This is a genomic window from Methylotenera oryzisoli (genome assembly GCF_004661485.1).
GTDB lineage: Bacteria > Pseudomonadota > Gammaproteobacteria > Burkholderiales > Methylophilaceae > Methylotenera > Methylotenera oryzisoli.
In genome coordinates, this window is the sequence record NZ_PQVH01000008.1 from 114,572 (window position 1) to 575,944 (window position 461,373).

Consider the following 461,373-nt stretch of genomic DNA (forward strand, 5'->3'; position numbering starts at 1 on the left):
TGCTTACTGATGTAGAAGAAGATAATGTGCTTTTTTCTGAACTCCCTGCAGAGCCAAAGTGGGAGAATCAGACAGAAGCACAATATATAAAAGAGTTAGATGCATTTAGAGCAATTGAAAGCAGAATATTCGGGCACTTTGAAATGCTGGTGGATAATGGGTATATCGATGGCTTAGATATCATACGACCTAATGGAAGCGGCTTTTATTATTCTTTACACCATCCTAGATTAACTATGGCAGGACATGATTTATTGGACACAATGAGGTCTGCAACCATATGGGAAACAATTAAAACCACCGCTAAAACAAAAGGCATTGAGCTGACCTTTGATGCTATTAAGTCGATAGGATCGTTAGTATTAAAAAACACATTGGGTTGAGGATGCTCAATGAATTTAAGGCTCTATATTTAATAGTAGAACCTTAGGTATTAAGTACAGTCTTACTAGTTAGTAACTTGCTTTACGATGTAATCGTCAGGTTATTAATAGCAGTTTATAGAGTGCTTTACATACTACTTAGTAACTAACTGTTTACTAAAGTAAAAAAAGGCGTTATTATTCGAAGCATTGTTGGCAAACATGTCAACAAAATTTTAAGATATTAGAAAATTAATTGGGGAATATAATGAGCACAAATTCATTACAAGCGGTGGAAGCCATGCTTAATGAAAGTGGCGTGCAAGACGTTAAGTTTATGTTTAAGCGTGAAGCGATAGCTTTGCCGATGACTGACTTTCAAGACGATGTGGCTGATGTTCTAGCTAAATTTCATGCAGGTAAAAAGACTGTAGTGTCTGCATTGCCTTCAGAAGAGCTATCAATTAATTAATAACTACGTGTATTCAAAAAAAGACCCTTATGGGTCTTTTTTTATAGGCTGGGATTTATGGATTTAGATTTAAGAAAAATAAAAATTACTCTTGAAAACTCTCAAGCATTGAGAGACACGTATTTCGATTATTACCATAATGGTAAGCCATATATTAGCGTAAATGACTTATTGACTATAGTAGAAACTAATCTGGAAAAGAAAGTTACATTATCCTTTCACGAAGATCACTATAAAGACCACTCAATGCATAGCTTTGTGGCTGTTAATTCTGACGGTTCATTTGAGATATGTTTATTAAATGGAATGACGAACTGCTGGAACAGATTTTCTTTATGTAAAGAGTTGTTTCATGTAGTACTAGACTGTGAGGATGCAAGAAATTCATCGTTACCAGAACACTTAATTGACTTTAGATCTTCAATTATGGACGGTGCGATTGAAGGTAGTGAGTCTTCAAAAAGCGAAATATTAACTGAGTTTGCTGCTATGCAGTTTCTTTTCCCTTATCAAAGAAGACTTGATTGCCTAAAAGAAATTGAAGCCAGAAAAGATGAGTCAATAAAGTCGGTATACGAAGACATGGCTGTTAGGTTCCGCATCCCAAGGCTATTGGTTGAAGACTATCTAAGCCCGAGACTAATTGAATTTTTTGACTCAATATCATGGACAGGTAAATCAGACTCACGATAGACTGAGATAGCATGAATATTAAAACCCGCATCTGCGGGTTTTTTATTGCCCAAAATATTAACGATTACCATATCACCATTAGCGGCAACCACTTAGCGGCTATATCCCCATGCGCCCCACAATGTTATCCACAGATTTTGTGGAGATTTGCATTTATCATATTGGTGCTGTTACCGATATGTTCACTCATTAGGCTCTTCCACTTTTAGCTCCATCTCTAACCTGGTGATTAAACCGGCACTATCGTTTAGAGAGTGCACGGCTTGGGTGACTATCCATTTAGTGCTGTCTATTACTGGTTTCCAGCCGCTTACGGTAGCCGGTTGCTCTGGTGATATCTCTGGGCGGCCCAGTGCTAGCGTTAGCCCAAATGTGGAAGTGCCGCGTTTTAGGCGTGTGTATTCTGCTTTGGCTGCGCGTATTGCGTTAGCTTTGTTTGCGTAGATATGACGCAGCACTTTAATGTTATCTGCGCTTGCTGTCATGGATGCGTCAGGCTCGTAGGCATTACTGGCCAGTGCGTCTTTTTTAGTGACATTTACATTTTCAGCGGTGATATTGATTGGCGTTTTTTTCCCTGTGCCGACCTCTCTGTAGTATGCAGTTACCGTGCCGTAGTTGCTTTTACCCTCACTCAGATCTCTATATTTATTACGTGCTGCACGCATCGCGCTGGCTTTGGTTTTGTATAGTTTATTTAGGCTATAAACACGGCCTTTCGCGTTAATGGTGGTGGCTGGTGCTGCGCCTAAGTCTGCACCTGAGACGTTGCCTTCATCGATTAGAACTTCACCTTTAATGGCTTGCGCCATGTCGTTGTAAAGTGCTTTTACGCCTGTGTAGGTGTCGCGGTCTGCCACGCCAAATCGGTGTTGATCACCACTTGCCCGGGTGATTTTAACCGGCGCTAATGGTTTGCCGGATACGCTGCGGCCAGTGCCTGTTTTAAGAAATAATAGATTGCCTGATTTAACAGTGAAGAGGGCATCGAACATTTTAGCCAAGCGCGAGAGTAAGTTCACATCTGACTCGTTTGTTTGGTCTATGTGCTGTATGGCTTGTGTGGCTAAATCGCTAGGGATTACCGCTTTTAAGCTATTTTCTTTTGCGATGCTGGTGATGATATCGCCTACGCTTTTGTTGTGCCATGAGCGTTCTTTTTGTGTTGTTAGTCCTGCACGTAGATCTGCGCTTCTGGCACGCATGGTGAGCTTATCTGGGGTGCCTGAGTGTTCTACATCATCAACAATAAAGGTGCCTTTATCAATTAATCCGCTAACTTGCCAGCCGATGGCTAAATTAAGCTTAATGCCGCGATGTGGAATATCCAGCTTGCCGTCATGATCTAGCAGCACGATATCGAGCTGGTCAGCTTCAGGCCCTCTGTTTTCAGTGAGCGTTAAAGACTCTAGCCTATCTGCAAACGATAGGGTGATGTCTTTATTATCTAGGCTGATTTTAAATGCTGCTGCCGGTTGGGTTTCTATTTGCATATTGCTATCGGATGAAGTCTAAGATTTTGTCGTTAATGGCGCCTATTTTGTCTAGCTGGTCGTCACCCACACGTGTTAGGTTTAGTGAGAATTCAATACGCCTTGCTTTGCCATCACTAAAAAACAGTTCTTTGTTAACGCTCAGCTTTTCAATCACGAAGAATCCATAGACGCGCCCTGTGCCTTCAACTAGTGGCCATTGCTCTCCTGTGTCGCCCATGTGGCGGATTAGATCTAGCGATAAGTCGCCACCTGAAACTTCAGGGAGTAGCACGCCTGATAGATTGATGGTTTCGTCATCCACACCAGCAAATTGCCGTGCAGGGCGTAACCCTACGCGGCCTGCTGATGGGTGGCGCCACGCCATTTCATGCGTAAGCTTTTGATAGGGCAGGGTATCCATACTGAATACAAATAAACCTAGTGACATCATCATGGCTTAATCTCTATCTCTTAATGTTGAGCGGCTACGTGCAACTGCTGCGTTGTTGGTTTTTTCTACTTCTTGTGATACTAGTTTTGCTAGCTGCGCCTCGCTCATGCCTGGTGTTGGGTGCACGTTAATTACCGGAGCATGTGTAACGGCCTGCGCATAGTTATATCCTCGGGGTTTGATCGCTGGCGTGTTTTTAATGATAGGGCCACCAGTGCCAGCACCAGCAAGTGCTAACCCGCTGTTCTTGCCACCACCAATCCACTCTTTTACTTTGGTGATTGCCTTCATGATTGGCTCTATAAAGCTGTTGAATGTTTTGGTGATGCTATCCCATAATCTTGTAAAGAAGCCTTTAATTGGCTCCCAGTATTTGTAGATTAGCAGGGCAGATCCAGCAATAGCGGTAACCGCTAGGCCGATTGGATTTAATAGCAGCATGCGCCCAATGAATCCAATTACCATGCCTACGCCGCGCAATACTGGAATGAGCAAGCCGCCTTTAATACCTATCATTCCAAGGGCATAACGCATGAGGATCATTGGCCCCATAATGGCTGCAATGGCAATCAACAAACCACCAACACCAATGGTGATGATTGATAGTGCTGCTACCACTTTTAATATATAGCCGGTGAGAACAGGGTGCTCTTTTACCCAATCGCGCATGCCAGACGTTATTGACCTGATGACTCCCAAGATATCTATCAACGCGGGTTTTAATTGCTGGCCTAATTCAGTGCTTGTGTTGAACGCTGAGTTCATTGACATTGTGTATTGCGCATCAAGGCTGTTATTTTGCGCAGATGACTCTTTAGCCATAGAGCCTTTGGCCTGAACATCTTTAGTGAGCTGCAGCTGGCGGCGGTACTCTTGCAGGTTTTGTGCGAGCTTAGAGGCGTCATCTCCATACTCAACTCCAAATAGCCTAGTGGATGCTTCTAGCTGCTTATCTTTAGGCAAGGCTTTGATTCTATCTAATACATCCAAGATAGTACCAGTTGCGTTTTTGTTCATGGCTTGCTGTAGCTTGGTTGCCTCTAGGCCTAGCATTTTTAAACCACCAGCGTACCGTTTGGATGACTCTAAAATAGGGGCATTAGATAAGCGATTAATCATTGCATTAGATGCGGTGGCTGCTACCTCTTCAGACGCCCCCAGCGTTAGGAATGTAGAGCCTAATGCAGCGGCTTCTTTAAAGTTCATGCCAGCGGTTGTAGCGGTACCAGCAATGCGCTTCATTACGTTGATGATGTCTGCGCCTTTTGATTGTGCGTTGTCATCTAGGTAGTTAACGGCATCACCAAACTCATGGATTTTATCAATTGGAATTTTATATAGGTTTGAAATCATCCCAACATCTTCAGCCACCTGGTCTGTTGGCAGTTCAAAAGCGGCTGCCATAATAGCGGTTTGCTCTGTAAACGTGAGTAGGTTTTTTTTACCCTCAATGCCCATGCGTGCAGAACCCTCTACCAATTGGGCCAGCTGTATTGAAGTAAGTGGCAAGCGCTCAGACATGTCTTTGATGGCATCGCTCATTTCGTAATACGTTGAGGTATATGCACCATTAGCATCACGTGCACCGTTGACCTGTTTTGTTACACCAAGCATCGCGGTTTCAAAGCTTGAATAGTCTTTTATTACCTTAACGATAGGCACCCCAATTGCGACACCCGTTGCTGCGGTGCTTGCGCCTGCACTAGCTAGCTTGTCACGCGTCTGTAGTGACTTGTCACGGGCCGCTGTGATGGCATTGATGCGCTTGGCTAGTTCACTTTGCTTTTCAAGTGCGATGGTTTGCTTGCTCACTTGCTCGGTAGCGCTTGCCATATCTGCTTTTAATTGGCGTTGGTGAGTTGCCAATTTTGCGGTGTCTATGCCACTGTTTGATAGTTGTGATCGTAATTGTTGCTGCTTTTGAATTAGATCATTGTGCTCTTGTTTAAGCCTGCCTGCCTCTTTAACCGCGGCATTGAATGCTTTGTTCATGGCGGCTGTGGGTTTTTCTACGCCATCCATCTCTTGCTTAAGCTGTTTGATTTTAGCGCTAGATGCTGCGAGTGAGTTGTTGTTGATGGCAATGTCTTTATCTAACTTACGAAAGCCATTGATATCATTTTGCTGGGCATTCAGTGCACGCAGGTTATCACGTGCGGCTTTGAGTGCTTTGGCTGTCTCAGAACTGCCTTTGGTGATGGCTTTAAGTGGAGCTGTTGCTTTGTTGATTGCTGATAGGATTACTTCTAATTTCAGGTTTTGACTCATTCATCAGCTCCACTTCTTACTTTTGCATGTTCTCGCCACTCCATAAGCTCTACGAGTGACATTTTTTCTAGATCAGACAATTGCCAGTGAAACACACTAGCAATATCTGCCATGGCTTCTTCTACGCGGGTTGGTAGGCCGCCTGCATTGTTGCTTTCGGTAACAAAAAACTGCTCACCACTGCACCGAATTGCATTAAATCTGCTGGGTCTAGGTGTTGAACTTCATATAGAGTAAGCGATGGGTCACTAATGCGAGGGATTACTTTCTCTAATGCTGCTACATCCATTTGAAGCAAATCAGTCAGGTTTGTCCCGCGAAGTTCACCTGAGTCTGGCTTGCGTAAAGTAACTTCTGTAATTTCTTTTTCACCACGTTTGATTGGTGTATCTAAGGGAATTGAATTTGATTGTGTCATTTGAGTCTCCATAATTTATTAAAGTTACTGCGCTAAATTAGCGCAGTAGTTAGGGTTAGTAGCCGTCCCAACCTTCACGCATGGTTAGCTTAGGCCGATAGCTTTGCGTTGATCTGCAAGCATGTCTATGCCATTTACACGTTCAACCATGTTGGTTAGGTCTAGCTCGATGATTTCAGCACCATCTATTGTTAACTTGTAATAGCTGAGAGTAAGCTTTACTTTCATGTCGCTGTTTTCACCTACTTTGGCGTTGCCTGAGTCAATTTCTTCAATACGGCCACGCATAACCACCTCAACCGCTGATACGATTGATGTTGTGTCCTCCTGATATGCACCAGCAAAGCGCAACAGCATGCCATCAACGCGAGTGCTCGCGTATTGCTGAAACACTTGCGTTACTAAGCCGCCTAGTGTGACTTCTGCTTCTATACCTGCTTGGCCTAAATCAATTTTCACAGGGCCGTTCATACCACCGGCGCGGTATTCTTCCATCACCCGGCCTAATTTTGGCAATGTAAGCTCTGGCACTTGGCCTAAGTAGCTTTTTGCATCGTTAAAGAGGTTAAAGTTCTTGAGTTTGCTTGGGAGTGCCATCATTTTTCCTTTACTGAATTTACTTTAGATACTGGCACCAGGTGCATTACAAGGTGCCAGTGTGTGTTAGGCCTGTGCGATTAGATCGGCAAAGTCCACCAAGTAACGGTTGGTAATACGTTGACGGAACATTAAGTTCTCAAGCGGTGGCACTGGGGTGTAGTCGTAATCGATATATAGCTTGCCTGACTCCAGCACCTCTGCGGTGTTTGGTTCTGGGTCAAACCAGCAATCGCCATCGATAATGTAGCCGAGTGATTTAAGTTCGCGGAATTTAGCTTTGATGCCTTCGATAATGTCGCGAGCCAAGCTTGGGTTTAATGGCGCATCTACTGCCCACATGTGCGCTTCTGCAATTGTGTCGGCTAACACTTGTGCAGTACGGGTGTAGTTTTCAAAAGCAAATTTAGGGTCAATAGAACATGTACGTGACCCCCAGAAGCGGTAGCCGCTATGGTTAACTAGTGTGGTGACTTCTTCTGCATTTAAATAGCCTGCGTCTGTTGCGGGGTCTTGTAGATCCCAGAAGATATCTTTGCTTAAACCAATGACGCCATTCACTGGTATGTTTGAAATGGTTTTATGCCAACCGATTTCATTATCTAGTTTTGCACGTAAGCCTAATGCACGTGCTACTGGTGAGCCTACTGTTGCTGCACCGTTCCAAGTTAAGAACTCTGGCCAGATAACCATTACTTCACGTGCGCCAAAGTTATCGCGGTAGGCGACTGCATCTTCTTTAGTTTCTGCACCGTTAGCATGAACATAAGCAAACGCACGTAACTTTTGAGCAATGCTTACTAGCTCTGTTGCTACTGGCAATGTGTCGTGATCTGGCACGCCTAAAATGCGAGGGGTAACGCCTAGCTGCGCTTTGGCTGCTAGCAGTGCTTTCATGCCGGTGTATTGGCCTTGAGCTGTTGTAGTGCCGATAATTTTAGTGTTGAGGTCTGCTTCACGTGCTGCAGCATCTACGCCTTCGCCTTCTTCAACACGCACAACCACTACTAGCGTATTGGTTTGGTCTGCAATTGCATCTAGTGATTTTGCAAGGTTACCAGATACACCGGCCTTGCCGATTGCGGCTTGCACATTGGTGATTAAGATAGGTTTGTTTAGTGGAAAGGCTGCAGCGTCAGCATCGTCTGAAGCGCAAACCATACCAATAATGGATGTATTAATAACACGAATAGGTCGCGTGCCTTCTGTAATTTCTGTTACACGGACGCCGTGGTGATAATCGACTGGCATTTATATTCTCCAAGCTATTGAGTGGGTCAATTCGCGTAGCTTGCCGAATGCGATTGTGTATGTGTGTTGCGACAGTTCTAATTGATTTATATAGAACGCGTTATGTGGTTGCGTCATAATGCTTGAATGACTAACGATGAATTTAACCAATGCCAGTTAAAAGTTAAACTGGATTTTAGAGTGGTAGAGGCTGCGCGTTTTGTGCTGGTGCATGCTGGATCAGTAGATACAGCCGTGGCCTTATACTTTGCGCATGTGGCCGATGGTAAAGAAAAGGTACTCTCGGCTATTAAACTGTTTCAAGAGTACCTTAATGATAAAGATTAAAAGAGGCCGCTGGCTTTCATTGGGTCGTAGTTCGTGATCACAACTTCTTTACTGGTTTCTGCGCTACCGTGCACATTGGCTACGCTGTACTTAATGCCTAAGGCTTCACCGTCTAGAATAGTTAAGCCATCGAATGCAGCACGGATATCTGGGTGATCGTTTAGGCTTACCATCACCTTGCCTTTGCAGGTTTTCATGAAGGCTGCCATTTTTTCGTATTCTTCAAACTCAAACGGCACACCGTAACCCTCTGTTTGCCAGTAGGGTGGGTCGCAATAAAAGAAGCTGTGCGGCCTGTCGTAGCGTTTCATGCAGTCTAGCCATGGCAGATTTTCAACTTGCGTGCCTTGTGCCAACCTTACCCATGCATTTGATAGGCTTTCTTCTATGCGTAATATATTGATGGCTGGTGCGGTTGTGGCTGTGCCGTAGTTTTGACCTTCAACTTTGCCGCCAAACGCATGGTGCTGCAGATAATAAAACCGTGCTGCGCGTTGAATGTCTGTGAGGGTTTCTGGGCGGGTCATCTTTGCCCATTCAAACAGCTGGCGGCTACTGATAGACCATTTAAAATGACGGACGAACTCTTCAAGGTGGCTTTGGAGTACACGATACAAGCGTACTAGATCACCATTGATATCGTTGAGGACTTCAACCTTTGCTGGCTGCGGCCTTAGAAAGTAGAGTGCTGCACCGCCGCAAAACACTTCTACATAACATTCATGGGCTGGGAATAGGGGGATTAACTTGTCGGCAAGACGGCGTTTACCGCCCATCCAAGGGATAACTGGCACTGCATTTGACATAACAAAACCTTTCGCTGTGATTAATCATCAGCTAAACTAGCGCCGCCGTGTCGACATGGCAGGGAGCTTTAGCTGATATGCACAGGTTGGTTCTGTGTGTGGAAGTGATCATTGTCATGTTGACGCATGGCTTTGATCGCTCTCTCAACACCTTAATGCTTTAAAAAAATACTTCCATAAAATTTGGTTCTAATTATGATTATTTAGAACACGGTAATTTATAGGCTCAAAAAAAACCGCCACTTGGCGGTTAATCTGCTAATAACTCCTAAACCCAATAAACCTGTTGGCATAAAGTAACCTATCTTTTTGCTTATGGGATTTCCAGCCGACATTTATCGTTAGATACCTTTTACCCAAGGGTACATGACACTCAAACTGAAAGCTTTTTTTAAACACTTTTAGCTCGTACCAAAATCCAGCACCTTCAATGCCGTTTGCATAAACACGGCAATAGCTTTCTTTCGGACGACTGAATAGCGCATAGTGAAAGCCATATGCGCAATTGCGCCATAACCACATTAATCGGCAGTAATAGCGAATTAACGATTTACGATCATAATCTGACTGTGTCCATGCCCTTGCGAATGCAAACCAGTGGTCGGTGTTGTACATCCCATACCACCACTCATCAACCGCGTTATCATGAGTTTGAAACCAATAGAGTGGTGTGATGATGTATTCACGCGGCATAGTCACGTATTGTCGGTTAAGGCGCTTGACGACATCATGACGTACCTGTTTTCGTATGAAACAGGCAACCAATGGCGCCAGCAGGTAACAGGCCAGCTCAATAGCTAGTGCTGGAATAAAATATAAAAGCCAGATTATAACGTTCATGGTTTTCCTTCATCGTATTCAATGGAGTTTTCGCAGTGGTTAGCTTCAATCTTGTCTAATATCTTACAAAGTACGCATGCCCATTTTTCACCGCGTTTACGTGCTTTCGCAGCTCTGCTGCTGATTAACTCATCTTCATTACCACCAGTAGTTGCATTACCTAATTGGTCGAAAGATTTAGCGATTAACAAGGCGCGATTACTGCCGCTGATAATGGCACAGAGCATCCAAACTGCTGCAACAAGGTTAGCTGCTTGGCACAGCACCCAGATACCTAGCATGTATAAGCGCCACTTCATGCTTATGCCGTGACGATTTCACCAACGCGCTGGATTGATAGCGCCAAGGCCTCATGAACCTCATCAAGCGTTACTAGCGCAATTGTGTTGTCCGCAAGCTTCCAGTTTGCCGTTGTTTGGCCAATAAAATTAGCTGCTGTAATTGCGCTTAACATGTTGTTTCTAGCGGTTTCGTTTCCGTCGAATATTTTGCCACTGGATGTGGTGACTGTGATTGAATTAAGTGCTAGTAACTTATCTTTTTTAGCCTGAATTACTGCCAGCTCATCCAACTCATCCTGAGTTGGTGGCGGTGCTACATATTCAACTACCTTACCATTAACAACGTCAAATTTGTTTAGTTGGGCGTTGCAGTAGCGACTATAAAGCTCATCAGGAATATCCAAAGCGTCATCTGGAATATTTTTGGAAGCTCCAACAACATAAACTCCACCAGTTAATTTTGAGTATTTTGCTTTCATTACTGATCCTTATTTACCAATTAAAAAAACTTTAGGTGCCGTAGTAACGCCGTTACTTGACGCACTTCCAGTTTGATTTCTCTGAACAACCATATTAGTTAATGTAGGTGGTGACGATTGATAAAACAAATCACAAGCACCAGATGCAGACGCTTGCTGAGTTGAAACGCTAGAAAAATATGCTGCGGTTACAAAAGCAAGCGGGAATGTGACGGTTTGACTAACCTCTGTGTTATTTGCCGGGTCTGTCGCACCAGTTGCCCACTGGAAAATAATACCCCCTAGCCAATCTGGGAATTTAATAAAACCATTTGTAGTAAATGAGTAAGAAAACCCAGCCGCCACAGCTATTGCTGACATGGCACCACGAATCCAGCTAGTGCTTGCCGCACTACTGCTGTTGTCCACAAAAGTAGGGTCGCTAGCAGCAGTGACAACTGTTGAGGCGCCAACCTTCTGAAACGTTAAACCAGTGACGCCAATCGTCACCGCACCATCGTTGGTAACCTGCCAGTTAGTATCTGCATTGGTAGCACCTTGTTCAACTAGAATGATTGCGCCGCTGTTTATCTCAGCCCCGGTATCGGCATCTAAGGCTCTAGTGGCTGGCACTGCCGCACCATTCCAAATATAGATGCCACGGTTAGCTGCAGTAGCATTGTCTTTTTCTAAAAATCTATCACCAATAACCATCGCCACACCATCAATGTTTGCACCAGGTGCTGCTAAGTTAATTGCAGCAGTTGAAGCGACCTTTACGCTGGCTTTGTAATCTAATTGGTATAGGGCTTGGCTAATTGCATCTTGTACGAATGCAGTGGTAGCAATTGACGTGTCGTTATCACCAGATGCAGGTGTAGGTGCTTTGGGGTCTCCTGTGAATGTGGGTGAAGCCAATGGGGCTTTTAAAGCTAAAGCAGCTGTCATCGTAGCTGCAAAGTTAGCGTCGTTACCTAAGGCTGCGGCTAGTTCGTTTAATGTGTCTAGCGCTGCAGGAGATGAAGCTACTAAGTTTGCAATAGCCGTTTTCACAAATGCAGTGGTAGCAATTGATGTGTCGTTGTCAGCAGCCGCAGGGGTAGGTGCCTTAGGGTCGCCAGTAAATGTTGGTGACTCCAATGTTGCGCGTAATAGCAATTGAGCTAACAAATATTGCGTACGGCTTGCCAATTGTTTTGCTTGTAGGTTATCAATCCCTTCAGCACCACCCATCACAGGGTCGTCTGTTTCTAACTGGTAGATCTCAGCTTCCCATGCATTACCTTCTACTAAACCTGTCATCGTTTACTCCTGTTAAATCGTAATTAATCCGCGTGTATAACTGCCGTTACGTGTTGCATTACCGTTGTGTCTTAAAGCTGCTGCAGTAAAATCCATATCGACCAAATGGCAGCAGTTACGCTTTACTGAAGCGATCATGCGTAGGATTGCCTGTGATTGATCTATGGTGATCGGGCGCTGCAGGACAATGCGAAAAGTTGCCCATTGTGTAGGCCCACCACGGCGGCGTAGGCCATTACGCGTAGCTTCACCGTTGTGTTTGATGTAATTAGCGCGCTCAATAAGAATTGCATCTGGATGACCGCGAATTGCTAGTGCATCTAATACTGCTTGAGGGGTACCTTTGCGCTCGTGAATTGGGATTGACTCTTCAATGGCCGCACGTTTTTTCTGCTCTGACCAATCGGTCTCCCAGTCATCAACTGAGTTTGCCCACGCTAACCATGGCAGTAAGCTTTTAGGGCAGGTTTGCGCGCTCCATAGGTTAGGGATTTGCTTTTCATTCTCATAATTAGTGAGCACTTTTTCTAGCGCACGCTCAAGTGGGGTGGTGTTTTTTGGGAGTAGCGTCATCCTGTAATCTCCACAATTGCCACCGTTAATTCGGTGCAGAATGCTGCTTGATGATCCGCCACTGTGATGTTTTCACTAATATTTAGCGTTACATCCCAAACTCCTTCTTGCTTTGCTGCTTTATGAAAGCCTGCAATGGTGTGGCTTACGCCTAATTTGCGGCTGGTTTCTATATAGTTAGCAACTGCATTGTTAGATGCGGATACGATTAAGTTGTGGTCTGGCCCTTTGTATACTTTTAAGCCTACGTTTAGCGTGTAGGTGATGATTTCAGCCGCTTGCACGATGACTTCTTCACACATTGGTCTGATGTTATTGGGGTTAACTCTTGCCTCAACTGCATCGAGTATTGGTTGGCTTGGTACACCTTGCCCCTCACGTGATAGAACGGTGACTAGGCTTGTGCCTGGTACTGGGCTAGATGCAAATGCGTCTTTCACCATGCCGTGTGCGCTTAGTGCGTGGAATTTGTAAGCCTCAGATGGGCCTGCGCATGAGTAAGACTCTGGTTTAAGTGCCAAGCGGTTTCGGAAGTCTGTGTCTGACTCCATCACTTGCTCAACTGGTGGGAATGCGTCAGGGTCTGCCTCAGTAATGACTAGTCGCAGCTCACCGCGATAGTAAGTAAAGCCGATGTGATCAAGGTCTGGCCCTGAGCTGTATGCAAGTAATACTGCTTTAGCTTCATCGTTATAGCGAGCCTTTAGCCTTAACTCACGCCATGCTGCTAGTTGCATAAGCTTTACTAGTGGCTCTGATTCCAGTGTTAAGGTTTCTGCACACTCAGGGGCTAATAGAATTAGCTGATCTTTGTAATCTTGCAAGATAGATTCAAAGTCTAAGTCTTCAATCAGACTTGGTGCTGGAAGCTCTGATAAGTTAATGGCTACAGTCATCTTAGGCCGCCGATAGGGATGTTAATAGATAGGCTATTGCCAGCTTGTGGGCCATCAATACGCACCGCATGCATGTCAATATTAGTTGCGCCATTTTCAGCGCCTAATGTGACGTTTACTTGCCTAATGGCGATACGTGGCTCCCACTTTGCTAATGCGCTAACCGTGGCTGCAATAAGCCTTAAGTTGTTTGGGGCGTTGTGTGGGTGATCAATCATCTCAGGCAGCAGTGAGCCGTAGTCGCGGCGCTCGATGCGTGTGCCGATGAGCGTGGTTAAAATGTCGCGGCAGCTTTGCCAGATATGTTCTATATCTGTAATTTTGCGGCCAGTTTTTGCGTTCATGCCTATGCTTTTCATACTGGCTGGCCTGTGTTGCTACCACCGGCCACAACGCCGGGGTGTAGGTGGTGTACGAGGCTGATGCCGTCCGCTGTAACGTCACCAGTAATATTTGCGCCAGTGTTTTCGCCTGCATAGCCGACCATGCCGTTTTCATATGTGAGTAAGTCTTGAATGTTGACCTTGCCTGTGAAGGTGACTTGTGGGCAGTCAATCAGGATGGATGTGGCAGCTTGTACCAGTGCGGTTTTAATACCAGTGGCATTAAGTGCACCAGTAGCATGGTTGTAGCTTATGATGGCGCCGTCTGGGTATTCACGCACGCATTCTTCAGGGTTGGTGCTTGGTGCATTAAAGGCGTTACTGTAGAGGCCAACTAGCACTACACCTGCAGCAACTTCACCACTTGGGCTTAATACAATGCATTGCTCACCTTCGGTTGGTGGATCCCAATCTTTAGTTGTGCCGGCACGTAAGTTAAACCAACGTAACCAGCCTGTAGTCAAGCCGCCACTAGCCACACGGCAAACTTTTTGGTCGTGATCAACCTCGTGTATTGTGCCTACACGGATGAGGTTTTCAATTAATCGGGAGAGTAGGGCTAAATCCATGTGATGAATTTAACTAAGTGCAAAATAGTAGTGTGGCTAGGGCAGTTCTATACGTAATAAATAGAACTATGGCGAGTTACTTTGCTAAGTGATCAATCACCTGGTCTTTGATGTGGTTGATATCTGCATCGGTAAAGCCTAGTAGCTGGCGCTCTGGGTATTTAACAGTGAGGTTACGGATGCGGCTGACACGATCACGCAGGCCAAACTGGTGAACCTTTGCGATGCGCTCTACTTGTGGCGTAAACGAGATGCTCACTTGGTTTTGTGTGGCCTTGGCTTTTAAGTGCCGGTTAAGTTTAATTTTAGTAAACATAGCACGTTTTATGCGACCTTTTTTACTGCGTTTTTGTGGTTTGCGTGGCTCGTATGCAGTGCCGTCTGGGTTACGCTGTGCAGTAATGCGCTGCGCTTGTGATGCTCTTAGGTCTTTGGCTATTTCTCTCGATAGCGATTGGCGTGCGGTACCGTTAAGGTTTTGCACCAAGCCTTGGGCGAACACTTCTAGTTTTTTTACATCATCAGTCATTGGATAATAACTTCAAGCGGCGTTTGCAGTACTTCATTATCGTTAGCGAATAACTGCCAGCCAGTAGGGCCGGTGATGTCGAGTAATTTAGGCTCTTCTGCATGGCGAGAGACTAGCTTCCCTTGCTCTAAGGTAACAATAACAGCCTCTGTGAGCGCAAGTGTGATGCTGATATCTGTGTTTTTATGGTTGATTATTTCTGCCTCAAAACTCATGCCACTATCTGGCTTGCCAGTGAGTAAGCTTGGCTGATGCTCTCTCACCCAAACCAATAGCGGGATAAAGATATTGTCTGAGTGGGCGCTGTAGTCTGTAATGATGACATTCAGCGTGTAGTGGTACTCAAAGCTAAAGGTCGGTGCTTGTGTGCTGACGATTTGACCTTTATCGATAAAAACCAGCACTCGCTCTGGGTTCTTTTTCAACTCTGGGAGGGCTGCTTCTAACGCAGTACGCAAGCTGCTTGGTTTATTCATTTTTTGAGCCTGTGCTTGTACGGTTACTTTGTTTTTGTTGGCATTCGTAAACGGCATCTACTTGAGACGCACAATCGTGCCATGCTGCTTCTGCCGCCTCTACATTGCGGCGCAAGTCACCATTAGTTTGTGGGTTGGAGGCTGGTAATTGGCAGCGCGTCACGCTCGGACAGCCAATTTCTATAATCCTGACTTCCGGTAAAGGTGGGGTGCTGCCGCAAGCTGATAACAGGATCAGGCAGGCGAGTGTTAGACCATGTTTTAATTTGCTCATTTTCTTGCTCCAATGTGCGGATAGTTTGCTCGTGCTTGGTTAATAGGTTTTTAGTGGTAGATAGCTGCGCAATTAGATTGCTGTGTGCTGCTTGGTTTTCTTTTTCGCGCGTTGTAATCTGCGTGATGATTTCCTGCTGCGCGTTTACCTGTGCCTTTGCTGCATTACGCTCTACCGTTAACAAGTTGTTATCACCGGTGAGAGATTTGTTTTTATAGGCGAGAATGCCTACAGCTGCTACGGACGTAATGATTAAGCTAACGATTATCCATGTTTTAATATTGGTCATGCTGTGGCCGTTTCTTCCGCATAGCGGTCATAAGCACGGGCTAGTTTGGTGTCGTACATATTGTTTTTGTAAGCAGGGCCGTTGTAGATGCGTGCGAAGTCTGCCCATTTTTTTGCCTTTAGCGCTTTGTGTAACGTTACATCGGCCTGAATGAAGCGAACAAATGCGGTGAGTTGCGCAGCCTCGCCACTTTGCATGCTCTCAACAAAGTGTTGAATGCTGTTATAGCCTAGTGCCTTCCAGTGGTAGCCCATGATTTGGAACTGCCCCCAGCTGCAGGACTCTAGCGCGATGTCGTGATCAATGGCTTGTGCTGATTTAAGGCGCGTGTACTCTGGCCAGCCGCCACGGTAACCACCAGGCACTTGACCTACCAATTTAGGGTATTTGATAGCGAGGGTGTCTGCATCGTAGCCAGCTGCTTTAAGGCGGCGATACATGATGTGGCGCTCAAACAGTATTTTTGCCCGGCCATCTTCAAAGAAGCCAGCGCCGTTGCTTTCTACTTCGTTCACGGCCATGATGCTTGGCACTGATACGCCTAATGCTTCTGCAGCTGCGATGATGTGCTGTTGCGTGAGAAACTTTGGGTTTTTATTACGCGTTCTTAATGTTTGTAAGGTTTTTTCACCCACCAAGCCGTCAGGAACCAAGCCCATTTTAGTTTGAAATGCTTTAACTGCTTGCTCGGTGTTTGCATCAAACAGTGAGTCTTCTTTGACGTTGTAACCCTGTGCTACTAGCAGGCGTTCTACTTCACGTACTGCATCGCCTAGATCACCGTTGCGGATTAAAGCTGTTGTCATAGTGGACTCCTGTTTTTAAGTTTGTTGGTTAGCCAGATTTCCATTGCATAAATTGCGCGGCTGCCCATGTGTCCTGAAATACCTACTATTGCAGCTGTGATAAGCGCATTAAAATTTGCTGCTTCGCATAGCCAGAATGTGAGGACACCAGCAAACCCAGCCGTTACAATCTCACCGATTAACTCCACAAAGTTGCAGGCGCGAGCTTCACCTTTTTTAACTTTGTTGATAAAAGAAACTAAGCCGCCCCAGCAGGACAGAAAGATTACCCATCCATAAGTGATGAGCTGATAAGTGGTAGGGTCTTTTTCAGGCATGCTTTTTGGCTTTCTGTCTTTTGTCATAATCGTCACGGCAATCGGCATCGCAGAATAAAACTTGCTCTCCGACTGGCTCCCAACAGTTGCGGCATTTACCACATGGTTGCACCGTAGGTTTTCTATACTTAAGTGCTTCGGCTCTATCTGTTTCTTCAAATGCGGTTGCAATGTCGTCTACTCTCATTCATTAATCCCATAGTTGCACTACTTGTTTATTGTTGGTTTTGGTTGGTGCGTCTGGCATTTCTACTGGGTGGCCAACTGGCAGAACATCACCTATTGATGCAAGGCCTTGGTTGGCTTTAAAAACTAGCTCACTCATGCCTTTTGTGCTGCCGTAGTAGCGGTAGCAGAGGCTGTCTACTGTGTCACCTTGGTTAGCATAAATAACCATTAAATTAGCTCGATGGTGGTGCGGCTAATGCCTAAAATATCGTTGATGGCCCAGCGTGCGTCACGTTGTAAATTACCAACGCTTGGCTCTAGATCATCGGCACGCTTGTTGCCTTCATTACTGCTGTCGTAATCAGGATAGCGTTCAATAATGTTGGCTTTAGTTAGGCAGGAAACAGCGAGTGTGTAGCGCTGTATGTTCGTACTGATGTTATCTAACGTGCTTGCTGGTACGGCTGCTAGATTTTCGTGGCCGTTTGCTACCTTGGTTTGCTTCCATTTGACTAACTCGCTGTTAACCGTATAAATGGCATTAATGGTTAACTCTCTTAACCGTGGTGAGGTGATGGTGCCGTCTATGCGAATTAAATCACGTATGGTGGTGAGGCTTACATCTGGGAACCAGCCATCGTTGACGATTACCGCTTCATTTTCTTCTGCTACTGGCACTGTGGCGGTTACTTGAAATGTCATGCTGATTTTGTCCTTAGTTGGATGGTGGAAAGGGTGATTAATAGTAGGAGACCAGTCCGATTAATCACCCTTTGCCATCCAGTGCGGGGTACGCTCGGTTATGCTGCGGTTTGCGCGGCTAAATTCTTGAGTTGGCGCTGTACGTATTCGATGTCTTTTTTAACACCTGATTTTTCGTGCAGCTTGTATGCTCGTGTGAAGCAATCTAATGCATAGTTGAGGCGTGTTAGCTCGTATGGCACTAGTGATTCATCGGTTAATAGTGCGTAACCCAATACTTTGTAGAGCTTTGCTTTTACTTCGTCTGGCATGTCTTGATCTAGCGTGACATCCATGGCTTTACGGATGATTTCAATATCAATCGGCTCTTTAGCGTTGTGTGCTTTTAGGTAGAAGTCTGCGATTTCTTCAGCGATCACTACCGCAGTCTGGCGCTGATATTGATCAGGCATTTTTAGCTTGTGTTTAATTGCGTAGGCGGCAATTTTGATTGCTTCGGCTAGGTTGCCTGCATCAATATGCCAAACCATTACTGTCATCAAAACATTGTCCTGCACGCCTTGATCACCTTCAATTACACCATCTACCCATGCGGTGTAATCTGGCAGTAGCTCACGTTTGATTACGGCGCGTGCCTCCATTGATTGCGTTTCGCTTAGGCGGCGTTTATCTGCCGCTAGCTTTACGAGCATAAGCTCGTATTGGTTTGCATTCGCTAGGCTGCGCTCTTGACCGCTGCCTTCTTCGGCTTGCAAGGCGGCGGTTGTTTTCTCAAAGTGTTTGCGTGCTGGACTGGTCATGTTTTTTCTTTCAGTAATGGTTGGCTTATTGCTTAAGTTGTTGTGATTTCAGTTAAGAGATCACAATGTTTTCTGCTAATGCACCGCAGCCGTAGTCTTCAACCACGTAAGCGTCATTTGATGACTCGTAGTTTTCGATACGGTCACGTTTAGCGTTATCAACCACCGTTCTGCGGCGTGCGCCTTCTTGCCAGTACACGCTTAAGTTATCCAGGCGTGTGACCAAGATTTTGCCAGCTGGGAAGTAAGGCACGGATACAGCAGGAATGCCACCGATACGCTTTTGGCTTTGTACCACTTGCGCTGCTAACTGCTCGGTTGGGGCTTGTGTTGCGTTGATTAATGGGAAGTATTTATCTGCCATTAAGCCACGGCCTACCACAGCTACGAGGTCGGTATCTTCGCGGTACCACGGTTCGATTAGGTTGTTGATCATGTCAAACACGAGTGCGTCTAGGTTTTTATAGTCGTCACCACCACCATCGCCAATTTTGATGGCGTTAGATGCTGCAACAATCTCATCCATTACGCGCTCTGGGGCATTTTCGCGGTATTTTTGTAACCAGCCCTTGTTTACGTCTTGCAGTAATGGGTTGGCGCCTTTGTCGCTAGTGGCAGCACGGCTGGTACCGTTAAAACCGATCATGATGCGATCTAGTGCTTGGCGCGTTAAGATTGCGTCACGAATGCGTGTTTGGAAGTCTGCAAACTTAGACCATGCATCTAATTTTGCATATGTTAGATGCGTGTCAAAGTTAGTTTGTGTGCAAACGTAGCCAATTGCATCTAGCGTGGTTAGGTCTGTGGTTGTACGGTCATTTGTCGCAGTATTTGTGGTGCCAGCTACTGGGCCACCAATGCCTAAACCTAGCTTTTCACCTTGTTGCTCGCTAACGCCAACAACATTGATGCGGCCTAAAAAGTCAGCCGATTCTGTCATTTTATTTTCTATGGTTTGCTGCACTGTTGGGCTTACTGTGAATTTCTCAACAGCACTGCTAACGCCACTGAGTGCGGCCACTTGGGCAAGGTAGGCGTTATATTTAACGCGGGTATCGTTTTTCATCGTGCGCTCCGGGTTGGGATTGAAGTTTTAAATGGGTTGTTTGTTTACCGTTTGAATTAGCAGTCGGTTGCGACTGTGCCATCGCCACCTGTTGCCGGTTTACGGCTGTGTTGGTTATTAGGCTGACTGTCCATTTGCGCCTTAAACTCTGTAAACGCTTTACGGTCTGCTGCGCTTTCTTCAGTCAGCTTTTTGATTGATGTATTGAGTGAGTCAATCGTGGATTGCTGTGTGGCGAATTGATCTAGTGTTGACTTTTGACTGATGGCAATTTCTTCTACTGCTTTGCTTACGCCAGTGAAGTTTTCAGTGTCGCTAGCAGTTTTCTTTGTCAGCAGGTCTTTTACTTTGTTGAATAATTGAGCACCCAAGCCTTCTGTGGTTTGTTCAATTTCAAGTTCAATGACGGTTTCTTCCGCTACAGTGAAAATGTTCTCTGTTTGTTGCTTGCGACTAGAGAATAGTTTTAATGCTTCTGTGCCAAGTGAAGATGGGCTATCAGTTACCCCTAGGCCGAATAGGTAAGCTTCGCCTGATTTAGCAAAATTTGGCTGAATTTCAATTGATGTGTAAATCTTCTGACGTTTTTTGTTGAACTCTACCAACTCTTCAGTGACGTCTAATTTCACAAATAAAGCTAGTTTCTTTTCACCGGCGATCTCTACTTCTTCTGATTTAGCTTCAATCACATCGCCAAGCGCTTTAAATTGGCTGTCTGGCAAAATGCCGCGAATATGCTCAAGCCAAATGCGTGCACCATATTTATCGCGGTTGTAGTTTTTGCCCATTTGCTCGATATCGCTACGGGATATTTCGCGGTTATCTGCTGTGGCACCTTCCACGGCAACTCGGAAAAATTTGGTTAATGGCATAGTGTCCTCGCTTTTTAAGCTGTTAACTGGTTAATTGAATCTAAGAACACATAGTCAATATTCAGGCGTCTAGTAGCAATGCGTTGCTGTTCTATTTGTCGGGTATAGAACCGCCGCCAATATTGGTGCGCGAGGCTGACGGCTAATCTTGACGAATGAATGCCGTTGCAGAATTTAATCAAAAAATAGCTGAGGACTTAGACCCTAGAAAACAGGCGCGTCTTTTGTATTGGAGTGGGTACCGTGTGGCACGGATTGCTGAGTTAATTGGCGAGAAAAAGGCCACGATTCACAGTTGGAAGCGCCGTGATAAATGGGATGAGACAGAGCCGACTGATAGGGTGGAGGCTACGATTGAGAGCCGATTGAATAAGTTGGTGCTCAAGGATAAAAAAGAGCCGATAGACTTTAAAGAGATTGATTTGCTTGGGCGCCAAATGGAGCGCATGAGCAGGGTGCGTAAGCACGACAAAACAGGCAACGAGGCTGACCTAAATCCGAAAGTGGCTAACCGTAACAGTGGGCCACGCCGCAAGCCTGAAAAGAACGCGATTAGCGAAGATCAGCAAGCTAAGATGCTGACCGCGTTTAAAGAGTCTTTGTTTGATTACCAGCGCACCTGGTACCGAGCTGGTATGAAGCACCGGATGCGCAACTTGCTAAAGAGCCGCCAGATTGGTGCTACTTGGTTCTTTGCCCGGGAGGCTTTGTGTGATGCGCTTGAAACTGGGCGTAATCAGATTTTTCTATCCGCAAGTAAGGCTCAGGCGCATGTGTTCAAGGGTTACATTAAGCAGTTTGCCGCTGAGAGTGCTGATGTTGAGCTGACTGGTGAGTCTATTGTTTTACCGAATGCGGCTGAGCTGTATTTTTTAGGTACCAATTCTAAGACTGCACAAAGTTACCACGGCAATTTGTATGTTGATGAGTATTTCTGGATCAATAAATTTCAGGAGCTGCGCAAGGTTGCCTCTGGCATGGCTGCACATAAGCATTGGCGCCAAACGTATTTTAGTACGCCATCAAGCTTGGCGCATGATGCATATCCATTTTGGAGTGGGGCGCTGTTTAACAAAGGTCGCACTAAGGATCAGAAGGTTGAGTTTGATGTTGCGCACCATGTGCTTAAAAATGGTGTGCTTTGCCCTGATGGCCAGTGGCGCCATATTGTTACGATTGATGATGCGCTGGCTGGCGGCTGTGATTTGTTTGATCTGCAGCAGCTGCTACTTGAGTATGGGCCTGAAGAGTTCCAAAACTTATTTAGATGCCAGTTTATTGATGATGCGGCTTCTGTGTTTCCACTTTCAGAGATGCAGGATTGCATGGTGGATAGCTGGACGGTTTGGGATGACTACAAACCATTTGCGCTGCGTCCTCTTGGGTTCCGCGAGGTGTGGGTTGGTTATGACCCTGCATTAAGCGGTGACTCTTCTGCGTTGGTGGTGTTGGCACCACCTTTAGTGGCTGGCGGTAAGTTTAGGATGATTGAGCGTCACCAGTTCAAAGGGATGGACTTTGCCGCACAGGCTGAGGCGATCAGAAAAGTGACTACGCGTTATAACGTGACTTACATAGGCATTGACGTTACCGGCTTAGGTCATGGTGTTCATCAGATTGTTAAGACGTTTTTTCCAAATGTACATTCGTTCTCATATAGCCCAGAGATAAAAATGCGCCTGGTGCTTAAAGCTAAGGACGTGATTAGCAACCGAAGATTAGAGTTTGATGCAGGATGGACTGATGTTTCAGCTTCATTTATGGCAATTAAGAAAACGACCACACCAAGTGGTACCCAGATAACTTTTAAAGCAGGGCGCTCTACAGAAACCAGCCATGCAGATATTGCTTGGGCAACCATGCACGCTATGGCAAACGAGCCGCTAGAGGGTTCAATCGACACTAACAATTCAATGATGGAGATTTACTAATGAAAAAGTCAGCAGGTAAACAATTAACCGTAGCGGAAGATGCGAAAGCTGAGGTGTTTTCTTTTGGTGATCCCATTGCTATGTTAGATAAAAGCGAGATATTTGATTATCTGGAGTGCATGCCAGTTGGTAAGTATTACGAGCCACCAATCTCGTTTGCTGGGTTGGCTAAAGCGTTTAGATCTTCTGTGCATCATAGCAGTGCCATTTACGTTAAACGTAATATCTTAGTGAGCTGCTATATTCCGCACCCCTTATTAAGCCGTGCTGAGTTTTCTAAGTGGGCATTAGATTACCTAGTCTTTGGCAATGGTTGCCTTGAGGCTAAAAAGGCAATGTCAGGCAAGGTACTATCACTTCAGAGTGCGCTAGCTAAGTACACACGCCGTGGGATAGATGTAGATCAGTATTACTATGTGACCGGCTACAAACAAGAGCATGAGTTTGCTAAGGGTTCAATCTTTCATTTGATTGAGCCAGACCTTAACCAAGAGTTGTATGGACTGCCAGAGTATTTGCCTGCGCTAAACTCTGCGTTATTAAATGAGGATGCAACGCTATTTCGCCGGCGCTATTATAAAAATGGTAGCCATGCTGGTTTTATTCTATACATGACAGATGCAGCTCAAAAGCAGGATGATGTGGATAGCTTAAGAACTGCGCTGAAAAACTCTAAAGGCCCGGGCAACTTCCGCAACCTGTTTATGTATGCGCCCAATGGTAAGAAGGATGGCATACAGTTAATACCTGTCTCTGAGGTAGCTGCTAAGGATGAGTTCTTTAACATCAAGAACGTAACGCGTGATGATCAGCTGGCAGCGCATCGGGTACCACCACAGTTGATGGGTATCATTCCTACCAATACTGGCGGCTTTGGTAACCCAGCAGATACAGCAGAAGTATTCTCACGTAATGAGTTGGCGCCTTTGCAAGCAAGGTTTATGGAACTGAATGACTGGCTTGGTATGGAAGTAGTAAAGTTCAACAACTATAAAATTGACTCATCAGGTGACCAGCCGAAGTAGTAGCTAGCCAACACCTCAATTGAAAACTAAACCGCCACTCGGCGGTTTTTTTACGCCTATCAAATATTTAATAAAAAACCTCTATTCTGACCCAGCGCGCGCGCTCGTGACCCCGCCACGCCCGCACACTTCATACCCATAAAATTATGCGCGTGCATAAACTTGCTGAATGGCGCGGCCAGTGGCGGGGGATAGGTGTGACGCATGCAAATAGTTTATGCAAACACTTGCACCAGCTGCATGCATAAACGAATTAATGTGCATTTTTGTGAAATTTAAAATTGATGAACGGAAAAAGGTAATATTGGTAATGAATACATTTTAAACAGCTTAACCTATTGATGTGTATAGATATTTTAAATTACCTTAAAAGGTAATATTAGGTAATACAAAAGGTAATATTTTTATATGTATTTGATTTTAAACAAATAAAAATATTCAAATTATTACAAATTAAAAGGTAATGTGATTACCAATATATTACTTAAATATTACCTTTCCTTAATCATCCGAATACCGCATGAATAAACGATTACAGCGATATTTTAAAAAAATATTACCAATATTACCTTTTTCCGATGGGGTCAACTATTTTAAAAATATGATTTGAGCTTACTTTTGTTTGCCTGTAAAATGCGTGCCTGTAGTGGAAGTACATCAGATGTATGCAAGTGCGGTATTTGCATATATTAAAGATGGGGCAAAATTGGGGCAAAACCATGTCTATCTATGTTTAACCATGATTAGTTAAACGCATGATTTGATTAGGTATGTTGACTTATGATTACATAATTCAGTAAGTTCGAATCTCACCTCTTCCGCCAAGAATTTTAAGCCGCTTAACTTTACAATTAAGCGGCTTTGTTTTTTAACGTTAGTATCATCAAACATTACCCTAGGAATTAACATGACTCAAATCATCGTAGATCACAACCCATCAGAAGAGAAATTGAAACAATTAGGCGTATCAAGCTGGTCTATCTGGGATTGCGCACCTTCTAAATTCCCACTTAACTTTGATTCAGCAACTGAAAGTGCATACGTACTTGAAGGTGAAATCCATGTAACTCCACAAGGTGGCGAAACTGTTGTGATTAAAGCAGGTGATTTCGTTGTGTTCCCTAAAGGTTTGAAATCTAACTGGGAAGTAACTAAACAATTGAAAAAACACTACAAGCATTCATAATTGCAATTTAGTGAATAAAGCTTAAAATAAAGCCTCGATTCGTCGGGGCTTTTTTTATTGCTAAGGAGTTTGGAATGAGTAAGATCATCGTAGAAAAACCTAGTGCAGAGCAACTGGCTTCCTTAGGTGTAAAAGGCTGGCCGACTTGGTCTAAAGAAGTGTCACAATTCCCTTGGCGTTTTAGCACGCAGGAAATCGCTTACATTCTGGAGGGGGAGGTGACAGTGCAACCATCTGAAGGCGAGCCAGTGAGCTTCACCGTAGGTGACTTAGTGACATTCCCCGCTGGATTATCTTGTGTTTGGCACGTCAAGAAACCACTCAAAAAGCATTATCAGCTTGGCTAGATGGCCTAGCTGCATCTTTCCTTAAATTTCATCAAGCAAAGCCATTTGCAGTGCATGCACGCGGTTAAAATCAAGGCGCTCTCCGTTTTGGTCTGAGATTAAAAACGTATCCTCAGCGCGATTGCCTAGGGTGTTGATTTTTGCATTATGTAGTTTGATGCCGTATTTCAAAAATTGTTGTGCTAGCGTGGCGAGTAGGCCAGGTCTGTCATTAGCAATAATCTCCAGCCGGTGATTGTTATTCTCGGCCTCTTTGGTGATGGTAATCTGTGCTTGAATCGGCATATGCTTCACTTGGCGACTTACTCTACCTTTAAGTGGAGACTCTAGCTGATATAGGTCATCAAGTTGATTGGCTAGCTCTAACTCAATAAACTTCAGTAAGCCGCTGTAGCTTACAGACTTGCCAGACTGGTCCAGAATAATAAAACTATTTAAGGCGTAATCATGTTGAGTAGTAAAGATTTTTGCTTCGACAATGCCATAACCCATACGGTCAAAGAAGTTACAGATTCTCGCAAATAAGTCGCTCTTGTCTTTAATGTAAATCATCACCTGAATACCATCGCCATGCGGGCTAAGCCTTGCGCGGACGATAGGTGTTTCGCTATAAAGGTGTGGCGTTAGCAAGCGGCTATGCCAGGCAATTTCGTCGCTCTCATGGCGGACAAAATAGTGCTCCCCAAACTGTATCCAGAGTGGCTCGTAGGCATGATTGCTTAAGCCAAACCTGCTCAGTTTATCTGATGCTTCTTTAATGCGTCGCTGTATGGTTTGTTTAGCGTGGAAGCCCGGGTCTGACAGAGCGTGATTGGTGGCAGAGTATAGGCTCTCTAGCAATCTAGCTTTCCAGGCGTTCCATACCACAGGGCTGGTGCCGCGAATGTCAGCAACAGTAAGTAAGTATAATGCGTTTAATCTACGTTTATTTTCAACAAAACCCGCAAATGACTCAATCACACTAGGGTCAGATAAGTCGGTTTTTTGTGCGACGGATGACATTTTTAAGTGCGCTTCTACTAGCCATGACACTAACGCACAGTCAGCTTTAGGTAAGTGATGTAACTTGCAAAATTTAAATGCATCAACTGTGCCTAATGTGGAGTGATCGCCACCGCGGCCTTTGGCAATATCGTGAAATAATGCGGCCATATACAGTAAATGCGGTGCATCAAACGCTGCAAAAATCTGGCTACACAATGGAAACTCATGTTTGAGCTCAGGCTTAGCGAAGCGTCGTAAATTCGCCAACACATTCAAAATATGTTCATCAACCGTATATACGTGAAATAAATCATGCTGCATTTGACCAACAATTTTGCCAAAAGCTGGAATATAGCTACCAAGTATCCCGTATCGATTCATTGCACGTAGCGCGCGATTAACGCCGCTAGGTTGCGACAGAATATCTATAAAAGTTTTTTTATTGCTGGCATTGTGCCTAAAGTCTTTATTGACTAATGGCTTTACGCGCTGCAACGTGCGCAGCAGCGTGGCGCCCATACCTGATAACTCAGGATGCTGCTGTAACAGCAAAAATGCTTCAAAAATTGCAGATGGATTTTGCTGTAGCAGGTTTGCAGTTCTGGCTTCCAGCAAATCATTGCGTGCTTCAAATTTATCGTTGATGACACGAATTGCTGGCGGTGTCGCTACAATAGTCTCTTCTAGCAGCTTAAGCACAATTTCGTTCATAAGCTCAATAAATTTAACGCTACGGTAGTAGCTTTGCATAAGCTGCTCACTCGCGCGTCTGCGTGGGGTGTTGCTGTAACCTAATGTCGCTGCGAGATCGTTCTGAAAGTCAAATAACAATCGGTCTTCGCGCCGCCCGCTTAAAAAATGCAAGTGCGTGCGAAGTAACTGTAGTTTTTTTTCGTGGTGACGAATGCGGCGTGATTCAGTCACGGAGATAATTTGATCTTTTGCCAATGCAGCCCAAGGATTGCCGGCTGAGTATTGCTTGTTTTTAACCTGCAAGCTACGCGCTATCCAAATAATCATATGCAAATCACGCAGCCCACCTGGGCTTTCTTTGAGATTTGGTTCTAGGTTGTAAGCGGTGTCGTTAAATTTTGAGTGGCGCAGGTCCTGCTCTGTTAATTTGGCTTTTAAAAAATCAATTGGGCTTAGATTCTTGGAAATGTTTGCCAGAAAGTCTTGATATATAGTGGCATTGCCAGATAGCAGGCGCGACTCTAGTACATTAGTTTGCACGGTGATATCTTTTTGCGCCTCACTGATGCATTCATCCAAGTTGCGTACGCTGTGACCGATATTCAGCCCCAAATCCCACATCAATCCGATTAGGTTTTCAATGCTTTGATTTAGCGCGCTATTTTCTTGAGGTTTGTTTGGTATTAAAACCAGCAGGTCAATGTCAGAGTAGGGGAATAACTCACCGCGACCATAACCGCCAACAGCAATCAGGCAGCAAGCTGGATCAATTTGTAAATCTGACCATAACTCCACGAGGAGTTGGTCAATAAACTTACAATGCTGTTTAAACAGACGGGTGGTGTTAGGTTGGCGGTTAAAGTCTTCTTTTAATGCTAAGAATTGCTTTTTTAAGGAGGTACGTAAAAAAGCAATTCTTTCTTTTGAAATTTCGATGGATTCTATATTGTTATCTAATTGCATGCTGCACCATCGTTCATTTATTAATCTGGCATTAAGTGCTTGATGGGTTGGTAATGAAAGCTGGAGGAGGAGGTGAGCCTGCGGACAGCGTCATGACTTCATAGCCTGTATCTGTCACTAAAATGGTATGTTCCCACTGAGCAGATAAACTGCGGTCTTTAGTCACGATAGTCCAGCCGTCAGGCATTTGCTTAATATCACGCTTCCCTGCATTAATCATTGGTTCAATCGTAAACATCATGCCTGCCTGAAGCTTAAGCCCGGCACCGGGTCGACCGTAATGCAGCACTTGAGGCTCCTCATGAAACACGGTCCCTATGCCGTGTCCGCAAAACTCACGTACAACACTGTAACCACTCTTTTCGGCAAACGTTTGTATGGCATACCCGATGTCGCCTAATGTCGCACCAGGCTTCACTTTATTAATGCCTAACCACATTGCCTGATAAGTGATCTCACACAAACGCTTTGCTTGTATTGAGGCTTCACCTACATAAAACATGCGGCTAGTATCGCCGTGGTAACCATCTTTGATCACGGTAATATCAATATTGACGATATCGCCATTTTTTAGGACTTTATCACTAGGAACACCATGGCAAATCTGCTGGTTAATAGACGTGCAAATTGATTTTGGGTACGGCTTGTGCCCATCTGGTGCGTAATTTAAAGGTGCGGGAATTGCTTTCTGCACATCAACGATGTAGTCATGGCAGAGTTTGTCCAGTGCTTCTGTTGTTACACCGTGTACTACATAGGGTGTAATGAAATCCAGCACTTCAGAGGCTAGCCTGCCTGCGATACGCATTTTTTCGATATCGTGTTGATTTTTAATTGAGATTGCCATGTGTTTTATTGAAAATTGCTAATATGTCATTTTATCATAGCATATCCATCTGTTTTTGAGGCTCTGCCTACAATTTTGCTGGTACGCCGTTCGATGAGGCGTTCATTGAGCTGATGGATTAATCATAATGATCTTTATTTTTTTATAGATTTTGTTTCAGATTAAAAATGTAAGATGTAATATAGCCAAGAAAAAAGGAGATTGGTACATGGCGGCGATACCCGTAGACTTGGCGGCAAGGGATTTAAATGCATGGGTAACCTTTTTGAGAACTGCAGAAATCCCTGTACTTAAGCAAACGGCGCGTGAGATCGGGCGCCTGCAGGAAGATGAAGACAATCTAAGTGCCCGTGCAATCACAAATGTAGTACTTAATGACCCGATGATGGTTTTTAAGGTGCTTAGCTACGCTCAAAAGCATAAATCCCGCAGTCAGCTACAAGATCTTGCTCAAGTAGAGCAAGCGATTATGATGATGGGTACCGGTACTTTTTTTAGAAACATCCCTCCAGTGCCGTTGGTGGAAGATGCGTTAAAAACTAACTTAACTGCATTAATGCAGTTGCTTAAGCTGATTAAGCGTGCGCACAGGGCCGCCAACTTTGCGGTCGAGTGGGCTGCGCATTTGAATGATTTACATGCGGAAGAAGTGCTTATCGCTGCCCTGTTACATGATTTATCAGAGATGTTGATGTGGTGTTATGCCCCGGAAAAAATGAATCTTATTCATGGTATGCAAACTGCTGATAAGGCCTTGCGCAGCAAGGTAGTGCAACAGGAAGTATTGGGTTTTGTGTTGCATGATTTACAGGTCCAGTTAGTCGATGTTTTTCAGCTACCGCCATTACTTGGCAAGCTGATGCAGGATGGTGCATCAGGCGAGCAGCGCGTCAGGAATGTTGCGCTAGCAGTCAACTTGGCGAGGCATTCGGCTAATGGCTGGGATGATGCAGCGCTGCCGGATGATTACCGCGATATATCCGAACTGCTGCGCCTAGATGTGGATAGGGTGATGCGTGTAGTGGGTGTGCCTGACGTGCAATAATCTTAAAATAATGTGTAGCAAAGCCTAGCAAACTCGGTCACTTGGTGTTATTATTCCGCCTTTGCATTTTCTTGCAAAACCTTCGCCATTAATTTGGTGATGGCTAATTTACATACAACCCATTCTAGGGTGCTTGGATTTATGTCTGGGTGTTTCTGGTGTTGTGTGAATTGATAACCCTTTAGAAGAGAGATTTAACATGTCTGTAACCATGCGTCAAATGCTGGAAGCTGGAGTTCACTTCGGCCATCAAACTCGTTACTGGAACCCAAAAATGGCACCGTTCATTTTCGGTGACCGCAACAAAATTCATATCGTAAACCTTGAAAAAACATTGCCAATGTTTGAAGATGCACTTAAACATGTGCGCACATTGGCTGCAAACAAGGGTCGTATTTTATTCGTAGGTACTAAACGCCAAGCTCGTGACATCGTTAAAGAAGAAGCGACACGTGCAGGTTGTGCTTATGTAAATCACCGTTGGTTGGGCGGTATGCTTACTAACTTTAAAACTGTTAAACAATCTATCAAGCGCTTGCAAGACTTTGAAGTAATGTTGCAAGACGGTAGCTTGGAAAAGTTCGGTAAAAAAGAAGCGCTAGGTTATAAACGTGAAGTTGAAAAGCTAGAGCGTTCTATCGGCGGCATTAAAGAAATGGGTGGCTTACCTGACGCTATTTTCATTATTGACGTTGGTCATGAAAGCGGTGCAATCACTGAAGCTGCTAAATTAGGCATTCCAGTGATTGGTGTGGTTGATACAAACAACTCACCAGACGGTGTTGCTTATGTAATTCCTGGTAATGATGACTCTAGCCGTGCAATTCGTTTGTACGCTCGTGGTATCGCTGATGCGGTATTGGAAGGTCGCAGCTCAGTGATTACTGAAATTGTTAAATCAGCTAGCGAAGAAGTAGCTGAGTCAGCTGCAGAATAATTTACTCTGCTTAAAAAAGGGGCTTAAGGCCCCTTTTTAATTTTGACAATTTAGATATAAAAATATAATTAAATCAAACTGTTAATTTGCATTTTTAATGCAATACATGAATATTAAGGAGCTTAAAATGGCTGAAATTACCGCAGGTATGGTAAAGGAATTACGTGAGCGCACCGATGCGCCAATGATGGACTGCAAAAAAGCATTAACTGAAGCTGAAGGCGATATGACACGTGCTGAAGAAATTTTGCGTGTACGTTTTGGTAATAAAGCAAGCAAAGCTGCTGGCCGTGTTGCTGCTGAAGGTACTGTTGGTATTAGTATCAGTGCTGATGGTAAATCTGGCGCGATGGTTGAAGTTAACTCTGAAACAGACTTCTGTGCTAAAAACGAAGACTTCTTAAAATACGTAAATGAGTTAGCTGGTGTTATTGCTGCTAGCTCAGCAAGTGACATCGCTGAAGTTGGTGCACTTGCTATGCGTGGTTCAACTGCGGAAGAAACTCGCGCACAACTAGTAGGTAAAATTGGTGAGAACATTACACCACGTCGTTTCGTGCGCCCAGCAGTTCAAGGTAAGCTTACAAGCTACGTGCATGGTAGCCGTATCGGTGTGTTAGTGGACATCGTTGGTGGTGATGATGCTTTAGCTAAAGATATTGCGATGCACATTGCTGCTGCAAAACCAAAATCATTAGATGCTTCTGGTATTGATGCAAGCTTGATCGAAGCTGAGCGCCGTGTTGCGATCGAAAAAGCTAAAGAAGCTGGCAAGCCTGAAGCAATGTTGGAAAAAATTGCAGATGGTACAGTGCAAAAATTCTTAAAAGAAGTAACACTGTTGAGCCAAGTTTTTGTTAAAGATGACAAATTCACAATCGAGCAATTGCTTAAATCAAAAGGCGCAACTATCGCTTCATTCACAATGTACACAGTTGGTGAAGGTATTGAGAAGGTTGTTGTTGATTATGCCGCAGAGGTTGCAGCAGCAGCTAAAGTGTAATTAACGATAAAGGTTAATAGCCTTTGAAAATTAAAATGGATTAAGCAGCTTGCTTAGTCCATTTTTTTTAATGAAAATAAGCATTCAATTTGCGTTTCTACGGCTTATTTTTGTGCCTAAGACCGTTATTTTATGCTTAAATAAGCAAACTTAAAATTTGAGGAGTCCTCGTGTCTGCACCAGCATATAAGCGCATTTTACTTAAACTTTCTGGCGAGGCCTTAATGGGCGATGATGCTTATGGCATTAACCGCGCGACCATCACCAGAATTGTGAGTGAAGTCAAAGAAGTAGTTGATTTAGGCGTGCAAGTTGCAGTCGTCATCGGAGGTGGTAATATCTTTCGCGGCGTAGCGCCAGCTGCAGAAGGCATGGATAGGGCAACCGCTGACTACATGGGTATGTTAGCAACCGTGATGAACGCGATGGCATTACAAGATGCAATGAAAAACATTGGCCTCAATGCACGTGTGCAATCCGCATTGAGCATTGAGCAAGTGGCTGAACCGTATATTCGTGGTAAAGCTATTCGTTACCTAGAAGAAGGTCGTGTCGTAATTTTTGGCGCAGGCACCGGTAACCCATTCTTCACTACAGATACTGCAGCTGCGCTACGTGGTATGGAGATTAACGCTGAAATCGTGATTAAGGCTACAAAAGTTGACGGTGTTTACACCGACGACCCAAAAACTAATCCAGAAGCAATGCGTTACAAAACTATTAGCTTCGATGAGGCAATATCCAAAAATCTTAAAGTGATGGATGCAACCGCACTGACCTTATGTCGTGATCAGAAGTTACCTATCTCTGTGTTCAGCATCTTTAAGCAGGGCGCCCTGAAAAAAGTAGTGATGGGTGAAGACGAAGGTACAATGGTATTACCATAGGCAACTGTAGTAAGGCTTTGTAAGTGTACGTTGTACATTTTATAGCCAGAGTAAAGTTAACAAATAAATCAGTTTGTAGCGTTAAAGCTGAGTTGGAGAAATAAATGTTAGAAGATGTGAAAAAAAATGCCGAATTAAGAATGCAAAAGTCATTAGAGGCATTAAAGAATGATTTGGCCAAAGTACGTACCGGACGTGCTCATGTGGGTTTATTGGATCACGTGATGGTTGAGTATTACGGTTCAATGGTTGCAGTTAACCAAGTTGCCAATGTCAATTTAGGTGATGCGCGTACCATCAATGTACAACCATATGAAAAAAACATGATCGCTAAAGTAGAGAAAGCGATTCGCGACAGTGATTTAGGTTTAAATCCGGCAACCAATGGTGATTTGATTCGTGTGCCAATGCCAATGCTCACTGAAGAGCGTCGTCGTGATTTAACAAAGATCGTACGTACCGAAGGCGAGGGTGCTAAAGTGGCTATTCGTAACGTACGCCGTGATGCAAATGATGCACTTAAAAAACTGGTAAAAGATAAAGCAATTTCTGAAGATGATGAGCGTCGTGCTCAAGATGAGGTTCAGAAAGCTACAGACAAAGCGGTTGCCGAAGTTGATAAGATGTTGCAGGTAAAAGAAACAGATTTGATGGCTGTTTAATCATAAGAATGGTGAATGCGGTGACACATTTTAATTGCAATTTTTTATGCATTTAGTCTTGGGGTATTAATTGGCTTTATTCTCAAGTGCTACGCAGAGAGTACCTCCGGTTGCAGAGGTACCTAAGCATGTTGCAGTCATCATGGATGGCAACGGACGTTGGGCTCGGAAGCGCTTTTTACCCCGTATCGCTGGACATAAGCGCGGTGTGGAAACCGTGCGTGATATAGTGAAGCAATGTATAGAACTTAAAGTGGGATACCTCACTTTATTTGCGTTTAGTAGTGAGAACTGGCGTCGCCCACCAGAAGAAGTTTCTTTCCTGATGTCCTTGTTTATGGAGGCGCTTAAACGTGAGGTGAATAAGTTACACCAAAACAATATTAAGCTCATCATGATCGGGGACCGCAGTCGTTTTGATGCTAGCTTGATTGAGAAAATCGAAGCGTCTGAGCAATTAACTGCAAACAACACCGGTCTGGTATTAACCATTGCAGCCAATTATGGTGGCCGCTGGGATGTATTGCAGGCAGTCAATAAAATGCAAAAAGCAGAGCCTCAGCTAGCTGGTGTTTACGACGAAACACACCTAACGCCTTATTTGTCAATGAGTTACGCACCTGAGCCGGACTTATTCATCCGCACTGGTGGTGAAAAACGCATTAGCAACTTTCTTTTGTGGCAATTGGCTTATACCGAACTCTACTTTACAGACACATTGTGGCCAGACTTTAATGAAGCTGCGTTTAATGCGGCAATTCAATCCTATCAGCAACGTGAGCGTCGCTTTGGTCGTACCAGTGAGCAACTTTCAGAGTCACCACGTTAAAGCTCGTTCAAATTCTAATTAATATAATGATATAAAAATGCTAAGAACCCGAGTGATTACCGCAATATTGTTGGTTACAGGTCTGTTATTGACTGTATTTTTAGCATCGAAACAGGTATGGGCAATCGTAACGCTTGGTATCTCGTTATTAGCGGTCATGGAGTGGGCGCATCTAATCAAGCTTAATCGTACGCAGTCTTTCACCGTTGTTGTCATGACAGCATTGATTGGTGTTTGTGTGTTGTCATTACAATATACTGTATTAGCACCATATCAGACCTACACTGAGCTGGCTTTACTAAGCATTTCCACATTGTTTTGGCTTGTGATAGCGCCTGTATGGCTTGGTCAGCGTAAAGCTTGCCAACACCGCTTCATGATGGCTATTTTGGGAATATTACTGATTAGTGCCACATGGATTGCGCTGGTAGGGCTACATGAAATTAACCCATGGCTGCTAATTGGTGTAATTGCTACGGTAAGCTTGGCAGATAGTGCAGCATATTTTGCTGGAAAACGATTTGGCCGTCACAAATTAGCACCTACCATTAGCCCAGGAAAAACATGGGAAGGTGTATTAGGGGCGCTGGCTGCCGTCACTATTTACGGTGGCTTATTGTGCTATTGCCAGCAATTTAGCCTTTGGCTGGTGCCGGCCTTGTGGCTAGTGGTCGTTTTTAGCATTATGGGTGACTTGGTTGAGTCATTGATGAAGCGTCAAGCTGGATTGAAAGATAGTGGTCAGCTATTACCAGGGCATGGCGGTATTTTAGACAGGATTGATGGTTTTATTCCAACCTTGCCAATGATCTTGCTTTCTATTTCTCTTTTACATTTCTCAGGATTTAATGTGCATGGCTAGTGTGTCGTCAGTTGATAATGTGGATTTAAACTCACAAGGTAAGATGCAGCAGGTAACGATACTCGGCGCAACTGGCACAATCGGAACACAAACTTTAGATGTAATTAGTCAGCATCCAGAGCGTTTTGGGGTGTTTGCGTTAACAGCCAGTACTAACGTGCAAGGCTTGTTTGATTTATGCGTCAAATATAAACCTCGCTATGCTGTCTTGTTATCTCCAAGTGCAGCATTAGTCTTAGAAACTCAACTGAAGAATGCGGGAGTAGCGACCACAGTACTACAGGGTGAAGAGGCGCTCATTGAAGTGGCATCGCATCAGGACGTTGATGTAGTGATGGCGGCGATTGTGGGGGCTGCTGGCCTTCACCCTGCGATGGCGGCAGCAAGAACCGGTAAGCGTATTCTATTAGCCAACAAAGAAACCTTGGTGATGGCGGGCAATTTGTTTATGCAAGCAGTCATTGATGGTGGCGCAACACTGTTGCCGATTGATAGCGAGCATAATGCGATTTTTCAAGTCATGCCATATCAGCGTACTCCATATCAGCAAACCAGAGTATTAGCCGACATGGGAGTGAAGCGCATTCTACTCACAGCATCAGGTGGTCCATTTCGTAATGCCAGCCTAGACCAGCTGCGTAATGTAACGCGTGCGCAAGCTTTAAACCATCCCAATTGGGTGATGGGGCCTAAAATCACCATTGACTCTGCCACTATGATGAATAAAGGGCTGGAGGTGATTGAAGCGCATTGGCTGTTCAATGCAACCTCAGCGCAGATAGAGGTGGTTGTGCATCCACAAAGCGTTATACACTCCATGGTTGAATATAATGACGGTAGCGTACTGGCTCAGTTAGGCAATCCAGATATGCGTACGCCAATTGCTTATGGTTTGGGCTATCCTGACCGCTTAGTCAGTGGTGTAAGTAGTTTAGATTTGTTGAAAATTGGACGGCTAGACTTTTGTGCGCCAGACCAGACTATGTTTCCCTGTTTGCGCTTGGCTTATGAAGCCTTGGATGCAGGCGGTACCGCACCGGCCATTCTCAATGCCGCGAATGAAGTTGCAGTTGAGGCCTTTCTTGCTGACCAAATTGGTTTTATGGAGATTCCAGCACTCATTGAGTCCGTACTGAGTACATCTAATATCGAAGCAGTAACATCAATACCGCAGTTGGTTGATGTAGATACCGTGGCTAGACGCGCTGCAAGAAGCTGGCTAACTACCTCGACAGGTACCCATTAAACATATGTTGCATCTTAAACTACATAAATAACCCTATGCTAACGACACTTGCTTTTATACTGACTATTGGCATTGTGGTTACCGTGCACGAGTACGGCCACTTTCAAGTTGCCAGGTGGTGTGGTGTTAAGGTACTTAAATTTTCTATCGGTTTCGGTCATCCGCTATGGAGTAGAAAATTTGGTAAAGATCAAACCGAGTATGTGATTGCAGCGATTCCACTGGGCGGCTATGTAAAAATGCTCGGGGAGGAGCCTCTATCTGATGCAACACAGGCTGTGGATGAAGACATGTCTCGTGCACTCAATAGGCAAAGCCTAAGTAAGCGCATGGCTATTGTATTGGCTGGGCCATTTGCTAACTTGTTGCTTGCAGTTTTTCTGTACTGGCTTTTATTCATGGCTGGTGTTGTTGGTATCAAACCTATCATTGGTAAGTTAGTGGAAAACAGCCCCGCAGCTATGCAAAATATACAAGCTAGTGAAGTTATTCAGAATATCAATCATCAGAGTGTAGCCAGCTGGCAAGATGCGCGCTGGCTATTGCTAAAAGAGTCACTCGAAAAAAATACGATTGAAGTACAAACTATTACCCCACAAAAAGAAATTAAGTCTTACGATCTCGATGTATCAGGTATTAACCTAGAAGATGAGAAGCAAGACGTATTGGAGAAAATTGGGTTTTTAGTAGAAATGCCTGCTGTCCCAGCCGAGATTGGGGAAGTGATAAAAGATAGTCCTGCTGAGCGAGCTGGATTAAAAACCAAGGATTTAGTGCTAGAGCTCAACCAAGTAAAGGTGAGCGACTGGGATATGTTCGTGAAAGAAATTAGATCCCACCCTGAAGTGCCAATGATATTGCTGGCGCAGCGTAACGGTGAGACGATTAAACTTAGTGTTACGCCAGAAGCCGTGATGGAAAAAGGCGAAAAAATAGGCCGTATCGGTGCCGGCTTTAATATGCCTCAAAGTGAGTTGGACAAACTATTCATTACAACGCATTATTCAGGTGCTGTTGCCTTATTAAAAGCTGTAGAGAAAACATGGGACACCGCTACATTTAGCTTGAAAATGCTAGGTAACATGGTCTTGGGTAATGTGTCCTGGAAGGGCATGAGTGGTCCTGTTACTATTGCCAGTTATGCTGGACAGAGTGCAAATATGGGGTTAAAAGCCTTTATCGGCTTCCTTGCACTGATCAGTATTAGTATTGGCGTGCTCAATCTATTACCGATTCCCATATTAGATGGTGGGCATTTCATGTATTATATGGTTGAATTTTTTACAGGACGTCCTGTATCTGAAGCCGTCATGAATATAGGGCAAAGAATAGGCGTGCTGATTCTCGCATTTATGATGGTTTTGGCGTTTTATAACGATATAAATAGATTGATAACAGGCTGATTGAATGGCAATTCAAAATTTGAAACACCCTAAATTAAAACTAAAATCTATGTTATTGCTTGTCTCTAGCTTGTATGCTGGTTCAGTGATGGCACTTGAACCATTTCAAGTTAAAGATATTCGGGTAGAAGGTATTCAGAGGACAGAAGCAGGCACTGTGTTTAGCCACCTGCCTGTTAAAGTCGGTGAGATTATGGACGATGATCTTGCATCGCAAGCCATTAAGTCACTATATAGCACCGGTTTTTTCAAAGATGTACGCATCGAAGCCGAAAATGATGTGCTAATTGTAACCGTGCAGGAACGCGCAGCCATTGCGCAAATTGAATTCAGCGGTAACAAGTCATTCCCAACAGACAAAATGAAAGAGGGCTTAAAGCAAGTTGGTATTGCAGAGAGTCAAATTTTTGACAAGTCACAGTTAGACCGTGCAGAGCAGGAAATTAAGCGCCAATACTTATCACAAGGTAAATACGGCGCTACAGTAAAAACTGTGGTGACGCCTCTGGAGCGTAATCGCGTTGCTGTGCGCTTTGATATTGAAGAGGGGGCCGTTTCTAAGATTCGCGATATTAATATCGTTGGTAACAAGGCTTATACCATTGAAGATCTTCGAGCACAATTTTTGCTGACAACGCCTAACTGGATGAGTTGGTGGAATAAAGACGACCAATATTCCAAGCAAAAATTAAATGCTGACTTAGAAACCTTACGCTCGTTTTACATGAATCAGGGCTATCTTGAGTTTAATATTGATTCCACACAGGTTTCAATTACCCCTGACAAAAAAGACATCTACATCACTATTAATATTACCGAAGGCGAAAAGTATACGATTTCAGAGGTGAAGTTAGCCGGCGAAACCTTGGTGCCTGAAGATGAGTTGCGACAACTGATTCAAGTGCAGGCTGGTGATACCTTTAGCCGTGAGAAAGTCACGCAAACGAGCAAGGCGATTAGCGACCGACTAAGTAACGATGGGTATGCCTTCTCAAATGTGAACCCAGTGCCGGATATCAACAAAGAAAAGCATACCGCTGCGTTTACCTTTTTTGTTGATCCTGGCAAACGTGTATATGTTAGACGCATCAATGTGGTAGGCAACACGCGTACGCGCGATGAGGTCATTCGACGTGAAGTGCGTCAACTAGAATCTGCCTGGTATGCATCTAATAAAATTAATCGTTCAAAAGAGCGTATTACGCGTACCGATTTTTTCTCTGACGTCAATGTAGAAACACCTGCAGTAGCTGGTACTGCCGATCAAGTTGATTTAAATATTAGTGTGACAGAGAAATCTACGGGTAGCGTACAGTTTGGTGCGGGTTTATCTAGTAACGAAGGTGTGGTGTTCGGTATTACTGTCAACCAAAACAACTTCCTAGGTACGGGTAACCGTGTCAGCGCGCAAGTGAATACAGGTAAGGTTAATACGACTTACTCACTATCCTACACCGATCCTTATTTCACCCCTGACGGTGTAAGTCGCGGTATCGACCTATATCGTCGCGATGTTAATACCAGTTCACTGAATATTGGTACCTACAACACCTCATCATATGGTGGTGGCGTTAGATTCGGTATTCCATTAAATGAACGTGATGGCGTTAACTTTGGCCTTGCGGCTGACTTCACATCGGTAGATTTGACTTCTCAAAGCCCGCAACAATATAAAGACTTTTGCGAAAAGGCTAGTGGTTGTACCAGTAACTCTATAGTCGCGAGTGCAGGGTGGACGCATGACTCGAGAGATAGCATCATGTTTACCACTAAAGGCGTATTACAAAGATTATCTGGAGAAGTTTCTATCCCAGTACTCGATTTAGAGTACTACAAAATAGACTATAAACATGCGTGGTTTAAAGAGTTATTTACTGGCTATACCTTGATGTTAAACGGGGAAATTGGATATGCTGACTCTTATGGCAATAAAAACTATCCATTCTTTAAAAACTTTTATATGGGTGGCGTAAACTCTGTCAGAGGTTATACCAATGGTTCATTGGGACCGCGTGGTATCGACTCTACAACCGGTAACGACTTCGCTTTAGGTGGCACAAAACGTATGTTGGGTAATGCTGAATTGTATATTCCAATCCCAGGTTTAAAAGACTCTAAACAATTCAGAATGAGTGCATTTGCGGATGCTGGTAATGTCTTTGGCGTGAATGATTCTTATGATTTTGGTGAGTTGCGTTATTCAACTGGTTTAGGTTTAAGCTGGATATCGCCGTTTGGTCCTTTAAAATTAGTATTTGCTAAGCCATTAAATAGTAAATCTGGTGATAATACGCAGACCATTCAGTTCCAGCTAGGTCAGCAGTTCTAGATAGATTTATACATAATTGTATCGAATAAGGGCACTAGCCGCTTATTCGATGAGATGTCTTATGGCATAATAATGCACACATGTGCAGTACAGCGTTAGGAGAAATTAATTGAGTCAGTTTTTAAAAAGTTTATTAGTTGCAAGCTTAATCACATTCGCAGCAAGTGCTCAATCAGCAGAGTTGAAAGTTGGTTATGTACAAGTGGATAAAATCTTGCAAGATGCACCTCAAACAGCTGAGAGTGGTAAAAAATTAGAAAAAGAATTTAGCCCGCGCTCACAAGAGTTAGAGCGTATGGCCAAGCAGATTAAAGATATTGAAACAGTATTAGATAAAGAAGGATTAACGCTTTCTGAATCTGAACGCCGCACTAAAGAGCGCGATGCACAAAATATTAAAATTGAATTTCAACGTAAACAACGTGAGTTACGTGAAGATATCAATTTACGTAAAAATGAAGAACTAGGATCTTTACAAGACCGCATTAATAAAGCTGTTCAATCAGTATCTGAAGCTGAAGGTTATGATTTAGTGGTGTACAGCGGTGTTGCTTATGCGAGTAAAAAAATTGACATTACAGACAAAGTATTAAAAATGCTTGGTAAGAAATAAGCAGTTTGTTTGATAACGTTATATTTTCGAGCTAAGTATGGATCAGCAATACTCACTTAACGATATTGTTAGTGCGCTAGGTGGTCATGTTGTAGGTGATGGCAGTGTTTTAATTAGTAGAGTATCTTCTATTGCTAATGCACAGACCGGCTCCATTAGCTTCTTTAATGATAGTAAGTATCAAAAAGCACTAGCTGCAAGTAATGCTAGTGCTTTTATCATGAAAGAAGCACATGCAAGCCTCACAACACAACCCAAAATTATCGTTGATAATCCTTACGCGTACTTTGCAAAACTATCCGCATTTCTAAACCCTTTAGCCGTCGTGCCAACGGGTGTGCATAAAACTGCAGTGATTCATACTTCGGCACATATTCCGGCCTCTTGCAGCATTGGCCCGCTAGTCGTTATTGGAGAAAATGTAACACTGGGTGAACATGTGGTCATCACTAGTGGTTGCGTGATTGAAAATGATGTAAAAATTGCAGCAAGAACGCGTTTGGAACCAAATGTAGTCATCAAACACCATTGTGAGATTGGTGAAAATTGCCATATATTTTCAGGGGTAATTATTGGTTCAGATGGTTTTGGCTATGCTGAAGAGTCAGGTAAATGGCTTAAAATACCCCAAGTCGGGCGTGTAGTTATTCATGCTAATGTAGATATCGGCGCCAATACTACAGTTGACCGCGGTGCGATTGATGACACAATTATTGAGGAAGGTGTCAAACTCGATAATTTAATTCAGATAGGTCACAACTGTGTGATTGGTGCACATACCGTGATAGCTGGTTGTGTTGGTGTGGCGGGAAGCGCACGCATTGGCAAACACTGTAAAATAGGCGGTGCCGCGATGATATTGGGGCATTTGGAGATTGCTGATCACGTCACGGTTTCACCTGGCAGTATGATTACGCGCTCATTGCTGGCGGCGGATACTTATACCGCGCTTATGCCTTTCCAAACACACAAGGCATGGCTAAACACAGCGGCAAAGATTCGTCACTTAGATGACTTTGCGGCAAAAATTAAACAGCTTGAAAATGAAATTACTTTGTTAAAAGCAAAGTAATTGGCACATTCACAGCTTAACGATAAAACTCTTTATAAGAAGTAAACCGAGATTAATATGACTAATAATGCAATCGCTACTACTAGTATGGATATTCATGAAATTTTAGAGCATTTGCCGCATCGTTATCCATTTGTATTGGTTGATCGCGTGCTGTCTTTGGAGTTGGGTAAAGAAATCACCGCGATTAAAAACGTGAGCGTGAATGAGCCTTACTTTCCTGGACACTTTCCATATCACCCAGTAATGCCTGGTGTTTTGATTGTGGAAGCCATGGCACAAGCCGCTGCTATATTGTCTTTTAAGACAATGGACACCAAACCTACGGATGATTCTGTGTATTACTTTGCAGGCATTGATAGCGCCCGCTTTAAAAAGCCAGTTTCTCCTGGTGATCAAATTGTATTAAATGTAAAAATTGACCGTATTCTAAAAGGTATTTGGAAATACTCTGGTGTCGCTACTGTGGATGGTACCGTTGTGGCCGAAGCACAAATGATGTGTATATTAAAAGCCATTGAAAAATAAGATATTAATTAGCACCAAATCGCATACAAAGAATAAGTGAAGTCAAAATGCATACTGCAAAAATTCATCCAACCGCCATCATAGATGCTTCCGCAGCGCTGGATTCCAGCGTTGAGGTCGGCGCATACTCTGTGATTGGGCCGCACGTCAAGATTGATGCAGGGACACGCATTGCAAGTCATGTTGCGATTAATGGTCCAACTACTATTGGGAAAAATAACCAGATTTTTCAGTATTCGTCACTAGGTGAAGCGCCGCAAGATAAGAAATACAAAGGCGAGCCAACTTTGCTTGAGATTGGCGATAACAATACTATTCGCGAGTTCTGTACTTTTAATCGTGGCACGGTGCAAGATAAAGGCACAACTAAAATCGGTAACGATAACTGGATTATGGCATACGTGCATATTGCGCATGACTGCCAAGTTGGTAACCATACCATTTTAGCGAACAACTCATCACTTGCTGGTCACGTCGATATGGATGACTACGCTATTTTAGGCGGTTTTACCCTAGTGCATCAGTTCTGTAAAATTGGCTCTCATGTCATTACAGCAGTGGGTTCTGTGGTGTTTAAAGACATTCCACCTTATGTGACGGCAGCTGGCTATGATGCTAAACCACATGGCATTAACTCCGAAGGCCTTAAGCGCCGGGGGTTTTCACCGGAAAGTATTTTACAGATCAAACGCGCTTATAAAACGCTTTATCGTAAAGGCTTAACTTTAGAAGAATCTAAAGTGGAGCTAGAAGCAATGGTATCAAAAACACCAGAAATCGGGCTTTTAACTGATTTTCTGAATGTATCTACTCGCGGCATTGTCCGTTAATCTCGCATCATGGTTAGAATTGGCATCGTGGCTGGAGAAGCCTCAGGTGATTTACTTGGTAGTCACCTGATACAAGCACTTAAACAAAAACGTTCAGATATTGAGTTTGTCGGTATCGCTGGGCCTAAAATGATCAGTGAAGGTGCTAAATCACTTTACCCGATTGAACGACTTTCGGTACGTGGCTATCTCGAGGTGATTAAGCATTTGTGGGGCTTGCTCAAGCTGCGTCGTGAGTTGCTGAATCATTTTTTAAGCAATCCCCCCGATTTATTTATTGGCATCGATGCGCCGGACTTTAATTTCTGGCTAGAGCGAAAGCTTAAAAACAAAGGGGTTAAAACGATTCATTATGTAAGCCCATCTATTTGGGCGTGGCGCAAGAATCGTATCAACAAGATTAAAAAAGCGGTTAACCAAGTGTTGGCACTGTTTCCTTTTGAACCTGCTTTATATAAAGAGAAGGGTGTCCCTGTCGCCTATGTCGGCCATCCTTTAGCTGATATGTTGCCGATAGAGCCTGACGTTGCTGGCGCTCGCGAAATTCTAAAACTAGATGCCAGTGCGTTAATTGTAGCGATGCTTCCGGGTAGTCGCCAAAGTGAAGTTCAGCAACATGCGGACTTGTTTGTACAAACGGCTAAGCAAATTTACGCGCAGCAACCAAATGCCATCTTTTTGGTGCCATTGATTACACGTGAAACACGGCGTATTTTTGAATTGGCTATCTTTAACGAGCCTGAGGCGCTGCCTATTCAGCTGCTGTTTGGTCATGCGCATGATGCAATGGAAGCATCTAATGTGGTCATTGTTGCATCTGGTACTGCAACACTTGAGGCCGCATTACTTAAAAAACCGATGGTGATAACCTATCGCATGTCTAACCTGAGCTGGCAGCTGCTCAAACGTATGCGATTACAACCATATGTAGGTTTGCCCAATATCTTGGCTGAGAAATTTGTCGTGCCGGAGTTGTTACAAGATGATGCAACCGTTGAAAAAATTGCTCAAGCTACGCTGGAGCTTGTGAATGATAAAGAAAAACTCGCCACAATTAAAAGTGAGTTTACCGACATTCATTATCAATTAAAGCAAAACACAGCTGAAAAAGCAGCAATTGCCGTACTCTCACATTTGAAATGAATCAAATTCAGTTAATTTGCGGCGTAGACGAAGCTGGGCGCGGCCCACTAGCCGGCGATGTTTATGCCGCTGCAGTGATACTTGACCCAGAAAAACCGATTCAAGGCTTAGCTGACTCAAAAAAACTAAGTGAAAAAAAGCGTGATGCGTTGGCACTTGAGATTAAATCGTATGCTTTAGCTTGGAGTATTGCACACAGTACAGTAGAAGAAATTGACGAAATCAATATCTTGCAGGCTAGTTTGCTGGCAATGAAGCGTGCGATTGAATCAATACAAGCCAGTGAACCTGTGCAAGCTAGTCTAGCTGGCATGCTACCGATGCAATTGCTAGTGCAGGTAGATGGCAATCAATGCCCTAAAATCAGTTTACCGTGCGAGGCTATCGTTAAAGGTGATAGCAAAGTACAGGCCATTTCTGCAGCATCCATTTTAGCTAAAACTGCACGTGATGCTGCACTGTATGAGTTAGACCAGCAATATCCTATGTATGGATTTGCACAACATAAGGGTTATCCAACAGCAGCTCATATGGCACTGTTGCGCCAACACGGTGTTTCGCCTGTACACCGGCGCAGCTATGCACCAGTACGAGCATTGATCCTGAATAATTAAGCTAACAGCAAGAACACTGTTGGTTTTTTATGTAAGTCTGGCAGCACCGACGTTTTCCATTCTTTCACACGTTTTGTGATAATTAACTCATCACTACAGCTAATATTGCAGGCGATACATAATCTAGTTTCACCATTGCATGTGTTGAGTATATCTTCAAGCATATGCTGATTACGGTAAGGTGTTTCGATAAATATCTGTGTTTCCTGCTGTTTTGAGCGCTTTTCAATTTCTTTAAGCTGAATAACGCGCGCGGCTTTATCACTCGGTAAGTAACCTAAAAAGGTAAAGCGCTGCCCATTCAGGCCACTTGCCATTAAGCTGAGTAAAATAGAGGAGGGGCCGACAAGCGGAGTTACTCGAATTCCCTTTTGGTGTGCAAGTGCGGCAAGCTTGGCACCGGGATCGGCGATGCCCGGACATCCAGCCTCGCTCATCAAGCCAACGTCTTTACCTGCCATCAGTGAGTTTAGTAAAGCGGGTAACTCTTTATCACTCGTATGCTCATTTAATGGTTTAAGCAAAAGGTCGCGTATGGGCTTGCTGTGTTTAATCGCGCTTAAGAAATGACGCGCAGTTTTCTCATTCTCAACAACAAACTCATCTAACTGCTGCGCGATAGCCACTACCTCTGCAGGCAATACCTTGGTGATATTATCTTCGCCAAGAGTAACCGGAATAAAGTAGAGTGTTCCTGTTTTTTGATTAATCATTAATATTTCACTTGTACTCGATAACTTAATGTAGCCTTACCTTCTGCAGGTACGTCAATTTTCCACACAGCTGTATTACTAGTGGCTTTTTGGCTAGGATGAGTTTCTTTTGTTATTTTCCAATCGGCCGGAATCGGCTCTTGCACGGTAACAGTAACACGCTCTTTTTTTGCGTTTTTGATCACAATCTCATACGCGCTTTCGAACATACTATTACCTTTGGCCGGGCGTGGTAAGGTTTTGAAGTCAGATTGCTTTTTATCTGCGGTTACATCAAATGCGTCACCTAACTTAAGTCGTACTGTTTCGTTTTTAGGGGTATGGTCAATACGGTCTTCCCCTACAAATTGCGCATTCCCTGAGCTATCTTTTTTATAGACCCGCATAATGCCTTTAGGTAAGGGGATGCCTAATTTTGCAGCTTCTTTGTTATCAAAATCTACAAATACGCCAACCTTTAACTTCTGACCTAAATCACCATAGCTGGCGTTGTAATAATAGTCAGCACCACGTAACACTAACTCTTTGCGTGCTGGCACCTGTGATGCAGAAAGCAGGGCTACTTGCTTGGTTTGATTCTCTGCAATCGTGGTTGGGTGATCCATACTGTATAAATGGTACTCAAGCAGCGACTCTTCAGCCATAGGCGCAGCGGCGTCAGCTGTCATTTCTAAGCCTTTTCTCATACTCATCGCACGTGGGTAATTATCTTGTACACGATTAACATCTCCTGCTACTAGCTGCAATTTCGCATTTTGGTAACTGGTGCCACTGGTGTTGGTCAGCGTAACCCAGCCAGACAAATCTAGGCTGTCCTCTTTCGCATTTAGTTCTGCTACGTAATCAGCTTTCCAGTCCAAGCCGCCAGTCAAATAGCTCAACTCAACAGATTGCTCACCTGCTGTTTTATTATTAAGCTTAGTAATCAGGGTAGGGCGGTCACGTAAATTGATCGGCACATTATCATACACAATACGACCAGGCATGCCAGTTTCAATACGGTTGCCGATTTTCATCACGACGCCGTTGTTAGCAGATAATACAGAAGCTTGTTCGCTGGTTTCTATGCCTGTAGCCGGGTTCGTGCTAATGACTCGCACCATTTTCCCTACATATTTTTCTAGTAGTTTTTGTGGTGTAAGTAAGTCAAAATCAAAATTTTGTTCTAAAGTATCAAAGCTGCCCTTATGGCTAAGGCTACGCAATAAGGCTGTTTCTGGCCGTATTTGCGCACTTACGTCGCGTAATGCCAAGTTGTTTAAACCACTATTTAGTTTAACTTTACGCTGATCTTTAACTAAGGCTAAATTGCCATTGTAGATAGTAACGGCAACAGACTGCTGATCGCTTAAACTGCTGATGGCTTCATCTGCCTCTGTCGCCATGATATTGCTTGATAAAACGGACAGCACGCAAAGTACGATCAATTTATATTGATTAGGCATTACAAACTCCTTCTTGGTGAGAGTGGGTAAATGTGGCAACAATAAATAGCATTAAGTTCATTTATATTACGGACACTTGCTCATGATTCAGCATGTTAATCAGAGCAATCAGCGGTAAGCCAATCAGCGCATTAGGGTCTTCACCAGTCATTCTTTCGATAATAGCAATGCCCAATCCTTCTGACTTTGCACTACCGGCACAATGATAAGGCTGTTCTTTTAGCAGATAATTTTCAATTTGCGCATCCGTTAAATTTCTAAACTGCACAACATAAGGCACAACTGCCGCTTGCATATGCTGCGTTTTTGCATTGTATAAACATAACGCGCTATGGAAAATCACTTCCCTGCCACGCATCATACGCAGCTGTTTAGTCGCATTGTCGTGATTTAATGGTTTGCCTAGTTGAATATTATCTAGTGTGGCTACCTGATCGCACCCAATCACTAGCGCATCTGTATGCGTAGCGCCGATTTTGATGGCTTTATCTTGAGCTAATCTTAAAGCTGTTTCTTGAGGTAATTCATTTTCTAGTGGCGTTTCATCTACATCTGGAGAGATGCAGCTAAAAGGAATCTGCAAGCGAGTTAATAGCTCACGTCTGTAAATTGAGGAGGAAGCAAGGATTAAATTATTGTGCATGATTATTATGGTAATAAAAAAGCCGACAGTACTTATCCGTCGGCTTAGTTTGTTAATTAAAGCATCGATTATTCAGGTTGAATTTCAAGTAGAGATTCGTCCGGAGTAACAGTATCGCCTTTAGCTGCGTGGATAGCAACGACAATACCTGTGGTTGAAGCTTGGATTTCATTTTCCATTTTCATGGCTTCAATCACCAATACGCCATCACCAGCTTTTACTTTATCGCCAACGTTTACCTTAATCGCAACGATAGTGCCTGGCATAGAGGTGGTTACATGGCCTGGGTGAGAAGGGCGAGGACGGCCGCTACTTGTGTTGCTAGCTACTTTTCTTTTGCCGCCACTACTTGTGCTGCCGCCATTAGAAATCTCGATTTCACTCAAGGTTTCAACGATGACTTCTTCAGCAATACCGTCAATAGACACGAAATAAGGACGTTGCTCTTCACCAGCGTGGCCACTGCCAGTCACATTGATATGGAATGTTTCGCCATGCAATGTCACTTTAAACTCATTTGGTGCAAATCTTGGGCCGCTAGATTTAATTGAGTTTTTATCTAGCAATACTTCAGGCACTAATGAACCAGCATTACGCTCTTGTAAATAAGTTTGGCCAATATCCGGGAACATTGCATAAGTCAGCACATCCTCTTCTGACTTGGCAAAACGCTCAGCTTCACTGCTTAATCTTGCCATTTCTGGCTTGAGTAAATCTGCTGGTCTGCAGCTAACCACTTCAGCATCGCCAACAGCTTGTTGTTTGATGGCATCGTTAACCGCAGCAGGTGCTTTCCCGTATTGACCTAAGAAGTAGTTTTTAACTTCGTTGGTAATTGATTTATAACGAGCACCAGTCATTACGTTAAGTACAGCTTGTGTACCTACGATTTGCGATGTTGGTGTCACCAAAGGAGGGTAACCAAGATCTTCACGTACTCTAGGAATTTCTTGCAGCACTTCATCCATGCGGTTAAGTGCGCCTTGCTCTTTTAGCTGGTTAGACAGGTTTGAGATCATACCGCCAGGGATCTGGTTCACCAGAACTCTGGTATCAACGCCGGTAAACTCACTCTCAAACTGCCAGTATTTCTTACGAACATCTCTGAAATAAGCAGTAATTTCCTGTAAAGCGGCTAAGTCTAAACCTGTGTCGTACTCAGTACCTTGTAACGCAGCCACTAGACTTTCAGTAGATGAATGGCTCGCACCTTCACCAAAAGATGAGTTACAGGTATCAATAATGCTCGCACCGGCCTCAATACCTTTAAGCAAGCTCATTGCAGATAAACCTGAGGTAGCATGGCTATGCAATTGAATTGGTAGGTTCACGGCACTACGCAATGCCTTAACCAACTCACCGGTACCTTGGGGTGTGAGTAAACCTGCCATATCTTTAATTGCGATAGTGTCGCAACCCATGGCTTCTAATTCTTTTGCTAACTGAACAAAATAGTTAACATCATGTACCGGACTTGTTGTGTAAGCAATGGCACCTTCAGCATGTTTGCCTAGCCTTTTAACAGCTTCAACCGAAGTTTGAATGTTACGCAAGTCATTCATGGCGTCAAAAATACGGAAAACATCAACGCCGTTATCTGCTGATTTCTGTACAAAAGCACGCACCACATCATCAGAGTAATGACGATAACCTAACAGGTTTTGGCCACGTAACAGCATTTTGATGCGACTGTTAGGTAAAGCTTTACGTAATTTAGCAAGACGCTCCCAAGGGTCTTCTTTTAGAAAACGTACACATGCATCGAATGTTGCACCGCCCCAAGCTTCAAGCGACCAAAAGCCGATAGCATCAAGCTTTGCACAAATTGGTAGCATGTCATCAGTACGCATGCGTGTTGCAATGAGCGACTGGTGACCATCGCGTAAAACTAGTTCAGTAACAGATACTTTTGCCATATTTTTAATCTATCAATCTAAGGTTAAAATTAATTTTTAATACTCGAAACTCTTGTTAACTACCTTTGGTGTTAAATACCTTCGTGTGCCGCAATTACCGCTGAAATTGCCGCTGCGATTAACTCAGGCGGAATTTCATTGGCATAATTTGCCAACTCAGGATGCATCTCTACGAAACTGGTATTAAACTCGGCATCTCTAAATTCCTGATGCTTAAGAATTTCTTGATAATAAGGGATAGTCGTTTTCACACCGTAAATGATCATGTCATCCAATGCACGGCGACCACGCTCAATCACACCTTCCCATGTTAGCGCCCATACCGTCAATTTTGCACACATTGAGTCATAGTATGGCGGTATTTCATAGCCACTAAAGATGGCAGCATCCATACGCACACCAGGACCACCAGGCGCATAGTAACGTGTAATTTTACCAAAACTTGGCAAGAATCCGTTTTTAGGATCTTCCGCATTGATACGGAATTCCATCGCGTAACCTCTAAAGGACACGTCTTTTTGTTTGTACTGTAAAGGCAAGCCATAAGCCACACGGATTTGCTCCTGCACAATATCAATACCTGTGATTGTTTCAGTCACAGTATGTTCCACTTGTAAGCGTGTGTTCATTTCCATGAAGTAGAATGTATTGTCAGAATCCAGCAAGAACTCTACAGTGCCTGCGTTTTCATATCCTACCGCTTTGGCGGCTTTTACGGCCAACCCACCAATGTACTCACGCTGCGCTTGTGAAAGCTGAGGTGATGGTGCAATTTCAATTAACTTTTGGTTGCGGCGCTGTATTGAACAGTCGCGCTCAAACAAGTGAATAGCATTACCCTGAGCGTCAGCTAACACCTGCACCTCAATATGACGTGGAGATACTACGCACTTTTCAATAAACACTTCAGGTTTACCGAAAGCTTTGCTTGCTTCACTAATCACGCGATCATAGTTGCCTAACAACTCTTTTTCGCTGTCACAACGGCGAATGCCGCGACCGCCACCGCCATTGGTTGCTTTAAGCATGACAGGGTAGCCAATCTTGCTAGCAAGCGCTACGGCTTCTTCTAAGTTCTTTAGGTTACCATTGCTTCCTGGTGTACACGGAATACCTGCTTTAGTCATTGCATTACGTGCTTGAATCTTGTCGCCCATTTGGCGAATGACATCAGCCTTAGGGCCGATAAATTTAACACCGCGACGCTCACAAATCTCCGCTAGCTCTGGATTTTCAGACAAAAAGCCATAGCCAGGGTGCAGCGCGTCACAACCAGCAGCCACGGCCAAATTAACAATGTTATGTGCATTTAAATAGCCGGCAACAGGGTCTGCACCGATATGATAAGCTTCATCTGCTTTTTTAACATGCAAAGCTTGGCGGTCTGCATCTGTATAAATCGCAACAGATTTGATGCCCATCTCAGAGCATGCGCGCACAATACGTACTGCAATTTCACCGCGGTTAGCAACTAGAATTTTTTTGAACACGTAGGTAAGCCTTAATTTTATTAAATATCGTCACAAAAACAGTGCAATTGTAACATGGGAGCCTTAATTGCTAAATCCCTAGCGCAAATTTAAGCGCTAAATTCGACATGAAAAGTCATTTTAACTGCCCAATTTAATTGTCAAATAACCAAGCCAGGGGCCCTGCATCCGATGACCCCATCAAACACTTTGTCTTTAATCTTGGTTTTTTAACCTATACCGCCCATTATCTAGGATAATTTCACCAAATTTAATTCAACTTAATTAAAAGCATAATCATGACCAATCAAAACTTATTAATTGACAACCTAGCCTTTGCAGCCCGTGGCGAGCGTTTGCAAGCAAAGCTTCCACTTTCTGACTTCCCCAGGTTGAGTGAGCTCATTTCATCGCAGCAAACAAAAGACGCCACACAAACTGGTGAAGTTGAGTTTAAGCTAGAAGGTGAAAAGAATGTGCTTGGGCAGTGCTTTCTACATTTGACGTTAAATGTTAACTTGTTAACGTCTTGTCAGCGCTGCCTAACCGACATGCCTTTAACTTTGGCGTTGAATTTTCACTACCTAATCAGCAATGTGGATGCAGACACTTTGGATGATGTTGAGGCAGAAGCTGGTGATGATTTTGACGTTCAGGAGGTGAGTCAGTCAATGGATGTTAAGTTACTTGTTGAGGATGAGGTTATAATTGCGCTGCCAATCGCTCCTGTGCATGAGGGTGATTGCGCGCCGGCCACAATGCAAAGTGGTGAGAAGCCTAACCCGTTTGCGGCGCTAAAAGGATTAATTAAATCTTAAAATATATAGTATTGGCTGACAAAACTAATGTTTTGTATTATTATTACGGGTTAGTTATTTAGTGTAATCTTAAATTAGTGATGCGTTATTCATTTATACGCATCGATTTACAAGTAATTGAGATGATGTTTTAATCATTTTATTGGAGTTTATTATGGCAGTTCAGCAAAACAAAAAGACACCTTCAAAGCGCGGTATGCACCGTTCGCACGACTTTTTGACAAATCCACCATTAGCAGTTGAGCCAACTACTGGCGAAACGCACTTGCGTCACCATATTAGTCCTAATGGCTACTACCGTGGCCGTAAAGTATTGCCATCAAAAGGCGAGTAAATCTACTCGGCGAACAATCTCAATAACAACTTTAGTTTAAATTGAATTGTTTGGCAGTACAGGAAACATAACGCCGCTCCATTAGCTTGGAGCGGCGTTATGTTTTAATGGTGTACCTATTAATCATGTTGCTAGCTGATGGCAACGATGTTCCGATTAAATTACTATTCAGATTGAGTATAAAGTAATGGATATTACAATTGCAATCGACGCAATGGGTGGCGATCACGGCCCCCACGTAACAGTGCCGGCGGCATTAAAAGCATTAAATTCAGATTCTGAGTTAAATATTGTTTTAGTGGGCTTGAGCGATGTCATTGAAGCTGAACTAAAGGCACACAAAGCAACTGTTAGTCCGCGCCTGCGCATTCACCATGCAACTGAAGTTGTTACCATGGACGAGTCACCGCAAAGTGCCCTAAAGAATAAAAAAGATTCTTCCATGCGTGTTGCCATTAATTTGGTTAAAAGCGGTGAAGCTAACGCCTGTGTCAGTGCAGGTAATACCGGCGCACTCATGGCAACAGCACGTTTTGTGTTAAAAACACTACCTGGCATAGACCGTCCTGCAATCGCCTCAGCTTTACCTAGTGAAAAAGGTAATACCTACATGCTAGATTTAGGGGCAAACGCCGACTGTACGCCTGAGCATCTATATCAATTTGCCATCATGGGTGCAATGTTGGTGAGCTGTGTCGAACATAAAGAGCGCCCGACCGTAGGCTTGCTAAATATTGGCTCGGAAGATATTAAAGGCAATGAAGTGGTCAAACAGGCTGGTGAGTTGCTCAAAGCCAGTCATTTGAATTTTTATGGTAATGTTGAAGGTGATGACATTTTTAAAGGAACGACCGATTTGGTTGTTTGTGATGGCTTTGTGGGCAACGTCTCACTGAAAACCACAGAGGGCCTTGCTCATATGATGGGTAAGTTTTTAACCCAAGAATTCAAAAAGAGCTGGTTAACCAAGCTAATGGCACTTTGTGCGATGCCAGTACTCAAAGCCTTTAAAAATCGCTTAGACCCACGTCGTTACAATGGGGCAAGCTTTTTGGGCTTGCGTGGTATTGTGGTTAAAAGTCACGGTGGTGCAGATCGCGTGGCTTTTTTCTCTGCAATCCATGTGGCGATAGAAGAAGCGCGTAGCGGAGTGCTACGTCGCATTACCGAGCAGCTGGAAATTGAACATTTACAACCGAGTACGGCTGTAAAAAACTCTCAGGATATGCAATGATATTTTCTCGTATAGCAGGCACCGGTAGCTATTTACCAAGCAAAATACTTACCAATGCTGATTTGGAACGCATGGTAGATACTACCGACGAATGGATTTTTACACGCACCGGCATACGTGAGCGCCATATAGCAGGCGAAGGCGAGTTTACAAGTGACTTAGCCTTTCAAGCTGCTAAAAATGCAATTGCCAGTGCGGGCTTGACTCCAAATGATATTGATTTAATTATTGTTGCGACTACTACGCCAGATAAAGTGTTTCCTAGCGTCGCGACAATGGTACAAAAGAAACTGGAGATATCAGGTTGCCCAGCATTTGACATACAAGCAGTTTGCAGTGGTTTTGTGTATGCGTTGACTACGGCAGATAACTTTATTAAATCTGGCAGTGCTAAATGTGCATTAGTCATCGGCGCCGAGACATTCTCACGCATCACTGATTACACCGACCGCGGCAATTGTATTCTTTGGGGTGATGGTGCTGGTGCAGTTGTGCTGCAGGCATCAAGTGAGCAGGGTGTTATTTCTACACACCTGCATGCTGATGGCCGTTATGAAAACATGCTGCATGTGCCGCGCAATGCTGACAAGCCCGATACCGTTGTGATGGAAGGTAACGCTGTATTTAAAATGGCGGTCAACACCTTGGATCAAATTGTTGATGAAACGCTTGCTGCTAATAATATGCAGAAATCAGACATTGACTGGCTGGTACCGCATCAAGCGAATATCCGCATACTGCAGGCTACTGCTAAAAAGTTAGAGATGAGCATGGATAAGGTGGTGGTCACTGTAGATAGGCACGGCAACACTTCTGCAGCATCTATTCCTTTAGCATTAGATACAGCAGTAAAAGACGGTCGCATCAAACGCGGTGACGTGATATTAATGGAGGCTTTTGGTGGCGGATTCACTTGGGGTTCTGCATTAATTAAGTATTAATATTCAATAAACTATATAGATAATATAAAGTAATTTATGAAAAAAACAGCATTCTTTTTTCCAGGCCAAGGCTCACAGTCAGTGGGTATGATGAGTGGCTTTGGTGACAATAAAATCATCCGTGATACATTCCAAGAAGCATCCGATGTTTTAGGTGTGGATTTTTGGGCAATGGCAACGGAAGCCAATGAACTGATTAACGAAACTACCAACACTCAACCTATTATGCTAACAGCAGGTATAGCTACTTGGCGTGCATGGCAGGCTTTATCCGACCAAATGCCAGCAGTAGTAGCGGGGCATAGCTTGGGTGAGTACACGGCATTGGTAGCCGCTGGCGCGCTATCATTTAAAGATGCGTTGCCGCTAGTAAGATATCGCGCGGAAGTGATGCAAAGTGCCGTGCCTGCGGGCGTGGGTGCAATGGCTGCAATTTTAGGGTTGGATGATGATGCAGTGCGCGCTGTCTGTACTGAAGCTGCGCAAGGTGAGGTGCTGGAGGCGGTTAATTTAAACTCACCAGGACAAGTGGTCATTGCCGGTAACAGAGCTGCTGTAGAGCGCGGCATGGAAGCTGCGAAAGCTAAAGGTGCCAAACGTGCGCTGGCTTTGCCTGTAAGCGTACCATCTCACTGTGCACTAATGCGTCCAGCTGCGCTTAAGTTGGCAGACTATTTAGCCAGTGTAACGATTAATGCACCGCTAATTCCAGTAGTACATAATGCTGATGTCGCGGCTTACAGTGACAGTGATAAAATAAAGGACGCACTGGTACGCCAGTTATATAGTCCGGTACGCTGGGTTGAAACCGTGCAGCATATCGCCACACAAGGCATTGTGCAGTCTGCGGAGTGTGGTCCTGGTAAAGTATTAGCAGGATTGACTAAACGCATAGTTGCGGAACTGCCATGCATTGCATTAACAAGTAATGACGCATTACTTGAGCTCAAAAATACACTTTAGAAAATATACTTTAAAAATTATAAGAGGTTGCTTATGTTAGCTGGTCAAATTGCATTAATTACAGGCGCAAGCCGCGGCATTGGTGCTGCTATTGCTTTAGAGTTAGGTAAGCAAGGCGCAATTGTCATCGGTACCGCAACGTCTGACAAAGGAGCATCAGCCATCAGTGAGACACTGGCTGCTGCTGGCATTCAAGGTGAAGGTATGTCCTTAGATGTGAATGATGCAGCTCAAGTGGAAACTACGCTAAAAGCTATTGGTGAAAAGTACGGTGACGTGAGTGTTCTTGTTAACAATGCAGGCATCACGCGTGACACTTTACTCATGCGTATGAAAGATGATGATTGGGATGCGGTTATCAGCACTAATTTAACTTCAGTGTTTCGTATGAGCCAAGCAGTGTTACGCCCGATGATGAAGGCGCGTGCAGGGCGCATTATTAGCATTTCATCTGTAGTGGGTCACATGGGTAATGCAGGTCAAACTAACTATGCCGCTGCCAAAGCTGGCATGACTGGGTTCACAAAATCATTGGCTGCCGAAGTTGGAAGCCGCGGAATTACTGTAAACTGTGTGGCTCCAGGTTTTATTGAAACTGATATGACAGCAGAGCTGTCTGAAGACATCACCAATAAAATGCTTGCTCGCATTCCGGTAGGGCGCTTAGGGTCAGTCAAAGAAATTGCAGCTACTGTTGCATTCTTAGCCTCACCTAATGCGGCTTATATCACTGGTGAAACTATCCACGTGAACGGCGGAATGTTGATGGTTTAATGGTGTTTTTATATATAGACACCATTAGATTTGCTATCAATTGATTAAGTTTTTTGTATTATTGTTGAGTTTTGGTAGAATGTTGCCTTAGCTGAACTATTTTTTATATTTAAGCTATTTTTTATATTAAGGGGTATTTAGATGTCTGACATCGAACAACGTGTTAAAAAAATTGTTGCTGAACAACTAGGTGCAAATGAAGCTGATGTTAAAAATGCATCATCATTTGTAGATGATTTAGGTGCTGATTCACTAGATACAGTGGAGTTGGTAATGGCGCTAGAAGAAGAATTTGACTGCGAAATCCCTGATGAAGAAGCAGAAAAAATCACTACAGTTCAATTAGCGATTGATTACATCAATACTAACCTCAAATAAATTCACAATTAGGCAGTTTGCTCGTTCAGGGCTTGCTGCCTTTTGCCTTTTTGTTTCCTAATCCCAGTCTGCCAGTGTTTTTAGAGGAGATTCTAGATTCCACTGGATAAGTTTTACCTTAAGACCTAGGGAAGTCAGAAACCGAGATAGTCCTGTTGTACAGTGCTAGTTGCACAGTTTAAGTTGCGAGCAATTTGTAGCAATTTAATGCACATAGTAAAGAATTCTTAGAGGTATCCTGTATGTCTAAACGTAGAGTGGTTGTTACTGGTCTTGGCGTTGTATCACCGGTAGGTATTGGTGTTAAAACTGCTTGGGATAATCTTGTTGCTGGCAAGTCCGGCATTACACAAATTACTAAATTTGACACGAGCGCATTTGCATCGACAATTGCTGGTGAGGTCAAAGATTTTAATCCTGAAGATTTCATCACTGCCAAAGATGCTAGACGTATGGATACGTTTATTCAATACGGTTTAGCTGCCGCGATTGAAGCAGTGAAAGATTCAGGTATTGTTGCCACCGAAGAAAATGCCGAACGTATCGGCGTTTCGATTGGTTCAGGTATCGGCGGCATGCAACTGATTGAGGACACCGACATTCTGTACAAAGAGTCTGGTCCACGCAAAATATCTCCATTTTTTATCCCTGGCACGATCATCAACATGATTTCAGGTAACTTAAGCATTATGTTTGGCTTTAAAGGCCCTAATGTTTCGATTGTTACTGCCTGTACAACTGGCACGCACTCTATTGGTGATGCTTCACGCATGATTGAATATGGCGATGCAGATGTGATGATTGCTGGTGGCGCAGAAGCTGCTATTACCCGTTTAAGCGTTGGTGGCTTTGCTGCGGCGCGAGCACTTTCAACACGCAATGATGACCCAGCAACCGCTAGCCGCCCATGGGATAAAGACCGTGATGGCTTCGTGATTGGTGAGGGCGCTGGTGTGATGGTGCTGGAAGAGTACGAGCATGCCAAAAAACGTGGTGCAAAGATTTATGCGGAATTAAGTGGTTACGGCATGAGTGCTGACGCTTACCATATGACTGCGCCAAATATGGACGGCCCACGCCGCTCTATGCGTAATGCAATGCAGAATGCTGCTATTAATCCAGATGCAGTGCAATACGTCAACGCACACGGCACATCAACACCACTTGGTGATACCAATGAAACCAATGCAATTAAAGCTGCATTTGGTGAGCATGCTTACAAATTAGTGGTTAACTCAACTAAATCAATGACAGGCCATTTACTTGGCGGTGCCGGCGGTTTGGAATCAGTGTTTACTGTATTGGCAATTCACAATCAATTGTCACCACCTACCATCAATATCTTTAACCAAGATCCTGATTGTGATTTGGATTACTGTGCGAATACTGCACGTGATATGAAAATTGAGTATGCGCTGAAAAACAACTTTGGTTTTGGTGGTACGAACGGCAGTTTGGTGTTTAAAAAAATCTAACTAGCCATTTAGTTGCTGTAATCTAAGCCCGCATTGGTCGTCAATCGCGGGCTTTTTATTCACCGTTACATGGTGTATTAGGTAGTGTATTTATGATGTGTATGGTTTAATTACGCCTTATGGCTTCTCATCATACATCTTTAATTAACGGCAGTTTTGATCAAACCATTTCCGCCACAGACCGTGGCTTTACCTACGGAGATGGTGTGTTCCGCACCATGAAAATTAAAGATGGGCAGCCCGTCAGTTGGCCTTTTCATTATCAGAAGTTAGTTGCAGATTGTGCAGTAATCGGTATTGTCTGCCCGAGTGCAGAACTGTTAATGTGTGACATTCAACTGCTGTTTCCAATTGACGAATTTGACAATGGACAAGTACAGGTTGTAAAAATCATTATTACCAGAGGCGAGGGCGAGCGCGGTTATGCACCACCTGCTGTGACGATTCCCACACGTGTATTAATTAAATCAGCCATGCCCACGTATGCTGACGCCCATTACATTCAAGGTGTGCGGTTGCATCTGTGTGACACGCGCTTGGCACTGCAGCCCAAGCTAGCAGGCATTAAACACTTAAATCGCCTTGAAAACATTCTGGCGCGTATGGAGTGGCGTGATGAATCAATATTTGATGGACTGATGCTGGATCATGACGATAGCGTCATTGAGTGCACTATGAGTAATATTTTTGCGCGCGTGGGCAAACAGTTATACACCCCAGATTTAAATGCGTGCGGCGTGGCTGGCATCACTAGGCAGCGCATCCTTGGTTTAGAGGCCTTACTTGGTTTAAACACTCACATTACGACGCTATCATTGCCAGAGCTATTCAATGCAGATGAAGTAATTATTTGTAATAGTTTATATGGCGCATTTCAGGTAACCGCCATAGGCGATCAAACATGGGAGCAACAGACGTTGGCTTCTACAATTAGAAATATACTGACTCATGGTTAAACGTATTAAAAGATGGTTGATTATCTGCCTAGTTTCAATAGTATTGATAACAGCTTGGCTGGCGTATTACGCTATTTCTCCGCTCAGATTACAACCTAGCAGCCAGGAGGTAGTGATTGCCCCCAATAGCGGGCTACGCAGCATTGCCAATCAATTAGTTACTCAAGGTGTGTTACGTGAGCCATGGCGCTTTATTTTGCTCGCCAAGCTTTTAAATAAAGAGCAGTATTTACAGGCCGGTAGCTACACTTTAAACAAAAATGTTTCCCCTTATCAGCTATTGCTGTCGCTCAATTATGGTAAAGCAACGCAAGGCAGTGTCACCTTTATTGAGGGACGCACCTTTGCACAAATGCGTGAGAAACTCGCTAAGAATGATGCGGTGAAGCAAACTACAACGACGTTGTCAGACCGTGAGATTATGCAGTTATTGGGTTCTAAATACACAACACCTGAAGGTTTGTTTTTCCCTGACACGTTTTACTTTAATCGTCACACGCCAGACATTGCGTTGTTAAAAATCAGCTACGATGCGATGCAGGCTAAGCTGAATAAAGCATGGCAAACTCGAGACCCAAACTTACCTTACAAAGATAGCTATGAAGCGCTAATTATGGCTTCAATTATCGAAAAAGAAACGGGAAAGCCTAGCGAACGCCCAATGATCGCAGGTGTTTTTGTCAACAGAATGCGGTTTGGTATGCGTTTGCAAACCGACCCTACCGTCATTTATGGCATGGGCTTGCAGTATGACGGTAATATCCGCAAAAAAGACTTGCTAACAGATACCCCTTATAACACTTATACCAGAAGCGGTTTGCCACCAACGCCAATTGCGATGCCAGGCATGGCTTCTATCGAGGCTGCATTACACCCGGCTGACACTAAAGCGCTGTATTTTGTAGGCAAGGGTGATGGTAGCCACGCTTTTTCTAATAATTTAAATGAGCATAACCGTGCGGTAGTGCTTTATCAGTTGAAGAAATAAAATATGACAGCAAAGTTTATTACTTTAGAGGGCATGGATGGCGCGGGTAAAAGCACCCATATCGCTGATATCATTAAGGCAATTAGCGCACGTGGTGTAGAGGTGGTCTCCACACGTGAGCCGGGTGGTACCGAGCTAGGTGAGCGCCTACGCGAGTTGCTACTGCATGAAGCAATGCACCCTGAAACCGAAACCCTGCTGATGTTCGCAGCTAGGCGCGAACATATTGCCAATGTGATTGCACCTGCATTAGCACGCGGCGCCTACGTACTGTCTGATCGATTTACAGACGCAACTTATGCTTACCAATGCGGCGCTAAGGGCGTATTAGCCTCAAAAATAGAGCAGCTGGAGTTGTGGGTGCAAGAAAGCCTGCAGCCAGACTTAACCTTGCTTTTTGATGTGCCGGTTGAGGTCAGTATGCAGCGTTTGTCGGCAGCACGCACCCCAGATAAGTTTGAAAGAGAATCTGCTGATTTTTTTACGCGCATTCGTCATGCTTATCTACAACGTGCACAACAAAACCCGGCAAGATTCAAAGTGATTGATAGTAACCGTCCTTTAGATGAGGTTGCCAGATCTGTAATGCAGGCAATAGCATCGCTGTGACTAATATGAGCAATGTTGCTGACATTTACCCATGGCAAACCCAAATTTGGGAGCGTTTAGCGCAAGGTGGCCAACGCTTGCCGCATGCAATTTTACTGCATGGCAGAGCGGGTATTGGTAAGTACGACTTTGCGCGCAGCTTTAGCCAAGCACTTTTATGTTTGAATAGGGCGTCCAACGGAGCCGCATGCAAAACGTGCCCAAGCTGCAACTGGTTTAACGATGAGAGTCACCCAGACTTCCGCCTGTTAAGCCCTGAGCAAGAAACAGAAGCTGAAGATGCTGCGCCGAGCAAAAAAACCAAGAAAAAAACACAGATATCTGTTGCACAGATTCGCGATCTAAGTGATTTTTTAAGTTTATCCAGCCATCAAAGTAGTGGTGTGCGCATCGTGTTACTGCATCCGGCTGAAACCTTAAATATTGCTTCTGCAAACGCACTGCTCAAAATGCTGGAAGAGCCAGCACCAGGCGTGATTTTCATTTTGGTTGCCCATCAGCTGCAGCGTTTACTGCCAACCATCATTAGCCGCTGCCAAAAAATCAACATGCCAGTACCTAGCGAACTGCAAGCGCTTTCGTGGCTTGAACAGCAGGGCGTAAAAAATGCAAAGCAACAATTAGCCTATTTAGAAGGTTCGCCAATTAAGGTGTTTGCTGAGCAAATGCAATTTGACCAACTCTCTGAGATATGGCGCCATTTAGCGCTGGGCGCAAAGTTAGAGCCTTATGTACTTGCTCCTATGTTAATTGCTAACTCAGCCGAAGCTGGCGTGATTACCATCCAAAAGTGGCTATATGATATGGTCGCCGTTAAGTTAGGTCAGCAGGCACGCTATCATTTGCAGCACATCGGTGCTTTGCAAGCGCTGGCGGACAGAGTAAACTTAAGTCGGTTGTTCGATATGCATAAAAAACTGAACGAGTTAAGAAAATTGGCTTCGCATCCGCTGAACCATGATCTGCAGATGGAGGGCTTATTGCTTGATTACACTAAGCTTTTTACTACAGCGTAATTTTTAGAATTTTATAAAACACAGTAATTCTAAATATTTTTAATTTCGATATTCTTTGTTAACTTAACAGAATCAACACATTAAGTAGAACCCCAATAGAGTTTAATTATGGCTGAAGATACACAAGACGAAATTAAAACCCCCAACACCATTACACCCAAGCCTGGCGTACTATCACTGGCAATCAAGGAAAAAGCAGCGCTCTATGCGGCATATATGCCGTTTTTAGTGGGCGGAGGCTTGTTCATCCCAACAACGAAATCATTTCAGATAGGGGAAGAAGTATTCATGCTGCTGAGCCTGATTGATGATCCGGTTAAGTTAAAAGTGGTAGGTAATGTCGTTTGGGTTACGCCAAATACGCAAGGTAATAAACCGCAGGGTATTGGTGTTCAATTTAACGAAAAAAGCGGTGGCTTAGAAGCGCGCACTAAGATTGAAGGATTGCTCGGTAACGCTTTAAAATCATTACGTGCTACCCATACCATTTAGTCGAAAACCATTTAATTAAACACCATGCTTGTTGATTCTCATTGCCATCTTAATTTCCCAGAGCTATTAGCCAACCTACCTGCGATTAAACAATCTATGCAGGATAATCAGGTTAGCCATGCACTATGCATATCTGTCACCTTGCCGGACTTTCCTCAAGTATTGGCACTTGCTGAGGAAAATGAAAATTTTTATGCCTCTGTTGGCGTGCATCCCGATTATGAGGATATTCAGGAGCCAACCGTAGAGGAACTGATTAAACTGGCCAATCACCCCAAAGTAATTGCGATTGGGGAAACCGGGTTGGATTACTTTAGACTTACCGGTGATTTAGAATGGCAGCGCACCCGTTTTCGCACCCATATTCGTGCCGCGATTGCCACAGGCAAACCGCTGGTGATCCATACGCGCAACTCACCTGAAGATACATTGCGCATTATGCGCGAAGAGAATGCACAGCAAGTTGGTGGAGTAATGCATTGTTTTACCGAAAGTTTAGATGTTGCACTGGAAGCGATTGCACTAGGTTTTTATATTTCGTTCTCTGGGATTATTACCTTTAAGAATGCGCATAGCATTAAAGAGGTTGCCAAGCACGTTCCGCTGGATAGAATTTTAGTGGAAACGGACTCTCCTTATTTAGCGCCTACACCTTATCGTGGCAAAACAAACCAGCCTAGTTATGTGAAACACGTGGCGGAGGAGGTGGCTAATTTACGCGGTATCTCTTTTGACACACTTTCCACAGCAACTACTGAAAACTTCTTCAGATTATTTAAACACGCTAAGCGCTAATATCAGGTGAGCAGTAAGCGTTATAAATCAAGTAACATCAGATAAAGGCAGTCAATGCAATTAACCATGTTAGGCGTAGGTTCCAGTGCCGGCACACCGATGATAGGTTGCCAATGCAGCACATGTGTATCTACCGATAAGCGCAATCATAGAACGCGTTGTTCAAGTGCAATTACTCTGGATAATGGCAAGGTTATTCTGATTGATACTGGCCCAGATCTGCGCCAGCAGGCTTTAAGAGAAGGGCTAATGAACGTAGATGCAGTGCTTTATACGCATACCCACGCAGACCACTTGCATGGGATTGATGATTTACGTGCCTACTGCCAGAGGCAGCGTTGCCAGATTCCGTTATACGGTAGCCCGGAAGCAATGCGGCATATTGCCGATAAGTTTGGTTACACGCTGCGTGAAGCTGGCGATTTTTGGGACTTACCCATTTTAAAAGTAAACCCGGTTACTTCATCGTTTACGTTATTTGAGCAAACTATCACCCCCATTCCTATTAAGCACGGGCATAGTGATATATACGGCTACCGTATTGGAAACTTGGTTTACTTAACTGATGTATCAGCAATACCCGCTAGCTCGATGGAGTTTTTAAATGATGTCGATGTACTGCTATTAGATTGTTTACGCATCACGCCGCATTATACGCACGTTAACTTGGAACAAAGCCTTGGATTGGCTAGTCAGATAGGGGCCAAAGCTACTTATTTAATCCATATGACGCATGATTTGGAGTATGCCGCACTTACTGCGCAACTGCCAGCGAATGTGTTTGTCGGCTACGACGGATTAAAAATTAAAATTTAGCAGTAAACCGATTGCTCAGTGTATCGTTTGTTAATGCACGGTTCAATGAGATAATTCAGTGAGATAATAAAGCGTTAATTTTGGAGATAGATATGCAATTTAGTTTTAAGAAAGCCTTAACAACCGTAGCAATGGCCTCATTCTTAGTGGCTTCCATTTCAGTGACGCATGCTGCTCCCAAAACTTATACTGAAAATGAGTTTTTGAGTACATTTAGTGGAAAGAATAAAAAAGTAATTACTGATAAGCTAGGTGCGCCTTTCAAAAAGGAAATGTCTGTTAAACCATCGGGTGCCAATACAGTCATGCTTAAAGCTGGTGCAGATGAAAGCAAATCTAAACCAGTTAAAGTTGAAATGTGGTACTACAAGAATATCGTGAAATACGACCCAAAACGTACTTATAAAGAAACTGAAATTACGTTTGTTAATGATAAAGCAATGAACATTGCATTCTTTAACAACCGTTAATCCATAAAATCACACCTAATCGCTTAAAACGCTACTTGTAAGCTCAGCCCGCTCGCGTCCAAAAGTTGCGTTTTAAGTTTCAGTAGATTCAGCATCACCCATAGGCACAGCACAATACTAGGCAAGTTAAAGTCCAGCAATCCTGTATTGCAAGTGGTGCTCATTGTTAAACTATCACTGTAAAGCAGTTTGCCATAGCACTGAAATGTGGTTTAAACTAGTTCATATCTAAGCGTTATTATGCTGCATATATCACTAGCGATATCATTTGCTCACCCAGTTTGGAGGTGATGAACAATATGAACAAGCAACCGACTGTTAAAGGCATACTCTTTGATTTAGATGGCGTGCTTTATACTGGCTCCAGCCCTATATCTGGAGCAATAGATGCGGTGCGTACCATTAGAGCCAGTGGTCTACTATGCCGGTTTGTGACCAATACCAGCACATTGTCGCTGGTTTCATTACACAACAAGCTCAATGCCTTAGGCTTCTCCATCCCTATTCGTGAAATCATCAGTGCGCCTCAAGCCACATTGCTTTACTTAAAACAACAAACGCATGCCACTTGCCGCTTATTGCTGGCTGATGATGTTAAAAAAGATTTTAATGTACTGCCTCAATCATCGACTGATCCAGACTACATTGTGATTGGTGATATCGGCAATGCTTGGACTTACGCATTACTCAATGATGTCTTTAACGCATTGATGAAGGGCGCAAAGCTGATCACTATTCATAAAAACAAGTTCTGGCAAACCGAGCAAGGACTGCAAATGGATATAGGCGGTTTTGTAGAGGCTTTGGAATATGCCAGTGGTGTTAAAGCAATGGTCATCGGCAAACCGGCTCCTGAGTTTTTTAAAATCGCACTTGATGATTTAGGGCTCACGCCAGCAGAGGCAATGATGGTGGGCGATGATATTGATGTGGACGTGGGAGGCGGCCAGCAAGTAGGACTGACTGGAGTGTTGGTTAAAACCGGGAAGTATCGCCAGCACTATGCAGAAGCATCGGCAATTAGGCCTGATATCCTAATTGATTCAGTGGCAGATTTACCGAAAGCACTAGGGCTGTGAACTAAGTAATACCACATAGCCATGATTGTCGTTAAACGGTGAAGAATGGAGTCTGATATGAATAACGAAACTTTCAATATGAGCATTCGTCAGTTCTTAAAAATGGCCGGCATTAGCTCCCAGCGGGAAATTGAACAAGCTGTAGCGCGAGCCAGCGCAAATAACACACTCAAAGGAAATGAGCATTTACCCGTTAAAATGACGCTCACAATAAGCGCATTGAACCTGAATGTCAGCTTTGATGGAACTATTGACCTTGGTTAATACAATCAATAGGTTGTAATTTATAGTTAATTAAAAATATTAACTTTTTTGCGCTAAGTTTTGCCTTGTTGCTAGGCGCCATTGCCTGCCAACATATTGACTTTAGTTGCCATGATGAAGTCATTCTCATGCAAGCCGTTGATTTTGTGTGTCTGAAAAACAACGCTACAGTAACCCCAGCCTATCGTGATATCCGGGTGGTGCCCTTCCTGTTCGCATAAGTGCCCAACACGTTGCGCCAGCGCCAATGCATCCATAAAGTTCTTAAGCTTAAATGTGCGTTTAATTTTGGTGGCATCATCGCGTAGCTCCCAGCCGGGCGCTAACGCTAGGTACTGATTAGCCACTTCAATGGTCATAGGTGGGATCCCACCCTGGCAAGGCGTACACTGTTTGGTAGTCAGGTCTATGCTGTTCATGGAAGCTCTCCTTAATTATTGATAGAAGCACTTGAGTTATGACAAACTTTAAATATATTAGTTGTTATTCAGCACTTTTTAGTAGGCAGGCGTATCATGGAACTTATAAACAGGCCATAAGTCCCATTTATGTCACTGGCTTTAGAGTGACGCGGGCGTTTGGTGGTGGCGCTATCATTGGTGAAGCCAATGCCATGGAAGGTGCCGAATATGTTGCGCTAGAAGTGAATAGCGCGTGTGGTGGGCTTGATGACTACTACGAAACAATTAGATGAATTAATTAACCGTGAGTATCAGCATGGTTTCTACACGCAGCTAGAAGCTGACACCATCCCGCTTGGCCTAAACGAGAGCACTGTCAGGCTTATTTCCGCAAAAAAAAATGAACCGGCCTTCATGCTTGAGTGGCGCTTAAAGGCTTACCAGCACTGGTTAACGCTTTCAGAGCCCACATGGCCGAACCTGCATTACCCACCCATTGACTATCAGCACGCTTATTATTACTCTGCACCCAAATCAGAAAAAACTGGTCCGCGCGATTTATCAGAAATCGACCCAGAGTTACTGCGTACCTACGAGAAACTAGGCATTCCGCTAAGAGAGCAGCAGGTGTTGGCTGGCGTAGCGGTAGATGCGGTATTTGACAGCGTATCGGTAGCCACTACCTTTAAGCAAAAGTTATCTACGCTCGGGATTATTTTCTGCCCATTTTCAGAAGCTGTGCAGAAGCATCCGGAATTAGTGCAGCAATACCTAGGCTCTGTCGTGCCTTACACCGATAATTTTTTCGCAAGCTTGAATGCAGCAGTGTTTAGCGATGGCTCTTTCTGCTACATCCCCCCCGGGGTTAGATGCCCGATGGAGCTTTCAACTTACTTCCGCATTAACGCAAAGAATACGGGGCAGTTTGAGCGTACGCTTATTATTGCTGACAAAGACTCCTATGTAAGCTATCTGGAAGGCTGCACCGCACCGATGCGAGATGAAAACCAGCTCCACGCTGCCGTTGTAGAGCTTATTGCACTGGAAGGTGCTCGAATCAAGTACGCTACGGTACAGAACTGGTACCCTGGAGATAAAGACGGTAAAGGTGGCATTTATAATTTTGTTACCAAACGCGGAGATTGCCGTGGTGATCGATCACATATTTCATGGACTCAGGTAGAAACTGGCTCAGCCATTACCTGGAAGTACCCCAGCGTTATCTTGCGTGGCAATGGCTCTGTGGGTGAGTTTTACTCAGTCGCGCTCACCAACCACCACCAGCAAGCCGATACGGGGACTAAAATGATTCATATCGGCCAAGATACCAAGAGTACGGTGCTTTCTAAAGGAATTAGCGCAGGTTATGGCCAGAACACTTATAGAGGGTTGATTAAGGTGTTGTCTGGTGCAGAAAATGCGCGCAACTATACCCAGTGCGATTCATTGCTATTGGGCTCAAAATGTGGCGCACATACGTTTCCGTACATTGAAGTAAAAAACCCCAGTGCAAAGGTAGAACACGAAGCCTCTACCTCTCGTATCGGTGAAGACCAGTTGTTTTACTGCACTCAACGCGGCATCCCACCTGAGGACGCAGTATCAATGATCGTTAGTGGTTTTTGCAAAGCAGTGTTTCAGGAACTGCCCATGGAATTTGCGGTTGAGGCACAGAAATTATTAGGAGTCAGCTTAGAAGGTGGTACAGGCTAGGAGAGATTACATGCTATCTATCAAAAACCTGCACGCATCAATTGACGGTAAAGAAATATTGCGTGGCATTGACCTTGAAGTGAAGGCGGGGGAAGTGCATGCCATTATGGGGCCTAATGCTTCTGGCAAAACTACGCTGGCTCAACTACTGGCTGGTAGAGCGCTTTATGCTGTTACCGCAGGGAGTGTTCAGTATCTTGGCCGAGATTTACTCAGCATGACACCAGAGCAGCGTGCTTGTGAAGGCGTGTTTCTGGCTTTTCAATACCCAGTTGAAATTCCAGGGATTAGTAATGCGCTATTTCTTAAAACAGCACTTAACGCCATCCGTAAATATCACCTGTTGCCAGAGTTGGATGCGATGGATTTTCTGAGCCTAGTGCGCGAACGGATGAAACGAGTCGGCATGGATGACGCTATGCTGTTACGTGCGGTGAATGAGGGGTTTTCTGGAGGCGAGAAAAAACGTAATGAAATATTGCAGCTAAGCGTGCTGCAACCAAAATTAGCCATTCTTGATGAAACTGATTCTGGCCTTGATATAGATGCACTCAAATTGATTGCTGATGGCATCAACGATATGCGTGATCATGAACGTGCAATCATTCTGGTGACTCACTACCAACGGCTTTTGGACTACGTTGTACCAGATATGGTGCATGTGCTGTCACAAGGACGCATTGTTAAATCAGGCGGGGCAGATTTGGCTAAGAATCTTGAACAGCACGGTTACAGCTGGGTTAATACGGATGCCATTGCTAACCAAGCCATTCAGAATAGCCAGATAACCCAAGCCAACCAAGCCCCTTAGGAGCTAAGCCATGCATGCGCAACCACAATCTTGGCAAAATATAGCGTTATCGCTAGTGCCATATGAGCTGGCCGGTAACAGCACACCTTGGGTGTTGGCAACAAGGAAAGCCGCGTTTAAGCGTTTTGAATCCCATGGATTTCCTACCAGACGCGAAGAGGAGTGGAAATACACCGATGTGTCATTGATTAGTAAGCGCGGAACGCTAGCCCCTGACAACATCCCACCTGAAGCATCATCTGAAGCAAAGTTACTTGCTTGGACCTTGCCTAGTGAAGGCATGCATCTGATGGTGTTTGTGAATGGGCACTTTGATTCTGGCTTATCTAACATTGACGATTTGCCTGCAGGTGTGCAGATAAGCAGTCTTGCGGATATGCTGGATGAAGGCGCAGAGCTACCAAAAGACTTGTTTAAGCAACAGCATGAACATACTGTATTTTCTGCGCTAAACAATGCATTTGTGACTGATGGTGCAGTATTGAACATTACACCAAATACAGTGGTGAATAAACCGATTTATATTTTGCTTATCGCCAGCGGGCATGGCACGGCAATTTATCCGCGCATGATTATCATGGCTGGGGCTGGTGCACGCGCTACCATCATTGAACACTATATGGGCACTTTAGATGCACATAATTTCACCAATGCTACGACGCAGATTAACCTAGGTGATGGTGCAACGATTGAGCATTGCAAGCTTACACAGGAAGGCCCAGCAGCCGCACATATTGCAGGTATCCACGTACAACAAGCCGAGGGCAGCCACTTTACTTCTAAATCATTTGTATTTGGCGGGCGATTAGTCCGAAACGATATTACTGTTAGCCTGAATGAGCCTAATTGCACATGCACCTTAGATGGTTTATATCTGTTAAATGATAAGCAGCATGTTGACCACCATACACGTATTGACCACATAGCAGCCTCATGTACTAGCCGCGAATACTACCGAGGCGTGCTAGATGGGGAGTCGCGCGGCGTATTTAACGGAAAAGTCATTGTGCACCATGGGGCTAATAACACTGATGCAAATCAGACAAACCATAACTTGCTGCTGTCACGGCAAGCTGAAATTGATACTAAACCGCAGCTGGAAATTTTTGCGGATGATGTTAAATGCACACATGGGGCAACCGTGGGGCAATTGAGTGATGAAAGCTTGTTTTACTTACGCTCACGTGGCCTAGATGAAGTAGTGGCGCGCTCAATGCTGATTTATGGGTTTGCTAATGACATCATTCGTGGCGTGAATGTGCCTTACTTACGCACACGCCTGGAGCATCTTTTATTAGATCGTTTGCCACAGGGGGAGATGGTCAAGGAGCTGCTATGAAAATGGGTGAATTCCATATGAACAAGCATGGTGGTACAAATGATGCAAGCACGGTTGAGTCCGAGATTACCAATCACCTGCTGGTACAGCATTGGCGAAAAGACTTCCCAATACTTCACACCAGCTTGTATGGTAAACCGCTAGTTTATTTTGACAATGCTGCCACCACACAAAAACCATCGATAGTCATCGAGGCGGAGAATCACTATTATCGTCACACCAACGCTAATGTACACCGCGGTATTCACACCTTAAGCCAGCAAGCTACAGAAGTATTTGAGTCTGCCAGAGGCAAGTTGCGGCAACTCATTAACGCGCGTCATGACCATGAAATAATATTTGTTCGCGGCACCACAGAAGCCATTAATTTAGTCGCACAGAGCTATGGGCGCAGCAGGTTTAAGGCTGGTGATGAAATTATTATCAGTGCTATGGAGCATCATTCCAACATCGTTCCATGGCAAATGCTGTGTCAGCAAACCGGTGCCATCTTGCGCGTAGTGCCGGTGAGCGATGCTGGCGAGCTGGATATCAATGTCTATCAATCGTTACTCAATAAAAAAACCAAACTGGTTGCCATTTCACACGTATCCAACACTTTGGGTAGCATTAACCCTGTTAAAACCATCATCAACTATGCACATGCGAAACATGTGCCAGTGTTGCTGGATGGCGCACAGGCGATTGCTCATCTTCCTGTCGATGTTCAAGATTTAGATTGTGACTTTTATGCTTTTTCTGGCCATAAACTATATGGACCAACAGGAATTGGCGTGCTTTATGGTAAAGCTGACCTGTTAGACGAAATGCCCCCATACCAAGGGGGAGGGGACATGATTAGCTCAGTAAGTTTTGAGGCCACGACTTACAACAAGCTACCGTATAAGTTTGAAGCAGGTACTCCCAATATTGCCGGTGCAGTTGGCCTTGGTACCGCGGTGGACTACTTAAGCGCCATAGGGCTTGATGCTATTGTCAAGCACGAAGACTCTCTCTTAAATTACGCCTCTGAGCTGATGACCAACATACCAGAGCTACGCATCATCGGCAACGCCAGACATAAAACCGGCATCATTTCATACGTAATGGCTGGTGTGCATCCGCATGACATCGGTACCTTTTTAGATAGGCAAGCCATTGCCGTCCGCACTGGTCATCATTGCACCATGCCGCTAATGGAGCGTTTTGGCGTTCCGGCGACGGTGCGTATCTCATTTGCGCTATACAACACAAAAAATGAGATAGATAAGCTAGTGAGTGCAATTTATCAAGCAAGGGAGTTATTTAAGTGAACGACTTGCGCGATCTCTATCAAGACATGATTTTTGACCATTACCGTCAGCCTAGAAACTATGGTCAACTGGAGAATGCTAACCATAAAGCAGAAGGCTACAATCCATTATGCGGAGATAAAGTAAGCTTAACGCTCACACTCAAAGATGGCGTTATTCACGACCTAAAGTTTGAAGGTAGCGGCTGCGCAATTTCAACTGCTTCAGCCTCACTGATGACAGAGGCATTAAAAGGAAAAACTGCAGAAGAAGCACTTAGTATGCTCGAGGATTTTAAAGCATTAGTGACTGGTGCCAGTGTAGCTAAAGATATGGGAAAGCTCACTGTACTCGCTGGCGTGCAAGCGTTTCCGCAACGGGTTAAATGCGCCACACTGGCATGGCACACATTGCAAGCGGCGTTAAAAAGCAGCACTGAGCCTGTGACCACGGAGTAAGTAATCTATGATGTTTGATTGGAAAAAGTTCGCAGATGAGCAGCAAGCCCCGGCACCAAGCAAAGAAGCACTTTTGGTGCGGGTAAGAGAGATGTTGCAGTCAATATATGACCCAGAACTTCCAGTGAACATATACGACCTAGGCTTGGTTTACCAATTAGAGGCCACGGAATCTGGGCACATCAATATCACCATGACACTCACCACGCCCAATTGCCCAGTAGCACAAACCTTTCCTGATACCGTGCGGGAAAAATTGCTTTGTGTGCCAGGTGTTAACGGCGTAGATGTGACGTTGGTATGGGATCCACCGTGGGGCCGTGACAGTATGAGTGAAGCGGCTAAATTACAACTTGGCATGCTATAAGGAGCACAAATATGAGTAACTGGATAGATGTGGCGGCAATAGACGATTTTAAATCTGGCACTTGCCGCGTGGTAAAGACTGACGAAGCATCGGTTGCCGTATTTAACATTAATGGGCGTTACTATGCGATTGATAACCTGTGTAGCCACGAGGAGGCTGAATTATCAACCGGAAAACTTGAGCGTGATGAAGTCATTTGCCCGCTACATGGGGCGCACTTTTCTTTGGTAACTGGAGAGGCGCTCACTGCGCCTGCCTATGAAAATTTAAGAACCTACCCAGTCAGAATTAATAATGGATGGCTAGAAGTGGATACCGAACTTCAGTGGGATATTGCCTAGATACAAGCATATATCAATGATTTAATAGCTTACTTCAGACAATTGTAATTAAATGTCATGTATAAATGCATAAATAGTTCTACAATGAGTACCATAGCTAAGTAAAAACAAAGCTTAAGTAAAAACAAAGTCAAATAAATATAAGGTTAAGTAAACACAAGATTTAGATATAACGATACATAAGCTAATGACCAATTTTTTGGGAGGGTAGTTTCATGAGTCTTTTAAATTTATTCTGGTTGTTTTTTGTACCAACAAAAGGATGGCGGCATCTCGTACAGCGCAAGCTATCTATGCACAGGCTTTATTTGCTGCATGTAGTTCCAATGTCATTGATACCCCCGTTGTTCATCTACTGTGCAGCGGGGAAATACGCGGGAGACTTACTTCCGGTTTTATCTAATCAGAAATTATTATTAGTCGCAGCAATTCTGTTCGTTGTTGAGTTGGCTTCGGTTCCGGTGATGGGTCTCATTATTCGCCAATTAGGGGAGGTTGCAGAAATTCACCCCACCTATCATCAAGCCTTCACGCTTGCAGCTGTAGCACCCACTCCTTTATGGCTAGCGCCAATTGTGCTTTTGGTCCCTGACATGACGTTTAACCTAGTAGTGCTCACCATGGCATTAATGGCCACGGTAGGATTTATCTATTATGGGGTTCCTGCGGTGTTTCATATAAAAGAGCGCGGTCATGCGATTTTGATGTTTGGCGCTGTATTAACTGCAGGTGTTATTGGCTGGGCGCTGCTAATGATTGTTACCTTAGTGGTATTAGGTAGCGTGCAGAACTTATAATTGCGGTAGTATCGTTCACACCATCAAGAGGCTCTAAATGAGCCTCTTGATGCATTTATGTTTGCTGAAAATGAGTTAAAAGGGTAATGAGTAGATGTTTTGGCGTAATAATAAAAACCTAAACCTTTATAAAATCTTACATCACGCCACAGACTGCACCAACAGCCGAGATGGTGCAAAAATGGTAGTGTATTGTCCGATTGAGCGACCAGAGCAAGTGTTTGTTAGAGATGAAGCTGAGTTCATGGTGAAATTTACACAAGTCGACTAGTATTTTGGATATTGACCAGCATTTCAACCGGTACCCAACCCATTCAGGTTGAGTACCGTGTGCAACACAATCTAATTGTGCGGAATTTCCCCACCCAATGCATTGGTTAAGTCAGCCAGCATCTTAGCCAGTTCACCTGTCATCAGGGTGAAGTCTAGCGCAAATATTTCATCAGCATCCTCTGCTAAGGTTGTTGAATCCTCTTTAATAATATCTAGAAATTCGAGCCGTTTAATTTGCATTTGCTCGGTTAGTACAAAAGATATTCTGTCATTCCAAGTCATGCCTAAACGCGTCACACGCTTGCCTGCGGCTATGTGTTTCATGATTTCATCGCCTTCTAGCGCATGGTTCGCATAACGAATCGTGGCTTTGCTTTCACCGGCGGCGCGCAGTTCTAACTCACGGTCTATCGTGAAACCTGATGGTGCATTACCGCTTGCCAGCCAATCAGTCATGGCACTCACAGCAGATACATTGGTATGCAACTGTTTAAACGGCACACCTTCAATCGACTTATTAAAAAACTCTAATAACTCTTCCGCCTTAGACGATGAAGCTGCATCAATCACTAAATAGCCGTTTACAGGGTCCAGCCATGCGTAAGTCGTACGTTGCAGTGCAAAAGCCCTAGGCAGCAGTTCTTCGGTAACTGCTTCTTTGAGTTCTTTTTTCTCTTTACGGCCAACTTTATAGCCTTGCTGCGCTTCAATCTCAATGACGCGCTCTTTTAAAAATCGATTAATGATGGTAGCTGGCAATAATTTTTGCTCTACGCCTAACGCGAAAAGCAGTTGGTTGTTTGCATGGTGCACAAGCTTGTCTCCGTGGCATGCAACCCAGCCACGGCTCTGCTTATCTAGTCCACTACACGGCAACAGTGGCTTTAGTGATAGCTTTTCAACTAACTGATCGTGAGTAATAGTGCTGTCTGCTACGAGACGATAGATAAAGGTATTTTTAAACCACATGAAAAGAGCGCTCAGAAAAAAAGCGCCGATTATACTGAACTTGGGCTGTTATAGATGCCATCTTTATTTAAATAAAGATGGCATCTCCCCGGATATCAATTGATTTTCAATCTAGTCAAACTCTCTTACCTCAAATGCCTCTCTTAATCTTGCATTGATGGCATCAATATCATCATCCTGTAATTGACTAGGCGCAGTTGCTTGTTTACTAGCTGGAGCAGAGGTATTGGCTGGCGTTGATGCTGCGCCTGTTGTAAACCATTTTGCAAATGGTTCTGCATTCACACCTTGTGGTACGTACCAGTGTTTTGATTCCGCATCCCACTTGGCGCCAAGTGCTTTTGCTTGGTCTTTTTCATTAAACGGTACTTTAAGTGCTATGTTTGTTGCTGTCATGCTTATCCTGTTTCTATTGCCAATTGATTTGATTTGCCTATTAGACATAAGCTGGTTGATTAAAAAACGTCCCCTTAGGAGGGAGATGCTCTATCCACTGAACTACGGAGCAACTGTTATGGAAGCCCAATTTTTAGATATGGCTTTAATGATGGCTGTTTATTCATTCTCTAACCTAATCGAGATAATACCAATATCCAATTAGTTTATATAGGATAAAAATACATGCAGAACATCTTCCCTAGGCAGGATTAAGAATTTGACACTAAGCCATATCACTATTTTCTTGCATCAGGCTTTCTCTTGCTTTGCCAGCCTGCATTAATATTTCTGCTAGCCGCCTAACGCCTGGCCCTGCAAAATCTGGCCTCGCATATATTAAATAAAGTGGCAATGTACGCACACCGCCTTCGCGCAGCGGTAGTGCTTTTAACTGCCCAGATTTTAATTGCTCTTTGATATGTGCAGCCGGTAGCCAGGCAAACCCAAACCCCATGGTTAAAGCTTCAATGGAGGTTGCAATATTACTTACCGTCCAGCGTTGGTTAACTTCTATGGTGGCCGTGTTCTTATCGCGCTTGGCGCCTGAATCCCGCACCACAATATGGCGGTGTGATTGCAGGTCTCTGTAAGTTAACACACGATTTAGCTGATGCAGCGGATGTTCGCTCTGTGCAACTGCTATCAGCTGTATCGTCATGATTTGGTCACCTAAAAACCCCGATGGTATATTAGGGGAGATTGCCAAATCCGCTTCGCCTTTATATAGCGCATCTGAAGTGCCACCTAATACCGACTCAATCAACTCCACCCTCGTGTGCGGGCTTTCCAGACCAAATTGATTAAGGCAATCCAGTAGTAGTCGGGTAGGGAATAGAATTTCGGCCGCGAGGTGAATAACCGCCTCCCAACCTGCTGATAGCCTATTAGCTGCGGCCTCCAAGTCGTTTGCTTCATTCACTAACGCAAGTGCACGCCGATACAGCATTTGCCCGGTTGGCGTTAGCACCGCCTTACGTCCTTGAATCTCAAATGCTTTTAATGCCAGCAAGGATTCAATTTTTTGCACAGCGTAAGTAACTGCAGATTGGCTTTTGTAAAGTTTCTCCGCGGCTTGCGCATACCCGCCAGTTTCCACCACTGTAATGAGTGAGCGCCACTGCTCGAGAGAGATGTTAGGCATGCTATCAATCTAATTTTTAGATAATTAATAGCGAAATATTATACTTTTTTATCTGATAAATAAAATGTTTAATAGCGTCATATCAATTTAACTACAAATCATTGCTATGCAAAAAGCTCGCTACACATTAACTGCCATCGCTATCCATTGGGGGATGGCAATACTATTAATCGCGCTATTTGTCGTTGGTTTGTATATGCATGAACTTAAGTTTTCTCCATTAAAGCTACAAATTTACGCATGGCATAAATGGGCTGGCGTAACAGCCTTCATATTAGTGATGTTGCGCCTCGCATGGCGGCTCAAGCATCGTCCGCCAGCTTTGCCGTGGACGATGTCTAAAATGACCAAACTTGGCGCGAATATTGGGCATGGCATGCTGTATCTCTTAATGATTGCCATTCCATTATCCGGCTGGTTAATGAGCTCAGCCAAAGGTTTTCAAACTGTTTACTTTGGCGTGCTGCCAATTCCGGATCTGTTATCTAAAGACAAAGCGATAGGTGATGCATTAGAAGCTGTGCACATGATTTTAAATTACAGCATGGCAGCTATATTAGTTGGGCATATAGGTGCAGCCATCAAACACCATGTAGTGGATAAAGATGATGTGTTGCGTCGCATGTTGCCATGGCGTGCTAGTTAAGATAAATGAAAGGTCTGCAAAATGAATATTAAAGTATGGGCAAGTGTAATCGGTGGTTTGATGCTAGCTTCTGGAGCACAGGCGACAGAGTTCACCAGCATTCAAAATGACAAAAGCTCACTACATTTTGTGTATAAACAAATGGGCGTGCCTGTAGATGGCAGTTTTAATAAATTCAATGCGCAGTTGGCATTTGACCCTAGCAAGCCGGCTAATGCAAAAGTCGATTTTGAACTTAATTTGGCAAGTATTGATGCGGGCTCAGATGAAGCCAATGATGAGGTCTCCGGCAAAAGCTGGTTCAACACCAAGGTATACCCAAAGGCAACGTTTGCATCTACCGCAGTTAAACAACTGGCAGCAAACCGATATGAAGTCAGCGGCAAGATGACGATTAAGGGGCGCACACAAATGATTACGGCACCATTCACATTTACCCCGCAAGGCAATACAGCCAAGGTTGATGGCAGTTTTGTACTCAAACGATCTGAATTTGCAATCGGCGAGGGTATGTGGGCAGACTTCGGCACCGTTGCTAACGAAATACAAATTAACTTCCACTTTCTGGCTAATGCCAGCAAATAACTTTTTTTAAATCACTATCATCAGGAGTAACACTATGAAACGTATCGCACTTTTAGCTATTGTAGCTAGCCTTTCAACGACAGCACTGGCAGCACCAGAAACTTATGTGATTGATAACACACATACGTTTCCACGCTTTTCTTACAGCCATTTTGGATACTCAACACAATTGAGTCACTTTGACAAAACAACAGGAAAAATCACGATAGACCGAGAAGCAAAAACCGGCTCTATGGATATCGCTATTGATACAACCTCAGTAAATACTGGCTATCCGCTATTTAATGAGCATATTCAAGGTGAAGATTTCTTAAGTACTGAGAAGTTTCCTGTTGCTAACTTCACTTCAAAAAAATTAAACTTCAATGGTGATAAGTTAGCATCTGTAGATGGCACACTCACGCTCAAAGGCGTAAGCAAACCAGTAACACTGACAGTCACATCATTTATGTGCATGCCACACCCAATGTTGAAAAAAGATGCTTGCGGCGCAAACGCAACTGCAACAGTAAAACGCTCTGATTTCAACATGAGCAAATATGTGCCTTACGTTGGTGACGAAGTCACTATCACCTTACCAGTTGAAGCCGTTAAACAATAAGTAGCTTTGACGCCACGGCATATAGATGCTTGCCGTGGCGCTGCTTATTGGCAGTACAGTTTGCACAGGTGCAATAATGCCTAAAAGGATGTTTTGATGAAAACACGCTCATTGCAGCAATTGATTACGTCTATCCCCACTACAGATGGGGCAGGGGTGAGGTTGAGCCGCAGTATTGGCAAGACAGCATCCTTTCGCCTTGATCCATTCCTGATGTTGGATGAGTTCTCATCAAGCAACCCCGATGACTATATTGCCGGCTTTCCTGATCATCCACACCGCGGCTTTGAAACTGTCACCTACATGCTTGATGGCAGCATGCTCCATCGCGACCACCTTGGCAACCAAGGCCAGTTAATGGGCGGCGGTGCACAATGGATGACGGCAGGGCGTGGCATCATTCACTCGGAAATTCCGCAACAAGAAAGTGGCCGTATGCGTGGATTTCAGTTATGGCTAAACCTGCCAGCTAAAGAAAAAATGAAAGCCGCGGCATACAGAGATATTCGCCCCGAAGAAATTCCTGAAATGGATTTACCAAACGGCGGGAAAATAAGAGTGATTGCCGGTAATGCCCAAATAGAAGGCCAAGCATTGGCCGGCCCAATTCAAGGTGGCACAACCGAGCCACTGTTTTGGGATATTCGCTTACCTGCCATGGCGTCGTTTGCACATGCGGTGCCACTAGGGCATACCGCATTTATCTACGCATACGAGGGCAGGGTAAACATAGAGCAAGGCACATCCCAAGTTACGCTAATGCCACAAGTGGCAGGCGAACTCTCTGATGGGGACCACTTAGCAATTAACACGCTTGATCAGCCTGCGGCCTTTTTACTAGTTGCAGCAAAACCACTGTATGAGCCAGTTGCGCAATACGGCCCATTTGTGATGAACACGCAAGATGAAATTGCCCAAGCCATTATCGATTACCAAACAGGTCAGCTCACAAGCCCTGCACCACGACCATGATTAACTTATGCCATCAGTAACATCCGCCAACAACGAGCGCAGCGTATTGCTAACGCTTGCAGGTATTCAATTTAGCCATATTCTTGACTTCATGATCATGATGCCGCTAGGTCCCATGTTGATGAAGGAATTTAGCATCAATACGCACGAGTTTGGCTTGTTAGTTGCCGCTTATAGCTTTAGTTCGGCATTTTCAGGGCTATTGGGCGCAGCGTTTATTGATCGCTTTGAGCGTAAGCAACTGCTAATTATGATGTCAGTTTGCTTTGCCATCGCCACAATGGCCTGCGGGATGGCAACGAGCTATGCGGCCTTGCTTTTGTTTAGAGGGCTGTCCGGAGTGTTTGGAGGCATTATGGGAGCCATGGTACAAACCATGGTGGCCGATCTCATTCCGTTTAAACGCCGCGGCAAAGCGAATGGTATTATTTCAACCGCATTCTCCATCTCTACAGTAGCTGGTGTTCCAGTTTCGCTCTGGATCGCGACCCATTACGTATGGCGTGCACCATTTTTCTTGATAGCGGTCGTGACAGCACTGTTTATATTCACAGCTAATCGACTACTACCAACCATAGATCAACATTTAAGCATCAAACGCAGCCATCCATTTGCGCCAATGCTTACCGTGTTGCGTGATAAAAATCATATCAAGGCGCTCACCTTTTCTGCACTGATTATTTTCTCCAGCTTTACTGTGATTCCCTATTTGACAGTTTACGCGGTCAACAACGTAAATATCTCGCAGCATGATATCCCGTTGGTCTATCTAGCGGGCGGAGCCGCCACCCTGATTACAGCGCGCCTAATTGGGCGATGGGCAGACCATGCGGGGAAAGTTCTGGTGTATAGACTGGTCGGGTTAGCTGCAACTTTGCCCATCCTATTAATTACCCAATCAGGGCCGGTGCCTTTGTGGGCTTGGTTGCTTTATACCACGGCTTTTTTCGTTTTAGTCTCTGGCCGTATGATTCCTGCGATGACGGTAGTTATTTCTGCTGCTCAGCCAAAACTGCGTGGTACCTTTATGTCACTGAACTCAACGGTACAATCGTTAGCGATGGGCTTATCGACTACTTTGGGCGGGTTTATTGTTACACAGAACACAAGCGGTGCGTTTATAGGATACGAGCATGCGGGCTATATTGCGGTTTTATTGAACGTGTTGGCGATTATATTCGTATCAAAAATTGTCATGCATGACCGCGCAGTGGCGGCACAAAACACACTCAGCGAATCTTAATCAGGATTACATTGCAATAGGGACGGTACGGCAAGCTTACTAGTTTTGCTCACCATCTACAGGTTTATGAACAGCAAATCCTGATTCAATCCATGCATCAATGCCTCCGGCAAGCGGTCTCACATTGAAATATCCATGATTCATAAAGGCTTTAGCCACTTTGGCTGCGGTAACTTCGTTAGGGCATGAGCAATACAATACGATATCTTCGCTGATATCTATTTCAGGCAGAATGGCCTCAATTTGCTCGGTAGAGACAAATCTTGCGCTAGGTATCCATCCGTCTTCGATTAATTTTGGTGGTCTGGTATCAATAATAACCGGCTGTTTGCCGCTTTCTAGCATCTCATTCAATGTTGCTACGCTAATACGTGCCATCCTTAACGCTTTAAGAAAACGATAGCGCTCCCACCATTTGTTGGCTATAAATAGAACAAACGCGAACGCAATTATTAAAGCACCCCATTTGCCCATCTCAACTAACGTTAACAGCAGCTGATCAATAGAAGCGCTGAACATTGAGCCTAGTAAGATAGCTGAGCCTACCCAGACGGCTGCGCCAATAGTATCAAATACAATAAAAGTAAACGTTTTAGTACCTAGCGCACCAGCAAGCGCACTGGAAATAGAAGCAAAACCAGGGACGAACTTACAAAACAGCAGGGCAGAGGGGCCAATTTTAAGGTACATAGATTCAGTTTGCTTTACACATGAGTCTGGCGAAAGCGAGATTCGACAAAGCTTGCCCATTACTTTCTTCCCATAACGGCGGCCCGCAAGATACCAGAACATATCGGCCAGTAGTGCACCAATAACGGCAACCAACATCAGGTTCGCCAGTGAGGTTTCATGATTAACACTGATAGCACTTGCAATCAGTATCGTAGGGTATGCGGGTAACGGTAAACCAATCTGCTCTAAAAAAACATTAAAGAACACAATCAGTAAACCATACTGATGCAATAAATTAAGCAGTAAATCCATGTGTTTGGTGTCTTATTAGTAGCTAAAATCGGGAGGATTGCTAGGTGCAATCAATTATTGCATCACTTATTAGTGCTGACAAAAGTTAGCTGAACGTTTATTGCGATTAGGAGGTGCCTACTTAAGCTAACGTTGCCTGCTGTGGGTTAAGACGTAAGCAACTTAAGAAAGGTGCAGCATTATTAATTTTAAGATACTCCCACAGCATTGAAGACCTTGCGCTGTGGGATTTTAAGCATGGGCTTAACTAATACAACCTACTTTTTGTAGTTAGGTTAATTAGTTAACTTTATCTTTAAGTGTTTTACCAGCTTTAAATACAGGCGCATTGCGTGCAGCAATTTGGATGGTTGCGCCAGTAGAAGGGTTACGGCCAGAACGAGCCGCTTTTTTTGTTACTTGAAATGTACCGAAGCCAACAAGAGCTACGTTGTCCCCAGCTTTTAATGCTTCACCAACCGTATTGATGATGGCATCTAATACGCGATTTGTGTCAGCTTGCGTTACGCCAGCTTCAGCCGCTACTTTTGCGACCAATTCAGATTTGTTCATATAAATTCCTATAATATGGTTAATAGCACTCTAAAGCCAGATTACATAAGGCTTGCAGAGAATTTACATCCTAGCACACATTCATAATCCATCAATCATAGTTATCAGCATAAATGCACAATTCTAGCCATCTTGGCGCAAAAAACCTGCTCCGAAGCCCAGTTGACGCGCTGAAAACACTGTCAGCTAGGCTGCAGTGTCGTTAATTTAGGCGGAGTGAGGCAGTTACACCGAGCTGTTAATCAGTGCAATTGCGGCGCTTTTGGCTCTGCTAGCAGCACCTGAGCCCGGGTTTAACCTTTCAACCAGCGCAGCACCTTCAAAGATAATGGTTAATTGTTGGCCAAGTGCAACGGCATCATGTGCACCAGCTGTTTGTGCGATTTTAGCTAGGTAGTCTTGTAGCTCTGCGGCCAGTACAGCCGAATATTGGTTGATTGGGTGCTCAGGGCTAGGAAACTCTACAGAGGCAATATGGAAAGGTAGGCCATGAAACTCAGGTGTAGTAATCCAGGTTTCAACCAGTTCGCACAGCGACACTAGAATATCAATTGAGTTAGCCTTTTTAGAAACAAGGCGTGTGTTTAACCACTCATAAAACTTATCTGATTTACTTCTGAGATAAGCCATCACCAAGTGATTTTTGCTTGGAAAATGCTTATATAACGTAGCCTTTGCTACGCCAGATTCGGCAATGATAGTATCAACACCTGAAGCCTGTATGCCTCTACTATCAAATAGCATAGTGGCTACGGTTAATATTTTTTCATTGGTTTTCATATCGTTCCTTTATCAAAACTCATTAAAAGTTTTGTTATTACAATTCATTTAGTTACAACACTGTTGTAAGTGGGCGCATTAACTCTTGCGGATATAAACAGCTGACATAGCCAAATGCCTGCCTTAGATTTTCCACATTATTCACATCAATTGTTCCTTGGTTAACAAAGGCCAAAAACGCTTGTCTCTGACGTTCTGGCAACATAGCGGCCTGTGGCAGCTGGCAAGTACCGCTTTTCATTTTGTCGTACGCCAGTTGGAGCATGCTAATTGTCACTGGGTCTGCCGTACTGGCCGACACCTCAACAAATACACCTTGTGATTGCACAGGGTTAACCTTGCCTTTTTTACTGGTCATTTGCATGGCACTCATGCCAACAAGCAAAACCGTCACCATCATGCCAATAAGTAGCAATGGACGCTCATTTTTTGGTTTTAAATGCGTTTCAATGGTTTTGTTGAGCAGTTTCCAGGCGTCACTGGAATGTGTCTGGGATTCAATTTGTATGGCACCAATCGTCAAAAAGAACAGCTGATCGGTAAATACAGCATGATTTTTAATGCTTGATCGACGAATCGCATCTTCAATTAATGCTCTAACAGCATTGATTTCATCTAAAGATAAGCTCGCATTCCCTGTATTAGTCGCGCATTTGGAAATACGCTCATAGTTCCAGGTGCTTAATGTTTTAGGCAACCTAACAATTGCTGCATTCGCACCGCGCATATTCTGAACTCGGTTTTTAATTGCCGAGTAGGAGAGTAGCTCACGGAAACGCCAACCATTCATGTTCCCCGCATAGAAATTACGCAACTGGCTCAAAATTAAAGTACCTCAAAAAATGTCTTGCGTTTTTTAGAAAGCTTAAAGTAGACTATAAAAAAGTGAACAGACCTGTCTTTATATTAACTCAGCGTATTACAAAATGCAACACCGGGCTCCACCTAAAACATTATTTTACATAGGATTATTATGCAGATTACAAATTTTGACACAAATTTAGCAGATTGGCGCGCTCATGCATTAAAACTAGAGAGCGAGGTAAAAAAGGTCATTGTTGGGCAAGATAAAGCCATTCACTTGATGAATATCGCCATATTTGCACGTGGCCACGTTTTGCTAGAAGGCGGTGTAGGCGTTGGCAAAACTACGCTATTACAATCTATCGCCAGATGCATAGGGGGTGATTATGAGCGCATAGAGGGCACGGTAGATTTAATGCCTAACGATCTGATTTACCACACTTACCTAGGTGAAGACGGCAAACCAAAAATTGATGAAGGTCCGCTGTTAAAAGCTGGTGAAAACCTATCAGTTTTCTTCTTTAACGAAATCAATAGAGCAAGACCACAGGTACACGCTTTGATGCTACGCGTGATGGCAGAGCGACATATCACTGCATTTAAACAGGAGTACCGCTTACCACATATGGTGGTATTTGCAGACAGAAACCAGGTTGAGAAAAACGAAACGTTTGAAATTCCATCTGCAGCCAGAGATCGTTTTATGATGGAAATACCCATCAACATTCCAGATGATAGGGAGTTACGTAAAGCATTAATGTTTGATGTGAAGTTCCAGCATGCTGAGAGTTTAACCAAACAAGTTGAACCGAATGTACTTAAGTTTGATCAGCTCAATGCTTTTTCTGATGTACTGCAAAGCCATATTAAGTCCAGTAATGTACTAGAAGAGTACGCGCTGGATTTATGGGAATCCACACAGAGCCCGGAAAAATTTGGTATCAAACTTGATAGTGTGGATGTGAATAGATTAATCCATACTGGTGCAAGCCCACGCGGTATGGGGATGTTGCTGAAGGCTGCCCGTGTCAATGCTTGGTTAATGAATAGGGACAGCCTGTACCCTGAAGATATCCATGCAGTTTTTCACGAGCTGATTGCTCATCGACTGGTGTTCAATACCATGTATGAAAACCGCAGAACGGCGCTTGCGCGTGAGTTAACCTCGCAAATATTGGCAACGGTTGCCGTACCATCTCAGGCAAAAGCTGCATGATTCCCGCATACGCAAAACCATTCCATTACCAGATCCCTTGGAAGTCCAGCAGTATTCATTACGGTGGACATAGGGGGACGCAGCGCGGCTTAGGGTTTGAGTTCAAGGGTAACGTTCCTCTCATTGACTACCCTGATCCTAGGCGGATGGACATGCGCCAAACCCTGAGAGACCCTTACGAACAAGTGCAGGTAAGGGTGTTCAATCAGGATAACACTACCCCAATATTTGCCATCTGTGACGTTTCAAGCTCTATGCAATTTAAAGGCGCAGTAAGAAAGCTGGACCTGACTAAGGAGATTGCAGCTTCAATTGCTTACTCAGCGCATGAAGCAGGGGATTTGTTTAGCTTGATTTGCTACAACCAAATGGTGATAGAGGATATTTCGCACAACCTCAACCATAACGTGCAGCAATCGTTTGAAACCATAGAGCAACTATCTAACATCAGCACCATGCGTGTCGGATGCGAAGGTATTTTAGAAGTACCGCAATACTTAAGCCAGCATAAAGGCTTGGTATTCTGGATTTCTGATTTTCATATGCCATTAGAAATGTTGGAACAGACGCTTAGCGCCATGTCCATACATCATATTGTGCCGATTGTGCTGTGGGACGCACGTGAATACCAAAAGCTACCTAAATTTGGTTTTGGCAACATGATAGACCCGGAAACCGGTTTGCAAAAAACCATATTCTTCCGCGAGTCGATTAAAAATCAATTTATCGCAGCATTCGAAATGCGTAAACAAGCGCTTGAGACCTTATTTTCCAGGTTTGACTATCAGGCGATTTATTTAAGTGACAAGTTTGAACCGGATTTATTGTCACGATATTTTGAACAATTATCGAGTTAGAAAATTAAGTCATTATGAAAACATTCATTATTAAATTCCTATTGTTACTCGGTGTCGCATCCTATGCATCTATCGCATTCGCCCAGAGCCCCAATATAAAGCTTATTAAAGTACAGAATCCACGATTCAACAGTGGGGTGCAGATTGGCGATGTGTTACAGCGCAGTGTAGCGCTAGAAGTCAATCAACCCTACACACTATCTAAAACTGACCTGCCGGCAAAAGGTAGAAGTGCAGATGGTATTGAGTTAAAAGATATTACATTGGCAGCCACTAAAGCTGGTGATAAAAACAGGTACACCATCAACTTTTCTTATCAAGTTTTCGCTGTAGCAAGTAAACCAGTACGCATGCAATTGCCAAAAGAGATTTTGAAATTTAACGCAAACGCCAATCCTTTGGCGGCAGAAATTCCTGCTTGGACATTTTGGTATGCTGCTCTAGTGCCAGAAAATATAGAAAATGCCAAAAAAATGATGTATCCACAACATCATCCTGAAATTGTAAACATCACCTCACACCAAACTAAGCTCTGTGCGTTTTTAGCCTTACTTACATTCGGCCTATTAGGTCTTTTCTATATCAATGCAGATGGCCACTTGCTACCTTTTATGAATGGTGCGTTTGCCCAGGCCTATCGCCGTATCAGAAAAACGCCTAAATCATTAGAAGGGTTAAAAGAGGCTTCTATTTACATTCACCAAGCATTAAATAAGACGCACGGTACCAACCTTTTTGCTGATGACATCGAGCCATTCATCAACAAAAACCCAAAATTTTCCAAATTAAAAGATGAGATTTACGCATTTTTTGAGCAATCAAACGCACTGTTATTTGCAAGCAGTGCCATGTATTCAGAACAGCACTTTGGTCATTTACTTAAATTAAGTAAGCGCTTAAGAGATTGTGAGAGAGGCGCATAAATGACTTTACTGCAACCATGGGCATTGCTGTTATTACCGTTGGCAGCGATTCCCTTTATTTTAAAAAGTCACCAAGGTCAACTTTACTCATGGATTGAGATTGTACCGACAGACAAATACTCGGAAATTGCGAACCTTATTCTTAAAGGAATGATTTCACTACTGATAGTTTGCATCGTGTTGGCATTATCGTCGCCACAGGGAGAGAGTAAGCATGAGCAAAAAATAGGCAAGGGTGCGCAAACTGTGTTGGTGATTGATAGAAGCGTAAGCATGGATCACCCCTTTGCTGGCCAAGCATCTGGTGGCAGAGCAGCCGAAATCAAGTCCATGGCGGCGAGGCGTTTAATTACCGAGTTTATTGATTCACGCCCAGACGACATGATGGGTGTTGTTGGCTTCACAAACTCCGCGTTATACGGCATGAAAATCACTGCCAATCGTGATGCGATACATGGGGCAATTAAAGCAGCTACAGGGCCTGCCTTGAACCAAACCAATATTGGTGCAGGTATTACACAAGGGGTAACTCTGTTTGACAACATTCAAAGCTCAGGTTCGCGCGCGGTTATTTTGCTATCCGACGGTGCGGGCAAATTAAGTCCAAGGGTGAAATATAAAATATCGCAGCAACTGATAGGCAAGAAAATAAATCTTTATTGGATTGTATTGCGTGAGCCTGATGACATCAGTATTTTCAATGATGCAAACTACAGCGACGATCAGGCACCCGATGCCATCAACCTAGATCGCTTTTTCAAGTCTCTAAAAATTAAATATAAAGCGTTTGAGGCAGACAACCCAACAACCCTAGAGTCTGCACTGCGTGAAATCAATGCTAAAGAAAAAAACATCATCCAGTACAGCGTTATTATTCCAGGCCATGATTATGCTAACAACCTGATTGTAATAGCCATGGTACTGAGCCTTTTAATTTTATTGATTAAAAACCTTAGGATACATTAATGGCAAAAAACATTAAAAATCGCAACCTAGCACTCACGATGTTAGTGGTGATAGGTCTAGTGGGGGCAATTTATGAGGCATATCAGTGCCATACTATCTCTGCCTTAAATAAGAAAATTACTGCGGGGAAGGTCATTACTGATGACAGTTATCCTTACTTGCAAAAATATACCGCAGCTTATGATCAAGGCAATAAATCTGATTACAAACATGCGATACAGACTTACAGCCAATTATTAGATCAATCTCCATCATTAGCCAATCAGGCCAAGATCCATTTCAACATTGGTAACAACCTGTTCACTTTTGGATTAATCCGTCGTGTGAACGAAGACGGCACTTACCAAGACGAGGCTAGGCACGCTTACACACAAGCCAAGATAGCCTATGAGCAATCACTACGTATTGAACCAACGGATATCTCATCTAAGTTTAATTTAAGCCTGCTCAATTCAATCATGGCAAAAAACATGAATGCAGCGCCTAAGGAACAATCAACAATGGAATTGAGTAACTTACCGATAGGTCTGCCATGAATACATCAATTTTGAACAAATCAATTTTATTGATTAAAAGTCACTACGAAACATTGCTATACCTGTTAGCTATCATGTTTATGGCGTTGGCACTCCTTATGCCAACCATACAATTAAAGCAGCAGGTACATAACTACCTATTGGTGGCAGATGTGTCTCAAAGCATGAATGCTGAAGATGAAAAAATCAGCAATCAACCAGTCAGCCGGCTGGCGTATACGCGGTATTTGATGAAAAATATCGTTAAAACATCGCCATGCGGCACGTATTTTAGTATTGGTATCTTTGCTTCTGACAATGTTGCATTATTACTTAACCCATTGGAGGTGTGCCAAAACCTGGACGCCATTACCGATTCAATTGATCATCTTGAATGGCGAATGGCTTGGAAAGGCAACAGTCGCCTAAGCTTTGGTGTGCGCGCTGCCGCTAATGTATTTGATTCGCTCAATGTCCCCGCTCAAATGTTATTTTTTACAGATGGTGACGAAGCACCTAGAGTCAATGTAACAATTCAACAAGACTTAAGTGGAATACAAATGGGTAAAAATCTAGCGTTTATTGGCGTTGGAGCAACCTCCAAAATAGGTGTACCAAGATTCAACTCAAACAATAAAAGAGTAGGGTATTGGCCGATTAGTGAAAATAACAACTCTGGTGCCGTAAGCGTCACTTATTCTGACCCTAGCCAAGATGAGCCAGACCCACCAGTTGCATATGCAGAATATGATAGATTTTTATCTCAATTAGAAGATGAATATCTAAAGAAACTATCTGGTGATATCAATGCTAGCTATATAAAAGGGACAGATACCCCAGCATTTTATGAGTTTGTTCAGGGGCAAAAACCCGCAGCTAGTTTTATTAGTGATTACAAAATACGGTGGCTTTACTTAAGCCTAGGCTTACTCATGCTACTTGCCACTTACATCCCCAATCTAATATCACTCAACTTGATTTCATTTAGATTCAAACGCGATTGATATAAAAAGGATTAGAAGCCAATTGTAACTGGTTGGTTAGTAAATAATTTTTAGATGCATATTATCTATCATGTGACTTCATCTGGCACTTGGAGTCACCAATTTTAATGTTAAACATTCCTCATACTTTAAGTATTTAAAACTGTAAATTTTAGTTGCAAACGTACAGACCTGTCTGTATTATTTATGTGCAGTTTAATATTAATTTAGGAGAATAAAATGGAAGTATTACTAATAGGAGCCGTAGCTTGTATCACTGCACTGATCACATCTGCATGGTTGATGACATTTGCTAAATGGTTTCCGATTAAAAGCGTTGATGCCTTTGTGGTGGACTACAAAACCCTTATAAGAGCACACGTTGATTATGCATTGATGGCGTTATTTGGATTAGGCTTTTATGGTGCCGGTATTGAACTTCCTGTAGTCGCTTGCTGGTGTATCGCAATTGGTGGCTTTACCAACCCTACAATTTTTACAATTGCTGCATTCGATACTAACTTTTGGGATAAAACCAAGTGGAAAATTTTCAGCGCACTTAGCTTTTTAATTACTTCTGTTGGTTTTATGTGGATTGCGTATACACTACTTAAATATGCAATAGACAAACGCTAATAGATATCACACTAAGTACATTTAAAAAGATAAATTTAATATCAGTTTAATCACAAAGCCTTAGGAGAATCTCATATGTCAGAAAATTACTTTTTGTGCAGAAATAGTATCCTAGGGCTTTATAAAAAAATCACGCCGATAGTCTCCCAAAAGATTTCCTGGCTTTTAGACACATATATTTCAATATACGAATATTAATAGTCTTGATGATGGGCGGCATTAACTCGCTAATGCTGTCCATTATTTATTAAGTCAACGCTGTCCGAGTTTATATTAGAAGGTATATGGGTATAAGTACGTTTACCCAGTTTTTATCACATCTCAGTCAGCCGCCAAGGCTTATTCAATCGAGATCAAAGCTAGGCATATTAATCAAATCAGCTAACTGAAATCCTCACCAGCAGCTACATCAGCTCAAGATACAAGTAAAAAGCGCTTTCCAAAGAGCAATGTTAGCCTTAATACAAAGTAGGGGTGAGCCCCTAAGCCAAAATTATCAGCTTACTATGCAATACAACACTTCTTACATCTGCGATTTTCAATCCAAGCAAACCTTATTTTAAAACTGCCCTCTATTACGCTCCCAATTTGTAATTTACGCACTTAAAACATCCATAACATGATGCTGTAGTTGCCAAATCCAATAATGTAATATACATTACATTATTGGTATATTTATATAACCCAAGTTACATTATTTGCAACTAAATGTTTTAAAAGGAATTTCTATGTCATCCGCAGGTCGCCCAAGAACTTTTGATAGAGATGTTGCGCTCAACAAAGCGATGTTGATCTTTTGGGAAAAAGGCTACGAAGGCACAACAATGACGGACATAATTAGCGCCATTGGCACTAAAGCGCCTAGCGTATATGCCGCCTTCGGTAATAAGGACAAGCTATTTAATGAGGTGGTAAATCTTTATGCTGAAACCTTAAAAGCTGGGCCACTAAAAGCTTTAAACGACCACCCATCCATTTACGATGCGATCAAAAACTCGCTTTACAGCAATGTCGAGATATTCACGAGCCAGAGTAACCCGTGCAGTTGCCTCATTATGACTGCAGCCATCAATTGCTCTCCGGAGCATATTGAACACATGAATAGACTTAAAAATCTAAGAACCGTCTACAAGCGTGTATTAGAAACAAGATTCAAACAGGCAGTGACAGACGGCCAATTAATCAGCTCAGCCAACCCACAAACATTAGCTGAGTTCTACATGACTTTTGTGCATGGGTTAGCATTGCGTGCAAAAGATGGGGTTAGCAAATCGGAATTACAAACGTCTACCGACTATGCATTAGTCACGGTTAAATTGATGCTGAAATAAGTGTGGATAGGCTAGGCTACAACACATACATTGAGTTTTATGACCTAAAACAATGGCAGCACAAACGAAAACACATCAACCAACCCAAAAATATGGCTGATAATTTGCTTCGTATTTTTGGCAGTCTCGGAATATGCTGTACCTCTAAACGAACCACAAGCACCATATTTAACTTTATTCGTTGGAAATCAATTTTAAGCTGATTTATTACATTGAATAGCGTTAAAAACGCAACACTTTGAATAAGTAATTTCCTTTCAAATTACCACCCCCATCTACTAAATAAAAATTTTATTTGCATTTTATGATGGTTGTCATATATGATGATCGTCATGAAGAAAGATACAAATAAACCAAATGCTTCCAGCCGTAAGGAAATCACGCATACGCGCATTGTAGAAACCGCAGCCAGGGCAATTCGCAGGAGCGGTTATGATGGAACTGGCGTAGCCGATATCATGAAAGAAGCTGGCCTCACACATGGGGGTTTTTACGCACATTTTGCATCCCGTGATGCAATGCTCGCAGAAGCTGCAGATCATGCAGGGGAAGAAACAATTGCTATTGCAAAAAGAATATTTGCTGAAGTCCCTGGTGATCAGGGATTGCAAGCCCTGATGCAGGTTTATTTATCCAATGAGCATATGGCTAACATTGAAACAGGATGCTCTTTTGCAGCCTTAGGTTCGGAAATGCCACGCCAGGCTCCTGAGGTAAGAAAAGCCTCAACTTGCCGTATCAAGGAAATGATAGCGCTTATTAAAAGTCGCCTATCAGGCCAACAAGCTAATAAGGATGAAAAGGCGCTTGTTATGTTATCCACTATGGTTGGAACATTATTATTAGCCCGTGCGGTAGAGGACCCTGAACTTAGTGAAACTTTTCGCCAAGCAGCTTTAAAGCACTATGATGCCAAATAATAATTAATTCCCTATTAAGTACTTTGGCTTTTTTTTGACCAGAAATATGATGGTTATCATATTTTTTAGCATGTTTTTATAACTGAATTAAAAGGAGATAAATATGAAAAGCAAGATCGCAATTGTGACAGGAGCATCATCAGGAATCGGCGCTGCCACGGCAGAGTTATTAGCAAACTCTGGTTATAAGGTTTACGGAACGAGTCGTAAGGGAGCGCAAGCCTCCCAGCGCTCATACAAGATGATTGCGCTAGATGTAAATAGCGAAGAATCTATAGACGCTGCCTTAAATGAAGTAGTGCAAATTGAGGGTCGGATTGATCTAGTGGTTAATAACGCAGGCTTCGGTGTAGCGCCAGCTGGGGCCGAAGAAAGCTCAATTGAACAGACTAAAATGATTTTTGATACCAATTTTTTTGGCATCGTCCGCATGACGCGTGCTGTTGTGCCTTATATGAGAAAACAGGGCGAAGGCCGAATCATTAATATCGGCTCGATTCTTGGGCTAATACCTGCGCCATACATGGCAACCTATGCCGCTACTAAGCATGCTGTCGAGGGGTTTTCTGAATCTATAGACCATGAATTAAGAACAAGAGGCATCCGTGTTTCAGTGGTTGAGCCTGGGTATACCAATACGCATTTTGAAGCAAACACGCAAGAAGTTGACGCCAAGTTAGACGAATATACAACTGCGCGAAAAGCTCTTGCCAAATTAATGAAAATCGCAGTGGCTGGAGGTGACGATCCCAAAGTCGTCGCCAATGTTGTTTTGAAAGCGGCTAATGCCAAACATCCTAAGCTACGTTATGCTGCCGGAAAATTAGCGTGTCGCCTCAGTTTCCTTAGAAGATTTGCCCCTGCTGCATTAGTTGATATGGGCATTCGTAAAGAGTTGAAACTGGACTCTCTCGACATAATCGCTAGGCAACCATAAGAAGTCATCATGAAATTTTTATCATTTCATCGACTTTCAGTTTTTAGCTCAATCTTATTTGTAGTATTGGCTATCAATTTGATGTTTGCACCAACTCAAATGTTAACAAGCTGGGGAATTGAACTAACCACCTCGGTAGGGTTGGTTGCAAGACGTATAGCAGCGCTGTATACCGGTCTGGCTGTGATGTTTTTCATGGTTAGACATGCAGAACTTTCAACAACCCGTACAGCGCTCATCTCTGGAACCATCACAGCATGCTCGATATTAGCACTGCTCGGCGTGTATGAGTTTGCTACGGGACATGCCACTAGCGGTATTCTGACTGCTGCCTTTGTCGAAGTAGCTCTTGTGCTGGCGTTTCTTGATGTCGGCCTACGCGGAAAATAAACACCATATGAATGGGAATGAAAATATGAAAGCATTGGTCTTGAAACGTTATGGTAAGCCTGCACAAATCGAGTTTGCAAACATTCCAAAGCCTGTAATCAAGGCCAACGAAATACTTGTTCAGGTCTATGCCGTCGGTCTTAATCCCATCGACTACATGATTGCGAAAGGTGCATTCAAGCCTATTATCAAGTTACAACTACCAGTCACAATGGGCAGCGACTTGTCGGGTATCGTGGTGGGAGTGGGGGATAGTGTGACGCGCTTCAAGCTTGGCGATGCTATTTTTGCAAGCATATTTGACCTTGGCACCGGAGCACTTGCTGAGTTTGCTGTTGTGCCCGAGAGCGCTGCTGCAATCAAACCGAAAAACCTAGACTTCGTGCAAGCCGCTTCGATACCGATGGTTGCACTCACGTCGTGGCAAGCGCTCAAAGAGCGAGCACATCTACAGCCAGGGCAAAAGGTATTTATCCCCGCCGGGGCTGGCGGTATTGGTACGTTCGCAATTCAGCTAGCAAAATACCTCGGAGCAAAAGTAGGCACCACAACCAGCACAGCTAATGTGGGACTCGTCCAGCGCCTCGGTGCAGATGAGGTGGTTGATTATAAACAGCAAGAGTTTGAAGATGTGCTACAAGGTTATGATTTGGTGCTAGGAACCATTAGGGGCGACGGAATCGAGAAGTCACTACGAATTTTGAAACCCAAGAGCAAAATAGTATCACTCATCGGCCCGCCAGATGTTGCGTTCGCACGTTCAAGAGGCATGAACGCTTTGATGAAGCTCGTGTTCTGGTTGATTAGTAGCAAGATAATTCGCCACGCCAAAAATCGTGATATTGAGTATTCATTCATGTTCGTGCACCCTGACGGTCATCAACTCACAGAGATCGGCAAACTACTTGATTCAGGACATATCCATCCAGTAATAGATAAGGTATTTCCTTTCAATCAAACAAAAGAAGCACTTGCGTATCTCGAAGAAGGCCGAGCCAAAGGTAAGGTGGTTGTAAAAATTAACGATAGCGATGCCTTATAAATTGATGCTTACATATTTTGCGCAGCAAACGCGCGTTACGCCTGCTTTAAGCGCTAGTTTATAATTTCGTATAATGTATATTATGTTAAATAACGCAGTGGCACTTAATTTGCACATTAAGGGAGTAAAAACCTTATGTGCTACGACTCTGACTGTTAACCCTACAAATGCTGAGCTATTAAATCTGCAAAGACATGCATAATTGAGATATCACGCTCATTGAGTGTTTGGTCTGGTGTATAACTAAAGCAACAAAAGGTGCCATAAATTTTACCGTCGCTTAGCTTGATTGGCACACTCATATGCGCACGTACAGGCACCAAAGCGGTAACTTCCATACTCATTGCTTCTGGCAGTTCGAAAGCATCATTAATGATTTCAGGCAAACGCCCATCAATCACTCTCTGGCAGTAGCTGTCTTCAAGTGAGCCGCTACCACCAACCGCAATCGGTGGATTCAAATCTTTTGAATCCACAAATCTGAACTCACGAACACCATCATGAAAGTGAGAAATAAATGCCACGTCCATATCAAGGTGTCGCCGCAAAGCAGATAACGTGTTTTGTAAAAAATTATCGCCCGAATTGTGCTGAATGCTCAATAGATTTTGAGTATTCATGATACTTGCGGGGTCTCTAGGATGAGACTTTTCTTCAATTGAGGTTTCAATATCCTCAAATCTCAATAATTTGAAATTATTGCGTCCGGAGTGCTTTGCTTTGTACATTGCTTTATCTGCGAGCGCCACCAATTTGTCCGCATCAATCGCACGCCCATCATAGATGGCAATGCCTATACTTGTGGTTATCTTAAGATCAGAAGTGCCTAACCAACCACCTTTGTTTAACTCCTGAATGATATTACTTGCTACTTTACTAGCATCCTCTTCACTATAAACACCTTCAATAATGACAGTAAACTCATCACCGCCGATGCGAGAAACAATATCAGCTTCGCGCAAGGTCGCTTTCAGCCTGGTTGCAAACTCTTTTAAAAGTGAATCCCCTGCTTCATGCCCTAAAGAATCATTGATAGATTTAAAATGATCAATGTCCAGATACATCAAGGCTAAACTTTTATCACTACGCCTACTCCTTGCCATTGCCTCCGGCAAGTTAGTATTAAAGTATGATCGATTGCGCACCCCGGTAAGTGGGTCGTTAGACGCCAAAAATCGCAATTTTTGCTCTTCAATTTTGCGGCTTGAAATATCTTGTATAAATGCATAAAACTCATGAGTATCTGCATTCGAAATATAAGTAATCGCCATTTCAATCGGAAACTCTTCTCCGGTTTTTCTTTTAGCTTCGAGTTGAATACGGCGATTTAGCATCTCAGTGTGACCACTTTGCAGAAAACGCTGCATCCCTTGCTGATGCGCGTCTCTTAGCCTCTCCGGAATAATGATTTCGGCCATATTTTGGCCGATGGCTTCATCATAGCTCCAACCAAAAATATTAGCGGCTTGTTGGTTCCACTCGGTGACAAGTCCATTGTGATCAACCCCAACAAAAGCATCTAAACTATTAAAAAGTATGTTTCTGAGGCGTTGCTCTTGATTTTCATCTGTCATAGTGGGTTTTGGGTAAACTAAATAAACGGATTGTAAAATATCAAAATTTTTATGTAGTGTCTATTAATCCAAAGAATTAACAGCACTCAATATCCACCAAATTATGTACCAATATACACACACTAACTAAAGCATTAGTTCACTTAGCGAACGGCTAGTTGATGGAGTTAGGAGATAGAGTCGAATAAATTAAAGGGACCTGAGTCCATTGCTGATACCAAGCCTCAAAATCACATGCCGGAATTGGCTTGGTCATATAATAGCCCTGACCATAGTCACAGCCCATCTCTTGTAGTGATTTCCAGACTTCAATATTTTCTACACCTTCAGCGACTACATGCAAGCCCATGTTATGTGCTAGCTCAATCGTTGAATTCACTATAATTCGATCATTCTGATTTTGTTCAACATGCATAACAAATGACTTATCAATTTTAAGTTCACTAACAGGTAGCTCTTTTAAATACGACAACGATGAGTAGCCTGTACCAAAATCATCAATCGCTAGCTTAATGCCCATTTGAGATAGTTGCAGCAATGTCTGCTTTGCACGGTGCGGATCATCCATGATGCTGCTCTCTGTCACTTCTAATGAAATGAGGGATGTGTTTGAGCCTGTAGATTTTAGTATTTCGGCCACTTTGTTCGGAAAATCAGAATCAATTAAATCTCTTGCAGAAATATTCACTGCGATTGGGATAGACATCCCCTTCTCCAGCCATGATGCGCTCAATTTAGAAGCTTCTGCTATCATCCAAAGCGTAATATCTCTGATTAAACCGGTTTGCTCTGCAAATGGAATGAATTGATCAGGGAAAATCATTCCTCTAGTTGGATGCCTCCATCTAATTAACGCCTCAACCGATGTCACCACCCTGCTTTTTAGATCAACTTTAGGTTGAACAAAGATAGACAACTCATTGTTATGTATTGATTTTTTAAGCTCTGAAACCAAAGTAAGATTCACATTACTTCCAACATCAAAGCTTGGTTGAAATACCACGGGCCCAGATTTCTGGGCTTTTGAAACCTGCATGGCCACCTCAGCAAAACTCAACAACTGTTCTATTTGATTGCTATGCACTGGGTAACTTGCGATACCAATGCCAGCAGTAATATCAACAAAGTTATCATCTAACTCAATAGGCTTCTCAAAAGCCTGCAAAAGCTTTTGTGCAATATTTACTGCAATATTGGCATCAGTCGCGGGCAATAGAACGGCAAATTCATCACCGGAGACTCTTGCCACGAGATCATTATCTTTACGAAACACCTGTGAAATACGAATAGATACCGCGTGTAATAACTGATTACCAAAGTCATGTCCGAGTACGTTATTAATTTGTTTGAATCGATCTAGATTCATGACCAAAATAGAAAGTGGCTCATGGCTGACATCTGACTTATTAATAGCATTACTTAGCTCTTTCATAAACGATGCTCGGTTAGGTAAGCCCGTCATCTCATCCCAGTAAGCTAATTTGGTGATACTTTTTTCTCTGTCTGCAATCGCGGTACGCATGCTGCTGAAAGCACTGCTTAACTTACCTAACTCATCTTTTCTGGAAGTATCAACATTGAAGGTGTAATCCCCCTCCTCTAGCTTTCTGGCAGTATTAGCCAACTCGACAATTGGCTGCGCCACAATACGCGAAACATACAAAATACTCACGATAAAAATGAGCATGCCAACAATACTTAAAATAAGAAAATTAAGTAACAACACCTGAAAAGGCGCTGTCGCTTCATCAATAGAACGTTGTAAAACCACATAGAGTGATTCATTAATATTTTTAAAAATAGATACATATCTGGTACCAAAGGCGACATCTCCGATGGTGAGCTCTAAATTAGAGGATGTATTGAAAGCGTGCTGGTCTGTTGTATATTTCACAATCTGCTCAGTAGCACTTACGCTCATAGTACTGGCTGTGGAGTGCCAAGGGCTTTTTCCTGCCTGACTAATAAAAGTGACTTCTAGGTTGCTAAGTTTATGCAGGGTATTTGCCAGGCTGTTATTGATTTTGAATCCCATGACTACCCAACCGATTGTAAGCGGGGCTTTAACTGGCACTGCAACCAGTTGATATGGCTGGTTTTTAAAAATCGTGAAGTTGTTTTTCTGCGCGTCACTTTTTGCCGTGTAAATAACCTCTGATATTTTTTCGCTCACTTCACTTTCTGAAAGATTTTCTGAAATCACCAAACTATTTTGATTAGGAGAGTAAAAGATTGCGATATCTGCATTAATTCTTGATTGGTGGTTAATCAGTGCGGAAAGGATAGTTTCGTGATCATTACTTGCAATTGCAGCTTTAAAACCAAAGTCGGCCGCTAATATTCGAGCACCAACACTTAAACTCTCGCCATTGTTTTGTAGTAGGTTTAAAAATACGCGCTCACCTACTTCCAACTGTTGGTTTACTGAGCGTCGTGCGTTTTTATCAATACTTAGTTTAATAGCGATAGAGCTCAAAACCTGAATCACCAAGATTAGCGATAAAAATATAACGGAGATTCGACTTTTTAAACTTTTAAATTGCATGTTTTAGTTGCGAGCATAATGAATTAGTTGTGGGTTTCAAGCTTTAATGAAAGCGTTTCGTTGTTTTTGATGGAGACTTTCTGCTCAGTAATAAAGTTCTCTTTCACAGTAGCGTAGTACCACGCTTTAAGCGTATGTTGGCCACTAGGTAAGTCAGTCAGTTTCACGATGCCGTTCACATCGCTTTTACCAAAATATGGCGTGTCTACAATGTGTATATAGGCCAGCATGTTGTCATGAATATTACATCCGAGTATGACCGTACCTGGCTTATCAAAAATAACAGGCTTTGCCGGCACACCTGAGTAAAGTTTCAATTCAAAAACTTTAGCAGGTGAAAACGAGTAAACATGGTGCCTCACAGAATCTTTATTAGGAAAGTTTACGCTAGTACCAACTTGCACCACACTGACAAATGGCCAGAACTGCTTATTCTTTTGATCAATATTTGCTTCAACCAACGGATTGCGGCTTGGCTTGGTATCAGTCTCTAAATAAACAACAGCGTTACTCAGCGGATTACCTGCTTGGTCATTCACTTGAACCGTAAGCTCTGCAGCGTGTAGTTGAAATGATGTTGCAAGTAGAAATAAGCTTAAGGCAGCATGCTTCATAAATTGGCTTTGTAAGAATTAATCATTAATCGGTAACAATATCACGCTTCATTGGAGCCAGGATTTTTAATAGCTCATTTTTTTCCTTAGTGCCTACATGCTTATCGAGGGCCGTTCTGAATGTTTCTACAAACAACTCAAACTCTGCACTCGTCACTTTAAGATCACGATGAGAGTTTTTCATGGTCTCACCTTCATAGACGCAACTCCCACCGGTTAGCACGCATAACTGATCAACAACACTTTGCTTTAAAGTACTTAACTTGACACCATCGAACGAACGCTTAATTTTAGGATCAGACGCAGATATGTCGATTGTTTCAGACACAACAAGCGTTAACACTGGCAGGCCACCGATACGCTCAAATAGGCTTGGATGCTCAGACTGATGACTCGAAGATTGCACTTGTGCACAAGATGAAAGCAGTAGCATTAAAATCATTAAGAAATTATTACGCATCAATTTTAAGTCTCGTTTTTTATATATCATTACTTTAATATAACCACAGTGATTAATCTATGTAATTACCTTGTTTAGTATTTTTCAAAATAACGCCAAGAAAGGCAAATGTGTCGTTAACACGCAATCTAAAAAAACAAATTTTCACATGGTCGTTGAATATTTTTGCAATCGCTCTACTGGGCCATGCCAATAGCTTATTGGCGGGGGATCGGCTATTAGCAACCGGCGGTGTAATGCAAATAGAGGGCGCTGGTGGCGGTGGATTAACTCCTTGGGCTTTAATCTCAGGCTACGGCACCGACAAACAAATCGGTAGCTCCGCTTTTTATACCGAAGCAAAAACTAATGGTGACTTTGAAATAAGCTCAGGCGGTGTGAGTGTAGGTTTATATAATCGCCTAGAAATTTCATTAAGCCAGCAGAAACTAGGGTTAAGCGACACGGTGCCGGGTGAAAGTATTCGCATGGATACCTTGGGCGTGAAATTACGCTTGTTTGGCGATGCAATCTATGACCAAGATACATGGTTACCGCAAGTGGCAATTGGTGCTCAAATCAAACACAATGAAGACTTTGATAACGTACCTAAAGCCCTAGGTGCCAAACATCAAACTGGGGTAGATCTATACATGGCCGCCACCAAGTTATATTTAGGTGCAGTACTGGGTAGAAATCTACTACTAAACGGCACACTCCAGGCAACAAAAGCCAATCAGTTCGGTTTTTTAGGTTTTGGTGGGGATCATCGCGACCACTATCAAATACAACCAGCAGCATCAGTTGCTGTGATGCTCACAGATCAATTGCTGCTGGGTACTGAGTATCGTTATAAACCAGACAATTTAAGTGTATTTAAAGAGCAAAATGCACATGATGTATTTTTAGCTTGGTTTCCAGTTAAAAACATATCACTGACTGCTGCCTACTTAGATTTGGGCAACATTGCAAATAAAGCCAATCAATCCGGTTGGTATTTGTCTGGGCAAATCTCTTATTAAACAGGATTGATGGCTCGTATTGCGCCAGCTACGTTCCCAGCCTAGAGCTATCGACTCAGCCATCTCTGTTTAATTAAATAATCTAAACTTAACTTGCCTGCGCCGCCAAACAACAAGGGTGAGAACATCACCACATAAATCAACGGTAATTTATAGTTACCAAAACCATCACCGGCTTCATCGACAATACGGTAGCCTGTCCACAAGTCATTTAAACTCATCCATTGAGCCGGCCAGTGCACAGTAGCAATCGCGACAATGGTAAGAATAATGAGTGAAACTGAAAAAAATCTTGTCGCAATGCCCAGCAACAGTGCTATCGCGCCTAATATTTCAAAATAGGTTGCTATCTGCCAGTTAACTTCTGGTGCTATCAAGCTAAATGGAAACGGAAAAGTAACGTCAACAAACCAATTGGTGCCATGGAGTTTTTCAAGCCCAGCCTCACCAAACTCATAGGCGAGAATTAGGCGTAAAAATAAGGATGGGACACTCTCAGAAAGCTGATTTAAGTAGCCAATAGTGCTTTCATACAGCCTGTAGCCACAGTTGATAAGGTTGGTTTTATACATCGGGTTCGTCCTCTAAGTTATTGGTATAACTTAGTCGATACAAACTGTAAAAACTTACAGTGATGTTTTTTAAATTACAGCAGAAAGCTTCACTTTCCGCGCCCTATCTACTTTTAATTTCATCTGACGTAATTTGTAATACAAACGCACGCCTAGCAGAAGCGCTAGTACAACCGCATAAAACAATGGCTCGCGAATATCTTTTTTAACCAACCACCAAAAATGCACTACGCCTAGCGTAGCAATTAAATAAACACTCAGATGCAGTTGTTTCCAGTGTTGCCGTAGCACCTGCATCATGTATTGATTAGAGGTAACCGCCAAAGGCACAGTCAGCAGATATGCAGCCGCCCCGACTAACACATAAGGATGCTTGATGATATCTTTGATGATATCCGCCCAATCAAACCCATAATCTAGCCATAGATAAGTAGTGATATGCAGGCTGGCATAAAAGAACATCATCAATCCAAACATACGCCTAAACTGCAATTGCCAAGTCACACCCCACAATAAGCGAACTGGAGTAAGGCTAAGTGTGGCTAATAAAATCAATAACGCCCAGAACCCAGTTGACCTTTCTACAAACTCAACGGGATTGGCGCCCAAACCATCATAAACACCCAGCCAAACTAAGCGTGTAAACGGTACTAAGCAAAGTAAGAATAGCGTGGACTTAATCCAGCTAATTTGCCTTCTGCTCGGTGTGTGTTGAAAAAATTGTTTAATGGCCATGCTATTACCTGTGACTTAAAAGTTTTTACGTAAATCCATACCCGCATACATCTGGCCTACTTGTTCGGTGTATCCATTAAACATTTGCGTTTTAATCCGTCCTGCAAATAATCCTGCGCCTATCCTTTTTTCTGAAGACTGCGTCCAGCGCGGATGGTCTACCTGAGGATTTACATTTGCATAAAACCCATACTCCCTAGGCCCCGCCTTCATCCAAGTGGTCATCGGCATTTTTTCAGTAAAACGAATTTTCACAATAGATTTTGCCCCCTTAAAACCATACTTCCAAGGCACTACTAAGCGCATCGGCGCACCGTTTTGATTGGGCAACTTTTCACCATATAACCCAACAGCCATCAGCGTGAGTGGGTTCATGGCCTCATCCATCCGCAGTCCCTCCACATAAGGCCAGTCTAATATTGGTAAATTTATCCCTGGCATTTGTTGTGAGTCAGCAAGTGATATAAATTCAACATATTTAGCATTAGCATTCGGTTCAGCCCATTTAATTAACTGAGCAAGCGGAAAACCAAGCCAAGGAATCACCATAGACCAGCCCTCAACACAGCGCATACGGTAAATACGCTCTTCTAGCGGAGCTAGCTTTAAAATCTCATCAATACCAATTGTTTTGTTTTTCTTAACTTCACCTTCAATACTAACAGTCCACGGATAAGGCTTAAATAATTTTGAATGAACAGCCGGTTCGCTTTTACTTGTTCCAAACTCGTAAAAATTATTATAGGTGGTGACATCTTCATATGAGGTAAGCTTTTCCTCTTTACCGTAGGCTGTTTTAGTGAAGTTTGGTAGCGCTGTTGCTGATTTGGATTGGTAACCGACGGGAGTGGTATGGTGTGTTGAATTTGCTGCCAACAAAAGATTGCTGTGTGCCAGTGCTGAGGTAGCAAGCAAGCCTAAGCCGGCTTGCTTGATAAAGCGGCGCCTATCTTCAAAAATCTCTTTAGGTGTTATTTCCGAGGAGGAAACATCGGTTTTATGTAGAATAATCATCAGGAGACCCAGTACAAAGTGTATGTTATAGAAGCATTAAACCTGCATGAATGATGTGTGAATAGACTGCTTAGCTGTGACCGTCTAATTCATCATGAGTTTAACTAACATACCTTAGTCTGGGTTGAGGCAATATCCTTACAAAAAATTAGTGGCTAAAAAAATAGCAAAGCCTGACTAAATCAAGCCTTTAGTTTCTTTTTCGATATCATCTGCAAGCGCTTGATCATGTGCGTTTTTTGCAATTGATTTAGCCTGGTCAATTAACGTTTTTGCAGTTGCGCTATCACCTGTTGCCGCTTTTACTTGTGCCAATATGCAGTAACCGTAAGCTTCGTAGTAGGCACCACCCTGGTCTTTCGCAAATTTAATAATTTTATTCAGAGTACGCTCTGCATGATCATAATTTTTTGCGGCAGCATAATAACGGCCTAATTCAATGCTTGAATGTGCGTATTGATCCAGCGTACCTGATTTTTCATGTCTCAAAAATGCTTTAATTTGAAACTCCAACGCTGCATCATGCTGATTTAGTTTATGGTAAGCCAGCGCGATAGATTCAAAACTTTCACCTCGCTCATTATCGTTTGCTGCCAGCGCACTACCCGCCAAATAAGCGTCTAGCGACTGCTGGTACTTACCGGCATTTAGATATGCGTTGCCTTCACTTTGATAGGCCGCGCGTTCAAACGCTTTACTTTTAATGCTTTTGGCAAGTTGCAAGCTTTGCTCATAACTTGCAATTGCTTGTTCATACAAGCCAGCGTCTTTATACGTATGCCCGCTGACCAGTGCAATAATCATTTTATCAAACCCGTCTGTCGCTTGCTGTTCTGCTAACTTGAATGATTTGAGTGCGTCGTCTAATTTACCCTGTCCACTATAAACGCGACCTTGGCATAGCAACGCATCCTTGTCATTTTTGTTAGTATCTAGCGCCTTGTTCGCAAAACTTAATGCCGCAGGAAAGTCCATTTGATCATAGGCTTTATTACATGCAGATGCATGATCACTTGCTGCATAAATAGTATTAAAAAACAGAGAAGTAGCTATTACAGTTAAAGTTTTATGTAGCTTCATTTTTGCTCGATGCTGTTAGATGAAATAAGTAACGATTATAAAAAATTTGCCCACTGCTGAGACTTCTCGGCAGTTGCAAAAAAATGCGGGTTTAATAGCGATGGCTTAGCGTTATAGCTTAGCGCCACTGCCTGCATATCTACAATATCACCGCCAGCCTCTTGTAGCACGCAATGCCCAGCTGCGGTATCCCACTCGTATGTAGGGCCTAAGCGTGGATACACATCGGCTTTGCCTTCGGCGACCAAGCAAATTTTTAGAGAGCTGCCCAAGCTGATAAGTTCAGGCTTCATCAGAGTTGCCGCTTCCACGCCGTGCATAAACCTCTGAAACCTTTCATCAGAGTGTGATCTGCTACCCGCAACGGTAATCTGTGCCAGATTTAACGGCTTTGCGTAAATTCGTTGTGCAGGCGTTGCTCCCTGCTGCTTATAAGCACCCTGCCCTTTACTGGCATAGTAAGTTAAACCGGTAACTGGGGCATAAACTACCCCCATGATCGATTGATGTTGGCTAATTAAGGCAATGTTAACCGTGAACTCTCCATTACGTTTGAGAAACTCGCGCGTGCCATCCAATGGATCAATTAACCAGTATGTTTGCCAGCTTAACCGTGAGCCTATATCAACCTCATCAGACTCTTCAGATAACACCGGAATGTCAGGCGTTAGTTGGCGAAGCCTTGCAACAATAATATCGTGTGCGGCAATATCTGCTTCTGTAAGTGGCGAGTTATCTGACTTCATTTCATAGCCAAAGTCAGTCGAGTAAATCTGCATAATCGCCTCACCAGCATCTTTAGCAATGGCAATCACATCCGCTTGAAATTGATGACTTTCATTGATCATGATGGTTCACTTTCCGCTAGTACTGCCAATAATCCTGCCTCATCGATAATCGTAATGCCCAATAATTGTGCCTTCTCCAACTTGCTTCCTGCATCTGCACCTGCCACCACAAAGTCTGTTTTTTTAGAAACACTGCCTGCTACTTTTCCACCAGCTGCCTCTATCAGTGTTTTGGCATCATCGCGTGACAGGCTTGGTAAAGTGCCAGTTAACACAAAGGTTTTACCAACAAGCATACCGGTTGCTTGTTGCCTGCCTTCTGTTTCCACCCAGTGTATTCCAGCATTTAACAGTGCATCAATGACGCTTTTATTATGTGCTTCAGTAAAGAAGTTTCTAATTGACTCAGCAACAATTGGGCCAACATCATTCACCTCTAACAAGTCTTCAATGCTGGCAGCCATTAACGCCTTTAAGTTGCCAAAATGTTTTGCTAAATCTTTAGCAGTAGCTTCACCAACATTGCGCATACCGAGTGCATAAATAAAGCGTGCAAGTGTGGTTTCCTTGCTGGCATTCAGTGCATCTAAGATATTTTGAGCAGATTTTTCTGCCATACGCTCAAGATTACTGAGCGTATGCATATCAAGACTATAAATATCTGCCAGCGTATGCACCAAGTTAGCCTCAACCAACTGGTCTACTAGCTTTTCACCCAAGCCTTCAATATCCATAGCACGGCGCGAAGCGTAGTGTGTAATTGCCTGTTTACGCTGCGCAGGGCAAAATAGCCCGCCAGTACAACGTGCAACCGCTTCATCTTCCTGCTTGAGAATATGCGAACCGCACTCTGGACATACCGTAGGCATTTCAAAACGGCGTGCATGTGGCTGCCGATTGGCGAGCACTACGCTCACGACTTCTGGAATCACATCCCCAGCCCTACGCACACTGACGGTATCACCGATTAAAATATCTTTACGGCGAATTTCATCCTCATTATGCAAGGTGGCGTTAGTCACAGTTACGCCACCCACAAACACGGGCTTTAATCGTGCAACCGGAGTTATCGCCCCAGTTCTGCCTACTTGCACGGTGATATCTTCCACCAGTGTGAGAGCCTCTTGCGCAGGGAACTTATGCGCGACTGCCCAACGAGGGGCGCGTGAGACAAACCCCAATTCATCTTGCTGGTTAAACTGATTGACTTTGTAGACCACGCCGTCAATATCAAAAGGTAATTGCTGGCGTAACTGGCCTATTTTCTCATAATACGCACTAAGCCCTTGTACACCGTACACCACATCACGCACGCTACTGACGGGGAAGTGCAAGCTGGCTAAGTAATCCATGGCCGCGCCATGACTGTTCAGTGCGGGCACGCCATCAGCCACACCTAGGCCATAGGCAAAGAATGTAAGTGGGCGTGTAGCGGTCACCTTTGCATCTAGCTGACGCAGACTGCCTGCAGCTGCATTGCGTGGGTTTGCAAACAACTTTTCGCCTTTTGCCAACTGCGCTTGATTAAGTTTGTCGAAGTCACGTTTCAACATGAGCACCTCACCGCGCACTTCTAGCAACGCTGGAGGGTTTTCACAATTCAAACGCATAGGTATGGCACGTAAGGTACGTAGATTATGCGTTACGTCTTCGCCGGTGTAGCCGTCGCCACGTGTAGCGCCTTGCGTAAAAACACCGTGTTCGTAAGTTAATGTGATGGCAAGGCCATCGAACTTTGGCTCTACAGCATACTCAACTTGTGCAATACCCAATGCCTCGCGGATACGTTTATCAAAAGCCTCTAACTCACTCTGCTCAAACGCATTATTAAGGGAAAGCATGGCTTGACGATGAGTAATGCTGTTAAACGCATTGGTAGCGGTACCGCTCACACGCTGAGTTGGCGAGTCTGGCACCACAAGGCTGGGATATTGGTGCTCAAGGGCTTGTAGTTCACGATAGATTTTATCGTATTCACTATCAGGAACAGAAGGAGCATCAAGCGCATAATACTCGTAGTCGTAACGCGCGATTAACTCACGCAACTCTAAAACACGCTGCTCAGCGTCGCTTAACTTCGGATCTGACATTAAATCTAACCTTGAAACTTATGAGAATAATCTACGCGCACTGTCTGAGCCTGGTACGATGCCTCGCACTAACATGGTGGCGTAAATCACTTTGAGTTGCTGCCGAATTTTTTCAATCTGCATATCGCCTAATGGTCTATTGTTATCATCTACCAACACCGCATTTAAGCCGGCTTCCATATTCCGAGCTATTTGAACCATATGATTAAACGCCTCAGTACAATGCATCACATGCGGGATATCTAGCTGAAAAGTGACAGCTTTCACTACACTCGTTCTTAACATTTCAGGGTTAAATGGGTAATTGTCTCGATTAAACATCATAAATGAAACGGACGATGGCTTAGCATTGGCTTGAGATGTGTCACTTTCATCATAATACTTAAATGTACCATCAGCCTCTAGCACCAAGCCCTGCGCCTCACTGAGGCCTCTTAACTTAGTGCCGGTGAAAGCGCCATGATCGCCATGTACCAAGTGAAAGCCCATCGTTTTATCCACTTCGATGCAAAAAGCATCTAACGCTGAGGCGGCTAATAATGAGTCACCATTGCTTTGCCATTCAACGTGTCCGTCAATATCTAATCCTAAGGTTTCTACCGCCAACTGGAATCGATTTAAGACACTGCGAGTCACTGCACCAGCACGATCAGCGAGCTGTAAACTGCATGTAATTTTTGTGGTAGTGTCATTAGCAATTTCTGGCTGCACCGCTAGTGCAGTTAACGGTACCCAATCTGTTTCGTGAATTAACGCATGCAGATGAATCGGCTTATCGTAATCTTCAAAAAAACCACCAATACTTGCCGTAATATTAACAATACTGGTTTCATTGGCTAGATAGATCACCGCTATTAAGTCCATCTGTGATTGCAGCATGGCAGGCAAACTGGATTTAGTCACATCATTGACTACAGCTGGCTTAGGGGGTGTTGCTATTGCCAACTTAGCTGTCGCTACAGGCTCGGCACTCTTATGATTAGCCGCATCATCTGGTAATACGCTGACCGCTGGGGCAGTATTGATTTGATTAAAAGCATCATTGAAAATTGCTTTGATTTCTTCATGCTGGGCTGGCTTGATATCTGCACTGCTACTGACCTCCTTAACCACCTCACTCAAGTCTTCATCCGGCGTATGGTGATGCTCATGGCTCTGCCTAGCCACTAGTTCTGAATAGGTCTCATCAATATCATCCAAGGCATTCCCATCGTTTTCTGCGCCTGTGTCATTCAGCGCTGCAAACCTGGTGTCATGATCATCATGGTCAAAGCGCTGTTTCAAACGCTCGGTATCGATAGAGAAATTATCCTCGGCAAACTCATTAACAGTATCTGTACTTACGCCGTCATTTAGCAACGCATCATTTTGTAATTGAGAGAAGCTGCTTTCCACTTGCTGGTTGAACTTACGCTCCTGCCACCAGTTAAACAATAGTACGGCAGCAATGATTAAAGCACCAATAATGATTAATATGATTTGCAAATCGTTCATTTACATTAAACTCTCAACTAAATGACAGGCGCCATTAAGACGCTGTCTCAACCATTTTTACAGCCGCATCCATATCTACGTCCACAATGCGTGAAACCCCTGATTCCTGCATAGTAACACCGATTAATTGCTGCGCCATTTCCATCGTAATTTTATTATGACTCACATATAAAAATTGTGTTTTCTCAGACATTTTTTGCACCATCGCACAAAACCTCTCTGTATTACTGTCATCCAGCGGTGCATCTACTTCATCCATCAGGCAAAATGGCGCCGGGTTAAGCCTAAATAACGCAAAAACCAAGGCTAGCGCTGTTAGCGCCTTTTCACCGCCTGATAACAAATGAATCGTACTATTCTTTTTACCTGGGGGTTGCGCAAACACCTGCATCCCAGTGTCTAAAATCTCATCGCCTAACATCTCCAATTTAGCCTGACCACCACCAAACAAGGTAGTAAACAACTCATTAAAATGTTTATTGGCTTCATCAAACGTGTGCTGCAAACGGCTACGCGTTTCACGGTCTATTTTAGAGATTGCATCTTCTAGAGTTTTGCTAGCTTCAGTCAAGTCTTGGCATTGGCTGTCAATATACTGCTTACGCGCCTGCTCTGAAGCTAACTCCTCTATTGCAGCCAAGTTCACAGCTCCCAAGGCTTCAATATCTGATGTTAGCTTGGTTTTTTTCCTTTCAAGGTCAGTGACTTTAACCTCTGCAGCAACACTCTGCTTTAAATGACTTTCAAGCACAGCCTCTTCAATATTGGATGCCGTAAGCTCAGCCTGACATTGCTCAAAATGAATACGCGCTTCTTGTTCGCTTAAACGGCTAGCCTCCAACTTATCACGCAAGGGATGCAACTGTTGTTCTTGCTGCAAACGCTCGCGCTCCTGCTGCTGCAAAATGGTTTCGTTCTCACTCATCGCATTACGCAAGCGCACTAAGGATAACTCACGCTGCTGCTTGGCATTTAACGCCGCTTCTAGGTTAGCTTTTAAAGCCTCCATCTTCGTTGCGGCCAAAGTAGTCTCGACCTCTGCACATCGCAATTTCAGTGAAGCATTTTCCTCTTGTATAGATTTAAGTTTTGACTCTAATTCATTGATATTATTTGTTATTAATTTTAAATTAAAACTTTTCTCTTGATGAATACGCTCAGCCACCTGCAACTGCGATCTGGCCTCGTTTAATAAATTATCTGCAGACTGTTTCTTTGATTCCTGCGACAACTTCTCATGCTGCAGTGCTGTAAGGCTTTCTGTGATTGTATTGAGTAAGGTTTGCTTTTGTATACTTTCAGCCTGCAGCTTCTGCAGTTTTTCTTCAGCAAGATTGCAATCCACCTGCAGCATAGTTTGACGTTGTATTGCATTTGCTTGCTGCTGTTTAAGTTGCTGCAAATGCAAATTCAACTGATGTGCCTGCTGCGTTACATGCTTGAGTTGCTGTTGATGCGTATGCTGTGCAGCACGTAACTGTTGCATATTGTGCTCAAGCTGTAACAACTGCTCACTTTCAAGCACCAACTGCGCTTGCGCTTCTGGCAACTGATTCTGCAGGCTAACCAAACGTGCTTGGCGTTCCAGCACACCATGCAGCACCGACTGCTCGCCGAAATAAGTCACACTTTGTCGAGTATAAATATCCCCGTGCTGGTTCACCAAACATTCGCCATGCTGCAATGAGCCAGCAGCCTGTGCAATATCAGCATCACGCTCTAATATATACACACCAGCTAACCAGTCTTGCAACACTGCATGATAGCTAGGTTCTACATGCTCAACTAACGACAGCATAGCGGTATAGGGAGCCACCTTATCGCTAGCAACATGATTAATAGCAGAAGCGGCTGCTAGCGTTACAGCAACCGGCGCTCTAACTGCCATAGCGGCTTCAATCAACGATTGATCACATGCGATAGCATTAAGTTTTGCACCAAGAAATGCCTCAAAAGCTTGCTCCCAGCCAGACTTAATCCGTACAAGCTGCCACAGCCTTGTGTTTTGTTGCTGCTGGTGACTCAAACCCGTGCCAGTTAGCCAAGCGCTTAATGCAGACGTATCATCCACCTTACGCATAGACTGCTGCAGCTTAGCCAATGAGTTAATTTCAGCTTCAAGTACATGCAGTGCGCGTTGTTGCTGATGCACCGTTTCTCTATGATTTTTAATCTGATCATGCAAAGCCTGCTCCTGCTGAGCGGCCTGAGTACTTTTCTGCTCTAATTCAGCAACTTGCAATGTCAATGCGTTAAGTTCCGACTCTTGCTCAACCAGCAGACTATCCGCCGATATCTGCAGTGACGCATAACTTTGCTGTAATCGCTTGAGCTGTTCATTGGTTTCTGCAATTGAACGAGACAAATGTTCCATATTTGCCTGCTCTAAACGTAAGCGCTGCTCTGTATTTAACCAGGTTGATTGACTAGCATTAAAAGCAGCGAGTGCCACCTGATAGCTCTGCAACTGCAACGGCACAGCCAAACGTGCCGCATTCACGACCTCCTCGGCATGTATGCAATCGGCATTTGCCTGAGCAAGCTCGGCCTGTGCTAAACCTTGCGCACTCTCGACCTGGCTATGCTGTTGCGTGTTCTTCTCTAACTGCACAGATAGTTGATGCAACTGTATCTGCAAGCGCTCGCGTGCGTCTGCAGTGTTTTTCACTTGATTTTCGAGGTTAGATACCTCTGCACTCGCTTCGTAATATGCAGCTTGGGCGACATTCACTGCGTCACTTGAAGCAACATGCTGCTGCCTGAGCGTTTCAAGCGTATTTTCACTATGTCGCAAGCTTGCCATTTGCGCTTCCAGTGCATTGACTAGCTGCTCAACAGCACGTTGCGACTTTTCCCACTGTGTACTTGCATCGCGCTTTTTTAATAACCAAATCTGCGCTTTAGTGATATTTAAAGCTTCTTGCATTTGATTGTACTGCGCGGCTACTGCGGCTTGTGATTGCAAACGTACGATTTGCGCATCCAACTCACGTAAAATGTCCTCTACACGTAACAGATTTTCACGGGTGTCACGTAAACGCTTCTCAGTTTCTTTGCGCCGCTCTTTATATTTACTCACCCCGGCGGCCTCTTCAAGGAACACGCGCATCTCTTCAGGGCGCGCCTCTACAATACGGCTAATCGTATTTTGGCCGATAATCGCATAGGCCCTGCCGCCCAAACCTGTTCCCAAAAACAAATCTGCCACGTCACGGCGACGTACCACAGTATTATTAATGTAGTAAGTAGACCCCTTATCACGCTCAATCACCCGTTTTACGGAGATTTCCGCATACTGAGACCACTCACCGGCCGCACTACCCAAGCTATTATCAAACACCAACTCCACACTTGCGCGGGATATAGGCTTGCGGTTTCCTGAACCATTAAAGATCACAGCATCCATCGCATCTGCACGCATTTCTTTGGCAGACGACTCCCCCAGCACCCAGCGTACAGATTCCATGACATTGGATTTACCGCAGCCATTGGGGCCAACCACGCCAACACGCTGCCCGTGAATATGCAGCGTTGTCGGATCAACAAATGATTTGAAACCTGAGAGTTTGAGATGGGTTAAACGCAAAATGAACTTTTACTAATTAGGTTTGACTTAGGGCGTTATAATAACGTTTTTTAAGCTAAAAGCTCTACTATCTATCATGACTGATCTATCACTAGGTGCAAAACCAACCGCACAGCCCTCTAAAACTTTAGAGACATTTGAAAGCCCAACAACGTCACGTGACTTTCATATCCATATGGAAATCCCAGAGTTCACGTGCTTATGCCCTAAAACAGGCCAGCCTGACTTTGCCGTCATTTATTTAGATTACATTCCAGATCAACTCTGTGTGGAGCTTAAAAGCCTGAAACTCTACATGTGGTCGTTCCGCGACGAAGGCTGCTTCCATGAAGCCGTGACTAATCGCATATTGGATGACTTGGTTGCAGCAACACAGCCAAAATTTATGCGTGTGACCGCTAAATTTTATGTCAGGGGTGGCGTGTTTACCAACGTGATTGCTGAGCATCGCAAATCAGGCTGGCAGCCACAACCGCGTGTTGAATTAACGCAATTTGAAAGCCAATCTAACATCCGCGGTTAAGCGTAATCATCAATAGAGATAGCGGCAGCTTGATCGGTGTGTAAATTCTTTTAGAATTTACACAAATTAGAAGGAAAGTGATTGACAAGCCCCGCGCCCATCTTTAATATGGCGCCTCGCTAACATTGCAACAGCTTAAAACAATATGTTGTAGGTTTTGGGGGTATAGCTCAGCTGGGAGAGCGCTTGCATGGCATGCAAGAGGTCAGCGGTTCGATCCCGCTTACCTCCACCAAAAAGACTTACAAATCACTTCGATTTATAAGCAAATTGTTGTAAAATACTGCACTTGTTAGCTAAGCGGTAAATTCTTAGGTCCCCATCGTCTAGAGGCCTAGGACACCTCCCTTTCACGGAGGCGACCGGGGTTCGAATCCCCGTGGGGACGCCAAAAGTTTTCAGTAACTATTGGCAAATTTAAAGCAAAGTATTAGTTTCAAATAGTAGTAAATTCTTAGGTCCCCATCGTCTAGAGGCCTAGGACACCTCCCTTTCACGGAGGCGACCGGGGTTCGAATCCCCGTGGGGACGCCAATAAATTGGCAGTATAAACACAGAAGATTCAATCAAAGTAACCAGCACATGTTAACAATGTTCTGGTTTTTTCGTTTTTAACGTCTGCAATTACTCCAGCCTTTTATAACCCACTCATTCTTGTGTTATTTTTTGATTAACTGACCATGATTATCTTTCTGGCACGTATGCAAAAAACCATCCCTCATAGGCTGGTTGATTTTCAAAATATCGATACACTGGCCTGAAGTTTTTGGTTTTGAAAGGCTTTAAAGGTGATTTACTGTACACCCCCAATACACCACCACTAGGCGCCTGCAATATACCCCAATCTGCAACTTGAGTAATGGGATCAGCATAAATCTTTCTTAAATAACGCCGTGGTACAGGGAAGCGGTCATCTTTTAACAACGCCTCTAAATTTGGCGGGTACTGTTTAATCACACCGGGCGTTTGGTTGTAATAATTACCGATTGCCCGCCTGATAGTATCTCCCACTTTAAGTAGCTCCTGCTCCCTTTCGCGCTTTCTAGCTTCATTCCATTTAACGCCTGCAGCAGCTAATACTAGGCCGGCAATCATAATAAGTACAAGCAACCCAATTAAGATAAAACCAGCCTGCTGCTTACTACCAGTCTGCATAATTAGTACCGTCAGATGCAACCATATCAGCCCCACTGTGAATATCATAAATTGCGCCCTTGTCTTCAACATCCAGCGGCGGAGAAAAAACCCAAGTCAACGTGCTTTGGGTAATTGGGTCTTCAGGTACAGACCGCAAATACTTGTGCTGTACTAACTCCTCAATCGTTTCCGGATAAGCATTCTTGTCGCTATAAAACTTATCTATCGCGTCTCGCATGGTGATAAGGTCATGTTTTAATATGGTTTCCTTAGACCGATCAATCGAATTGAAATACCTAGGTGTTACCAAACTTAGCAGTGTGGCGATAATCGCTAGCACTACCAATACTTCTATCAGTGTAAAGCCTTGATTATTATTTTTCACGCACATTACCATTCACGATAAGGTTGTTGATTAATGCCGATTTCATTGGAAAGTGAATGTACATCATAGACATCATCTCCTGCCTCTGGCGTTTGAAAGGAACTCATATAGCTACGCTTACCCCATGTTTCATCTGCACTTAAAGAGGTATCGTTTGAAAATGGGTCTCGCGGTATATTGCGCATAAAGTAAATCTTCCGTTTTTTTGGATCTTGAATATTTTCCACCCCGACAACCAACACCTTTAGTGATGGCGGATACCCTGACTGGTCAATAGACTTTTTAATCAGGCCGTCATCCACAGCTTGTTTGTAGTGATCGATGGCATCACGAATTTGCCATAGGGATTTTTTTAGCTCCTGCTCCTTATTACGCTTTGCCGATAGCTGTACCATTGGCGCGGCAGAACTCACAAGCAAGGCAAGCAGTACCAAAGATACCAATAACTCAATCAGCGTGAAGCCTTTGTATTTTATAAATGACTTGGGCATAGCCTGTTATCTCTGAGCATTAGCGCCAGCATTGGATGCGCCATTCTCCTCCGCTGCTGGCTGCAACAATTGGTTGGCGAAGTTCTGGTCAACCTGCACCCTACCAGCCTGAATGGATTGTGGGGTTGGAGCCGGCGCTTGTGCAGGCGCAGTCTCCGCAGCAACTAACGCTGGCTCAGAAGCTTTTGCACCTCGGCTACTTGTCGCATGGTTCACACCGGATGGAAACATGGTGTAAACAGCATTGGCAGGCGCAATGTTATGCAAAATACGTGGCGTAATCAGCAGAACAATTTCATTCTTACGCTTGTCGTTATTCTTATCCGTAAACAGTCTGCCGATGAAAGGCAAGCTAGATAGCCCTGGTACTTTGTTAGAAATGTTTTGCCCATCATCTCGGAATAGCCCAGCAAGAATCTGTGTCTCTCCATTTTTAAGTTGCAAAGTAGTATTCGCATTACGGCTACCAATGGTATAGGCCAACACGCCTGTGTCGGTTTTTACTTGGTCTGTGATATTGCTGACCTCCAGTCCCACTTTGATATTGACTTGGTCTTGTAACAGAATCGTGGGCTCCACATCCAACTTGATACCTACTTCAAGATAATTAACCGTTTGAGAAACAAAACCTGTGGAGTTTGCTACGCTGGTAAACACAGGAATTTTGTCTCCTACATGAATTTTTGCTTTTTCACGATTTTTGACGCGGATTTGCGGGTTAGCCAAAAGATTGGTATCGGTGTCCTGATGCAGCAGATTTAATGCCAGTACAGGGTCGCTAATCGTAAAAACACCCAGTCCAGAATTAAAGTTTTTAAGCTCAGCCAATGACAATCGACCTGGAGTGTTAGTCGTTACGCCATTACTGCTTGTTTTGCCTTGGACACCAACACTCACTTGTGAAGGGTAGCGTACACCTATATTCTCCAAGCTCCTGCGATTTATTTCCATCACTTCTACTTCCAACATTACTTCTGGCTCAATCAAGTCTTGCGAGGCAATTAGTTTTTCTGCAATTTGAATTGATTCAGCAGTATCTCGCATGACCAAAGTATTAAGTTTCTCATCTATATAAACGTCTTTAGATTTGAGCACGGTTTTAATCAAGTTCATGGCGCGCTTAGCATCTATGCTATTTAAATAAAAGCTTCGCACGTAAAGCTCTTGATACTCTTGGCTACGGCTCACTGGGTAAATCAGTAAAGTATTGTCATTCAATACTTTTTTTGCGAGTTGATTGGTCGTCAGAATAACCTGTATCGCATCTTCAATAGGGGTATCACGTACAAAGATACTGGTGCGTTGATTATCACGTAGTTCTTGATCATAAGAAAAATTGATATTGGCAGCCTTACCAATAAACTCAAAAACAGACCTCACAGAAACATTTTTAAATTCCAATGTAATTGGTTTCTTAAATGCAGACTTAATCTGCGGGATAGCCATTATTTTCCCTATGCGCTTATTTTCCATGTTCTCAAACAGTAAACGGGCGCCTTCGTGCTTACTGTCTTCTGCTAGGATAGCTCTTGTGAGGTTATGGGCAGAATCAATATCATCTTTATCAAAGGCATTTTTGGCATTTGCAAGCATCATGTCATGGTTCTGTGCTAAACCTAGCCTATAAGAGCCCTCCTGTGCCCTTTGGTTATTTGGGTCTAGCATCAATACTTTTTTATAATTTGACTCTGCGTCTGTGAATAAGCCCTGCTGGGCTTGGTTATCTGCTAACTTCAATAGGGTTGATAGCTGCAACTCTTGCTGCACCTTCAACATGCTTCGATATTGAGGATTATCTGGATACAAGGTAACCAGTTGTTTTAGCTTATCTACACCAGCATCTACATCGCCACTATTGATCAATAGCCTAGCTGCTTCATACGTTTGATTATCGTCATCTGATTTACTCTTTAGATGGTTAAAACCTGTACAACTTGTTGCAAAGGTCATCACAACCAAATAAGAAGTTAGTTTTTTTATATTCATATGCAATCTTTGCGTTGCGATTACCTTAATAAAAGTCTGGGAAAATGATAATTTCAACTTACTGCTCCAATTTGCATCTGCATCTCAATATTTAAAGGAATGTATTTAATCGTCATTAGCGGTGGAATAATGGCTTTAATTTCCCAACTATCCTCAAGCACATCACCCACTTTTACTGAATAATTCTTCTGCCCATCTATCAGAAAGACCAAGATTTCACCGTCATCAACTAACTTACCGGCATATTTAAATGGATTTTCTGGCGGCGGTTCTATTTCTTGATCCACTGACTGTTGATTTAAATCATCTTGAGAAACAAACATCGTGAATATGTTTTCAGGTTCATCAACTATCTGTGCCCTACTAAACGCTGCACCACTGGCACTTATAGGGGATAAGTGATTAGTATCGATTGGTGCATCTTGTTTAACCAAACGCTCTCTGCGAGGTTTGACTGCAACCGCCAGCTCATCATCAACATGATCTTGTTTAGTCTCTACCCAATAACAAGCAATCACTGTCAACACTAACACTACCCAAACCGCGTATTTCTTCGCCATGCCCATCAATTTATTCGTGCCTTTTTCGTAAATAGATAGTGAATTTGATATTGGCTTCAATCAAATCTGAGCCAATATTCTCTCGTTTCATGCTGATATCATTGAGTGCTACGGTAGGTAAGTTATTCAGCACTGCATTAATAAATTGACGAATTTGCACATAACTACCCTGTACCGGAAGACTAATTTGGTACTTAATTAAGGTAGCTGAGAGAGATTGAGAGGAATATTCAACCTTGTTGGTGACGATACCTGCACTGGTCGCAGCATGTAATATTTCAGTGATTTTGTTATTTGCTTCGTTTTTTTGAGGCAATAGTGCATAAAATTTCTGCTCAATATCAAACTGAGTGTCAGTCTTGACCTTTAGTTTATTGATATTAGGATTGGTTTTAAGCTCAAGAATATGGGACGTTAGCGTCTCAATTTTACTTGCCTGAGGTCGAACAACCATGACCATTAACAACAGACTCACTAGCAATAACGACAAACCCAGCCAACCCTGCCAACCAAGTTGTCGTAACTTGTATTGCAACAACTCTCTAGAGAAAAACCTTGTGTTTACCATGCTGTTTCCACCACAAAATGCACTGCCGGCTGGCCGTTAACCTCTGCAGACTCTTGTGAAACTAGAGCCACGTTTTTAAGCATTTTTTGCTGGATTAAACTATCCACATAAGCCATCATGCTATCTACATCCAACGCCAAAGCGGTGATACGCAGCGTTTGTTTTTTTATACTAGGCTCCACGGCAAGGAGTTTCACCGCATCGCTTTTCGTCGCCTCCAGAATCTTAAATATCGCATTCCACGGCAAGACTATCTCAGCGATTGCCGCATTTACAGCCGCAATATCATGCGTCTTTTGTGCGTTATGATTTACATTAACCTTAGGTAAATAACGCACAGACTGTGCACGACTAAGTGCATCGATATTGGCTTCCAACTTACGCGTGTCACTTAATAAAGTTTGATGGTAATTAATTATCAAGCAGCTTATTAGCACTCCTGCCACCAATAACACCAACGCCGTTAAGTTGACTCTTTTTACTGCCAATGCATGATTCAAAGTAATAGTGCTCATGCCGCCACCCAGTTTTCAAATCGCTTTTCAAGCTGTTGGTTGAGTAGTTCAAAGTCATGTAATTTGATTTTGATATGACGACTATCAGCTTTATGAGCATGGCTAACCACAGGTGCTTTTCCATACCAAAATATTGGCAACTGTGCATTGGTATTACTAATGACCACCTCACGCTGAATGAGATCATCCACCTGCTTAGCAACATCTTCACCTGCTGCAATGTTTCTAATAAAACGCCACTCACCGTTATCTATTAACGAGAGGCAGACACGATCAGACTCGATAACGACAAACCAAAAATGATGTTTATTTTTTTGCTTTTTAATATGCTTTAGCATCTGATTACCAGCCAGCATCAAATGCGGGTATATCGCATGAACATCAATGCCCTGTTGCTCAAATACCTGATGTAGCTCTTTCAATAATACAGAACATACGCCACTGGCAATCGATGCCTGACCAAATGCTGGTTCATCCATACATAAGTCCCAAGCTTTGGCAGCCTCTCCGTATGCAATCTTGAAGCGATGTTGCATATATGCCTGACGCTCACTTTCTATCGCAAGCGCCTTGCTCCATGGAATCACTGTATATTTAATCAAGTGGTTCGAAATGATCACTTTTGTGTATGTCCCATTTTTTGCAAGTGCTTGCCAATATTTAGCCTGCAACACCTGTTTCAAGGTTAAAACAAGATCATTCCATTGCGCCGCTTCATTCCCGTTTATTTCTTTTTTCTGTGATAAATCAATAAACTTCTGATGCACCAACGCTTGTTTAAAACCATTCTTGAACGTTCTTTTTAAATGCAGTAGCAATATACGCTGTGGGTATATAAACACACGCAGCTCATCTTTAAATACAGTGTTAAACCAGCGATGTAACACGATTGATCTCCTCTAATGTAGTTTCACCACGCCTTACCAGCGCTAATGCTGCCTCGCGCATAGTGAGGGTACCGTTAGCACGTGCTGCTTCTTTAACCTTACGCACTGGCTCTCTGGTGACAATCAACTCTCTAATTTCATCGTTAAAACACAATAGCTCAGCGATTGCTTTACGTCCTTTATACCCAGTACCATGGCATTGCCCACATCCTTGGCCTTTTCTAAAGTTGAAGTCTTTCGCTTGTTCCGGCGTTAGGCCAGATTTACTAATGAGCAACGTATCAGGCGTATCTGCAACGGTGCAATGTGAGCAGTTAATGCGCACCAAACGCTGCGCCATGATGCCGTTGATAGCCGATACAAAACTGTATGGATCTACATTCATGTTGGTAAAGCGTCCAATGACATCAAACACGTTATTGGCGTGTACCGTGGTCAGCACCAAATGCCCTGTCAGTGCTGATTGCACGGCAATTTGCGCTGTTTCTGAATCACGAATTTCACCCACCATAATTTTGTCAGGGTCATGCCGCAAAATAGAACGTAACCCCCGGGCAAAGGTAAGTCCCTTTTTCTCATTGACTGGAATTTGCAGTACACCTGGCAGTTGATACTCAACCGGATCTTCAATCGTGACGATCTTGTCTTGCCCATGGTTTATTTCAGAAATAATGCCGTATAGCGTGGTAGTTTTACCACTACCGGTAGGTCCAGTAACCAACAACATGCCATATGGTTCTTCTGCCAGTAATCTGAAGCGCGCCATGATTGACTCTTCAAAACCTAAGGTTTCTAGGCTCAACCCTTTAGCTTCGTCACTCAATGCCTTACGGTCTAGAATACGTAGCACGGCATCTTCGCCGAAAACGCTAGGCATAATAGATACTCGCATATCCACCTCGCGTGGTTTACCATCACCGCTAGCTACCAGTACCTTAAAGCGCCCATCTTGAGGCACCCTGCGTTCTGCAATATCTAGCTCAGACATCACTTTAATGCGTGAAATAGCTTGCTCTGCCTGTGCTAAACCTTGGATACCACCCTCTTGACTCAGCACCCCATCAATACGGTATTTAACTTTTAGGCCAGTTGGGTCTGTTTCCATATGAATGTCACTAGCGCCGGCTTTGAGTGCATCATAAAGTGTGGATCGCACAAACTTCACTACTGGGCTAGTATCTTCGCTAATTGAACGTAGGGAGATATCTTCAATCCCCTGATGTTCGGCGTGGTACTCAACTTGATCAGCAGTTAAGTCATCCATCGCTCGCATGCTTTGCTCATGGTGGCTGAGATACGCAGTTAAGTCTTTATGATGCGCAAGACTCCAAACTACAACCTCTGCATGACCATATCTAGAAATGATTAAATCTATTTTTGGCTGTAAATATGTGTCGAACGGGTTAGAGAACACCAGCTGCAATTGCCCATCATCATTGCGTAGTGCTATGCAGCCAAGCTTGCCAGCCTCTGCGAATGGCAGCAAGGTGAAATCTGGATGCAACTCATAAAGATGCAGTATGCTTAGTACTGGGTAGCGCATCATCTGTCCGAGCGCTACGACAAAATCATCGGAGTCTAAGCCGGATTCATTTTCAAGCACATCCAGCAAGTCTTGCTTGGTATTATTAGCAATAAGTCTGGCTTGGCATAACAGTTCAGGCGTCAGCTTAGGCTCGATACCCACGCTTTTATTCATGGCATTAATATCCAAATCCATCTTATCGAGTGGCATGTTCATTGAATATTCCCCGCCAGCTCAAAAATAGGCATATACATCAGCACCACAACCAGCCCTACAACTAAACCAATAATAATCATCAGAATCGGCTCCAAAAGCTTGGTCAACCACTCTACTTTCCTACCTATCTCTTCATCATAGAACGCACCTATGCGTTCCATCATTTCGCCCATTTGCCCAGTGCGCTCACCTACACGTAACATGCGGATTGAGATAGAGGTCGTCATGCCGTGCTGTTCCATAGCAACCGACATAGGCTTACCCTCACGCACATCAAAAGACACTTTATCTAAGCTAGCTCGCAGTAAAGGTTGCAACAATGAAGACACCATGCTCATTGCCGTTACTAGTGGAATACCACCACGCAACAACATGCCCAGTGTTCGGTAAAATCTAGCCAGCTGATAGATGCGCATGGTTTCGCCGAGCGCAGGAATCTGCCATACTTTAGCCATGATTGCGGAACGAACAAATGGCCTACTCAATATCAAGGCCAGCATTAGCACACTAAAAATAAAAGCCACAAACACTTCGCTTCCATGCTCTTGCAATAATTGCCCCCAGCTTAATAATAGCTGTGACATCCAAGGTAAATCTGTACTGGCACTCTCATAAATAGTGCTGAATTTTGGTACTACATATCCCAACAAGAACAGCACTACCAGGCCGCCAACAATAATCAGCAGTACAGGATAAATAGAGGCTGTGATAATTTTTTTGCGCACAGCATCAATTTGAGTTTGGTAGGCCACATGTCTTGCTAGTGCTTGCACCATGTCACCTGTACGCTCACTCGCCCGAATTAAGGCGATATATAGCGGAGTAAAAACTTGAGGCACTTTTTCTAAAGCTGTCGATAACGGCAAGCCTTCAAATAAAGCGCCCATTACTTGATTAAGTATCGCCTTAGATTCAGCCTGCTGTTCCTTTTCTGCTAAAGCCTCAATGGCTTCTACCAAACTTAACCCAGATTCCAGCAATGCCAGTAGCTCCTGGCTAAACAGCATCAAATTAAATTTTGGCGCGGATGATTTAACCGTGAACAATGCCATACCTACGCTTTTGACATTCAGCACACTCAAGCCTTGAGACTCAGCTATAGCGCGTGCTTGCACAGCGTTACTTGCTTCCAAAGCGAGCAATCTCACCTCTTCACCCTGCGCTACTTTTAACTCGAACTTCATATGAATAGCCTATTCCCAGTTCGCTACGTCAGCAGCTTCAGCAATCCCACCACTCATACCATCGCTGCCCAATGACCATAAGTCATACTCCCCATGCTCACCTGGCATCTTGTACTGGTAAGGCTTTCCCCATGGGTCGTTAGGTACCTTTTTCTTTAGGTATGGCCCCTGCCATTTGGCCTCGTTTGCCGGCGCTTCATTAAGCGCGGCTAGGCCATTATCTGTGCTCGGATAGTGGCCGTTATCTAAGCGGTATTGATCAATGGCTTTTTCTAGTGAATCAATCTGAGCCTTAGCCGTTTTCACTTCAGACTTACCAATCTGGGCAAAGTATTTAGGCCCTACATAGCCAGCAAGTAAACCAATAATGACCATGACGACCAATAGCTCCAACAAGGTAAAGCCATGTTGTGTTGATTTTGTTTGTTTCATATATGCCTCAATACCTTTCAATCGTTGCACCAAATGGCACCAAGCCAGGTACATCTATCTCCAACCAATCCTGCCCATTACCTCCGGTGGTGCGTAGGCGAATGGCACCTTCCTTTTCTTCTGGCTGACGTTGCTCGCAGATTGTTTTGATATACAACATAGATGTCATTTTTTTTGTTACACCATCAGCATCGTCAAAACTAATGTCGGTAGTAAAATCTACCCAGTTTTCATTCATAGCCGCTGATTGATTTTTGCTAATTGCTTTTGTAGGGGCTGGCGCACCTTGTAAAGCTGGCAAGGTCAACCCGTTTTTTTCATACGGAACCGAGGTATAAGTTCTGCCAGCTCGAAACAAAGCCTCAGGCATGCCGTAATCTTTGTTAGGTTTTGGTTTCATAAAGTAAGCAATAGCAACTGGGCGGCCGGCAAAACCACCACGTGTGATATCGTTAATTTCCCAGCGCTTACCATTGGCTAAGGTTTGGTCCTTCATCAAAATATGGGTGCCAAAAATACATTCTTTGGTATCGTTGTTATGCCAAACGGTATCGGTCAAGGTGGCAAACTCCTCACCGCCTGCTGCGGCATAAGGTTCGGGGATAGGCACACCGCGGGAAATAATACCTACTAACGTAAAACCATCTATAGGCGAATTCATTGGGCTATCTGCAAGCTTATCGTCACTCACGGCACATTGGCCTAGTGAGCTTTGATTGCTATTACTTGCGTTTTTTTCACTCAATCCAAAGTTTGTGCTTGTGTCACACAAAACATAGGCTGAATTGGTATTGCCTGTGGCTGGTAAGTTCACAAAACCACTTTGGCTGTCATTAGCAACATCAGCACTTGCTGATAAATGCTGCATACAAAGCATTAAACCAAATAGGTAACAACTTCTTTTCATTTTTATCATCCAGATCATTTATAAGGCTGGCAGAGCAAAGCCCTGCCAGCTTTTATCTAGCTAGTTCAAATCAAAATACAATTAGAAGTTAGCGTTAGCACCGCTACGAGCCAAACCTGAAGCCAAGATAGTGACCCATGGCTGTGTTTCTTGACCTGTTTGACGGATGCGTACACTATTTGCCAGTGATGCTGGTGCAGTAGAAGTACAAGCAGCACGTACGTACATCATTGGTGCATCTGGCTCAGTACCACCGTCTTCATCTACACCACCAGTCACATCAACTGTGAAGTCCACCCAATTAGTACGGATAGCTGAGGTTTGTTCGGCCGCAGTTGGCGTTACAGTGCCTGGGCTAGCTGTTTGGCCAACACCATTGATCTCTGTGCCCGATGCCGGTACAGATGGACCATTGATTGGACGGTGTATAAAACCTGTTGCTACTAAAGTTTCATCAGATGGGTCAGCCTGCATTTGTACAGAAGTGAAAGCACGGCCTACACGGAACACTGGAGAATCTGTTGAAGCGCGATGGTAATATCCAGCAGAAACGTCTGTTGTTGCACTAAACCCACCGAATGCAAAATCGTTTACCTCCAAGTACTGTTGACCGGCTAAGCTGCTGTTGTAGTCAAAAGTAGTGCTGGTATCCATAGAGATTTGTTTGCCGTAGATACACTCAGTATTTGCCGTGTTACGGAAAGTACGTGACGTCATATAGGCGATGTTCTCACCATTAGCAGTGATAGCAGTACCAGTCAAATCATTTGCCGTCAGCCTGCTGAAACCTGAAACAGGGCTGGTGTTGATGTTACCTGGGAAAACTGCACAATTATTATTCGCACCTGTCGTTGGCGCAGTATAGCTACCTGAACCGTAATTACCTGTTGTGTTACATGTAACCCATGCAGTAGTACCTGCTGGCTGATTAGTGCCTGCTGAAACAGACAAACCTGCCGCTGGCAGTGAAACTAAACCCGTTGCAAATGCTTGGCTAGACGTGCCCAGAACTGCGATTACTGCTAATTTAAGTAATTGACTCTTCATTACTTTATCTCCTAAAACAGTTACAATAAGCAGGCATTTGTGGCTGCCTACGACACCAATTCACCCAAATCAGCTAAAGGCCCTTGTAAGTTCTTAGATTGATTCGAGTTGAATGCTCAAGTGGGCAGTTCGCAAATGCCCATCTCTAGTTACTTATTTCCCTAAATCAAAATCGTAAGTCAGCGTAAAATACGCAGCTCTTGGTGCACCTGGCGCTAAAAAGGTACTGCTACGCCAATCGTTACTGTTGTAATTAAACCCGTTAGCGCCAACTAAGCCATTGATAGAGGGTGAGAAAGGATTCAAGCCTAAGCGTCCGGCACTTTGATACTCGCGATTAAAAAGATTGCTAATTTGCAAACCAGCAGTTAAACCTTTAGTGAGTTTATAACTGGTATTAAGGTTAAATACGGCATAACCTGCCGTTTTTCCTCCATATCTAAAAGCAGGCCTTGCGAGGGAGCTAGCACAGTTTGATCCAGTTTGTAGACCATTTTCGTCCGTTACAATGGTGCTGCACGCTCCAACTATTGGGCTAGCGGGGCCTGCACGATGTTTATTATTTTCATTGCCTCGGACGAAAGCGCTGGAATGTAAAATGGCGGTAAAGCCAACATTCCAATCTGGCGTCACTTCATAGTTAAAGCTCGCGTTAAGGTTGTGTAGTGGGATGCCTGGAATCTTATCGCCTGGTTTCACTGAAATCTGCTGATATCCAGTGGGAGTCAGCGAAGCAACTAAACTATCACCTTGTACGAGAGTGCCTGCCGAACTGTTATTCGGGCTGGCTGTTAAGAAACCACTTTGGAATGTGGCATCAGTCAGCGAGTAGTTCAATCTAAATGAGGCCTTACCCACCTTGCCTTGAATGCCCGTCTCAAATCCACGCCGACGAGTATTGCCAATATTCTGGAAAAAGCTTCTATCAGGTGTAAATGAAACAAAGTAAATATCGTCTGTCAGATCTGTGTTGTAAACCGTAGCATTCCACTGCAGCTCTGGTGTTAAATAACCTCTTGCCCCTAGCTCCATGGTTTCTGAACGCACTTGCTTCAAATAGGGATCCCCAGCCAAGGTACTAGGCAAACTACAGAATCTACGCTCCATTAAAGACCTAGGTCTGTATGAGGCAGGTGTTCCATCTGCATTAGTCGTCGCAGGTACCGGCGTATCATCTAATGCACAGCCTAACTCGATTACGCTAGGGGTACGTGCGCCTTTATTCCAGTTGGCGTAAAGGTTTAATGTCTCATGCGGTTGCCATGTGGCGCCAAGTGATGGGTTGAATGAGTAATAGCTAAACTTCTCCGTTTCACCCTTACCAATAGCTCCTAAACCATTCGCTCTCTCCACAGTGAAAGGTAGTATTTCGCCTGCTGGACATTCGTCTGCGGTCACTGTGCCGTCGTTATTGTTATCATTACAAAGCACGCCTAGATTATAGAAATTTAAGAATTTATTTGGCCCTGCAACCCCCAAAATACTATTGATAGCCAGTTCATTTTTAACAAACGTTTGGTTATAGCGCCCTGCCCCCGTAAAGCTCCATTCTTTTGTTGGTGTCCAGGTTTCACTAAAATACAGGCTTTTTGTAATACTATTGCCACCAAAGTTATTCAGGCCCAATGGATTGCTGGCAGCCGCATACTCGTAACCAAGACGATCAGGGGCTAAAACTGCATTACGATTATTATCTAACAGACCTAAATATTGGGCGCTATTGTATGAGGCATCGGATGAGTCAATCGACGCACCAATCATGAATTTATGTTTTTCTAAATTCCAGTTAAACTGAATTGCGCCACCATCCGTCACCTGTTCAATTTCTGTTTTGGTAATAAGTGCAGTGGGCGTGCAATTCTGGCCATTTTCATCACATGCGTAACCTGTTCCTTTTCCTACTTGCGCTCGGCTTGTCCCATTAAAATCCACACCATTTCTTTCAAGAGGCACACCCGTCACAGGGTCTCTGACAAGAATAAGTAAAGGCTTGCCTAAGCCGACATTGCTATCTGCCGTCCCTAGTATATAGTTACCATCAGCGCCAACTGGAACGATAATCGCTTTATGATTTAATGCGACAAAAAAGCCATTATCATTCACAAAACCTGCATCGAACTCTCCAGATTCTAAGCCCTCGACTGCAAAAAATGTGCTTAGACCATTTTCATTAGTAGCATCTAGCAAACCAAGACTACTTTGTAAATTCTGCAATGTTCTGATGGCGGAGCGGTTTTGCCATACAGTAAGTGCAGCTTGTTTAAATGTATCTGGCAAAGTAGGATTATTCAGCGAGCTCGTAGCAAAAGTACCATCCAATAGTTGACCATAACCCCAAAGTGGTACCGTTTTCACGAAATTGCCATCGTTATCATAGATATCCTGAGTACCCTGATTGGCACTGACCGCAGTATTAAAATTAGTGCCAATCGCTAGATTACTTGCATCAAATGCTGGGTTGTTAATAAACACTTCGTCAATAATTGGATTGCCGTCTTGGTCTACACCGATTTGCTGAAAACCACCTGAAATCTGCTCTGGATTGCCATTTGCATCTAGGGTGTATCCACCTTGAGAAATAGCCACATTGGCTACGCGCCCCGTAGAGTCAGGTAGCCCATCCCTATCAATATCTGCATATCCAGGAGCAATCTGCTCTCCCGGGTTTGGCCTGCGCGTGACTGCGCCACCAAAATCGCCATTCATGTCGCCAGTGCTACTATTTCTACGGCTTTTCCGTTTATAGATTTGCCCAGTGATATTAAAGGTGTCTGTAACGTCCCACAGACCTGTTAACTGAAATTGCAACAAGCGGTTTTTGGTTACGTCAGGGCTAGTAAATACACTACTACGATCTTGCTGCGCAATTTCAGTAGGTAACAAACCATTGCCAGTTAGCTCATTGCCCGCGTACAACGCACTTAAACCAAGCTGTAGCTTCTCGTTACGCCATTCACCTTTGGCAAATAACTGATTGACTTTGCTGGGTGAGTTGTCGCGCCAGCCATCTTCATTGAAAATATTAGCGGCCACAAAACCAGCAATCACGCCGTTATTACCACCGACACTGCCTTGTATCTGTTTACGATTAAACGAGCCACCCAAAGCCTCGATGGTGCCCTCTTTAGCATCAAAACCGCTCTTGGTGCGCATGGATAATGCGCCGCCTAGTGTGCCTAAGCCAAAAATAGGATTTGACCCTGGGAACACATCTAGCCCAGCCAAGGCGTTAAGTGGCAGCATGTCCCAGTTCACCACATCGCCAAATGGCTCGTTCACACGTACGCCATCCAGAAACACGCTTAAACCTTGTGCGGTACCTAGCTGCGGACTTGCAGTAAAACCTCGATAGGTCACATCCATTTGAAATGGGTTGCTTTGATAGTCGTTCACATTGACAGATTGCAGCTTGGAGTTCATTAAGTCAGAGATACTTAATGCGTGCGACTCTTTAATCTCTTTAGCGCTAATACTTTGTACGTTGCCAGGAATCTCTTCTTTAGTGAGCGCCAAGCCGCGCAGCGGGCCTATTTCATATAGGCGTTTGGCGCGTACTTGAATATCTTGAAGCTGGATACCGATTGGCAGGTCATTTTTACCCTTATCCTTAGCTAAAGACCTTGCGTACTCCTTAGCACCTGCACTAGTCCCCACTTTATTATCATCACCGTCCTTAGCAGATAATAGTATGGATCCACTTTTGTCATACTTTGCTGCAGATGAAGGCAGAACCATAGGCCTAACCACATTAACACTGCCAATTTCACTGGCATCGTCATGCACTGATGATTGAGCAAGGCTAGTAGCGGCATTATTTTTAGCTGAGCTTTCTTCAGCCTGACCGTATTGTGAAAACGTAGATAAGATAATTAGCGGGATGGTTTTTAACTTAAAAGACAATAAACCTTTAGACGATTTTCTGTACGAACTCATTCTTACTTCATCCCTCTAGCTAATACACCTTGATATTATTTTTGGTGTAGCAATTCATGTGAATTTTTATCTATGCGCCAATTGCGCTAGCCAGCAAATATAAGGCTTAGGGGGATGTTCGCGTAAGAGCGAGACTCCCGAGTTATACCGGGAGTTGCTCACTATTTATATCGGGATTTTTTCCCGAGTCAGTGACAAGCAAGAATGGGAGATGTGAATGAGCGAAACAATTAGCTGTAACTAATTTTAATGCGGCTGGAAACGTTTACTCCAGAATGACACCGTACCTAATTGCGAGCCGCACTAGCTCAACCGCATTGGTAATGCCAAGTTTTTGTTTAAGAATGGTTTGGTAGTTCGCCACAGTTTTTTGGCTTACATTTAACATCAGCGCAATATCGTCAACCCCACTGCCCTCAGCCAGCAACCTGAATACTTCAAACTCTCTGGCTGATAGGCGCTCGGTAGGGTCTGCTGCGCCAGCAAGTGACTGCATGACAATTTTTTGCGCAATATTGGGACTAATATAAGTTTTACCAGCGTTGGCCTCACGTACTGCCAATAGCAAATCATCGGCCAGCCCTGACTTTAAAACATAACATTTGGCGCCAGCAGCAAGCGCCTGTGTGGCAAACGCGGTATTTTGATGCATAGTGAAAATGACTATTTTTGCTGATGGGTCACGCTGCAATATTCGCCTCAAGGCTTCTAGTCCGCCCAGCCCAGGCATGGAAATATCCATGACCATTACGTCTGCCGGAAACTCGGTGTAGAGTTGGCAAGCCTGCTCACCGCTATCAGCTTCCGCCACTACTTCAATATCACCACCAAGCTCTAATAAACGGCGTAACCCTGAGCGCACAACATTGTGATCATCTACTAAAATGACCCGAATCTTGGTCATCATATGCCCGCCCTTAACATCATAGGTAAACTGACTTGTATCTCAACACCAGCAGTTAGCTTGGTGTTGAGGTTAAATGAGCCACTCAGCCCTTCTACACGTTCACGCATACCAGCCAAACCAAAACCTTGCGTGTTTAAAGTATGGTCAAAGCCTTGACCATTATCTTTGACCAGTAACTTCAAGCGCCCAAGTTGCAATTCCACCTTAATCGTCACCAAGCGAGCTTTTGAATGTTTAGTCACGTTAGTTAAGCACTCTTGAACAATACGATAAGTAGTAATTGCCATTGTTTCATTCAGGCAGTTGACCTGACTAGAAATATTAATGCTGAGATTGACACCTCGATTACGCTGCCGCCAGTTGTCTATAAGCTCATTTAATGATGCATGTAGCCCTAGCTCATCAAGCACCGCTGGCCTCAAGCGCTGCAGCATTTGCCTGACTATTTCCATCATTTGTCTAGCGACAATACTAATAGCCTGCGCGCTTTCATAGGTGGATGTCAGGTCCTTTGCCTTAAGTATGGCCGATGCATCAATATTGATAGCCGTTAAATGCTGCCCAATTTCATCATGCAAATCATGGGCGATATTTTTACGTTCATCTTCTTGCAGCCTAATTAATTGGGTTGTAAGGCGGTGGTTGTTCAATATACTGTTTTCTAAGGTTTGCGCCATGGCATTGAATTTACTGCTAACACTGGAAAGCTCAGGGAGAGAAAACAAGGGTAAACGTGCACCCCAATTTCCATGTTCAAGCTCGGTGAGGGCGTTCAGTATGGTGTTTAATGGGCGTAGGGCTCGGTCTACCGCCCAATAAATCATGCCATTAACTACGATAAAAAATAGTAAACCTAGGCTTAATAAACCTAAGGTGTCATGCCATATTTCAGCAATTTCATAGGATGGGTCAGGCGTAATCACAAGCTCGCCTAGCACGCGGTTATTAATAACAATTGGGCGGCGCGTAGTCTTTAATGAAGATGAAACCTTACTCATTAATTTTTCAAACCAAGCTGGTGGTGATTTGCTGCCATGGCCGGCAGGTGGACGATTGCTATCGCGCAGATTGCCTTGGGCATCAAAAAATTCGATACGTAAATGGCGTACGTTATCTAAGCTTTGCAAACGAAAGATATCCACCTTATTTTTATCGCGATTATTCGCCCATGTGTAATCTGAAACATAATGCAGTAACTCAGCATCCAGTAAATGCAATGCTAAAACCGTGGTGGAATCGACCTCCGCCCTGACATCCTCTCGGGCATTATCAATCATCATCCCTGCCCCTATCAGCATAACTAACGCCAATATCAAGGTAATAATTAAATTAATCCTGAGTTTTAAATTCATGTTATTTTTCTTTTTTTTAGTCTATTTTTTAAAAATTAAATAACGTTACAAACATTATTTTTAGATCAGCTTTTGATTAAAGCCACATCTATGCCAACGTAAATAAAATACACTAACCCTATGTATTGATTGATTTAATTAATTGATTCAGGCTGGCGTTATAACGTGACCAATGGCTCTATTCAGCCTAATGCTGGCTGAAATCAACAAACAAGATCATTCACTAACAGATGATGGTGATCACTTTTGTACGGCTGTCATCAAATAAAGAGCATTTTCTGTGGGAACACTTAAACTGAAACACATCATCGGATGTTTGATGACCAACTCATCAGATTCAAATGGTGTGTGTGGTATCGTACAGATTAGGTTTGCTAACATCTGCGAATATATAACGCTCCTAGTGCGTGAAAACGTTACTCAAAATAAACAGGAGAATGAGTACTATAGAAATGGTAGATACTTTTGCCAAGGTAAGCGGGCAAACAGTACCGTATAAAGTAGTGGCAAGGCGTCTGGGGGATGTTGCCCAGTGCCATGTCTACACTCGCTTGGCACATGATTTGATTAGCTGGGATGTTAAACGCAACATTGCTCAGATGTGCGCGGGCGCATGATACTGGCAAGACAAAACAAGTGAAGTCAGATAACACCGTATTGCCACGGCATATCACTCTTTATCAGCTAAAATCAGCGCACATGCGTAATCAACCTTGGCTTTATTTAGGCTTGAGTGTGTTTACAGAAGCTCTTGTTTTTTCTGAAGCATCTAAAGAGTAAGATGTAAGCACGCCAATAAGCATACGTTCCAGGCACAAATAATGTGCATAATGCAGAACTAAACGCCCTTTCAGCATCCGCTTCCCGGATTACCCAATACTTTTCTACAGTTGACTGCTCACACCACTCAGCATCGCCATGGCGGCAATACTGATGTCAGCAACGAGTATTGATTCGAGGCCTCCTAGCTGATTTAGAATAGGTAACGATACCGTCAAACAAAAATCTTCTGTCGCTGTTGATAGGTAAATGTTAGAGATATAAGGCTTAAGCGTGTCATGCGCTTCGTTGTAATAAGCTTGCAGGCTACGATCAACCCCTGCCCCTCCCGCTTTAATTTTGCCGTACATGTTTGGATTAATCCAATTCGGATATCTTTGCATCCCGTTAGCGTTAAGCTCAAATACCACCTCAAAGAACGGATAGTCAGTGAAACAGCCATCCATGCAATGCGAATCTTCCGAGCGGCGATATTGAAGTAAGGATTGCAACGCATCTAGTGCGCGAGCCTGCCAATCGGAATGTACCTCATGTTCTGGCACTACAAGTCTAGGCGTAACATCCTCCACCACAATGATGCTACCTATGTTGGATTTACCTATCTTTTTCAGGTAAGCCGCACGCTCCGCAGCTGCGACACTATTTGATAGTGCGCCTTGGCTACCATTCACGACAGCAATTGAGATGCTTGCAACAGGATGCTCGCTACCATCCTCAGTAGTAAAAAATCCACGCTCCAAGTCTGATGTGTCATATAAATGGCTGGCGAGGTCTTGGAAATGGTAAATCACATCCAGCAGCTTGTCTTCAAGTTTTGTGTTGATATGATCTAGAATCAACACAAAGTCATCACCACCAATGTGACCGACCAACGTCCCTGTAGCGCCAAGAAACTCCTGCCTGACAATTTCTGATAATAGGCGAATCATGGCATCGCCACGTATGAACCCATACCTATCGTTGTAGGCTTTAAAGTGATCAAGATCAATATAGACTAATACGGTGTTGGGATTATTGCGTATGCTGACATCCAGCGATTGCCGCAATGTTGGCCCTGTAGTTAGCTGACTAAGTGGGTGCAGGCTGCCAGTACTCATCTTCCGACTGATCAACTGTGCCATAATTTCTAGCGGCTGTATGATGCCGATGTAGACACCATCATCGCCCACCATAATCCAGGGCTCGGCATCTCCGCGCTCGAGGTAGAGCCCTCGCGCTAATAATGATGAAGGCGTGCGATTGGTAATCATTTTTGGTAATGCATCGCAATAGGCACCCAATGAACTACTGCGCTGAGTAAATACTTTACCCCTCTTGAGCAAACCGATAGGTCGCAAATGATCTAGCACCACAGCAATTTCAGTATCCGGATTATCCCGGAAAATTTCTCGCGCCTTTTCAATGGAAGTATTGACCTCTATCGTTAAGCCACGCATCACAAACTCGCCAATCCTGAACTCATCTGGTATATGAGAACGATGTGCATCATCCTGCTTAGGCAACGCTGCCACTGACTGAGTAGGTTTACTTTCTGGTTTTGCAAAATAGTAACCCTGCGCATAGGCAAGCCCAAGGTCTAAGCAGAAGTTAATGTCTTCTACGCGCTCCAAACCCTCTGCCACAACGGTACAGCCGAGCCTCTGCGCCATTGAGATAATGGCCTCCAGCAACACTGTACGCACACGACTACCTTGTGCTTCATGAACAATCGCCCTATCAATTTTGATATAGTCTGCACGAACAGCGGCCAGTGTACGCAAACCATTAAAGCCCGACCCCATGTCATCAAGTGCTATACGAAGGCCGTGAGCACGAATCTCATCACAGCACTCGGATAAAAGCTCGGGGGATACTTTTTCACTTTCAACAATTTCAATCACCACTTCACGCTGTTCTATGCCATATTTGCTTAGCGCTTCCATCATTAATGTCAGCCAGCGCTTTTTCATAATGGTTTGTGGCAGCACATTAATGAAAATAGGTGTGCCTGGGGCAATTAAATTTGCTTTACCAACCAATGCATTTTGCTGGCAAGCAATATCCAGCTCTTCGCTACATTTAAGCTGGCTCGCCAACTTAAATGACTCCTCACCATTCAACAACTCGCCAGAGGGGTTCTTTATGCGGCATAAGGCCTCGTAGGCAAAAATTTTTCCGTTCTGGGTGAAGTCAACAATAGGCTGAAAATATATTTGCACATGTAAGCTAATATCATCTAGTAACCATGAGTGCAGGCGCCTGGTATAAAAAATGTTGAATGGGACAATGCTTGACATCGTCTCTGCAGGATCCGTCGGATTAGCGTCTTTTGCGATCATCACGTAGGAGTTTTCAAGCAACTGTTCTGGTAGCTTTTCAGCAAGCTGATTGAGGATATACGTCAATGACCTCTCATCATCAAAGTCAAAAATAAAAACAGATGTTTCTGGATTGTGTGTATGAATTAGATCAAGATTGGCAAAATCAAAAGTCTGATGTGATGTATTTAAATATAACTTCATATGCTGTTTTTTCTTTTCTATTATAAATAGCCCAAGAACATCCAAGCAATAAACATGCCGATATCAGCGGCGTACAGATCAGAGGTTTAATCCACTAAGCTAACGTTTTATTTAAATAATCCATTAAAATCGGCAAGCGTTATGTTGAAAACTCACCGAATTAATGCATCAACGCACCATTAAATGATGTGGTTAAGACTTTCTGGACCAAATACTTCTCTATGAATGTTTTTAGAACTCACCCCAAGCTCTAGCAAAGCGTCACGCTGATCATCCATAAATGACTGCGGCCCACAGATGTAATAGATGCCATCTTTAAACTCAGTAGAGATATGTCCTGATAAATCCATACGCCCTTCTAACTCATCTGCATGTTGTTTTTTTGATTCATTCAAAAAGAAAATCGCATTAAGGTTATTTAACGCATGCTTAGCTTGCTGAATCTCATCCAGATGCGCAATGCTGTTACGGTTTCTGGCCGCATGTGCAAATAAAACTTTTCTTGTTGGGTTATTGATAGAGATCTCTTTCACCATTGAAATCATCGGCGTAATACCCACACCGGCAGAAATTAACCCTATCGGCTGTTGATCTAGTACGTCAGGGGTAAAGTTTCCACATGGGTAGCTAATGTCAATCACGCTCCCCACCCGCACATGCTGATGCAACCAGTTAGATACATTACCACGCGGTTTATATTCGTCGCCTTTTTCGCGTTTCACAGTAATTCTGTAGGTATTGTCCTGATTAGCGTCAGACAGGCTGTATTGTCTTATCTGCCTTAAATTAAGAGCTTCAATATGCACGGCCACACTGATATATTGACCCGGTTTAAACTTAGGCAACACTTGCCCGCCATCCGCTTGCAGCGTAAAGGTCACCACATCCTCTGATTGATGCTGCTTATCTGCCACCTTCACTTTAAGCCACTCATCTGGCTGCTGATTATTCTGCTGGTACAACCTTGCTTCTGCATCAATCAGTGCATCGGCTAATAGGCCATACGCCTCCTCCCAAGCTGCTAGCAGCTCAGGAGTCGCTGCCTCACCTAGCACGCCTTTAATGGCTCCAATTAAATTGCTGCCTACAATAGGATAATGCTCTGCCTTAATACCAACCGACACATGCTTATGTACGATACGCTCAATCACTGGTGCCAAAGCTGCGCTGTTATCAATATTGGCCGCATAGGCAAATACAGCCGCCGCTAATGATTGCTGCTGCGAGCCATTGGCTTGATTTCCCATGTTAAAAATATTTTTAAGCTCTGGATGTGACTCGAACATGTTCTTATAAAACAATGTAGTAATGGCTATCCCATGCTGCCTAAGCACTGGCACACTGGCATCGATATAGGGTTTTGCTGATCTTGATAACATGACGTCTCCTTATTTAAGTTGCATTTAAAATGCTACATTTATAATCTAAAAAAACACTCGTAAGAGTGCTTGGTATAACTTACCTACAATTAAAACCAAGCAATCATCAACATTAACTTGGTTTTATTAATTTAATGAACTGGGTAATTAAGCAACAAAGCGCTGATGTAATTTAATCACCGCTTGCTGTGTTTTAGAGTCCACAACTCCCTGCAAAGTATATTTGTTCATTTCCTCATAAAAGCTATGTAAGCCGTGATCTAAAATCTCTTTTAAATTACACTGACCACTCAACACGCAAGGTGGCTCACTACAATTAATTAATGAGGTTTTATTCTCCAGCTCTCTTAATATATCTCCCAGCCTCAACTGAGACGGTTGTATCCCCAACCTTAAGCCACCACTACGTCCACGGGTAGTAGAAACCCACTTTAACTTATTTAACCTGGTAACCACTTTAATCAAATGATTTCTGGGTACATCAAACTGCTGTGCGATCTCATTGATTGTGACAATAGAACTACCTACCTCTTGCGTGAGATACATCAATACTCTTAAGCTAAGATCTGTGAATTTGGTAATTTGCATAGGAGAGATTCATTTTATATATGTTGCATTTAATATGCAACATATAATTAATTTAAAACGGCATTCAATAAAAATCGAGTGAGGCGCACAATAGGCGCTCGCTTAGCTAAATTGGCAATCCATTGTAGTTCAATGATGATAAACATTACTATCTGCTGTAAATAATATATTTTAACTAATTGATGCGTATCAATTTATCTTCAGCGTAAATTAACTAACATGACATAACATAACATGCAGTCTAGATTCATTCTGTTCATGTGTTTTTAAATTGAATACAGTCAATACTGGGAGAAAGAGAAAATCATGAAAAAGATACCACTTTTAGTACTAGGCGCTGTACTTTGCATGGCTAACATGGCTACAGCTGCAACTGCACCCAAGTCCAGCAGTGATAAAGTGATTGGTCAGGAAACAGCGGTACTGACAGACGCACCCGCCGTACCCCCACGCATTACCAGAAAACATGCAACGAAAGTCATCGTTAATCTTGAAGTTAAAGAGCTGGAAGGCCGTCTTGCTGATGGTGTCAGCTATACGTTCTGGACGTTTGGCGGCAAAGTGCCAGGTAAATTTATCCGCATTCGCGAGGGAGATGACGTTGAGTTTCACCTGAACAATCACCCGGATAATAAAATGCCACACAATATTGACCTGCATGCGGTAACCGGCCCTGGTGGCGGTGCAGCAGCGTCACTGACAGCCCCTGGCCACAGCTCTGTATTTTCGTTCAAAGCACTAAATCCTGGCCTTTATGTATACCACTGCGCTACCGCACCTGTAGCAATGCATGTAGCTAACGGTATGTACGGTCTGATCTTAGTGGAGCCTAAAGCTGGTATGTCTAAAGTTGACCATGAGTTTTACGTGATGCAGGGAGATTTTTACACCCAAGGCAAAAATGGTGAACAAGGCTTACAGGCCTTCAGTATGGCGAAAGCGATTGATGAGAAGCCTGAATATGTGGTGTTTAACGGTGCAGCAGGCGCTTTGACCGGCGACAACGCATTGAAGGCGAAAAAAGGCGACACTGTGCGACTGTATGTTGGTGTTGGTGGCCCTAACCTAACCTCCTCTTTTCACGTCATTGGTGAGATATTCGATAAAGTTAACCATGAAGGCAACACTGCCAGCCCCGCCAAAAACATACAGACTACGATGATTCCAGCAGGTGGGGCTGCTTATATGGAGTTCAAAGTAAACGTCCCTGGCACCTACATCATGGTAGACCACTCACTCACTAGAGCATTCAATAAAGGCGCTCTGGGCATGCTGAAAGTATCGGGTGATGAAGAAAAAACCATCTACTCAGGCAAAATGACTGATGAGGTTTACCTGCCTGAAGGCACCAGCATGAGAAATGCAGAAAGATCTCAAGCACAGACACCTAGTGCCAAAACCAAAGCTGACCGCATCAAACTGGGGGAGTCTATCTACAACAACAACTGCGCAGCTTGTCACCAAACAAGCGGTGTAGGCGTACCGCAGGCGTTCCCTCCCCTAGCAAAGTCAGATTACTTGCTTAACGGCAAAGCGCCCACCATCAAGGCAGTTACTGGCGGCTTACAAGGTAAGCTGATGGTGAACGGTAATGAATACAACGGCGTTATGCCTGCATGGACGCTTAGCGATGAAGAAGTCGCCAATGTGCTCACTTACATTTACAGCAACTGGGGCAATAACGGTGATGAAGTCACCCCGGAAGAAGTAAAACAGCACCGTGTCGCTCCTATAAAACATGTTGAGTAAAAAATTAAAACTCATCTCCCTGCTGGCAGTACCTGCCGCCCTTACTTACGGGGCGGCAGTATCCGCAGAAGAAATGGTGATGATTCCGCAGGGAAGCTTCACCCCTTTCTTTTTGAAGAAAGATTCAGGGAGTAGCAATGCGGCGAACAAAGTAAAAGTAGACGCATTCTGGATGGACGCCGCCCCTGTTACTAATCGCGAGTTTCGAGCTTTTGTGAGCCAACATCCAGACTGGCACCCAACCAATATCAAAAAGATATTTTCTGACTCACACTATCTGGATCACTGGAAAAGCACGCAAGATGCCACAGATACAACAAACCTAGACACACAAAATCCAGATGCCCCAGTAGTCAATGTTTCATGGTTTGCGGCAACGGCATATTGCGAGGCGCAAGATAAACGCCTGCCTTCGACCGACGAGTGGGAATATACCCTCAACGATAATGACAGGGATAAAGAAAACCTGCAGAAGCAGATTATTCGCTGGTACTCCGTTCCTAACAGAGCACCATTGGCAATCAAAAACCAGCCAGCCAACGGGTTTGGTGTATTTGACATGGCAGGCCTGATTTGGGAGTGGACTGCGGATTTTAATAGCTACATGGCACCACCTGACTCTAGAAACTCCGGCGACAAGACACTGTTTTGTGGCAGCGGCAGCTTGAGTGCGAGCAATCTTGATGATTATGCTGCGTTTATGAGGTACTCATACCGAGAAAGCCTGAAGGGCAACTTTACAGGTAAAAGTTTAGGATTCCGTTGTGCAAAGGATATAAAATGAAAAAAACGCTAAAGCATCAACTTCTATTGTCATTCATACTGGCTTTGAGCTCTCCGGCATTCGCTGATAATCATGAGCATCACCATCACCCGCAACAAACAGCTGCCTCAGCCCCCAGCACTGACTCAGTGTTTAATATTACCGATAATTGGACAGCAGCAAATGGGAGCGCTTTTCAACTGAGCGCACTCGGAGGCAAGCCAACCGTGATAGCCATGGTTTACACGTCATGCCAGTACGTGTGCCCGCTCACCGTGCAGAATATCAAACGCATCGAGCGCTCACTAGGCGCAGCACAGGCCGCCAACACTAACTTTGCTTTATTCTCGCTAGACCCTGAGCGCGACACCCCCGCCAAACTCACAGAGTTTGCCAAACTGCATGGCATCACCAGCCCTTCATGGACCTTGGCACAAGGTAATGCAAGCGCAATACGCAAACTGGCCGTTACGCTTGGCGTTAAATATAAAAAAGTAGAATCTGGCGACTATGAGCATGATGCTACTATTTTTATTCTGGATAAGGACGGCATGGTTAAATATCAGGTAGACGCCATGAATAAAAATATGAATGGTGCATCTGACGCACTCAAAGCATTATTAAGGTAAATAGTGATGACTCTAAACCAACTGAGCTTTAATCAGCTGAACCTTAACCAACTTAATAAAGATGAACAGCGCATCTACACTGCTCTGCAATCGGTAATAGACCCAGAAATCGGCGAGAACCTGATCGACCTTGGCCTGATTTATGGCATTAGAATCCAGAACAATATTGCCAAAGTCACCTTCAGCATGACATCTCACGCATGTCCGATGTCTGAAATTGTGATTGAAAGCATTCATGACTCCGTGAGTAAAACGTTGACTGACCATATTGAACTGGAGCTTGATTTAGTATGGGAGCCGCCTTGGGAGCCAGCAATGATGAGCGAGCAGGCAAAGCAGAGGCTAGGCTGGGGCTCAACAGCTTAACTACAACAGCTGATAATATCTATTTATGAAAACAAATCTCGCCGTACGCTATCGCGTCCCCATGCTGGTAGCTGGATTCATCAGCCTGCTATGCGGCATGTATATCGGCCTCATTCGTTTAGGCTGGAACCTTCCAATACCGGCAAACACAGCATTGACAATGCACGCCCCGCTCATGGTGTGCGGTTTTTTGGGAACCGTTATTTGTCTGGAACGCGCCGTAGCCATTGGTGAACGCTGGGCTTACCTTGCACCGTTAGCCTCAGTTGCCGGAGCAATACTACTAATAACAGATGCAGATTATTGCATCGCGCTTGCGCTGATTTTTATCGCCAGTGCATTACTATGCATTGTCTCTATCAAAATATTTTTAAAGCAGCGTGAGCTATTTACTTTTACGTTAGTGCTTGCCGCCATATGCTGGTGTACAGGATGCTTTCTTTGGCTGAACGGGCTTAGCCTTGCTCGCATTATGCCTTGGTGGATGGGGTTTTTAATAATGACCATCGTCGCTGAACGACTGGAATTATCTAGATTTCTACGCCCTACTCAAGGCAGCAAATTACTCTTTGTATTTGCACTGGTTCTATTTTTTGCAGGTGTAATCAGCGCTTCACACAGCGCATGGCCTAACTTTCAAGTATTGTCAGCAGCGCTGGTTGTCATGACGCTGTGGCTGATGCGTCATGACATTGTGCGCCACACCATCCGGCAAAAAGGGCTGACACGCTATATTGCAATCGCCCTGTGCAGCGGCTATGCATGGCTACTAATTGCCGGCATTATCGGCCTCACTTTCCCCACACTTAGCCCCGGTGCTAGTTACGATGCATTTAGTCACAGTATTTTTCTAGGTTTTGTATTTTCCATGATATTCGGTCATGCACCGATCATATTTCCAGCCATTACCAAAGTTAAAATTCCCTACCATGCTAGCTTTTATCTGCCCTTGGGGCTGCTGCATATTTCATTACTGATAAGGTTATTAGGTGATTTTCTATTAATGCCCAGCTTGCGCAAAGCTGGCGGCCTCATGCATGTTGCAACAATGATCCTGTTTATATTTATTTTAGCTAGCGCCGCACTGTGCAATAAGCCGCACAATAAAAAGTAGGCGTATCTGCAAAATAACCGCATAATCCACACCCACCAGTTAAAAAGGTTCGCAGATGAATACGCTGTTCATTTCCCAAACTTTGTCTGAGTTCTTCATGTTCAAAGAACTCACTGCTGAACAAATCACCCAAATTGCTGGGCATTCACAGCTCATAGACTTCCCTAAAGGCACCGCCGTTTTTAACCGTGGAGAAGCCGCCGTTGGCCTTTATATATTATTGGATGGCCAGTTAAAGCTTGGCGTCACCTCACCGCAGGGTAGTGAAAAAATTATCAGTATTGTTTCCCCAGGAGAAAGTTTTGGTGAGGCTATTTTATTCTTAGAGCGCAAGTTTCCAGTGTATGCGCAAGCGATACTGGATTCAAAAGTGCTGCTGATCCCTAAAAGCCTGATATTTTCTATGTTGGATAACGACACGATGTTCGCGCGCAAAATGCTGGCAGGCCTCTCTGTCAGAATGCATCAACTGGTGCAGGATATTGAAATGCTATCGTTGCAATCATGTACACAACGCTTTATTGGCTATTTGTTACAGATAAGTGCTGACGCCTCCGATGCCAGTAACATTACGCTACCAGCAAGCAAAACAACCATCGCGTCACTACTCAACCTAACCCCGGAAACCTTATCGCGCACCATCGCAAAACTACAGCAGCTAGGCTTGATTGAGGTAAACGGGAAAGACGTAATGATTATTGATGTTAAAAAACTCCGCAGCTACGACTTAGGCACTTAACGGGTCATTTGCGCATAAAGCAACGGCAGTTCTTTAGGTAGGTCTTCAGGGTTGCGGATTACCACATAGCCGCCAGCACCAAATAAATGGGGCAGATAATCACTAGCTTCGGTATCAATCGTGACACAGAATGGTCGCAGCCCTAGCCTTCTCGCTTCAATCAGCGCCATTCGCGTATCTTCAATGCCATAGCGACCTTCATACTGATCCAGATCATTAGGTTTGCCATCGGTTAATATCAATAGCAACCGCTGCCGCCTTTTCTGCTGCACCAGTAAACTGCTTGCGTGCCGGATGGCTGCCCCCATGCGGGTGTAATAGCCAGGTTTAATGGCGGTAATACGCCCCCGCACTTGGCTGCTGTATTTTTCATCAAAACCTTTAATGTAATTAAACCGCACGTGGCTACGCTTGAGAGATGAAAACCCATAGAGTGCAAAACTGTCACCGGTTGCAGTCAGCGCCTCAGAAAACAACAATAAACTATCGCGGATAACATCAATCACGCGCGCATGGTTAGATACATAGGCATCGGTGGACAATGACAAATCAGCCAACAGCAAACAAGCTAGATCACGCTCCTGATTCACCTGCGCGCGGTAAAGCCCATGCTCAGAAGTTGGCATAGCGCTGTTTCTTTCAGAAACAAGCTGCACCCAGGCATCCAGGTCAAGCTCGTCACCATCCTGCTGACCTTTAAGCCAGTGTCTGGTTGGCGTTAACGCCTGAAACTGGCGTCTTAGCTGATTGGCTGTGTTTTTTAAGGCATGCGGTAACTCGCAAGGCTTAGCATCAGTAGCGATTAGCTGCTGCAAACTGCAGTAATCCGGCTGCAATACCTGCTTTTTCCAATTCCATTCTGGTAATAAAACACCTTCACCCAACGGCGTATCATCCGCAGCACCGGCAGGCAAATCCAGATCAAACCTAACATTGGCAGCGCTGGCTTTACCATCACGGGCAATGGTGAGGCTATCCATATCTTCTGCTGCCAATTGCGCGGTTTCCGTATCGTCCTCTTCATCCTGCGGGCGATTCACCTTTACAAACTCAGCCCATGAAAATAGGCTCTCGGCGCGAAACATCATGAGAAAGCCGTTTTTATCATCCTTCACATCGTTGCGTTGTGCCAGATGTTTACGTCGGTTTTTTTTCTGTGCGGCGTTGCTTGCTTGCTCAGGAGAACCTACACCAGTCGCAGTGGGTTCACCGCTAACGGGGGGATTGGGATGCGGCCACAACGGCACAGGCTGAAACGGGCGCTTGGCTAGTGTAATCTCATCTACACTACCTGGCTGCTGCAATGCCTGACGGATAGAATACTCCTGCGCAGCTTCATCCTCTGGCAGTTTGTGCGGTGGAATACGCATTGCGAGCAAGGCATCGACCAACCGACTGTAGCGAACGTGCAAGCCGGGAAAGCGTTGCAATGTGCTTTGAGTTGCCTGCTGATTTCTAACTATCCACGGCTGATTGTTATCGGTATCTACCGCGGCCATTGCCACTAGCCAGAAGTAAAGGTCACGGTTTAGCGCATACTCGGCAAACAGGTCTATCTGCGAGGGTAGCCTCAACACCTCGCCATCACGCCAGCTTAACTCTACCTTTTCACCACTACCAGCCATGCGCTGCAACAGGCGCCTACGTGCACCGTGACGTATTGCCGGTGCCGCTGAAATACCTAATCCCGGGTCACCACCCAGCGCCCTAAAAAATATAGCAACTGACTTGGCAATATCATCCAGCTTAACGGTGGCTGCAGCATGACGTTTCTCTGCCGCCCCTGTAATCAGGCGATCCCATAGTTCTCCTACATATTCTTCCATTAACGCCCAAAGGTGGCACTTACCACCTCGCTCAAAGCGACTGCAGTTTCTGCGTCATCGGTTAACGTTTCCACCAATGCTGCCTGACAGGCACGTACTGGGTCATAACCATCTTTAATCAAGGTCGCTGCGTACACCAGCAGACGGGTACTGGCTACTTCTTCTAAATCATGATCACGCAAGGCACGAAATGCGCCAGCGATAGAAACCAACCGTTTTGCAGTCATGCTATCAATACCGGTTTCGCCCATCAGTATCGCCTCTTCCTGCGTTGCGCTAGGGAAATCAAACGTCAGCGATACAAAGCGCTGCCGCGTTGAAGGCTTCATTCCTTTTAAAAAGTTCTGATAACCAGGGTTATAAGAAACCACCAGCATAAACGCAGGTGGTGCCTGTAGCAGCTCACCAGTGCGGTCTATCGGCAGCATACGCCTGTCATCGGCCAGCGGATGCAGCACCACGGTCGTATCTTTTCGTGCCTCTACCACTTCATCCAGATAGCAGATGCCGCCCTCACGCACCGCGCGAGTAAGCGGACCATCATTCCAGATGGTTTCGCCATCGCCAATCAGGTGTCGCCCCACCAAATCTGCCGCAGTCAAATCATCATGGCAGGCCACGGTATGTAACGGCAAACCAAGACGTGCAGCCATATGTGCAACAAAGCGTGTTTTACCACAGCCGGTGGGGCCCTTAATTAACAGCGGCAGACGATTCTTCCACGCACGTTCAAACAGATCGCACTCATCACCGCTAGGCTCATAAAACGGGGTACTACTTGTTTGTGTTTCCATAAAGTCTTTCAGTATTCAGTTTGCTTTAGCGAACGCTCAAATAAGCCCCGCGTTACAATAAATAAGCAATGGCAACCATGCCACCTACCACCACAAAATAACCCATAATGATGCCGCGCCACAGCCAGCTTACATAGCGCAGCCCCATAAAATAATTAGCAATCAACTGGCCTTTGATAAAGGCGATTGCCAGTACACTCAACATCACGGCTTTGCCCTGCGCAACCTCTTCCCCGATAGCAAAGGTAAGCATGGTGAGCATAATTAGCACTAGCCAGATGCGTGTAGAAAAATGGTTGATTGGTTTATTCATGATTAGTGGATGATATAAACCAGTGGGAAAAGTATGATCCATAGCAAATCCACCATATGCCAAAATGAAGCACCGGTCTCCACACCAAAATGCTCAGCCGCTGTGTAGTCACCATTTCTTAACTTAAACACGATACATCCTAGAATAATCATGCCCATCAGCACATGCATCAGATGAAAAGACGTCAGCGTCAGGTAGTACATGTAAAAATCATTGGTTTCCAGCGTGATGCCTGCAGAGAACTTTTCGTTAAACTCCCACAGCTTGACTACTATAAACATAGCCCCCAACGCCATTGCACCAAGCAGCCAGCGCGCAGACTGTCTAGCATCGTTCACTTTAATCGCAGCAACAGAACGTACAACAAAGTAACTGCTGGTAATCAAAATAATGGTATTTAAGGTACCCAAGCCACGGTTCAATGTAAGCTGGGACGCATTAAAAACCTCCAGCTGATGGGCGCGTGCAAATGCATATACGATGAACATCACGCCAAACACCAGCATTTCTGCAAGTATAAATATCCAGATAGCAAAGTCGCCGGGCAAATCTTCAGCCGGCAAAACCCCATCTTCATTCATCAATGCTGCATTTGTATTCATGCGATGACCCTGTACGACAGATTGTTCAGTTAAACCAAAAGAAGGAGGCAAAGCCCCCTTCTTTTGCCGTGCACTGTTGTAACAATACGCTAGTAAAAAATCATTACAAAAGATTAGCTCGCTTTAGTTTCACCTTTAATAAAGAAACTGGTGATGTAAGTAATCAAGCCAATCAGGAACACCACACCTGCAACCTCTCGCATCCAGTAGAAAATTGCGACTGAATCCTGCGTTGCCATAAAGCTCATTGGTGTTGTAGAGATACGTTGCAGCCATGTTTGCAATACACCTGCGGCAGTCAGGAATAAGGTGATGAACACCATCGCCACTGTCATTAGCCAGAAAGACCACATCTCGACGACCTGCGCCTTATTACTGTTGGCAGCACGACCGCGCAGTATAGGCATTGCGTATGAAATGATGGTCAGTACAACCATTGCATAAGCTCCATAAAATGCCATATGGCCATGCGCTGCTGTGAGCTGTGTACCGTGCGTATAGTAGTTCACTGGCGCGAGTGTATGCATAAAGCCCCATACGCCTGCTCCCAAGAAAGACATCACACCGGTACCAAGTGCCCATAAAACTGCAGCCTGATTAGGATGCTCGCGACGGCGTTTATTCACCATGTTGAAAGCAAAAATAGTCAGCATGAAGAACGGTATCGGCTCCAGTGCAGAGAACACACTACCCCACACTTGCCAGTAAGCAGGTGCGCCTATCCAGTAGTAATGGTGGCCAGTGCCGATAATGCCGGTAATCAATGTCATGGTGATAATCACATACAGCCATTTTTCCACTACTTCACGGTCAACCCCAGTCACCTTAATCAGCACAAAAGCCAGAATCGCACCAAGGATAAGCTCCCATACACCCTCTACCCATAAATGCACCACCCACCACCAGTAATACTTATCTTTTACCAGATTGTGCGGGTTATAGAACGAGAACAGGAAAAACACTGCCAAACCAACCAAACCCAGCACCAACACTAGGCTGATTGCAGTTTTACGCCCTTTAAGCATGGTCATGATGACGTTAAAAATAAAGGACAACACAACTAGCACAATACCCACTTTGGTTGGCAGGGGCTGCTCCAGAAACTCGCGTCCCATAGTAGCCAATAAATCATTGCCGGTGAGTTTTGCCAATGATGCATAAGGCACTAGCAGGTAGCCCAGCACAGTTGCTGCACCTGCCGCTAAGAACACCCAAAACGTGATAATAGCCAGCTTGGGGCTGAACAACTCAGTCTCGGACTCTTCTGGTATCAGGTAGTAAGTTGCTCCCATAAAGCCAAACAACAGCCATACGATGAGCAAGTTGGTATGCACCATCCGTGCAACGTTGAAGGGGATTGCAGGAAACAGGAAGTCTCCCACTACGTACTGCATGCCCATAATCAGGCCAAATATAATCTGGCCTAGGAACAGAGCAATTGCGGCGATAAAATAAGGCTTCGCCACAGCCTGAGATTGATATTGCATAATGACTCCTGGTAATTGTGACGGTTAACCTTCGATATTTGGAGGCCAGTTATTGGTATTGATTTCTGAGGTATATTTCAGAAAATCCACCAAGTCATCCAGCTCTTTATCCGTGAAATTAAACTGCGGCATTTGTCTTCTACCAGGAATGCCGGTTGGCTGACCTTTTATCCATGCCTTAATAAAATCAGGCCCGCGCCGTTTGTACACATTACCCAGCTCCGGTGCGAAATAAGCACCCTCACCTAACAAAGTATGGCAACCGATACAGTTATTGGTCTCCCACAATTTTTTACCATGAATCACTGACGCTGTTAGATTCTGGCTGTTATCACGTTTTGGCAGCTTCTGATTAGTATCAAACGTAAGCGCAAGAAATAGCAGGAAAAAAAACAGCGATCCCCCCATAAAAATATTACGCGCCATGGATTTAGTAAATCTTGTAGCCATTGCGTCCTCCCCATTAATGTAAATGACGTTAAGAATGTACAGTATTGAAACTCATATATCCTTGACTTTGGTCAAGTTCAAATTACCCCTAGGATAAACGTGCCTATGCAATATACACCAAAGATACTTATATAAGATATAACATGCAGGTATTGACAAACATTAGTTCAAAGCTAGTAAAAAATGCATTACACCTACAACGTGTTTCATGTAAACTTGACCAAGAATAATTAATTGGTAGTTAATCATTTAAATGCAAATGAACGCTAAACCAACTAGCCAGACCTTACACAAAACTATTTTGTGGCTATTGACCGGCACGATAATGTTGGTTGGTTCTCTCATCACCTATCAGCTATGGTCAAACGCCAGAGATGATAATTTACAAAAACTAAGCTCAGCCCTGGAAGACTCCGCAGACGTCACCGTTAGCAATCTTCAAGCACGCTTTAATGCAATCTTGGTCATTATGCGAGGTGTTAAAGGGTTTATTGACGGCTCAGATATAGTCAAGCCGAATGAATTCCATACCTATATAAAATCACTTAATTTAGGCGATAGATTTGGCGTGCGAGGAATCGCACTCGTCGAACTGATAGATAACGCGCGAAAAACTACGCATATTACAGATGTAAAAAACCGCGGCCTCAACAATTATCAAATTAAGCCTGCGGGTGAGCGCCCGTATTACGCACCTATTACCTTAATTGAGCCTTTAGATGCAGCTAATACCAAAGTATTAGGCTTAGATGTACTAACTTTACCTACTGCTTTAAAAGCGCTGGAGCAAGCAAGAGATGCCAACAATGTCCGCATCTCAAAACGCATGACACTTGGCCAGGATGCTGGGGAGAAAAATCAGCATTCATTTGTTATGTACTTGCCAATATATAAAAAACACACAGTCTTAAACAGCTTGGAAGCAAGACGCAATGCCATCATAGGCTGGGTCGATGTTCCCTTTCGCATGAATGATTTAATGAATGGGTTCAAAGGTGAAATTGACTCAGACGTCAGCATTAACATTTTTCAAGGAAGCGAAGCGACTGAAGAGTCGTTTTTATACAAGTCTGCACAGGAGTCAAATGATACTAATTACTCTACTCAAAGAGTGCTGACTCAGGCGGTATCAAGAGTGCTGGATGTGGGTGGCACCAAATGGACACTTCTGTTCCAGACGACACCCGCTTTTGAGGCGCGCATACTGCCCTATGGCAAACCTACACTAGTCGCCTTATTAGGTTCTACACTCACGATTTTATCTGCCTTTTTAGCATGGTTTTTATTAAGCAGCAGGCAACGTGCAGAAAATCGTTATCAAAAACTTTTCGACCAAGCGGGTGATGGTGTTTTAGTGCTCAATCACCAGCACCAATTTATTGCAGTCAATGTCGCTGCAGTCAACATGCTTGGTTATCAACATAGTGCACTGCTCAACATGCGGCTACCCGATGTATTAGTCGGCAACGTGATCGGACACCCAGAATTCACCTCCAACATCATGTCAGACCACCCTACCAAAGGTGAATGGCAATATCGCCGCGGGGATGGCTCTCAATTTGTCGCAGAGGTGAGTTGCAGAAAGTTAGACAAGCATTATTACTTTGCCATCATCAGAGACTTAACTGAACGCAAGCTAGCTGAGAGCCGCATTTCACATCTAACCCAACTGTACCAAGCTCTAAGTGAGGTGAATCAGGCGATTGTACGCATGGGTGATGATAATGAGCTATTCTCGATTGTTTGCCGTTGCTCAGTCAACTTTGGCGGTATGAAAATGGCTTGGGTCGGGCAACTAGACCCAGAGAGCCAGCAAATTTTACCGGTAGCCGTCCATGGTGATGGCATCGAGTATATGGATGGCCTGAATATTTCAGCCAATGGCAATCTCCCTGAGGGGCGAGGCCCGACAGGTACGGCCTTAAGAAATAATCAAATCATGATTATCAACGACTTTCTAACGGATCCCAATACGATACTTTGGCGCGATAAGGCTAAGCGCTTTGGATGGGGTTCATCGGCTTGTTTTCCAATTCAGCGCGACCAAAAACCGTTTGCAGTGCTCAATGTGTATCACGAAAGCGCCAACGCTTTTGACAGTGAAGCCATCGCACTACTGCAAGAAATGGCGAGTGACATTAGTTTTGCACTCGACAACTTTGACAGAGAGCAGAAAAAACAGAAGCTAATGGCAGACCTTGATTACGCTCACAAGCATATTAGTCAGATAGTGAACCTTAGTCCTGCTGTGATTTACACACTAAAACTCAATGCGGCTGGTGTTTTTAGTACTGATTTCATGAGTGAAAACATTTACCAGATGACAGGATACGCCAAAGATGAGTGGTTACAAGATGACTTCTGGCTTAAACATATACACACAGAAGACTTAACCGATGCCTTAGAGTCTCAGAAAACGTTGTTTGAAGCCGGGGTACTCAATCATCAATATCGATTCAAACATGCTAACGGCAGCTATATCTGGATAGAAGACCACTTGATGTTAGCGCGGGATAGCAACGGCAAGCCAGTGGAAATTGTAGGTGCATGGCTTGATATTACCGAGCGGTTATCAGCTGAAGAAAAGTTACGTATCAATGCTAAGGTGTTTGAGTCTAGCCGTGACGGCATTGTCATTACCGACGAAAACAATAAAATTATTTCAGTCAATAATGCATTTACTAAAATCACAGGCTACGAGCCTGAAGAAGCTATTGGCAATAACCCTCGCATGCTCGCTTCAGGCAATTTAGCAGAGTCTTTTTATCGTGCAATGTGGGAAAGCGTTAACATCGTAGGTTATTGGCAGGGGGAAGTCATTAATCATCGTAAAAATGGTGAGGTTTACACACAATGGCTTTCTATCAGCACAATTAAAGATACAGACGGTAAAGTGACGCAGCATATTGGCATCATCACCGATATTTCAGAGCGAAAAATTGCAGAAGAGCGCATACAGTTCTTAAGTAACTTTGACCTACTCACCAACCTGCCCAATAAGAGCTTATTAAACGATAGAGTGACCTTGGCGCTCGCCGCTGCCAAACGCCAGAAGTCGACAGTAACGCTCATGTTTTTGGATCTTGACCGCTTTAAGCTGATTAATGAATCGCTTGGACCAACTATAGGCGACCGAGTAGTCAAAGAGCTTGCAGAGCGCTTGGTGAATTATATGCGCCCTGAAGACACGGTATGCCGCCAAGGTGGCGATGAGTTTATTTTATTGCTACCAAACACAGATGCAGAAGGCGCTGCCCATGTTGCAAAAAAATTACTCGATATTGTTGCTCAGCCTTTTAATTTTAACGGTCAAAAAATTGTACTGACAGCGAGTATCGGGATTGCAGCTTACCCGCAAGATGGGGAAAATTTTGAACAATTATCCCAGTCAGCAGATGCCGCGCTGTATCGTGCAAAATATGAAGGCCGTAATAACTTTCAATTCTTTGCCCTTCAAATGCATGAGCAGGCGCACGACATTTTGTTACTCGAGAGCGAGTTGCGCAATGCAATAGAGCACCAAGAATTTTTACTTTATTACCAACCACAGTACGATAGCAAAACATCTAAGATTGTTGGTTTAGAAGCACTTATACGCTGGCAACATCCAGAGCGAGGCATGGTTTCCCCAGCGCTGTTTATTCCGATTGCAGAAGAAAGTGGTTTAATTACCGAAATTGGCGACTGGGTATTACGTACTGCCGTGAATCAGCTTGCCACTTGGCAAGAAGCTGGCTTAGAAGCTGTACCCGTTGCGGTCAATCTATCTGTAGTACAGTTCCACCAAGACACACTTTACAGCAGCGTTTGCCAGATTCTAAGAGATACTAAAGTTGACCCCAGCATGCTGGAGCTAGAGCTGACTGAAGGTATTGCTATGGAAGACTCAGAACGCACATTGAATGTTCTGAATCAACTCAATAGCCTAGGCGTCAGACTCTCTATCGATGATTTTGGTACGGGTTACTCTTCACTCAGCTATTTGAAAAAATTCAAAATTGATAAACTCAAGATTGATCAATCATTTGTACGCGGCATAGGTAGCCACCCTCAAGATGCAGCCATCATTACTGCGATTATCAGTATGGCAAAAAGCCTGAGTTTTAAAACCATTGCAGAAGGCGTAGAAACACAGGAACAACTTAATTTCTTAATCCAACATGGCTGCGATGAAATCCAAGGATATTATTTCAGCAAGCCCATTCCTAGCACTGAAGTAACTAAACTTCTAGCCAATAAATAATAAAGCTCCTCTCTTTAAAACATACTACACACACATGAATTTTGATCTAATTTTAACTTTTTTGGCACTAGGTGCTTTTGTTGGTTTAGCTGCGGGCCTATTAGGTATTGGCGGCGGCGGCGTGATGGTTCCAATGCTGACAGCTATATTTTTAAGCCAAAACGTACCTGCCGATCAAGTGGTACATTTAGCCTTGGGTACATCCATGGCATGCATTATGGTAACGTCTTTATCCAGCTTACGTGCTCACCATGCTAATGGTGCAGTGGTTTGGCCATTAGTTAAGCTCATGGTGCTAGGGGTGGTATTAGGCACTTTCTCGGCCACATTTATTGCATCGATGATTAGCTCTAAAGTATTAGCCATATTTTTTGCTTGTTTCATGGGCTACGTGGCAATTCAAATGTTCTCAAATTCAAAGTCCACACAACACGTCAACAGCGCTGCGCACCATTCAATCAACAGAATTGAGCTCGTATTAGCGTCTATCGGCATAGGCTCCATCTCTGCCATTGTTTCTATCGGCGGCGGCTCAATTACCGTACCCTACCTTACCTGGCGCAAGGTTGATATCAAAAAAGCCATTGGCACTTCTGCGGCCATTGGTTTTCCGCTGTCAATTGCGGGCAGCGTTGGTTATCTGTTAAGCGGGTGGTCCCATGTAGCACCGATTCCGTTTACTTACGGCTTTATTAATTTACCTGCAGTTTTGGTTATCTCCATCACCAGTTTTTTTACTGCACCCATTGGAGCAAACCTCACGCAAAAGTTGCCGGTTGCTACGCTTAAAAAGATCTTTGCATTACTACTGGCAACATTAAGCCTGAAAATGCTTTGGAACTTACAATTATTGCCCTGTTGCAATTTTTAACGTCAATCCTGCCGCGAGTTTTGGCATATAATCCATATCTTATAATATCGCTTTTGCTAACGTTTTCATGCGCAATCACTTTGACGTCATTATTATCGGTGCGGGTCCCAGCGGCTTATCAGCAGCGGCACGTGCGGCTGAGCAAAAGCTTTCCTATCTGCTATTAGAAGCAACAGAAGCAGCCGCCAATACCATACGTAATTACCAGCGCCGAAAATTAGTCATGGCAGAGCCACGCGGCTTGCCATTACGTAGCCCGTTGCCGTTTGCGGCATCGCTGCGAGAGTCTGTACTCAACTCATGGGAAAGCGTGATTGCCGACTACAAAATCAACATTCGCTACAACTCAAAAGTTGTTGCAATCACCCGTGATTCAGAAAGCAAACGCCCAGAAGCATTAAAAGTTGAACTGGGTGACGGTAGCATATTTACTGCCGACCATGTCATCTTAGCAATTGGCGTACAGGGCAACCTACGCAAACTGGAAATACCCGGTGGCGATTTACCGCAGGTACAGTATCAACTAGATGATCCAGAAGCTTACCAAAATGAAACGATCGTTGTCATTGGTGGTGGTGATACCGGCGTTGAAAATGCACTAGCGCTGACTGGGCGTAATCAAGTGATTGTATTAAACCGTGCTGAAGACTTTAGCAATTGTAAGGAAAGCAACCTTACACAACTAACAGAGGCAAGGCAAAGAGGCGCGCTAGACTGGTTATTAGAAACACGTCCACAATCGATTGAAGCCAATACCAAAGGCGAGTTTCCAGTGACATTGTTTGCGGAAACCCCCAAGGGCATAGAGCGTATTCCATGTCATCGGATTATTGCACGTCTTGGTGCACTCCCCTCTAGACCTTTGCTGGAAAGCTTCGGCGTCGCATTCCCTACCGCCGACTTAGCCGCCCTGCCCGTGCTGACCCCACGTTATGAATCTAACGTGCCTGGCTTATACATTATTGGCGCACTTGCCGGTTACCCATTAATCAAACAGGGCATTAACCAAGGCTATGAAGTCATTGAGCATATTTTGGGCAACCCAGTTGAGGCCGCTGATACAGCACTACTACGCGAAAAATTTGCCAGTTTCTGCTCTGACCGTGGCATTGAAGATGTGCTGGATAAAATTCAGCGCAGTGTGCCTTTATTACGCCTACTTAACTCTTTGCAATTAAGAGAGCTGATTCTAGAAAGTAATATTTTATTGCCTGCAGCTGGCGACATTATCTTTGAACGTAACGATTACAGCACCTCCTTCTTCTTTGTCATCGAAGGTGAGCTGGAAATGTTCATCGATGAAGACGATATAGCAGATGACTCATTCAAAAGCGGTGAGTTTTTTGGTGAAATGGGGCTATTGTCCGGCCGACGCAGAATTGCCACGGTAAGGGCCACAACCCAGAGCGCGCTGATTGAAACGCCACGACGCGTTATATTAAAACTGATCAACTCAGTGCAAGCAATGCGCAGAACGCTGGATGAAGTTGCAATCAAGCGCATCGTACATGCGTGCATTGGCCTTTCATTAAGTGAAGATGACCTCAACGACTTGGCATCACATGCGGTTATTAAACAATATGCAGCAGGTGAAGAGTTATTTCATGAAGGCGATGATGCAGATGGCCTTTACCTAATCCGACGTGGCTCCGTTACCGTTTCGCGCATGATGACTGGCCGCGAGGTGGTTTTATTCTATGTAGCCGCCGGCAATTATGTGGGTGAAATGTCACTGATTTCTGGTGAGCCGCGCTACGCGACGGTGCGAGCCGCCATTGCAACTGAGGCGATTTTAATTGATGTAGGACGCATGCAAGGCATCATCGCGCGCAATCCTGAAGTACGCGCATCATTAGACGCACGTTACTTACAACATCTGCAAGAGCAGGAAAAAAGACAGCAACTAGAAACCTCTTCAGACAGTAGCAGTGGCTTTTCAAATCAATCCGCACAGTCCAGCCTGATCTCCTTCTTGATCCAGCAAGGTGTAGGTGAAGCAACTGACGTTTTATTGATTGACGAATCACTCTGTGTGCGCTGTAACCACTGTGAGCAGGCATGTGCGGACACCCATGGCGGCGCAACAAGGCTAGACCGCGACACCGGCCCTATTTACGCCAACATTCGCGTCCCGACCTCATGCCGTCACTGTGAACACCCTCACTGCATGAAAGACTGCCCGCCAGATGCTATCCATCGTGCGCCGCATGGCGAAGTCTATATCGATGATAGCTGCATTGGCTGTGGTAACTGTCAGCAAAACTGCCCATATGACGTGATTCAAATGGCCGTGATTCAAGATCAGCCAGAACAAAGCTTATGGCAAATGCTATTGGGGATTCAACCTAAACAGGTTGCCTCAACCAACAATACCAAAGTCGCGGTTAAATGTGACATGTGTAAAGACATTGCCGATGGGCCAGTATGCGTGCGTGCATGCCCGGTTGGCGCAGCCTTACGGGTGAACCCTGAGCAGCTTTTAGGTTATGCAAGTAATAATGTCGCGGACGAACACCACATACTAGGGTTTGATGATGCATAGAGGGAATGCTTAATGCAACAAAGCAATATGTTCGACTATAAAAACTATCGCTATTTCAAAATAGCGGTCGTGGTTATCTTAATTGCATTAGCTGCCTTTCTGTTTTTTGAACCCGCGGTTGGTCATTACGGCGGTAGCTGGTTGGGTTATACCTTAGGTACGATATCTGCATGCATGGTGTTATGGATGACATGGTACGGCATCAGAAAAAGGCGCTACCGTGGCACTGGAGCCACTCAAGGCTGGCTATCTGCCCATATTTATCTAGGTACTGCACTCACCTTTATTGTCACCTTGCACAGCGGCTTTAACTTTGGGCTAAATATTCACACCTTAGCCTACGCCCTACTGCTGATCGTGGTGGCCAGCGGTTTCTTTGGTAATTACACCTACATGATTTACCCGCGAAAAATGACAGAAAACATGGGTGAAGACAGCTTGGATGGCCTGCTGTTAAGAATTGCAGAGGCTGATAAGCTGGCACGCAAGATTGCACTGCTGATGCCGGACGAAATTAACAATACCGTACTGCGTGCATGCCGTGAGACCTCCATTGGCCTGAGCTTAATTGATCAACTAAGCGGTTTCCAGCCTAACTGTCCTTCTGCAAAAGCCGTGCAAGAGCTCACGATACTAGGTAAAGACTTAGCAGTAGAGCAACGTAAATTGTACCGCGAGCTATATTCGATTATGGTGCGCCGCGAATCATTAGTTAGACGCGCACGGCAAGACTTGATGTACCGCGCCAGGCTTGGTATCTGGCTATACTTGCATGTGCCGTTTACCGTAGGTTTACTAGTCGCCATGCTCGCACATATCGTTGCAGTATTTGTGTATTGGTAATGGCAAACTTAACACTACCCATCTAAATGCATTTGAAATAACAAAAATAACGCTGGGCAAAGCAAAAGCAGATGAATAGAACCTCTTTATGATTAATTGTTTGTTAATAAAAATCACAACTAACTCGCGCGGGCTACCTGTACGCAATTACCGTACTATCCATGCAACAGAGTTAATGATTGGCCGTGGCGCAGAGTGCACAATTCACCTTGCAGATCCTCGCATTGCCATGCATCACGCTGTGATTAAAGAGTTAGAAGATGGCCATATCTACGTTGTCAGCCTGAACGGTGAAGTTGAGGTTGAGGGTGCGATACTGCAAAACGTCAAGCTCACGCCCGGCAAGCAAATCATGATAGGCCCATACCAGCTCAATGTAGAGCCTGCGCCACCTGATGTTAATTTATCAATATCGCTCACGCTCACGCAGCCGTTACCTGATGACTATCAGGACCTGAAAGCACGCACGCACGACCCATTACCCAACGCATTTAAATTCAAATGGCGTTTATCCATGTGGCTAGCGGCACTGATTGCCTTGACGTTTTTGCTACTGCCGCTCGCGCAAAACTTAATTCCACCATTGCAAACATCGATGTCCACCCTCCCTTTCGGCTTTGACCGCATATGGAGCCCAGGCCGTATTTCAACCGCACATAGACACTTCGGCTCGCAATGCTTTAACTGCCATCAGGCACCGCTCAAAAAAGTATCAGATCAAGCCTGCGTCCACTGCCATCAGGACACTGCCCCTCATATTGCAGACCCAGAACTGCAAAAGCGATCACTAAAAGCTGCACACCGTTTTATTGGCAGCATGCGCTGTGCAGAGTGTCATCAAGAGCATAAGGCACCACACCCACTGGCACGCCAAGATAACAATATGTGCATTAAATGTCATGGCGCCATTAGAACGATAGACCGAGATACCAAACTACCCAATATCCGTGACTTTGAAAAACAGCACCCTGATTTCAAGCTAAGCTTTAAAACCGGGCCAAACGCCAAAGATGTTGTGCGCATTCCACAAGCAGAAAAAGCTAAACTCATCGAGAACTCAGGATTAAAATTCCCGCACAATCAACACGTTGGCAAAGTACAAGGCCCAAACGGGATTTGGGATGTACGTGAGCTTGCCTGCACCAGCTGCCATCAGGCTGAAGGTAAAGAAATGCGCTTTAAAGCGCTCTCTTACAAAAACAACTGTAGCACTTGCCATACCAGTGAGCTGCAAATTGGGCCTAAAGACAACAAACTGACACTACCACACGGTGATGAGCAGAATATGTTCAATTCCCTCAAGCTATACGCGCCAAAAGAGTTTGACCGCTATTCAGATCAGCTAAAAAATAATGGCTGCGCATATTGCCATGCAATTCAAGATGCCCAGCCAGGCGACAAAACACCTTGGCAGACGATACCTTTACGCCTTAACAATGACTGGCTCAGTAAGGCTCAGTTTAACCATGCGGCACACAGAACACAGGAATGTACCAGCTGTCACAAAGTAGCGGAATCAATCAGCAGTGCAGATGTGGCTATCCCTGACCGTCAGTCATGCTTACTCTGTCACTCGGGCAACACACAAAAGCACAAGCGCATTGCAAGTAGCTGCATGTCATGCCATACCTTCCATAATGCACACCAAGGTTATGACTTAATTACCGGCGCCAAGGTTGACTCCAAAGACATTGACCTCTTGAACGCATTGCCTAACGGCGCCAAGCAGCCGTAGGGATTGATACAAAAAATTTAAACTTATTACTCTTAAATAATGATGACTGTAGATAAAGTAGATGTACTTCTGGTAGGTGGCGGCGTGATGAGTGCCACTTTAGCCACATTACTCAATGAACTAGCCCCATTAATGCACATGACCATGGTAGAGCGCTTACCATCGATTGCGACTGAAAGTACTGATGCATGGAACAACGCTGGTACAGGCCATGCCGGTTATTGCGAGTTAAACTACACACCTACAGATGATGCTGGCAATATCAGCATTAATCGCGCACTGGCCATCAATGCCTCTTTTGAAGTCTCATTGCAGCTATGGGCAAGCTTAGTAGAAAAAAACGCACTGCCAGCGCCAGCCAAATTTATTAATAAAACACCTCACCTCAGTTTTGTCTGGGGTGAAGAAAATGTAGCGTTCTTACGCAAACGCCACCGCCTGCTGCAGGAGCATCCATTATTTAAGGATATGGAGTTCAGTGATGACACTACAAAGCTCACCGAGTGGATGCCACTGATGATGCAACAGCGTACGGACAATGAAAAAGTCGCAGCAACACGCGTCAGCTATGGCTCAGATATTGATTTTGGCTCACTCACACGTGAACTGGTTAAACACTTACAGCAAACACCCAGCTTCCAATTAAATGTCAGCACCGAAGTCACAGGGCTTAAACAGTTAGATAACGGTCGTTGGCTGGTCAATATCAAAGACCTCACTACCAAGAAACAAAAAAAAATTGAAGCTGGCTTTGTGTTCCTAGGTGCTGGCGGTGGCGCATTAAAGCTACTGCAAAAGTCAGGCATCCCTGAAAGCCAAGGCTACGGCGGTTTTCCAGTAAGTGGTCAATGGCTAGTATGCAACAACCCTGACATCATTAAGCAACATAACAGTAAGGTATATGGCAAAGCTGCAATTGGTGCGCCACCGATGTCGGTACCACATTTAGACACGCGCATTATCAACGGTAAACCAGCGTTGCTATTTGGGCCATATGCAGGGTTTACCACCAAGTTTTTGAAAAAAGGCTCCTATCTAGACTTATTCAAGTCTGTTAAGCCTAATAATTTAAAATCTTTACTAGGCGCAGGCCGTCACAATATGGATTTAACGCGCTATTTGATTGGCGAAGCCCTACAAAAGCATTCATCGCGCGTGACTACCCTGCGTGAGTTTTACCCGCTAGCCGCTGATGCAGATTGGCACCTTGAAAGCGCGGGGAAGCGTGTACAAATTATCAAGCAGTGTGATGAAAAAGGCGGGAAACTGGAGTTCGGTACAGAAATAGTTGCCGCAAAAGATGGTAGCATTGCCGGCTTATTGGGTGCCTCACCCGGCGCCTCGGTTTCGGTACAGGCAATGATTAATGTCATTGAACGCTGCTTCTCAGACAAAATTAAAACTGAGCAATGGCGTAGCCGAATTAAAGCATTAATTCCCAGCTACGGTGAGTCATTAATTGATGATAGCCAGCTCTTAGCGCAAGTGCGTAACCGTACCTTACAAGTACTCAATTTGCGCTAATTTAAGCGCTAACTTAAGATTCTTTTCGAAGAGGCTTTTTCAAAAACTTCTTGTAAAAAGCGCTTACTCAAAAACACCCATACAAAAGTACAACAGGGCTGTGATTACTCAATCACAGCCCTGTTAATTGCTATACAAGGTTTATCGTCGGTACTAGACAGCTAAACTTCTTTGGCGCCTTACTTCATACAAGCAAATACCGCTCGCCACACTTACGTTCAAGCTCTGTACAGAGCCAAACATTGGGATCGTCATCAATGCGTCACAAGTTTCTGCAGTCAAGCGGCGCATACCGTCGCCTTCTGCACCTAATACAACAGCAATTGGACCACTCAGCTTAGTATTTAATAAAGTGCTTGGTGCATCCATCGTAGTGCCAACGACAAAAACACCAGCCTCTTTTAGCTCACGAATTGTTCTGGCTAAATTGGTTACCGCAATAAAAGGCACTGTTTCAGCTGCACCACAGGCCACCTTACGCACGGTAGCATTAAGGCCTGCTGCTCTATCCTTAGGCGCAATCACTGCGTGCACACCCATAGCGTCAGCTACACGTAAACAAGCGCCCAAATTATGCGGGTCTTCTACACCATCTAAAATCAAAAAGAATGCTGGTTCAGATAAGTCTGACTCTAAAATATCATGAATATCTTTGTATGGAATTGGCGTATCTACCACACGCGCAATCACACCTTGGTGGCGGCCGTTCATCCCTGCCATGCCATCCAGACGGCTACGTTCAACCTGCATTGTGCGTACGCCTGATGACTCTGCCATGCTAAGCAAATCTTTCATCCGTGCGTCAACGCGATCTCGGTCAATTAAAATCTCTTGTACGCTAGCACTGTGCTGGCGCAATCGGCTTAATACTGCATGAAAGCCAAATAAAATACGGGCGTCACTCATTTTTTTACCTTACGTTTTGTGGTTGCTTTACTTGCCACTTTTTTGGGTTTACTGGTTTTAGTTTTATTTTTTGGTTTAGGTGAGGCTTTAGATGTACTCACAGGTTTATCCGAAAAACCTGTTTTAGGGCCACGCTTAGGCTTTTTACCAAACGAGTCACCAAACTTCACATTGTCTGCTTTTGGGCTTTGCGCACCTGCCCCTTCAAATTTAGGAGTGGATTTTACAGCAGATTGCGTGCGAGCACTTGATTTATTCGTGCCATCTTTAACTTTTGAAACTACGTTAGATTCATCACCTAATTCACTGTTTTTATTTACTAAAGTAAAATCTATCTTCGTAGTTTCTAAATCAACGCGTACAACCTTAATAGTTAAGCGATCACCTAGGCGATAACGCACGCCAGTACGTTCACCAGCCATCTCGTGTCGTGCTTTGTCATAGATAAAGTAATCATTACCTAACTCTGTCACATGTAGCAAACCTTCAACGTACACACCATCTAATGCCACAAATAAACCAAAGCTAGTTACGCCGGCAACGGTGCCTTCAAACACTTCACCAATCTTGTCTTGCATATAAAAACACTTCAGCCAATTGGTCACATCGCGTGTCGCATCGTCTGCACGGCGCTCAGTCATGGAGCATTGCTCGCCTAAGCTATTCCAATCGCTCGCTTTGTAGCGCTCCCCATTCAGCACTGCCTTAATTGCACGATGAATCAATAAATCCGGGTAACGGCGAATCGGCGAAGTAAAGTGCGCATAAGCTTCATAAGCTAAACCAAAATGTCCTACATTATCGGGGCTATACACAGCCTGCTGCATTGAGCGTAACAGCACTGTTTGCAATAGCTGAGCATCTGGGCGATCTTTAATTCGTGCTAACAGCTTGCCGTAGTCTTTAGCGTGCGGCGAGTCACCGCCACCTACGCCAAAACCAAACTCACCCATAAACGTGCGTAAAAGCTCTAGTTTTTCAGGGGTTGGGCCTTCGTGTATACGGTACAACGCTGGATGCTCATGTTTTTTAAGAAACTCAGCAGCACAGACGTTTGCCGCAAGCATGCACTCTTCAATCAGTTTATGCGCTTCATTACGTGTGCTTGGCTCAATGCGCTCAATTTTACCTTGATCATTAAAGATCATAATGGTTTCAGAGGACTCAAACTCAATCGCACCACGCTTTTCGCGCTGCGCTTGTGATAACTGATACACGCTATACAAATGCTGCAAATGTGGCACTAGCCAAGCATATTCTTGTGCCAACTCCCCTTCTGGGTTTTGCAGTATTTCAAATACTTGGTTGTAGGTCATGCGTGCTTTTGAACGCATGACAGACGGGTAAAATTTATACTGCTTAACGATGCCGGCACCATCTAATTGCATATCGCAAATCATGCATAAACGCTCTACATCAGGGTTAAGTGAGCATAGGCCGTTAGACAAAGCCTCAGGCAGCATTGGAATCACACGGCGCGGGAAGTAAACAGAGTTACCTCGCTCTAAAGCACCTTTGTCTAATGCATCATGCGGCTTTACATAGAAACTTACGTCTGCAATCGCCACCACTAAACGCCAGCCTTTACCTTGTGGCTCCGCATAAACCGCATCATCGAAGTCACGCGCAGTTTCACCATCAATGGTAATCAATGGCATTTCACGGCAATCAATGCGGCCCTTATAGTCGTCCGGCTGTACTAGTTTAGGATAAGACTCTGCCAGACTTATCGCCTCTGCAGTAAACTGATGCGGCAGATTGTGCTTGCGTAAAGCAATTTCAATCTCCATGCCGCTATCGGCATAGTTACCTAAAATCTCAACCACTTTACCCATAGGCTGCGCATGCGGTGAAGGCTGCTCCGTAAGCTCTACCATGACTACTTGGCCAGGCTTGGCCTGCATATCTAAATGATACGGAATAAGAATATCCAAGTTAATGCGCTTATCTTCCGCAGCTACAATGGTCACACCAGCCGTGCGAATTACGCGCCCAACCAAGCGTTGTGTTCTGCGTTCCAGAACCTCTACAATTTTGCCTTCAGGACGACCTCTTCTATCCAAGCCACTCATGCGGACCATGGCACGGTCACCGTGCATGACTTGTGACATTTCTTTCGGGCTTAAAAACAAATCCTCGCTCTTGGTTTTATCATCTGGAATCAGAAAACCGAAACCATCAGGGTGACCTTGGATAACACCGGCAATTAAATCCAGTTTATCTGCGATACAAAGCGCACCTTTTCTATTTTTAATAATCTGACCTTCGCGTTCCATCGCATTTAGTCGTCTATTAAAAACTTCGCGCTCAGCATCACTGATGTCTAGCAACAAGTATAGTTGCTCTACGCTTAATGGCACACCTTGGTCGCTCATGGTGCTAAGAATCAGTTCACGGCTAGGGAGAGGAGTTTCGTAGCGGCTGGCCTCACGCGCTGCATGAGGGTCATTACTTCTTTTACTTTTGTGAGTATTTTTATGGTTTGTCATTGACAAAGCTTACCTTTAATATAAAATTCAACGCCTTGATTTGCTAAGTATTTATAGTAGCAAATGCCCAGATGGCGGAATTGGTAGACGCGCTAGTTTCAGGTACTAGTATCGAAAGATGTGGAGATTCGAGTTCTCTTCTGGGCACCATCGTATTTATCCGATTACAAGCCGCTGTTGGGCTTTTAATCTAACTATTACAATCATGCCATATTGTAACGCTAACAATGATGATTAGGGGCGTGAAATCATTAAAGCATCAAAAGATTCAATCAATCACGCCCATGTTATAGGCTTCTAGTTGTAAACCGAATGCGCACCCTGTTGCACTTGAAGCTGCTTCAGTTTAGTTGAAGGCACATTTGCCAACAAAGCCACCGCCTGAGCCCTGCGTCCAATATTTAATTTCTGGAAAATTCTTTTCAGATGGCTTTTCACTGTATTTTGGCTAATACTCAATATCATGCCAATTTCCTGATTGGTTTTACCAGCTTTAATCCAGCTAATCACCTCAATCTCGCGCTCACTCAAACTTGACAAGTTTACGCCATCGGCCACTGCCAGCACGTCCAACTGCTCAAGTGGTTTAATTTTACGCAAAATATAATCTATATGCGGCATGATAAAATCCATCATTTGCACATTGATTTCTAGCTTATATTCTTTACTAAAGAATACATATAAACACTCCTCGCCGCTTCTTTGGTTATTTACGCCATAAACAAGGAGTGAGTTTATCTCAAGCAACTGGTCAGGAAATACTGTTTTGATTTTCTGAAAGATTACGTTTTGACTCACCGCATTGATGAGAAAACAATCACAGCCAGATGCAATCCAATATGTGTATAAATCACCTAAAAACTCACTTACACGATCTGAAGCATCAATAATGGCTGGGGTTCTTAGATCTTTTAGGTTAGAGGCCGCATCATAATGTAACTGGCCATCCTGCTGTTGTCTAAGGTCACCCCAGGCAGTAAGCAGCATGTCATGTGGAATTAGCTCAGCCACGCTATTTTGTAACCACACAAAATAATCCAAGTGAGTCTTAATCTGATGCGAACGCTGAATAACAGCCGTCGCTACGTTTACATATTGATTGATTGATTCTTTTTTCATGATTTGGCACCTATTCATGGGCATTTTGCTCATGTTAATAAGATTGCAAATTAGATGCCAAGAATCAAACCATTAAAAATCAATAAGTTACAAAGAAAATATCTTTAAAAGCAGTAAGTGTTGTTATGATGCCAACTCTAGTGTCAAAATCACAACACATTTAGCGCAAAAAGGGTGAATGCGGGTGAATGAAAGCAACGTCTAAAATATGACACTAGGTTTGCAATGCATAAATTGCCGGTAAATTACGCCACCAACCATAAACATCCATGCCATAGCCAAAAACATATTCGTTTGGCACCTCAAGGCCTACAAAATCCGCCTTTATCGGCTTTACATGATCAAGTTTTTTCTCAATCAGCACGGCGGTAAGCACGCGGGCAGCTCCCAGCATCAAACATTTATCTTGAATCGCCTTTAATGTGATGCCTTCGTCGAGAATATCGTCTAACAAAAGTACAGTACGGCCAGACAAGTCCAACTTAGGTAGCGCTTTCCATTCCAGCATTTTTCCCACCGTTTTATTTTGATATCTGCTGGCATGCACGTAATCAAGCTCAAGTGGAAAGCTCAGTTGGGTGAGTAACTGCCCAGAAAACACCACGCCACCACCCATGACACAAATCACTACAGGGCTTGTGGCTGCCAATGTGTTAGTAATTTCATTCGCCATCGTGGCAATTGCAGCTTCCACAACTTCTTTTGTGTGAATGATGTTTGATTGCGCTAAGAGCTGCTGGGGATGCAATGTTTCCAATTGTCGATTAACCCGTAAAAATTACAATAAAAGAAAAGACTAAAAGCCGTAAATATGCTTCATACCGCTCAACATTCAAGCAAGCATTGAGTGTGCTTCAGTGTATTAAGATGCAGCGTAAGTCATCTTACTCACAGTGTTAATGCACAGTGATATGCTGTGCGGATGTAGGTATATGTGCATCAACGCTACTGGACACTTGCGGGCTATACTCTTCTACCCAGCCAGATAACTCAAGCTTCATTTGAGCCTCATGACTACCATGCAAGCCTTCAATCCACACCAGCAAATTACTTACCCAGCTCAAATTAGCAGTTCTGGCTTGTGCAATTCGTAATTTTTCATGTGGCGTTGGCATGGTATGCTCATCATCGGCTAGTAATTCCTCATACAGTTTCTCACCTGGCCGCAACCCAACATACTCGATTTTAATCTCATCGGCACTAAATCCAGATAACCTAATCATATCCAACGCTAAATCTGCAATCTTAACTGGCTCACCCATATCTAATACAAAAATCTCCCCACCTTTACCCATCAATCCGGCCTGCATCACTAACTGCGCGGCCTCTGGGATCGACATGAAATAACGGGTAATTTCCGGATGCGTAATTGTGATTGGGCCACCCTTAGCAATCTGTTCCCGAAACTTAGGAATCACACTACCACTGCTGCCTAATACGTTACCAAAACGCACGATCACAAAGCGCGTGCCCTTATCCCCTTGCAAACCCTGACACACCATTTCAGCCAAACGCTTACTTGCGCCCATCACGTTGGTTGGGTTCACCGCTTTATCGGTAGAAATTAAAACAAACTTAGCAACACCATTGTCTTTACAAGCTTTGGCAATCGTATGTGTGCCAATTACGTTGTTAGACAAGGCCTCCCAAACATTACCATTTTCCATCATCGGCACATGCTTATAGGCCGCAGCATGGAACACAACCGATGGCTGATACTGCGCTAATATGTGGTTCATTTGAACGCTATTTTTAACATCAGTAGTTAGGTAAATCAATCTGGTGGGTAAACGTAATGGACTCAACTCCTGTTCTAGCTGATAGAGTGAGAATTCAGAAATATCGATACAAACCAATACATTAGGTTGATACTTTACAATCTGGCGGCACAGTTCAGAGCCAATAGAACCACCAGCGCCACTCACCATGACAACCTTTTGATCAATCAGCATCTGCAAGCCTGAGCTATCAAGTTTCACGGCATCACGACCAAGCAAATCTTCCACGTCTACCTTGCGAATTTGCGAAACACTGACCTTACCGCTCATCAAATCATCAATCGCGGGAACTGTCATCACCTCCAGTTCAAGTGCATTTGCCAGCTCAATGGCCTCTCTACGCTTTTGGTGATGCACTGATGGCATTGCAACAATGACATACTTAACGCTTAAATACCTGCTTACTGATGCTAGCTGCGCTATTGTGCCTCTAACTTTTACACCAAATATTTCACGGCCTTGCATGGTTAAATCATCATCTAACAACGCCACAACTCTCCATTGCGTGCTACGAGCCAAGTCTTTTACCAATGCGATGGCAGCCTCACCGGCACCTAACACAATCACGGGCTCTCCTTGCTTTAGAGTCATACCATACAGCAAATGCTCTTTCCAAGCGCGGTAAGCAAAGCGGCTTCCGCCCATGAACAATATTAATAATAGTGGATCTAGCACTAACACCGAACGCGGGATCACAACATCGGTTTTGAGCATAAAAAAGAATGCGGCCAACAGCACAGCGGCAGAGCTTACTGCTAAGAAGATACGCTTTAAGTCAGCAACACTGGCAAAGCGCCAAACACCACGATACAAGCCAAAGCCAATAAAAACGCCAACTTGCAACACAACCACCCACCCTAGAGTGAGCAACATTTCCGATGCAAAATCAGCAGGAACTGAAAAATTAAAGCGCAACAAATAAGCAACAACCCATGCGAATGCGGCTGCCACAATATCGTGAAATATCGCTAAAATAGTACGCGGATTTGTCATTGATTTTTTCATTGATTAATTAATGTAACGCACACTTCCATGTGCCCTGCCATTCTAATGCTGAATGCCATCTCTTCTTAAAACTTTTACAAAAGTTAAAACAATAATTTTCAGATCAAACCACAATGATTGCCTCTGCATATAAACCACATCTAAATTCACTTTATCAGGAATCGGCAATTCATCCCGTCCGTTTATTTGTGCCCAACCAGTTAAGCCTGGTACTAGTGCATCCACACCATGCTGAGTACGTAAAGCGATTAAATCCTCTTGATTAAACAATGCAGGACGTGGCCCCACAAAGCTCATATCCCCTTTCATAATACTCAGTAGTTGTGGTAACTCATCCAAACTAGATTTTCTTAAAAAAGAACCAATTGGGGTCAAAAACTGCTGGGGATTGTTAAGTAAGTGTGTAGCAACCGCTGGTGTATCAACCCTCATAGAGCGAAACTTAGGCATTTTAAAAATAACATTGTGGCGCCCTACCCGATCAGACCAATATAAAGCAGGGCCTTTTGAAGTAGCTCGCACCATTACCCAAACAACAAAAAATGGTAAAGACAAAATCAATGCTGCGATTAACGCTAAACATAAATCAAATAAACGTTTCATTATTCATCAGTCAAATCGTTACGACAATATAAATCAGAGATTTCATGCCAACTTATAGCATAAACACCTCACATATCCTCAAGTTAAGCTTTTTAATAAGGCAAGGAGCACTAAACTACGAAGATTCTAGTTCTGTAAAGCTAAGGCGACCTCTTTAAGACCATCCTCTACAGTAAACTGTGGCTCCCAGCCAAGCAAATGACGGGTTTTAGTAATATCTACCTGTAAATTACCGCATAATCGTTGCACTAAGTCTCTTTTACCAAGCACTTTTGCAGCAAGCTCTAAAAAGCACTGCGGTAATGGCAACAGCCTAGCCTTCACACCCAACGATTGCGCACATGCCTTTAATAGCTCCGTTGTGGAAAGATCATACCCATCAGAAACTAAAAAAACTTGATTTGCAGCTGATGGGTGATCAATACACTTTAAAATCAAACTAATCAAGTTACCAACATATACAAAGCTGCGCTTGTTATTAATCGCACCAAAAGGCAATGGAACACCGCGTCTAACAGCGCTCATCATACTGGCAAAGTTTGCTTTCACACCCTTACCATAGATCAAGGGCGGTCTGATAATCACCACCTCCAGCCCTGTTTCTTCAGCCAGCTTTAAAAGTCCCTGTTCGGCCTCACATTTTGAAATGCCATAAGCATCCTGCGGACTAGGTACATCTGATGCTGTAAAGGGTTTATTAACTTGCGTAAACTCACCATTTACTTTGATAGAACTTACAAAAATAAAGCGTTTAACACCGGCTTTAATTGCCTGACGCGCTAAGTTAAGCGTGCCATCCACATTTACTCTACGAAACTCAGCTAACGGATCCGATGCCTGATCATTCATCACATGTACGCGCGCAGCAAGATGAACCACTACATCAATTGCACCAAGTGCTGCCGACCAGTCAGTGGCATCAGTTATATCACCAACTGTAACCATCTTAATATTTGTATAGAGACCACCTTGACTGCGCAAGGCGCCGACTACATCATACCGTCTCTCTAGTAAATCACTGATAAGCAATTTACCTACAAAACCATTTGCCCCTGTTACAAGAATACTCATCGCTTTAAAGGCAATATTAAAAATAAAGCCAAAGCAACTCTATCACGCAAGCGCCTGCGTAGTTTAGTTACATTCAAAATTAACCAAAGCCTATCTGCCAAATTGTATCGTACAAGTTTTTGTATAGGTAAGGCATTGCTATAGCCTAAAATATTAGCGATTAATAAAGCCTGCTCGACCAACCAACCATCACGCAACTTTTTCCAACGTGCTAATTTGGCTTTTAATCCCACATTAGCGCCAACCACATTTTCAGCATGCTGACGGTATAACATATGTGGCCTAGGGTCTATAAACCATTTATATCCGCTAGACCTAGCATAGGCATAAATAAACCAGTCATGTAGTGCGACTAGCTGGCATTTTTCTTCATTCTCAATTAAAAAACTTTGTAACTCTAAGGCAAGTTTTTTAGTTAACACAAAAGTACAGCCAGGCCCTGCAGACTCAAACATATAATCATACTGCTGTTGTGGCTGGGCCTTATTGATTAGTTTTTGTTTGCCATTCGGCCAAAATGCCAAAACACTGCTGGAATAAGCAGCTATATTATTTTTTACAATCACTTGAATTGCACTGCCTAGTTTATCTTCCTGCCAAACATCATCCTGGTCAGAAAGTGCAACATAATCGATATACGTCAAATCTGTATCACGCAATAACCTAAAAAAATTAGCTGAGGCACTGCCATTCTTTTTCGTGGGAAGCAAGACTAGGTCAACCTTAATGCCAGCATAGTTATTCAACAGTTGTTGAGTGCCATCCGTAGACCCATCATCAGAAACATTGACTACAACATCAACACCACTCTGATTTAGTATGCTGTCAATCTGGCTTGCCACCCAATCACCACCATTAAAAGTAGCTAATAAAACTTTGACATTAGATTTCATCATTACTTGAATAGTAGTTAAATTAACAAAAAATTTAGAATGAAACACTCACTAATGACCATCTACTTATACGCAACCAGAATCAACTCTTCCCCAGATAGAGGAGAAAAACGCTGGGCAACATTCAAATAAAAGCCAGCGAGGTAGGAAAGGTAGCGAGAAGTACGGCTATGTGAACCTATGTTGCCATCATAGTTCTTCAATTTACTACTCATCAACCAAATAAAAATAGCACTATAATTCTTTGAGATTACTTTAACATCTTGAAATCCAGCTGTTTTTGCAATACTAGCAAGCGAATTACTTTTAAAAAGATATAAATGCCTAGGGGGCTCAAGCCCACGCCAGTTTTCTTTAAACTTCTGGTGTAATTTTGAGCCTGCATTAGGCGTTATTGCAACAAGAAAACCTCCTGGCTTAATAACCCGAGCGCTCTCTTTCAACAAAGCAAAGGGATCAGAAACGTGTTCAATAACATTATTAGAAAATACAACATCAAAGCTACTGTCACTAAAGTTCTGAGCAAAGATATCACCTTTGTGAACCAATAGCCCTTTACTAGCTGCAACATTAACAGCATTGTCATCAAAGTCTAAACCCTCTGCCTGCCATCCCCATTTTGTTAATATATCTAAAGTATCACCATTACCGCATCCCAATTCCAACAACTTACCCTTAGGCAACCCTTTTAAGTACACAAAAGGATAATCCATATAATCTTTGAAAACATTTAACTTAGAAAGTAGTCGACCAAGAAATCTATAATACGAATTCGTTTGATCGTATAAAAAATCATAAATTGCCGCCTGATAGCCTAAGACTACCCTTGAAAAAAAACTACGTTCCTCATTGGGTCTATCGGTATGCGTATAGTAACTCTCATATATCTTATATAGATCCTCAGAAACCGGCATAGGATCTAGCCACAACAAGCCACACTCAATGTTATTGCATTGTTTGATATTCCACTCACCCTTAGTGCCAAACAAACGATCATTCAGGGATTTATATAAGAAAAACCCTTCCGACCCACAACAAATACAATTACTTTTAGTTTTTGTCTTAATTTCATTTTTCATTTTCATACTCATTTACAAGCGCTTAAGCTCTTTTATCGACAAGCCGTCTTTAACTAATCTTTTCCAAACAATAAAACCATATATGAGTCCAGTGATTATTATTAAAGAAAATCTGAATATATAATTTTCAACCAATATGGGTAGCAATATTGGTATAAGCCCGACACTAAGCGCCAACATTGGCATTTTAATTCTTGCATAATTAAGAGTATTCAGCTTGCCTACGGCATAAGCCATACCGACTGCATCAACAGTAACTCGCAGGAACCAAGCAAGAGCTGCACCTTGTAATCCAAAAAGTTTCAACGCTACCCATAAAAAAATCCAATATGGCACTAATTCTGCAAGATGTAGCTTTGCCGTCCAATCCGCTCTACCTGCACCTTGGATTTTTGCAAAAAGAATTTGAGTAACAGCGTTAACTAGCACACCAGCGGACAGCCATCTCACTAAGTTTGAACCATTTAAAGAGAATTCAGTGCCAAGCCACAATGAAAGCCATTCATTTGAAAAGATGGAAATTATCAAAACAGCTGGGTATAAAAGAATTAATACGTAAACAATACCTTTATTGAGGATGTTTGCAGCAACACTAGGATTAACCTCCCATTCTTTAGCAAATATTGGAAATAAAACTCCAGTAAATGATGCTGGTATCAGCCACAACTTAGTCACTACTTCATATGGTGCTACATAATAACTTACTGCAGATGCTCCTAATAATGCTGCTATTAAAAAACGATCTAAATAAACCATTAACGGGCCAATGACATTACTTACAGACATCCATCCACCAAAAGCTAATAACTGTCTTAACCATTTATAATTAAATTTGGAAGATTTATTTTTCAAGAAATTAGAATTTCTAACCACGTATAAATGTAACAACCAACCAACCAATCTAACCAACACCAATGCCAATGCGGCGTACTCCAAGGAAGAACTATAAAAAGTAGCGATGTACGGACCTAAGAATGTCCCCATTCCTAGAACCAAGCGTATTAAGCTCGCCTGCTTAAAAAGATGCAATGCTTCCATCACACCACGCAACGCTGCCGTATGCACAACGAATGGAATGGAGACTGAGACAATTGTAAATAAAGTAATCGTCTCTTGTTTGATTACCGAAGCATCAGAAAGAATTTTATTGACTAGCCATGGGGCAATGACCCATAAAGCCGCCCCCCCTAATACTCCCAAACACCACATAATACGAAATGCAGTAAACGTTATTTCAACAGTTTCAGTTTCATCTAATTTTTTTGCTACCCTATCAGAAATCACTTGAGTTAATGCTCGCGACAACCCCATATCAAAAAGACTAAAATAACCAACTAAAGCCCATGAAATAGCTAGAATACCAAAACGCTCAGTACCATATGCATGCACAATCAGAGGAAAGATAAATACGCCAACTAGGAGTGGTAGAACACCACTTAAAAAACTCCAAAGTATATTTTTCTTGATCATGAGTTAATACTAACAATTATTAGGGCGTCTGTAGTTGAAGTCATTGATTTAATCTTAGATCTATCAAACGCTCTAGCACGTTGCACTTTTATGATAGTTTGTATCCGTATTCATTAATAGACATTTCTGTAATACAACTCATTAAATAAAAAACTAGCTCTCACCGAAATGACCAGCGTTTATGACCAATATAACTGGTAAATACAGGTACAACGACACCAACAATGTGAGAAATTTCAGGAATCATTTTTGTTACTCCTACCGAAGGTAGGAGATAATATGCCAGCCCCATACTAATCAACCAAGTTTGTAATATTGCAACTAAATTTACAAGTATAAAAAAAGCAACTGACCGATGTAATGATTGTTGACTCTTATTAAACACAAATAATTTAGCAAGAATAAAAGCTGTAATCATCCCTGAAATATAGGCAAGTATGACTGAGGTGGAGAAGCTTAACCAATGATTATAAATAAACCTTGAAACTAAATTGACTATTGCAGCAAATCCACCAGTCACTAAGAACACTAAAAATTGACGTGATTTGAATAACTCGATCACGAGATTGCTTCCTTTGCTATTCTCCGTCCAAAATCAATACTTTCGGATATACCTCTGTCCTCAGGATAATAATAAGAAGTATCTGCAACCCATAACCCATCAACCGGCAAACTTACCGATGGCAGATTATCAAGGTAACCTGGTTGGCAAATAGGCTGCGCATAACGATATCGGCTTGCACGTAGGTCAATAAAGTCATCGTCATTTAGCTCTGGATTGATCTTTTTCAAGTAACGTCTAACTTTATCAATAAAATTTTGATCAGGTTCAGAAAATTTTGGATGTTCACTCGGCATGTAAAAAGGCACATAAACAATATGTTGATTGAGAGGCCTTAAATTAGTGTATTCAACCAAGCCAGGAATATCCATTTCAGGGTCATTTGTGTTTAACCAAAAATTCTCGGTTAATGCTTTCTTTAGCTTTACTATTACACACACTACAGCGATATTTTTGATTGCCTTAAACTTATCTAAAACACTGCTCGGCAAGTCTGGCATTACACGAGGCACAAAAGGCAAAGGGATGGTGCTAACAACTTTAGTGAAAGGCTCAAAATGACCAGAAATTTCGACACCTTGCACCTTGGCATCACCAATAACAACTTTGTTCACAGGAGAGCTTAACCGAACCTCCCCCCCATTTGCCTCAATGGCTAGCCGCATGGCACTGAGTAACGTTTCAGAACCGCCTTCCAAATATCCTAATTTTTCACGGAATAAACTGTAGCGAGAGCGGCCTATCCGACGAATCCGGCTCCAAATCCATGCTGCAGATAGATTGCTCGTGTAATCATAAAATTTATAATCAAATAACCTACGCCATAAAACCTCATAGGCTTCTTTACCTACCCAGCGTTTAATCCAGCCTGTTGCCTCAACATGGTCAAGCGGCTTCCAATCATTACGTTTTGTACACAAAAAAGCATGTAAGCCATATCTAAATTTCGCGAAAAAGCTTAAGCCTTTAAACTTTAAAAGTGCTATTGGGTTCCCCCAAGCTTGAAGTTGACCTTGGTACCAATATCCCATTTTAGTTTCTACCCAATGCATTTTATCGGCTATTTTCAGCTCGTCTAAAATTTTTAGAAATGCATGATCTGATATACAGTGAAAATGATAATATCTTTCTATAGATAAACCAGAAAAATCAAAACCGGCTGTCATTCCACCGACCCTGTCATCAGCTTCAAAAACAACAGGATGATGCCCATCTTTTGCCAATTGATATGCAACTGCCAAACCCATTGGGCCTGCGCCCAGAACTGCAATACGCTCTTTCATCATCAAAACTCCAATGTTACATTGCTATAAACTGGATGCGTATACGTTTCATTAATAGCGTCAGAAAATATTGTATATGGTACAGAAAAAATACCCGGCCAATCAATCACCTCAAACTCATCTTTTGCAATCAATGCAGCAAGTTGCTGGGTTGTAAACGGTGGGTTCTTATCAAAAATACCCCAAATCCAGAGTAACGTGTAAAACAAAAAGTATGGAATTTTAACGATTAGTGTTTTTACATCTGTTACACGCTTAATTTCACGAATAATGTCAATGTAGTCTATTTGCTCATGCCCCGATATGTTGTAGATACCATTTAATGAATTATTCTCAATACAGCTCATAATGATGTTACAAAAATCACCAACATACAAAGGCTGGCGCATATAGCGGCCATGGCCAGGTATGGGGAAAACAGGGACTTTTTTCATGAAACGAGACAGCCAGCCGAGGTGTTTACGATCAAACCAACCAAACATCAGTGTTGGCCTTAAAATTGGACATGGAATATTGCTATTTAGCACAATAGTTTCTTGCTCTTTTTTTGTATTGGTATAGAAATCATTTGCATGCGACTCTACTACTGAAGAGCTAATATGAACAAGTCTTGGCACTTTATTTATTTTGATTGCATTTAAAATTAATTTTGTAGTATCTATGTTGTTGCGAACAAATTCCTGGTAATTATTCCCACCAATCTGTGCCTGCAACATTACAACTACATCAGCATCAGTAAAATGCTCTTGCCAACGACCTTCTTCTGCTAAGTCCGCATACTCAACATGAATATCTGGTTGCATCTGTTTCAAAATTTCTAAATTGATACGATGTTTATCAAGAACTACTATATTTGTATAGCCCTTCTCTTTTAAACGCACCACCAAGTTCTGACCAACAAGTCCAGCGCCACCTGGCAATACAATTTTTTTACCCATTTTATTCATTGAGAAGTTCCGTTACTAATTACCACTTGTTTTTTAATCTTACAAATCTCTTGTTTGCTTTTCCCAGCCACTAATACACCCACGTCAAAAGTACCATTTAGTGAAGCCTTGTTGATAACGCTTGAAAACAAAATATCATTTTTTTTCATTGGGCTTAAATAAAAACTATCAACAGGCTGCTTTATTGATAAAGTTTCGAAATGTATTGAATCATTATTCTCTTTTCTAAATGTGATATAGATTTGTTCTGAAATTAACTGCCTAGCATTTACCAGTGAAGCTACACCTTTTACTTTTAGGAAGTTAGCATCATTTTCCACTTCAACAATATCAACACTAGCGTGACAATCACTAGTAACAATATTTTGATTTTTGATTGATAAAATCTGTTGAGGAACAGCAATGTAGCAGCCTTGCACCTCACCAATTTTCCAGCTTCTATTACTTGTGGCCCAGTCACTTAAAATATCTAATGTAGGCAATTTAACTGGAGGGCAAGCAACAATAGCGCCTAAAGATTTTTCATCAATAAACTTTTCAGGGTTGGCTGCTATATCACTATATTGTTTATACCACTCTGGGACTGTAAATGACTTTCTTTCTGAAAGATAAGAGAATGAAGAACTCCAGTCATTTCCAAATGCCACGAAATACTTATCTTGTGGCATGGACTCTTTCAGGACGTTTGAGACAGCATAATCTCTTGAGTTATGAATGTTGTAATCTTTTTTAATTACTTTCAAATAATGCTTAGAAAAATATTTGTAGTTACACATTGCTATCAGTATAGCGAATATAAGAAAAAGCGTTCTTTTGTCAATATATTGTTCTGTCAATACTCCTAAACTAACTGCTAATGCAAATATAATAAATATCAAATTTCCTGTTTGATAGTACTCATGCACAATATGCAAGTTTGTAAACAAAAAGAATGGAACTAGTGTCATTGTAATTGCAATTGCAATTATCCACTTATTTGTTTTCTTAACATCAGAACAAAGTGCTATTGCAAGAATAGCCAGTCCAAACAAACCACCAAGATTTGCAATAAACACTCTTTTCCAAATCACCCCACCGTAAAGAGTAGATGACAATCTTTGGCTTAAGGTCCCCCAATTCCAACTCGCGAGTGCGCTAGATGTAATTTCCAACCCCAAGCTATTATTTACTTTTACTTGGTCTGTAAAAATAGTCCAAATACCACCTATCAACAGTGGTATGCCAAAGTAAATCAAGCCTAATAAAACCTTTTTATTTAATATCAAGCTTCGAAAAGAGCTTACCTCACGCGCAATAAAATACAAATAGACAAAGCTTAATATCATCAGCACAGGTAGCCCTGTGGTTGCTTTTTGCAAAATGCCCAAGGTACTAAAGATCAAGAATAAGACTGATGATAAAACTACACGCTCATGTTTTAATACATCGATAAAATACTTTATTGATAGGACAGTAAAAAATACTGCCGTAGTTTCAATCATAAAAGACCTACCCCAATATAAATATAAAGGGCTAGAAAAAAACAAAATCACAAAAATATAGAAAGTGGAGTTTGGCAGTTTGAGGCTTCGAATAATTGCTCTAATGGGAAATAAACAAAGCACTAAAAAAATAAAACTTATAACCCTGCCCGTTGCAGTAAGTGACACATTAAATATCTGAGAAACAACAGCTACAATATACTGATAAATAGGAAACTCAAAAGGTATACTCCATGGAGGGCCCGCAACCGGGGTTTGATAAGCAAAACTGAACCCATCTTGCACGAACCAATAAGCTGTTAAAGCTGTTTGAGTTTGCCTGAATGAAAAAAGGTCTAACGGAGTCTGGTTGGCATACCTGATTGCAATATAGGTTGAGAAAATCAAGCAAAATAAGCCCAGTAAAATTGTAGCTGTTTTCACAAATGATCTTGGATTTACCCTTTGTGGATTATTAAAAAACATAACGCAATATATACCTATAAATATTTAAAATTGTTATTAAGTGTTAACTTGGCTATATATTCATTTTATTAAATACAATGGTGGGTAAATGCCTAATAATCATCATGATCAAACCCCATTTTCTTGGGGCATATACTGTTGACTCCCCCCTATCGACTGCATCTACAATTAATTTAGCAACATCCTGAACTGAAGCTAATTTTTGATTTTTTGATTTCAAATGTGCTGTCATCGGCGTATCTGTCGGCCCTGGTTTGACCAATGTAACTTTTACATTAGTATCTGCCAAACGATGCTGCAACCCTTGTACATATCGTGTAACTAAACCCTTTGCTGCACCATAGATATAGTTTGATTTTCTACCTCTATCGCCCGCTACAGAGCCTATAACAACTAATCTGCCATAATCACTCTGTTGCATATGAAACGCACAAGCCTCAGCAAACAATACCGGTGAAACTCCATTCACAAGTAACTCTCTATGACAATCAACCAAATTATCCTGACAAGCATTTTGATCCGGTAAAGATCCATGTGCAATCAGTACAATATCAACAGTGCCAATTTCGAAAAATTTATCAATTAATGCTCTAATTGCGATTGGGTCAATAAAATCAGTTTGAAGTATATTAAAATTGGAATGTGGGCTGCGTACCTTTAAATCTTCTGCTACTTGTTCTAGCTTTTGTGTACTACGCCCAACCAAAGTCAAATCAACTGGTGAGTCTTTTACCCATATCCTTGCGCAATGTTCTGCCATCAAAGATGTTGCACCAATAATCATGATACGTTTTTTTATTTCTTCCACTCTTAACTTCCTATCAATCGACGTGAAAATTCTGAACTAATACCTGAGTCACGATATTTTAAGAACTCATTGAGACGTGGATAACCAGATTCGAACATATCTCGTGACATTCTGGCATCCTTCGCAATATAAATCCGTCCAGTAGCCTCTTTTACAACTGCATCTAAGCGCTCAAAGAAACGCAGTGAGTAATTTCCTTTATTAGGAAAATCTAATGCTAAGGTCACACCTGACTGTGGAAAGCTCATCATGCCTACACTTTTAAAATCCCCAAATGTTTTAAGTACTGCGAGAAATGAGCCATCACCCGACAGAGTAATTTGATTAAGCATTTCAAGTATGGCATCTCTTCCAAACTCACGCGGAATAACGCATTGATATTGATAAAATCCTCGAGGGCCATACATTTTGTTCCAGCCCTGCAAATTATCTAATGGATAAAAAAATGACTCATAGTGAGATAAGGTATTGCTTTTATGACACTTATTTAAATAATAATAAAACATGTTGAATGGCTTCAGTGACAACTTATTAACCAGTGATACTGGCGGGGTAAATGGCACTGTCAATTGACTTTTATTTGGTATATCACCTAAGTTTAGATCTGTATGATTACCTCGCATGAAAATTCCACGGCCTTTTTTAGAAAGGCAATCAATCCATGAAACTGTATGCTCCCACTCCTGCTCTGAGGCATCAGCAAGATTAAAGAACTCGTCTAAATCATTATATGGAATAATTTCAGTATTCAGCCAAGGCCCTGCTACAGGGCGTAATTGAATCTCAACTTCGGTGATAACACCTGTCATACCAAAGCCGCCAACTGTTGCAGAAAAAAATTCAGGAAAAAGAGTAGGCCCACACTCTATGATATCCCCATTAGTTCTAACTAATTTAATTTTATTAATATGATTACCAAATGTGCCTAAAACATGATGATTTTTACCATGAACATCATTAGCAATTGCACCTCCTACTGTAGCCAATTGCGTGCCCGGCGTAACAGGCAAAATCCAACCTTTAGGAACCATCATCTGTTGAATATCTTTTAATAAAACTCCAGCCTCACAAATCAATTTACCTGTCTTGGAGTCAAAACTAATGAAACGATCTAATCCTCTCGTGAACCATAAGTTTCCATTGGAATTGAGGCAAACATCACCGTAACTTCGCCCCATGCCATGGGCAACACCTGGAAAGTTACTTTTCAATAAATTTTGAATCTGTGAGCGATCTGAAAACTCCAAAACGTTATGCTCACTACTTTTCAAGCGACCCCATGATGAAACTGCTACCATGGCAATCCAATAGCACCAATCATTAACACTACAGCAAAAAGTAAACCAGACAACAAACTAGCGGGATCTTTAACTGCAAAAACCAATGGATCATCATGCATTTTCCCTCTATGGGCTTGCATCCACATCCAACTTACCCAAAATAACATTATAGGTACAGCTAGCCACACAATCTCTGGTAAGCGATATAGACTTGAAACTATGTCACTATTTAAATACAGCGCCAATACTAATATGGATGCATATCCTGAAGTAATTCCCATTGTTTGTATTAAGACGGCATCTGAAGTGTAATAACCCCTACCATGCACTTTAAGATTGCCGCTTAAGAGCTGTACCTCTAGCTCAGCGTAGCGTTTAACAAACGCAAGAGATAAAAACAAAAATACAGAAAAGCCTAGTAACCAGAATGATAATGACATCTCAGCTGCTGATGCCCCAGCCAAAATTCTCAAGGTATAAAGCATAGCTAAGGTAAGACAGTCCAGAAGAACTAGACGCTTGATACCCCAAGAGTAAGCACATGTGAGCCCAAAATAAAACAACAACCATAAAATAAAAGTTGCTCCAACAAATTGTCCAAGTAACAAACTACTACAGAACAAGACAGGGGCGAGCAAAACACCCATCCATATTGGTATATTGCCTGCTGCAAAAGGTCTTTTACATTTCCTTGGATGTTGACGATCACTCTCTAAATCTAGCAGGTCATTCGCTATATAAACAGAGGATGCACAAAGACTAAAAGATAAAAAAGCAATTATCAATGAATGCCATGTTCCAGCGTTTGCCAACTGATGTGCTGCAAGCATTGGTACAAATAACAATAAATTCTTTAACCACTGATGCATCCGAAATGCCCTTCTCCAGACACCAAAGTTTAATGTTGGAGAAGGAAATGACCTTTCTATTTCACATTGCAATTCAACTTTTTTATAAAGTAGATTTGAAAAATTAACTACTATAGCTTTGCGGGCGTGCTCCCATACGGCCAAATCGTCATTCGAGTTACCTATGTAATCGTATTCTTTCGATCCAAACCTATTGATTAACGCATGAGCCTTAAACCTACCCCCCAAATTTACTTGCCCATCACTAGCGATCACCTCATCAAAAATATTTAGGTACTCCGCTATTTTAGTTGCGATAGAAATGTCAGATGCAGTACAAAGAATTAGTTTTCGACCTTCTAACTTTTGCTGCTTCAACCAATTCAATAGTTCTAGATTGTAAGGTAATGTGCTCACGTCAAAATCAACTCGAGTAGCGAGATTTTTCTTCAACACTGCTTTACCTTGAAGCAGCCAAAAAGGAATACTCAAAGTAATTTGCGGACTGTTGCGAAGAATCTGTACAACTGACTCATGCAACATATCCGTATGAAGCAATGTGCCATCAAGATCAATAACTAAAGGAAAAGAACTCAAAAAAACCTCAGATAATTAAACATTCATTGGGATTGAAACTGTAAAACAATAAATCTTGCTAAAAAACAGGACGACCTAGATCCGACAACATCAACTTCACCCCATGTTCTATTGATACTTTAGGTGTCCACAAAAGCTCGCGCCTTGCCAACGTATTGTCAAGCACGTTCACCGCAACATCAAAACTACGTGCATCAAAGAATCGTGTTATAACTGGCTGAGCAATAGCGCTCTCAATTAATCGAATCAAATCGTTTAAGCTCGTACCTACTCCGGTGCCTATATTAAAAACCTTCTCTTCCCCACTGTAATTTAACGCTCTAACAAAGGACTCAGCAACATCAGAAATATGTAAATAGTCTCGAACAATACTGCCATCACCCCAAATTTCAATTGGAGTATGGCTCATAGCCTTTTGTATAAAATTTGCAACTGCACCTTGTGCATTTTCGATTCGCTGATGCACACCATATGGATTTGCAATACGTAGTACTAAGTAGTCTATTCCGTGCAAATGTTTGTATAAGTCTAAATATTTTTCAACCATAAGCTTAGAAATTCCGTATGAAACTTTAGGCTGAGTTTGGTGGCTCTCTTTTATTGGTGTATAGGTAGGATCACCATAAACCGTTCCTCCAGAGGACGCATAAATAATTCTCTTAACGCCGACCTCCTTCATAGCATCCAGTAACCTTAATGTTCCAATTACATTTGACTGGACATCTAAAACCGGATTGTCATTAGATGATTTTGGAAGACTTGTAGATACCAAATGAATCACTGTATCTACTCCTATTAAGCTCTTAAGTAGGTCATCCTTATTATGAAAGTCACCCACATGCCAATCTAAACCTGGGTATACATCCTCCCCGCAAGATGACCTTAATGCAGCTTTATCCAAAACCCTTAGGCTAACATTCTCTGTAATGAGTCGCTCTATTAGGGCAGTGCCAATAAATCCACCACCACCTAGAATCAAGCATTGACTTTTAATCATCGTTTACCACTTCTTTAGCATCAGTGACGCTCTTATACACATTTATATAACTGTCCGTCATCGCATTAATGTCAAACTTCAATGCAGCAGCGCCAACTCGTTTGCATAGAGTTTCATAATAGTCAGAATTTGTAGCAAGATTGATAATTCTCTCGGCTAAATTTTGTATAGGAATCATGCCATTATCAAGATCAAAAACATCTCCAGCCAGTCCAATCTCCGTACTTAACATGTTTTTAATTTCCCCAACATTACTTCCTAAGAATGGTTTATCTGATAAAAGACAATCTATTAGCACAAGTGGAAAACTTTCACCCTGAAATCTAGACGGCAAAAACCCGATATCAGCCATTGCAAAATAATCTCGGATATTTCCTCTAAATCCAAGGAAATGAATAAAATCATTTTTAAACAAGGGCTTTAAACGATCATACTCAGGCCCATCCCCGATTAATACCAAATGAATTTTTCTAGATACTTCTTTATTAGCAATAATAATTGAACGAATTGCCTCATCCCAACCTTTTTCTGGAATTGCCCTTGAAACCAGACAAACTACAAAGTCGTTATCCTGCAATCCAAGACTAGATCTTGATATAGGAGTAATTACTGATTTTACTAGTGCATTATCAATTTTTATGAATTGCTTCTTCTCTATAAAGTTACTTGTAAATGGCGTCAAATTCTTTTCAGCTGTATATACTATGCGACTAACTTTTCTATCTATAATTGGCATTAAGTTATTAAACTGAACTTGGCCCATACTTTCGTACATTCCATGCATACTGATGACATGCTTGGTGCTAGAGTCGCATAGTAGCTTTGCCATAACCATATCTACCCAAGCATGGTGAGAGTGGACAATCTCAATGCCCATGTCATCACACACCTTTTCTAATAACGACAATGAAGTCAACTCTAACAGCGGTATGCTTTTATCGAGCATATGTCTCACACCTAGTACAGTCTCGCTTACTTTACAATTTAAAAGTGTGGCAGAGAGTCCTTTAAGTTTCAGCTGATTAATTAACATAATTGGGAAAGTCTCCCCGCCACCACCTACTAGAGAAACACAAACCATCATAACGTTGGGTAACCGTTTTTTTGCTAACTTTATGCCTCGCTCTAAGCTATAAAGGTTATTAAATTGATCATCTAATAAATCACCCTTCCTTGACACCCAATGCATATAAACAGACTGCTGCTGTTTTTGCAAAGCGCCATGTGAAAGATTATATAACTCATTAAGCCTAGTTACTACGTACTCATGCTCTTTGTAATACACCTCTTCTTTTTGTACTGAAATAGAGGTTCCTTGCTCATGTTGTCTATAAAAATTAGTTGTCAAAGGGCTATACGCTACCAATCCACCCCTTATTAAATTTAGATAAAATACCCAGTCACCACATAAACGAAGTTCGCGCCACGTATCATCACTCAACAAAGCAATATTACCTGGATTTCTGAATACTGCAGAACTAACATTAGGAACTATATTCTTAATAGCCCATGCATTATTGACTAGCCAATGCGCTGATTTCACAAACGGCGTAGACCATATATTAAGTTTCAGATCAGCTAAAAAGTCTTCAGAACTCCAGACTTTATTTGTTGGTTTGCCTTGAACAAAATCACTTCTACAGAATGCCAACATTACAGCATCGTTCTTAAAAAACCTAATCAACTCCTCCAACATATCTAATGAGCAGTAGTCGTCGCTTTCAGCAATCCAAATCAAATCTCCTTTTGCGGCTAATAAACCTTTTCTCCATTGATTAAATACACCTCCAGAATTAACCTCATTAAAAGCTAAGGTAGTAATTTCTGGAAACTGATTTGCGTAAGCCTGAAGAATTTGTCGACTATCATCATCTGAACAATCGTCCAATAATATAACTTCTATATTTTTGTAAGTCTGATTGTAAACAGAGTCCAACCGCTCTCGCAAATACGCTGCGTGATTATAATTTGGGACAATAATACTAACTAAAGGATTAAAGCCTTGAGCACGCCTTTCAGGCAGAGAACCGTACAAATCGGGACTGGTTTGCATGCTAATCGCACTTTTACTTAACGAACCGATTTTCGACATAGCAGAAGCTTTTCGAAATAACCCAGTAAAACCTTCACGTTTATATACCAGAAACGCCTTAGACAAAACCTTACTTAAGGATCCATAAAAATATATAGAATTAATAAAAGCAGGTATCAAGCTTTTAATGGGTTTAATAAACTGTGACTTTAATTTTGCAAACATATTTTATCTAATTGAAAAGTTTTATTTTTATAATTGTGAAGCAAATGAAGGTAAAAACCTGAGGACTAAGTCCGTTTTGTATTAATATCAGCTTCGCCAGTTGCTGCAATTTCTTACGTATATTAAATTCATATTAATACTCTTTTATCTCTAATAAGCACCGCCTGTAAATTTCTTAATATCTCGTAACTGCCTTTTAGTTGGGCGCCCCGTCCCTCTATCTCTTTGGGCGAAGTCGTGCTCACCTGTGAGTTTTGCATTTTCACGCTTGGCAATACTTCCTGTAGTCTCAGCATATAGCAATGCTGCTTCTGGTGCGCCCTTGCGAACATTAGATAACGCCTGAACATTGACTTCAATTTCGAAGTCTCGGTTACGGATGTGAATTACTTGGCCAATATGCACTTCTTTTGCTGGCTTTACTCGGTCGCCATCCAGATGGACTTTACCAGTGTCGATTGCGGTAGTGGCAAGGCTACGTGTTTTAAAAAAACGTGCGGCCCATAGCCATTTGTCCAGCCTGCATTTACTGTCTGCTTCGTTTGCCATTTCTTAATCAATCAGATACTGACCTAAGCAGGTCGTTTAGGCGAGTTAGTTTCTAGGATTGTTTTAAAATCTTTAAGCACCACTTCTGCCATGACATTCACGGATTGTAGTTGATGCCCCGTCAAGTAATGAATGCCGTCAGCTACATTATTCATGGTGGCAATGTGAAACTGCCCCTGCTCAACTGCTCTAATTACTTCATCGCTAAGCACTAGATGGCGCATATTACGCTCGGGCATTAACACGCCTTGCTTGCCATCCAAGCCAATTTCCTTACAAACTCTAAAGTAGCCTTCAATTTTTTCATTTAACCCGCCAACAGGTAGGACTTCACCATGTTGATTTAATGCGCCGGTTACCGCAATGCCTTGTTTAATAGGCACTTGTGCAAGTGACGACAACAGTGCAAACAACTCCGCGCAGGAAGCTGAGTCGCCATCCACACCGCTGTATTCTTGTTCAAACACAAGAGAAGCGGTAAGGTTAAGTGGATTTAAATGTGCAAAATTAGCATGCAGCCAACTTTGCAAAATCATCACGCCTTTATCATGCGTAGGCCCGCTCATCTTCACTTCGCGGTCTATGGTCAACACCCCCCTACTACCTGGGTAGCAATTTGCAGAGATGCGTACTGGTGAACCAAAACTTGCCTCAGATAAATCAATATGCGTTAGGCCGTTAATCTGGCCTATACACTCGCCATGCACGCTGATGATTAGCTCTTTGTCTACGATAGAGTCACGCATATGCGCTTCAATATAACTGTGACGCGCATATTTGCGGGCAATGGCAGATTTAACATCTTCAACCGTCACAAGCTCAGCGCCGCGCAGGCTGGCAGCGGCTGCACTCTCTAACAGCAATTTCTCAAGCACTGCGAACTTAGTGCTCAGTCTCGTTTGGTCTTCAATTAGGCGGTGCATAGCCTGCAACAATGCGGCGACAGCATCCGCCGTCACATGGCGGCAGTGATGTTGCTGGCACTTATGTGCAATAAACGATGCATATGCAGCATAATTTTCAGGGCTGGCTTTTACCTGATCTGCAAACTCAATTTTAATAGGGAAGTAATCAAAGAAATCCGGTTTAACACCTAGTAGCTCGTAATAATCTTCGCGCGTGGCGATCAACACGATTTTTACTGATACCGGTATTGCCGCCTGTGCATTAATCAAGCTACTACCTTGATTGCTACTGCTGCTTAAATCTTCAATCTGCAAAGTGCCGTTACGGAGGAAACGATGCAGTTTTTCAAGAATATGTGCACCACTTTGCTCATCGGCAAGAATGTCGCGTAAATGTAGTAACAATGTGCCGCCATCTGCGCGCATTAAATTACCTGCGCGTAAACGCATAAAGTCTGGAATGTTACTGGCCTCGCTGGCACCTTCCACCCCACCAAATAAGGATTGCAAGCTAGGGTCATTATCATATATCACCGGCGCATGCTGTGTGGCGTGGTGTTCAACCAGTACATTGGCACGGTAGCGTCCAAAAAAGCTCTCAGACATTAGCGCCTCGAGGTTACTTTCACCATCTGGGCTTGTAGTAGGTTGCCAGTTTTCTAGCGTTTCTAATATATCTTTCTGCAGAGTACTAAAATAATGCGATGGAATTTTATCTGGCTCTATCAACGTCAGGCTAGTTTTAACTGTGTTTAACTGCGCCTCGACAAATGCTTGCAATGGCGCAATAGAATTTTGCTGCACTTTAGCATCTAACAAACTGGAGATGTCTTTAGCAAAAACACGTACAAAGCCATCTAATGCTTGCTTAAGTTGCACTCCTGCACCAGCGGGTAACTTAATAAACAAAGGCTTACCGTTCGCTTCAAACTGATAAAGCGCGACTAAGTCACTAGCAGCTGGCCACTTTTTAGCAGCCTCGTGCATTACACCTAGCATTAACGTAGTACGACCCGAGCCAGGCTCACCTAAAGCGAGCAAGTTAAATCCGGTCTGCTGGATGCTTAATCCAAATTCAGCAGCTTTTTTCGCCTCAGCTTGTGCCACCCACGCCTGATATTGTGCGCTATCGTGCGCTTCAACACTAAGCTCGGACGTGTCAGCAAAGTTGAATTGCTCTAATGCCACATTAATAGTTAGCGCTTGGGGTGTTAGTATTTTTTGCATATTATTTTTCTATACTCCAACGATCACGCGCCGTATCATCTGCTGATTTTGCCTCTACCCAGTGTTCGCCTGCTGAGTTTGCTTCTTTTTTCCAGAATGGCGCTTCTGTTTTAAGATAATCCATCACAAATTCACAGGCAGAGAACGCATCACCACGATGCGCACTCGTCACGATGACCAGCACGATTTGATCGCTAGGTTGTAGCGTGCCAACACGATGCACAATCAAAGCGTCCATGATATTCCAGCGGCTTTTTGCCTGCTGAATAATAGCTGCCAGCGACTTTTCCGTCATACCAGGATAATACTCAAGCGTTAGCTGTGAAACCGTATCGCCATCGTTTAAGTCGCGCACCAAGCCAACAAAGCTCACCACTGCACCAATGTCTTTGCGTGCCTGACGCAATTGGTTGATCTCAACACCGATATCAAAATCTGCTGTTTGCACTCTTACTGTCATAGTTTTACCGCATCACTGTCAAGCAAACGCATTAACCACCTGTCACCGGTGGGAAAAATGCTACTTCATCGCCATCATTAATGACGGCCTTGTCATCCACAAGCTCATGATTAATGGCTGCACGCACTTTCAGTTTACCCATCAGCATTTGCCCCCAAACATCGCCACGTTTAGCGAGCACGGATTTCAGCTTTAAAATAGTCAGCACATCATCGGGCAACTCTAAATCTTCTGTAGAGTATTTAAGCGTTTCTTTCAATCTTGCAAAATAAAATAATTTAATTTTCATTGGGTTACTTAGTTTAATTAATCTGTTTTATCATCAATAACATCTAGTAAATCTGGTGTGCTTTTCGCTAATTCTACACGTTCAATTTGCGCAAATCTTTGTGAAATTTTTTGGCTAGAAATATGCACATCCTGTGCATTTTCGTGTGCTTGACGGATATTGTCTGCCAGCTTTTTCATGCGCAGATCGAAGCGGCCAAAATCCTTACTGAGCTTGCCTAACTCCTCTTTAATCACATGCACCTGTTTACGTGTTTCTACATCTTTTAAGACAGCTCTCGCAGTATTTAGTACGGCCATTAAGGTCGTTGGAGAAACCACCCATACACGTTTATTCATGGCATAGGTAATCACATCAGCATGGTATGCATGCAACTCGGCAAATACCGCTTCTGCTGGAATAAACATGACAGCACCATCAGAAGTCACATTAGAAATAATGTACTTGGTCGCAATATCATCTACATGCTTTTTAACATCTAATTTAAATTGCTTTTCTGCAATCAGCTTCTCTGCTTCACTGAGTTTGTTATCCAACATGCGGTGGTAGTTTTCCAGCGGGAACTTACTATCTACTGCCACCACGCCTGTAGGCTCAGGTAAGAACAACGCACAGTCGGCACGCGTACCATTTTCAAAAGTATGCTGCATTGCAAATGAGTTCACGGGCAACACATTACGGACCAAGGCCTCCAACTGCACTTCACCGAAAGCACCGCGCGAACGTTTATCTCCCAGCAACTCCTGTAAGCTCACCACATTGGTGGTTAAACCATCAATTTTCTTTTGCGCTTCATCAATCGTGGCCAAGCGCGCCATTACATCCATAAAGGTTTGGTTGGTCTTTTTAAACCCTTCATCCAAACGCTCAGAAACCTTACCGCCGATAAGCTCTAATCGCCCATCCACTGATTTGGTTAACGCCTCGATACTTGCCGTCAATTGCAAAGTAGCATTGCGCATGGTTGATTGAATCAGTTCCTGCTCTGCTTTACCCTGCTCGGCTAATGTCGTGTGCAGCTTCTCCAGTACGGTTTCACGTGTTTGAGACAAGCTATTGTTCTGCGCCAGTTGCAAAGCCTGCATCGCATCTCGCGTTGCTTGCAACTCAGTTGCCACACTAGCGCGCAAACGCTCACTGGTTTCATTGGTTGCACTGCTCAGCCTGTCGCCAAGTTTGTTTAGACCATCGTTAAAATCCAGCAACATGGCACGATGCTTTTCTTCAAGCTGCTGCAATATAAGCGTGTTGTGATCAACCTTGCTTGCTCGCCACATCTGCAATAGAAATAACAAAAGAATAGCAAAGGCAATAATTAATATGATGATTTGTAACATATGCTAAATTATACCCGATGCTTGTTTAGCATCTGTATAAATTCACGGCTTTAACGTAGATTACAACTTAAACTTACTGCATATGACTCTGCATGCAAACGGCTATCTTCAAAAAAATTAAAAAGAGCGTTTTTAAAATACCTAGGATTATGCCAAACTTAACTTATTACCACTCACGTTAGGCTTATCGTGCTTAAACTCAAATTACTGCTAAACCAGCAACTAGCCAATATTACGCGCAGGCTGCATAACAACTTTTACTTGTATTTGAGTGCACTGCTCACCGTATTGGTTTTATTGGACGCCAGCTTGTTTCATGTGGGTGAAAACATGCGTGACCGCGCGTTTGACATGATGGTAAAAAACCGCATCATGGTACCCAAGCCAGACTCGGATATTGTCATTGTAGACATCAACGAAGCCTCATTAAGTGCGATGTCTGCCGAGTATGGCCGTTGGCCTTGGCCTAGACAAGTGCTTGGTGAGTTCTTAGAAAATATCGAAGCTCAGCAACCTAAGGCTGTCGTGTTTGATATTTTGTTTAGTGACCCGGACATTTACAATCCAGACAGTGATGCCTATTTTAACGAGGTGATTGCAAGCACAAAAAACACATTTTTCCCCATGCTGCGCTTGGCGGAAGCAAGTGATCATTTAAGCCAAATCACGCCAAATATGATTCCTGGTATTAAGCGTACTGGGGCAGACCAAGAAGGTACAGCTCAACCAATAGCCATCGTGCTGCCGCATTTAGAGGCTGCACTCAACTCAGGACATTTAGGAACACACAACATTTATCCAGATAAAGACGGTATCGTGCGCGAATACAGACTCTGGCATGATGAAAGTGGCTGGATACTGCCATCTTTACCACTGGCGGTAGCTAGCTTCACTAAAGAAAATTCAGAAACTTTGCCGCAAAATATGCTGATTAACTGGCGTGGCAAACCATTTACTTACCAATTTGTCACGTTTAGTGATGTTTATGCCGATATGGCAAGTAAAGTAAAAAAACGCCCGGCGAATGAGTTTAAAGACAAAATAGTGATTATCGGCTCTACCGCACCATCGCTATTTGACCTAAAAGCCACTGCCATGGCAAAAGCTCACCCAGGAGTGGAAATACTGGCAACGGCTATTGATAACGTTAAACATGATGATTACTTAAAAGTATGGCGCGGGAAAACACCCTATATCCTCATGAGCTTAACGCTCATTTGGCTAACTGCACTGGCCTTTTTCCGCAATGTAGACCGCGATAAAGTCACTAGAGTGTTCAGTAGCAGCCAGATCATATTGATTACACTGTCTTACCTGGCGATTAACTTTACCAACACCTACCTCGACTTAACCGGCCCGATTACATGGGCAGTGCTGTACTTCAGTGTGGCTAAGATATATGCGTTGGCTAACGATAGAGCAATGCAACGCTTGCTGGCCAATGATGTGGAGTCAGGCAAAAAAGGGGCGGCTATCTTACTCATGCCGATATTATTTGAAACACGAGAACCATTAAGCGACAGCCTGCTCAAAAAATTACAGTACAAAATTGAGCAGTGCCTCCAGCACCGCGCTACTGTGGAAATTTTAAAAGGGACGCAAAGTGGCATATGGGGGCTATTTAGCGACATGATTATCGTCAGCTGGGCTTATGCGCATGACAACGACACAGAGGCAAGCCAAGCCGTGCAGGATGCAACAAAACTTGGTGCGCAGCTGAATCAACTAGTGCAAGGGACAGGTATTCCAGAGGACACGACAGCGCGTTATACCCTGCATAACGGCACATTAAACACAGAAAAACCTATGGCAAACCAGTGGCGCGGTTTGTTTGCTCAAGCCATTATCAAGTTAGATATTTTAGAAGGTGGAACTCAATGAAACATTACTTAAAACACGTACTCATTCTGAGTAGTCTAGTGCCCTTGCTTTATGCGGGCGTGAGCGCAGCTGCCGAAAAAGGCAGTGCGCTCAAGAATGACAGCTTACGCAGTGAGCCATTCGCAGATGCTAAAGTAACCGGCAGCTTTACACGTGGTGAGAATTTAGAAATCATCAAGAAACAAGGCGCATGGCTGCAAGTAAAGGCTGCAAAAGGCTCCGGCTGGGTACGTTTACTTTCAGTGAAACGCGGCGCAGCCAGTACTAGCAACCAAGCAGCTGGAGTGCTTGCTGTTGCTAGTGGCAGAGCAGGCACTGGGCAAGTGATATCCACCACCGGTGTTCGAGGCCTGAGCGAGCAAGAGTTAAAAGCAGCCAAATTTAATGAAGAAGAAGTTAAAACATTAGAAGGCTATACATTAAGTGCAGATAAAGGCCGCGCCTTCGCCAAAGCGGGCAAATTAAACAGCATTGCATTTAAGAACTTAAAAGAAGCGAAAGGCGGCACACAATGAAGGCTAACCTAAGAATGATCAGTATCACATCTGCCCACAAACGCCGCCTAATCTCCATACTACTTGCCTCAGCACTTGGACTGGCAAGCCTGCAAAGCACCGCCTTTGATTTCAAAGGTGCGCTAAAAGACGCGGTGGAGAAAGAAATTGGCCAAAAATCGGATAGCCCAGCCGCTCCGTCCGAGGCGACTAGCAGCTCGGAAAGTGCAAAAGCTAACAGCACAACAGCCAGCTCAGAAGCAGCTTTTAACTGGAAAAACCCGAGCACTACAGAAGAAATCAGCCTTGGGCGCGAAATTGCCGGCAACTTGCTTGGCGCAGCGCCCTTAGTCAAAGACGCCGCATTACAAAAATATGTTAATTCAGTTGGTCGCTGGGTTGCCTCACAATCTGAGCGCCCTGAGTTGCCTTGGCGTTTTGGGGTGATTGAGAGTGAAGACTTAAATGCGTTTGCCGCGCCAGGTGGCTATATCATGTTGACCAAGGGCTTATATCGCAAGCTTCAAAATGAAGCGCAGCTCGCCGGTGTTTTAGGGCATGAGATTGCTCACGTTGTTAAAAAGCACCAGCTCAAAGTGCTGCAAAAACAACAACTGCTGAGCATGGGCGCAGGATTATTAAGTGACAAATACGCAAAAGACAATGCACTCATTAGCAAAGCAATTGGTAGCGGTGCGGAAATCAGTGCACGTAGTCTAGATAAATCAGCCGAATATGAGGCAGACCGTTTAGGCTTAAGTTATGCCACACGTGCCGGATACGAACCCTATGGATTAGCTGAGGTATTGCAAACACTAGGACAATCCAGCAGTAGCGATGCCAACGTTGCCTTACTGTTCAAAACCCACCCTCACCCAGATGAAAGACTCACCGCATTAAGTGAATCTGTGGGCTCACAGCTAGACAAAATAACTGGTAAAACACTGGAAAATAGATTCTATGTACTGAAGTAATAGGTAACGTATTGAGGTAAACAATGGCAATGCACTCTCTAAGCATTTTTCTTGTTACATGTTAAGCGTGGCTAATACACCAATAAAACAAGTGAAATTTAGTGGTGCATCACCGCTTTGTTTGATCCTGCTCAAACAAAGCGGTAATTGTTGATTTAGCTGTTTGACATCTCAATGCGCAAGGATAAAAATGTCCTTATAAATTGCAGGAGATTGTGCTATGGCTACGAAACAAAAAGAGAGTAAACCTAGTCTCGCTTTAAAACAAACAGTCACCAAGCCCACTAGCAACACCTCAAAAAAACGTAAAATATCCTCAGGTGATACTTCGCCAGACACTACCGCGAGCGGAGTTGAGAACTTTACAGTGAGTGAAAAAATCGCTGCAGCACAAGGCTCAAAACTCGAGGCAGTGCAGGATATTATTCAACGCATTTCTCGCAACGACTTATCAACGTTACCTGAGGCACTGCACACCATACTCAAAGGCGCATCCCCTGATGATGCCGCAGCGCTGAGTAAAGCGCTCACGGTGATTAAAGAATCTAAAACCATCAATTCACGATTACGTAATGATCAAGCATTGGCTAAAGACTGGCGTGATGGTGGCTACCCCTATCAAAACCTGCTCTCACGCAAGTCTTACGAGAAGCAAAAGTATCACTTACAGGTAGAGTTACTAAAGCTACAGGCTTGGGTAAAAGAAACCGGTCAACGTGTGGTCATTTTATTTGAGGGGCGAGATGCCGCTGGCAAAGGCGGCACCATCAGACGCTTTATGGAACATCTTAATCCACGTGGTGCACGTGTAGTGGCACTTGAAAAACCAAGCGAAGTCGAACGTGGGCAATGGTATTTCCAAAGGTATGTTTCACAATTGCCAACCGCTGGTGAGATCGTACTGTTTGACCGCTCATGGTACAACCGCGCCGGTGTGGAACGCGTCATGGGCTTTTGTAACAATGACGAGTATCTTGAGTTTATGCGTCAAGCACCGGATTTTGAGCGTAATCTCACAAGATGTGGCATCCATGTCATTAAGTTCTGGTTCTCCGTAAGCCGCTCAGAACAACGCAGACGTTTTAAAGAGCGTGAGTTGCACCCTCTCAAGCAATGGAAACTTAGCCCGATTGATTTAGCTTCGCTCGACAAATGGGATGAATATACCAAGGCCAAAGAAGCGATGTTCTTTCATACAGACACCGCCGACTCACCTTGGACTGTCATCAAGTCTGATTGTAAAAAACGGGCACGCCTCAACGCGATGCGTTATGTCTTACACAAACTGCCCTACACCAATAAAGATATAGACGCAATTGGCAACCTAGACCTATTATTGGTTGGTCGCGCACATATTGTGTATGAACGTGGTGAGCATAATCATATTATCCTTTAGCGATACGTTGAATTAGCTAAAGAATAATATGATTGGGGATTTAAGGCTAGAAGGCGCATATCAAGTGCTACTCTTAACGGTGAGACGGTAGCCTGAGTGTACGTTATATCAAATCACGTACACGCAACTCAGCTTTGATATAGGCATAATAGATAGGTGCCGCCACAATGCCGATCAAGCCAAACGCAGCCTCCATGCATAACATGGCAATCAGCAACTCCCATGCGTTGGCACGGATTTGGCCGCCGACAATGCGCGCATTTAAAAAATACTCAAATTTATGAATAATCACTAAATAGAGTAAAGAGCCCAGCGCCACAGCGAGGGTTTGGCTCAAACTCACCACGACAATCACCGCATTTGAAATAAGATTGCCAATCACCGGAATCAAGCCCACCACAAAGGTAATTGCAATCATGGTTTTCACCAGCGGCAAATGAATACCCATCACCGGCAACACCACCGCCAGATAGATTGCAGTAAAAAAGGTATTAATAGCAGAGATGCGAATTTGTGCAAAAACCACGCGTTTGAATGCATCGCTTAACAATGCACAGCGCATATAGAGCGCCCCGGCAAACGGTTTAAAATGCTCAACCGTCACGGCCTCTCGCAGCGCCAGCATGCCACCTACAATCATGCCAATCAATATGTGTGCAGTAACACGTCCAGCCTCTTTACCGACCACTTGCAACTCGCCGGCATGGGTACGTAACCATGTAGTTAACATTTCTTTAAATGTCAGCGCATCCGCTGGCAAATGGGTTAATAGCCAGCTTGGCAATATTTTTCTTGAGTCTTCTAAAATTTGCGCCATTCTGGCTAAAAGCACAGTTAGGCTACCCGCGTCTGAGCGTAAAAATGCCGTTAAACCAGCACCGGCGAGTGAGAGCAAACTCACGATGAAAAACACCAAAATGCCTACCGCCCAAATCTTAGAGTAATTACTCGGGCGCTTACTAGGAAATCTACGTGAGATATAAGGGGTAATCATGTGCACTAGCTGATATACCAGCAAACCAGCTAACAGCGCGGGCAGCAAGCTAAACTTAAGCACAAAAAATAACGCAAACCCAGTGATTAGCCAAGCTGCAATGTCATATCCTGTTGCTTTGGCAACCAGTGATTCCTGTGTAATCTTAGCCATATCCACCTTAAATCAAACACTTAAATACACCGGTTTAGAAAAGTAACCAGTTGTTTATTAATAGTTCTTAATCGAAAACCTATTAACGAAATCAGTAACATCAGCTGCCGGAAGTGAAACTATCAAATCAATATGCTCATTAAAAGCCTTATCTAAGATGCCACCATTACATTTTGATAGCGCTTTTGTTACATAATCCATTTGATTATAGGCGATGGTAAGCCTCACGTTCTTCATTTCCACATAATCAGCCACCTTAGTTGCATCCAGTGCCAGTTTTGCTGTGCCTCCATACGCACGTGCCAAACCACCTGTCCCCAGATTAATGCCACCGTAATATCTTATAACACCAACACAGGCATTAATCAGATTGCGCCCTTCTAACAGCTTTAACACCGGCATTCCAGCAGTGCCGGATGGTTCACCGGCATCTGAAAAGCGCTGCACTATTCCGTCTTCAGTCTTCAATCTGAACGCGTAGGCCAAGTGATGCGCAGTCGGATGTTTAGCCGCGAAAGCACGTAAAGCTGCACCCACTTCTCGTTCAGAGGTACAAGATACCGCCATGGCAATAAAACGTGACTTAGTAATGGTCTGCTCAGCAAACCCTGTATCTATTAATATTTGCAACTACTTACGCCCACCCAGAATGCTACCTAAAATACCACGAATGATTTGCCTACCCAACTGTGAGCCTATAGCGCGTGCTGCGCTTTTAGCCGCGGCTTCTAATATACTATCACCACGACTGGCTGGCTCTTTCCTACCTGAAGCTGCCGTTGCATCATCTTCGTCACCAGCAAGTGGCGTAACTTGTGCTTTCAATATCTCATAAGCAGACTCACGATCCACTTGTTTTTCATAAACATTATTCAGGATAGAAGTGCGAATCGATTCGGCACGCTCAGCATCTGTGGCAGGGCCAACCCGGCTACCTGGTGGGCAAACAAAGGCACGCTCGACCGGTGTCGGAATCCCCTTTTCATCCAAAAATGAAACAAGCGCCTCCCCTACTCCCAGCTCAGTAATCACACTTTCCACATCCAGCTTAGGGTTGACTCTAAAAGTCGTTGCGGCAGATTTCACTGCCTTTTGATCCCTTGGCGTAAAGGCACGTAATGCGTGCTGCACACGATTACCTAATTGCCCCAATACTGCATCCGGGATATCGAGCGGGTTTTGGCTCACAAAATACACACCCACCCCTTTAGAGCGAATCAAGCGAACGACTTGCTCGATTTTTTCCAGTAACACGGCTGGCGCATCATTAAACAGCAAATGTGCTTCATCGAAAAAGAATACTAGCTTAGGTTTATCTAAATCTCCGGCCTCCGGAAGCTTCTCAAACAATTCAGATAGTAGCCACAATAGCAAAGTCGCGTAAATACGTGGTGAGTTAAATAACTTGTCACTCATCAAGATATTAACGACACCACGACCTTGCTCATCAGTCTGCATCAAGTCATCTAAGTTAAGTGCAGGCTCACCAAACAGCATATCAGCCCCTTGTGTTTCAAGCTGTAACAATGCACGTTGCACCGCACCCACACTTGCCGCAGAAATGTTACCGTACTCCGCCTGATACTGCGCTGAATTCTCAGAAGCGTGCTGCATCATTGCGCGCAAGTCCTTCAAGTCGAGCAGTAACCAGCCTTTATCATCGGCAATTTTAAACACAGCGTTGAGCACACCGGCCTGCACATCGTTCAAATTCAGCAAACGTGACAGTAGTAAAGGCCCCATTTCCGCAATAGTGGTGCGAACAGGGTGTCCTTTTTCACCAAACATATCCCAAAATGTAACTGGGCACTTAGCATAACTAAAATCAGAAAGCGCGAGTTGTTGTACTCTAGCTTCAACTCTGGGATTAGCCCCGCCTTGCTGGGACATACCTGATAAATCGCCTTTCACATCGGCCATAAACACCGGCACACCATTTTTTGAAAAGCCCTCTGCCAACGTCTGTAGCGTGACTGTTTTACCTGTACCCGTTGCGCCGGCAATCAAGCCATGACGATTCGCCATACGTGGCAGGATGACACTGGAAATTTCATTATTTTTTGCAATTAAAATGGGGTTAGCCATGAAGTGATTACCTAAATTTTAGTAATAAACGTTAATAAATTGGAGGAGCAATGACTGGCTTGCGTTAGAAGCCAGGTAGTTTTTAAAAGTCACCTTTACGCGCTTTATCCATAATTTCAAGCAACTTGGTTTCTAACTCCTGCGCAGATTTTTTTGCTCGCTCAGTTGGATGCTTAATGCTTTTTAAATCAAAAGTTGGACGATCCATCGCGATATAAAGCTGAGGCTTGTTATTCCCATCACGCTTCTCATAAATCGCCACTCTGCATGGCGCAAATACTAAAAACTCAGGGTGATCTAAAATAATCTCCGTACCCATACTCAAGTTGCAAAATGAGCGTACTTCCTTGATGCCTTGTGAATCAACACCGCGCAACTTCATATGCTCACCAATCGGAAAGTTGGCAGGGTTCACAAAGTTTATCCCCTCTGAAATACTCTTTAAGCTTTCCACCAGATCCTGATAACTCACGTTAGCATTAACCGGCAATTCATAAATAGCGCTGGATGGATCGATTGCTGGCATTCCTGGTCGCACTTGGCCGATCAGGGCGTTATCTTTGAGCGCCAAGTTCGGCTGCTTAAAACAACAAGAAACCATGCCTAAACTCAAGCTGATTAAAAACACAGCATAGTAACTGGTGTACAGGTTACGTCGGGCGCTTACTAATAGCATGGTGACCACCTAACTCTAAATTAATCTGCAATCTTGAGTGCCTGATTGACCGCGGCGCGATTAAAATGCGGTGCAATCAGTTCAATAAATCCATACATATATCCACGTAAAAATGCATCTTTACGCACGCCTAGGTAAGTCGTGCTGTCGGCAAATAAATGGTCAACGTCAATTTTCGCTAAATGCGTATCGCGGTCAGCGTCGTAAGCCATATTGGCGAGCAAGCCAACACCTAGGCCCAAAGTGACATAAGTCTTAATCACGTCAGCATCAATCGCCGTAAGCACGACATTGGGCGTTAATCCCGCATCAGAAAAAGTCTTAGACACTAGCGTACCACCAGTAAATGCAAAGTCATAGGTAATCAGCGGGTAATTCACTAGCTTTTCCAAAGTCAAAGGACCACCCTGCAACAAAGGATGGTCATGCGGCACGACAACGCATCGATTCCAGTGATAACAAGGTAAGCATAACAAGCTCTCACGCTCACTAATCGACTCAGTAGCAATCCCAATATCTGCCTCACCACTTTCCACTTGCTCAGCCACCTGGCTAGGATTACCTTGATGAATATTTAGCTTAACGCGCGGGTAATTAGTCATAAAGGCTTTAACTGCCGCAGGCAACTTGTAGCGCGCTTGCGTATGTGTGGTAGCAATCGTTAAAGTGCCAGTTTCCACATCACTAAATTCTTCACCTACACGCTTTATATTTTCAATATCGCGCATCACCTTATCAGCCAGCATCACAATCTGCTGACCAGGCACTGTCAAACCAGTTAACCGTTTACCATTGCGCTTAAATATCTGCAAACCAAGCTCTTCTTCAATCAACTGAATTTGCTTACTCACGCCGGGCTGTGATGTATACAAAGCATCGGCTGCACTGGTAATATTTAACCCCTGCTTCACCACTTCATGCAAATAACGTAACTGATGTAATTTCATTGGATTAGCTTCTTCTAAACAACCTAATTAACGAGATATTTCAAGCACACCGCTAACACTGTCAATGTGTAAAAATACGTACACCTTATATAACTAAACGATATATCCATAGAATAACATATTCTTAAAAAAAACGAGAACGCACTGTTATAGTACGCGCCTAAATTTAGTTGATAACGGATACTCCACATGGAATTTGGTTATGTAATCTCGGGCTTTGCCGTAGGTTTGCTTGTTGGCGTCACAGGTGTAGGTGGCGGTTCATTAATGACCCCCTTACTCGTTTTTTTATTCGGTTTCAAAGCAGCAGTTGCTGTAGGTACCGACTTGCTCTACGCAGCCATTACCAAAACTGGCGGTGTGTTTGTACATCACAATACGCATAAATCTGTTGATTGGCGAGTGGTAGCATGGATGTCGGCTGGCAGCTTACCTTCTGCGGTAATCACAATTTTTGTGATTAAACACCTTATCCAAATTGAAAAAGATATTTCAGGCATTATCACCCATACATTGGGGGTTGCACTCATTTTAACGGCGATAGCTTTAATAATCCGCAGCTATTTAACACGCAAAAAAATACGCGAAATTGAAGATAGTGTCATTAGTAGTGGTCGTTTTAATAAAATTCAGGTCCCAGCAACCATATTTACTGGCATAATACTGGGTGCGCTAGTTACAATTTCCTCAGTAGGTGCAGGTGCGCTTGGCACACTGGCGATACTCTTCCTTTATCCTAAGATGAGCACGCTCAAAGTAGTAGGTACTGATTTAGCGCATGCAATCCCGTTAACGGCGGTTGCTGGCTTCGGTCATTGGACGCTTGGACATGTCAACTTTGAACTGTTAGGCACATTACTCATCGGATCTCTGCCTGGAATATGGGTGGGTAGCCATTTGAGTGTAAAAATTCCAGAAAAAATACTACGCCTAATTTTAGCCACGCTACTACTTGTGATTGGTTTGAAATTCGTTTTAGTTTAATTTAAAAGTTAGTTTAAAAAGCACTATATATATGTATAAATATGATGAAATAGATCAACAAATTGTTGATGAACGCGTTGCCCAATATCGCGACCAGACTCGTCGCTACTTAGCTGGCGAGCTATCAGAAGATGAGTTCCGCCCGCTACGCCTTCAAAATGGCTTATATATCCAACGTCAGGCACCGATGCTCCGCATCGCCGTGCCTTATGGCATGTTATCTAGCGCACAATTGCGCAAACTTGGCGATATTTCAAAAAAATACGACAAAGGTTATGGTCACTTCAGCACACGTCAGAACTTGCAATTAAACTGGCCTAAGCTAGAAGATGTGCCTGAAATCCTAGCAGATTTAGCCACAGTGGAAATGCACGCCATTCAAACCTCAGGTAACTGCATCCGCAACATCACTACCGACCAGTTCGTAGGCGTTGCACCGGATGAAGTGATTGACCCACGCGCGATTGCTGAAATCATGCGCCAATGGAGCACGTTCCACCCTGAATTCGCTTTATTGCCACGTAAATTCAAAATTGCAGTTTCTGGTACTAAAAATGACCGCGCGCTAGTACAAGCCCACGACATTGGCTTAGAGTTTTACCGTGACAGCAACAACCAAGTAGCAATCAAGGTATGGGTTGGCGGTGGCTTAGGCCGCACACCAATCTTGGGTACAGTAATCCGCGAACATCTGGAATGGCAACATGCCCTTACCTATTGCGAAGCGATTATTCGTGTCTATAACTTACATGGCCGTCGTGACAATATCTACAAAGCACGTATCAAGATTTTAGTGAAGGCTTTGGGTATTGATGAATTCCGCAAACAAGTAGACGCGGAATGGGCACATATTAAAGATACAGAAAACACCATCAGCGAAGCTGAGTTAGCTCGCGTGGCGCAACACTTTGATGTGATGCCTTATGAAAACGTGCCAGCACATGACGCAGGTTTTGATGCGGCAGTTGCTAGCAACCCTGCGTTTGCCGCATGGGTTAAACGTTGCGTACATCCACACAAACAAACTGGCTATCGCGCAGTGACACTTTCACTCAAACCGCACGGCCAAGCACCTGGCGACATTAGCTCTGAGCAAATGTGGACTGTGGCTGACCTTGCTGACCAATACAGCTTTGGTGAGTTACGTTCATCTCATGAGCAAAACCTAATATTGGCTGATGTTAAATTAAGCGATTTATTTGCCTTGTGGGAAAAAGCACGTGCTAATGGTTTAGCAAGCCCTAACATCGGTTTGCTGACAGATATCATTTGCTGCCCAGGCGGTGACTTCTGCTCACTTGCTAACGCAAAGAGTATTCCTATCGCTAAAGCGATTCAAATGCAATTTGACAACCTTGACTACCTGCACGACATTGGTGAGATGGAACTGAATATTTCAGGTTGTATGAACGCCTGCGGCCACCACCATGTGGGTCACATTGGTATTCTCGGTGTAGATAAAGATGGCTCTGAGTGGTATCAAGTCACAATCGGTGGCAAACAAGGTAACGATGCCAGCATTGGTACTGTAATTGGGCCTTCATTCTCAGCTGATGAGATGCCTGGCGTCGTGCAAAAGTTAATTGAGGTTTACATTCAAGAACGTACACCTGAAGAAAGATTTATTGATACTGTGCGTCGCTTGGGCGTTGCCCCATTCAAAGCACATGTCTATGCAAAAAATGAGGTTGCAGCATGAGTAATTTAATCAAACTGAACAATGGCGTGGCTAGCGTGGTAGAAGATGACTGGACACTGGTTCAGTTGCCTGCCACACAAGTAGAAGAGCGCAAACAAGCTGGTAAAGTTGTTTTATTTAAACTGACCGGTGAGACTACCGTCACCGATGCTCAAATTGCAGATACGGCGATTCCAGCAACTGGAAAAATCATTCTGCCGTTAAGTGTATTTATCGCACGCAACGACGAAATTAAAGCTCGCATTGCGCAAGGTGAAGTCGGCGTCTGGTTAGCAACACATGAACTGCTAGAAAACCTGACGCAACATCAAGCTGACTTAAATGCACTGCCTATCATCGCGATTTTTGTAGAGCGCTTTGCAGATGGCCGTATTTTCTCATTAGGTAACTTGCTACGCACACGCTTTGGCTTTAAAAATGAATTACGTGCGTTTGGCGATGTGTTACGTGACCAACTGTACTTCTTGAAACGTAGTGGCTTTACTAGCTACTTAGTGCGTGCAGACCGCTCAGCACAAGAAGCGATTGCCAGCCTAAGTGACTTTACTAAACCATACCAAGGCGCGGTCGATGAGCCACGCCCTGTATTTAAGCGTTACAACAGAGGCGCATAAATGACTACGGATGTAGATTTAGGTCAGGTTGTAATGCTTAAACCTAGCGCGAACAACCCAGCGACTAGACCAACACTAACGGATGAATTGGTAGCAAGCGTTAATCAAAAAGCGGGCGAAGTGCTAGCACTATTAAGCAGTGCCGCAAACGAGTTTGGCGCGAATGAAGTCACCTTTGCCAATAGCTTTGGCGCAGAAGACATGGTGTTAACCGACATCATTCAACGCCAAAAAATCGCGATTGAGATTTTCTCGCTGGACACTGGCCGCCTGCCTGTTGAAACCTACGATTTAATTGCCAAAACAGAGCAAACTTACAATACCAAACTTAAAATCTTTTTCCCACAGTCTGACGCGGTAGAAAGTTATGTAAGAACCAATGGCATCAATGCATTCTATGAATCCATTGATTTACGCAAAGCCTGCTGCTTTATGCGTAAAGTAGAACCATTGCAACGTGCTTTAAAAGGCAAAAAAGCATGGGTAACCGGTATGCGTGCAGAGCAATCTACCACACGCGTCAACCTGCCCTTCCGTGAGTTTGATAGTGGCAACAAGCTAGAAAAATTTAACCCGCTTAGCAACTGGACGGAAAAAGAAGTATGGGCATACATCCGCATGTTTGATGTGCCATACAACAAACTGCATGACCAATTTTACCCAAGCATAGGCTGCGCCCCATGTACGCGCGCGATTGCGATGGGTGAAGATGTGCGGGCCGGCCGCTGGTGGTGGGAAGACCCCAACAGCAAAGAGTGCGGATTACACGTAAAGAAGTGATTTTATAAAATTCTGCTACGTATCCAGTATTAGCATTAAGTAGTAATTTTGATTTTTGAAACCTAAGAATATGACAACAACTAAACAACCCTTATCTCATTTAGACTGGCTAGAGTCTGAGGCCATTTACATTCTGCGCGAGGTCGCGGGGCAATGTAGCAACCCTGTACTATTATTCTCAGGTGGCAAAGATTCACTTTGTATTTTACGTTTAGCTGAAAAAGCATTCCGCCCTGGTAAATTCCCGTTTCCACTCATGCATATTGATACTGGTCACAACTATCAAGAAGTGCTGGATTTCCGTGACCAACGCGCAGCAGAATTAGGTGAGCGCCTGATTGTACGTTCAGTTGAAGACTCAATGAAACGCGGTACCGTGGTACTTAAATCACCTGATGAGCCACGCAATAAACACCAATCAGTCACATTACTTGAAGCAATTGAAGAGTTTGGCTTTGACTGCTGTATCGGTGGCGCACGCCGCGATGAAGAAAAAGCACGTGCCAAAGAACGTATCATGAGTTTCCGAGATGAGTTTGGCCAGTGGGATCCTAAAAATCAACGCCCTGAGTTATGGAACCTGTATAACGCTCGTTCACACAAAGGCGAAAACATCCGTGCCTTCCCTATTTCTAATTGGACAGAAATGGACGTATGGCAATACATCGAGCGTGAGAACTTAGGCTTGCCAAGCATCTACTTCTCGCACAAGCGCGACATTATTATGCGTGGCGGCGCGATGATGCCTGCAAACGTACCACTAGCTAACGGCGAGGTAATCAACCAACCTAAAGCAGGTGAAGAAGTCATTAATATGCAAGTTCGTTTTAGAACTGTAGGTGACATCACATGTACAGCACCAGTACTGTCTGATGCAGACAATGTGAGCAAAATTGTGATTGAAACGGCCACCACCACCATTACAGAACGTGGTGCTACCCGCTTAGATGACCAAACCTCAGATGCTTCAATGGAACAACGCAAAAAAGAGGGATATTTCTAAAAAATACTATCAAGATATGCCGATTAAATCGATTGCTAGACACTTTATGCAATCGCTTAATCAAACATCTTATCTAGCATTTTTGATATTTTGAAAATTTAATTATGACAAACACAACGCACAACGACTCACTATTACGCTTTATGACATGCGGCAGCGTAGATGACGGCAAAAGCACACTGATTGGCCGCTTGCTATACGATACCAAAACCATCTTGGCTGATACGCTGACACAAATTTCAAACACCTCTAAAAAACGGGGTATGGAAGCTGTGGACTTATCACTACTAACCGACGGCTTGCAGGCTGAACGTGAGCAAGGCATCACGATTGACGTTGCTTACCGCTACTTCAGTACTGGTACACGTAAATACATTATTGCCGATGCCCCAGGCCATGAGCAATACACACGTAACATGGTAACGGCAGCATCAACAGCAAACCTTGCGATTATTTTGATCGATGCACGTAGAGGCGTACTCACGCAAACACGTCGCCATAGCTATTTAGCGCATTTAGTAGGCATTCCACACATTGTGGTAGCGGTTAACAAAATGGACTTAGTGAACTATGACCAAGCTGTTTACGACAAAATCTGTGCCGATTATGCTGCCTTCGCGGCAGAAATTGGCTTAGCAGCCGCTAGAGACATTCGCTTTATTCCTATGTCTGCATTAAATGGCGACATGCTAGTAGACCGTTTAGAAAATATGCCTTGGTACACAGGCGAGACATTGATTGAAATGTTAGAAAAGGCACCAGCTGCGCATACAGAACAATCTGAAGCATTCCGCTTCCCAGTGCAATTTGTATGCCGCCCACACGCATCTGATGACCCTGAGTTACATGACTTCCGTGGATTTATGGGTCGTATTGAGTCAGGCGAAATTGCAGTTGGTGATGCAGTAACGGTACTGCCAAACGGCTACCAATCAAAAGTAAAAGCTATCCAGCTCGGGACAGACCAATTGCAATCAGCCTCTACAGAACAAAGTGTTACTTTGCTGTTAGAAGATGAAATCGACACTTCACGTGGTGATATGATTGTTAAAAGTGCTGAAGCGATTGAACCTGTAAAACAAGTAGAAGCATTTGTTTGCTGGCTGTCAGAAACACCGCTGTCCACTGCACGCACTTACATCATTCGTCACACCACGCGTGAATCTAAGGCTAAAGTAGGCACCATCAGCTATAAAGTAGATGTCAATACATTAGAACAACAAGCCACTAGCGACTTAAAAATGAATGACATTGCGCGCATTAGCTTCAAGCTGGCGCAACCACTGATGATAGATAGCTATAAAAATAATCGTGCTACCGGTGCTTTCATCATTATTGATGAATCTACCAATAACACTGTTGGCGCTGGCATGATTGTGTAGGTTATATAGTTACCATGTCTAGACACAGGTAACTATATAGAATTAGTCATCGCAAACTAATAGAATTTCTAATAAAATAACGTTTTAGCTTTTAAGCTGTAAAGGACTATAAAAATGACTTACGTCGTTACCGAAAACTGTATTCAATGTAAATTCACTGACTGCGTAGATGTTTGCCCAGTTGATTGCTTTGTAGAAGGCCCTAACTTCCTTGCAATTAACCCAGACGAGTGTATTGACTGCACACTATGCGTTGCAGAATGTCCAGCTGAAGCCATCTTTGCCGAGGATGATGTCCCTGCAGACCAGCAAGAGTATATTGCGTTGAACGCTCGCTTTGCACAAGTTTGGCCAGTGATTACTGCGCGTAAAGAAGCACTTCCAGATGCCGAAGCAATGAACGGCGTACCAGGTAAGCGTAATTTACTAGTTGAATAATCTAGTACGCGTCAAACACATAAAGGAGGCATATGCCTCCTTTTGTCTATGTGCTAGCGCCTGTTATACAAGCTTAAAGACTAAGCCGCTGTGATGACTAAACCGTTAAGATTTCTCCAACATTACTCACCTACCCTGCAAGATAAGATCAGACAATTGCAAGCGCAGGGCTTGCTTGGGGACTATATTACACAGCGCTATCCGCAACATCACACCATACAAACAGACAAAGCCCTGTATCAGTATAGCAATGAAATTAAGCAAACGTTTTTGCGGAATGCACCCCAGCTCGATAAAGTACATTACGATAACAAATTAGGCATAGAACACCATGCATTAGGCCTCAATACCGCAATCTCACGCGTACAAGGCGGCAAGCTCAAGGCTAAAAAAGAAATCCGAATCTCATCATTCTTTAAAGAGTCTCCCACAGAATTCTTACGCATGATTGTGGTTCATGAGTTGGCTCATTTAAAAGAGCGTGATCATGACAAGGCTTTTTACCAGCTTTGCCAGCATATGGAGCCTAACTACCACCAGCTAGAGTTCGATTGCCGCGTTTATTTAACGTGGAAAAGTGAAGCTAAGGCTTAAGCACCCAAAACAATGCTTTAACATTAGCTTCTCCCCTTTACTAGCTCTCTTTTTTATCTCTGCTAGCAGTTGAAGTAACTTTATCCATAATTGCTTTGCCTGTATCTGTTTGAACCAATGCCTCTAGCATTGCACCTAGCTGCGTACCACCATTTGAGCTAAATAAATCTGTAACATTATTTAGGCCCGCGTTAACACTTGCACCATTAGCAATCACTTTAACATTGGCTTTTTCTAATGCTTTGGCTTGCTCCACACCAACAGAACCCATCACCTCAACTTGCTTGAGCGAAACTAAATACTTTTGATAAGATTCATTATTACCAATTTTCTCTGCCAATGTAATCTCAGCTTCTACTGAAGCTAGTTGCATCAATTTCTCTGCATTTGCTTTTGCAGCACCCTCGGCATCAATGCCTTTAGCTTCAAAAGTCTTAGATTGGAAATTACCATCTGCAATCATGACAGTTGAGGCTTTTTCACCTTCTGCTTTAATGAGGGCTGATTGTTTTTGTGCCTCAGCATCAATCACCGTAGTTTGTTTTTTAGCTTCTGCATTAATTACAGTAGTTGCTTTCTCTTTCTCAGCCTCAACAATTTTGACTTGTTTATCAATTTCAGCCTGATTTACCTGAGCCACTTGAAGAATACTCATTTCCTTTTCCTTTGTGATTTTTTGTTGCTCAGCAATCACTTGTGTTGCTTGTTCATTGGCAATACCAACTTCACGTTCTTTCTCTGCCGTTCTTAGCCCAACCTGCTGCAAAGCCTCTTGTTTCTTCACATCTGTTTCACGCTGCGCCTCTATCTCTGCAATCTGTGCTTTTTTGTTGTTCTGAGCAACCTCGGTACGACTTTCCATCTCAATTTGAGATTTCTTTTTGTCCATTATGTTTTTAATGACATGCGAATCTTTCGCGTCGCGAATGTCCATAAGTTCAACACTCTTTACTGTACTAACACCCCAAGACTTCAGATTATCATCAACCTCTTTCGTGAATGCCTCACCAAATTTCGCACGGTCTTGCATAATTGATTCAATGCTATTTGTTGCCAAAATACTACGAATACATCCTTGAAGAATTGCATTTAACTGGCTACGCATCTCACTAAATGATGACACTCTTCTCGCAGCTATCTCACTATCACTAATGCGAAAAAATGCTTTTACATCAATAACGAACGGTAACCGCCCTTGGTCATAAGCTTCGTAATCAATAAGTTCTTCAGCAAACACAGATACAGGATATTTTGATACCAGCACACCAATTACAGGAATCCATGATGGAAACTCATAGTAAGTATTCCCATTTAAGCCTTTGGCACTAATCTGATCGTCTGTTTCTTTGGTACTACTTGATTCAATACCTACCCCATAAGAAATGGAGCGCTTGCCTGACTGTACAATATGTACTTCATTTGTGGGCACCACGCGACGTAATAGTACAATCCAAAAAGTGAACAGTGCTACAAGAATAACTAAAACAGAAACATAAATAACGTCCATAAATACCCCTTATTAAAATTTTTATTATTTACAGCCAATACAGACAAGATTTCATTTGAAAATCTTACTTTTAAATATCATAACCCAACTAACCATTAAATATACTGCCATAGCAATTGCCAGTCCTGAAGGTGCATACCAAACCAGAGGGACAACCAAGCCAGCGGATACTGTAGATAGCAACATTTGAATAAAGGCTTGCCCTGACGCTGCCGTACCACGAATTTTGGGGTGCCGGTCTAACGCTGCTAATGAAAGTATAGGCATCGCTAATGCCATGCCAATGTTAAATAGCGCGATTGGCACAATGTTGTAAATAACATTGGTAGGGAGATATAAGCAAACACCGATGTTAAGCAAGACCATTGCTGACATCCACACATACGCCAGCTTAATTACTTTGCTTTGTGCGTACCGGCCAGCAGCGCGTTTGGCCAGGTAAGAGCCCAACACCATGCCACAGACCGTGGGAATAAACATGTAAGAAAATTGATGCTCAGTTAGGCCTAAGTGTTTGACCAAAAACACAGGACTTGCTAGCACATAAAGAAAGAATCCAGCAAAGTTTGCACCAAGTGCAAACACTACATAATTAAATTCTTTATCACTAAAAATGACGCGATAGTCTTTAATAACCTGCTTCGCAGAGAGGGGTAAGCGCTTTTCTTTAGGCATGGTTTCAGGCAGATACTTCACTGCTGCCCAAAGGCTGAACGCGGCATATAACGCTAAAAAGATAAAGATAGCCTGCCAATGAATACCAAGTAGTAATCCACCGATGATAGGGGCAACTGCTGGCGCAATACCAAACAGCATTTGTACGGTTGCCATCACACGCTGGGCTTGTGGCCCTTCAAACAAATCACGCACCATCGCACGTGCCACCACATTGCCTGCACCACCAGATAAGCCTTGCAACGCACGGAAGAACCATAATGTTTCCACATTAGGCGCAAAAGCACAGCCAATAGAGGCTGCAACAAAAACGCCTAAGCCCCATTTAATCGTAGTGATACGACCAATAGAGTCCGATATCGCACCGTGCCATAACGTCATCAGTGCATATGGCAGCAAGTAAAATGTAAGGCTTTGCTGTAACTCTATTGAACTGCCTTGTAGCGCACGCTCTAGTGACGGAAATGCAGGTAGGTAAGTATCAATTGCAAATGGTGCAAGCGCAGCCAAGCTTGCAAGCACAAAAGACAATACCAATGGGGAGGATTGATGCTTCAAACTAAAACTTTCAATAAAAGATATTTACTGGCAATAAAAAAGCGCGCTACTGATTATTACAGTAGCGCGCTAGATTAAATCACAATAATGCTATTAATGCACCTTTGCGAGACTCAAAACCAACGACTGCCTCAATAATTAAGGCAAGGCATGGAACTCATTTACTCGCTCCTTAAGCTCACCAGCGATGATTCTTTTAGAGTTTTTGTCATTTCTAAACACTATAGGCTGTGCTGCAATAGTCGGATTTCTTGAATCAAGTATCGCCTGCTCTATGAGATGATGATGCGGCGATTTACTGCAAACTGGGTCGGCAGCCTCAGCATCGCCAGTAAGCAGGAATGTTTGGCAACGACAGCCCCCTAAATCTTTTTCTTTCTCGTCGCATGTACGGCACGGTTCTTTCATCCAGCTATCACCGCGATACTTGTTAAATGCCGGGGAGTCTTTCCAACTCCAACCTAGGTCTGTATCTTTAACATTTGGAAATTGCATGTTAGGTAATACACGTGCTGAGTGACACGGCAACACATCGCCATTAGCTGTCACAATCATAAATACCTCACCCCAGCCATTCATACATTTTTTAGGGCGGTCAGAGAAGTAATCAGGCACCACAAAGAAAATCTTCATCTTGCTACCAGACTTTTCTCTAAATTCGTTAGTGATTCTTTCCGCCTCTTCTACCTGCTCTTTTGTCGGCATTAATTGGCTGCGATTTACCAAAGACCAACCATAATATTGTGTGTTGGCGAGCTCGATATACTCTGCACCGAGAGCATCAGCCATCTCTAGAATTTCTTTCATGTGACCAATGTTGTAGCGATGAATCACAACATTCAGCACCATTGGATAGCCATGACTTTTAATCATCGCTGCAACTTTTTTCTTAAGCTCAAAAGTTTTAGTATTGGTAATAAAGTTATTAATTTCTTCAGTAATATCATGCATTGATAACTGAATATGGTCTAAACCTCCCTCTTTAAACGCCTGAATGCGTTTTTCTGTGAGGCCAACACCTGAGGTAATTAAATTACTGTAATAACCAAGCTTTCTGGCTTCAACAACGATATCTTCAATATCATCACGCAATAAAGGCTCACCGCCGGAAATACCCAACTGTATCGCGCCTAATTTACGCGCATCACGTAGCGCCTGTATCCATTGCTCGGTAGTTAATTCATTTTGCGTATGCTTGTCATAATCGGTAGGGTTATAGCAAAATGCACAATGCAAGGGACAACGATACGTCACCTCAGCCAGCAGCCATAAGGGCTGTGTTTGTGTAACACTGGCTGCAACACCATTATTTTGAGTTTGAGTGGCATGAATGGTCTTTTGAACCACTGACTCACCTAAAGACGCTTGTGTCATTTTGCTACTCCTAAATTTATCTAAGCTTTACGTATCCAAGCTTTACTTAACGCAAGCTCAAACATGCCAATAATATCTTTTTCGATGTTTTCAGCATCTGGAAATGCGGCTTTCAAATCAGCGATTACGTCACCCACGGTTGCTTTACCATCTAGACGTTTAATCACCTCACCTGCACCACCATGTAGTTTGACCATGCCTTCTGGAAAAAGTATCACATAGCTGCTTTGTGCTTCTTCCCACTGAAAGCGGTGATGAAGTGAAAGTGTGTAAATATCACTGTTTTCTATCTTGTTATCCATCATCTACCTTCTTAGCTAACGTTCATCACCGGTTGACGCAAGTAATCCCGACCTTCAACCTTAATGTCAGTTGATTGCAACATAATCGCATCAGCCATGACCCATAATACATCCAATTTAAATTGCAAGATGTCTAATGCACGCATTTGCATTTCACGGCTTTGGCTGAAGTAATCTAATGTCACTTCCAAACCTTGCTCAACGTCACGGCGTGCCTGAGTCAATCTGTTTTTAAAATATTGCATACCTTCTGCATTGATCCATGGATACATCTCAGGCCAAGAGTCTATACGCTGTTGGTGAATGTGCGGAGCAAACAGTTCAGTCAAACTCGAGCAAACAGACTCTTGCCATGGGCGCTGTTTTGCAAAGTTAATGTATGCATCTACAGCAAACTTAGTACCAGGAGCAACCAGTTTCAATGAGGTTACCTCTTCACGGCTTAAACCTACGGCTGCGCCCAAGTGAATCCAAGCTTCAATACCACCTTCACCACCTTCTGCAATTTGGCCGCTACCATCATGGTCAAAAATACGTTGGATCCAGCCGCGACGTAATTCACGATCTGGGCAGTTTGATAAAATTGCCGCATCTTTCATCGGAATCGCAATTTGATAGTAATAGCGATTTGCAACCCATGCCTGCATTTGTTGCTGTGTGAGTTTTCCCTCATACATCAACACGTGAATTGGATGGTAGATATGATAACCCTTACCTTTTTCACGTAATTTAGCTTCAAACTCTTCTTTAGACCAGGGTGCCAACTTTTCAGCCATTTTTTTCTCCAAATATTTAAAGTGATTTATCCAATTAAACGCTTTTACTTTAGACTCTTATCAGCAAATGCTGCTTCAAAGCCTATTTTCTCGTGCATAAAAGCGTCTAAGCACTTTGTATTCTTACAAAATAATATCCATGCCATCATAAGCCACTTCAATTTTGTGTTCGTTCAACACAGCGCGCTCGGCAGAATCTTCACGTAAAATCGGGTTGGTGTTGTTGATATGAATCAACACTTTTCTTACATCACCAAATTTATCTAGCTCTTCAATCATGCCATTTGGGCCAGACTGAGGGTTATGACCAATACTGCGTGCGGTCTTAGTCATTAAACCCAAGTCCAACATTTCTGTATCTGTCCAGAAGGTACCATCCACCATAATGCAATCAGCCTGACTCATTAATGCAGGTAGATGTGGCTCAATTTCACCTAAACCCGGTGAATACCAACATTTTTTGCCTGAGCTAATCTCTTCAATCAATACACCAATCGTATCGCCAGGATGCGGGTCATTACGATGTGGTGAATAAGGAGGCGCCGCACTCTTTAGTGCAACTGCGGTGAATTTTAAGTTAGGGACATTTGGGATGGTGAAGCTAGTTTTACCATCAATCGGTACATTGTGATGATTAACGCCACAATAATGGTTTAGTATATTTAGGATCTGATTACCTGAAGTTAAGTCCTCATACACCATATCTGTACAGTAAATCTCACGTTTAACTTTACCCTCACGCAACATAAACAGGCCTGTGGTATGGTCAATTTGCGCATCGATCAGCACAATCGCCTGAATGCCACTATCCCGCACAGCACGGCCTGGCTGCAACGGGGCAAAGTCTTGAATCTGCTGCAACACATCTGGAGAAGCATTAAACAGTACCCAATTTACGCCATCACCACTTACGCAAATTGATGACTGTGTACGCTTGGTTGCTTTGATTGTGCCTTTACGTAAACCATCACAGTTAAAACAATTACAATTCCACTGTGGAAAACCACCCCCAGCACCAGCGCCTAATACATGTATATGCATGAATCTCTACATTTCTATTTAAGTTAAACTTCAATCACTAAAAAGTGTGCTTTATTAAGCACCGCGATTTTTTTGTAAAAAAACGATGATAGCTTTATCTGGAATCATTTTTTTACAAAAAAAGGCTGTCTCTCGGCAGCCTTTTTTAATATTACGTGAACAATAATTACTTGTTCATTACGTACATTGTTACTTCAAAGCCAAAACGCATTTCAGTAGCTGCTGGTGTTGTCCACATAATCTTATCCTTTTAAATTTAGTTGATTTCGTTACGCGCTTATTGCTGTAACGTGAGAAGCATTCTGCGCCCTAATTTATATGTACAACACTGCAAACTTACCCAATATCTACTAAGTAAATTCATGATGCGTAGGCGCTTATTTGCTTAGGGCTTCATTATGCGGGTTAATACCTCTAAAAACTTCGCATTCTCAGAGAACAGACCAATGCTCACTCGCAGATACTCAGGCATTTCGTAGTTAGCAACAGGCCTCACTATCACGCCCTGCTGTAACAGTTTTTGATTAATAGCGGCAGCATCGCCTACTTTGACACTAATGAAATTTGCAAATGATGGAATATAAGTCAAGCCTAGCTGTTCAAAGCCATGCTTTAACTGTGCCATACCAGCTTGATTCAATGCATAACTGCGCGCAACGAAATCATCATCAGCCAGTGAAGCAACCGCTGCGGCTTGCGCAATGCTATTCACATTAAAAGGCTGGCGCACTCGATTCATCATATCTGCAATTTTGGCATGGCATAAACCAAACCCGATGCGTAACCCAGCCAAACCGTAAGCTTTAGAGAAAGTACGCGAAATCACTAAGTTCTCAAACTCTTTTAGCCAGCCAATGGCTTGAGATTTATACTCAGCAGGCAAATATTCGTCGTATGCTTCATCCAGCACTACCAGCACATGCGGCGGCACTTGTTTCAAGAACGCATATAAAGCATCTTTAGCTAATAAAGTGCCCGTTGGGTTATTAGGATTGGCAATAAAAATCAAACTGGTTTTATCCGTCACAGCTGCCAGCATCGCTGCTAAATCGTGGCCGAAATCTTTAGCTGGTACCACTACCCCTTTAGCACCCATCGCTTGGGTGACTAATGGATAAACTGCAAATGCATGTTGGGAGTAAATAACCTCACTATCGCTACTCAAATAAGCACGTGCCACCAACTCTAAAATATCATTAGAGCCATTGCCAAACACAATCTGCTCGGGTGCAACACTAAACTTATTGCTTACGGCTTCACGCAAAGCAAAACTATTGCCATCTGGGTATCTGGCAATATCTAGAATTGCCTCTTGAATGGCATAGTCAGCTTTAGGGCTGATGCCTAACGGGTTTTCATTTGAAGCCAGTTTAACAATATCTTCAACGTTTAAATTCATTTCTCGCGCAAGCTCAGTGATCGGCTTTCCACCCTGATATGGTGCGATTTTTTGGATATGTTGAGGTGCTTGTATAGTCATGGTCTGATTAGATATTGAAAGTTAACAGTGAAGAAGATAAGAAAATAAAATCATTAACAAGTTGCAAGCGGTAATCTGCAACTTGCCATTTAATTAGCACGGTCATTACATTTACTCACTAAAAGCTGCACATGCATGCATCGTGCAGCTTTCTGCATTAAATAAGCCACAAAAAGCATTTAATTGAAGTTAAGCAACCTTAAACAACGGCCAGCGGATAAGATCCTAAAAGCTTTAGATAAGAGGCTTTAGATGTGACTTCTTGTATCGCAGAAGCAACATTGGCATCTTGTACATGCCCTTCAATGTCCACATAGAATACATATTCCCACATACCACCTTTGGCTGGTCTGGATTCCAGCTTAGTCATGCTCACATTGTGCTTAGCCAATGGCTCCAATAACCCTAAAATTGCACCAGGTTGGTTCTTGGTTGCCGTGACAAAAGAAGTCTTATCTTGGCCCGATGGCGCCACATCATGCGCTGACAACACTAAAAAGCGCGTGGTGTTTTTAGGGTCATCTTCAATATTTTCAGCAAGAATATTTAAATTAAATAACTCCGCTGCACGCTTACTTGCAATTGCTGCAGCAAAAGTACCATCCGCTGCAATTAAATCGTGAATCATCTGTGCTGCACGTGCATTGCTAGTCACTGGTTCGCGCTCTGCTTTTGGCAGCATTTTATTTAGCCACTCATGGCACTGCGCTAAAGACTGCGAATGTGAAAATACGTGTGAAATCTGCTGTATATCGGTTTGCTTAGACAGTAAACAGTGATGAATTGGGATTGTGACTTCACCACAAATTCTAAGTGGGCTGCTCAATAGTAAATCTAAGGTTAAACCAACAGCACCTTCATTTGAGTTTTCTACAGGCACTACGCCATAATCAGCCTGACCAGACTCAACGGTACGAAAAACCTCGTCAATTGAGCCACACACCACCGCATGTTTGCCTTCACCAAACTGCTTAAGTGCAGCCTCTTCACTGTAAGTGCCAAGCGGGCCTAAAAAGGCCACGGTCAACTCTTTTTCCAATGCACGGCAGTTAGACATAATGCTACGGAAAATATTGGTGACAGCCTCAGCTGGCAATGGACCAGCATTTAAATCCATTAAACGTCTTAAGACCTGAGCCTCACGCTCCGGACGGTAAATCACCCCATCATCTTTAAGTTCGCCAATATGTCGTGCATGGCTCGCGCGCTCGTTGGCAAGCTTAAGGATTTGTTCATCAATCGCATCAATTTGGTCACGATGCTGCTTTAACAGGCTTGATAATTGTTCTTTAGACATATTAGTGCGCTTTTTCAAATTCCTGCATATAACTCACCAATGCTTGTACACCCTCAATTGGCATCGCGTTGTAAATTGACGCACGCATACCACCCACCATGCGATGTCCTTTTAACTGTAACAAGCCTTTGGCTTCAGCACCTTTTAAGAAAGCATCATTTAATGATTCATCCGCCAAGAAAAATGGAATATTCATGCGCGAACGATTATGCACAGCAACGTTATTGATGTAAAAGTCAGTGCTATCGATGTAATCATAGAGCAAATTGGCTTTTTGAATATTCACTTGCTCTATCGCGCTCACACCGCCTTGCGCTAGCAGCCACTCAAATACTAAGCCCGCAATATAAATACTATAGGTTGGCGGTGTATTGATCATTGATTGATTTTCAGATTGCGTTTTCCAGTTGAACACAGCTGGTGTCAATGGGGATGCACGATCCAATAAGTCTTCACGCACAATCACAATACATAACCCTGCTGGACCTATGTTTTTTTGTGCACCGCCGTAAATCACACCATATTTAGTCACATCAATCGGGCGCGACAGAATATGTGAAGACATATCAGCCACAATAGGCACGTCGCCAGCATCGGGCAAGCCATCAAACTCTACACCGTTGATCGTTTCATTGGTACAGATGTGCAGATAAGCTGCATTTTTATTGAGCTTCCAAGTTGAATACGCAGGCACATTAGTAAAGCCATCAGCCTCACTGCTGGCTACTAAATTGATTTTGCCATAGGCATTGGCATCTTCCACACTACGTTTGGACCATGCTCCAGTCACCACGTAATCGGCCTCACCACCATTGAGTAAATTCATTGGGATAATTGCATTTTCAGCAATCGCGCCACCTTGTAAAAACAGTACTTTATAGTTTTTCGGCACATCCAGCAGTTTACGTAAGTCAGCTTCTGTTTTAGCCAGAATACTGGTGAACTCCTTACCGCGATGTGACATTTCCATCACACTCATGCCTGAGCCGTGCCAATCTAGCATCTCGGCCTGCGCACGTTCTAAAACAGGCTTAGGTAACACTGCAGGACCTGCAGAAAAGTTATAAATTTTAGTCATCAATTAAGTTCTAAATCAAAAAAATATTATTGAAATTAAGTAGTTAATCTAATCAGCCAGATTAGGCACACACTAAGCCATATAGCAGCACTTGCACTCAATGCATTGCCATTAGCCTAGCTATGCGCTATTCGATTTCACCGCCAACTTCGATATCAGCTTCAGGTTCGCCATCTTCTTCGTCATCGGTTTCTACAATTTTCTCTATGCCTGAGAGTTTTTCACCCTCACCTAGATTGATCAAAGTAACACCTTGCGTTGCGCGGCCTAGCTCACGAATCTCACTTACACGGGTGCGAATCAACACGCCACCTGTGGTAATCAGCATAATTTCATCTTCATCGTTGACTAGTTTTGCTGCAACCACTAGACCGTTACGATCACTCACTGCAATCGCTTTCACCCCCTGCGTACCGCGGCCTGAGCGGCGGAAGTCTGCTAGCACGGTGCGTTTACCATAACCATTTTCAGTCGCCACCATCACTGTTTGCTGGTCATCCGAAGCAATCAATAGTGATAAAACTTGCTGACCTTCAGCAAGCTTCATACCGCGTACACCACGTGTGGCACGCCCCATTTCACGCACTTCATCTTCATCGAACCATACGGCTTTACCGCCATTAGATACGAGTACGACATCATTGCTGCCATTCGTGATTTCCGCACCGATTAAGTAATCACCTTCATCCAGATTAATCGCAATAATGCCTGATTTACGTGGGTTAGAGAATTCCGTCAGAGCTGTTTTCTTCACGGTACCCAGTGACGTTGCCATGAAAATAAAATGATTTTCATCAAAACTCTTCACAGAAAGAATCGCGTTGATTTTTTCGTTTTCTTCCAACGGGAACAAGTTAACAATAGGCTTACCACGGCTGGTACGGCTACCTTGCGGCACTTCATATACTTTAAGCCAATATACGCGGCCTCTATTTGAGAAGCATAAAATGTAATCGTGGGTATTCGCCACGAACATTTTATCGATAAAGTCATCCTCTTTCGTCGCAGCTGCCTGCTTGCCACGGCCACCACGTTTTTGTGCACGATATTCATCTAAAGGCTGAGATTTGATGTAGCCGGTATGTGACAAAGTCACCACAACGTCTTGCGGCGCAATCAAATCTTCTAATGATAAATCTTGCGCATTCTCAACGATTTCACTGCGGCGCTTATCGCCAAACTGCCTTCTGATTTCATTCAACTCATCTGTAATAATCGCAGTCACGCGAGCAGCAGTTGCTAGAATGTCTAACAAATCTGCAATCACATCCATGACTTCTTTGTATTCGTTAACAATTTTGTCTTGCTCAAGGCCAGTCAAACGTTGCAGACGCATTTGCAGAATTTCTTGCGCTTGCACATCGCTTAACTTGTAACCATCAGACGTCAGGCCAAAATTCACAGCCAAGCCTTCCGGACGTGCAGCTTCCATCGCCGCACGCTTTAACATCTCTTCAACCACAGGAGACTGCCAGGATTTAGCCATCAAGTCTTTTTTGGCTTCTGGTGGTGTTGGCGCAGCTTTAATGATGGCAATCATTTCATCTACGTTTGCCAAAGCAACTGCCAAACCTTCTAACACATGGCCGCGCTCACGTGCTTTACGCAACTCGAACACAGTCCTACGCGTAACAACTTCACGACGGTGGCGTAAAAATGCCTCCAGCATCTGTTTTAAATTAAGTAGACGCGGTTGACCATCTAACAAGGCCACCATATTCATACCAAAGGTGTCTTGCAACTGCGTTTGCTTATAAAGATTATTCAGCACAACATCAGGAATCTCGCCACGTTTTAGTTCAATCACTACGCGCATACCTGATTTATCAGACTCATCACGTAAATCAGAGATACCTTCGATTTTTTTCTCGTTCACAAGCTCAGCGATTTTCTCAATCAACGTCTTCTTGTTCACTTGGTAAGGCAGTTCATCAATAACAATGGACTGACGACCACCTTTGTCCATATCCTCAAAATGCGTGCGGCCACGCATCACAACACGACCACGCCCTGTACGGTAACCCTCTTTCACGCCAACCGTACCGTAAATAATACCCGCCGTTGGGAAGTCAGGCGCTGGTACTAATTCGATCAACTCTTCAACCGTAGTCTCTGGATTTTTAAGCAATGCAAAACAGGCATCCAACACTTCGTTCAGATTGTGTGGTGGGATATTCGTTGCCATACCCACAGCAATGCCTGAGCTACCGTTAATCAGCAGATTAGGAATGCGGGCTGGCATAATTAATGGCTCATGCTCAGAACCATCGTAGTTAGGGCCGAAATCTACAGTTTCTTTGTCAATATCAGCTAACAACTCATGTGCAATTTTAGCCATGCGGATTTCCGTATAACGCATCGCCGCCGCATTATCACCATCCACTGAGCCAAAGTTACCCTGACCATCTACCAGCATGTAGCGCAATGAGAAATCTTGTGCCATACGAACAATGGTGTCATAAACCGCAGTATCACCATGAGGGTGGTATTTACCGATCACATCACCAACGATACGTGCTGATTTTTTGTATGGCTTATTGTAATCGTTAGATAGCTCATGCATCGCGTATAAAACGCGTCTGTGCACAGGCTTCAAACCATCCCGAACATCAGGTAGCGCACGTCCTACGATTACGCTCATTGCGTAATCAAGGTAAGAGCGGCGCATCTCATCTTCTAGACTAATGGGGAGGGTTTCTTTAGCGAATTGATCCATATTTTGACTGTCTTATAATGGTTTTTATATGAGGCAAATTTTAGCATGATTAGCGCGCAAAATAACGCTTACAACCATACTTTTAACATAGTTTTTCAGCACTAAAAATGTGAGGGAAATCTTACTAGAAGTAAACAAGGCAACCAGCTTGAAAATAGCGTGCTTTGCGTGTATTAAGTGGCATGAACTGACGGCAAAACACTAGCAGTCAGCACTGTATCCACCTCTTGAGAGTTAAGTAGGCTTTAATGATTGCCGTAGCTTAATTATGCGTGATAATTTAGGATAAACTGGGGCGTGTTCTGGAAGTCATTTAGATATTAGGGCATCTGACACAATGCGCAATCTAAGGTACGATATAGTGATCTTGCGTCATTAAATCTACACCGCACTCAAGGTTCTCAACCCAATCAATAAAGCGATTGACCATCACCTTACCCACAAATGAGCGCCCATGCTGCGGCACGATGGACTCGATCTCTAGCTTACGCACCATTGCTGCCCACAAACGACAAGCCTTATTGGATGTCATGTATCGGCGGTGAAACGGCAACATCGTGGGTAAATGACTATCAAAATCGGTGACCGGCTCAACAGCAAGGTCATGGTGTACCAGCGATGCGCCTAAATCGCCTGAAAATAAAATCTTGCTGGTCACATCGTAAAACTGGAAATTACCTTCGGAATGAAGAAAATGTGCAGGTATTGCCTTGATGGTTGCACCGCCCAAAGTGATATTCATCCCACGGTCAGGAATACCAATAATGCGGTTTTTGGTATTCCCCACACTACAAAAATGCGGCAGAAATCGCTCCCAAATCGCAGGCGCCAGCACCTTGCACTCCGTGCCTACCAGCCACTTATTGATGGAGGCCACGATATCTGGATCCTGATGAGAGGCAAAAATATAATCCAGCTTGCGAAAGTGAAAATACTTCCCCATCCCCATGACCAGCGCACTGTAGGTCATATTACCACCTGGATCAATCAGCGCACCGTGACCGTTGTTCACAATTAAAAACTGATTGGACTGCACTGCCTCGTCTGATGAGTCAGTGTCTGATAAGTCGCTGAATTTCACACAAATGTGCTTACCGTCATTAAATAGTTCTGATGCCACGTTTCGCCAACCTTTAGCCCACAAATCAAAACTGCGCATCACTCACTAAAGTCACGATAGGCAGAATGTTAATTAAAAAAAAAGACAACCCTAGGGTTGTCTTTTTACCTCAATTAAACATTGCCGCTGCTGATATACATCAAACAGACAAGCATTTAGCTTGTTAACAGCGCTAAATCCGCTTTTAAATCCTCTATGTGCTCCAACCCCACTGCGATACGCACCAAACCATCACTAATCCCTGCAGCCGCACGAGCCTCAGGCGTTACGCGGCTATGCGTGGTAGTTGCTGGATGCGTAATCGTACTTTTTGCATCTCCTAAGTTCGCGGTAATTGATATCAATTGTGTAGAGTCAATTAACGCCCATGCCGACTCTTGAGCAGTTTTACCTGCACGTGGCTTAACCTCAAAGGTCACAATACCAGCACCGCTCAACTGCTGGCTCATGGCTAGCGCATGCTGTGGATGAGACTTCAGTCCAGGATAATGGACACGACTCACTTGCGGCTGCGCTTCCAGCCATGTGGCTAACGCTAAGGCATTTTTGGCATGCGCTTCCATACGCACATGCAACGTTTCCAAACCTTTTAAAAACACCCAGGCATTAAAAGCACTCATGGTCACGCCAGCCGTGCGCAAGAAAGCATAGACTGGTTCCATCAAGGTCTTAGGACCCAATACAGCGCCACCTAAGCACCTACCCTGCCCATCTATGTATTTTGTGGCGGAGTGAATCACGATATCGGCTCCTAATGCTAATGGGCGCTGAATTGCCGGGGTGCAAAAACAATTATCCACCACTAAGTGCGCGCCCGCCTGATGTGCAATGTCAGCCAACAGGCGAATATCGCATACCTCAGTTAATGGATTAGAGGGCGTTTCCACGAAGAACAATTTAGTTTTTGCCGTTGCTGCAGCCTGCCACTCACTCGCGTCAGTCAGCGAAACAAATGTCACATCCAGCCCCCAGCGCTTTAGAATATTGCCAAACAACTGTACGCTGGTGCCAAAGATACTGCGCGAAGCCACAACATGATCACCGGCAGAACACAAACCCATGACGCATGCCAAGATTGCAGACATACCACTAGAAGTTGCCACACACTGTTCAGCACCTTCTAAGGCTGCCAGTTTATTTTGGAACATGGTGACAGTAGGATTAGTGAAGCGCGAATAAATGTTACCGGGCTCCGTGCCACCAAATCGAGCTGCAGCTTGTGCTGCGCTTTCAAACCTAAAGCTAGAATTCAGGAACAAAGCCTCGGAGTTCTCTCCATAAGGCGTTGACTCGCTACCGGCACGCACACTAAGTGTTTCTGGGTGAAATTGTAAATTATTATTCATCATTACCTCTAAATTCTAAGGACATAAAAAAACCCGCTCAAGCATTGCGCTAAAACGGGTTCTTTTTTACTCGCTTTAGCTGTGTTTATAATGCGCCCGCAAGCTGAGTGTGGCCTTGATTAATGTTGGCAAACTCAAATCAGCGCAATTTCATGTTAGCCCTAAGTTTAAGCTCAGTCAAGCAATAAACATGGGCAACATTACGTGTCAGACCGTTTAAATTAAACGCCTTCCTCTACTTCAATGCCATTAGCGTTGATTAAATTCAAATCTAATTGCGTGCTTGAATTTGCCGGTTTAGCGTTTTTCTGGCCATCACCGCGCGCAGATTCGATTCTTGATAAATACGCCTCACTAATATCACCAGTGACATATTTACCATCGAAACATGAGCAATCAAACGCTTTGATATTTGGGTTGCTTAACTTGATACCATCCACTAGCGCATCAAGATCTTGGTAGATAAGCGCATCTGCACCGATTTCTTTACAGATTTCCTCATCACTACGGCCTGTGGCCAGCAACTCATCACGGCTAGGCATATCAATACCGTACACGTTAGGGAAACGTACTGGAGGTGCGGCTGAAGCAAAGTACACTTTAGTTGCGCCTGCATCGCGTGCCATCTGCACAATTTGCTGTGAAGTAGTACCACGGACGATAGAGTCATCTACCAGCAATACATTCTTGCCTTTAAACTCAATACCAATCGGATTGAGTTTTTGGCGTACTGATTTTTTACGCAAGGCTTGGCCAGGCATAATAAAAGTACGGCCAATGTAACGGTTTTTAATAAAGCCTTCGCGGTAATCCAAACCTAATGCCAAACCAACTTGCAGCGCACTAGGACGGCTAGTATCCGGAATTGGGATAACAACATCAATCTTTTTATCGGCCCATTCACGCTTGATTTTTTCAGCTAGGCTTTTACCCATATCCAAACGCGTTTGATACACTGACACGCCATCAATCACTGAGTCTGGACGTGCTAAGTACACGTACTCAAAAATACATGGGTTCAGTTTTGCTTCATCTGAACATTGACGTGAATAGAAGTTACCTTCCATATCGATAAATACTGCTTCACCAGGCTCTACATCACGCACAACCTCAAAGCCCAACACATCTAACGCCACGCTTTCTGAGGCTACGATGTATTCGGTACCTTTATCTGTTTCACTTTTGCCAATCACCAGCGGGCGAATACCGTTAGGATCACGGAATGCAAGTAAACCAAAGTTCGCAATCATCGCTACCACTGCATACGCACCCTTACAGCGCTTGTGAACACCAGCAACCGCATCAAATGCCATGTCAGTATTCAACACTGCGTTACGTGATGTTTTTTCAATTTCATGCGCAAGCACGTTCAGTAACACTTCTGAGTCTGAACTAGTATTGATATGACGTAAATCCTGACGGAACATCTCAGATTTTAATTGCTCGGAATTGGTAAGATTACCGTTATGACCCAGCACAATACCAAATGGAGAATTCACATAAAACGGCTGTGCTTCAGCAGCATTAGATGAGCCTGCTGTTGGATAACGTACATGGGCAATACCAGCATTGCCAACTAGGCTACGCATATGACGAGTTTGAAATACGTCTTTCACTAGCCCGTTATTTTTATGCATAAAGAAAGTATTACCGTCACAGGTCACAATGCCTGCGGCATCTTGTCCTCTATGCTGAAGCACCAGTAACCCATCATATAACAACTGGTTAACCGGGTTCTTACCAACAATCCCTATAATTCCACACATGTATCGAGCCTTCTATATAAATAATAATTCTAGTCGTATTTAACGTGCTTCGCGATGCTCTCAGGCATCCAAGGCAACAAGTTAACTACCAGCGCCTCTATGGGTGCGCTAAACATTGCATTGCGCCATCTAGGGTCTTTAGGGATATCCGTTAGCCCGGCCAGAAAGACAATGACACACACAATGAGTAATCCTCGGGCGACACCAAACAAAGCCCCTAAAAATCGATTTAACCAGCCTAGGCCGGCTTTTTTAAAAATTGCAGATAACGCAATGCCAAGCAATGTAGCAAGCAGCAAGGTTGCCAAGAACAGTACTAAAAAGGCGGCTAGCACTCGCAGTGCGTCGTTAGGGATATCCACAGGCATCATCGGAAGCAATTGGTTGGTGTAAGTAACGCCAACGTAAAATGCTGCGACCAAGCCAACAATTGCGAGCACTTCTCTAATCATGCCACGCATAACACTTAATATTACTGACAAGCCTATTATGATTAATACAATGTAGTCAAAAATCGTCATTTCAAGTCTCTACCAACTTTATTAAAACACATCGCCGTTAAGAGGGATCGCTGCATCAGATTAATCATTACTGATAACGATACCAGACAGCCCGATCTCTTTTATCTTTACTAATGCGTTCATTGCGTCCTGACGAGATGTGAATTTACCAGCTTTAAGGCGTAGCGCATCACCTTTCGGGGTGGTCGCTTTTTCGGTTGTGGTTGCAAATCCAGCCTGCTTAAGCTGCTCTTGTAAGCGCTTTACATTAGCAGCATCAGAATACACGCCAACCTGCACAGTAAAGTTGGATACGGATTTTGGTGCTGACTTTTCTTCAACGGCTTTAGGCTGGGCTGTATTGGTTTCAACAACAGCTTTTTCCACAGGCTTCACAGCTTTTACCGGCTCAGGCTTTTGAACCTCAGCTTTAACCGCTGCAACTGCCTCAGTTTTCGCTTCGGCCGCTTTGGCTAAAGACTTTCTACGCTCAAGTTCTTTTGCTTCTGCCTCTTTTATCGCTGCAATATTTTCCACATTAGGTGTGTCAATCAGCTCGGTTTCTGCCGGACTTTGAGGCTCAGTTACAGCTTGCTCAATCACTGGCTGAGTCGGCACCGGAGGTTCATTCGGCTCAGAAGTTTGCTCATGCTTAACTTCAGGCATTGTAATTTTGATAGACTCTGGCTTGGTGAGCGCAGAACGGTCTTGCAGTATCTGCGGCAAGATAATGATCATCAACAGCACGAGTGCAACCGCACCCACTAAGCGCCTACGCGCTCTTTTTTTAAGTATTAATGCTTGATCCACTTGTAAATCTACGGACATCACTGCTTCCTTAAGGGGGTGTTTACATGTTCGTTTAAATATTGCATGACACTAGAAACCGTGAAAAACGAACCGAACGCCACGATTTTATCATTTTCGCGCTGTTCTATACAGCTTTCTCTATCCATATAAGCCTGAGCATACGCATCTGCCAAACTAGCAAAAATTTTGACCGATGCATCCGGTATGACTTCATTGATTGCTGCCACCAAGGCAGCAACACTGGCACCTCTGACATGCTCAATCGGGGCCACATACCAAGTGTCAATTTCATGCTTTAACGCTTCAACCACACCCTTTACATCTTTATCAGCCAACATAGAGAAGACAGAAAGAATGTTAACAGGCACTCCACCTTCGTTACTGGCAGCTAATTTAAGGGCTTTCAAATTTTCCGCTAAGGCCAATGCCGCATGCGGATTATGTGCAACATCTAATATTAACCATGGGAAACGCGCATCTGTATAAAATCTCCCCATCAGTTTAATCTCTTGCATGGCTTTTACAATAGATTCCACTGCAACTGGCAATACTGACTGCAACGCAGTAACTGCGGTTACTGCGCATGCTGCATTATTTAACTGATATTGACCTTTTAAGGCTGGGATAGGTAAATGGTACATGCGCTGCTGGTTGCTTAAGTAATACCAGCCTGAATCTGCCAACTCGTAGCCAAAGTCATGCTGTATACACTTTAAGTCAGCATTCACCTCTTTAGCATAGGCAATTAAAGTGCTGGGGGGATTTACATCTCCACAAATAGCGGGGATTAACGAGCGATACACACCAGCTTTTTCAAAGCCAATCAGCTCACGCGTATCTCCCAAAAGATCTTGATGATCTAGATCTACATTGGTGACTACTGTGCAATCTGGCTCAAAAGCATTGACCGCATCCAACCTGCCGCCCAGCCCAATTTCCAGTATGGCAACATCAACACCTGCCTGCACAAAGTGCCACACAGCGGCGAGCGTGCCAATTTCAAAATACGTGAGTGATATTGCACCGCCCTGATCTGCTGAGCCCTGCCTTGCCTCCTCAACAGCTGAAAATGCAGCACATAAGGCCGCATCGCTCGCCTCTTGGCCATTAACCTGAACGCGCTCGTTATAACGTAGGATATGCGGAGATGTATAGCAAGCCACACGATATCCTGCATGCTGGTAAATTTGAGACAACATAGTGCATGTTGAACCCTTACCGTTAGTGCCGGCTACCGTAATAATCTTGAATGTTGGCTTTAGCGCTAATCTATCAGCAACTTTCTTAATACGCCCCAATCCCATTTCGATGGCACTGGGGTGTAATTGCTCAATATATGTTAGCCAAGCTGATAAATCTTTGGGTGATGCCGCCTGTAAAAAGCCATTAGACATGCAAAAAGCCTTTATGCATTTAAAGTCAGCCCCAAAAAAGTAACCTCTAAATATATAGAAAAATCAAATACTAAGCGACTGCTGGCAAACGCATCAAATTAGCCAAAAGCGAAGCTAATCGATTGCGCATTTCGCGACGATCAATAATCAAATCGATTGCCCCGTGCTCCAGCAAAAACTCTGCGCGCTGAAAACCGTCCGGCAATGTCTCACGCACAGTTTGCTCAATCACTCGAGGGCCAGCAAAACCAATCAATGCCTGTGGTTCAGCCACAATCACATCACCCAACATAGCAAAACTGGCAGAAACACCACCCATTGTTGGGTCAGTTAATACAGAAATATATGGCAAACCGGCTTTACTTAACTGTGTTAACGCAGCGCTGGTCTTAGCCATTTGCATAAGCGACAGTAAACCTTCTTGCATACGTGCACCGCCACTGGCAGAAATACAAATAAATGCCATTTTGTTATCAATTGCAGTTTGTACGCCTCGCGCGAAACGCTCGCCAACCACTGAGCCCATGGAACCACCCATGAACTTAAACTCAAAAACCGCCACTACTGCAGGAACAGACTTAATACTGCCCTGCATCACGATTAATGCATCTTTTTCATTGACAGATTTTTGTGATTCTTTGATACGTTCGGCGTAGCTTTTGCTATCTTTGAATTTTAACGGGTCGATTGGCTGCACATTAGCACCAATTTCAAACTGACCTTCAGCATCTAGTAGTTGCGCTAAACGTGCGCGGGCACCAATACGGTTGTGGTAGCCACACTTAGGACAAACCTCTGCGTTGTCTTCTAAATCTTTACGGTAGAGTACAGATTGGCATGATGAGCACTTACTCCAAAGCCCTTCTGGTACTGTTTTCTTATCAGCACCAACTACTCGTTGAATCTTTTGCGGTAATTTATTTAACCAACCCATTGCATATTCCTTTTAACAATTACGCAGCATCAACTGCGGCTTTTAACTCTTGCATCAATGCAGCAACATTGCCTAACAAATTATCATCGTTAGAAGCTTCAATTTCCTGCACCATACGGCTACCTACGACAACCGCATCAGCAATTGCAGCAGTAGCCTTAGCGGTAGCTGCGTCACGAATCCCAAAACCAACACCAACCGGTAGCTTAGTTTGCTCTCTAATTGAGGCTACACGTGCTGAAACTTCTACAATATCTAAATTTGCGGCGCCGGTCACACCTTTAAGCGACACATAATAAACAAAACCACTTGCCTGATTAACGATCAACTCCACACGCTTTGGCTCGGTTGTCGGTGACAATAGAAACACAGGGTCAATATTGCGTGCGCGCAACTCTTTAACAAAATCACCACACTCTTCCGGCGGATAGTCTACGGTGATTACACCATCCACATCCGCAGCCTTGGCTCTATCAGCAAAGACAGTAGCACCAATCGCCTCAATTGGGTTGGCATAGCCCATCAAGATAATCGGGGTTGTTTGGTTGGTTTGGCGAAATTCTTTGACCATATCCAACACCGCAGTTAAACCCACTTTATGCACTAATGCCCGCTCACTCGCACGCTGAATCACAGGGCCATCCGCCATCGGGTCTGAGAAAGGCACACCTAACTCAATCATATCCGCACCATTTTTAACTAAGGTGTGCATTAAATTAACAGTGTGCTTAGGATGCGGATCCCCTGCTGTAATATAAGGGATCAAGGCGGTTTTACCTTGCTGTTTCAATGTAGCAAAAGTTGTTTGAATTCGTGACATAGTGAGCTTAATGTTGTACTAGTTAGTTAATTTTAAGATCAGGATTCAGTGAGTAATGTGTAAACTGCAACATAGCCCTGCATGGGCAATCTTTAGCGCAATACCCACTAAAATCTGTAACCTTAACGTTCTATTTATAAAGTGATATTTGCTAGTTTAGCAACGGTATTAATGTCCTTATCACCGCGGCCCGACAAGTTAACCAAAACAATCTGATCTTTATCCATGGTTTTAGCAAGCTTTTGCCCATAAGCTAGTGCATGGCTTGACTCTAATGCAGGAATAATCCCTTCAGTACGGCATAGGTTATGGAATGCTGCCATGGCTTCATCATCAGTAATCGCGACATACTCTGCGCGCTTAATATCTTTCAACCAAGCATGCTCAGGGCCTACACCAGGATAATCCAAACCAGCAGAAATAGAGTGCGTTTCGATAATTTGACCGTCAGCATCCTGCATCAAGTAAGTACGATTACCGTGCAAAACACCTACCGGGCTATTAGCAGTAAGTGGCGCGGCATGCATGCCGGTCTCAATACCGTGTCCTGCTGCTTCAACACCAATTAGTCTTACATTAGGTACATCAATATACGGGTAGAAAATACCCATGGCATTTGAACCACCGCCCACACAGGCAACAACAGCATCAGGCTGGCGCCCTGCCATTTCCAGCATCTGCTCTTTGGCTTCCACACCAATCACTGCCTGGAAGTCACGTACCATCATTGGATATGGATGCGGCCCCGCTACAGTGCCGATAATATAAAAAGTATTGTGTACGTTAGTCACCCAATCACGCATCGCTTCATTTAGCGCATCTTTAAGCGTTTTAGAGCCACTTTCTACCGGCACAACGGTAGCGCCTAATAACTTCATTCTGAATACGTTTGGTGCTTGACGTTTAACGTCTTCGCTTCCCATATACACCACGCACTCTAAACCCAAGCGCGCTGCGATAGTAGCCGTAGCAACACCATGCTGACCTGCGCCAGTTTCCGCAATCACTCTTGGTTTGCCCATGCGCTTAGCTAACAAGGCCTGGCCAATCGTATTATTAATCTTGTGCGCACCAGTATGGTTTAAATCTTCACGCTTCAAGTAAATCTGTGCGCCGCCGATTTGGTCAGACAAACGCTTTGCATGATAAATCGGGCTTGGACGACCGACAAAATGTTTTAAATCATATGCATACTCAGCTAAGAACTCAGGGTCATGACGATATTTCTCGTACATCACACGCAACTCTTCAAGCGCTTCCACTAAAGTTTCTGCGACAAAAGTACCACCGAACTGACCAAAATGCCCACGTGCATCCGGCATATCATAAAGCTGCATATTCAATCTCCACTTAAACTCACTGCGTTCTATCTAAATTAAAAATAGGTTTAAATTACAAATAGACTTGTTGCATAAATGCAGCAATTTTTGCTGCATCTTTAATTCCTTTAGATGCTTCTACACCACCGCTTACATCGACCGCATAAGGCTTGACTTGCCTAATTGCCAACGCCACATTTTCAGCGGTTAAACCACCTGCCAATACAACCGGCTTGTTTAAATCAGGCGGGATTAACCCCCAATCAAACACATGACCAGTACCGCCAGCCACACCTTCGGTATAGGTGTCCAACAACAATGCTCTGGATGCAGAATAATCTTTCGCATATTGTACCAAATTTGTGTCTGACTTAACGCGAACTGCCTTGATAAAAGGTAAGCCATACTGCGTACACTGCTCTGGAGTTTCGTCTCCATGAAACTGGAGCAGATCTAACTGTACGCGTGAGGTCACCTCTTTAATAAAATGCTCTTCGGCATTCACAAATAAGCCAACCACACTTACAAAAGCCGGCATTTGCTCTGCAATAGCAACCGCTTGCTCTATGGAGACAGCGCGGGGACTAGGAGCATAGAAAACCAAACCAATGGCATCAGCCCCCTGCGCTACAGCAGTTAAGGCATCTTCCACTCTGGTAATCCCACAGATTTTTACTCTGACTCTCAAAACCATATCCTTGAATTGCTTAGCTAAAAGCTTCTGTGCTTTATTTCAGCATAAAATAGAGGTACAGCATTGTAACGCTAAACCAACAATTTCAAACCAGGCTGTATATTTTTAGGTAGTCCCCACTTTGCATCATATCCAACATCAGTTAAATATAATCCATTTGGCGAAAACGTAGGCGGCGATAAGGTGCGGTCTTTATTTTGCAATAACGCTTGCATGTAAGCTGGCGGATACTTGCCCTTACCTATGTAAATTAAAGCGCCCACCATATTACGTACCTGATGTTGTAGGAAAGCATTGGCTGAAAAATTAAACAAAAAATACTGCCCAGACCTAATCACCTCAGCTTGGGATAAGTGCCTAGTAGCTGTCTTAGCCTGACACTCAGAGGCACGAAAAGCAGTAAAATCATGCTCCCCTACCAAATAGGAAGCAGCTTCCGCCATTGCCGCGTAATCTAAGGGCAAATGGAACCACCCTGCCTTATTCGCCATAAGTGCAGACGCTACTGGCGCGTTATACAACAAATACTGGTAACTCCTGCTAAAAGCAGAAAATCTGGCATGAAAGTCATCTTCTACCGCATGCGCCCACTCCACACGCACGGTTTCAGGCAGATGCGCATTTACGCCGCGCACCCAAGCTGACAAGGGGCGTTTAGCAACAGTTTCAAAATGCACAATTTGACCTAAGGCATGCACACCAGTGTCAGTCCTACCCGCGGCATGCACCCTCACGGTATGCTGAGCTACACTTTGTAGCGCAGACTCTAATGCATCCTGCACCCCGCAAGCTGACGGCTGGCTCTGCCAACCACAAAACAGTGAGCCATCATACGACACTCCCAAGGCGATTTTCACACAAACCTCATTACAATCATTACCATCAAAATAAACAATATCAGCACCATAGCAATTTTATCTGTCAAATTAAAAGGTTCTTGCTCAAAAACCACAACATCTTTAGTTGGTATGGCCGCTAACTCACGGTGAATATCATCAATATGATGAAAACTGAAACTAGCTTTAGCCTTGCTTGCAAACTCATCCACATAATTAAGTGTTAGCAACAAACGTAGTGAAAACCGCTCAACATCTAAGCCTAAATAACGCAACGGTTTTAGCAACACATGTAAGGCCAGCATTAACTCTGCCTTGGTAGAAGTAGCAAGCAGTACAGTGAGTGTCGCCAACGCAATGATCAATCTTGAAATTTGCAACAGCCCCAATTGCAAGCCTTCATAACTTGGGGCGACACTGAACGGAAACCGAGGAAGCAACTCACCTGGTGTACCCAAAGCATAAATCAGAAAAATTGAGACAAAGAACCAGCGCATACGTTTTAGCGTAGTCAAAAAATCTTTGCATTGTAGCCTGAGCGCCATAATGCAGACTACAAGCAACAGTGCCATTAATTGCAGAGCACCCATCACACTGGCTGCTAATAGTAGCAAAAAGAACAATAACAACTTAACAAAGGGATGCATATTTAACAAATATTAGTCCGGGATTATATTTTCTAGCAGTCAATATCTACGCAAAAACACCCTTAGTCCAGCTTGATGCCAACAGCCTCAACGAACAAAAAGGCCGAGCAAATGCTCGGCCTTTTTGTTAAAGCGATAATTACAAACCAGCTAGCAACTGCTCAGCACGCAGTTTTTGTTGAGGCCCACCTTCTTTTAATACCTCTTCTAACAACTCACGCGCACCTTCTTTATCGTCCATATCAATGTATGCTGCAACTAAGTCTAGCTTAATATCAACATCCTGATTCTCGGACGCGCCAGATGCCGGCGTTGATAACGTCAAATTCTCATCTGCATTTTCTGTCGACAACTGCACATCATCACCCAAATCTAAACTAATGGCTGAGAAATCGAAATCATTTGATGCAAGCTCATCCGATAGCTCTTTCGTATCAACTGATGCAGGTGTGTCTGATTCATTATCTAATGCGAAATCAAAGCTGATATCTTCAACTAGGGGCTCTGGACTCACACCATTGACAGCTGTGCTCTCGGCCTGCAATAAACTGCTGAAATCAACATCGCCTGCTTTATCTAAATCTAATGATGTATTAAATGATACATCCATCGGCGTATCAGGTATTTCAATAGCTACAGGCTCTTCAACAGCAAATTCAAACTCAGCAGTATCTGCTACACTTGGTGCAGTTGTTAACGCTAAATCATCATTGAGTGCAACGTCATTTGAGAACTCAATATTAGGTGCTGTATCCAAGAATGATGGCACTTCAAAAGAAGCAGCATCGCTTGATGGCGCATCCGGTTCCACACTTATTGGCTCAGCAATTGTCAATGCAGGACTATCATCAGAGCTCATTGTGAATTCTAAGATACTCTCGTCATCAGCCGCCACTACATCACTGGCATCTGCAACAACAACTTCATCAGCAAGGCTAGATACCGCCACTTTGGCAGGCTCAGGCTCAACAACACCTAAATCAAATTCAAGGCTATTATCAGCCGCTTGAACTGAAGCAAAACTTTCCATGACCGCAGAGTTCGGACTCAGCTCGCTCTCCAACATGTCAGCTGTGAAAGTTTCAGCTAAAGGCGCATCGGCTTTAACTTCAGTTACAGTGTCAGATACATCATCTAAAGAGAAGTCCAAACCAACATCTTGTGATGAGAACAACTCACTCTCTGCCGAAGCGTTATCACTTAGCGAAGCGGAAATCACAGCGGTGCTCGCTGCTGTAACGCCTGCAACCGCAACAGCTGGCGCGACAACGCCAGAAAGCTGGTAAAGTGGATTATCTGGCTCTAGCTTACCACCCATTTCAGCGATTTTCGCCCAAGTCGGATCATCTGCACCCAATGTGGTATATAACTCACCTGCCACCGCCTCAAACGCAGAAACATCTTTACGGCCTGCATACATTTCCAACAGTTTCAGATGCAACTCATAACGTTTAGGCTCTTTAACAATAGCATCTTTGAGTATTTCCTCCGCCTGCGCATCGCGACCATAAGCCATATAGACTTCAGCCTCGGCGATTGGGTCAACATCATTCGTATCAATCATGCTGCCATCAGCACTTTGTGCGAAATCAGTTAAAAAGGAAGTATCAGACGTACTTGAGTTACCAGTTGTATTACCAAATACGGTATTTGCGCGCAAACCACCAGAAGTTAAAATACCCCGCTCGAAACTATCCAACTCTCTTCTACGTTTGTTACGCAGGAATAACCAGCCAGCACCCAGCACGACCAAAGCCGAAGTGCCGCCTAATAACTTAATATCAAGCCCATCAATCAGACCTTCAAAGAATGATGGCTCTGGCGCAGGGCTCACCACAGGTGGTGGTGCTTTAACTACAGGTTTTGCTGGCGGCTCTTTTGTAGGCTCAACTTTGGCCACAGGTTCTACAGCTACTGGCTTTTCCGCAACGGGTGCAGACGTAGTTTCTGCATTTTTCTGCAGTTCAGTCATTGTCTGATTTTTCAGCGCCAATAACTTCTGCATATCTTCAATTTGTTTTTCTAACGCGGCAGCGCGCGACAATGACTCTTTTAATGCGTTCTCACGTGCAGTAGCCTCTTCCTGCAAAGCTGCTATTTTTGCCTCAGCTTCAACCGCACCTGATTTTTGGCTATTCACAGCACCCTTATCACCAGCTGAAAGCTTGACCACATCTTGCACGCCCGGCTTGATTGTTGCGGATTTATCTTCCGCCGAAGCTATTTTTCCTGATGCTGATTGTTTTGGTTCGTTTTCTTCTGAGGCCGCTGCAGTTTTCACGTTACCAGCGAGAGAATTACGGTATGCGTTCCAGTTGGATGCATGTACTTTTAAAGCTTGTTTTGCTTGCTTCGTGTCTATAGCGGTAAGCGTCTCAACAGAAGGGGCTTTAATGATCTGCCCAACTTTAAGTTGGTTCATATTTGAATTGGCAAAAGCAGATTTGTTATTTTCGAACAAACCTACCAGCATTTGATCCAGACTGACGCCCTCAACCTGCATTTTCTGTGCTATCGCAGCCAAGGTATCGCCACGCTTGGTGGTTAGCTCACCAACGCCAGCCTCTTTTTGGCTAGCATCTTCGGGGCGGGCTGCACGAACACTTTTCTTTTGTGACCGCTTAGCGTTGCCAGCTAAAGACTTTGGTGCACTACTGACGCTAGAGGTACTAGCAGCACTCACATTCGGTCTGACCACTGGCGAAAAATCAGAGGCGGCATTGGTTGCCTGCTTGTATTCAGGTGGATCGAGTAAAACTGTGTACTCGCGTAACAAGCGGCCTGAAGCCCAGTCCACTTGGATCAACATATCTAGATACGGGTCATTGATGGGGGTGTTAGAACGAATTCTTAAGACCGGTGCACCCAGATCACTTTTAGCTACATCGACTCTGATATTGCTGTGAATGCCTAAACGTGTAATCCCCTGCACGTTATAAGCTTCTTCTGAGGCGATAGCGGCGGTCAAGGTAGAAAGTTCTTCTGGCGTAACAGATAGAAGCTCAACCTCGGCTTTTAATGGTTCACCCAGACCTGAATTAACATTTAGCTTCCCCAAGCCTGCTGTGTAGCCAACGATTGGCATAAATGCCATACAGACCGCTAACGAAATTTGCTTTATTTTTGATTTACGCACATCGCTACCTTTAAACGTACTAAATATTTGCAATATGAAAATAACATCAAATAGTTAGGTATGCAAGCTCATAATGCACATTATATTTGTGCCGTAATCTGGCAGCGATATTTCGTCAGGTATTTTTACAATCCAGATTTGCTCTGGATTGATTTATTTTTCTATTAAAATCCGCAGCATACGACGCAATGGCTCAGCAGCGCCCCACAGCAATTGGTCACCTACAGTAAACGCTGACAGATAGTCATTACCCATATTAAGTTTACGCAACCTACCCACTGGGGTGATTAGCGTACCAGTCACCGCCGCAGGCGTTAACTCTCGCATGCTTACTTCACGCTCATTAGGCACTACTTTTGCCCATTGATTAGCCTCTGCCAACATTTGGCTGATTTCATCCAGTGGCACGTCCTTTTTAAGCTTGATGGTCAAGGCTTGGCTATGGCAACGCATAGCACCAATGCGTACGCACAAGCCATCAATCAGTACAGGATTAGCTTCGCGACCTAGAATCTTATTAGTCTCTACGCCACCTTTCCACTCTTCCTTACTTTGACCATTACCTAAGTCTTTATCAATCCAAGGGATTAAACTACCAGCTAGAGGCACGCCAAACTGTGCGGTAGGGAAACGTTCATCACGTAATGTACCAGCAACTTCCCTATCAATATCTAATATGGCAGAAGCTGGGTCTTTTAAAAACTCACTTGCTACACGGTGCGCTTCACCCATTTGGTTCAATAACTCACGCATATTTTGTGCACCAGCACCTGAAGCAGCCTGGTATGTCATTGAAGTTGCCCACTCAACTAAATCGGCTTTAAATAAGCCATTTAACGCCATTAGCATCAATGAAACTGTACAGTTACCGCCCACCCAGTTTTTAGTTCCTTTTGCATAAGCATCTTGGATAACGTTCATATTGACCGGATCCAGCACAATCACCGCATCTTTTTCCATACGCAATGTAGATGCAGCATCAATCCAGTGACCATTCCAACCAGCAGCGCGCAACTGCGGGAATACTTCAGTCGTGTAATCACCGCCTTGGCAAGACACGATTGCATCCATTGCCTTTAACGCATTAATATCTTTAGCGTCCAGTAAAGCAGGCGTATCTTTACCTACATTCGGACCCTTGCCGCCGACTTGTGAGGTTGTGAAAAATTGCGGTTCAATGAGTGCAAAGTCATTTTCTTCCAACATACGTTGCATCAAAACAGATCCAACCATGCCACGCCAGCCTACAAAACCTACTTTAAGCATTTTATTTTCCACTTTTAATAATTAACTGTTGCTGAAAAATCAGCAGGTTATCAAATAATAAACCCTAATTACTACGAACGCCAAACCAACTGGATTTTCAAGTTAGAGTGCAGCAACTACCGCGTCACCCATTGCATTACAGCCCACCTTGTTTGAACCTTCAGTCCAAATATCAGCAGTTCTGTAACCTTGCGCTAGTGCTTTTTTCACTGCGTTTTCTACGCGTTGCGCATTTGCTTCATCGTTAAACGTGTAGCGCAGCATCATGGCAACTGAAAGTATGGTCGCCAATGGATTAGCAATATCTTTACCTGCGATATCAGGTGCTGAACCGTGGCTAGGTTCATACATACCTTTGTTGTTTTCATCTAAAGAGGCGGAAGGCAACATACCGATAGAACCGGTAAGCATAGATGCCTCGTCTGACAAGATATCACCAAAAATATTACCGGTGACCATTACATCAAACTGCTTAGGTGCCCGAATCAATTGCATTGCTGCGTTATCTACATACATGTGACTAAGTTCAACTTCTGGGTACTCTGCAGACAACTCAATCATCACCTGACGCCATAATTCAGTCGCTTCTAATACGTTAGCTTTATCTACTGAACACACTTTTTTATTACGCTTCATTGCGATATCAAACGCTACACGGCCAATACGACGAATCTCAGATTCGTTATAGCGCATGGTGTTAATGCCTTCGCGCTCGCCATTTTCCAACTTAGAAATGCCGCGTGGCTGACCAAAGTAAATATCGCCTGTTAACTCACGCACAATCATGATATCTAAACCAGAAACCACCTCAGGCTTTAGTGTAGATGCTGAAGCAAGCTCAGGGTACAGCAATGCTGGACGCAAGTTAGCAAATAAATTAAGCTCTTTACGAATACGCAATAAGCCGCGCTCCGGACGCAAATGACGCTCTAATTTGTCATACTTCCAATCACCAACAGCACCCAACAACACCGCATCAGCTTCTTTAGCCAACTTTAGCGTTGCTTCCGGCAACGGATCACCAGCAGCTTCGTAACCGGCACCGCCAATTGGTGCTTCAGTCATGCTGATATCTAAATCAAGCGCCTTTAATACTTTAACGGCTTGTGCAACGATTTCTGGACCAATACCATCGCCTGGCAATACTGCTATTTTCATGAAAAGACTTTCTTTAACTTAATGTTATCTATACTAAAATTTTAACTGAACCGATTGTGTTTGCATTGAGATAGCTATGATGTGCCGCAACTTTAAGGCAACCTTAGTGACAGTTAGCTACAAGACAACAACCTCAATTACTACGCTTAGTTAAAAAGCCAAGGTTGAGATTGTTGATGCTTAAGTTCAAACGCTTTAATTTTATCCTGATGCTGCATTGTTAAACCGATGTCATCTAGGCCGTTTAACAAGCAATGCTTGCGGAAAGCATCTACTTCAAAAGCATAAGATTCACCGGTAGGCGTTGTAATTGTCTGTGCCTCTAAATTCACATCAAGCTTATATCCTGGATTAACCGCAACCTGATTAAATAGCACATCAATAATGTCCGCACTTAACACGATGGGTAACATGCCATTTTTGAAGCAGTTATTAAAGAAGATATCAGCAAAACTTGAAGCGATAATAACTTTAAAACCGTAGTCTTCCAGCGCCCATGGCGCATGCTCACGACTGGAACCGCAGCCAAAATTTTCACGGGTTAACAACACGCTCGCGCCTTGATAGCGGGATTGATTCAACACAAAATCAGGATTCAATGGACGCTTACTATTATCCATACCTGGCTCGCCTTGATCTAAATAACGCCACTCATCAAAAGCGTTTGGACCAAAACCACTGCGTTTGATCGATTTCAAAAACTGCTTAGGAATAATCGCATCCGTATCCACATTAGCGCGGTCTAACGGTGCTACTAATCCATTCAATTGCGTAAAAGCTTGCATGATATTTTCTTAAATTTTAGTTAATAATCCGGTCGCCTATTGAGCGTACTATTTACAAAAATAGCGCGTAGGGTTAACCAGGTATTGCTTAATTTGCTGATTTTAGTTTGCTGACTTCTGAATAGCTTCGCCGCCTTTTTCCAGATCTTTACCAATACCTGCTACGGTATTACAAGCTGACAATACGGCTGCGATCATGACAAGAAAGAAGAACTTTTTCATTTATATATCCCTTTAAAATTTAACTTAAATCTCTTACGTCGACAAAATGACCGGCAACCGCTGCTGCTGCTGCCATTTCAGGGCTAACCAAATGCGTACGACCGCCTTGACCTTGACGCCCTTCAAAATTACGATTGCTTGTTGATGCACAGCGTTCACCAGGTGCTAAACGATCAGCATTCATGGCTAAACACATTGAACAACCCGGCTCGCGCCACTCAAAACCAGCTTCAGTAAAAATCTTATCCAAGCCTTCTTGCTCAGCTTGTGCTTTAACTAAGCCTGAGCCAGGGACAACCAATGCCAGCTTCACATTAGGTGCAATATGCTTGCCTTTGGCAATTGCTGCAGCTGCGCGTAAATCTTCGATGCGTGAGTTGGTGCAAGAGCCGATAAACACTTTATCAATACTAATTTGATTAATTGGCGTGTTAGGCGTTAACCCCATGTAAGCATAGGCACGCTCCCAGTCACCACGTTGCACGTCGTTTTTAGCCAAATCTAAACTTGGCACTTTACCGTCGACACCTACCACCATCTCAGGTGAAGTACCCCAAGTGACCTGAGGCTGAATATCTTTTGCATCCAAAGTAACGGTCGCATCGAACTGCGCACCTTCATCGCTATGCAAAGTGTTCCAGTACGCGACAGCGGCATCCCATTGCTCAGCTTTAGGTGCAAATGGACGACCTTTTACGTAGTTGATTGTGGTGTCATCCACGGCCACCATACCAGCACGCGCGCCCGCTTCAATCGCCATATTGCACAAGGTCATGCGACCTTCCATGCTCATATTGCGTATCACTGACCCTGCAAACTCAATCGCGTAGCCATTACCACCCGCCGTTCCGGTTTTTCCAATAATCGCAAGCGCAACATCCTTGGCCGTTACACCTTTACCTAAAGTGCCATTGACTACCACGTGCATGGTTTTAGATTTTTTCTGTACCAAACATTGCGTGGCCATCACGTGCTCAACTTCAGAGGTGCCAATACCATGCGCCAGTGCGCCAAACGCACCGTGTGTGCTGGTGTGCGAGTCACCACAAACCACAGTCATGCCTGGCAAGGTAGCGCCTTGTTCAGGCCCAACCACATGCACGATACCCTGACGAGCATCCATAAATGGAAAGTAGGCTTTTGCACCAAACTCGCGAATATTGTCGCTCAAGGTTTCTATCTGTAAACGCGCTACAGGGTCTGCAATACCAGACAAGCCTTTATCCCAGCCATTGGTCGGCGTGTTGTGATCTGCCGTTGCTACGATAGAAGAAATACGCCAAGGCTTACGCCCAGCGAGACGCAGGCCTTCAAACGCCTGCGGGCTTGTCACTTCATGCACCAAATGACGGTCAATATAAATGAGCGCCGTGCCGTTTTCCTCGGTCACAACGTGGGAATCAAACAATTTGTCGTATAACGTTTTTGCCATAGTTCTCTGCTTTTAAGTACACAATAAATACTGCGCTTACTTAATCCCTAAAATTACCAAACTGCAACGGAAAATCCGTTACATTCTTTTTCACAAATGCAATCGCATCTTGCAAGATATCGCGTTTAGCCCCGTTCACACGCACGGTATCACCCTGAATACTCGCTTGCACTTTCATGCCCGAGTCTTTAATCAACTTGGTAATACGCTTGGCCAGATCACTATCAATGCCAGCGCGGATTTTCATCTCTTGCTTGACTTTATTGCCCGATACTTTTTGGACATCTTTATGATCTAGGCGTTTAGATGAATCCGGCTCTTTCTTTTCCATCGCAGGCAACAAAATATCTTTAACCTGATCAAGCTGAAAGTCATTGTCGCCAAACAGCGTAATCACGCTATCTTTTTCGTTTAGCTCAACCTTAGCTGAGCTACCTTTAAAATCATAGCGATTGGTAATTTGTTTACCCGCGGTATCAATCGCATTCTTCAAAGCAACCATATCGACTTCTGAAGAAATATCAAATGAAGGCATACATTATCCCTAATATTATTTTCTAACCAAAGTAAGATTAATTAATTGCATGTGGCACTCATTCATAGCCACATACAATGAATTTAAATTACTCAAAGTGGCAAACGTAATCTACTGTTTCCACTGTTTCGATATCAAATGACGAGTTACCTGGCACAGTGAACTTCTCACCTTCACTGTATGTTTTCCAGCTATCTTCGCCTTGCAGGCGCACTTTACACACGCCAGCATTAATTTCCATCAACTCTGGAGCAGCCGTATTAAAAGTAAGTGTGCTAGGAAAAATAACACCAATCGTGCTACGTGTTCCATTTGGGAACATAACCGTGTGACTAACGCACTTGCCATCAAAATAAACGTTAGCTTTCTTTTTAACACTGACATTATCAAATTGTGCCATTTGCTTTAGCTTTCAGAAAAAATCAAAACACTATTATCGCAGAAAAGCCCTGCCAAACCAATAAATGACTCGCAAATGGTTACCACATGCAAGCGCTCAGCTAGTCCAAAGAAAAACATCCAACTTTTTTACGGTGAGATTTACCGATGAGTCTAATCACTGACTATTTGATAAAGCTCTGGAGCCTTAGGTTCACGGTAACTTGCCCCTAAGTTAACCATTGAGGTTTCTAATGCCTAGGCTAGGATGTCCGCAATATTATCCAACTCAGCTTTAAGTACCATCCTATCCTGCTTGAGCGTTTCTAATGGCAATGCAAAGAAGGCTTCAATACGTGCACGTAAAATTCTATAGGCCTTTATAAAAGCAGCATCAATTTCTTCGTCGGTACCAACCGCGTGCGCAGGGTCTTCTACCCCCCAATGGGTACGAAGCACCGCACCTAAATAAGCAGGGCAAGTTTCACCCGCAGCACTACCACATACCGTAATTACTATATCGGGTATAGCAGGCAAATCTTCCCAAGATTTACTAAAATAACCTGCTGTGGATATACCTTCACGCGCTAACAGAGCAAGCGACCGTGGATGCACGTACCCAGCTGGTTTGCTGCCAGCGCTCATCGCATGCCAACCGGTTGGCGCTAAGTGATTAAAAGTAGCCTCACCCAATATTGAGCGACATGAATTACCTGTACATAAAAACAACACATTCATTTAAAGATTCCCGGTCTATAAAGAAAATTTACGGAATTAGTTAGACTCATACCAATGACGACTACGATTAACAATACGCACTACAGAGAGCATGACCGGCACTTCAATCAGCACGCCAACAACAGTCGCAAGCGCTGCGCCTGAATTAAAACCAAACAGTGCAATTGCAGTAGCAACAGCCAACTCAAAAAAATTAGATGCACCAATCAAAGCAGAAGGTCCGGCTACACAATGCGCTACTTTAAGCTTTTTGTTCAACCAGTATGCGAGCATTGAGTTAAAGTAAACTTGAATAATAATAGGCACAGCCAGCAAAGCAATGACCAAAGGCTGACGCAGTATTTGCTGCCCCTGAAAACCAAACAACAGCACCAAAGTAACAAGCAATGCAATTAATGAAACAGGATGCAATTGCTTAAGTACCAAGGCTAAAGAATCCGCTCCTTTTGCCAATAAACGTTTACGCATCCACTGACTAATAAAAACTGGCACCAAAATAAACAACACTACAGACAAAAACAAGGTTTCCCATGGAATGCTAATGCTAGACAAGCCCAGCAACAATGCCACCAAAGGCGCAAACGCAAAGAGCATGATGACATCATTAATGGCTACCTGAGATAAAGTAAACTTCGGCTCACCGTCACACAAATTACTCCAGACAAAAACCATCGCAGTGCATGGTGCCGCTGCCAGCAGTATCAACCCGGCAACATAGCTATCCAACTGCTCAACTGGCAGGTAGCCCGCAAACAAATGGCGTACAAACACCCATGCTAGCAGCGCCATTGAAAACGGCTTGACCACCCAGTTAATAAACAGTGTGACGCCAATACCTTTACTATGTTGCAATACATCACGCATTGCGTAAAAGTCAACTTTTAGCAGCATCGGGATAATCATCAGCCAAATCAAGCTAGCAACAACCAAATTCACTTCTGCGATTTTTATATTACCGATTGATTGAAATAACTCCGTACTAAGCTCGCCCAAACCGATGCCAACAAAGATGCACCCTAACACCCACCAAGTTAAATTACGCTCAAAAGTACCAATTTTGGGAGTAGCGGTTAAAACTTTAGATGCTTGTGTCATTGTGATTTGTTTCTACGTGATAGAAATTGAACCTGCTGCATAGGGGGCGCACAACAAGCTGAAGCAGCGTGACTATCCGCATCATTAAGCACTGAGGCACTAAAAGTAGGCGCACTATCTAATGTGTGATAAGTCTCCCAAGCAATGCCGGACGGATCTTGCACCCAATGCTTATCTGACTTTGCGTAACAGCAAGTGGTGTTTTCCTGAGTCAGCACGCCTAACTCTGCTGAATCAAACCTCGCTTTCATTTCAGATAAAGCATCATCGCTATCCACTTGAATACCGACATGATCTAAGCCAACCTTCGCGCCACGCTGACTAATCGCAAAATTTACCAAAGGATCTTCTAACATCCATTTGGCATAATCAGGTTTAACCACCGTCGGCTTCTCACCAAACAAAGTGTTATAAAAATTGATACTTTTATTAAGATCATCCACCGACACATGTAAATGCATACGTTTCATGATTGCAACTCCTTTTCATCAACACTACATGCCACATCAGGACAGCACGACGACTGCCCTGCGCAACAATTTTCTGTCAAATAGGCCAACAGCCCGTTCATGGCGTCATAATTAGCGATGTAATAAACATAGCGCCCTTGCTGGCGCGAGCTTAATAGCCCTGCGCGGCTTAACTCTTTTAAATGAAAAGATAGCGTACTCGCTGGAATTTTTAGCTGCTCACCCACCACACCTGCCGGCATGCCGCAGACCCCAGCCTGAACTAAAAGCCTAAAAATACCCAATCGCGCTTCTTGCGCAATAGATGCCAACTGAATGACTGCTAATTTATTATCCATATTTCTATATTTTCATAAATATAGAAATATTGTCAATTATTTTTTAAAAACAACACGGCTAGAAATACCGTCTATTAATAATCTAGAAAAAAATATGCACTATTTAAAGTGAATTACGACAAATTGACGATGTAGCAAACAATATAATTTTTAGGTAAGATGACCCAAAGATGTGTTAACACATCGATTCAACTACACAGGAAGCTCAATGACTTGAAACCTCCTAGCCTCCCACAGAATGAAGTTAACCGACTTGAGTTTCTCAAAGGTCTCAAGATTCTCGACTCCTTGCCAGAGCAAAGCTTTGATGAACTCACTAGCCTTGCATCAGAAATCTGCAAAACACCGATTGCTATCATCACGCTTCTTGATGAGACACGCCAATGGTTCAAGAGCAAGGTTGGCTTAACTGCCACAGAAACACCGAGAGATATCTCATTTTGCGGACACGCCATTCTTGGAGATGGCATATTTGAAATCCCCAACGCCTTGAATGATGATCGGTTTAACGACAACCCTTTAGTCACTGGCGACCCTAACATACGTTTTTATGCTGGCATCCCGCTCATCAGCAGTAACAATTACGCACTTGGAACACTCTGCGTCATTGACCGCAAGGCTCGGGAGCTCTCTGTAGAGCAACGCAACGCACTTAAAAAACTGGGCAATTTAGTAGAAACACTAATCGACACACGTATCCAATCCAGAAAACTGGAAGAAATGAGTGTAGCGCTATTTGATAAAACAGCCTTTCTAAATACACTATTATCCAGTGCGGGCGCATCCATCATATCAACCGACCTTAATGGCTTAATCACCAGCTTTAATCGTGGTGCGGAAAACATGCTGGGATATAAAGCAGAGGAATTAATCGGCTTAAAATCACCTGCTATATTTCATGATGCCAATGAAATGCATCAACGTGCTAATGAACTGAGCAGGATTTTAAATAAACCGATAGAAACCAGTTTCTACGTCTTTATATCGCAAGCATTACAAAGAAAATCAGAAACTCGTGAATGGACATACATTCGCAAAGATGGCACCTCACTACCTGTCAGCCTCACCGTCACCCCTATGTACGACAACATGGATGCATTGTTTGGCTACCTTGGCATTGCACATGACATCAGTTTGCGCAAACAGGCAGAACAAGCAACCAACTACATGGCTGATATATTGGAGCGTACCGGAGAGCTAGCCAAAGTAGGTGGATGGGAGTTAGATATTGCCAGCATGCAGATTAAGCACTGGTCTACAGAGGTCTTCCGCATCCATGAGTTGGATCCGCCACAGCTACCTTCAGTAGAACAAGCGATATCGTTTTATCCGCCAGAATCCAGACGCGAACTGGAAGCTACGATTGAACATGCAATCCAGACAGGTAAGCCATGGGATATGGAGCTACCGCTCACCACAGCTAAAGGCCATCACATTTGGGTGCGGACCCAAGGTTCAGTCGTCATGCGCGATGGCAAGGCCGTTAGTCTGATTGGCGCATTTCAAGATATTACCGCGCAAAAAACAGTTGCAAATGCATTAAAAGCGCGGGAAAAAAGCTTTAACGACATCATTGAGTACGCCCCTATTGGCATGGCTATCGTGTCACTTGAAGGTAGGTTCACCCGAGTCAATCAAGCACTGTGTAATATCGTTGGTTACAGTAGTGAGGAGCTGATGCAACTCACCTTTCAGGAAATCACTTTCCCGGATGATTTAGAAGCTGACTTAGAACGCGTGAGCCAGCTCATTGAAGATAAAATCAATACATATCAAATAGAAAAACGTTACATCCATAAAGATAAAAGAATCGTATGGGTTCAGTTATCTGTGAGCATTTCTAGAGATGAGGATCGCACGCCTAAATACTTAATTGCTCAAATTGAAGACATTACCGAACGAAAATACCAGCATGAAGAGGCAGAGCAGTTTGCATATCATGACGCGCTGACTAATTTGCCCAATCGCAGAATGTTACTAAGCAGATTACACCAGGCATTAATGCAAAACGAGCGCTTTGATCGAGCAATGGCGTTACTGTTCCTAGATTTAGATCACTTTAAGAATGTTAATGACTCATTAGGCCATGATGTAGGAGATCTGCTGCTCAAAGAAGTAGCCAATCGACTGTTAAAATGCGTGCGTTCTATTGACACTGTTTCAAGACACGGTGGTGATGAATTTGTGATTATTCTTTCAGAAATCTCACACGCTGAAGATGCAGAACTAGTGGCTCAAAAAATCATCGCAAGCTTTAAACAACCGATTCTGGCGAACGGACATGAAATTAACATGAGCACTAGCATTGGAATTGCAGTGAGTGTGCACGAAAAGCCAACGAAAGTAGATGAATTAATGAAGCACGCGGATAAGGCCATGTATGAGGCTAAAGGCGCTGGTAGAAACAGATATTGTTTTCACGCTTAAATTAATACCCAACTAACCAGCTAACACGCCAGAAAATGGGTATGGCCCAGCCTTTGTGACTGCTTGAATTTAAATCTAACGTTTAAATCCAAAACAAAGTTGTAACAATTTGTAATTTTCGGTAATAATTAGCTCCAATATAACAAAGGGTAACAAAAACTATAATCATAGTTACCCAGAATAAGGGCTAGATGTTTCAACAGTGTGCTAATTTATTTGATACAGTTTTTGAAGACGCAAGCATTGGTATCTGCATAGTCAACTCGCAAGGTCATTTTCAGAAGGTCAATAACTATCTTTGTCAGATTTTAGGTTATTGTCAGTCAGAATTAATTAACATTTCTCTTGATGAGATTACGTCCAACCACTCATCCGATACAAAGTTAGATTTCAATCAGCAAGTAGCTAGGTCAAACGCCACTCAATCATCTATTCAAAATGCATATGTCCATAAAAACGGCAGTGCAGTTTTGATGGAAGTGATTATCTCTCCCATCAAAAATCTTAATGAACAACCGCCATATTTTATTGTTCACATGATTGATATTACAGCGCGCAAAACTAACGAAATTAAATTACGGGAAAGTGATGAAAAGCTGCGTACGCTATACGAACTCTCCCCATTAGGAATTGCATTAACAGACATACATGGAAACTTCGTAGACTGCAACAGCACTTTTAGTCGTATATGCGGATACAGTAAGGCAGAGTTAAAAGAAACGCCCTATTGGTCACTTACCCCAAAACATTACGAGGTGAATGAGGTAACGTCTTTAAAAAACACGGGTAAATATGGACCTTATGAAAAAGAATATATTCGTAAAGATGGAACGCTAGTCCCTATTCGGCTCAATGGAGTAATGCTGACAGATTCCAAAGGTAACGATTTTATATGGTCTTTCATTAAAGACATCTCTGAACAGAAAGTCTTACAAAAGAATCTTTGCCTCGCATTTACAGCTATTGAAAAAAGTAAAAATGCTTTTTTTTGGATTGGGTCTAACGGAGATGTGAGATTAGCAAATGATTTTGCATGCCATAGTCTTGGATATACTAAAGATGAACTGATAGGAAAGTATATTTGGGACTTTGATCCAGATTTCAGTCAAGAAATGCTTGAACCGGTGTTTAATGAAGTAAAACTAAATGGGTTAGCTACTTTCGAGTCACGTCACATTCGCAAAGATGGCTCTACTTTTTCTGTAGAGATAACAGCTAATTACTTTACATTTGAAACAGAAGAATTAGTTTTCTGTTCAGTGCTCGACATTACATGCCGTAAACAAGCCGAACGGAGTCTTTTACTCACGCAGTTCGCCATGGACCACGCTTCTGTTGCGGTTTATCAATTAGATGCGGATAGTAGGATACTGTATGCAAACGCGGAGGCATGTCGGACCTTAGGATACACCGCAGAAGAGCTAAGTGTGATGACCGTACCTGACATAGACATTCTTTATAACAAAGAAGAGTGGCCTGGGCATTGGAGAAGTTTGAGTAATTTGAAATCTCTCTCCTTTGAAACAATCCATAAGCGCAAGGATGGTAGTACGTTCCCTGCTGAAGTTTCAGCAAACTACATTGCATATGATGACATGGAGTATAACTTTGCGTTTGTACGTGACATCAGCGAACGAAAACTTATAGAGAAAGAGATTCAGTTAGCTGCCACCACATTTGAATCTCAAGAGGCGATTATCGTTACCGACGCAGAAGAGAATATATTACGCGTCAATCAGGCCTTTACTAAGATTACAGGATTTTCTTCAGAAGAGGTCGTAGGCAACAAACCCTCAATGTTTAGCTCTGGATTTCACGATGAAAAATTTTATCAGGTCATGCATGAGAAACTCAAAAACGAAGGCTTCTGGCAAGGCGAGGTTTGGGATAAACATAAAAATAATCATATATATCCAAAACTACTTTCAATCTCCGCAGTTACTGATATCTCAGGGAGTATTAGCCATTACGTAGGAAGCTTTCTCGACATAAGCGAACGCAAGAAAGCTGAGGATGAGATTTACAATCTGGCTTATTTTGACTCACTTTCAAAGCTTCCTAATCGACGCTTAATGATTGATAGATTGGACCACGCTTTAGCAGCAAGCTCACGCAGCGGCCAACACGGTGGATTGCTGTATCTCGATATCGACAACTTCAAACATCTAAACGATACTAAGGGACATCATTACGGAGACCTACTTGTAACTCAAATCGCTGATAGATTACAGGCTTGTTTGCGTGATTGCGACACTGTTGCTCGTTTTGGTGGCGATGAGTTTATTGTCATGATAGAAAATCTCGGCGAGATACCCGATTTGACTGCGTCTCATATACAAAGAGTGTGCGACAAAATAGTCGAAGCTTTTAATGCACCATTTTTGCTAGAAGATTTTGAATATTACACATCAGCAAGCGTTGGGATGACCATGTTTAATGGTAGAGACAGCGACCGTAAAGAGTTGCTCACTCAGGCTGATATGGCAATGTATGAGGCCAAAAAATCTGGCCGAAATACACAGAAGTTTTTTGATCCAGTAATGCAGCAAACACTGGATGCACGCGTTGCGCTAGAGCACTCATTACTTAAGGCATTGCCTAATAATGAATTTAAACTTTATTACCAACTTCAGGTAGATCATGATGCCCGTCCGGTTGGCGTAGAGGCATTAATACGCTGGATGCATCCGGAACGTGGGCTCGTTCCACCTATGGAGTTCATCCCTCTTGCAGAAGAGATTCGTCTGATTGTGCCAATTGGAAAATGGGTACTTGAAACCGCATGCGCCCAGCTCAAAGCTTGGGAAAGTACAGATATTGCGAATGCTTTATCTATAGCAATCAATGTCAGTGCCTATCATTTTCAGCAGAGTAATTTTGTAGATGAACTGAAAACCATTACTAATCATTATGGCGTTTCTCCCAATAAACTTAAATTGGAACTCACAGAAAGTATAGTGCTTGGAGATTTGCAGGACGCAATTGTTAAAATGGAACAGTTGAAAGCGCTTGGGTTTATTCTATCCATGGATGACTTTGGTACTGGGTACTCTTCTTTAAGTTACTTAAGAAGGCTACCTTTTAATCAACTAAAGATGGATCGCAGTTTTATCATGAACGCACTTGAAAATGCTAATGATAGCTTTCTAATTCAGATGGTGACATCAATGGCTGAACAATTTGGTATGGATGTAATTGCTGAAGGCGTTGAGACAGAGCAGCAACAGCAACATTTAATAAAACTTGGCTGCAAAGCGTTCCAAGGTTACTTTTTTGGCAGGCCAATGCCGATTAATGAATTGGAAGCAGTATTAAAAAGAAGTAATTAACCAAAGACTCTTTTGAGAACTACCTAATACTTATACATTTTGGAACTCACCCGCTAATAAGCCAGAGCTGTGCGTAGCATCCTAATGCACACCACGCACAGCAAGCTAATGATATTAAACCATGGCACGCAGCGTTTTGGCGGCTGCAACCATGTTAGCCAATGCAGGCAACACCTCTGACCATTGCCGAGTTTTCAGACCGCAATCCGGGTTAACCCATAAACGTTCAGCAGGCACACGCTCGGCAGCTTTCTTCATTAATTGAACAATCTGCTCTTGCGTCGGAATATTAGGCGAGTGAATATCGTACACACCAGGCCCAATCTCATTTGGGTAGTTGAAGTTGTCAAAAGCATCTAATAACTCCATATCTGAACGTGAAGTCTCTATCGTAATGACATCCGCGTCCATATCCGCAATCGCCGCAATAATGTCGTTGAACTCGGAATAACACATATGCGTATGAATCTGTGTTTCATCCTGCACGCCGTTGGCAGTAATACGGAATGATTCCACCGCCCAATTCAGGTATTCTTTCCACTGCGATTTACGTAGTGGCAGACCTTCACGTAAAGCCGCTTCATCAATCTGAATCACGTTGATACCTGCTTGTTCTAAATCCAGCACCTCCTCCCGAATCGCCAATGCCAACTGGTAGCAACTCACTGCACGTGGCTGATCATCACGCACAAAAGACCAGTTAAGGATAGTTACCGGGCCAGTCAACATGCCTTTCATGGGCTTGCTAGTCAATGATTGGGCATATTTAATCCACCCTACCGTCATGGCTTGCGGGCGGCTAATATCACCAAACAAAATAGGGGGTTTAACACATCTTGAACCATAAGACTGCACCCAACCAAATTGACTAAATGCATAACCGCTTAATTGCTCGCCAAAGTACTCCACCATATCATTACGCTCAGCTTCACCGTGCACCAGTACATCCAGCCCAAGCGCTTCCTGCTCGCGAACACTACGCTCTATTTCTGCTTTCATCGCTAGCTGATAATCAGCATAATCCAGCTCACTAGATTTAAATTGGCTGCGGGCCAAACGGATTTCCGCTGTCTGTGGAAATGAGCCGATAGTCGTTGTTGGGTACTTTGGCAAATTGAGTAATGCAGCTTGTTTACTGGCCCGCTGTGCGTATACATTCTGACGTTGACCAAGTTGTGGCGTTAGCTTACCCAATGCCTCTCTAACCGCTGGGTTATGCACACGTTGTGAATGACGGCGAGCTTCAAGTGCCGCATGATTGGTTGCCAACCGCTCCTTAACTGCCTCGCGCCCATGATTTAAGGCTACCGATAAAATGTGCAGCTCTTCTAACTTTTGCTTGGCAAACGCCAGCCAAGATTGAATCTCAGCATCCAGCTGATGCTCGCTGTCCAAATCTACCGGTACGTGTAGCAAAGAGCAAGAAGGTGCAATCCATAAGCGCTCACCTAAACGCTGAGCCAATGGCTCCAGCCAGTCTAATGTAGCGGTCAGGTCAGTTTTCCAAATATTACGGCCATTTACCACACCAATAGAAAGCACTTTATGAGAAGGCAGCATACCAATCAGAGGTAATATTTCATGACGGGCATTAATAGCATCTACGTGCAGGCCTGCAACCGGAAGATTGGCAGCCAAATATTGGTTATCGGCTAATTGACCGAAATATGTTGCTAATAACAATTTGACGCGACTGCTCTTCAATTGGTGATATGCGAGATTAAATGCATGTTGCCAATCAGCATCCAGCTCAGTCACCAAAATAGGCTCATCAATCTGTACCCACTCAACCCCTTGTGCTGCTAAAGCTTCCAGCAACTCCACATACACTTGCACCAATTGAGGCAACAACGCTAATCGGTCTGAATTATCTTTGGCCTTACCAATAGCAAGATAAGTCACTGGACCAATAATTACCGGCTTGGCCTTAACATTCAGCGCTTGTGCTTCAGCCAGTTGCTCCAGCAAGTTTGTAGCATTCAGTTTGAACGTGGTAGTTGCAGTGAATTCAGGCACGATATAGTGATAATTGGTATCAAACCATTTGGTCATCTCACCAGCTGCCACACCTCCACAGCATTGTGCATGGTCATCATCAGATTGTGCTGAGCGGCCACGTGCAACACGGAAATAGTTATCTAATTGGTCACCATGGAAGCCTATTACACGCTCGGGTAAATGACCAAGCGTAAATGACATATCTAACACCTGGTCGTAAAAAGAAAAGTCGCCCACGGGCGATAAATCTAATGCTGATTGCAGGCTCCAGTGACGCTGGCGCAGATCTTTACCAAGTGCCTTCAATGTGTCACGTGTCGATTGTCCTTTCCAGTAAGACTCCAGTGCAAATTTCAGCTCTCGCTTTGCCCCTATGCGTGGAAAACCAAGATTGTGTGTAGATACCATCATAATTCCTATCATTTTGAAAGATGCTGAATTTTATAAAGAGCAATCAATGAAGTAAAATGGTAATATTTCAACAATCAATTAATTTTATTCATACATAAAATGTTAGAACGTATCCATTTAGCGATTATTCGTGAGGTTGATCGACAAGGGTCACTGACTGCGGCCGCCAATACCTTGTGCCTAACACAATCTGCATTAAGCCATTCGATCAAAAAATTAGAACAGCAGTTAGATACAGACATCTGGTTACGTGAAGGTCGAAGCTTACGCCCGACTCAAGCCGGGCAATATTTGCTGGCAGTCGCTAATCGTGTATTACCGCAGCTATCGTTAGCAGAAGAACAACTGCGACAGTTTGCCCAAGGCGAGCGTGGGACGTTACGGATTGGCATGGAATGCCATCCTTGCTACCAATGGTTACTGAAAGTGGTCTCGCCCTATTTAGAAGCATGGCCAGACGTGGATGTAGACGTTAAACAGAAGTTTCAATTTGGCGGCATAGGTGCACTGTTTGGTTATGAAATTGATATGCTGGTCACACCAGACCCGCTATATAAACCAGGACTGCATTTCGAGCCGGTGTTTGATTATGAGCAAGTATTGGTCGTTAGTCGACATCATCACTTGGCTAAGCAAAGCTATGTAGAGCCTGAGCAATTAAGCCATGAAACACTGATTACTTATCCGGTAGAGATTAATCGATTAGACATTTACAACCAGTTTCTACAGCCAGCAGGCATCCATCCTAAAAGCCACAAAACGATTGAAACAACCGACATCATGTTGCAAATGGTTGCCTCTAACCGCGGCGTTGCTGCCCTGCCGAGATGGCTCGTAGAAAAGTATGCGCATGAAATAGCCATCGCACCAGTACAGCTAGGGCAACGAGGTATTGCTAAACAAATTTTTCTAGGTGCACGAGAGGCTGATGTGAATATAGACTATTTAAAAGCATTTTTCCAAACAGCTCGGTCTGCCCCTTTTTAAGTAAACAAATCTAATCACAAACGACTAATGACTTGCTACTGCATAAACTTGGCAATACTCTGTAACTTTAGTCAACACTTCAAATTTAAGCCCGTCCATTTAAATTTTACTCATATAGAAGAGTCACCTATAAATCTGTTTGCAATTTTTAAAATATATTAATAGAATCAACTGTGTTCGGCTCCGTGCCAAGAATGAAAAATTATTCTGGCTACGAATAAAAATAAAGGAGACCTTGGATGAGATGTCCGGCGATACTACAGACCGAGTCAGAGAGACTAACTGCTTTATCGAACCATGGATTAGATGACGAAAGTCTGATTCCAAACTTGGACCCTGTTGTTCATATTGCAGCACGCATGTTCGGCATGCCGGTAGCTGCGGTCAATATGATCGGAAGCGACCATGTCTTTTTTGCGGCTCATGTTGGCGCTGGCAAATTTGATATGAGCCGCGATGTCTCTTTCTGCGCTCACACGATCAATCAACCAGACGTAATGGTCGTACCAGATGCCACCTTGGATGAGCGTTTTCATGATAACCCTTTAGTCACCGGCGAAATCAATCTTCGCTTCTATGCAGGTGTTCCGCTCTTTTCTCCAGAAGGATTAGCGCTTGGTGCACTTTGCATTGTAGACAATCAACCACATACAGACTTCTCTGCGAGTGATCAATTAAGACTACAAGAGCTTGCCAAAATGGCATCGGACAGGCTGGAATTACGCCGTATTGAAGTGAGCGGTAATAAATCTAGGCCAAATTTTGAAGAATATGCAGGCAACTCCACCACCCCAGTCGTGTGGTTTGACCAAACGCTTCGCATCACTGCATGGAACAATGCAGCGGCTCAATCCCATGGCTATAGTTTAGAAGAAGGTATAGGTAAACCTGTTGAGCAATTGATGCCAGAACGCTCTCGCCCCATCTTCCATGAAATCATCAACAAAGCGATAACTGCAGGATCCTTAGACGATCTGGTTATTCCATCAGAGATCAATGGCCTGCGTAAAGATGGCACACAATTCATTCTAGGTTTCTCACTATTTAGTTGGAAAGACGCTGGCGGTATTAAATTTGAGGCTGTGCTTAAAGATATTACAGCACAACGTCTTGAAGAAATTGAGCTCCACCAGCAAGCAAACATCGACCCATTAACTGGGCTGGGAAATCGTGGCAGCTTTTACCGCGCTGTAGAGTCAGCAATGATTACACCATCGCCGATGACAGTGCTGATGATTGACCTTGACGGCTTTAAGGATGTAAACGATACCCTGGGCGATGCAGCCGGAGATACCATTCTAAAAGAAGTATCAAACCGGCTGCTCAAACTGGTCGATACCGTAGGTGTTGCCGCGAGGATAGGCGGTGATGAGTTTGCTATCATGTGGCCGCACATGACTGACCCTGGCCTTGCGACACAACTAGCCGAGGCCGCTGTTGCAACCATCGCAATCCCCATCAATGTTGATGGGCAAGAAGTACGGGTAGCCGCAAGTTGTGGTATTGCAATTGCTCCTAAACAAGCGCAAGAAGCATTAGAGTTAGTCAGTAACGCAGACTTAGCCTTATTTAAAGCTAAAAGTATTGGCCGCGGGCAAGTTTTTCTTTTTGTCACGGCTTTACGTCTTGAAGCAGTTGTGCGTCGTCTTTATGCTTTGGAGCTACATCGGGCTGTCGATGATGGCGAGTTTCTGCTGTTTTATCAACCACAGGTTGATTTAATCACAGGCGAAATCACAGGTGCCGAAGCCTTGCTACGCTGGCATCACCCTGAAAGGGGCATATTATCGCCAATTGCCTTTCTACCAGCATTGGAACGCGGTACTTTAGCCGCAACTGTCGGGACATGGGTACTGGATGAAGCTTGCGCACAAGCTGCATATTGGCGTAGAAACGGCTCACCTAACCTACGCATGGGCGTTAACCTCTTCGGTGCCCAATTTCATGTCGGCAACCTAGTGACTGAGGTAATAGAAGCATTAGAACGGCACGGCTTGCCACCAGAAGCACTAGAGTTGGAGATTACCGAAACTATCGCACCGGATAACGATGACGTCGTGCTTAACTGCCTCCATCAGCTGTACAACTATGGCGTTGGTATCGCCTTGGATGATTTTGGTACCGGCTATGCCTCATTAAGCTTACTCAAGACCTACCCATTAACGCGCATCAAGATCGACCAATCATTTGTACATGGCATGCTAGAACACGAGCAAGACGCTTCTGTGATTCGTGCCACTTTAGATATAGCACGCAGTTTTAGATTAGAAACCATTGCAGAAGGCATAGAAACAGAAAGCCAACGATACTACTTACTTGAAAAAGAATGCATGGAAGGACAAGGCTACCTGTTCGGGAAGCCTATCCCCGCAGCACAGTTCTCTGCATTAATTGAGTCCAATAAACGCTCTAAAGCGTTTGCCTAAGGTAATCAACTATCTGTATATCACCAGTAAGCATCGAATAAAGTGAACAAAAGATAGCAGCATACTGCGCCCAGGCATTACGTGCCAACCTCCGCCACTGCAAATTAAGTTGAAGTATAGAAACTGTACCTATTTCTACCAGAAGCCTTGGACTCATACATCGCTGAATCTGCTCTCTTCATTAGCTCTCTAATAGTAGTTTTAGTATCTCCATCATGCACTGCAATACCAATACTGGTGCCAATAAACAACTCACTACCGTTCACATCAATCGGCTCACTAAAATTATTAAGGATTTTTTCTGCGAGTAATTGGGCATCATGTGCACTAGAAACATCATTCAGTATAATCACAAACTCATCTCCCCCAAGCCGTGAAACTGTATCGCTACTACGCACACAGGATAATAGGCGTGAGGCTGCTTCTTTAAGTATGATATCGCCAGTATCATGGCCTAAAGTGTCATTAATTTGTTTGAAATGATCTAAATCTAAAAAGAATAATGCAAACTTGCGTTGATGATGTTCAGACTGAGACAAAGCTTGAGAGAGTTTCTCCATCAACATGCGGCGATTAGGCAATTTAGTCAGTGTGTCGAAATATGCATGTTGATGCACTTCATTATCACGAATCTTACGCTCACTGATATCCTCAATCTGTGCAATAAAATATTGAGGGGTTAAATTCTCATCTCTAAAAATACTGGCAGAGAGTTGAACCCACACTGGCACATTATCTTTGCGAATATATCGTTTCTCCATGCGGTAAGTATCAATTTCACCATCTAGCAGACGCTGCACATGCTCTAGATCAAGAGATAGGTCATCTGGATAAGTAATTTCCTGGAAAGTACGCCTAATCAACTCATCATTGGTATACCCAACGATATTACATAGTGTTTGGTTCACAACAGTGAATCGTCCATCCAAAGAAACGATAGCGATACCAATTGGCGCGTACTCAATAATTTCTTTAAAGCTTTTTTCACTGGCACGTAAAGCGAACTCAATCTTTTTACGGTCAGAAATATCATCAAACACAACGAGAGTACCGATAATTTCATTATTTCTGAAAAATGGAACAGAGTTTACAGAAACGTAAATTGGTGAACCATTTTTATGCCAGAAAACCTCTTCCGTTGACTTATAAGGCTGTTTTGAATGAATGACATTGCTGATAAGACACTCGCGCTCTGTGTGACTAGACCCTTCAATAGGCCTGTGATGAAATAACGAATGGGCATTTTGACCTAACAACTCTGACTCACTACGCCCCAATAGGTCTTGCGCTTTAGGATTGGTGAAAGTAATCACGCCATTGATATCCGTCACATAGATTCCCTCACCAAGGGTAGAGGTGATTTCTTGAAAGCGATAAAAACTGTCCTTAAGCTCCTCAGTTTTTTGCTTAACCAAGTTCTCGATGCGAGCAGTATAGCCAGTGCCTATAAGCAGTAGCGCCCCCATTAAACCAGTACCGAACAAACCAACCGCAAGCATATTCCAGCTTTGCCATCCACGGTGCTGCTGATAGTATTGTGCAGTTGGTAAGGTATCCAGACGGTAATACCTGCCACCAAACCTGAAGTCTCTTGTATACAAGCTATCTATTTGATTATCTGCAAAGTTATTATATAAATACTTGCCAGATTCAACATCTGTTAAGCGTACATGCACGGTATGCGCAAATGGCTTGAAGAGTTCACCAAAAAAAATGTTTGCTCTCAGTACGGCTGATAACACGCCATCTTGGCTTGTGCCATGTATTGGGTAAATTAACATTAAGCCAAGCTCGGTACCGTCATTAATAATCAGTCTGGTTGGCGGTGAGGCAATCGCTGCCTTCAAGCTGATAGCGCGCTGAATCGCATCCTTACGATCGGGAAGCGAGGCTAGATCAACACCCAATATTGCGCGCGTCGACTCCTTAAGCGGCACGATATAGGTAATAGGAAAGTAAAAATCTTTGTCGCTTGAAACAACTAACTTCCTTTGCGCATCCAACTGTTTAATTTCAAAATCTTGAAATTCTTTTGAGAGCTGTTTGACATATGACGCTCGCTCACGATGTGTTACTTTGGGCGCCCACTCTATCGCGAAGGTCATTGGGGACTCTCGCTTGATGGCACTCACAAAATGGTAAAAATCTTGCCTCGTTACTTTTTCGCTGGCCCGATAGCTAAACAAAGCGCTCGTTTGCCCGATAACGGCCTCTTGAGACTCAAATCGAACGCGCAGTTGTTCAGATATCTGGTTGGATAAAGCATCAAACTCGACCAATGACTCTTTACGCTCCCATCTGCTAACAACCACAAACGTGATAATCAGCAATGCAAACGTAATAAGCATGGGCACCGCTATGGTAAGGGAACGTTTTTTCCATATTGCTCTGGGCTTCCCTATTGCCACCAAAGTGAGCGGTAACATGACAATTAAACCCAGGGTGTCGCCTATCCACCATGATGCCCAGCTTGTAAAGAACAGAGACTTCTCAATCAAGCCTAATGAGAGTAAACCTGTTACAGAGATAGTGGCACTAATCAAACAGATGACTGGTGCTGAAATGAAAAACGTCACAACATCGACAGGACTATCTAAAGTAGTTGGGTAGTGAATCTTATGTTTTAACCACCAACCACCCAGATATGCTTGCAGGGCAGAAGCAACCGCGATCAGCAGCGCCACCTCCACATCAGTCATTTTGACCTGATGGCCAGCGCTATAACCCACTAAAATATTAAGTAGAAATGACCCTAAAAATATAGCAGGCAGCACTGTGCGCCCTGCAACAAAAACTGCCGCGATTGCAATTCCTGCTGGCGGAAATATTGCTGAGGCATAACCTGGAGGCAATGCCAACATAAGCCCTAGCTTGCCAGTAATCACATAGGCAAGTATTAGCAGCAGGCTATAAACTACGGCATTCTTTTGTATTGATAGTGGGTTAATCATCAAACATATTTTCATTAAAGTTGAAATTTAAAACCATTCGTTCACCTAATTACCAACTATGTTGATGCACGAAAAAAAGGAGATGTAGCGATGTTACAAGGCGACTGCACTATTACGTGAGAGGTAAAGCTTGCTCTCCGCCCTTGATTTTTTGTATGACTCTTAAAATCTCCTCACTATTTTCAACATCGTCCTTCATCACCCTTAAACTGACATCTCTAAATACGTCCTTCAACTTCCACTCCACCTCATTAATGGTGATGAAAAGCTCGTGATTAACTTCTTCATCAAGCTTTATTTGCTCCCACATACCCAGCTCAATACAATCTGTCAGGCCAGAAGCATAAATAGTCTGGCAGATTCTGCTTAGCCTCAAGATCAAATAGGTTGCAAGCTCTTTAAGCTTGGGATGCGAACGTTCAAGCGCCTTAAGCAGTTCAATCATTTCTTCAATGTTTTTTAATTGTGTTAGAAGATGATCCAATATGGGGTTAGTGGCTTTTACGTTCTCTAGCTTTCGCAGTGAAGACAACAAGTCAATTAAGGCATTAAATTGCAGTGACGGAAAATCATGATTCACCAGCTTCAATGTAATAATTAAATTACTTAAGTCATATTGTCGCCTGACCATTCCTGAAAATGCTTCAGCAACAATCAGCACCTTACCAATATCGCTACAGTGCGCTGCAGGCAAATGATTTGGATACCCTGAACCATCATTTCTTTCATGATGCTCTAATATTGCCTTATAAACACTGACAGAATAGCCCATATGCTGCCTCACCACAGAACTGCCAATGATGGGGTGCGTCATGATGCTGCGCCAATGCTCTAATGACAGGTTTTTGGTATTGGGGATGACACAATACAGTTCACCAACATCATGAAGCAGGCTTGCAATCGTTAAATCATGAGTTTTGTTAGCATCATAATGTAGCCTTTTAGCAATCTGTCTTGCAATTAGCATCACCAGCAAAGTGTGCTCAAATGCTTCCTTACTGTTATTTCTCTGAACAGTGAGTAATAGTGAAGCTAATGGCGCCAACTCTAAAAACTTAACGACAGATACATCCAACTTTAATTCAGCGCTAAAGCTCAATAAAAAAGTATTATTGTTAATTAACCGCTCGGCTTCCAAGTAAATATCTTGAGCAGTTAATAGTGAGTCAGAGGAAATAGAGGTTTCTAAGGGTTTTTTAAGCACCCGATTAATCAATTTATCTTTGATGCTTGGAGTAACTTTATACCCCTTACCCAGAAGTTTATTGCCAGCATGATCATAGACATCTTCAGACAAATAAAACTCTGAGCTCTCAGACGCAGAGATGATATTTTCAATAATATTTAGATTTGTATCGCTAGTTTGACTCGTCATCATCGCTATCTTTAGCTAACACCATTTATTGTTGTATCGACGCAATCCTGTTTGATTCTACCGCCAATTAATGACGGTTTCAATTGAACGATGACCAATAGCTTTGCATACACGTAAGTAAAATTTATTAGACGAAAAAAAACCTGCATTTAAGCAGGTTTTATAAGCATTATGGGAAACTGTAAAACTTGACAATCAACCCAAAAAAACACTTTTATTTGATACTAAATTTGGTGGAGCAGGCGGGAATCGAACCCGCGTCCGCAAGCCCTCCACAGACAGTTCTACATACTTAGCCTTGTTGTTTAATTTAACGTGCAACACACCAACAGACAAGCAGTTTGCACGCGAGCTACCTAAAGGTTAATGAAGTGCTAAGTAACCCAACACAACACGTATCCCGTGTATATGACACTACGTATGGGTTACCCCAATCCACCCCACGGGAGAGATGGTGCAGCGTCCAGCCGGGATTAAGCGGCTAGAGAGTAAGTTTCGTCGTTTGCGACTATACTTTTTCTAGTGTATTTACGAGGGTACTAGTCCTCGGTATGCCCTGCACTGCTTTGCAACCCACGTCGAAACCTGGTCAGCCCCATTAAGTCTGCGACTAAAACAACAGCCACATTATGACAGATGAAATATCCAACAGTTCAAACGTTGTAATTTCAAAAGCAGATTCAATTATACGCTTTTAAAATAGCCAACAGAACTATTTATTATGTGCGCGCATAATTCTGCCTTTTTCGCGCTCCCAATCCCGCGCTTTCTCAGTGTCACGCTTATCATGCTGCTTCTTACCTTTTGCAAGGCCAATTTGCACTTTTACGCGCCCTTTAGAGAAATGCATGTCGAGCGGCACCAAGGTGTAGCCAGAACGTTCCACTTTACCTATTAATTTTGATATTTCTTCATTATGTAACAGCAACTTACGCGTTCTAATGGCATCAGGGCGAATATGCGTAGAAGCAGCGCCTAGTGGCGTCACATGGCACCCTATTAAATAGATCTCACCGCGCTGGATAATGACATAAGCTTCTTTAATATTGACACGGTTATCTCGTATCGCCTTTACTTCCCAACCCTCTAAAACGATACCGGCTTCATATTTATCTTCGATAAAGTAATCAAAAAAAGCTTTTTTATTTTGTGCAATGCTCATAAAACTAAAAATTTCTTGGCGAATAGCTTAAAATCATCATTTTACTCTACTCTCTTGTTTGTTTGGTTGAACATGTTGAGTAATCAAAAGTAATTTGCTCGCGTTTGAGCCAATCAGATTTAAGGTAATGTTTAAAGGTAAGCATGGCTCATGTTAAAAAAACCGTTTTAGTCAACCACTCTGCAGGTCGCATGTTTCATTTAGTGGATGACGTTGAGCAATATCCAAAGTTTTTGCCTTGGTGCGGTGGTGTTGATTTAATTCAACAAGACGATGCCAGTACTGTTGCAACCCTGCATATAGACTACCATGGATTACGTCAAAACTTCACAACAGAAAACCATAAGACATTCCCCCAAACCATGGAAATCGAGTTAAAAAATGGGCCATTTAAGCATTTAAATGGCTCATGGAATTTTCTGGCACTGAGCGATGATGCTTGTAAAGTTGAGTTTTCACTTAACTATGAGTTTGAAAATCATTTTCTAGAAAAAATTATTGCCCCAGTATTCAACCATATTGCCAACACATTCGTAGATGGTTTTGTGAAGCGCGCCAATGCTATCTATGCAAAATAATGGAAGACTGCAATGACTCTACCAACTGAGATTACCGTAGAAGTTGCTTATGCACTACCTGATGAGCAATTAATCATTCCTATCAAAGTAGTAGATGGCGCCACCGCAGAGGACGCTATCAAAGCTTCAGGCATCATAGGTAAGTTCTCTGACATTGATTTAAACATCAACAAAATAGGTATTTTCGGAAAACTGACCAAATTAGATACAAAACTACGCCATTTAGACCGCGTAGAAATTTATCGCCCGCTCATCGCAGATCCAAAAGAAGTAAGAAAACAAAGAGCTGCTGATGGAAAAGTAATGAAAAAAGGCGGTGGTGATATATCCGCCTAAATTTAGCATCAACCAACTCAAATATGAAATGGTATTGCTCAGCAAAAAAAATGGGCGCACTTGCGCCCAAATAAACTTACAGCCTAAATCTCAATTACAGTAAGCATCGACATCTTTTTGTGAGTCAGCTTTACCGCGCGCCAAATCCTCCTCGCCAAGATACTCACGCTCACCAGCATCATTAATCTTCGAAATTCTGCCGCCCGTTGTATAAATCACTAAATTCTTTTTGGCGGCCATGCAGTTCTCTTGCTTAACCTTTAGTTCAGCCTGTTTTTGTTGGTCAGTTGCCTTTTGCACCTCTGCATCATGTGCGCGTTTTTTTGCGGCCTCATCTTGGGCCGCACCGCTTTCTTTGGTTTTTTCTGGTGTTTTATTTTTATTGGTAGCTGTTGTGATATCACCTGCAACAGGTGCTAGAGGCGCCTGCCCAGTTGGCTTCACTACACTTTTGCCGTGAATAGACTCTTGTTTAATATTGGAAGGCGGCGGCACATCACTGTAACGAGTAACGCCATCTTTATCTTTCCATTTGTAAATTTCAGCACTAGCCATCAATGGTAACAGTGCCAAACATAACAGTAGCAAACGAGCTAACATAAAACATTCCCTTGATTTATAGGTTCTTAGTCATATTATTGCTAATCTAAATTACTAGCAAGTAGCACAATTAACGACTATTTGCATTTATAGTTTACAAATAAATGATTGACACACTCGCTAAGTCGATTATAAGTCTGTATAATTTCGTTTTGGGTACAAGGATTTACGCATGCGTTTATTGCAACAAGCTCTCACTTTTGATGATGTTTTACTAGTGCCGGCCTACTCTAATGTGCTGCCACGCGAAGTTTCGCTTACCACACAACTCTCACGAAACATTCGTTTAAACATCCCTCTCATCTCAGCCGCGATGGATACCGTTACAGAAGCGCCTCTAGCAATTGCATTGGCACAAGAAGGTGGCTTGGGCTTCATCCACAAAAACATGACTGCCATGAAACAGGCAGCACACGTAGCGCGTGTTAAACGCTTTGAATCTGGCGTTGTGAATGACCCGATTACAATTCAAAGCCACATGACGGTGCGTGATGTATTAAACCTAACCAATACACACAAGATTTCTGGCATCCCTGTGGTTGACCACGGCAAGATTGTTGGCATTGTGACCAATCGCGATCTTCGGTTTGAAACAAACTTAGACCAGCCAATCAAAAATATCATGACACCTAGAGATAGGTTAGTCACGGTTAAAGAAGGCGCAGCTAAAGACGATGTGATTCGCTTACTACACCAACATCGCCTTGAGCGCGTTTTAGTTGTAGATGATGCCGATACATTAAAAGGCTTAATTACTGTTAAAGACATTCAAAAATCAACAGACCACCCTCTGGCTTGCAAAGATGCTCAGGGCAGACTACGTGTTGGTGCAGCTGTTGGCGTAGGTGACGGCACAGAAGAGCGCGTTGCAGCGCTTGCTGAAGCTGGCGTTGATGTGATTGTTGTGGATACAGCACATGGCCACTCACAAGGCGTTTTAGACCGCGTAACTTGGGTGAAAAAACACTTCCCACAAATTGATGTTATTGGTGGCAATATTGCAACTGCCAGCGCTGCACTTGCTTTAGTTGATGCAGGTGCCGACGGCGTTAAAGTAGGTATCGGTCCGGGCTCAATTTGTACTACACGTATTGTTGCTGGTGTAGGTGTTCCACAAATTAGCGCAATTGCGAATGTTGAAGAAGCGTTACGCGGCACTGGCATACCGTTCATTGCGGATGGCGGCATCAGATATTCTGGCGACATCTCAAAAGCGATTGCGGCTGGTGCTTATAGTGTGATGCTTGGCGGTATGTTTGCCGGTACTGAAGAAGCTCCTGGTGACATTGAGTTGTTCCAAGGCCGTTCATACAAGTCTTACCGCGGCATGGGTTCTATCGGCGCAATGCAAAAAGGCTCTAGCGACCGCTACTTCCAAGATAACAATGGCAACGCTGACAAATTAGTACCAGAAGGTATTGAAGGTCGCGTACCATACAAAGGTAGCGTACTTGCAGTGATTCACCAATTGATGGGTGGCTTACGTGCATCCATGGGTTATGCGGGTTGCGCTACGATTGAAGAAATGCGATCACGTGCAGAGTTTGTGCAAATTACAAGTGCTGGCATGCGTGAATCGCACGTACATGACGTACAAATTACAAAAGAAGCGCCAAACTACCGCGTTGACTAACTCAATTTAATATTATTTTTTAACATCAGAGAACACAATATCAGGGCGCACTGCCTTGACGTTGTGTTCTCTGTGCATTTTGTGACTAAACAATGACTCATTCCAAAATTTTAATCCTCGACTTTGGCTCTCAAGTTACTCAACTTATCGCTCGCCGCGTACGTGAAGCACATGTTTATTGTGAAATCCATCCATGCGATGTCTCCGATGATTTTGTACGTAACTTTGGCGCCGATGGCATCATCCTTTCTGGTAGCCATGCAAGTGTGTATGAAGAGGAAACAGATAAAGCCCCACAAGCAGTGTTTGATCTTAATGTACCAGTGTTAGGCATTTGCTACGGTATGCAAACCATGGCGCAGCAGTTGGGCGGCAAAGTAGAGGCTGGCCACAAACGTGAATTTGGCTATGCTGAGGTTCGGGCACATGGGCACTCTGCCCTATTCCGCGATATTCAGGACAGCACTAATAATGAGGGTCACGGCTTGCTTGATGTTTGGATGAGTCACGGCGACAAAGTAACGGAGCTGCCTGCTGGATTCAAGGTGATTGCAAGTAATGCAACTACACCAATCGCGGCCATGGCAGATGAAACCCGTAAATTCTACGCCGTGCAGTTCCACCCAGAGGTCACACATACCAAACAAGGCCAAGCCATGCTCAATCGCTTTGTGCTTGAAATATGCGGCGCTAAACCTGATTGGATTATGGGCGACTATATTGCAGAAGCCGTTGCAAAGATCAAAGCCCAAGTTGGCGATGAAGAGGTTATTTTAGGCTTATCAGGTGGTGTTGATTCTAGCGTTGCTGCGGCACTGATTCACCGTGCGATTGGTGACCAACTCACCTGCGTGTTCGTAGACCACGGTTTGCTACGCCTAAATGAAGGTGATTTGGTGATGGATATGTTTGCAGGACGCTTACATGTCAATGTCATCCGCGTAGATGCAACAAATCAATTTATGGGGCATCTAACTGGTGTGAGCGACCCTGAAGCCAAACGTAAAATCATCGGCCGCGAGTTTGTAGAAGTATTTAAAGCTGAAGCTGCCAAGCTCAAAGCTGGTACAGGCGGGCACAAAGGTGCAACATTCTTGGCACAAGGCACTATTTATCCTGACGTAATTGAATCAGGCGGTGCTAAATCTAAAAAAGCTGTGACCATTAAGAGCCACCACAATGTAGGTGGTCTGCCTGAGCAGTTGGGTCTTAAACTATTAGAGCCATTACGCGACTTATTTAAAGACGAAGTGCGCGAACTTGGTGTGGCTCTAGGCTTGCCTGCTGACATGGTTTATCGCCACCCATTCCCAGGCCCAGGTCTTGGTGTGCGGATTTTAGGTGAAATCAAACAAGAGTATGCTGATTTACTGCGTCGCGCAGATGCAATTTTTATTGAAGAGCTCAGAAATACCAAAGATGAGGCAACCGGCAAAACTTGGTATGAATTAACGAGCCAAGCTTTCACGGTATTTTTACCGGTTAAATCCGTAGGCGTGATGGGCGATGGCCGCACTTATGATTACGTGGTTGCTTTGCGTGCCGTCATCACGAGCGACTTTATGACCGCGCACTGGGCAGAACTACCATATGCATTATTAGGCCGTGTTTCAAACCGCATTATCAATGAGGTTCGTGGTATTAACCGTGTTGTTTATGATGTTTCTGGCAAACCGCCAGCAACCATAGAGTGGGAATAACAGGAGGTCTGTCATTATGAGCCGCGCATTCGTTAACGAAGAAAGATTTGAACAAGCCAATGGCAAAGAGCTTGTTGAACGTCCTATTAGTGAGCACCCAAATTACGTGACACCTACCGGTGCACTTGAGCTGCAAACATTGGAAGAGTCACTAATCGCGGAACTTAATCACCTAAAACTGACCGCAGAAAACACGTTTGCAAAAGATAAAGTAGCCGAAATCGAACGTGACCTGCGTTACGTACGAGCAAGGCTGGACTCTGCAATATTGGTAGACCCCACTAAGCAGAGCCATGAAACCGTGTTATTTGGCGCAACTATTGAGGTGCAAGATGATGCTGGTGCTCAGCATACGTTTCATATTGTAGGCGAAGATGAAGCAGACGCTAGCATCAACAAGGTCAGCTGGGTCTCACCACTCGCAAAATCATTACTTGGCCAAAAGGTTGGCGATACGGTAACTTGGCAGCGCCCTGCAGGTAATATCAATTTAGAAATTCTGGACATTCACTACCAATCATGAAAGTAAGCCAAGCCATTATCGAACGACGCTCAATTAAAGCGTATGACCCGCAACACAAAATGAGTGAGGAAGAAATATCTAAACTCATGTCATTAGCAATACTATCTCCAACCGCATTTAATATCCAAAACTGGCGGTTCGTCGTAGTGACTGAACCTACACTACGTCAAAAAATTCGCAGCGTGAGCTGGAATCAGGCACAAGTGGAAGAGGCATCACTGCTTATTGTACTGACTGCGGATTTAAACGCATGGGCAAAACAGCCTGAGCGCTACTGGTCTAACGCAGCCAAGCCTGTGCAAGACTATTTAGTACCAGCTATTGGTCAATATTACGATGGTAACTCACAAGTACAACGTGATGAAGCCATGCGCTCGTGCGGAATGGCAGCCACAACCATCATGCTGGCAGCAAAAGAAATGGGCTACGACACCTGCCCAATGGACGGATTTGATTTTGATGCAGTGGCACAACTATTAAATCTGCCTGAAGACCATATCCCAGCGATGTTTGTTGTGGTTGGCAAAGCACTAAAAGAAGCCATGCCACGCGGCGGCCAACTGCCTTTGGATGAAGTGGTTATTTATAATCAATTTTAAATATTGCGTGATGCTTACTGCCGCTTGCAAGATAGTGGCTAAGCATTAGGCACATAAACGCACTATCTTTTGTAATTAATTTATTTTTAAGGTCTAAATTTTGTTAATTTCTAACAATATCACGATGCAATTCGGCGCAAAGCCACTCTTTGAAAACATCTCAGTTAAATTTGGCGACGGTAATCGCTATGGTTTAATTGGCGCTAACGGTTGCGGCAAATCAACCTATATGAAAATTCTAGCTAAAGTTCTAGAGCCTACCTCTGGCAATATCTCACTAGATAACAATGAGCGCATGGCGTTCTTGCGCCAAGATCAGTTCGCTTACGAAGATCAGCGCGTGCTAGATGTTGTAATGATGGGCCACGAACAAATGTGGAAAGCTAACGTAGAGAAAAATGCAATCTACGCAAACTTAGAAGCTACAGAAGATGATTACATGCGCGCGGCTGAACTAGAGGCTGTATTTGCTGAGTTTGACGGCTACACGGCAGAGGCTCGTGCTGGCGAATTGTTACTGGGTGTTGGTATCCCTATTGAGCAACATAACGGCCCAATGAGCGCCGTGGCGCCAGGCTGGAAATTACGCGTATTGTTAGTCCAAGCCTTGTTTGCAAATCCAGACATTCTATTGCTGGATGAGCCGACCAACAACTTGGACATCAACACCATCCGTTGGTTAGAAGACGTGCTGAATAACCGCAACTGCACCATGATTATTATTTCTCATGACCGTCACTTTTTAAACCAAGTATGTACGCATACCTGCGACATGGACTACGGTAAAATTGCTGTGTATCCGGGCAATTATGACGACTACATGGAGGCAAGCACCGCTGCACGCGCGCAGCAGGCAAAAGATAACGCAAAAGCTAAACAACAAATTGCTGATTTGCAAGACTTCGTTCGCCGCTTCTCTGCAAACGCTTCTAAAGCGAAACAAGCAACGAGCCGCGCCAAGCAGATTGATAAAATCAAAATTGAAGAATTTAAACCTTCGTCTCGTCAATATCCATTTATTCGCTTTGAATACGATGAGCGCGAAAAGCTACATCGCAATGCGGTTGAGTTGAAAAAACTGAGTCATGGTTTTGACCGCCCGCTATTCAATGATGTAGACATGATGTTTGAAGCAGGCGAAAAAGTAGCCATTATTGGTGAGAACGGTATCGGCAAAACAACGTTCTTACGCTGCTTGGCTGGTGATTTGGAGCCCAAACATGGTGAAGTAAAATGGGCAGAAAAAGCAAAAATCGGCTATTTTGCACAAGACCATGAGTACGAGTTTGAAGATGGTGATGAACTGTTCGAATGGATGAGCAAGTTTACCCAGCAAGGCGATGATGACCAAACCGTGCGCAGCATGCTTGGCCGTCTGCTATTCTCTGGCGACGACACCAAAAAATCGGTAAAAGTACTTTCTGGTGGTGAAAAAGGTCGCATGTTGTACGGTAAACTAATGCTTGGCAAAACCAATGTATTGCTGATGGATGAACCAACCAACCACATGGACATGGAGTCTATCGAGGCGCTGAATACTGCACTAGACAAATACAAAGGTACCTTGTTTTTTGTAAGTCATGACCGTGAGTTTGTAAGCTCAATTGCCACGCGTATCATCGAAATTAAAGCGGATGGCATTGTAGACTTTACAGGCAACTATGAGGACTACCTGTTAAGCCAAGGTGTTGAATAACACTCTGGCCTTCGTTACCAAATTATTGAAGCAGTTAAATTGCTAAACTCATCAGTACGCCATTTGACTGCTCAAGCCTGTTTACAGGATGTGTTTGGTTACAGTTCGTTTCGCGGTGAGCAACAAGACATTGTAGAACATGTGGTTGCAGGCGGCGACGCACTAGTACTGATGCCAACTGGTGGCGGCAAATCACTGTGTTATCAGCTACCGGCGCTGTTACGCAAAGGGGTGGGGGTTGTGGTGTCGCCACTCATTGCGTTAATGCAGGATCAAGTGGATGCACTTAAGCAGCTTGGGGTAAAAGCTGCTTTCCTGAACTCCAGCTTAAATGCCGAGGCCTTTAGCGAAGTTACTGCTGCGCTGCTTCGTGGTGAGTTACAAGTGTTGTATGTTGCGCCAGAGCGTTTACTCATGCCCAACTTTCTCACCCTGCTCGAACAGATTGAAGACAGTATCGGCATTGCGCTATTTGCGATTGATGAAGCGCATTGCGTTTCTCAATGGGGTCATGATTTCAGGCCAGAGTATCGCAAACTCACCGTGCTGCATGAACATTTTCCGCGCATACCAAGAATTGCACTCACGGCAACGGCTGATGCCCCCACCAGAGCTGAAATCATCGAACGATTAGCACTCGAAAAAGCTCGCCAATTCATCTCTAGTTTTGATCGCCCCAATATTAAATATCGCGTACTAGCCAAAGCAAATGCACGCCAGCAATTAGAGGCGTTTATTGAGTCAGAACACCCCAATGACGCTGGCATCATTTACTGCCTATCACGCCGTAAAGTAGAAGAAACCGCTGAGTGGCTTAAAGCAAAAGGCTGGGATGCCTTACCTTATCATGCAGGGCTTGATGCAGACATACGCAACACCCATCAAAAGCGATTTTTACGTGAAGAAGGCGTAATTATGGTGGCTACAGTTGCCTTTGGCATGGGCATTGATAAGCCCAATGTACGCTTTGTGGCACATTTGGATTTACCCAAGAGCATGGAAGGTTACTACCAAGAAACAGGCCGCGCTGGCAGGGATGGCCTACCAGCCAATGCATGGATGACTTATGGCTTAGGTGATGTAGTCAACATGAAGCAGATGCTGGAAAATAGCGACGCGCCTGCTGAACGTCAGCATGTGGAGCGACAGAAACTGGATGCCCTGCTCGGCTTTTGCGAATCAACTGCATGCCGCCATCAAACTATCTTACGTTATTTTGGAGAGCAGCACCCAGGCGATTGCGGACAATGTGATAACTGTCTCACGCCCACAGATACTTGGGACGGCACTCAGGCAGCACAAATGGCATTATCATGCGTATATCGCACCGGACAAAGATTTGGTGTAGTTCATTTAATTGACGTACTGCTAGGAAAACCAAACCCTAAAGTCACCCAGTTCAACCATCATGAATTAAGCACTTTTGGCATAGGCAAAGGCTTATCACAAACACAATGGAGTAGCGTATTTAGGCAGTTAGTGGCTGGTGGCTACTTGGAAACTGACATGGATGCATTTGGCGGATTACGCCTCACCGAGGCCGCACGCCCAGTGCTACGCAGTGAGGTGATGATATGGCTACGCCAAGATCTAGAAGCACCGAAGCGTGTGAGTAAAGTTGAACGCAGCGCCCGCGTTAAAGAGGCTTATGCAGGCGTAGCAGATGACCCACTATGGCAAGCTCTCAAGGCAAAACGTACCGAACTGGCAAAAGAGCAAGGCGTACCACCCTACCTGATTTTTCACGACAGCACGCTGCTTGAGATTTTAAATCATCGTCCGGGGAGTCTCACTGAGATGAGCAAGATTAGCGGTATTGGCCAAGCCAAACTTACACGCTATGGCGACGCTTTTTTAGAAGTACTGGAAGGCTAGAGTAATAGCGGCTGATTGATGCAGTCAATCAGCAATAAAAACGAATAAGTGATTTTAACTAATGCTAAAGTTAAACCGTCTACAGATTAACTAGCGAGAAACATCAAGCCAATTTGAAACAAAGCGTGGATGTGAAGTAGGTGTAAAAACTATACGATTAAACCAGAACGGGAAGGTCCCTTAGATTTAGCTTGGCCATCAGGTCCATAAACTGAATTTGCATCATTATTACCCTGCAGATGATTCAGTAGCTCCTGATTACGGTTAAAGTGCTTACTAATCAATACACCATTTAACCGATTAAGCTCTTTAGCTTGAGCAAGAGACTTTTGAAAGTTAACCCAAGCAGTCGTAATCTCTTTTTTGGCTTGCTTTTCCACCCAAGCAGTCATGCCAGACTCATTAGATTGAAAACCATGCACTTGCAATAACTGATAGCGGGCTTTTGCAGCTAAATTTAAGCGCTGCAACAGTAATGATTTTTCTTCCAAAATAGCTTCGATTGCGGCCACATCTGCTTTTACCAGATGCGATTGTTCACGCTCCAACAGAGCAATCAACTCGGCTACCAGCTGAGTATCTTGTGTGAAGGTAACTGGCTGGCTGGAAGATGTGTTCACCATAATCTTGTTAAGCGAAACGGCTTGTGAGTAAATCTTTTACAGTTTCAATCAGGCCTTCAGCCACTTTTTCTGAATTCACAGAAAACTGACCACCAGCGATTGCTGATTTAATTGCATCCACTTTTTCAGCATCGTACACATTACTTGCTTTTACTTTAGTTTCTAAAGTTTGTAATTTAGCTGATAGTGGTGATAACGTCACATTACCTGAAGAACTCTCGTTTGATGGTGACTTTCCAGTTTTTTGCTTAGCATCGGCCTCAACCTTTGCAGCATTCGCTTTTTCGATACTGGCCTTATCAAGACCTAGCCCAGCAGCGTTCTTAATTGTCTCATTGATTTTCATGGCATTTCATCCTTTTTGCTAACCTGCTTAAATGCATATACACGCACCCTTAATGCAAATATCGGCATAGTTTAAGCGAACTTTAGCCTTTTACCTAAAATAAAACAATGTTTATGCATAATTAAAAACGAGCAACTCGCCACCGCCAATAATAACCAGTTAAAACACGACCTCAACTTGACCACCTTGGCGCGCAATGCCGCTAACCACCTGCCCACTAGCCACTTTAACTTGCACAACCTGACCTTCATTTGCCTTAGCCATTGCTTTACCTTCAGCAGAAACGCGGAAGCCTTTACCCGAAGAGGTAATCATCACAGTTTGCCCTTGTTGAACGACCGGTGAAACCTTGAGCATCTCTTGCCTGAGCACCGTGCCAGCACTCATTGATATATTCACAATACGCCCTTGTGCTTGCGCAACATCAGTAAAGATGCCAGCAGGCAGTTGCGTTAAATCTCCAGTCTGAAACAGCAAGTCTTCAGCTGTTACTACCCTGCCCTGCGCCAGCGGCAGCGCCGCAACCAGATATTGGGCTACAACATTAACCGTAGCCTGCGCATAGATTGTCCATGCACTGGGGGTACTACAGCGAATACCAACACTGGTTTTACCCCAAGGTCGACTGCCGGAAGGTAAAAAAACTTGAACATCCTGGCATTGTGCTAATTTCAAATTCGGATCAATGGCACCAGCCTGCACCGTAACTTTGCCAGGGTAACCGACTGTTTGCGTTTGCAAAAACTCAACCACCTTTGCATTTAATAACGATAAATCTTGCTTAGGGTATTGTTTATTTAATGCTGCTTGGTTTGTGGCCGCGTGCAATGTCTGGCTTGCACCAAACACCAAAGCAGTGAGCACCACCAGACAATTTAACAGAGCATTTCTCATGCACACTTTCAAACTTAAATTTGCAAAGAATTGCAACGGTAAATGATACTTAACATTAGGCATACTGAATTCCTATGCAGCATACAAAGATTCAACATGCATTCTACGTACGCAGCTATCTAGCAAAACCAAGAAAAGGGCAATAAATACCCTTCTTCTTACTCAATCAAAGTGAGTGCTTAATCATTAAAATTGTTTACAAGTATGTTATCGGCAATAAAAGTATTTTCTTTTGTTTTTAGGCTTTTAATTAATTTAGATTTTATTGAAGAAAAGCCATCAACTTAAGCAGCTACCAAGGAAACAATCATGATTAATAAATTTGATGCGGCTTTAAGCTTTCACCAAAATGCACTTAGAGTGCGTGGTCAGCGTCAGGAACTGATTGCCGCAAATATTGCCAATGCAGATACGCCTAATTACAAAGCACGTGATTTAGACTTTGGCGCCGCGATGAAAAATGCAATGGCGGGCGTAGCAAACAAAGAAGCATTCAATACAAACAAAACCTCAGATAAACATCTGGATGGCATTCCGTCCAGCATTGGCGGCGGTGCAATGTTTAGACCGATTATTCAAGGCAGTGTCGATGGCAATACCGTAGATATGGATGTGGAACGCAATCAATTTGCAGATAACGCGATTCGCTACGAAGCGAGTATTATCATGATTAATGGGCAGCTCAAAAAAATGCTCGCAGCGATTCAGGGGCAGTAAACACTGCGTTTAGCACCAATTTAAAGCGCACCAAGCTTAGTTAAGCAAATGGTTGATACGGTAAAAGTTTAAGGGGAAGTCGATGTCATTATTCAATGTGTTTAATATTTCTGGTTCAGCAATGAGCGCGCAAGCACAACGCTTAAACACCGTAGCCAGTAATCTTGCAAATGCAGATAGCGCAACTAGCGCCAATGGCACTCCTTATAAATCAAAACAAGTCGTTTTTAGCGCAATGCCTAGTAAATCTCCCGATGTGAGCGGCGTTAAGGTAACAAAAGTAGTTGAAGACAACTCTGCGCCAAGAATGCTGTATGACCCTAAACACCCATTAGCCAATGACAAAGGCTATGTAAGCATGCCAAATGTTAATGTTACTGAAGAAATGGTAAATATGATTTCTGCTTCACGTGCTTACCAAAACAACGTAGAAACCATGAACGCAACAAAAACGATGTTGATGAAAACGCTGACTATCGGCCAAGGTTAACCATTCAATCATTGAATAAAACCGAAGCCCCAAAAGCACATCAAACTAGGAGCCTTAAATGACAACAGTAAACACGACCAATACCGCATCACAAGCCCTGTTAGATGCTGTAAACAACAAGCAGAGCGCGACAACAACATCGGTGAACGATGCTCAAGATCGCTTTATGAAGCTGCTTGTTACCCAGATGAGAAACCAAGATCCGCTTAACCCAATGGACAATGCACAAGTAACCAGCCAAATGGCGCAGCTTTCAACCGTTACTGGCATTGATAAATTAAACAACACATTGGAAACATTAATCAGCAACGTGCAACTAGGGCAGTCATACCAAGCTTCCAGCATGATAGGCCGCAGCATACTTACCCCAGGCAATACAATTCAAACTGCTGGTGAAGGTGGTTATTTTGGCGTGGAATTACCTATCGGCGCGGACAAAGTAAAGGTAAATATTAAAGACAGCGCAGGTGCCACAGTCAGAACCATTGAGTTAGGTAAACAAGATGCAGGCACAATACCGCTAACATGGGATGGCTTTAAGGATGATGGCACCGTTGCAGCAACCGGTAATTATAAGTTTGAAGTAAGCGCAACCATAGGCACCAATACAGCCGAATCTACCGCTTTAAGTTTTGCAAAAGTATTAAGCATTTCCAACTACCCAACAGGCGTTAAGCTGAATTTGAGCAACTTAATGACGGTTGATACCAGCGCAGTAAAAGAAATTTTTTAAGCTCAACACATATTTAAGTGTTAGCAAATAAATAATTTAGCTCCAAGGAGAATAGCATGAGTTTTCAACAAGGTTTAAGCGGTCTTAACGCAGCATCTAAACAGTTAGAAGTGATTGGCAACAACGTATCAAATGCAAACACTGTAGGCTTTAAACAGTCTAGAGCGGAATTTGCCGATGTTTTTGCGAACTCAATTACCGGTGGTGGCGGAAGCCAGATTGGTATTGGGACCAACTTAGCTACCGTAGCTCAGCAATTCACACAGGGCAACATTACTTCCACTAACAACTCTTTAGATATTGCGATTAATGGCAATGGCTTTTTCCGCATGTCATCAAACGGCGCTGTTACCTATACGCGTAACGGGCAGTTTCAATTAGATAAATTTGGCTATATTGTAGATTCTGCCAGCAAACGCTTGACTGGTTACGCAGCAGATACTAACGGCAACATCTTAAGCGGTGCAGCGGTTGACTTACAAATCAATACTGCAGACATTCAACCGGTGGCAACTACTGAGATTGAAGGCACAATCAACCTTGACTCCAGAAACAACCCAATGCCTGCTGTACCCGCATTTGACCCAACCGATCCGACTACCTACAACAACTCAACCGCAGTAACGGTTTACGATAGCTTAGGCAACTCACATACACTACAGAATTTCTTCCGTAAAACAGCTGCCAATACTTGGAATGTTTACACAACGGTGGATGGCGTATCAACGCCAGCACTACCGGCAACTACAGCAGTAATGACCTTTACAGGCACTGGCGTTGCGCCAACCATTGTACCGGCACTACCTTCAGTCACGTTTACGCCACTAAACACCGCAACACCCCCAGTTGCTAACGGTGCGGCTAACGTTACCACGACAATCGACTACTCCAAGAGCACACAGTTCGGCTCTGCATTTAGCATTAACGCTTTATCACAAGATGGCTTCACCTCAGGCCGCCTATCTGGCTTTAATACTTCCAGCGATGGCACTATCGTTGGTCGATACAGCAATGGTCAATCTAAAAACCTAGGCCGTGTTGTGTTGTCTAGTTTTACCAACCCAAATGGTTTGCAATCATTAGGCGGTAACGCGTGGGCAGTCAGCGCAAGCTCTGGCCCAGCATTAACAGGCGCTCCAGGCAGTGGCTTATTAGGTGTATTGCAATCATCTGCGGTAGAGGACTCTAACGTGGATTTAACTGCCGAACTTGTGAATATGATTACAGCACAACGTGTTTACCAGGCCAATGCACAGACCATTAAAACGCAGGATCAGGTCTTACAAACGCTAGTAAACCTTCGTTAATAGTTAGCAGCTAAAGGGAGCACCACAATGGATCGCATGATATACACCGCAATGACAGGTGCGAAACATATCCTAGAGAAACAGGCAACAACCAGCCACAATCTGGCCAATGCCACGTCTACTGGCTTTAAATCACAGATAGACTCGTTCCGGGCTGTGCCCGTGCTGGGAGAAGGCTTACCCACACGTGCTTTTGTGGTGGACTCAACCAGCGGCAGCGACTTTAACTCAGGTGCGATTCAATCAACTAATCGCAGCCTAGATATTGCAGTAAAAGGCGATGGCTGGCTGACGGTGCAACGTGCGGATGGCTCAGAAGCATACACACGTAACGGCTCACTAAAAACCAGCCCTAATGGCTTGCTACAAACAGCGAATGGACTCACCATCATGGGCGACGGTGGGCCAATCACTATCCCACCTGATGTAGCGGTGAGTATTGGTAAAGATGGTACCGTTTCTACAGTGAACAACCTAACGCTACCCGGCCCTTCAAATATTATTGGCCGCATCAAACTAGTTAACCCACCGCAGGCAAACTTGGTACGGGCTGACGATGGTTTATTTACCGCCAAAGACGGAAAACCAGCTACGGCAGACGCAAACGTCAGCGTAGTACAAGGTGCGTTAGAAAGCAGCAACGTGAATGTAGTAGATGCCATGGTCACGATGATTAGTTTGGCCAGACAATTTGAAACGCAAATGAAATTGATTCAAACCGCTGAGAATAACGCTAATAAAGCAAGTCAACTCCTGCAATTGACTTAACAGCATATCGGTTATGATGAAATTATTGTAACAATCTATCAGTACACTTTAGGCAAAAACAGTTAACTATTGACTGTGATTAAAGGGAAATAAAATGATACGCTCACTATGGATATCTAAAACTGGTCTAGATGCTCAACAGACGCAAATGGACGTGATCTCAAACAACTTAGCCAACGTAAGCACTAATGGCTTTAAAAGATCACGCGCTGTGTTTGAAGATTTGCTCTATCAAACCATCAGACAGCCTGGTGCACAAACATCCCAACAAACACAGTTGCCTTCTGGTCTGCAATTAGGCACAGGCGTTAGACCAGTCGCTACTGAACGTATTTTTACACAAGGTAATTTGCAGCAAACCGGCAATGATAAAGACGTAGCCATCCAAGGTGCTGGTTTCTTTCAGGTTTTACTGCCAGATGGCACAACGGCTTACACAAGAGACGGCGCGTTTCAAGTGGACTTTCAAGGCCAATTGGTGACTTCTAGCGGCTTCTCTGTACAACCGCCAATTACCGTACCAACGAATGCACAAACGCTGACAATTGGCCGTGATGGTACCGTGTCAGTCACATTAGCCGGCTCTACAGCTGTGACGCAAATTGGTCAATTACAACTATCAACCTTTATCAATCCGGCCGGTTTACAAGGTAACGGTGAAAATTTATACGTTGAAACGGCCGCATCTGGCACCGCCAACGCAAACACCCCAGGTACAAACGGCGCAGGTTTACTTACACAAGGTTTTGTGGAGACATCAAACGTTAACGTAGTGGAAGAGTTGGTAAATATGATTCAAACTCAACGCGCCTACGAAATTAACAGTAAAGCAATTACGACATCTGACCAAATGTTGCAGAAACTAACACAGATGTAAGCTTAAACTGGTGATAAAATTAAGGGATAACCTAACAAACTTTAAAAAAGCATATATACAAACCAACACATACAAAGATGCATTTTTAAGGTTTTATTGTCAGAACATCAAGAGGCAATCATGCTGAATACCACGCAAGGTAAATTGCTAAATACGACAATCAAACCGGTAGTGAATACAAAAACACACCTAGTGACTGTAAACAGAAAATTTAGCCGTAGTCTAGCTGCAGTATTTGCAGCCACCCTACTCTACGGTTGCGCAGTAACGCCCACCTCTATCGTCAACCAGCCAACAACAGCAAGAGCACCATCAATCGGCAATGTCACTAATAACAATGGTGGCATATATAACGCCGCATCGTATCGCCCGATGTTTGAAGATCACCGCCCACGCTTTATCGGCGATATTGTAACGATCAATATTACAGAAAATACTTCTGCCACCAAGGCAAATGGCAGCTCTGGGAGTAAAGAAGGCTCTGTCAGCTTTGATACCAATGCAAAACTCGGAGATAACATCCCAGTGGTTGGCGGCTTGGTATCAAGACTACCATTTGCAAAACTTGGCTCTGCGTCAGCTAGCTCTGACAACTCCTATACTGACGATGCCGCCGCTAATGCAAAAAATGTATTCAGCGGCTCATTAACCACAACAGTCGTTGATGTGTTACCAAACGGCAACTTGGTGGTGAGCGGAGAAAAACAAGTTGCGCTGGATAAAGGGACTGAGTTCATTCGGTTCTCTGGTGTAGTTAACCCAGACACGATATCCTTAGGCAATACAGTGCCTTCGACAAAAGTTGCAGATGCACGAATAGAATATAGAACCAACACCAAAATTGATGGCGCGGCGGTTGCATCGATATTTGCTCGCTTTTTCTTAAGCGTGAGCCCATGGTAGAAATCATATGGCACAACTATCCAACATGAATGTTTCAACAATACAGATCCAGCGTTTTCAGAAAATCGTTAAGCGCTTAATGCTGCCCTGCATCCTGCTAATCAGCTCAACGCTCTGCATGACAACAACTACCCTTGCGCATGCAGAGCGACTCAAAGACCTTGCCTCTATTCAGGGCGTGCGTACCAACCAGCTTATCGGTTACGGCTTAGTGGTTGGTTTGGATGGCACTGGTGACCAAACCGTACAAACACCATTTACAGTACAAAGCATTATTAGCATGATGCAACAAATGGGCGTAAATTTACCGCCCGGCACATCATTACAGCTTAAGAACGTAGCTGCAGTGATAGTCACCAGCAGCTTACCTGCCTTCGCGCAACCAGGACAAAATCTAGACGTTACAGTGTCATCTATGGGTAACGCAAAAAGCCTCAGGGGCGGCACACTGCTGATGACACCACTCAAAGGTGCAGATGGCCAAGTGTACGCAATGGCGCAAGGTAGCTTGGTTGTGGGCGGTGTTGGCGCATCGGCCAATGGCGCACAAACCCAAGTCAATCACTTGAGTGTAGGTAGGATTACTGCAGGTGCAACCGTTGAACGTGCGGTACCATCGAATATCAGCCAAAACAACACATTTAACTTAGAGTTAAAAGACTCAGACTTTTCTACAGCATCGTTAGTGGTTGACGCTGTAAACCGCCAATTTGGTCAAAATACTGCACTTGCACAAAATGGTCGCGTGATTCAAATTAACCCGCCGGCCAATTATAGCCGTGTTGCATTTTTAGCGGCTCTGGAGAGCTTAAACGTAGCGCCAGCAGCAAGCTATGCAAAAGTCATTGTCAACGCGCGCACAGGTTCAGTGGTAATGAACCAGACAGTGACACTTGAAAGCTGCGCAGTATCGCATGGCAATTTAACTGTTACGATTAATACAGACCCTGTAATCAGCCAGCCAGGAGCATTGGCGAGTGGCCAAACTGTTGCAACGGCGCGTTCAGAAATCGACATTAAGAAAGACCCAGGACAAGTAGTTAAACTAGACAGCGGTGCCAATCTCTCTGATGTGGTGAAAGCGCTAAACGCTATTGGCGCAACACCACAAGACTTGCTTGCGATATTACAGGCAATGAAAGCGGCTGGCTCACTACGTGCTGAGCTGGAAGTCATTTAACACCAGCAAGCCATGACCAACAACATTAATACTAATAATAGCAGCATCACCAACAAAGCAGATTTGTCGGGTAATCTTGCCATTGATGCAAACAGCCTTAATAACCTGAAACAGGCAGCAAAAGAAAACTCACCTGAAGCAATCAAGGGCGTAGCTAAGCAATTTGAAGCTATTTTCATGAACATGATGCTAAAAAGCATGCGTGATGCAACACCGCAAGATGGTTTGTTAGATAACGACCAAAGCCGCACGTTTATCAGCATGTTAGACCAGCAGCTGACGAGCAACCTCTCATCTAAAGGCCTGGGCTTAGCGGACGTGCTGGCAAGGCAATTGAGCAAAAATGGCTACGGTACAAACAGTACGCTTGAACAGGCAGTGGATAACAATACAACCGCTACAGATAAACAATCTGGACTGAATGAAAACTTAATCGGCAATCCATTTCTCAATCAAGCCCAAATTGCACTGCAACAAAATGCTAGCCGTTTAGGTCGAACCACTAAAGATGCTTCTGATTTTAAACCACTCAATGACGACAGTAGCGCTGACAGTTTCCAACGAAAAATGGCACAACATGCCGAAGCTGCAAGCCGTGTCACTGGTATCCCTGCAAATTTAATGCTGGGTCAAGCCGCGCTAGAAAGTGGATGGGGGAAGCGTGAGCTTAGAGGTGCCGATGGCACTGCAAGTAACAACCTATTTGGCATTAAAGCCACTGGCAACTGGGGTGGTAAGGTGGTTGAAGCGGTAACTACAGAATACGTGAATGGCATTAAACAAAAGCGCATCGAGAAATTTCGCGCATATGATAGCTACGCAGACTCATTTAAAGATTTTGCTAACCTAATGCGCAATACTCCGCGCTATGAAAACGTAATGGCTAACTTGGATAACGTACAAGGCTACGCAAAAGCTATGCAAAAAGCAGGATACGCGACTGATCCAAATTATGCAGAAAAACTCACAAACGTGATTAAAAAAGTGTCATCATCATAAAAAGTAATCACCTTCCATGGCCTAAAGTTTTAACATTTGATGCCGTCATACAATATATGAAATTAGTTAAAGTGAGTCGCTACCATGGCCTCTAACATCTTAAATATCGGAAAAAGTGCACTTGCTGCGGCGCAGGTTGGCATCAGCACGACTGGTCACAATATCGCTAATGCTTCGACACCTGGCTACTCAAGACAAGTCGTTGTGCAAGCTGCGGCGCAATCACAAAACTTCGGATATGGTTTTGTTGGTCAAGGGACTGAAATTGCCTCAGTCACCAGGATTTTTAATGATATATTAGCGGCTCAAGCCGTGCGCAGTCAGTCAAATAGCTCAAGCGCTAATACTTACTTGTCACAAATGACATCTATCAACGATATGTTGTCAAACTCAACCGCTGGCCTTAACCCGGCAATGAGTGATTTTTTTGGCGCGGTACAAAAATTAAGTGCGAATCCGAGTGACATTCCTACTCGCCAGTCCATGCTGTCATATGCACAATCCCTTGCGAGTCGTTTTCAGACCACCAATAATCGCTTAAATGAAATCCGCGATAGCGTAAACACACAACTTACCTCTAGCGTAAGCCTTGTTAATACCTATGCAACACAAATTGCTGGGCTAAACGATGTCATTGAGAAAGCCGTCAGTGCAAACGGCAGCACGCCTAACGACTTAATGGACCAAAGAGATCAGCTTGTATTAGAACTAAGCAAGCAAATCAAAACTACCGTCGTGTCTCAAGGGCAAGGTGGCTATAACGTATACGTAGGTAACGGCTTGCCGTTGGTTGTGGGTAAAGAAACCTTTAACATACTGACAACCCCTTCACCTACCGATCCTAGCCGCCTTGAGGTTGCATACCAATCTAACAATAAAACAACTGTTCTAGGCACCAATAGTTTGCCGGGCGGCGTTATCGGCGGCTTATTGCAATTCCGCGCTGAATCCTTAGATCCAGTACAAAATCAAATAGGTCAGATTGCAGTAGTGTTGGGAGATACTTTCAACTCACAACTGATGCAGGGTTTTGACTTAGACGGTAACCTTGGGTCAGCGCTGTTTAGCATCCCTGACCCCTTGGTCAACTCCAATGCATACAACTCAGGTCCTACCACAACGCCAGCAAATGCAACTCCAGCAGAAGTAGCTGCTAAGATAGTGGATGCAAAGGCGCTGACCACAAGCGACTACAAGCTACAATATGACGGCACTAGCTACAATGTAACAAGGTTAAGCGACAACACAACACAAAGCTTTAGCAGCCTGCCTGCAAATATAGACGGCTTAACGATTAGCCAGACTTCAGGCGCTATGTTGGCTGGCGATAACTTTTTAATCAAACCGACGCAAAATGCTGCAACCAAAATTACACTAGCAATTACAGATGCAAGAAAGCTTGCTGTTGGCGGTAGCATACTCAGCTCAACTGCCAATGTCGCCAATACAGGCTCAGCCAGCATTAGTACCCCAGTTGCTAGCAGCACATATGCATCAAGCCCGATCGCCAGTCCATTTAATCTAACTTATAATGCCGGCGCACCGAATACACTGACGGGCTTTATTGCGACCGAACCAGTGACGGTCACTTCTAACGGAACATCTGTCACCTATGCAGCAGGCGCGCCTGTAACGTTTATTAACGGCGCAACCATCACTACTGCTGGTGTAAGTTTTGTGATTTCAGGAACGCCAAGCAATGGTGACCAATTTACAATCACACCAGGCAGTGTTACTGGCCCTAGTGACAATACTAATGGCTTATTGCTAGCCAAGTTACAAAATGCTGACACCATTACCGGCAACAAGAGTTATTCAGACGCTTTCGGCCAGATGGTCAATGGCGTAGGTAATAAGACGCGAGAGCTTAATATATTAAGCGTATCAGAGGGGCAAGTGCTGGAGCAAATCAATGCCTCAGTTCAGTCTGAGTCTGGCGTGAATCTGGACGAAGAGGCAACCAATCTGATACGTTACCAGCAAGCATATCAAGCTGCAGGGAAAATGATGCAAATTGCGAGTCAACTATTTGATGTGCTATTGCAGCTTGGCACCTAGTCAATAGCTTAAGGAGTTACCATGCGAATCAGCACCAATACTATCTATCAATCCGGTATTTCAAAAATATCGAACTTGCAGTCAGAGCAAACTAAACTGATGCAACAAATATCTACTGGGCAACGCATTGCCTCACCTTCAGATGACCCTGTGGGTGCAGCAAGAGCATTAGAGATTGCACACGCTAAAAGCATCAACTCAAAATTTGCAGATACCAGACAAACCGCACAGCTCAAACTCAACACGCTGGAGTCAAACCTCACCAGCGTAACAAACATGATGATTTCAATACAATCATCACTCGTTTCAGCAGGCAATGCCACCTACTCTGACTTGGAGCGAGGCTTTATTGCGGCAGATTTGAAAACAACACTAGATGGCTTGGTTGGCCTAGCAAACACAAAAGACGCTTCAGGCAATTATTTATATGCTGGGTTTCAAACTGACACAGCGCCATTTGTTGCCAATGCCACTGGCGCTGCATACGTAGGTGATAGCAATAATCAATTGCTGCAAGTGGACGCAGAGCGACAAATGGTAGTAAACGCCACAGGAGATGATGTATTTAAAGCTGGTGGTAATGATGTGTTTGCCACCCTACAGAACTTGATTACCTTATTGAATACACCGCTAACACCTGCAAACCAAGCTGCCTTTAGCACCGGTATTGCCACTGGTCTTAGTAGCATGCGACAAGGTCTAGATAATGTGCTCACAGTACGTGCCAGCATTGGCTCCAGACTGAACGAGCTAGACCAACTAGACATTTCTGGTAGTGATTTAGACTTACAATACAGCAAGTCATTATCTGAAATTCAAGACTTGGATTATGCAGCAGCGTTGTCGGATTTATCTAAAAACCAGACAATTATGGAAGCTGCACAAAAGTCATTTGTAGCAACAACTAGTTTATCTTTATTCAACTTTATTTAAGTTAAACTTAAATAGTCACTGCTCATTTAAGGCCTATGTATTAGGCTTTAAATGGGCTTCATGCTGTACCACTATCAGCTAAAGCACTTGCCAACGCTATAGAGTAACGTCACTATTGTTTATTTGTTCTCAGTATGTTTCGGCACAGCGACTTGCATCATATTCTCTGTACCTTGCTCAATAAATTTCACGATAGGCTGCAACATACTGGTCAGTGATAATGCCACCACCACAAAACCCATGCTTAACGTGATTGGGAACCCTATCCCAAACAAATTAAGCTGCGGTGCTGTTCGCGTTAATATACCTAATGCCATGTTAGTAATCAGCAAGGCGCATACAGCAGGTAATGCCAGCATTAGACCTGCACTGAAAATAGTGCTACCCCAAGACGCGATTTGCATGAAATCAATGCCCAATCCACCTAGTGTTATTGGCATGGTGATAAAGCTTTGAGCCATCGCTGTCACAATAATCAAATGCCCATCTAAACTCAGAAAAATAAGCATCGCAAGCAACACTAAAAGCTGATTCAGGGCAGTTGACTGGCCATTTGTTTGCGGATCAAAAAACTGGGCAAAACCTAAGCCCATGGTTAAGCCGATTAATTGGCCAGCTAGGTCTACTGCAGAAAATACCATGCGCATACTAAAGCCGATGGCTAGCCCGATAATCACCTGCTGAACTAGAACCAGTAAGCCATCTAGCGAGAAAACTTCGAACTTAGGTATAGCTGGAATGGTAGGAGCAATAATAATGGTGAGCAGAACACCTAAACCCAGTTTAACGCGATTAGGGATGGTACTGTGGCTATAAATCGGCACAATTGCGATAACAGCCAAAATACGGGTAAGCGGCCATAATAAATTGATGACCCACGTTTGTAGAAACTCACCACTGAATGTAATCATGATTTAAAGCGATGGCTGCCTGACAGCATCAGTTGGCCATGGCCGGTATACTCGTAAATACCAAGTGCATATAGTCAACCATCGTGCTGAGCATCCATGGGCCAGCAAACATCAGTGCAACAAACACACCCACGAGTTTAGGGATGAAAGACAGGGTTTGTTCATTAATCTGGGTTGCCGCCTGAAAGATACTGACTAACAAGCCTATTGCAAGCACAGTAAGCAATATAGGCGCAGCAATCATTAATGTGATGCCCATTGCATCTCTACCTAACGTCATTACGCTTTCTGGCGTCATTAGATACTCCCTACTTTATCTATATTTTGAACCAACACGACTAATAAAAACTTTCCACTAGTGAGCCGAGTATTAACTGCCATCCGTCCACCAGTACAAATAGCATCAGCTTAAATGGCAGTGCCACAATTGCAGGAGATACCATCATCATCCCCATAGACATCAACACGCTTGCGACCACCATATCGATAATTAAAAATGGAATAAATATGGCAAAACCGATTTGAAAAGCTGTTTTTAGCTCACTAGTAACAAATGCCGGCACTAACACCTTAAGCGGTACTTGATCAGGAGTTTCAATTTTTTCGACCTCTGCCATTTTTACAAACAAGGCAAGATCGCCCTCTCGTGTTTGTTTAAGCATAAACTCTTTAAGTGGTGCAACGCCTTTATCCATTGCCTCCTGCATTGAAATTTGATTTTCAGACAATGGCTTATAAGCATCAACATAAATCTTATCAATCACTGGTGACATCACAAAAAAGGTGAGGAATAAGGCAAGACCGATCATCACCTGATTAGGCGGGACGGATTGGGTACCCAAGGCCTGACGTAACAGCGAAAGAACAATGATAATACGTGTAAAACCTGTCATCATTAACACAATGGCGGGTAAGAATGTGAGCGATGTGAGTAGGATTAAAGTCTGTAAACTTAATGTGTAGTCTTGCCCGCCACCAGCACTTGGCGTTGCATTCACTAACGGTAAAGCATTTGCGGCTAATACTGAAAATGGTAATAACACCAAGCCTAAAAAAAACAAACCCTTTAACCAGACAGCCCAACTTTTAACCATTAGTTTTCTCAGTAAATTTACTTGCAGAATTCTTTAAAATTTTTCCAAACGATGAGGCAAGCATCTCTGTAGGGCTAGCCTGTGCAGTGGCGTTAATATTGGCACCATCGGTTTTTACGCCATTGGTAGTAACGCCTTTTTCTAAATTAGCAATGGCACTTACATGCCCGGGTGCCACCCCCACTACCAGCCATCGATCATTAACCTCAAGCACCACCACACGCTCACGCGTGCCTACACTGGCACTACCCACAACATGAATTGTGGACTGATGGTGGCCAATACCTGGCAACATGCGCTTCACAATGTACGCAACCCCCGCCATCACGCCTAATACTAATATAAGTCCTAGCATCATTTTAAGCAGACCACCAGTCGGCGAAGCATGAGCTACCGGCTCGGCCGCGTACGCTATACTTGAGACCCAATAAAGCATAGGGATAAATGATAATTTAAACTTCATTGGATTCAGCAGTTTCTTTGGTTGGTAATTTAATAAAAGTCTATTACCGATTAATTTTTCGTATGCGTTCCGCAGGCGTAATGATATCTGTTAAACGAATACCAAATTTGTCATTCACTACAACCACCTCGCCTTGCGCAATTAAACAGCCATTTACTAACACATCCATAGGCTCACCAGCCATACCATCTAACTCAACAACTGAACCTTGAGCTAGTTGTAGCAAGTTCTTAATCGCAATTTTGGTACGTCCCAGTTCCACGGTGAGCTGTACCGGAATATCCAAAATAAAGTCGATATCGTTTTGTGTTTCGTGCAATTTATTCTTCGCTGTAAATTCTGTAAATACTTGAGCCTTCTCAGCTTTATCAGCCTGCAGTGCTGAAGCTTGCTCGTTCATTGCATCGCCCCAGTCATCTGCCGCACTCTCAGATGATGCCTGCTCTGCCATTGCCGCGCCCCAATCATCCTCAGCGATGCTGTCTGTACCGCTCTCATCCACTGGATCAGTCGCCATAAGGTTCTCCTTTAATATATTCTGTAGAGTTTGATCTCAAAAGTTTTTCAACGCGCAATGCATATTGCCCGTTAAATAATCCGTACTTACAAAGCATGACAGGCACACCATCTACTTTAGCCTCGATGGAATCCTCCATACTAATTGGGATCACATCCCCGACTTTCATATTGAGCACTTCGCCCAAACGCATATCTGTTGTGGCTAAATCTGCAACAATTTCAATTTCCGCAGCCTGTACTTGTTGAGTCATGAGCTTAACCCAACGCTTATCGGCACCAAGCACCTCGCCTTGTAATGGGGAGGTTAATAAGTCACGAATAGGCTCAACCATAGAATATGGCATGCAAAAATGAATTTCACCACTTGCAGGGCCTAGCTCTACATTGAAGGTAGTGACCACAACCACCTCATTGGGCGTAGCAATGTTGGCAAACTGGGTATTCATTTCTGAACGTAAATACTCAAACTCTATGGGATATACTGGCTCCCACGATTTTGCATATGTTTCAAAAACGATAGCCAAAATACGTTGGATAATCCGCTGTTCAGTTTGGGTAAAATCTCGGCCCTCTACACGCGTGTGAAATCTACCATCACCGCCAAACATATTATCAACAACCAAAAAAACTAAGGTTGGGTCAAACACCATTAGCGCAGTACCGCGTAATGGTTTCATTTGCACAAGGTTTAGATTGGTAGGTACGACTAAATTACGAATAAAGTCACTATATTTGGTAATACGTACAGGGCCAACAGAGACTTCTACTGTTCGCCTTAAAAAGTTAAATAGCTCAATACGCACAAGACGAGCGAATCGCTCGTTAATAATCTCTAGCGTAGGCATACGCCCACGCACGATACGCTCCTGCGTGGCTAGGTTATAGTCTCGAACACCTTCGGTTTCGGAAGCGGCCTTATCGTCGTCCTGGTCTCCTCCCACACCCTTTAACAGTGCATCAACTTCGTCTTGTGATAAAAACTTATCGGCCATAATTTAAATTTAGTCTAGATTACTGAACCACAAAGGAAGTAAAAAATACGTCTAAGACCTCTTGCGGCTTAGCGTTAGGAGCAAAAGGTTTTTTAACCTCTGCAATAATTTCATTACTTAAATCCTGCTTACCTTCAACAGTAGATATCTCTGCGGCACTTTTACTGGTTAACAACAACAGTAAGCGGTTTTTAACTGCCGGCATGTGTAATTTAATTGCCTCAGCAGCTTCGGCACTGGCAACCTGCAGTGAAATGTCTACTTGCAAGAATTTCTCATCTGGATCTGGCTGTAAATTAACGGTGAATGTATCCAAAGTTAAAAAAACAGGTGCTTTTGCTGGCTCTTCTTTTTTTACTTCTTCTTTTTTTGCATGTGATTTTTGTTGGGTAAAAAACCATGCCGCACCACCGCCACCTAGCGCTAGAACAACTGCTGCAATGATAATGATAAGCTTTTTCTTGGAGGCTGGAGCCGCTTCTTCTGGTGCTTGTACTGGATCTTGAGCCATGAACTTTTCCTTTAATTTAACTTAGGTTGCATATTATGCAATCATAGCCATATTATGGCTACATTATGCAAAAAAATTAAACTACAAGATACAGGAATTAAAGGTGAAAAAACGTTTTAGATTGTTATTTAGCTGAATACAGCGGTGATGGCAGATGTTCGCCTTAAGCAAAGGTATCAACCAACCCATCTGATACACGCACAGTCACTTTGGCATGATTGTCATTTTCTATAACGTTTGTATGCGTTTGATTTTTTGCGCCGTCAAATCGTCTGCCCTGAGCAGCCTGCTGGAACTCTTGCTGCGATTGTTGACTAGTACTTACATTGGCTTGCCCCAACTGAATACCTGACTCACTCATTTTGTCACGCAAGTGTGCCATACCACTCTCAAGCGCCTTCCTTACCTCATCATTGTCCGAGATAAATGTGGTATCTGCCTGATCGTTATGTACACTAATCACAACTTTTAATGGGCCTAAATCTGGTGGATTTAATGTAAGCGAAGCTGACTGCTGGCCGGCGCCTAGCATCCATACAACTTTTTGACTAATGGCTTGATCCCATCCGGTCTTACCTGGGTAAACATTAATGACATTCGCACTTGCCAGTTGCTGTGCCGCAACATTGTTGTTATTTTGAGAAGAGTTAGTGGCTGCAGCCTGCACCTGCACAGCGTTAGGCGCTGCATCCTTTGCTAACAAATCTTTAGCCGATAAATCTTTTGCTGCATTGGCAATGGCTTTACCAAAGGTAGACTCTTCCGCAGTGGCTTTTATATCGGGCTTCGCTGTCAGTACATCCGCCAAACTTTCGCCTTGCGGCTTAGCGCTAATATCGGCAGCAGGCTGCTCTGATTGCCCCTGAGTTGATGCGGCCACATTATTAAATGCAGCCATCAGATTCTTTTGCTGCATGGCTGCATCTGTGCTGCTCAATGCAGCACCGCCAGTTTCTGCCGGCGGTGATAACTGGGTACTATTTGCAACATTTTGCAAACCCTGCGCTGCGGGAATACCTAATGACGAGATCAACTCACTGACAATTGTCTCTTTATTTTCAGCGCCAGTAGGCACCGTAGCTGGTGACTGATTTTTAGCATCACCCAAGGCAACTTGGTTTGCCATATCACGCGCGGCATCAAGCTGCTTATTTAAATCGGCTAAAAAAGAAGCATCTGGCGATAAATTGTTTGTATCTTTATTTGCCTGAACAGCTTGATCAACCTCAGACGAATCTTTTGCAGGTGAGCTTTGCTGCGCCGAGTTTTTTACAGATTCGGCATTTTTATCCTGCTTGGTTTGAGTCTGTGTTTGTTTAGCTTTAACCTGCTTATTTAGCTCCGCCTGAAAAGTTGCTTTAGCATTTTCTGCTGATGACTTATTTGCAGGCGAACCATTTTTGCTCGCGACATCAGCCAAATTAAGCGCTTTTGTTTGCGTGACTGGTACTGGTAATGACTGCATAATAATTCACCCATTAGATAATAATTACATATTAAACTTAAGCATCATGATTCAATTCATGGATATGAGCACTAAATCATCGCCAGTTCTACAAATTTAACGCCAAACTTATCGCTTGGTACGCGTCATTCTTGTTGCAAACTCATCCATCAATTTTTGATCTCTTTTTTGCTCGACTTTGGCGATTCGCTTATCGGAGCGTGTAATCAACACATCATAAGACAGCTTTTTGCGCTGGCTTTCTTGCCACAATGTACGGTGCACCTTTACTTGCTGCTGCGCAATCAGCACCACATCCCTCTGCCCCGCGATAGCATGATCAAGTTTTTTAAAGAAGTTTTGGAAATTTTGATACGCCTCTGCCGTCATGCCTTTAGTAAGGTTGGCTGCCAAATTATCTTGGTAGCCTTTACGATATTCCAGCAACATATCGTACTTTCCCTGCGCCTCATCTGCAGCCTTCATGGCTTTGGCTAACGCTTCCGTGGCCAACTCAACTTCTTTGGCTGCAATTTCTTCTAACATTTTCAACACGTTGCTAGATTTTGTGGTCATAAGGGGCTCCTAGTAATACTCGCTTAGGGTCATGTCTAACAATCAAGCCAATGGAACGCCATGCATTACTGCTGCTAAAAACTGCAAACTCTCTTCCCAATCAGAACGCTCCGCAACATCTTGCTGCAAAAGCCTCTCTATTAACTCATGTTTAGAAATTGCCATATCCAGTACCGCATCACTCCCTGCTTCATAAGCACCTACGTTAATTAAATCCACACTACGCGCATAACGTGAGTTTAGCTGCTTTAATTTACGGGCTAATTTCTGATGTTCAGGACTAGTAATATTATGCATTGCACGACTGATTGATTGCTCAACATCAATCGCAGGATAATGCCCACTTTCTGCCAAACTACGGCTTAATACAATATGACCATCTAAAATGGCGCGTGCAGCATCCGCAATGGGGTCTTGCTGATCATCACCTTCAGTCAGCACCGTATAAAACGCGGTAATCGAACCCTCTCCTCTGCGGCCATTGCCAGCACGCTCAACTAATGCCGGTAACTTAGCAAATACTGAAGGTGGATAACCTTTAGTTGCAGGTGGCTCACCAATCGCCAGTGCAATCTCACGCTGCGCCATTGCATATCGTGTTAGTGAGTCCATAATCAGCAATACGTTTTTACCTTCGTTACGGAAGCTTTCCGCAATGGTAGTTGCATAGCTCGCACCCTGTAAGCGCATCAAAGCTGGGGCATCCGCAGGCGCCGCCACCACCACCGAGCGAGCAAGACCTTCAGGCCCCAAAATCTGCTCAATAAACTCCTGGACCTCACGTCCACGCTCACCAATCAAGCCCACAACAATCACATCAGCCGTGGTATAGCGCGCCATCATGCCGAGCAGCACACTTTTACCAACACCAGACCCTGCAAAAAGCCCCATGCGCTGACCGCGTCCAACCGTCAACATACTATTGATGGCACGAACGCCCACATCTAGAACATCCTCTATAGGAGCACGCATTAATGGATTCATCGGTCGCGCATTTAACGCAGAACTTTGACTTGAGTTAATTTCCCCCAAATCATCTAACGGATTACCGGCTCCATCTACCACTCTACCTAGCAGATCAGCACCTACCGGCAAATGCCGCGCTCTATCTGTGGCACGACGACGCGGTGGCTGACCATGATGCGGCTTGGGCAGGCTCTCGGCGATTTCCAATGCAAACACCTTTGCGCCAGGCGTAATGCCATCTACACTGCTTTGTGGCATTAACAACATACGCTCACCGTCGAAACCAACCACCTCAGCTTCCACTCGCCTGCCTTCTGCCAATGGAACATAGCAAGCACTGCCAATTGGCAATTTAATGCCTACCGCCTCCATTACAAGCCCTGTAAGCTTAACGATACGCCCAGCAATCTCCAGCGGCTCAACAATACGCAGAATTTCTTTACAATCTCGAATATGGTTACGCCAACGCTGCTGATGCACATTTAAGTGCTTACTATCATCAAGCTCTAGCACACCATCACTCATGGCAATAACCAATCATTATTTTGTGCCAATGCCTCGGTAATTCTTTTCCACCGTGTAGCATTAGTCGCATCTACCTGATTTGCACCTGTCTCAACCAAGCAGCCACCACGCTCTATACTGCTATCTTCATGTATTTGCCAGTGATCATTGGCAATCTCGTCTGCCATATGTGCCCGCAATAAGTGCATATCATCATGGTGAACTAAAATTCTAGCTGGTCGCTGAATTTGCGGTAGATAATGAATTGCATCCAATACAACGGGCAGTAAAACTTTTTCATCTACGTTCAACTTAATCTTGAGCATGGATTTTGCAATATCCAGCGCCAAAGAAAGTACATCCTCAGCAATTTGCTCGTCAGAGCTTTCCAGCGCGTGACTAAATGCATTCATGAGCGTTAAAAACTGCTCTCTTTCAGCCTGTGCCAACTCTTTAGCCTGAGCCATTCCTGCTGCGAAGCCCTCTTGCATGCCTTTATTGTAGGCATCTTTACGAGTTGCTTCAAAAACCAACGCTATATCTGCAGCATTAGCCGATGGCACTTCCTTCTTCTTAGGCTGACCACCTGCAATCATCCCTCTGCCGCGATGATCAAGGTCTGAGAATGAAGCCATTTCCCAGCGCTCATAAGCACTCTGCTGCTCTTTAGGTATATTGCTATTAGCCATTCGAGGCTGCCTTATACATATTGATCATCACCACCTTTACCCGCCAACTGAATTTGCCCCTCATCGGCGAGCCTACGCACAATTTGCAGTATTTGTTTTTGCTGCGCCTCTACCTCTGAAAGTTTGACAGGTCCTTTTGATTCCAAATCTTCACGCATCATTTCAGCAGCACGAGATGACATGTTTTTAAATATTTTCTCTCGCATTTCTTCGGTAGTCCCTTTAAGCGCAATAATGAGCGTCTCGGACTGCACCTCTCTCAACATAACCTGAATACCCTTATCGTCTATATCCATGATGTTATCAAACACGAACATCTCATCCATAATGCGCTGAGCCATCTCATCATCATAATTCTTAAGGCCTTCCAGCACGACAGCCTCAGTTTCGCCATTCATGAAGTTCATGATATTGGCGGCAACCTTCACGCCACCCATGGTTTGTTTCTTAATATTCTCGTTGCCTGTTAGCAACTTTGTCATCACGTCGTTCAGTTCGCGTAGTGCAACTGGCTTCACACCATCGAGCGTTGCAATGCGAAGCATCACATCTTGACGTAATCGATCAGTAAAATGACCAAAAATCTCAGCCACTTGGTCTGGCTCTAAATGCACTAATATTGTGGCAATAATCTGTGGATGTTCATTCTTGATAAACTCTGCCACAGTATGTGCGTCCATCCATTTCAAACTCTCAATACCACTAGCATCTCGCGTCTGCAGAATACGGTTCAGTAAACTAGAGGCTTTGTCGTCACCGAGCGCCTTCGTTAATACAGAACGAATATACTCATCAGAATCCAAGCCTAAGTTACTACTCATCTCAGCCTCGGCAAGAAACTCACTCACCACAGTTTCCACTTGCTCACGACCTACAGACTTTAAGGTTGCCATGGCGGCACCTAACTTTTGCACTTCTTTAGGACTAAGAAACTTCATTACTTCTGCCGCTTCATCCTCTCCTAAAGCCAGCATTAGCACCGCACTTCTCATTACACCTGCATCACTCATCGTTTATTACTCGTTTCCATTGGTCCAGTTAGCCACTACACTCGCTACCATTCTAGGGTTATCTTTTGCGATCTGCTTTGCAGTTTCTATTTTTTGAGTATAGGCCGGTTTTTCAGCCGCATTACTACCATCCGCACTAATATTTACTACCGCATCAGGCGCCTCGCCCTGATTGGCAGCAGTTTTAGGCGGTGTGGTTAATTTACTTAATAACGGTTTTAAAACTTTGCGGTAAATAACAAATAGTGCGATTACACCAACCAAAAAGCGCAGCACATCTTTCACATTCTCAATCACACGTGGGTTCTCCCAAAGCGGAATTGCAGGCAATACTTCCTGTGGCTCACCTGCAAATGGCGTATTTACAATGGCAAGTGAATCTCCGCGCTCTTTATTAAAGCCCATCGCCTGCATTGCAAGGTCATTAATCTGCGTTTTTTCTGCCGCAGTTAAAGCCCTGTAGCTCACCTTACCCGTTTTCTTATCCACCACAGGCATGTTATTAACAACCACAGCAACGTTCAAGCGCTTAACGCCACCCATCGGCTGCTGTCTATAACTCACTGTTTTGTCCACTTCGTAGTTAGTAGTAAGGTTTTTCTCAGTGTTAGTTGGCGGTGCGTTATTGACCGGCTGACCGTTAGCATCAGCATTAGTAGCTTCTGTTGTAATTGGTGCGGTAGCGGCTGGTGGCGGCTGATTAGAAAGCGCGCCAGGAACTCCTGCAGCCTCGCCATTAGCAGATTTAGTTTCATTACTTTGCATACTGCGGACAGCCGCAGCATCCGGCTGCTGATTTGGCTTATAAGTCTCAGCCGCTTGCTCTTGAACAGAAAAATCAATTTCAGCACTCGCTTCCGCACGCACATTCTTAGCACCAACAATTGGGCTAATAATTGACTCAACTCGCTTCACGATGCTTTGCTGAATCTCTTCAACATATTTTAGCTGCTCTGGGTCTAAGTTCTTTGCACCCATTTTTTTAGTTGTATCTGAAAGTAAGTTACCATTTTGATCAACCACGGTAACGTTTGTTGTAGGTAAATTAGGGACACTGCTAGCAACCAAATGCACGACAGCACTCACTTGCTGCGCGTCTAACGTTCTACCAGGACGCAGATTTAGCAATACAGAAGCAGTAGGTTTTTGCTGATCGCGAACAAACACGGATGGCTTAGGTATTGCCAGATGAATCCTTGCGACATCTACTGCCGCGATAGATTGAATGCTGCGCTCAAGCTCTCCTTCCAGACCGCGCTGAAAATTCACCTGTTCAACGAACTGTGACACACCGAATTTTTGATTCTCCAACAACTCAAAACCGATATTGCCACCTTTAGGCAAGCCGTCTGCAGCCAACTTCAACCGCACTTGATGCACTTGCGCCGCAGGCACCATAATTGCCGTACCACTATCAGAAAATTTATAAGGCACATTCAATTTTTCTAGCGCAGCAACAATAGCCCCGCCGTCTTTATCAGAGTAATTGGAGAACAACACCCGATAATCTGGCTGCTGACTCCACAACCAAAACACGACCATCACAGCAACGACTGCAGCAATCCCTGCCACTAAGAGCAATTTACCCCCCATCTGGGCGAACACACCAGTATTACCTTCACTCGCCAGGGCGGCGTCAGCTGCTGCCATTTAATTTCTCCATTAGACTTCTAAACACATTATTACAAATCAATACGGTTTAACCACTAGTTAACCCATATTATGCCAATTCCATATTACATCTAACCCACGAATAGAGTGATTTTACTCTTCTTATTTACCAACTTGGTATTTCAATTAAATGTTACATTAGCAATGAGAAATTTTAGGTTAGATATTAACAGGAGGTCAATCATGAAGGCAGGTGGTATTGATTCAAGCAGAATAGAGTCTATGCTTGCGCAAATGAGGGCTGCAGCACAACGTCCGCAAACAGAAGGTATCGCAAATTTAGCCGCCCCCATCGGGGCTGACAAAAGTACTGGAAAGCTAGATTTCGCAGACGCATTGAAAGCATCGTTAAATCAAGTGAACGAAGTACAGAAAAGCGCTGAAACATTAGGCAAGAACTTTGCCCTAGGGGATGATAGCGTCAGTTTGTCTGACGTAATGATTGCCGGTCAGAAGGCAAATATCTCATTTCAGGCGACAATCCAGGTGCGCAATAAGCTAGTTTCCGCTTATCAGGACATCATGAGCATGCAGATTTAACCTTTAAGCAACTCATCATTGGCAACACCAGCCTTACCCTCCTCTAAACGATAGAGCCAGGACAGAATCTCCGCAATTGCCTGATAAAGTGCAGGAGGTATATGATCATCCAAGTCCACCTGCATAAGTAGCGCGACCAAATCTTTAGATTCGTGCACAAAAACATCATGCTGCTTTGCCCTGGCAATAATTTGCTCAGCAATTAGCCCACGACCTTTAGCGACCACACGCGGTGCGTAATCGCCAGTAGCATAGGTTAGTGCGATGGCCTGCTGATTTGGGTTGTGTGGCGCTTGCCGATTTGGCGCTAACCCAAGCGTTGGGTTCAATCGTTTGTTTTCGTCAGCTTTATTCATATGCTGAAATAATCAAACCGTCTAACTTCAAGCCAGTATTGTTAATCGCCTGAGTTAAAGCTCGGCTTTTACTCCTAAGCTCGTCCATGGTTGAATCTTGCTCAGCCCTTAGATTAATGGAAACATATCCATTGATAATCGTTAATTTGGCAGCAACTACACCCAAATTTGGAAAATCCAACTTCAACTCGCTGACCACGGGCCTTGCATCACCCTCATGCTGAGTATCGGCCTGCTCACCCCCCTCCTCACCACGTGGCTCAGTATAAACATCCCAATCCATCATTTGCCCCGGCCACACCTCTCCATGCCAATTGATGCGATTTTGTTCTAAAACTGCCAATTGTTGTGACGTTAACGCAGCTATCTGCGTTAGGTTTTGATGTTGATTTTGAGGTTCTTGCATGATGGCAGCGACAGAACGACCGCCTTGCAGCATTTCACTTAAGTGAGACTCATAAAACAAACCGCTATTGCTAATGGCTTGCCTTAAACCTTGAGCAACCATTTGCGGGTCTTTAGGAGCATGCGTGACAATTGCGGTGGCTTCAAACTTATTGGACACGCCATTTTTCTCGGCTTCTTGCAAGTACTGACCGATCAAACGCGCAGCTTGGCTTAGCTCTGGCGCACCATCCTCGGGCACGCTGGCTTGAGGCATAAAAAAGAAAGTTGGAGCCGGCCCATCTTTAATATAACGCAGGTTAATAGATTGACCCGCCTGTGCCGTATTACCTAACTCCATTTTCAACACTGCATTATCTATTTTAACTAGATAAGCCTTGTCGTCGACTTTGGAAACGACCTGTGCAGCATACTCTCGACCAATAACAAACTGCGTTGCTCTGGCGCTTAACTCTTGTAACGTAGCCCCGATATTATCAACTGCTAACACTGGTATGACTCTACCAACTGGTGCCAGACCAGGACTAATACTTAGATTGTCTGGTAGCTTAAGCATAATAATAACGGTTACTGACTATATGCTTGCGTCAGTCTTCTTTCTGTCTGATTAGTACTCATTAAGGCATTCAATTTTGCCATCCAAGGAGAGATCAAATTACGAATCTCACGATCATCTGCCAAAATACTTTTAATGCTCGCCACCTTGCGTTTCAATGCGTCTTTTGGCAAAGGTTGCGCGTCTTCGATGGTTTTCAATGTTGCAATATGTTGCGCACAAAAAGCCTCTAGTTCCGTTAACGTGTCCCAATCTTCCATTTTTGCAGCATGCAACATCTGCTGCATAATGTTAGCAACCGTCTCATAAAGCTGAATAGTATTTTGATATTCCATTACTTTAATCCCTCACTAAACTTTAGCTTGATGCGCATATCCTTGCGCAACACCTAACCCTTGCTGGTTATTTTTCGCTTGATTCAACACTTGAGCCGTTGCTTTATTATTATCAATCGCCTCCCATGCACCTTTTAAATCCAGCAACAATTTAATCACTTCCTGCACTTGCGCTGGTTCATTACGTACATTGGCAGAAGCCAATTTACTACTCATATAGGCATAAAGCGCGTCCAAGCTTTCAGCAATTTCACCACCCGCTTTTCTATCTAAGCTCAGTCGCAAACCGCTTTCAATAATCATAATAGCCTTAGACAGCATGGCACCTTTTTGCTCAATATCTTTACGCTGCATACAGGCAATCGCACTATGGCATGCAGAAATAGCGCCATCGTAGAGCATCACAATTAACTTAACAGGACTCGCCGCTAGCACGCCAGTTTCCACACCAACTTTAGCGTATCCGTTAACACCTTTTTGGTTTAGTCCAAACATAACGACAACCTCTTCTGTTGATTATTTTGCATTAAGTGCTGCTATTTGCTGTGTAAGGAAAGTGCTGGTAGACGACATACTTGTGAGTAAAACATCCAACCTAGCGTACTGTGCTCTATAACGATCTTCGATTGCCGTCAAACGGGAAGTGATGCGCTCAGTTTGCGTGTCTAAACGTTTTATCGAACTATTGATACCGTCAGTTCTCGCTGCCAAGATACCATCATCACTGAGCAAACTATCTAATAGCGTACTTAACTTAGCAGCATAACCTTGACTAAAACTAACAGTGCCACGCGCACCTAATGCGCCACCCGCCACATTGATGGTTAAGCCTTCACTGTCATCACCCAGTGCACCTCGCAACGTTGTGCTACTGCCGGTCGCCGTTGCCCCATTAATAGTTCCTTGCGCATTCAGCAGCGTTGATCCAAGCTGCGTTACCGAAATGGCATAAGTGCCCTCTTTCGTTTTAGACGTGCTACTCACAAAACTCACTTGAGGGTCTGTTGCTCTAGCAGTAGCAGCAAACAGGCTTGCTATATCGTTAAAGTTGCTGCTTACAGCACTAGCAAATTTAGTACTATCCAAGCTTAATTTACCGTCACGTTGAAAGGTCACACCGATCTGTGTAAGTGAGTTTATCGAACTGCCATTAGCAATTGCAGTATTCATCACGGCACGTATCTGATTAATCACAGAACGCGCGGTAGAGTCACCCAATAAAGCACCATTCGCCTGACCAGTTTCATCAAACTTTGTCAGGTTGCGTAAAGTGGTGTCTAATTTATTGAAAGCATCTACAAAAGAGGTAACTGATGTTTTAATTGCATCTTGATTGCTTGCAACAGATAAATTTAATGCGCTACCAGAGGTCAATCCAACTAAATTAAGGGTCACCCCCTCAATTGCGTCAGTGATTGAGTTGCTAGACTTCACAATATCAATGCCATCGATTTTTAAAATAGAGTTTTTAGCATCTTGCAGTACGGACAAGTTTTTACCATTGCCAGCGGTCGCCTGCGGGTCATATGCTAATTTGGACAAGCCTGATGCATCTAGATTATTTCCATCACCATCAGCCACTGCAATTTTAAGGCTATTAACTTCGCCGGTATCTTTTGAAGTAATCACCAGACGATTAGTAGTGCCGTCATTAACAATAGTGGCTGTCACACTTGCGCCAGCTGCATTAATTGCATCACGCACGCCAGCCAATGTATTGTTAGAACTATCAATAGTGATATTAAGATCAGTTTTAGCCGCGTTCGGTGTAAAAGAGCTCGCCGTAAATGGATCAGCTACTTCAGGTGTAAACGTACCGAACGAAATGGTCAGACTGCCGGTGCCAACTACATCTGAAACACTGGAAAAACCGCCCACACTTAACTTTTGAGATTTAGCTAGCTGACTGACACTAATGTCATAACTACCCACTGTAGCGCTGCCATTTGATGTTGCTGTCAATACGCTAGTGTTGCTCGATGTAACGCTCTGCGCATTAAACTTAGATAAGCTTGAAAGTGCATTTACGGAGGTTTGGAATGTGGACAATGCACTTTTGAGGGTGCCGTATGCTGAAATTTGTGATTGATATGCCGTTTTTTGTGTTGCTACTTTAGTTAAAGGAGCTTTCTCAACATTCATCAAGCTAGTAACGATGCCATTAACATCAAGGACAGAACCTATTCCTGAAGTTGTAGCCATATTAATTCTCCTCGTTAAAATTACTCGTTAAATGTTTGTCACATTTCGCACTCTAAACAACACAAATACATTTAATTTAACAAGCATAGTTTATAAACAACAATTCATTTACCTAATAAAGCATCAAAATAAGCTTCTTATTACAAATTAGGCTTGCTCTCTCACTACTAGACCTTGCAATCTACCTAAAGTTTTGGAAAATGCTAACACTTCCTCATTTGGTATTTGCCTTAATACTTTATCGGTTGCAGTATCAACAACTTGAACAATCACACGATCTGACTCTTCATCCATTTTAAACTGAACCGTTTGCAATGCTGGCGCAACAAGCTCATTCAGCTTATTGACGGCATTTGATAATGCTGTTTTATCAACTTCCGCTGATTGTTTGATTTCCGGTTTGACACTTCCGGCTGCCTTAGCACCTGTCACCCCTGAAATGGCATTTTGGCCCCCGGCAATATTTTGCGCGGCGGCCTGATTTTTTACTGCACCATATCCATCTATTGGTGTACTAAACATGATTTATCCTCCTAAAAATCCCACAGGATGATCAGTCCTGTGGGTGATAAGGGCTTTTACGCTACTAAAACTTAACCTCTTAACAGTGACAACACGTTGTTAGGTAGTGAGTTTGCTTGTGCTAACATCGCTGTACCTGCTTGTTGCAAGATTTGACCACGTGTTAGGTTAGCTGTTTCTGCAGCGAAGTCAGCATCCATGATGCGTGATTTAGCTGATGATTGGTTTTCTACTGAAATTTGTAGGTTACTTACTACAGACTCAAAACGGTTTTGAATCGCACCTAGTGTTGCACGGCTAGTATTCGCAGCAGTTAGTGCAGCATCAATCGCGGTAATCGCAGTAGATGCAGATGCTACTGATGAAACGTTACCTGTGATAGTAGCAGCAGATACAGATGCAGTAGTGATGGTATCACCAGCGTCAGCACCCACTTGGAAAGTTTGCGCAGCACCGAATACTGAAGTACCGTTGAATTTTGTTGCTGTTGAAAGACGTGAAACCTCAGCTGATAATTGTGTAAACTCAGCATCTAAGTTTGCACGGTCTGTACTTGTGTTAGTACCGTTGATTGATTGAACAGCTAATTCACGCATACGTTGCAATGCATCAGTTTGTTTTGACAAACCACCCTCAGCAACTTGTGCAAAAGAGATTGCGTCATTCGCATTACGAATCGCTACTTGTTGACCACGTACTTGTGAGTCCATACGTGTAGCAATTGCCAAACCAGCCGCATCATCTTTAGAGCTGTTGATGCGTAAGCCTGATGACAAACGTTGTAGTGATGTATTTAATGAGCTTTGTGAAGCTGATAAGTTACGTTGTGTGTTTAATGACGCAAGGTTTGTATTGATAACTGAAGCCATGATAATTCTCCTAATATTTAGTTAATTACAACTACATCTTATTGCCTTTAGCTTTGCAGATTCAGTTCAATTTGCGCTGCTGTTATTTCTTTTATCGGACAGTTTTTTAGAAAGTTTAGGGTCAGATTTAAATATTTTTTAAATTCTGAATTTCCTTATTTACACTTTCCTCATCACCTGTTGATTAAGCAATCCTGATGTTTAGGATATCGGTTCAATTAAAAAAATCTTTAATATGGATTTAACAAGAAGATAAATTATTATGGTATGGAGGGTGGTTTAAATAAACATAACATATTGATTATAAATATTAAAAAACTTAATCTTCTTTAATCAATTTGGCACTTTGAATGAGGTAGCAGGCTGACTCTTGCACCATCTAACCCACATAAAGCGTAGCGCTAGTGTCAAATTATCACTAATAAGCTTGGGCTGATTAAGTGCAGAATCATTAAATTTTTTGCGTAAAGTGGTGCGAAGTTCTGACAAATCTTGCAAATGCTCTGCAAAATAAATGCCTTTACTAATAAAATCTTCATGTGATTTCACTACAAACTCTGGCAAACCTAAATGCAACATCACTGCCATTGCACCGCGACTCATCAAACTTTGCCCCTCTATGCACAATGTCGGCACACCCATCCATGCAGCATGGCAGGTCGTGGTCACGCCGTTGGATGGAAAAGTGTCTAAGCAAACATCAACCATATCATGCAGTTTTAGATAACTCTCCATGTTACTGCGATGGTGAATTATTAGCCTATCCATCCCAACTGCATGGCTGGAAAGTTGGCTAACAAGGCCGTCATAACTGCCATTTTTAGGCATTGCACCTAACAATAGTTTTGAATTTGGTACTGCATTTAATAACTTTGCCCATAATTTAATAACGCTTGGAGTGATTTTCTCCACGCGATTAAAACAACCAAAGGTAATAAATCCGTTATTAAGTGCAGGCAAAGTGTGCACTTCTGGTGATAGTACTGATGGAATAAACGGTGCATTTGCAGGCAGTTGAACTATCCGCTCCGTAAACTGCTGATCAAACTTCCCTGGCGGCAGCAGGTGTGCGTCCGCCAAATAGTAATCCATTGCCGTTAATCCCGTGGTGGCTAGATAGCCAAGCCAGCTAATCTGGATAGGTGCAGGCTTCATAGCAAAGCTCATCAACCGATTACCAGCTGTATGTCCATCCAAATCTACGAGAATATCAATTCGATCTGCTCTAATCTTTTCTGCGAGCGCAGCATCTGTTAATTCATCAACTTTATTCCAATGTTTAAATTTAGGTTTAAGTCGCTGCGTGACTTCGTCTTCCAACGCGTTGTTTGCATAAGCATGCAATGCAATATCTGTTACTTGCGACAGATGCTCAAGCACGGGCTCAAAGAAACTCGCTAAAGAGTGCTCCCTAAAGTCGGCGGACACAAAACCAACGTTCAGGCATTTAGTTAAATTAGATTGATGCGAGTGTTTTGGCCATGCTGATTTATAGACAGCCTCGTACTGAGATCCAAATTTGCGGTGCTCTGCAAACAGGTCGGCAGCATTCACAATATCCGTATGTGATAGGCAAAATAATAAATTACTGTAGCAACTAGCGTAACCAGGGTTAATTGCTAGTGCTTTACGGTAATAAACCACAGCAGTCGCGACATCACCCATATCTTTGGTGACAATCCCTAAATTATTATAAGCTGCAGCATAATCAGGCTGAAGTGTGATCGCACGCTTAAAAGCGGCCGCAGCGTTGACTAAGTCGCCCTGCCCTTTCAACACTAATCCATAATAACAATACTCTTGCGCATCATCTTTATTTAGCGCTAGGGCATTACTCGCAGCTAATCGGGCATCCTTTTTTTGCACCAACAGTATGTCGCTCATCATTTTCCAGCCAGTGAGCCATTTTGGATAAGATTCCAGTAACTGCTGCAATGCAACTTCAGCCACTTGGTAGCGCTTATTTAAAAACAGTTGAATCAGTTTCTCTTGTATATGTGCTGCTGGCAGCTGCTCACCTATGGCGGACGCTAACTGCAAACTCTCGGCTTGCCGTTGTGCTAGCAGTTGCTCTAAATAATGAACCGATTCACCGTCGAGGCCAGCATCACGCCCATACGTAAGCACGAGCTTCGCATCTTCATAACGGCTAGCATCAATTAACGCGCCAATATAGCCCAACCAGTGCGGTGCATTTTGAGGGTCCTGCTCTAGTGCGGTATTAAAATAAGGCAAGCTTTCTGATGCCCGCAGGCTTTCTTGTAATAGTAAACCTAATTGGTAATTGGTTTGTGGCTGATGAGGACTGACCGCTAATATGGTGTGCAATAGCTGCTCAGCCTCAAGCCAATGTCCAGAATCATGCAATTGCAATGCACGCTGCAGCGTTTGGGTAATGTCCTCAGTGTTTTGAATCATATAAATACATCACATCCATCAGACATTACCATGCTTGAAAATTACTTAGTCTTCAATAGCTCAGCTAACTCATTAGCTAATATCTGCGCAGTTTCAGGCTGAAGCGCATGTTGCTGACCAAGCGTTAATACATCGGGAATAGAATGCGTAATGCCGGATAACATTAACGCATCCACATAAGATACCCAGTACTGCTCAATCGCTGGGTTAGACTCTACGGCTATCTCTAAACGAGGCAATGCATCTGCCGCGCTTTTTAGACTCACTTCTATCAAGCCCAGGCCATGATTGGCCTCCGCATGCCGTGGTTCAATATTCAATATTTCCAAATACAAGCTCTGCGCTTCTGCCAAACTGCCATTTTGCTGATGCGACTGCGCAAGAGTTAACACATCCTGAATTGCCTGTTGCATATCCTGCGCCACCTGCTCACCTTGGCCTGCACCAGCAGGCTGTTCTGGCAGATATTGTCTTGCCAGACTTAACAACTGTTCATCACCAATATCTGACACACAAGCAAGTGCCCATAAATCAAAATAATCTGGTCTACAGGTGCCAACCACTTTGGCAAAGCCTGCTGACTCTAAAGTGCCCAGTAACACGTTGAGTGTAAAACCGCAGCGATGCGACATGTAAAGGTTACCTTGACTCATCGGCGGGCGGTGACCGTATAAAATATCTAAGGGTGCAATTGGCCCCGCAGCAGAAATATAAGCAGGCTCAGTTAACTTACCCTGCGCAACTAAGGCACAGACCGATTGCAAATCTGGGCAAGTAATCACCACAAAGCCATCAGGGCGGAGCACGCGTTTAAACTCAGCCAACGCAATTGGCACTTCATGCGGATATAAATGCTCAATGTTATGCGATGAAAAAATAGCATCTACACTGCCTGATGGCACTGCAGACATATCAGTCATGGTACCAACCACATCCGGATTGACTGCCGGGTTAATATCCAAACGCAATTCATTCCAACTATTGAGATCAAATCCCTGTGGGCGATTAGGTTGCTGCGTTACTGGGTCACGATAAAGAGGACCACAGCCCACATGTAAAAAAGTTTTCATTCAAAGATTCTCTTTTTAAAATTACTTCTATATAAATTAGCTTAATAAAAAATTATGATTGGCTGACAACAGGACAAACTGATGTTAACACCGAGAGTACGTGCTCGACATCAGACGCGGCTAAATGCGGCCCGATTGGCAAGCTGAGCACTTGCTTTGCTAACCGTTCAGCCCTAGGCAAGCTGCCGGATTTTATATCAAGTATCTGATAAGCCTTTTGCAAATGTGGCGGCACGGGGTAATGAATCAAAGTCTGCACCCCCGCTGATGCCAACTGTGATTGCAATGCGTCACGCTCAGGCGTAGCAACCACATATAAGTGCCAGACCGGATCGGCCCATGTGGGCACATTAGGCAACTCTATGGCCAAACCACCCAAGGCTTGGCTATAGGTTTTTGCGATAGCCTGACGGCGTTGATTCCAAGCATCAAGATATTTGAGTTTGACTGAAAGTGCTGCCGCCTGAATGGGATCCAAACGACTATTGACGCCACGCTCTTCATTGTAATATTTAACAGACGAACCATAATTACCCAATTCACGCACTCGTGATGCAATGGCTTCATTATTGGTGGTAATTGCGCCGCCATCACCCAATGCACCTAAATTTTTACCCGGGTAAAAACTCCAGGCAACGACATCACCGTGACTACCAATTTTTCTGCCGCGCACCCTAGCGCCATGGGCTTGTGCCGCATCTTCAACCACGGCTAAACCATGCTTTTTAGCCAACGCACAAATCGCATCCATATCCGCAGGCATGCCATATAAATGCACTGGCATGATAGCTTTGGTACGAGGCGTAATAAAACGCTCGATGCTAGCAACATCAATGTTATAACTACCTTCTGCTGGCTCTACTGGAATCGGTTTAGCTCCCACAGCGCTCACCGCTAGCCATGTAGCAATAAAGGTGTGCGAAGGCACAATCACTTCATCACCCACACCGATATCTAAAGCACGTAAGGCCAGCGTTAAGGCATCTAAACCATTACCCACGCCAACACAATATTTAGCTTCAGTATAAGTAGAAAAATCCGCTTCAAAGCTCTCCACTTCACCACCGCCGATATACCAGCCTGAGCGGCTAGCTCTAAGCAAGGCAGCATCTAGTTCATGCCCGAGCTCGCTATAAGCGGCTTTTAAATCTAAAAAAGGTACGCGCATTTCGCTCAATTACTTTACCCATCTGGCTTTCATAAAGTCATCATAATTACGATAGTAGTCATCTTCACTATACTTATTAGAAGCTAGCACCATCAACACCGATCCTGATGAAAAGTTATCCATCTCTCGCCAGATCATCGGGCACACATACAAGCCGTAGTAGGACCGTGCCAAATGAAAAGTTTTCTTATCCTTACCATCATCCAAGGTAATATCAAAGCTGCCAGACATTGCAATAATCAACTGATGTAAACCTTTATGCGCATGCCCCCCACGATCAGAGCCGCCCGGTACATCATATACGTAGTACACACGCTCTATTGCAAATGGGATATGGTGATTACTTTCCACAAACGACAAATTGCCGCGAGGCTCGTGGATTTTCGGTAGTTCAATGATTCTGCAGTCTTCTAATGGCATAATAATCTCATACTACAATATAGTTTTTTTAAACACCTTGATTAATCGCATCTTAAATTGATATTCATTTACATCCTACATTCTGCTGACCAAACACTACCTGATGAATAAACATTAAACAAAGCCATATCAGTGCCTATCAACAAATGAAAAAACATGCTATAGGTATTAAGTCGTATGATTCTATCGACTTAATATCTATTTACACCTATTGAATATTTATAACATTAAGTCTGAACTTGATATATTTCTAGATCATCTGCTGAATCAACCTCGCCCCATGGGAGCTCATAAGAAACAGCATGAACAGCAACACGCCCAGCCTTAATGACCATTTGCAAAGTACCAGTCATATGCATACGGTCGCGTTCTGTCTGCGTTAAACCATCGCGAATTCTAATCACTTCAGCCCATCCCTCGGGGGTGAAACGTAAAAGCCCCATATACTGCCCTTGCACCTCTTCAACAGACTTTGGTTTTTCGCCAATTTCAGCCAACGTATTATCTGAATTCAGCTTAAAGGTTTCAGCATCCACTAAAGGATCATCAAAGCGCTTCTGCCAAAGCTTTAACCAGCTAGGGTCATAAGTCACTGCCAAACGATGATTCACATCCATCAGAGATTTTACGGCAGAGGCCTCATAAAAAATATCAGAATAACTGACAATACAGGGTTCATTCTTTAGCCACTCATCGGCACTTGTTAAGGACGAAACCATATTAGTTTCAGCCCAGCGTGGGTTGTGAAACTCTACTAGCCCATAAGATGCCAATAACTCGCGCTTGTACCCAGTCACGATGGCGATTTCACTAACACCTGCTTTTCGCAATGCTTGTAATTGCCACTCCAATAATGTCTTGCCACGCAACTCAACTAGACACTTTGGCTTCTGATCTGTTAGGTCTTTCATACGGCTACCACGACCAGCCGCTAAAATAATGGCTTTCATTTAAACAATGCTTTCAATCGGTCAATATCAATCGGGTTAAATGGTGTTTCCCGTTCTGGATGCCACATCCAGCCCTCCCATTGTAGTGCGCTATGCTTAATTGCTTCAATTTCACCATCTTCCGCCTGTGCAGTCACCACAAAATCTTGGGGACACTCAGCCAAACTATACCGATGATAGCTATTCACTTCATGTGCAAGGCTCCCATGCAGGGTATGTCGCTTACGTACATGTCCATTAACAAGCTTCAAACTAACCCCCTTATGTGCAGCCATCATTTGCATGCCTCTACATACACCAAGTACAGGTATCTTGCATTCTGCCGCCCACACCAAAAGCTGATGCTCTGTTTCATCTCGCATCGGTGATAAGCCAAAATCCTCACCGCCAGAAAGAATTAATCGGTTAATACCCCATTGCTCGCAGTATGCCTTGATTGAATCTCTCCCGATATTTGGCAAAGGCATCCAAATTGCTTCTGGTAAAGCAGTATTAAGAAAACTCGCCCAAACACTAGCTAAAGCGTCTCGAGGTTCATCATACCCCTCAGCCTGAAGTATGCGCATTGTGACGCCAATGCGAAGCTTACTAATTAACATACAACGGCCTTAATATTTTATCTGCACAGTTCAACTCTACACTTTCTGCTTGAAGTACTCGCTGAAAGATTTGATCCCCGCACCCGATCGCTGCTGGTAGCCCTAGTTCAGCACAGCGCACTGCCATATGAGAATTTGCACCGCCAAAACGCGTGATTAATGCCATAGGCTCTTTGGTAAATATCCAGTCGAAACCAGGGTCTGCATTTTCAATACAAATAATACAGTGCTTAATATTAACGGTTGTGGGTGTATTCGCCTCAAGTTGAAAAACTCGTCCAGATGCTGCGCCAAGCCCGATAAAGTTCGGAACACTACGATTAAGTGTCGCCACATAGATATCCTGCACGCCAAACACGATATGTCCTAGTCGGAAAGCATGTGCCGCAGACATGGTGCCACGTGCGGATTCTGCAATATCAAGATAATATCTATCGACATCATCCATCACTGGCTGAGTAAGACTTCTCACGATTTGTGGCCATTCTAAATAGGAAATATCATCTCGTGATAAACCATATGACTCACCCCAACGCACGATTTCAGATAATGCATCAGACAAACTTCGCGTAAATACAAATTTGACATACTCACGTGCAGCAATCGCTTTTTCTGCGTAACTCAATAACATCTCGGCATTGAGTGAGCCAAAACCAACCTCATGCAGTAACGAATCTATACTCGCATGTTCTGTATCAGATAACTTAAATTTTGGACGCGATATGCTCACAGGCATCGCCATTGCATCGACAAACAAATCATCACGCTCATCATATCTTAGTGAAGTCACCTCATAGGTTCCTGGGCGTAAATGACCGTATTTATTAAAGAATGAAAGCCGAGAGAACTGACCATTACAAACCTGCGCATATTCATCTAGCATGCTACCTGTAATGGTCTGGATACTGCGCTTAAACTCGGTTAATCGTTGATCACTAAGTGCACCACGCCTCACTGCTGAGCGTAATAACGCCTCTGCAATAAAAGCATGACGAGCAACTACAGCAAAAGAGGATGTACCAAACTCCTTACACTTTGTTAGCAGAAACTCAGCTCTAGCAAGATGAACATAACCTTCATCATTTACTTTATTCATTTCCAGCTGCTCTAGATGCGCTGTAGACCTCAATGCCAAATCTAAAGTATTGTCAGGATGGCTATCTAAACACTGATGAGTAAGCTCAGTTAACACTTTACGATATTCTTCAAACTCATCATCATTGAGCAATGCTGGATAACGTGCCTTAAAATCCTCAATAAAACAAAAGTCAAGGCAAGTGGGCACAATTTCGAACTCTACCTTGTCATGAAACTCAGGAAAGGCTTCTAATCTATCAAGCCATGCATTAACAAGCTTCTCCCCTACGGCCTCAGAAACACTTGCAGGTAAAAAAGAATTAAAACTGTTTCGCACATCAATATAGGGGTGGCTGTTGATGAGCAACATCAATTCGGCAGAATCGAGTGCCCTGTATCCCATACTAGCTCGTGCTTCACGCCAAACTGACTTAGTAATCAACTCTCGATACAGCGATGCCGCCAACGGCTTGGGGGTCGTGCCGATAATCTCCGCAGGGTTCCAGTCTGGCATCACCGCAAGAATAGTACGTTCGCCCAAAATACCATCACGCCGCTTTGAGCAATTTCTTACATAGTCCTCAACATGTGCTAATTGCCTTTTCACACGGCGCTCGGTCACTGGGTGCCAATGCCGTGCAAGCGCGATTCGCCTTACTTGGAAAAGAAATAGTTGCCCAGCTTTATTCATCCCAAACTCAATGTCTAACGCGGCACATTTACAAATAGCTTCTAACTCTTTAGCCAAGCCTAGAAACAGCGCGATTCTAGGTGACCTGATTAAGCTACTATCGGCATCACGATAAACAAACAGGCTTTTATGAATACCGTTTCCACTGGTAACAACATCGGTACGACCGCTCTCATCATCAAAATCAATACAGATGTAAGGCGCACCGTTCACCATATCATATGTCATGATGACGCCACTTACTTCAATATCGCTAATCATCGGCTGTACCAGCACCTGATCACGAGCGTTGCCAGTCATCGACTGTAGTACTTCTTCAATAGCAAGTATGAGTGCATCACTATTTTCAGCATGTACATTCAGATTACTTAAAAATGCACCCGCCATTGAACTATAAGCACCATCTTCATTTAAGCCGCTAGACCTCACAGCCAAGGTCTCATTACCAAATCGTTGATGAATCGCTTCTAAGATAGCTGATTTTTCTATTACCCATTGGTCCCGTGTGAAGAAGTATATTTCTGGAACCATTGCTTCAGTGACCAAATCTTTCAGATTCCACAGAGTTTCCGCTTTGGTTCCAAATTTAAACGCCTGAGATATTGCTAGTGTGCTCATGATGCATGATCTTTCTTCAACGACAATATCGCTAGGTGTTTAAGGATGGGATGAATAACATAATATGTCTCACCTTCTTCTGGGTGCTGTTCAAAAAGTGTAGGGAAATCACCAGAACTGATATAAGCACGTAAAACTTCTACCAATAAATCTGCACGTATCGCGGAATCATAGGCGCGATCAACATCCATATTAAAAGGCGGGATAGGATAATGTTTCTGCGCCACTACGGGCCCTGTATCAATCATACGATCGAGGAATAAAGCCGTAACACCTGGCATCTCTTGTTTTAACAACGCATAATAAATGGTGGTACTGCCACGATACTGCGGCAACCAACCAGAGTGCATATGCAGGAACTTTGGCGCCAATGCTAGCGTACGCTCGGACACTATCTGGCCACCAACGCCTGAATAAATAATGGCAGAAGGCTCTGCGTCCGAGATGCAGTTTACACATTCCTCTGAGTTTACATCAACTGAACTACATCGGCTTATCTCTATATTTGCCCGATCACAGGTTTGCATAATTGACTCTGCAAGGTTCGGTAACAAAATACCATGCCAACGATTATTTGGCGTGCTTTGTTGCTCAAGTGAAGGAGTATCACCTAGTAAAATAACCTTCTCTGGATACAATCCATTGGCAACCAACGCTTGAATATATGCCTGAGAACGTGCTGTCTGCGCGGCTAACAACACAACACCTTTGAGCTTCATGGGCATATGTTCAGCTAAGATTAGAGCATTCTGTCCAATTTCAACACCCCCCTCGACAGGCAGCCTTTCCAACTTCAAACAAAGCTCATCAACATGCCCTCGCTCTGCTAGCATTAAGCTTTGCACGCGACTACTCAACGATTCACTTAACTGCTGATACGCAGCCGTTAATGTATCCATAATCTTAAACAAGGCATTTAAATAGGGTAACGACAAAGTAATGGCGTAGGCCAAGTTCAATACTTCTGCAAACCGAACATAACGTGTCCAATTTTTATAGTCCGTTACGTCAACAGGCCTCCAATTAAAATTGTAACGACTATGAAGCCGCTTACTCACCTCAAAGCGTTGTACTAGCCTATTTAATGTTTGAATGGTTTGATGACCAGTATGATGTTCTGACAATTTTTGGTGTAGCACCTCAATCACATGCATGGTAGGAGAGCTATCTAAATCACTCGCCGCAGTATCAATCGCTTGCTTTTCAGTAAGCGTCTGCTCACGTTGCCTATGCCATGCTGTTAAAAACGCCTTGCCATGAAACTTTGTATAAAAATAGGTGTTTCTATTTTCCAATAGATCACCTGAGGCATAGTCATAAGAAACTGTGTGGTTCAAATCAACCCCGCTTGCTCAAGAATATTTGAGGCTAACACTTTAATATTGGCATCGTTTTTTGAGGTGTCGATCGTTACATCTGAGCCAACTGGACGTTCAAAGGGAATATCGATACCCACAACATTGTTCACCTCGCCTCTTCTTGCTGCGGCATACATACCTTTTACATCGCGCGCCATTAGGACATCTAAGGGTGCATCCATAAAGACCTCAAAATAATGACTAAAACGCTTTCTATTTTCTAAGCGCATATCAGGAAAAATTGATAAGATACAACACACCACATGAATACCCTGGCTATCTAGCATTTCACATAACGCTACAATTCTTTCAGCATTGATACGGCGCCCTTGAACCGTATATGGCTCATCACCTTGATCATGTGCAAAAACCTTACGAAGCTCATCTCCATCAAGCAACACTGTATTGGGTTTAACCTCACGTAACTGCCTTGCTACCTCATGCCCTAATGTGCTTTTACCAGAGCCCGAAAGACCAATCAACCAAATGACCATTACGCTGCTCCGCCTTTGCCGACCATGTATTTCAAATTGAGCAATGCATTTGCCGCCACTTGCGCAGAAAAACCATAATAAGGTGCAAAATAGCGTTTTCTCAATACATGGCGCACAGACCGTTGTTGGTCCCATATTGATGCGTCAGCTAAAAGTTCCGCAATAGTTAGGTCTGTGGGATTAACATTAATCAGATGTTTTCTGATTGTAATATCAGGTGAATCTTTGCCAGTTAAATCATCATCTATTGCGCCCGCTACATTAAGCAATATAAAGTTTTTGTCAGCATAGATTCCTGCGAGAGGCGGCCCACCGTAGTCAAACAACATAAAATCAGCAAGCTGATACAGTGGCAAGTTATCACTGCTATCTGTAATTAAATGCGTAAAATTATGCCGCCGCAAAGTGACCACCCGCTCAGGCTCACTCTCTGGCATTAATGGATGTAATTTTACAATAACATTATAGTGATCAGTCAGCGCACTGATTTCCGCATCAAAATGCGTAACAGAAGACAATGTTTTCCATGTCGGTAACCAAACCACTGTCTTTTTCAATGGGTCGCAACCGTATCTTGCATGCAAATCGGCCTTGTCTAATTGCTGCGTAAAATATCGATCAAACCTTGGGTATCCCATCTGTACCACTACAGCGTCAGTACTCTCTGAAAATATGCCCGCATGATATGGCCCAAAACATAAAATCACATCATAAAGGCTGTTCCATTCTGATAAATTCCAGCCAGACTTTCCTGCTGCATACATAAATCGAACGTTAATATTCCCTAACTGCTTTATTAAAGGTGAGCCAGATAAATTAATTGGTTGATTGGAAACTAAATACTGATATCTGGAGTTTGCATGGATAACATCGCTAGCTGTAACTACATTACATTTCCATGGAGCAAAGAAAGCTAAGTCCGTTGCCTCTGCATCTCCGTACAGCACCACATCAAAACTACCTTCTGGCAATAAATCCCATACACAAGCATAGTGATTAACCAATTCAAGTGTATGCACTAAAAACCCAATACGATTTATATCAAAACTACGCGTAAACTCTGCCGCTAACTTTTTGGCCATGCCAGCGCTAAGACCATACTTCATCCCCAACTCCAAAGCGTCTGCTGCACTATCGATGGCGCCTGACTGCATGAGTGTTGTGATATAACTTACCCAATACTGCTCTTGCTCAGGCCTTGCCATCACAGCACGCTCAAACCTAGCCAAAGCAATAGAAGCATTTTGAGTGTGCGCTTCAATAACGCCCAAACCGTAATTAGCTTCGGCATGTTCTGGTTCTATTTTTAGCACCTCTTGATACAAACCTACAGCCTGCTCTATACGCCCAGCTTGGTAATGCTTTCTTGCAGTGGTTAATGCCTCTTCAAGCACGGGGTTGATGATAGGCTGATGCTCTAGATACAACCCAAAGCTCTCAAGTGCTGATACAAGCGCCTGAAGGCTAATCTCAAAATCTGCATGGTTAATATCATTCCAGTTGCCAGTATCAACGACCTTACCTAAGACATAAGCTAGCTGATGACCAACGGCAAAAGCAATATTACTGAAATACCAATAATTGACGACTTTAGCGTCATTCATCAATACGATAACTTTTGCACCCTCTGGTGCCCACATCATATTTAATAAGGCAGCGCCTGATGCCGCCACAATGTATTTTGCTTGACTAAAAATTCTAATTTGTTCAGTAAAACTTAAAGTGCTAGGGTCAATACTGACAAAGCCCTCTGACTCTAACTTTTGCTGTATTGCAGCTTCATTCACCACAGAGCGTGCGTGATACTGCCTACCTGAGAATCTCTTAATAAAAATTCTTTCTGGTGCCGACTCAGATTTTTCTTGAGCCACTAATGCCAGAAAAGCATTTCTAGTTGCGATTAAAGCATCTGGATGAAAAATGGCATGTTGCGGCTCGGCAAGCTGATGTAAAGCATCCGAAGAAATAGCATTGGGTCGCTGAAATACGATATTTGCCACAGGACTTACCCATAGCGCTTCAGGGAAGGTATTTAACGACATGGCATCTACTTTAAGCAGCTGGTCTTCTCTAACCCCTAATAAAAAGAGTGCCTCTAACATACTTGGGTATGATCTTGAATCAACCACTACTTTATAGGATGAGAAGTCGAGACCTTGCTCTTTAAGCAATACAAGCTGAGGTAAAAATTCAGTCATCCAGTGAGCATAATTATATGATCCATTGCCAACTAGATTGATAACGCTACATGTGTAATTGTGTCGCTCTTTAATATTGCGATAGCCGATCATGTTTTGATCCTGCTTAATATAACAACTCAATGTAGCTTGCTCTGAGGTTTCCCAATATTCTGTAGAAAAATATTGATGGCAGATGCTCTTATTCTGAATAATGGGGAAAGCTGCCCCGCCTATCAGCTTAAAATCACTCACTACAGCACAATAAATTGCAGGATGCGTTAACGCATGCGCCTCAAATACATCTGCATTTGAGCACGCCTCCCCAAACATTGGAATCGCAGGTGTAACGTATGTAACTTGCTCTTTTAACTTTATACCGCCAAATTTAGCAACAGTGTCATCAACAGTCCCCAGCTCAAAAATCTCAAATTTTGATTTATCTACATGATCACTCATTTAATGCTAGCCCTTCTTTGGCTTTGCTGGGTTACCGATAACAACCGCATGATCAGCAACATCTTTTGTCACCACTGAGCCAGCCCCTACCACTGCACCGATACCAATTCTAATACCGGGCAACAACACAGCGCCACCGCCGATAGAGGCACCTTTGCAAATAACAGTCTTCTCTAATTTAAATGCAGTATTTTTAGACTTTGGGTACCGATCATTAGTGAAAGTGACATTAGGACCAATGAAAGCGTCATCTTCTATCGTAATGCCATCCCATATATAGTTACCGCACTTAACTGTAACGTTATTACCAATCACTACTTCATTTTCGACAAAACAATGTGCGTTGATATTGCAGTTATCGCCGATTCTTGCGTCAGCTAAAACTACGGTGAACTGCCATATTTTTGTACCAGCGCCAATATGCTCAGATTGGCAGTCGGCAAGCGGATGAATATTTTTAGACATTAATAATCCTAATCACTACTACACATTGTCACTGAATATAAATCAATTAAAAAAGACCGCTAGTTAAGTCGCATCGCAAAGCTGTATTAGCTTTTTCTTAAAGGTATCACTAGAGCAATTTGATACATAAAACTGTCTGGATTGCTGGGAGAACTTCGCGTGCTCTGCCATGACTGTCCTTAAACCCACGGTAAGTGTGTTTAGCGTGGACCACATTAAACCAATTTGTGCTTCTGCACCTACATACAGATAGCGAGGTGCATCCACTGGAACATAAGCAAGTAAGGGATATGCGGCAGCGGATGCTTCTAAGTTGGACTTCCCACCAGGAGTTGGTGCCGAGCCCAAGAAAATATGCGCATCAATCGCCAGCAAACTCTCCCACAAGGATGGTACGTTACCCATGTATACAAATAACGCAGGGTCTATCGATGCCTGCACTAAACTATCCTGAATCAACTGCACCTGCTCAGCTGAAAGCTCACCAAAGTGGTAATGCTTGCCTCCACATGTGGTTAATGACGCTCGAATAATGCTACTCAAACTAAGGTCACCAGTCATCGTAAACTTGCCAGCAGAACCAGCGGTGACAGTAGAAAATTGTTGAATCGGATAATCAAACGTCTTGGCACCTAAATCATGGGAAGATGTCGGCAATAAAGTGACTGATTTACTCAAGTCTTGCGCACACAATTTAGCCATAGGCTCAAACAAATCGACATGATTAAAGTGCGAGACTGTATTACCTAATGCCGGGTTATGGTCTGCATGGTGCACAAAATAATACGTGGTATCTATTGTTTTTTGACATGCCGCGATCGCTACTGCATCTTCATGATGCGTCAGAATAAATACATTTTTGGCGCAAGTATTGATAAAGGCCGCTAGCCTTCTGGCTTTATCTAAATAAGCCTCGCTAGGCAAAATTAATACTGGACAGTTAAATAGCGATGCTACTTTTTCAAATAAATGTTTTTTTGCAAAACGATCATATATGTCGGTGATGATTAGAATTGGGTTCTCTACAGACGATAAAATCTCTTGTATGACTTTGGTATGACCTCCATAGTCGTAAACCTCTGATGCAATCACGACATTTGCCAGCTTATGCTCTCTAGCTATGACATCACCGAGCTCAAAATTTATGGTTTCCAATACACTGTCAAAATACGGTGTAAAAACTTTAGTACCAATAAACTCTGGCTGTAATTTGATGGCACTGATGGACTTATAAATGAGCGATAGAATTTCGTTATGCTGATTGCCACTGAGCAATGCATTTATGGTGGGTTCGAATGCAGAAAAATCTAAATGTGGGGAAATACTGCTTTTAGACGCCGCCGCGTTAATTGCTTTGATATTAGCACTCAACATTTCCATCAGGTAGCGCTTAATGGCTTCATTTGAGCATAAAGAGTCGGTTACAGCGGGCGGTGCTTGGGCATCAATTTGCGCCAAGAATTCTTCAGCAATCACTTGTGCGGTTTGCGCAGTTAAACCAAACTTCTGCCCCAGCTCCAATGCCTCCAACACCGTTGCTACATCTGCAGATTGCATAAGTGCATCAATATAAGTCACCCAATACTGCTCAGCCTCTGGTTTAGATTGGACGGCATTTTCAAGTAGCGGTAATGCTGCATTAACGCCATGCAGGTTAAACACTACGATTCCTAGGCGGTAGTTAGCTTCCGGGTTGTCAGGCTGGATATTCAACACCTCTTGATAAAGAGTCGCGGCCTGCTCCAACTGACCGTCAGCTTCGTGCTGCTGAGCCATCTGCATCACGCCGTTCATTGCATCATGTAGCGCCTGCTGCTGAGGCGTATTGCTTTCCCACTTATTAAAATATAGCTGGCACTTCTGTGCCCAATGTGGCGAACCAAATGCGCCTTTACTCTGATGCGTTAACTTGATTGCCCATGTGCCCAAGCTTAACCCAGCATCTCTGGCACTGCGGCAAAAGTCTATATCGTATAGATGAAAGTCAAACTGCGGATCAAACCTCACTTGCGCAGCATTGAGTGTCGATTTCCTTACGGCAAGAAATACACCGTCTAGCAACTCACACGCGGCGGGCACTTCTCCATAAAACTTATCTTCACCAAAAGCATGTGGACCATGCCACACCGTGCCGCTTAAATACTCAGGCTCATCCCAAGTGAGGGCTGTATCGATAAATAACCAAGCTGGCTGATTGGGCAATCTACGCTTGTTACCCGCCACCCCAATCACATCAAAACTTGCCAGTCCGGCATTCAGCGTATCGACAAAGTTTGCTTCATCCACCCACACATCATCATGCACAAATACCAGAATAGCCCGATGATCTGCCTGCTCGATCGCTTGGTTAAATATGGTAGAAAGCCCCTGCGTATTATTAAAAGCTACGTTCGCAGTGATGCCGCTATCTTGTTTTAAATGCCGATGCAACGATAGACCAAGCGCTGACTTGTGCCAAAAATCCTCTTCCGAATAGCGAGTAGCGCTGATAATTTGCACATAACGCTCCTGCTGGACTGGAGTTTCCGGTGTTTGAGGCACAGCACTATCACAGCCAGTTTTACCGATATGTGCATGCCACATTTCCAGCATTGCAGTCTCCATGTTCATGGCAAAGCGCTCTGCATCAAACAAAGGCGAGGCAAGTACTTGTGCTCTAAGCCCTGCTCTTAAATCAGACAGGCGATTCAAGTCACTGCAATGTGCTAATGCTTTATTCAGATACGCGCCTTTAGTGTCTGTCACCCAATCAGCAAGACCCGCGGCTGTGAGCATACTAGCGCCTTGCCTTGCAATTAGGCTATCACCGGCCAGTGTCAAGGTAGGCACACCCATCCATAGCGCCTCACAAGTGGTAGTGCCACCTGGGTACGGGAATGTATCCAAAATCAGATCAACATCGTGGTGCGAAACAAAGTAAGCCTCACGCGATACCGACCCCAGTAACGTCAGCCTCTCTGCGCCAACGCCTAACTGGGCAAACTTGGCGACCATATTAGCCACCACATCTGCATCCCCAAATGACTTACACTGCCAGCGCAGTCTGGAACTAGGTATCGCACGCATCACCTCAGCCCATAACGCCAAAACTTCATCACCTGCTTTGGCTAGGGTCTGAAAGCTGGCAAAAGTAATATAACCGCGTGTGAGTGCGGGCAAAGCCGAGACTTCTACCGCTACATGCGGTGCTGTAAAACACAATCTGGTATCAGGCACATATTTTATTTCTTCAGTAAAATGCGTTTGATGAGCTGGTGGCACGCCAACTTCATCGGCAATAAAATAATCTATCGCCTTCATTCCTGTCGTCGCAAAGTAACCAAGCCAACTAACTTGAATCGGCGCGGGCTTCCAGGCAAGTATCTGCAGGCGATTACCTGAGGTATGCCCTGAAAGGTCAAATAAAATATCGATACCATCCTCATGAATCAGCTCAGCCGCAGCCTGATCTGTCATGCCAACTAACGATTTCCAATACGCAAAATTTGGTTTAAGGCGGCCGGTAAACGCATCCTCACGAATATCAGTCAAATAAGCAGTAAGCTCAAATTTGGAGAAATCAATATTTCGGACCCAATGCTCCAAGAAGTAGGCTACTGGATGCTGACGCAAATCGCCAGACATCAAGCCTATACGTAAGCGTTTGGCTTGGGGATTGGTATGCCAAGCGGTGAACACCTGCTCTACCTTACCGGTAACCACCCGATCAAACTCCACCGCTTGTTGCAAGCGGTACTCCGCACTATGGTGCCCCGAATAATTCATGGCGAACAATAAATTACTTCTGGCTTTATTGGATGAAGGGTCATATTTAAGTGCTTCAAAGCACTCTTGTTCAGCTTCATCTAGGCGGCCTTGCGCAATGTAATTGGTGCACAAATTGATATGCGCATTCACATACTCTGGCAAGATTTCAATCGCTTTAATTAGCGATGCCTCCGCCTTTTTAATTTGCCCAAGTGCAGCTAGCGTTAATCCTAAATTACTGTAAAGCAAGGCTTCGTCGGGGTGAAGCGCGATGGCCTGACCAAAAGCTAGCTCAGCCTCTTGGTACCTCTCCATGCGATGCAAAGCTAAGCCTAAATTGTTATATGCCAGCCAATAATCTGGAGCCAACTCGATGGCTCGGCGATAACATACCTCTGCTTCAGAGAAAAAACCTTGCTCCGCTTTTGCCAAACCAAGGTCAACGTGCACGTCTTTACGTGTTGGATCAATAGACAATGCTTGAATAAAGTATGGAATAGACTCAGGCACTCGGCCCAGCGTCCTTAAAAACACCGCCATTTTGACGTATGCATCAACCGACTGAGGGTGTGCCTGGATTGCCGCATGTATGCAAGCCTCTGCTTCAGCAAGCCGTCCATCGGCATGCAACAAGTCTGCCAAGTTGCTATACGCTTCAAACTCGGCGCCAATTGCAATTGCCTGATTAAAGCCATCTTCTGCATCTTGCAGTTGCCCTAGAGCCTTAGCTACGGCAGCTAAACCAATATGCGCAGAAACAAAATTGGGCTCTATTGCTAATGCTTTTTCGTAATACTCTTTTGCCTCAGCAAAGTGGCCTAGCTCGTAGAGTACATGCGCTAAGTTATCAAAAATCCAAATATTATTAGCATCAAAACGCAAGGCATTTTTATAGCTTAGTTCAGCCTGCTCTAATAACTCTTGTTTTTTAAATGCATTACCTAGGTTGTAATGTGCTTGGGCAAAACTAGGGTTGAACTGAATTGCCTTTTGGTAACAAGCAATCGCCGCATCTAACTGCTGCTGATCGTAAAAGCAATTACCCAGATTGTATTGCGCCTCATAGTCATCCGCTAAAAACAGCACTGCATTTTTTAATGCCTGCAGTGCTAAATCTATCGCCCCTTGCGCTTGATAGATAGCGCCCAGCACCTTCCAAACAAAACCATGTTTAGGATATTGCTTAACCATGGATAAGGCTAAGGCCAGTGCTTCAGGGAGTTTTCTTTGATTAAACAACGCGAGTAAAGCGTTCATTTCATCTAAAGCAGGATTTGTATTATTTTTAGTTTTAACCATTACCCTATTTCAGCCATAGTTTTAACGAGCAAATAGCAATATAACATGTGATTACCGCTAATTTTAGATAATGACATTATTCTGAAACTACTACACGTTTGATACCCGAAACAAATATACAAAAGCAGCTTACTTTGACTCATTTTAGATTAGCTTGGCACAACCCACACCACCAATTCAAGCCAATTCACAAGCTAGCCTTAGCTAACAAGATTATGCTTAAAAGCATAATGTGTTAGCTCGGCATTGTGCTTGAGCTGCATTTTTTCCAGCAAGCGTGCACGATACATGCTGACTGTTTTCACTGAAAGAGAAAGCTTGTTGGCAACATCCGTCACAGACAAACCAGAAGCAATCATGATAAAGGTCTGGTACTCACGATCGGAGAGCAATTCATGCGGCGCTTTTTGATCATCTCGGCCTATCTGGTTTGCTAAAATTTCCGCCACCTCAGGGGTGATATACTTTTTCCCTCTTGCTACGGTCTGGATTGCATTCACCAATTCTGATGAAGCACTTTGCTTGCATAAATAGCCGGCAGCTCCAGATTTTAGCGCGCGAATTGCGTACTCATCTTCTCTATGCATAGAAAGCATCAGCACGGCAATATGGCTATTCTCACGCTTGATATACTTAAGCGCCTCCATGCCACTTCTATCTGGCAGCGAAATATCCAGCAATAACACATCCGCATCAGGCTGCGAGCCTAACTTAATGGCTTCGTTTGCATTTTGCGCCTCTGCAATCACCAATATATCCTCGGTTTCAGACAGAATTTGCTTGAGGCCTGCCCTTAAAATGGCATGATCATCTGCGATAATGACTTTTATTTTAGGTTTTTTACTCATCACTCACACCATCATTTTCTTCTCTGAACAGCAACCCTACTCTATTGGCAGAGTGACCGCAACAACCGTACCTTGATCGGCCAATTGGTCAATATCAAAGCTACCGTATAAAGCGGCAACTCGCTCCTGCATACCCCTTAGACCAAAAGAATTAGGCTTATAGGTATCAGCAGTATTAATACCAATACCATTATCACTAATTTTCATGATTATTTCACCATAATGTAAATTCAAATCCACCTGCACCGAGGTTGCATTGGCATGCTTAGCAATATTGGACATCGACTCCTGGCAAATTCTAAATAAAGTAATGGCCTGATCCGGCGTCACCACAATATCGGCCTGATTCGTAGTAAAAGTACAGGATATACCTACCTGTTTTTCAAACTCTTTTGCCTGCCACTCAAGTGCCGCCACAATACCTAAATCTAATATATTCGGTCTTAAATCACTCGATATTTTATGTATGGCCTCAAATGTATTGTCTACAATTGATTCTAAACCTTTTGCTTGTTCGGCAGATACGGGCAAGCCAGTAGCCAAGCGATTGATAATAGACGTTAAGCCAATTTTAATTGCGGTTAAATTTCCACCCAAATCATCGTGAATTTCTCGCGCGATCCTCGTGCGCTCTAACTCCTTGATTTGGTTCATATGCGCAGTTAATTGGGCTAACTCATGGCGAGACTCCTGCAGTTCAAGCTTTTCATTCTTACTTTGGGTGATATTAATCATAATGCCAACCCACTGAATCACACCATCATTCAGCACTTTAGGAATTGCACGCAGGTTAACCCACTTATTATCCTGCCAATCATTAATCCATACCCTTCCCTCCCAATCCAGCTGGGTGAGCGCATCGGCAGAGTGGACCAAGCGCTTTCTTAGTGAAGCTTTGTCTCTGGGATTCATCATCGCAAAAAACAGCTTTGACTCCTGCATCAGGTCGGCGGCATTAAACCCTAACAACGCTTTGCAGCCCTCACTGAGGTAGGTAAAAACAATATCGCCACGCGGATCAAGCTGCAACTGAAACACCAAACCCGGTGTATTGGAGATAATCGCCTCTACCCTAGACTCACTATCCATCAGCACCTGATTGAAAGTATGCGCACAATCATGGCAATCGCTGCTTGAAATGGGTGAGAGGTCACTTTTAATCAACAACAAAAAGGTGCCCTGTTCTGAGGAAATAATCTTAACGCACAATTGCTCATGGCTGATGCGCCCGATTACCGGGGCTAGATCTTGCATTAAGCGTAAAAACCTAGTCTCACTGCCATGTGCATGCAAATGCCCTTTTAACGTGGCTTGGGATACACCTAGCACATCGGATAATGGCAGTTTTTGCAAGCCAGCCAGATCAAAACCTGTGTTACTTAGTGCACTTGCATTTGCGTACACCAACTTCAAATCAGCGGCATCGAGCAAGTAAATTTCATCTGCAACCGCGTGCAGCAACTCATTCAATAACAGCGAACTTTCATTTAAAAAAGACGGCAGTGCGGTAAGAGGCTGGTTAACTGAAACAGTCATTTGATTAAACCTTATCTTTTCAATAAGTTATATAAATACAGCATCATAACAATCGCCTGCAACAGACGAATCCATTATACATTTAAGTGCTCGTGCAAAAGGATTAATCCCTTCCCGAACCTGCCGCCACTCAAGCCCAGCTTTAATTTTCACATAAATGGCACTTATTCAAAATAGTACCAATTTAGTGTTCTACCAACCCTATTTTAAGACATAATTGCAGAGTGCTTTAATCAATGGCTAATGAAAGAACATGCGCATATTATTAATTGACAACACCGAACTCAATATCACTTTACTGAAGCATCTTATTAAAAAGATCCCAGAGTATGAGGCGATAGCATTTACCAACCCGGTAAAAGCTTTGCTATGGTGTAGAGATTATGAGCCAGATTTGGTTGTAGTAGATTATGCCATGCGTGAGATGGACGGCATTCAATTCACCCAGCAATTCAGAGGCTTTGTTAACTACGAAGACATTCCCGTACTGATGGTGACCGCTAGTAATGACACCTCTGTTCGCCAAAAAGCGCTTGGCAGCGGTGTCACCGACTTTTTGAATAAGCCTTTAGACAATATTGAATTCATTACTCGCGCCAGAAACATGCTGGCATTACGCCAAAACCAAAAAAAACTAATTGACCGTGCAGCATGGTTAACAGACGAAATACGCAAAGCAACCAGAAAAATTAAAGACCAAGAACGCGAAACCATATTCTGTCTGGCAAAGGCGGTGGAGTATCGCAATCCGGAAACAGGCGCCCATATTCAGCGCATGGCACATTACTCTAAGCATATCGCACATGCGCTTGGACTATCAGTACAAGAACAGGAACTACTGCTTGAGGCTGCACCCATGCACGATATTGGAAAAGTGGGTATTCCTGATGCTATTCTACTTAAGCCAGGCCGCCTCACTCCGGCGGAGTTTGCAGTGATGCAACGTCATGCAGAAATTGGCTATGAGTTACTTAGCGCAAGCAGTTCCCCGTTACTGCAAGTTGCAGCCGAAATCGCACTTACTCATCATGAAAAATATGATGGTAACGGCTACCCGCATGGTTTATCTGGTGAAAACATTCCGCTATTTGGCCGCATTGTTGCAGTGGCAGACGTGTTTGATGCACTGACCTCGGAGCGACCCTACAAAAAGGCGTGGTCTATTGAAGAAGCCTGCCAACTACTGCGAGATGGGAGTGGTAAACACTTTGACCCAGCATGCGTAGAAGCTTTCTTAAGTGACTTTGGCGAAGTCATCGCCATCAAAAATGCATTCTTGGATGAGTCTAACGAAGAAGAAAATGTTGTGCAATTCGAGGCTTAGGTAATTAAGCTGCAATCGTTATCAGCACAAAATCCTCACAAGCCTTACAAATATCAACAAAGCACTAACGTAAATCCGGCAAAGTATTGTAAAATTACGTCCGGCGGGCCTCCCCGCATTGTGAAGTAGCCAACCTGGTCAGGTGCGGAAGCAAGCAGCCACAACTATTAAGCAAGTGCCGGGGTAAAGGCTCGCCTCTTCTTTTCTTTAGCTAAAGCACATTTTAAAAGCCAAAGAACCTCCTAATAATTTAAAGACGAAAATACAATTTTCAGCTAAAGTTTAGGTTATGTCATATCAAGTGCTAGCGCGTAAATGGCGCCCAAAATCGTTTGAAACGTTGGTCGGTCAAGATCACGTCGTACGTGCGCTCACTAATGCCCTTGAACAAAATCGCCTACACCATGCTTACTTGTTTACCGGCACACGCGGTGTTGGCAAAACCACACTGGCACGTATACTGGCAAAATCACTCAATTGCGAAACTGGCATCACCGCAAAGCCGTGTGGCGTTTGCAATGCCTGTACTGAAATTGATAAAGGCCGCTTTGTAGATTTGATTGAAGTGGATGCGGCAAGTAACACGCAGGTAGATGCCATGCGTGATTTACTGGATAACGCACAATACGCACCGACTGCTGGCCGCTTTAAAGTTTACATCATCGATGAAGTGCACATGCTGTCAAAAAGTGCATTTAATGCCATGCTAAAAACGCTGGAAGAACCGCCAGCGCATGTCAAATTTATCCTCGCCACTACAGATCCGCAAAAAGTACCAGTAACCGTATTATCACGCTGCCTACAGTTTAACTTGCGCCAAATGGCTGGCACCTCGATTACCAGCCACCTGCAAAATATCCTAACCCAAGAAAACATTGCATTTGAACCAACTGCACTGCACTTAATCTCACGCGCGGCGGCTGGCAGTATGCGTGACGCACTATCGCTTACCGATCAAGCCATTGCCTACGGCGGCCAAACTGTGCATGAGTCAGAAGTGCGCGCAATGCTGGGCGCTATTGATCAAAGCTACTTATACCAATTATTGGATGCACTACTTGCCAATGACGGCAACAGCCTGATTAATCAAGCTAAGGCAATGGAAGAGCGCAGCATATCATTTGACGCCGCCTTGAATGATTTTGCGCAACTGCTGCACCAGATTGCTGTCGCACAGACAGTACCTGAAAGTGTTGCGAACGACCTGCCAGAGCGTGAGGCCTTAATAAATCTGGCACAAAGAATTCAGCCCGAAACCTTGCAGCTGTATTATCAAATCGCCTTACTAGGACGCCGTGACATAGGCTTAGCACCAGACGAGTTTGCCGGTTTCACTATGAGCCTATTACGCATGCTCGCATTTACTCCAAGCGAAAATAGCGCCCAAAAAGCCAAAACAACAAATCCAGTCAACAATGTACGCCCTATAGCGTCGACTGCGCCCGCTGAAACACCAAAACCTGAAGCCGTTACTGTGGCTGAAGCAGTACCAGTTGCCAGCATTGCGGTGGATACTACTGACTCGGCGCCTATTACAGATACAACAGATAGCCCCCGCACAGGTAGTACTAGCTTTAATGGAAACTGGCGTGCATTAGTGGATGCACTAAAACTTGGGCTTGCCAGGGAGTTAGCCAAGCACTGCGAGTTGGTTGCGTATGACGCAGATAGCATTTCGCTCAGCGTGCCTGAGAGTCAAAAACACCTAGTCTCCGCTAATTATCAAGAAAAGTTAACAACAGCAATTACGCAGCACTTTGATAGAAAAATTAGATTGCAATTTAGCATTGGCGGCACAGGTAACACTCCTGCCAAACAAATTTCTCAAGAAAAAGCACAAGCTCAAGCCAACGCAGAAAACGCAATTGAAGAAGATAGCTTTGTACAAGCGTTGATTGATGACTTCGGTGCGACAATTATTCCGAATAGTATCAAACCAATTTAATCAAATTAAGGAGAACAATATGATGAAAGGTGGCATGGGTAATTTAATGAAACAAGCCCAGCAAATGCAAGCTAACATGCAAAAAGCGCAAGAAGAGCTTGCCAATATTGACGTTGAAGGTATTGCGGCCAACGGTTTGGTTAAAGTACAAATGTCTTGTAAAAATGAAGTAAAACGCGTCACTTTAGATGACAGCGTGATGGATGACAAAGAAACCTTAGAGGATTTATTGGTCATCGCACTAAAAGATGCAACAGCAAAAGCTGAAGCCACTTCATCTGCGCGCCTATCAAGCTTTATGCCTGCTGGCATGAAACTGCCATTCTAAATTAAGCCCAGTTTAATATTGTAATGAAAAACCCGCCTGCGCTTGAACAACTCATTGATAGCCTACGTTGTTTACCAGGCGTGGGGCCAAAGTCGGCGCAGCGCATGGCCTACTATCTACTACAGCGCGACAGACAAGGGGCGAGTGGTCTGGCGTTATCCCTAAACAATGCGCTACAAGTCGTTGACCATTGCAAGCTATGCAACACATTTAGTGAACAAGCCATCTGCCCATTGTGTGAATCAGCACAACGCGACAAAACTGTGCTGTGTGTAGTGGAAATGCCAACCGACCTGATTATGCTTGAGAACACACGTGCTTACACTGGCATGTATTTTGTGTTAATGGGTAGGCTATCTCCGCTCGATGGGATCGGCCCTAAAGAAATTCATCTAGATAAACTCATTAAGCGTGCCAATGATGGCATTGTCACAGAAGTTATCCTCGCAACCAATTACACGGTGGAAGGCGACGCAACCGCCCACTACATTAGTGAACTGCTACGAGCCCGCGGCATTAAAGTGAGCCGTATCGCACGTGGCATGCCGATGGGTGGCGAAATTGAATACGTTGATACGGGAACGCTTGCACAAGCGATGCTGGAGCGCAGAAGCGTATTTAAATAAGCTCCCTGCCGCTCAGTGTAACTGTTAAGACAATTAAAAATTCAGGCTCATCTCATCACAGCCATCCAAATCAGCTCCTACTCTAAACTAAGTTACACCTCACCTGTTATCACTGGCGCCTCGCTTATACAAGCGAGGCCAATAAAACCAACATGTTCAACTAAATCAGCAAGTTGCCGAGAGCTTAAGGTTAACAAACGCCAGCAGGTCTAAAGGTGCTTGTATGGTTTGGTCTGCGCCCCACGCCTCTGGCTGGTCCGTTTCAGACAAATATCCATACAAAGCCACTACAGTTTGCATGCCTGCAGCTTTACCAGCTTGGATATCACGTTCTGCATCACCTACATACCAACACTGTTGCGGGCTCACACCTGCCTGCTTACAAGCCATTAATAAAGTATCAGGATACGGTTTAGGGCGTGCGGCATCATCACCGCTCACCACACATGCAGCACGCGCTAACAGCCCAATGCTTTGCATCAGAGGCTGCGTGAAGCGTCGCGGTTTATTGGTGACTACGCCCCAAGGTATATTATTTGCTTCTAACGTTACTAGCAATTCAGAGATACCATCAAACAAAACTGGTTTTCGCGTTAATACTTGGTCATAGATAGCGAGATATTCGTCACGCATATCGGCAAACGCATCATCTGCATCGCTTAAATTAAATCCAATGGCTAGCAGACCTTTGGACCCATGCGAGGCGTAAGGCCTGATTACCTCTAGCGGCAGTTCAGCAAGGCCGTGTCGCACGCGTTGCAGGTTAAGCGCATAGCCAAGGTCATGTGCGGTATCAACTAAGGTACCGTCTAAATCAAATAACATCATGATTAATAATCACTCAGTTCGGTGTGTAAAAGATAATTCACAGAAACATCATCGCTTAGCGAATAAAGCTGTGTCAGTGGCTGGTAACTCATGCCGCGCATGCCAGAAACATTCAATCCGGATTGACGCACCCAGGTGGAAAGCTCAGATGGCTTAATAAACTTTGCGTAATCGTGTGTGCCTTTAGGCAACATATTTAAAATATATTCAGCACCCAGCACAGCAAACAAATAAGCTTTAGGATTACGGTTAATGGTTGAGAAAAACACAGAGCCACCAGGTTTGACCAGACGCGCACATGCCGCCACAATCGATGCAGGGTCAGGCACATGCTCCAGCATTTCCATACAGGTCACCACATCAAAACTTGCAGGCTGCTCTAGCGCTAACTGCTCTACAGAAATGAGCTCGTAGTTTACCTTTGCTCCACTTTCTAGCTGATGTAATTTCGCAACATTAAGTGCCTGCTCACCCAAATCAATCCCGGTCACATCTGCACCCTTAAAATACATAGATTCAGACAAAATACCACCACCGCAACCTACATCCAGCACACGCTTACCGCCTAAGCTGACTAAGTTGTCAATATAGTTTAAACGTAATGGGTTAATCTCATGCAGCGGTTTAAATTCACTATTTTTATCCCACCACTTATGCGCAAGTTCGCCAAATTTTTGCAACTCCAGCACATCTGCGTTTAATGTTTGTATTGTCTTAGCTTCGGTTGCCATATTTGGATAATTTCCTTTAACTCTAATGGTTCTATATTTGCAAAAGTACCATGACTGTAACGCAGTTCACCTGCAACCCAAGTGTGGGTTACATGCTCTCGACCGCAGCTATACACTAAGTGTGAAACTGGGTCATAACAAGGGGATATAGCAAAGTCACTCAACTTCACAGCCACCAAGTCTGCTTGTTTTCCTATTTCGATACTACCAATCTTGTGATCTAGCCCCATCGCCTTGGCTGCATTAATCGTCGCCATTTTCAACGCCTGATACGCAGGTAATGCCGTAGCATCTTCACTAGCTCCCTTGCACAGCAAGGCGGCAAGGCGCATTTCACTAAACATATCTAAACGGTTGTTACTCGCTGCACCATCCGTACCTATGCATACATTGACATTATTTTTCAATAAAGCATGGACTGGTGCGATGCCGCTGCCCAATTTCAAATTAGAGGCAGGACAATGCGCAATATGGCACCCATACTCAGCCAGCATATCAATTTCATGCGGTAGTAAATGTACGCCATGTGCGGCAATAAAACCTGGCCCTAATAAACCAAGCTCAGCAACTCTTTGTATTGGTCTTACACCATAAGTTGCTTCACTCTGGCTAATCTCATCACGTGTTTCATGCAAATGCGTATGGATACCTAAACCCAACTGGTCTGCGTAAGTCAGTACTTTTTCAAAAGTAGAATTAGAGATTGTATATGGTGCATGTGGTGCCAGTGCTGAGCTTATTAACGGATTGCCGCGCCAGCTATCATGCGCTTCAAACCCTTTTTGCAAATAATCATCGGCATCAACCGCATAATTGGTTGGAAATTCCAGTACGGTCAGGCCAATATGTGCACGAATGCCAGTTTTATTGGCAGCCATCGCAGTTGCCTGCGGATAAAAGTACATATCATTAAAACAAGTTGTACCGCCACTTAACATCTCAGCACAGGCGAGCAAAGAAGCATCCTCTACATAGCGCTCATTCACAATCGCGCGCTCTGCCGGCCAAATATGAGCGTTAAGCCAAACCATCAAAGGCTGGTCATCTGCAATTCCCCGCATCAATGTCATTGCAGCATGCGTATGCGCATTAATCAAGCCAGGTATTAACACATGCTCATCGGCTATAAGAACCTCAGTCGCCGCATACTTTATACGTGCTTGGTCTGTTGGCAACACATCAACAATCAGCTGATGATCAATCACCACTGAGTAGAACTCATGCAAAGTATTATTTGCGTCGGCAGGGACAACCCAGCGTGCTTCAATCACTAACTCAACATGGGTGACTTGCGTCGGCAACTGATCAGATTTTGTCATAGAAGCTTATTTTACCAATAAAAAAGCCCCGCTAGCGGGGCTTTTTACAATCAAGGAAATTATTTGCAACCTTTTTCCATTGAACGTGTAGCTTCGATCTCAACACGACGATTTGGTGCTAGGCACTCGATTAATGCTTTACGGCCTTTTACGCCATCGCAACTAACCACTGGTACTAACTCACCTTTACCTACAGCAACTAAACGGTCAGCTTCAATACCTTGGCTAATCAAGTAATCACGCACTTGGTTAGCACGTTTTTCTGATAGTTTTTGGTTGTAAGCTTCGCTACCAAGTTTGTCTGTATGACCAGTTACTTTTACGCTTGCGAAAATTTTGTTTTCTTTCATTTTCGGCACTACTTCGTTATCAAGAACGCTAGTGTCTTTCAACTTAGCTTCATCAAACGCAAACAATTTAGAAGCTTCAATTGTGATTGTTTCGTATTGTGGCACGCATGCTGCTGGTGCCGGAGCTGGTTCTGGAGCTGGTGCAACAGCTGCTGGTGCTACTGGTGCTGGCTCAGGCTCAACTGCAGCTACTGGCATTGGAGCTGGTGCGCCAAAACGGAAAATACCACCTAGGCTTAACAATGTATTACCGATTGTGTCAGTTTCACTAGCTGTAGTTACGCCATCGCTCACTTTAACTGATGCACGGCTCCATTGATGGCGCAAGTCAGCTTGTAAACCGAATGTATCGTTAAATAGGTATTGTGCACCTAAGCCAACGTTAGCTAACCATGAAGTTTTTTTACCATCAACATCTAGAGTAGCATGTGTGTAATCAACATCATTACGTGCTACGCCTAAACCTGCTAGTAAGAATGGACGGAATTTATCACGGCTGAACATGTATAGCGCGTCAACGCCTAGTGTTGTTTGTTTGTAACGGCCACCTACACCAGCAATGCCAGTGTCTTCACTTGCACGGTTGTAACCTAAGCCACCTTGAATATCCCAGTGCTCAGACAACTCTTTACCAAGTTTCAGAAATGCGCCGCCGCCGTTGTTAGCTTCTAGATCACTGTCTGTGTCCATATAGCTAACACCTGGTACTGCATACCAAGCACCACGGTACATATCTTCTGCAGTTGCTGATAACGCTGCTAAACCTAGCGTAGCTGCTACAGCGAAAGTTAACATGTTCTTTTTCATTCTTATTACTCCTTGTTAATGAATCTTTATGCCGCCAATAATACGCATATACATAAGGTAAAGCAACTCATAACATCATGTAGATATTGGCGAATAGCTGCTTTTGTTGCAGAATTACAACAAACTTACAGCATTGTGCGAATTGCTTTTATTTTAGTTGCATCTAAACTTAATTTGCGTTGATTTGACTCGCTAACGCCTCCCCTAAAACCAATATAAGTTGGGTTATAGACGCTTACTTTTTCTATATGCTGTATGTTGAGTGAACCTGCCAAACCAAAGGCCATTTCATGGCCTTTAACGCGCGCTGCAAACAAAGTCATTTGCTCGTGCGTGTAATAGTCCATAAACGTGCCCCCATTTTTTTGGGCAGTATCTAGCATCAAGCCATAAAAACCTGCAGCTTTAATGTCATCAATCAAGTGTTCTGGATATGCTAGCTCAGCAAATAGCACTGCTATTAACTTAACGCCATGTTGGGTGATAGGCTTCAGCGCATCTAAACACGACTGGTAGTCTTCTGATTGAAAAAAACCGATTTTGACAAAATCAACTTTTGTATTAGCAATCGTCAACACCTGCTTTGCAATTAGATCAGCTTGCATTGGTAAATCACCAATAGTTGCACTGGTATATTGCTCAGGGCCAGCCCGATTGATAATGACAAAATTTACCACATCTTGAATAGTATTGACGGGTAGCGCGCCGAGCGCACCCTGATGAGGATCTTTTAAATCAATTAAATCTGCACCGTGCGTCAAGGCAATCTGCGCCTCATTAACATCTGTAACGCTAATCAATAATTGTGTCATGCGAATACAACGCTCAAGCCAATATAGTCCATAAATTAAGTCGAACGCCCCAGCTAAGCCAGGTTTTCAAAGTTAAGTGCAGCTTTGTGATTTTCTACCATCTCAATCAGCCAACCCCAAGCCTCTAGTTCTCGGGGGCCAGCTGTTTTATCGATTGCAATCGTCAGATAGTCTATTTCCTGGCAGATTTTTTCTAATGGTAGTCTTTTCAAACGGCTCACCAAAACCGCTAGTTCAATCACTGCCGCCTGCGCCCGATTAAACCCCTGAAATGGCTGATGCTGTGCTTCATGCACAATTTCTAAAAAAAGCTGTGGACGCACATCGTCATCCTCAAACTTAACCAGCTTCAGCTCTTTATGCGCCAACACTTCAGTTAATCTAAACCCTTTGATTTTAGTTGCTGGCGTCAGATTCGCAACAGGCTTTGCAGCTAACGCTGCAGCAAATATCCGTACATCGTCAGTTAAATTCACGACAGCATGACCCGTAGCCAATATATTGGCCAAGGTGGTGGATGGCTTAAATGGGGCAATCACGACCAAACCATCTTGCATACGTATGCCAAAGGGTGTGACATGCGCAACACCTTCCGCATCTATAGAACTAACTATGGTTTCATAAATCATGCATTCGCTTTCATTTCATGGGAGAGCTTTCACTTCCCCCTATAACAACTCACTTAAAAATTTACTGCGCGTCTTTTTTTGCGCGTTTTTCTTTGATAGAGGCTTCACGATGTGCCGTTTTACCACCAACATCAGTGCGCTTAGTACTCACACCCCATTCCAGTTCCTGGTCTTGCGCGTAACGCTTGCCAAGCTGCCATGCGATTTGTGCGCGAGCCAGTTCCACCCCTAAATAAAACGCATGGGAAGCATCATCGTCTACTTTTAAATGTGGATACAGCACAAAGGGGTCAAGGGCCTCATAGATGCCATCTCGATTGTATACATGCAAACCTTGCTCACTAACCTGAATACGAAAGCTTGGATCTTTAATTTGTGATGCTATTTCATTAATTTCTTCAGCGCTGTAGGTAAATGGCCGTTTATCATGCAGGCCTAACAAGCCATTACTATAGCCACGTGGCAAACGCTCATCTCGTTTAGCTGCAAACATAGTGCGTCTGGCGATATCCGCCTCGGCAATGGCATTCACTGCATGGGTACTGACCGAGGTAGCCAATACGGCGTTGATATTAAGCTCGCTAATCATGCCAAACAACAGCGCATTGATGCCTGTAGTATCTGCATCGGTAAGCTCAGTTAGATTGCCAATCCCCATCATAATTTCGATATCAGGGTATTTTTTACGCAAGCGATGATAACGCACGATGGAGTCGGTCAACCCAAAATGGATGGGATCCAAAATTGCATCAGCCAAAAAAGGCTTACCTAACTTAATACAGCCTTCAATCGCACGATATAGCGAAGGCAAGCTATGCGGTTTTGCCGGAATTAGTACGGGAGTAGAGGCCACCTCCTGTGCAATCCAAAGCGTTTTCTCAGTAAGGCTTAACAGATAGTCAGCGCCTGCATGTCCTGCAGCGAGCAAGTCATCCGTATTCAAAGAGTCCACACTCACACTTAACCCTTGCTGTTTAAGCGCTTGAATGCTTTCTGCCAAGTGTGGAAAAGGTACAGCAGGCAAACAACCAAGATCAATCACATTGGCGCCTTGTGCTTGATACTGCAGGGCTTTGTTCAGAATGCCTTCTACACTTAGATACGGCGCATCTACGATTTCTGCAAATATTTTAACTTGATATTGGCTTAAATCAGGCGCAACCCCCTGATGCCCGAAGTATTGCGGCAAATCCTTTAAGTCTGCAGGACCACGCTCCACAGGCACGCCATATTTGGCTTCTAGCATGGTTAAATCACCTTGGCATAAACCGGGCACAATAACTTTATCTGCATCGCCTGTTTCTTTTACTCTGCGCGCAATTAGATCTGGCGTCATCAATGCCGCAACTGAAACCCCAATCTGCTCCACACGGTACTTAAAGGGCTGTGTTTTAGGGTTACTTTGCACTTCACTTAGTACTTTGTTCAAACTTTTTTCGGCAAGCTTACCCGTTAAAAAAAGTAGATTTTTTGTCATACTAGTCGGTATTTTTTAGCAACTGCAAATGCTGCTGGATGCAGCTACTTAAGCTGTCCATATCTTCTACGACGCTGGTCATCTCAAATGACTTAAGTTTGGCAATATTTTCTAAGTCAATCTTACGCGGATAAACTTTAACCATATTGTCGCGAGGCGCTTCAGACTCCAGCTCTGGCGCGGTATCACATGCAAATACGATACTAGGCACGCGTGTTTTTCCAGCCTGTGCATATAAATTAGTCACCAGGCTGTCAGAGAAACCATAGGCCATTTTAGCAATAGTGTTTGAAGTTGCCGGAGCGATCACCAGACTGTGGTATTTACCTTTATAGAACATACCCACTGGTACACTGCTAGCTGTTTTATCTTGATAAACACGATGTCCCGCAGCATTTAGTGCTTGCTGAAAACCGTACTGCTGAATGATTTCTGCGCCGGCGCTACTTAGAAAAATATCAACATTTTCTAATGTATTCAGAATCTCAATAGATTCACGTAAATAATGGCCAGAGCCTGTAATTGCCCATGCCAAACGTTGATTTTTTTTATCTATCATTTTCAACCAAACTTGTACTAAAAAACACACCTAAGCCACTAAACGCCTGGCCCAGCGCCACACCTGAAACACAAGGTTTAGCTCTAGGCATGACAGTATTGAATAGCGCATATGCTTGGCGCTAGCTACCTTTAATGCTTACGGATTAAAGCAATGATGATTAAGCAAAAGGATGCTCAATCACGATAGTTTCATCACGTTCTGGGCCTGTAGAAACGATAGCAATAGGCACGCCGCATAAGGCTTCTAAGCGTTTTAAGTAGTTTTGTGCATTTTTAGGCAGGCCATCCCACGTTTTTACGCCAAACGTAGTTTCAGACCAACCAGGTACAGTTTCATAAATAGGTTTACATCCAGCCACGTCGTCGGCACCGATAGGTAGCAAATCGATTTTTTTGCCATCAAGCTCATAACCTGTACAAATATTAAGCTCTTTAATGCCGTCCAACACGTCTAACTTGGTGATACACAAACCGGTTAGGCCGTTAATCATGGCAGAGCGACGCAATGCTGCTGCATCGAACCAGCCACAACGACGCTTACGCTTGGTCACGGTACCAATTTCTTGACCTTTGTTCGACATCTGATAACCAGGTAAACCTTGTGTTTCAATATCTAACTCGCTAGGGAATGGGCCGCCACCTACGCGCGTTGTGTAAGCTTTAGTAATGCCTAATACATAGTGCAGCATATTAGCGCCCACACCTGTACCAGCCGAAGCCTGTCCTGCGATACAGTTGCTTGAGGTCACGTACGGATAAGTACCATGGTCGATATCCAGCAAAGTGCCTTGCGCGCCTTCAAACAACAAATTCTCACCTTTAGCATTAGCTGCATAAATTTCTGCAGAAACGTCTGCAATCATCGGCTTCAATGAGATGGCCTGCTGCATGCTCGCATCGAATTGCTGATTAAAATCTACAGGTTTAGCATCAAGATAGTTTGTTAACACAAAGTTATGATAATCCATGACTTCACGTAATTTTTCTGAAAAACGTTCAGGATAGAACAAGTCGTAAACACGCAGCGCACGGCGCGCAACTTTATCTTCATAAGTTGGCCCTATGCCTTTACCTGTAGTGCCGATTTTTTTCTCTGCGCTGCGTTTTGCTTCACGTGCCACATCTACCGCCACATGGTGGCTCATAATTAATGGGCAGCCAGGGCTGACTTTAAGACGATTACTTACTTCCAGACCATCTTTTTCTAAAGCGGCAATTTCTTTAAGCAAATGCCCAGCATCTAACACTACGCCATTACCAATATAGCAATTAACGCCAGCACGTACGATACCAGAAGGTACAAGATTGAGTTTGTAAACTCGTTGCGCATCACCCTGACCAACCACTAACGTGTGACCAGCATTGTGACCGCCCTGAAAACGGACCACACCTTGCGCATGATCGGTTAACCAATCAACAATTTTACCTTTGCCTTCATCGCCCCATTGCGTACCAATGACGACCACATTTTTTGCTGCTTTATTTGCCATAACGTTTACTTTAATTAAATATTAATTTTTTAGAGTAGTGATTTTGCCTAAAGCAAAATCACATGCAATTTTTAGTTTCTTACTACATCAACAACATGCCAGCCAGAGTTGTAATGCTCTAGCTTCTGATTACAATTGAGCTCATTTAAATCTGCATCGGCGTCATCCAAGGCTTCAATCACCACACGGCCTTCGTTGCGCAGGCTTGTAATTTTAGTTGCGAGCGCTGGGTCTGCTGACACTGGCGCATAAATAGCCATATTGGATTGTGCTGGAGGTAAGGCACTGACTACACCGCGCAAATCTAGGCTAAAACCTGTGGCTGGACGTGCACGTCCGAAAGATTGCCCGACCTCATCGTAACGCCCACCTAAAGCAAGCGGCCCTTTGTAACCTTTTGCATACGCGGCAAATACAATACCACTATGATAATGGTAGCCACGTAATTCGCTTAAATCGAAGCTAACGGTGGCACCTAATTGGTCAATCGCATGGCTTACTTGCTGCAAACTATCTAATGCTTTTTTAATCGCAGGCGTAGCTGGCAGTACTTGGAATGCTTTAGCCAAAATAGACTTGTCACCATTAAGCTCCGTTAAATGTAACAATGCTTCACGCGTTGTGTGATCCAGCGCCTTAGTAAGTGCCGCTACCGCAGGCTGGTCTTTGCTTTGCAAAGCTGCATATAAATCCTGTTCTAACTGGGCATCAATCTGGCTTGATTCAATCAAACTGCCAAACACATTGACGTGACTAAAATCCAGATGAATTTCATCAATGCCTATGGCTTGCAACGCTTTAATCAATAAACGTTGAATCTCAATATCACTTTCGATACCGGCGTGACCATATAGCTCAGCGCCAATTTGCAAAGGCTCACGCGTCAGCGCAAGGCCATCAGGCTTAGTACGTAACACACTGCCCGCATAGCATAAGCGCGTCACACCTTGATGATTCAATAAGTGCGCGTCAATTCTGGCGGCCTGCGGGGTCATATCCGCACGCACCCCCATCAGTCGCCCAGTAAGCTGGTCTACCACTTTAAATGTAGCCAAATCCAAATCATGCCCCGCACCGGTGATGAGCGACTCCATGTACTCCAGCATTGGTGGAATCACATACTGATAACCATGCACTTTAAACAGGTCTAGCAATTTACGACGCAATATTTCAATTCGTAAAGCCTCAGCAGGTAACACATCTTCAATATATTCGGGTAACAACCAATTACGCATATTTATCAATCATTTACTTAACAAAATTAAGAGCAATCCGCCAACGATGGATATCAATCCAACGAAGCGCAGTTGCCCATCTTTTAATGTCACCATCTTAATAAAGGTTTCTCGCCAGGCTTGAGGCATTAGCAACGGAAGTAGCCCCTCAAACACCAGCATCAAACCTAAAGCAGTTAACACATAGTCACTCACCACAGCTTACTATTTTCTGTTAGGGCTACGCATGTATTTAAAGAACTCTGAGTTTGGATCCAGCACCATTACGTCACTTTTGCTTTTGAAGCTATTTTTATAGGCTTCTTGGCTGCGATAAAACGCATAGAATTCTGGGTTACGGCTATAGGACTGATTATAAATCTCACCAGCCTTTGCATCACCCTCACCCTTGGTTTTTTGGGCTTCACTGTAAGCCTCAGCAATAATCACTTCACGTTGCTTATCAGCATCGGCACGAATTTTTTCTGATGCAGCCGCACCTTCTGAACGTAATTGATTTGCTAGACGCTTACGCTCTGCGATCATGCGGTCAAATACTGATTTACTGATTTCCTCAGCGTAGTCAACGCGTTTTAAGCGCACATCAACCACAGCAATACCCATTTGACGCGCTTCCGCATCAGCAGTCTTGCGAAGATTATCCATCACTGCGCCACGCTCACCTGCAATCACGTCACGTACCGTCCTTTTACCAAACTCCGTACGCAACACAGCATTCACCACTTTAGATAATCTATCTTCAGCAGCTGCCTCACCACCCTCTTTAATTGATACGTAATATTTAACGGGATCAATAATGCGCCACTTGACGAAAGAATCCACCATCATGTATTTGTTTTCGCTGGTAATAAACTTAGCAGGCTGCTCCCAATCCAGGGTCAAAATACGATTATCAAAATACTTTAGGTTATCCACGAATGGCATTTTGAAGTAAAGACCCGGCTCTTTTTTCACAGAGACAATCTCACCTAATCTTTGCACAACCACATACTGAGTTTGTTTCACAGTGAACGCAGAGGCAGATAGCAACATCAAAGCTACAATTCCCGCGAAAATAATATTTTTTGCTTTATTCATTATTTTTCCTTATCTACTTTCTCTATCACGGCTGCGAAAAGCATCTCTCGAGCGCTCTGTAGTAGCTGCGGCTGAATCAAAAGCTGCACCTGATTCAGTTTGCGGATTTAATGACTGTAAGGATTGAGATTGTGTTGTAGCAGATGGCGCGCCAGTTGCACTGATTAGCTTATCTAATGGCAAGTACAACAGGCTATTACCCGCTTTTTGATCAACAATCACTTTGCTTGTGGCAGATAAAATCTGCTCTTGTGCATCTAGATACAAACGCTGACGCGTCACTTCTGGCGCATTATTGTACTGCGCTAGAATTTGATCAAAACGACTTGCATTACCTCTTGCTTCACTTTCAACCTTCAATTTATAACCAGCCGCTTCTGATAGCAGGCGTGAAGCAGTACCACGCGCTTTTGGAATCACATCATTAGCGTAAGCCTGACCTTCATTGATTTGACGTTGATTATCTTGATTAGCACGGTTAACGTCTTCAAAAGCCTCTTGCACCTGCTCTGGTGGCTGGGCACTTTGTAACGACACGCTGATAATTTTTACACCTGTTTTGTAGCTGTCCAAAATCACTTGCATACGCTCAGACGTGTCAGCCAAACCTTTTTGCAACAGGTCATCGAGCTTATTCTTACCAACAACTTCACGAATCGCAGATTCAGCAGCAGACATCACTGCCGTATCAGTAGAACGGTTATTGAATAAGTAATACTTCGCGTTATTCAGGTTATATTGCACTGCAAATTGAAGATCGATAATATTTTCATCTTCGGTCAGCATCAACGCTTCTTTAGGCAATTTAGTCTTACCGCCACCAGAGCCTTCAGCACTGCTTCTATAACCGACTTCCAATCTACGTACCTGTTCCATATTCACGACTTCTACAGATTCAATCGGATATGGCAAATGCCAGCGCGGCCCAGGCTCAGTAGTTTCATCCAAGGCCTTACCAAAACGCATCACTACCCCTGTAGAGCCTTGATCAACAATATAAAATCCAGAACCAAGCCAGATAAGAAACACCAAGCCTAAGATTGGTAAAATTGGTAAATTAACATCACCAGATGTGGGACGTCTTGGCTGAGAATTAGATTGATTACCGCCGCCGTTCTTGCCAAACATCGCATTAATTTTACGGCTTAAATCACGCATGACCTCATCAAGATCAGGCGGTCCTTCGTTATTTTGCTGTCTCCAACCAGGGAATTTAATCATTCATCACTCCAACACTAAAAATTGAATTACATTAATGCTTGATTCAGGTTATGCAACGATTAGAAATCAAGTACATCAAACTTTTATACTGCGTAATTTAATTGCACTTAAACAAATGCACTCTCTTCAGTACTTTGCTTTTGTACATACTGATAGTGTTCCGCCATCGCCAATCTCAGAAAATCAAGTCCTTCACCTGTTTTTGCTGACACATGTAAGCTCGTAATTCTACCATATTCATCACGACCAATCGCAGGCTCCAAACCCACACGGTCTATTTGGTTATATACGACGATTTGCGGCACCTCTGAGGCACCAATCTCATGTAGCACTTTATTTACCTGCGCAATCTGCTCATCGCGATTGGTGCTAGCAGTATCCACAATATGCAACAGTAAGTCAGCCTGTACCGCCTCCTCCAGCGTAGCGCCAAATGCCTCTACCAATGCATGAGGGAGGTGCTTAATAAAACCAACCGTATCTGAAAGCACTACCGAGCCGCAACCTGCAATATAAATCTTATGGGTGGTCGTGTCTAACGTTGCAAATAACTGATCAGCGGCATAGATGTTGGCCTTAGTCAGGCGATTAAAAATCGTAGACTTACCCGCATTGGTATAGCCAACCAGAGATACAGTCATGACATTAGAGCGTTTACGCGCTCTGCGCTGCATACCGCGTTGCGCTTTTAGTTTCAGTAACTTCTCACGCAACTGCTTAACACGGATGCGTAACATACGCCTATCCAGCTCAAGCTGCGTTTCACCAGGGCCGCCTCGCACACCAATACCACCTTTTTGGCGCTCCAAGTGAGTCCAGCCACGCACTAGACGCGTAGACAGATGCTCAAGCTGCGCCAGTTCGACCTGCAGCTTACCTTCATGCGTTTGAGCTCGCTGGCTGAATATATCCAGAATTAAGCCAGTTCTATCTACGACACGCGCCTGTAGTAGACGCTCTAGGTTACGCTGCTGCGATGGTGTTAAATCATGATTAAAGACAGCAACATGGGACTCAGTCGCCTGCATCATCTGCGCCAATTCATCAGCCTTACCGCTGCCAATAAACAGTTTAGCGTCCGGGACAGACCGCTTACCCTCCACCTTACCCAGCACAGCCAAGCCCGCACTTAAGCTCAGCTGACGAAGCTCTTCCAAACTTTCTTGGTAGTCATTCTCGCCAAAATCAACACTTACCAATATAGCGGCATCACCACCACTTGGTCTTTCAAACAAATCTTTCAACGCTTAATCATCACCTTCAGACATATTTATATTCACTGCACGCGCGGGTACTATTGTTGAAATAGCATGCTTATACACCATTTGCGTCACAGTATTTTTGAGCAGAATCACGTACTGATCAAACGAATCCACCTGCCCTTGCAATTTGATACCATTCACGAGATAAATAGATACAGCAACATGTTCTTTGCGTAGTGCGTTGAGAAATGGGTCTTGTAACATTTGCCCTTTTTGATTCATGATGTCTCCTATTGTTTGGAGTTAAATAAAATTGACTACCTGTCGCCGTTTAGAGCCACATACAAATATCTTACTCTCGTTAAGATATAGAACAACCAAATTCGTTCTTTAATTAAAATTAAAATTTAACTTCGTTCATTCTCGCAATCACTTCAACCCTGCCAAGTAAGGCCATGACCTGATCAATACTTGGGGATTGTGCAATACCTGTCAACATCACGCGCAAAGGCATCGCCACTTTCGGAAACTTTAACTGGAACTCTGTCACCACATCATTTAACACATGATGAATAGCCTCAGCCTGCCACTCAACCGCAGCCAAAGCTTGCGTCAGCTTAAGCATTGCCGGTTTGATTTCAGCCGTCAAATGCTTCTCTGCTGCCGCTTGGTCAATCACTGGTTTTTGGTAAAAATATGCAATGCTGCTAGCAAGCTCATTTAAAGTATGGGCACGCTCTTTATATAAATCAATTACTGCTGCCAGATTTGGCGTTGCGGAGACTTGCACCCCAAGCTTAGCAAGACGCTTGGTCACATCATTCACTAGATAATCTGAGCTTGCCTGTTTAATGTAATGTGCGTTTAACCAGCGGAGCTTTTCAGTATTAAATTGCGCTGCAGATGGGGTAATGTGGTCTAAATCGAACCACTCACAGAACTGCTGCATACTAAAAATTTCTTCATCGCCATGACTCCAACCTAAGCGCGCCAAATAATTCAACACAGCTTCTGGCAGATAGCCATCGTCATCATATTGCATGACACTAACAGCACCATGACGCTTAGATAGCTTCTGACCATCATCACCCAAAATCATGGACAAATGCGCGTACTGCGGAATGGTTGCACCTAGCGCCATTAGCATATTGATTTGGCGCGGGGTGTTATTCACATGATCATCACCGCGAATCACTTGTGTGATGCCCATTTCCCAGTCATCCACTACCACACAGAAGTTATAAGTCGGCGTGCCATCAGCACGTGCGATGATTAAATCATCCAATTCCTGATTAGCAATACTGATCTCGCCTTTAACCAGATCATTCCATACCACATTACCATCTTTAGGGTTTTTGAAGCGGATAACTGGCGGAATTCCTTGCGGTGGCGTTGGTAACACTTTACCTTCTTCTGGGCGCCAGCGACCATCGTAACGTGGTTTAACACCTTGTTGCATTTGCGTTTCACGCAAAGCCTCAAGCTCCTCTTTACTGCAATAACAATAATACGCACTGCCTTGTGCCAGCATAGTTTGAATCACTTCTTTATAGCGATCCATGCGTTGCATCTGGTAAAAAGGGCCCTCATCATGCTGCAAGCCTAACCATTGCATACCATCCAAAATAGCCTGCACAGCCTCTGGCGTACTGCGCGCAACATCGGTGTCTTCAATGCGCAGAATAAAATCACCTTTGTGTTTTTTAGCAAAAGCCCACGAAAACAAAGCGGTACGGGCACCGCCTATGTGAAGGAATCCGGTTGGGCTGGGGGCAAAACGTGTGCGAACTGTCATATCTGTTGAGTTTTTTACTATCTATATTATTAGGCTGACATTTTATCACGCCCACATAAAGTCTAAAAAATTAAAAACAGATTAATGCACAATCTCTGCACGTCAAACGCCGCAGCGCGCCAAGTGGCGGAATAGTGAATACAATTTGCATTAAAGAACAATCTGGCATACTACTTGCTTTTAAGACTATACCTAGTGAAAGAATGTAGTTAATCATGGAATTTTTCCACAATCTGTTTAAGAGTGCAGCCGTGCCAAAGATGAAATCATCTATGGCCTGGACACATCAAATCAAAGGCATGGACGATATCTCCGCCATTGAGTATGCGACAGAGAAGCTAGGAGATGAATTTAAAACCAATGCATTTAGCGACCCGGCTCACCTACAAGCGCTTTTCACCATCGACGAAAATACACACATCACCGTCGAAAGAATCACAACACATTTTATTCAAATTGAGCATATCAGCGCAGAGCTAGAAGATCGCGTCACAAACGCGGTCTTTTTTTACCACCGTCAGCTTTTCTTAATTTACTTTTCGCTGATTGATCACTTTTCTGAACAATATCAAAAACATATCCATGTTTTTCTTGCGCGAGCCATCAGAAACGCTACGCAAATGATTAAATGGCGTTATTACAGCTACCAAAGTGCACCAGCCAATGTTTGGATGCAAATATCCCAGCTGTATTTATTTGCCGAAAATTTATCTTTATTAAATGCGAAGATTCAGCCTTATGCTGACCTTGAGCCAATTTCACTTTCTAATGCTTATATCCATATTTGCATGCTAGGCACTTTAGAAAGCCTAAGCTTGAAATGTGAACAAATCGAGTTTGTGAGCAAAATGCTGACAACCTGGACATCCAAAACAACGGTAGACCGTGAGTTTGATAAAAGCCAGCATTTATTTTATGTAGACACTACTGGAAACAAACCAGCTAAACGTATTCGCACTTTCAAACCAGCCAGCACATATCGTTACTGGAATTTGGACAGTGTTATTTCCAAAATACAGCTATGCATCTCATTGATTGAGTTCAACATTTCACCAAAACAGCCTTTTATGAAGGAGTTGATTTCACATAAGGATGCCTCCACTACTTTTGAAATCCTCAATAGTGAGTGGTCTCGTGTTGATTACAACCGCCAACGCAGATTAGAAGAGCGCAGCAAAAACGTATCTCAGGCAACTACCAGCTTGGGCTTCAAAGAGATATGTGAACAAATCAAGCAATACGAAAACATCAAGATGCAACGTGGCGAGCGCGGCTATCAAGGTGAAAAGTCATTTGAAGAAAGATTAGCAACACATAATATCAATCGGAGTGAGCCTAATATCATTCACATGAACATTAGCACTGATCGCTCCAGTATTATTGATGCATCTAGCAAAGGTTTGGGCTTGCATGTCAGCAGGCATGCTCATGAAGTGAGTGTAGGTATGCTAATCGGCATTTCTACTAAAGAACTCAGAAACAATACCAAATTAGGGATTATCAAGAATATACGACCAATCGCTCAAGGCGAATTACACCTAGGGGTTGAACTGCTCAGTAATATCGGGTTTTATTCTCAAGCGGAAAATATAAGCCTAAGAACGCCTAAAGTCGCCATATCAATAGGCGAGCATGAAAATAAGGACAATTATTTTGCTAATACCGTATTTTCCAACACCACCAGCTTTTTAGACAGTAGCTTTGGCACGGACCCAAGCAACTTCATGTGCCTGTACTTACCTAAAGAACAGTCAATATCCAAACAAGAAACGCTGATTATCCCTAAGCTCCAATACAATAAAAACGATATCTTCAAAGTAATGGTATTAGGTGAGGAAATATTGGTCAGATTTACAAAATCATTTGAACGTCACGGCAACTGGGTACGTGTAACGTTTACCACTGACATCAACAGGTAAACATTACACTCCCATATACTTGATTGCTATTTAGTAGGCTCAGCCTCCCAGCCCCCACCTAGCACTTTAAACAAATCTACCGTTGCAACCAATCTTGCCTGACGTGCCTGTACAAAAGCTAAACTCGCTTCATTATAGGTACGTTGTGCATCTAACACCTCAATATAAGCAGAGTAACCTGACTGGTATCTATTTTCAGACAAAGTCAGCATTTTCTGTGCTGAAGTTTGGCTAGTCAGCAACGATTGCTCACGCTCAGTTTGCTGACGTAAGCTGACCAATGCGTCATTCACTTCAGTAAAGGCGGTTTGAATCGTACGTTCATAAGTTGCAAGCGTCTTTTTCTGTTTAGCTGCTTCTTGGTCAACTCTGGCATTGAGTCTGCCGCCATTAAATATTGGCAAGTTCAGGCTAAGTCCGCCAGTCCAAATACGCGCGGCAGAGCTTAAGATGTCTTTTAACTCAAGACTTTCCCCACCCCAGTTTGCGGTCAGTGAAATACTTGGATATAGCGCCGCTTTTGCCACAGCGATATTTGCATTAGCAGCAATCATTTGCTGCTCTGCCTGACGCACATCAGGACGTGACTCCAATAAGCTTGAAGGCAGACCTAGTGGTGGAACCGGTGGAATCGGCAGTGCCATAATGTCAGATTGAGTCTGCCCTAAACCACGTACCGCTAAATCTAGGTCTCCAGTCAACAATGCTAACTGGTTAAGGCTTAAAGACTGCTGGCGCTTTAATTCTGCAATCTGAGCACGCAAATTAGTGTTAGCAACCTCGGCTTGATATACATCTAACGCCGACACAATACCGCCTTCTAAACGGCGTTTGGTGAGCGCAAGACTAGCATCGCGACTGACCAAGTTTTGCTCTGCAATCTGAATCTGCTTTTCCAAACTACGCAAGGTCAAATACTGACTAGCAACCAAACCAGTGAGTGACAAGGTCACCGTATCTTTAGCATAACGGCTAGACAAGGCAGACGCTCTTGCTGACTCTTTAGCGCGGCCTAACTTGCCCCAAAAATCCAGCTCAAAAGTAGTTCCCAACTTAATATTGAAATTATTGCGTGGGTTAGCTGAAAACACAGGGAAAGCACCAGCCTCAGTCACTCGCGAGCGAGTACCGGCACCATCCAGACTAACTGAAGGAATCAAGAAAGTACCAGCCTCTTTCATCACTGCGTCAGCTTGCTCAATATTAGCAACAGCCACCTTGATATCGGTATTATGTTTTAACGCACTGGCGATTAATTTGTTCAGTGTTTCGTCTTGATACAGCGTCCACCAGTCCTTTGCAATCTGGCTTTGCGCTGCATTTTGGCTCAACTCAACATAACGATCCGGCGTCTCAACCTTTGGTCTTAGGTAGTCTGGCCAAACCATCGTTTGGCATCCAGACAACACTAAGCTACCTACAAGATAAAAAACAGGCTTTATTAAATATTTATTTTTATTTTGTTTCATACAGCACCTTTATTCTCAGCATCTACTGAAGTCTGAACTACTGGCGCATCGTCAGGCACTTCATGGTGTTTTCTATGTACATTTTTATTACTCAACCATGTAAAGAAGAGTGGAATAAAAATCGTGGCTACAAAAGTCGCTAGCAACATACCACCAAACACGCCAGTACCCATAGAACGCCTTGCCGCCGCGCCCGCACCCGTTGCAATCACCAACGGCACAATTCCTAATACAAACGCCATTGAAGTCATCACAATCGGTCTAAAGCGCAACCTTGCCGCCTCCAGAGCGGCCTCAGCAATCGGCATACCCTCTTCCATTTTTTGGCTTGCAAACTCTACAATCAAAATCGCATTTTTTGCCGCCAAACCAACCAGCGTAATCAAACCGATCTGGAAGTAAATGTCATTTGGCATCCCTCTGAACAGCACAGCGATCAACGCACCAGCCAAAGCAAAAGGTACGGCCATAATCACCGCAAGTGGCAAGGCCCATGTTTCAAACTGCGCAGCCAAAATCAAGAACACCATGATAATGGCAAAGCCAAACGCGATTACGGCAGCCGAGCCTGTACGTTTTTCTTGATACGCCTGACCAGTCCATGCAATTTGGTAGCCATCTGGCAAGTTCTGTGCGGCAATTTTCTCCACCATCTTAATGGCATCACCAGAGCTCACACCCAATGCACCTTTACCTAGCACCTTAGCCGACAGCAAGCCGTTGTAGCGCTCTAATTGCTCAGCACCCACAATGTCTTTCACTTTGCTCAGTGCTGACAATGGCACCATCAGGCCTTTATCAGAACGCACGTAAACCTTACCTAAATCTTCCGCCTTCATACGGTAGTCAGCTTCAGCCTGTAATTGCACCCGATAAGTACGGCCAGATTTATTAAAGTCATTCACGTACAACGAACCCATAGTACTTTGCAATGTATCGTAAATACTAGATACCGGCACACCTTGTGATAATGCCTTAGCCTCATCCACTTCTAAAAACAACTGTGGCACAGTTGGTCGGAAGAAGGTGTTGATTTCAGTTAACCTAGGCTCTTGCTTAAGCGCATCAATCAAGTTATTTACCACAGCAGATAAACGTGCAGGGTCTGAGTCGCCACGCGTCTGTACATACAACTCAAAACCGCCAGAACTGCCCAAGCCGCGAATCGCCGGTGGGTTAAATGCAATCGCCATCCCATCAGGCTGCTGCATACCAATGCCAAACAATTTCTTCACGATATCGTCTGCAGTTGTTTTACGCTCTGACCAATCTTTCAAACGCACAAACATGGTAGCTGCACTGGTTTTATTACCGCCACCAATCAAGTCAAAACCATTCACCGCAAACTCATGCGCTACCGCTGGGTCTTGCGCAATTGCAGCACGCACATTTTCAGTGGTTTGACTAGTACGGCTCAAGGTTGCACCGTCCGGCATAATCACAGCGGAAATCACATAACCTTGATCCTCTGGTGGCACAAAGCTGCCAGGAATCACTCTCAACAATACAACCACTGCAGCAATGATTGCCGCAAACACAAAAGTACCGATGATTCTATGATGCAAGGTTAAATTCACCACGCCTGTATATACATGCGTGATACGCGTAAACATACGGTTAAATGCTTTAAAGAATGCAGACTCGCCGTGTGTTTTCTTTAATAAAATTGCGCACAACGCTGGGGTCAGGGTTAGTGCAACCACGCCTGAAATCACCACCGCCACGGCAACGGTCACGGCAAACTGCTTATACATCTCACCAGCAATACCGCCTAAGAACGCAACTGGCACAAACACCGCGCACAGTACTAGCACAATCGCAACGACTGCCGCTGACACTTGCTCCATCGATTTCACTGCAGCTTTAATAGCAGATAATTTCTCTTCTTCCATCAAGCGCTCTACGTTCTCCAGCACCACGATCGCATCATCCACCACAATCCCGATAGAGAGCACCATCGCGAATAATGTCAGCGTATTGATAGAGAAGCCAAACATCCATAAACCAGCAAAAGTACCAATTAAAGAAATAGGCACCGCAATCATAGGGATCAATGTCGCACGGAAGCTTTGCAAGAACAAGAACACTACGAGCACCACAAGCACCATGGCTTCGCCCAGTGTTTTCAACACTTCTAAAATAGAAGCCTTCACAAAGTCACTGGTGTCGTATGGCACTTCCCAATCTACACCTTCTGGGAAACGTACTTTTAATTCGGCCATTTTCGCTTTAACCGCAGCCGCTGTATCTAAGGCATTAGCGCCGGTTTGCAAGAAAATAGGAATACCCACACCAGGTGTACCATCTAAAGCAGTGCGCACGTTGTAGCTTTGTGAGCCCAACTCAATACGAGCAACATCTTTTAAATGCAGCACGCCGCGCTGACCATTGGCACGAATAATAATATTGCCGAATTCTGATGGGTCTATTAATCGACCTTTAGCCGTTACCGTGTATACCAACTGCTGATCAGATGGCGCTGGGTCTTGACCAATTTTACCTGCTGCATATTGTGCATTTTGTGCACGAATCGCATTCGCAATATCCGTGGTTGTTACTCCCAACTGTGCCATGCGGTCAGGACGCAACCAAATGCGCATAGAGTAATCTTGCGCACCAAAAATAACAGAGTCACCCACGCCTTTAATGCGCTTAATCTCATCAAGCACATTCAAGGTAGCGTAATTACTTAAAAATAGCGTGTCATACTTTTTTTGCTTATCGGTCAACATCACCACTAACAAAATATCGTTAGAACGTTTCTGTACTACTAAGCCAGTACGCCTTACCTCATCCGGCAGTCGTGGCAAAGCAATATTCACACGGTTACTTACGTTAAATGTGGCCTGATCAACATTGGTGCCCACTTCAAACGTAGCGGTAATCGTTAATGTGCCACTAGAGTCGGCACTAGAGTTGAAATACAGCAAGCCTTCAACACCACTCAACTGCTCCTCAATCGGTGCAGCTACTGTTTTAGAAAGCGTATCAGCACTTGCACCAGGGTAAGTTGCTGTGATTAATACGGTAGGTGGCGCAATTTGCGGGTACTGTGCAATCGGTAATTTAAAGGCAGCAGCTAAGCCTGCCAATACAATAATGATAGACAGTACACTTGCAAAAATAGGCCGTGTAATAAAAAATTTACTCATAATTATTCTCGATTAAGCCTGACGATTTAGCATTGGGTGACGAATTTATTTTGCTGAACCAGTTGATTCATTTTTTGCTGATGCTGCACCAGCATCAGTCTCACCCACAGGATGCGGTGCGACAACTGCACCAGGACGTAGCTTAATAATATTGTCGGTAATCACTCTATCACCTGTTTCCAAACCACTTAAGATGACCCAGTTTTTACCAACCCAATTACCCGGCACAACCGGTTTAACTACCACCTCATTTTTATCATTAGCCACATACACAAACTTGCCCTGATCACTATTGAGAACTGAGGTTTGTGGCACGACAAACACACCATCTTTTTGCCCCGTAATCACGCGAATTCTGGCAAACTGACCTGGCAACAAGCGTTTATCCGCATTATCAAAAGTTGCTCGTAATTGCTGAGTGCCCAATTGCGGATCGATGCCACTTGCAGCAAAGTTGAGCTGACCTGATTTTGAGTACTCTTCACCGCTAGGTAGTATCAGCCTTACTTCTTTTACACTTTTTTGTGTCAATGGACCACCTAATTGCGCCAACTCAGCATCAGACAAACTAAAGCGCACCCAGATTGGACTAATCTGACTAACAGTGCTTAATAAACTAGTATTGGCACTCACCAATGCACCTTCTGATAACTCGAACCTGCCCGCTACACCAGACAAAGGCGATGTCACAGTGGTATAAGATAAATTCAACTCAGCCTCACGTACCGCTGCTTCATATTGCGCCAAGCTAGCTGTTGCTAATGCATTATCAGAGTTAGCATTATCTGCTTCACGCTGACTTACCGACTGCGTTGCCACTAAAGCCTGCAAACGTTGCGCTTCGCGCTTTGCTTGATCGAAACGTGCTTTTTGCTGCGCCAATTGTGCTTTTGCATTAGCTAGCGCAATTTGATAAGGCACAGGGTCAATTAAAAACATTGCCTGTCCAGCTTTTACCGGCTCACCTTCTTCAAACAGCTTTTTAAGCAAAATGCCGCCAACACGCGGTCTAATTTCAACCTCTTTCGCACCTTCTGTTTGCGCTACAGCCTCTGCGCTCAAAGGCACGCTGCCCGGAGCCATGGTAATCACACCTACTGGCATAGGCGGCATCGCCGCTTGAGCTTGCCCGCCGTTTTCTTGCTTACTGCAAGCTGCCAGCATAGAGCCGACTAGGACCCCAATCAGCGCCAACATCATGCCTGATGCCATCAAGGTTCGTTTCGCATGCGTAACCTGTGCGTTAATCGACTGTGTGTGAATATGTTGCTGATTCTGACTTGCGGTCTTATTTGCCATTTAAAACTCCACGATTGTTTTTTATAACTTACTAATTATTCTATGTTTTTGTTAAAAATAGAAGTCATCTGCTCTTGCTTACATTCAGATTTGTATGTATATTATATACAAACAGGAATGTATGTAAAGCCTAATTGATTTAAAATACGCAAAAATGAAGTTTTATTAGTAGGATTAAATATGGTCAGAAAAACCAAAGAAGATGCAGAACTTACTCGCCAAAAGATAGTAGATGCGGCACGCACGGTGTTTCTTGCACGTGGAGTAAGTAAATCAACCTTGGAACATATCGCCTCACAAGCAGATGTCACCCGTGGCGCCGTTTACTGGCATTTTAAAAACAAAACAGAAATCTTTCATGCCATTCGCGAGCAAGTATTTTTACCGCTGATTGACCGCATGGACGACACACTGGCAATTACCGCTGACAATTCACAAAATCCGTTAGATCAAATTGAAGCTAGTATGTGCCATACCATACAAGAGCTAAATGATAATGTTGAGATGCGTGAAATCTACGAAATCATGATGATTAAATGCGAATATGTGGATGAATTTGCATTAGTGCTGCATCAAATTATGAACAACTGCTCTAGCCTAGTAGAAAAAATCGAAGTAGCTTATGCACACGCACAGTCACAAAACCTGCTAGCCAGCACACTTACTCCACGCGCACTCGCCCTAGACACGCATTTGTTTTTTGGTGGGCTACTGCATATGTGGGTAAAAGATGCCGATGGCAGCAAGTTCAGATATCAAGCGCTTGAGCTGATTAAATCTCACATCAAATTACGCAGAAAATAGATAGTTAAAATAAATCTTGTAGATCAGTTACTGTAGCGATAACATACGCAGATATTAAGCGTTGGAGGCATTGTGGCTATTTATACTGGTGAAATTTACGGTAAACAAACCGCAAGCAAGTTTGTGATGTACAACGTGCTAAAAGTAAGTAAGCAGGCTGTTACCCTACAAAACATAGACAATCCGCTGAGCCTGTTCGAAACCACAGAACAAAAGCTAAACGCCTCAGGCTATATCCGCGTTAGCCAAACACCATTTATCGATCTAGAATCGACCACGCCAAAACGCCGCAAGGCCGCAAAAAAACCCATACGCTGCCCGCTTACCTTCGATTTTTTAGAAGAGCGCGCCGACAGTGAACGTCCTGCACCCATCATGCAGGACTTATTCAGCTAACAGCAAAGTCTTTATTCGCTACGTGGTGGGCCGCCACGTAAATCATGTCCATCAGCACTGTAAATTTCCACCTCCACAAAGTCACCCGGCGTTAAGCCTTCAGCATCTTCTAAATATACAACGCCATCAATCTCTGGTGCATCTGCTTTAGTACGGCCAATCGCTTCGATATTACCTTCAACATCCGTCACAATCTCGTCCACTAATACAGTTTGAATGCTACCAATCTTAGCGTGTACTTTAGCAGCACTGATACGCTCTTGCACTTCCATAAAGCGACTCAAACGCTCTTGTTTCACTTCTTCAGGCACTTGATCCGGCAAGGCATTGGCTGCCGCACCATCTACAGCTGAATAAGCAAAACAGCCTACTCTGTCTAACTGTGCTTCTTCCATAAAGTCTAACAGTTGTTTAAAGTCATCTTCAGTTTCACCTGGGAAACCAGCAATGAATGTGCTACGAATCGTAATGTCCGGACAGATGTCACGCCAAGCTTTAATGCGTGCCAGATTATTTTCACTGCTTGCCGGACGTTTCATCGCTTTTAATATACGCGGGCTAGCATGCTGGAATGGCACGTCTAGGTAAGGCAGAATCAGACCATCTGCCATCAATGGAATCACCTCATCCACATGCGGGTATGGGTACACATAATGCAAGCGAGTCCAGACACCAAGCTCACTTAAAGCTTGCGTCAACTCTGTCATACGGGTTTTAACCGGGCGACCGTTCCAGAAACCTGGACGATATTTAACATCAACGCCATAAGCCGAAGTGTCTTGTGAAATCACTAAAATTTCACTCACACCAGCATTCACTAGATTCTCAGCTTCGTTAAGCACCTCTCCAATCGGGCGACTGACTAAATCACCTCGCATGCTAGGAATAATACAGAAGCTGCAACGATGGTTACAGCCTTCAGAAATTTTAAGGTAAGCGTAATGCTTAGGTGTCAGCCTTACGCCTTGTGGTGGCACTAAGTCAATAAATGGCTCATGCGGCTTAGGCAGGTTTGCATGTACGGCTGTCATTACTTCTTCTAGCGCGTGCGGGCCGGTTACAGCCAATACGCTTGGGTGCGCAGCTTCAACTACGCCTTTTTTAGCGCCTAAACAGCCGGTAACAATCACTTTACCGTTTTTATTAATCGCCTCACCAATCGCATCCAAAGACTCTTCCACGGCACTATCAATGAAACCACAGGTATTCACTACCACTAAATCAGCTTCGTCGTAACTTCCAGAAATTTCATAGCCTTCCGCCCGTAATTGGGTGAGAATACGCTCTGCGTCTGAGCCAGCTTTAGGGCAGCCTAACGATACAAAGCCTACTTTAGGCGTGGAGTTTTTGCTTGTAGTACTCATTGTCATAAAAACCTATAAATCTTAAAATTAATTCAAATGTATATTATTGCGATTGCCTGGATGTATGTTGTTGTACTCATGGCCGCCACTGAAAAATCAGTGACTGCAGGACTACTCACGTTTATATTTTACGGCTTGCTGCCATGTACCCTGCTACTGTGGCTACTTGGTGTTAAACATAGGCGCCACCAACAAAACAAACCATCAGCGGATGAAGTAACCCACCAAGAAGATAGAGCTAACACCCAGAGCGATGAGTAGCACCTGACTTAAAGTTGCTTTTAATTCCGTGCGTTTATGCAAACTAGGAATTAAATCAGCCACTGCTACATACAACATGCTTGCCGCTGCCAACCCTAAAATATAGGGAACCCAACTCATCACATATTGCAAAGCATAATAAGCAAGGAGTCCACCCACCAAAGTTGCTAAACTAGACACTAAATTAAACACCAGTGCCTGTTTTTTGCTGTAACCCGAGTGCAATAGTATTAAAAAGTCACCCACCTCTTGTGGGATTTCGTGCGAAATAATCGCCAGCGCGGTAACCACACCTAATTTCACATCCACTAAAAATGCCGCTGCAATTAAAACGCCATCCACAAAGTTATGAAAAGTATCTCCTATCATAATCATCATGCCGCTGCGCCCACTATCATGGTGGTGCGCGTGTGCATGGCTGTGTACCTGCGTTAAAGATGGTGCCTTTGCAGCAGTCACCGCTTTATACTTAACACCATCGGCAGCAAGCTCAGGCTTCGGATGTGTTAACGGGCAGTCTTCCTCAGTATGAATCGCGTGCACTTCACAGTGATCACCATGGCAATGCCGCCAAATCACCAGTTTCTCTAGTACAAAAAATAACAACAACCCAAACAAGAGGGTTGCAGAGATACTTTCTATACTACTCGCTTCATTAAACGCATGGGGAAGTATTTCTAAAAACACTGCGCCTAACATAGCGCCTATCGCATAGCTAACCAGCATAGGAATCCATGCTGTGCGTAGGTTGAGTGCAAACAATGCGGCTAAAGATACGCTTAACACCCCGCCCGTAAAGCTAGCGATAATAATCCATGCAAGAATAGGTAACTCGGGAATTGTCATGCAACACTTTTGATCAGTAATAAAGAGCGATATTATAACTGAGCAACTGCCACATCTCTATGTGATTCCAACCAAATCATACTTGCCATACGTCCGGTGATGTTATCGCGCCTAAAAGAAAAAAAGCGCACCTGATCCGTATAGGTGCAAAAGTCTTCATTCACCCCGGCGCCATATATTCCGGTCACACCAATGCGGTTAAGGCGCTGTTGTGCAATCAAGTATAAATTGCAGAGCCATTTATCACCTGATGCTGATGACTCCAACAATTTAAATGCCTGACTCGCCTGATTATCTTTTGCAATGAATTGGTCGCGCACATCTCTGCCCACCTCAAAGGCATTGGGCCCGATGGCCGGACCTAACCACACTAATACTTCATCAGCCGACACTTGCATTTTCTGCACAGCAGCTTCAATCACACCGTCACACAGCCCTCTCCAGCCTGCATGCACTGCTGCAACAACGCTCCCCTTTTTATCGCATAGTAAAACAGGCAGGCAATCAGCCGTCATCGTCACACACACAACATTGGGTTTGGTGGTAAAGGATGCATCCGCATTTTGCAGGCAAGTGCTAGTAGCTGCATTAATCACCTCAATGCCATGCACCTGATTCACCCAGACTGGCTCACTAGGCAGGTACGGACTTAATAATTGACGGTTTTTCGCAACAGCAATTGGGTTATCTTGTACATGCGCACCTAGATTAAGACTGGCGTATGGGGCAGGACTCACGCCACCAGTGCGCGTAGTTTGCAACGCCTTCACATTGAGAGGTGCAGGCCAATCAGGAGTGATTAATGTAATAGGTTCAGCATTAGTCATGGTTACCTCAATTCATTTAAAGCTAAACATCTTCCTCATTATCAAAATCTGCATCATCTTCTTCATCACCATCGTCAAACAGATCATCATCGTCATATTCATAATCCTCATCAGCCAGATAAGGCTCCATGCTTAATTCAAAGTCTTCCTCATCATCACGCACATCTTCATGACGCATGGCTTCCAACAACACCTTCATATCATCAGCCAGCTCAATCTGCCACTCCATGAATTCATTGGTAGCTGGGTGCACCAGACCAAGCTTGATTGCATGCAAAGCCTGACGATGAAACTGACTGACCGCGTCGCGCAACGTTTGCGTCATTGCACGAATCGGCACAATGCCACGGAAACCATAAACAGGGTCACCAACTAAAGGCGCCTTGAGGTGCTGCATGTGTACACGAATCTGGTGAGTACGTCCGGTTTCTAAGTTGCAGCGTAAGTAAGTTTGCACAGAAAAACGCTCTAATATCTCGTAACGCGTCACAGCAGGTTTACCCATCCGGTTAATTGCCATTTTAGTACGCGAGCGAGGATCACGACCTAACGGCTGATCGACCACGCCATTTCGCCAGAGTTGGCCCCATACAATGGCGCGATACTCACGCTTTACAGTACGCGCTTGTAACTGACGTACCAAATGCGTCTGCGCATTTAATGTTTTAGCCACCACTAATAAGCCACTGGTTTCTTTATCTAAACGATGCACAATCCCTGCACGTGGCACATCGTGTAATTGCGGCGAATGAAATAGCAAGGCGTTGAGTAAAGTACCTTCCCAATTTCCGGCCGCAGGGTGCACAACCATGCCGGCAGGTTTGTTCACAACTAAGATGTGGTCATCTTCATACACAATATCCAGTGGAATATCTTGTGCAGTAAATGCATAGGTCTCAGGCTTCACCTGCACATCAACCGACACCTTTTCCCCGCCCCACACTTTGGTTTTTGCAGTACTGACTTTGCCGTCAACGGTCACCAAACCAGACTTTATCCAAGCCTGCAGTCTTGAGCGTGAATGTTCAGGAAGTAACCGTTGCAAAGCAACATCAAGGCGCAAACCGCCCAAATCTGATGAAATTGTGAGGTGAATTAGGTTGTTAAGAGATTGTTGAGTAGCGTCTGTCATCGGTTATAATCGTGAGAAATTCTTAAAGGTGGTTTTGCATGAAGTATATCTCAATTTTGGCTTTTACCTTCTTACTCGGTGGATGTGCGATTTTTGGCGCACCAACTGAGATTGATGATACGAAAGGCTGGACAGCTGAACGCATCTATCAAGAAGGTGCAGCAAAAATGCAAGACCGCGACTACGACAAAGCCATTGTTTACTTTCAAAAGCTTGAGTCTCGCTATCCGCATGGCAAATATGCTACGCAAGCGCAACTTGAAACAGCCTACGCCCATTACAAAAAGCAAGACCCGGTATCCGCAGTTGCTGCTGCCGACCGCTTCATCAAACTCCACCCTGACCACCCTAACGTAGATTATGCTTATTACCTAAAGGGCTTAGCAGTGTTTAATGAGCGCGGCATTGTAGAAAAGCTCACCAAACAGCAAGTAAGTGACCGCGACCCACGCGCTTTGAAAGACTCTTTCGCGACCTTTAAAGAGTTAGTAACACGCTACCCAAAAAGCCGCTATGTAAAAGACGCCACACAGCGCATGGTTTACTTGGCAAACAGTCTGTCAGAACATGAGCTACATGTTGCGCGCTATTACATGAAACGCAAAGCTTATGTTGCCGCGATTAACCGTACAAAATATGTGATTGAATACTACCCACAATCCCCACATGTGGAAGAAGCACTAGTCATTATGATTAGCGCTTACGACTTAATGGGCTTGGATGATCTTAAAAATGATACCTTGCGCATTTTGAAAACTAATTATCCAGATAGTGCGATTTTAAATAAGAATGCACCTGAAGATGAACGCGTATGGTGGAAGTTCTGGGAAAGCCTATACTAAATGAACTAAACCGCATTTAAAGCATCCATTATTTTGATGAAGTACTTTAATAAATTACCAGGATTCATTAGAACGCCATCAGGCCTTGAGTGGGTTTTGTTCAAAAAATTACCTCTGATTTTTAGCATTGGAACAGCAGCGCCATGCGCTCCAATGCTAATAATTTATCTAGGGAATGAATCGCTAAGCCGAGAGCAGCAGCAAGTCATCTATCAATTACTCGGTGTACTTTTTAGTGTCTGGTTTCTAGTTGGCGCTATTGCAATCGGCTGTATTGTCGTCACCATTATGAAAGGGCCCGCTTATGTTGCAGACCCTTACGAGTTACCCACAGAAAATAAATCGCTAGAGCAATATCCAAATTGATAGCGCTACTGACAAATTCTTATATATCACCATGTAATACAATCACCATACTTAACCATGTGTGCCTGACGCTCTGATCGCCAAGCACCACATCGTTACATCATCATTAATGTCACCCCACACCTAGCCCAAAGTTCAATATTGTCGCGGCTCCTGCATAAATTATGTTTAATTTATTTAATTCCCATATTAAACTATACAAAACTAAGCGTAACGAGCGCGCTTAATCAATATGGCAGCGATGCCAGTACTAAAATTAACTGAATTGTTGTCGACAACATAATTAGCAAGACGCTAAATACTTGTGCTTTTTTGCAACGGCGCACTCAAGCGCAGGATTAACGTCATGACAACAATGCATTGCGTAGTAAATTTTTAACCCGCTCCCCAACGAAGGGGAGTTTGGGCCGAGGTTATAGAGCCATATAACATCAGCCAAATTTATTCCAACGTGGGAATAAGTCTAAATGACGCACAAAACATAACCCTACCAAGTTATGCAGTGCCCCGTGTAAGCTACCAATTAAGCGCATACAAGACTGTTGTAGCGCGGTAGTTTGTGAATATATTTAGGTTAGGAAAGAACTATGAACAAAGTGAGCTCCTGGAATATCGGTCACTTATTAAACAATCTGAGCTATAAAAAGAAATTTACCTTACTTGGCACAGTGGCGCTCGTACCTTTATTGATTCTACTTTTTTTCAATATCCAGCTACTGAACTCTGACCAAAAAATTACCAGAATCGAACGCCAAGGCATTACCTATTTAGTCCCGCTGCGTCATTTTATTGAAAGCGTTCAAGCTCATCGCGGCATGACCAATTCCTATTTATCAGGAAACGATGATTTTGCAGAAAAGATTGATGCCAACGAAAAAAAATCCAGCACGCTCATTTTAAATATTGACCAAATTGATAAAGAACTTGGTCAGCAATTCCGCTCTACAGAAGACTGGAGTAAGATTAAAAAGAACTGGGATAAGCTTAAAGCTGACTGGGCGCAAATTAAGTCAAAATCAGGCGGCATCACACCACAACAAAGCTTTGCAAATCACAGTCATCTAATCAATCAACTACTTGAGTTTTCATTAAAGCTCACAGACGCGAGCACACTGACGCTCGACCCGCAAATGGACACCTATTATCTAATGGATATTGTCTATTTAAGAACCATCAACGTCGTTGAGATTACAGCGCAGATTCGTGGTTTAGGTGCAGGCATTACCTCTCGGCAGTTTGTGACAAACCAGGAAAAACTAAAGCTTTCGGCACTGACTAACCAAGTGGAAGCTTCCCTTAAAAGCTACGAACATGTCATGTCTGTACTTAAAAATTATGAGAGTACATACACACAAGTAAAACCGGTGATGACTGCCTTACAGAAATCGATTGATGAACTAAACACGCTAGTAAAAACATCGATTATTGATGCAGAAACTATCGATTTAGATACGGAAAAATATTTTAATTTTGCTACTCAGTCCATTACCAAAGGCTATCAAGCCTATGACGAAATTAGCAAGTTACTAGACCAGTCTTTAGAAAAACGCTTGATGCAACAGCAACAGCAATTTTGGCTGGTAGTATCTATCACCATTTTGACGATTTTAATGGTTAGCCTGATGCTGTTCTCAGTTGCTAGAAACATTATTCAAGCAACTAGCGAGACTAAGGAGTTAATGAACAATCTTGCTCAAGGAAATGTTGTGCATCATGATGAGAATAAGATTTTCAGTCGTGATGAAATGGGCGACGTGATGCGCTCATCTTATAGCTTACAGCAAACCATTAAAAACCTGATTGATGCCCTGCAAAGGGTTAGTCATCAGCACTCTATTGGTGATATAGACGCCACATTAAATGCACAGCAGTTCAACGGCGTCTATGCCGAAATGGCAACTGGTATTAACAAAATGGTGGCTGACCATATTGAAATGAACCAAAAAGCGATTGCCGTGGTGCAAGCCTTTGGTGACGGTGATTTAACACCGCAACTAGAGAAGTTCCCAGGGAAAAAAGCATTTGTTAATACCGCGATTGAGCAAGTACGCGCCAATATTCAGGCACTGGTGGTAGATACCAATATGCTGGTTAACGCCACGATTCTAGGCAAACTTTCCAGACGTGCAGACTCCAGACGTCATCATGGTGAGTTCCGTAAGATTGTGCAAGGCATCAATGACACATTGGATGCGGTGGTTAATCCATTAAACATGGCGGCCAAATATGTCGATGACATCGCAAAAGGTAACATCCCTGCCAAAATTACCGATAGCTACGATGGCGATTTTAACGCAATTAAAAACAATCTGAATCAATGTATTGATGCTGTAAACACCATGATTGCAGATACAGCGTTATTAGCAGATGCTACTGAAAAAGGCCAACTCTCAACGCGAGCAGACGCAAGTCAGCACCTAGGAGATTTCCGCAAAATCATTGAAGGCATGAACAACACCTTAGACTACGTGGTTAACCCGTTGAATACGGCGGCACAGTACGTAGAGCGTATATCTAAAGGCGATATCCCTACCCATATCACTCAACCATACAATGGTGATTTTAACGTCATTAAAAACAACCTGAACACCTGTATCGATGCAATCAATCGCTTGGTGAATGACACTAATATGCTGTCGGAAGCCGCCACTGAAGGGCGTATCAGCACAAGAGCCGATGTGACCCAACACCAAGGTGACTTCCGTAAAGCGGTAGAGGGTGTAAATTCCACGCTGGAAACCATTGTAGCGCCTATTATTGCCGTTAAAGACGCGGTTGACACGATTACAACAGCAGCTAACGAGATATCTTCCGGCAACAATGACCTGTCAAGCCGGACTGAGCAGCAGGCGTCCAGCCTAGAAGAAACTGCAGCCAGCATGGAAGAGCTAGCAAGCACAGTCAAGCATAATGCTGAAAATGCAAAACAAGCGAATCAGCTAGCACTCAGCGCTTCCGATATCGCAGTAAAAGGCGGCAATGTAGTTTCAGATGTTGTGACCACCATGATTGCCATTAACGATAGCTCACGCAAAATTGAAGATATTATTTCCGTGATTGATGGCATCGCCTTCCAAACTAATATTCTTGCACTAAATGCAGCTGTTGAAGCGGCAAGAGCTGGTGAGCAAGGTCGAGGCTTCGCGGTAGTTGCCGGTGAGGTACGCAATTTGGCACAGCGCTCAGCCAGTGCGGCCAAGGAAATCAAAGAACTGATTACAGACTCTGTAAGCAAAACGACAGAAGGTACCACATTGGTACAAAATGCCGGGCAAACTATGGAAGAAGTAGTGGTGTCGGTGAAACATGTGGCTGACATTATCGGTGAGATTGCCGCGGCCTCCATTGAGCAAGCAGCAGGCATCGATCTAGTCAATGAGGCTGTGACTAGCATGGACGAATCTACACAGCAAAATGCAGCACTGGTAGAACAGGCTGCTGCGGCAGCTGAATCCCTAGTAGAACAAGCTAACCAGTTATCTAGTGCTATCAGTGCATTTAAACTGGATGATGCTAAAGACGGATTGCCTGTACATCAGTCATTGAAATCAAACCACAATCATGTGGCATTAGCTGTAGTGAAAAGCCGCCCTGAACCAGAGCTGATGAAGTCGATTGCAATCAAACAGACAAACGGTAACGGCGATTGGGAGGAGTTCTAAGCAGTAGTAACTAGCCGTAAACGCTGCGTATTTACACGCAGCGTTTACGCAATGTTTAACCGTGAGCGGTAATGTTTGGTGCAGATGTTTAACAATACTTAAGAGTATAACATTGCGCTAACATTCACTATCAGCAACAAGCAATAACAGATACAAGATTAGAACAAGAGCAAATACCTCTAAGCTTTGATAGCGATAAATGCTCTACATCTATCAGTCAGCGTTAGCTGTTATTTAGCTGGCTATATGACAGCTATAGCGCTGTTGTTTTTAATGCTTTTTAGCGCGGCGGTCTTTGTCTTCAACTTCTTTCTTAGCTTTTAACTCAGCACGTTGCGCAGTCTTACGGCGGCGCATACTTACAATACCCTCACCCGGCTTACGCTTATCTTCATCCTCAGCAAACGGGTTATGCCCTTGCTTATACTCAACACGCAATGGTGTACCTGAAAGCTGGAAAGTTCTACGGAAAGTTTTTTCTAAAAAGCGTGTATAAGCATCTTTAACACCATCCACATGGCTACCATGAATCACTACGATAGGTGGATTGCTACCACCCTGATGCGCATAGCGTAATTTTGGACGGATACCTTTACTGATAGGCGGCTGATGCTGCTGTAACGCATCAATCAGCACACGTGTCAGCTGCGGTGTTGCAAGCTTAGCGAAAGCAGCCTTGTAAGCCACATCCACTGATTTAAACAGCTCTGGTAAGCCTTTTTTACGCAAAGCGGAGATGTAGTGAAACTCAGCAAAATCTAAAAACTGCAGCTTACGGTCGATTTCACGTTTAATCCAATCACGCTCGTCTTCTTTCAAACCATCCCATTTATTGATAGCCACGACTAAAGCGCGACCAGCATCTAAGATGTAAGCTGCTACGTGTGCGTCCTGCTCGGTGATACCCTCTTGGGCATCCACCACAAGAATCACCACATTTGCCTCTTCAATCGCCTGTATGGTTTTAATCACGGAGAACTTTTCAATCGCTTCAAATACACGGCCACGCTTACGCACACCGGCTGTGTCAATCAGCGTGTAGTGTTTACCGTTCTTTTCTAAATCGATATGGATAGAGTCACGCGTAGTACCAGGCTCATCATAAGCAATCACACGCTCTTCCCCTAGCAATGCATTCACTAGCGTTGATTTACCCACATTAGGGCGACCTACAATCGCCACTTTAGGAATTCTGTCACCGGTATAGTCAGTCACCGGCTCATCTTCAGTGACTGTGAAGTTTTCCAGCGCAAGCTCAATAATATCGCGTACACCTTCGCCATGTGCTGAAGAAATTGAAAGTGGGTAACCTAAACCCAACTCATGGAAGTCTGCACTGACCACTGCTTTTTGCATGCCTTCAGTTTTGTTTACCGCCAACAATACTGGGCACTTGGTTCTTCTTAAACGGTTGGCAATTTCCATATCCTGCGGTGAAACACCTTGGCGACCATCTACCAAAAAGATAATCGCATCAGCTTCATCAATCGCTTGCAAGGTTTGCTTTGCCATGGCTTTAAGAATGCCACTGTCTGTATTTGGCTCAAAGCCACCTGTATCCACGACTAGATAAGGCTGGCTGGCGCCTATGCCGCGCCCATAATGTCGATCACGGGTTAGACCAGGCAAGTCAGCGACTAAGGCATCACGACTTTTAGTTAAACGGTTAAATAATGTTGATTTGCCGACGTTAGGTCGACCAACCAAAACAATGGTAGGTATCATGTGAGCCTTCTATAAAGCATTGAAGCTAATTGATAATTTTAGTCATCAATTAGCCCAATTAATTTTTAATTCTAATAATAAGCGATTAAAGCAAACCAAACATTTTATTTAATTTGAATCGCATACAAACTGCCACCTCGTGACTGTGCCAGTAATGTGTCACTGTTAATCATGGCCATTTGCGGTAAGATTGCTGAGTTATCTGTTTTTACTCTGGCTGAGAACGCACCATCTTCACGCTTCAGAAAATGTACATAGCCTTCTACATCACCAACAGCAACTCTGTCACCCATGGGTAAAGGCGCAGTAGGCTGCCTATTTTTAAGGGCTGCCTGACGCCAAAAGGTTTTACCCGTCGTGTAATCAAGTGCATAGATGGAACCGATTGCATGCGATACATAAATACGGGCATCTTCGTGGCTTAACCCAGTTAGGCTTGAAATATCACGGTTCCAGACAACACGTCCAGATGCACGGTCAACCGCTGCAATACGACCCTGATAAGCCACCGCATACACTAAAGGACCATCCACCATAGGTAGGCTTGTAATATCCGCAATACGCTCAATCTCGGTAACGCCTTTAGGCTGAGCCACAGAAGCTTCCCATAGCAGCTTGCCGTTATCTGCGCGAATTGCCGCAAGTTTACCGCCGGCAAAACCGGCATATACCGCGCCTCCATCCACTACAACGCCTGCACTGCTGCGTACTGTGAGCGCAGGGCTAGTACGGTCATAAACCCATTTCCTACTGCCGTCATCAGCATTAATACCATAAATGCGGCTATCACCAGTGCGTACAACTACCATACCGTCGTAATACCTAGGAGCGCTTAGCACCTCGCTACTCAGTCTGGACATCCATTGCAGTTTGCCTGATAAATCATAGGCATAAACCACACCTTTTTGCGTGCCAACCAACACCAAACTACCGCCAACACCTACACCACCGGTAAGTTTTTCAGTTATTTTTGCATGCCAAAGCTGTTTACCATTCGTTGCATCTAACTTAACGAGATCACCGTCAGAACTAGCAGCATAAGCAAAACCAGCTTCTACCACTGGCGCTAGGTCATAGTTACCGGATATACCAAGTTTAGCTTGCCACACAATTTTAGCGGTTGCATTCGCCTCAAACTCAGTCAACGGCTCCATATCTACCACCTCACGACCGAAGACACGTTCTGACAGGTCAGTTTTCAGATCGGTAATAGAGGTACAGGCAGAAAGCAGCGTGAAGCCACATATAGCCAATAATGCAGTTGATTGTTTAATAAAACGCATTAAGTATTAGCCTAGTGAATCAATTTTTTGTTGCGTCAAATGACGATAGCGGCCTTGAGCATCTAGCTTGGTAAGTGCAAGTTCGTAAGCTGCTTTAGCCTCGTCACGTTTACCTAAGCCAAGTAATACGTCGCCTTTAAGATCAAGGAACAAACCATCAAAACCAGCATCGTGCTTTGCTTCCAACACTTTCAAAGCAGCGTCAAAATTATTTTCTTCAGCCAAAATGTTGGCTAACTGCAAACTCGCAATCGCACTCACAGAAGTTTCTTTAGCATTGCTAATCGCCCACTCTAATTGCGCTTTAGCGCTTTTAATCTGATTGGCTTCGTAATTTGCTTTAGCAGCCAATACTGCAGCACGTCCCGCATATGGTGTCGCGCTATATTTTTCCATTAACACAGCAGCTTTAGCTTGAAATGATTTTGTATCCTTAGTATCAACCACTTGTAATGCCTGATACTCAGTAGAAGCATTTACCGCCTGTTTGGTTTGATAGTATGTCCAGCCTTGGTACGCGGCATAAGCAACTAATAAGCCTATAACCAAATTACTGACCATTTTTCCATAGGTTTTCCACCACGCTTTTAACTCGTCTAACTGTTCTTGCTCTTCTAAATCGTATGCCATTCTTAGTCCTAATATATATTTAATTCAAAAACTTACGCTACACCTATCATCCATTTGCAACTTTTTTACCAGGAATCGCTGCCAGTAAACTCTGTGTGTAGGCATGTTGTGGCCGCTCATAAATATCAGCGACTTCTCCTAACTCAACAACTCGCCCTTGATGCATCACCACAATATCATCTGCAATATGACGCACAACTCGTAAATCATGGCTAATAAAGATGTAACTTAACGCCATTTCTTGCTGCAGTTCTTTAAGTAGCAACAGTATTTGTGCCTGTATCGAAACGTCCAATGCAGACACTGGTTCATCGCACACCACCACCTTAGGTTGTAGCACTAGCGCTCTGGCAATGCCAATGCGCTGTCTTTGCCCGCCAGAAAACTCATGCGGGTATTTTTGCATATCAGCCTCAGTTAAGCCAACACGCTTTAACATGGCAATCACTTTGCTTTTACGCTCAGCCGCGTCACCCAAGCCATGTATCAGCAAGCCTTCGCCTACCAAATCACCGATGCGCATACGCGGATTAAGCGAGGCAAACGGGTCTTGAAACACCATTTGCAAATCTTTACGCACGGACCTAAGCGCTTCTGCATTGAGCTTAGCTAAATCTTTTCCTGCAAAAATCACTTCGCCACTGTCAATCGACTGCAATTGTAACAGACATCTTGCCAAGGTGGATTTACCACTACCAGATTCGCCAACCACGGCAAGGGTTTTGCCTGCACGCAGTTTGATGCTGACGTCGTTCAATGCTTTTACCAAGGTTTTACCAAAACCAAATTTTCCACTGCGCTGTGTGTAAGTTTTGGTTAAATGATTAGCCTCTAAAATATATTCACTCATATTGCAGCACCAGTAGCTTGGGGGTTGCTATCTGGCAACCAGGCATAATCAATCGGTTTTAAATCTTTTTTACCTTCCGCGTCAGGCACACACGCCAGCAATGCCTTGGTATATGGATGCTGCGGGTTATTGAGTACCTGTTGCTTGGTGCCAGCCTCAACAATCTCACCTCTAAACATCACCACGACATTGTCCGCAATATCCGCAACCACACCAAAGTCATGCGTAATAAACAACATACCCATATTCATGCGGGTTTTCAGATCGTCCAGCAATTTTAAAATTTGCGCCTGCACGGTAACATCTAGTGCGGTAGTAGGCTCATCGGCAATCAGCAGGCGCGGTTCGCAAGCTATGCTCATCGCAATCATCACGCGCTGACGCTGTCCACCAGACAACTCATCAGGATAACTATCAGCACGGCTAGGCGAAATACCGACCATTTCAAGCAAGCTAGCCACTTTGTTCTTTAAGGCATGATTCTTTAGCCCTAGGTGTGTCGTCAAACTTTCGCCAATTTGGTAGCCAATCGTCAGCACCGGATTAAGTGAGGTCATCGGCTCCTGAAAAATCATGGCGATTTTTGCACCACGAATTTTTTGCAGGGCTTTTTCACTCAGCAAGCTAATGTCTTGCACCCCGGTTTCATGATCATTAAATAGAACTTTACCGGTATTAAGCTTTAACTGCTGTGATAGCAACCCCATGACCGATAATGCTGTCAGGCTTTTACCACTGCCGGACTCGCCAACCACACAAGTGGTTTTACCTGCTTCAATGGTAAAACTTACATCGTTAACCAATAGACGCGATGGCGTATTTTTGGGCGAAATAGTGACATGCTGTAACTGTAACAATGGCTGAACTGTATCTTTAGAGTTACTCATCTTTTACTCGATACTATAAACAATAGTCACCACAACGCGAGCTGTTTTATCGATGGTTGATTTATCGTAAACACCACCATAGCTGTCATCACCAGCATCGCCACCTACAGGCAGGATATAAAATGCACCTTGCGAAGCCGATTTCATCACGCCGACTTCTACACCATCCTGCTTTACAAACTCAGTGGCGCGGCTACGCGCATTTTTTGTAGCCGCAGCAATTAAAGACATTTTAATATTCTCTAAATCACTCACTAAGTAAGATGGCGCTCTGGCGACTACAGGGTGATTTTCTGCGCGTAATTGCAATAAAGCTTTATTGGCATTAGTCACTTTATTTAAATCTTTGGTCACGACACGAATTGTTTGGTAAGCATCAAAACCGCGCTGCACCTGTCGTGGCGTGTCTTTAATAAACTCCTCTTCGTAATGCGGATTTAAAGTTTCGACATCAACACTCCAGGTCTTCGCTTCAAACCCTTGCGCTAATAAAAACTCCTCTACCACTTTACGCTCCACCGCCAGCTTTTCTAAAGCTTCCGCTTGTGTAGGTTGGGTAACACTGACACTCAGCTCCCATTCAGCACTATCTGCTTTAATTGGCTTTTCTGCCAAGCCTTTCACTGTGATGGATTGCTGGCCAGACATCGCGCGCTTACCTTGTACGCCTAGTATAAATGCAGCAGCAGACATGCCGATTGCCAAAAAGATACCCAATGCAACCATAGCTTTAAATAGATTATTCTGCTCGTTCATTGCAAATACCTTTTAATAAGTACTTCAAGTGTTCAGTCTAATTGCCAATTAAATCAATTACCAGATAACTCAATGACTAGTTAAATAGGCAACTGCGGCTTCAACGCTCAGTTTTTGCTGTTCACCCTTTACTGTTGCCAGCATTGGCTTCAATGCCACTTCGTTATTCGCCACCTCATCATCACCCAATATCAACGCATATTTGGCACGACTTCTATCCGCTTTTTTCATTTGTGACTTAAAGCTACCACCGCCAGCGTGCAACACCACTTGAATATTCGCATTGCGTAAACGCTCAGCGATACTAAAAGCAGCATTCTCTGCTTGCTCACCTACATTCACCAGATACACATCCGGCGCATCGTCCGCTTCAACCTCATACTCCTGCATGAGTAAGAACACACGCTCTAGACCAATGCCAAAGCCACATGCCGGCGTTGCATCTCCACCTAGGCGCTCAACCAAACTATCATAGCGCCCACCGCCGGCAATAGTACCCTGTGCGCCTAGCTTTGTCGTCACCCACTCAAATACGGTGCGGTTGTAGTAATCTAAGCCGCGCACCAAACGCGGATTAATCGTGTAAGCCACGCCAGCATCATTCAATCTTTTACACAGACCCTCAAAATGCGCGCGAGTTTCAGCGCCTAAGCAGTCAAGCAACTTTGGGGCAGCCTCACACATGGCTTGCATACGCGGATTTTTAGTATCCAGGATACGCAGTGGATTGGTATGCAAACGTCGCTTAGCATCTTCATCCAGCAACTCTGCATGCTGCTCAAAGTATGCAATCAGCACATTACGGTATTCGGCACGCTCATGCGCGTCACCAATGCTGTTAATTTGCAGTTCAACATCCTGAATGCCAAGCTCACGCCATAGCCTCGCCAGCAACACAATTTGTTCGGCATCAACCTCTGGGGTATCAAAGCCAAAAGCTTCTACGCCAATTTGGTGGAACTGACGCTGACGGCCTTTTTGTACGTTTTCATGCCTAAACATCGCACCGCTATACCACAAACGCACTGGGCCATTATAGGTAAGATTATTTTCAACCACAGCACGCACACAACCGGCGGTGCCTTCAGGGCGCAAGGTCAGCTTGTCGCCGTTAAGCGCGTCTTCCCATGCGTACATTTCTTTTTCTACGATATCGGTATGCTCGCCTACGCTACGCACAAACAAATCGGTAGATTCAACCAGCGGCATGCGGATATTTTTATAGCCATACTGTGCAAGTACGCGGCGTGCGGTGTCTTCTAGCTTGAACCATAAAGGCGTAGCCTCTGGCAGAATGTCGTAAAAACCTTTGATGCTTTGAAATTTGTTACTCATGAACTTTTGAATTGCCTATTATGAATTGACTGCTTGTATTGGAATTATTTTTTGTGCAGATGCAGGACGTAAATTACCGCCTTCGGCATAGTTTTTTTGCACATACGCTTCAACAATTGCCTGAAACTCCTCGGCAATATGATCACCTTTCAATGTGACGGTTTTTTCACCATCGACGAACACCGGCGCCACTGGTACTTCACCCGTACCAGGCAAGCTAATACCAACATTGGCTAATTTAGACTCGCCGGGGCCATTCACTACACAGCCCATCACTGCCACGCTCATATTCTCAACACCTGCATACGCATCGCGCCAAATCGGCATTTGATTACGCAAGTAAGTTTGAATTTGCATAGCAAGCTCTTGGAAATAAGTTGAAGTAGTACGGCCACAGCCTGGGCAAGCAGTCACCAATGGGGTAAACGAACGAATTCCCATGGTTTGCAGAATCTCTTGCGCTACGACCACCTCTTTAGTGCGTGATTCATTCGGCTCTGGTGTGAGTGAAACTCGAATCGTGTTGCCGATGCCTTGCTGCAACAATAAGGCCAAAGCAGCGGTTGACGCAACAATCCCTTTAGAGCCCATGCCAGCTTCAGTTAGACCTAAATGCAGGGGATAATCACTACGACTTGCTAGCTCTGTATAGACTTTCACCAAGTCTTGCACATCACTCACTTTGCATGAAATGATGATTTGATTTGGCGATAAACCCAACGCTACCGCCTGCTCCGCACTCTCAAGCGCAGACTGTATCAAAGCCTCACGCATCAATGCATCAGCAGTCAATGGCTCGGCCAGCTTCGCATTATCGTCCATCATCTGCGCCATTTTGGCTTGATCTAGGCTACCCCAATTCACACCAATACGCACAGCCTTTTTGTACTGTATTGCAGCTTCAATCATCGCTGCAAACTGCTCATCACGCTTCGAACCCTTACCTACATTACCTGGGTTAATTCGATATTTTGATAGCGACTCAGCACAATCAGGATATTGGGCCAGTAATTTATGACCGTTGTAATGAAAATCACCAACCAATGGCACATTACAACCCAGCTTATCTAAACCACGACGGATATTGCCGACTTGCGCAGCAGCTTCGGGCGAGTTCACCGTAATACGTACTACCTCAGAACCAGCCTGCCATAACTCATAAACCTGCTTGATGGTTGCTTCAGCGTCCGCAGTATCTGTATTGGTCATACTTTGCACTACCACTGGAGCTGGTAAAGTATCTAATAAGCCACCGCCTACCGGCACGTGCCCGACCATCACTTGCAAAGTATTACGGGCTTTATTTTGCATAAACAAACTCAACGATTACTCCAAACTGATACGTGCAACATTGCTTCGAGTATAGCCAGCTAAATCCACAGCTTGCCCAGAAACATTGACTGTAGCTGCCTTGGCATTACCAATCACCACGCTAAACGGCGATTGGAAACTAAGTGACTGCGTATCGCCAGCATTCAAAGTCGCTTCGTAAAGTATTTGCCCGGCTTTATCACTCACACGCACCCAGGTTTTATCTGTCACCGATATGCTTACTTTTTTCAAAGCCGCAGCTGCGGCTTGCGGATCCGGTTTAACCTGAGGCTCAGGCTTGATTGGTGCCAGCGGCGCTACCGCAGGAACGGCCTGCACAGGCGCACTGACTGGTGCGCTAGACTGCGGTTGTGTATTACTTACAGGGGCAACTCCTGCATCTTGGTTTGAAACTGCGTCCTCTGCAAACTGACGTTCTGCAGCTGGTAAAGCAGGCTCAGGTAAAGTCGTTTCGGACAACACCACCTCGGAGGACTCCTGCGTATCGGCAGGCGCCTCTGCCACAGGCGCTGTAGTCTGTTGCACCGCATCATCAGCTACTGGCGACTGCTTAGGCAAATACTCAATATATACAAACCATGCAAGTAAAAAGAATAAAACCAGAATGCTACCTAAAATATAGGTAAGCCATGGTCGATTATCTTTAGTTAACTGCACAGGCTGCATCGAAGGGTTAACAGCAAGCAGATTAGGTGACTGGGCTGGTGACAACTGGCGATAAATATCCAACAATGGTGCAGCATCTATCTCTAATAAACGAGCATAGTTCCGGATAAAACCACGAGTAATCATTGCGTCTGGCAATAAATCAAAAGCATCACGTTCCAGTGCATCCACTTGCTTAACACTGTAACGCAAGTGGTCTGACACATTTTGCTGTGATAATTTCTTTGCCTCTCTCGCTGCCTGTAACAATGCGCCGACTGACGCAGTCACAGAAACTTCTTCGACTTTCTCTTCAACCTGTTGTGTATCTGTCATTGTTAATTTCCACTCTGTAACAACTTAGCTTGTTCTGAATCAGGATATTGGCGTCTTAACTCAAGTGCATAACTTGACTCATCATCTCGGTTACCTAACAAACGCGCAATCCTTACCGACAACCACAACAACTCAGGGCCTGGTCGACTTAACATCGCATTTTGCAGGGTATTTTTGGCAACAGCCACGTCATTTCGGTTAAATTGAATGAGCGCAAGCTGATAAGCGGCAGAATGAAAAAGTGGCTCTAACTGCAATGCTCTCTGAAAATAAACTTCTGCATTACGTGTATCTTGCTTGCGCAGTGAGCAGACACCAGCATTGGTATAAGCAATCGCCGGCGTGGCATATAGCGGGTTTTTTACCGCAGCCATGAACTCTTTGATTGACTCATCAGCCCGGCCACGCGAGCACAAAAAGTTACCAAAATTATTATGTGCCTCTGAATTATTAGGCTCAATTTGGATGGCCTGCTTGAAGTTCATTTCAGCCAAAGCATCCTGTGAAAGCGCAGCATGCACCATGCCCAAACCGTTGTATGCCATCGCAAAGCTAGAGTCAATTTTAGTGGCTATCGTGAACTCATCCAAGGCGACTTCCAGGTTTCGCTGTTGCAAGTAAACAGATCCTAAATCTGAGTGCGCACGCGCACGCGCTTTTAAAGCACTGGCATCATAGGCTTGCTGCTGCTGAGTAGCACAAGCAGCAACAACTAAAGTGAGGGTGGCGGCAAAACCCAACTGACGTGCAGAAGACTTAACTGACTCAAGCTGCTGAGTAAGTAACTGGATCAAATTCATTTAACATTCACCTCGTTTAATCAACGGATTCTATAGGAATATGTCTAGAAGTACGTTTCGTTTTATCTAGTACTTTACCTGCTAATTGACCGCAAGCCGCATCAATATCATCACCGCGTGTCTTACGCACAGTCACAACATAACCAGCCTGCATCAAAATATCACGGAAAACACGTACATGATTTGGTTTAGACGTATCATAACCGCTATTAGGGAATGGGTTAAATGGGATTAAATTAAATTTACAAGAAACGTTCTTCACTAACGCCAGAAGCTGGTGTGCGTGCTCAACGGTATCATTCACGCCATCCAACATCACGTATTCAAACGTAACAAAGTCACGTGGCGCTTTTTCCAGGTAGCGATTACACGCTGCCATTAATTCTTTCAGTGGGTATTTTTTATTAATCGGCACGATTACATCGCGCAGGGCATCGTTCGGCGCGTGCAAAGACACCGCCAATGCAACCGGACAATCTTCTTTCAACCTATCCATTGCTGGCACCATGCCGCTGGTAGACAAAGTCACACGGCGGCGACTTAAACCATAAGCCGAGTCGTCCAGCATAATTTGCATGGCTGTAACGACATTATCATAATTAGCCAAAGGCTCACCCATCCCCATCATGACCACATTACTAATAATGCGATCTCCGGCAGGCAGCATGTCGTAACCTGGCTCTTGTCGTAATGTTTGATTTGCGATGGCAAGCTGGCCTATGATTTCCGCAACGCTTAAGTTGCGGTTAAAACCTTGACGCCCAGTAGAGCAGAAAGTGCACTCCAGCGCACAGCCCACTTGGCTAGAAATACATAAAGTACCGCGATCATCCTCAGGGATAAATACGGTTTCAATGCTATTTGCAGTATCGGTACCGATCAACCACTTACGTGTACCGTCGTTAGACACTTGAGCTAACTGCACTGTCGGCAAAGTAATTTCTGCATCGACAGCGAGTTTTTCGCGCAAGTTTTTGGCAATATCAGTCATCTGCTCAAAATCATGCACACCAAAGTGATGCATCCAGCGCATTAACTGTTTGGCACGAAAAGGTTTCTCACCTCTATCAGCAAACCATTGAGCGAGCTGTTTTTGATTGTAATTGAGCAGATTGACCAAAATTGTTTACACCTTATATTAACGATTAACTATTCTTTAGGTTGCAAGGCAACCCTATGCAACCTGAATAATTAAATTACTTACCGAAGAAGTAAGCGATTTCGATTGCTGCGTTTTCAGCAGAATCAGAACCGTGCACTGCGTTTGCATCAATGCTTTCAGCAAAGTCAGCACGGATAGTACCAGCAGCAGCTTCTTTAGGGTTAGTAGCACCCATCAAGTCACGGTTAACTTGCACTGCGTTTTCGCCTTCTAACGCTTGAATCATTACTGGACCTGAAATCATGAATTTTACAAGGTCAGCAAAGAATGGACGCTCTTTATGTACAGCGTAGAAACCTTCAGCATCAGCTTGTGTTAATTGTGCCATTTTAGCTTCAACAATTTTCAAACCAGCGTTTTCAAAACGTGTGTAAATTTTACCGATTACATTTTTTGCAACTGCATCTGGTTTGATGATAGAAAGCGTGCGTTGAACTGCCATAATTACTCCATTAAATTAACTTATTGAAAAGACCGTTAAAATACCATTTTTAGCACTTAAAATAAACCAACATTTTATGTTATGGTGTTAATTAAATGAGTTTTAGAATCAGTCTCGATGTGTCAAAATTGGCGTTATTATGAAAAACAATTTAAATCCAACCCTCCCCGCCTCCATTACCTGCCCTGCCTGTGGCATGCTTTGTGATGATTTGGTGCTAACAAGTACTACTCCCTTATCCATTCAAAATGCATGTGCTAAAAGCATTACTTTTTTTGAGCAATCGTTTCATTCAAACAGCTCAAACACGGCGCCTAGCGTATCAGGTAAAACGACGGACCTAGAAACTGCCGTTAAAGCTGCTGCTGCCATTCTGGCGCAAAGTAAGGCACCACTGATTGCAGGTCTAGGCACTGAAGTACAAGGAATGCGCTCTATTATGCGCCTAGCCGCAGCTAGTAATGCAATGTTAGACCACATGCACAGCGAATCGTCCGTGCGTAACACACTCACTATGCAAAATGGCGGCTGGCTCACCACCACCCTGTCTGAAGTTAAAAACCGTGCTGACCTAATTTTAGCCATCGGCACAGATATTGGCACTAGCCACCCCCGCTTCTTCGAAAAGCTGGTTTGGGACTCTGCCAGCCTGTTTAACAAACCAAGCCCAGAGGTAGTCTACTTGGGCGTTTCTGCAGATAAAGCCAAATCAGCCACTTCACCAGAAGGCAAGCTAGCCAGCGCAGTAGGCGATGATCCAGCTCAAATACCTGAAATTGTGAACGCACTTAACGCCTTGTTAATCAATAAGAAAATCAATGCAGAAACCGTGGGCGGCGTTGCGGTAGCAACATTACAAGCCTTAGTAGAAAAATTAAAAGCAGCCAAATATGCTGTCATTGTATGGTCTGCCAGCAGCTTTAAATTCAGCCACGCAGAACTTACTATCCAAAGCATCGTACAACTGGTGAATCAACTGAATGAAACCACACGTGCTGCCGGCTTGCCGCTCAATTCAGGAGACGGCGACTCTTCAGTCAACAACACCAGCACATGGTTAAGTGGCTATCCAACCAGAAACCGCTTTGTAAATGGTAAACCTGAATATGATAACTATCACTTCAGCACACAAAAACAATTGCAAAATAGCGATGCCTTGCTCTGGGTAAGCACATTCAACCCAACCAGTGCACCGCAAACCGCACTACCTACCATTGTGATTGGACGCCCAGACATCAAACTAGATCGCACACCAGATGTATTTATTCCGGTCGGCATCCCGGGTGTTGACCATGCAGGCTCAATGTTCCGCATGGACAGTTCTATCACGCTACCACTAAAAAAACTACGCAATAACGAATTACCCAACTTGAGCGAGGTAATAAATAGAATTGAGGCAGAATTAGCATGATCACTTTACTCAAGAACGGCAAACTGTACGACCCTGCGCACAATAAAAATGGCGTAGTAGAAGATATTTACATTCATCAAGGCCGTATCGTACCGAAACCGCTAGATAACGCAAAAATCAGCCAAACCTATGATTTAAGCGGCAAAGTAGTGATGGCCGGCGCCATTGATATGCACAGCCACATCGGTGGCGGCAAAGTCAATATCGCACGCATGATGTTGCCAGAATACCAACAAAAACAGATGCAGGAAATTAAAAACCTGAGTGAGCCTGAAGCACATATCTGTACGCCATATTGTAGCCACCATGCCACACCAACGGCCACTGACACCGGCTTTAGATACATTGAAATGGGCTATACCGCTGCGTTTGAGCCTGCCATTTCACCTATCAACGCGCGTCAAGCCCACTTAGAAATGGGTGACACCCCGATGATTGATAAGGGTGGCTATGCAATGCTAGGTAATGACGATTACTTTTTGCGCATGCTAACCGCAAAAAAAGATCAAAAAGCCATTAACGACTACGTTGCATGGATTCTGCATGCCACGCAAACCATCGGTATTAAAGTCGTGAATCCGGGTGGCATTAGCGCATTTAAATTCAATCAACGCCGACTGAATTTAGACGAAAACCATCAGCATTATCAAGTAAGCCCGCGTGAAGTACTGCAAAGCCTAAGCCGTGCCGTGCACGAACTTGGCATTGCTAAACCACTGCATGTGCACTGTAACAATTTGGGTGCAGCCGGTAACTTTGAAACCACGCTCAATACCATGACTGCAAGCAATGGCCTGCCTATGCACTTAACGCATATTCAGTTCCACAGCTATGGTACAGAAGGTGATAAGAAGTTCTCATCAGCAGCCGCGCAAATTGCAGAAGCCATTAATAAAAACAAAAACATCACCGCCGATGTAGGCCAAATTTTATTTAATCAAACCGTCACGGCATCTGGTGACTCAATGATGCAACACTTGAATGCTAAGCATGCAAATCCTAAAAAATCAGTGATTATGGATATTGAATGCGATGCCGGCTGCGGTGTATTGCCGTTTAAGTACCGTGATCAAAACTATGTGAACGCATTGCAATGGGCCATCGGCTTAGAGATTTTTCTATCAGTGGAAGACCCATGGCGTATTTTCTTAACCACAGACCATCCAAATGGCGCACCGTTTACCAGCTACCCGCATTTGATTCGCTTATTGATGGATAAATCTTTCAGAAATGAAGCATTTGCCAAGCTCAATCTGGATGCGCAATCCATGAGCAACCTCACCAGCTTAGACCGCGAATACAGCCTGTATGACATTGCCATCATGACGCGTGCCGGCGCAAGCAAACTGATTGGTATGAACGACCGTGGACATTTGGGTGTAGGCGCTAACGCAGACATCACCGTGTATACCGACCAAGAAAACCGCGAGGCCATGTTTGCCAAGCCTGATTATGTATTTAAAAACGGGGAATTAGTGGTTAAAGACGGCGCCGTGGTTAAAGTGGTCTGGGGTGCTACTCATACTGCCAAACCTGCTTTTGATATTGGTGTAGAAAAAGAGCTGAAAGAATACTTTGATCGCTACCAAACCATAGGTTTAGATAACTTCAAGATTAGCGATGCCGAGATCTTTGATGACGGCAGAGGCAGTGTTGTCGTCAATAAAAACTAACAGTCTCTCGACTGAAAGGAAACGATATGAGTAGATTATATGGCGAACAACACCGTCAACTACAGGATGAGTTTGCCACACGTAAAATGGCAGACCGCGTTGAAGAGTTAGCTTGCAAAACAGAGTTTGATGATGAATCAAAAGGATTTATCGAATACATGGATATGTTTTTTCTATCCACAGTAGATCATCAAGGCCGCCCTACCGTGTCGTACAAAGGCGGCGACGCTGGCTTTGTCAAAGTAATTGATAGCAAAACCTTAGCCTTTCCTAGCTACGATGGTAATGGCATGTTCTTTTCTATGGGCAACATCACCACACAGCCGCAAGTTGGCTTGCTGTTTATCTCTTTTGAAACGCCGCATCGTATCCGTGTGCAAGGCACTGCTACCATCTCACGTGATGACCCACTGATGAGCGAATACAAAGAAGCTGACTTTATTGTTAGGGTGACCTTATCCGAGCTATGGCAAAATTGTCCGCGCTACATTCACCAGCGCACCAAGGTACGTGATTCACGTTATGTACCGCGTGAACATTGCGAGACCCCGCTTGCCGAGTGGAAGCGTCTGGATTTAGTGCAAGATGTGCTGCCGGAAACAGACCTCAATAAAGTAAAAGAACTAGGTACCATTCAAATTGAAGAATGGATTGATAAAATTAAAACTGCTGACCCAACGGCCTAAATGATGATGTTGCTAAATAATATACAAATTGACGATACCTTTGCCGAAGCATTTAATATGCGCGGCACTCGCGTGATTATTACCGCGCAAAACCTAAAATGGGCATACCATGCCGCAAACGCGATGACGGGCTTTGCAACCTCAGTCATTGGCTGTGGCGTTGAAGCTGGTATTGAACGCGAATTATCAACAGAAGAAACACCAGACGGCAGGCCTGGCGTCAGTATCTTAATGTTTGCCATGGGCAGCAAAGTGCTGATGCAACAATTAGAAACCCGCATGGGGCAATGTATCCTGACCTGTCCAACTGCTGCGGCTTTTTCCGGCATTGATGGCGAAGATAAAATCAGCCTAGGTAAACACCTGCGCTACTTTGGCGACGGTTTCCAAACCTCTAAACTGATTGATGGCAAACGCTACTGGCGTATTCCGGTGATGGACGGCGAGTTTATTACCGAAGAAACAACGGGTATGGTACGTGCAATCGGCGGCGGTAACTTTCTGATTTTAGCGACATCACAGCCTGCAGCTTTAGCCGCAGCTGAGGTTGCCATTGAAGCCATGAAAAAAGTGCCTAACGTGATTATGCCGTTTCCAGGTGGCGTAGTGCGCTCTGGCTCTAAGGTTGGCAGTAAGTATAAAACTATGTTTGCCTCCACCAATGACGCATTCTGCCCTACACTTAAAGGTGCTACCAATACTGAGCTTTCACCTGAGATTGAAAGCGTGATGGAAATTGTGATCGATGGCTTAACCTTCGAAGACATCGCACTTTCAATGAAAGTGGGTATCGAAGCTATTTGCAACCTAGGTGCTGATAGTGGCGTTAAGCGCATTTCGGCGGGTAACTATGGCGGCAAACTTGGCCCTCATCTTTTCAAACTACATGATATTTTAAACGGCAGCAACTCATGAACGCGCTTACATTCACACTAAAGAATACACTCCAATTCTCGGTAAATTGCGGTGCATTAACTCCAGATAATTTAGCCAACAAATCTGCTGCCGATATTGCCAAGATTAAAGTCACTTACGGTAACAGTACAGTTTTGGCTGGCGATTTATTTGAAATTAGCGGCAATGATGCTGCACACATTGTGTTTAAAAATGCATCGGACAAGATGGACTATATTGGCGCACATATGTCTACTGGCAAAATCACCGTTGAAGGTAACGCTGGTGCCTATTTAGGCTTTACCATGAAGAATGGTGAAATCCACTGCTTAGGTAACGCGGCAAGCTATGCCGCATGCAATATGGTAAACGGCTTATTAAAAATTGATGCAAACGTAGGTGATTTTTTAGGCGCAGGCTCAGAAGGCTTACGCAAAGGCATGCGCGGCGGCACTGTCATTATCAAAGGCAATGCCGGCGACCGTGTTGGCGACCAGATGCGTAGAGGCTTGATTTTGATTGAAGGTAATGTTGGCGACTATTGCGGTAGCCGTATGATTGCAGGCACGATTGGCGTATTGGGCAGTGTTGGTGTCTACACCGCATTTAATATGCACCGTGGTACGTTATTGCTGAAAAATGTACCAACCCTGCATGCAACCGTGCAATATTGTGGCACGCACACCTTGCCATACCTGAGCTTATTATTTAAATCGTTTAAAAAATACAATACACAATTTAGCCAATTGAGCTCACAGCGCGTACAGCGCTTTGTAGGTGATGCTGCGTATAAAGGCAATGGTGAAGTGCTGATTCTCAATGCTTAAACACTAAGTCTAAGCGCATTGGTCCTATGGTAATGACATAGGACTAGAACTTCATATACAGCGAATGGTCAGCTTTTTGAGATAAGCATCGATTTATAAAATCATCTGTTAAAATAGCGTATTACATTAAGATTTTGCTGCTATGCCTAAGTACCTGACTGCCGCCCTTTATAAGTTTGTTAGCTTGCCTGAATACAAGGCACTGCAAGTGCCTATTATGGATGCGTGTAAGACACATCAGATTAAAGGTACTTTACTGCTCGCAGAAGAAGGCATCAATGGCACTATTGCGGGCCTGCCGGACGACATTCAACAGGTGCTTAACTATTTACGCACCGACCCGCTATTTTCCGGGAAATTTGCTGATTTAGAACACAAAGAATCTTTTGCAGATGAACATCCGTTTTATCGGATGAAAGTAAAACTCAAAAAAGAAATCGTGACTCTTGGCGTGCCTGGAGTCAGCCCTACTAAAAAAGTAGGTACTTATGTGAAACCAGAAGACTGGAATGCGCTGATTTCAGACCCCGATGTCGTGCTTATTGATACGCGTAATGACTACGAAGTAGACATTGGTACATTCAAAGGTGCAATCGACCCAAGAACAACCACCTTCCGTGAGTTTCCGGAGTATGTGGCAAAACACTTTGATAAAACCAAACATAAAAAAGTGGCCATGTTTTGCACAGGCGGTATCCGCTGCGAAAAAGCATCGTCTTACATGCTGGACCAAGGGTTTGATGAGGTATTTCACTTACAAGGTGGCATTTTAAAATACCTGGAAACCGTACCCGAAGAGCAAAGCATGTGGGAAGGCGAATGCTTTGTATTTGACCAGCGCGTTGCGGTTAAACACAATTTAGAAGTTGGGGAGTTTGATCAGTGCTATGCATGCAGACACCCGCTATCACCCGCAGAAATGCAAAGCGAACAATACGTTGCCGGTATCTCCTGCCCGCATTGTTACGATAAAGTCTCAGAAGAAAAACGCGCAAGATTGCTAGAGAGACAAAAACAAGTGACGCTAGCAAAACAGCGCGGAGAAACACATATTGGTGAAAAACAAAAATAAATGACCCACTCCCGCGAACAAGAAGCCATCAGCGCCTATTTCAAGTTGCTTGAAAAAAAAGGCGCTAAAAGTGGCATGCTTTACAAACGCTCGTTGTTTTTAGATCAATTTATACCGCTGTTACAAAACCAGGCTCTGGAGCGTACAAGCTACAGCAAGGCCATAGAAAAAATCATTAAAACCCTTCCAGCCGATATTTGGCATGACAGCCTGAATACAGCAAGAGAGTTTTATCCATTTTGGATGCAGGATATTAAGGCCATTGCAGCATTTAGCAGACAAGGCGGCTTTGATATCCAGCCATTAAAATGGCAGCCTGAACCGACTACACTTAAAGCGCTGACCGATCGTTTAAATACTGCAAAATTTAATGTTACCGAAACTAGGCTTTTAACTGCGTACACAAAAGCATTAAAAGATAAAGGCGCAAATCCACAGTTACTCGATAACCGTGTTAATCTGGCTAAAATACTGTTGCTACAATTAAAAGGCGCGCCTACTGATGACGCCAGAGTGTATCGAGTTGGCGTAGACATGACATTGCCTTTATTTAAAATTGATGAGAACAAACAGCTATTTTTGCTAGTGATACGCGAGTTTTATCAATACTGGATAGATAACCCTGATAAAAACCTAGGCTCAGATCAAGGCATTGAAGTAACCTTTATCGAATAAACACCTTATCAAGTGAAATTAACGTGCACAACACACTACGTATTGCCACTTTTAATATCCATAAAGGGTTAACGCACTTTAACACGCACTTATCACTACACCAGCAGCGTGATCTGCTCAGAAAACTGCATGCTGACGTAGTGTTTTTACAAGAGGTACGCGACGTTCATCACGAACACAGCAAACGCTTTGACACTTGGCCAATCGCAGGGCAAATGGAGTTTCTAGCCGATACGATATGGAAAGATTACGCCTACGGGAAGAATGCGGTCTATCCTGCCGGCCACCACGGCAACGCCTTGCTGTCTAAATTCCCTATCATCAAAACCACGAACATTGATATCTCTGCACATAGTAGCGAAGAGCGCGGTATGCTACATACCGAAATTAACATCCCCAATTGGGATGCGCCATTACATACCATATGCGTACATCTGGGGCTGTTTGCACGCTGGCGAAAACAACAGCTAATATTAATCCAAGACTATATTCAACGACACATTCCAGCCAATACACCACTCATTGTCGCTGGTGACTTTAACGACTGGGGCATGCGGTCTGGTAGGCATTTCTCACACCAAGTCGGTTTACAAGAAGTGTTTGCCCATCATACAGGCAAGCCTGCGCGTAGTTTTCCTTCATGGCTGCCAATTCTAAGGTTAGACCGTATTTACACCCGCGGATTTAAAATCCAGCATGTAGAGGTGCACTCAGGTGCACGCTTTTTAAAACTGTCCGATCACGCCATGTTATCTGCCACACTCACCAAGGGGCATTGAGGCACTATGCATTTCATTAATGGGAATCATATCCAGCTGTTACGCAGTGGCGCTGAATACTTTCCTGCGCTTGAACATGCAATTGATCATGCACGACATGAGGTGTATTTGCAAAGCTATATTTACGAAGCAGATAAAGTCGGCACGCTCATTGGTGAGGCCATGATTAGAGCGGTGAGTCGCGGAGTTTCTGTCTATTTACTGATTGATGGGTTTGGCTCCAAGACCTTACCAGAAGCCTATATTGAGCATCTCAGAGCGGCTGGCATCCATGTCATGATTTATCGCCAGAAGATATCACCGTGGACATTTAAAAAGAATCGGCTACGCAGGCTACATCAGAAAGTAGCGCTCATCGATGATATCACCGCTTTTGTTGGCGGCATCAATATCATTGATGACAACAATGTGCCACATCAGATTGCGCCTAGAGTTGATTACGCGGTACGCGTGCAAGGCGCATTACTGCCGGTTATCGCGAATAGCGTGAAAAAGCTGTGGCAACATCTGGCATGGCTGCATTTTCACAGTAAACCCTTGCCTAAAACCAGCCCCAATGCACCTGCACACTATACTAGGGGAAGCATTAAGGCTGCCTTCGTCACGCGTGACAACATATTACACAGAAGAGATATTGAAGCGGCCTATCTAAAAGCGATTCATCGTGCCAAACATGAAATCATTATCGCCAACGCCTATTTCATCCCCGGTAGAAAATTTCGTAAAGCGCTTATTAATGCCGCTGCTCGAGGCGTTAAAGTCAAATTACTGCTTCAAGGGCGTAAAGAATATTTTTTAATGTTTGCAACCCATGCTTTTTATAATATCTTCTTGAAAAATGGTATTGAGATTTACGAATATCGTAAAAGCTTCATGCACAGCAAAGTTGCGGTCATCGACCAAGAATGGGCCACGGTTGGTTCATCCAACATTGACCCATTTAGCTTATTTCTAGCGCGTGAGGCTAATATATTCTTAAAAAATAAGCACTTTGCCGCTACCTTACACCAGGACATTACCGCTGCGATCAATAATGGTGCCTATCAGATCAAAGCGAATGATTGGGCAAAAGGTCACAGTGCAAAACGCTTTCTCTCCTGGATTGCATATGGCCTAGTACGCGTCTTTTTAGGCATCATTGGCTACGCAGATCAGCACTAACCTCACCTTTCTAGCCCCCATTTACCCGCTGCCTTTGCTCCGCTTTATTTAAGCGTTTAAGTTGCATTGAACTTAAACTCGCCACTTAGGACAAACCTGCTCTAGTGTTTGTAAACAACCGCACATTCACTTTGTTAATAACGCCACACAGCGAATTTAATAACATGTAGCTTTTTGCAAAAATAAAACAAAGAAAGACATCTATGCAGCTTACTAACCTAGCGATTAATCTTGCGGAAAATGGCAAGTTTCCAGATTATCTAATCCGATATGGTATTCGACACCTTTCAAGACAACGCTTAGCTGAGATTAAGGCTAGCGACTGTGAGAAGTCTACTGAATTACAAACTAAGTTTATCGAGGCGATGAATGCAGCGCCCGCCGCACTGGTGCCAGAGCTTGCTAACGCGCAACACTATGAGGTGCCATCGGAATTTTTCGCTCTGTGCCTAGGCTCACATAAAAAATACAGCAGTTGCTTTTGGCTACCTGAAACAAAAAATCTGGATGAAGCAGAAGCCAATGCTTTAGATTTAACTTGCACGCATGCAGACCTAAAAAATGGGCAATCGATACTCGAGCTTGGATGCGGTTGGGGTTCACTCACCTTATGGATGGCAGCGCGCTATCCCGACAGCAAAGTGACAGCGGTCTCCAACTCCAACTCTCAGCGTGAATATATTACCGCACGCGCCAAAGAAAGAGGGCTGAATAATATTCGTGTCATTACCTGTGATATGAATCGTTTTGATCCATCAGACTATGTTGATGAGCAGTTTCATCCTGCAAGCGGTTTTGACCGCGTGGTTTCAGTAGAAATGTTTGAGCATATGCGTAACCACAAACTGCTATACAAGAAAATTCATGGCTGGCTTCTCCCGGGCGGTAAGTTCTTTATGCATATTTTTGTACATAGAAGCACCCCCTATCTGTTTGAGGTTCAGGGCGATGATGACTGGATGAGCCAATTTTTCTTCTCTGGCGGCATGATGCCCAGTGACGACCTGCCGCTCAACTTCCAATCAGACCTTAAATTAGTCAATCGCTGGCGTTGGGATGGCACACATTACGAAAAAACAGCCAATGCCTGGCTGCAGAACATGGATAAGCATTATGAAGAAATGACTGCTGTTTTGGGTCAAACCTACGGTTTAGAACAGGTAGAACAATGGCGTAACCGTTGGCGCATCTTTTTTATGGCTTGTGCTGAATTGTTTGGTTATAGAAATGGTCAAGAGTGGTGGGTCTCACATTACCTATTTAAGCGTGAATCTTAATATCTCAAAAGATAAGTGATGCTGCTGCTAAATTTTGCTCTGTTTCAGGTTTCATGGTTTGCCTGTGTGGTGGGTGCGGCTAACTCACAGCCATGGTTAGGCGTAATCGTTACCATCATGGTATTGGCTTGGCATTTATATCAAACAAATCAAGCGAATCGTGAATTAAAAGTCTTGCTGAGCACCATGCTTATTGGTGCTTTGTTAGATCAATCACTGCTCTCGTCGCGTCTGATTGATTACCAACATCCTGGTTGGCACACATCAATTGTACCAGTATGGATTTTAGCGTTATGGTTAGCGTTTGCCACCACGCTCAATATGAGCCTAGCGTGGATGCATAAACGTTATTGGATAAGTTTCATCTTTGGCATGTTAGGTGGGCCACTAGCCTATATGGCTGCCGAAAAACTAGGCGCAGTGACCATAACAAGCCAGCTTGCTTATGTTGCGCTAGCAACAGGCTGGGCAATGATTACGCCCTTATTGCTTTTGATTGCCCACCACATTAATAGCGTTGAGAGAGCCTGACATGCCATTCTTAGACCTTTACTTGAACGGACTTTGCGTAATGCTGGCATTCGCGCTCATGGGATGGATAGTGAGTGTTTTCAGACAAAACGTCACACACGTAGACAGCATGTGGAGCTTATTTTTCTTACTGGCAAGTTTTGCGTATGTGGAATCGTTTAGTGCTATCAGTGCAAGAGGTCTAATAGCGCTAAATCTATTAACAATCTGGGCTTTACGTTTATCCATTTACTTAACACGTCGCAACTGGGGTCCGCATGAAGATCATCGCTATGTCGCCATACGCCAAAACAATGCACCACACTTTAAATGGACCAGCCTATACATCGTATTTGGTTTGCAAGCTGTGTTAGCTTGGATTATTTCATTACCAATACTAGGTAGCATCAACTCTAGCACGCCCTTAAACATCATCGATATCGTCGGTATATTGTTGACTGTGTTTGGCATTACTTGGGAATCAATAGCTGACTGGCAACTGACCAAATTTAAACGTATGAATACCAATCAACATAAAGTTCTAAATAACGGGGTTTGGCGCTATTCACGCCACCCAAACTACTTTGGTGAGTGCTGTGTATGGTGGGGGTTTTTCCTGATCGCACTGGCAGGTGGCGCTTGGTGGTCACTGCCTTCAGTCATATTAATGACCTTATTACTACTCAAGGTAAGCGGTGTTGCACTATTAGAAAAAGATATTGCCGAGCGTCGCCCAGAGTATCTGCACTACATTAAAACCACTAACTCGTTTATACCCGGCAAACCTAAAAGTTAATGCTGACTCAAGATAACTACTGAGTACATATCCTGATGAAACTGCCCCGCCTGTTAGGCAATATGCTGTTTACACTGGTGCTAGGATTAGCATCAGTGAATGCCCATTCAAAAGAATGGGCGTTTGATGTGTACTTAGATAAAACTAAAATCGGTGAACACACCTTCACCCTCAATGAAAACGATACGCTAATTAGCCGCGCTAAGTTCAATGTAAAGTTATTGTTTATCAATGCGTATCAATACGACCACCAAGCAACAGAAAGCTGGGATAAAAACTGCCTTAAAAGTTTAGCGTCAGAGACATTGGAGAACAAGAAAAAAACGGTTGTGAAAGCTCAGCGCCAAGCTGACCATTTTGAGGTAAAGAGCGGCAATGCAGTACAGAATCTGCCGGCTTGTACCATGACGTTTGCATATTGGAACCAAAAAATCTTGGAGCAATCCAAATTGCTGAATCCGCAAAACGCTGAATTTTTAGACACCTCAATCAAGCCGTTAGGCAAAGTCTTGTTAGAGGTGAAAGGTAAGGCGATAGAAACCTTCCACTACAAGCTTGATGCCAGTTTACAGGGGAAACAAAAATTAAACATTGAATTATGGTACTCAGCAGATAAGCAAGAATGGGTTGGATTAAAGTCCATCACCCCTGAAGGCTATCATATTTATTACAAATTAAAATGACTAACCACATGATGAATATCAGTAAAAGGCTTATCTTAATGACTTTACTAGCAACGCTAATCCCGGCTTGCGCGAGCAAACAACTAGCCAAGATTGAGACTGTACCGCAGGTAGATTTGCCTAAGTTCATGGGAGACTGGTATGTGATTGCTGCCATTCCAACCTCCATTGAAACTGAGTCTTACAATGCGATTGAAAACTATCGACTAAAGGATGATGGCACGATCGCCACCACATTTACGTTTAATAAGGGCAGCTTAAACGGCCCTAAAAAAACATATGAGCCACATGGATTTGTCGTCAAAGACTCAGGAAATGCAAAATGGGGCATGCAGTTTATCTGGCCAATTAAAGCAGAGTACCTGATTGCGTACCTTGACGAAAATTACACACAAACCGTGATTGCCCGTAATGCGAGAGATTACGTATGGATTATGGCTAGATCTCCTAGCATAAGTGAAAGTGACTACAAAAAACTGACCTCACTTGTTCAAAATTTAGGTTATAACACAAGCAAGCTTCGCGAAGTACCTCACAACAAATAAGCGTATTTGACAACTAACAGCCAATGATCATCAAAAAAGTTTACGAGAATTGTATAACCATTATGTTTAATAAATTGCTTTCATGGTTTGATAATCATGCAGTCAACCTTAATGGCTATGCTGATATTTCAGAAAATCAATGGCATAGCATAGATTGGCTGCGCGTAGTGCCATTTACCTTGATACACCTCGCATGCTTTGCTGTGGTTTTTGTCGGGTTTAGCTGGTTTGCATTAGGGTTTGCTGTTGCACTTTATTTGATAAGAATGTTCGCGATTACCGCGTTTTATCATCGCTACTTTTCACACAGGGCATTTCGTACCAGCCGAGTTTTCCAATTCATATTAGCCTTAATTGGGGCTACAGCAGTGCAACGCGGCCCTATCTGGTGGGCATCTCATCACCGTCACCATCATTTATATTCGGATGAAACCGAGGACGCACACTCCCCTGTTCAACATGGTTTTTTATGGAGCCATTTTGGATGGTTTCTATCATCAAAACACTTCACAGCGCATACAGAGAACATTAAGGAACTCTCTAAATTTGCAGAGCTCCGTTTTTTAGATCGTTTTGATGCCATCGTTCCAATACTGTTAGCCATCAGCATTTATATGCTAGGGGATTGGCTCGGAGGCCACTACCCAGCACTTAATACCAACGGTCTGCAATTACTGGTTTGGGGGTTTGCCATTTCCACAGTAGTGCTTTACCACGCAACGTTTACCGTTAACTCACTCGCTCACGTATGGGGTCAACGTCGCTATGCCACTACAGATCAAAGCAGAAATAATTTTTGGATTGCTTTAGCTACACTGGGCGAAGGCTGGCATAACAATCACCACCATTACCCAGGCTCTGCCAAACAAGGCTTTTACTGGTGGGAAGTCGATTTAACTTATTACGGGTTAAAGTTGCTGGCAATGTGTGGCCTCATTTGGGATTTACGTACAGTGCCAATATCAATTAGAGAGTCCCGTAAAATCAAACCTGAATCCGGTAGCTTAAATCCAGGTTAGATAAACGCTAGAAGTCACATTGCCCATATAGTCACTGGGGGATAGACAACAGTAATCAGGATGACTTTTTGTTTTAATATATTTGAAAGATTTAAGTTTGAAAATTGCGATTATTGGAAGTGGGATTGCGGGTAATACGATAGCGCATCATCTGCATGCAACACACGACATCACCGTATTTGAGGCTGAAAGCCATATTGGCGGCCACACCCACACACACCAGATACAACATGAGGGCAAAACATTTAATGTAGACACCGGTTTTATTGTATTTAATGACCGCACGTATCCAAACTTTATCAACCTGTTGAACGAACTCAATGTGGCATGGCAACCTAGCAGCATGAGCTTTAGTGTGCGGTGTGAAAAAACAGGCCTAGAGTACAACGGTACCAGCCTAAATAGCCTATTTGCACAAAGACTTAACCTATTTAAGCCTTCATTTCACCGCATGATTCGAGATATTTTGCGCTTTAACCAGGCTTCACTGGCACTACTTGAAGATGGCAATGAAATAAAGCTAGGTGATTACTTAACGCAAGGCAACTACAGCCAGCAATTTATAAACCACTATATCGTGCCAATGGGCGCCGCTATTTGGTCAACCGATGCCAAGCAGATGCTTGCATTTCCTGCCAGATTTTTTGTAAGATTTTTTCACCATCATGGCATGCTATCCGTGAATAACAGGCCAGAATGGCGCACGATTAAAGGCGGGTCGGCCAGCTATGTACAAGCACTCACAGCGCCTTTCCAACATAAAGTGAGATTAAATACACGGATTGCAAGCGTGCGTCGCCTTAAACAATCTGTACGCATCAAACCAGTAAATGGGGAAGAAGAAAAGTTCGATTTTGTATTTTTCGCATGCCACAGCGACCAAGTGCTTCATTTATTAAAAGATAAAACAGACGCTGAGACAGAAATTCTGGGGGCGATTCCATATCAAGAAAACACCATCTTTTTACACCATGACACCAAGCTCTTACCAAAGAAGAAGCTAGCTTGGGCTGCATGGAACTACCATGTCACTACACCACCCTCCAACAAAGTTGCCGTGACCTACAACATGAACATTTTACAAAACCTGGAATCTGCAGAGCCGCTATTAGTGACACTAAATCACACGCACGACATTAATCCTGACAAAGTGATTAAACGTCTTAGCTACATGCACCCACTATATACTTTAGCAGGCGCAACAGCTCAGGCAAGACATCACGAAATTAGCGGCGTTAATCGCACGGCTTACGCTGGTGCTTATTGGCGTAACGGTTTTCATGAAGACGGTGTAGTCAGTGCATTGGAAGCACTTAAACATTTTGAGCAGTACCAAAATGCATCAAAATAAATTATCCAACAGCGCGATTTATCGGGGTTGGGTCTCACACCAACGCATAGAGCCCAAGCCGCATCAGTTTCGCTATCAAGTATTTATGATGTTTCTCAATCTTGATGAGTTGCCGACCCTGTTTCACTCCAACCTGTTATGGTCTTATGCGTCTAGCAATATTGCATGGTTTAGACGTGCAGACTACTTTGGCGATTGCAAAAAACCGCTAAAAGATGAAGTTAGCCAATTGATTGAGCGGTCAACAGGTCAAAAGCCTCGTGGTCCTATCTGCATGCTTACCAATATGCGTTATTTTGGTTATTGCTTTAACCCTGTAACGTTCTATTATTGCTTTGAAGAGGATGGGAACACGTTACAAGCAATGGTTAGCCATATTACCAACACACCTTGGAGCGAAACCTTTGCTTATGTGCATGATTTCTCCAAAAATCCCTCAGTCAAACTTAATGATAACGCCACTAGTGCTGTCTTTAGGTTTAGTAAACAATTTCATGTATCACCCTTTATGCCAATGAGTATTGACTATGAATGGGCATTTAAATTAGGGGAGCAGAGTCTGCATACCCACATGAAAAACATGCAAGATAGCCGGGAAGTATTTAACGCAACGCTTTCACTTAAGCGTAGTGAAATTAACAACGCCTCTCTCTATGCAGCATTACTAAAATACCCGTTCATGACGTTTAAAGTCCTGCTGGCTATTTACTGGAATGCTTTAAAACTATGGCTCAAAAAAGTACCGTTTTACTCACACCCTACCCCTACAACCAAACCCTGATCGACATACCGCCATGATGATGACACCTACTGCAGCACAAGAACAGCTAACTCGGAATCTGCGCAAAAAGAATCGTGCAAAATGGGTTGAAGATTTAGCAAAACATAAAATTCTTGAACGACTAAACCATCTGCATACTGGTCAGTTAACGCTGATTGACGGCGATGACAAACACATCTTTGGTCAACCATCGTCTGAACTGAATGCGGTTATCCATATTCATGACAGCCGCTTTTATGGGGAAATTGCATTTGGCGGTAGTATCGGTGCGGGAGAGGCCTATATGCTAGGTTATTGGACTACAGACCACCTCACTGCGTTAATCAGGATGATGTGTATCAACCAGTCTGTCATGGACGCACTAGAAGGTGGCTATCAGTGGCTTACCAAGCCTATTCTGAAAGTGCTACATTGGCTAAATAGCAACACTACTGAGGGAAGCCGTAAAAATATTGCGGCTCATTACGATTTGGGCAACGAGATGTTTCAACTCTTTTTAGACCCCACCATGATGTACTCCAGCGCGATGTTTAATAGTGATACCAAAACACTGCAAGAGGCTTCTGAGTTAAAGCTAAAAGTCATCTGCGATAAACTCGATTTAAAGCCTACAGACCAGGTAGTAGAAATTGGTACCGGCTGGGGTGGTTTTGCGATTTACGCGGCTAGGCATTATGGTTGCCATGTAACGACCACCACCATATCCAAGCAACAATATACATTGGCAAAACAGTTAGTAGAAACTGCAGGTCTCAGCGATAAAATCACATTATTACTTGAGGATTACCGTCATTTAGATGGTCAATTTGATAAATTGGTCTCGATTGAAATGATAGAAGCCGTTGGACACCAGTTTTATGATACTTATTTTGCAAAACTAAGTGCATTACTCAAGCCTGATGGGCTTGCATTGATTCAGGCCATCACAATTACAGACCAGCGTTATGAGTCGGCTAAATCTTCTGTAGACTTTATTCAACGCTATATATTTCCTGGCTCATGCATTCCCTCCAATACAGCAATGCTCAATAGCATTACAAAGATGAGCGATATGCGCTTGGTTGACCTAGAAGATATTGGTATTCACTACGCAACTACCCTGAGGATATGGCGTGAAAACTTTTTTCATCACCTCCAACAAGTACGTGCCCTAGGCTACTCAGATGAGTTTATTAAAATGTGGGAGTTCTACCTATGCTACTGTGAAGGTGGCTTTATAGAACGTGCGCTAGGTGATGTTCACTTACTGTTAGCAAAACCAAGCAACAGAAGAGGCGCCATCAGAGCTGGTAACGTGCCTAAATAATGAATTAAAGAAGATTTAAGTTGCTGGTCAGCTAACAAATGATTTTATCGTTTAAAATCGACTCGGCTTAGCCTATCGCTTTGCCAGCCACGATCTTATTTGATACTGAAACCATGTTAAAGCGCGACGACACAACATTGCTAGATGAAACAAACGCCAACCCAAGAAAATTAGCATGGCGAGATGGCTTACCTTACAGCACAGAGTTTCAAGATGTTTATTTTTCTAGTGACAATGGTTTACTAGAAACCGAATATGTATTTTTGCAAGGCAATGATCTACCAGTACGTTGGCAACACCCTGATTTAACACAATTCACCATTATTGAAACTGGGTTTGGCACAGGGCTAAACTTCTTATGTGCAGCTAAACTTTGGCTGGCGCACGCGCCAGAACATGCGATATTGCATTTTATCAGTGTAGAAAAATACCCACTGATGTTAAATGACATCTCCGTTGCGTTAGCATTATGGCCCCAACTCACTGCATTAAGCACCCCGCTATTGCATCAATACAATGCCTTAATGGATCAGGAAACGATTAGCCTTTATGACAATAGGGTTCAATTATCTGTCCATATTGGGGATGCTACAGAGCGATTAGCACGCATCACCAACATGGCAGATGCATGCTTCTTAGATGGGTTCTCTCCCGCCAAAAATCCAGAAATGTGGCATGCCGGATTATTTTGCGAGATGGCAAAACATGCCCAAGCATCCACCACCTTTGCCACCTTTACTAGCGCAGGCGATGTGAGACGAGGTTTAATCGCAGCAGGCTTTAAAGTCAGCAAGCGCCCCGGTTTTGGTAAAAAGCGTGAAATGCTGTGTGGTGAGTTTATAGGCATGCACAATGGTTAGCACCGCAATCGTAATCGGGGCAGGCATTGCCGGCTGCAGTAGCGCTTATGCATTAGCAAAACGTGGTGTTAAAGTCACACTGATAGAGCGTAATGCAACAGTTGCCAGTGAGGCATCGGGCAATCCGCTTGCAATGCTATACCCACGTTTGAGCGGCGATGATTTAAGCAGCCAATTTGCGCTTGATAGCTATCTCTATAGCTTGGCATTTTATCAATCGCTCAACCTGCCTGACGCTGATTTTGCTATGTGCGGAATGCTGCAACTTGGCTTTAATGTCAGGGAGCTCGCCCGCATTCAGAAGGTTGCGGCGCAAAACCATCCTGCCAGCATACTCAGGTATGTACCACAACATGAAGCAAGCAGTATTGCCGGCATACCGATTGAGCATGATGCCTTGTACTTTCCAACAGCAGGCTGGGTGCATCCACAACGCCTATGTCAGCATTTAACACGCCACCCCAATATTACCGTGCTGAATACACAGCAAGTGAGTAGATTTAGCAAAGAAGCACATGGTTTTGAGGTTTACAATCATAAGCAATTACTTGCAACTGCACAGGTGCTGATTATTGCCAATGCTAACGATGCGCAGCAGTTACTGCCTAACCTACCACTACACACCAAGGCAGTGCGTGGTCAGGTCAGCGTGCTTAACTCTACCACCATCAGCCGTGGCATTAGCACCATACTTTGTAGCGATGGCTATATAAGTCCGTCTGCTGGTTCAGAACAAACACATTGTTTAGGTGCTTCTTTTGCTAATATCGATACACCATCGAGTGTCTCGCTGGATTTAACGCCTACACAGCAAGACCATGTTGCCAACCTCAATAAACTCAGCAACATCTCCGCACCGTTATATCAAGACTTGCAATCCAATATCATAGGCGGGCGCGTGTCTTACCGCTGCACCACCAGTGATTACTGGCCTTTGGTGGGGGAGCTTATTGATAGCGCTTCATTAAAAGAAAAGCCTGTAAGACCAAGTGCGCCATCCACTGCATTGCCGTGGGTATCCGGCTTATATATCAATGTTGCCCATGGCAGTAAGGGCTTTACCAGTGCACCGCTATGTGCGGAGGTTCTAGCAAGCATGATTCATCATGAGCATTTACCTTTACGCCCTGAACTAACTTGCCTACTCAACCCTAATCGCTTCTTATTACGTGAAATGGGTTTAAAGCAATTAGCAAAAACGATAGCCTCTGCGCATAAAATTTCGGGTTAAAATGAGCTCATGGCGCAATCTCAGTATCTAACAGCAGTTCAATATCATCGTGCAGGTCAGTTCGCAGAGGCAGAAGCACTCTACCAGCAGGTGCTCGCTACGCAACCCAAGCTAGCGGACGCACACCACATGCTTGGCCTTGTGTATTATCAAACCAATCGCAATACGCTTGCAGTGACGCAACTTGAGCAAGCTTTAGCCATCAACCCCAAAGAGGTAGACTACTTAAACCATTACGGATTAGCATTGCGTGCTTCTGGCAATATGGATGCCAGTATCAAGAGTTTCCAGCAGGCGATTTTGCTACAGCCTAAAGATTTAGACGTACAACTGAACCTTGGCAACACACTGCTGGCAGCGAACCGGTTTGAAGAGGCAGCAGGCTACTACCGCCGTGTACTAAGAGTAAGGCCAAAAGCTGACGATGTACGTGAAGCACTTTGTCACTGCTTATCGATACTAGGCAATCAAGCACATCTGCTTGGTAATTTCACTCAGGCGGAAGCTTGCTTTCAGGAGGCATTGCTATTTAGCCCGCAAGATGCAGCATTGCTGTACAACTTAGGCAATGCCCAACGCGAACTAGGCAAACCAAATGAAGCCGTCAAGCAATACCAAAAAGCCATTCAGTTAGCACCTAGCGATGCCGATACGCATAACAACTTAGGTAACGTACAGCGCGAGTTAGGCCAGTTAGATTTAGCCGTAGCAAGTTATCAGACAGCGCTCACACTCAACCCCGAGCTACACCATGCAAAAGTGCATCTGGTTCACCAAAAGCAACATATGTGTGACTGGCAGGGGCTTGGCGAGGATATTCAACAGATACGCCAATGGGTCATGCATGAGCCAAGTGCGCAAATATCGCCTTTTGCTTTCTTGGCAATGCCTACCACTACCGCAGCAGAGCAAAAAGTCTGCGCCACTAATTGGGCCAACAATCGCTACAGACAGCTCATTCAGCATGGTAAACAACTACACTTTGCACAACCGGCCACCCCTAACAAAAAAATAAAGGTCGCGTATCTATCTGCAGACTTCAGATTACATCCACTGGCTTTTCTGATTAGTGAATTGATTGAACTGCATGATAAAAACCAATTTGAAATTCACGCTTTTTCTTATGGCACCAATGACAAAACCAACGCAAGAATACGGCTGGAAAAAGCATTTCATCTGTTCCATGATATTCGCTCACTATCTGAAATAGATGCCGCAAAGAAAATACACAGTCATGGTATTGATATTTTGGTGGACTTAACTGGTTTTACGCAAACTAGCCGCAGCGGTATAGCAGCGCTACGGCCGGCCAAAATCAACGTTAACTGGCTTGGGTTTCCAGGCACGATGGGTGACCTTCATCACAACAATGAGCCAAGCACGCCACTATTTGACTACCTGTTAACTGATAGTTTTATTACTCCACCTACATCCGCTCAGCATTATGCAGAGAAGCTGGCATTACTGCCGCACAGCTACCAACCGAATGACCGTAAGCGCCCTGTAGGCAAAACACCAACACGCGAAGCATGTAAGCTACCCGAAGATGCCTTTGTGTTCTGCAGCTTTAATCAGTCATTCAAAATCACGCCCGATGTTTTTAGTGTGTGGATGCGTCTGCTCGCAGCAGAACCAAAAAGCGTGCTGTGGTTGCTAGACTGCAACCCCTGGGCCAAACAAAACTTATTACGTGAAGCTAAAGTCAGAGGCGTAGAGGCAGAGCGCATTATTTTTGCTCCTAGAGTCACCATCGCAGATCACCTTGCAAGACACGTGCATGCTGATCTATTCTTGGATACTCAACCCTACAATGCACATACCACATGCAGTGATGCCTTATGGATGGGTGTGCCAGTATTAACATGTGTAGGCGATACATTTGCATCGCGTGTTGCAGGCAGTTTATTGCAAGCAGCAGGTTTAGCACAACTCATCAGCTACTCGCTGGACGAATATGAAAGCATAGCCATGAGCCTCATACAGAATAAAAACAATCTCACGAGTATCAAAGAAAAGCTACGCGCAGAGAATATGACATCGCCTTTATTTGACACGGCTAAGTTTGCACAATCGCTAGAAGAAAGCTATCGTGCCATGATGACGCACCATAGTATATAACGGTAATTGGCAAGCATCATAAAGCAGCACAACAAGCTAATGAGTTCGATTAAAATTATGCTAAAGTCATTCATGTGCAACTGCGCTAAATGATAAAAACAATACATTAAAAAAACGTTCAGGATACAACCATGGCAGCAATCGACATCACCCCCGTATTGAAATTTATGCTGGACAAAGGTGGTTCAGATTTATTTTTTAGCTCAGGTGCCAGTATTCATATAGAGGTTGAAGGGGAAACTACCCCTATCAACGCTCAAGTCATGCAGCCTGGTATGATTAAAGAAATTGCTTACTCACTCATGAGCGCAGATCAAATCAAAGAGTTTGAATCAACGTTAGAATGCAACTTTGCCCTAGGCAAAAAAGATATTGGTCGCTTCCGCGTTAATGTGTTCAGACAGCGCGGTGAAGTTGGGATGGTGATTCGGCATATCAAAACTGATATCCCATCATTAGAGAGCTTAGGCCTACCACCGGTACTCAAGGATTTAATCTCGCGCAAACGCGGGCTGATTTTAGTGGTAGGTGCCACTGGCTCAGGTAAATCAACCACACTGGCATCCATGATTGATTACCGCAACGAAACTAGTAATGGCCATATTCTGACGCTAGAAGATCCTATCGAGTTTATTCACCCGCATAAAAAATCAGTCGTGGACCAACGTGAAATCGGTATCGATACACTGTCATTCGAGAACGGTCTTAAAAATGCAATGCGTCAGGCACCTGATGTGATTCTGATTGGTGAAGTACGCGACATGGACGGTATGAAAAACGCGCTAGCTTATGCAGAAACCGGACATTTATGTTTAGCGACATTACACGCCAACAATGCTAACCAAGCGCTAGAACGTATTATCTCCTTCTTCCCAGAAGATGGCAGGAATGGTTTGTTACTGGGCATTTCCATGAATCTGGTCAGCATCATATCGCAGCGTTTAATCCCAGGTAAGCAAAGTAAGCGTGTTGCCGCTACGGAGGTGATGATTAACACACCTTACATGAGCGAGCTAATCCAAAAACAAAAAATGGGGGAAATTAAAGAGATCATGTCCGAGAATACCGATATTGGCATGCATACCTTTGACCAATCTCTATTCAAACTATACTCAAACGACAAAATAGACGAAGAAAACGCCTTGTCTTATGCTGACTCGCGTAATGACTTATCGTTAAAAATACGTTTTGCCGCAGAGGGTACTCGCAATGGCGGTGGTGGACTAGGTATTTAAGATATGGGAATCTCTAATATAGAGACATCTTTTATCGTTCGTTAAACAGACTTCAAGCCACAGAACACAGTGGTTTCTGGTTAGCCTAGCACCATCATAGGTGCTTAAGTATGACGTAACCCCTGCCCTACATCGGATAGGGATTACGCCGTGTAATAAACTCGCTGATTCTATTGTTGCTTCACTGGATCAAACGGATTCGTCAACATTCTTAATAAGAAGTCCACATCCACGCATTGAATGAACAGATTCCCCTCATTGGCTTTGATAATCCATTTAATTAGGTTCCCTCTTTTGTCATTTGCTAACGGTGTTGTGCTAATTTGGTCTTCACTAAACTGTGCAACAGAATGCAGAGCACCAACGAGTAAGCCAACCTTATGCTCGCCGCACATAATGACAATCACCTGACTATTACTATCCACCACTGAAGGCACACCGCTTAACAGGTAGCTAAGATCGTACACCCAAACGTAATGTGACCCTTTAGTCTCATGCTGGACGGAAACCACCCCTACTCGCTCGGAACGGCTGCCGATAGATACCGAAGAAATCTCTGATGCCGGCAATGCCTCTAAAACAATCTCAGCTTGCAGCGCAAATAGTGTTTCATCCACAAAGAAGGTCGCAAACTCAGGATCAGATGACTGAATAGCAGAGCTATGAATAATCGAAGCAGAATCATTGCCAGAGCTAAAATGGTTGCGTACTTCACCAAATGCATCATACACCACAGCAATCACGTCCTCTTTATAGCCATCTGAAACTTTAAACTCACGATAACCGTTAGATACACTGCACCCAAGAATACAATAATGCCCATCACGGATTACGATACGGGAGGCACTTTTACCATTAGGCATACTCAGTAAGTCTGGGTCAATATCTAAGGTAGAACCCACTGGGCGACTAGGGTCAGTGCTGGAAATAATTTTAGCTTGCCTATCTATGTAAAAAGCCTTAATCGACTCACTTCCTGCAATCCCCCCCAGCAACATGGCATTAAATTCAGGCGTGGCATCAAACACAATACCAATCCCGCCCACCACATCCGTACCATCCGGCGCCATAATGGCAGCATGGTAGATATAGGTTGGGCTATCACTGTAAAGTGAGCTCGCCTCAAAAGGAGAAACATAATATTGTTGTTCATTATATAAAGACAGCACACCATCTAAGGTAGCATCGTCCACAGTGGTGCCGATGATAGAGCCTTTTTCATCGATGGGGTTGGTGCTGGCGATAATAACGCCTTGTTTATCGTAAACAAAAATACGTGTGTAGACGGTATAGAGCTGATTAATATAGTTCAATATCTCTGTAATACGCGACACACTGGCAGCATCGATACGCCCTGAAGCCAGTGCAACTCTCAGCTCCGGTGTCACCGCCCACCAGCGGCAATCATCAGAACGTTCATATAAGTTACGGTCTAATAAATCCACCAGCAAATGTGATAAAAATTCAGAATCCTGCAATCTTGAAGCAAGCACAGTCTCGTACAGATCATTGATAGATTGTGCAAATAGCTCATTACTGCGCGTTCCGGTCTCACTAATCTGGTCTAAGATGGTTTTTAGTTTAAACAACTCTCCGCTTTGGCCAACGGTCATGACCTGACCATTCCACACCACTCTGCGTATAGTAGAAGCAGCGGTCATCACTTCATAAAGTGGTGGGCAGAAAGACTGTGCATGTGATAGCAAACCTCTGGCAACTTTGGCGTCCAGCGATTTTAATGCGCTAGTCTCTTTACCGGTAAATGCAATATCCACCGGTGTCATCACCTGCCCCTGCCATCCTTTTGGCCCCATATAACCTTGGTAGCCGTTAGCTTTAAACGTAGCAACCAAGTACTCACGCCCGCCATAGATCATTAAGCTTGATTTAGCATCATGATTCACCGGCACCACCGCGCCCACTGGCACCCAGCGTGCATCGCTGGTTTCTATCACATGCTGATTTTGGTCTAGCAACAACATCACCGAACGCATGCTAGGGTCTCGATGAGAGTGAAAAATCCCGGCCATTTCCTCTACAAAATTAAAGCACAAACATAAAATGCCAATTACCGCACCAGTTTCAGGGTGCAGCATGCGCTTAGAGTAAATCAGCGCTTTATCTTTATTGGGACGTAAATCAGTATGACGATAAGTTTCTACATAATCTTCTGAGTGCAATGTTTCATGAATCAGCGGGTCCAAACTGCCCTCAATTGGTGTTTCCTGGTTAATCTGCACCAAAACGTTGCCAGAAACATCGAGCAAAATAATTTCGTCATACACGGTATATTTGCTTCGGTAGGCGCGCAAACGTAAACGTATATCATCCACGCTACCGCCCAGCCCTGCCACAAAACCACATAACTCGCGATCTGTGGCTAAAAACCCAACATCTGCTGTACGTTCATAAAGGTTACGCACCAAGATATCAATCACATATTTAGCCTTAGTGCCAATCTCGTTAAACACGGTGGCTACCTTCTCCTGCACTAGGCTTAGTACCAGTTCTTTCTCCAGACGGTTAAACCCGGCACGAGTCGCAGCCATCGTTGGCAGTATGCTCTTTGCCTCGACTGGGCAGTTCATTTTTGCTGAAGACTCAATAATTCTCCACATTAAATTTAACTCATGTAACGACTGCTCACAACGCACCACGTCGCGCATAAATGGCAGGTAATTATCGATTTGAAACGAAGAAATCTGATTCATTATTTACTCACATCATTATGATATTTATTTTATGCACCGTTGCATGTTTACTAATGAAGCAAAATACAAGCCAACCGGCAATACCCATCCATCCGGGTTGAATACGTATAGAAACACTAGCTACTGACTGCATTGGCTATTAAACTCAATATGGTGCAAAACGTGATATCGCGCACTTTATAGGTGCATCAAATTGGTGCATTAAATTAAGCGTTAGTCAGCATTATCAAGACCATCCTGTCAAAAAGCGGCGTTTGCATGACTACGCATTTAGTCCAACATCTAATAGAAGATGGCACAGTTAATGCTTATTCAGGCAAAGCACTAATTTTGCTACGACAAATACTCAATGAAACTAGCTACTTCACCACATCAATCTGGGGCACCCATGGTCGCATTTAAGAATGATAAGCATATGCATGATGCACTGATGCATAACCTTGAAGGGATGCTGTATTGCTGCTTGTATGACAAAGACTGGACCATGGTGTTTGTAAGTAATGGCTGCAAAGAACTGACTGGCTACGCTCCTGACGATTTGCTTCATAACAAATACATTTCTTATGAAGTGATGACGTTTGAAGAAGATAGAGAGATGGTGCGTGAAACCATCAAGAACGCGCTCACAGAAGGTAACCGCTACGAAGTTGAATACCGCATTAACCATGCAGATGGGCGTTTGATCTGGGTATTGGAACGTGGCAACCCAATTTATAACGATGCAGGCATCGTCATCGCCCTAGAGGGCTATATCCAGAACATTGCAAAACGCAAAGATATTGAACAATCACTGCTGGCTGCAGAACTTAAATACCGTTCCATCTTTGAAAATACACTGGAAGGCATTTTCCAAACCACCGCAGATGGGCATTATTTAATTGTTAATCAATCGCTTGCACGCATGTATGGTTATAGTTCACCACCAGAACTTATCCACGCATTCAACAATATACAAGAACAGCTCTATGTAAAACCGGGGCGCCGTGAAGAATTTGTACAACTACTAAAAGAAAACGACAGCGTAGAAAAATTTGAGTCATTAGTTTACCGAAAAGATAAAAGTACGATCTGGATCTCTGAAAATGCGCGCGTCGTCAATGATGAGTCCGGAAACATTCTCTATTATGAAGGCACGGTTGAAGACATCACCGCCCGCAAGAGTTACGAAGAAAAACTTGAATATCAGGCTATGCATGATAGCCTAACCGGTTTACCAAACCGTAACATGCTCAACGACAGACTACAGTTGTGCATAAATTTTGCTAATCGCTATAAAAACAAAATGGCGGTGGCATTTTTAGATTTAGACCAGTTCAAACTGATTAACGACAGTATGGGGCATGAGGTTGGCGACCAACTGCTCGTCATCATGGCCAAAAGACTGACCAGTGCGGTACGTGAGATTGATACCGTAGTCAGGCTAGGTGGCGATGAGTTTGTTATCCTGCTCACCAACATTGATGACAGCAATGATATTTTCCTGAGCATGAATCGGGTACTTGAAGCGGTTGCCGTTCCATTGACCATTAACAATCTGGATTACTTAGTCACTTGCAGCATTGGCGTCAGCATCTATCCAGATGATGGCTTGGATGCCAATGTATTACTGCGCAATGCCGATACGGCAATGTATAAAGCAAAAAAAGCTGGTAGGAATAACTTCCAGATTTACACACACGCACTGAATGCGGCACTCACCGAACGCGTCACGTTAGAATACAACCTGCGCCAAGCCATTGAACTTGAAGAGTTCATATTGCATTACCAGCCTAAAGTGGATTTCACAACCGGCAAAGTATGTGGTGCCGAAGCCTTGATTCGATGGCAACCCGAAGGGCAAGACCTGATATCCCCCCTAAAATTTATTACCATTGCAGAAGAGACTGGCTTAATTGAAACTATAGGTGAATGGGTAATCGCTACAGCTTGCTACAAAGCCAAAGCTCTGCAGCAGAAAACTGGCCAATATGTTCCTATCGCAGTCAATGTATCACCCAGACAATTCAGGCAATCTAACTTAGCCAACACCATCAAAAAAATCTTAGCAGTTACCCAGTTAGACCCTAGCTATCTAGAGCTCGAAATTACCGAAAACACACTGATCGATGACTCATCAAAGTTTATAGAAACATTACACTCGCTCAAGAAAATTGGTGTAAAACTGGCGATTGATGACTTTGGTACGGGTTACTCAAGTTTGGCCTATTTAAAAGACTTTCCGATTGATCGATTAAAAATCGATAAAGTTTTTGTCAGTAGCATAGAGGAAGACCCTAAAAACAAAGCAATCTTAAAAGCGATTGTCGTATTGGGTAAAAGCTTGGGCATAGCAGTGATTGCTGAAGGTGTAGAAACACAGTATCAATATGATTACCTGAAGTCTATAGATTGCGACCAATTGCAGGGTTACTATTACAGCAAGCCACTGCCCGAACAACAATTTGAGCAGCTTTTACTAAATCAGATTGAAAGCTAAACATCCTAAGCCAACCACTGCCCTGCCATTTTTCATCACACCACCCCACCCACGATACACCGCAAAGCAGCCATCACCAGTTTAGCTGGTTAGGTAGCATCCTGATGCTGAATCGCCGCAAATATTGCCGCAATCACAATCAGGCTTCCGCCCAGCCACTCATTTAGCGCCATGGTTTCATGTGCTAAGTAATAAGAAGCGATAGCAGCCACCACCAGTTCAAATAAAAACAACACCGATGCCCGTGTTGCCTCAATTTTGGCCACCCCATACTGTACAAAAAAAGTTGCCGCGATTAACAGCAAGGCAATTAATGACAACACGGCCCACTCGGTTAAGGTAAATACCGTCGGGCTTGGAATGCTAGTTTGCATAATCGGCACAAATAACAGCGCAACCGTCATGACGCCAATCCAAATCGCATAAGACTTAGCCACCAAAGTTAAATGGCTAGACTTTCTCGTAATCACATTAGTTAATGAAAAGCCAATGCCAGAAGATAGCGCCAACCACTCTGGCATATTTCTCGGTAACGGCAAGCCACCGAATTTAACGTCATACAGCATAATAAAGGCGCCAACCATGGAAGCCACTATTGCAATATAACCAGTGAGGCGAGTTTTTTCTTTTAACCAAAAATGGGCAAGAATTAAGGTCCAAATTGGTGACAAGTAAAACAACAGCATCACCCGCATCACCTCGCCATCAATAATCGCCAGTACGTAGCTCAGATTTGTCCAGCCGGCAACCACGCCTAGCCACACAATGCTTAATGGCAGCTTGGTAGCACCCCGCCAATGCTTACCTAATAAAACGCTGGCAAAGATAATGGCAAGCGCGTAGGTATAAAAGCTGGAGGCTACTCCAGACACACCGGCCTCGGACATTAAGCGATATGGATACCAAATAATGCCCCAGCAAAATGCGCCAAAAAGTAGGCCAAATACTGCAAAAAAGTTTTTATTATTGGCGTTGCTCACTATAATGTTACCTTATGAATCCAAATCTAAATTTATTACAGCCCTATCCGTTTCAACGTCTGCGCGATCTATTTAAAGGTATTACGCCAAATGCAGCTTTTAAGCCAATCAACCTATCTATTGGCGAGCCCAAACATGAAACGCCATCATTAATTAAAGACGCCTTAGTCAATCACTTAAGTGGTTTAGCTAATTATCCCACGACTATAGGCTCTATTGAGCTAAGAAGCACGATTTCCGATTGGATTTCACGTCGCTATCAAGTGCCGGCACTTAATCCTGAAAAAGCGATTTTGCCAGTAACCGGCAGCCGCGAAGCATTGTTTGCCTTTGCTCAGGTAATTATTGATCAAACTAAACCTGATCCTATCGTGATTTCGCCCAATCCGTTTTATCAGATTTACGAAGGCGCTGCATTTTTAGCTGGTGCAACTCCCTACTTTTTAAATACGTTGCCACATCAAGATCCAAACTATAACCATGTGATGGATTTTTCAAGTGTACCTGCTGATGTATTGGCACGCACACAATTGGTCTACATTTGCAGCCCGGGCAACCCTTCCGGCAAGGTCATGAGCCTAGAGCAATGGCGCACTATTTTTAGCTTATCAGACCAATACGGCTTTGTGATTGCCGCAGACGAATGCTACTCAGAAATCTACTTTGATGAGGCATCGCCGCCACTAGGTGCATTAAAAGCTGCGCATCTACTGGGTAGAGACTATAAAAATCTGGTTGTGTTCAGTTCACTTTCCAAGCGCTCTAACGTACCCGGCATGCGCTCAGGTTTTGTTGCTGGCGATGAGAAAATTATTGAATCATTTACGCTCTACCGCACATACCACGGTTGTGCGATGAACCCAGCCGTACAGGCGGCCTCTATTGCCGCATGGAATGATGAAGCACATGTCATTGAAAACCGCAGGCTCTACGCGGCAAAATTTAAAGATGTCACACCACTGCTAAGTAATGTATTGGAGGTAGCCGTACCAGATGCTGCATTTTATCTATGGGCAAAAATTAAAGACGCCAACATCTCTGATACAGAGTTTGCAGTAAAGCTATACCGAGACCTCAATATTACAGTGCTTCCAGGTAGCCTATTAGCACGTGAGGCGCACGGCGTGAATCCGGGGGAAAACTTTATCCGTATAGCGTTAGTTGCCTCTTACGAAGAGTGTATCGAAGCCGCGCAACGAATCAACGCCCATTTCTAAGTGGCACCAGCATGGTTAATCTGCACTAAACAACCTAGCCATACAGATTAACCATGCGGCTATTCGCTTCACACTTGCAAGCTATTTAATGTATTGATTATTTAAGCGTACAGCAAGTGCACTCAAGCCTATCAGGGCAATACCAATAATCACCAAAGCAATCGGCCAACCCACAGTGTTGGCAAAATGTTCAGCCGTGTAGTAACCAATGTAAATTAGCATCGCCAGCGTACCTACCAGTAATAGCGTTCTACTGCGCACGTAAGTACTTAGAAAGATGATAAAAGCGGTAGCGCCAAGATACACAGGCTCTAATAAGCTGTTCTCTACCGATTCAAATACTGACCACAATAGCAACACCGCACCAACAAAATACCAGAATGGGGCAATCGCCATGTGTTTGGACTGCTGCATAGCATAGGCGATGCACAGTAATGAACTGCCAATAACGATGCCGATGAGCTTTTCATCAACATCCCAGATATCGAATAAATTGGCAAAAAAGATGCAGCCAAACAGCAGCGCACTGAACGCTAATACTGTGCGCTGCTTTGCCCAAAACGTGGCTCCCTGTTGCACCAGCATATAAGCGGCCATAAACAACAAACCATGACGCACATCACCGCCTGACGAGTACTCCTGCAGCATCACCATAATACCGGTGGGCTGCAATACAGACGCCATTAAAAACAACGGCGTTGCAACACGCTCGTACTTTTGGTCGCTCAGGCACACCAACCCCATCACAAAGGCCACCAGGCCAGAGCCTAGTGTAATAATCACACGTGATGCAGAACCGAAATCATCCCAATACATTGAAATGAAAACACCAATCCCTGCAAATACAAAGATTCCGCCTACATAGCCAAACAGCTTGGAAAGCACACTAGCGGGCGCAACATTAGGCTGTGCTGAGGCTGCAGCAAGCGCCTGTGCAATTTCTGCCAACGTGATCTGATTATGTTGCGCTAATGCAACAATATCCTGTAAAGCATCATCTTTGAGCGACATAACGACTCCTTATTTTTTGATGACCCATCCGATAAATTGCACTTGGTTATAGTAGTAATGTTGCTGAGTATGTGGAATCTTGTAACCAATATTGCCTTTCTTTAACCGAAAGCCACTATCCCTATTACCACCACCAAACAGTCCACCCATTAAACCACCCCCGCCATAACTAGGGCCATCTAAGGTATAACCATCTGGTGAAACAATTGCCGTATCAATCAGCATATTTTCAGTTTCATGCAACACAGCAACGCCATCTGTTGCTGAAGCAAGCACCTGCGACATATCGACGGCAATCTCACGTACCGTATCCGTCTTGGCATCGTAAGCCATCAGCCGTTTTAAATCATAATTGACATCTTTACTGTCATGTTTCTTTACTTTAACTGTCAACTTCTGATTTTTAACTGCAAAATCCAGCCTGTAGTCCGTTGTATTTTGATAGTCATACGACCTGGTAGTAAATAACACTTCATATTGCGGCGGCGTACTCATCAGCTTGGGTACCACCGTCGAGGCAAAGAAAATGAGAATCAGCAATAATGGAAAGGTAAGACCGACAACTAAAACCAAGTTTTCTTTAATAAAGTTTTTCATGATAATCCTTTAATCATTGGTTCTTTAATAAACGCGGCGACAGTATTGAACACGTTTTCCTGCATATGCGGATCCAGACAATCCACTTGCTGCAGACCTTGCATACTGCGCAGCCAAGTCAGCTGACGCTTTGCCAGCTGCCTAGTCGCAAAAATTCCTCTGTCGTGTAGCTCAGCCTCATCATACTCTCCTGCCAAATACTCTAAAGCCTGACGATAGCCCACGCAGCGCATGGAGGTACTATCTGACGTTAACGCAGGATACTGACTGACCAATGCTTTGACTTCATTCACAAAACCATCAGCCAACATTTGCTCAAACCTTATTGCGATTCGCGCATGTAGCACCTTACGGTCACTTGGCACTAAGGCAATTTTAAGCAAACGGTACGGTAAAGCATCACCACTATTTGCTTGGTGTAAGGCAGTCATCGATTGGCCTGTAATGCGGTAAACCTCTAACGCACGCTCTATCCTTTGTACATCATTGGGCTGCAAGCGTGCGGCACTTTCAGCATCCACCAACGCCAGCTTGGCATGCATGGCTGGCCACCCCAGCTCTGACGCTTCTTGTTCAATTTGCTGCCTGATTGCAGGGTCGGCCTCCGGCAACTGACTTAAGCCCTCTTCTAGCGCCTTGAAATAAAGCATGGTACCGCCTACTAACAATGGAATCTTGCCTCGCGCTGTAATATCAGCCATTAACTTAAGCGTGTCGCTTCTAAAATGCGCCGCAGAATAAACTTCAGTAGGCGGAATAATATCAATCAAGGCGTGCGGTGCTTGCGCTAGCACCTCAGCGCTGGGTTTGGCCGTACCAATATCCATGTCCTGGTAAACCAAGGCAGAGTCCACACTAATCAGTTCAATTGGTAGTTTTTTATACAAACTCACGGCCAAGTCGGTTTTACCGCTTGCGGTTGGTCCCATAACAAAAATAGCGGGTGGTAGTGTGGTTAGATTCATTCAATACATTCTTAAACTTAAGGCGCTATCCTAAGGCTGGATACTTGCCGATGAAAATCATAACGACCCTTTCGGGGCCTTACTTCTTACAATCAATAACAAATGAAAGCTGTATAATATTGCTTAGCGTTAGTTTGCTGTAAACATACGATTTTCGCTACAGATTAAGCCATATATTCGCACTTCATTTTGTTGATTAGGATTATCCATGAATTTAGAAAAAGTTGTTTTTGGTTTTTTCATCGTCTTGGCAATGACACTGAATTTTGGATTCTTTATTGGCGACATTGATAACGCCAGCCACCATCATGTTTATGAGCTGTACGCAGCGATTATCGTAAGCTTGATTGCAACTGTGCTGAAATTTGGTGATCGCACCCATGTAGGCGCAATTTTGTTGTCCACCAGTTTAGCCGCTGATTTACAGCTGATTGCAGCGGCCATTTTATGGGCAGCGCTCAATGGCTCTTATGACGAAGCCAGCTTAACGGTGTACATCGTTTCACTATCTGGCGGCGCACTCATGGCTAACATCATCTCAGTTGTACTGCTAATTTCTGAAACCATCAGCCAAAAACGCTAGGCACTTGCCACGCCAAGTTGATCAGCATGGATAGCATACTGTTTCTGATACTTCGTCGATTAAGGCGCCCGCTGATACTGATTATCGTTAGCTTTGCGATCGCCATTTTAGGCTTAACCCTGATGCCAGGGCAGGACGACCAAGGCCACCCTTGGAAAATGAGTATTTTTGACGCGCTATACGTCATCAGCTATACGGCAACTACCATAGGCTTTGGGGAAATACCTTACGCTTACAGCAAAGCACAGCGCTTATGGTTAACCTTCTCAATTTATCTGACAGTAATTCCTTGGTTTTACGCTGTCGGTAAAATTATCACCTTGCTGCAAGATACTGGATTACGCCAAGCGGTGACCACAGAGCGCTTTGCCAATAAGGTACGCCAGCTGCAAGAACCATTTTACATACTTTGCAGTTATGGGCAGTCATCCAACCTGCTCGCTAAAGCATTGGATGAAAAAGGCATGCGCGTAGTTGTGATTGAACCGCAGCAAGAACGGCTCAATGAACTGGAGCTGATAGATACCAGAAACATCATCCCTTATCTATGTGCAGATGCGATATTGCCAGAAAACCTGGAAAGAGCAGGCGTACTCCATCCGCTATGCAGTGGCGTAATTGCCCTAACAGATGACGACAATGTTAACCTAGCAGTGGCGGTTGCTGTCAAACTCATGAACCCAGACCTGCTGGTGATTGCGCGTGCGGAGCGCGATGACATTGCTGCCAACATGGCGTCTTTCGGCACCGACCACATCATCAACCCCTACACACTGTTTGGTGACCAATTGGCGATGCGCGTGCATGCACTAGGCACCTATCTGCTGCATGAATGGCTGACAGGCGTGCCTGGAGACACACTACCACCACCAGAAAACCCGCCAAAAGGCAGATGGGTAGTCTGTGGTTACGGCCGCTTTGGGAAATCTGTCGTAGAAAACCTGGAGCGTGAGCAGATTACCACGACAATTATTGAAGCCATGCCAGAAATGACAGGCTGCGATTACTGCATTGTAGGGAGTGGGACCGAGGCAAAAACCCTGCTCGAAGCCGATATCACCAATGCCGTCGGTATCGTTGCAGGCACAGATAATGACACGAACAACCTATCCATTGTAATGACGGCCTTTGAGCTCAATCCCAAATTATTTGTGGTGATTCGTAAAAACAGACGCCACAATGGGCGGCTATTTAAGCAGTTTAACGCAGACATTACCATGCAGCCGACCGAGATTATTGCGCATGAATGTTTGGCACATATGATCTCCCCCTTGCTGGCACAGTTTTTAAGTTTAGCGCGCGGCCAAACTAACGATTGGGCAAACAAACTAATTAGCCAATTAGTGATGACCATGGGCGAAACCGTACCAGAAACCTGGGCAATCAGAATTGATACAAAAAATACACCTGCAGTCATTGAACTCATGGAAGCTGGGTTAAATGTCAACGTGCAGCATCTGATGCAAGACCCGGCTAATAGGGAGAAGCAACTGGAGCTAGTCCCTATTCTGCTATTACGCAACAATACGCCTAGCTTGGTGCCCGACCCTAACACCCGCTTAAAAGCTGGGGATAGAATCCTATTCTGCGGCAGCCCGGCAACTAAATCCACGCTGCCTTCTATACTCAACAACACTAAAACACTAACTTACATTATTGATGGTATAGAAGTACCAAACAGTTTAGTTTGGCGTTGGCTAGAAAAGAAATTTAAAAGAAAAAGCTAATCACATTGAGTGGTGAATCAACATTCAAGCAGGCATCATAACGAACAGTTATTTACCGCGCATAAACATCTTGTCTAAATCCGTCATGCTGACTTGAAACCAAGTCGGGCGGCCATGATTGCACTGCCCTGAGCGTTCGGTTGCTTCCATATCACGCAGCAAAGCATTCATCTCAGGGATAGTCAGGCTACGATTTGCACGTACAGCAGCGTGACAGGCCATCGTGCCTAGCAACTCGTTCCTGCGCTCTGTCAGTACTCGACTCGCGCCATATTCTCGCAAATCACGCAATACATCCCGCGCCAAAGTCACGGCATCCGCATCTTGCAGCATTGTTGGCACAGCACGCACCGCCAGTGTGGTGGGTGACAGAATTGCGATATCAAACCCCAGTTGCTGTAGCGTTGCCTGATTACCAGCCAAGGCTTCCTGCACTATTGCCACTTCTAGCTTATCTGCATTAAAACTGACTGGCAGTAGCAAAGGCTGCATCTGTACGGTTTTGCTATCAAGAGCATTTTTTAACTTCTCATACATAATGCGCTCATGTGCCGCATGCATATCTACAACCACCAAACCCTCTTTATTTTGTGCGAGCACGTAGACACCATGCACTTGTCCCACGGCAAAACCAAGCGGGTATTCATTGATGGCTTCCATGCTGACAGCTTGAGTCGGCAATAAATCTGCTGCCAATGGCGTAGCATTCGCACTCGGATTCACATTACTGCCAAACAAGGACTGATAAAAACTCGGCGGTTCATGCGCACTCAAGTTGATCTGAGATTGCTGCGTTGGGTACAGCATACCGCCGTTAGCAGAGGGCACATTTGAGACTTGCGGACTAAAAGGATTATATTGCGCCTGATTTGCAGTGACCGCATTGGAAACACCGGTAGGAATCGCCAATGCTTTGTGGAGCGAATGAAAGATAAAGCGGTGGATAGCCTGACTATCTCTGAACCTGACTTCCGTTTTAGCAGGATGCACATTCACATCAACCAAGCTTGGATCCAGCTCTAAAAACAGCACAAAAGCAGGATGCCTATCATGGTGCAACACGTCTTGATACGCTTGCCTGATGGCATGCGCAATCACTTTATCTCGCACAAAACGACCATTTACATAGACGTATTGCGTGTCCCGGCTATTGCGATTAAAGGTAGGCTTCGCTGCCATCCCCCATAAACGCAAGCCGGCAGCAGACTCATCAACAGCGATAGACTCAGCAACAAACTCACTCCCTAACACCTCAGAAAATCTGCGCTCAGGCTGACCAACAGCAAAACGACTTAACGCGCGCCCATTGTGCTGCAACATCAAGCTAACATCAGGGCGTGACAACGCAATACGCGTAAACATCTCCTCACAATGCCCAAACTCAGTTGCCTCTGTTTTTAAAAACTTACGGCGCGCAGGCGTATTGAAATACAAGTCAGACACTTCAATCACCGTACCTGCATCCAATGCAGCTGGCTCTACAGCTGAGATATCACTGCCTTCAGAACCGATACGCCATGCATGTTTACTGCCAACTTGGCGACTTAATAGCTGCGTGCGGGAAATAGACGCAATACTAGCCAACGCTTCACCCCGAAAGCCCAAGCTCGCTACCGACTCTAAATCTTCCAGGCTTGCGATTTTGCTAGTAGCATGGCGCGTCAGTGCTAACATCAAATCCTCTTTTGCAACACCCGCACCATTATCGGTGACGCGCATTTGCTTAATACCGCCTTGCAGCAACGATACTTGAATATCAGTACTGCCTGCATCCAAGCTATTTTCCAATAACTCTTTCAGGGCCGATGCCGGACGCTCCACCACTTCGCCAGCGGCGATTTGGCTAATAAGCTGATCGGGAAGTAAACGTATAGTTGCCATAGACTTTTAGTGATTTTTAATACTGGTATTTTACCTTGCTTTGCACGTAGCGAATTAACTATGATGATTTAACTATTAGGCTGGGTGAATAATGCGCAAACTGCGAATAAAACCCAACCAAACTATGAACAAATGTGGCCAGACTTAAGAGTCTTAATAAAGGGGATGTTGAGAGGTAAATTTCAGCTAGCAACCAAGCTACTCGCTAGCTCACAACGCAAGACTTACAAATACTTGCAACGCACCAACAAGTACAGGATTAACGCACTAAAATAGTGCCATCGCACTTATCTTAAAACTATTGAATTACCGGTAGTGAGTCGCTTAATCAATTTTCAATATTGTCATCAACTGAGAAAAGAGTGCGCAGTCAGCTACGCACTTTTCATAATGAGGGTGTAACAGATAAAGACCAAGGGAGATGATCAATATCTGCTAGTATCAAACCGAAACGTTGCCTACTGCTACACGCACCAACTCATCGATTTTTGCAGTAATATTTGTCAGCTCACCCGCCACCACGGCAAACTCGCGCCCAACCTCACCGGCACGTGCCGCTACAATTTGCGCATTAACCGACACAATGCGTGCCTGCTTGGCAATATTCTGAATACTGCTCATCAATTCATGATGCTGCTTGCGTTGCACCTTAGCATGCTCCTTAGACTCATCTTCATAAACCACAGTAATCCGATTCAGTAGCGCAACGATAGGCGTAGCCTGCTTGCCAAGCTCGTTAAGCAAATCAGGCGCAGTGCGGAAACCTGACTCACAAGCACTGATTGCCTTCTCAACTAAATCAGTAAACTCTGTGATTTTTCTATCGGCCTCAACCTCACCAAAATAAACTAATCGTAGCTCTTCAAAAAAAACACCAGGCAGCTCACTATTGCCTTGCACCAGTGCCGCATGACTTACTTTAAACAAAGCGAGGGCTTCACGTGCGGTTTCCAATGCAGTTTCGTGACCCATCGTTGAAAGCACGGCATTGAGTACAATACGCTGCGACAGCATGCGTTGGCGGCCAGCCAGATTGATTAATGCGCCAAACGTTTCTGCGCTAACCTCTAAGCTGTTGGTCTTAAAATGGTGACCTTGTGCCACCGAGTGATGTTTCACGGCTTGATGAGGCTTTAAATCTGCTAACAAGATATTCTCCCTTTTTCATATTATTCACAATGAACGTCATCAACATAGATACGCAGTATCTAAAACCATTCACATTTAAGTTTCATATAAGCAATTTCTATTCCAATCAATCACAGATAGATTAATCAGCCTTGGTGCAATAACAAAATGGCTTCGCAACCATCCATCATTAGCATTTGTATATTGGTGTTTTTTCGGTTTTGATATAAATTCTCATCAGCATGACACTTACCAATCAAGACTCAACGCCTGACAGCTATACAGACAGCTTTCATCTCGCACGCAAGCTTAATCGGCACCATCACCTCTACCTAGGCCCGACGAACTCCGGTAAAACTTATCAAGCGCTATTGGCATTGGAACAAGCAAAATCAGGTGTATATCTTGCTCCACTCAGGTTGCTTGCCATGGAAATAAGAGACCGCTTGGTGGCATCAGGTGTGCCATGCAACCTGATAACCGGGGAGGAGCGCGTGATCATGGAAAATGCGCAGCACACCGCTTCCACCATTGAAATGATGAATGTGCACAAAGAGGTGGAAGTCGCGGTGATTGATGAAATTCAAATGCTGCAAGACCCGGATCGAGGATCAGCCTGGACAGCCGCGCTGATAGGCGCCCCTGCCTCAATCGTTTACATCTGCGGCTCAAACGCTGTCACAGCCTCTTGTGTTGCAACGATTGAAGCATTAAATGAAACCTATGACATTACCCAATTAGCACGTAAAACACCGCTAGTTCTAGAACAAGAGAGCCTGTGTGGCCAACATTACAGCCGCCAAAAGCTAAAACAAAAATTACAAAAAGGCGATGCAATCATTGCATTTAGCCGCAAAGACGTACTTACTTTTGCCGCTAGATTCCGTCAATGGGGCTTTAGCGTAGCCAGTATTTATGGTGCACTCTCACCCGAAGTACGCAGAACAGAATCTGAACGCTTTAACTCAGGGCAGGCAGATATTTTAGTGGCGACCGATGCAATTGGCATGGGGCTTAACTTACCGATACGCCGCATCATTTTTGCAAATATTCATAAATTTGATGGCGTGGCATCTAGGTTACTTAACATGACAGAGGTGAGGCAGATTGCAGGTCGTGCCGGCAGGTTTGGTATTTATGCAACCGGCTATGTCAGCGTGCTGGAAAATGATGAGCTGATTCATATTGAACATATGCTCTCAACGGACGACACTGCGGATTTAAACAAGCTACCAGTCAATATCAATCTACAGCAAGTAAGCAAAATTGCGCACGAAATGCATACCAATAAGATTGCCGAAGTACTCAACTATCATCAGGAAAGAATACGCTTTACGCATTCACTATTTGAGCAGGCGCCCTTAGCAACGCAAATCACACAAGCCCTTATTGTGGATGAATACGCACCTAAAATGTCGCTAAAAGATAAATACATCTTCGTATGTGCGCCGATTTCACTCAATGTCGCATTTGAAAAAGACTATTACTTACTGTGTCTAAAAAGCGTTGCTGAATCAAAAATTAGGCACTTACCAATAGCCCCAAGCTGGATAGATGCGCAAAACCCCAAACATTTAGAAGATGCAGAACTGCTCAGCCATAACCTAAGCCTCTACGCATGGCTAAGCTTTAAGTTCCCACAGTATTTTGTAGATGGTCAGCATGTAAGCGCGCTACGCTCACAAGTCAGCCGCTACATAGAGCGCGCCTTGCTTACACAAGCGGGCTACGGCGACACCAGCAGAGAGTTGGATTACCTGAATACCAGAAGAAGGTAGTAAGCTCCTTTTACGCCAGCACTACCGTTTGCAGATAGTCAGGCACGACTACCTGCCAGTGCAATTTTTCCTCTATATGGCGCCGCATGGCATCAGCCGCAACGGGCTCTCCGTGCACGATAAAGGTTTTTTTGGGTGCAGATTCAAAACCAGCTAACCAATCAAGAATTTCAGAATAATCAGCATGTGCTGAAAGATTGGAGATCAGCTCAACATTTGCACGCACCGGTATATATTCACCGTGAATTTTAATACTCTCAGCGCCATCTAACATCGCAGCGCCACGCGTGCCTGCGGCCTGAAACCCGACAAACAAAATAGTGTTTTTAGGATTAGTGGCAAAGGCTTTTAAATGATGCACCACTCTTCCGCCAGAGGCCATGCCGCTAGCAGATAAAATAATCATGGGGCCTTTGGCATCGTTCAGCGCTTTAGACTGCTCTATGCTATTCACCACATGTGCCGCACTAAATAGCGCACGACATTGGTCAGCATTTAAACGATGCTCACCATGATAGAGATTAAAAATTTCAGTGGCATCTACCGCCATCGGGCTATTTAAATAAACAGGGGTATCTGCTGCAATTGCACCAGATGCTTTTAATAAATGAATGTAATACAGTAGCTCTTGCGCCCTGCCAACCGCAAACACCGGAATAACAACAACGCCCTTGCGCTTCACCGTTTTATTAATAATGGCAGCCAATTTAACTTTGGGGTCGTCATTCTGGTGTAAACGGTTACCGTAAGTAGATTCAATTAACAAATAATCCGTTTGCTTAACTCGCACTGGTGGACGCATCAAAATATCATTGGCACGCCCAATATCGCCAGAAAACAGCACTGAGGTCTTTTTGTTATGAATCCGTACAAATGCTGACCCTAAAATATGGCCATTGGGGGAGAGTCTAAGGGTTAAACCATCGCCTAAATCTACATCTTGCTCAAAACGAATTGGCGCAAGCAAGCTCAATGCATTTTCCGCGTCTTCTTTGGTATATAGGGGTAATGCAGGATGGTGCTTGGAGAACCCTCGGCGATTTGCATATTCAGCCTCCTCTTCTTGCAGGTGCGCTGAGTCTGGCAGCATAATCTTACATAAATCTGCCGTTCCCTCGCTGCAATAGACCTTACCTGAAAATCCGTTTTTCACTAACACAGGTAAATAGCCGCTGTGGTCAATATGCGCATGCGTCAAAATCACGGTATCAATCTTAGCTGGGTTGACTGGCAGTTTCGCCCAGTTTCTCAAGCGCAACTGCTTAAGCCCTTGAAACAAGCCACAGTCTATCAATATTTGCCGCTCACCGCTTTTCAACAAATACTTAGAACCAGTCACGGTTCCTGTTGCACCTAAAAATGTGAGTTCCATAGAAGCTCCCTTTTAAATGAACACTGGGTACTACATTAGTTAGCAAGCCTAATCTAATGCAAGTTTCGTTTTAGCAAGTGCTGGATTAGTAGAAAAATACTTTCTTACCCCAGCCAGAATCGACGCTACCAGCTTGTCTTGGTAAGCTTCATCGTTAAGCCTACGCTCTTCATCAGGGTTGCTGATAAATGCGGTTTCTACAAGGATAGAGGGAATATCAGGTGATTTGAGTACAGCAAAACCAGCTTGCTCCACATGGTTTTTATGTAATTTATTAATCTCACCAATATTACCCAATACGGCTTTACCCAATTTCAGACTATCATTAATCGTGGCTGTTTGGGATAAATCCAACAAAGTTTTTGCAAGTAGCGGGTCTTTTACATTCAAACTTACGCCGCCTATCAAATCTGACTCATTTTCTTTCTTTGCCAAATAGCGTGCACTGGCGCTAGTTGCGCCTTTTTCAGACAACGCAAATACCGATGAACCACGCGCCGCTGGGTTAGTGAATGCGTCTGCATGAATTGAAATAAAGAGATCCGCTTGAAGCTTGCGTGCTTTAATTACGCGCATATGCAGTGGAATAAAGTAATCTCCATCACGCGTTAAAACACCGCGCATATTGGGGTCTTCATCTATTTTTGCCTTAAGTTTTTTGGCAATCGCCAAAGTAATCTCTTTTTCATGACTTCCCGTTGCACCCATCGCTCCAGGGTCTTCACCACCGTGACCGGCATCAATCGCAATCGTGATTTGACGCAAACCTTTAGTCGTTGGCTTATTCTCAATAACCTCTTTAACCGGCGGCATAGCAACAGGTGGCGGGTTAACTTGCGGCACAGTTTCAACCACATTACCTGCATTGGTAACAGGTTTAGCGCCTTGCTCCACCTTCACCTCAGGGACAGTGTTATTAGTTGCAGTCGCTGGTGGCACCTCTATGAGCGGTGCCGTTGTCACGGCTTGTGCAGTATTTTTACTCGCCGTACTATCGGTAGCAGGTTCTGTTCCATCACGCTGATCCAACATCGCCATTAAAGGGTCTTTTGTCGGGTAAATATCTAACACCAAGCGGTGTTTGTAATCACCCGCTGGCGCTAAAGTAAATATCGCAGGCTTCACCTCAGACTTTAAATCTACCACTAAACGCACTACCTTGGGCTTAAAGTTAGCGACACGAATCTTAGCGATGTAGGGGTCGCTTTCTGAAACTTTCTCGCCCAGTGCCTTAATCACGGTATTTAAATCAATATCTTCTACATCCACCACTACACGCTCAGGGTCTTTTAACACTGTCATTTTATACAGGATGGGTTTTTCGGCCTCGATGGTAATTCGCGTGTAAACATCGGCAGGCCAAATACGCACTGCGGTAACGGTATTGGCCTCTGCCGCGGTAGTTGCAAATACGCAAATCAGGCACAGGGTTAAAGAGAGTAATGTAGAGAAATAATATTTAATCATAAATTTAGTTACATAATTCTTTAATATTTTTTACACAAACTTCAGCTGGCAGTGAATGCCCTACCAGACGCACATTGCGCCCATCCGGCTTAATCTCGAAATAAATATCAATGTCTGGCGTCGGCAATATATGCTCGGCCTTCTCTGGCCACTCAATCAAGCAAACACTTGCCGCATTAAAGTAATCCCTAAAGCCCGCGGACTCCCACTCTTCCTCATCATTAAACCGATATAAATCAAAATGATACAAATTCAATAGACCTTGCGCTGCCTCAATACTCTCATAAGGTTCAACTAAGGTATAGGTCGGGCTCTTCACCTTACCTGTAAAACCTAGGCCATGCAACAAACCTCTTACCAAGGTTGTTTTACCAGCGCCTAAATCTCCATGCAGGTAAATAGTGAGGTTAGGGACAATAGCTTTACTTAAGGCCGCACCAAAAGCAAGCGTTGCCGCCTCATCTGCCAATTCAAGTGTAAAATTATTATCCATGAGCAATTCTACTAAAAACTTTAGCGACCTGAGCCTTGCAATTAAAAATTGGGGACTGGCACTGGGCTTCAGTCAAATCGGCATTACAGACACCAATCTGCAAACTGCCGAATCTGAACATCAAGCTTGGATTGAAAAAGGTTTTCATGGTGATATGGATTATATGGCAAAACACGGTACTAAACGTACGCGCCCCCATGAATTAGTCCCGAATACGCAACGCATTATTTCAGCACGCTTAGATTACCTGCCGCCTCAAGCTGAAAATAGCGACTCCATTTTGCAAGACAACAGTAAGGCATTTATATCGCGCTACGCACTAGGCCGTGATTACCACAAAGTCATGCGCAACAAACTGCAAAAGCTCTGCGAAAAGATTCAAAGTGAATTACAACACTACCAAGTAGACCAATTTGAATACCGGGCATTTACCGACAGCGCGCCGGTACTTGAGGTTGCATTGGCAGAAAAAGCGGGCCTAGGCTGGCGCGGAAAACATACATTATTGATTAACAAGAGTCATGGCTCTTGGTTCTTTCTAGGTGAAATCTACACCAACCTGCCATTAGTGGTTGATACGCCTGCCACCAATCACTGCGGCAGTTGCAGCAAATGTATGGAGATATGCCCTACACAGGCAATTACCGCACCGTATGAAGTTGACGCAAGACGCTGTATTTCATACCTCACCATTGAGCTTAAGACCAGTATTCCTGTGGAATTCCGCCCTTTAATTGGCAACCGCGTTTACGGTTGTGATGACTGCCAACTATATTGCCCATGGAATAAATTTGCAGAAATCACCAAAGAAACAGATTTTGCAGTTAAACATGGTCTGGATGATGTCAGCCTCATCGACTGCTTTAATTGGACTGAAGATGAGTTCAAATCAAAAATGGCGGGCAGTGCCATCTACAGAATCGGCTACGTGCGATGGCTAAGAAATATTGCAGTAGGTCTTGGCAACGCAGCAACCACGCCTGAGATTATCAATACGCTCAAACAACATTTACATCACGAAAATGAAATCGTTCAAGAACACGTGCGTTGGGCGCTGAGCCGACATTTACCGTAAGTTTTATAAGGCTAAATGAATAAACATTGCCGAAAACAAGTCTTGCAGAATAGTCGCTAAGCCAATCGCTGTTGCATATGCGGATCACCGCGCATAACAGAATCAGCATAAGTTAGACGTGATGCTAGCATTGCTGCGCCAACAATACCAGCCCGATCTCCCATTGTGGAAACCCTTACATTGACCGCGCCGCGTAAAGCCGGAATCAAATCCTGATCTAACTGCTGCTGAAAAGATGGGGCCAGCAAAGCCCATGCACCACTCATGCCGCCGCCGATGATTACCTCACTAACATCAACCACCTTCAGTATATGTGCTAATGCCTGCGCCAATGACTTTCCAGCCAATGTATAAGCAGCAGTAGCTAGCTCATTGCCCGATTCTGCAAGGCGCGCAATGTCAGCTGCGCTACGTTGCTGTTGGGTCGCATCAAAGTAGCTGATAGCAACGCCACTGGCTGAAGCATACTGCTCCATACAGCCTGAGTTCCCGCAACCGCAGCGCCTGCCATTTTCTTGCACAATGATGTGCCCTACTTCCATCGCAACACCATGCTGCCCCTGAAAAGGCTGGCCATTTAAAATCAAGCCGCCACCCACGCCGGTACCTAGCCCAATGTAAATTAAATTGCTAATACGTTCAGGATGCATCACATACTCGCCATAGGCAGCAGCTAGTGCATCGTTCTCCGTAATGACAGGCAAACCGATGAGCGCACTCAGGTCTGCACTTAAATCAACATTGCATAAGCCAGGAAAATTGGGGGACTGTAAAATCTGTTGTGTATCCGGCGCAATAAAGCCGGGAAAACCAATCCCCACGGCAGACACCTCTGGATACTTGGTAGCAACGGTATGAATCGCTTTTGCAATGGTGGAAAGTATTTGCTGCCATGCAAGTTCAGGCGCTTGCTGATGCAACTGACATAAACTGGAAAAATCTGCCTGAAACCGCATTTCTTCTAACAAGCGCGGCTTGACTAAGCCGGCAGCATCAATCTCTACCACCCCTAAACGTAGATTAGTGCCGCCAACATCAATGCCAATTAGCATAGGCATTACTGTTACCGTCCAGTGCGCGCAATAGCGACTCGAATTGAGTTCTTTTGCTGCGGTGTTAACTGCTGCCAGCTGAAGCGCCAATGCCAGTTACCGCTGATAGTCCCGGGCGTATTCATACGGTGGTGTCCATTCAATTGCAAGATGTCTTGCATAGGCACAATCGCCAATAGCGCCTTTGTCTCCAACGCCATATCGATCAGATCATTAGGCATATTCGGCGCATAGTCCTCACTATGCGTTGCGGCGATATATCCATGCAGATTTCCGCGCTGATAATCATCCAAATTGCTATACCAGCTTAAAGTCGTATCGTTATCGTGCGTGCCAGTATATACCACGCTATTTTCTGAAATGTTTTCAGGTAAATAAGGGTTATCACTTGCGCCACTAAATGCAAACTGCAAAATCTTCATGCCCGGCAAATGGTATTTCTTGCGCAAGGCATCTACTTCTATCGTAATGATGCCTAAATCTTCCGCAACCAGATTGATTTCTGGCAGAGCCTGCTTAATCGCAGCTAACAACGCGTCGCCTGGCGCTAAGACCCATTCGCCGTTAATTGCGGTGTCTTCTGTTGCCGGAATTTCCCATGCCGCCTCTAACCCTCTGAAGTGGTCGATACGTACAATATCGAACAATTCACTTTGCGTTGCCATGCGCGAAATCCACCAAGCAAACCCATCGCGCTGCATAGCATCCCAGTTGTAATGTGGGTTGCCCCAACGCTGGCCGGTTTCAGAAAAATAGTCAGGCGGCACACCTGCCACTACGCTCACGGTTTTATCAGCATTAAGTTTGAATAAATCAGAATGCGCCCAAACGTCCGCGCTGTCATAAGCAACAAAGATTGGAATATCGCCAAATAAAGCGATCTTTTTTTCGGCCGCATAAGCTTTCAACGCAATCCATTGGCTAAAAAACACAAACTGTGTAAATTTCACCACTGCAATTTCATGTGCAAGCTCTACTTGCACCTGCTTCAATGTTTTCTTATCCCGATTTTTATATGGCTCAGGCCAATGGTTCCAGCCAGCCTGATTGAAGTGATGTCGCAAAGCAAGAAACAGGGAAAAATCATCTAACCAGCTTGCCTGCTTTTTACAAAAACGGGTGAACGCTTGATGCAGTTTTTTATATTCAGGCAGATTTTGAGACTGTTGGCTGAAGTTAAGATAAGCCTGATTGAGTAAATCTAATTTACTGGTAATTAAACCAGCGCAATCTTCCTTTGTTAGTAGCCCCTGCGCCTGCAGCGACTCTAAACTAATGAAATCCGGGTTACCTGCGTGCGCAGACAAGCACTGATAGGGCGAGTTATCTGCATGCGGCATATTAATAGGCAAAGTCTGCCAAACTTTAGCCCCAATTTCATTTAGAAAATCAACAAACCGATAAGACTCAACGCCTAAATCTCCCGTATAAAAAGCACTCGGTAACGAACTGATATGTAATAACACACCGGCTTGACGCTGATTTAAAAGTGATGCTTGAGTCTGTAACGTCATAAATACCTACTTAAGATTAAGGGCATTGAAACTTAAAGCTGTACTAAATCATTCCTGTCCACGGCGCATTGTGCCAGCGTTATCTGCATTACCGCCACCGGTACTAATTCGATGATGCAACACCTCTGGTACGGGCTGGTCCAGCAGCTTATATAAATTAATTAAATTGCGGCGATACAACTGGTCAAAGCTAGCAACACTATCGGATGAGTTGTAATCGCCAAACCACCAAAACCAATCAGAGCCTTCGCATATCGCCAATTGCCGCTCAGCCGCTTCACGCTGCTGCTTACTTAGGACACTCTTGTCGAGCACTGTGTCATAGGTCTTTTTGGCTGCACAAAGCAAATCCCAAGCTAAATTCTTATCTTTGCTGCCTACCCAAGTACTGAAAGTACCGTATACCCAGCTACCTGCAGCAATCTGCGGCAATATAGGCGCAGATAATCCCTCATTGACCGCATTACTGGATTGATACATATCAACAATATCACTAAAAGTGGTCATGACAATGTCAGGATGATTTGCCAATACTTCATATAACTCACTCAAAAAGTAAAAACCATTGTATGGGAAATACTCCCAGGCGTTTTCCCCATCTAAAATCACACTGACTATCTTTGATGTATTGTTACTATTGCTGGCGTGAATATGCTCTAAGGTCTGGACAAAATCCGTCACAGCATCATGCGTATGCATTTTTGCGTATTCAAAACCAATTTTGTCTGAGAGCTGATCATCCCTGAAGAAACACAAAATATCGCTCTGACCATTCGTCACCCGATATGGCTGATACAAGTAATCTTGTTTATTATCTGCATTCAATTGTGACTTCAACAAGCTATTTGCCAATACACTTTGACCAGTCGCCGCCCAATCCACATGGTGCTCAGCCATCAAAGAAAGCGCTGCGTGAGAAACTGCGCCTTCAGCAGGCCACATACCACGAGGAGTGGCACCAAAGTAGTGCTCATGCGCCTTTTTGGCAGACAAAATATGCGCAACCGACCGACTCTGTCCACCTGCATACCCCTTACTTTCGGGCAAGGGTGCGTCTGGCATTGCATCTAAGGTAGACTTAAAATCCAACAATAAAGGCAGTATTGGGTGGTAATAAGGTGTGGTGGAAATTTCAATTTGGCCACTTTGCATTAGTGCCTTATAGCGTGGGATCAAATCAGAAATGGTTTCTGCAATCACCCCATATAGCTGCACACGTTCTTCATAGGTAAACAACACGCCTTTAGCCATCAGCGCCTGTACGACCGGGTTAGTGCGGCGCAAACTTTCACCGCACCACGCCAGATGGTACCAAACTAGCAAGTCCGCTTTGTATTGCCCAGATAAATAGTGAAACTGATCATTAGTCATCATCGGCTCTACCAGCTGATACATTTGTAGCAAGCGTTGGTAATGCGGAAACGGGCTCAACATTTTTTCGTGGTGGCTCTTAAAGCAGCTTTGCACAATCAAATGACATTCACTATTGCTAATATCCGTGAGATTTTCTTTAATGAGCAAAGCAAGCAATGGGTCGCGAATCGTGTTCTGTTTAACTTGCTGTGCGTAATCTTCTAACTGCTCTAATAAAATGGGCACAAAATTAAAAGTCACGCGGGCTTTAGGGTTCACCTCAAGGTGATACACCATATCGCTATAGTCTTTTATGGCGTGCAAATACGTCCATGGCAACACATATTCGTTAGTTACCAAGTCGCGGTAATCTGGCTGATGCATATGCCAGTACAGATTAAGATATAACTTTGGGCGATCAGCATTCACTTCAACAAAAACCTTAAACATTAGTAATTAAAACAACAAGGCAACCTGACATATCAAAGCATGCGCGGCTACACTACACGATATAAATCTTGGCCCAACATATCTGGCGTCACTAACACTACGCCTTTTTCTGACACATAAAAGCGCTCAGCATCCAGCGCCAAATCAACGCCAATTTGCATGCCTTCAGGAATCACGCAACCTCGGTCTACCACTACATTATTCAAAACAACATGCCGATTAATCACCGCCTTGGGCAAAATTACCGAGCCTTCAATAGTCGCATAGCTATGCACGCGCACATCTGAAAACAAAACTGTATTACTAATGCATGAGCCACTAATTAAACAACCGCCTGAAACAAGCGAGTCAGTTGCTTTACCGGTACGACCCTCATCTCTAAACACAAATTTAGCTGGCGGCAATTGCTCTTGGTAGGTCCAAATCGGCCACTCTCTATCGTACAAATTAAGCTCAGGAATCACTTTCGTTAATTCCATGTTCGCTTCCCAATAAGCATCAATCGTACCAACATCACGCCAATAATAATTGCCGTTTTGCGCACCGACACAACTATCAGTAAAACGGTGTGCTTGCACTTTATACTTTTTGATGATGTATGGAATAATATCGCCGCCAAAATCATGGCTAGATTTAGATTCACCAGCATCGCGAATCAGTTGCTCGTATAAGAATTTTGCATTGAACACGTAAATACCCATGCTCGCAAAAGCTTTAGTTGGGTCCCCAGGCATATGTTTAGGGTTAGCTGGTTTCTCAGCAAACTCCACCACTCTATCGGTATCATCTACGGCTAGTACACCAAACCCTTTAGCATCCTCTAACGGTACATTAATGCATGCTACCGTCATGTCAGCATTACTACGCACATGGGTCGCTAACATTTTGCCGTAGTCCATTTTATAAATATGGTCACCGGCAAGAATCAGCACATATTCAGCACCACCCTCACGCAAAATATCGATATTCTGATAAACCGCATCCGCAGTACCTTTGTACCATTCTTCAGAGATCCGCTGTTGCGCAGGGATAATGTTAACGTACTCATTAAACTCACCGCGCAGGAAACCCCAGCCACGCTGGATATGTTGAATTAAGCTCTGGGCTTTATATTGGGTTGCTACGTTAATACGGCGAATGCCTGAGTTAACGCAATTGGATAGTGGGAAATCAATAATTCTAAACTTCCCACCAAACTGAACAGCAGGTTTTGCACGCCAGTCCGTTAGGCTTTTTAAACGACTGCCTCGACCACCCGCTAAAATCATCGCAACGGTATTTTTGGTTAAGGTACTAATAAAACGATCTGAACTTTGGTCTGCTTGTCGTGCTTGCGACATGATGCCCTCCTGAAGTTTGTATAGTTACTTAAGTTACGCTAGCCGGGCACACTAGCTTATTTTACGTACGACTGCTTTCGTTTACATTATAATCAGCTTAAAGCACTATAATCTAGCTAAATGTAGTGCTAAAAACACAAATAAAAGCTAAAGACCTTAAAATTATTAGGGATGTCATATTTTGTTAAAATCCAAATCAATTCAGACAACATCTAGAGCTTATACCAACGCGCTTCACCGCATTTTAGAAGCACGCCATCACGATCCTTTCAGCTTTTTAGGACTGCATGCAATTAAAGTTGATGAACATCAGCTTTATGCCTACCGCGCATTTTTGCCATACGCCACCAGCGCAAAACTCAAAGTTGGCAAATCATGGGTGGATTTAGAGAAAACACACCAGGACGGTCTGTTTGAATACATCAGTGAAGTCGAATTGACCATACCATGCCTACTGCAAGTGACAGCTGGCACGCAGACATACGAAACGCACGACCCTTACACATTTAGCTCAAGCATCACCCAAGACGAGCTATATCTGTTTGGAGAGGGTCGCTTAAAACTCGCGTACAAAACACTAGGTGCTCAATGCATCACTCAAAACAATATTGCTGGCGTACGCTTTGCAGTTTGGGCGCCCAATGCAGAGCGCGTCAGCGTCATTGGCAGTTTCAACCAATGGGATGGTCGCATCCACAGCATGCGCACGCACGGTTCTAGCGGCGTTTGGGATATATTTATCCCAAACTTGACTACCAGCGACACTTATAAATTTGAAATACGCAATCGCCATACAGGCAATATTCTCGTCAAAACAGACCCTTATGGTTTTGAGTTTGAACCTAGACCCGGCACCGCAACGAAAATCAGCACCAGCAATCACCAATGGGAAGACAAGAAGTGGTTAGAAGCGCGCAAAAAACGTGATTGGCTGCACGCACCATTCAACTGCTACGAAGTGCATCTTGGTTCATGGCAGCGCAACGACAAAGGCCACTTTCTCACTTATCGTGAACTAGCAAAAACATTGGTGCCACATGTAGTTGCAATGGGCTACACCCACGTTGAGCTATTACCTATTTCAGAACATCCGCTCAACGAGTCATGGGGTTATCAAACCACAGGCTACTTTGGCGTCACTAACCGATTTGGCTCACCCGATGATTTGCGCTTTTTAATTGATGCGTTCCACCAAGCCAATGTTGGCGTGATATTAGACTGGGTACCTGGCCACTTCCCTAAAGATGATTGGGCACTTGCACGCTTTGACGGCACAGCGCTGTATGAACACGAAGACCCTCGCTTAGGCGAGCATCAGGACTGGGGCACTTATATCTTTAATTACGGCCGCAACGAAGTCCGTAACTTTTTGATTAGCAATGCTTATTTCTGGCTGCAGGAATTCCATATCGATGGCCTACGTGTAGATGCGGTGGCTTCTATGCTCTATCTCGATTATTCTCGCAACCCAGGTGAATGGCTACCAAACAAATTTGGCGGCAGAGAAAACCTAGATGTGATTGATTTTCTAAAACAACTCAACATCATGGTGGGTGAAGACTTTGCAGGCGTACTTACCATTGCAGAAGAGTCCACCGCATGGCCAATGGTATCTCGCCCTGTATACCTAGGTGGACTAGGTTTCAGCATGAAATGGAACATGGGCTGGATGAATGACACCCTGTCTTATATTGAGAACGATCCAGTACATAGACGTTACTACCACGACAAACTGACGTTCGGTCAACTCTACGCCTATTCAGAAAATTTTGTTTTACCATTTTCACATGATGAAGTTGTGCACGGAAAAAAATCTTTACTGGACAAAATGCCAGGGGATGCATGGCAAAAATTTGCTAACTTGCGCTTATTAGCGACTTACCAAATGACCACACCCGGTAAAAAGCTCAATTTCATGGGAAATGAGTTTGGACAAGGTCGCGAGTGGAACGTGAACAGCAGCTTAGATTGGCATTTGCTTAACGATAATAATGCTGGCAGCAAATGGCACAAGGGCATTCAACAACTACATACCGATCTCAACCGCATTTATAAAGAGGTCAATGCGCTACATACCTTAGATTTTGAATCGCACGGTTTTGAATGGATAGACTGTCACGATACAGAACAATCAATTATCAGTTACGTAAGACGCGGATTAGACAATAGTTTTGTTATAATAGTACTAAATTTTACACCCGTGTTACGTAATGAATACCGCATTGGTGTTCCACAAGCCGGCAGCTACTCAGAAATATTTAACAGCGATGCAGATTGCTATGGCGGCAGTAATCAGGGTAATGGCGCGGGTCTACATACAGAAAACATACCATGGATGCATTATGGTCAATCAGTGGTCATCACGTTGCCACCATTGGCTGGTATAGTTTTAAAAATACAATAACCTATTGAAAATAAAGTACTAAAATAAATGGCTAGACTTAACAAACACCCAGTATGGCAATCACTTTGCCAACATCAAGAAAAAATAGCATCACTCCATATGCGCGATATGTTCGCAAATGATGCGAATCGCTTTAGCAAATATAGCCTTAAATTTTCTGATATCTTGCTTGATTACTCAAAACACCGTATCACAGATGAAACACTGCCATTACTATTTCAAATGGCGCGTGAAGCCAACGTAGAACAATGGCGCGATAAAATGTTCAGCGGTGAGAAAATCAACATTACCGAAAATAGAGCGGTATTGCACACTGCACTACGTAATCGTGCCAACACCCCTATCATGGTTGATGGCCATGATGTGATGCCTGAAGTAAATGCTGTATTAGCCCAAATGCGCGAATTCTCAGAAAAAGTACGCAGTGGCAGTTGGTTAGGCTACACAGGCAAACGCATTACGGATATTGTCAACATTGGTATTGGTGGCTCAGACCTTGGCCCGGTAATGGTGTGCGATGCGTTAAAGCCATATGCGAGCCCGGATTTAAATGTACACTTTGTGTCCAACATTGATGGCGCACATTTAATGCGTGCCTTAAATGTTTGCAACCCAGAAACCACACTTTTCATTGTTGCATCAAAAACATTCACCACCCAAGAAACCATGACTAATGCACATTCTGCACGCGCATGGTTCTTGAACGCAGCAAAAGATGAAGCGCATGTGCCTAAGCACTTTGTAGCGCTCTCTACCAACGCAAAAGCGGTACAGGATTTTGGTATCGATACCGCTAATATGTTCGCATTTTGGGATTGGGTAGGCGGTCGCTACTCATTATGGTCAGCCATTGGCTTATCAATCGCACTATACATCGGCATGGATAACTTTGAAGAGTTGCTTACCGGTGCCTTTGAAATGGATGAGCATTTTAAAAATGCCCCATTAGAGCAAAACATGCCGGTCATCATGGCATTAGTGGGTGTTTGGTATAACAATTTCTTCCATGTCGACTCACAAGCAATCCTGCCTTACGATCAAGGTTTATCACGCTTCCCTGCTTACTTACAGCAAGCAGATATGGAAAGTAATGGCAAATTCATTTGCCGTGATGGTAGCCGCGTTACGTATAAAACAGGCCCAGTGATTTGGGGTGAAGCTGGTACCAATGGTCAGCACGCTTTCTATCAACTGATACACCAAGGTACACAAATTGTGCCGGCTGACTTTTTGATTCCAGTTCATAGCCACTACAAAGTAAGTAGCAATGGTTACGCGCACCACAAAATTCTGCTTGCAAACTTCTTGGCACAGACGCAATCACTGATGTTGGGTAAAACTACAGAACAGGCCCGTGCTGAGCTAGAAAAACAAGGTTTATCTGGTAAGGCATTAGAAGAGTTATTACCACACAAAACATTTGAAGGTAATCGCCCTACTACCTCAATCCTGTTTGATAAGTTAACGCCAAACACATTGGGTAAGCTCATTGCACTTTACGAGCATAAAATTTTCGTCCAAGGCATCATTTGGGATATCAACAGCTACGATCAATGGGGTGTTGAATACGGCAAGCAAATTGCACAGCAAATTCTGCCGCAATTAACTAATGATGAAGTGGTAGGCAACTACGACAGCTCAACCAATGGTTTGATTAACTACACCAAAGCGCTGAAACCTGACTAAATAATACGCCGCTAGTCCATTTGATTAAAATAGACTAGCCCTAACTTAAGTTAGGTTTTATTTGCTATGATAAAAGCCCAATGACATGCGTCATCGGGCTTTTTTGTTATCTAGCGCTTAATACTCTTAACCATCAAACATAGCGAGCATACAATGGCAAACCTTGATAAATATCGTGTGAACCCTAAAAAATTCTCGCTTAAAGACTTTGATACGAAAGACAAAACTGAACGCAGCGGCAGCAAAGAAGAAAATGAAGCAGAGCTTTATCAGCTAGCGAGCGAAATCAATGCATATCAGGACATCCTACATGCAGAAGGTAAGCACAAAGTCCTGCTCATTCTGCAAGGCATGGACACCAGCGGCAAAGATGGCACAGTGCGCCATGTATTCAGAGAAACGGATCCCTTAGGGATACGTGTGGCGAGCTTTAAAGCACCTAGCAGCGAAGAACTGGCGCATGACTACCTATGGCGCGTTCACCAACAGGTCCCCGGCGCCGGTGAGCTGGTGATTTTCAACCGGAGTCATTATGAAGATGTACTGATTGTAAAAGTACACCAATGGATTGATGAGGCGGAATGTGAGCGCAGATATAAGCAAATAAATGATTTTGAGCGTCTTTTAACAGAAACAGGCACCACGATCATCAAGTGCTATTTACATATTTCAAAACAGGAGCAAAAAAAACGCTTGCAAGAGCGCTTGGACAACCCGACAAAAACTTGGAAATTTAACCCAGGTGACCTAAAGGAGCGTGAGTTATGGCCAGACTATATCGATGCCTATGAGCAAGCGCTTAGAGCGACATCTACAGAGCACGCGCCTTGGTATGTCGTACCGGCTGATTCAAAAACTAACCGGAACCTCTTAATCTCTAAACTGCTGCTTAATACCCTCAAAAAGCTAGATTTGAACTACCCCCCAGTGCCGGATGCGTTCAAATCTATTGTGATTAATGATTAACGTAATCTGATTTGACCAGAATCAACCAGTTGTTTTGAAAGCACCTCACCGATTGCAGCACTGGCGCTAGCACCAATACGTTTAGCAATGCGGCTCGCAAAGTCATCCTGATAGGTAAAGTCTACAATATCCTCTTGCTTAATGACTTCTCGCGCAACATACTCAGCACTGCCCATACCATCAGCTAAGCCAAGTTTAATACTTTGTTCGCCACTCCAAAACAGGCCACTAAACGTTTCTGGCGTTTCTTTTAAACGTGCACCTCTACCTTGACGTACCACTGTCTTGAACTGCTCATGAATTTCATTCAGCATCGCTTGCGCTAACTCTTGATGATGAGGATTCACCGGTGAGAATGGGTCAAGCATGGCTTTATTTTCACCTGCTGTCATCAAACGGCGCTCAACACCCACCTTTTTCATTGCCTCGGTGAAACCGTAGCCGTCCATCAACACGCCGATAGAGCCGACAATACTGGCTTTATCCACATAGATTTTATCTGCTGCAGCGGCAATATAATATCCACCAGATGCACAAATATCTTCAACCACTGCATATACCGGAATAGCAGGATGCAATTTCTTTTGCCGTCTAATTTCATCATTAATAATGCCAGCTTGCACTGGGCTACCGCCCGGGCTATTCACTCTTAAAATAATGCCTTTAGTGCCTTTGTTATCATAAGCATCTTTCAAACTTGAGATCACCGCATCCGCAGTGACGTCACCGCCAGCTTGGATAACACCATTAATCTCAATTAATGCAGTATGTGCTTCAAACGATTTTTTATCGCCACCAAACACGCCAAACAGCATCAGTAGCAGAATTAAAAGATAACCAAACGTGAGTGACTTAAAGAAAGTGCCCCAACGTCGCGCTGTTTTTTGTTCACTTAATGCAGCAGTTGCCAACTTTTCTATGACATTACGCTGCCAAGCGCCATCATCTGCAGATGGATTGGGCTTACTGCCCGAGCCAATACTTTCTGTATTGGTGCCTGCTGTATATTGATTTTGCTCAGTCATTTATTTACTCACTTGTCATTGATTTTATTTAGAAATAGACGCTATATTGATCATGATTTTTTGATTCTGTTCAATGACCTCAATCGATTTTAAACTTTTACCCTTGCATGGCCCCAACACACAAAAACCATTATCAGGGCGGTAATGTGCACCATGCGTGGCACAGATTAAATAGTCGCCCTGTGCGGTAAAGAAATCACCCTCGTTCCAATCCAGCTCCACAGAAACATGTGCACATTGGTTTACATATGCATAGGGTAACTGATTAAACCTTACCACAAACCCGGTCGCAAACTCACCCAATGCTGGCAGTGGAAATCTGATACCCTTGCCACCATCTTCCAATGCGGCACTCTCAATCACGATCATATCCTGCTCAATATGCATACTGCTAACTCTCTAAGCTTGTTCTAACAGCCAATCACGTAAATCTGAAAATTGATCAAATTGCGCAATTGGATCTAAATGTTGCCAATGCTCTGCGGGCTGCGCTCCATAAGTGACGCCAATTGCACTCACACCAGCATTTTTAGCCATCTGCAAATCATAGCTAGTGTCACCTATCATTAAAGTGCGCTCAGGTAACACGACCAAGTGATCCATCAACTCATCCAGCATCTGCGGATGCGGTTTTGAAAAGCACTCGTCCACCGTGCGCGTGGCATGAAACTGGCGGCTCAAGCCGGAATGTTCCAAAGCCAGATTCAAGCCTCTGCGGCCCTTACCTGTTGCCACTGCCAATTTAAAGCCACGTTTATTTAGCTCAACAATGGTGTCAGCTGCCCCAGAAAACAAGAGTATCTCACTCTCTTCAGCATAATAGTTAGCATTGTATTGTGCGGCAAGCGCCTGTGCCTGCATGGCAGGGATATCCCCATAGAGTGCTTGAATCGACTCACGCAGACCTAAGCCAATAATTCCACTTGCTGCTTCACGTGTGATGGCAGGCAACCCCACCTGTTCTGCTGCTTTTAAAATGGCATTGACGATCATGCCGGTAGAGTCCGCTAACGTACCATCCCAATCCCATACAATTAAATCAAACTTCTTTGGCATTAACACTTACTCTTTCTCTAACTTTAGTAAAAATTTATTTAACTCAACCGGCATCGGTGCAATTAGCTCCAGTTTCTCGGCAGTTAAAGGATGGCGAATTTTAGTCACGGACGAATGTAAAAACATACGCTTAAGACCGTGTTTAGTTAAAAACTTGTTTAAATCAAAATCGCCATATTTATCATCACCCACAATTGGAAACCCCAAATGTGCCAATTGCACACGTAGTTGATGGGTTCTACCAGTGACCAGTTGCGCTTCTAATAAACTATATTTTCCAATCACTGGATTGTTAATATTTTTAAGCAATCTAAACATAGTTTCTGAGGTTTGACGTTCACCAAACTTATCTTTAGAAACATCTGTGACCACATTAACGCGACGCTCACCATTCGGCAGCACGTATTTCTGCAAGTCCAGTACTACGCGTTTTTTAGGTTCCAGCCACTCGCCCTGCACTAGCATCAAATAGCGTTTATCGGTTTGATTGTTGCGAATCGCTTCGTGCAATGCAACCAATGCGCTTCTTTTTTTTGCCAACATCAATACACCTGATGTTTCACGATCCAAACGATGCACCAACTCTAAAAACTTAGCACGTGGGCGCTCTAAGCGCAGCTGCTCAATCACGCCGCGACTAATGCCACTACCACCATGCACAGCAAAACCAGCGGCTTTATCAATCACCAGCATGGCATCGTCTTCATAAATGATCGCTTGCTCAAACTTTGAGGTAGCCGGAACCGCAGACTCTGTTTTTTCAACTGCGGTTGAGCGTGTAGGCGGCACCCTGACCACATCACCCAAACTTAAGCGAAAATCTGCATTAATGCGTTTTTTATTCACGCGCACTTCACCGCTACGTAAAATTCGGTAAACGTGGCTCTTGGGCACGCCCTTTAAGGTTTTAGTCAGAAAGTTATCAATGCGCTGACCTTCGCTTGCTTCGTCTACGGTTAAAAATGCAGCAGCAGATTCACTCACTGTCGATACTGGATTGTCTTGCTCATGTGTAATTAAATTGTTCATGCTTTGCTTAAATGGTTGATGTAGCTTATACTTTGCGAGTTCTTATGAATTTAACAATTTAAATCACAGTTAAATTCTTGATAAGAATACAATTATTGAATATAAATACATCTAATCAAGACAACTACTTGTACTTGATGTGTTTGTTAATAATAGTGACAACTAAATACTTGGTTAACACCGCTCGCCACATTATAAAGTAGCGGTAAGTAAAAATTAGCGCTCAAGCCGCCGCAGACAAATAAACATAAAGCGCGACTTAAAGTGAAAAGTTAAATTTGGCATATTATTTAATCAGCTCATAAGCCATTAAATAATTTAAACAAATTAGAATTTACTAAAGATAGAATTTTAACGAATTTAAGCTGCAACTGGCAGAATACTTCGCCACATTTAAGCATAAATTTAACAATAAGTTTGCTTTAACGAACAAATAAACATGTTTTAGCACGTGTTACACCTGCTAAAACAGTAAAACTAGACGATTCAATCTGACGCAGTCCTATTGACCGAAGTGATGAATCTCTATGTATAGGGTGTGCGTAATACCTAGTGTGTATAGTCACTAAAAGCACGGTTATCCACCCATGTCTTTTTAATAAGACTTCGTTAATTTGCACCATTGTTACATTGCAAATCGTTAATGCCTCTCGCTCATCATTACACTATGAGCTTGATTCAAAGGCTTAATTCATCAGACACAATGTGTCTCTTTTGGTATTAATTCAGCGACTTCACTTTAATAACAGCTTTCAAAGCACTGCATCACTTTATGCATTGTGTCTGCCCGCCTTGCTGCGCTTAGGAGCAATCAATGAAACGCATGTTATTTAATGCAACGCAATCTGAAGAGTTACGCGTTGCGATCGTAGATGGGCAAAAACTCATCGATTTAGATATTGAACACGCAGGTAAAGAACAACGTAAAAGCAATATTTACAAAGGTGTGATTACACGCATCGAGCCTTCTTTAGAAGCTGCCTTTGTGGATTACGGCCAAGACCGCCATGGTTTCTTACCATTTAAAGAAGTGGCTCGTAGCTACTACAAAGAAGGCGCTGATGGCCGTGCACGCATCCAGGATGCGTTAAAAGAAGGCCAAGAATTAATCGTACAAGTAGATAAAGATGAGCGCGGCAACAAAGGCGCTGCACTGACTACATTTATCTCACTCGCTGGCCGCTATTTGGTATTAATGCCGAACAATCCACGAGGAGGTGGTGTTTCACGTCGTATTGAAGGTGAAGACCGTGACGAACTACGTGATGTATTAGCACAACTTGAAGTACCAAAAGGCATGAGCATTATTGCTCGTACGGCTGGCATTGGCCGTAATGCAGAAGAGTTGCAATGGGACTTAAACTACCTGACACAGCTTTGGTCAGCGATTGATGGCGCCTCAGCAATGCAGGCAGGTGCTTATTTAATCTACCAAGAAGGCAGCTTAGTGATTCGCGCAATCCGCGATTACTTCAGCTCAGACATTGGTGAAATTTTAATCGACACACCAGACATTCATGAGCAAGCTGTACAGTTTATGAACCACGTAATGCCGAGCAATGTGGCACGTGTTAAATTGTACCAAGATGAAATCCCTCTGTTCACACGCTTCCAAATCGAACACCAAATTGAATCAGCGTTTGCACGTGAAGTACGCTTGCCATCTGGCGGCGCGATTGTGATTGACCATACAGAGGCTTTGGTTTCTGTAGACGTTAACTCTGGCCGTGCAACACGTGGCAGTGATATTGAAAATACTGCGTTCAACACTAACTTAGAAGCAGCTGAAGAAGTTGCGCGCCAATTGCGTTTGCGTGACTTAGGTGGCTTGGTAGTGATTGACTTTATTGACATGGAGAGCCAACGCAACCAACGTGAAGTGGAGAACGCTTTACGTGATGCCCTACATGCAGATCGCGCTCGCGTACAAACCGGCAAAATCTCACGCTTTGGCTTACTGGAGCTTTCACGTCAACGTCTACGCCCTAGCCTTGGTGAAACAAACCACATCCCTTGCCCACGTTGTCACGGCACTGGTCATATCCGCGGCATTGAATCCACTGCGCTACATATTTTACGCATCACTCAAGAGGATGCGATGAAAGAAAATAGCGCAATTATTCAAGTGCAGTTACCAGTGGAAGTTGCTACATTCTTACTCAATGAGAAGCGTGCTGATATCCATAAGATTGAAGAGCGCATGGGTGTAGAAGTGGTGTTGATTCCTAACATCCACCTTGAAACACCGAACTACAACATCATTCGCATCAAGCATGATGACGTGAACGAAGACACCAGCAAAGCTAGCTACCAAATGGTAGAACTGCCTTCAGAAACAACTTACGTAAGCAAAGCTGCAGAAGAAGCTAAAGCAGTAAAACCTGTTGCTGCGGTTAAAGGCATCACACCAACTGCACCGGCACCGATGTCAGTTGAGAAGGTTGAGCCTAAGTTATCACTGTTTGCTAAAATCAAAAAATTCCTAGGTTTAGGTGAAAAGTCAGAAGCTGAAAAAGCTGCTGAAAAATCTAGTGATGCGCGTCGCGATCATCCTCGCAATAACCGTAACCGTAACGAGCGTAATCGCAACCGTAACGAGCGCAACCGTAATGAGCGTGGCGATAAAAACGCAAACCAAGAACGTGTGCCGAAAAATGCCGAGCAAAAAGCGCAGGAGCCACGTCAGGCTGAGGGCAGACCACAAGAACAACGCCAACAAAAGCCACAGCAACAACGCCATGATAATCAGCGTCATGACAACAAAAACCAAGAGGCAGCACGTAATGTTGCTCAGGCAAATACAGGTGAAACTTCTGCCAACGAATCTACAGAACAACGTAGTGAGCGTAGCAGCCGTCGCAACCGTAATAACCGCCGCAACCGTCGTGACCGTGATGAAAATGCCACACGCGACAACACCCGCGCATTTGTACCAAATGATGAGGTGAACGCAGCAGCAAGTGCTGTAGAGGTTACAAATGTGGTGGCGAATGCAGAACCAGCGCCAAGTAATAACGTTGTTGCAAAAGCTGAGACAACTCCTGTAGCTAAACCAGCCGTTGAGGTTGCAGAAACTAAGGCTCAAGAGTCTGCGCCGCAAGCTGCTGCCACCGCTCCAGCAGTAGAAGCGATTGAAGCAAGCACAGCACCAGTTGAGAAAGAAGCTAAGAAATCTAAACCACAAAAGAATACTGCAAACAAAGCAGCACCTAGTGGCAAAGACTCAGCACCTAGCGAAACCCAAACTGCCGATGAAGCAACGATCGAAGCTGCTGAAAAGACAGAGAAAAAACGCCCTGCTCGTCCACGCAAAGCGAAAGCTGAGCCTAAGAAAGTCGATCTAGCCGACTCAGGCTTACAGTTGGTAGAAACCAAAGCAGATGCTGCGAAAGTTGTTGCTCCAGTTGAAGTTGAAAAGCGTAGTCCTCGCAAGCCAGCTTCTTGGCAAAAAGAGAAAAAAGAGGACGCTAGTAGTGAGCCTTTAGTGATGGTAGAAACTCAGAATAAATAATTCTGCTGCGCAATATCATCATGTAGTTTAAAAAAATAAAGCCCGATTAATCGGGCTTTATTTTTTACAGTAGCCGAGATCAACCTGTGTAAACATTCATCTAATCAAACCTCTGTTATCAAGCCTGTGACGCGCGTAGAACGTACCTATGCATAACAATTTATTTACAAACTGCAAGCAAAAAAACCATTAAAAATGGTTAGTTTTTATCAAAATACTGGTTGACTTATACACACTAATTTAGTCATTAATATCCGATGCTTAAAAAACCTATACAAATCAATGATAAAAACATAAGTATTTGATTTATAAAGATTAAATAAAAAGTGTAAAGTTTAGGCTTTTTAAAAAAGTCCTTATAAATTGGTAGGTTACAGAGTATAGCCACAAATAATCACAGAGTTATCCACAGATTTTGTGGAATACTGAATTTTGGCTACGTATCGCAGAATTGATGATATGTATCTAAACTGTAACGAAAACTAATATGCATAAACGCTAAAAGCCTAGACTCTCCAATAACCCATCAACCTCTGACTGATTGATATGAGCCTCACTTAAGTTGTTATCTGTAGCGATAGGATTAACATCAGTGTGCTCAACGTTTGTAGATTTAACCTCTGAAAAGTCTACTAAAACCTGCATTAGTTGCTTTTCCATATCATTAATTAGCTGTGTGATTTTTTTGATTACCTGTCCGGTTAAATCCTGAAAATCCTGCGCCATCATAATTTCAATTAAAATGGCCTTAGTTTCATTAGATACTTGATCTACTCGCTGTAAGTGCTTAATTGTCTCTTCCGCAACTACATTATATTCGCTCTTTAATGCAGGGTGATCTAATGTAGTATGCCATTTCTGGGTGATTAACTTTGTTGCTTCCGTCAATTCATCTTGGATAGGCATAGCTTTATCTGTTGCGTTTAACACACGATCTGCCGCTTGCTCAGTCATTGTGGCTATATATTTAAGTCTATCTCTGGTATCAGGTATATCTTTAGCAGCTCGCTCTAATATCTGGCTTAATCCCAAAGCGGTCATCGAGTCATGTAACGTTCGGACTATATGACCTACCCTAATTAAAATATTTGGGTCACCACTTGTGTCATGTACAGCATCTATAAAGTTTTCATTACTATTGATAGCATCTAGTGTCATATTGCACCCGCCACATTCTGCATTCTTTCAAAGATTTTGGAAATTTTTTCATCTAATATTTGTGCCGAAAATGGTTTAACTACGTATCCATTTGCCCCAGCCTTAGCTGCCATTAAGATATTTTCTTTTTTTGCCTCGGCAGTCACCATCAGTACTGGTGTATGGCTTATATCACGATCAGCGCGCACTCTTTCTAAAAGAGTTAAACCATCCATATTGGGCATATTCCAATCTGTAATGACAAAATCATAGTAACCACTCTGCAGCTTACTCCAAGCAGCTAAACCATCCTCAGCTTCATCTATATTGGTATAACCAATTTGCTTTAACAGGTTAATTACTATTCTGCGCATAGTAGAAAAATCATCTACTACCAGAATTTTTATATCTGGTTTACTTTCCATACATCATGCCTTCGCAATTTTTTTAAGTTCTGTTCCATGATTACGGCAATACTACTAATGTCTAGTCGCATGGTAATGCGCTCGTAAATCAGCTTGTAATACATGCCGAATAGCTTTTAGTGTTTGAATATGTTCGACACCAACAGCTCTTCGGTTAATATTGATTTCACTAAGAACGCTCTCAGACAATTTAGTGGTAAAAGATAAATCGATTAATGCATTATCAGCGGCATAAATCATCGCAGCTATATCCATCATGATGCGCATTACATCCACTATCGCTTCAAGCTCTACAATTTCATCTTCACAATCGCAAATCTGCATTAACAACTCTGCTTGATCCAGCAAGCTTTCTGTTTCTGCTAGAAATAAGGCGTAAGCCTCCTCAATCAGCACTCCATGAGTTTGATTACGCTCAATTAACATGATGCAAAATCCATGAATGAAAAAATGAAATCAACAGGTTAAAAATAATCACGCTCATAGTTTTACTTGGTTCAATTCGTAATTAAGCGACGTTTGCAAATAATTCATTTGTTGATTGTCTGCAGGCACATTTAAGCTGACACTATCGAGCTGCTCTCTTAAACTTTTATGAATTCTAAGATAGTGTGCGATGCGCTCTTGCGTGAGTGGCAATTTCTTTTCAATCATTTTTGCGACTAAGAACTCTAGAATGAAAGTTACTTCTGTCATATCGTCTAGCCCATACAGAATGCTCGAAACTTTGATTTTTCTAATATTGTTTAATATTGCATTTAAATTTGTGTTGATTGAGCAACCGATTAAATCGGTATCTAGAGATATGGATATGTTTTCTAGACTGGTTTCTATATCTGCCAACTGAAAGTCTGCAACATGAAAAAAGCTAGATTGTTTTTCATTATGATGAAATTTGTATTCATTTAAACTCATCTATATTCTCCTGTTTGCTAACTCAATCGCAAAGGAAAAATCAAACACCCAACACTTTATGCACAACATCTAACAAACGCTCTGGGTGAAATGGCTTAACTAACCAGCCAGTTGCGCCAGCAGCTTTTCCCTCCATTTTCATATCAGCGCTAGACTCAGTGGTTAACATCAAAATAGGTACAGACTGATAAGATCCTAACTCGCGCAATTTTTTAACTAGCGACAAACCATCCATCACCGGCATATTGTGATCGGTAAGAACAAGATCGACTGTTTTCTCTTTTGCTTTTTCTAGACCATCCTGCCCATCTATAGCCTGAACAACTTGATAACCTGCTTGCTCAAGGCTAAATACCACCATTTTTCGCAAAGAATCAGAATCATCAACAGCAAGAATTGTTTTAGTCATAGAGGGGCTCCGATCTTTTTACTTCAACTTAAAAATTAATTTAATTACTCAATACTATTAGTCTAGAACTCTTCCCAATCACCTTCATCTTTAGGAGCTTGGCCAGATTTTCTAATCGCACTTTGTTGCTTCTGTGCACGTTGAGCAATCTGCTCATAAGGTTTTAGCGTTCTTAAATTATTAGTTTGTGCGGCACCTCCGCTCAATTTAAAAGCACTCACGGTGTCCAGTAATGCCACGGCTTGGTCAACTAATGACTCCGCTGCGGCTGCGGCTTCTTCAACCAACGCTGCATTCTGCTGAGTGACTTCATCCATACTTGTCATTGCTGTGTTCACTTGGCTGATACCTGAGCTTTGCTCTACTGATGCTGCGGCAATTTCTCCCATGATGTTTGTCACGCGTTGGACTGATGTCACTATCTCTTGCATCGTAGCACCTGCATTTTCTACTTGTTTGGTACCTTCCGCGGTTTTATTAACTGAGTCGGTAATCAGCTCTTTAATTTCTTTCGCCGCGCTAGCTGAACGTTGGGCCAGACTTCTCACCTCTCCTGCAACGACTGCGAAGCCTCGCCCTTGTTCTCCTGCTCTAGCTGCTTCGACTGCTGCATTCAGCGCTAGGATGTTAGTTTGGAAAGCGATACCGTCAATCACGGAGATGATATCTTCAATCTTATGCGCACTTTGGTTGATGGCATTCATGGTATTCACCACTTGACCTACCACTTCTCCACCCTTGACGGCGACATCCGAGGCAACAGTGGCAAGTTGGTTGGCTTGTTTAGCACTTTCTGCGTTGTTTTTCACGGTCGCGGCAAGCTGTTCCATGCTGGCCGCAGTTTCTTCTAAGCTTGAGGCTTGCTGTTCGGTGCGACTTGATAGGTCTGTGTTGCCTGAGGAGATTTCGCCAGCAGCGGTGTTGATGGTTTCACCGGCTTCTTTGACTTGGATGATGACTTCTGTCATCTTGTCCATCAGGGCGTTGACTCCGTCACACAGACTCGCGATAGGTCCTGTTTTGCCTGACAGCGGCACTCTGTTGCTCAGATCACCGATTTTTGCCTTTTCAATGACACTTTGTGTTTCTACTACGGCAGAACTAAGTGCGAGTGAATTTTGATGTTGCTCAGTAATATCTGTTGCATATTTCACCACTTTGAACGGCTTACCATTCATATCAAAGATAGGGTTATAGCTGGCCTGTAACCATATTTCTTTACCGCCTTTACCTACCCGTTTATATTGCCCCACATCAGCCTCACCTCTGGCCAATTTCTCCCACATCGCTTTGTATTCAGCACTGTTTTGATGTGAGGTTTCCACAAACATACGATGATGGTTACCTACAATCTCTTTCTCGCTATAGCCTGTAACGCGACCAAAGTTGTCATTCACAGCCGTAATTTTTCCGGTTAAATCAAACTCAATCACCCCTTGAATTTTGTCAATCGCAGCGATCTGGCCTGCGTTTTCAGCTGCTTGTAATTTTTGCTCTGTGATATCAATTGTGTAGTTGGCAATTTTTTGCAGTTTGCCATTCACATCATAAATGGGGTTATATGAAGCTTGAATCCAAACCTCCTTACCACTCTTTGCAATTCTTTTGTACTGCCCAGCATCACTATTGCCCTGTAACAAACTTGCCCACAAATTGCTATATGCAGTGCTTTTTGCGTAAACAGGATCTAGTACCATGCTGACATGGCGCCCAATGAGTTCATGTTGGCTATAGCCCAACATATTCAGATAGACAGGATTCGCTTTTAAAACAGTGCCATCCAGTCCAATCTCTATCACACCTTGTGAACGATTAATCGCCTCTACTTGGCCTTCAAAGTCAGCATTCTTTATTTTTTGTTCAGTAATATCTGTTGCATACTGCACTACTTTATAAGGCTTACCAGATGCAGATAAGATAGGGTTATAGGATGCTTGTATCCAAACTTCTTTATGATTTTTGCCAATACGTTTGAACTCGCCTGTGACAGCCTCTCCACGTAATAACTTCTGCCATAACTGTTGATTAGCATCACTATTAGATTCTGCTGCCTCAACATGCACATCGTGCTCTTTGCCCAACACTTCGTCGCGAGAAAAATCCAACATATTGAGATAAATGTCATTGATTGCAATCACATTCTCTTGCATATCAAACTCAATCACGCCGGTAGATTGACTAATAGCGGCTAACTGGCCTTCATACTGTGTAGATTGCTCTTTCACCGCATGCGCCAGTTCTTTTGCCTCGTTGACATTCACACTAAGCATAGTTTGAGTCACTTTTAATGCTCTCAACACGCGACCTAGCTCGTTATTACCACTTGTGACAAACTCAGTATCTAATCTGTTTGATTTAATATTATCTAAGACTCTAAATATCACAGACAAAGGATTAGCTATCGAACGCATAATAAAGTATGCAAAACAAGCCAAAAACCCAACTGCAACAAACAAACTGGCAATTGTCCAATTGCGTGTTAATTTATAGCTTTCAACTGAAGTGTCGTATTCCAACTTTGCATGCCCAGCTTGATACTGAATAAGCTCTACTAAAGCCGGATGTGCTACGTTATATAAATCTCTAGCTTTTGTTGAAAACAACTTTGCCTTTTCATAATCGTTAGCACGTAATGCATCAACAGCTGGAAGTAATGCCTCTTTTACAAATGCTCCTCGTGTTGCTACAAACTTATCCGCCAACACTTTTTCTTCATCAGTAATGTTCGTTGCCATGTACTTCTGCCACAACTCACTAATTGCAGCGATATTTTTTTCGATTGAGTCTGATGATTGAGCAGAAAACTGCTGATTCATTTCAAACGATGAAACACCATCATGTGCTTCATAAGTCACTTCACTGAGTGCTATTCGAAGAATTGTTCTATTCTCTAGCATCATGTTAGAGATTTGACCTAAATCTTCAATAGGGACTAACCTGTCACTGTAAATCCTCATCATGCGCTGATTAGCGGCATCTAATTTATCAAGAGAAACCCAAGCTTGCGCGATTAGCAACACAGCAGCTAACGTCACAATGCCCGCTAATCTTTGTGATAATTTAAAATCTAACAGTTTGTATTTAACTTTACTTAGTAAGTTGTTATTCATCACTTGGCCTTCATGAATAACAAGGTGCTGCGCTTTACCCTCTTTAAAAAGACGATACGCAGCATCAGCTTCATTGACTTGCTGACGTGTAGGTTTCCTACGTGCTGAGAAATAACCAACAACTTGGCCATTTTCTAAAATTGGCGCAACATCCGCCTTTACCCAATAAAAATCTCCCTGCTTAGTACGATTTTTAACCAAGCCACTCCAGGGCCTGCCAGCTTTTAAGTTATGCCAAAGGTCTGCAAATGCTTCAACGGGCATATCAGGGTGCCGAACAATATTGTGGCTTGAGCCAATTAATTCCTCCGCAGAAAAACCAGACGTCTTAATAAAATCCTGGTTGGCATACGTAATAATGCCCTTAAGATCTGTTTTGGTGAGCATAAACTCATCATCCCCGAACAACACCTCATCATTTGTTACTGGCATATTGATTTTCATCATTCTTCCCTTTGCTGTATTCTTATCATCAAACGTTCACTCAACGTTTAACTGTACAACACGCTCACCAATCTCATCATTGACCTAAATTAAACTTCTACCTCATCGATTAAACCTATTTCTCGACTAGCCATTAATTGTTCAATGGCGACTAAAATCAGCATTCTTTCTTCATGTGCGGCAAGGCCAATAATGTATTTAGTATCAATCCCTGTATCTAATGCAGGCATAGGCTCTATTTGTGATGCTTTTAGTGCAACTACGTCTGAAACACCATCCACCACCACACCTACAGTGCGCCCATTTAAATTTAAAACAATCACCACCGTAAGTTCGCTGTAGTGCACCTCGCTCAATTTGAACTTAATACGTAAATCGACGATAGGAACAATCTTCCCCCGTAGGTTTACAACCCCTTTGATAAAACTTGGCGTGTTAGGAATTTTGGTCACCACATCGTAACCACGTATCTCCTGTACATTCATAATCTGAATACCGTACTCTTCAACACCTAATAAAAAGGTTAGATACTCAAACGCATCTGGAGCAAGATCGATTGAAGGATGCTCATCAGATATCGGCATTGTCGATGTGATGCTATCTTCGCTACTCATCTCTTTACTCATATGCATTTTGTACAAAAAATATAAAAATTAAATTACGCAACTCACCATCAACTCTTTAATGAATCCATCATTAGATAAATAGTTTATTTAATACTAATTTATTAAATTTGATACCTAAATGATATTTTATTTTTTTAGATTTGTATACACAAATAGTAAAATAAATATACAAAATTGATTTTTAAGTAATAAAGCAATCATTAATTTGATAAATATTTATAATATTTATTCTTAATTATCAAATATGTATTAAAATATTTGATAATAGCGGCAGGCTTGAATCAAAAAAAACCTGAACACATTCATGAGCACTCAGGTAGCATCATTTAGAATGAGCAGCCAACAATGTGTACCGTTTGAATAACCTTAATTAAAGTAAAAATATGTCGATTAAAAAATCAGCGCTAAAAACACTTGATTTAATGACAACCAGCGATGTAGCCAAAGCCTTAGGGGTGACCGTACGCTCTGTACAGCTTTGGGTAGAGCAAGGTGCATTAGAAGGCTGGAAAACGCCGGGGGGGCATCGTCGAATAACCCGTGCATCGTTTGAAAAGTTCAACGCCAATATTGGCTCCACTGAAAACAAAGCCACAACTCGCTTGAATGTAGTCGTAGTCGAAGATAGCCTAGCAATGCAGAAACTTTATCGGATGACAATCGAATCTTGGCAACTGCCCATTGATGTGAAGTTTGTCTCAAACGGCTGTGAAGGCATTATCTATGTCAGTCAGCACATGCCAGACTTGTTAATTACAGACCTAAAAATGCCAGAGATGGACGGTTTTGCGATGCTGAAATCACTACGTGATGTAGATGATTTTTCAAAAATGGCGATTGTGGTGGTGACTGGCATGCAAGCGCAAGAAATTGAAGAAAAAGGCGGCTTACCAAAAGGAGTTAGACTATACGGCAAAAGCCCTGTACCATTTTGGGAAATGCGTGAGCTGATGCAAGGTTTAATAGATAGAAAATTAGAAGCATAGTCTTTTGAACAATCAAAAAACAATCCCAGCAGATATAGCCTCAATTATCGACAACTGCCCGTACGGCCTAGTAACGGTTAACGCTACTAGTTTAGTGAGTTATGCAAACGCCACATTTGCGAGAGTAATGGGAATTGAGCCCGACGCTATTATCAACACACCCAACCACGCCATGTGGCAAACACTGCTGAAACAATATTCAGTAGATGGCAACATGAAAACATATATTGGTGGCGTTTTAACACTCAGAGCAAAAAACTCTAATAAAGTGGTTAGGTTAAGTTGCCAATTACCCAAACAAAGCGAAACCAAACAAATACTCTATTTTCAGGACATTACAGCTGAGTCTGAAGTCGACAATATGAAAAGTGAGTTTTTATACTCAGCCACCCACGAACTACGCAACCCGATTGCAATTATCTTTGGTTTTTCTGACCTTCTATTAAATACAGAATTCAATCGTGATGCATCGATCGATATCTTGCAAACGATTCACGAGCAGGCAAAAGAACTGAACCACCTGACCAACGAACTACTCGACATTGCCAGGATTGAATCACGTAAAGGCAAGGACTTTGTGTTAGCTGAAGAAGCAATAGAAAATATACTACAAACAGTTCGTAAAGAGTGGTGCGCCAGAGTTGGTGAACACAGAATCACACTCAGCTTGCCTACACATATTCCTACTGTATTAATCGATAAAGACAAAATAAAACAAGCCATTACCAACATCATGAGTAATGCTTGCAAATACTCACCAGAAACTAGCGTGGTCTCAATTGAAGTCGTATTAGATAAAGCGCTCTCAGACAGCATGGTTGGTATTGTCATCCGCGACGAGGGTTTTGGCATGTCATCAGAAGATATGAGTCATTTATTCGAGCGATTTTGGCGATCAGACAGATTCAGAAATCTCCCAGGCACAGGACTGGGCATGTCTATCGTTAAGGAAATCATTGAATACCATCAGGGCCTGATTGAGATTAACAGCGCAGTGAACAAAGGCACGACGGTGACATTATGGCTACCCATCTATATTGATTTAGCTTCAATCGAGTAATCAACCCCATCCAAAACACGTTTAACACGAAGCGATATCAATTCTCAAATATCCAAGCTAGAAGCTATTTGATCTACCCAAATTAACGCCTCGTTCTGGCATGCCATAATCACCTCAATTGTTGTGCCTAGAACACTTGCATGCTTTTCAACATCAGCAAATTTAGCTAACTCTAAAAATTCAACGAGTGCTAGCAAACTTCCTGCAACACCAGATCTGTTTAGCAAGGCGTCTCTGATTGAGGTTGCCAAACTCATTTTAGCAACAACACTGTTCATCGAATCATTTAATAACACGTCTGCCAAAGAAAGCATTCCCGTCATAAATACTGCATCATGGTGCACTGTAGATCCATGATGATTACATTGCGTACTCATTAACTCCATCAATTTGGCACGCCATAGCGCTGTATACATCAGCATCGTTGGAACGTTTGCAGTATCTCTTTGGGTATAGAGCATTACTTGTAGCCAGCGAATCATTTGTCCGCGACCTAGTATCATAATGGCGTGTCTGATTGAACTTACCTCCCTGCCTGCGCCGATTGCTGCTGAGTTTACCATTCTAAGCATCTGCACACTGAGTACAGGGTTTTCTCTAAAGAATCTCTCTAGGGCGGCATCACTTCCATCAGAATTGAGCTCTGCAATAACTTCAAGTATGACATGGACGCTTAACGGTAATGACTTTGTAGCGTCAGGTCTGACATCAAGGTAATAATAGCCCTGATATAAGTTAACCCCAATATTTTCTGAACACTCTCTTTGTTCGAGACAATTCGTCTCTACTGCTATTAAATTTGCTGTTGAAGAGACTAAAACATCAGAAATACTCTGTAGGCCATGTTCAAGGTTTATTCTGACAAATTTTGCATAAGCCAATAATGGTAGACGCGGATCTTTATCAGCCCAGTCATCCAGCGCTAAGCTATATCCCATATCGGCTAATACAGAACATCGATTGATTAAATCTTCAGAGACGACATCACAGCGCACCAAGGTCAGTACCACCTGAGTTTTAGGCAGTAAAGTCAGTGCATCAGCCATCAAAAACTGTTCGTCAACTTTGACAAACACTTGATGATTAGCAAACAACCCAGCTGTTTCCAAGCATAAAAATGGGTGAAGTGCAGATATTACGCTTTCTGAAATATTATCAGTCGCATTTTCACGCTTATCTACCACCAAGTCGATTCCTACTAGGTGACACTGCACATCAGTAATAGGCTGATAAGAAACCAATTTATTTTGCATTATCATCCCTCTGCAACAGACCCTTGCAACATCAGTGATGCCACAAGGTATTTAATTGGAACATACGATGAACAATTGTACACATTTTTTGATAAATATGATATTTTTGATAAATACGATAACCAATGTAATAATATAGAAAATATTAAATACAACAATCAGTGCTTGAATGGAGAAAATCAATGGAAAGAATGTTAATTATTGACGATGAATATGAACTATTGAATAGCCTACAACTAGCTTTTGGATACGATGAATACAAAATTTCGCAAGCCAAAAACGAACAACAAGCGATTGATATGGCAGAGGCTGTGCAGCCTGAGATTATTATCATGAACATGCCAGGGCAAACGAATGATGGCATAAAAGCCTTCAGAAAACTAAAAGAGATTCCTCAACTACGTAACAGCAACATCATCGTACTCTCTGCACAGTCACAGCATGATGCTATCTTGAAGGAAATTAACGACAATACAACCTACTTTATACCCAAGCCATTTCGCCAAGAAGATTTAACAACAGCGTTAAGTGGAATACGCACAAAGCGGCTACAAAGCAATCAAGTAAGAAACTAACGATTGAGATATTTAAATCAGTAAGCTATTAGTATATAAAAGTATTGAAAGCTGAGGCTTCCAAACTAATAGCATTACGATTTCTATTTAATGGCACTAAACAACATGACTATCGCAGTCAATAAGCTGATGAGTCCAAATGCTAGTCTGGACTGAGTTATGGGGATGATAGATGTCATTTTCTTTCCAAGCAAACTTCCAATAAAGGTTGCAAATACAAAGGGCAGTGCTAACTGCCATTGAATTGTAGAATAGATAATATAAGTCGTTAGCCCTGCAAGTGATACCAAAGCCGTCATCGCTAGAGAAGTAGCAACCACCATGCGATACTCAAGGTTACTCACTTTTTGTAGGGCAGGCATGACAATAAAACCGCCTCCAACACCCAATAACCCTGATAAAAAACCGGCAATCGTTCCAGTAAGTAATAATTTTCTTGTACAGGATGCCGTCCAAAACAACTTGGCGTTAACAGGGTTCACCTCACATGGCATAGCTCTATCCTGATACAAACTATCTTGCATGAGTGTCGTTTTTCTTGTACTAAGTAGTGCCTGTATACCTACGAAAAAAAGTAGTGCCACAAACAATAGCTGCAACCAAAGTGCCGTCAGTTGGTGTGCAACGTAGACACCAACAGGCGCCATTATCACGCCCATTACAGCTAAAAGTGTTGCGGCTTTATACCTCACAACACCTTGATTCAAGCCGATAACTACAGCAGCACTTGCCGCGACAAAAATTGCTAATAATGCGATAGGCACAGCTTCTTTTAAGGGTATATTCATTGTGAACATCAACACTGGCAATGAGAGTATGGCACCACCAGCCCCTGTGACAGACATCACAAAGCCAATGGCTAAACCTGCCAATATCGGGACTAAATTAAGGTCTACCATTATTTTCTAATGCAAGTTTACACATTGTCATTGCACGATTTCCTGTTTTACAGAATCCTAATATTGGTTTAGGTGCATTAGCGTAAACCTCACTAAACAATGCTACCTGATGCGGTTCTATCTGATTTGGAATGACAGGAATGTGGACATAAGTCATGCCGTTACTCAGTGCTGCAGCTTCTAGCACTTCACTTCTTGGTTGCTGAGATCCACCCTCATCATCAGGTCGATGATTGATGATTGTTTTAAACCCCAAACTGACTATTTCAGAAAAATCACCAACCTCTATTTGGCTGGTGTAACTAAAATACTGATTTAATAGATGCACTTGCATTGTCATTTCACTCTCCTGATTTCATACAAATTTCTTGATACAGCACATTCATAATTGCTAACGCCGAAGTATTAGATATCGCATAGTAAATACTCTTACCTTCTCGGCGCGTACTCACTAGCGCTGCTTTTCTGAGCACAGTCAATTGCTGCGACAGTGTTGGTTGCTTAATGCCAAGAATTTCTTCTAGCTCACCCACTGACTTCTCACCTTGTGATAACTGGCACAAAAGCATCAGGCGATCACTGTTTGCCATCACCTTTAACAGATCCGTTGCAATTGCTGCAGAGGCTCTTAGTTGCTCAAAATTAACTTCTGTATTGTTCATTACATACACTTTATTTATAGATATTATATTTAATTATATAATATTAAGTTACAATATCACAACTACTTTTGAAAGGACTATCATGTTTAAGCAGTTTTATGACGAGGCATCCTCTACGCTTACCTATTTAATTGCAGATATGGAAAGCAAACAAGCTGTGTTAATTGATCCTGTTAAAGAAAACATTGATGAATATCTTAATATCATCAACGCACATCAATTGACGCTCGTTTATTCATTAGAAACGCATGTGCACGCAGACCATATCACAGGTGGAGGACAACTGAAAACCATCACAACAGCCAAGACCGCTGTTAGCCAAGCCTGTGGTGCAGATAGTGCAGATATGCAATTGAAAGATAACGATGTCATTACGTTTGGCCATGAGAAAATAACCGTGATTGCTACACCAGGGCACACTGCTGGTAGCGTCAGCTTCTTATGGCGAGATAGAGTATTTACTGGAGACAGTTTATTGATTAACGGCTGCGGCCGAACAGATTTCCAAAGCGGAGATGCGGGAAAGCTTTATGATTGCATCACGGGCAAACTATTTATGTTACCTGATGAAACTTTAGTTTACCCAGGCCACGACTACAACAGCAGAAGAGTAAGTTCTATTGGACAAGAAAAACTCATCAACCCACGCTTAGCCAATCAAACTAGAGATGAATTTATTTATACAATGGCAAATTTGAATTTACCTAAACCTAAAATGATTGACATAGCAGTACCTGCAAACCGAAAATGCGGCGTACCTGAACCACAGCAAGGATAAATCGTATGGAAAATTTCACACCCATTACATCATTTATCGGTGGCTTACTGATTGGCGTATCAACATCGATGCTGATTCTTTTCATGGGAAAAATTGCAGGTATCAGCGGCATTGTTGCATCCTTACTGCAGTTTAAAAATACACCTAAAGGACACTATACGTGGAGACTACTGTTTATTGCAGGCTTACTCATCTCTAGCACTGTGTATCAGGCATTCGCGCAACTACCAGTCAGTGAAATTTCTGCTTCTACCAGTACATTAATCATCGCAGGGCTAATGGTAGGATTCGGCTCTAAAATGGGTTCTGGCTGTACCAGTGGCCATGGTGTGTGTGGGCTGAGCAGACTATCCTTACGCTCATTAATTGCCACCATGAGCTTTATGTTGATTGGTTTTGTAGTGACTTACCTGATATTACATGTGGTGTAAATGATGAAAAATATAATAACATTCAGCGCTGGGCTCATTTTTGGACTAGGCTTGATTATTTCAGGCATGACCAACCCAGCGAAAGTGATAGGCTTTTTAGACCTTGCTGGCGATTGGGACCCTAGTCTAGCATTCGTAATGCTAGGCGCTATTGCGGTGGCGTTCTTCGCATTTAGGAAAGCAGAGTCGAAGGGAACTACCATATTCGATGAAACTATACACTTACCTGCAAAAACGCACATCACCAAAGAACTTATCATTGGCAGTATGCTGTTTGGCGTAGGCTGGGCATTAGCAGGGTTTTGCCCGGGGCCAGCCATCGTTGCCTTAGGGGCAGGCTATCAACAGGCGCTTATTTTTGTTATTGCTATGCTGGCGGGAATGGTGGCACATGAGTACTTATATAAAAAATGAACTGTGACTGCGCACCAAAAGTATCAAGCGCCAACATCACCATGTAAAGCTAAAACATTTGATAAAACTAGGCATAGTTCACATTTAATATGCCTAGCTGCACAGTGATACATTCAGCTAAAACTTAGAACAGGCCAGCCTGCCTTTTAATCACAGGCTTAGTATCTAATACAGAGTAGCCTTTTCTAGCGCGCTTTTGTATGAATTTAGCCAGAACATCTCCTTCAATCACTTTGGCTTTACCTTTCACCAGAATATTGGCAGACAGCCCATTACTTAACTCAAGCCGAGACAGCGAGGCATTATCTGGAATATCCATAATACGTACCCCTTTACCGCCATTGGGGTATTCATTCATCTCAGCTACAGGGAAAACCAGCAACTTGTTCTCAGAGGAAGTCACAACCAGATGTGTTCTATCATCCAGCGCCAATGGTGGCAGAATAGTCGCTTTACCTTCTGGTTTCATAAACGCTTTACCGGCTTTAGGTCTAGCTACCAGCCCTTTTAATGGGGCAATGAACCCATAGCTATTCGAGGTAGCAAATAAGTAGCGATCATCATCCTTACCTGAAAGCACATGTACCAACTTAGCCCCATTTTGCACCTCGATGATAGAACTCAGCGGTATACCATCCCCTTTACCACCGGGCACAGTTGAAGCATCAAACGCATAGCAGCGCCCATTGCTATCCAATAATATAATCGGTAGCGTGGTGCGCGTTTCAATCACGGCAAACTCGCTGTCACCCGCTTTCCAGTTGATGGCATCGCGTTCCACACCGTGGCCTTGTCTCGCCCTGATCCATCCATTTTTAGATAGAAGGATAGTGACCGGCTCATCCACCACAAAGGCTTTCTGGCCTCCCTGCGCCCGCTCTACCGGCTCAATCAAGGTGCGACGCGCATCTCCATACTTTTCAGCATCCTGCTTGATTTCTTTTGCGGTCAATCTGCGTAGCTTGGTTTCACTGCCCAAAATCGTTTGCAGGCCATCCGCCTCTTCGCGCAGGTCCTTCAACTCTTTCTCTATCTTAAAGCCTTCTAAACGCGCGAGCTGACGCAATCTGATTTCCAGAATATCCTCTGCTTGGATTTCAGTCAGCTGGAACGCCGCGATCAAATCGGTTTTCGGTTCATCTGAATTACGAATGACTTTAATTACTTCATCAATATGCAGAAAGGCGATCATGCGCCCTTCCAAAATATGGATACGTTTATTAATTTTGTCTAAATCATATTGGCAACGCCTGCGCACTACATTTAGCCTGAATGCAATCCACTCTTTCAATATCGCAATCATGCCTTTTTGTGCCGGGCGTCCGTCGGTGCCTATCATCACCATATTAACCGGGCATGAGACCTCCATACTGGTATGCAGCAACAGGAACGCCATCAACTCATCACTGGATACCTTGCTGGTCTTAGGCTCGATAATCAGGCGCACATCCTTCTTACCTTCACTCTTAACCGTATCGATCATGCTCAACGCTGACTGTTTAATCAGGAGCTGGTCTTGATCGATAGTTTTTTTGTCTTTTTTCGGCTTTGGATTGGAGATTGCTAAAATTTCATCCTGTATCGTTTCTACCGATACGCCATGTGGTAGCTCATTAATGATAATGCGCCATTGGCCACGCGCCATAGGCTCTACCACCCATCGTGCACGTAGCCTTAATGAGCCGCGCCCAGTTTCGTAGGTGGAAAGTATATCTGCCGTTTGCGTAATGAGCTGGCCACCACCCGGAAAGTCCGGGCCAGGCACATGCTGCATAAAGTCTGCCGTGGTACAGTTCGGGTTATCCATAATATGCAGCACGGCATTGGCAATCTCGCGCATATTATGCGGCACGATTTCTGTCGCCATGCCCACAGCAATACCAGATGCACCATTCAACAGCATCATCGGCAAACGTGCTGGCAATAGCACAGGCTCTTGAAAAGCACCGTCATAATTACTCTGAAAATCTACGGTGCCGCGGTCAATTTCAGACAACAGTAAATCGGCAATCGGCGATAAACGCATCTCGGTGTAGCGCATTGCCGCAGCGCCATCACCATCGCGTGAGCCAAAGTTACCTTGACCATCAATCAACGGGTAACGCAGCGTAAAGTCTTGTGCCAAACGCACCGCTGCCTCGTAAGCTGAGCTATCACCGTGCGGATGGTACATACCCAATACGTTACCCACCACACGCGCTGATTTCACCGGCTTAACACCCGCCACCAGCCCCATTTCTTTCATTGCATATAAGATGCGACGCTGCACCGGTTTTTGACCATCCTCTACTGACGGTAGCGCGCGCCCTTTTACCACGGATACAGCATAGGCTAGATAGGCTTCTTCTGCATACTCACCAATCGGTACTGCATTTTCTTCGTTATTATTTTCCAACATACTGGTATCCATTAAACGTCAGCCTCCACATCATTACCCCGGCGTTCCATCCACTCTTTTCTAGAGGCTGACTCATTTTTCGCCATTAGCATATCGAACATTTTAAGCGCCTCGCTCACCTCACCCTCAGGCAAGCGCACCTGTATCAAACGTCTGGTGTCTGGGCAAAGCGTCGTTTCCCACAGCTGCTCAGGGTTCATTTCCCCTAGCCCTTTAAAACGCTGAATACTGAGTTTCTCTTCCGCTATGCCCTCACGTTTTAACTTTTCTATCATCGACATTTTTTCCACATCATCTGAAACATAGATTTTACGCAAAGGTTTATTCTTGCCTTGTGCAGGCACATCAATCCGGTACAGCGGTGGCTGAGAAATATAGACATGCCCGCGCTCAATTAGCTTAGGCGCGTGCCTTAACAGCATAGTAAGCAACAACACCTGAATATGCGAGCCATCTACGTCTGCATCGGACAAAATACATAACTTGCCGTAGCGCAAACCAGAAAAGTCCGGATTATCTTTTAACGTGTGCGGCTCGATACCTAAGGCCACAAAAATGTCGTGTACTTCGGAGTTCGCAAAGATGCGCCCAGCATCGACCTCCCAAGTATTTAATACCTTACCGCGCAATGGCAATAAGGATTGAAACTCGTTATTGCGCCCCATTTTTGCGCTACCGCCGGCAGAGTCACCCTCTACTAAGAACAGCTCGGCCTCCATGGTACCTGCTGCCTCGCAATCTGTTAGCTTGGCTGGCATCAGGTTAATGCCGGTTGTTTTACGCTTTTCAATTTTTTGTGTGGATTTATTACGCGCCGCCGCGCTGCGATTCACTAAATCTGAGATGCGTTTTGCATGGTCTACGTTTTGTGTGAGCCAGGTTTCCATCATAGGCTTCACCGCCGATGCCACCATTTTCATCGCATCACGATTAGTCAGCTTCTCTTTAGTTTGGCCTTGGAATTGCGGGTCTAATACCTTTGCCGCCAGCACATAGTAAACGTTATTCCAAACATCTTCTGATGACACTTTGACGCCACGCTGCATCATGCTGTGATGCTCCATAAACGATTTCACCGCCTCAAACACCCCATTGCGCATGCCAGCCTCATGCGTGCCGCCTGAGAGGGTAGGAATGAGGTTGACATAAGATTCGCCGCGGCCACCGCCTGACCCAAAAGACAATGCCCAGATGGCACCCTCGCCTTTTGAAATGCCGTCTGTATTTTCCTGATGATAAAACTCACCGGCAATGATAGGTACTGGCACTTCATCATCCGCTATTTCACGTTCACCAATGAGCTCATCCAGATATTGCGGCAAACCATCGGCATAAGTCCATGAGCGCTCCTCAAAGCCATCTGCACCTTCTATCGAAAGCGAAACACTCACACCACGCAACAATACCGCTTTAGATTTAATCAAATGCTCTAACTGCTGAATTGATACTTTGGGTGAGTCAAAGTACTTAGGATCTGGCCAACACTTCACCGTGGTGCCAGTCTCGCGCTTCAGACACTTACCCACTTCAGTTAAAGGCTCAATGCAGTGACCGTTTTCAAAAATAAGGCCGTGCACTTTGCCACCACGCTTCACTTTCACTTCCAAGCGTGTAGATAATGCATTGGTGACTGAAACACCTACGCCATGCAAGCCGCCTGAAAAACGATAGGAGCTATTTTCATCTTCTTTATCAAACTTACCCCCTGCATGCAACTGTACAAATACCAGCTCGACTGCAGGCTGCGTTTCACCTTTGGGAATCTCAACAGGAATACCGCGACCATTATCGGTCACTTCAACTGCACCATCTTTAAACACGGTGACTTGAATATTGGTAGCATGTCCGCCTAGCGCTTCATCTGCCGCGTTATCAATCACCTCTTGAACAATATGCGTAGGAGAGTCAGTTCGGGTGTACATACCGGGTCTGGCACGCACAGGCTCTAGCCCTCTCAATACCTTTACCGAATCTGCATCGTATTCTTTTTCTGCCATTGATCTAGCCTTTAACGTTGATACTTCAAGTGTAATTTATCTGGCGATATTTTATAAAACTAATTAACTTTTTTGCGCTGGATTCTATTAAAAATTAACAATGCTCATCAATATTCATGTCCACCCAACTCAATCATGATTATTTCTATGCACGCTTACGCCGAAATGGCGCGCCACTATTTGGTTTCACTCCACAATTTCTGTGGATAACATTGTGGGGTGCATGGGGATAGGCGTGCTAAGTAACTGGTGTGAATAGAAAACGCTGAAAAGAAGTATTTTTATACAAAGTAGCAGTATTCATTCTTATTTTAAATCATGACTTCCAGATGAGTCTATTCACTCACAGCAATTAACAACCAGCTAAAGCGCTTACTCTTCTTTTAATAAAGCGCGCCCTGCATAATCGCGAGCAAACTGTAAAGCTATGCGGCCAGATCTGGAACCGTGCTCGGTTGCCCAACGCAACGCCTCCTCCCGCACGCTGTCGTTCATTGCAAAACTAAAGCTTTCTACCCATTGCGTAACAGCCGTTAAATATTCATCCTGGCTAAAACTGTAAAAATGTAAGCGCAAGCCAAAGCGATCAGACAGCGAAATTTTTTCCTCCAAACTATCACTTGGGTGTATCTCGCCAAGATTATCTTTACGATGCTCTAGATTGTCTGCCATTTTCTCAGTCACCAGATGCCTGCGATTAGAGGTAGCATAAATCAACACATTGGCAGCCGCACCCGCAACAGAACCATCCAGCACGGTTTTTAAGGCTTTATAGTGGTGCTCGCCATCTTCAAAAGATAAATCATCACAGAACACAATAAAACGCTCTGGTCGCTGGCAAACTAGTTCAATAATCAGCGGCAAATCATCCAGATGTTGCTTTTCAACCTCAATTAAACGTAAGCCTTGTTGATGAAACGCATCTAAACAAGCACGGACTAAAGATGATTTTCCTGTACCTCTGGCCCCCGTCATCAAGGCATTGTTTGCTGGGTAACCACGCACAAACTGTAAGGTGTTCTGATACAGCCGCTCTATTTGCTGCTCAATATTGCATAGTTGATCAAAGCCGATAAGTTGCGGCGCAATGACGGGGATTAAATTTGGTAAGTGACTGACACCATTACTACGCTGCCAGCGGTAAGCAAACGCCTGTGAAAAATCGGTTGTTCGTTCATGTTGGGCAGATGGCGATGCCTCTAGCGCCGATGCAATTCGGTCTAATGAATCAAGCAAGCGTTCAATCTGATCTGGGGCCAATAGTGGGTTCATCATGATATCCGTGCGTATTAAATAGATAACGTATTTATTATATGTTTATATCAAGCCACACAATGCGTTGATTTAAGCAATGTTACGATAAATAGCCAGCATGTTTGCATTTAACCTACCGCTCGCCATTAGTAAACAACACTCCACAATTTCTGTGGATAACATTGTGGGAGGCATGGGGATATAAACGCTAAGTGTCTGGCGCGTTTATAAAACTAGAAATAGAAGCAATTTTAAGCATTCACTGCAACATGGACTAAACTCAGCGTGACTGTCTGCGCATGCACAGACCAAGACTATCCACACCCTTTATATTCTTTTTAGTTATAAAAATATAAATTTAAATTATTTTTAATTGTTATGTAAGCCCTATACAGTGTGGTCATCGCAATTACTAATATTTTGAAGGAGAGACCATGTCACTTAATCAAGCGCAACAGAAAACGACAACAATCAGTGCGTATAAAAACCGTGATTTATCAGAAAACATTTTACGCGCAGTTGAAGAGCTGAAACTTGGCTCTGGATATGGCTCGGTAGAAATCATCTTACACGAAGGCCGCGTGACCCAAATTGAAAAACGCGAAAAAATCAGACTGCCAAACGATTAATTTTCATTAGCACGTAACGCAGACTCAGCTGGATTAATTAACGATATCAATCATACAAGCCGCGCTAGACAAAATTTAGTGAGGCGAATAACAGGAGGCTCTTATCATGAGTTCAGTATTAATTGTAGGTGGCGACCAAGTAGATGGCATCAAGGAAGTGTTTGGTAATTACGGTATAGATAATATCCATCACTGGTCTGGACGTAATGGCGGGGACAGCAATAAAGTGATTCCGCAAAATACTAAATTAATTGTATTGGTGACCAAGTGGGTGAATCACTCTATCACGCATAAAGTAAAAAACTATGCGTCCAAACGCGGGATTAAGATCCTTTACATTCCTAGCGGCTCCAAAGAAAGAATGTTTGATATCATTAAAAAAGACGAGCTAAGACCAACCATTGAATCTGCATTTAATCAAAAGAAATGGTGGCCGTTAAACGCATAGTCATGCCCAATACTGTTTCTCCAAAACATTAGCCCTGAATATAGTTTTCTATATTCAGGGCTAAGTCTTTTACAAGCGCTGCTACTTTTACAAACTACCAGGCGTACGCTGCGAAGCCAACCGCAATAACACACTCACCATGAGATCTACTTCAGCGGTGGTATTATAAAATGCGAGTGATGGACGCACCGTGGTTTCTACCCCAAAACGCCGTAAAATTGGCTGCGCGCAATGATGACCCGAACGCACCGCAATGCCCTCTTGGTTTAATGCCACGCCAATCTCTTCACTTTTAAAGCCATCTAGTTTAAATGACAACACACTGGCTTTGTCTTTGGCTGTACCGATAAAGTGTAAGCCCGGTACTTTCTGCATCGCCGCCGTTGCATACACTAATAAGTCATGCTCATAACGTGCAATGTTATCGATACCAATACGCTCTACATACTCCAGCGCAGCACCTAAACCTACGGCATCTGCAATGTTACCCGTGCCTGCCTCAAATTTAGCCGGCGCTTCATGGTAAACCGTCTTATCAAACGTCACATATTGAATCATATTGCCGCCGCCCTGCCATGCCGGCATATCATTCAACACTTCTGGTTTGCCATACAGCGCACCAATACCGGTAGGACCAAACACTTTATGCCCTGAAAACACAAGAAAGTCAGGGTTTAAAGCTTGCACATCCGTACGCATATGGGACACAGACTGCGCACCATCTAACAGTACCTTAGCGCCTGCACGGTGAGCCATTTGTATCATTTCAGCCGCTGGTGTTACCGTGCCTAGTGCATTAGACACTTGTGTAAATGACACCAACTTCACACGTGAAGTCAGCAACTTCTGATACTCAGCTAACAGCACCTGACCACTATCATCAACCGGTGCAACTTTTAACTTAGCGCCAGTTTCTTGGCACAGTTGCTGCCAAGGTACGATATTCGCATGATGCTCTAGGTGTGAAATTACAATCTCATCACCTTCGCCAATATGCTTCTTACCCCAGGTCTTAGCGACCAGATTAATCGCCTCTGTAGTACCGCGCACAAAAACAATATTATCTACTGACGGCGCATTAATAAAACGCCTAACCGCTTCGCGCGCACCTTCGTAAGCGTCTGTCGCACGTGCTGCTAACGCATGTGCGGCACGGTGGATATTAGAGTTCTCATGCTGGTAAAAGTAAGAGATTCTATCTATCACCGCTTGCGGCTTTTGTGTAGTGGCTGCATTGTCAAACCAGATCAACGGGCGACCATTCACCAACTCACGCAATATAGGAAAATCCTTACGTACCGAATGCACATCAAATGGCGGATGTGCACTCACCGCTTGGCTGGCTACCGACGCATCATGCTGATGCGCTACGCTAGGCAAGAAATAATAAGACGATTTTCCATGACTATGGCTGGCATTACTGCTTAAATCATCCGAATTAACGCCTAAATCACCTAATAGCTGATTCAGCTCCAGATGGTAAGGATCATATATCCCACCAATCACCTGATTCAGCGCTGCAAACTCAATGCCAGGCACATGGTGCGTATCTAGTGTATTGGCATAGCTGCTCTGATTAAAGTTTGATGCGCCAGACAAAGTGCTTGGCAATGCCGATAGCGCTGATGGTGTAGGCGTCTGCACAGGGTCAGATATCAGATTAGCGCTTGGCAGCACTGAATTTGCAGCCACTGGATTTAAAGAAGCATTGGATGGAAACTCTTCTTTCTGAGCAAAAGGCGCTCCCGCAGGGAAGCCTTCTGCATATAGCTCATTGGCAATACGGCTCAACTCAGCCACATCAAAGTGTCCAGTTTCACTCGCCTGTCTGCCAACTGCCAGACCAGCAGCCATACGTGGATGCTCTCCCGGCAACGAGGCTAGAATCGCCTCTGGCTCAAAAGATGATAAATCACCTAATGCAGGTGAATATCCATTACTTGTAGTCATAGTAGTTGCCTACATCAACGTTTTCCAACACCGCAATCGCGTCATCGGTTAACACCGCTAACGAGCAATAGAGTGAAACCAAGTATGATGCAATCGCCTTATGATTAATGCCCATAAAACGCACAGATAGACCCATGCTTTGCTGACCTGGTAAGTTTGGCTGATACAAGCCCACCACACCCTGACGGCTTTCTCCTGTACGCAACAGTAGAATGTTGGTTTTACCATTAGTCACTTTTAATTTATCGCAAGGGATAATCGGCACACCGCGCCATGTGATAAATTGTGAACCAAACAATGCAACAGTTGGTGGTGGCACACCGCGACGCGTGCACTCACGGCCAAAAGCGGCAATCGCTTGTGGATGTGCCAAGAAGAACGCCGGCTCTTTCCAAACTTTTGACAACAACTCATCAAAATCATCAGGCGTGGGGAAGCCAGTGCGTGACTTCACTTTTTGTGAATCAACAATATTGTTCAACAAACCGTATTCTTTATTGTTGATCAGTTCGCTCTCTTGACGCTCTTTCACTGTTTCAATCGTTAAGCGTAACTGCTCTTTAATTTGGTTGTGCGGGCTGCTGTATAAATCAGAAACGCGGGTATGTACATCCACCGCGGTATTCACAGCGTTTAACACATACTCACGTCCCCACTCTTCATAGTCTACAAAAGTGGCTGGAATATCACGCTCATCTTTAGCAGAACAATCCACTTCAATCGCACTAGGGTCTTTTACTTTATTCACACGATAGATACCAGCCTCAACCGGTACCCACTGCATCAAATGCACTAACCAGCGTGGCGTGATGGTACCCATCATCGGAACGGTTTTGGTCGCATTCGATAGCGTACGAGCAGCTACATCTCCTAATGCGGTATGTGCTTGATGAATATCTGTCATTTGTTTCTCCTGTTAAAAATTTGTTTTACTGCGCAACATCATCTGTTGCGCTTACCTGCGTTTTAGCTTGGGTAATCTGACTATTGGGGGGGACGCTACGGGTTAGCCACACATTGCCACCTATCACCGATCCGGCACCAATCGTGATGCGCCCAAGAATAGTCGCGCCTGCATAAATCACCACGTCGTCTTCCAGTACCGGGTGCCTTGCACTCCCTTTAATCAAATGCCCTTGTTCATCGGTTGGGAAGCGTTTAGCGCCCAGTGTCACGGCTTGGTAAAGCCGAACATGCCGCCCGATCAGTGCAGTTTCACCAATCACTACACCTGTACCGTGATCAATAAAAAAACCCTCATCAATCGTCGCGCCGGGGTGGATGTCTATGCCAGTAGCAGAGTGGGCAAGTTCAGAAATAATTCTAGCGATGAGCGGCAATCCTAATTTGTGCAACTCATGCGCTAAACGATAATGAATAATGGCTGATATACCTGGGTAGCAAACTAGCACCTCGTCCAAACTACGTGCGGCTGGGTCGCCTTGAAATGCAGCATCTAAATCTGTATCCAAAAGTTTTCGTATTTTTGGTAAAGACTTAGCAAACGCACGTGCCTTATTCAGCGCTGCCTCAACGCTAGGTGTTTTGTCATGATCGGTATCGGCGGAATATCTTAATTCCAGTTGAATTTGCGTATTGAGTTCACGCAAAGCCGTGTCTAATGTAAAGCCAACAAAGTAATCAATGCCTTCTTCTTTCAGGCCTGGAGCACCCAAGCGATTTGGAAAAAGCGCAGCACTTAACCCATCAATCACCGCTTGCAATGCTTTTCTTGAAGGCAGCTTGGGCGGTTTGTTACGTCGATGTCTATGCTCTAAAGACGTTACTCTTACATCACGCAAAGCCTGCACAATGCCTTGGATATCAAAACTTTCATTTGGCAATATCGTAGTTATGTTAGACATATCAATACCTGTCGCAGAAAATAAAAAAAGCCAGTGAGTCTCTCGACTCACTGGCTTCCGGTTGTCCGGTCAGCACTCGCTAACAGAAAAATTCTAAAAATAATCACAAGGCTTAATTATTGCCTTGATTTGTGCAATCAATATACACCACTCTTGCTATTTAAAATAGTACTCAAAAAAATTTCAATAATATTTATAAATTATATACATATAGCTTTTTATTCTTTTACATTATTAAACCTTGATGATTAACTTAACCACTCCTAATTATTGAACTAGAGTAAATCCTATGTATAAAAAATCTCTCTTTGCGGGCTTGTTAACCATCTCAAGCTTAGTTTTTACAGGCAATGCACTTGCCAATAGTACGCTGCTTAATGTCTCATATGATGTCACGCGTGAGTTTTATAAAGATTTTAACCCATCTTTCGTTAATTACTGGAAGCAAAAAACCGGGGAAACCGTCACCATTAATCAATCACATGGCGGCTCAAGCAAACAGGCAAGATCCGTGTCTGATGGGCTAGAAGCTGACATTATCTCCATGAACCAGGCACCAGATATTGACATCCTGTATGACCGCGCAAAGTTGATTCCTAAAGACTGGCAAAAGCGCCTGCCTAATGCAAGCTCGCCCACCAACTCAACCACGGTATTTTTAGTACGGAAAGGTAACCCAAAAAATATCAAAGACTGGGATGATTTAATTAAACCAGATGTGAGCGTGGTGATTCCTAACCCAAAAACTTCAGGTAACGGTAAGTATAGCTATTTGGCAGCGTGGGGCTATGTCATCAAAAAAGGTGGCGATGACGCCCAAGCCAAAGACTTTGTCACCAAGCTCTTTAAAAACGTGCCGGTATTAGATACTGGCGGCCGCGGCGCAACTACCACATTTGCACAACGCGAGATTGGTGATGCATTACTTACATTTGAAAATGAAGTAAACCTCATTAAAAAAGAACTAGGCGACAAATTTGATGTGGTATATCCATCTACTAGCATTTTGGCGGAAAATCCAATCTCGGTTGTAGATAAATTTGCAATCAAGCATAAAAATCAAGCACTTGCTCAGGCTTATGTAGAGTATCATTTTTCTGAGGCTGGCCAAGAGATTGCTGCCCAACACTACCTAAGACCAAGCGTAGCTTCCGTTGCCAATAAATATAAAGCTCGCTTCAGAAACATAGAGCTATTTAGTGTTGGCGATGTTTTCGGTAGCTGGACTAAAGCGCAAAAAGTACACTTTGCTGATGGCGCACTTTTTGACCAAATCTACCAAAGATAAAGCACCCAGTAGCATATTCAGCACAGCGAATATGCTTTAACGTCTACCTTTCATAAGGCGCACTCGATAACGGGTGCGCCGTATCCCTTCTAAAACACCATCTATACGTCTTATGTAAAATATTGCTATCTGAATCAATAAGGTAGAGCCAACAGAGGCATTCTAAAAATTAGAAGTATGCGTGAACGTCACAAAAAGCAATATATAGTGCACCCCTTATTTATACCAGCAAACATGGCAACAACTAACTCTCATCATCAAAATGAATCACTACACTCTCAAATTGCGATAAACCTCACTAAGCAGTGAACATTAAGTTATGCACTACTGCACCTTGCTACTGAATTAAAAATTCCTGTTCTGCACCTTATTGCATGTAGGCATGACACCAAGGCTAGCTGCAAGCATATTACTAAGACATCACAATTGCCCAGCAACAATAAATTAGGCCTCCCATGCATGTCCAGCATGGGAGGCCTCTAATAGCACGTCCTTATTGACTAATGACTAGGCTTACACAGCGATGCCTTTGTCGTCAAATAAGCCCTCAAACAGAATAGAGCTCAAATAGCGCTCACCGGAGTCTGGCAATACCACAACGATTGTTTTGCCTGCGTTCTCTGGGCGCTTTGCATAACGTACTGCAACCGCCACAGCCGCGCCACAAGAAATACCGGATAGTATGCCTTCCTCCTTAGCTAAGCGCTGTGCATAAAGCACAGCCTCTTCATTGGTCACCTGGGCGATATCATCAATCAGCGACAGATCTAACACTTCAGGTACAAAACCAGCACCAATCCCTTGTATTTTATGCGGGGCCGGCTTAATTTCCTCACCAGCACGTTTTTGACTCAATACAGGGCTGGCTGCAGGTTCAACAGCAACTGAAACGATCGCTTTCTTTTGTGTGTTCTTAATATATCTACTTACCCCGGTAATTGTGCCGCCAGTACCAACGCCAGATACTAAAATATCAATTTTTCCATCAGTCGCCTCCCATATTTCCGGGCCTGTGGTTTTTTCGTGAATCTCAGGGTTAGCTGGGTTTTTAAACTGCTGCAACAATACATAACGGTTAGGATCAGAAGCGGCAATTTCTTCTGCTTTTGCAATCGCACCACTCATACCCTTGGCACCTTCAGTTAACACTAACTTTGCACCGTAAGCCACCAGCAGCTTGCGGCGCTCTACACTCATGGTTTCTGGCATCGTGAGCGTTAACGGAATCCCTCTAGCTGCAGCAACAAAAGCCAATGCAATACCAGTGTTTCCACTGGTAGGCTCAACAATCTCCTTACCTGGCCCCAACAGTCCGCGCTGCTCAGCATCCCAGATCATGGCAGCTCCGATGCGACATTTAACTGAATAAGCTGGATTACGGCCTTCGATTTTGGCAAGCACCAGTGCTGGCGCACCATCTGTCACCCGGTTTAACTTAACCAACGGAGTTTTACCGATAGATTGAGCATTGTCTTCATACCAATTTGCCATGAATATTCCTATTTGTTCTGCGTTAACTGTAAGCTTTAATCGAATGATTATAAGTGAGAGTCTAGCAATTTAAATCACCAACTTACAATAACTTTTAGCTATTTAGTTACAAGCAAAAAGCATAAAGAAAATGATGAGAATCAGCGCCTTCACGACCATAGAGTGCTTAGCAAGCTTATGCTAATCAATGACAGATACGTTAAAAGAGCTCAGCCTGAGCGGCGGGCGGCGCACTCAGCAGCGCATCAATTTCTACTTCAAAAATCCCAAGCTTACCAGCGCATGGCATAAAAGGTACGGGCCTAGGTCGTTCAAATAGAAATCCATAATGCCGACTGTTAACCCCTTTAAACTGCGCTCGGTGCTGGCGGCTTGTGCGCTCGGGCAATGCATCTGGGCGGCTACAAAGTACTAAATCGGCAACACCCACTACCCCGCCATACGCGAACTCCTCTTTAGCCGGTAACGGAATGTCGGTATTCGCTTTAAGATAATCATAGTAAACATCATACAAGCCCTTGCTGGCATGAATGAGTATAGGGCCACGATACGTGGTACCCCAAGTACGGTCATCTACTGTCAGATAGCCGTTTGTAATCAACCAAGCAAAAGGCTGCTTAAATGAAAGCACCTTATGCAGCCCGTTAATAGCACTAGCTCTTAATATTTCAGTATCACTCATTACTATAAAACTTTTCTTGATTAGTAGGCGTCACAATCGCCCAATTGCGATGAAGTTATTGTTAGTGCATCACCTGTTGTGCTCTAGCTACTTTAGGAGTGCATCAAATGAAAAAAATAGAAGTATAGCGTTGATGGCTAGAACAACTTAGCTAAATATGTGATGTGTATAGTTGAAAGTGCCAGGCATAAAAAAACCCAGAATAATCTGGGTTTTTTAGATACTTAAAGCAAGTATTATTTGTTCATGACGTACATAGTAACTTCAAAGCCAAAACGCATTTCAGTAGCTGCTGGTGTTGTCCACATAATCATTCTCCTAGTATTTGGTTTGAACTGACGTAGTGTCTTGTTCTAATGATTCCATTATGCGCCTGCGTAGAAAAATAACACTATCATTGTTCATGAATGACGGCTACGTAAAATCATGAACAGCTATTTGCAATCAACCACAGATTAACAGTGCCGGACTACATTGGTTATCTATGAATAGTTTATCTTAGAGAATAGGCATTCCACTCATGCTTAGCTCGGAGCCTAGCGGTTTTGTGCAGTTTCCATAAGCTACGAAGCCCTACTAATGCAGTGATAATGATCAATGTAAAAAGCATAGAAAGACCAATCTCACCAAACTGTCTAATGAGGACACTAAAGCTTTTCACATGAAAGCCACCCTCACTGCTTGAGAACGTTGTGAGCGGGAGCACTGCGAGCAATATTAACAGGAGGCAATACTGCACTCTTTTGCTATAAAGAGCCTCTCGCTTAGTTAGTTGCTCGATGTATTGATGAGTTGCCATGTCATAGCTCCTATTAAGTTTAATGATTAAACCCTGCTGCATTACGGGTAAATCTTTAAACATTAAGGTAACTATGTTTTATTGCAGTAATATGAAATCAGTATAGAAATCGCAACGCCATAAAAAGCACGAGGCACTACCTAAAGCCTTATGACGCAGCGCGATAAATATTGATTAGCAATTGATTTTAAATAGAAAAAACACTGGCGGAAGAGGAGAGATTCGAACTCTCGATAGGGTTACCCCTATGCCACCTTTCCAGGGTGGTGACTTAAACCGCTCATCCACTCTTCCGTTAGGGGGCGAATTATAGTGCAATTCGCTATAAAAAGCCTACACCCTGTGTTTTTTATTTGTTGATTACACTGCCCTGCCCAACAGAATAAACGTGTCAAGCATGCCTTTACCTTTAACTTCAACCGCTTTGCGTGAAGAGAATATATAGTCGTGTGCTAGCAGTTGCTGCGTCTCTTGTGTGACTTGTATTGAATTAGGCAAGCTGGTTTCTTCCATACGGCTAGCCATATTGACTGTATCACCCCATAAATCGTAGCTAAACTTACTGCTGCCAATCACCCCCGCAACAACTGGCCCAGTATTAATGCCGATACGCATGCTAAGGCTTATTCCGGTAGTTTCAGACAACTCCTTCAGTGCAGTCTGCATATCTAAAGCCATCTCCATCATGCGATGCGCATGATTATCACAAATGATAGGCGCACCAGAAACCACCATGTATGCATCGCCAATCGTTTTAATTTTTTCCACTTGATATTTATCTGCCAGTTGATCAAAACGTAGAAATATCTGTGATAGCAAATCAATCAACTGCGTAGGCGACATTTTGTCTGACATGTGCGTAAAGTTAATCAAATCTGCAAACATCACGGTCACACTCTCGTAGTGGTCGGCGATGCGCATGTCATAGTCTTTTAATCGCTGAGCAATTGGTGCTGGCAAAATATTCAGCAACAATTGCTCAGACCTTGCCTGTTCTATTTCTAAGGAGTGCATGATGCGCTCTTTCTGCACCTGAAAAAAGCGCAGAACACCATACAAAATAGCAGCCGTACCAGTGATATTCATCAGGAAAAACGCATCTTTAATCCCATTAGGAATCGGCATCGCGTTAATTGCGAAGTAGTTATTGAGCTTCCAGGAAAGAAACGCCAACCCAAGAAACAGCAAAAACCATGGAGTAGACTGACGCGTACCTAAAATCATTAAGGCGCCCACTGGCGACAAAATCGCCCAGATGGCAACGCCGCTAGAGGCTTCGAACCCGCCAATAATCCATTGCATAAAGAATGGCATCACCAGCAGCATGATCAGTTGCGTAAAAGTAAAGTACTCAAAGCGCTTAAACTGGTAAAAAATGAATAAGCTAAAGTAGGAAATTATCAGATAAAAGTAAGGGACTGCCGCAATCACAGCGTAGCCCTCACCCAGACTAGATAAGGTGTATATCCAAAAGAAACTGACCAAGGTTTCAGCAAAGACCAGTATGGATAAAATTGCTTTACCCAGGCTTAAGGAAGTTGGATTCAATAAGCCGTCCCAAAAGCTACGCGCAAATATTGATGAGTTTGCTAAATCGGCCGTCATGTTTGAACAATGAATATGCAGTTTTTTTAAATACGACAGTCACACTATAACTTAAGCAACTGTCTTTTTCTATTTTTAAATAACTCAAGCTGTGAATCATATTGCAACCAAAAGTTGATTCCTGCGTCATACAAAAGTTAAATTAATCACCAAAATTATTGAAGATAAAAATTATGGATTTATCTCTCCATAAATTCATTAATTTTATAAATGCTATCGACTAATGCTTGATTTGCTTGCGCCTTAGCGTTATTGTTTTGGAGTGGCGGTGTTACAAAACTCGTTTATTTACAAGCACTTTAGCGGGGTTGACCCATTTTAAAGTTTCTTGACGAATAATTGCGGGTAGACAATAAGAATTACTATATTAACGAGAGAAAAACTATAGGAGTTGGTATGAGTTTAGATTTATTAAAAGGTCTTGGTGTCACAATACCTTACAAAACCAAATACGATAATTTTATCGGTGGCAAATGGGTAGCGCCAGTTAAAGGCGAGTATTTTGATGTGATTACGCCCATTACCGGCAAACCTTACACAAAAGCAGCACGCTCTGGCGCTGAAGATGTTGAACTCGCACTTGATGCTGCACACGCAGCAGCAGACAGCTGGGCGCGTACAGCGCCAGCGCAACGTGCCAACTTACTATTAAAAATTGCAGATCGTTTAGAAGCAAGCTTAGAAATGATTGCTACCGCTGAAACGGTTGATAACGGCAAACCGATTCGCGAAACTGTCAATGCAGACATTCCATTAGCAATTGACCATTTCCGCTACTTCGCCGGCTGTCTACGCGCACAGGAAGGTAGCTTGAGTGAAATTGATGAAACCACAGTGGCGTACCATTTCCACGAACCGCTAGGTGTTGTTGGTCAGATTATCCCTTGGAACTTCCCGATTTTGATGGCTGCTTGGAAACTGGCACCAGCAGTTGCTGCAGGTAACTGTGTCGTGATGAAGCCTGCTGAATTTACACCGATCAGCATTTTAATCTTGATGGAAACCATTGCTGACATCTTGCCTCCAGGCGTAATCAACATTGTGAATGGTTACGGCCGTGAAGTAGGCGCACCTTTAGCTAACAGC

General features: G+C 43.8%; 430 protein-coding genes, 5 tRNA genes, 2 other RNA genes and 1 pseudogene (2 of these 438 only partly in view). 177 read left to right on the top strand and 261 right to left on the bottom strand.

Annotation, left to right across the window (positions count from 1 at the left end; translation table 11 throughout):
- From C3Y98_RS05185 to C3Y98_RS05195, 3 genes are all read left to right on the top strand, one after another.
- Positions 1–383: the 3' portion of a DUF2513 domain-containing protein gene (locus C3Y98_RS05185; protein ID WP_135277044.1), read on the top strand. It extends 31 nt beyond the left edge of the window; 383 of the gene's 414 nt are visible here — the last part of the coding sequence; its start codon lies beyond the left edge, outside the window; it ends in the stop codon at positions 381–383.
- Positions 384–630: 247 nt separating this feature from the next.
- The gene (locus C3Y98_RS05190; RefSeq protein ID WP_135277045.1) at positions 631–834 is read left to right on the top strand and encodes a hypothetical protein; all 204 of its coding nucleotides are present in this window, start codon (positions 631–633) and stop codon (positions 832–834) included.
- A gap of 57 nt (positions 835–891) precedes the next feature.
- A complete protein-coding gene (locus C3Y98_RS05195) occupies positions 892–1,527 on the top strand; it encodes a hypothetical protein (RefSeq protein ID WP_135277046.1) in 636 nt (211 codons plus the stop codon).
- Between the two features lie 182 nt (positions 1,528–1,709).
- On the opposite strand, the gene C3Y98_RS05200 is transcribed toward C3Y98_RS05195, so the two are convergent.
- The 7 genes from C3Y98_RS05200 to C3Y98_RS05230 form a co-directional block, all read right to left on the bottom strand.
- Positions 1,710–3,020: a contractile injection system protein, VgrG/Pvc8 family gene (locus tag C3Y98_RS05200; protein ID WP_135277047.1), complete on the bottom strand. Its 1,311-nt coding sequence runs from the start codon at positions 3,018–3,020 to the stop codon at positions 1,710–1,712.
- A 4-nt stretch (positions 3,021–3,024) separates the two neighbouring features.
- Positions 3,025–3,456, bottom strand: coding sequence for a phage tail protein (locus C3Y98_RS05205; protein ID WP_135277048.1), 432 nt, complete (start codon positions 3,454–3,456; stop codon positions 3,025–3,027).
- A gap of 3 nt (positions 3,457–3,459) precedes the next feature.
- Positions 3,460–5,721 carry a phage tail tape measure protein gene (locus C3Y98_RS05210; protein ID WP_135277049.1) on the bottom strand — a complete coding sequence of 754 codons (2,262 nt, stop codon included), beginning with the start codon at positions 5,719–5,721 and terminating at the stop codon, positions 3,460–3,462.
- Positions 5,718–5,834 carry a GpE family phage tail protein gene (locus C3Y98_RS12895; protein WP_135277050.1) on the bottom strand — a complete coding sequence of 39 codons (117 nt, stop codon included), beginning with the start codon at positions 5,832–5,834 and terminating at the stop codon, positions 5,718–5,720. Before C3Y98_RS12895 ends, C3Y98_RS05210 begins: the two co-directional genes overlap by 4 nt.
- 8 nt (positions 5,835–5,842) lie before the next feature.
- Positions 5,843–6,139: a phage tail assembly protein gene (locus tag C3Y98_RS05220; RefSeq protein ID WP_135277051.1), complete on the bottom strand. Its 297-nt coding sequence runs from the start codon at positions 6,137–6,139 to the stop codon at positions 5,843–5,845.
- Between the two features lie 84 nt (positions 6,140–6,223).
- The gene (locus C3Y98_RS05225; protein WP_245234327.1) at positions 6,224–6,739 is read right to left on the bottom strand and encodes a phage major tail tube protein; all 516 of its coding nucleotides are present in this window, start codon (positions 6,737–6,739) and stop codon (positions 6,224–6,226) included.
- A 63-nt stretch (positions 6,740–6,802) separates the two neighbouring features.
- Entirely contained in the window at positions 6,803–7,987 is a 1,185-nt protein-coding gene (locus tag C3Y98_RS05230; protein ID WP_135277052.1) for a phage tail sheath protein, read from the bottom strand.
- 126 nt (positions 7,988–8,113) lie between these two features.
- On the opposite strand from C3Y98_RS05230, the gene C3Y98_RS05235 reads away from it, so the two are divergent.
- Positions 8,114–8,314, top strand: a complete 201-nt coding sequence (locus tag C3Y98_RS05235) for a hypothetical protein (protein WP_135277053.1) — start codon at positions 8,114–8,116, stop codon at positions 8,312–8,314.
- Here C3Y98_RS05235 and C3Y98_RS05240 read toward each other — a convergent pair.
- From C3Y98_RS05240 to C3Y98_RS05335, 20 genes are all read right to left on the bottom strand, one after another.
- Positions 8,311–9,120, bottom strand: a complete 810-nt coding sequence (locus C3Y98_RS05240; RefSeq protein WP_135277054.1) for a DNA adenine methylase — start codon at positions 9,118–9,120, stop codon at positions 8,311–8,313. The two genes, C3Y98_RS05235 and C3Y98_RS05240, sit on opposite strands and share 4 nt — an antisense overlap.
- 258 nt (positions 9,121–9,378) lie before the next feature.
- Positions 9,379–9,960, bottom strand: a complete 582-nt coding sequence (locus C3Y98_RS05245) for a DUF7338 family protein (RefSeq protein WP_135277055.1) — start codon at positions 9,958–9,960, stop codon at positions 9,379–9,381.
- Positions 9,957–10,259, bottom strand: a complete 303-nt coding sequence (locus C3Y98_RS05250) for a hypothetical protein (RefSeq protein WP_209308747.1) — start codon at positions 10,257–10,259, stop codon at positions 9,957–9,959. The genes C3Y98_RS05245 and C3Y98_RS05250 overlap by 4 nt, the downstream gene beginning before the upstream one ends.
- Positions 10,260–10,261: 2 nt before the next feature.
- Positions 10,262–10,720 carry a DUF4376 domain-containing protein gene (locus C3Y98_RS05255; protein ID WP_135277056.1) on the bottom strand — a complete coding sequence of 153 codons (459 nt, stop codon included), beginning with the start codon at positions 10,718–10,720 and terminating at the stop codon, positions 10,262–10,264.
- Between the two features lie 9 nt (positions 10,721–10,729).
- Positions 10,730–12,001, bottom strand: coding sequence for a gp53-like domain-containing protein (locus C3Y98_RS05260; RefSeq protein WP_135277057.1), 1,272 nt, complete (start codon positions 11,999–12,001; stop codon positions 10,730–10,732).
- Positions 12,002–12,013: 12 nt separating this feature from the next.
- On the bottom strand, positions 12,014–12,574 hold the full coding sequence (locus tag C3Y98_RS05265) for a phage tail protein I (RefSeq protein ID WP_135277058.1): 561 nt from the start codon (positions 12,572–12,574) through the stop codon (positions 12,014–12,016).
- Entirely contained in the window at positions 12,571–13,470 is a 900-nt protein-coding gene (locus tag C3Y98_RS05270; protein ID WP_135277059.1) for a baseplate assembly protein, read from the bottom strand. The genes C3Y98_RS05265 and C3Y98_RS05270 overlap by 4 nt, the downstream gene beginning before the upstream one ends.
- A complete protein-coding gene (locus C3Y98_RS05275; protein ID WP_209308748.1) occupies positions 13,467–13,814 on the bottom strand; it encodes a GPW/gp25 family protein in 348 nt (115 codons plus the stop codon). The genes C3Y98_RS05270 and C3Y98_RS05275 overlap by 4 nt, the downstream gene beginning before the upstream one ends.
- An 11-nt stretch (positions 13,815–13,825) precedes the next feature.
- Positions 13,826–14,422, bottom strand: coding sequence for a phage baseplate assembly protein V (locus C3Y98_RS05280; RefSeq protein WP_135277061.1), 597 nt, complete (start codon positions 14,420–14,422; stop codon positions 13,826–13,828).
- Positions 14,423–14,498: 76 nt separating this feature from the next.
- Complete coding sequence (locus C3Y98_RS05285; protein WP_135277062.1) at positions 14,499–14,951, bottom strand: phage virion morphogenesis protein; 453 nt, start codon at positions 14,949–14,951, stop codon at positions 14,499–14,501.
- Positions 14,948–15,427 carry a phage tail protein gene (locus C3Y98_RS05290; protein WP_167759903.1) on the bottom strand — a complete coding sequence of 160 codons (480 nt, stop codon included), beginning with the start codon at positions 15,425–15,427 and terminating at the stop codon, positions 14,948–14,950. Before C3Y98_RS05290 ends, C3Y98_RS05285 begins: the two co-directional genes overlap by 4 nt.
- Positions 15,420–15,665: an Rz1-like lysis system protein LysC gene (gene lysC, locus C3Y98_RS12935; protein ID WP_425339463.1), complete on the bottom strand. Its 246-nt coding sequence runs from the start codon at positions 15,663–15,665 to the stop codon at positions 15,420–15,422. Before lysC ends, C3Y98_RS05290 begins: the two co-directional genes overlap by 8 nt.
- On the bottom strand, positions 15,550–15,990 hold the full coding sequence (gene lysB, locus C3Y98_RS05295) for an Rz-like lysis system protein LysB (RefSeq protein WP_135277064.1): 441 nt from the start codon (positions 15,988–15,990) through the stop codon (positions 15,550–15,552). The genes lysC and lysB overlap by 116 nt, the downstream gene beginning before the upstream one ends.
- On the bottom strand, positions 15,987–16,796 hold the full coding sequence (locus C3Y98_RS05300) for an N-acetylmuramidase domain-containing protein (protein WP_135277065.1): 810 nt from the start codon (positions 16,794–16,796) through the stop codon (positions 15,987–15,989). Before C3Y98_RS05300 ends, lysB begins: the two co-directional genes overlap by 4 nt.
- On the bottom strand, positions 16,793–17,215 hold the full coding sequence (locus tag C3Y98_RS05305) for a phage holin family protein (RefSeq protein WP_209308749.1): 423 nt from the start codon (positions 17,213–17,215) through the stop codon (positions 16,793–16,795). Before C3Y98_RS05305 ends, C3Y98_RS05300 begins: the two co-directional genes overlap by 4 nt.
- An 88-nt stretch (positions 17,216–17,303) precedes the next feature.
- Entirely contained in the window at positions 17,304–17,510 is a 207-nt protein-coding gene (locus tag C3Y98_RS05315; protein WP_135277068.1) for a tail protein X, read from the bottom strand.
- Complete coding sequence (locus C3Y98_RS05320; RefSeq protein ID WP_135277069.1) at positions 17,510–17,983, bottom strand: head completion/stabilization protein; 474 nt, start codon at positions 17,981–17,983, stop codon at positions 17,510–17,512. Before C3Y98_RS05320 ends, C3Y98_RS05315 begins: the two co-directional genes overlap by 1 nt.
- Positions 17,984–18,081: 98 nt before the next feature.
- Positions 18,082–18,783, bottom strand: a complete 702-nt coding sequence (gene gpM, locus C3Y98_RS05325; protein ID WP_135277070.1) for a phage terminase small subunit — start codon at positions 18,781–18,783, stop codon at positions 18,082–18,084.
- A 52-nt stretch (positions 18,784–18,835) separates the two neighbouring features.
- A complete protein-coding gene (locus C3Y98_RS05330; RefSeq protein ID WP_135277071.1) occupies positions 18,836–19,849 on the bottom strand; it encodes a phage major capsid protein, P2 family in 1,014 nt (337 codons plus the stop codon).
- Between the two features lie 56 nt (positions 19,850–19,905).
- Positions 19,906–20,721, bottom strand: a complete 816-nt coding sequence (locus C3Y98_RS05335; protein ID WP_135277072.1) for a GPO family capsid scaffolding protein — start codon at positions 20,719–20,721, stop codon at positions 19,906–19,908.
- Between the two features lie 155 nt (positions 20,722–20,876).
- Between C3Y98_RS05335 and C3Y98_RS05340 the strand changes: the two genes are divergently transcribed.
- From C3Y98_RS05340 to C3Y98_RS05355, 4 genes are all read left to right on the top strand, one after another.
- Positions 20,877–22,652 carry a terminase ATPase subunit family protein gene (locus tag C3Y98_RS05340; protein ID WP_135277073.1) on the top strand — a complete coding sequence of 592 codons (1,776 nt, stop codon included), beginning with the start codon at positions 20,877–20,879 and terminating at the stop codon, positions 22,650–22,652.
- Entirely contained in the window at positions 22,652–23,677 is a 1,026-nt protein-coding gene (locus C3Y98_RS05345) for a phage portal protein (RefSeq protein ID WP_135277074.1), read from the top strand. The genes C3Y98_RS05340 and C3Y98_RS05345 overlap by 1 nt, the downstream gene beginning before the upstream one ends.
- Positions 23,678–24,584: 907 nt before the next feature.
- Positions 24,585–24,863: a cupin domain-containing protein gene (locus C3Y98_RS05350; protein ID WP_015832114.1), complete on the top strand. Its 279-nt coding sequence runs from the start codon at positions 24,585–24,587 to the stop codon at positions 24,861–24,863.
- A 74-nt stretch (positions 24,864–24,937) separates the two neighbouring features.
- The gene (locus C3Y98_RS05355) at positions 24,938–25,210 is read left to right on the top strand and encodes a cupin domain-containing protein (protein ID WP_135277075.1); all 273 of its coding nucleotides are present in this window, start codon (positions 24,938–24,940) and stop codon (positions 25,208–25,210) included.
- A gap of 21 nt (positions 25,211–25,231) precedes the next feature.
- On the opposite strand, the gene C3Y98_RS05360 is transcribed toward C3Y98_RS05355, so the two are convergent.
- Both C3Y98_RS05360 and map read right to left on the bottom strand, forming a co-directional pair.
- Positions 25,232–27,850 (bottom strand): [protein-PII] uridylyltransferase, encoded by a 2,619-nt coding sequence (locus C3Y98_RS05360; RefSeq protein ID WP_209308750.1) that lies wholly within the window; start codon positions 27,848–27,850, stop codon positions 25,232–25,234.
- A 31-nt stretch (positions 27,851–27,881) separates the two neighbouring features.
- A complete protein-coding gene (gene map, locus C3Y98_RS05365) occupies positions 27,882–28,697 on the bottom strand; it encodes a type I methionyl aminopeptidase (protein ID WP_135277076.1) in 816 nt (271 codons plus the stop codon).
- A 208-nt stretch (positions 28,698–28,905) separates the two neighbouring features.
- Between map and C3Y98_RS05370 the strand changes: the two genes are divergently transcribed.
- From C3Y98_RS05370 to rnhB, 16 genes are all read left to right on the top strand, one after another.
- Positions 28,906–29,742: an HDOD domain-containing protein gene (locus tag C3Y98_RS05370; RefSeq protein ID WP_135277077.1), complete on the top strand. Its 837-nt coding sequence runs from the start codon at positions 28,906–28,908 to the stop codon at positions 29,740–29,742.
- A gap of 199 nt (positions 29,743–29,941) precedes the next feature.
- Positions 29,942–30,679, top strand: coding sequence for a 30S ribosomal protein S2 (gene rpsB, locus C3Y98_RS05375; protein ID WP_135277078.1), 738 nt, complete (start codon positions 29,942–29,944; stop codon positions 30,677–30,679).
- A gap of 127 nt (positions 30,680–30,806) precedes the next feature.
- The gene (gene tsf / locus C3Y98_RS05380; RefSeq protein WP_135277079.1) at positions 30,807–31,682 is read left to right on the top strand and encodes a translation elongation factor Ts; all 876 of its coding nucleotides are present in this window, start codon (positions 30,807–30,809) and stop codon (positions 31,680–31,682) included.
- A 170-nt stretch (positions 31,683–31,852) separates the two neighbouring features.
- Positions 31,853–32,569 (top strand): UMP kinase, encoded by a 717-nt coding sequence (gene pyrH / locus C3Y98_RS05385; RefSeq protein WP_135277080.1) that lies wholly within the window; start codon positions 31,853–31,855, stop codon positions 32,567–32,569.
- Positions 32,570–32,673: 104 nt separating this feature from the next.
- Entirely contained in the window at positions 32,674–33,231 is a 558-nt protein-coding gene (gene frr / locus C3Y98_RS05390; RefSeq protein WP_135277081.1) for a ribosome recycling factor, read from the top strand.
- 70 nt (positions 33,232–33,301) lie between these two features.
- A complete protein-coding gene (locus C3Y98_RS05395; protein WP_135277082.1) occupies positions 33,302–34,060 on the top strand; it encodes an undecaprenyl pyrophosphate synthase in 759 nt (252 codons plus the stop codon).
- Positions 34,061–34,097: 37 nt separating this feature from the next.
- Positions 34,098–34,922 (top strand): phosphatidate cytidylyltransferase, encoded by an 825-nt coding sequence (locus tag C3Y98_RS05400; RefSeq protein ID WP_135277083.1) that lies wholly within the window; start codon positions 34,098–34,100, stop codon positions 34,920–34,922.
- Positions 34,915–36,168 (top strand): 1-deoxy-D-xylulose-5-phosphate reductoisomerase, encoded by a 1,254-nt coding sequence (gene ispC, locus C3Y98_RS05405; RefSeq protein WP_135277084.1) that lies wholly within the window; start codon positions 34,915–34,917, stop codon positions 36,166–36,168. Before C3Y98_RS05400 ends, ispC begins: the two co-directional genes overlap by 8 nt.
- 35 nt (positions 36,169–36,203) lie before the next feature.
- Positions 36,204–37,571: an RIP metalloprotease RseP gene (gene rseP, locus C3Y98_RS05410; RefSeq protein ID WP_135277085.1), complete on the top strand. Its 1,368-nt coding sequence runs from the start codon at positions 36,204–36,206 to the stop codon at positions 37,569–37,571.
- Positions 37,572–37,620: 49 nt separating this feature from the next.
- A complete protein-coding gene (gene bamA, locus C3Y98_RS05415; RefSeq protein ID WP_483414309.1) occupies positions 37,621–39,900 on the top strand; it encodes an outer membrane protein assembly factor BamA in 2,280 nt (759 codons plus the stop codon).
- A gap of 109 nt (positions 39,901–40,009) precedes the next feature.
- Positions 40,010–40,513: an OmpH/Skp family outer membrane protein gene (locus tag C3Y98_RS05420; protein ID WP_135277087.1), complete on the top strand. Its 504-nt coding sequence runs from the start codon at positions 40,010–40,012 to the stop codon at positions 40,511–40,513.
- Positions 40,514–40,550: 37 nt separating this feature from the next.
- Positions 40,551–41,585, top strand: coding sequence for a UDP-3-O-(3-hydroxymyristoyl)glucosamine N-acyltransferase (lpxD, locus tag C3Y98_RS05425; protein ID WP_135277088.1), 1,035 nt, complete (start codon positions 40,551–40,553; stop codon positions 41,583–41,585).
- Between the two features lie 57 nt (positions 41,586–41,642).
- Positions 41,643–42,113: a 3-hydroxyacyl-ACP dehydratase FabZ gene (gene fabZ, locus C3Y98_RS05430; protein WP_135277089.1), complete on the top strand. Its 471-nt coding sequence runs from the start codon at positions 41,643–41,645 to the stop codon at positions 42,111–42,113.
- A 47-nt stretch (positions 42,114–42,160) separates the two neighbouring features.
- Positions 42,161–42,943, top strand: a complete 783-nt coding sequence (gene lpxA, locus C3Y98_RS05435) for an acyl-ACP--UDP-N-acetylglucosamine O-acyltransferase (protein WP_135277090.1) — start codon at positions 42,161–42,163, stop codon at positions 42,941–42,943.
- A gap of 9 nt (positions 42,944–42,952) precedes the next feature.
- The gene (gene lpxB, locus C3Y98_RS05440) at positions 42,953–44,086 is read left to right on the top strand and encodes a lipid-A-disaccharide synthase (protein ID WP_135277091.1); all 1,134 of its coding nucleotides are present in this window, start codon (positions 42,953–42,955) and stop codon (positions 44,084–44,086) included.
- Positions 44,083–44,700 carry a ribonuclease HII gene (rnhB, locus tag C3Y98_RS05445; RefSeq protein ID WP_135277092.1) on the top strand — a complete coding sequence of 206 codons (618 nt, stop codon included), beginning with the start codon at positions 44,083–44,085 and terminating at the stop codon, positions 44,698–44,700. Before lpxB ends, rnhB begins: the two co-directional genes overlap by 4 nt.
- Here the strand turns inward: rnhB and C3Y98_RS05450 are convergent.
- The 5 genes from C3Y98_RS05450 to C3Y98_RS05470 form a co-directional block, all read right to left on the bottom strand.
- On the bottom strand, positions 44,697–45,413 hold the full coding sequence (locus C3Y98_RS05450; RefSeq protein WP_135277093.1) for an SAM-dependent methyltransferase: 717 nt from the start codon (positions 45,411–45,413) through the stop codon (positions 44,697–44,699). The genes rnhB and C3Y98_RS05450 overlap by 4 nt on opposite strands.
- Entirely contained in the window at positions 45,413–46,858 is a 1,446-nt protein-coding gene (locus tag C3Y98_RS05455; protein WP_135277094.1) for a DUF4139 domain-containing protein, read from the bottom strand. Before C3Y98_RS05455 ends, C3Y98_RS05450 begins: the two co-directional genes overlap by 1 nt.
- A gap of 61 nt (positions 46,859–46,919) precedes the next feature.
- A complete protein-coding gene (locus C3Y98_RS05460) occupies positions 46,920–47,501 on the bottom strand; it encodes a Maf family nucleotide pyrophosphatase (protein ID WP_135277095.1) in 582 nt (193 codons plus the stop codon).
- A 68-nt stretch (positions 47,502–47,569) separates the two neighbouring features.
- Positions 47,570–49,417, bottom strand: coding sequence for a sodium-extruding oxaloacetate decarboxylase subunit alpha (gene oadA, locus C3Y98_RS05465; RefSeq protein ID WP_135277096.1), 1,848 nt, complete (start codon positions 49,415–49,417; stop codon positions 47,570–47,572).
- A 71-nt stretch (positions 49,418–49,488) separates the two neighbouring features.
- The gene (locus C3Y98_RS05470; protein WP_135277097.1) at positions 49,489–50,907 is read right to left on the bottom strand and encodes an acetyl-CoA carboxylase biotin carboxylase subunit; all 1,419 of its coding nucleotides are present in this window, start codon (positions 50,905–50,907) and stop codon (positions 49,489–49,491) included.
- Positions 50,908–51,185: 278 nt separating this feature from the next.
- On the opposite strand from C3Y98_RS05470, the gene C3Y98_RS05475 reads away from it, so the two are divergent.
- From C3Y98_RS05475 to C3Y98_RS05560, 18 genes are all read left to right on the top strand, one after another.
- Complete coding sequence (locus tag C3Y98_RS05475; RefSeq protein ID WP_135277098.1) at positions 51,186–51,704, top strand: YceD family protein; 519 nt, start codon at positions 51,186–51,188, stop codon at positions 51,702–51,704.
- A 154-nt stretch (positions 51,705–51,858) separates the two neighbouring features.
- The gene (gene rpmF, locus C3Y98_RS05480) at positions 51,859–52,038 is read left to right on the top strand and encodes a 50S ribosomal protein L32 (RefSeq protein WP_015832088.1); all 180 of its coding nucleotides are present in this window, start codon (positions 51,859–51,861) and stop codon (positions 52,036–52,038) included.
- Between the two features lie 187 nt (positions 52,039–52,225).
- The gene (gene plsX, locus C3Y98_RS05485; RefSeq protein ID WP_135277099.1) at positions 52,226–53,272 is read left to right on the top strand and encodes a phosphate acyltransferase PlsX; all 1,047 of its coding nucleotides are present in this window, start codon (positions 52,226–52,228) and stop codon (positions 53,270–53,272) included.
- Complete coding sequence (locus C3Y98_RS05490; RefSeq protein ID WP_135277100.1) at positions 53,269–54,213, top strand: beta-ketoacyl-ACP synthase III; 945 nt, start codon at positions 53,269–53,271, stop codon at positions 54,211–54,213. Before plsX ends, C3Y98_RS05490 begins: the two co-directional genes overlap by 4 nt.
- A 36-nt stretch (positions 54,214–54,249) precedes the next feature.
- Positions 54,250–55,176, top strand: coding sequence for an ACP S-malonyltransferase (gene fabD, locus C3Y98_RS05495; protein WP_135277101.1), 927 nt, complete (start codon positions 54,250–54,252; stop codon positions 55,174–55,176).
- 33 nt (positions 55,177–55,209) lie between these two features.
- Positions 55,210–55,950, top strand: coding sequence for a 3-oxoacyl-ACP reductase FabG (gene fabG, locus C3Y98_RS05500; protein ID WP_135277102.1), 741 nt, complete (start codon positions 55,210–55,212; stop codon positions 55,948–55,950).
- A 141-nt stretch (positions 55,951–56,091) separates the two neighbouring features.
- The gene (gene acpP / locus C3Y98_RS05505) at positions 56,092–56,328 is read left to right on the top strand and encodes an acyl carrier protein (RefSeq protein WP_015832083.1); all 237 of its coding nucleotides are present in this window, start codon (positions 56,092–56,094) and stop codon (positions 56,326–56,328) included.
- 242 nt (positions 56,329–56,570) lie between these two features.
- On the top strand, positions 56,571–57,803 hold the full coding sequence (gene fabF, locus C3Y98_RS05510; RefSeq protein ID WP_135277103.1) for a beta-ketoacyl-ACP synthase II: 1,233 nt from the start codon (positions 56,571–56,573) through the stop codon (positions 57,801–57,803).
- A gap of 119 nt (positions 57,804–57,922) precedes the next feature.
- Positions 57,923–58,759 (top strand): aminodeoxychorismate lyase, encoded by an 837-nt coding sequence (gene pabC, locus C3Y98_RS05515; protein ID WP_135277104.1) that lies wholly within the window; start codon positions 57,923–57,925, stop codon positions 58,757–58,759.
- Complete coding sequence (gene mltG, locus C3Y98_RS05520) at positions 58,752–59,747, top strand: endolytic transglycosylase MltG (RefSeq protein WP_135277105.1); 996 nt, start codon at positions 58,752–58,754, stop codon at positions 59,745–59,747. Before pabC ends, mltG begins: the two co-directional genes overlap by 8 nt.
- Before the next feature lie 3 nt (positions 59,748–59,750).
- Positions 59,751–60,356: a dTMP kinase gene (gene tmk, locus C3Y98_RS05525; RefSeq protein WP_135277106.1), complete on the top strand. Its 606-nt coding sequence runs from the start codon at positions 59,751–59,753 to the stop codon at positions 60,354–60,356.
- A 5-nt stretch (positions 60,357–60,361) separates the two neighbouring features.
- On the top strand, positions 60,362–61,372 hold the full coding sequence (gene holB, locus C3Y98_RS05530) for a DNA polymerase III subunit delta' (protein WP_135277107.1): 1,011 nt from the start codon (positions 60,362–60,364) through the stop codon (positions 61,370–61,372).
- Between the two features lie 108 nt (positions 61,373–61,480).
- Complete coding sequence (locus C3Y98_RS05535; RefSeq protein ID WP_135277108.1) at positions 61,481–61,864, top strand: PilZ domain-containing protein; 384 nt, start codon at positions 61,481–61,483, stop codon at positions 61,862–61,864.
- A 24-nt stretch (positions 61,865–61,888) separates the two neighbouring features.
- Positions 61,889–62,659, top strand: coding sequence for a TatD family hydrolase (locus C3Y98_RS05540; protein WP_135277109.1), 771 nt, complete (start codon positions 61,889–61,891; stop codon positions 62,657–62,659).
- Between the two features lie 54 nt (positions 62,660–62,713).
- Entirely contained in the window at positions 62,714–63,475 is a 762-nt protein-coding gene (locus C3Y98_RS05545) for an MBL fold metallo-hydrolase (RefSeq protein WP_135277110.1), read from the top strand.
- 92 nt (positions 63,476–63,567) lie between these two features.
- Positions 63,568–63,945: a hypothetical protein gene (locus C3Y98_RS05550; RefSeq protein ID WP_209308751.1), complete on the top strand. Its 378-nt coding sequence runs from the start codon at positions 63,568–63,570 to the stop codon at positions 63,943–63,945.
- A gap of 299 nt (positions 63,946–64,244) precedes the next feature.
- Entirely contained in the window at positions 64,245–65,024 is a 780-nt protein-coding gene (locus C3Y98_RS05555) for a TIGR01458 family HAD-type hydrolase (protein ID WP_209308752.1), read from the top strand.
- 57 nt (positions 65,025–65,081) lie between these two features.
- Positions 65,082–65,288: a DUF6494 family protein gene (locus C3Y98_RS05560; RefSeq protein ID WP_135277112.1), complete on the top strand. Its 207-nt coding sequence runs from the start codon at positions 65,082–65,084 to the stop codon at positions 65,286–65,288.
- A gap of 71 nt (positions 65,289–65,359) precedes the next feature.
- Here C3Y98_RS05560 and C3Y98_RS05565 read toward each other — a convergent pair whose 3' ends face one another.
- Positions 65,360–65,707, bottom strand: coding sequence for a 4a-hydroxytetrahydrobiopterin dehydratase (locus tag C3Y98_RS05565; protein WP_135277113.1), 348 nt, complete (start codon positions 65,705–65,707; stop codon positions 65,360–65,362).
- Between the two features lie 38 nt (positions 65,708–65,745).
- On the opposite strand from C3Y98_RS05565, the gene C3Y98_RS05570 reads away from it, so the two are divergent.
- The 10 genes from C3Y98_RS05570 to C3Y98_RS05615 all read left to right on the top strand — a co-directional run bounded on the left by C3Y98_RS05570 (position 65,746) and on the right by C3Y98_RS05615 (position 73,057).
- Positions 65,746–65,982, top strand: coding sequence for a hypothetical protein (locus C3Y98_RS05570; protein WP_135277114.1), 237 nt, complete (start codon positions 65,746–65,748; stop codon positions 65,980–65,982).
- Positions 65,957–67,402, top strand: a complete 1,446-nt coding sequence (sufB, locus tag C3Y98_RS05575; protein ID WP_135277115.1) for a Fe-S cluster assembly protein SufB — start codon at positions 65,957–65,959, stop codon at positions 67,400–67,402. Before C3Y98_RS05570 ends, sufB begins: the two co-directional genes overlap by 26 nt.
- Before the next feature lie 10 nt (positions 67,403–67,412).
- Positions 67,413–68,213, top strand: coding sequence for a Fe-S cluster assembly ATPase SufC (sufC, locus tag C3Y98_RS05580; protein WP_135277116.1), 801 nt, complete (start codon positions 67,413–67,415; stop codon positions 68,211–68,213).
- Positions 68,214–68,223: 10 nt separating this feature from the next.
- Positions 68,224–69,552 (top strand): Fe-S cluster assembly protein SufD, encoded by a 1,329-nt coding sequence (sufD, locus tag C3Y98_RS05585; RefSeq protein ID WP_135277117.1) that lies wholly within the window; start codon positions 68,224–68,226, stop codon positions 69,550–69,552.
- Entirely contained in the window at positions 69,549–70,844 is a 1,296-nt protein-coding gene (locus tag C3Y98_RS05590) for a cysteine desulfurase (protein ID WP_245234328.1), read from the top strand. Before sufD ends, C3Y98_RS05590 begins: the two co-directional genes overlap by 4 nt.
- Positions 70,841–71,281, top strand: a complete 441-nt coding sequence (gene sufU, locus C3Y98_RS05595) for a Fe-S cluster assembly sulfur transfer protein SufU (protein WP_135277118.1) — start codon at positions 70,841–70,843, stop codon at positions 71,279–71,281. Before C3Y98_RS05590 ends, sufU begins: the two co-directional genes overlap by 4 nt.
- Before the next feature lie 7 nt (positions 71,282–71,288).
- Positions 71,289–71,648, top strand: coding sequence for an iron-sulfur cluster assembly protein (locus C3Y98_RS05600; protein ID WP_135277119.1), 360 nt, complete (start codon positions 71,289–71,291; stop codon positions 71,646–71,648).
- A gap of 11 nt (positions 71,649–71,659) precedes the next feature.
- Positions 71,660–71,989 (top strand): Rieske (2Fe-2S) protein, encoded by a 330-nt coding sequence (locus C3Y98_RS05605; RefSeq protein ID WP_135277120.1) that lies wholly within the window; start codon positions 71,660–71,662, stop codon positions 71,987–71,989.
- Positions 71,990–72,204: 215 nt separating this feature from the next.
- Positions 72,205–72,786 (top strand): Yip1 family protein, encoded by a 582-nt coding sequence (locus tag C3Y98_RS05610; RefSeq protein WP_135277121.1) that lies wholly within the window; start codon positions 72,205–72,207, stop codon positions 72,784–72,786.
- Positions 72,787–72,880: 94 nt separating this feature from the next.
- The gene (locus tag C3Y98_RS05615; RefSeq protein ID WP_135277122.1) at positions 72,881–73,057 is read left to right on the top strand and encodes a DUF1653 domain-containing protein; all 177 of its coding nucleotides are present in this window, start codon (positions 72,881–72,883) and stop codon (positions 73,055–73,057) included.
- 71 nt (positions 73,058–73,128) lie between these two features.
- On the opposite strand, the gene C3Y98_RS05620 is transcribed toward C3Y98_RS05615, so the two are convergent.
- The 3 genes from C3Y98_RS05620 to C3Y98_RS05630 form a co-directional block, all read right to left on the bottom strand.
- Positions 73,129–74,028: a recombination-associated protein RdgC gene (locus C3Y98_RS05620; protein ID WP_135277123.1), complete on the bottom strand. Its 900-nt coding sequence runs from the start codon at positions 74,026–74,028 to the stop codon at positions 73,129–73,131.
- A gap of 111 nt (positions 74,029–74,139) precedes the next feature.
- Positions 74,140–74,424: a DUF5710 domain-containing protein gene (locus tag C3Y98_RS05625; protein WP_135277124.1), complete on the bottom strand. Its 285-nt coding sequence runs from the start codon at positions 74,422–74,424 to the stop codon at positions 74,140–74,142.
- A 265-nt stretch (positions 74,425–74,689) separates the two neighbouring features.
- On the bottom strand, positions 74,690–75,607 hold the full coding sequence (locus C3Y98_RS05630) for a LysR family transcriptional regulator (RefSeq protein ID WP_135277125.1): 918 nt from the start codon (positions 75,605–75,607) through the stop codon (positions 74,690–74,692).
- A gap of 106 nt (positions 75,608–75,713) precedes the next feature.
- Here C3Y98_RS05630 and C3Y98_RS05635 point away from each other — a divergent pair, with 106 nt between their 5' ends.
- The 5 genes from C3Y98_RS05635 to C3Y98_RS05655 all read left to right on the top strand — a co-directional run bounded on the left by C3Y98_RS05635 (position 75,714) and on the right by C3Y98_RS05655 (position 79,654).
- Complete coding sequence (locus tag C3Y98_RS05635) at positions 75,714–76,253, top strand: cytochrome b (protein ID WP_135277126.1); 540 nt, start codon at positions 75,714–75,716, stop codon at positions 76,251–76,253.
- Positions 76,254–76,274: 21 nt separating this feature from the next.
- Positions 76,275–76,838: a YceI family protein gene (locus C3Y98_RS05640; protein WP_135277127.1), complete on the top strand. Its 564-nt coding sequence runs from the start codon at positions 76,275–76,277 to the stop codon at positions 76,836–76,838.
- Positions 76,839–76,872: 34 nt separating this feature from the next.
- On the top strand, positions 76,873–77,439 hold the full coding sequence (locus C3Y98_RS05645) for a YceI family protein (RefSeq protein WP_135277128.1): 567 nt from the start codon (positions 76,873–76,875) through the stop codon (positions 77,437–77,439).
- Positions 77,440–77,535: 96 nt separating this feature from the next.
- A complete protein-coding gene (locus C3Y98_RS05650) occupies positions 77,536–78,411 on the top strand; it encodes a pirin family protein (RefSeq protein ID WP_135277129.1) in 876 nt (291 codons plus the stop codon).
- A 7-nt stretch (positions 78,412–78,418) separates the two neighbouring features.
- Positions 78,419–79,654, top strand: a complete 1,236-nt coding sequence (locus C3Y98_RS05655) for an MFS transporter (RefSeq protein WP_135277130.1) — start codon at positions 78,419–78,421, stop codon at positions 79,652–79,654.
- A gap of 39 nt (positions 79,655–79,693) precedes the next feature.
- On the opposite strand, the gene C3Y98_RS05660 is transcribed toward C3Y98_RS05655, so the two are convergent.
- The 4 genes from C3Y98_RS05660 to C3Y98_RS05675 form a co-directional block, all read right to left on the bottom strand.
- Positions 79,694–80,638, bottom strand: coding sequence for a DedA family protein/thiosulfate sulfurtransferase GlpE (locus C3Y98_RS05660; protein WP_135277131.1), 945 nt, complete (start codon positions 80,636–80,638; stop codon positions 79,694–79,696).
- 279 nt (positions 80,639–80,917) lie between these two features.
- A complete protein-coding gene (locus C3Y98_RS05665; protein WP_015832053.1) occupies positions 80,918–81,190 on the bottom strand; it encodes an HU family DNA-binding protein in 273 nt (90 codons plus the stop codon).
- 225 nt (positions 81,191–81,415) lie between these two features.
- A complete protein-coding gene (locus C3Y98_RS05670) occupies positions 81,416–81,970 on the bottom strand; it encodes a TetR/AcrR family transcriptional regulator (RefSeq protein WP_135277132.1) in 555 nt (184 codons plus the stop codon).
- 52 nt (positions 81,971–82,022) lie between these two features.
- Entirely contained in the window at positions 82,023–82,760 is a 738-nt protein-coding gene (locus tag C3Y98_RS05675) for a hypothetical protein (protein ID WP_135277133.1), read from the bottom strand.
- Between the two features lie 183 nt (positions 82,761–82,943).
- On the opposite strand from C3Y98_RS05675, the gene C3Y98_RS05680 reads away from it, so the two are divergent.
- From C3Y98_RS05680 to C3Y98_RS05735, 12 genes are all read left to right on the top strand, one after another.
- Complete coding sequence (locus C3Y98_RS05680; RefSeq protein WP_135277134.1) at positions 82,944–83,990, top strand: AAA family ATPase; 1,047 nt, start codon at positions 82,944–82,946, stop codon at positions 83,988–83,990.
- Positions 83,987–84,847 (top strand): DUF58 domain-containing protein, encoded by an 861-nt coding sequence (locus tag C3Y98_RS05685; RefSeq protein WP_135277135.1) that lies wholly within the window; start codon positions 83,987–83,989, stop codon positions 84,845–84,847. Before C3Y98_RS05680 ends, C3Y98_RS05685 begins: the two co-directional genes overlap by 4 nt.
- Positions 84,848–84,861: 14 nt before the next feature.
- Positions 84,862–85,770 carry a nonribosomal peptide synthetase MxaA gene (locus C3Y98_RS05690; protein ID WP_135277136.1) on the top strand — a complete coding sequence of 303 codons (909 nt, stop codon included), beginning with the start codon at positions 84,862–84,864 and terminating at the stop codon, positions 85,768–85,770.
- Positions 85,771–86,736 carry a vWA domain-containing protein gene (locus C3Y98_RS05695; RefSeq protein ID WP_135277137.1) on the top strand — a complete coding sequence of 322 codons (966 nt, stop codon included), beginning with the start codon at positions 85,771–85,773 and terminating at the stop codon, positions 86,734–86,736.
- Positions 86,736–87,272 (top strand): hypothetical protein, encoded by a 537-nt coding sequence (locus tag C3Y98_RS05700; protein WP_135277138.1) that lies wholly within the window; start codon positions 86,736–86,738, stop codon positions 87,270–87,272. Before C3Y98_RS05695 ends, C3Y98_RS05700 begins: the two co-directional genes overlap by 1 nt.
- Positions 87,269–88,255, top strand: a complete 987-nt coding sequence (locus tag C3Y98_RS05705) for a vWA domain-containing protein (protein WP_135277139.1) — start codon at positions 87,269–87,271, stop codon at positions 88,253–88,255. Before C3Y98_RS05700 ends, C3Y98_RS05705 begins: the two co-directional genes overlap by 4 nt.
- Positions 88,256–88,474: 219 nt before the next feature.
- Entirely contained in the window at positions 88,475–88,870 is a 396-nt protein-coding gene (locus C3Y98_RS05710; RefSeq protein ID WP_135277140.1) for a hypothetical protein, read from the top strand.
- Between the two features lie 728 nt (positions 88,871–89,598).
- On the top strand, positions 89,599–90,201 hold the full coding sequence (locus C3Y98_RS05715) for a TetR/AcrR family transcriptional regulator (RefSeq protein ID WP_135277141.1): 603 nt from the start codon (positions 89,599–89,601) through the stop codon (positions 90,199–90,201).
- Positions 90,202–90,533: 332 nt separating this feature from the next.
- Complete coding sequence (locus C3Y98_RS05720) at positions 90,534–91,121, top strand: TetR/AcrR family transcriptional regulator (RefSeq protein ID WP_245234329.1); 588 nt, start codon at positions 90,534–90,536, stop codon at positions 91,119–91,121.
- A 103-nt stretch (positions 91,122–91,224) separates the two neighbouring features.
- Positions 91,225–92,058 (top strand): oxidoreductase, encoded by an 834-nt coding sequence (locus tag C3Y98_RS05725; RefSeq protein ID WP_135277143.1) that lies wholly within the window; start codon positions 91,225–91,227, stop codon positions 92,056–92,058.
- Between the two features lie 9 nt (positions 92,059–92,067).
- A complete protein-coding gene (locus C3Y98_RS05730) occupies positions 92,068–92,448 on the top strand; it encodes a hypothetical protein (RefSeq protein WP_135277144.1) in 381 nt (126 codons plus the stop codon).
- A gap of 25 nt (positions 92,449–92,473) precedes the next feature.
- Entirely contained in the window at positions 92,474–93,490 is a 1,017-nt protein-coding gene (locus tag C3Y98_RS05735; RefSeq protein ID WP_135277145.1) for an NADP-dependent oxidoreductase, read from the top strand.
- 161 nt (positions 93,491–93,651) lie between these two features.
- Here the strand turns inward: C3Y98_RS05735 and C3Y98_RS05740 are convergent, their stop codons facing one another.
- From C3Y98_RS05740 to C3Y98_RS05755, 4 genes are all read right to left on the bottom strand, one after another.
- Positions 93,652–95,064 (bottom strand): sensor domain-containing protein, encoded by a 1,413-nt coding sequence (locus C3Y98_RS05740; RefSeq protein ID WP_135277146.1) that lies wholly within the window; start codon positions 95,062–95,064, stop codon positions 93,652–93,654.
- 154 nt (positions 95,065–95,218) lie between these two features.
- A complete protein-coding gene (locus C3Y98_RS05745; protein WP_135277147.1) occupies positions 95,219–97,609 on the bottom strand; it encodes a bifunctional diguanylate cyclase/phosphodiesterase in 2,391 nt (796 codons plus the stop codon).
- Between the two features lie 23 nt (positions 97,610–97,632).
- Positions 97,633–98,223: a methylamine utilization protein gene (locus C3Y98_RS05750; RefSeq protein ID WP_135277148.1), complete on the bottom strand. Its 591-nt coding sequence runs from the start codon at positions 98,221–98,223 to the stop codon at positions 97,633–97,635.
- A 25-nt stretch (positions 98,224–98,248) separates the two neighbouring features.
- Positions 98,249–98,683: a group I truncated hemoglobin gene (locus C3Y98_RS05755; protein ID WP_135277149.1), complete on the bottom strand. Its 435-nt coding sequence runs from the start codon at positions 98,681–98,683 to the stop codon at positions 98,249–98,251.
- Between the two features lie 161 nt (positions 98,684–98,844).
- Between C3Y98_RS05755 and C3Y98_RS05760 the strand changes: the two genes are divergently transcribed.
- Positions 98,845–99,684, top strand: a complete 840-nt coding sequence (locus tag C3Y98_RS05760) for a DUF3034 family protein (RefSeq protein WP_425339464.1) — start codon at positions 98,845–98,847, stop codon at positions 99,682–99,684.
- A 47-nt stretch (positions 99,685–99,731) separates the two neighbouring features.
- On the opposite strand, the gene C3Y98_RS05765 is transcribed toward C3Y98_RS05760, so the two are convergent.
- The 8 genes from C3Y98_RS05765 to smc form a co-directional block, all read right to left on the bottom strand.
- Entirely contained in the window at positions 99,732–100,256 is a 525-nt protein-coding gene (locus C3Y98_RS05765) for an HvfX family Cu-binding RiPP maturation protein (protein WP_135277150.1), read from the bottom strand.
- 69 nt (positions 100,257–100,325) lie between these two features.
- A complete protein-coding gene (locus C3Y98_RS05770; protein ID WP_135277151.1) occupies positions 100,326–100,991 on the bottom strand; it encodes a protein-methionine-sulfoxide reductase heme-binding subunit MsrQ in 666 nt (221 codons plus the stop codon).
- Positions 100,992–101,006: 15 nt separating this feature from the next.
- Complete coding sequence (gene msrP, locus C3Y98_RS05775) at positions 101,007–102,005, bottom strand: protein-methionine-sulfoxide reductase catalytic subunit MsrP (protein ID WP_135277152.1); 999 nt, start codon at positions 102,003–102,005, stop codon at positions 101,007–101,009.
- Positions 102,006–102,182: 177 nt separating this feature from the next.
- The gene (locus tag C3Y98_RS05780) at positions 102,183–103,085 is read right to left on the bottom strand and encodes a tetratricopeptide repeat protein (protein WP_135277153.1); all 903 of its coding nucleotides are present in this window, start codon (positions 103,083–103,085) and stop codon (positions 102,183–102,185) included.
- Positions 103,086–103,120: 35 nt separating this feature from the next.
- Positions 103,121–103,933, bottom strand: coding sequence for a 3'(2'),5'-bisphosphate nucleotidase CysQ (gene cysQ / locus C3Y98_RS05785; RefSeq protein WP_135277154.1), 813 nt, complete (start codon positions 103,931–103,933; stop codon positions 103,121–103,123).
- A complete protein-coding gene (gene ligA / locus C3Y98_RS05790; RefSeq protein ID WP_135277155.1) occupies positions 103,930–105,963 on the bottom strand; it encodes an NAD-dependent DNA ligase LigA in 2,034 nt (677 codons plus the stop codon). Before ligA ends, cysQ begins: the two co-directional genes overlap by 4 nt.
- An 18-nt stretch (positions 105,964–105,981) precedes the next feature.
- Entirely contained in the window at positions 105,982–107,457 is a 1,476-nt protein-coding gene (locus C3Y98_RS05795) for a cell division protein ZipA C-terminal FtsZ-binding domain-containing protein (protein WP_135277156.1), read from the bottom strand.
- A 34-nt stretch (positions 107,458–107,491) separates the two neighbouring features.
- Positions 107,492–111,043, bottom strand: coding sequence for a chromosome segregation protein SMC (gene smc / locus C3Y98_RS05800; protein WP_135277157.1), 3,552 nt, complete (start codon positions 111,041–111,043; stop codon positions 107,492–107,494).
- Positions 111,044–111,119: 76 nt separating this feature from the next.
- On the opposite strand from smc, the gene queF reads away from it, so the two are divergent.
- The 4 genes from queF to C3Y98_RS05820 all read left to right on the top strand — a co-directional run bounded on the left by queF (position 111,120) and on the right by C3Y98_RS05820 (position 112,100).
- Entirely contained in the window at positions 111,120–111,566 is a 447-nt protein-coding gene (queF, locus tag C3Y98_RS05805) for a preQ(1) synthase (RefSeq protein ID WP_135277158.1), read from the top strand.
- A gap of 159 nt (positions 111,567–111,725) precedes the next feature.
- Positions 111,726–111,801, top strand: a tRNA-Ala gene (locus C3Y98_RS05810).
- Positions 111,802–111,881: 80 nt separating this feature from the next.
- Positions 111,882–111,957 (top strand) — tRNA-Glu (locus tag C3Y98_RS05815).
- 67 nt (positions 111,958–112,024) lie between these two features.
- A tRNA-Glu gene (locus C3Y98_RS05820) sits at positions 112,025–112,100 on the top strand.
- A 150-nt stretch (positions 112,101–112,250) separates the two neighbouring features.
- Here the strand turns inward: C3Y98_RS05820 and C3Y98_RS05825 are convergent.
- The 16 genes from C3Y98_RS05825 to C3Y98_RS05900 form a co-directional block, all read right to left on the bottom strand.
- On the bottom strand, positions 112,251–112,721 hold the full coding sequence (locus C3Y98_RS05825; RefSeq protein ID WP_135277159.1) for a type II secretion system protein: 471 nt from the start codon (positions 112,719–112,721) through the stop codon (positions 112,251–112,253).
- Positions 112,708–113,094: a type II secretion system protein gene (locus C3Y98_RS05830; RefSeq protein WP_135277160.1), complete on the bottom strand. Its 387-nt coding sequence runs from the start codon at positions 113,092–113,094 to the stop codon at positions 112,708–112,710. Before C3Y98_RS05830 ends, C3Y98_RS05825 begins: the two co-directional genes overlap by 14 nt.
- A complete protein-coding gene (locus C3Y98_RS05835; protein ID WP_135277161.1) occupies positions 113,094–113,579 on the bottom strand; it encodes a type II secretion system protein in 486 nt (161 codons plus the stop codon). The genes C3Y98_RS05830 and C3Y98_RS05835 overlap by 1 nt, the downstream gene beginning before the upstream one ends.
- Positions 113,580–113,585: 6 nt before the next feature.
- Positions 113,586–115,565, bottom strand: a complete 1,980-nt coding sequence (locus C3Y98_RS05840; protein ID WP_135277162.1) for a secretin and TonB N-terminal domain-containing protein — start codon at positions 115,563–115,565, stop codon at positions 113,586–113,588.
- Between the two features lie 53 nt (positions 115,566–115,618).
- The gene (locus C3Y98_RS05845) at positions 115,619–116,125 is read right to left on the bottom strand and encodes a hypothetical protein (RefSeq protein WP_135277163.1); all 507 of its coding nucleotides are present in this window, start codon (positions 116,123–116,125) and stop codon (positions 115,619–115,621) included.
- Positions 116,126–116,135: 10 nt separating this feature from the next.
- Positions 116,136–116,693, bottom strand: a complete 558-nt coding sequence (gene pilO / locus C3Y98_RS05850) for a type 4a pilus biogenesis protein PilO (protein WP_135277164.1) — start codon at positions 116,691–116,693, stop codon at positions 116,136–116,138.
- The gene (locus C3Y98_RS05855) at positions 116,687–117,208 is read right to left on the bottom strand and encodes a PilN domain-containing protein (RefSeq protein ID WP_135277165.1); all 522 of its coding nucleotides are present in this window, start codon (positions 117,206–117,208) and stop codon (positions 116,687–116,689) included. The genes pilO and C3Y98_RS05855 overlap by 7 nt, the downstream gene beginning before the upstream one ends.
- Complete coding sequence (locus C3Y98_RS05860; RefSeq protein ID WP_135277166.1) at positions 117,205–118,095, bottom strand: hypothetical protein; 891 nt, start codon at positions 118,093–118,095, stop codon at positions 117,205–117,207. The genes C3Y98_RS05855 and C3Y98_RS05860 overlap by 4 nt, the downstream gene beginning before the upstream one ends.
- Positions 118,076–119,836 carry a GspE/PulE family protein gene (locus C3Y98_RS05865; protein WP_425339461.1) on the bottom strand — a complete coding sequence of 587 codons (1,761 nt, stop codon included), beginning with the start codon at positions 119,834–119,836 and terminating at the stop codon, positions 118,076–118,078. The genes C3Y98_RS05860 and C3Y98_RS05865 overlap by 20 nt, the downstream gene beginning before the upstream one ends.
- Complete coding sequence (locus C3Y98_RS05870; protein WP_135277167.1) at positions 119,833–121,020, bottom strand: type II secretion system F family protein; 1,188 nt, start codon at positions 121,018–121,020, stop codon at positions 119,833–119,835. Before C3Y98_RS05870 ends, C3Y98_RS05865 begins: the two co-directional genes overlap by 4 nt.
- 9 nt (positions 121,021–121,029) lie before the next feature.
- Positions 121,030–121,452 carry a type II secretion system major pseudopilin GspG gene (gspG, locus tag C3Y98_RS05875; RefSeq protein WP_135277169.1) on the bottom strand — a complete coding sequence of 141 codons (423 nt, stop codon included), beginning with the start codon at positions 121,450–121,452 and terminating at the stop codon, positions 121,030–121,032.
- Positions 121,453–121,459: 7 nt separating this feature from the next.
- Positions 121,460–122,359, bottom strand: a complete 900-nt coding sequence (locus C3Y98_RS05880) for a hypothetical protein (protein ID WP_135277171.1) — start codon at positions 122,357–122,359, stop codon at positions 121,460–121,462.
- Positions 122,360–122,440: 81 nt separating this feature from the next.
- The gene (locus C3Y98_RS05885) at positions 122,441–123,406 is read right to left on the bottom strand and encodes a hypothetical protein (RefSeq protein WP_135277173.1); all 966 of its coding nucleotides are present in this window, start codon (positions 123,404–123,406) and stop codon (positions 122,441–122,443) included.
- A 153-nt stretch (positions 123,407–123,559) separates the two neighbouring features.
- Positions 123,560–127,339 (bottom strand): TonB-dependent receptor, encoded by a 3,780-nt coding sequence (locus tag C3Y98_RS05890; protein ID WP_135277177.1) that lies wholly within the window; start codon positions 127,337–127,339, stop codon positions 123,560–123,562.
- 265 nt (positions 127,340–127,604) lie between these two features.
- A complete protein-coding gene (locus C3Y98_RS05895) occupies positions 127,605–128,246 on the bottom strand; it encodes a response regulator (RefSeq protein WP_209308753.1) in 642 nt (213 codons plus the stop codon).
- The gene (locus C3Y98_RS05900; protein ID WP_135277179.1) at positions 128,243–129,598 is read right to left on the bottom strand and encodes a histidine kinase; all 1,356 of its coding nucleotides are present in this window, start codon (positions 129,596–129,598) and stop codon (positions 128,243–128,245) included. Before C3Y98_RS05900 ends, C3Y98_RS05895 begins: the two co-directional genes overlap by 4 nt.
- A 437-nt stretch (positions 129,599–130,035) precedes the next feature.
- On the opposite strand from C3Y98_RS05900, the gene C3Y98_RS05905 reads away from it, so the two are divergent.
- The gene (locus C3Y98_RS05905; protein WP_135277181.1) at positions 130,036–130,215 is read left to right on the top strand and encodes a hypothetical protein; all 180 of its coding nucleotides are present in this window, start codon (positions 130,036–130,038) and stop codon (positions 130,213–130,215) included.
- A gap of 267 nt (positions 130,216–130,482) precedes the next feature.
- Here C3Y98_RS05905 and C3Y98_RS05910 read toward each other — a convergent pair whose 3' ends face one another.
- From C3Y98_RS05910 to C3Y98_RS05920, 3 genes are all read right to left on the bottom strand, one after another.
- Entirely contained in the window at positions 130,483–132,879 is a 2,397-nt protein-coding gene (locus tag C3Y98_RS05910) for an EAL domain-containing protein (RefSeq protein WP_135277183.1), read from the bottom strand.
- 179 nt (positions 132,880–133,058) lie between these two features.
- Complete coding sequence (gene hmpA / locus C3Y98_RS05915) at positions 133,059–134,258, bottom strand: NO-inducible flavohemoprotein (RefSeq protein ID WP_135277185.1); 1,200 nt, start codon at positions 134,256–134,258, stop codon at positions 133,059–133,061.
- Positions 134,259–134,405: 147 nt separating this feature from the next.
- Positions 134,406–134,846 (bottom strand): Rrf2 family transcriptional regulator, encoded by a 441-nt coding sequence (locus C3Y98_RS05920; RefSeq protein ID WP_135277187.1) that lies wholly within the window; start codon positions 134,844–134,846, stop codon positions 134,406–134,408.
- 306 nt (positions 134,847–135,152) lie between these two features.
- On the opposite strand from C3Y98_RS05920, the gene nirK reads away from it, so the two are divergent.
- Genes nirK through C3Y98_RS05950 form a run of 6 tightly spaced genes read left to right on the top strand, consistent with a single transcriptional unit; the run spans position 135,153 to position 140,206 of the window.
- The gene (gene nirK / locus C3Y98_RS05925; RefSeq protein WP_135277189.1) at positions 135,153–136,595 is read left to right on the top strand and encodes a copper-containing nitrite reductase; all 1,443 of its coding nucleotides are present in this window, start codon (positions 135,153–135,155) and stop codon (positions 136,593–136,595) included.
- The gene (locus C3Y98_RS05930) at positions 136,585–137,379 is read left to right on the top strand and encodes a formylglycine-generating enzyme family protein (protein ID WP_135277191.1); all 795 of its coding nucleotides are present in this window, start codon (positions 136,585–136,587) and stop codon (positions 137,377–137,379) included. Before nirK ends, C3Y98_RS05930 begins: the two co-directional genes overlap by 11 nt.
- Positions 137,376–137,987: an SCO family protein gene (locus C3Y98_RS05935; RefSeq protein WP_135277193.1), complete on the top strand. Its 612-nt coding sequence runs from the start codon at positions 137,376–137,378 to the stop codon at positions 137,985–137,987. The genes C3Y98_RS05930 and C3Y98_RS05935 overlap by 4 nt, the downstream gene beginning before the upstream one ends.
- 6 nt (positions 137,988–137,993) lie before the next feature.
- Entirely contained in the window at positions 137,994–138,353 is a 360-nt protein-coding gene (locus C3Y98_RS05940) for a metal-sulfur cluster assembly factor (RefSeq protein ID WP_135277195.1), read from the top strand.
- 25 nt (positions 138,354–138,378) lie between these two features.
- Positions 138,379–139,467: a hypothetical protein gene (locus tag C3Y98_RS05945; protein ID WP_135277197.1), complete on the top strand. Its 1,089-nt coding sequence runs from the start codon at positions 138,379–138,381 to the stop codon at positions 139,465–139,467.
- 55 nt (positions 139,468–139,522) lie between these two features.
- The gene (locus C3Y98_RS05950) at positions 139,523–140,206 is read left to right on the top strand and encodes a Crp/Fnr family transcriptional regulator (protein ID WP_135277199.1); all 684 of its coding nucleotides are present in this window, start codon (positions 139,523–139,525) and stop codon (positions 140,204–140,206) included.
- Here C3Y98_RS05950 and C3Y98_RS05955 read toward each other — a convergent pair.
- The 6 genes from C3Y98_RS05955 to C3Y98_RS05980 all read right to left on the bottom strand — a co-directional run bounded on the left by C3Y98_RS05955 (position 140,203) and on the right by C3Y98_RS05980 (position 145,678).
- Positions 140,203–142,032, bottom strand: a complete 1,830-nt coding sequence (locus C3Y98_RS05955) for a nitric oxide reductase activation protein NorD (protein WP_135277201.1) — start codon at positions 142,030–142,032, stop codon at positions 140,203–140,205. The two genes, C3Y98_RS05950 and C3Y98_RS05955, sit on opposite strands and share 4 nt — an antisense overlap.
- Entirely contained in the window at positions 142,032–142,826 is a 795-nt protein-coding gene (locus tag C3Y98_RS05960; protein ID WP_135277203.1) for a CbbQ/NirQ/NorQ/GpvN family protein, read from the bottom strand. Before C3Y98_RS05960 ends, C3Y98_RS05955 begins: the two co-directional genes overlap by 1 nt.
- A 52-nt stretch (positions 142,827–142,878) precedes the next feature.
- Positions 142,879–143,139, bottom strand: a complete 261-nt coding sequence (locus C3Y98_RS05965; protein ID WP_135277205.1) for a cytochrome C oxidase subunit IV family protein — start codon at positions 143,137–143,139, stop codon at positions 142,879–142,881.
- Between the two features lie 2 nt (positions 143,140–143,141).
- Positions 143,142–143,741 (bottom strand): cytochrome c oxidase subunit 3 family protein, encoded by a 600-nt coding sequence (locus C3Y98_RS05970; protein WP_135277207.1) that lies wholly within the window; start codon positions 143,739–143,741, stop codon positions 143,142–143,144.
- Positions 143,742–143,854: 113 nt separating this feature from the next.
- Positions 143,855–145,228 carry a cbb3-type cytochrome c oxidase subunit I gene (locus C3Y98_RS05975; RefSeq protein ID WP_135277209.1) on the bottom strand — a complete coding sequence of 458 codons (1,374 nt, stop codon included), beginning with the start codon at positions 145,226–145,228 and terminating at the stop codon, positions 143,855–143,857.
- Positions 145,229–145,252: 24 nt separating this feature from the next.
- The gene (locus C3Y98_RS05980) at positions 145,253–145,678 is read right to left on the bottom strand and encodes a c-type cytochrome (RefSeq protein WP_135277211.1); all 426 of its coding nucleotides are present in this window, start codon (positions 145,676–145,678) and stop codon (positions 145,253–145,255) included.
- Between the two features lie 259 nt (positions 145,679–145,937).
- Between C3Y98_RS05980 and C3Y98_RS05985 the strand changes: the two genes are divergently transcribed.
- The 6 genes from C3Y98_RS05985 to mqo all read left to right on the top strand — a co-directional run bounded on the left by C3Y98_RS05985 (position 145,938) and on the right by mqo (position 157,436).
- On the top strand, positions 145,938–149,921 hold the full coding sequence (locus C3Y98_RS05985) for an EAL domain-containing protein (RefSeq protein WP_245234330.1): 3,984 nt from the start codon (positions 145,938–145,940) through the stop codon (positions 149,919–149,921).
- A 34-nt stretch (positions 149,922–149,955) separates the two neighbouring features.
- The gene (locus C3Y98_RS05990; protein ID WP_135277215.1) at positions 149,956–150,792 is read left to right on the top strand and encodes a sulfite exporter TauE/SafE family protein; all 837 of its coding nucleotides are present in this window, start codon (positions 149,956–149,958) and stop codon (positions 150,790–150,792) included.
- A gap of 67 nt (positions 150,793–150,859) precedes the next feature.
- Positions 150,860–153,334 carry a cyclic nucleotide-binding domain-containing protein gene (locus tag C3Y98_RS05995; RefSeq protein WP_135277217.1) on the top strand — a complete coding sequence of 825 codons (2,475 nt, stop codon included), beginning with the start codon at positions 150,860–150,862 and terminating at the stop codon, positions 153,332–153,334.
- Positions 153,335–153,346: 12 nt separating this feature from the next.
- Positions 153,347–154,177, top strand: coding sequence for a hypothetical protein (locus C3Y98_RS06000; protein ID WP_135277218.1), 831 nt, complete (start codon positions 153,347–153,349; stop codon positions 154,175–154,177).
- An 88-nt stretch (positions 154,178–154,265) separates the two neighbouring features.
- Positions 154,266–155,912: a cytochrome c3 family protein gene (locus C3Y98_RS06005; RefSeq protein ID WP_135277220.1), complete on the top strand. Its 1,647-nt coding sequence runs from the start codon at positions 154,266–154,268 to the stop codon at positions 155,910–155,912.
- 42 nt (positions 155,913–155,954) lie between these two features.
- On the top strand, positions 155,955–157,436 hold the full coding sequence (gene mqo / locus C3Y98_RS06010) for a malate dehydrogenase (quinone) (RefSeq protein WP_135277749.1): 1,482 nt from the start codon (positions 155,955–155,957) through the stop codon (positions 157,434–157,436).
- A gap of 153 nt (positions 157,437–157,589) precedes the next feature.
- Here mqo and rlmB read toward each other — a convergent pair whose 3' ends face one another.
- Together rlmB and rnr are read right to left on the bottom strand one after the other, a co-directional pair.
- Complete coding sequence (gene rlmB / locus C3Y98_RS06015; RefSeq protein WP_135277222.1) at positions 157,590–158,342, bottom strand: 23S rRNA (guanosine(2251)-2'-O)-methyltransferase RlmB; 753 nt, start codon at positions 158,340–158,342, stop codon at positions 157,590–157,592.
- Entirely contained in the window at positions 158,339–160,831 is a 2,493-nt protein-coding gene (gene rnr, locus C3Y98_RS06020; protein ID WP_135277224.1) for a ribonuclease R, read from the bottom strand. Before rnr ends, rlmB begins: the two co-directional genes overlap by 4 nt.
- Positions 160,832–160,896: 65 nt before the next feature.
- On the opposite strand from rnr, the gene C3Y98_RS06025 reads away from it, so the two are divergent.
- Positions 160,897–160,981: transfer RNA gene (locus C3Y98_RS06025), tRNA-Leu, on the top strand.
- 147 nt (positions 160,982–161,128) lie between these two features.
- Here C3Y98_RS06025 and epsA read toward each other — a convergent pair.
- The 22 genes from epsA to C3Y98_RS06135 all read right to left on the bottom strand — a co-directional run bounded on the left by epsA (position 161,129) and on the right by C3Y98_RS06135 (position 186,141).
- Positions 161,129–161,950 carry an XrtB/PEP-CTERM-associated transcriptional regulator EpsA gene (gene epsA, locus C3Y98_RS06030; protein WP_167759904.1) on the bottom strand — a complete coding sequence of 274 codons (822 nt, stop codon included), beginning with the start codon at positions 161,948–161,950 and terminating at the stop codon, positions 161,129–161,131.
- Positions 161,951–162,164: 214 nt separating this feature from the next.
- The gene (locus C3Y98_RS06035) at positions 162,165–162,707 is read right to left on the bottom strand and encodes a hypoxanthine-guanine phosphoribosyltransferase (RefSeq protein ID WP_135277226.1); all 543 of its coding nucleotides are present in this window, start codon (positions 162,705–162,707) and stop codon (positions 162,165–162,167) included.
- 139 nt (positions 162,708–162,846) lie between these two features.
- Entirely contained in the window at positions 162,847–164,733 is a 1,887-nt protein-coding gene (locus C3Y98_RS06040) for a polysaccharide biosynthesis protein (RefSeq protein WP_135277228.1), read from the bottom strand.
- A 42-nt stretch (positions 164,734–164,775) separates the two neighbouring features.
- Entirely contained in the window at positions 164,776–165,336 is a 561-nt protein-coding gene (locus C3Y98_RS06045; RefSeq protein WP_135277230.1) for a sugar transferase, read from the bottom strand.
- 126 nt (positions 165,337–165,462) lie between these two features.
- Positions 165,463–166,407 carry a UDP-glucose 4-epimerase family protein gene (locus C3Y98_RS06050; RefSeq protein ID WP_135277232.1) on the bottom strand — a complete coding sequence of 315 codons (945 nt, stop codon included), beginning with the start codon at positions 166,405–166,407 and terminating at the stop codon, positions 165,463–165,465.
- Complete coding sequence (locus C3Y98_RS06055) at positions 166,404–167,303, bottom strand: glycosyltransferase (protein ID WP_135277234.1); 900 nt, start codon at positions 167,301–167,303, stop codon at positions 166,404–166,406. Before C3Y98_RS06055 ends, C3Y98_RS06050 begins: the two co-directional genes overlap by 4 nt.
- A gap of 59 nt (positions 167,304–167,362) precedes the next feature.
- Positions 167,363–168,379: a class I SAM-dependent methyltransferase gene (locus tag C3Y98_RS06060; RefSeq protein WP_167759905.1), complete on the bottom strand. Its 1,017-nt coding sequence runs from the start codon at positions 168,377–168,379 to the stop codon at positions 167,363–167,365.
- A gap of 12 nt (positions 168,380–168,391) precedes the next feature.
- Positions 168,392–169,849 (bottom strand): flippase, encoded by a 1,458-nt coding sequence (locus C3Y98_RS06065; protein WP_135277238.1) that lies wholly within the window; start codon positions 169,847–169,849, stop codon positions 168,392–168,394.
- A gap of 160 nt (positions 169,850–170,009) precedes the next feature.
- Positions 170,010–170,411: a GtrA family protein gene (locus C3Y98_RS06070; protein WP_135277240.1), complete on the bottom strand. Its 402-nt coding sequence runs from the start codon at positions 170,409–170,411 to the stop codon at positions 170,010–170,012.
- On the bottom strand, positions 170,408–171,697 hold the full coding sequence (locus C3Y98_RS06075) for an NAD(P)/FAD-dependent oxidoreductase (protein WP_209308754.1): 1,290 nt from the start codon (positions 171,695–171,697) through the stop codon (positions 170,408–170,410). The genes C3Y98_RS06070 and C3Y98_RS06075 overlap by 4 nt, the downstream gene beginning before the upstream one ends.
- A complete protein-coding gene (locus C3Y98_RS06080) occupies positions 171,697–172,641 on the bottom strand; it encodes an NAD-dependent epimerase/dehydratase family protein (RefSeq protein WP_135277242.1) in 945 nt (314 codons plus the stop codon). The genes C3Y98_RS06075 and C3Y98_RS06080 overlap by 1 nt, the downstream gene beginning before the upstream one ends.
- A complete protein-coding gene (locus C3Y98_RS06085) occupies positions 172,638–174,545 on the bottom strand; it encodes an ArnT family glycosyltransferase (protein WP_135277244.1) in 1,908 nt (635 codons plus the stop codon). Before C3Y98_RS06085 ends, C3Y98_RS06080 begins: the two co-directional genes overlap by 4 nt.
- A gap of 94 nt (positions 174,546–174,639) precedes the next feature.
- Positions 174,640–175,395 carry an SDR family NAD(P)-dependent oxidoreductase gene (locus tag C3Y98_RS06090; protein WP_209308755.1) on the bottom strand — a complete coding sequence of 252 codons (756 nt, stop codon included), beginning with the start codon at positions 175,393–175,395 and terminating at the stop codon, positions 174,640–174,642.
- 2 nt (positions 175,396–175,397) lie between these two features.
- Positions 175,398–176,693 (bottom strand): FAD-binding oxidoreductase, encoded by a 1,296-nt coding sequence (locus C3Y98_RS06095; RefSeq protein WP_135277246.1) that lies wholly within the window; start codon positions 176,691–176,693, stop codon positions 175,398–175,400.
- The gene (locus tag C3Y98_RS06100) at positions 176,687–178,120 is read right to left on the bottom strand and encodes a UbiA family prenyltransferase (RefSeq protein ID WP_135277248.1); all 1,434 of its coding nucleotides are present in this window, start codon (positions 178,118–178,120) and stop codon (positions 176,687–176,689) included. Before C3Y98_RS06100 ends, C3Y98_RS06095 begins: the two co-directional genes overlap by 7 nt.
- A gap of 58 nt (positions 178,121–178,178) precedes the next feature.
- A complete protein-coding gene (locus C3Y98_RS06105; protein ID WP_135277250.1) occupies positions 178,179–179,117 on the bottom strand; it encodes an NAD-dependent epimerase/dehydratase family protein in 939 nt (312 codons plus the stop codon).
- Positions 179,110–181,374, bottom strand: coding sequence for a glycosyltransferase (locus C3Y98_RS06110; protein WP_135277252.1), 2,265 nt, complete (start codon positions 181,372–181,374; stop codon positions 179,110–179,112). The genes C3Y98_RS06105 and C3Y98_RS06110 overlap by 8 nt, the downstream gene beginning before the upstream one ends.
- Positions 181,375–181,524: 150 nt before the next feature.
- Positions 181,525–181,923, bottom strand: a complete 399-nt coding sequence (locus C3Y98_RS06115) for an RNA-binding S4 domain-containing protein (RefSeq protein ID WP_135277254.1) — start codon at positions 181,921–181,923, stop codon at positions 181,525–181,527.
- Between the two features lie 23 nt (positions 181,924–181,946).
- Entirely contained in the window at positions 181,947–184,055 is a 2,109-nt protein-coding gene (locus tag C3Y98_RS06120; RefSeq protein WP_135277255.1) for a Lon protease family protein, read from the bottom strand.
- Between the two features lies 1 nt (position 184,056).
- On the bottom strand, positions 184,057–184,515 hold the full coding sequence (gene moaE / locus C3Y98_RS06125; RefSeq protein WP_135277257.1) for a molybdopterin synthase catalytic subunit MoaE: 459 nt from the start codon (positions 184,513–184,515) through the stop codon (positions 184,057–184,059).
- 31 nt (positions 184,516–184,546) lie between these two features.
- Positions 184,547–184,804, bottom strand: coding sequence for a molybdopterin converting factor subunit 1 (moaD, locus tag C3Y98_RS06130; protein ID WP_135277259.1), 258 nt, complete (start codon positions 184,802–184,804; stop codon positions 184,547–184,549).
- 17 nt (positions 184,805–184,821) lie between these two features.
- Complete coding sequence (locus tag C3Y98_RS06135) at positions 184,822–186,141, bottom strand: DNA recombination protein RmuC (RefSeq protein WP_135277261.1); 1,320 nt, start codon at positions 186,139–186,141, stop codon at positions 184,822–184,824.
- Between the two features lie 189 nt (positions 186,142–186,330).
- On the opposite strand from C3Y98_RS06135, the gene C3Y98_RS06140 reads away from it, so the two are divergent.
- From C3Y98_RS06140 to ppk2, 4 genes are all read left to right on the top strand, one after another.
- Positions 186,331–188,022 carry a CHASE2 domain-containing protein gene (locus C3Y98_RS06140; protein WP_135277263.1) on the top strand — a complete coding sequence of 564 codons (1,692 nt, stop codon included), beginning with the start codon at positions 186,331–186,333 and terminating at the stop codon, positions 188,020–188,022.
- Complete coding sequence (locus tag C3Y98_RS06145) at positions 188,019–188,537, top strand: SH3 domain-containing protein (RefSeq protein WP_209308756.1); 519 nt, start codon at positions 188,019–188,021, stop codon at positions 188,535–188,537. Before C3Y98_RS06140 ends, C3Y98_RS06145 begins: the two co-directional genes overlap by 4 nt.
- A complete protein-coding gene (locus tag C3Y98_RS06150; RefSeq protein WP_135277265.1) occupies positions 188,534–189,490 on the top strand; it encodes a M48 family metallopeptidase in 957 nt (318 codons plus the stop codon). The genes C3Y98_RS06145 and C3Y98_RS06150 overlap by 4 nt, the downstream gene beginning before the upstream one ends.
- Before the next feature lie 220 nt (positions 189,491–189,710).
- On the top strand, positions 189,711–190,886 hold the full coding sequence (gene ppk2, locus C3Y98_RS06155; RefSeq protein ID WP_135277267.1) for a polyphosphate kinase 2: 1,176 nt from the start codon (positions 189,711–189,713) through the stop codon (positions 190,884–190,886).
- 103 nt (positions 190,887–190,989) lie between these two features.
- Here the strand turns inward: ppk2 and C3Y98_RS06160 are convergent, their stop codons facing one another.
- From C3Y98_RS06160 to C3Y98_RS06180, 5 genes are all read right to left on the bottom strand, one after another.
- The gene (locus C3Y98_RS06160; protein ID WP_135277269.1) at positions 190,990–192,033 is read right to left on the bottom strand and encodes an AI-2E family transporter; all 1,044 of its coding nucleotides are present in this window, start codon (positions 192,031–192,033) and stop codon (positions 190,990–190,992) included.
- A 57-nt stretch (positions 192,034–192,090) separates the two neighbouring features.
- Positions 192,091–192,663, bottom strand: coding sequence for an IMPACT family protein (locus C3Y98_RS06165; RefSeq protein WP_135277271.1), 573 nt, complete (start codon positions 192,661–192,663; stop codon positions 192,091–192,093).
- Positions 192,664–194,118: a helicase HerA-like domain-containing protein gene (locus C3Y98_RS06170; RefSeq protein ID WP_135277273.1), complete on the bottom strand. Its 1,455-nt coding sequence runs from the start codon at positions 194,116–194,118 to the stop codon at positions 192,664–192,666.
- Between the two features lie 82 nt (positions 194,119–194,200).
- Positions 194,201–194,644 carry a DUF302 domain-containing protein gene (locus tag C3Y98_RS06175; RefSeq protein WP_245234340.1) on the bottom strand — a complete coding sequence of 148 codons (444 nt, stop codon included), beginning with the start codon at positions 194,642–194,644 and terminating at the stop codon, positions 194,201–194,203.
- Positions 194,645–194,814: 170 nt separating this feature from the next.
- Positions 194,815–195,741, bottom strand: a complete 927-nt coding sequence (locus C3Y98_RS06180) for a CysB family HTH-type transcriptional regulator (RefSeq protein WP_135277275.1) — start codon at positions 195,739–195,741, stop codon at positions 194,815–194,817.
- A gap of 189 nt (positions 195,742–195,930) precedes the next feature.
- Here C3Y98_RS06180 and C3Y98_RS06185 point away from each other — a divergent pair, with 189 nt between their 5' ends.
- The 8 genes from C3Y98_RS06185 to C3Y98_RS06220 all read left to right on the top strand — a co-directional run bounded on the left by C3Y98_RS06185 (position 195,931) and on the right by C3Y98_RS06220 (position 203,235).
- Positions 195,931–196,725, top strand: coding sequence for a sulfite exporter TauE/SafE family protein (locus tag C3Y98_RS06185; protein ID WP_135277277.1), 795 nt, complete (start codon positions 195,931–195,933; stop codon positions 196,723–196,725).
- A 31-nt stretch (positions 196,726–196,756) separates the two neighbouring features.
- On the top strand, positions 196,757–198,424 hold the full coding sequence (locus tag C3Y98_RS06190; RefSeq protein ID WP_135277279.1) for a nitrite/sulfite reductase: 1,668 nt from the start codon (positions 196,757–196,759) through the stop codon (positions 198,422–198,424).
- The gene (locus C3Y98_RS06195; RefSeq protein WP_135277280.1) at positions 198,421–199,038 is read left to right on the top strand and encodes a DUF934 domain-containing protein; all 618 of its coding nucleotides are present in this window, start codon (positions 198,421–198,423) and stop codon (positions 199,036–199,038) included. Before C3Y98_RS06190 ends, C3Y98_RS06195 begins: the two co-directional genes overlap by 4 nt.
- The gene (locus C3Y98_RS06200) at positions 199,039–199,818 is read left to right on the top strand and encodes a phosphoadenylyl-sulfate reductase (protein WP_135277282.1); all 780 of its coding nucleotides are present in this window, start codon (positions 199,039–199,041) and stop codon (positions 199,816–199,818) included.
- 70 nt (positions 199,819–199,888) lie between these two features.
- Positions 199,889–200,821: a sulfate adenylyltransferase subunit CysD gene (cysD, locus tag C3Y98_RS06205; protein WP_135277284.1), complete on the top strand. Its 933-nt coding sequence runs from the start codon at positions 199,889–199,891 to the stop codon at positions 200,819–200,821.
- 104 nt (positions 200,822–200,925) lie between these two features.
- Positions 200,926–202,203, top strand: coding sequence for a sulfate adenylyltransferase subunit 1 (locus tag C3Y98_RS06210; RefSeq protein WP_135277286.1), 1,278 nt, complete (start codon positions 200,926–200,928; stop codon positions 202,201–202,203).
- A gap of 114 nt (positions 202,204–202,317) precedes the next feature.
- Entirely contained in the window at positions 202,318–202,641 is a 324-nt protein-coding gene (gene fdxA, locus C3Y98_RS06215) for a ferredoxin FdxA (RefSeq protein WP_135277288.1), read from the top strand.
- A 93-nt stretch (positions 202,642–202,734) separates the two neighbouring features.
- Positions 202,735–203,235, top strand: a complete 501-nt coding sequence (locus tag C3Y98_RS06220; RefSeq protein ID WP_135277289.1) for a M48 family metallopeptidase — start codon at positions 202,735–202,737, stop codon at positions 203,233–203,235.
- A gap of 40 nt (positions 203,236–203,275) precedes the next feature.
- Here the strand turns inward: C3Y98_RS06220 and C3Y98_RS06225 are convergent, their stop codons facing one another.
- From C3Y98_RS06225 to C3Y98_RS06395, 35 genes and pseudogenes are all read right to left on the bottom strand, one after another.
- On the bottom strand, positions 203,276–204,742 hold the full coding sequence (locus C3Y98_RS06225) for an SPFH domain-containing protein (protein ID WP_135277291.1): 1,467 nt from the start codon (positions 204,740–204,742) through the stop codon (positions 203,276–203,278).
- Positions 204,743–204,793: 51 nt separating this feature from the next.
- The gene (locus tag C3Y98_RS06230; RefSeq protein WP_135277293.1) at positions 204,794–205,975 is read right to left on the bottom strand and encodes a multidrug effflux MFS transporter; all 1,182 of its coding nucleotides are present in this window, start codon (positions 205,973–205,975) and stop codon (positions 204,794–204,796) included.
- 138 nt (positions 205,976–206,113) lie between these two features.
- Positions 206,114–207,349, bottom strand: coding sequence for a pyrroloquinoline quinone biosynthesis protein PqqE (pqqE, locus tag C3Y98_RS06235; protein WP_135277295.1), 1,236 nt, complete (start codon positions 207,347–207,349; stop codon positions 206,114–206,116).
- Positions 207,350–207,369: 20 nt separating this feature from the next.
- Entirely contained in the window at positions 207,370–207,654 is a 285-nt protein-coding gene (gene pqqD / locus C3Y98_RS06240; RefSeq protein ID WP_135277297.1) for a pyrroloquinoline quinone biosynthesis peptide chaperone PqqD, read from the bottom strand.
- Positions 207,655–207,662: 8 nt separating this feature from the next.
- Positions 207,663–208,427, bottom strand: a complete 765-nt coding sequence (gene pqqC / locus C3Y98_RS06245) for a pyrroloquinoline-quinone synthase PqqC (protein WP_135277299.1) — start codon at positions 208,425–208,427, stop codon at positions 207,663–207,665.
- Positions 208,428–208,550: 123 nt separating this feature from the next.
- Positions 208,551–209,468: a pyrroloquinoline quinone biosynthesis protein PqqB gene (gene pqqB, locus C3Y98_RS06250; RefSeq protein WP_135277301.1), complete on the bottom strand. Its 918-nt coding sequence runs from the start codon at positions 209,466–209,468 to the stop codon at positions 208,551–208,553.
- Between the two features lie 166 nt (positions 209,469–209,634).
- The gene (pqqA, locus tag C3Y98_RS12900; protein WP_012777389.1) at positions 209,635–209,706 is read right to left on the bottom strand and encodes a pyrroloquinoline quinone precursor peptide PqqA; all 72 of its coding nucleotides are present in this window, start codon (positions 209,704–209,706) and stop codon (positions 209,635–209,637) included.
- A gap of 147 nt (positions 209,707–209,853) precedes the next feature.
- Positions 209,854–210,948: a histidinol-phosphate transaminase gene (gene hisC / locus C3Y98_RS06260; protein ID WP_135277303.1), complete on the bottom strand. Its 1,095-nt coding sequence runs from the start codon at positions 210,946–210,948 to the stop codon at positions 209,854–209,856.
- A 199-nt stretch (positions 210,949–211,147) separates the two neighbouring features.
- Positions 211,148–212,245, bottom strand: a complete 1,098-nt coding sequence (gene pheA / locus C3Y98_RS06265) for a prephenate dehydratase (protein WP_135277305.1) — start codon at positions 212,243–212,245, stop codon at positions 211,148–211,150.
- 1 nt (position 212,246) lies between these two features.
- A complete protein-coding gene (serC, locus tag C3Y98_RS06270; protein ID WP_135277307.1) occupies positions 212,247–213,323 on the bottom strand; it encodes a 3-phosphoserine/phosphohydroxythreonine transaminase in 1,077 nt (358 codons plus the stop codon).
- 127 nt (positions 213,324–213,450) lie between these two features.
- Positions 213,451–216,039: a DNA gyrase subunit A gene (gyrA, locus tag C3Y98_RS06275; RefSeq protein ID WP_135277309.1), complete on the bottom strand. Its 2,589-nt coding sequence runs from the start codon at positions 216,037–216,039 to the stop codon at positions 213,451–213,453.
- Between the two features lie 346 nt (positions 216,040–216,385).
- On the bottom strand, positions 216,386–217,159 hold the full coding sequence (locus C3Y98_RS06280) for an oxygen-binding di-iron domain-containing protein (RefSeq protein ID WP_135277311.1): 774 nt from the start codon (positions 217,157–217,159) through the stop codon (positions 216,386–216,388).
- A gap of 155 nt (positions 217,160–217,314) precedes the next feature.
- The gene (locus C3Y98_RS06285; RefSeq protein ID WP_135277761.1) at positions 217,315–218,505 is read right to left on the bottom strand and encodes an O-succinylhomoserine sulfhydrylase; all 1,191 of its coding nucleotides are present in this window, start codon (positions 218,503–218,505) and stop codon (positions 217,315–217,317) included.
- 221 nt (positions 218,506–218,726) lie between these two features.
- Complete coding sequence (gene purF, locus C3Y98_RS06290) at positions 218,727–220,271, bottom strand: amidophosphoribosyltransferase (protein ID WP_135277313.1); 1,545 nt, start codon at positions 220,269–220,271, stop codon at positions 218,727–218,729.
- A 29-nt stretch (positions 220,272–220,300) separates the two neighbouring features.
- Positions 220,301–220,792, bottom strand: coding sequence for a CvpA family protein (locus C3Y98_RS06295; RefSeq protein WP_135277315.1), 492 nt, complete (start codon positions 220,790–220,792; stop codon positions 220,301–220,303).
- Positions 220,793–220,852: 60 nt separating this feature from the next.
- Positions 220,853–221,599, bottom strand: a complete 747-nt coding sequence (locus tag C3Y98_RS06300) for an SPOR domain-containing protein (protein ID WP_135277317.1) — start codon at positions 221,597–221,599, stop codon at positions 220,853–220,855.
- Entirely contained in the window at positions 221,599–222,975 is a 1,377-nt protein-coding gene (gene folC / locus C3Y98_RS06305) for a bifunctional tetrahydrofolate synthase/dihydrofolate synthase (RefSeq protein WP_135277319.1), read from the bottom strand. The genes C3Y98_RS06300 and folC overlap by 1 nt, the downstream gene beginning before the upstream one ends.
- A gap of 70 nt (positions 222,976–223,045) precedes the next feature.
- Positions 223,046–223,909, bottom strand: a complete 864-nt coding sequence (gene accD / locus C3Y98_RS06310; protein WP_135277321.1) for an acetyl-CoA carboxylase, carboxyltransferase subunit beta — start codon at positions 223,907–223,909, stop codon at positions 223,046–223,048.
- A gap of 19 nt (positions 223,910–223,928) precedes the next feature.
- Positions 223,929–224,729, bottom strand: a complete 801-nt coding sequence (gene trpA, locus C3Y98_RS06315) for a tryptophan synthase subunit alpha (protein WP_135277323.1) — start codon at positions 224,727–224,729, stop codon at positions 223,929–223,931.
- A 134-nt stretch (positions 224,730–224,863) separates the two neighbouring features.
- Positions 224,864–226,066: a tryptophan synthase subunit beta gene (gene trpB, locus C3Y98_RS06320; RefSeq protein WP_135277325.1), complete on the bottom strand. Its 1,203-nt coding sequence runs from the start codon at positions 226,064–226,066 to the stop codon at positions 224,864–224,866.
- Between the two features lie 55 nt (positions 226,067–226,121).
- Positions 226,122–226,745, bottom strand: a pseudogene (locus C3Y98_RS06325) (phosphoribosylanthranilate isomerase); the annotation flags it as partial.
- 68 nt (positions 226,746–226,813) lie between these two features.
- Positions 226,814–227,599, bottom strand: a complete 786-nt coding sequence (gene truA / locus C3Y98_RS06330; protein ID WP_135277328.1) for a tRNA pseudouridine(38-40) synthase TruA — start codon at positions 227,597–227,599, stop codon at positions 226,814–226,816.
- Positions 227,596–228,225: a CbiQ family ECF transporter T component gene (locus C3Y98_RS06335; protein WP_135277330.1), complete on the bottom strand. Its 630-nt coding sequence runs from the start codon at positions 228,223–228,225 to the stop codon at positions 227,596–227,598. Before C3Y98_RS06335 ends, truA begins: the two co-directional genes overlap by 4 nt.
- Before the next feature lie 139 nt (positions 228,226–228,364).
- A complete protein-coding gene (locus tag C3Y98_RS06340) occupies positions 228,365–231,319 on the bottom strand; it encodes a motility hub landmark protein FimV (protein WP_135277332.1) in 2,955 nt (984 codons plus the stop codon).
- Positions 231,320–231,514: 195 nt separating this feature from the next.
- Positions 231,515–232,627, bottom strand: coding sequence for an aspartate-semialdehyde dehydrogenase (gene asd, locus C3Y98_RS06345; RefSeq protein ID WP_135277763.1), 1,113 nt, complete (start codon positions 232,625–232,627; stop codon positions 231,515–231,517).
- 102 nt (positions 232,628–232,729) lie between these two features.
- Positions 232,730–233,785 (bottom strand): 3-isopropylmalate dehydrogenase, encoded by a 1,056-nt coding sequence (gene leuB, locus C3Y98_RS06350; protein ID WP_135277334.1) that lies wholly within the window; start codon positions 233,783–233,785, stop codon positions 232,730–232,732.
- Positions 233,786–233,931: 146 nt separating this feature from the next.
- A complete protein-coding gene (gene leuD, locus C3Y98_RS06355; protein WP_135277336.1) occupies positions 233,932–234,570 on the bottom strand; it encodes a 3-isopropylmalate dehydratase small subunit in 639 nt (212 codons plus the stop codon).
- 102 nt (positions 234,571–234,672) lie between these two features.
- Complete coding sequence (locus C3Y98_RS06360) at positions 234,673–234,792, bottom strand: entericidin A/B family lipoprotein (RefSeq protein WP_135277338.1); 120 nt, start codon at positions 234,790–234,792, stop codon at positions 234,673–234,675.
- Between the two features lie 19 nt (positions 234,793–234,811).
- On the bottom strand, positions 234,812–236,224 hold the full coding sequence (gene leuC / locus C3Y98_RS06365; RefSeq protein ID WP_135277340.1) for a 3-isopropylmalate dehydratase large subunit: 1,413 nt from the start codon (positions 236,222–236,224) through the stop codon (positions 234,812–234,814).
- 40 nt (positions 236,225–236,264) lie between these two features.
- Positions 236,265–236,759, bottom strand: a complete 495-nt coding sequence (locus tag C3Y98_RS06370) for a YajQ family cyclic di-GMP-binding protein (RefSeq protein WP_135277342.1) — start codon at positions 236,757–236,759, stop codon at positions 236,265–236,267.
- Positions 236,760–236,847: 88 nt separating this feature from the next.
- Complete coding sequence (ppnP, locus tag C3Y98_RS06375) at positions 236,848–237,159, bottom strand: pyrimidine/purine nucleoside phosphorylase (protein WP_135277344.1); 312 nt, start codon at positions 237,157–237,159, stop codon at positions 236,848–236,850.
- 236 nt (positions 237,160–237,395) lie between these two features.
- Positions 237,396–237,875: an arsenate reductase ArsC gene (locus tag C3Y98_RS06380; protein ID WP_135277346.1), complete on the bottom strand. Its 480-nt coding sequence runs from the start codon at positions 237,873–237,875 to the stop codon at positions 237,396–237,398.
- Positions 237,876–237,911: 36 nt separating this feature from the next.
- A complete protein-coding gene (arsB, locus tag C3Y98_RS06385) occupies positions 237,912–238,970 on the bottom strand; it encodes an ACR3 family arsenite efflux transporter (protein ID WP_135277348.1) in 1,059 nt (352 codons plus the stop codon).
- A complete protein-coding gene (locus C3Y98_RS06390; RefSeq protein ID WP_135277350.1) occupies positions 238,967–239,440 on the bottom strand; it encodes an ArsI/CadI family heavy metal resistance metalloenzyme in 474 nt (157 codons plus the stop codon). The genes arsB and C3Y98_RS06390 overlap by 4 nt, the downstream gene beginning before the upstream one ends.
- A complete protein-coding gene (locus tag C3Y98_RS06395) occupies positions 239,437–239,778 on the bottom strand; it encodes an ArsR/SmtB family transcription factor (RefSeq protein ID WP_135277352.1) in 342 nt (113 codons plus the stop codon). The genes C3Y98_RS06390 and C3Y98_RS06395 overlap by 4 nt, the downstream gene beginning before the upstream one ends.
- Positions 239,779–239,991: 213 nt before the next feature.
- On the opposite strand from C3Y98_RS06395, the gene C3Y98_RS06400 reads away from it, so the two are divergent.
- Both C3Y98_RS06400 and C3Y98_RS06405 read left to right on the top strand, forming a co-directional pair.
- On the top strand, positions 239,992–242,205 hold the full coding sequence (locus C3Y98_RS06400) for a sensor domain-containing diguanylate cyclase (protein WP_209308758.1): 2,214 nt from the start codon (positions 239,992–239,994) through the stop codon (positions 242,203–242,205).
- A gap of 191 nt (positions 242,206–242,396) precedes the next feature.
- Positions 242,397–245,534, top strand: a complete 3,138-nt coding sequence (locus C3Y98_RS06405; RefSeq protein ID WP_135277356.1) for a PAS domain S-box protein — start codon at positions 242,397–242,399, stop codon at positions 245,532–245,534.
- A 114-nt stretch (positions 245,535–245,648) separates the two neighbouring features.
- Here the strand turns inward: C3Y98_RS06405 and metE are convergent, their stop codons facing one another.
- Entirely contained in the window at positions 245,649–247,940 is a 2,292-nt protein-coding gene (metE, locus tag C3Y98_RS06410; protein ID WP_135277765.1) for a 5-methyltetrahydropteroyltriglutamate--homocysteine S-methyltransferase, read from the bottom strand.
- 102 nt (positions 247,941–248,042) lie between these two features.
- Between metE and C3Y98_RS06415 the strand changes: the two genes are divergently transcribed.
- Positions 248,043–248,930, top strand: coding sequence for a LysR family transcriptional regulator (locus tag C3Y98_RS06415; protein ID WP_135277358.1), 888 nt, complete (start codon positions 248,043–248,045; stop codon positions 248,928–248,930).
- 239 nt (positions 248,931–249,169) lie between these two features.
- Positions 249,170–251,356, top strand: a complete 2,187-nt coding sequence (locus C3Y98_RS06420; protein WP_135277360.1) for a putative bifunctional diguanylate cyclase/phosphodiesterase — start codon at positions 249,170–249,172, stop codon at positions 251,354–251,356.
- A gap of 104 nt (positions 251,357–251,460) precedes the next feature.
- On the opposite strand, the gene C3Y98_RS06425 is transcribed toward C3Y98_RS06420, so the two are convergent.
- The 4 genes from C3Y98_RS06425 to smpB form a co-directional block, all read right to left on the bottom strand.
- Positions 251,461–254,307, bottom strand: coding sequence for a sensor domain-containing diguanylate cyclase (locus C3Y98_RS06425; protein ID WP_135277362.1), 2,847 nt, complete (start codon positions 254,305–254,307; stop codon positions 251,461–251,463).
- A gap of 112 nt (positions 254,308–254,419) precedes the next feature.
- Positions 254,420–255,685 carry an HD-GYP domain-containing protein gene (locus tag C3Y98_RS06430; protein ID WP_135277363.1) on the bottom strand — a complete coding sequence of 422 codons (1,266 nt, stop codon included), beginning with the start codon at positions 255,683–255,685 and terminating at the stop codon, positions 254,420–254,422.
- A 228-nt stretch (positions 255,686–255,913) separates the two neighbouring features.
- Positions 255,914–256,279: a transfer-messenger RNA gene (gene ssrA / locus C3Y98_RS06435) on the bottom strand.
- Positions 256,280–256,394: 115 nt separating this feature from the next.
- On the bottom strand, positions 256,395–256,844 hold the full coding sequence (gene smpB / locus C3Y98_RS06440; protein ID WP_135277365.1) for an SsrA-binding protein SmpB: 450 nt from the start codon (positions 256,842–256,844) through the stop codon (positions 256,395–256,397).
- A gap of 143 nt (positions 256,845–256,987) precedes the next feature.
- Here smpB and C3Y98_RS06445 point away from each other — a divergent pair, with 143 nt between their 5' ends.
- Together C3Y98_RS06445 and C3Y98_RS06450 are read left to right on the top strand one after the other, a co-directional pair.
- On the top strand, positions 256,988–257,422 hold the full coding sequence (locus tag C3Y98_RS06445) for a type II toxin-antitoxin system RatA family toxin (RefSeq protein ID WP_135277367.1): 435 nt from the start codon (positions 256,988–256,990) through the stop codon (positions 257,420–257,422).
- Positions 257,423–257,434: 12 nt separating this feature from the next.
- Complete coding sequence (locus C3Y98_RS06450; protein WP_135277369.1) at positions 257,435–257,758, top strand: RnfH family protein; 324 nt, start codon at positions 257,435–257,437, stop codon at positions 257,756–257,758.
- Between the two features lie 90 nt (positions 257,759–257,848).
- Here C3Y98_RS06450 and C3Y98_RS06455 read toward each other — a convergent pair whose 3' ends face one another.
- Positions 257,849–258,358: a DUF4124 domain-containing protein gene (locus tag C3Y98_RS06455; protein ID WP_135277371.1), complete on the bottom strand. Its 510-nt coding sequence runs from the start codon at positions 258,356–258,358 to the stop codon at positions 257,849–257,851.
- Positions 258,359–258,530: 172 nt separating this feature from the next.
- On the opposite strand from C3Y98_RS06455, the gene guaB reads away from it, so the two are divergent.
- The 6 genes from guaB (at position 258,531) to recQ (ending at position 266,384) form a co-directional block, all read left to right on the top strand.
- Positions 258,531–259,991: an IMP dehydrogenase gene (gene guaB / locus C3Y98_RS06460; protein ID WP_135277372.1), complete on the top strand. Its 1,461-nt coding sequence runs from the start codon at positions 258,531–258,533 to the stop codon at positions 259,989–259,991.
- Between the two features lie 92 nt (positions 259,992–260,083).
- A complete protein-coding gene (gene guaA / locus C3Y98_RS06465; protein WP_135277374.1) occupies positions 260,084–261,691 on the top strand; it encodes a glutamine-hydrolyzing GMP synthase in 1,608 nt (535 codons plus the stop codon).
- 16 nt (positions 261,692–261,707) lie between these two features.
- Positions 261,708–262,214, top strand: coding sequence for a GreA/GreB family elongation factor (locus C3Y98_RS06470; RefSeq protein WP_135277376.1), 507 nt, complete (start codon positions 261,708–261,710; stop codon positions 262,212–262,214).
- Entirely contained in the window at positions 262,211–262,813 is a 603-nt protein-coding gene (locus tag C3Y98_RS06475; RefSeq protein WP_135277377.1) for a nitroreductase family protein, read from the top strand. The genes C3Y98_RS06470 and C3Y98_RS06475 overlap by 4 nt, the downstream gene beginning before the upstream one ends.
- Before the next feature lie 100 nt (positions 262,814–262,913).
- Positions 262,914–264,509, top strand: a complete 1,596-nt coding sequence (locus C3Y98_RS06480) for an ABC-F family ATPase (protein WP_135277379.1) — start codon at positions 262,914–262,916, stop codon at positions 264,507–264,509.
- Between the two features lie 39 nt (positions 264,510–264,548).
- Positions 264,549–266,384 (top strand): DNA helicase RecQ, encoded by a 1,836-nt coding sequence (gene recQ / locus C3Y98_RS06485; RefSeq protein ID WP_135277381.1) that lies wholly within the window; start codon positions 264,549–264,551, stop codon positions 266,382–266,384.
- 149 nt (positions 266,385–266,533) lie between these two features.
- On the opposite strand, the gene C3Y98_RS06490 is transcribed toward recQ, so the two are convergent.
- The 3 genes from C3Y98_RS06490 to flgA all read right to left on the bottom strand — a co-directional run bounded on the left by C3Y98_RS06490 (position 266,534) and on the right by flgA (position 268,247).
- The gene (locus C3Y98_RS06490; RefSeq protein WP_135277383.1) at positions 266,534–267,007 is read right to left on the bottom strand and encodes a flagella synthesis protein FlgN; all 474 of its coding nucleotides are present in this window, start codon (positions 267,005–267,007) and stop codon (positions 266,534–266,536) included.
- Positions 267,008–267,014: 7 nt separating this feature from the next.
- A complete protein-coding gene (flgM, locus tag C3Y98_RS06495) occupies positions 267,015–267,353 on the bottom strand; it encodes a flagellar biosynthesis anti-sigma factor FlgM (protein WP_135277384.1) in 339 nt (112 codons plus the stop codon).
- A gap of 159 nt (positions 267,354–267,512) precedes the next feature.
- Complete coding sequence (gene flgA, locus C3Y98_RS06500) at positions 267,513–268,247, bottom strand: flagellar basal body P-ring formation chaperone FlgA (protein ID WP_245234332.1); 735 nt, start codon at positions 268,245–268,247, stop codon at positions 267,513–267,515.
- Between the two features lie 309 nt (positions 268,248–268,556).
- On the opposite strand from flgA, the gene flgB reads away from it, so the two are divergent.
- From flgB to flgL, 11 genes are all read left to right on the top strand, one after another.
- Positions 268,557–268,964, top strand: a complete 408-nt coding sequence (gene flgB / locus C3Y98_RS06505; RefSeq protein WP_135277388.1) for a flagellar basal body rod protein FlgB — start codon at positions 268,557–268,559, stop codon at positions 268,962–268,964.
- An 82-nt stretch (positions 268,965–269,046) separates the two neighbouring features.
- Positions 269,047–269,454 carry a flagellar basal body rod protein FlgC gene (flgC, locus tag C3Y98_RS06510; RefSeq protein WP_135277390.1) on the top strand — a complete coding sequence of 136 codons (408 nt, stop codon included), beginning with the start codon at positions 269,047–269,049 and terminating at the stop codon, positions 269,452–269,454.
- Between the two features lie 58 nt (positions 269,455–269,512).
- Positions 269,513–270,187: a flagellar hook assembly protein FlgD gene (locus C3Y98_RS06515; protein ID WP_135277392.1), complete on the top strand. Its 675-nt coding sequence runs from the start codon at positions 269,513–269,515 to the stop codon at positions 270,185–270,187.
- Between the two features lie 56 nt (positions 270,188–270,243).
- Positions 270,244–271,494: a flagellar hook protein FlgE gene (gene flgE / locus C3Y98_RS06520; RefSeq protein ID WP_135277395.1), complete on the top strand. Its 1,251-nt coding sequence runs from the start codon at positions 270,244–270,246 to the stop codon at positions 271,492–271,494.
- Between the two features lie 27 nt (positions 271,495–271,521).
- Positions 271,522–272,262 (top strand): flagellar basal-body rod protein FlgF, encoded by a 741-nt coding sequence (gene flgF, locus C3Y98_RS06525; protein WP_135277397.1) that lies wholly within the window; start codon positions 271,522–271,524, stop codon positions 272,260–272,262.
- A 94-nt stretch (positions 272,263–272,356) separates the two neighbouring features.
- Positions 272,357–273,139 (top strand): flagellar basal-body rod protein FlgG, encoded by a 783-nt coding sequence (flgG, locus tag C3Y98_RS06530; protein ID WP_135277399.1) that lies wholly within the window; start codon positions 272,357–272,359, stop codon positions 273,137–273,139.
- A 120-nt stretch (positions 273,140–273,259) separates the two neighbouring features.
- A complete protein-coding gene (locus C3Y98_RS06535; protein ID WP_135277401.1) occupies positions 273,260–274,042 on the top strand; it encodes a flagellar basal body L-ring protein FlgH in 783 nt (260 codons plus the stop codon).
- A 118-nt stretch (positions 274,043–274,160) separates the two neighbouring features.
- Positions 274,161–275,222 (top strand): flagellar basal body P-ring protein FlgI, encoded by a 1,062-nt coding sequence (locus tag C3Y98_RS06540; protein ID WP_245234333.1) that lies wholly within the window; start codon positions 274,161–274,163, stop codon positions 275,220–275,222.
- A 12-nt stretch (positions 275,223–275,234) separates the two neighbouring features.
- The gene (flgJ, locus tag C3Y98_RS06545; RefSeq protein WP_135277403.1) at positions 275,235–276,221 is read left to right on the top strand and encodes a flagellar assembly peptidoglycan hydrolase FlgJ; all 987 of its coding nucleotides are present in this window, start codon (positions 275,235–275,237) and stop codon (positions 276,219–276,221) included.
- 84 nt (positions 276,222–276,305) lie between these two features.
- Positions 276,306–278,279, top strand: a complete 1,974-nt coding sequence (gene flgK, locus C3Y98_RS06550; RefSeq protein ID WP_135277405.1) for a flagellar hook-associated protein FlgK — start codon at positions 276,306–276,308, stop codon at positions 278,277–278,279.
- A 21-nt stretch (positions 278,280–278,300) separates the two neighbouring features.
- A complete protein-coding gene (gene flgL, locus C3Y98_RS06555; RefSeq protein WP_135277407.1) occupies positions 278,301–279,212 on the top strand; it encodes a flagellar hook-associated protein FlgL in 912 nt (303 codons plus the stop codon).
- 119 nt (positions 279,213–279,331) lie between these two features.
- Here the strand turns inward: flgL and fliR are convergent, their stop codons facing one another.
- From fliR to fliF, 13 genes are all read right to left on the bottom strand, one after another.
- Positions 279,332–280,123: a flagellar biosynthetic protein FliR gene (gene fliR / locus C3Y98_RS06560; protein ID WP_135277409.1), complete on the bottom strand. Its 792-nt coding sequence runs from the start codon at positions 280,121–280,123 to the stop codon at positions 279,332–279,334.
- Between the two features lie 28 nt (positions 280,124–280,151).
- Positions 280,152–280,421: a flagellar biosynthesis protein FliQ gene (fliQ, locus tag C3Y98_RS06565; protein ID WP_019898894.1), complete on the bottom strand. Its 270-nt coding sequence runs from the start codon at positions 280,419–280,421 to the stop codon at positions 280,152–280,154.
- A gap of 40 nt (positions 280,422–280,461) precedes the next feature.
- Positions 280,462–281,217, bottom strand: a complete 756-nt coding sequence (gene fliP / locus C3Y98_RS06570; RefSeq protein ID WP_135277410.1) for a flagellar type III secretion system pore protein FliP — start codon at positions 281,215–281,217, stop codon at positions 280,462–280,464.
- Positions 281,210–281,680: a flagellar biosynthetic protein FliO gene (gene fliO, locus C3Y98_RS06575; protein WP_135277412.1), complete on the bottom strand. Its 471-nt coding sequence runs from the start codon at positions 281,678–281,680 to the stop codon at positions 281,210–281,212. The genes fliP and fliO overlap by 8 nt, the downstream gene beginning before the upstream one ends.
- Before the next feature lie 43 nt (positions 281,681–281,723).
- A complete protein-coding gene (fliN, locus tag C3Y98_RS06580; RefSeq protein WP_135277414.1) occupies positions 281,724–282,197 on the bottom strand; it encodes a flagellar motor switch protein FliN in 474 nt (157 codons plus the stop codon).
- Complete coding sequence (fliM, locus tag C3Y98_RS06585; protein ID WP_135277416.1) at positions 282,187–283,191, bottom strand: flagellar motor switch protein FliM; 1,005 nt, start codon at positions 283,189–283,191, stop codon at positions 282,187–282,189. The genes fliN and fliM overlap by 11 nt, the downstream gene beginning before the upstream one ends.
- A gap of 19 nt (positions 283,192–283,210) precedes the next feature.
- Positions 283,211–283,702, bottom strand: coding sequence for a flagellar basal body-associated protein FliL (fliL, locus tag C3Y98_RS06590; protein WP_135277418.1), 492 nt, complete (start codon positions 283,700–283,702; stop codon positions 283,211–283,213).
- A 163-nt stretch (positions 283,703–283,865) separates the two neighbouring features.
- Positions 283,866–285,167: a flagellar hook-length control protein FliK gene (locus C3Y98_RS06595; protein ID WP_135277420.1), complete on the bottom strand. Its 1,302-nt coding sequence runs from the start codon at positions 285,165–285,167 to the stop codon at positions 283,866–283,868.
- 108 nt (positions 285,168–285,275) lie between these two features.
- Positions 285,276–285,722, bottom strand: a complete 447-nt coding sequence (fliJ, locus tag C3Y98_RS06600) for a flagellar export protein FliJ (RefSeq protein WP_135277422.1) — start codon at positions 285,720–285,722, stop codon at positions 285,276–285,278.
- 42 nt (positions 285,723–285,764) lie between these two features.
- A complete protein-coding gene (gene fliI, locus C3Y98_RS06605) occupies positions 285,765–287,213 on the bottom strand; it encodes a flagellar protein export ATPase FliI (protein ID WP_135277423.1) in 1,449 nt (482 codons plus the stop codon).
- A complete protein-coding gene (locus C3Y98_RS06610) occupies positions 287,210–287,881 on the bottom strand; it encodes a flagellar assembly protein FliH (RefSeq protein WP_135277425.1) in 672 nt (223 codons plus the stop codon). The genes fliI and C3Y98_RS06610 overlap by 4 nt, the downstream gene beginning before the upstream one ends.
- A gap of 11 nt (positions 287,882–287,892) precedes the next feature.
- Complete coding sequence (gene fliG, locus C3Y98_RS06615; protein ID WP_135277427.1) at positions 287,893–288,891, bottom strand: flagellar motor switch protein FliG; 999 nt, start codon at positions 288,889–288,891, stop codon at positions 287,893–287,895.
- A 6-nt stretch (positions 288,892–288,897) separates the two neighbouring features.
- Positions 288,898–290,541 carry a flagellar basal-body MS-ring/collar protein FliF gene (gene fliF / locus C3Y98_RS06620; RefSeq protein ID WP_135277429.1) on the bottom strand — a complete coding sequence of 548 codons (1,644 nt, stop codon included), beginning with the start codon at positions 290,539–290,541 and terminating at the stop codon, positions 288,898–288,900.
- Positions 290,542–290,745: 204 nt separating this feature from the next.
- On the opposite strand from fliF, the gene fliE reads away from it, so the two are divergent.
- A complete protein-coding gene (gene fliE, locus C3Y98_RS06625; RefSeq protein ID WP_135277431.1) occupies positions 290,746–291,102 on the top strand; it encodes a flagellar hook-basal body complex protein FliE in 357 nt (118 codons plus the stop codon).
- Here the strand turns inward: fliE and C3Y98_RS06630 are convergent.
- The 21 genes from C3Y98_RS06630 to C3Y98_RS06730 all read right to left on the bottom strand — a co-directional run bounded on the left by C3Y98_RS06630 (position 291,099) and on the right by C3Y98_RS06730 (position 317,741).
- Positions 291,099–291,458, bottom strand: coding sequence for an EscU/YscU/HrcU family type III secretion system export apparatus switch protein (locus C3Y98_RS06630; RefSeq protein ID WP_135277433.1), 360 nt, complete (start codon positions 291,456–291,458; stop codon positions 291,099–291,101). The genes fliE and C3Y98_RS06630 overlap by 4 nt on opposite strands.
- A complete protein-coding gene (fliK, locus tag C3Y98_RS06635) occupies positions 291,451–292,419 on the bottom strand; it encodes a flagellar hook-length control protein FliK (protein ID WP_135277435.1) in 969 nt (322 codons plus the stop codon). Before fliK ends, C3Y98_RS06630 begins: the two co-directional genes overlap by 8 nt.
- Positions 292,420–292,430: 11 nt before the next feature.
- Positions 292,431–292,754, bottom strand: a complete 324-nt coding sequence (locus C3Y98_RS06640) for a flagellar protein FliT (protein ID WP_135277437.1) — start codon at positions 292,752–292,754, stop codon at positions 292,431–292,433.
- A gap of 15 nt (positions 292,755–292,769) precedes the next feature.
- Positions 292,770–293,249 (bottom strand): flagellar export chaperone FliS, encoded by a 480-nt coding sequence (fliS, locus tag C3Y98_RS06645; RefSeq protein WP_135277439.1) that lies wholly within the window; start codon positions 293,247–293,249, stop codon positions 292,770–292,772.
- 21 nt (positions 293,250–293,270) lie between these two features.
- Complete coding sequence (gene fliD, locus C3Y98_RS06650) at positions 293,271–294,956, bottom strand: flagellar filament capping protein FliD (protein ID WP_135277441.1); 1,686 nt, start codon at positions 294,954–294,956, stop codon at positions 293,271–293,273.
- 147 nt (positions 294,957–295,103) lie between these two features.
- The gene (locus tag C3Y98_RS06655; protein ID WP_135277443.1) at positions 295,104–295,478 is read right to left on the bottom strand and encodes a flagellar protein FlaG; all 375 of its coding nucleotides are present in this window, start codon (positions 295,476–295,478) and stop codon (positions 295,104–295,106) included.
- Positions 295,479–295,549: 71 nt separating this feature from the next.
- Positions 295,550–296,347 (bottom strand): flagellin N-terminal helical domain-containing protein, encoded by a 798-nt coding sequence (locus C3Y98_RS06660; RefSeq protein WP_135277445.1) that lies wholly within the window; start codon positions 296,345–296,347, stop codon positions 295,550–295,552.
- Between the two features lie 333 nt (positions 296,348–296,680).
- Entirely contained in the window at positions 296,681–298,765 is a 2,085-nt protein-coding gene (locus C3Y98_RS06665; RefSeq protein ID WP_135277447.1) for an O-linked N-acetylglucosamine transferase family protein, read from the bottom strand.
- A 41-nt stretch (positions 298,766–298,806) separates the two neighbouring features.
- Positions 298,807–299,835, bottom strand: coding sequence for a class I SAM-dependent methyltransferase (locus C3Y98_RS06670; protein WP_135277449.1), 1,029 nt, complete (start codon positions 299,833–299,835; stop codon positions 298,807–298,809).
- Positions 299,836–299,887: 52 nt separating this feature from the next.
- Positions 299,888–301,003, bottom strand: a complete 1,116-nt coding sequence (locus tag C3Y98_RS06675; protein WP_135277769.1) for a DegT/DnrJ/EryC1/StrS family aminotransferase — start codon at positions 301,001–301,003, stop codon at positions 299,888–299,890.
- A 9-nt stretch (positions 301,004–301,012) separates the two neighbouring features.
- Positions 301,013–301,423 carry a sugar 3,4-ketoisomerase gene (locus C3Y98_RS06680; RefSeq protein WP_135277450.1) on the bottom strand — a complete coding sequence of 137 codons (411 nt, stop codon included), beginning with the start codon at positions 301,421–301,423 and terminating at the stop codon, positions 301,013–301,015.
- Positions 301,424–301,650: 227 nt separating this feature from the next.
- Entirely contained in the window at positions 301,651–302,373 is a 723-nt protein-coding gene (locus tag C3Y98_RS06685; RefSeq protein ID WP_135277452.1) for a phosphocholine cytidylyltransferase family protein, read from the bottom strand.
- Positions 302,370–302,972 (bottom strand): gamma-glutamyl-gamma-aminobutyrate hydrolase family protein, encoded by a 603-nt coding sequence (locus C3Y98_RS06690; protein ID WP_209308759.1) that lies wholly within the window; start codon positions 302,970–302,972, stop codon positions 302,370–302,372. Before C3Y98_RS06690 ends, C3Y98_RS06685 begins: the two co-directional genes overlap by 4 nt.
- Positions 302,962–305,358, bottom strand: coding sequence for a PEP/pyruvate-binding domain-containing protein (locus C3Y98_RS06695; protein WP_135277454.1), 2,397 nt, complete (start codon positions 305,356–305,358; stop codon positions 302,962–302,964). Before C3Y98_RS06695 ends, C3Y98_RS06690 begins: the two co-directional genes overlap by 11 nt.
- Positions 305,355–306,695: a formyltransferase family protein gene (locus C3Y98_RS06700; RefSeq protein WP_135277456.1), complete on the bottom strand. Its 1,341-nt coding sequence runs from the start codon at positions 306,693–306,695 to the stop codon at positions 305,355–305,357. Before C3Y98_RS06700 ends, C3Y98_RS06695 begins: the two co-directional genes overlap by 4 nt.
- The gene (locus tag C3Y98_RS06705) at positions 306,692–307,210 is read right to left on the bottom strand and encodes an adenylyl-sulfate kinase (protein ID WP_135277458.1); all 519 of its coding nucleotides are present in this window, start codon (positions 307,208–307,210) and stop codon (positions 306,692–306,694) included. The genes C3Y98_RS06700 and C3Y98_RS06705 overlap by 4 nt, the downstream gene beginning before the upstream one ends.
- Positions 307,210–309,846, bottom strand: a complete 2,637-nt coding sequence (locus C3Y98_RS06710; protein WP_135277459.1) for a glycosyltransferase 61 family protein — start codon at positions 309,844–309,846, stop codon at positions 307,210–307,212. The genes C3Y98_RS06705 and C3Y98_RS06710 overlap by 1 nt, the downstream gene beginning before the upstream one ends.
- A gap of 6 nt (positions 309,847–309,852) precedes the next feature.
- On the bottom strand, positions 309,853–310,311 hold the full coding sequence (locus C3Y98_RS06715; RefSeq protein ID WP_135277461.1) for an acyltransferase: 459 nt from the start codon (positions 310,309–310,311) through the stop codon (positions 309,853–309,855).
- Positions 310,312–310,374: 63 nt separating this feature from the next.
- Positions 310,375–315,357, bottom strand: coding sequence for a tetratricopeptide repeat protein (locus C3Y98_RS06720; protein WP_135277463.1), 4,983 nt, complete (start codon positions 315,355–315,357; stop codon positions 310,375–310,377).
- A 200-nt stretch (positions 315,358–315,557) separates the two neighbouring features.
- A complete protein-coding gene (locus C3Y98_RS06725) occupies positions 315,558–316,205 on the bottom strand; it encodes a response regulator (protein ID WP_167759906.1) in 648 nt (215 codons plus the stop codon).
- 36 nt (positions 316,206–316,241) lie between these two features.
- The gene (locus tag C3Y98_RS06730) at positions 316,242–317,741 is read right to left on the bottom strand and encodes a sensor histidine kinase (RefSeq protein ID WP_135277467.1); all 1,500 of its coding nucleotides are present in this window, start codon (positions 317,739–317,741) and stop codon (positions 316,242–316,244) included.
- Positions 317,742–317,994: 253 nt separating this feature from the next.
- Between C3Y98_RS06730 and C3Y98_RS06735 the strand changes: the two genes are divergently transcribed.
- The 5 genes from C3Y98_RS06735 (at position 317,995) to recR (ending at position 321,964) form a co-directional block, all read left to right on the top strand.
- Positions 317,995–319,065 (top strand): HD-GYP domain-containing protein, encoded by a 1,071-nt coding sequence (locus tag C3Y98_RS06735; protein ID WP_135277469.1) that lies wholly within the window; start codon positions 317,995–317,997, stop codon positions 319,063–319,065.
- Positions 319,066–319,167: 102 nt separating this feature from the next.
- An RNA gene (ffs, locus tag C3Y98_RS06740) (signal recognition particle sRNA small type) lies at positions 319,168–319,264 on the top strand.
- A 90-nt stretch (positions 319,265–319,354) separates the two neighbouring features.
- On the top strand, positions 319,355–321,010 hold the full coding sequence (gene dnaX / locus C3Y98_RS06745) for a DNA polymerase III subunit gamma/tau (protein ID WP_135277471.1): 1,656 nt from the start codon (positions 319,355–319,357) through the stop codon (positions 321,008–321,010).
- 19 nt (positions 321,011–321,029) lie between these two features.
- Entirely contained in the window at positions 321,030–321,338 is a 309-nt protein-coding gene (locus tag C3Y98_RS06750; RefSeq protein ID WP_015831850.1) for a YbaB/EbfC family nucleoid-associated protein, read from the top strand.
- Positions 321,339–321,361: 23 nt separating this feature from the next.
- The gene (recR, locus tag C3Y98_RS06755; RefSeq protein ID WP_135277473.1) at positions 321,362–321,964 is read left to right on the top strand and encodes a recombination mediator RecR; all 603 of its coding nucleotides are present in this window, start codon (positions 321,362–321,364) and stop codon (positions 321,962–321,964) included.
- Positions 321,965–322,129: 165 nt separating this feature from the next.
- Here the strand turns inward: recR and C3Y98_RS06760 are convergent, their stop codons facing one another.
- The 16 genes from C3Y98_RS06760 to gltX form a co-directional block, all read right to left on the bottom strand.
- Positions 322,130–322,792, bottom strand: coding sequence for an HAD family hydrolase (locus C3Y98_RS06760; protein ID WP_135277475.1), 663 nt, complete (start codon positions 322,790–322,792; stop codon positions 322,130–322,132).
- Positions 322,793–322,794: 2 nt separating this feature from the next.
- Positions 322,795–323,523: a bifunctional 2-polyprenyl-6-hydroxyphenol methylase/3-demethylubiquinol 3-O-methyltransferase UbiG gene (gene ubiG, locus C3Y98_RS06765; protein WP_135277477.1), complete on the bottom strand. Its 729-nt coding sequence runs from the start codon at positions 323,521–323,523 to the stop codon at positions 322,795–322,797.
- Positions 323,490–324,842 carry a TRZ/ATZ family hydrolase gene (locus tag C3Y98_RS06770; protein WP_135277479.1) on the bottom strand — a complete coding sequence of 451 codons (1,353 nt, stop codon included), beginning with the start codon at positions 324,840–324,842 and terminating at the stop codon, positions 323,490–323,492. The genes ubiG and C3Y98_RS06770 overlap by 34 nt, the downstream gene beginning before the upstream one ends.
- Positions 324,843–324,901: 59 nt before the next feature.
- Positions 324,902–325,999, bottom strand: a complete 1,098-nt coding sequence (locus C3Y98_RS06775; protein WP_135277481.1) for an OmpA family protein — start codon at positions 325,997–325,999, stop codon at positions 324,902–324,904.
- A gap of 125 nt (positions 326,000–326,124) precedes the next feature.
- Complete coding sequence (locus C3Y98_RS06780) at positions 326,125–326,811, bottom strand: (5-formylfuran-3-yl)methyl phosphate synthase (RefSeq protein WP_135277483.1); 687 nt, start codon at positions 326,809–326,811, stop codon at positions 326,125–326,127.
- Between the two features lie 53 nt (positions 326,812–326,864).
- Positions 326,865–327,440 (bottom strand): DUF447 domain-containing protein, encoded by a 576-nt coding sequence (locus C3Y98_RS06785; protein WP_135277485.1) that lies wholly within the window; start codon positions 327,438–327,440, stop codon positions 326,865–326,867.
- 61 nt (positions 327,441–327,501) lie between these two features.
- Positions 327,502–328,917 (bottom strand): DUF6513 domain-containing protein, encoded by a 1,416-nt coding sequence (locus tag C3Y98_RS06790; protein WP_135277487.1) that lies wholly within the window; start codon positions 328,915–328,917, stop codon positions 327,502–327,504.
- Between the two features lies 1 nt (position 328,918).
- Positions 328,919–329,476: a flavoprotein gene (locus C3Y98_RS06795; protein ID WP_135277489.1), complete on the bottom strand. Its 558-nt coding sequence runs from the start codon at positions 329,474–329,476 to the stop codon at positions 328,919–328,921.
- Between the two features lie 160 nt (positions 329,477–329,636).
- Positions 329,637–330,968: an adenylosuccinate synthase gene (locus tag C3Y98_RS06800; RefSeq protein ID WP_135277491.1), complete on the bottom strand. Its 1,332-nt coding sequence runs from the start codon at positions 330,966–330,968 to the stop codon at positions 329,637–329,639.
- Positions 330,969–331,039: 71 nt separating this feature from the next.
- A complete protein-coding gene (locus tag C3Y98_RS06805; RefSeq protein ID WP_135277493.1) occupies positions 331,040–332,203 on the bottom strand; it encodes an ATP phosphoribosyltransferase regulatory subunit in 1,164 nt (387 codons plus the stop codon).
- Between the two features lie 9 nt (positions 332,204–332,212).
- Entirely contained in the window at positions 332,213–332,398 is a 186-nt protein-coding gene (locus C3Y98_RS06810; RefSeq protein WP_135277495.1) for a DUF2065 domain-containing protein, read from the bottom strand.
- A 9-nt stretch (positions 332,399–332,407) separates the two neighbouring features.
- On the bottom strand, positions 332,408–333,280 hold the full coding sequence (gene hflC, locus C3Y98_RS06815) for a protease modulator HflC (RefSeq protein WP_135277497.1): 873 nt from the start codon (positions 333,278–333,280) through the stop codon (positions 332,408–332,410).
- A 9-nt stretch (positions 333,281–333,289) separates the two neighbouring features.
- Positions 333,290–334,501 (bottom strand): FtsH protease activity modulator HflK, encoded by a 1,212-nt coding sequence (gene hflK / locus C3Y98_RS06820; RefSeq protein WP_135277499.1) that lies wholly within the window; start codon positions 334,499–334,501, stop codon positions 333,290–333,292.
- A 107-nt stretch (positions 334,502–334,608) separates the two neighbouring features.
- Entirely contained in the window at positions 334,609–335,736 is a 1,128-nt protein-coding gene (gene hflX, locus C3Y98_RS06825; protein WP_135277773.1) for a GTPase HflX, read from the bottom strand.
- Positions 335,737–335,748: 12 nt separating this feature from the next.
- On the bottom strand, positions 335,749–335,985 hold the full coding sequence (gene hfq / locus C3Y98_RS06830; protein WP_135277501.1) for an RNA chaperone Hfq: 237 nt from the start codon (positions 335,983–335,985) through the stop codon (positions 335,749–335,751).
- Between the two features lie 118 nt (positions 335,986–336,103).
- Positions 336,104–337,498, bottom strand: a complete 1,395-nt coding sequence (gene gltX, locus C3Y98_RS06835; protein ID WP_135277503.1) for a glutamate--tRNA ligase — start codon at positions 337,496–337,498, stop codon at positions 336,104–336,106.
- Between the two features lie 215 nt (positions 337,499–337,713).
- Here gltX and C3Y98_RS06840 point away from each other — a divergent pair, with 215 nt between their 5' ends.
- Positions 337,714–339,417, top strand: a complete 1,704-nt coding sequence (locus C3Y98_RS06840) for a hypothetical protein (protein WP_135277505.1) — start codon at positions 337,714–337,716, stop codon at positions 339,415–339,417.
- A 26-nt stretch (positions 339,418–339,443) separates the two neighbouring features.
- Here the strand turns inward: C3Y98_RS06840 and C3Y98_RS06845 are convergent, their stop codons facing one another.
- From C3Y98_RS06845 to C3Y98_RS06855, 3 genes are read right to left on the bottom strand one after another with little or no spacing between them, the layout of a single operon-like run.
- Positions 339,444–340,886, bottom strand: coding sequence for an efflux transporter outer membrane subunit (locus tag C3Y98_RS06845; RefSeq protein WP_135277507.1), 1,443 nt, complete (start codon positions 340,884–340,886; stop codon positions 339,444–339,446).
- Positions 340,883–344,038 (bottom strand): efflux RND transporter permease subunit, encoded by a 3,156-nt coding sequence (locus C3Y98_RS06850; protein WP_135277509.1) that lies wholly within the window; start codon positions 344,036–344,038, stop codon positions 340,883–340,885. The genes C3Y98_RS06845 and C3Y98_RS06850 overlap by 4 nt, the downstream gene beginning before the upstream one ends.
- Before the next feature lie 45 nt (positions 344,039–344,083).
- Positions 344,084–345,337, bottom strand: coding sequence for an efflux RND transporter periplasmic adaptor subunit (locus C3Y98_RS06855; protein ID WP_135277511.1), 1,254 nt, complete (start codon positions 345,335–345,337; stop codon positions 344,084–344,086).
- 180 nt (positions 345,338–345,517) lie between these two features.
- On the opposite strand from C3Y98_RS06855, the gene C3Y98_RS06860 reads away from it, so the two are divergent.
- Together C3Y98_RS06860 and C3Y98_RS06865 are read left to right on the top strand one after the other, a co-directional pair.
- Positions 345,518–346,141, top strand: coding sequence for a TetR family transcriptional regulator (locus C3Y98_RS06860; protein WP_135277513.1), 624 nt, complete (start codon positions 345,518–345,520; stop codon positions 346,139–346,141).
- A 72-nt stretch (positions 346,142–346,213) separates the two neighbouring features.
- A complete protein-coding gene (locus C3Y98_RS06865; RefSeq protein ID WP_135277515.1) occupies positions 346,214–346,537 on the top strand; it encodes a hypothetical protein in 324 nt (107 codons plus the stop codon).
- Positions 346,538–346,548: 11 nt separating this feature from the next.
- Here C3Y98_RS06865 and rimO read toward each other — a convergent pair whose 3' ends face one another.
- The 4 genes from rimO to rluD all read right to left on the bottom strand — a co-directional run bounded on the left by rimO (position 346,549) and on the right by rluD (position 350,967).
- A complete protein-coding gene (rimO, locus tag C3Y98_RS06870) occupies positions 346,549–347,907 on the bottom strand; it encodes a 30S ribosomal protein S12 methylthiotransferase RimO (RefSeq protein WP_135277517.1) in 1,359 nt (452 codons plus the stop codon).
- 198 nt (positions 347,908–348,105) lie between these two features.
- The gene (locus C3Y98_RS06880; protein WP_135277521.1) at positions 348,106–349,008 is read right to left on the bottom strand and encodes a ZIP family metal transporter; all 903 of its coding nucleotides are present in this window, start codon (positions 349,006–349,008) and stop codon (positions 348,106–348,108) included.
- Positions 349,009–349,040: 32 nt separating this feature from the next.
- Positions 349,041–349,835: a peptidoglycan editing factor PgeF gene (gene pgeF / locus C3Y98_RS06885; RefSeq protein ID WP_135277523.1), complete on the bottom strand. Its 795-nt coding sequence runs from the start codon at positions 349,833–349,835 to the stop codon at positions 349,041–349,043.
- A gap of 22 nt (positions 349,836–349,857) precedes the next feature.
- Positions 349,858–350,967: a 23S rRNA pseudouridine(1911/1915/1917) synthase RluD gene (gene rluD / locus C3Y98_RS06890; RefSeq protein ID WP_135277525.1), complete on the bottom strand. Its 1,110-nt coding sequence runs from the start codon at positions 350,965–350,967 to the stop codon at positions 349,858–349,860.
- A gap of 38 nt (positions 350,968–351,005) precedes the next feature.
- Here rluD and C3Y98_RS06895 point away from each other — a divergent pair, with 38 nt between their 5' ends.
- The 3 genes from C3Y98_RS06895 to C3Y98_RS06905 all read left to right on the top strand — a co-directional run bounded on the left by C3Y98_RS06895 (position 351,006) and on the right by C3Y98_RS06905 (position 355,837).
- On the top strand, positions 351,006–351,809 hold the full coding sequence (locus tag C3Y98_RS06895) for an outer membrane protein assembly factor BamD (RefSeq protein WP_135277527.1): 804 nt from the start codon (positions 351,006–351,008) through the stop codon (positions 351,807–351,809).
- A 153-nt stretch (positions 351,810–351,962) separates the two neighbouring features.
- A complete protein-coding gene (locus C3Y98_RS12845) occupies positions 351,963–352,175 on the top strand; it encodes a hypothetical protein (protein ID WP_245234334.1) in 213 nt (70 codons plus the stop codon).
- A gap of 587 nt (positions 352,176–352,762) precedes the next feature.
- Positions 352,763–355,837: a methyl-accepting chemotaxis protein gene (locus C3Y98_RS06905; protein ID WP_135277531.1), complete on the top strand. Its 3,075-nt coding sequence runs from the start codon at positions 352,763–352,765 to the stop codon at positions 355,835–355,837.
- A gap of 270 nt (positions 355,838–356,107) precedes the next feature.
- Here the strand turns inward: C3Y98_RS06905 and der are convergent, their stop codons facing one another.
- The 12 genes from der to ndk form a co-directional block, all read right to left on the bottom strand.
- Positions 356,108–357,562 carry a ribosome biogenesis GTPase Der gene (gene der / locus C3Y98_RS06910; RefSeq protein ID WP_135277533.1) on the bottom strand — a complete coding sequence of 485 codons (1,455 nt, stop codon included), beginning with the start codon at positions 357,560–357,562 and terminating at the stop codon, positions 356,108–356,110.
- 104 nt (positions 357,563–357,666) lie between these two features.
- Entirely contained in the window at positions 357,667–358,845 is a 1,179-nt protein-coding gene (gene bamB, locus C3Y98_RS06915) for an outer membrane protein assembly factor BamB (RefSeq protein ID WP_135277535.1), read from the bottom strand.
- Between the two features lie 6 nt (positions 358,846–358,851).
- On the bottom strand, positions 358,852–359,475 hold the full coding sequence (locus C3Y98_RS06920) for a tetratricopeptide repeat protein (RefSeq protein WP_135277537.1): 624 nt from the start codon (positions 359,473–359,475) through the stop codon (positions 358,852–358,854).
- A 46-nt stretch (positions 359,476–359,521) separates the two neighbouring features.
- Positions 359,522–360,325, bottom strand: coding sequence for an ATP-binding cassette domain-containing protein (locus C3Y98_RS06925; protein ID WP_135277539.1), 804 nt, complete (start codon positions 360,323–360,325; stop codon positions 359,522–359,524).
- On the bottom strand, positions 360,322–361,212 hold the full coding sequence (locus C3Y98_RS06930; RefSeq protein ID WP_135277541.1) for an ATP-binding cassette domain-containing protein: 891 nt from the start codon (positions 361,210–361,212) through the stop codon (positions 360,322–360,324). The genes C3Y98_RS06925 and C3Y98_RS06930 overlap by 4 nt, the downstream gene beginning before the upstream one ends.
- 3 nt (positions 361,213–361,215) lie before the next feature.
- A complete protein-coding gene (locus tag C3Y98_RS06935) occupies positions 361,216–361,968 on the bottom strand; it encodes an SIMPL domain-containing protein (protein ID WP_135277543.1) in 753 nt (250 codons plus the stop codon).
- Between the two features lie 69 nt (positions 361,969–362,037).
- Entirely contained in the window at positions 362,038–363,303 is a 1,266-nt protein-coding gene (gene hisS, locus C3Y98_RS06940; protein ID WP_135277545.1) for a histidine--tRNA ligase, read from the bottom strand.
- Positions 363,304–363,321: 18 nt separating this feature from the next.
- Positions 363,322–364,614: a flavodoxin-dependent (E)-4-hydroxy-3-methylbut-2-enyl-diphosphate synthase gene (gene ispG / locus C3Y98_RS06945; RefSeq protein ID WP_135277547.1), complete on the bottom strand. Its 1,293-nt coding sequence runs from the start codon at positions 364,612–364,614 to the stop codon at positions 363,322–363,324.
- A 15-nt stretch (positions 364,615–364,629) separates the two neighbouring features.
- Positions 364,630–365,616, bottom strand: a complete 987-nt coding sequence (locus C3Y98_RS06950) for a helix-turn-helix domain-containing protein (protein ID WP_135277549.1) — start codon at positions 365,614–365,616, stop codon at positions 364,630–364,632.
- Positions 365,617–365,618: 2 nt separating this feature from the next.
- Positions 365,619–366,416: a type IV pilus biogenesis/stability protein PilW gene (gene pilW, locus C3Y98_RS06955; protein ID WP_135277551.1), complete on the bottom strand. Its 798-nt coding sequence runs from the start codon at positions 366,414–366,416 to the stop codon at positions 365,619–365,621.
- 16 nt (positions 366,417–366,432) lie between these two features.
- Positions 366,433–367,536 carry a dual-specificity RNA methyltransferase RlmN gene (gene rlmN, locus C3Y98_RS06960; RefSeq protein ID WP_135277553.1) on the bottom strand — a complete coding sequence of 368 codons (1,104 nt, stop codon included), beginning with the start codon at positions 367,534–367,536 and terminating at the stop codon, positions 366,433–366,435.
- A 76-nt stretch (positions 367,537–367,612) separates the two neighbouring features.
- A complete protein-coding gene (gene ndk / locus C3Y98_RS06965) occupies positions 367,613–368,020 on the bottom strand; it encodes a nucleoside-diphosphate kinase (RefSeq protein WP_135277555.1) in 408 nt (135 codons plus the stop codon).
- Between the two features lie 139 nt (positions 368,021–368,159).
- Between ndk and C3Y98_RS06970 the strand changes: the two genes are divergently transcribed.
- The 22 genes from C3Y98_RS06970 (at position 368,160) to C3Y98_RS07075 (ending at position 390,910) form a co-directional block, all read left to right on the top strand.
- Positions 368,160–369,431, top strand: coding sequence for a formylmethanofuran dehydrogenase (locus tag C3Y98_RS06970; protein ID WP_135277557.1), 1,272 nt, complete (start codon positions 368,160–368,162; stop codon positions 369,429–369,431).
- Positions 369,428–371,104, top strand: coding sequence for a formylmethanofuran dehydrogenase subunit A (locus tag C3Y98_RS06975; protein ID WP_135277559.1), 1,677 nt, complete (start codon positions 369,428–369,430; stop codon positions 371,102–371,104). Before C3Y98_RS06970 ends, C3Y98_RS06975 begins: the two co-directional genes overlap by 4 nt.
- A gap of 26 nt (positions 371,105–371,130) precedes the next feature.
- Complete coding sequence (locus tag C3Y98_RS06980; protein WP_135277560.1) at positions 371,131–371,790, top strand: pyridoxamine 5'-phosphate oxidase family protein; 660 nt, start codon at positions 371,131–371,133, stop codon at positions 371,788–371,790.
- Positions 371,791–371,796: 6 nt separating this feature from the next.
- On the top strand, positions 371,797–372,705 hold the full coding sequence (gene fhcD / locus C3Y98_RS06985) for a formylmethanofuran--tetrahydromethanopterin N-formyltransferase (protein WP_135277775.1): 909 nt from the start codon (positions 371,797–371,799) through the stop codon (positions 372,703–372,705).
- Positions 372,702–373,511 (top strand): formylmethanofuran dehydrogenase subunit C, encoded by an 810-nt coding sequence (locus C3Y98_RS06990; RefSeq protein WP_135277562.1) that lies wholly within the window; start codon positions 372,702–372,704, stop codon positions 373,509–373,511. Before fhcD ends, C3Y98_RS06990 begins: the two co-directional genes overlap by 4 nt.
- A 142-nt stretch (positions 373,512–373,653) precedes the next feature.
- Positions 373,654–374,583, top strand: coding sequence for an oxygen-dependent tRNA uridine(34) hydroxylase TrhO (gene trhO, locus C3Y98_RS06995; RefSeq protein WP_135277564.1), 930 nt, complete (start codon positions 373,654–373,656; stop codon positions 374,581–374,583).
- Positions 374,584–375,258 carry a hypothetical protein gene (locus C3Y98_RS07000; protein ID WP_135277566.1) on the top strand — a complete coding sequence of 225 codons (675 nt, stop codon included), beginning with the start codon at positions 374,584–374,586 and terminating at the stop codon, positions 375,256–375,258. It begins immediately after the preceding gene.
- A gap of 23 nt (positions 375,259–375,281) precedes the next feature.
- Positions 375,282–376,037: an endonuclease/exonuclease/phosphatase family protein gene (locus tag C3Y98_RS07005; RefSeq protein WP_135277568.1), complete on the top strand. Its 756-nt coding sequence runs from the start codon at positions 375,282–375,284 to the stop codon at positions 376,035–376,037.
- A 6-nt stretch (positions 376,038–376,043) separates the two neighbouring features.
- Complete coding sequence (clsB, locus tag C3Y98_RS07010; protein ID WP_135277570.1) at positions 376,044–377,198, top strand: cardiolipin synthase ClsB; 1,155 nt, start codon at positions 376,044–376,046, stop codon at positions 377,196–377,198.
- 203 nt (positions 377,199–377,401) lie between these two features.
- Positions 377,402–378,475: an SAM-dependent methyltransferase gene (locus C3Y98_RS07015; RefSeq protein WP_135277572.1), complete on the top strand. Its 1,074-nt coding sequence runs from the start codon at positions 377,402–377,404 to the stop codon at positions 378,473–378,475.
- 18 nt (positions 378,476–378,493) lie between these two features.
- Positions 378,494–379,006 carry a DUF2878 domain-containing protein gene (locus C3Y98_RS07020; RefSeq protein WP_135277574.1) on the top strand — a complete coding sequence of 171 codons (513 nt, stop codon included), beginning with the start codon at positions 378,494–378,496 and terminating at the stop codon, positions 379,004–379,006.
- A gap of 1 nt (position 379,007) precedes the next feature.
- The gene (locus C3Y98_RS07025) at positions 379,008–379,781 is read left to right on the top strand and encodes a DUF1295 domain-containing protein (protein ID WP_135277576.1); all 774 of its coding nucleotides are present in this window, start codon (positions 379,008–379,010) and stop codon (positions 379,779–379,781) included.
- Between the two features lie 35 nt (positions 379,782–379,816).
- Positions 379,817–380,464 carry a DUF6134 family protein gene (locus tag C3Y98_RS07030; RefSeq protein WP_135277577.1) on the top strand — a complete coding sequence of 216 codons (648 nt, stop codon included), beginning with the start codon at positions 379,817–379,819 and terminating at the stop codon, positions 380,462–380,464.
- A gap of 38 nt (positions 380,465–380,502) precedes the next feature.
- Positions 380,503–381,009: a lipocalin family protein gene (locus C3Y98_RS07035; protein ID WP_209308760.1), complete on the top strand. Its 507-nt coding sequence runs from the start codon at positions 380,503–380,505 to the stop codon at positions 381,007–381,009.
- Positions 381,010–381,071: 62 nt separating this feature from the next.
- Positions 381,072–382,028, top strand: coding sequence for an acyl-CoA desaturase (locus C3Y98_RS07040; protein ID WP_209308761.1), 957 nt, complete (start codon positions 381,072–381,074; stop codon positions 382,026–382,028).
- 97 nt (positions 382,029–382,125) lie between these two features.
- Positions 382,126–383,379, top strand: a complete 1,254-nt coding sequence (locus C3Y98_RS07045; protein WP_135277583.1) for an NAD(P)/FAD-dependent oxidoreductase — start codon at positions 382,126–382,128, stop codon at positions 383,377–383,379.
- Positions 383,366–384,160, top strand: a complete 795-nt coding sequence (locus tag C3Y98_RS07050) for a DUF1365 domain-containing protein (protein WP_135277585.1) — start codon at positions 383,366–383,368, stop codon at positions 384,158–384,160. The genes C3Y98_RS07045 and C3Y98_RS07050 overlap by 14 nt, the downstream gene beginning before the upstream one ends.
- A 16-nt stretch (positions 384,161–384,176) precedes the next feature.
- On the top strand, positions 384,177–385,466 hold the full coding sequence (locus C3Y98_RS07055; protein WP_135277777.1) for an SAM-dependent methyltransferase: 1,290 nt from the start codon (positions 384,177–384,179) through the stop codon (positions 385,464–385,466).
- A gap of 80 nt (positions 385,467–385,546) precedes the next feature.
- Positions 385,547–386,326: a tRNA (5-methylaminomethyl-2-thiouridine)(34)-methyltransferase MnmC2 gene (gene mnmC2, locus C3Y98_RS07060; protein WP_245234335.1), complete on the top strand. Its 780-nt coding sequence runs from the start codon at positions 385,547–385,549 to the stop codon at positions 386,324–386,326.
- Positions 386,319–387,557 (top strand): FAD-dependent 5-carboxymethylaminomethyl-2-thiouridine(34) oxidoreductase MnmC1, encoded by a 1,239-nt coding sequence (gene mnmC1, locus C3Y98_RS07065; RefSeq protein WP_135277587.1) that lies wholly within the window; start codon positions 386,319–386,321, stop codon positions 387,555–387,557. The genes mnmC2 and mnmC1 overlap by 8 nt, the downstream gene beginning before the upstream one ends.
- Before the next feature lie 9 nt (positions 387,558–387,566).
- Positions 387,567–389,675, top strand: coding sequence for an O-linked N-acetylglucosamine transferase family protein (locus C3Y98_RS07070; protein ID WP_135277589.1), 2,109 nt, complete (start codon positions 387,567–387,569; stop codon positions 389,673–389,675).
- 131 nt (positions 389,676–389,806) lie between these two features.
- Complete coding sequence (locus C3Y98_RS07075; RefSeq protein ID WP_135277591.1) at positions 389,807–390,910, top strand: PilT/PilU family type 4a pilus ATPase; 1,104 nt, start codon at positions 389,807–389,809, stop codon at positions 390,908–390,910.
- Between the two features lie 170 nt (positions 390,911–391,080).
- On the opposite strand, the gene C3Y98_RS07080 is transcribed toward C3Y98_RS07075, so the two are convergent.
- On the bottom strand, positions 391,081–393,621 hold the full coding sequence (locus C3Y98_RS07080) for a chemotaxis protein CheW (RefSeq protein WP_135277593.1): 2,541 nt from the start codon (positions 393,619–393,621) through the stop codon (positions 391,081–391,083).
- Between the two features lie 349 nt (positions 393,622–393,970).
- Between C3Y98_RS07080 and C3Y98_RS07085 the strand changes: the two genes are divergently transcribed.
- A complete protein-coding gene (locus C3Y98_RS07085; protein ID WP_245234336.1) occupies positions 393,971–396,097 on the top strand; it encodes a bifunctional diguanylate cyclase/phosphodiesterase in 2,127 nt (708 codons plus the stop codon).
- Positions 396,098–396,186: 89 nt separating this feature from the next.
- On the opposite strand, the gene C3Y98_RS07090 is transcribed toward C3Y98_RS07085, so the two are convergent.
- Positions 396,187–397,077, bottom strand: coding sequence for a DMT family transporter (locus C3Y98_RS07090; protein WP_135277595.1), 891 nt, complete (start codon positions 397,075–397,077; stop codon positions 396,187–396,189).
- 14 nt (positions 397,078–397,091) lie between these two features.
- On the opposite strand from C3Y98_RS07090, the gene dapC reads away from it, so the two are divergent.
- Positions 397,092–398,294, top strand: a complete 1,203-nt coding sequence (gene dapC, locus C3Y98_RS07095) for a succinyldiaminopimelate transaminase (RefSeq protein WP_135277597.1) — start codon at positions 397,092–397,094, stop codon at positions 398,292–398,294.
- An 81-nt stretch (positions 398,295–398,375) separates the two neighbouring features.
- On the opposite strand, the gene C3Y98_RS07100 is transcribed toward dapC, so the two are convergent.
- Genes C3Y98_RS07100 through miaA form a run of 3 tightly spaced genes read right to left on the bottom strand, consistent with a single transcriptional unit; the run spans position 398,376 to position 400,867 of the window.
- On the bottom strand, positions 398,376–399,305 hold the full coding sequence (locus tag C3Y98_RS07100; protein ID WP_135277599.1) for a DUF2157 domain-containing protein: 930 nt from the start codon (positions 399,303–399,305) through the stop codon (positions 398,376–398,378).
- A 9-nt stretch (positions 399,306–399,314) separates the two neighbouring features.
- Positions 399,315–399,902 carry a hypothetical protein gene (locus C3Y98_RS07105; RefSeq protein WP_135277601.1) on the bottom strand — a complete coding sequence of 196 codons (588 nt, stop codon included), beginning with the start codon at positions 399,900–399,902 and terminating at the stop codon, positions 399,315–399,317.
- Positions 399,899–400,867, bottom strand: coding sequence for a tRNA (adenosine(37)-N6)-dimethylallyltransferase MiaA (gene miaA / locus C3Y98_RS07110; protein WP_135277603.1), 969 nt, complete (start codon positions 400,865–400,867; stop codon positions 399,899–399,901). The genes C3Y98_RS07105 and miaA overlap by 4 nt, the downstream gene beginning before the upstream one ends.
- A gap of 208 nt (positions 400,868–401,075) precedes the next feature.
- Between miaA and C3Y98_RS07115 the strand changes: the two genes are divergently transcribed.
- Positions 401,076–401,450: a DUF6394 family protein gene (locus tag C3Y98_RS07115; protein ID WP_135277605.1), complete on the top strand. Its 375-nt coding sequence runs from the start codon at positions 401,076–401,078 to the stop codon at positions 401,448–401,450.
- 26 nt (positions 401,451–401,476) lie between these two features.
- Positions 401,477–403,177, top strand: coding sequence for a potassium channel family protein (locus tag C3Y98_RS07120; protein WP_135277607.1), 1,701 nt, complete (start codon positions 401,477–401,479; stop codon positions 403,175–403,177).
- Positions 403,178–403,225: 48 nt separating this feature from the next.
- Here the strand turns inward: C3Y98_RS07120 and mutL are convergent, their stop codons facing one another.
- Both mutL and C3Y98_RS07130 read right to left on the bottom strand, forming a co-directional pair.
- A complete protein-coding gene (mutL, locus tag C3Y98_RS07125; protein WP_135277609.1) occupies positions 403,226–405,058 on the bottom strand; it encodes a DNA mismatch repair endonuclease MutL in 1,833 nt (610 codons plus the stop codon).
- Positions 405,059–405,499: 441 nt separating this feature from the next.
- Positions 405,500–406,207: a type IV pili methyl-accepting chemotaxis transducer N-terminal domain-containing protein gene (locus C3Y98_RS07130; protein ID WP_135277611.1), complete on the bottom strand. Its 708-nt coding sequence runs from the start codon at positions 406,205–406,207 to the stop codon at positions 405,500–405,502.
- A gap of 221 nt (positions 406,208–406,428) precedes the next feature.
- Here C3Y98_RS07130 and C3Y98_RS07135 point away from each other — a divergent pair, with 221 nt between their 5' ends.
- Positions 406,429–407,964, top strand: coding sequence for a helicase-related protein (locus C3Y98_RS07135; protein WP_135277613.1), 1,536 nt, complete (start codon positions 406,429–406,431; stop codon positions 407,962–407,964).
- Between the two features lie 10 nt (positions 407,965–407,974).
- On the opposite strand, the gene C3Y98_RS07140 is transcribed toward C3Y98_RS07135, so the two are convergent.
- The 3 genes from C3Y98_RS07140 to tsaE are packed head-to-tail and all read right to left on the bottom strand — an operon-like array spanning position 407,975 to position 411,296.
- Positions 407,975–409,336, bottom strand: a complete 1,362-nt coding sequence (locus C3Y98_RS07140) for an MBL fold metallo-hydrolase RNA specificity domain-containing protein (RefSeq protein ID WP_135277615.1) — start codon at positions 409,334–409,336, stop codon at positions 407,975–407,977.
- 48 nt (positions 409,337–409,384) lie between these two features.
- The gene (locus C3Y98_RS07145; protein ID WP_135277617.1) at positions 409,385–410,803 is read right to left on the bottom strand and encodes an N-acetylmuramoyl-L-alanine amidase; all 1,419 of its coding nucleotides are present in this window, start codon (positions 410,801–410,803) and stop codon (positions 409,385–409,387) included.
- A gap of 4 nt (positions 410,804–410,807) precedes the next feature.
- Entirely contained in the window at positions 410,808–411,296 is a 489-nt protein-coding gene (gene tsaE, locus C3Y98_RS07150) for a tRNA (adenosine(37)-N6)-threonylcarbamoyltransferase complex ATPase subunit type 1 TsaE (RefSeq protein WP_135277619.1), read from the bottom strand.
- On the opposite strand from tsaE, the gene queG reads away from it, so the two are divergent.
- Entirely contained in the window at positions 411,295–412,371 is a 1,077-nt protein-coding gene (queG, locus tag C3Y98_RS07155; RefSeq protein ID WP_135277621.1) for a tRNA epoxyqueuosine(34) reductase QueG, read from the top strand. The two genes, tsaE and queG, sit on opposite strands and share 2 nt — an antisense overlap.
- 56 nt (positions 412,372–412,427) lie before the next feature.
- Here the strand turns inward: queG and C3Y98_RS07160 are convergent, their stop codons facing one another.
- Genes C3Y98_RS07160 through glgC form a run of 4 tightly spaced genes read right to left on the bottom strand, consistent with a single transcriptional unit; the run spans position 412,428 to position 418,080 of the window.
- Positions 412,428–413,429 carry an ROK family protein gene (locus C3Y98_RS07160; protein ID WP_135277623.1) on the bottom strand — a complete coding sequence of 334 codons (1,002 nt, stop codon included), beginning with the start codon at positions 413,427–413,429 and terminating at the stop codon, positions 412,428–412,430.
- A 5-nt stretch (positions 413,430–413,434) separates the two neighbouring features.
- Complete coding sequence (malQ, locus tag C3Y98_RS07165; protein WP_135277625.1) at positions 413,435–414,937, bottom strand: 4-alpha-glucanotransferase; 1,503 nt, start codon at positions 414,935–414,937, stop codon at positions 413,435–413,437.
- Between the two features lie 48 nt (positions 414,938–414,985).
- A complete protein-coding gene (locus tag C3Y98_RS07170) occupies positions 414,986–416,740 on the bottom strand; it encodes a glycoside hydrolase family 57 protein (RefSeq protein WP_135277627.1) in 1,755 nt (584 codons plus the stop codon).
- A gap of 47 nt (positions 416,741–416,787) precedes the next feature.
- Positions 416,788–418,080 carry a glucose-1-phosphate adenylyltransferase gene (glgC, locus tag C3Y98_RS07175; RefSeq protein ID WP_135277629.1) on the bottom strand — a complete coding sequence of 431 codons (1,293 nt, stop codon included), beginning with the start codon at positions 418,078–418,080 and terminating at the stop codon, positions 416,788–416,790.
- A 181-nt stretch (positions 418,081–418,261) separates the two neighbouring features.
- Between glgC and glgB the strand changes: the two genes are divergently transcribed.
- The 3 genes from glgB (at position 418,262) to C3Y98_RS07190 (ending at position 423,136) form a co-directional block, all read left to right on the top strand.
- Positions 418,262–420,484 carry a 1,4-alpha-glucan branching protein GlgB gene (gene glgB / locus C3Y98_RS07180; RefSeq protein ID WP_135277631.1) on the top strand — a complete coding sequence of 741 codons (2,223 nt, stop codon included), beginning with the start codon at positions 418,262–418,264 and terminating at the stop codon, positions 420,482–420,484.
- Between the two features lie 27 nt (positions 420,485–420,511).
- Positions 420,512–422,170: a glucose-6-phosphate isomerase gene (gene pgi / locus C3Y98_RS07185; RefSeq protein ID WP_135277633.1), complete on the top strand. Its 1,659-nt coding sequence runs from the start codon at positions 420,512–420,514 to the stop codon at positions 422,168–422,170.
- Positions 422,171–422,323: 153 nt separating this feature from the next.
- Positions 422,324–423,136 (top strand): polyphosphate kinase 2 family protein, encoded by an 813-nt coding sequence (locus tag C3Y98_RS07190; protein ID WP_135277635.1) that lies wholly within the window; start codon positions 422,324–422,326, stop codon positions 423,134–423,136.
- Here C3Y98_RS07190 and C3Y98_RS07195 read toward each other — a convergent pair.
- The 4 genes from C3Y98_RS07195 to C3Y98_RS07210 are packed head-to-tail and all read right to left on the bottom strand — an operon-like array spanning position 423,133 to position 426,246.
- Positions 423,133–424,161, bottom strand: a complete 1,029-nt coding sequence (locus tag C3Y98_RS07195) for a S49 family peptidase (protein WP_245234337.1) — start codon at positions 424,159–424,161, stop codon at positions 423,133–423,135. The genes C3Y98_RS07190 and C3Y98_RS07195 overlap by 4 nt on opposite strands.
- A 24-nt stretch (positions 424,162–424,185) precedes the next feature.
- Positions 424,186–424,548, bottom strand: coding sequence for a Rieske (2Fe-2S) protein (locus C3Y98_RS07200; protein ID WP_245234338.1), 363 nt, complete (start codon positions 424,546–424,548; stop codon positions 424,186–424,188).
- A 12-nt stretch (positions 424,549–424,560) separates the two neighbouring features.
- Positions 424,561–425,217: an HAD-IIIA family hydrolase gene (locus C3Y98_RS07205; protein ID WP_135277638.1), complete on the bottom strand. Its 657-nt coding sequence runs from the start codon at positions 425,215–425,217 to the stop codon at positions 424,561–424,563.
- A gap of 6 nt (positions 425,218–425,223) precedes the next feature.
- A complete protein-coding gene (locus C3Y98_RS07210; protein ID WP_135277640.1) occupies positions 425,224–426,246 on the bottom strand; it encodes an RluA family pseudouridine synthase in 1,023 nt (340 codons plus the stop codon).
- Positions 426,247–427,060: 814 nt separating this feature from the next.
- Between C3Y98_RS07210 and C3Y98_RS07215 the strand changes: the two genes are divergently transcribed.
- Positions 427,061–429,757 carry an Rne/Rng family ribonuclease gene (locus C3Y98_RS07215; protein ID WP_135277642.1) on the top strand — a complete coding sequence of 899 codons (2,697 nt, stop codon included), beginning with the start codon at positions 427,061–427,063 and terminating at the stop codon, positions 429,755–429,757.
- A gap of 498 nt (positions 429,758–430,255) precedes the next feature.
- Here the strand turns inward: C3Y98_RS07215 and C3Y98_RS07220 are convergent, their stop codons facing one another.
- The 7 genes from C3Y98_RS07220 to C3Y98_RS07250 form a co-directional block, all read right to left on the bottom strand.
- On the bottom strand, positions 430,256–430,915 hold the full coding sequence (locus C3Y98_RS07220) for a protein phosphatase CheZ (RefSeq protein ID WP_135277644.1): 660 nt from the start codon (positions 430,913–430,915) through the stop codon (positions 430,256–430,258).
- Positions 430,912–431,319, bottom strand: coding sequence for a chemotaxis response regulator CheY (gene cheY / locus C3Y98_RS07225; protein ID WP_135277646.1), 408 nt, complete (start codon positions 431,317–431,319; stop codon positions 430,912–430,914). Before cheY ends, C3Y98_RS07220 begins: the two co-directional genes overlap by 4 nt.
- A 54-nt stretch (positions 431,320–431,373) precedes the next feature.
- Positions 431,374–431,745 (bottom strand): hypothetical protein, encoded by a 372-nt coding sequence (locus tag C3Y98_RS07230; protein WP_135277648.1) that lies wholly within the window; start codon positions 431,743–431,745, stop codon positions 431,374–431,376.
- A 54-nt stretch (positions 431,746–431,799) separates the two neighbouring features.
- On the bottom strand, positions 431,800–432,234 hold the full coding sequence (locus C3Y98_RS07235; RefSeq protein ID WP_135277650.1) for a hypothetical protein: 435 nt from the start codon (positions 432,232–432,234) through the stop codon (positions 431,800–431,802).
- Positions 432,235–432,274: 40 nt separating this feature from the next.
- The gene (locus C3Y98_RS07240) at positions 432,275–432,643 is read right to left on the bottom strand and encodes a response regulator (RefSeq protein ID WP_135277651.1); all 369 of its coding nucleotides are present in this window, start codon (positions 432,641–432,643) and stop codon (positions 432,275–432,277) included.
- Between the two features lie 62 nt (positions 432,644–432,705).
- Positions 432,706–436,197 (bottom strand): PAS domain S-box protein, encoded by a 3,492-nt coding sequence (locus tag C3Y98_RS07245; RefSeq protein WP_167759919.1) that lies wholly within the window; start codon positions 436,195–436,197, stop codon positions 432,706–432,708.
- A gap of 89 nt (positions 436,198–436,286) precedes the next feature.
- The gene (locus C3Y98_RS07250) at positions 436,287–436,781 is read right to left on the bottom strand and encodes a chemotaxis protein CheW (protein ID WP_245234342.1); all 495 of its coding nucleotides are present in this window, start codon (positions 436,779–436,781) and stop codon (positions 436,287–436,289) included.
- A gap of 425 nt (positions 436,782–437,206) precedes the next feature.
- On the opposite strand from C3Y98_RS07250, the gene C3Y98_RS07255 reads away from it, so the two are divergent.
- A complete protein-coding gene (locus C3Y98_RS07255) occupies positions 437,207–437,809 on the top strand; it encodes a response regulator (RefSeq protein WP_135277657.1) in 603 nt (200 codons plus the stop codon).
- A gap of 4 nt (positions 437,810–437,813) precedes the next feature.
- A complete protein-coding gene (locus C3Y98_RS07260) occupies positions 437,814–438,869 on the top strand; it encodes a PAS domain-containing sensor histidine kinase (protein WP_135277659.1) in 1,056 nt (351 codons plus the stop codon).
- 44 nt (positions 438,870–438,913) lie between these two features.
- Here C3Y98_RS07260 and C3Y98_RS07265 read toward each other — a convergent pair whose 3' ends face one another.
- Complete coding sequence (locus C3Y98_RS07265; protein ID WP_167759907.1) at positions 438,914–440,122, bottom strand: EAL and HDOD domain-containing protein; 1,209 nt, start codon at positions 440,120–440,122, stop codon at positions 438,914–438,916.
- Positions 440,123–440,304: 182 nt separating this feature from the next.
- Here C3Y98_RS07265 and C3Y98_RS07270 point away from each other — a divergent pair, with 182 nt between their 5' ends.
- Entirely contained in the window at positions 440,305–440,697 is a 393-nt protein-coding gene (locus tag C3Y98_RS07270) for a response regulator (RefSeq protein ID WP_135277663.1), read from the top strand.
- A gap of 83 nt (positions 440,698–440,780) precedes the next feature.
- Here C3Y98_RS07270 and C3Y98_RS07275 read toward each other — a convergent pair whose 3' ends face one another.
- From C3Y98_RS07275 to C3Y98_RS07285, 3 genes are read right to left on the bottom strand one after another with little or no spacing between them, the layout of a single operon-like run.
- On the bottom strand, positions 440,781–441,596 hold the full coding sequence (locus C3Y98_RS07275; RefSeq protein ID WP_135277665.1) for a sulfite exporter TauE/SafE family protein: 816 nt from the start codon (positions 441,594–441,596) through the stop codon (positions 440,781–440,783).
- Positions 441,583–441,936 (bottom strand): protein tyrosine phosphatase family protein, encoded by a 354-nt coding sequence (locus C3Y98_RS07280; RefSeq protein WP_135277666.1) that lies wholly within the window; start codon positions 441,934–441,936, stop codon positions 441,583–441,585. Before C3Y98_RS07280 ends, C3Y98_RS07275 begins: the two co-directional genes overlap by 14 nt.
- Before the next feature lies 1 nt (position 441,937).
- The gene (locus tag C3Y98_RS07285) at positions 441,938–442,258 is read right to left on the bottom strand and encodes an ArsR/SmtB family transcription factor (RefSeq protein WP_135277668.1); all 321 of its coding nucleotides are present in this window, start codon (positions 442,256–442,258) and stop codon (positions 441,938–441,940) included.
- Positions 442,259–442,340: 82 nt separating this feature from the next.
- On the opposite strand from C3Y98_RS07285, the gene C3Y98_RS07290 reads away from it, so the two are divergent.
- The 3 genes from C3Y98_RS07290 to C3Y98_RS07300 are packed head-to-tail and all read left to right on the top strand — an operon-like array spanning position 442,341 to position 443,881.
- The gene (locus C3Y98_RS07290; RefSeq protein ID WP_135277670.1) at positions 442,341–443,036 is read left to right on the top strand and encodes an MBL fold metallo-hydrolase; all 696 of its coding nucleotides are present in this window, start codon (positions 442,341–442,343) and stop codon (positions 443,034–443,036) included.
- 5 nt (positions 443,037–443,041) lie between these two features.
- Complete coding sequence (locus tag C3Y98_RS07295) at positions 443,042–443,467, top strand: YeeE/YedE family protein (protein WP_135277672.1); 426 nt, start codon at positions 443,042–443,044, stop codon at positions 443,465–443,467.
- A gap of 3 nt (positions 443,468–443,470) precedes the next feature.
- Entirely contained in the window at positions 443,471–443,881 is a 411-nt protein-coding gene (locus C3Y98_RS07300) for a DUF6691 family protein (RefSeq protein WP_209308767.1), read from the top strand.
- A gap of 124 nt (positions 443,882–444,005) precedes the next feature.
- On the opposite strand, the gene parC is transcribed toward C3Y98_RS07300, so the two are convergent.
- The 3 genes from parC to C3Y98_RS07315 all read right to left on the bottom strand — a co-directional run bounded on the left by parC (position 444,006) and on the right by C3Y98_RS07315 (position 449,551).
- On the bottom strand, positions 444,006–446,279 hold the full coding sequence (gene parC / locus C3Y98_RS07305; RefSeq protein WP_245234339.1) for a DNA topoisomerase IV subunit A: 2,274 nt from the start codon (positions 446,277–446,279) through the stop codon (positions 444,006–444,008).
- Between the two features lie 11 nt (positions 446,280–446,290).
- Positions 446,291–448,276 carry a DNA topoisomerase IV subunit B gene (locus tag C3Y98_RS07310; protein ID WP_135277678.1) on the bottom strand — a complete coding sequence of 662 codons (1,986 nt, stop codon included), beginning with the start codon at positions 448,274–448,276 and terminating at the stop codon, positions 446,291–446,293.
- A 372-nt stretch (positions 448,277–448,648) separates the two neighbouring features.
- A complete protein-coding gene (locus C3Y98_RS07315; RefSeq protein ID WP_135277680.1) occupies positions 448,649–449,551 on the bottom strand; it encodes an ATP-binding protein in 903 nt (300 codons plus the stop codon).
- A gap of 413 nt (positions 449,552–449,964) precedes the next feature.
- On the opposite strand from C3Y98_RS07315, the gene C3Y98_RS07320 reads away from it, so the two are divergent.
- Positions 449,965–450,159: a YezD family protein gene (locus tag C3Y98_RS07320; RefSeq protein WP_135277682.1), complete on the top strand. Its 195-nt coding sequence runs from the start codon at positions 449,965–449,967 to the stop codon at positions 450,157–450,159.
- A 106-nt stretch (positions 450,160–450,265) separates the two neighbouring features.
- Complete coding sequence (locus tag C3Y98_RS07325; protein ID WP_135277685.1) at positions 450,266–450,607, top strand: DUF2325 domain-containing protein; 342 nt, start codon at positions 450,266–450,268, stop codon at positions 450,605–450,607.
- A gap of 87 nt (positions 450,608–450,694) precedes the next feature.
- Here the strand turns inward: C3Y98_RS07325 and C3Y98_RS07330 are convergent, their stop codons facing one another.
- The 3 genes from C3Y98_RS07330 to epsC are packed head-to-tail and all read right to left on the bottom strand — an operon-like array spanning position 450,695 to position 454,422.
- Positions 450,695–452,557, bottom strand: coding sequence for a family 2A encapsulin nanocompartment cargo protein cysteine desulfurase (locus C3Y98_RS07330; RefSeq protein ID WP_135277686.1), 1,863 nt, complete (start codon positions 452,555–452,557; stop codon positions 450,695–450,697).
- Complete coding sequence (locus C3Y98_RS07335; RefSeq protein WP_135277688.1) at positions 452,544–453,461, bottom strand: family 2A encapsulin nanocompartment shell protein; 918 nt, start codon at positions 453,459–453,461, stop codon at positions 452,544–452,546. Before C3Y98_RS07335 ends, C3Y98_RS07330 begins: the two co-directional genes overlap by 14 nt.
- A gap of 25 nt (positions 453,462–453,486) precedes the next feature.
- Positions 453,487–454,422, bottom strand: a complete 936-nt coding sequence (gene epsC / locus C3Y98_RS07340) for a serine O-acetyltransferase EpsC (RefSeq protein ID WP_135277690.1) — start codon at positions 454,420–454,422, stop codon at positions 453,487–453,489.
- A gap of 289 nt (positions 454,423–454,711) precedes the next feature.
- On the opposite strand from epsC, the gene C3Y98_RS07345 reads away from it, so the two are divergent.
- A complete protein-coding gene (locus C3Y98_RS07345) occupies positions 454,712–455,710 on the top strand; it encodes a sulfate ABC transporter substrate-binding protein (RefSeq protein WP_135277692.1) in 999 nt (332 codons plus the stop codon).
- A gap of 513 nt (positions 455,711–456,223) precedes the next feature.
- Here the strand turns inward: C3Y98_RS07345 and cysK are convergent.
- The 5 genes from cysK to C3Y98_RS07370 all read right to left on the bottom strand — a co-directional run bounded on the left by cysK (position 456,224) and on the right by C3Y98_RS07370 (position 460,287).
- Positions 456,224–457,201, bottom strand: a complete 978-nt coding sequence (gene cysK, locus C3Y98_RS07350; protein WP_135277694.1) for a cysteine synthase A — start codon at positions 457,199–457,201, stop codon at positions 456,224–456,226.
- 199 nt (positions 457,202–457,400) lie between these two features.
- On the bottom strand, positions 457,401–457,883 hold the full coding sequence (locus tag C3Y98_RS07355) for an ASCH domain-containing protein (protein WP_135277696.1): 483 nt from the start codon (positions 457,881–457,883) through the stop codon (positions 457,401–457,403).
- 236 nt (positions 457,884–458,119) lie between these two features.
- The gene (gene pqqA / locus C3Y98_RS12905; protein ID WP_012777389.1) at positions 458,120–458,191 is read right to left on the bottom strand and encodes a pyrroloquinoline quinone precursor peptide PqqA; all 72 of its coding nucleotides are present in this window, start codon (positions 458,189–458,191) and stop codon (positions 458,120–458,122) included.
- 695 nt (positions 458,192–458,886) lie between these two features.
- Positions 458,887–458,976: transfer RNA gene (locus tag C3Y98_RS07365), tRNA-Ser, on the bottom strand.
- A 66-nt stretch (positions 458,977–459,042) separates the two neighbouring features.
- Positions 459,043–460,287, bottom strand: a complete 1,245-nt coding sequence (locus tag C3Y98_RS07370) for an adenylate/guanylate cyclase domain-containing protein (protein ID WP_135277698.1) — start codon at positions 460,285–460,287, stop codon at positions 459,043–459,045.
- 396 nt (positions 460,288–460,683) lie between these two features.
- Between C3Y98_RS07370 and exaC the strand changes: the two genes are divergently transcribed.
- Positions 460,684–461,373 carry the start of an acetaldehyde dehydrogenase ExaC gene (gene exaC / locus C3Y98_RS07375; RefSeq protein WP_135277699.1) on the top strand. Its footprint extends 831 nt past the window's final position, so 690 of the gene's 1,521 nt are visible here — the first part of the coding sequence; it begins with the start codon at positions 460,684–460,686; the stop codon falls past the right edge of the window.

What these genes read in the sequence shown, in the direction of transcription:
- C3Y98_RS07140 (WP_135277615.1), bottom strand. Translation starts at nt 409,336, where the DNA reads ATGGAACTCACATTTTTAGGTGCAACAGGAACCGTGACTGGTTCTAAG.
- C3Y98_RS06735 (WP_135277469.1), top strand. Translation starts at nt 317,995, where the DNA reads ATGCGCATATTATTAATTGACAACACCGAACTCAATATCACTTTACTG.
- C3Y98_RS06300 (WP_135277317.1), bottom strand. Translation starts at nt 221,599, where the DNA reads ATGTCCGTAGATTTACAAGTGGATCAAGCATTAATACTTAAAAAAAGA.
- C3Y98_RS05985 (WP_245234330.1), top strand. Translation starts at nt 145,938, where the DNA reads ATGAACGCTAAACCAACTAGCCAGACCTTACACAAAACTATTTTGTGG.
- C3Y98_RS05970 (WP_135277207.1), bottom strand. Translation starts at nt 143,741, where the DNA reads ATGAATACAAATGCAGCATTGATGAATGAAGATGGGGTTTTGCCGGCT.
- C3Y98_RS06175 (WP_245234340.1), bottom strand. Translation starts at nt 194,644, where the DNA reads ATGCCAGCAATCGATCCATCCAGCGCTATTTATGAATTGCCGGTTAAT.
- C3Y98_RS05730 (WP_135277144.1), top strand. Translation starts at nt 92,068, where the DNA reads ATGAAATTTTTATCATTTCATCGACTTTCAGTTTTTAGCTCAATCTTA.
- ppnP (WP_135277344.1), bottom strand. Translation starts at nt 237,159, where the DNA reads ATGGCACAATTTGATAATGTCAGTGTTAAAAAGAAAGCTAACGTTTAT.
- C3Y98_RS05455 (WP_135277094.1), bottom strand. Translation starts at nt 46,858, where the DNA reads ATGCCTAATCAATATAAATTGATCGTACTTTGCGTGCTGTCCGTTTTA.
- C3Y98_RS07055 (WP_135277777.1), top strand. Translation starts at nt 384,177, where the DNA reads ATGATGACACCTACTGCAGCACAAGAACAGCTAACTCGGAATCTGCGC.
- C3Y98_RS05270 (WP_135277059.1), bottom strand. Translation starts at nt 13,470, where the DNA reads ATGACTGTAGCCATTAACTTATCAGAGCTTCCAGCACCAAGTCTGATT.
- ubiG (WP_135277477.1), bottom strand. Translation starts at nt 323,523, where the DNA reads ATGGCAACCGAAGCTAAGACAATACAAACATTAAACGCAGATGTGCTG.
- C3Y98_RS05400 (WP_135277083.1), top strand. Translation starts at nt 34,098, where the DNA reads ATGCTAAGAACCCGAGTGATTACCGCAATATTGTTGGTTACAGGTCTG.
- C3Y98_RS05225 (WP_245234327.1), bottom strand. Translation starts at nt 6,739, where the DNA reads ATGATGGCACTCCCAAGCAAACTCAAGAACTTTAACCTCTTTAACGAT.
- C3Y98_RS06775 (WP_135277481.1), bottom strand. Translation starts at nt 325,999, where the DNA reads ATGAAAAAGAACATGTTAACTTTCGCTGTAGCAGCTACGCTAGGTTTA.
- C3Y98_RS06170 (WP_135277273.1), bottom strand. Translation starts at nt 194,118, where the DNA reads ATGGCTAACCCCATTTTAATTGCAAAAAATAATGAAATTTCCAGTGTC.
- C3Y98_RS05685 (WP_135277135.1), top strand. Translation starts at nt 83,987, where the DNA reads ATGATTCCCGCATACGCAAAACCATTCCATTACCAGATCCCTTGGAAG.
- plsX (WP_135277099.1), top strand. Translation starts at nt 52,226, where the DNA reads ATGGATATTACAATTGCAATCGACGCAATGGGTGGCGATCACGGCCCC.
- cysD (WP_135277284.1), top strand. Translation starts at nt 199,889, where the DNA reads ATGACAACAACTAAACAACCCTTATCTCATTTAGACTGGCTAGAGTCT.
- C3Y98_RS05350 (WP_015832114.1), top strand. Translation starts at nt 24,585, where the DNA reads ATGACTCAAATCATCGTAGATCACAACCCATCAGAAGAGAAATTGAAA.
- C3Y98_RS06880 (WP_135277521.1), bottom strand. Translation starts at nt 349,008, where the DNA reads ATGACAATTCCCGAGTTACCTATTCTTGCATGGATTATTATCGCTAGC.
- rseP (WP_135277085.1), top strand. Translation starts at nt 36,204, where the DNA reads ATGCTAACGACACTTGCTTTTATACTGACTATTGGCATTGTGGTTACC.
- C3Y98_RS05590 (WP_245234328.1), top strand. Translation starts at nt 69,549, where the DNA reads ATGAAAATGGGTGAATTCCATATGAACAAGCATGGTGGTACAAATGAT.
- C3Y98_RS07205 (WP_135277638.1), bottom strand. Translation starts at nt 425,217, where the DNA reads ATGCCAAAGAAGTTTGATTTAATTGTATGGGATTGGGATGGTACGTTA.
- C3Y98_RS05345 (WP_135277074.1), top strand. Translation starts at nt 22,652, where the DNA reads ATGAAAAAGTCAGCAGGTAAACAATTAACCGTAGCGGAAGATGCGAAA.
- fliI (WP_135277423.1), bottom strand. Translation starts at nt 287,213, where the DNA reads ATGAGTGATGGTGTGCTAGAGCTTGATGATAGTAAGCACTTAAATGTG.
- C3Y98_RS06380 (WP_135277346.1), bottom strand. Translation starts at nt 237,875, where the DNA reads ATGAATGTGTTGTTTTTATGTACAGGTAATTCATGTCGCTCAATATTG.
- C3Y98_RS06905 (WP_135277531.1), top strand. Translation starts at nt 352,763, where the DNA reads ATGAACAAAGTGAGCTCCTGGAATATCGGTCACTTATTAAACAATCTG.
- C3Y98_RS07255 (WP_135277657.1), top strand. Translation starts at nt 437,207, where the DNA reads ATGTCGATTAAAAAATCAGCGCTAAAAACACTTGATTTAATGACAACC.
- mltG (WP_135277105.1), top strand. Translation starts at nt 58,752, where the DNA reads ATGGTTAAACGTATTAAAAGATGGTTGATTATCTGCCTAGTTTCAATA.
- C3Y98_RS06340 (WP_135277332.1), bottom strand. Translation starts at nt 231,319, where the DNA reads ATGGCATTTATGCCAATCGTTGGCTACACAGCAGGCTTGGGGAAGCTA.
- ligA (WP_135277155.1), bottom strand. Translation starts at nt 105,963, where the DNA reads ATGTCAGATCCGAAGTTAAGCGACGCTGAGCAGCGTGTTTTAGAGTTG.
- C3Y98_RS06780 (WP_135277483.1), bottom strand. Translation starts at nt 326,811, where the DNA reads ATGACACAATTATTGATTAGCGTTACAGATGTTAATGAGGCGCAGATT.
- ppk2 (WP_135277267.1), top strand. Translation starts at nt 189,711, where the DNA reads ATGGCTACGAAACAAAAAGAGAGTAAACCTAGTCTCGCTTTAAAACAA.
- C3Y98_RS05650 (WP_135277129.1), top strand. Translation starts at nt 77,536, where the DNA reads ATGAAAACACGCTCATTGCAGCAATTGATTACGTCTATCCCCACTACA.
- C3Y98_RS07195 (WP_245234337.1), bottom strand. Translation starts at nt 424,161, where the DNA reads ATGACTGAGCAAAATCAATATACAGCAGGCACCAATACAGAAAGTATT.
- hflC (WP_135277497.1), bottom strand. Translation starts at nt 333,280, where the DNA reads ATGAATAAAGCAAAAAATATTATTTTCGCGGGAATTGTAGCTTTGATG.
- C3Y98_RS05605 (WP_135277120.1), top strand. Translation starts at nt 71,660, where the DNA reads ATGAGTAACTGGATAGATGTGGCGGCAATAGACGATTTTAAATCTGGC.
- rluD (WP_135277525.1), bottom strand. Translation starts at nt 350,967, where the DNA reads ATGACAGACGCTACTCAACAATCTCTTAACAACCTAATTCACCTCACA.
- C3Y98_RS06295 (WP_135277315.1), bottom strand. Translation starts at nt 220,792, where the DNA reads ATGACGATTTTTGACTACATTGTATTAATCATAATAGGCTTGTCAGTA.
- C3Y98_RS07160 (WP_135277623.1), bottom strand. Translation starts at nt 413,429, where the DNA reads ATGCCTATGCTAATTGGCATTGATGTTGGCGGCACTAATCTACGTTTA.
- C3Y98_RS06445 (WP_135277367.1), top strand. Translation starts at nt 256,988, where the DNA reads ATGGCTCATGTTAAAAAAACCGTTTTAGTCAACCACTCTGCAGGTCGC.
- C3Y98_RS06050 (WP_135277232.1), bottom strand. Translation starts at nt 166,407, where the DNA reads ATGAGTATTCTTGTAACAGGGGCAAATGGTTTTGTAGGTAAATTGCTT.
- C3Y98_RS05250 (WP_209308747.1), bottom strand. Translation starts at nt 10,259, where the DNA reads ATGAAGTGGCGCTTATACATGCTAGGTATCTGGGTGCTGTGCCAAGCA.
- C3Y98_RS05935 (WP_135277193.1), top strand. Translation starts at nt 137,376, where the DNA reads ATGAAAAAAACGCTAAAGCATCAACTTCTATTGTCATTCATACTGGCT.
- flgG (WP_135277399.1), top strand. Translation starts at nt 272,357, where the DNA reads ATGATACGCTCACTATGGATATCTAAAACTGGTCTAGATGCTCAACAG.
- C3Y98_RS06000 (WP_135277218.1), top strand. Translation starts at nt 153,347, where the DNA reads ATGCAACAAAGCAATATGTTCGACTATAAAAACTATCGCTATTTCAAA.
- C3Y98_RS06490 (WP_135277383.1), bottom strand. Translation starts at nt 267,007, where the DNA reads ATGGTGAACACATCTTCCAGCCAGCCAGTTACCTTCACACAAGATACT.
- fliG (WP_135277427.1), bottom strand. Translation starts at nt 288,891, where the DNA reads ATGAGTGATGCAGGTGTAATGAGAAGTGCGGTGCTAATGCTGGCTTTA.
- C3Y98_RS07015 (WP_135277572.1), top strand. Translation starts at nt 377,402, where the DNA reads ATGCAGCTTACTAACCTAGCGATTAATCTTGCGGAAAATGGCAAGTTT.
- C3Y98_RS05720 (WP_245234329.1), top strand. Translation starts at nt 90,534, where the DNA reads ATGAAGAAAGATACAAATAAACCAAATGCTTCCAGCCGTAAGGAAATC.
- leuC (WP_135277340.1), bottom strand. Translation starts at nt 236,224, where the DNA reads ATGGCAAAAACGTTATACGACAAATTGTTTGATTCCCACGTTGTGACC.
- rpmF (WP_015832088.1), top strand. Translation starts at nt 51,859, where the DNA reads ATGGCAGTTCAGCAAAACAAAAAGACACCTTCAAAGCGCGGTATGCAC.
- C3Y98_RS05340 (WP_135277073.1), top strand. Translation starts at nt 20,877, where the DNA reads ATGAATGCCGTTGCAGAATTTAATCAAAAAATAGCTGAGGACTTAGAC.
- C3Y98_RS06805 (WP_135277493.1), bottom strand. Translation starts at nt 332,203, where the DNA reads ATGCGTAATTGGTTGTTACCCGAATATATTGAAGATGTGTTACCTGCT.
- C3Y98_RS05765 (WP_135277150.1), bottom strand. Translation starts at nt 100,256, where the DNA reads ATGTATAAAACCAACCTTATCAACTGTGGCTACAGGCTGTATGAAAGC.
- C3Y98_RS05560 (WP_135277112.1), top strand. Translation starts at nt 65,082, where the DNA reads ATGAATAACGAAACTTTCAATATGAGCATTCGTCAGTTCTTAAAAATG.
- C3Y98_RS06475 (WP_135277377.1), top strand. Translation starts at nt 262,211, where the DNA reads ATGAAAGTAAGCCAAGCCATTATCGAACGACGCTCAATTAAAGCGTAT.
- fliM (WP_135277416.1), bottom strand. Translation starts at nt 283,191, where the DNA reads ATGGCCGATAAGTTTTTATCACAAGACGAAGTTGATGCACTGTTAAAG.
- sufD (WP_135277117.1), top strand. Translation starts at nt 68,224, where the DNA reads ATGCATGCGCAACCACAATCTTGGCAAAATATAGCGTTATCGCTAGTG.
- C3Y98_RS06800 (WP_135277491.1), bottom strand. Translation starts at nt 330,968, where the DNA reads ATGGCAAATAAAGCAGCAAAAAATGTGGTCGTCATTGGTACGCAATGG.
- C3Y98_RS06135 (WP_135277261.1), bottom strand. Translation starts at nt 186,141, where the DNA reads ATGTTACAAATCATCATATTAATTATTGCCTTTGCTATTCTTTTGTTA.
- lpxB (WP_135277091.1), top strand. Translation starts at nt 42,953, where the DNA reads ATGGTTAGAATTGGCATCGTGGCTGGAGAAGCCTCAGGTGATTTACTT.
- C3Y98_RS06115 (WP_135277254.1), bottom strand. Translation starts at nt 181,923, where the DNA reads ATGGCAAACGAAGCAGACAGTAAATGCAGGCTGGACAAATGGCTATGG.
- C3Y98_RS07230 (WP_135277648.1), bottom strand. Translation starts at nt 431,745, where the DNA reads ATGTTAATTGAGCGTAATCAAACTCATGGAGTGCTGATTGAGGAGGCT.
- C3Y98_RS06220 (WP_135277289.1), top strand. Translation starts at nt 202,735, where the DNA reads ATGACTAAACCGTTAAGATTTCTCCAACATTACTCACCTACCCTGCAA.
- cheY (WP_135277646.1), bottom strand. Translation starts at nt 431,319, where the DNA reads ATGGAAAGTAAACCAGATATAAAAATTCTGGTAGTAGATGATTTTTCT.
- C3Y98_RS05845 (WP_135277163.1), bottom strand. Translation starts at nt 116,125, where the DNA reads ATGGCGAAGAAATACGCGGTTTGGGTAGTGTTAGTGTTGACAGTGATT.
- guaB (WP_135277372.1), top strand. Translation starts at nt 258,531, where the DNA reads ATGCGTTTATTGCAACAAGCTCTCACTTTTGATGATGTTTTACTAGTG.
- C3Y98_RS07030 (WP_135277577.1), top strand. Translation starts at nt 379,817, where the DNA reads ATGAAACTGCCCCGCCTGTTAGGCAATATGCTGTTTACACTGGTGCTA.
- C3Y98_RS05210 (WP_135277049.1), bottom strand. Translation starts at nt 5,721, where the DNA reads ATGAGTCAAAACCTGAAATTAGAAGTAATCCTATCAGCAATCAACAAA.
- C3Y98_RS07115 (WP_135277605.1), top strand. Translation starts at nt 401,076, where the DNA reads ATGAATTTAGAAAAAGTTGTTTTTGGTTTTTTCATCGTCTTGGCAATG.
- C3Y98_RS05335 (WP_135277072.1), bottom strand. Translation starts at nt 20,721, where the DNA reads ATGCCATTAACCAAATTTTTCCGAGTTGCCGTGGAAGGTGCCACAGCA.
- C3Y98_RS05230 (WP_135277052.1), bottom strand. Translation starts at nt 7,987, where the DNA reads ATGCCAGTCGATTATCACCACGGCGTCCGTGTAACAGAAATTACAGAA.
- C3Y98_RS07215 (WP_135277642.1), top strand. Translation starts at nt 427,061, where the DNA reads ATGAAACGCATGTTATTTAATGCAACGCAATCTGAAGAGTTACGCGTT.
- C3Y98_RS05655 (WP_135277130.1), top strand. Translation starts at nt 78,419, where the DNA reads ATGCCATCAGTAACATCCGCCAACAACGAGCGCAGCGTATTGCTAACG.
- C3Y98_RS06390 (WP_135277350.1), bottom strand. Translation starts at nt 239,440, where the DNA reads ATGAAACGTATGCATTTACATGTGTCGGTGGATGATCTTAATAAAAGT.
- lpxD (WP_135277088.1), top strand. Translation starts at nt 40,551, where the DNA reads ATGGATCAGCAATACTCACTTAACGATATTGTTAGTGCGCTAGGTGGT.
- C3Y98_RS06655 (WP_135277443.1), bottom strand. Translation starts at nt 295,478, where the DNA reads ATGTTTAGTACACCAATAGATGGATATGGTGCAGTAAAAAATCAGGCC.
- hisS (WP_135277545.1), bottom strand. Translation starts at nt 363,303, where the DNA reads ATGAGTAACAAATTTCAAAGCATCAAAGGTTTTTACGACATTCTGCCA.
- ndk (WP_135277555.1), bottom strand. Translation starts at nt 368,020, where the DNA reads ATGGCAGTTCAACGCACGCTTTCTATCATCAAACCAGATGCAGTTGCA.
- rnr (WP_135277224.1), bottom strand. Translation starts at nt 160,831, where the DNA reads ATGACAAACCATAAAAATACTCACAAAAGTAAAAGAAGTAATGACCCT.
- epsC (WP_135277690.1), bottom strand. Translation starts at nt 454,422, where the DNA reads ATGTCTAACATAACTACGATATTGCCAAATGAAAGTTTTGATATCCAA.
- C3Y98_RS07345 (WP_135277692.1), top strand. Translation starts at nt 454,712, where the DNA reads ATGTATAAAAAATCTCTCTTTGCGGGCTTGTTAACCATCTCAAGCTTA.
- sufC (WP_135277116.1), top strand. Translation starts at nt 67,413, where the DNA reads ATGCTATCTATCAAAAACCTGCACGCATCAATTGACGGTAAAGAAATA.
- C3Y98_RS06925 (WP_135277539.1), bottom strand. Translation starts at nt 360,325, where the DNA reads ATGAGTGAATATATTTTAGAGGCTAATCATTTAACCAAAACTTACACA.
- fhcD (WP_135277775.1), top strand. Translation starts at nt 371,797, where the DNA reads ATGTTGCTAAATAATATACAAATTGACGATACCTTTGCCGAAGCATTT.
- C3Y98_RS05930 (WP_135277191.1), top strand. Translation starts at nt 136,585, where the DNA reads ATGTTGAGTAAAAAATTAAAACTCATCTCCCTGCTGGCAGTACCTGCC.
- C3Y98_RS07210 (WP_135277640.1), bottom strand. Translation starts at nt 426,246, where the DNA reads ATGAACAATTTAATTACACATGAGCAAGACAATCCAGTATCGACAGTG.
- C3Y98_RS06935 (WP_135277543.1), bottom strand. Translation starts at nt 361,968, where the DNA reads ATGAACGAGCAGAATAATCTATTTAAAGCTATGGTTGCATTGGGTATC.
- C3Y98_RS05880 (WP_135277171.1), bottom strand. Translation starts at nt 122,359, where the DNA reads ATGAAAAGAAGTTGTTACCTATTTGGTTTAATGCTTTGTATGCAGCAT.
- fliN (WP_135277414.1), bottom strand. Translation starts at nt 282,197, where the DNA reads ATGGCGACTGATCCAGTGGATGAGAGCGGTACAGACAGCATCGCTGAG.
- C3Y98_RS06430 (WP_135277363.1), bottom strand. Translation starts at nt 255,685, where the DNA reads ATGATGACGAGTCAAACTAGCGATACAAATCTAAATATTATTGAAAAT.
- C3Y98_RS05370 (WP_135277077.1), top strand. Translation starts at nt 28,906, where the DNA reads ATGGCGGCGATACCCGTAGACTTGGCGGCAAGGGATTTAAATGCATGG.
- pqqC (WP_135277299.1), bottom strand. Translation starts at nt 208,427, where the DNA reads ATGGCTGAAAAGTTGGCACCCTGGTCTAAAGAAGAGTTTGAAGCTAAA.
- C3Y98_RS05220 (WP_135277051.1), bottom strand. Translation starts at nt 6,139, where the DNA reads ATGACACAATCAAATTCAATTCCCTTAGATACACCAATCAAACGTGGT.
- mutL (WP_135277609.1), bottom strand. Translation starts at nt 405,058, where the DNA reads ATGGCAACTATACGTTTACTTCCCGATCAGCTTATTAGCCAAATCGCC.
- flgA (WP_245234332.1), bottom strand. Translation starts at nt 268,247, where the DNA reads ATGAGAAATGCTCTGTTAAATTGTCTGGTGGTGCTCACTGCTTTGGTG.
- pqqB (WP_135277301.1), bottom strand. Translation starts at nt 209,468, where the DNA reads ATGCATATACATGTATTAGGCGCTGGTGCTGGGGGTGGTTTTCCACAG.
- queF (WP_135277158.1), top strand. Translation starts at nt 111,120, where the DNA reads ATGACTGATCTATCACTAGGTGCAAAACCAACCGCACAGCCCTCTAAA.
- C3Y98_RS06185 (WP_135277277.1), top strand. Translation starts at nt 195,931, where the DNA reads ATGGAATTTGGTTATGTAATCTCGGGCTTTGCCGTAGGTTTGCTTGTT.
- C3Y98_RS07285 (WP_135277668.1), bottom strand. Translation starts at nt 442,258, where the DNA reads ATGAACAATACAGAAGTTAATTTTGAGCAACTAAGAGCCTCTGCAGCA.
- C3Y98_RS06680 (WP_135277450.1), bottom strand. Translation starts at nt 301,423, where the DNA reads ATGCCATTAGAAGACTGCAGAATCATTGAACTACCGAAAATCCACGAG.
- C3Y98_RS06515 (WP_135277392.1), top strand. Translation starts at nt 269,513, where the DNA reads ATGACAACAGTAAACACGACCAATACCGCATCACAAGCCCTGTTAGAT.
- C3Y98_RS05950 (WP_135277199.1), top strand. Translation starts at nt 139,523, where the DNA reads ATGAATACGCTGTTCATTTCCCAAACTTTGTCTGAGTTCTTCATGTTC.
- C3Y98_RS06080 (WP_135277242.1), bottom strand. Translation starts at nt 172,641, where the DNA reads ATGAATAAAATGGGTAAAAAAATTGTATTGCCAGGTGGCGCTGGACTT.
- C3Y98_RS06370 (WP_135277342.1), bottom strand. Translation starts at nt 236,759, where the DNA reads ATGCCTTCATTTGATATTTCTTCAGAAGTCGATATGGTTGCTTTGAAG.
- C3Y98_RS06335 (WP_135277330.1), bottom strand. Translation starts at nt 228,225, where the DNA reads ATGCATCCCTTTGTTAAGTTGTTATTGTTCTTTTTGCTACTATTAGCA.
- C3Y98_RS06975 (WP_135277559.1), top strand. Translation starts at nt 369,428, where the DNA reads ATGATCACTTTACTCAAGAACGGCAAACTGTACGACCCTGCGCACAAT.
- C3Y98_RS05565 (WP_135277113.1), bottom strand. Translation starts at nt 65,707, where the DNA reads ATGAACAGCATAGACCTGACTACCAAACAGTGTACGCCTTGCCAGGGT.
- C3Y98_RS05555 (WP_209308752.1), top strand. Translation starts at nt 64,245, where the DNA reads ATGAACAAGCAACCGACTGTTAAAGGCATACTCTTTGATTTAGATGGC.
- trpB (WP_135277325.1), bottom strand. Translation starts at nt 226,066, where the DNA reads ATGCAGCTTTATGATATGCCGGATGCACGTGGGCATTTTGGTCAGTTC.
- C3Y98_RS07295 (WP_135277672.1), top strand. Translation starts at nt 443,042, where the DNA reads ATGGAAAATTTCACACCCATTACATCATTTATCGGTGGCTTACTGATT.
- C3Y98_RS05940 (WP_135277195.1), top strand. Translation starts at nt 137,994, where the DNA reads ATGACTCTAAACCAACTGAGCTTTAATCAGCTGAACCTTAACCAACTT.
- C3Y98_RS07190 (WP_135277635.1), top strand. Translation starts at nt 422,324, where the DNA reads ATGGCAAACCTTGATAAATATCGTGTGAACCCTAAAAAATTCTCGCTT.
- miaA (WP_135277603.1), bottom strand. Translation starts at nt 400,867, where the DNA reads ATGAATCTAACCACACTACCACCCGCTATTTTTGTTATGGGACCAACC.
- bamB (WP_135277535.1), bottom strand. Translation starts at nt 358,845, where the DNA reads ATGCGTTTTATTAAACAATCAACTGCATTATTGGCTATATGTGGCTTC.
- asd (WP_135277763.1), bottom strand. Translation starts at nt 232,627, where the DNA reads ATGCTTAAAGTAGGTTTTGTAGGCTGGCGTGGCATGGTTGGATCTGTT.
- fliD (WP_135277441.1), bottom strand. Translation starts at nt 294,956, where the DNA reads ATGGCTACAACTTCAGGAATAGGTTCTGTCCTTGATGTTAATGGCATC.
- C3Y98_RS05955 (WP_135277201.1), bottom strand. Translation starts at nt 142,032, where the DNA reads ATGGAAGAATATGTAGGAGAACTATGGGATCGCCTGATTACAGGGGCG.
- C3Y98_RS05315 (WP_135277068.1), bottom strand. Translation starts at nt 17,510, where the DNA reads ATGGTTATTTATGCTAACCAAGGTGACACAGTAGACAGCCTCTGCTAC.
- C3Y98_RS07100 (WP_135277599.1), bottom strand. Translation starts at nt 399,305, where the DNA reads ATGTCGCTCAAAGATGATGCTTTACAGGATATTGTTGCATTAGCGCAA.
- C3Y98_RS05535 (WP_135277108.1), top strand. Translation starts at nt 61,481, where the DNA reads ATGGCTGAAGATACACAAGACGAAATTAAAACCCCCAACACCATTACA.
- C3Y98_RS06120 (WP_135277255.1), bottom strand. Translation starts at nt 184,055, where the DNA reads ATGCAAAAAATACTAACACCCCAAGCGCTAACTATTAATGTGGCATTA.
- C3Y98_RS05240 (WP_135277054.1), bottom strand. Translation starts at nt 9,120, where the DNA reads ATGTCAAATGCAGTGCCAGTTATCCCTTGGATGGGCGGTAAACGCCGT.
- dnaX (WP_135277471.1), top strand. Translation starts at nt 319,355, where the DNA reads ATGTCATATCAAGTGCTAGCGCGTAAATGGCGCCCAAAATCGTTTGAA.
- C3Y98_RS06730 (WP_135277467.1), bottom strand. Translation starts at nt 317,741, where the DNA reads ATGACTGTTTCAGTTAACCAGCCTCTTACCGCACTGCCGTCTTTTTTA.
- C3Y98_RS05615 (WP_135277122.1), top strand. Translation starts at nt 72,881, where the DNA reads ATGTTTTGGCGTAATAATAAAAACCTAAACCTTTATAAAATCTTACAT.
- ispG (WP_135277547.1), bottom strand. Translation starts at nt 364,614, where the DNA reads ATGCAAAATAAAGCCCGTAATACTTTGCAAGTGATGGTCGGGCACGTG.
- leuB (WP_135277334.1), bottom strand. Translation starts at nt 233,785, where the DNA reads ATGAAAATAGCAGTATTGCCAGGCGATGGTATTGGTCCAGAAATCGTT.
- guaA (WP_135277374.1), top strand. Translation starts at nt 260,084, where the DNA reads ATGACTCATTCCAAAATTTTAATCCTCGACTTTGGCTCTCAAGTTACT.
- C3Y98_RS05770 (WP_135277151.1), bottom strand. Translation starts at nt 100,991, where the DNA reads ATGGCCATTAAACAATTTTTTCAACACACACCGAGCAGAAGGCAAATT.
- C3Y98_RS07330 (WP_135277686.1), bottom strand. Translation starts at nt 452,557, where the DNA reads ATGACTACAAGTAATGGATATTCACCTGCATTAGGTGATTTATCATCT.
- sufB (WP_135277115.1), top strand. Translation starts at nt 65,957, where the DNA reads ATGACTACTACGAAACAATTAGATGAATTAATTAACCGTGAGTATCAG.
- C3Y98_RS06535 (WP_135277401.1), top strand. Translation starts at nt 273,260, where the DNA reads ATGCTGAATACCACGCAAGGTAAATTGCTAAATACGACAATCAAACCG.
- fliS (WP_135277439.1), bottom strand. Translation starts at nt 293,249, where the DNA reads ATGTTTGGACTAAACCAAAAAGGTGTTAACGGATACGCTAAAGTTGGT.
- C3Y98_RS05660 (WP_135277131.1), bottom strand. Translation starts at nt 80,638, where the DNA reads ATGGATTTACTGCTTAATTTATTGCATCAGTATGGTTTACTGATTGTG.
- hisC (WP_135277303.1), bottom strand. Translation starts at nt 210,948, where the DNA reads ATGACTATACAAGCACCTCAACATATCCAAAAAATCGCACCATATCAG.
- C3Y98_RS07235 (WP_135277650.1), bottom strand. Translation starts at nt 432,234, where the DNA reads ATGAGTTTAAATGAATACAAATTTCATCATAATGAAAAACAATCTAGC.
- mqo (WP_135277749.1), top strand. Translation starts at nt 155,955, where the DNA reads ATGACTGTAGATAAAGTAGATGTACTTCTGGTAGGTGGCGGCGTGATG.
- map (WP_135277076.1), bottom strand. Translation starts at nt 28,697, where the DNA reads ATGGCAATCTCAATTAAAAATCAACACGATATCGAAAAAATGCGTATC.
- C3Y98_RS06720 (WP_135277463.1), bottom strand. Translation starts at nt 315,357, where the DNA reads ATGGTTAAAACTAAAAATAATACAAATCCTGCTTTAGATGAAATGAAC.
- C3Y98_RS07105 (WP_135277601.1), bottom strand. Translation starts at nt 399,902, where the DNA reads ATGAAAAACTTTATTAAAGAAAACTTGGTTTTAGTTGTCGGTCTTACC.
- C3Y98_RS06790 (WP_135277487.1), bottom strand. Translation starts at nt 328,917, where the DNA reads ATGACAAAAAATCTACTTTTTTTAACGGGTAAGCTTGCCGAAAAAAGT.
- C3Y98_RS07270 (WP_135277663.1), top strand. Translation starts at nt 440,305, where the DNA reads ATGGAAAGAATGTTAATTATTGACGATGAATATGAACTATTGAATAGC.
- C3Y98_RS07220 (WP_135277644.1), bottom strand. Translation starts at nt 430,915, where the DNA reads ATGACACTAGATGCTATCAATAGTAATGAAAACTTTATAGATGCTGTA.
- C3Y98_RS05290 (WP_167759903.1), bottom strand. Translation starts at nt 15,427, where the DNA reads ATGAATAAACCAAGCAGCTTGCGTACTGCGTTAGAAGCAGCCCTCCCA.
- C3Y98_RS06665 (WP_135277447.1), bottom strand. Translation starts at nt 298,765, where the DNA reads ATGATTCAAAACACTGAGGACATTACCCAAACGCTGCAGCGTGCATTG.
- C3Y98_RS06200 (WP_135277282.1), top strand. Translation starts at nt 199,039, where the DNA reads ATGACTACGGATGTAGATTTAGGTCAGGTTGTAATGCTTAAACCTAGC.
- C3Y98_RS05620 (WP_135277123.1), bottom strand. Translation starts at nt 74,028, where the DNA reads ATGTGGTTTAAAAATACCTTTATCTATCGTCTCGTAGCAGACAGCACT.
- C3Y98_RS05840 (WP_135277162.1), bottom strand. Translation starts at nt 115,565, where the DNA reads ATGAATATAAAAAAACTAACTTCTTATTTGGTTGTGATGACCTTTGCA.
- C3Y98_RS05255 (WP_135277056.1), bottom strand. Translation starts at nt 10,720, where the DNA reads ATGAAAGCAAAATACTCAAAATTAACTGGTGGAGTTTATGTTGTTGGA.
- clsB (WP_135277570.1), top strand. Translation starts at nt 376,044, where the DNA reads ATGCATTTCATTAATGGGAATCATATCCAGCTGTTACGCAGTGGCGCT.
- flgK (WP_135277405.1), top strand. Translation starts at nt 276,306, where the DNA reads ATGGCCTCTAACATCTTAAATATCGGAAAAAGTGCACTTGCTGCGGCG.
- C3Y98_RS07070 (WP_135277589.1), top strand. Translation starts at nt 387,567, where the DNA reads ATGGCGCAATCTCAGTATCTAACAGCAGTTCAATATCATCGTGCAGGT.
- C3Y98_RS05475 (WP_135277098.1), top strand. Translation starts at nt 51,186, where the DNA reads ATGACCAATCAAAACTTATTAATTGACAACCTAGCCTTTGCAGCCCGT.
- mnmC1 (WP_135277587.1), top strand. Translation starts at nt 386,319, where the DNA reads ATGGTTAGCACCGCAATCGTAATCGGGGCAGGCATTGCCGGCTGCAGT.
- C3Y98_RS05355 (WP_135277075.1), top strand. Translation starts at nt 24,938, where the DNA reads ATGAGTAAGATCATCGTAGAAAAACCTAGTGCAGAGCAACTGGCTTCC.
- C3Y98_RS06610 (WP_135277425.1), bottom strand. Translation starts at nt 287,881, where the DNA reads ATGGCTAATAGCAATATACCTAAAGAGCAGCAGAGTGCTTATGAGCGC.
- C3Y98_RS06150 (WP_135277265.1), top strand. Translation starts at nt 188,534, where the DNA reads ATGAAGGCTAACCTAAGAATGATCAGTATCACATCTGCCCACAAACGC.
- C3Y98_RS06210 (WP_135277286.1), top strand. Translation starts at nt 200,926, where the DNA reads ATGACAAACACAACGCACAACGACTCACTATTACGCTTTATGACATGC.
- pilO (WP_135277164.1), bottom strand. Translation starts at nt 116,693, where the DNA reads ATGGTAAACACAAGGTTTTTCTCTAGAGAGTTGTTGCAATACAAGTTA.
- trhO (WP_135277564.1), top strand. Translation starts at nt 373,654, where the DNA reads ATGCCTAAGTACCTGACTGCCGCCCTTTATAAGTTTGTTAGCTTGCCT.
- gyrA (WP_135277309.1), bottom strand. Translation starts at nt 216,039, where the DNA reads ATGGATCAATTCGCTAAAGAAACCCTCCCCATTAGTCTAGAAGATGAG.
- C3Y98_RS05550 (WP_209308751.1), top strand. Translation starts at nt 63,568, where the DNA reads ATGCAATTTAGTTTTAAGAAAGCCTTAACAACCGTAGCAATGGCCTCA.
- C3Y98_RS06065 (WP_135277238.1), bottom strand. Translation starts at nt 169,849, where the DNA reads ATGATCAAGAAAAATATACTTTGGAGTTTTTTAAGTGGTGTTCTACCA.
- C3Y98_RS07325 (WP_135277685.1), top strand. Translation starts at nt 450,266, where the DNA reads ATGAGTTCAGTATTAATTGTAGGTGGCGACCAAGTAGATGGCATCAAG.
- C3Y98_RS07200 (WP_245234338.1), bottom strand. Translation starts at nt 424,548, where the DNA reads ATGCATATTGAGCAGGATATGATCGTGATTGAGAGTGCCGCATTGGAA.
- moaE (WP_135277257.1), bottom strand. Translation starts at nt 184,515, where the DNA reads ATGACAGTAAGAGTGCAAACAGCAGATTTTGATATCGGTGTTGAGATC.
- C3Y98_RS06640 (WP_135277437.1), bottom strand. Translation starts at nt 292,754, where the DNA reads ATGGAATATCAAAATACTATTCAGCTTTATGAGACGGTTGCTAACATT.
- C3Y98_RS05245 (WP_135277055.1), bottom strand. Translation starts at nt 9,960, where the DNA reads ATGAACGTTATAATCTGGCTTTTATATTTTATTCCAGCACTAGCTATT.
- C3Y98_RS07335 (WP_135277688.1), bottom strand. Translation starts at nt 453,461, where the DNA reads ATGACAGATATTCATCAAGCACATACCGCATTAGGAGATGTAGCTGCT.
- C3Y98_RS06670 (WP_135277449.1), bottom strand. Translation starts at nt 299,835, where the DNA reads ATGAAAACTTTTTTACATGTGGGCTGTGGTCCTCTTTATCGTGACCCA.
- hfq (WP_135277501.1), bottom strand. Translation starts at nt 335,985, where the DNA reads ATGAATCAAAAAGGGCAAATGTTACAAGACCCATTTCTCAACGCACTA.
- C3Y98_RS05195 (WP_135277046.1), top strand. Translation starts at nt 892, where the DNA reads ATGGATTTAGATTTAAGAAAAATAAAAATTACTCTTGAAAACTCTCAA.
- C3Y98_RS07245 (WP_167759919.1), bottom strand. Translation starts at nt 436,197, where the DNA reads ATGAAAATCAATATGCCAGTAACAAATGATGAGGTGTTGTTCGGGGAT.
- C3Y98_RS05795 (WP_135277156.1), bottom strand. Translation starts at nt 107,457, where the DNA reads ATGAACGATTTGCAAATCATATTAATCATTATTGGTGCTTTAATCATT.
- C3Y98_RS06690 (WP_209308759.1), bottom strand. Translation starts at nt 302,972, where the DNA reads ATGTTAATTAGTAAGCTTCGCATTGGCGTCACAATGCGCATACTTCAG.
- C3Y98_RS06180 (WP_135277275.1), bottom strand. Translation starts at nt 195,741, where the DNA reads ATGAAATTACATCAGTTACGTTATTTGCATGAAGTGGTGAAGCAGGGG.
- trpA (WP_135277323.1), bottom strand. Translation starts at nt 224,729, where the DNA reads ATGTCACGAATTCAAACAACTTTTGCTACATTGAAACAGCAAGGTAAA.
- C3Y98_RS05205 (WP_135277048.1), bottom strand. Translation starts at nt 3,456, where the DNA reads ATGATGATGTCACTAGGTTTATTTGTATTCAGTATGGATACCCTGCCC.
- C3Y98_RS05570 (WP_135277114.1), top strand. Translation starts at nt 65,746, where the DNA reads ATGACAAACTTTAAATATATTAGTTGTTATTCAGCACTTTTTAGTAGG.
- C3Y98_RS06725 (WP_167759906.1), bottom strand. Translation starts at nt 316,205, where the DNA reads ATGAGTAAAAAACCTAAAATAAAAGTCATTATCGCAGATGATCATGCC.
- C3Y98_RS06715 (WP_135277461.1), bottom strand. Translation starts at nt 310,311, where the DNA reads ATGTCTAAAAATATTCATCCGCTTGCCGACTGCCAATCTGAGCATATT.
- C3Y98_RS05975 (WP_135277209.1), bottom strand. Translation starts at nt 145,228, where the DNA reads ATGCAATATCAATCTCAGGCTGTGGCGAAGCCTTATTTTATCGCCGCA.
- rnhB (WP_135277092.1), top strand. Translation starts at nt 44,083, where the DNA reads ATGAATCAAATTCAGTTAATTTGCGGCGTAGACGAAGCTGGGCGCGGC.
- C3Y98_RS05540 (WP_135277109.1), top strand. Translation starts at nt 61,889, where the DNA reads ATGCTTGTTGATTCTCATTGCCATCTTAATTTCCCAGAGCTATTAGCC.
- C3Y98_RS06950 (WP_135277549.1), bottom strand. Translation starts at nt 365,616, where the DNA reads ATGACAGATACACAACAGGTTGAAGAGAAAGTCGAAGAAGTTTCTGTG.
- C3Y98_RS07040 (WP_209308761.1), top strand. Translation starts at nt 381,072, where the DNA reads ATGTTTAATAAATTGCTTTCATGGTTTGATAATCATGCAGTCAACCTT.
- queG (WP_135277621.1), top strand. Translation starts at nt 411,295, where the DNA reads ATGAGCAATTCTACTAAAAACTTTAGCGACCTGAGCCTTGCAATTAAA.
- flgF (WP_135277397.1), top strand. Translation starts at nt 271,522, where the DNA reads ATGGATCGCATGATATACACCGCAATGACAGGTGCGAAACATATCCTA.
- C3Y98_RS06450 (WP_135277369.1), top strand. Translation starts at nt 257,435, where the DNA reads ATGACTCTACCAACTGAGATTACCGTAGAAGTTGCTTATGCACTACCT.
- C3Y98_RS05870 (WP_135277167.1), bottom strand. Translation starts at nt 121,020, where the DNA reads ATGAAGTTCGAGTTAAAAGTAGCGCAGGGTGAAGAGGTGAGATTGCTC.
- C3Y98_RS07250 (WP_245234342.1), bottom strand. Translation starts at nt 436,781, where the DNA reads ATGCCGATATCTGATGAGCATCCTTCAATCGATCTTGCTCCAGATGCG.
- hmpA (WP_135277185.1), bottom strand. Translation starts at nt 134,258, where the DNA reads ATGTTATCAAGATCAGCAAAACCCTATATCGATGCCAGTGTGCCAGTG.
- C3Y98_RS05745 (WP_135277147.1), bottom strand. Translation starts at nt 97,609, where the DNA reads ATGCAATTTAAAAGTTTAAAAAGTCGAATCTCCGTTATATTTTTATCG.
- C3Y98_RS05610 (WP_135277121.1), top strand. Translation starts at nt 72,205, where the DNA reads ATGAGTCTTTTAAATTTATTCTGGTTGTTTTTTGTACCAACAAAAGGA.
- C3Y98_RS05700 (WP_135277138.1), top strand. Translation starts at nt 86,736, where the DNA reads ATGGCAAAAAACATTAAAAATCGCAACCTAGCACTCACGATGTTAGTG.
- C3Y98_RS05645 (WP_135277128.1), top strand. Translation starts at nt 76,873, where the DNA reads ATGAAACGTATCGCACTTTTAGCTATTGTAGCTAGCCTTTCAACGACA.
- fliL (WP_135277418.1), bottom strand. Translation starts at nt 283,702, where the DNA reads ATGGCTCAAGATCCAGTACAAGCACCAGAAGAAGCGGCTCCAGCCTCC.
- C3Y98_RS05490 (WP_135277100.1), top strand. Translation starts at nt 53,269, where the DNA reads ATGATATTTTCTCGTATAGCAGGCACCGGTAGCTATTTACCAAGCAAA.
- C3Y98_RS05695 (WP_135277137.1), top strand. Translation starts at nt 85,771, where the DNA reads ATGACTTTACTGCAACCATGGGCATTGCTGTTATTACCGTTGGCAGCG.
- flgB (WP_135277388.1), top strand. Translation starts at nt 268,557, where the DNA reads ATGATTAATAAATTTGATGCGGCTTTAAGCTTTCACCAAAATGCACTT.
- C3Y98_RS06055 (WP_135277234.1), bottom strand. Translation starts at nt 167,303, where the DNA reads ATGATGAAATCTAATGTCAAAGTTTTATTAGCTACTTTTAATGGTGGT.
- C3Y98_RS06105 (WP_135277250.1), bottom strand. Translation starts at nt 179,117, where the DNA reads ATGATTAAAAGTCAATGCTTGATTCTAGGTGGTGGTGGATTTATTGGC.
- C3Y98_RS06845 (WP_135277507.1), bottom strand. Translation starts at nt 340,886, where the DNA reads ATGAAACAAAATAAAAATAAATATTTAATAAAGCCTGTTTTTTATCTT.
- C3Y98_RS07310 (WP_135277678.1), bottom strand. Translation starts at nt 448,276, where the DNA reads ATGGCAGAAAAAGAATACGATGCAGATTCGGTAAAGGTATTGAGAGGG.
- C3Y98_RS06795 (WP_135277489.1), bottom strand. Translation starts at nt 329,476, where the DNA reads ATGATAGATAAAAAAAATCAACGTTTGGCATGGGCAATTACAGGCTCT.
- C3Y98_RS06455 (WP_135277371.1), bottom strand. Translation starts at nt 258,358, where the DNA reads ATGTTAGCTCGTTTGCTACTGTTATGTTTGGCACTGTTACCATTGATG.
- C3Y98_RS05895 (WP_209308753.1), bottom strand. Translation starts at nt 128,246, where the DNA reads ATGATGACCAAGATTCGGGTCATTTTAGTAGATGATCACAATGTTGTG.
- C3Y98_RS07320 (WP_135277682.1), top strand. Translation starts at nt 449,965, where the DNA reads ATGTCACTTAATCAAGCGCAACAGAAAACGACAACAATCAGTGCGTAT.
- C3Y98_RS05865 (WP_425339461.1), bottom strand. Translation starts at nt 119,836, where the DNA reads ATGAACATGCCACTCGATAAGATGGATTTGGATATTAATGCCATGAAT.
- C3Y98_RS06930 (WP_135277541.1), bottom strand. Translation starts at nt 361,212, where the DNA reads ATGAGTAACTCTAAAGATACAGTTCAGCCATTGTTACAGTTACAGCAT.
- C3Y98_RS05945 (WP_135277197.1), top strand. Translation starts at nt 138,379, where the DNA reads ATGAAAACAAATCTCGCCGTACGCTATCGCGTCCCCATGCTGGTAGCT.
- C3Y98_RS05630 (WP_135277125.1), bottom strand. Translation starts at nt 75,607, where the DNA reads ATGCCTAACATCTCTCTCGAGCAGTGGCGCTCACTCATTACAGTGGTG.
- leuD (WP_135277336.1), bottom strand. Translation starts at nt 234,570, where the DNA reads ATGCAAGCTTTTACGCAATTGAATGGATTAGTAGCACCGTTAGACCGC.
- tmk (WP_135277106.1), top strand. Translation starts at nt 59,751, where the DNA reads ATGACAGCAAAGTTTATTACTTTAGAGGGCATGGATGGCGCGGGTAAA.
- C3Y98_RS05675 (WP_135277133.1), bottom strand. Translation starts at nt 82,760, where the DNA reads ATGAATGGTTGGCGTTTCCGTGAGCTACTCTCCTACTCGGCAATTAAA.
- C3Y98_RS06980 (WP_135277560.1), top strand. Translation starts at nt 371,131, where the DNA reads ATGAGTAGATTATATGGCGAACAACACCGTCAACTACAGGATGAGTTT.
- C3Y98_RS05235 (WP_135277053.1), top strand. Translation starts at nt 8,114, where the DNA reads ATGACTAACGATGAATTTAACCAATGCCAGTTAAAAGTTAAACTGGAT.
- C3Y98_RS07370 (WP_135277698.1), bottom strand. Translation starts at nt 460,287, where the DNA reads ATGACGGCCGATTTAGCAAACTCATCAATATTTGCGCGTAGCTTTTGG.
- C3Y98_RS05635 (WP_135277126.1), top strand. Translation starts at nt 75,714, where the DNA reads ATGCAAAAAGCTCGCTACACATTAACTGCCATCGCTATCCATTGGGGG.
- C3Y98_RS05320 (WP_135277069.1), bottom strand. Translation starts at nt 17,983, where the DNA reads ATGACATTTCAAGTAACCGCCACAGTGCCAGTAGCAGAAGAAAATGAA.
- tsf (WP_135277079.1), top strand. Translation starts at nt 30,807, where the DNA reads ATGGCTGAAATTACCGCAGGTATGGTAAAGGAATTACGTGAGCGCACC.
- C3Y98_RS06045 (WP_135277230.1), bottom strand. Translation starts at nt 165,336, where the DNA reads ATGAAACGTTTATTTGATTTATGTTTAGCGTTAATCGCAGCATTGATT.
- hflK (WP_135277499.1), bottom strand. Translation starts at nt 334,501, where the DNA reads ATGATTAAATTCCCTGGTTGGAGACAGCAAAATAACGAAGGACCGCCT.
- flgC (WP_135277390.1), top strand. Translation starts at nt 269,047, where the DNA reads ATGTCATTATTCAATGTGTTTAATATTTCTGGTTCAGCAATGAGCGCG.
- C3Y98_RS06285 (WP_135277761.1), bottom strand. Translation starts at nt 218,505, where the DNA reads ATGAATAATAATTTACAATTTCACCCAGAAACACTTAGTGTGCGTGCC.
- C3Y98_RS05835 (WP_135277161.1), bottom strand. Translation starts at nt 113,579, where the DNA reads ATGCCCAAGTCATTTATAAAATACAAAGGCTTCACGCTGATTGAGTTA.
- C3Y98_RS07080 (WP_135277593.1), bottom strand. Translation starts at nt 393,621, where the DNA reads ATGAATCAGATTTCTTCGTTTCAAATCGATAATTACCTGCCATTTATG.
- C3Y98_RS05625 (WP_135277124.1), bottom strand. Translation starts at nt 74,424, where the DNA reads ATGACAGCAACAAACATAGCACTTAAAGTACCGTTTAATGAAAAAGAC.
- arsB (WP_135277348.1), bottom strand. Translation starts at nt 238,970, where the DNA reads ATGACACAAGCATCTAAAGTTTTAACCGCTACTCCCAAAATTGGTACT.
- rimO (WP_135277517.1), bottom strand. Translation starts at nt 347,907, where the DNA reads ATGACAATGAGTACTACAAGCAAAAACTCCACGCCTAAAGTAGGCTTT.
- C3Y98_RS06060 (WP_167759905.1), bottom strand. Translation starts at nt 168,379, where the DNA reads ATGAAAAATGAAATTAAGACAAAAACTAAAAGTAATTGTATTTGTTGT.
- C3Y98_RS07300 (WP_209308767.1), top strand. Translation starts at nt 443,471, where the DNA reads ATGAAAAATATAATAACATTCAGCGCTGGGCTCATTTTTGGACTAGGC.
- serC (WP_135277307.1), bottom strand. Translation starts at nt 213,323, where the DNA reads ATGACTAAAATTTATAACTTTTCTGCAGGTCCTGCAGTGTTACCTAAG.
- C3Y98_RS05545 (WP_135277110.1), top strand. Translation starts at nt 62,714, where the DNA reads ATGCAATTAACCATGTTAGGCGTAGGTTCCAGTGCCGGCACACCGATG.
- C3Y98_RS07355 (WP_135277696.1), bottom strand. Translation starts at nt 457,883, where the DNA reads ATGAGTGATACTGAAATATTAAGAGCTAGTGCTATTAACGGGCTGCAT.
- C3Y98_RS06005 (WP_135277220.1), top strand. Translation starts at nt 154,266, where the DNA reads ATGATTAATTGTTTGTTAATAAAAATCACAACTAACTCGCGCGGGCTA.
- C3Y98_RS05920 (WP_135277187.1), bottom strand. Translation starts at nt 134,846, where the DNA reads ATGCAAATTACCAAATTCACAGATCTTAGCTTAAGAGTATTGATGTAT.
- pilW (WP_135277551.1), bottom strand. Translation starts at nt 366,416, where the DNA reads ATGAATTTGATCCAGTTACTTACTCAGCAGCTTGAGTCAGTTAAGTCT.
- ispC (WP_135277084.1), top strand. Translation starts at nt 34,915, where the DNA reads ATGGCTAGTGTGTCGTCAGTTGATAATGTGGATTTAAACTCACAAGGT.
- C3Y98_RS07135 (WP_135277613.1), top strand. Translation starts at nt 406,429, where the DNA reads ATGACACTTACCAATCAAGACTCAACGCCTGACAGCTATACAGACAGC.
- C3Y98_RS05900 (WP_135277179.1), bottom strand. Translation starts at nt 129,598, where the DNA reads ATGAATTTAAAACTCAGGATTAATTTAATTATTACCTTGATATTGGCG.
- C3Y98_RS05740 (WP_135277146.1), bottom strand. Translation starts at nt 95,064, where the DNA reads ATGACAGATGAAAATCAAGAGCAACGCCTCAGAAACATACTTTTTAAT.
- C3Y98_RS07240 (WP_135277651.1), bottom strand. Translation starts at nt 432,643, where the DNA reads ATGACTAAAACAATTCTTGCTGTTGATGATTCTGATTCTTTGCGAAAA.
- flgL (WP_135277407.1), top strand. Translation starts at nt 278,301, where the DNA reads ATGCGAATCAGCACCAATACTATCTATCAATCCGGTATTTCAAAAATA.
- C3Y98_RS06360 (WP_135277338.1), bottom strand. Translation starts at nt 234,792, where the DNA reads ATGAAAAAGTTCTTCTTTCTTGTCATGATCGCAGCCGTATTGTCAGCT.
- C3Y98_RS06395 (WP_135277352.1), bottom strand. Translation starts at nt 239,778, where the DNA reads ATGGATAATAAATTAGCAGTCATTCAGTTGGCATCTATTGCGCAAGAA.
- C3Y98_RS05600 (WP_135277119.1), top strand. Translation starts at nt 71,289, where the DNA reads ATGATGTTTGATTGGAAAAAGTTCGCAGATGAGCAGCAAGCCCCGGCA.
- fliK (WP_135277435.1), bottom strand. Translation starts at nt 292,419, where the DNA reads ATGCTTAAGCTACCAGACAATCTAAGTATTAGTCCTGGTCTGGCACCA.
- C3Y98_RS05260 (WP_135277057.1), bottom strand. Translation starts at nt 12,001, where the DNA reads ATGACAGGTTTAGTAGAAGGTAATGCATGGGAAGCTGAGATCTACCAG.
- C3Y98_RS05735 (WP_135277145.1), top strand. Translation starts at nt 92,474, where the DNA reads ATGAAAGCATTGGTCTTGAAACGTTATGGTAAGCCTGCACAAATCGAG.
- fliP (WP_135277410.1), bottom strand. Translation starts at nt 281,217, where the DNA reads ATGGTTAAAAGTTGGGCTGTCTGGTTAAAGGGTTTGTTTTTTTTAGGC.
- C3Y98_RS05360 (WP_209308750.1), bottom strand. Translation starts at nt 27,850, where the DNA reads ATGCAATTAGATAACAATATAGAATCCATCGAAATTTCAAAAGAAAGA.
- C3Y98_RS06420 (WP_135277360.1), top strand. Translation starts at nt 249,170, where the DNA reads ATGAGATGTCCGGCGATACTACAGACCGAGTCAGAGAGACTAACTGCT.
- C3Y98_RS05780 (WP_135277153.1), bottom strand. Translation starts at nt 103,085, where the DNA reads ATGAAGCTACATAAAACTTTAACTGTAATAGCTACTTCTCTGTTTTTT.
- fliE (WP_135277431.1), top strand. Translation starts at nt 290,746, where the DNA reads ATGAAGGCAGGTGGTATTGATTCAAGCAGAATAGAGTCTATGCTTGCG.
- fliO (WP_135277412.1), bottom strand. Translation starts at nt 281,680, where the DNA reads ATGAAGTTTAAATTATCATTTATCCCTATGCTTTATTGGGTCTCAAGT.
- bamA (WP_483414309.1), top strand. Translation starts at nt 37,621, where the DNA reads ATGTTATTGCTTGTCTCTAGCTTGTATGCTGGTTCAGTGATGGCACTT.
- C3Y98_RS06850 (WP_135277509.1), bottom strand. Translation starts at nt 344,038, where the DNA reads ATGAGTAAATTTTTTATTACACGGCCTATTTTTGCAAGTGTACTGTCT.
- flgM (WP_135277384.1), bottom strand. Translation starts at nt 267,353, where the DNA reads ATGAAAATCAATGAGACAATTAAGAACGCTGCTGGGCTAGGTCTTGAT.
- C3Y98_RS06685 (WP_135277452.1), bottom strand. Translation starts at nt 302,373, where the DNA reads ATGAAAGCCATTATTTTAGCGGCTGGTCGTGGTAGCCGTATGAAAGAC.
- C3Y98_RS06595 (WP_135277420.1), bottom strand. Translation starts at nt 285,167, where the DNA reads ATGCAGTCATTACCAGTACCAGTCACGCAAACAAAAGCGCTTAATTTG.
- C3Y98_RS07020 (WP_135277574.1), top strand. Translation starts at nt 378,494, where the DNA reads ATGCTGCTGCTAAATTTTGCTCTGTTTCAGGTTTCATGGTTTGCCTGT.
- dapC (WP_135277597.1), top strand. Translation starts at nt 397,092, where the DNA reads ATGAATCCAAATCTAAATTTATTACAGCCCTATCCGTTTCAACGTCTG.
- C3Y98_RS05200 (WP_135277047.1), bottom strand. Translation starts at nt 3,020, where the DNA reads ATGCAAATAGAAACCCAACCGGCAGCAGCATTTAAAATCAGCCTAGAT.
- fabG (WP_135277102.1), top strand. Translation starts at nt 55,210, where the DNA reads ATGTTAGCTGGTCAAATTGCATTAATTACAGGCGCAAGCCGCGGCATT.
- pabC (WP_135277104.1), top strand. Translation starts at nt 57,923, where the DNA reads ATGGCTTCTCATCATACATCTTTAATTAACGGCAGTTTTGATCAAACC.
- holB (WP_135277107.1), top strand. Translation starts at nt 60,362, where the DNA reads ATGAGCAATGTTGCTGACATTTACCCATGGCAAACCCAAATTTGGGAG.
- C3Y98_RS07120 (WP_135277607.1), top strand. Translation starts at nt 401,477, where the DNA reads ATGGATAGCATACTGTTTCTGATACTTCGTCGATTAAGGCGCCCGCTG.
- C3Y98_RS06970 (WP_135277557.1), top strand. Translation starts at nt 368,160, where the DNA reads ATGAAAAACAATTTAAATCCAACCCTCCCCGCCTCCATTACCTGCCCT.
- C3Y98_RS05460 (WP_135277095.1), bottom strand. Translation starts at nt 47,501, where the DNA reads ATGCACAATAATTTAATCCTTGCTTCCTCCTCAATTTACAGACGTGAG.
- C3Y98_RS06760 (WP_135277475.1), bottom strand. Translation starts at nt 322,792, where the DNA reads ATGATGTTATTTGATTTAGACGGTACCTTAGTTGATACCGCACATGAC.
- C3Y98_RS06785 (WP_135277485.1), bottom strand. Translation starts at nt 327,440, where the DNA reads ATGATTTATGAAACCATAGTTAGTTCTATAGATGCGGAAGGTGTTGCG.
- C3Y98_RS05705 (WP_135277139.1), top strand. Translation starts at nt 87,269, where the DNA reads ATGAATACATCAATTTTGAACAAATCAATTTTATTGATTAAAAGTCAC.
- rlmB (WP_135277222.1), bottom strand. Translation starts at nt 158,342, where the DNA reads ATGAGTGACGCCCGTATTTTATTTGGCTTTCATGCAGTATTAAGCCGA.
- C3Y98_RS05715 (WP_135277141.1), top strand. Translation starts at nt 89,599, where the DNA reads ATGTCATCCGCAGGTCGCCCAAGAACTTTTGATAGAGATGTTGCGCTC.
- frr (WP_135277081.1), top strand. Translation starts at nt 32,674, where the DNA reads ATGTTAGAAGATGTGAAAAAAAATGCCGAATTAAGAATGCAAAAGTCA.
- C3Y98_RS06920 (WP_135277537.1), bottom strand. Translation starts at nt 359,475, where the DNA reads ATGGCATACGATTTAGAAGAGCAAGAACAGTTAGACGAGTTAAAAGCG.
- C3Y98_RS06990 (WP_135277562.1), top strand. Translation starts at nt 372,702, where the DNA reads ATGAACGCGCTTACATTCACACTAAAGAATACACTCCAATTCTCGGTA.
- C3Y98_RS07265 (WP_167759907.1), bottom strand. Translation starts at nt 440,122, where the DNA reads ATGCAAAATAAATTGGTTTCTTATCAGCCTATTACTGATGTGCAGTGT.
- C3Y98_RS05825 (WP_135277159.1), bottom strand. Translation starts at nt 112,721, where the DNA reads ATGCAGACTGGTAGTAAGCAGCAGGCTGGTTTTATCTTAATTGGGTTG.
- C3Y98_RS05995 (WP_135277217.1), top strand. Translation starts at nt 150,860, where the DNA reads ATGCGCAATCACTTTGACGTCATTATTATCGGTGCGGGTCCCAGCGGC.
- C3Y98_RS07315 (WP_135277680.1), bottom strand. Translation starts at nt 449,551, where the DNA reads ATGATGAACCCACTATTGGCCCCAGATCAGATTGAACGCTTGCTTGAT.
- C3Y98_RS05905 (WP_135277181.1), top strand. Translation starts at nt 130,036, where the DNA reads ATGAGTACTATAGAAATGGTAGATACTTTTGCCAAGGTAAGCGGGCAA.
- C3Y98_RS05265 (WP_135277058.1), bottom strand. Translation starts at nt 12,574, where the DNA reads ATGACGCTACTCCCAAAAAACACCACCCCACTTGAGCGTGCGCTAGAA.
- C3Y98_RS06040 (WP_135277228.1), bottom strand. Translation starts at nt 164,733, where the DNA reads ATGAAAAAATCAATGACAAATCCGCGTACTATTTTAGCGATATTTCAC.
- gpM (WP_135277070.1), bottom strand. Translation starts at nt 18,783, where the DNA reads ATGACCAGTCCAGCACGCAAACACTTTGAGAAAACAACCGCCGCCTTG.
- pgi (WP_135277633.1), top strand. Translation starts at nt 420,512, where the DNA reads ATGGCTAGACTTAACAAACACCCAGTATGGCAATCACTTTGCCAACAT.
- flgE (WP_135277395.1), top strand. Translation starts at nt 270,244, where the DNA reads ATGAGTTTTCAACAAGGTTTAAGCGGTCTTAACGCAGCATCTAAACAG.
- C3Y98_RS07275 (WP_135277665.1), bottom strand. Translation starts at nt 441,596, where the DNA reads ATGGTAGACCTTAATTTAGTCCCGATATTGGCAGGTTTAGCCATTGGC.
- fdxA (WP_135277288.1), top strand. Translation starts at nt 202,318, where the DNA reads ATGACTTACGTCGTTACCGAAAACTGTATTCAATGTAAATTCACTGAC.
- C3Y98_RS05965 (WP_135277205.1), bottom strand. Translation starts at nt 143,139, where the DNA reads ATGAATAAACCAATCAACCATTTTTCTACACGCATCTGGCTAGTGCTA.
- fabF (WP_135277103.1), top strand. Translation starts at nt 56,571, where the DNA reads ATGTCTAAACGTAGAGTGGTTGTTACTGGTCTTGGCGTTGTATCACCG.
- C3Y98_RS06630 (WP_135277433.1), bottom strand. Translation starts at nt 291,458, where the DNA reads ATGAATAAAGCTGACGAAAACAAACGATTGAACCCAACGCTTGGGTTA.
- C3Y98_RS05885 (WP_135277173.1), bottom strand. Translation starts at nt 123,406, where the DNA reads ATGAAGAGTCAATTACTTAAATTAGCAGTAATCGCAGTTCTGGGCACG.
- lysB (WP_135277064.1), bottom strand. Translation starts at nt 15,990, where the DNA reads ATGACCAATATTAAAACATGGATAATCGTTAGCTTAATCATTACGTCC.
- pqqD (WP_135277297.1), bottom strand. Translation starts at nt 207,654, where the DNA reads ATGATGGATAACAAGATAGAAAACAGTGATATTTACACACTTTCACTT.
- smpB (WP_135277365.1), bottom strand. Translation starts at nt 256,844, where the DNA reads ATGAGCATTGCACAAAATAAAAAAGCTTTTTTTGATTACTTTATCGAA.
- C3Y98_RS06855 (WP_135277511.1), bottom strand. Translation starts at nt 345,337, where the DNA reads ATGGCAAATAAGACCGCAAGTCAGAATCAGCAACATATTCACACACAG.
- C3Y98_RS05190 (WP_135277045.1), top strand. Translation starts at nt 631, where the DNA reads ATGAGCACAAATTCATTACAAGCGGTGGAAGCCATGCTTAATGAAAGT.
- acpP (WP_015832083.1), top strand. Translation starts at nt 56,092, where the DNA reads ATGTCTGACATCGAACAACGTGTTAAAAAAATTGTTGCTGAACAACTA.
- C3Y98_RS06225 (WP_135277291.1), bottom strand. Translation starts at nt 204,742, where the DNA reads ATGGACGTTATTTATGTTTCTGTTTTAGTTATTCTTGTAGCACTGTTC.
- C3Y98_RS07280 (WP_135277666.1), bottom strand. Translation starts at nt 441,936, where the DNA reads ATGACAATGCAAGTGCATCTATTAAATCAGTATTTTAGTTACACCAGC.
- C3Y98_RS05690 (WP_135277136.1), top strand. Translation starts at nt 84,862, where the DNA reads ATGAAAACATTCATTATTAAATTCCTATTGTTACTCGGTGTCGCATCC.
- msrP (WP_135277152.1), bottom strand. Translation starts at nt 102,005, where the DNA reads ATGATTATTCTACATAAAACCGATGTTTCCTCCTCGGAAATAACACCT.
- C3Y98_RS05280 (WP_135277061.1), bottom strand. Translation starts at nt 14,422, where the DNA reads ATGGATTTAGCCCTACTCTCCCGATTAATTGAAAACCTCATCCGTGTA.
- C3Y98_RS07050 (WP_135277585.1), top strand. Translation starts at nt 383,366, where the DNA reads ATGCATCAAAATAAATTATCCAACAGCGCGATTTATCGGGGTTGGGTC.
- C3Y98_RS05710 (WP_135277140.1), top strand. Translation starts at nt 88,475, where the DNA reads ATGGAAGTATTACTAATAGGAGCCGTAGCTTGTATCACTGCACTGATC.
- pqqE (WP_135277295.1), bottom strand. Translation starts at nt 207,349, where the DNA reads ATGACACAAGCGTCTTTAGGTGAGTCAGTGGTTCAAAAGACCATTCAT.
- lpxA (WP_135277090.1), top strand. Translation starts at nt 42,161, where the DNA reads ATGCATACTGCAAAAATTCATCCAACCGCCATCATAGATGCTTCCGCA.
- C3Y98_RS05450 (WP_135277093.1), bottom strand. Translation starts at nt 45,413, where the DNA reads ATGATTAATCAAAAAACAGGAACACTCTACTTTATTCCGGTTACTCTT.
- pheA (WP_135277305.1), bottom strand. Translation starts at nt 212,245, where the DNA reads ATGTCTAAAGAACAATTATCAAGCCTGTTAAAGCAGCATCGTGACCAA.
- C3Y98_RS07085 (WP_245234336.1), top strand. Translation starts at nt 393,971, where the DNA reads ATGAAACTAGCTACTTCACCACATCAATCTGGGGCACCCATGGTCGCA.
- C3Y98_RS07170 (WP_135277627.1), bottom strand. Translation starts at nt 416,740, where the DNA reads ATGTTTAAGGTTTTTGTTGAAGTGAATGCTGATCGCCCAAAGTTATAT.
- C3Y98_RS05980 (WP_135277211.1), bottom strand. Translation starts at nt 145,678, where the DNA reads ATGGCTACAAGATTTACTAAATCCATGGCGCGTAATATTTTTATGGGG.
- moaD (WP_135277259.1), bottom strand. Translation starts at nt 184,804, where the DNA reads ATGAAAATTAAATTATTTTATTTTGCAAGATTGAAAGAAACGCTTAAA.
- C3Y98_RS06705 (WP_135277458.1), bottom strand. Translation starts at nt 307,210, where the DNA reads ATGGTCATTTGGTTGATTGGTCTTTCGGGCTCTGGTAAAAGCACATTA.
- C3Y98_RS05855 (WP_135277165.1), bottom strand. Translation starts at nt 117,208, where the DNA reads ATGAGCACTATTACTTTGAATCATGCATTGGCAGTAAAAAGAGTCAAC.
- C3Y98_RS06425 (WP_135277362.1), bottom strand. Translation starts at nt 254,307, where the DNA reads ATGATTAACCCACTATCAATACAAAAGAATGCCGTAGTTTATAGCCTG.
- C3Y98_RS06470 (WP_135277376.1), top strand. Translation starts at nt 261,708, where the DNA reads ATGAGCCGCGCATTCGTTAACGAAGAAAGATTTGAACAAGCCAATGGC.
- C3Y98_RS06710 (WP_135277459.1), bottom strand. Translation starts at nt 309,846, where the DNA reads ATGAGTGATCATGTAGATAAATCAAAATTTGAGATTTTTGAGCTGGGG.
- C3Y98_RS07000 (WP_135277566.1), top strand. Translation starts at nt 374,584, where the DNA reads ATGACCCACTCCCGCGAACAAGAAGCCATCAGCGCCTATTTCAAGTTG.
- parC (WP_245234339.1), bottom strand. Translation starts at nt 446,279, where the DNA reads ATGTTGGAAAATAATAACGAAGAAAATGCAGTACCGATTGGTGAGTAT.
- C3Y98_RS05640 (WP_135277127.1), top strand. Translation starts at nt 76,275, where the DNA reads ATGAATATTAAAGTATGGGCAAGTGTAATCGGTGGTTTGATGCTAGCT.
- glgC (WP_135277629.1), bottom strand. Translation starts at nt 418,080, where the DNA reads ATGTCGCAAGCACGACAAGCAGACCAAAGTTCAGATCGTTTTATTAGT.
- fliR (WP_135277409.1), bottom strand. Translation starts at nt 280,123, where the DNA reads ATGATTACATTCAGTGGTGAGTTTCTACAAACGTGGGTCATCAATTTA.
- C3Y98_RS06405 (WP_135277356.1), top strand. Translation starts at nt 242,397, where the DNA reads ATGTTTCAACAGTGTGCTAATTTATTTGATACAGTTTTTGAAGACGCA.
- C3Y98_RS05990 (WP_135277215.1), top strand. Translation starts at nt 149,956, where the DNA reads ATGAATTTTGATCTAATTTTAACTTTTTTGGCACTAGGTGCTTTTGTT.
- C3Y98_RS07025 (WP_135277576.1), top strand. Translation starts at nt 379,008, where the DNA reads ATGCCATTCTTAGACCTTTACTTGAACGGACTTTGCGTAATGCTGGCA.
- C3Y98_RS05680 (WP_135277134.1), top strand. Translation starts at nt 82,944, where the DNA reads ATGCAGATTACAAATTTTGACACAAATTTAGCAGATTGGCGCGCTCAT.
- fliQ (WP_019898894.1), bottom strand. Translation starts at nt 280,421, where the DNA reads ATGACGCCAGAAAGCGTAATGACGTTAGGTAGAGATGCAATGGGCATC.
- C3Y98_RS05830 (WP_135277160.1), bottom strand. Translation starts at nt 113,094, where the DNA reads ATGTGCGTGAAAAATAATAATCAAGGCTTTACACTGATAGAAGTATTG.
- C3Y98_RS05300 (WP_135277065.1), bottom strand. Translation starts at nt 16,796, where the DNA reads ATGACAACAGCTTTAATCCGCAACGGTGATCTAGGCGATGCAGTACGT.
- gspG (WP_135277169.1), bottom strand. Translation starts at nt 121,452, where the DNA reads ATGAAACAAACAAAATCAACACAACATGGCTTTACCTTGTTGGAGCTA.
- C3Y98_RS07035 (WP_209308760.1), top strand. Translation starts at nt 380,503, where the DNA reads ATGACTTTACTAGCAACGCTAATCCCGGCTTGCGCGAGCAAACAACTA.
- C3Y98_RS06075 (WP_209308754.1), bottom strand. Translation starts at nt 171,697, where the DNA reads ATGATGAAAGAGCGTATTGCAGTTCTGGGCGCAGGCCCAATGGGTTTG.
- folC (WP_135277319.1), bottom strand. Translation starts at nt 222,975, where the DNA reads ATGTCTAATGGCTTTTTACAGGCGGCATCACCCAAAGATTTATCAGCT.
- fabD (WP_135277101.1), top strand. Translation starts at nt 54,250, where the DNA reads ATGAAAAAAACAGCATTCTTTTTTCCAGGCCAAGGCTCACAGTCAGTG.
- C3Y98_RS05750 (WP_135277148.1), bottom strand. Translation starts at nt 98,223, where the DNA reads ATGAAGCATGCTGCCTTAAGCTTATTTCTACTTGCAACATCATTTCAA.
- fabZ (WP_135277089.1), top strand. Translation starts at nt 41,643, where the DNA reads ATGACTAATAATGCAATCGCTACTACTAGTATGGATATTCATGAAATT.
- C3Y98_RS07075 (WP_135277591.1), top strand. Translation starts at nt 389,807, where the DNA reads ATGGCAGCAATCGACATCACCCCCGTATTGAAATTTATGCTGGACAAA.
- malQ (WP_135277625.1), bottom strand. Translation starts at nt 414,937, where the DNA reads ATGACGTTACAGACTCAAGCATCACTTTTAAATCAGCGTCAAGCCGGT.
- pgeF (WP_135277523.1), bottom strand. Translation starts at nt 349,835, where the DNA reads ATGACTAATGCTGAACCTATTACATTAATCACTCCTGATTGGCCTGCA.
- cysK (WP_135277694.1), bottom strand. Translation starts at nt 457,201, where the DNA reads ATGGCAAATTGGTATGAAGACAATGCTCAATCTATCGGTAAAACTCCG.
- C3Y98_RS05910 (WP_135277183.1), bottom strand. Translation starts at nt 132,879, where the DNA reads ATGAAGTTATATTTAAATACATCACATCAGACTTTTGATTTTGCCAAT.
- metE (WP_135277765.1), bottom strand. Translation starts at nt 247,940, where the DNA reads ATGGTATCTACACACAATCTTGGTTTTCCACGCATAGGGGCAAAGCGA.
- rpsB (WP_135277078.1), top strand. Translation starts at nt 29,942, where the DNA reads ATGTCTGTAACCATGCGTCAAATGCTGGAAGCTGGAGTTCACTTCGGC.
- C3Y98_RS06770 (WP_135277479.1), bottom strand. Translation starts at nt 324,842, where the DNA reads ATGACAAAATCTGATCAGTTGCCGACGCAAGTCACCCATGTTGAGTTA.
- C3Y98_RS06675 (WP_135277769.1), bottom strand. Translation starts at nt 301,003, where the DNA reads ATGCGCGTACCTTTTTTAGATTTAAAAGCCGCTTATAGCGAGCTCGGG.
- flgJ (WP_135277403.1), top strand. Translation starts at nt 275,235, where the DNA reads ATGACCAACAACATTAATACTAATAATAGCAGCATCACCAACAAAGCA.
- C3Y98_RS05960 (WP_135277203.1), bottom strand. Translation starts at nt 142,826, where the DNA reads ATGGAAACACAAACAAGTAGTACCCCGTTTTATGAGCCTAGCGGTGAT.
- C3Y98_RS06095 (WP_135277246.1), bottom strand. Translation starts at nt 176,693, where the DNA reads ATGGTAGCAGTTTCATCATGGGGTCGCTTGAAAAGTAGTGAGCATAAC.
- C3Y98_RS06860 (WP_135277513.1), top strand. Translation starts at nt 345,518, where the DNA reads ATGGTCAGAAAAACCAAAGAAGATGCAGAACTTACTCGCCAAAAGATA.
- C3Y98_RS07145 (WP_135277617.1), bottom strand. Translation starts at nt 410,803, where the DNA reads ATGATTAAATATTATTTCTCTACATTACTCTCTTTAACCCTGTGCCTG.
- C3Y98_RS06195 (WP_135277280.1), top strand. Translation starts at nt 198,421, where the DNA reads ATGAGTAATTTAATCAAACTGAACAATGGCGTGGCTAGCGTGGTAGAA.
- C3Y98_RS05275 (WP_209308748.1), bottom strand. Translation starts at nt 13,814, where the DNA reads ATGAACGCAAAAACTGGCCGCAAAATTACAGATATAGAACATATCTGG.
- C3Y98_RS05725 (WP_135277143.1), top strand. Translation starts at nt 91,225, where the DNA reads ATGAAAAGCAAGATCGCAATTGTGACAGGAGCATCATCAGGAATCGGC.
- C3Y98_RS05330 (WP_135277071.1), bottom strand. Translation starts at nt 19,849, where the DNA reads ATGAAAAACGATACCCGCGTTAAATATAACGCCTACCTTGCCCAAGTG.
- C3Y98_RS06540 (WP_245234333.1), top strand. Translation starts at nt 274,161, where the DNA reads ATGACAACAACTACCCTTGCGCATGCAGAGCGACTCAAAGACCTTGCC.
- gltX (WP_135277503.1), bottom strand. Translation starts at nt 337,498, where the DNA reads ATGACAGTTCGCACACGTTTTGCCCCCAGCCCAACCGGATTCCTTCAC.
- C3Y98_RS06840 (WP_135277505.1), top strand. Translation starts at nt 337,714, where the DNA reads ATGGAATTTTTCCACAATCTGTTTAAGAGTGCAGCCGTGCCAAAGATG.
- C3Y98_RS05665 (WP_015832053.1), bottom strand. Translation starts at nt 81,190, where the DNA reads ATGAACAAATCTGAATTGGTCGCAAAAGTAGCGGCTGAAGCTGGCGTA.
- C3Y98_RS05890 (WP_135277177.1), bottom strand. Translation starts at nt 127,339, where the DNA reads ATGAGTTCGTACAGAAAATCGTCTAAAGGTTTATTGTCTTTTAAGTTA.
- recR (WP_135277473.1), top strand. Translation starts at nt 321,362, where the DNA reads ATGAAAAACCCGCCTGCGCTTGAACAACTCATTGATAGCCTACGTTGT.
- C3Y98_RS06695 (WP_135277454.1), bottom strand. Translation starts at nt 305,358, where the DNA reads ATGAGCACACTAGCAATATCTCAGGCGTTTAAATTTGGAACCAAAGCG.
- accD (WP_135277321.1), bottom strand. Translation starts at nt 223,909, where the DNA reads ATGGGTTGGTTAAATAAATTACCGCAAAAGATTCAACGAGTAGTTGGT.
- C3Y98_RS06895 (WP_135277527.1), top strand. Translation starts at nt 351,006, where the DNA reads ATGAAGTATATCTCAATTTTGGCTTTTACCTTCTTACTCGGTGGATGT.
- C3Y98_RS06190 (WP_135277279.1), top strand. Translation starts at nt 196,757, where the DNA reads ATGTATAAATATGATGAAATAGATCAACAAATTGTTGATGAACGCGTT.
- epsA (WP_167759904.1), bottom strand. Translation starts at nt 161,950, where the DNA reads ATGAAAAAAGAATCAATCAATCAATATGTAAACGTAGCGACGGCTGTT.
- C3Y98_RS05285 (WP_135277062.1), bottom strand. Translation starts at nt 14,951, where the DNA reads ATGACTGATGATGTAAAAAAACTAGAAGTGTTCGCCCAAGGCTTGGTG.
- purF (WP_135277313.1), bottom strand. Translation starts at nt 220,271, where the DNA reads ATGTGTGGAATTATAGGGATTGTTGGTAAGAACCCGGTTAACCAGTTG.
- der (WP_135277533.1), bottom strand. Translation starts at nt 357,562, where the DNA reads ATGATACCTACCATTGTTTTGGTTGGTCGACCTAACGTCGGCAAATCA.
- C3Y98_RS07290 (WP_135277670.1), top strand. Translation starts at nt 442,341, where the DNA reads ATGTTTAAGCAGTTTTATGACGAGGCATCCTCTACGCTTACCTATTTA.
- C3Y98_RS06750 (WP_015831850.1), top strand. Translation starts at nt 321,030, where the DNA reads ATGATGAAAGGTGGCATGGGTAATTTAATGAAACAAGCCCAGCAAATG.
- C3Y98_RS12845 (WP_245234334.1), top strand. Translation starts at nt 351,963, where the DNA reads ATGCTAATAATTTATCTAGGGAATGAATCGCTAAGCCGAGAGCAGCAG.
- fliF (WP_135277429.1), bottom strand. Translation starts at nt 290,541, where the DNA reads ATGGCAGCAGCTGACGCCGCCCTGGCGAGTGAAGGTAATACTGGTGTG.
- C3Y98_RS12895 (WP_135277050.1), bottom strand. Translation starts at nt 5,834, where the DNA reads ATGGCAGATATTGCTAGTGTGTTTCACTGGCAATTGTCTGATCTAGAA.
- C3Y98_RS06110 (WP_135277252.1), bottom strand. Translation starts at nt 181,374, where the DNA reads ATGTTTGCAAAATTAAAGTCACAGTTTATTAAACCCATTAAAAGCTTG.
- C3Y98_RS05755 (WP_135277149.1), bottom strand. Translation starts at nt 98,683, where the DNA reads ATGCGTAATAATTTCTTAATGATTTTAATGCTACTGCTTTCATCTTGT.
- C3Y98_RS06145 (WP_209308756.1), top strand. Translation starts at nt 188,019, where the DNA reads ATGAAACATTACTTAAAACACGTACTCATTCTGAGTAGTCTAGTGCCC.
- C3Y98_RS06160 (WP_135277269.1), bottom strand. Translation starts at nt 192,033, where the DNA reads ATGGCTAAGATTACACAGGAATCACTGGTTGCCAAAGCAACAGGATAT.
- C3Y98_RS06660 (WP_135277445.1), bottom strand. Translation starts at nt 296,347, where the DNA reads ATGGCTTCAGTTATCAATACAAACCTTGCGTCATTAAACACACAACGT.
- oadA (WP_135277096.1), bottom strand. Translation starts at nt 49,417, where the DNA reads ATGGCAAAAGTATCTGTTACTGAACTAGTTTTACGCGATGGTCACCAG.
- nirK (WP_135277189.1), top strand. Translation starts at nt 135,153, where the DNA reads ATGAAAAAGATACCACTTTTAGTACTAGGCGCTGTACTTTGCATGGCT.
- C3Y98_RS05670 (WP_135277132.1), bottom strand. Translation starts at nt 81,970, where the DNA reads ATGAAAACCAATGAAAAAATATTAACCGTAGCCACTATGCTATTTGAT.
- cysQ (WP_135277154.1), bottom strand. Translation starts at nt 103,933, where the DNA reads ATGATCAATGAAAGTCATCAATTTCAAGCGGATGTGATTGCCATTGCT.
- tsaE (WP_135277619.1), bottom strand. Translation starts at nt 411,296, where the DNA reads ATGGATAATAATTTTACACTTGAATTGGCAGATGAGGCGGCAACGCTT.
- C3Y98_RS06415 (WP_135277358.1), top strand. Translation starts at nt 248,043, where the DNA reads ATGTTAGAACGTATCCATTTAGCGATTATTCGTGAGGTTGATCGACAA.
- fliJ (WP_135277422.1), bottom strand. Translation starts at nt 285,722, where the DNA reads ATGACCACAAAATCTAGCAACGTGTTGAAAATGTTAGAAGAAATTGCA.